The organism is Burkholderia cepacia ATCC 25416 (assembly GCF_001411495.1).
GTDB lineage: Bacteria > Pseudomonadota > Gammaproteobacteria > Burkholderiales > Burkholderiaceae > Burkholderia > Burkholderia cepacia.
The window spans coordinates 670,836-1,122,298 of record NZ_CP012981.1 but is presented as its reverse complement, the minus strand read 5'-3'; the positions used below and the strand labels follow the sequence as shown (position 1 = coordinate 1,122,298).

Annotated in this window: 409 protein-coding genes, 6 tRNA genes, 3 rRNA genes, 4 pseudogenes and 3 riboswitches (2 of these 425 cut by a window edge); of the genes and pseudogenes, 199 read left to right on the top strand and 223 right to left on the bottom strand. The window is 65.8% G+C overall.

The window, feature by feature from the left end; translation table 11 throughout:
• Window positions 1–714: the 3' portion of an ABC transporter permease gene (locus APZ15_RS05060; RefSeq protein WP_027788611.1), read on the top strand. Its footprint begins 453 nt before the window's first position; the window shows 714 of its 1,167 coding nt (coding positions 454–1,167); its start codon lies beyond the left edge, outside the window; the stop codon is at window positions 712–714.
• 13 nt (window positions 715–727) lie between these two features.
• On the opposite strand, the gene APZ15_RS05055 is transcribed toward APZ15_RS05060, so the two are convergent.
• The 3 genes and pseudogenes from APZ15_RS05055 to APZ15_RS05045 form a co-directional block, all read right to left on the bottom strand.
• Window positions 728–2,065 carry a carotenoid oxygenase family protein gene (locus APZ15_RS05055; RefSeq protein ID WP_027788612.1) on the bottom strand — a complete coding sequence of 446 codons (1,338 nt, stop codon included), beginning with the start codon at window positions 2,063–2,065 and terminating at the stop codon, window positions 728–730.
• 17 nt (window positions 2,066–2,082) lie between these two features.
• Window positions 2,083–2,709, bottom strand: coding sequence for a DUF2239 family protein (locus tag APZ15_RS05050; protein WP_027788613.1), 627 nt, complete (start codon window positions 2,707–2,709; stop codon window positions 2,083–2,085).
• A 123-nt stretch (window positions 2,710–2,832) separates the two neighbouring features.
• Window positions 2,833–3,015 (bottom strand): annotated as a pseudogene (locus tag APZ15_RS05045) (glutathione S-transferase family protein); the annotation flags it as partial.
• A 210-nt stretch (window positions 3,016–3,225) separates the two neighbouring features.
• On the opposite strand from APZ15_RS05045, the gene APZ15_RS05040 reads away from it, so the two are divergent.
• From APZ15_RS05040 to APZ15_RS05030, 3 genes are all read left to right on the top strand, one after another.
• Window positions 3,226–4,566 carry an MFS transporter gene (locus tag APZ15_RS05040; RefSeq protein WP_027788615.1) on the top strand — a complete coding sequence of 447 codons (1,341 nt, stop codon included), beginning with the start codon at window positions 3,226–3,228 and terminating at the stop codon, window positions 4,564–4,566.
• Window positions 4,567–4,628: 62 nt separating this feature from the next.
• Window positions 4,629–6,026, top strand: coding sequence for an enolase C-terminal domain-like protein (locus tag APZ15_RS05035; protein WP_027788616.1), 1,398 nt, complete (start codon window positions 4,629–4,631; stop codon window positions 6,024–6,026).
• A gap of 125 nt (window positions 6,027–6,151) precedes the next feature.
• On the top strand, window positions 6,152–6,463 hold the full coding sequence (locus tag APZ15_RS05030) for a hypothetical protein (RefSeq protein ID WP_027788617.1): 312 nt from the start codon (window positions 6,152–6,154) through the stop codon (window positions 6,461–6,463).
• Between the two features lie 123 nt (window positions 6,464–6,586).
• Here APZ15_RS05030 and APZ15_RS05025 read toward each other — a convergent pair.
• From APZ15_RS05025 to APZ15_RS05005, 5 genes are all read right to left on the bottom strand, one after another.
• Window positions 6,587–6,662 (bottom strand) — tRNA-Ala (locus tag APZ15_RS05025).
• A gap of 66 nt (window positions 6,663–6,728) precedes the next feature.
• Window positions 6,729–7,091, bottom strand: coding sequence for a c-type cytochrome (locus APZ15_RS05020; protein ID WP_027788618.1), 363 nt, complete (start codon window positions 7,089–7,091; stop codon window positions 6,729–6,731).
• Entirely contained in the window at window positions 7,088–7,885 is a 798-nt protein-coding gene (locus APZ15_RS05015) for a BON domain-containing protein (protein WP_027788619.1), read from the bottom strand. The genes APZ15_RS05020 and APZ15_RS05015 overlap by 4 nt, the downstream gene beginning before the upstream one ends.
• Window positions 7,886–7,902: 17 nt before the next feature.
• Window positions 7,903–8,487, bottom strand: a complete 585-nt coding sequence (locus tag APZ15_RS05010; RefSeq protein WP_027788620.1) for an SIS domain-containing protein — start codon at window positions 8,485–8,487, stop codon at window positions 7,903–7,905.
• A gap of 126 nt (window positions 8,488–8,613) precedes the next feature.
• Window positions 8,614–9,042 (bottom strand): YraN family protein, encoded by a 429-nt coding sequence (locus APZ15_RS05005; protein ID WP_027788621.1) that lies wholly within the window; start codon window positions 9,040–9,042, stop codon window positions 8,614–8,616.
• A gap of 46 nt (window positions 9,043–9,088) precedes the next feature.
• Here APZ15_RS05005 and rsmI point away from each other — a divergent pair, with 46 nt between their 5' ends.
• The gene (rsmI, locus tag APZ15_RS05000; protein ID WP_027788622.1) at window positions 9,089–9,970 is read left to right on the top strand and encodes a 16S rRNA (cytidine(1402)-2'-O)-methyltransferase; all 882 of its coding nucleotides are present in this window, start codon (window positions 9,089–9,091) and stop codon (window positions 9,968–9,970) included.
• 108 nt (window positions 9,971–10,078) lie between these two features.
• Here rsmI and APZ15_RS04995 read toward each other — a convergent pair whose 3' ends face one another.
• Window positions 10,079–10,690 (bottom strand): septal ring lytic transglycosylase RlpA family protein, encoded by a 612-nt coding sequence (locus APZ15_RS04995; protein WP_027788623.1) that lies wholly within the window; start codon window positions 10,688–10,690, stop codon window positions 10,079–10,081.
• 657 nt (window positions 10,691–11,347) lie between these two features.
• On the opposite strand from APZ15_RS04995, the gene APZ15_RS04990 reads away from it, so the two are divergent.
• From APZ15_RS04990 to APZ15_RS04980, 3 genes are all read left to right on the top strand, one after another.
• Window positions 11,348–11,992, top strand: coding sequence for an MBL fold metallo-hydrolase (locus APZ15_RS04990; protein ID WP_027788624.1), 645 nt, complete (start codon window positions 11,348–11,350; stop codon window positions 11,990–11,992).
• Window positions 11,989–12,648: a 3'-5' exonuclease family protein gene (locus tag APZ15_RS04985; protein ID WP_027788625.1), complete on the top strand. Its 660-nt coding sequence runs from the start codon at window positions 11,989–11,991 to the stop codon at window positions 12,646–12,648. Before APZ15_RS04990 ends, APZ15_RS04985 begins: the two co-directional genes overlap by 4 nt.
• A gap of 79 nt (window positions 12,649–12,727) precedes the next feature.
• Window positions 12,728–13,198, top strand: a complete 471-nt coding sequence (locus APZ15_RS04980; protein WP_006477376.1) for an Lrp/AsnC family transcriptional regulator — start codon at window positions 12,728–12,730, stop codon at window positions 13,196–13,198.
• Between the two features lie 45 nt (window positions 13,199–13,243).
• Here the strand turns inward: APZ15_RS04980 and APZ15_RS04975 are convergent, their stop codons facing one another.
• The 3 genes from APZ15_RS04975 to APZ15_RS04965 all read right to left on the bottom strand — a co-directional run bounded on the left by APZ15_RS04975 (window position 13,244) and on the right by APZ15_RS04965 (window position 15,963).
• Window positions 13,244–14,401, bottom strand: a complete 1,158-nt coding sequence (locus APZ15_RS04975; protein WP_027788626.1) for a cation diffusion facilitator family transporter — start codon at window positions 14,399–14,401, stop codon at window positions 13,244–13,246.
• Window positions 14,402–14,644: 243 nt separating this feature from the next.
• Entirely contained in the window at window positions 14,645–14,938 is a 294-nt protein-coding gene (locus APZ15_RS04970; protein WP_006491875.1) for an H-NS histone family protein, read from the bottom strand.
• Between the two features lie 365 nt (window positions 14,939–15,303).
• A complete protein-coding gene (locus tag APZ15_RS04965) occupies window positions 15,304–15,963 on the bottom strand; it encodes a HugZ family pyridoxamine 5'-phosphate oxidase (protein ID WP_027788627.1) in 660 nt (219 codons plus the stop codon).
• Window positions 15,964–16,200: 237 nt separating this feature from the next.
• Between APZ15_RS04965 and APZ15_RS04960 the strand changes: the two genes are divergently transcribed.
• Window positions 16,201–17,418 carry an MFS transporter gene (locus APZ15_RS04960; RefSeq protein ID WP_027788628.1) on the top strand — a complete coding sequence of 406 codons (1,218 nt, stop codon included), beginning with the start codon at window positions 16,201–16,203 and terminating at the stop codon, window positions 17,416–17,418.
• 104 nt (window positions 17,419–17,522) lie between these two features.
• On the opposite strand, the gene APZ15_RS04955 is transcribed toward APZ15_RS04960, so the two are convergent.
• Window positions 17,523–18,665 (bottom strand): branched-chain amino acid ABC transporter substrate-binding protein, encoded by a 1,143-nt coding sequence (locus tag APZ15_RS04955; protein ID WP_027788629.1) that lies wholly within the window; start codon window positions 18,663–18,665, stop codon window positions 17,523–17,525.
• 415 nt (window positions 18,666–19,080) lie between these two features.
• Window positions 19,081–20,160: an NAD(P)H-dependent flavin oxidoreductase gene (locus APZ15_RS04950; protein WP_027788630.1), complete on the bottom strand. Its 1,080-nt coding sequence runs from the start codon at window positions 20,158–20,160 to the stop codon at window positions 19,081–19,083.
• 283 nt (window positions 20,161–20,443) lie between these two features.
• Between APZ15_RS04950 and APZ15_RS04945 the strand changes: the two genes are divergently transcribed.
• On the top strand, window positions 20,444–21,136 hold the full coding sequence (locus APZ15_RS04945) for a dienelactone hydrolase family protein (protein WP_027788631.1): 693 nt from the start codon (window positions 20,444–20,446) through the stop codon (window positions 21,134–21,136).
• Between the two features lie 81 nt (window positions 21,137–21,217).
• Window positions 21,218–22,696 carry an amidase gene (locus tag APZ15_RS04940; protein ID WP_027788632.1) on the top strand — a complete coding sequence of 493 codons (1,479 nt, stop codon included), beginning with the start codon at window positions 21,218–21,220 and terminating at the stop codon, window positions 22,694–22,696.
• A gap of 98 nt (window positions 22,697–22,794) precedes the next feature.
• Here the strand turns inward: APZ15_RS04940 and metF are convergent, their stop codons facing one another.
• The 9 genes from metF to APZ15_RS04895 form a co-directional block, all read right to left on the bottom strand.
• Window positions 22,795–23,625 (bottom strand): methylenetetrahydrofolate reductase [NAD(P)H], encoded by an 831-nt coding sequence (gene metF / locus APZ15_RS04935; RefSeq protein ID WP_021164275.1) that lies wholly within the window; start codon window positions 23,623–23,625, stop codon window positions 22,795–22,797.
• Between the two features lie 25 nt (window positions 23,626–23,650).
• Entirely contained in the window at window positions 23,651–24,004 is a 354-nt protein-coding gene (locus APZ15_RS04930; protein ID WP_006477367.1) for a phage holin family protein, read from the bottom strand.
• Window positions 24,005–24,166: 162 nt separating this feature from the next.
• Window positions 24,167–25,585, bottom strand: a complete 1,419-nt coding sequence (gene ahcY, locus APZ15_RS04925) for an adenosylhomocysteinase (protein ID WP_027788633.1) — start codon at window positions 25,583–25,585, stop codon at window positions 24,167–24,169.
• A gap of 32 nt (window positions 25,586–25,617) precedes the next feature.
• Window positions 25,618–25,743: riboswitch (S-adenosyl-L-homocysteine riboswitch) on the bottom strand.
• Between the two features lie 99 nt (window positions 25,744–25,842).
• A complete protein-coding gene (locus APZ15_RS04920) occupies window positions 25,843–26,577 on the bottom strand; it encodes an RNA polymerase sigma factor FliA (RefSeq protein ID WP_006484033.1) in 735 nt (244 codons plus the stop codon).
• A gap of 22 nt (window positions 26,578–26,599) precedes the next feature.
• Window positions 26,600–27,418 (bottom strand): nucleotide-binding protein, encoded by an 819-nt coding sequence (locus tag APZ15_RS04915; protein WP_027788634.1) that lies wholly within the window; start codon window positions 27,416–27,418, stop codon window positions 26,600–26,602.
• Window positions 27,411–29,174, bottom strand: coding sequence for a flagellar biosynthesis protein FlhF (flhF, locus tag APZ15_RS04910; protein WP_049116896.1), 1,764 nt, complete (start codon window positions 29,172–29,174; stop codon window positions 27,411–27,413). Before flhF ends, APZ15_RS04915 begins: the two co-directional genes overlap by 8 nt.
• The gene (gene flhA / locus APZ15_RS04905) at window positions 29,171–31,270 is read right to left on the bottom strand and encodes a flagellar biosynthesis protein FlhA (protein WP_057056447.1); all 2,100 of its coding nucleotides are present in this window, start codon (window positions 31,268–31,270) and stop codon (window positions 29,171–29,173) included. Before flhA ends, flhF begins: the two co-directional genes overlap by 4 nt.
• The gene (gene flhB, locus APZ15_RS04900) at window positions 31,267–32,463 is read right to left on the bottom strand and encodes a flagellar biosynthesis protein FlhB (RefSeq protein ID WP_027788637.1); all 1,197 of its coding nucleotides are present in this window, start codon (window positions 32,461–32,463) and stop codon (window positions 31,267–31,269) included. Before flhB ends, flhA begins: the two co-directional genes overlap by 4 nt.
• Window positions 32,464–32,830: 367 nt before the next feature.
• Window positions 32,831–33,211 carry a DUF805 domain-containing protein gene (locus tag APZ15_RS04895; protein WP_027788638.1) on the bottom strand — a complete coding sequence of 127 codons (381 nt, stop codon included), beginning with the start codon at window positions 33,209–33,211 and terminating at the stop codon, window positions 32,831–32,833.
• 374 nt (window positions 33,212–33,585) lie between these two features.
• On the opposite strand from APZ15_RS04895, the gene APZ15_RS04890 reads away from it, so the two are divergent.
• Complete coding sequence (locus APZ15_RS04890; RefSeq protein ID WP_027788639.1) at window positions 33,586–33,990, top strand: hypothetical protein; 405 nt, start codon at window positions 33,586–33,588, stop codon at window positions 33,988–33,990.
• A gap of 95 nt (window positions 33,991–34,085) precedes the next feature.
• On the opposite strand, the gene APZ15_RS04885 is transcribed toward APZ15_RS04890, so the two are convergent.
• From APZ15_RS04885 to flhD, 16 genes are all read right to left on the bottom strand, one after another.
• Entirely contained in the window at window positions 34,086–34,583 is a 498-nt protein-coding gene (locus APZ15_RS04885) for a VOC family protein (RefSeq protein WP_027788640.1), read from the bottom strand.
• A gap of 171 nt (window positions 34,584–34,754) precedes the next feature.
• Window positions 34,755–35,993 (bottom strand): DUF3443 family protein, encoded by a 1,239-nt coding sequence (locus APZ15_RS04880; RefSeq protein ID WP_027788641.1) that lies wholly within the window; start codon window positions 35,991–35,993, stop codon window positions 34,755–34,757.
• Window positions 35,994–36,009: 16 nt separating this feature from the next.
• Window positions 36,010–36,513: a DUF2844 domain-containing protein gene (locus tag APZ15_RS04875; protein ID WP_027788642.1), complete on the bottom strand. Its 504-nt coding sequence runs from the start codon at window positions 36,511–36,513 to the stop codon at window positions 36,010–36,012.
• A gap of 268 nt (window positions 36,514–36,781) precedes the next feature.
• Window positions 36,782–37,513: a protein phosphatase CheZ gene (gene cheZ / locus APZ15_RS04870; protein WP_027788643.1), complete on the bottom strand. Its 732-nt coding sequence runs from the start codon at window positions 37,511–37,513 to the stop codon at window positions 36,782–36,784.
• Window position 37,514: 1 nt separating this feature from the next.
• Complete coding sequence (gene cheY / locus APZ15_RS04865) at window positions 37,515–37,910, bottom strand: chemotaxis response regulator CheY (RefSeq protein WP_006485893.1); 396 nt, start codon at window positions 37,908–37,910, stop codon at window positions 37,515–37,517.
• 67 nt (window positions 37,911–37,977) lie between these two features.
• A complete protein-coding gene (locus APZ15_RS04860; protein ID WP_027788644.1) occupies window positions 37,978–39,069 on the bottom strand; it encodes a protein-glutamate methylesterase/protein-glutamine glutaminase in 1,092 nt (363 codons plus the stop codon).
• Window positions 39,066–39,845 carry a chemoreceptor glutamine deamidase CheD gene (gene cheD / locus APZ15_RS04855; protein WP_049098104.1) on the bottom strand — a complete coding sequence of 260 codons (780 nt, stop codon included), beginning with the start codon at window positions 39,843–39,845 and terminating at the stop codon, window positions 39,066–39,068. Before cheD ends, APZ15_RS04860 begins: the two co-directional genes overlap by 4 nt.
• The gene (locus APZ15_RS04850; RefSeq protein WP_027788645.1) at window positions 39,842–40,834 is read right to left on the bottom strand and encodes a CheR family methyltransferase; all 993 of its coding nucleotides are present in this window, start codon (window positions 40,832–40,834) and stop codon (window positions 39,842–39,844) included. Before APZ15_RS04850 ends, cheD begins: the two co-directional genes overlap by 4 nt.
• Window positions 40,835–40,837: 3 nt before the next feature.
• Complete coding sequence (locus APZ15_RS04845; RefSeq protein ID WP_057056446.1) at window positions 40,838–42,805, bottom strand: methyl-accepting chemotaxis protein; 1,968 nt, start codon at window positions 42,803–42,805, stop codon at window positions 40,838–40,840.
• A gap of 37 nt (window positions 42,806–42,842) precedes the next feature.
• A complete protein-coding gene (cheW, locus tag APZ15_RS04840; protein ID WP_021164320.1) occupies window positions 42,843–43,358 on the bottom strand; it encodes a chemotaxis protein CheW in 516 nt (171 codons plus the stop codon).
• Window positions 43,359–43,409: 51 nt separating this feature from the next.
• Window positions 43,410–45,683: a chemotaxis protein CheA gene (gene cheA / locus APZ15_RS04835; protein ID WP_027788647.1), complete on the bottom strand. Its 2,274-nt coding sequence runs from the start codon at window positions 45,681–45,683 to the stop codon at window positions 43,410–43,412.
• A gap of 33 nt (window positions 45,684–45,716) precedes the next feature.
• Complete coding sequence (locus tag APZ15_RS04830; RefSeq protein ID WP_021164383.1) at window positions 45,717–46,094, bottom strand: response regulator; 378 nt, start codon at window positions 46,092–46,094, stop codon at window positions 45,717–45,719.
• Between the two features lie 24 nt (window positions 46,095–46,118).
• Window positions 46,119–47,138, bottom strand: a complete 1,020-nt coding sequence (motB, locus tag APZ15_RS04825) for a flagellar motor protein MotB (RefSeq protein WP_027788648.1) — start codon at window positions 47,136–47,138, stop codon at window positions 46,119–46,121.
• A gap of 13 nt (window positions 47,139–47,151) precedes the next feature.
• Window positions 47,152–48,012, bottom strand: coding sequence for a flagellar motor stator protein MotA (gene motA, locus APZ15_RS04820; protein WP_011350592.1), 861 nt, complete (start codon window positions 48,010–48,012; stop codon window positions 47,152–47,154).
• 201 nt (window positions 48,013–48,213) lie between these two features.
• A complete protein-coding gene (flhC, locus tag APZ15_RS04815; RefSeq protein WP_011350591.1) occupies window positions 48,214–48,768 on the bottom strand; it encodes a flagellar transcriptional regulator FlhC in 555 nt (184 codons plus the stop codon).
• Between the two features lie 96 nt (window positions 48,769–48,864).
• Entirely contained in the window at window positions 48,865–49,185 is a 321-nt protein-coding gene (gene flhD, locus APZ15_RS04810) for a flagellar transcriptional regulator FlhD (protein WP_027788649.1), read from the bottom strand.
• Between the two features lie 663 nt (window positions 49,186–49,848).
• Here flhD and APZ15_RS04805 point away from each other — a divergent pair.
• Window positions 49,849–50,913, top strand: coding sequence for a glycosyltransferase family 4 protein (locus APZ15_RS04805; RefSeq protein ID WP_027788650.1), 1,065 nt, complete (start codon window positions 49,849–49,851; stop codon window positions 50,911–50,913).
• 113 nt (window positions 50,914–51,026) lie between these two features.
• On the opposite strand, the gene APZ15_RS04800 is transcribed toward APZ15_RS04805, so the two are convergent.
• Window positions 51,027–51,323, bottom strand: coding sequence for an H-NS histone family protein (locus APZ15_RS04800; protein WP_027788651.1), 297 nt, complete (start codon window positions 51,321–51,323; stop codon window positions 51,027–51,029).
• A gap of 304 nt (window positions 51,324–51,627) precedes the next feature.
• On the opposite strand from APZ15_RS04800, the gene aqpZ reads away from it, so the two are divergent.
• Window positions 51,628–52,368 carry an aquaporin Z gene (gene aqpZ / locus APZ15_RS04795; protein ID WP_021162848.1) on the top strand — a complete coding sequence of 247 codons (741 nt, stop codon included), beginning with the start codon at window positions 51,628–51,630 and terminating at the stop codon, window positions 52,366–52,368.
• Window positions 52,369–52,486: 118 nt separating this feature from the next.
• Here the strand turns inward: aqpZ and APZ15_RS04790 are convergent, their stop codons facing one another.
• Both APZ15_RS04790 and APZ15_RS04785 read right to left on the bottom strand, forming a co-directional pair.
• Entirely contained in the window at window positions 52,487–53,311 is an 825-nt protein-coding gene (locus tag APZ15_RS04790) for a Cof-type HAD-IIB family hydrolase (RefSeq protein WP_027788652.1), read from the bottom strand.
• Between the two features lie 143 nt (window positions 53,312–53,454).
• Window positions 53,455–54,336, bottom strand: a complete 882-nt coding sequence (locus tag APZ15_RS04785) for a glucosamine kinase nucleotide-binding domain-containing protein (protein WP_027788653.1) — start codon at window positions 54,334–54,336, stop codon at window positions 53,455–53,457.
• A gap of 142 nt (window positions 54,337–54,478) precedes the next feature.
• Here APZ15_RS04785 and APZ15_RS04780 point away from each other — a divergent pair, with 142 nt between their 5' ends.
• The gene (locus tag APZ15_RS04780; RefSeq protein ID WP_027788654.1) at window positions 54,479–55,081 is read left to right on the top strand and encodes a DNA-3-methyladenine glycosylase I; all 603 of its coding nucleotides are present in this window, start codon (window positions 54,479–54,481) and stop codon (window positions 55,079–55,081) included.
• A gap of 127 nt (window positions 55,082–55,208) precedes the next feature.
• Here APZ15_RS04780 and APZ15_RS04775 read toward each other — a convergent pair whose 3' ends face one another.
• The gene (locus APZ15_RS04775) at window positions 55,209–56,444 is read right to left on the bottom strand and encodes a PepSY-associated TM helix domain-containing protein (RefSeq protein WP_027788655.1); all 1,236 of its coding nucleotides are present in this window, start codon (window positions 56,442–56,444) and stop codon (window positions 55,209–55,211) included.
• Window positions 56,445–56,671: 227 nt separating this feature from the next.
• Between APZ15_RS04775 and APZ15_RS04770 the strand changes: the two genes are divergently transcribed.
• Complete coding sequence (locus tag APZ15_RS04770; RefSeq protein WP_027788656.1) at window positions 56,672–58,795, top strand: TonB-dependent siderophore receptor; 2,124 nt, start codon at window positions 56,672–56,674, stop codon at window positions 58,793–58,795.
• A 151-nt stretch (window positions 58,796–58,946) separates the two neighbouring features.
• Here APZ15_RS04770 and rpsU read toward each other — a convergent pair whose 3' ends face one another.
• Window positions 58,947–59,159 carry a 30S ribosomal protein S21 gene (gene rpsU / locus APZ15_RS04765; RefSeq protein ID WP_006401410.1) on the bottom strand — a complete coding sequence of 71 codons (213 nt, stop codon included), beginning with the start codon at window positions 59,157–59,159 and terminating at the stop codon, window positions 58,947–58,949.
• A 520-nt stretch (window positions 59,160–59,679) separates the two neighbouring features.
• Between rpsU and APZ15_RS04760 the strand changes: the two genes are divergently transcribed.
• The 5 genes from APZ15_RS04760 (at window position 59,680) to vioA (ending at window position 66,555) form a co-directional block, all read left to right on the top strand.
• The gene (locus APZ15_RS04760) at window positions 59,680–60,834 is read left to right on the top strand and encodes a flagellin (protein WP_021161125.1); all 1,155 of its coding nucleotides are present in this window, start codon (window positions 59,680–59,682) and stop codon (window positions 60,832–60,834) included.
• Window positions 60,835–60,966: 132 nt separating this feature from the next.
• Window positions 60,967–62,475, top strand: coding sequence for a flagellar filament capping protein FliD (gene fliD / locus APZ15_RS04755; protein ID WP_027788657.1), 1,509 nt, complete (start codon window positions 60,967–60,969; stop codon window positions 62,473–62,475).
• A 25-nt stretch (window positions 62,476–62,500) separates the two neighbouring features.
• On the top strand, window positions 62,501–62,800 hold the full coding sequence (gene fliT / locus APZ15_RS04750) for a flagellar protein FliT (RefSeq protein WP_027788658.1): 300 nt from the start codon (window positions 62,501–62,503) through the stop codon (window positions 62,798–62,800).
• A 244-nt stretch (window positions 62,801–63,044) separates the two neighbouring features.
• A complete protein-coding gene (locus tag APZ15_RS04745; protein WP_027788659.1) occupies window positions 63,045–65,384 on the top strand; it encodes a tetratricopeptide repeat protein in 2,340 nt (779 codons plus the stop codon).
• A 28-nt stretch (window positions 65,385–65,412) separates the two neighbouring features.
• The gene (gene vioA, locus APZ15_RS04740) at window positions 65,413–66,555 is read left to right on the top strand and encodes a dTDP-4-amino-4,6-dideoxy-D-glucose aminotransferase VioA (RefSeq protein ID WP_027788660.1); all 1,143 of its coding nucleotides are present in this window, start codon (window positions 65,413–65,415) and stop codon (window positions 66,553–66,555) included.
• 10 nt (window positions 66,556–66,565) lie between these two features.
• On the opposite strand, the gene APZ15_RS04735 is transcribed toward vioA, so the two are convergent.
• The 6 genes from APZ15_RS04735 to APZ15_RS40740 form a co-directional block, all read right to left on the bottom strand.
• Entirely contained in the window at window positions 66,566–67,228 is a 663-nt protein-coding gene (locus APZ15_RS04735) for an acetyltransferase (RefSeq protein ID WP_027788661.1), read from the bottom strand.
• A gap of 92 nt (window positions 67,229–67,320) precedes the next feature.
• Complete coding sequence (locus tag APZ15_RS04730) at window positions 67,321–69,261, bottom strand: tetratricopeptide repeat protein (RefSeq protein ID WP_027788662.1); 1,941 nt, start codon at window positions 69,259–69,261, stop codon at window positions 67,321–67,323.
• Between the two features lie 39 nt (window positions 69,262–69,300).
• Entirely contained in the window at window positions 69,301–70,044 is a 744-nt protein-coding gene (locus APZ15_RS04725; protein ID WP_027788663.1) for an LbetaH domain-containing protein, read from the bottom strand.
• 421 nt (window positions 70,045–70,465) lie between these two features.
• A complete protein-coding gene (locus tag APZ15_RS04720; RefSeq protein ID WP_027788664.1) occupies window positions 70,466–72,139 on the bottom strand; it encodes a TIGR04222 domain-containing membrane protein in 1,674 nt (557 codons plus the stop codon).
• A 148-nt stretch (window positions 72,140–72,287) separates the two neighbouring features.
• Window positions 72,288–72,617 (bottom strand): helix-turn-helix domain-containing protein, encoded by a 330-nt coding sequence (locus tag APZ15_RS04715; RefSeq protein WP_027788665.1) that lies wholly within the window; start codon window positions 72,615–72,617, stop codon window positions 72,288–72,290.
• Window positions 72,614–72,862 (bottom strand): hypothetical protein, encoded by a 249-nt coding sequence (locus APZ15_RS40740; RefSeq protein WP_138143303.1) that lies wholly within the window; start codon window positions 72,860–72,862, stop codon window positions 72,614–72,616. The genes APZ15_RS04715 and APZ15_RS40740 overlap by 4 nt, the downstream gene beginning before the upstream one ends.
• A 643-nt stretch (window positions 72,863–73,505) precedes the next feature.
• On the opposite strand from APZ15_RS40740, the gene APZ15_RS42080 reads away from it, so the two are divergent.
• The 4 genes and pseudogenes from APZ15_RS42080 (at window position 73,506) to APZ15_RS04705 (ending at window position 76,797) form a co-directional block, all read left to right on the top strand.
• A complete protein-coding gene (locus APZ15_RS42080) occupies window positions 73,506–73,859 on the top strand; it encodes a hypothetical protein (protein WP_226153319.1) in 354 nt (117 codons plus the stop codon).
• 728 nt (window positions 73,860–74,587) lie between these two features.
• Window positions 74,588–75,289 (top strand): phospholipase A2, encoded by a 702-nt coding sequence (locus APZ15_RS38750; protein WP_080981889.1) that lies wholly within the window; start codon window positions 74,588–74,590, stop codon window positions 75,287–75,289.
• A gap of 9 nt (window positions 75,290–75,298) precedes the next feature.
• Entirely contained in the window at window positions 75,299–76,153 is an 855-nt protein-coding gene (locus tag APZ15_RS38745; protein ID WP_080981888.1) for a hypothetical protein, read from the top strand.
• 167 nt (window positions 76,154–76,320) lie between these two features.
• A pseudogene (locus APZ15_RS04705) lies at window positions 76,321–76,797 on the top strand (site-specific integrase).
• Between the two features lie 65 nt (window positions 76,798–76,862).
• On the opposite strand, the gene APZ15_RS04700 reads toward APZ15_RS04705, so the two are convergent.
• Window positions 76,863–76,938: transfer RNA gene (locus APZ15_RS04700), tRNA-Arg, on the bottom strand.
• A gap of 252 nt (window positions 76,939–77,190) precedes the next feature.
• Here APZ15_RS04700 and APZ15_RS04695 point away from each other — a divergent pair.
• Window positions 77,191–78,084 carry a c-type cytochrome gene (locus tag APZ15_RS04695; protein ID WP_027788667.1) on the top strand — a complete coding sequence of 298 codons (894 nt, stop codon included), beginning with the start codon at window positions 77,191–77,193 and terminating at the stop codon, window positions 78,082–78,084.
• Between the two features lie 124 nt (window positions 78,085–78,208).
• Here APZ15_RS04695 and APZ15_RS04690 read toward each other — a convergent pair whose 3' ends face one another.
• A complete protein-coding gene (locus tag APZ15_RS04690) occupies window positions 78,209–80,296 on the bottom strand; it encodes a UvrD-helicase domain-containing protein (RefSeq protein WP_027788668.1) in 2,088 nt (695 codons plus the stop codon).
• A gap of 277 nt (window positions 80,297–80,573) precedes the next feature.
• Between APZ15_RS04690 and APZ15_RS04685 the strand changes: the two genes are divergently transcribed.
• The 8 genes from APZ15_RS04685 to APZ15_RS04650 all read left to right on the top strand — a co-directional run bounded on the left by APZ15_RS04685 (window position 80,574) and on the right by APZ15_RS04650 (window position 90,885).
• Window positions 80,574–81,281, top strand: coding sequence for an SGNH/GDSL hydrolase family protein (locus tag APZ15_RS04685; RefSeq protein ID WP_027788669.1), 708 nt, complete (start codon window positions 80,574–80,576; stop codon window positions 81,279–81,281).
• Between the two features lie 237 nt (window positions 81,282–81,518).
• Window positions 81,519–82,571, top strand: a complete 1,053-nt coding sequence (locus APZ15_RS04680) for an oxidoreductase (RefSeq protein ID WP_027788670.1) — start codon at window positions 81,519–81,521, stop codon at window positions 82,569–82,571.
• A gap of 170 nt (window positions 82,572–82,741) precedes the next feature.
• Window positions 82,742–83,104 carry a hypothetical protein gene (locus APZ15_RS04675; protein ID WP_027788671.1) on the top strand — a complete coding sequence of 121 codons (363 nt, stop codon included), beginning with the start codon at window positions 82,742–82,744 and terminating at the stop codon, window positions 83,102–83,104.
• A gap of 113 nt (window positions 83,105–83,217) precedes the next feature.
• Window positions 83,218–83,318, top strand: a riboswitch (glycine riboswitch).
• Window positions 83,319–83,352: 34 nt separating this feature from the next.
• Window positions 83,353–83,486: riboswitch (glycine riboswitch) on the top strand.
• Window positions 83,487–83,570: 84 nt separating this feature from the next.
• Window positions 83,571–84,689, top strand: a complete 1,119-nt coding sequence (gcvT, locus tag APZ15_RS04670) for a glycine cleavage system aminomethyltransferase GcvT (protein ID WP_027788672.1) — start codon at window positions 83,571–83,573, stop codon at window positions 84,687–84,689.
• Window positions 84,690–84,806: 117 nt separating this feature from the next.
• The gene (gene gcvH, locus APZ15_RS04665; protein WP_027788673.1) at window positions 84,807–85,187 is read left to right on the top strand and encodes a glycine cleavage system protein GcvH; all 381 of its coding nucleotides are present in this window, start codon (window positions 84,807–84,809) and stop codon (window positions 85,185–85,187) included.
• Between the two features lie 63 nt (window positions 85,188–85,250).
• Entirely contained in the window at window positions 85,251–88,178 is a 2,928-nt protein-coding gene (gene gcvP, locus APZ15_RS04660) for an aminomethyl-transferring glycine dehydrogenase (RefSeq protein ID WP_027788674.1), read from the top strand.
• Window positions 88,179–88,329: 151 nt separating this feature from the next.
• The gene (locus APZ15_RS04655) at window positions 88,330–89,466 is read left to right on the top strand and encodes an alginate lyase family protein (protein ID WP_027788675.1); all 1,137 of its coding nucleotides are present in this window, start codon (window positions 88,330–88,332) and stop codon (window positions 89,464–89,466) included.
• 30 nt (window positions 89,467–89,496) lie between these two features.
• On the top strand, window positions 89,497–90,885 hold the full coding sequence (locus APZ15_RS04650; protein WP_027788676.1) for an L-serine ammonia-lyase: 1,389 nt from the start codon (window positions 89,497–89,499) through the stop codon (window positions 90,883–90,885).
• Between the two features lie 66 nt (window positions 90,886–90,951).
• Here the strand turns inward: APZ15_RS04650 and APZ15_RS04645 are convergent, their stop codons facing one another.
• The 4 genes from APZ15_RS04645 to APZ15_RS04630 all read right to left on the bottom strand — a co-directional run bounded on the left by APZ15_RS04645 (window position 90,952) and on the right by APZ15_RS04630 (window position 92,468).
• Window positions 90,952–91,353, bottom strand: a complete 402-nt coding sequence (locus tag APZ15_RS04645) for a type II toxin-antitoxin system VapC family toxin (protein WP_027788677.1) — start codon at window positions 91,351–91,353, stop codon at window positions 90,952–90,954.
• Window positions 91,353–91,589: an antitoxin gene (locus APZ15_RS04640; RefSeq protein ID WP_027788678.1), complete on the bottom strand. Its 237-nt coding sequence runs from the start codon at window positions 91,587–91,589 to the stop codon at window positions 91,353–91,355. Before APZ15_RS04640 ends, APZ15_RS04645 begins: the two co-directional genes overlap by 1 nt.
• 136 nt (window positions 91,590–91,725) lie before the next feature.
• Entirely contained in the window at window positions 91,726–92,010 is a 285-nt protein-coding gene (locus APZ15_RS04635) for a type II toxin-antitoxin system RelE/ParE family toxin (RefSeq protein ID WP_027788679.1), read from the bottom strand.
• Window positions 92,007–92,468, bottom strand: a complete 462-nt coding sequence (locus tag APZ15_RS04630; RefSeq protein ID WP_027788680.1) for an antitoxin PaaA2 family protein — start codon at window positions 92,466–92,468, stop codon at window positions 92,007–92,009. Before APZ15_RS04630 ends, APZ15_RS04635 begins: the two co-directional genes overlap by 4 nt.
• A 300-nt stretch (window positions 92,469–92,768) precedes the next feature.
• Here APZ15_RS04630 and APZ15_RS04625 point away from each other — a divergent pair, with 300 nt between their 5' ends.
• On the top strand, window positions 92,769–94,472 hold the full coding sequence (locus APZ15_RS04625) for a thiamine pyrophosphate-binding protein (protein ID WP_027788681.1): 1,704 nt from the start codon (window positions 92,769–92,771) through the stop codon (window positions 94,470–94,472).
• The gene (locus APZ15_RS04620; protein WP_049097352.1) at window positions 94,469–95,611 is read left to right on the top strand and encodes a glycosyltransferase family protein; all 1,143 of its coding nucleotides are present in this window, start codon (window positions 94,469–94,471) and stop codon (window positions 95,609–95,611) included. The genes APZ15_RS04625 and APZ15_RS04620 overlap by 4 nt, the downstream gene beginning before the upstream one ends.
• Window positions 95,612–95,809: 198 nt before the next feature.
• Here the strand turns inward: APZ15_RS04620 and APZ15_RS04615 are convergent, their stop codons facing one another.
• From APZ15_RS04615 to exaC, 3 genes are all read right to left on the bottom strand, one after another.
• Window positions 95,810–96,841, bottom strand: a complete 1,032-nt coding sequence (locus APZ15_RS04615) for a helix-turn-helix domain-containing protein (protein WP_027788682.1) — start codon at window positions 96,839–96,841, stop codon at window positions 95,810–95,812.
• A 205-nt stretch (window positions 96,842–97,046) separates the two neighbouring features.
• The gene (locus tag APZ15_RS04610; protein ID WP_027788683.1) at window positions 97,047–97,592 is read right to left on the bottom strand and encodes a hypothetical protein; all 546 of its coding nucleotides are present in this window, start codon (window positions 97,590–97,592) and stop codon (window positions 97,047–97,049) included.
• A gap of 364 nt (window positions 97,593–97,956) precedes the next feature.
• Complete coding sequence (exaC, locus tag APZ15_RS04605) at window positions 97,957–99,483, bottom strand: acetaldehyde dehydrogenase ExaC (RefSeq protein ID WP_027788684.1); 1,527 nt, start codon at window positions 99,481–99,483, stop codon at window positions 97,957–97,959.
• Between the two features lie 320 nt (window positions 99,484–99,803).
• On the opposite strand from exaC, the gene APZ15_RS04600 reads away from it, so the two are divergent.
• Window positions 99,804–100,232 (top strand): pyridoxamine 5'-phosphate oxidase family protein, encoded by a 429-nt coding sequence (locus APZ15_RS04600; RefSeq protein WP_226153318.1) that lies wholly within the window; start codon window positions 99,804–99,806, stop codon window positions 100,230–100,232.
• Window positions 100,233–100,340: 108 nt separating this feature from the next.
• Here APZ15_RS04600 and APZ15_RS04595 read toward each other — a convergent pair whose 3' ends face one another.
• Window positions 100,341–101,954: an MFS transporter gene (locus APZ15_RS04595; protein WP_027788686.1), complete on the bottom strand. Its 1,614-nt coding sequence runs from the start codon at window positions 101,952–101,954 to the stop codon at window positions 100,341–100,343.
• Between the two features lie 155 nt (window positions 101,955–102,109).
• Here APZ15_RS04595 and APZ15_RS04590 point away from each other — a divergent pair, with 155 nt between their 5' ends.
• Window positions 102,110–102,994, top strand: coding sequence for a LysR family transcriptional regulator (locus tag APZ15_RS04590; protein ID WP_027788687.1), 885 nt, complete (start codon window positions 102,110–102,112; stop codon window positions 102,992–102,994).
• A gap of 97 nt (window positions 102,995–103,091) precedes the next feature.
• Here the strand turns inward: APZ15_RS04590 and eutC are convergent, their stop codons facing one another.
• The 4 genes from eutC to APZ15_RS04570 form a co-directional block, all read right to left on the bottom strand.
• Window positions 103,092–103,886, bottom strand: coding sequence for an ethanolamine ammonia-lyase subunit EutC (eutC, locus tag APZ15_RS04585; protein WP_021164100.1), 795 nt, complete (start codon window positions 103,884–103,886; stop codon window positions 103,092–103,094).
• Window positions 103,883–105,280 (bottom strand): ethanolamine ammonia-lyase subunit EutB, encoded by a 1,398-nt coding sequence (locus APZ15_RS04580; RefSeq protein ID WP_027788688.1) that lies wholly within the window; start codon window positions 105,278–105,280, stop codon window positions 103,883–103,885. Before APZ15_RS04580 ends, eutC begins: the two co-directional genes overlap by 4 nt.
• Before the next feature lie 95 nt (window positions 105,281–105,375).
• Window positions 105,376–106,788 carry an ethanolamine permease gene (eat, locus tag APZ15_RS04575; RefSeq protein WP_027788689.1) on the bottom strand — a complete coding sequence of 471 codons (1,413 nt, stop codon included), beginning with the start codon at window positions 106,786–106,788 and terminating at the stop codon, window positions 105,376–105,378.
• Window positions 106,789–107,035: 247 nt separating this feature from the next.
• A complete protein-coding gene (locus APZ15_RS04570; protein ID WP_027788690.1) occupies window positions 107,036–108,499 on the bottom strand; it encodes a mechanosensitive ion channel in 1,464 nt (487 codons plus the stop codon).
• A gap of 278 nt (window positions 108,500–108,777) precedes the next feature.
• Here APZ15_RS04570 and APZ15_RS04565 point away from each other — a divergent pair, with 278 nt between their 5' ends.
• Entirely contained in the window at window positions 108,778–109,656 is an 879-nt protein-coding gene (locus tag APZ15_RS04565; protein WP_027788691.1) for an AraC family transcriptional regulator, read from the top strand.
• A gap of 159 nt (window positions 109,657–109,815) precedes the next feature.
• Here APZ15_RS04565 and APZ15_RS04560 read toward each other — a convergent pair whose 3' ends face one another.
• Both APZ15_RS04560 and APZ15_RS04555 read right to left on the bottom strand, forming a co-directional pair.
• Window positions 109,816–110,199: a zinc ribbon domain-containing protein gene (locus APZ15_RS04560; protein ID WP_027788692.1), complete on the bottom strand. Its 384-nt coding sequence runs from the start codon at window positions 110,197–110,199 to the stop codon at window positions 109,816–109,818.
• Between the two features lie 10 nt (window positions 110,200–110,209).
• On the bottom strand, window positions 110,210–112,759 hold the full coding sequence (locus APZ15_RS04555; protein WP_027788693.1) for a heavy metal translocating P-type ATPase: 2,550 nt from the start codon (window positions 112,757–112,759) through the stop codon (window positions 110,210–110,212).
• A gap of 92 nt (window positions 112,760–112,851) precedes the next feature.
• Here APZ15_RS04555 and cadR point away from each other — a divergent pair, with 92 nt between their 5' ends.
• Window positions 112,852–113,283 carry a Cd(II)/Pb(II)-responsive transcriptional regulator gene (gene cadR, locus APZ15_RS04550; protein ID WP_014895515.1) on the top strand — a complete coding sequence of 144 codons (432 nt, stop codon included), beginning with the start codon at window positions 112,852–112,854 and terminating at the stop codon, window positions 113,281–113,283.
• Between the two features lie 68 nt (window positions 113,284–113,351).
• Window positions 113,352–113,924 carry a PadR family transcriptional regulator gene (locus tag APZ15_RS04545; protein WP_027788694.1) on the top strand — a complete coding sequence of 191 codons (573 nt, stop codon included), beginning with the start codon at window positions 113,352–113,354 and terminating at the stop codon, window positions 113,922–113,924.
• Between the two features lie 45 nt (window positions 113,925–113,969).
• Here APZ15_RS04545 and APZ15_RS04540 read toward each other — a convergent pair whose 3' ends face one another.
• The 4 genes from APZ15_RS04540 to APZ15_RS04525 form a co-directional block, all read right to left on the bottom strand.
• Window positions 113,970–115,400 carry an FAD-binding oxidoreductase gene (locus APZ15_RS04540; protein WP_027788695.1) on the bottom strand — a complete coding sequence of 477 codons (1,431 nt, stop codon included), beginning with the start codon at window positions 115,398–115,400 and terminating at the stop codon, window positions 113,970–113,972.
• 15 nt (window positions 115,401–115,415) lie between these two features.
• Window positions 115,416–116,204, bottom strand: coding sequence for an ABC transporter substrate-binding protein (locus tag APZ15_RS04535; RefSeq protein WP_027788696.1), 789 nt, complete (start codon window positions 116,202–116,204; stop codon window positions 115,416–115,418).
• A gap of 71 nt (window positions 116,205–116,275) precedes the next feature.
• On the bottom strand, window positions 116,276–117,430 hold the full coding sequence (locus APZ15_RS04530) for a pyridoxal phosphate-dependent aminotransferase (protein ID WP_027788697.1): 1,155 nt from the start codon (window positions 117,428–117,430) through the stop codon (window positions 116,276–116,278).
• A 199-nt stretch (window positions 117,431–117,629) separates the two neighbouring features.
• Window positions 117,630–118,304 (bottom strand): TetR/AcrR family transcriptional regulator, encoded by a 675-nt coding sequence (locus APZ15_RS04525; RefSeq protein ID WP_027788698.1) that lies wholly within the window; start codon window positions 118,302–118,304, stop codon window positions 117,630–117,632.
• 121 nt (window positions 118,305–118,425) lie between these two features.
• On the opposite strand from APZ15_RS04525, the gene APZ15_RS04520 reads away from it, so the two are divergent.
• From APZ15_RS04520 to APZ15_RS04500, 6 genes are all read left to right on the top strand, one after another.
• On the top strand, window positions 118,426–120,078 hold the full coding sequence (locus APZ15_RS04520) for an acyl-CoA dehydrogenase family protein (protein ID WP_027788699.1): 1,653 nt from the start codon (window positions 118,426–118,428) through the stop codon (window positions 120,076–120,078).
• A 59-nt stretch (window positions 120,079–120,137) separates the two neighbouring features.
• Window positions 120,138–121,649 carry a class I adenylate-forming enzyme family protein gene (locus tag APZ15_RS04515; protein ID WP_027788700.1) on the top strand — a complete coding sequence of 504 codons (1,512 nt, stop codon included), beginning with the start codon at window positions 120,138–120,140 and terminating at the stop codon, window positions 121,647–121,649.
• A 258-nt stretch (window positions 121,650–121,907) separates the two neighbouring features.
• Window positions 121,908–122,567 (top strand): PAAR domain-containing protein, encoded by a 660-nt coding sequence (locus tag APZ15_RS04510; RefSeq protein WP_027788701.1) that lies wholly within the window; start codon window positions 121,908–121,910, stop codon window positions 122,565–122,567.
• 10 nt (window positions 122,568–122,577) lie between these two features.
• On the top strand, window positions 122,578–123,123 hold the full coding sequence (locus tag APZ15_RS04505) for a PAAR domain-containing protein (protein WP_080982105.1): 546 nt from the start codon (window positions 122,578–122,580) through the stop codon (window positions 123,121–123,123).
• Window positions 123,124–123,127: 4 nt separating this feature from the next.
• The gene (locus tag APZ15_RS38730) at window positions 123,128–123,796 is read left to right on the top strand and encodes a M35 family metalloendopeptidase (protein WP_080982106.1); all 669 of its coding nucleotides are present in this window, start codon (window positions 123,128–123,130) and stop codon (window positions 123,794–123,796) included.
• Window positions 123,789–124,199, top strand: a complete 411-nt coding sequence (locus APZ15_RS04500) for a hypothetical protein (protein WP_027788702.1) — start codon at window positions 123,789–123,791, stop codon at window positions 124,197–124,199. Before APZ15_RS38730 ends, APZ15_RS04500 begins: the two co-directional genes overlap by 8 nt.
• A 206-nt stretch (window positions 124,200–124,405) precedes the next feature.
• Here the strand turns inward: APZ15_RS04500 and APZ15_RS04495 are convergent, their stop codons facing one another.
• The 4 genes from APZ15_RS04495 to hemE form a co-directional block, all read right to left on the bottom strand.
• Window positions 124,406–125,545 carry a branched-chain amino acid ABC transporter substrate-binding protein gene (locus APZ15_RS04495; protein WP_027788703.1) on the bottom strand — a complete coding sequence of 380 codons (1,140 nt, stop codon included), beginning with the start codon at window positions 125,543–125,545 and terminating at the stop codon, window positions 124,406–124,408.
• Between the two features lie 84 nt (window positions 125,546–125,629).
• Window positions 125,630–129,562: a trifunctional transcriptional regulator/proline dehydrogenase/L-glutamate gamma-semialdehyde dehydrogenase gene (putA, locus tag APZ15_RS04490; RefSeq protein ID WP_027788704.1), complete on the bottom strand. Its 3,933-nt coding sequence runs from the start codon at window positions 129,560–129,562 to the stop codon at window positions 125,630–125,632.
• 433 nt (window positions 129,563–129,995) lie between these two features.
• Window positions 129,996–132,257, bottom strand: coding sequence for a primosomal protein N' (locus tag APZ15_RS04485; protein ID WP_027788705.1), 2,262 nt, complete (start codon window positions 132,255–132,257; stop codon window positions 129,996–129,998).
• A gap of 454 nt (window positions 132,258–132,711) precedes the next feature.
• On the bottom strand, window positions 132,712–133,806 hold the full coding sequence (hemE, locus tag APZ15_RS04480; RefSeq protein WP_034195829.1) for a uroporphyrinogen decarboxylase: 1,095 nt from the start codon (window positions 133,804–133,806) through the stop codon (window positions 132,712–132,714).
• 149 nt (window positions 133,807–133,955) lie between these two features.
• On the opposite strand from hemE, the gene APZ15_RS04475 reads away from it, so the two are divergent.
• Window positions 133,956–134,756: a transporter substrate-binding domain-containing protein gene (locus APZ15_RS04475; RefSeq protein WP_027788707.1), complete on the top strand. Its 801-nt coding sequence runs from the start codon at window positions 133,956–133,958 to the stop codon at window positions 134,754–134,756.
• A gap of 743 nt (window positions 134,757–135,499) precedes the next feature.
• Here the strand turns inward: APZ15_RS04475 and APZ15_RS04470 are convergent.
• The 25 genes from APZ15_RS04470 to APZ15_RS04350 form a co-directional block, all read right to left on the bottom strand.
• On the bottom strand, window positions 135,500–137,227 hold the full coding sequence (locus APZ15_RS04470) for an AMP-binding protein (protein WP_027788708.1): 1,728 nt from the start codon (window positions 137,225–137,227) through the stop codon (window positions 135,500–135,502).
• A gap of 254 nt (window positions 137,228–137,481) precedes the next feature.
• Window positions 137,482–137,907 (bottom strand): F0F1 ATP synthase subunit epsilon, encoded by a 426-nt coding sequence (locus tag APZ15_RS04465; protein ID WP_006477288.1) that lies wholly within the window; start codon window positions 137,905–137,907, stop codon window positions 137,482–137,484.
• Window positions 137,908–138,060: 153 nt separating this feature from the next.
• Entirely contained in the window at window positions 138,061–139,455 is a 1,395-nt protein-coding gene (atpD, locus tag APZ15_RS04460) for a F0F1 ATP synthase subunit beta (protein ID WP_027788709.1), read from the bottom strand.
• 66 nt (window positions 139,456–139,521) lie between these two features.
• On the bottom strand, window positions 139,522–140,397 hold the full coding sequence (gene atpG / locus APZ15_RS04455) for a F0F1 ATP synthase subunit gamma (protein ID WP_021160445.1): 876 nt from the start codon (window positions 140,395–140,397) through the stop codon (window positions 139,522–139,524).
• A 69-nt stretch (window positions 140,398–140,466) separates the two neighbouring features.
• On the bottom strand, window positions 140,467–142,008 hold the full coding sequence (gene atpA / locus APZ15_RS04450) for a F0F1 ATP synthase subunit alpha (protein ID WP_027788710.1): 1,542 nt from the start codon (window positions 142,006–142,008) through the stop codon (window positions 140,467–140,469).
• A gap of 44 nt (window positions 142,009–142,052) precedes the next feature.
• Window positions 142,053–142,592 (bottom strand): F0F1 ATP synthase subunit delta, encoded by a 540-nt coding sequence (locus APZ15_RS04445; protein ID WP_027788711.1) that lies wholly within the window; start codon window positions 142,590–142,592, stop codon window positions 142,053–142,055.
• 2 nt (window positions 142,593–142,594) lie between these two features.
• On the bottom strand, window positions 142,595–143,065 hold the full coding sequence (locus tag APZ15_RS04440) for a F0F1 ATP synthase subunit B (protein ID WP_021160443.1): 471 nt from the start codon (window positions 143,063–143,065) through the stop codon (window positions 142,595–142,597).
• A 129-nt stretch (window positions 143,066–143,194) separates the two neighbouring features.
• Window positions 143,195–143,467, bottom strand: a complete 273-nt coding sequence (atpE, locus tag APZ15_RS04435; RefSeq protein ID WP_021160442.1) for a F0F1 ATP synthase subunit C — start codon at window positions 143,465–143,467, stop codon at window positions 143,195–143,197.
• A gap of 75 nt (window positions 143,468–143,542) precedes the next feature.
• On the bottom strand, window positions 143,543–144,394 hold the full coding sequence (atpB, locus tag APZ15_RS04430; RefSeq protein WP_012492242.1) for a F0F1 ATP synthase subunit A: 852 nt from the start codon (window positions 144,392–144,394) through the stop codon (window positions 143,543–143,545).
• 109 nt (window positions 144,395–144,503) lie between these two features.
• Entirely contained in the window at window positions 144,504–145,028 is a 525-nt protein-coding gene (locus APZ15_RS04425; RefSeq protein ID WP_021160441.1) for an ATP synthase subunit I, read from the bottom strand.
• A 568-nt stretch (window positions 145,029–145,596) separates the two neighbouring features.
• Window positions 145,597–146,727 carry an SLC13 family permease gene (locus APZ15_RS04420; RefSeq protein WP_027788712.1) on the bottom strand — a complete coding sequence of 377 codons (1,131 nt, stop codon included), beginning with the start codon at window positions 146,725–146,727 and terminating at the stop codon, window positions 145,597–145,599.
• A gap of 10 nt (window positions 146,728–146,737) precedes the next feature.
• Window positions 146,738–147,631, bottom strand: a complete 894-nt coding sequence (locus APZ15_RS04415) for a ParB/RepB/Spo0J family partition protein (protein WP_027788713.1) — start codon at window positions 147,629–147,631, stop codon at window positions 146,738–146,740.
• A 31-nt stretch (window positions 147,632–147,662) separates the two neighbouring features.
• Window positions 147,663–148,442: a ParA family protein gene (locus APZ15_RS04410; protein WP_027788714.1), complete on the bottom strand. Its 780-nt coding sequence runs from the start codon at window positions 148,440–148,442 to the stop codon at window positions 147,663–147,665.
• A gap of 56 nt (window positions 148,443–148,498) precedes the next feature.
• Window positions 148,499–149,185 carry a 16S rRNA (guanine(527)-N(7))-methyltransferase RsmG gene (gene rsmG, locus APZ15_RS04405; protein ID WP_027788715.1) on the bottom strand — a complete coding sequence of 229 codons (687 nt, stop codon included), beginning with the start codon at window positions 149,183–149,185 and terminating at the stop codon, window positions 148,499–148,501.
• Window positions 149,182–151,152 carry a tRNA uridine-5-carboxymethylaminomethyl(34) synthesis enzyme MnmG gene (mnmG, locus tag APZ15_RS04400; protein WP_027788716.1) on the bottom strand — a complete coding sequence of 657 codons (1,971 nt, stop codon included), beginning with the start codon at window positions 151,150–151,152 and terminating at the stop codon, window positions 149,182–149,184. Before mnmG ends, rsmG begins: the two co-directional genes overlap by 4 nt.
• Before the next feature lie 580 nt (window positions 151,153–151,732).
• Complete coding sequence (locus APZ15_RS04395; RefSeq protein WP_027788717.1) at window positions 151,733–152,488, bottom strand: ABC transporter ATP-binding protein; 756 nt, start codon at window positions 152,486–152,488, stop codon at window positions 151,733–151,735.
• Window positions 152,488–154,272, bottom strand: coding sequence for a branched-chain amino acid ABC transporter ATP-binding protein/permease (locus APZ15_RS04390; protein ID WP_049098509.1), 1,785 nt, complete (start codon window positions 154,270–154,272; stop codon window positions 152,488–152,490). The genes APZ15_RS04395 and APZ15_RS04390 overlap by 1 nt, the downstream gene beginning before the upstream one ends.
• A gap of 4 nt (window positions 154,273–154,276) precedes the next feature.
• On the bottom strand, window positions 154,277–155,332 hold the full coding sequence (locus APZ15_RS04385; RefSeq protein WP_027788718.1) for a branched-chain amino acid ABC transporter permease: 1,056 nt from the start codon (window positions 155,330–155,332) through the stop codon (window positions 154,277–154,279).
• A gap of 200 nt (window positions 155,333–155,532) precedes the next feature.
• The gene (locus tag APZ15_RS04380) at window positions 155,533–156,690 is read right to left on the bottom strand and encodes an ABC transporter substrate-binding protein (RefSeq protein WP_021160432.1); all 1,158 of its coding nucleotides are present in this window, start codon (window positions 156,688–156,690) and stop codon (window positions 155,533–155,535) included.
• Window positions 156,691–157,819: 1,129 nt separating this feature from the next.
• Window positions 157,820–158,794 carry a branched-chain amino acid ABC transporter permease gene (locus APZ15_RS04375; protein WP_027788719.1) on the bottom strand — a complete coding sequence of 325 codons (975 nt, stop codon included), beginning with the start codon at window positions 158,792–158,794 and terminating at the stop codon, window positions 157,820–157,822.
• Window positions 158,794–159,678 (bottom strand): branched-chain amino acid ABC transporter permease, encoded by an 885-nt coding sequence (locus APZ15_RS04370; protein WP_021160429.1) that lies wholly within the window; start codon window positions 159,676–159,678, stop codon window positions 158,794–158,796. Before APZ15_RS04370 ends, APZ15_RS04375 begins: the two co-directional genes overlap by 1 nt.
• Window positions 159,679–159,808: 130 nt before the next feature.
• A complete protein-coding gene (locus tag APZ15_RS04365) occupies window positions 159,809–161,008 on the bottom strand; it encodes an ABC transporter substrate-binding protein (protein ID WP_027788720.1) in 1,200 nt (399 codons plus the stop codon).
• 76 nt (window positions 161,009–161,084) lie between these two features.
• The gene (locus APZ15_RS04360; protein WP_021160427.1) at window positions 161,085–161,840 is read right to left on the bottom strand and encodes an ABC transporter ATP-binding protein; all 756 of its coding nucleotides are present in this window, start codon (window positions 161,838–161,840) and stop codon (window positions 161,085–161,087) included.
• Window positions 161,837–162,616 (bottom strand): ABC transporter ATP-binding protein, encoded by a 780-nt coding sequence (locus APZ15_RS04355; RefSeq protein WP_021160426.1) that lies wholly within the window; start codon window positions 162,614–162,616, stop codon window positions 161,837–161,839. The genes APZ15_RS04360 and APZ15_RS04355 overlap by 4 nt, the downstream gene beginning before the upstream one ends.
• 447 nt (window positions 162,617–163,063) lie before the next feature.
• Window positions 163,064–164,749: a GMC family oxidoreductase gene (locus tag APZ15_RS04350; protein ID WP_027788721.1), complete on the bottom strand. Its 1,686-nt coding sequence runs from the start codon at window positions 164,747–164,749 to the stop codon at window positions 163,064–163,066.
• Window positions 164,750–164,932: 183 nt separating this feature from the next.
• Here APZ15_RS04350 and APZ15_RS04345 point away from each other — a divergent pair, with 183 nt between their 5' ends.
• Both APZ15_RS04345 and APZ15_RS04340 read left to right on the top strand, forming a co-directional pair.
• Window positions 164,933–165,832, top strand: a complete 900-nt coding sequence (locus APZ15_RS04345) for a LysR family transcriptional regulator (protein WP_027788722.1) — start codon at window positions 164,933–164,935, stop codon at window positions 165,830–165,832.
• Window positions 165,833–166,002: 170 nt separating this feature from the next.
• Window positions 166,003–166,536, top strand: a complete 534-nt coding sequence (locus APZ15_RS04340; protein WP_027788723.1) for a class IV adenylate cyclase — start codon at window positions 166,003–166,005, stop codon at window positions 166,534–166,536.
• 74 nt (window positions 166,537–166,610) lie between these two features.
• Here the strand turns inward: APZ15_RS04340 and APZ15_RS04335 are convergent, their stop codons facing one another.
• A complete protein-coding gene (locus tag APZ15_RS04335; protein WP_006408082.1) occupies window positions 166,611–167,096 on the bottom strand; it encodes an Lrp/AsnC family transcriptional regulator in 486 nt (161 codons plus the stop codon).
• Between the two features lie 139 nt (window positions 167,097–167,235).
• Between APZ15_RS04335 and phhA the strand changes: the two genes are divergently transcribed.
• Together phhA and APZ15_RS04325 are read left to right on the top strand one after the other, a co-directional pair.
• Window positions 167,236–168,129 carry a phenylalanine 4-monooxygenase gene (phhA, locus tag APZ15_RS04330; RefSeq protein ID WP_034195935.1) on the top strand — a complete coding sequence of 298 codons (894 nt, stop codon included), beginning with the start codon at window positions 167,236–167,238 and terminating at the stop codon, window positions 168,127–168,129.
• 67 nt (window positions 168,130–168,196) lie between these two features.
• A complete protein-coding gene (locus APZ15_RS04325; RefSeq protein ID WP_255221837.1) occupies window positions 168,197–168,574 on the top strand; it encodes a 4a-hydroxytetrahydrobiopterin dehydratase in 378 nt (125 codons plus the stop codon).
• Between the two features lie 92 nt (window positions 168,575–168,666).
• Here APZ15_RS04325 and APZ15_RS04320 read toward each other — a convergent pair whose 3' ends face one another.
• Window positions 168,667–168,897 carry a DUF3717 domain-containing protein gene (locus tag APZ15_RS04320; RefSeq protein WP_021160419.1) on the bottom strand — a complete coding sequence of 77 codons (231 nt, stop codon included), beginning with the start codon at window positions 168,895–168,897 and terminating at the stop codon, window positions 168,667–168,669.
• Between the two features lie 122 nt (window positions 168,898–169,019).
• Here APZ15_RS04320 and APZ15_RS04315 point away from each other — a divergent pair, with 122 nt between their 5' ends.
• Together APZ15_RS04315 and APZ15_RS04310 are read left to right on the top strand one after the other, a co-directional pair.
• Window positions 169,020–169,712, top strand: a complete 693-nt coding sequence (locus APZ15_RS04315; protein ID WP_006401494.1) for a response regulator — start codon at window positions 169,020–169,022, stop codon at window positions 169,710–169,712.
• Window positions 169,713–169,830: 118 nt separating this feature from the next.
• Entirely contained in the window at window positions 169,831–171,315 is a 1,485-nt protein-coding gene (locus tag APZ15_RS04310) for a sensor histidine kinase (protein ID WP_027788726.1), read from the top strand.
• A gap of 127 nt (window positions 171,316–171,442) precedes the next feature.
• Here the strand turns inward: APZ15_RS04310 and APZ15_RS04305 are convergent, their stop codons facing one another.
• From APZ15_RS04305 to mnmC, 7 genes are all read right to left on the bottom strand, one after another.
• Window positions 171,443–171,976, bottom strand: coding sequence for an SET domain-containing protein (locus APZ15_RS04305; RefSeq protein ID WP_027788727.1), 534 nt, complete (start codon window positions 171,974–171,976; stop codon window positions 171,443–171,445).
• Window positions 171,977–172,154: 178 nt separating this feature from the next.
• Complete coding sequence (locus APZ15_RS04300; protein WP_027788728.1) at window positions 172,155–173,267, bottom strand: NADH:flavin oxidoreductase/NADH oxidase; 1,113 nt, start codon at window positions 173,265–173,267, stop codon at window positions 172,155–172,157.
• 215 nt (window positions 173,268–173,482) lie between these two features.
• Window positions 173,483–174,193 carry a glutamine amidotransferase gene (locus APZ15_RS04295; protein ID WP_027788729.1) on the bottom strand — a complete coding sequence of 237 codons (711 nt, stop codon included), beginning with the start codon at window positions 174,191–174,193 and terminating at the stop codon, window positions 173,483–173,485.
• Between the two features lie 28 nt (window positions 174,194–174,221).
• Complete coding sequence (locus APZ15_RS04290; protein WP_027788730.1) at window positions 174,222–174,860, bottom strand: MarR family winged helix-turn-helix transcriptional regulator; 639 nt, start codon at window positions 174,858–174,860, stop codon at window positions 174,222–174,224.
• Window positions 174,861–175,368: 508 nt separating this feature from the next.
• Window positions 175,369–176,484 (bottom strand): YbdK family carboxylate-amine ligase, encoded by a 1,116-nt coding sequence (locus tag APZ15_RS04285; RefSeq protein ID WP_021160413.1) that lies wholly within the window; start codon window positions 176,482–176,484, stop codon window positions 175,369–175,371.
• Between the two features lie 14 nt (window positions 176,485–176,498).
• Window positions 176,499–177,713 carry a cation:proton antiporter gene (locus APZ15_RS04280; protein ID WP_027788731.1) on the bottom strand — a complete coding sequence of 405 codons (1,215 nt, stop codon included), beginning with the start codon at window positions 177,711–177,713 and terminating at the stop codon, window positions 176,499–176,501.
• A gap of 669 nt (window positions 177,714–178,382) precedes the next feature.
• A complete protein-coding gene (gene mnmC, locus APZ15_RS04275) occupies window positions 178,383–180,353 on the bottom strand; it encodes a bifunctional tRNA (5-methylaminomethyl-2-thiouridine)(34)-methyltransferase MnmC2/FAD-dependent 5-carboxymethylaminomethyl-2-thiouridine(34) oxidoreductase MnmC1 (RefSeq protein ID WP_027788732.1) in 1,971 nt (656 codons plus the stop codon).
• Window positions 180,354–180,741: 388 nt separating this feature from the next.
• Between mnmC and APZ15_RS04270 the strand changes: the two genes are divergently transcribed.
• Window positions 180,742–181,020: an HU family DNA-binding protein gene (locus tag APZ15_RS04270; protein WP_006401505.1), complete on the top strand. Its 279-nt coding sequence runs from the start codon at window positions 180,742–180,744 to the stop codon at window positions 181,018–181,020.
• 118 nt (window positions 181,021–181,138) lie between these two features.
• Here the strand turns inward: APZ15_RS04270 and APZ15_RS04265 are convergent, their stop codons facing one another.
• Both APZ15_RS04265 and APZ15_RS04260 read right to left on the bottom strand, forming a co-directional pair.
• The gene (locus APZ15_RS04265; RefSeq protein WP_027788733.1) at window positions 181,139–182,452 is read right to left on the bottom strand and encodes a GTP-binding protein; all 1,314 of its coding nucleotides are present in this window, start codon (window positions 182,450–182,452) and stop codon (window positions 181,139–181,141) included.
• Window positions 182,453–182,611: 159 nt separating this feature from the next.
• Window positions 182,612–183,061 carry a lytic transglycosylase domain-containing protein gene (locus APZ15_RS04260; RefSeq protein ID WP_027788734.1) on the bottom strand — a complete coding sequence of 150 codons (450 nt, stop codon included), beginning with the start codon at window positions 183,059–183,061 and terminating at the stop codon, window positions 182,612–182,614.
• A gap of 367 nt (window positions 183,062–183,428) precedes the next feature.
• On the opposite strand from APZ15_RS04260, the gene gspD reads away from it, so the two are divergent.
• Genes gspD through gspF form a run of 3 tightly spaced genes read left to right on the top strand, consistent with a single transcriptional unit; the run spans window position 183,429 to window position 188,492 of the window.
• Window positions 183,429–185,774, top strand: a complete 2,346-nt coding sequence (gspD, locus tag APZ15_RS04255; RefSeq protein ID WP_027788735.1) for a type II secretion system secretin GspD — start codon at window positions 183,429–183,431, stop codon at window positions 185,772–185,774.
• Complete coding sequence (gene gspE, locus APZ15_RS04250; RefSeq protein ID WP_027788736.1) at window positions 185,771–187,270, top strand: type II secretion system ATPase GspE; 1,500 nt, start codon at window positions 185,771–185,773, stop codon at window positions 187,268–187,270. Before gspD ends, gspE begins: the two co-directional genes overlap by 4 nt.
• A 4-nt stretch (window positions 187,271–187,274) precedes the next feature.
• On the top strand, window positions 187,275–188,492 hold the full coding sequence (gene gspF / locus APZ15_RS04245) for a type II secretion system inner membrane protein GspF (RefSeq protein WP_021160406.1): 1,218 nt from the start codon (window positions 187,275–187,277) through the stop codon (window positions 188,490–188,492).
• A gap of 30 nt (window positions 188,493–188,522) precedes the next feature.
• On the opposite strand, the gene APZ15_RS04240 is transcribed toward gspF, so the two are convergent.
• Window positions 188,523–188,933 carry a type II secretion system protein N gene (locus APZ15_RS04240; RefSeq protein WP_027788737.1) on the bottom strand — a complete coding sequence of 137 codons (411 nt, stop codon included), beginning with the start codon at window positions 188,931–188,933 and terminating at the stop codon, window positions 188,523–188,525.
• Between the two features lie 175 nt (window positions 188,934–189,108).
• On the opposite strand from APZ15_RS04240, the gene gspG reads away from it, so the two are divergent.
• From gspG to APZ15_RS04200, 8 genes are read left to right on the top strand one after another with little or no spacing between them, the layout of a single operon-like run.
• Window positions 189,109–189,561 (top strand): type II secretion system major pseudopilin GspG, encoded by a 453-nt coding sequence (gene gspG / locus APZ15_RS04235; protein WP_027788738.1) that lies wholly within the window; start codon window positions 189,109–189,111, stop codon window positions 189,559–189,561.
• Window positions 189,562–189,600: 39 nt separating this feature from the next.
• Window positions 189,601–190,170 (top strand): GspH/FimT family pseudopilin, encoded by a 570-nt coding sequence (locus tag APZ15_RS04230; RefSeq protein WP_027788739.1) that lies wholly within the window; start codon window positions 189,601–189,603, stop codon window positions 190,168–190,170.
• 2 nt (window positions 190,171–190,172) lie between these two features.
• Window positions 190,173–190,607, top strand: coding sequence for a type II secretion system minor pseudopilin GspI (gspI, locus tag APZ15_RS04225; protein WP_027788740.1), 435 nt, complete (start codon window positions 190,173–190,175; stop codon window positions 190,605–190,607).
• The gene (locus tag APZ15_RS04220) at window positions 190,585–191,274 is read left to right on the top strand and encodes a PulJ/GspJ family protein (RefSeq protein WP_080982182.1); all 690 of its coding nucleotides are present in this window, start codon (window positions 190,585–190,587) and stop codon (window positions 191,272–191,274) included. Before gspI ends, APZ15_RS04220 begins: the two co-directional genes overlap by 23 nt.
• A gap of 2 nt (window positions 191,275–191,276) precedes the next feature.
• Window positions 191,277–192,410 (top strand): type II secretion system minor pseudopilin GspK, encoded by a 1,134-nt coding sequence (gspK, locus tag APZ15_RS04215; RefSeq protein ID WP_027788741.1) that lies wholly within the window; start codon window positions 191,277–191,279, stop codon window positions 192,408–192,410.
• A 26-nt stretch (window positions 192,411–192,436) separates the two neighbouring features.
• Complete coding sequence (gene gspL / locus APZ15_RS04210) at window positions 192,437–193,795, top strand: type II secretion system protein GspL (RefSeq protein ID WP_027788742.1); 1,359 nt, start codon at window positions 192,437–192,439, stop codon at window positions 193,793–193,795.
• Window positions 193,792–194,298: a type II secretion system protein GspM gene (gspM, locus tag APZ15_RS04205; protein ID WP_021162223.1), complete on the top strand. Its 507-nt coding sequence runs from the start codon at window positions 193,792–193,794 to the stop codon at window positions 194,296–194,298. The genes gspL and gspM overlap by 4 nt, the downstream gene beginning before the upstream one ends.
• A 31-nt stretch (window positions 194,299–194,329) precedes the next feature.
• Window positions 194,330–195,118: a type II secretion system protein N gene (locus APZ15_RS04200; RefSeq protein WP_027788743.1), complete on the top strand. Its 789-nt coding sequence runs from the start codon at window positions 194,330–194,332 to the stop codon at window positions 195,116–195,118.
• Between the two features lie 22 nt (window positions 195,119–195,140).
• Here the strand turns inward: APZ15_RS04200 and APZ15_RS04195 are convergent, their stop codons facing one another.
• Both APZ15_RS04195 and APZ15_RS04190 read right to left on the bottom strand, forming a co-directional pair.
• Window positions 195,141–196,712 (bottom strand): efflux transporter outer membrane subunit, encoded by a 1,572-nt coding sequence (locus tag APZ15_RS04195; RefSeq protein ID WP_027788744.1) that lies wholly within the window; start codon window positions 196,710–196,712, stop codon window positions 195,141–195,143.
• Window positions 196,713–196,985: 273 nt separating this feature from the next.
• Window positions 196,986–197,270 (bottom strand): hypothetical protein, encoded by a 285-nt coding sequence (locus APZ15_RS04190; protein WP_048023998.1) that lies wholly within the window; start codon window positions 197,268–197,270, stop codon window positions 196,986–196,988.
• Window positions 197,271–197,444: 174 nt separating this feature from the next.
• Here APZ15_RS04190 and APZ15_RS04185 point away from each other — a divergent pair, with 174 nt between their 5' ends.
• The 4 genes from APZ15_RS04185 to APZ15_RS04170 all read left to right on the top strand — a co-directional run bounded on the left by APZ15_RS04185 (window position 197,445) and on the right by APZ15_RS04170 (window position 200,407).
• On the top strand, window positions 197,445–197,936 hold the full coding sequence (locus tag APZ15_RS04185; protein WP_027788745.1) for a MarR family winged helix-turn-helix transcriptional regulator: 492 nt from the start codon (window positions 197,445–197,447) through the stop codon (window positions 197,934–197,936).
• A gap of 178 nt (window positions 197,937–198,114) precedes the next feature.
• Window positions 198,115–199,677: a DHA2 family efflux MFS transporter permease subunit gene (locus APZ15_RS04180; protein WP_027788746.1), complete on the top strand. Its 1,563-nt coding sequence runs from the start codon at window positions 198,115–198,117 to the stop codon at window positions 199,675–199,677.
• A 98-nt stretch (window positions 199,678–199,775) separates the two neighbouring features.
• On the top strand, window positions 199,776–200,024 hold the full coding sequence (locus APZ15_RS04175; protein WP_027788747.1) for a type II toxin-antitoxin system Phd/YefM family antitoxin: 249 nt from the start codon (window positions 199,776–199,778) through the stop codon (window positions 200,022–200,024).
• Window positions 200,021–200,407, top strand: a complete 387-nt coding sequence (locus tag APZ15_RS04170) for a type II toxin-antitoxin system VapC family toxin (RefSeq protein WP_027788748.1) — start codon at window positions 200,021–200,023, stop codon at window positions 200,405–200,407. The genes APZ15_RS04175 and APZ15_RS04170 overlap by 4 nt, the downstream gene beginning before the upstream one ends.
• 23 nt (window positions 200,408–200,430) lie before the next feature.
• On the opposite strand, the gene APZ15_RS04165 is transcribed toward APZ15_RS04170, so the two are convergent.
• Window positions 200,431–201,357, bottom strand: coding sequence for a LysR family transcriptional regulator (locus tag APZ15_RS04165; RefSeq protein ID WP_027788749.1), 927 nt, complete (start codon window positions 201,355–201,357; stop codon window positions 200,431–200,433).
• A 140-nt stretch (window positions 201,358–201,497) separates the two neighbouring features.
• On the opposite strand from APZ15_RS04165, the gene APZ15_RS04160 reads away from it, so the two are divergent.
• The 17 genes from APZ15_RS04160 (at window position 201,498) to APZ15_RS04080 (ending at window position 219,358) form a co-directional block, all read left to right on the top strand.
• Window positions 201,498–201,974, top strand: coding sequence for a CidA/LrgA family protein (locus APZ15_RS04160; RefSeq protein WP_027788750.1), 477 nt, complete (start codon window positions 201,498–201,500; stop codon window positions 201,972–201,974).
• A gap of 13 nt (window positions 201,975–201,987) precedes the next feature.
• The gene (locus APZ15_RS04155; RefSeq protein ID WP_027788751.1) at window positions 201,988–202,710 is read left to right on the top strand and encodes an LrgB family protein; all 723 of its coding nucleotides are present in this window, start codon (window positions 201,988–201,990) and stop codon (window positions 202,708–202,710) included.
• A gap of 200 nt (window positions 202,711–202,910) precedes the next feature.
• Window positions 202,911–203,447: a flagellar basal body-associated protein FliL gene (fliL, locus tag APZ15_RS04150; protein ID WP_049097223.1), complete on the top strand. Its 537-nt coding sequence runs from the start codon at window positions 202,911–202,913 to the stop codon at window positions 203,445–203,447.
• A 22-nt stretch (window positions 203,448–203,469) separates the two neighbouring features.
• Window positions 203,470–204,468 carry a flagellar motor switch protein FliM gene (fliM, locus tag APZ15_RS04145; RefSeq protein WP_027788752.1) on the top strand — a complete coding sequence of 333 codons (999 nt, stop codon included), beginning with the start codon at window positions 203,470–203,472 and terminating at the stop codon, window positions 204,466–204,468.
• Window positions 204,461–204,952 (top strand): flagellar motor switch protein FliN, encoded by a 492-nt coding sequence (gene fliN / locus APZ15_RS04140; protein ID WP_021162235.1) that lies wholly within the window; start codon window positions 204,461–204,463, stop codon window positions 204,950–204,952. Before fliM ends, fliN begins: the two co-directional genes overlap by 8 nt.
• Window positions 204,949–205,521, top strand: a complete 573-nt coding sequence (gene fliO, locus APZ15_RS04135; RefSeq protein ID WP_027788753.1) for a flagellar biosynthetic protein FliO — start codon at window positions 204,949–204,951, stop codon at window positions 205,519–205,521. Before fliN ends, fliO begins: the two co-directional genes overlap by 4 nt.
• A gap of 36 nt (window positions 205,522–205,557) precedes the next feature.
• On the top strand, window positions 205,558–206,319 hold the full coding sequence (gene fliP, locus APZ15_RS04130; RefSeq protein ID WP_027788754.1) for a flagellar type III secretion system pore protein FliP: 762 nt from the start codon (window positions 205,558–205,560) through the stop codon (window positions 206,317–206,319).
• A gap of 19 nt (window positions 206,320–206,338) precedes the next feature.
• Window positions 206,339–206,611, top strand: coding sequence for a flagellar biosynthesis protein FliQ (fliQ, locus tag APZ15_RS04125; protein WP_021162238.1), 273 nt, complete (start codon window positions 206,339–206,341; stop codon window positions 206,609–206,611).
• A 25-nt stretch (window positions 206,612–206,636) separates the two neighbouring features.
• Window positions 206,637–207,419 carry a flagellar biosynthetic protein FliR gene (gene fliR, locus APZ15_RS04120; RefSeq protein ID WP_027788755.1) on the top strand — a complete coding sequence of 261 codons (783 nt, stop codon included), beginning with the start codon at window positions 206,637–206,639 and terminating at the stop codon, window positions 207,417–207,419.
• 166 nt (window positions 207,420–207,585) lie between these two features.
• Entirely contained in the window at window positions 207,586–208,590 is a 1,005-nt protein-coding gene (locus tag APZ15_RS04115; RefSeq protein WP_027788756.1) for an ABC transporter substrate-binding protein, read from the top strand.
• A 121-nt stretch (window positions 208,591–208,711) separates the two neighbouring features.
• Complete coding sequence (locus APZ15_RS04110; protein ID WP_027788757.1) at window positions 208,712–209,509, top strand: ABC transporter ATP-binding protein; 798 nt, start codon at window positions 208,712–208,714, stop codon at window positions 209,507–209,509.
• Window positions 209,510–209,547: 38 nt separating this feature from the next.
• Complete coding sequence (locus tag APZ15_RS04105; RefSeq protein WP_088611334.1) at window positions 209,548–210,405, top strand: ABC transporter permease; 858 nt, start codon at window positions 209,548–209,550, stop codon at window positions 210,403–210,405.
• 88 nt (window positions 210,406–210,493) lie between these two features.
• Window positions 210,494–211,861, top strand: coding sequence for a sensor histidine kinase (locus APZ15_RS04100; RefSeq protein WP_027788759.1), 1,368 nt, complete (start codon window positions 210,494–210,496; stop codon window positions 211,859–211,861).
• A 12-nt stretch (window positions 211,862–211,873) separates the two neighbouring features.
• Window positions 211,874–212,551, top strand: a complete 678-nt coding sequence (locus tag APZ15_RS04095; RefSeq protein ID WP_027788760.1) for a response regulator — start codon at window positions 211,874–211,876, stop codon at window positions 212,549–212,551.
• 281 nt (window positions 212,552–212,832) lie between these two features.
• Window positions 212,833–213,963, top strand: a complete 1,131-nt coding sequence (locus APZ15_RS04090) for a porin (protein ID WP_027788761.1) — start codon at window positions 212,833–212,835, stop codon at window positions 213,961–213,963.
• Window positions 213,964–214,313: 350 nt separating this feature from the next.
• Complete coding sequence (locus tag APZ15_RS04085; RefSeq protein ID WP_034195830.1) at window positions 214,314–216,332, top strand: site-specific DNA-methyltransferase; 2,019 nt, start codon at window positions 214,314–214,316, stop codon at window positions 216,330–216,332.
• On the top strand, window positions 216,332–219,358 hold the full coding sequence (locus tag APZ15_RS04080; RefSeq protein ID WP_027788763.1) for a type III restriction-modification system endonuclease: 3,027 nt from the start codon (window positions 216,332–216,334) through the stop codon (window positions 219,356–219,358). The genes APZ15_RS04085 and APZ15_RS04080 overlap by 1 nt, the downstream gene beginning before the upstream one ends.
• Window positions 219,359–219,612: 254 nt before the next feature.
• On the opposite strand, the gene APZ15_RS04075 is transcribed toward APZ15_RS04080, so the two are convergent.
• The 5 genes from APZ15_RS04075 to egtB form a co-directional block, all read right to left on the bottom strand.
• Window positions 219,613–219,987, bottom strand: coding sequence for a hypothetical protein (locus tag APZ15_RS04075; protein WP_027788764.1), 375 nt, complete (start codon window positions 219,985–219,987; stop codon window positions 219,613–219,615).
• A gap of 187 nt (window positions 219,988–220,174) precedes the next feature.
• Entirely contained in the window at window positions 220,175–220,429 is a 255-nt protein-coding gene (locus APZ15_RS04070) for a hypothetical protein (protein WP_027788765.1), read from the bottom strand.
• 37 nt (window positions 220,430–220,466) lie between these two features.
• Window positions 220,467–220,772: a hypothetical protein gene (locus tag APZ15_RS04065; protein ID WP_027788766.1), complete on the bottom strand. Its 306-nt coding sequence runs from the start codon at window positions 220,770–220,772 to the stop codon at window positions 220,467–220,469.
• 292 nt (window positions 220,773–221,064) lie between these two features.
• Complete coding sequence (gene egtD / locus APZ15_RS04060) at window positions 221,065–222,078, bottom strand: L-histidine N(alpha)-methyltransferase (protein ID WP_027788767.1); 1,014 nt, start codon at window positions 222,076–222,078, stop codon at window positions 221,065–221,067.
• Complete coding sequence (egtB, locus tag APZ15_RS04055) at window positions 222,062–223,285, bottom strand: ergothioneine biosynthesis protein EgtB (RefSeq protein ID WP_027788768.1); 1,224 nt, start codon at window positions 223,283–223,285, stop codon at window positions 222,062–222,064. Before egtB ends, egtD begins: the two co-directional genes overlap by 17 nt.
• 557 nt (window positions 223,286–223,842) lie before the next feature.
• Here egtB and APZ15_RS04050 point away from each other — a divergent pair.
• Together APZ15_RS04050 and APZ15_RS04045 are read left to right on the top strand one after the other, a co-directional pair.
• A complete protein-coding gene (locus APZ15_RS04050; RefSeq protein ID WP_027788769.1) occupies window positions 223,843–224,319 on the top strand; it encodes a carboxymuconolactone decarboxylase family protein in 477 nt (158 codons plus the stop codon).
• Window positions 224,319–225,200, top strand: a complete 882-nt coding sequence (locus APZ15_RS04045) for a sigma-70 family RNA polymerase sigma factor (protein ID WP_027788770.1) — start codon at window positions 224,319–224,321, stop codon at window positions 225,198–225,200. Before APZ15_RS04050 ends, APZ15_RS04045 begins: the two co-directional genes overlap by 1 nt.
• Before the next feature lie 119 nt (window positions 225,201–225,319).
• Here the strand turns inward: APZ15_RS04045 and APZ15_RS04040 are convergent, their stop codons facing one another.
• A complete protein-coding gene (locus APZ15_RS04040; RefSeq protein WP_027788771.1) occupies window positions 225,320–225,835 on the bottom strand; it encodes a DUF2628 domain-containing protein in 516 nt (171 codons plus the stop codon).
• 321 nt (window positions 225,836–226,156) lie between these two features.
• Window positions 226,157–226,233: transfer RNA gene (locus tag APZ15_RS04035), tRNA-Val, on the bottom strand.
• A gap of 587 nt (window positions 226,234–226,820) precedes the next feature.
• Here APZ15_RS04035 and APZ15_RS04030 point away from each other — a divergent pair.
• The 6 genes from APZ15_RS04030 (at window position 226,821) to APZ15_RS04005 (ending at window position 229,609) form a co-directional block, all read left to right on the top strand.
• Window positions 226,821–227,066, top strand: coding sequence for a hypothetical protein (locus APZ15_RS04030; protein ID WP_226153380.1), 246 nt, complete (start codon window positions 226,821–226,823; stop codon window positions 227,064–227,066).
• A 33-nt stretch (window positions 227,067–227,099) separates the two neighbouring features.
• Window positions 227,100–227,411, top strand: a complete 312-nt coding sequence (locus tag APZ15_RS04025) for an Imm53 family immunity protein (RefSeq protein ID WP_034195831.1) — start codon at window positions 227,100–227,102, stop codon at window positions 227,409–227,411.
• On the top strand, window positions 227,408–227,626 hold the full coding sequence (locus tag APZ15_RS04020; RefSeq protein WP_034195832.1) for a hypothetical protein: 219 nt from the start codon (window positions 227,408–227,410) through the stop codon (window positions 227,624–227,626). Before APZ15_RS04025 ends, APZ15_RS04020 begins: the two co-directional genes overlap by 4 nt.
• Window positions 227,627–227,733: 107 nt before the next feature.
• Entirely contained in the window at window positions 227,734–228,342 is a 609-nt protein-coding gene (locus APZ15_RS04015; protein ID WP_138143302.1) for a hypothetical protein, read from the top strand.
• Window positions 228,323–229,276: an Imm72 family immunity protein gene (locus APZ15_RS04010; RefSeq protein ID WP_226153379.1), complete on the top strand. Its 954-nt coding sequence runs from the start codon at window positions 228,323–228,325 to the stop codon at window positions 229,274–229,276. Before APZ15_RS04015 ends, APZ15_RS04010 begins: the two co-directional genes overlap by 20 nt.
• 15 nt (window positions 229,277–229,291) lie before the next feature.
• Window positions 229,292–229,609, top strand: a complete 318-nt coding sequence (locus APZ15_RS04005; RefSeq protein ID WP_027788774.1) for a hypothetical protein — start codon at window positions 229,292–229,294, stop codon at window positions 229,607–229,609.
• A 216-nt stretch (window positions 229,610–229,825) separates the two neighbouring features.
• On the opposite strand, the gene APZ15_RS40735 is transcribed toward APZ15_RS04005, so the two are convergent.
• Window positions 229,826–230,023, bottom strand: coding sequence for a hypothetical protein (locus APZ15_RS40735; protein WP_138143301.1), 198 nt, complete (start codon window positions 230,021–230,023; stop codon window positions 229,826–229,828).
• 337 nt (window positions 230,024–230,360) lie between these two features.
• Here APZ15_RS40735 and APZ15_RS04000 point away from each other — a divergent pair, with 337 nt between their 5' ends.
• Window positions 230,361–230,921, top strand: coding sequence for a hypothetical protein (locus APZ15_RS04000; RefSeq protein ID WP_027788775.1), 561 nt, complete (start codon window positions 230,361–230,363; stop codon window positions 230,919–230,921).
• A gap of 249 nt (window positions 230,922–231,170) precedes the next feature.
• On the opposite strand, the gene APZ15_RS03995 is transcribed toward APZ15_RS04000, so the two are convergent.
• Window positions 231,171–231,929, bottom strand: coding sequence for an anti-sigma factor family protein (locus APZ15_RS03995; RefSeq protein WP_027788776.1), 759 nt, complete (start codon window positions 231,927–231,929; stop codon window positions 231,171–231,173).
• On the bottom strand, window positions 231,926–232,447 hold the full coding sequence (locus APZ15_RS03990; protein WP_027788777.1) for a sigma-70 family RNA polymerase sigma factor: 522 nt from the start codon (window positions 232,445–232,447) through the stop codon (window positions 231,926–231,928). Before APZ15_RS03990 ends, APZ15_RS03995 begins: the two co-directional genes overlap by 4 nt.
• A 157-nt stretch (window positions 232,448–232,604) precedes the next feature.
• Here APZ15_RS03990 and APZ15_RS03985 point away from each other — a divergent pair, with 157 nt between their 5' ends.
• From APZ15_RS03985 to APZ15_RS03945, 10 genes and pseudogenes are all read left to right on the top strand, one after another.
• Window positions 232,605–233,711 (top strand): catalase family peroxidase, encoded by a 1,107-nt coding sequence (locus APZ15_RS03985; protein ID WP_027788778.1) that lies wholly within the window; start codon window positions 232,605–232,607, stop codon window positions 233,709–233,711.
• Complete coding sequence (locus APZ15_RS03980) at window positions 233,711–234,241, top strand: cytochrome b (protein WP_027788779.1); 531 nt, start codon at window positions 233,711–233,713, stop codon at window positions 234,239–234,241. Before APZ15_RS03985 ends, APZ15_RS03980 begins: the two co-directional genes overlap by 1 nt.
• A 575-nt stretch (window positions 234,242–234,816) precedes the next feature.
• A 16S ribosomal RNA gene (locus tag APZ15_RS03975) occupies window positions 234,817–236,349 on the top strand.
• Between the two features lie 392 nt (window positions 236,350–236,741).
• A 23S ribosomal RNA gene (locus APZ15_RS03970) occupies window positions 236,742–239,622 on the top strand.
• Between the two features lie 157 nt (window positions 239,623–239,779).
• A 5S ribosomal RNA gene (rrf, locus tag APZ15_RS03965) occupies window positions 239,780–239,892 on the top strand.
• The 16S, 23S and 5S rRNA genes sit together here, the layout of an rRNA operon.
• A 468-nt stretch (window positions 239,893–240,360) precedes the next feature.
• Window positions 240,361–240,561 (top strand): annotated as a pseudogene (locus tag APZ15_RS38705) (recombinase family protein); the annotation flags it as partial.
• Window positions 240,562–240,849: 288 nt separating this feature from the next.
• Window positions 240,850–241,293 (top strand): hypothetical protein, encoded by a 444-nt coding sequence (locus APZ15_RS03960; protein WP_027788781.1) that lies wholly within the window; start codon window positions 240,850–240,852, stop codon window positions 241,291–241,293.
• Window positions 241,294–241,461: 168 nt separating this feature from the next.
• Complete coding sequence (locus APZ15_RS03955) at window positions 241,462–243,027, top strand: recombinase family protein (RefSeq protein WP_027788782.1); 1,566 nt, start codon at window positions 241,462–241,464, stop codon at window positions 243,025–243,027.
• Window positions 243,024–243,926, top strand: a complete 903-nt coding sequence (locus APZ15_RS03950; protein ID WP_027788783.1) for a plasmid partitioning protein RepB C-terminal domain-containing protein — start codon at window positions 243,024–243,026, stop codon at window positions 243,924–243,926. The genes APZ15_RS03955 and APZ15_RS03950 overlap by 4 nt, the downstream gene beginning before the upstream one ends.
• Window positions 243,923–244,873: a plasmid partitioning protein RepB C-terminal domain-containing protein gene (locus APZ15_RS03945; RefSeq protein ID WP_049098583.1), complete on the top strand. Its 951-nt coding sequence runs from the start codon at window positions 243,923–243,925 to the stop codon at window positions 244,871–244,873. The genes APZ15_RS03950 and APZ15_RS03945 overlap by 4 nt, the downstream gene beginning before the upstream one ends.
• Window positions 244,874–244,970: 97 nt before the next feature.
• On the opposite strand, the gene APZ15_RS40725 is transcribed toward APZ15_RS03945, so the two are convergent.
• Window positions 244,971–246,218 (bottom strand): HNH endonuclease signature motif containing protein, encoded by a 1,248-nt coding sequence (locus APZ15_RS40725; protein ID WP_138143299.1) that lies wholly within the window; start codon window positions 246,216–246,218, stop codon window positions 244,971–244,973.
• A gap of 110 nt (window positions 246,219–246,328) precedes the next feature.
• Between APZ15_RS40725 and APZ15_RS03940 the strand changes: the two genes are divergently transcribed.
• Both APZ15_RS03940 and APZ15_RS40720 read left to right on the top strand, forming a co-directional pair.
• The gene (locus APZ15_RS03940; RefSeq protein ID WP_138143298.1) at window positions 246,329–246,922 is read left to right on the top strand and encodes a hypothetical protein; all 594 of its coding nucleotides are present in this window, start codon (window positions 246,329–246,331) and stop codon (window positions 246,920–246,922) included.
• A 372-nt stretch (window positions 246,923–247,294) separates the two neighbouring features.
• On the top strand, window positions 247,295–247,879 hold the full coding sequence (locus APZ15_RS40720) for a hypothetical protein (RefSeq protein ID WP_138143297.1): 585 nt from the start codon (window positions 247,295–247,297) through the stop codon (window positions 247,877–247,879).
• A gap of 735 nt (window positions 247,880–248,614) precedes the next feature.
• Here APZ15_RS40720 and APZ15_RS42585 read toward each other — a convergent pair.
• The 6 genes from APZ15_RS42585 to APZ15_RS03915 all read right to left on the bottom strand — a co-directional run bounded on the left by APZ15_RS42585 (window position 248,615) and on the right by APZ15_RS03915 (window position 254,902).
• Window positions 248,615–248,815, bottom strand: a complete 201-nt coding sequence (locus APZ15_RS42585; protein ID WP_080982193.1) for a BPSL0761 family protein — start codon at window positions 248,813–248,815, stop codon at window positions 248,615–248,617.
• Entirely contained in the window at window positions 248,799–249,134 is a 336-nt protein-coding gene (locus tag APZ15_RS03935) for a hypothetical protein (RefSeq protein ID WP_027788785.1), read from the bottom strand. The genes APZ15_RS42585 and APZ15_RS03935 overlap by 17 nt, the downstream gene beginning before the upstream one ends.
• Before the next feature lie 140 nt (window positions 249,135–249,274).
• The gene (locus APZ15_RS03930; protein WP_027788786.1) at window positions 249,275–251,122 is read right to left on the bottom strand and encodes a TniQ family protein; all 1,848 of its coding nucleotides are present in this window, start codon (window positions 251,120–251,122) and stop codon (window positions 249,275–249,277) included.
• Window positions 251,119–252,105, bottom strand: coding sequence for a TniB family NTP-binding protein (locus APZ15_RS03925; RefSeq protein ID WP_034195835.1), 987 nt, complete (start codon window positions 252,103–252,105; stop codon window positions 251,119–251,121). The genes APZ15_RS03930 and APZ15_RS03925 overlap by 4 nt, the downstream gene beginning before the upstream one ends.
• Window positions 252,102–254,135 (bottom strand): integrase catalytic domain-containing protein, encoded by a 2,034-nt coding sequence (locus APZ15_RS03920; RefSeq protein WP_027788788.1) that lies wholly within the window; start codon window positions 254,133–254,135, stop codon window positions 252,102–252,104. Before APZ15_RS03920 ends, APZ15_RS03925 begins: the two co-directional genes overlap by 4 nt.
• Complete coding sequence (locus APZ15_RS03915; RefSeq protein WP_027788789.1) at window positions 254,132–254,902, bottom strand: hypothetical protein; 771 nt, start codon at window positions 254,900–254,902, stop codon at window positions 254,132–254,134. Before APZ15_RS03915 ends, APZ15_RS03920 begins: the two co-directional genes overlap by 4 nt.
• 233 nt (window positions 254,903–255,135) lie before the next feature.
• Here APZ15_RS03915 and APZ15_RS03910 point away from each other — a divergent pair, with 233 nt between their 5' ends.
• On the top strand, window positions 255,136–255,423 hold the full coding sequence (locus APZ15_RS03910) for a DUF6471 domain-containing protein (RefSeq protein ID WP_049098586.1): 288 nt from the start codon (window positions 255,136–255,138) through the stop codon (window positions 255,421–255,423).
• A 329-nt stretch (window positions 255,424–255,752) separates the two neighbouring features.
• Here the strand turns inward: APZ15_RS03910 and APZ15_RS03905 are convergent, their stop codons facing one another.
• From APZ15_RS03905 to APZ15_RS03885, 5 genes are all read right to left on the bottom strand, one after another.
• Window positions 255,753–258,977, bottom strand: coding sequence for a DEAD/DEAH box helicase (locus tag APZ15_RS03905; RefSeq protein WP_080982192.1), 3,225 nt, complete (start codon window positions 258,975–258,977; stop codon window positions 255,753–255,755).
• Between the two features lie 3 nt (window positions 258,978–258,980).
• Window positions 258,981–261,944: a DUF1156 domain-containing protein gene (locus tag APZ15_RS03900; RefSeq protein WP_027788791.1), complete on the bottom strand. Its 2,964-nt coding sequence runs from the start codon at window positions 261,942–261,944 to the stop codon at window positions 258,981–258,983.
• A gap of 67 nt (window positions 261,945–262,011) precedes the next feature.
• Window positions 262,012–263,745, bottom strand: coding sequence for an ATP-binding protein (locus tag APZ15_RS03895; protein ID WP_027788792.1), 1,734 nt, complete (start codon window positions 263,743–263,745; stop codon window positions 262,012–262,014).
• A gap of 9 nt (window positions 263,746–263,754) precedes the next feature.
• The gene (locus APZ15_RS03890; protein WP_034195836.1) at window positions 263,755–264,240 is read right to left on the bottom strand and encodes a DUF7680 family protein; all 486 of its coding nucleotides are present in this window, start codon (window positions 264,238–264,240) and stop codon (window positions 263,755–263,757) included.
• 17 nt (window positions 264,241–264,257) lie between these two features.
• Window positions 264,258–267,296, bottom strand: coding sequence for an ATP-binding protein (locus APZ15_RS03885; protein ID WP_027788794.1), 3,039 nt, complete (start codon window positions 267,294–267,296; stop codon window positions 264,258–264,260).
• 457 nt (window positions 267,297–267,753) lie between these two features.
• Between APZ15_RS03885 and APZ15_RS03880 the strand changes: the two genes are divergently transcribed.
• The 3 genes from APZ15_RS03880 (at window position 267,754) to tnpC (ending at window position 270,070) form a co-directional block, all read left to right on the top strand.
• Window positions 267,754–268,140: a transposase gene (locus tag APZ15_RS03880; RefSeq protein WP_226129905.1), complete on the top strand. Its 387-nt coding sequence runs from the start codon at window positions 267,754–267,756 to the stop codon at window positions 268,138–268,140.
• Complete coding sequence (gene tnpB / locus APZ15_RS03875; protein ID WP_133372528.1) at window positions 268,128–268,472, top strand: IS66 family insertion sequence element accessory protein TnpB; 345 nt, start codon at window positions 268,128–268,130, stop codon at window positions 268,470–268,472. Before APZ15_RS03880 ends, tnpB begins: the two co-directional genes overlap by 13 nt.
• Before the next feature lie 65 nt (window positions 268,473–268,537).
• Window positions 268,538–270,070, top strand: coding sequence for an IS66 family transposase (gene tnpC, locus APZ15_RS03870; RefSeq protein WP_034195837.1), 1,533 nt, complete (start codon window positions 268,538–268,540; stop codon window positions 270,068–270,070).
• Here tnpC and tcmP read toward each other — a convergent pair whose 3' ends face one another.
• Window positions 270,071–270,751, bottom strand: a complete 681-nt coding sequence (tcmP, locus tag APZ15_RS03865) for a three-Cys-motif partner protein TcmP (protein WP_051363297.1) — start codon at window positions 270,749–270,751, stop codon at window positions 270,071–270,073.
• 118 nt (window positions 270,752–270,869) lie between these two features.
• Here tcmP and APZ15_RS03860 point away from each other — a divergent pair, with 118 nt between their 5' ends.
• Window positions 270,870–272,135, top strand: coding sequence for a three-Cys-motif partner protein TcmP (locus APZ15_RS03860; RefSeq protein ID WP_027788799.1), 1,266 nt, complete (start codon window positions 270,870–270,872; stop codon window positions 272,133–272,135).
• Window positions 272,136–272,145: 10 nt separating this feature from the next.
• Here APZ15_RS03860 and APZ15_RS03855 read toward each other — a convergent pair whose 3' ends face one another.
• The 4 genes from APZ15_RS03855 to dnaA all read right to left on the bottom strand — a co-directional run bounded on the left by APZ15_RS03855 (window position 272,146) and on the right by dnaA (window position 279,058).
• A complete protein-coding gene (locus APZ15_RS03855; protein ID WP_027788800.1) occupies window positions 272,146–272,895 on the bottom strand; it encodes a DUF5131 family protein in 750 nt (249 codons plus the stop codon).
• Window positions 272,896–273,532: 637 nt separating this feature from the next.
• Window positions 273,533–276,007 (bottom strand): DNA topoisomerase (ATP-hydrolyzing) subunit B, encoded by a 2,475-nt coding sequence (gene gyrB, locus APZ15_RS03850; RefSeq protein WP_027788801.1) that lies wholly within the window; start codon window positions 276,005–276,007, stop codon window positions 273,533–273,535.
• Window positions 276,008–276,199: 192 nt separating this feature from the next.
• The gene (dnaN, locus tag APZ15_RS03845) at window positions 276,200–277,306 is read right to left on the bottom strand and encodes a DNA polymerase III subunit beta (RefSeq protein WP_027788802.1); all 1,107 of its coding nucleotides are present in this window, start codon (window positions 277,304–277,306) and stop codon (window positions 276,200–276,202) included.
• A 168-nt stretch (window positions 277,307–277,474) separates the two neighbouring features.
• The gene (gene dnaA / locus APZ15_RS03840; RefSeq protein ID WP_027788803.1) at window positions 277,475–279,058 is read right to left on the bottom strand and encodes a chromosomal replication initiator protein DnaA; all 1,584 of its coding nucleotides are present in this window, start codon (window positions 279,056–279,058) and stop codon (window positions 277,475–277,477) included.
• A 421-nt stretch (window positions 279,059–279,479) separates the two neighbouring features.
• On the opposite strand from dnaA, the gene rpmH reads away from it, so the two are divergent.
• The 4 genes from rpmH (at window position 279,480) to yidC (ending at window position 282,106) form a co-directional block, all read left to right on the top strand.
• Window positions 279,480–279,614, top strand: a complete 135-nt coding sequence (gene rpmH / locus APZ15_RS03835) for a 50S ribosomal protein L34 (RefSeq protein WP_004198824.1) — start codon at window positions 279,480–279,482, stop codon at window positions 279,612–279,614.
• 15 nt (window positions 279,615–279,629) lie between these two features.
• Entirely contained in the window at window positions 279,630–280,091 is a 462-nt protein-coding gene (gene rnpA, locus APZ15_RS03830) for a ribonuclease P protein component (protein ID WP_021157986.1), read from the top strand.
• Between the two features lie 75 nt (window positions 280,092–280,166).
• A complete protein-coding gene (yidD, locus tag APZ15_RS03825; protein WP_006750110.1) occupies window positions 280,167–280,433 on the top strand; it encodes a membrane protein insertion efficiency factor YidD in 267 nt (88 codons plus the stop codon).
• A gap of 8 nt (window positions 280,434–280,441) precedes the next feature.
• Window positions 280,442–282,106 carry a membrane protein insertase YidC gene (gene yidC, locus APZ15_RS03820; protein WP_027788804.1) on the top strand — a complete coding sequence of 555 codons (1,665 nt, stop codon included), beginning with the start codon at window positions 280,442–280,444 and terminating at the stop codon, window positions 282,104–282,106.
• Between the two features lie 102 nt (window positions 282,107–282,208).
• Here yidC and APZ15_RS03815 read toward each other — a convergent pair whose 3' ends face one another.
• Window positions 282,209–282,640, bottom strand: a complete 432-nt coding sequence (locus APZ15_RS03815) for a helix-turn-helix domain-containing protein (protein WP_021157984.1) — start codon at window positions 282,638–282,640, stop codon at window positions 282,209–282,211.
• Window positions 282,641–282,976: 336 nt separating this feature from the next.
• Between APZ15_RS03815 and mnmE the strand changes: the two genes are divergently transcribed.
• From mnmE to APZ15_RS03800, 3 genes are all read left to right on the top strand, one after another.
• Window positions 282,977–284,371, top strand: a complete 1,395-nt coding sequence (mnmE, locus tag APZ15_RS03810) for a tRNA uridine-5-carboxymethylaminomethyl(34) synthesis GTPase MnmE (RefSeq protein ID WP_027788805.1) — start codon at window positions 282,977–282,979, stop codon at window positions 284,369–284,371.
• 171 nt (window positions 284,372–284,542) lie between these two features.
• On the top strand, window positions 284,543–285,256 hold the full coding sequence (locus tag APZ15_RS03805) for a hypothetical protein (RefSeq protein WP_027788806.1): 714 nt from the start codon (window positions 284,543–284,545) through the stop codon (window positions 285,254–285,256).
• Between the two features lie 99 nt (window positions 285,257–285,355).
• Complete coding sequence (locus tag APZ15_RS03800; RefSeq protein WP_027788807.1) at window positions 285,356–286,051, top strand: hypothetical protein; 696 nt, start codon at window positions 285,356–285,358, stop codon at window positions 286,049–286,051.
• A gap of 43 nt (window positions 286,052–286,094) precedes the next feature.
• Here the strand turns inward: APZ15_RS03800 and APZ15_RS42510 are convergent, their stop codons facing one another.
• From APZ15_RS42510 to APZ15_RS41670, 4 genes are all read right to left on the bottom strand, one after another.
• A complete protein-coding gene (locus APZ15_RS42510) occupies window positions 286,095–286,217 on the bottom strand; it encodes a hypothetical protein (RefSeq protein ID WP_021157980.1) in 123 nt (40 codons plus the stop codon).
• A 150-nt stretch (window positions 286,218–286,367) separates the two neighbouring features.
• Window positions 286,368–287,726 (bottom strand): sensor domain-containing diguanylate cyclase, encoded by a 1,359-nt coding sequence (locus tag APZ15_RS03795; protein WP_027788808.1) that lies wholly within the window; start codon window positions 287,724–287,726, stop codon window positions 286,368–286,370.
• 110 nt (window positions 287,727–287,836) lie between these two features.
• Window positions 287,837–288,085 carry a DUF2795 domain-containing protein gene (locus tag APZ15_RS03790; RefSeq protein WP_027788809.1) on the bottom strand — a complete coding sequence of 83 codons (249 nt, stop codon included), beginning with the start codon at window positions 288,083–288,085 and terminating at the stop codon, window positions 287,837–287,839.
• A gap of 165 nt (window positions 288,086–288,250) precedes the next feature.
• Window positions 288,251–288,421 carry a hypothetical protein gene (locus tag APZ15_RS41670; protein WP_006489933.1) on the bottom strand — a complete coding sequence of 57 codons (171 nt, stop codon included), beginning with the start codon at window positions 288,419–288,421 and terminating at the stop codon, window positions 288,251–288,253.
• Window positions 288,422–288,560: 139 nt separating this feature from the next.
• Between APZ15_RS41670 and speG the strand changes: the two genes are divergently transcribed.
• The 3 genes from speG (at window position 288,561) to APZ15_RS03775 (ending at window position 290,697) form a co-directional block, all read left to right on the top strand.
• On the top strand, window positions 288,561–289,118 hold the full coding sequence (gene speG, locus APZ15_RS03785) for a spermidine N1-acetyltransferase (RefSeq protein ID WP_027788810.1): 558 nt from the start codon (window positions 288,561–288,563) through the stop codon (window positions 289,116–289,118).
• Window positions 289,119–289,605: 487 nt separating this feature from the next.
• Entirely contained in the window at window positions 289,606–289,953 is a 348-nt protein-coding gene (gene sap1, locus APZ15_RS03780; protein ID WP_027788811.1) for a surface attachment protein Sap1, read from the top strand.
• 189 nt (window positions 289,954–290,142) lie between these two features.
• Window positions 290,143–290,697, top strand: coding sequence for a YaeQ family protein (locus APZ15_RS03775; protein ID WP_021157976.1), 555 nt, complete (start codon window positions 290,143–290,145; stop codon window positions 290,695–290,697).
• Window positions 290,698–290,718: 21 nt separating this feature from the next.
• Here the strand turns inward: APZ15_RS03775 and APZ15_RS03770 are convergent, their stop codons facing one another.
• Entirely contained in the window at window positions 290,719–291,132 is a 414-nt protein-coding gene (locus APZ15_RS03770) for a VOC family protein (protein WP_011353604.1), read from the bottom strand.
• Between the two features lie 431 nt (window positions 291,133–291,563).
• Here APZ15_RS03770 and ada point away from each other — a divergent pair, with 431 nt between their 5' ends.
• From ada to gshA, 3 genes are all read left to right on the top strand, one after another.
• Window positions 291,564–292,655, top strand: a complete 1,092-nt coding sequence (ada, locus tag APZ15_RS03765; RefSeq protein WP_027788812.1) for a bifunctional DNA-binding transcriptional regulator/O6-methylguanine-DNA methyltransferase Ada — start codon at window positions 291,564–291,566, stop codon at window positions 292,653–292,655.
• Window positions 292,652–293,611, top strand: a complete 960-nt coding sequence (locus APZ15_RS03760; RefSeq protein ID WP_027788813.1) for a DNA-3-methyladenine glycosylase family protein — start codon at window positions 292,652–292,654, stop codon at window positions 293,609–293,611. The genes ada and APZ15_RS03760 overlap by 4 nt, the downstream gene beginning before the upstream one ends.
• Before the next feature lie 477 nt (window positions 293,612–294,088).
• A complete protein-coding gene (gshA, locus tag APZ15_RS03755) occupies window positions 294,089–295,702 on the top strand; it encodes a glutamate--cysteine ligase (protein WP_027788814.1) in 1,614 nt (537 codons plus the stop codon).
• Between the two features lie 102 nt (window positions 295,703–295,804).
• Here gshA and APZ15_RS03750 read toward each other — a convergent pair whose 3' ends face one another.
• Window positions 295,805–296,116 (bottom strand): DUF4148 domain-containing protein, encoded by a 312-nt coding sequence (locus APZ15_RS03750; RefSeq protein WP_027788815.1) that lies wholly within the window; start codon window positions 296,114–296,116, stop codon window positions 295,805–295,807.
• A 419-nt stretch (window positions 296,117–296,535) separates the two neighbouring features.
• Between APZ15_RS03750 and APZ15_RS03745 the strand changes: the two genes are divergently transcribed.
• The gene (locus APZ15_RS03745; RefSeq protein WP_027788816.1) at window positions 296,536–298,176 is read left to right on the top strand and encodes an L-lactate permease; all 1,641 of its coding nucleotides are present in this window, start codon (window positions 296,536–296,538) and stop codon (window positions 298,174–298,176) included.
• 95 nt (window positions 298,177–298,271) lie between these two features.
• Here the strand turns inward: APZ15_RS03745 and APZ15_RS03740 are convergent, their stop codons facing one another.
• A complete protein-coding gene (locus APZ15_RS03740; protein ID WP_027788817.1) occupies window positions 298,272–299,216 on the bottom strand; it encodes a LysR family transcriptional regulator in 945 nt (314 codons plus the stop codon).
• Window positions 299,217–299,445: 229 nt separating this feature from the next.
• Between APZ15_RS03740 and APZ15_RS03735 the strand changes: the two genes are divergently transcribed.
• The gene (locus tag APZ15_RS03735) at window positions 299,446–301,620 is read left to right on the top strand and encodes a phosphocholine-specific phospholipase C (RefSeq protein ID WP_027788818.1); all 2,175 of its coding nucleotides are present in this window, start codon (window positions 299,446–299,448) and stop codon (window positions 301,618–301,620) included.
• Between the two features lie 206 nt (window positions 301,621–301,826).
• Window positions 301,827–302,552 (top strand): phosphonate utilization associated transcriptional regulator, encoded by a 726-nt coding sequence (locus APZ15_RS03730; protein WP_027788819.1) that lies wholly within the window; start codon window positions 301,827–301,829, stop codon window positions 302,550–302,552.
• A 174-nt stretch (window positions 302,553–302,726) separates the two neighbouring features.
• On the opposite strand, the gene APZ15_RS40710 is transcribed toward APZ15_RS03730, so the two are convergent.
• The 3 genes and pseudogenes from APZ15_RS40710 to APZ15_RS42505 all read right to left on the bottom strand — a co-directional run bounded on the left by APZ15_RS40710 (window position 302,727) and on the right by APZ15_RS42505 (window position 303,747).
• Entirely contained in the window at window positions 302,727–302,999 is a 273-nt protein-coding gene (locus tag APZ15_RS40710) for a hypothetical protein (RefSeq protein ID WP_124547066.1), read from the bottom strand.
• 41 nt (window positions 303,000–303,040) lie between these two features.
• A pseudogene (locus tag APZ15_RS03725) lies at window positions 303,041–303,559 on the bottom strand (putative 2-aminoethylphosphonate ABC transporter permease subunit); the annotation flags it as partial.
• A 53-nt stretch (window positions 303,560–303,612) separates the two neighbouring features.
• The gene (locus tag APZ15_RS42505; protein ID WP_255221840.1) at window positions 303,613–303,747 is read right to left on the bottom strand and encodes a hypothetical protein; all 135 of its coding nucleotides are present in this window, start codon (window positions 303,745–303,747) and stop codon (window positions 303,613–303,615) included.
• Between the two features lie 71 nt (window positions 303,748–303,818).
• On the opposite strand from APZ15_RS42505, the gene phnA reads away from it, so the two are divergent.
• From phnA to APZ15_RS03700, 5 genes are all read left to right on the top strand, one after another.
• A complete protein-coding gene (gene phnA, locus APZ15_RS03720; RefSeq protein WP_027788821.1) occupies window positions 303,819–305,057 on the top strand; it encodes a phosphonoacetate hydrolase in 1,239 nt (412 codons plus the stop codon).
• A gap of 29 nt (window positions 305,058–305,086) precedes the next feature.
• On the top strand, window positions 305,087–306,541 hold the full coding sequence (gene phnY / locus APZ15_RS03715) for a phosphonoacetaldehyde dehydrogenase (RefSeq protein ID WP_027788822.1): 1,455 nt from the start codon (window positions 305,087–305,089) through the stop codon (window positions 306,539–306,541).
• 215 nt (window positions 306,542–306,756) lie between these two features.
• A complete protein-coding gene (locus APZ15_RS03710) occupies window positions 306,757–307,539 on the top strand; it encodes an amino acid ABC transporter substrate-binding protein (protein WP_027788823.1) in 783 nt (260 codons plus the stop codon).
• Between the two features lie 14 nt (window positions 307,540–307,553).
• The gene (locus APZ15_RS03705; protein ID WP_027788824.1) at window positions 307,554–308,234 is read left to right on the top strand and encodes an amino acid ABC transporter permease; all 681 of its coding nucleotides are present in this window, start codon (window positions 307,554–307,556) and stop codon (window positions 308,232–308,234) included.
• On the top strand, window positions 308,231–308,989 hold the full coding sequence (locus APZ15_RS03700) for an amino acid ABC transporter ATP-binding protein (protein ID WP_027788825.1): 759 nt from the start codon (window positions 308,231–308,233) through the stop codon (window positions 308,987–308,989). The genes APZ15_RS03705 and APZ15_RS03700 overlap by 4 nt, the downstream gene beginning before the upstream one ends.
• Before the next feature lie 37 nt (window positions 308,990–309,026).
• Here the strand turns inward: APZ15_RS03700 and APZ15_RS03695 are convergent, their stop codons facing one another.
• Window positions 309,027–309,842 carry an alpha/beta fold hydrolase gene (locus APZ15_RS03695; RefSeq protein ID WP_027788826.1) on the bottom strand — a complete coding sequence of 272 codons (816 nt, stop codon included), beginning with the start codon at window positions 309,840–309,842 and terminating at the stop codon, window positions 309,027–309,029.
• An 81-nt stretch (window positions 309,843–309,923) separates the two neighbouring features.
• Between APZ15_RS03695 and APZ15_RS03690 the strand changes: the two genes are divergently transcribed.
• Window positions 309,924–310,538 carry a CGNR zinc finger domain-containing protein gene (locus APZ15_RS03690; protein WP_027788827.1) on the top strand — a complete coding sequence of 205 codons (615 nt, stop codon included), beginning with the start codon at window positions 309,924–309,926 and terminating at the stop codon, window positions 310,536–310,538.
• A 54-nt stretch (window positions 310,539–310,592) separates the two neighbouring features.
• Here APZ15_RS03690 and APZ15_RS03685 read toward each other — a convergent pair whose 3' ends face one another.
• Both APZ15_RS03685 and APZ15_RS40705 read right to left on the bottom strand, forming a co-directional pair.
• On the bottom strand, window positions 310,593–311,645 hold the full coding sequence (locus APZ15_RS03685) for a DUF3592 domain-containing protein (RefSeq protein WP_027788828.1): 1,053 nt from the start codon (window positions 311,643–311,645) through the stop codon (window positions 310,593–310,595).
• Window positions 311,646–311,975: 330 nt separating this feature from the next.
• On the bottom strand, window positions 311,976–312,884 hold the full coding sequence (locus APZ15_RS40705; protein WP_138143296.1) for a hypothetical protein: 909 nt from the start codon (window positions 312,882–312,884) through the stop codon (window positions 311,976–311,978).
• Between the two features lie 504 nt (window positions 312,885–313,388).
• On the opposite strand from APZ15_RS40705, the gene APZ15_RS03680 reads away from it, so the two are divergent.
• Window positions 313,389–313,946 (top strand): helix-turn-helix domain-containing protein, encoded by a 558-nt coding sequence (locus tag APZ15_RS03680; RefSeq protein WP_158605807.1) that lies wholly within the window; start codon window positions 313,389–313,391, stop codon window positions 313,944–313,946.
• Window positions 313,947–314,896: 950 nt separating this feature from the next.
• Here APZ15_RS03680 and APZ15_RS03675 read toward each other — a convergent pair.
• The gene (locus APZ15_RS03675; RefSeq protein ID WP_201800278.1) at window positions 314,897–317,182 is read right to left on the bottom strand and encodes an AAA family ATPase; all 2,286 of its coding nucleotides are present in this window, start codon (window positions 317,180–317,182) and stop codon (window positions 314,897–314,899) included.
• Window positions 317,183–317,428: 246 nt separating this feature from the next.
• The gene (locus APZ15_RS03670; RefSeq protein ID WP_080982166.1) at window positions 317,429–317,959 is read right to left on the bottom strand and encodes a conjugal transfer protein TraD; all 531 of its coding nucleotides are present in this window, start codon (window positions 317,957–317,959) and stop codon (window positions 317,429–317,431) included.
• Between the two features lie 347 nt (window positions 317,960–318,306).
• Between APZ15_RS03670 and APZ15_RS03665 the strand changes: the two genes are divergently transcribed.
• On the top strand, window positions 318,307–319,410 hold the full coding sequence (locus tag APZ15_RS03665) for a MobA/MobL family protein (protein WP_201800277.1): 1,104 nt from the start codon (window positions 318,307–318,309) through the stop codon (window positions 319,408–319,410).
• On the opposite strand, the gene APZ15_RS03660 is transcribed toward APZ15_RS03665, so the two are convergent.
• The 5 genes from APZ15_RS03660 to APZ15_RS40690 form a co-directional block, all read right to left on the bottom strand.
• A complete protein-coding gene (locus APZ15_RS03660) occupies window positions 319,407–320,498 on the bottom strand; it encodes a TrbL/VirB6 family protein (RefSeq protein WP_027788831.1) in 1,092 nt (363 codons plus the stop codon). The genes APZ15_RS03665 and APZ15_RS03660 overlap by 4 nt on opposite strands.
• Window positions 320,499–320,530: 32 nt before the next feature.
• Entirely contained in the window at window positions 320,531–320,767 is a 237-nt protein-coding gene (locus APZ15_RS40700) for a hypothetical protein (protein WP_124469212.1), read from the bottom strand.
• Between the two features lie 76 nt (window positions 320,768–320,843).
• On the bottom strand, window positions 320,844–321,071 hold the full coding sequence (locus tag APZ15_RS40695) for a hypothetical protein (protein ID WP_049098122.1): 228 nt from the start codon (window positions 321,069–321,071) through the stop codon (window positions 320,844–320,846).
• Window positions 321,072–321,145: 74 nt separating this feature from the next.
• The gene (locus tag APZ15_RS03655; RefSeq protein ID WP_034195841.1) at window positions 321,146–322,228 is read right to left on the bottom strand and encodes a tyrosine-type recombinase/integrase; all 1,083 of its coding nucleotides are present in this window, start codon (window positions 322,226–322,228) and stop codon (window positions 321,146–321,148) included.
• A gap of 163 nt (window positions 322,229–322,391) precedes the next feature.
• Window positions 322,392–322,484: transfer RNA gene (locus tag APZ15_RS40690), tRNA-Lys, on the bottom strand.
• Between the two features lie 137 nt (window positions 322,485–322,621).
• Between APZ15_RS40690 and APZ15_RS03650 the strand changes: the two genes are divergently transcribed.
• The 4 genes from APZ15_RS03650 (at window position 322,622) to APZ15_RS03640 (ending at window position 326,547) form a co-directional block, all read left to right on the top strand.
• Entirely contained in the window at window positions 322,622–323,968 is a 1,347-nt protein-coding gene (locus tag APZ15_RS03650) for a tyrosine-type recombinase/integrase (protein WP_027788835.1), read from the top strand.
• A 70-nt stretch (window positions 323,969–324,038) separates the two neighbouring features.
• Window positions 324,039–325,061 carry a hypothetical protein gene (locus APZ15_RS40685; RefSeq protein WP_138143295.1) on the top strand — a complete coding sequence of 341 codons (1,023 nt, stop codon included), beginning with the start codon at window positions 324,039–324,041 and terminating at the stop codon, window positions 325,059–325,061.
• 182 nt (window positions 325,062–325,243) lie between these two features.
• Window positions 325,244–325,462 carry a hypothetical protein gene (locus APZ15_RS38685; RefSeq protein ID WP_081040772.1) on the top strand — a complete coding sequence of 73 codons (219 nt, stop codon included), beginning with the start codon at window positions 325,244–325,246 and terminating at the stop codon, window positions 325,460–325,462.
• Window positions 325,459–326,547 (top strand): helicase RepA family protein, encoded by a 1,089-nt coding sequence (locus tag APZ15_RS03640; RefSeq protein ID WP_081040771.1) that lies wholly within the window; start codon window positions 325,459–325,461, stop codon window positions 326,545–326,547. The genes APZ15_RS38685 and APZ15_RS03640 overlap by 4 nt, the downstream gene beginning before the upstream one ends.
• A 790-nt stretch (window positions 326,548–327,337) precedes the next feature.
• Here the strand turns inward: APZ15_RS03640 and APZ15_RS03635 are convergent.
• The gene (locus APZ15_RS03635) at window positions 327,338–328,135 is read right to left on the bottom strand and encodes a hypothetical protein (RefSeq protein WP_027788837.1); all 798 of its coding nucleotides are present in this window, start codon (window positions 328,133–328,135) and stop codon (window positions 327,338–327,340) included.
• A gap of 913 nt (window positions 328,136–329,048) precedes the next feature.
• On the opposite strand from APZ15_RS03635, the gene APZ15_RS03630 reads away from it, so the two are divergent.
• From APZ15_RS03630 to APZ15_RS03620, 4 genes are all read left to right on the top strand, one after another.
• Entirely contained in the window at window positions 329,049–329,462 is a 414-nt protein-coding gene (locus APZ15_RS03630) for a DUF6573 family protein (RefSeq protein WP_027788838.1), read from the top strand.
• Window positions 329,463–329,521: 59 nt separating this feature from the next.
• Entirely contained in the window at window positions 329,522–329,680 is a 159-nt protein-coding gene (locus APZ15_RS41665) for a hypothetical protein (protein WP_167562604.1), read from the top strand.
• A gap of 113 nt (window positions 329,681–329,793) precedes the next feature.
• Window positions 329,794–332,526: a site-specific DNA-methyltransferase gene (locus APZ15_RS03625; protein WP_027788839.1), complete on the top strand. Its 2,733-nt coding sequence runs from the start codon at window positions 329,794–329,796 to the stop codon at window positions 332,524–332,526.
• An 11-nt stretch (window positions 332,527–332,537) separates the two neighbouring features.
• Complete coding sequence (locus tag APZ15_RS03620; protein ID WP_027788840.1) at window positions 332,538–335,687, top strand: BPTD_3080 family restriction endonuclease; 3,150 nt, start codon at window positions 332,538–332,540, stop codon at window positions 335,685–335,687.
• Between the two features lie 78 nt (window positions 335,688–335,765).
• Here the strand turns inward: APZ15_RS03620 and APZ15_RS40680 are convergent, their stop codons facing one another.
• The 6 genes from APZ15_RS40680 to APZ15_RS03600 all read right to left on the bottom strand — a co-directional run bounded on the left by APZ15_RS40680 (window position 335,766) and on the right by APZ15_RS03600 (window position 339,360).
• Window positions 335,766–336,200 carry a hypothetical protein gene (locus APZ15_RS40680; protein ID WP_138143294.1) on the bottom strand — a complete coding sequence of 145 codons (435 nt, stop codon included), beginning with the start codon at window positions 336,198–336,200 and terminating at the stop codon, window positions 335,766–335,768.
• Complete coding sequence (locus APZ15_RS03615) at window positions 336,197–336,943, bottom strand: hypothetical protein (RefSeq protein ID WP_027788841.1); 747 nt, start codon at window positions 336,941–336,943, stop codon at window positions 336,197–336,199. Before APZ15_RS03615 ends, APZ15_RS40680 begins: the two co-directional genes overlap by 4 nt.
• Window positions 336,940–337,731, bottom strand: coding sequence for a TIGR04255 family protein (locus APZ15_RS38680; RefSeq protein ID WP_081040769.1), 792 nt, complete (start codon window positions 337,729–337,731; stop codon window positions 336,940–336,942). The genes APZ15_RS03615 and APZ15_RS38680 overlap by 4 nt, the downstream gene beginning before the upstream one ends.
• Before the next feature lie 218 nt (window positions 337,732–337,949).
• Complete coding sequence (locus APZ15_RS03610; protein ID WP_027788842.1) at window positions 337,950–338,201, bottom strand: hypothetical protein; 252 nt, start codon at window positions 338,199–338,201, stop codon at window positions 337,950–337,952.
• Window positions 338,202–338,301: 100 nt separating this feature from the next.
• The gene (locus APZ15_RS03605) at window positions 338,302–338,814 is read right to left on the bottom strand and encodes a hypothetical protein (protein ID WP_138143293.1); all 513 of its coding nucleotides are present in this window, start codon (window positions 338,812–338,814) and stop codon (window positions 338,302–338,304) included.
• A gap of 470 nt (window positions 338,815–339,284) precedes the next feature.
• Window positions 339,285–339,360, bottom strand: a tRNA-Lys gene (locus tag APZ15_RS03600).
• Window positions 339,361–339,550: 190 nt separating this feature from the next.
• On the opposite strand from APZ15_RS03600, the gene APZ15_RS03595 reads away from it, so the two are divergent.
• Both APZ15_RS03595 and APZ15_RS03590 read left to right on the top strand, forming a co-directional pair.
• On the top strand, window positions 339,551–339,955 hold the full coding sequence (locus APZ15_RS03595; protein ID WP_027785770.1) for a PaaI family thioesterase: 405 nt from the start codon (window positions 339,551–339,553) through the stop codon (window positions 339,953–339,955).
• Between the two features lie 8 nt (window positions 339,956–339,963).
• Entirely contained in the window at window positions 339,964–340,830 is an 867-nt protein-coding gene (locus APZ15_RS03590; protein WP_021159859.1) for a patatin-like phospholipase family protein, read from the top strand.
• 47 nt (window positions 340,831–340,877) lie between these two features.
• Here the strand turns inward: APZ15_RS03590 and APZ15_RS03585 are convergent, their stop codons facing one another.
• Window positions 340,878–341,891, bottom strand: a complete 1,014-nt coding sequence (locus APZ15_RS03585; RefSeq protein ID WP_027788844.1) for a D-2-hydroxyacid dehydrogenase family protein — start codon at window positions 341,889–341,891, stop codon at window positions 340,878–340,880.
• 426 nt (window positions 341,892–342,317) lie between these two features.
• On the opposite strand from APZ15_RS03585, the gene APZ15_RS03575 reads away from it, so the two are divergent.
• Window positions 342,318–343,367 (top strand): LysR family transcriptional regulator, encoded by a 1,050-nt coding sequence (locus APZ15_RS03575; protein WP_027788845.1) that lies wholly within the window; start codon window positions 342,318–342,320, stop codon window positions 343,365–343,367.
• A 151-nt stretch (window positions 343,368–343,518) separates the two neighbouring features.
• Here the strand turns inward: APZ15_RS03575 and APZ15_RS03570 are convergent, their stop codons facing one another.
• The 3 genes from APZ15_RS03570 to dprA form a co-directional block, all read right to left on the bottom strand.
• Entirely contained in the window at window positions 343,519–346,143 is a 2,625-nt protein-coding gene (locus APZ15_RS03570; protein ID WP_027788846.1) for a DNA topoisomerase III, read from the bottom strand.
• Between the two features lie 193 nt (window positions 346,144–346,336).
• The gene (locus tag APZ15_RS03565) at window positions 346,337–346,717 is read right to left on the bottom strand and encodes a thioredoxin family protein (protein WP_027788847.1); all 381 of its coding nucleotides are present in this window, start codon (window positions 346,715–346,717) and stop codon (window positions 346,337–346,339) included.
• A 36-nt stretch (window positions 346,718–346,753) separates the two neighbouring features.
• Entirely contained in the window at window positions 346,754–348,073 is a 1,320-nt protein-coding gene (dprA, locus tag APZ15_RS03560; protein WP_027788848.1) for a DNA-processing protein DprA, read from the bottom strand.
• A gap of 185 nt (window positions 348,074–348,258) precedes the next feature.
• On the opposite strand from dprA, the gene def reads away from it, so the two are divergent.
• From def to APZ15_RS03490, 14 genes are all read left to right on the top strand, one after another.
• A complete protein-coding gene (gene def, locus APZ15_RS03555; protein WP_011353573.1) occupies window positions 348,259–348,762 on the top strand; it encodes a peptide deformylase in 504 nt (167 codons plus the stop codon).
• Window positions 348,763–348,796: 34 nt separating this feature from the next.
• Window positions 348,797–349,780 carry a methionyl-tRNA formyltransferase gene (fmt, locus tag APZ15_RS03550; RefSeq protein ID WP_027788849.1) on the top strand — a complete coding sequence of 328 codons (984 nt, stop codon included), beginning with the start codon at window positions 348,797–348,799 and terminating at the stop codon, window positions 349,778–349,780.
• A 120-nt stretch (window positions 349,781–349,900) separates the two neighbouring features.
• On the top strand, window positions 349,901–350,536 hold the full coding sequence (locus APZ15_RS03545) for a LysE family translocator (RefSeq protein WP_027788850.1): 636 nt from the start codon (window positions 349,901–349,903) through the stop codon (window positions 350,534–350,536).
• Window positions 350,537–350,636: 100 nt separating this feature from the next.
• Window positions 350,637–351,494: a zinc metalloprotease HtpX gene (gene htpX / locus APZ15_RS03540; protein ID WP_006485774.1), complete on the top strand. Its 858-nt coding sequence runs from the start codon at window positions 350,637–350,639 to the stop codon at window positions 351,492–351,494.
• 219 nt (window positions 351,495–351,713) lie between these two features.
• The gene (rsmB, locus tag APZ15_RS03535; protein ID WP_027788851.1) at window positions 351,714–353,105 is read left to right on the top strand and encodes a 16S rRNA (cytosine(967)-C(5))-methyltransferase RsmB; all 1,392 of its coding nucleotides are present in this window, start codon (window positions 351,714–351,716) and stop codon (window positions 353,103–353,105) included.
• Window positions 353,102–353,692, top strand: coding sequence for a DUF4390 domain-containing protein (locus APZ15_RS03530; RefSeq protein WP_027789300.1), 591 nt, complete (start codon window positions 353,102–353,104; stop codon window positions 353,690–353,692). Before rsmB ends, APZ15_RS03530 begins: the two co-directional genes overlap by 4 nt.
• The gene (gene esaS, locus APZ15_RS03525; protein ID WP_027788852.1) at window positions 353,682–356,096 is read left to right on the top strand and encodes a sensor histidine kinase EsaS; all 2,415 of its coding nucleotides are present in this window, start codon (window positions 353,682–353,684) and stop codon (window positions 356,094–356,096) included. The genes APZ15_RS03530 and esaS overlap by 11 nt, the downstream gene beginning before the upstream one ends.
• Window positions 356,097–356,798: a response regulator transcription factor EsaR gene (gene esaR, locus APZ15_RS03520; RefSeq protein WP_021163978.1), complete on the top strand. Its 702-nt coding sequence runs from the start codon at window positions 356,097–356,099 to the stop codon at window positions 356,796–356,798.
• Window positions 356,799–356,858: 60 nt separating this feature from the next.
• Window positions 356,859–356,934: transfer RNA gene (locus APZ15_RS03515), tRNA-Phe, on the top strand.
• A gap of 358 nt (window positions 356,935–357,292) precedes the next feature.
• The gene (gene queC, locus APZ15_RS03510; protein ID WP_027788853.1) at window positions 357,293–358,027 is read left to right on the top strand and encodes a 7-cyano-7-deazaguanine synthase QueC; all 735 of its coding nucleotides are present in this window, start codon (window positions 357,293–357,295) and stop codon (window positions 358,025–358,027) included.
• Between the two features lie 75 nt (window positions 358,028–358,102).
• On the top strand, window positions 358,103–358,735 hold the full coding sequence (gene queE, locus APZ15_RS03505) for a 7-carboxy-7-deazaguanine synthase (RefSeq protein ID WP_021163976.1): 633 nt from the start codon (window positions 358,103–358,105) through the stop codon (window positions 358,733–358,735).
• Between the two features lie 18 nt (window positions 358,736–358,753).
• Window positions 358,754–359,206 (top strand): 6-carboxytetrahydropterin synthase QueD, encoded by a 453-nt coding sequence (queD, locus tag APZ15_RS03500; protein WP_021163975.1) that lies wholly within the window; start codon window positions 358,754–358,756, stop codon window positions 359,204–359,206.
• Window positions 359,207–359,508: 302 nt separating this feature from the next.
• Window positions 359,509–360,294 carry an HpcH/HpaI aldolase family protein gene (locus tag APZ15_RS03495; protein WP_021163974.1) on the top strand — a complete coding sequence of 262 codons (786 nt, stop codon included), beginning with the start codon at window positions 359,509–359,511 and terminating at the stop codon, window positions 360,292–360,294.
• Complete coding sequence (locus APZ15_RS03490; RefSeq protein ID WP_027788854.1) at window positions 360,291–361,085, top strand: tetratricopeptide repeat protein; 795 nt, start codon at window positions 360,291–360,293, stop codon at window positions 361,083–361,085. The genes APZ15_RS03495 and APZ15_RS03490 overlap by 4 nt, the downstream gene beginning before the upstream one ends.
• Window positions 361,086–361,193: 108 nt before the next feature.
• Here the strand turns inward: APZ15_RS03490 and rodA are convergent, their stop codons facing one another.
• The 5 genes from rodA to APZ15_RS03465 all read right to left on the bottom strand — a co-directional run bounded on the left by rodA (window position 361,194) and on the right by APZ15_RS03465 (window position 367,486).
• On the bottom strand, window positions 361,194–362,342 hold the full coding sequence (rodA, locus tag APZ15_RS03485; protein WP_027788855.1) for a rod shape-determining protein RodA: 1,149 nt from the start codon (window positions 362,340–362,342) through the stop codon (window positions 361,194–361,196).
• Between the two features lie 11 nt (window positions 362,343–362,353).
• Window positions 362,354–364,636 (bottom strand): penicillin-binding protein 2, encoded by a 2,283-nt coding sequence (gene mrdA / locus APZ15_RS03480; protein ID WP_027788856.1) that lies wholly within the window; start codon window positions 364,634–364,636, stop codon window positions 362,354–362,356.
• Between the two features lie 112 nt (window positions 364,637–364,748).
• The gene (mreD, locus tag APZ15_RS03475) at window positions 364,749–365,261 is read right to left on the bottom strand and encodes a rod shape-determining protein MreD (protein ID WP_009687274.1); all 513 of its coding nucleotides are present in this window, start codon (window positions 365,259–365,261) and stop codon (window positions 364,749–364,751) included.
• Window positions 365,258–366,316, bottom strand: coding sequence for a rod shape-determining protein MreC (mreC, locus tag APZ15_RS03470; protein ID WP_027788857.1), 1,059 nt, complete (start codon window positions 366,314–366,316; stop codon window positions 365,258–365,260). The genes mreD and mreC overlap by 4 nt, the downstream gene beginning before the upstream one ends.
• 126 nt (window positions 366,317–366,442) lie before the next feature.
• On the bottom strand, window positions 366,443–367,486 hold the full coding sequence (locus APZ15_RS03465; protein ID WP_004189550.1) for a rod shape-determining protein: 1,044 nt from the start codon (window positions 367,484–367,486) through the stop codon (window positions 366,443–366,445).
• A gap of 367 nt (window positions 367,487–367,853) precedes the next feature.
• Here APZ15_RS03465 and gatC point away from each other — a divergent pair, with 367 nt between their 5' ends.
• The 5 genes from gatC (at window position 367,854) to APZ15_RS03440 (ending at window position 372,961) form a co-directional block, all read left to right on the top strand.
• On the top strand, window positions 367,854–368,153 hold the full coding sequence (gene gatC, locus APZ15_RS03460; protein WP_027788858.1) for an Asp-tRNA(Asn)/Glu-tRNA(Gln) amidotransferase subunit GatC: 300 nt from the start codon (window positions 367,854–367,856) through the stop codon (window positions 368,151–368,153).
• A gap of 65 nt (window positions 368,154–368,218) precedes the next feature.
• A complete protein-coding gene (gene gatA, locus APZ15_RS03455) occupies window positions 368,219–369,709 on the top strand; it encodes an Asp-tRNA(Asn)/Glu-tRNA(Gln) amidotransferase subunit GatA (RefSeq protein ID WP_027788859.1) in 1,491 nt (496 codons plus the stop codon).
• Between the two features lie 4 nt (window positions 369,710–369,713).
• Complete coding sequence (gene gatB / locus APZ15_RS03450) at window positions 369,714–371,189, top strand: Asp-tRNA(Asn)/Glu-tRNA(Gln) amidotransferase subunit GatB (protein ID WP_021158566.1); 1,476 nt, start codon at window positions 369,714–369,716, stop codon at window positions 371,187–371,189.
• Between the two features lie 118 nt (window positions 371,190–371,307).
• Window positions 371,308–372,147 (top strand): polyphosphate kinase 2 family protein, encoded by an 840-nt coding sequence (locus APZ15_RS03445; RefSeq protein ID WP_027788860.1) that lies wholly within the window; start codon window positions 371,308–371,310, stop codon window positions 372,145–372,147.
• A gap of 40 nt (window positions 372,148–372,187) precedes the next feature.
• Entirely contained in the window at window positions 372,188–372,961 is a 774-nt protein-coding gene (locus tag APZ15_RS03440) for an exodeoxyribonuclease III (RefSeq protein ID WP_021158564.1), read from the top strand.
• 128 nt (window positions 372,962–373,089) lie between these two features.
• On the opposite strand, the gene APZ15_RS03435 is transcribed toward APZ15_RS03440, so the two are convergent.
• Window positions 373,090–374,142 (bottom strand): NAD(P)-dependent alcohol dehydrogenase, encoded by a 1,053-nt coding sequence (locus tag APZ15_RS03435; protein WP_027788861.1) that lies wholly within the window; start codon window positions 374,140–374,142, stop codon window positions 373,090–373,092.
• Window positions 374,143–374,370: 228 nt separating this feature from the next.
• Here APZ15_RS03435 and APZ15_RS03430 point away from each other — a divergent pair, with 228 nt between their 5' ends.
• Entirely contained in the window at window positions 374,371–375,315 is a 945-nt protein-coding gene (locus APZ15_RS03430) for an AraC family transcriptional regulator (protein ID WP_027788862.1), read from the top strand.
• A gap of 9 nt (window positions 375,316–375,324) precedes the next feature.
• Here APZ15_RS03430 and APZ15_RS03425 read toward each other — a convergent pair whose 3' ends face one another.
• The 8 genes from APZ15_RS03425 to argB all read right to left on the bottom strand — a co-directional run bounded on the left by APZ15_RS03425 (window position 375,325) and on the right by argB (window position 385,483).
• Window positions 375,325–376,389, bottom strand: a complete 1,065-nt coding sequence (locus APZ15_RS03425; protein ID WP_027788863.1) for a M48 family metallopeptidase — start codon at window positions 376,387–376,389, stop codon at window positions 375,325–375,327.
• Complete coding sequence (locus APZ15_RS03420; RefSeq protein WP_027788864.1) at window positions 376,379–377,800, bottom strand: AmpG family muropeptide MFS transporter; 1,422 nt, start codon at window positions 377,798–377,800, stop codon at window positions 376,379–376,381. The genes APZ15_RS03425 and APZ15_RS03420 overlap by 11 nt, the downstream gene beginning before the upstream one ends.
• A gap of 96 nt (window positions 377,801–377,896) precedes the next feature.
• Window positions 377,897–378,505: a methionine biosynthesis protein MetW gene (gene metW / locus APZ15_RS03415; RefSeq protein WP_021156285.1), complete on the bottom strand. Its 609-nt coding sequence runs from the start codon at window positions 378,503–378,505 to the stop codon at window positions 377,897–377,899.
• The gene (metX, locus tag APZ15_RS03410; protein WP_027788865.1) at window positions 378,502–379,647 is read right to left on the bottom strand and encodes a homoserine O-succinyltransferase MetX; all 1,146 of its coding nucleotides are present in this window, start codon (window positions 379,645–379,647) and stop codon (window positions 378,502–378,504) included. Before metX ends, metW begins: the two co-directional genes overlap by 4 nt.
• A 328-nt stretch (window positions 379,648–379,975) precedes the next feature.
• Window positions 379,976–382,867 (bottom strand): autotransporter family protein, encoded by a 2,892-nt coding sequence (locus APZ15_RS03405; protein ID WP_226816281.1) that lies wholly within the window; start codon window positions 382,865–382,867, stop codon window positions 379,976–379,978.
• A gap of 290 nt (window positions 382,868–383,157) precedes the next feature.
• Complete coding sequence (slmA, locus tag APZ15_RS03400) at window positions 383,158–383,829, bottom strand: nucleoid occlusion factor SlmA (RefSeq protein WP_027788867.1); 672 nt, start codon at window positions 383,827–383,829, stop codon at window positions 383,158–383,160.
• Window positions 383,796–384,587 (bottom strand): pyrimidine 5'-nucleotidase, encoded by a 792-nt coding sequence (locus tag APZ15_RS03395; protein WP_027788868.1) that lies wholly within the window; start codon window positions 384,585–384,587, stop codon window positions 383,796–383,798. The genes slmA and APZ15_RS03395 overlap by 34 nt, the downstream gene beginning before the upstream one ends.
• Window positions 384,584–385,483 (bottom strand): acetylglutamate kinase, encoded by a 900-nt coding sequence (gene argB / locus APZ15_RS03390; protein ID WP_006490510.1) that lies wholly within the window; start codon window positions 385,481–385,483, stop codon window positions 384,584–384,586. The genes APZ15_RS03395 and argB overlap by 4 nt, the downstream gene beginning before the upstream one ends.
• A gap of 294 nt (window positions 385,484–385,777) precedes the next feature.
• On the opposite strand from argB, the gene APZ15_RS03385 reads away from it, so the two are divergent.
• The 3 genes from APZ15_RS03385 (at window position 385,778) to APZ15_RS03375 (ending at window position 388,071) form a co-directional block, all read left to right on the top strand.
• The gene (locus tag APZ15_RS03385; protein WP_027788869.1) at window positions 385,778–386,005 is read left to right on the top strand and encodes a cysteine-rich CWC family protein; all 228 of its coding nucleotides are present in this window, start codon (window positions 385,778–385,780) and stop codon (window positions 386,003–386,005) included.
• Between the two features lie 91 nt (window positions 386,006–386,096).
• On the top strand, window positions 386,097–387,515 hold the full coding sequence (locus tag APZ15_RS03380; RefSeq protein WP_027788870.1) for an ATP-binding protein: 1,419 nt from the start codon (window positions 386,097–386,099) through the stop codon (window positions 387,513–387,515).
• A 13-nt stretch (window positions 387,516–387,528) separates the two neighbouring features.
• Window positions 387,529–388,071, top strand: coding sequence for a response regulator transcription factor (locus tag APZ15_RS03375; RefSeq protein WP_021156278.1), 543 nt, complete (start codon window positions 387,529–387,531; stop codon window positions 388,069–388,071).
• A 22-nt stretch (window positions 388,072–388,093) separates the two neighbouring features.
• Here the strand turns inward: APZ15_RS03375 and APZ15_RS03370 are convergent, their stop codons facing one another.
• From APZ15_RS03370 to dapF, 9 genes are all read right to left on the bottom strand, one after another.
• Window positions 388,094–388,423 carry a hypothetical protein gene (locus APZ15_RS03370; RefSeq protein ID WP_226153339.1) on the bottom strand — a complete coding sequence of 110 codons (330 nt, stop codon included), beginning with the start codon at window positions 388,421–388,423 and terminating at the stop codon, window positions 388,094–388,096.
• Between the two features lie 211 nt (window positions 388,424–388,634).
• Window positions 388,635–389,978, bottom strand: coding sequence for an ATP-dependent protease ATPase subunit HslU (gene hslU / locus APZ15_RS03365; RefSeq protein WP_027788872.1), 1,344 nt, complete (start codon window positions 389,976–389,978; stop codon window positions 388,635–388,637).
• A 10-nt stretch (window positions 389,979–389,988) separates the two neighbouring features.
• On the bottom strand, window positions 389,989–390,525 hold the full coding sequence (gene hslV / locus APZ15_RS03360) for an ATP-dependent protease subunit HslV (RefSeq protein ID WP_021156275.1): 537 nt from the start codon (window positions 390,523–390,525) through the stop codon (window positions 389,989–389,991).
• A 242-nt stretch (window positions 390,526–390,767) separates the two neighbouring features.
• Window positions 390,768–391,184 (bottom strand): RNA polymerase-binding protein DksA, encoded by a 417-nt coding sequence (gene dksA / locus APZ15_RS03355; protein ID WP_006477498.1) that lies wholly within the window; start codon window positions 391,182–391,184, stop codon window positions 390,768–390,770.
• A gap of 496 nt (window positions 391,185–391,680) precedes the next feature.
• Complete coding sequence (locus tag APZ15_RS03350) at window positions 391,681–392,760, bottom strand: CobW family GTP-binding protein (RefSeq protein ID WP_021156274.1); 1,080 nt, start codon at window positions 392,758–392,760, stop codon at window positions 391,681–391,683.
• Window positions 392,761–392,961: 201 nt separating this feature from the next.
• Complete coding sequence (locus APZ15_RS03345) at window positions 392,962–394,176, bottom strand: class I SAM-dependent rRNA methyltransferase (protein WP_027788873.1); 1,215 nt, start codon at window positions 394,174–394,176, stop codon at window positions 392,962–392,964.
• Between the two features lie 76 nt (window positions 394,177–394,252).
• The gene (gene xerC, locus APZ15_RS03340; protein WP_027788874.1) at window positions 394,253–395,173 is read right to left on the bottom strand and encodes a tyrosine recombinase XerC; all 921 of its coding nucleotides are present in this window, start codon (window positions 395,171–395,173) and stop codon (window positions 394,253–394,255) included.
• A 14-nt stretch (window positions 395,174–395,187) separates the two neighbouring features.
• Window positions 395,188–395,916 (bottom strand): DUF484 family protein, encoded by a 729-nt coding sequence (locus tag APZ15_RS03335; RefSeq protein ID WP_027788875.1) that lies wholly within the window; start codon window positions 395,914–395,916, stop codon window positions 395,188–395,190.
• 37 nt (window positions 395,917–395,953) lie between these two features.
• The gene (dapF, locus tag APZ15_RS03330; protein ID WP_027788876.1) at window positions 395,954–396,823 is read right to left on the bottom strand and encodes a diaminopimelate epimerase; all 870 of its coding nucleotides are present in this window, start codon (window positions 396,821–396,823) and stop codon (window positions 395,954–395,956) included.
• 236 nt (window positions 396,824–397,059) lie between these two features.
• Here dapF and APZ15_RS03325 point away from each other — a divergent pair, with 236 nt between their 5' ends.
• Window positions 397,060–397,362 (top strand): HigA family addiction module antitoxin, encoded by a 303-nt coding sequence (locus APZ15_RS03325; RefSeq protein WP_027788877.1) that lies wholly within the window; start codon window positions 397,060–397,062, stop codon window positions 397,360–397,362.
• 30 nt (window positions 397,363–397,392) lie between these two features.
• On the opposite strand, the gene lpxL is transcribed toward APZ15_RS03325, so the two are convergent.
• Window positions 397,393–398,277: a lauroyl acyltransferase LpxL gene (lpxL, locus tag APZ15_RS03320; protein ID WP_027788878.1), complete on the bottom strand. Its 885-nt coding sequence runs from the start codon at window positions 398,275–398,277 to the stop codon at window positions 397,393–397,395.
• A gap of 265 nt (window positions 398,278–398,542) precedes the next feature.
• On the opposite strand from lpxL, the gene metK reads away from it, so the two are divergent.
• Window positions 398,543–399,730 carry a methionine adenosyltransferase gene (gene metK / locus APZ15_RS03315; RefSeq protein ID WP_011353531.1) on the top strand — a complete coding sequence of 396 codons (1,188 nt, stop codon included), beginning with the start codon at window positions 398,543–398,545 and terminating at the stop codon, window positions 399,728–399,730.
• A gap of 140 nt (window positions 399,731–399,870) precedes the next feature.
• On the opposite strand, the gene APZ15_RS03310 is transcribed toward metK, so the two are convergent.
• Window positions 399,871–400,212, bottom strand: a complete 342-nt coding sequence (locus tag APZ15_RS03310; RefSeq protein ID WP_021163507.1) for a hypothetical protein — start codon at window positions 400,210–400,212, stop codon at window positions 399,871–399,873.
• 352 nt (window positions 400,213–400,564) lie between these two features.
• On the opposite strand from APZ15_RS03310, the gene APZ15_RS03305 reads away from it, so the two are divergent.
• Window positions 400,565–401,338 (top strand): phytanoyl-CoA dioxygenase family protein, encoded by a 774-nt coding sequence (locus APZ15_RS03305; RefSeq protein ID WP_027788879.1) that lies wholly within the window; start codon window positions 400,565–400,567, stop codon window positions 401,336–401,338.
• A gap of 149 nt (window positions 401,339–401,487) precedes the next feature.
• On the opposite strand, the gene APZ15_RS03300 is transcribed toward APZ15_RS03305, so the two are convergent.
• On the bottom strand, window positions 401,488–401,694 hold the full coding sequence (locus tag APZ15_RS03300) for a DUF3185 family protein (protein ID WP_021163509.1): 207 nt from the start codon (window positions 401,692–401,694) through the stop codon (window positions 401,488–401,490).
• Between the two features lie 193 nt (window positions 401,695–401,887).
• Here APZ15_RS03300 and mgrA point away from each other — a divergent pair, with 193 nt between their 5' ends.
• Window positions 401,888–402,931 (top strand): L-glyceraldehyde 3-phosphate reductase, encoded by a 1,044-nt coding sequence (mgrA, locus tag APZ15_RS03295; protein WP_027788880.1) that lies wholly within the window; start codon window positions 401,888–401,890, stop codon window positions 402,929–402,931.
• 110 nt (window positions 402,932–403,041) lie between these two features.
• Here mgrA and APZ15_RS03290 read toward each other — a convergent pair whose 3' ends face one another.
• Entirely contained in the window at window positions 403,042–403,227 is a 186-nt protein-coding gene (locus APZ15_RS03290; RefSeq protein WP_011353526.1) for a hypothetical protein, read from the bottom strand.
• 407 nt (window positions 403,228–403,634) lie between these two features.
• Window positions 403,635–404,516 carry a DMT family transporter gene (locus APZ15_RS03285; protein ID WP_027788881.1) on the bottom strand — a complete coding sequence of 294 codons (882 nt, stop codon included), beginning with the start codon at window positions 404,514–404,516 and terminating at the stop codon, window positions 403,635–403,637.
• A gap of 840 nt (window positions 404,517–405,356) precedes the next feature.
• Here APZ15_RS03285 and APZ15_RS03280 point away from each other — a divergent pair.
• Together APZ15_RS03280 and APZ15_RS03275 are read left to right on the top strand one after the other, a co-directional pair.
• Window positions 405,357–405,569 (top strand): hypothetical protein, encoded by a 213-nt coding sequence (locus APZ15_RS03280; protein ID WP_004198969.1) that lies wholly within the window; start codon window positions 405,357–405,359, stop codon window positions 405,567–405,569.
• Between the two features lie 59 nt (window positions 405,570–405,628).
• Window positions 405,629–406,651, top strand: coding sequence for a serine/threonine protein kinase (locus APZ15_RS03275; RefSeq protein WP_027788882.1), 1,023 nt, complete (start codon window positions 405,629–405,631; stop codon window positions 406,649–406,651).
• Window positions 406,652–406,732: 81 nt separating this feature from the next.
• Here APZ15_RS03275 and APZ15_RS03270 read toward each other — a convergent pair whose 3' ends face one another.
• Window positions 406,733–408,175: a coniferyl aldehyde dehydrogenase gene (locus tag APZ15_RS03270; RefSeq protein WP_027788883.1), complete on the bottom strand. Its 1,443-nt coding sequence runs from the start codon at window positions 408,173–408,175 to the stop codon at window positions 406,733–406,735.
• Between the two features lie 39 nt (window positions 408,176–408,214).
• Window positions 408,215–408,679, bottom strand: a complete 465-nt coding sequence (locus APZ15_RS40675) for a hypothetical protein (RefSeq protein WP_155253132.1) — start codon at window positions 408,677–408,679, stop codon at window positions 408,215–408,217.
• A gap of 221 nt (window positions 408,680–408,900) precedes the next feature.
• Between APZ15_RS40675 and APZ15_RS03265 the strand changes: the two genes are divergently transcribed.
• On the top strand, window positions 408,901–410,541 hold the full coding sequence (locus APZ15_RS03265; protein WP_027788884.1) for a GMC family oxidoreductase: 1,641 nt from the start codon (window positions 408,901–408,903) through the stop codon (window positions 410,539–410,541).
• A gap of 27 nt (window positions 410,542–410,568) precedes the next feature.
• Here the strand turns inward: APZ15_RS03265 and APZ15_RS03260 are convergent, their stop codons facing one another.
• The 6 genes from APZ15_RS03260 to fliF are packed head-to-tail and all read right to left on the bottom strand — an operon-like array spanning window position 410,569 to window position 417,396.
• The gene (locus APZ15_RS03260) at window positions 410,569–411,915 is read right to left on the bottom strand and encodes a flagellar hook-length control protein FliK (RefSeq protein WP_049096925.1); all 1,347 of its coding nucleotides are present in this window, start codon (window positions 411,913–411,915) and stop codon (window positions 410,569–410,571) included.
• 30 nt (window positions 411,916–411,945) lie between these two features.
• Window positions 411,946–412,404, bottom strand: coding sequence for a flagellar export protein FliJ (gene fliJ, locus APZ15_RS03255; RefSeq protein ID WP_021163734.1), 459 nt, complete (start codon window positions 412,402–412,404; stop codon window positions 411,946–411,948).
• 5 nt (window positions 412,405–412,409) lie between these two features.
• Window positions 412,410–413,978 carry a flagellar protein export ATPase FliI gene (fliI, locus tag APZ15_RS03250; protein WP_027788886.1) on the bottom strand — a complete coding sequence of 523 codons (1,569 nt, stop codon included), beginning with the start codon at window positions 413,976–413,978 and terminating at the stop codon, window positions 412,410–412,412.
• Window positions 413,972–414,655 (bottom strand): flagellar assembly protein FliH, encoded by a 684-nt coding sequence (gene fliH, locus APZ15_RS03245; protein ID WP_049117285.1) that lies wholly within the window; start codon window positions 414,653–414,655, stop codon window positions 413,972–413,974. The genes fliI and fliH overlap by 7 nt, the downstream gene beginning before the upstream one ends.
• The gene (gene fliG, locus APZ15_RS03240) at window positions 414,648–415,643 is read right to left on the bottom strand and encodes a flagellar motor switch protein FliG (protein ID WP_027788887.1); all 996 of its coding nucleotides are present in this window, start codon (window positions 415,641–415,643) and stop codon (window positions 414,648–414,650) included. The genes fliH and fliG overlap by 8 nt, the downstream gene beginning before the upstream one ends.
• Entirely contained in the window at window positions 415,633–417,396 is a 1,764-nt protein-coding gene (gene fliF, locus APZ15_RS03235) for a flagellar basal-body MS-ring/collar protein FliF (protein WP_027788888.1), read from the bottom strand. The genes fliG and fliF overlap by 11 nt, the downstream gene beginning before the upstream one ends.
• 249 nt (window positions 417,397–417,645) lie before the next feature.
• Here fliF and fliE point away from each other — a divergent pair, with 249 nt between their 5' ends.
• The 6 genes from fliE (at window position 417,646) to APZ15_RS03205 (ending at window position 421,795) form a co-directional block, all read left to right on the top strand.
• Window positions 417,646–417,990 carry a flagellar hook-basal body complex protein FliE gene (fliE, locus tag APZ15_RS03230; RefSeq protein WP_021164033.1) on the top strand — a complete coding sequence of 115 codons (345 nt, stop codon included), beginning with the start codon at window positions 417,646–417,648 and terminating at the stop codon, window positions 417,988–417,990.
• Between the two features lie 225 nt (window positions 417,991–418,215).
• On the top strand, window positions 418,216–418,650 hold the full coding sequence (gene fliS, locus APZ15_RS03225) for a flagellar export chaperone FliS (protein WP_021164034.1): 435 nt from the start codon (window positions 418,216–418,218) through the stop codon (window positions 418,648–418,650).
• On the top strand, window positions 418,647–418,979 hold the full coding sequence (locus APZ15_RS03220; RefSeq protein WP_027788889.1) for a flagellar protein FliT: 333 nt from the start codon (window positions 418,647–418,649) through the stop codon (window positions 418,977–418,979). Before fliS ends, APZ15_RS03220 begins: the two co-directional genes overlap by 4 nt.
• Before the next feature lie 145 nt (window positions 418,980–419,124).
• Complete coding sequence (gene fliK / locus APZ15_RS03215; protein WP_027788890.1) at window positions 419,125–420,477, top strand: flagellar hook-length control protein FliK; 1,353 nt, start codon at window positions 419,125–419,127, stop codon at window positions 420,475–420,477.
• On the top strand, window positions 420,474–420,791 hold the full coding sequence (locus APZ15_RS03210) for an EscU/YscU/HrcU family type III secretion system export apparatus switch protein (protein ID WP_021157023.1): 318 nt from the start codon (window positions 420,474–420,476) through the stop codon (window positions 420,789–420,791). The genes fliK and APZ15_RS03210 overlap by 4 nt, the downstream gene beginning before the upstream one ends.
• A gap of 269 nt (window positions 420,792–421,060) precedes the next feature.
• Window positions 421,061–421,795 carry a PepSY-associated TM helix domain-containing protein gene (locus APZ15_RS03205; RefSeq protein ID WP_027788891.1) on the top strand — a complete coding sequence of 245 codons (735 nt, stop codon included), beginning with the start codon at window positions 421,061–421,063 and terminating at the stop codon, window positions 421,793–421,795.
• Between the two features lie 106 nt (window positions 421,796–421,901).
• On the opposite strand, the gene APZ15_RS03200 is transcribed toward APZ15_RS03205, so the two are convergent.
• From APZ15_RS03200 to APZ15_RS03155, 10 genes are all read right to left on the bottom strand, one after another.
• Entirely contained in the window at window positions 421,902–422,927 is a 1,026-nt protein-coding gene (locus APZ15_RS03200) for an XdhC family protein (RefSeq protein ID WP_027788892.1), read from the bottom strand.
• A 210-nt stretch (window positions 422,928–423,137) separates the two neighbouring features.
• Window positions 423,138–423,641 (bottom strand): hypothetical protein, encoded by a 504-nt coding sequence (locus tag APZ15_RS03195; protein WP_027788893.1) that lies wholly within the window; start codon window positions 423,639–423,641, stop codon window positions 423,138–423,140.
• A 546-nt stretch (window positions 423,642–424,187) separates the two neighbouring features.
• Window positions 424,188–425,594 (bottom strand): amino acid permease, encoded by a 1,407-nt coding sequence (locus tag APZ15_RS03190; protein ID WP_027788894.1) that lies wholly within the window; start codon window positions 425,592–425,594, stop codon window positions 424,188–424,190.
• A gap of 232 nt (window positions 425,595–425,826) precedes the next feature.
• Window positions 425,827–426,483, bottom strand: a complete 657-nt coding sequence (rqpR, locus tag APZ15_RS03185) for a response regulator transcription factor RqpR (protein WP_021157028.1) — start codon at window positions 426,481–426,483, stop codon at window positions 425,827–425,829.
• Between the two features lie 7 nt (window positions 426,484–426,490).
• Complete coding sequence (gene rqpS / locus APZ15_RS03180) at window positions 426,491–427,306, bottom strand: quorum system sensor histidine kinase RqpS (RefSeq protein ID WP_027788895.1); 816 nt, start codon at window positions 427,304–427,306, stop codon at window positions 426,491–426,493.
• A 415-nt stretch (window positions 427,307–427,721) separates the two neighbouring features.
• Window positions 427,722–428,492 (bottom strand): ferredoxin--NADP reductase, encoded by a 771-nt coding sequence (locus APZ15_RS03175; RefSeq protein ID WP_027788896.1) that lies wholly within the window; start codon window positions 428,490–428,492, stop codon window positions 427,722–427,724.
• A gap of 233 nt (window positions 428,493–428,725) precedes the next feature.
• A complete protein-coding gene (locus APZ15_RS03170; protein WP_027788897.1) occupies window positions 428,726–429,373 on the bottom strand; it encodes a LysE family translocator in 648 nt (215 codons plus the stop codon).
• 151 nt (window positions 429,374–429,524) lie between these two features.
• On the bottom strand, window positions 429,525–430,340 hold the full coding sequence (locus APZ15_RS03165; protein WP_021163082.1) for an endonuclease/exonuclease/phosphatase family protein: 816 nt from the start codon (window positions 430,338–430,340) through the stop codon (window positions 429,525–429,527).
• 5 nt (window positions 430,341–430,345) lie between these two features.
• Window positions 430,346–430,834 carry a hypothetical protein gene (locus APZ15_RS03160; RefSeq protein ID WP_027788898.1) on the bottom strand — a complete coding sequence of 163 codons (489 nt, stop codon included), beginning with the start codon at window positions 430,832–430,834 and terminating at the stop codon, window positions 430,346–430,348.
• A gap of 146 nt (window positions 430,835–430,980) precedes the next feature.
• Window positions 430,981–431,700 (bottom strand): nitroreductase, encoded by a 720-nt coding sequence (locus APZ15_RS03155; protein WP_027788899.1) that lies wholly within the window; start codon window positions 431,698–431,700, stop codon window positions 430,981–430,983.
• A 229-nt stretch (window positions 431,701–431,929) separates the two neighbouring features.
• On the opposite strand from APZ15_RS03155, the gene APZ15_RS03150 reads away from it, so the two are divergent.
• The 11 genes from APZ15_RS03150 to APZ15_RS40670 all read left to right on the top strand — a co-directional run bounded on the left by APZ15_RS03150 (window position 431,930) and on the right by APZ15_RS40670 (window position 443,708).
• Window positions 431,930–432,910, top strand: coding sequence for an AAA family ATPase (locus tag APZ15_RS03150; protein ID WP_027788900.1), 981 nt, complete (start codon window positions 431,930–431,932; stop codon window positions 432,908–432,910).
• A 156-nt stretch (window positions 432,911–433,066) separates the two neighbouring features.
• Complete coding sequence (locus APZ15_RS03145; RefSeq protein WP_027788901.1) at window positions 433,067–434,176, top strand: NAD(P)/FAD-dependent oxidoreductase; 1,110 nt, start codon at window positions 433,067–433,069, stop codon at window positions 434,174–434,176.
• A 183-nt stretch (window positions 434,177–434,359) separates the two neighbouring features.
• Window positions 434,360–434,671, top strand: coding sequence for a high-potential iron-sulfur protein (locus APZ15_RS03140; RefSeq protein WP_021163765.1), 312 nt, complete (start codon window positions 434,360–434,362; stop codon window positions 434,669–434,671).
• A gap of 191 nt (window positions 434,672–434,862) precedes the next feature.
• Window positions 434,863–436,170: an MFS transporter gene (locus tag APZ15_RS03135; RefSeq protein WP_021163766.1), complete on the top strand. Its 1,308-nt coding sequence runs from the start codon at window positions 434,863–434,865 to the stop codon at window positions 436,168–436,170.
• 319 nt (window positions 436,171–436,489) lie between these two features.
• Complete coding sequence (locus tag APZ15_RS03130; RefSeq protein ID WP_027788902.1) at window positions 436,490–438,118, top strand: ABC transporter substrate-binding protein; 1,629 nt, start codon at window positions 436,490–436,492, stop codon at window positions 438,116–438,118.
• A 110-nt stretch (window positions 438,119–438,228) separates the two neighbouring features.
• Entirely contained in the window at window positions 438,229–439,239 is a 1,011-nt protein-coding gene (locus APZ15_RS03125; RefSeq protein WP_011353491.1) for an ABC transporter permease subunit, read from the top strand.
• Window positions 439,240–439,243: 4 nt separating this feature from the next.
• Window positions 439,244–440,161, top strand: coding sequence for an ABC transporter permease subunit (locus APZ15_RS03120; protein WP_027788903.1), 918 nt, complete (start codon window positions 439,244–439,246; stop codon window positions 440,159–440,161).
• Window position 440,162: 1 nt separating this feature from the next.
• A complete protein-coding gene (locus tag APZ15_RS03115) occupies window positions 440,163–441,161 on the top strand; it encodes an ABC transporter ATP-binding protein (RefSeq protein ID WP_021163769.1) in 999 nt (332 codons plus the stop codon).
• On the top strand, window positions 441,158–442,174 hold the full coding sequence (locus APZ15_RS03110; RefSeq protein ID WP_021163770.1) for a peptide ABC transporter ATP-binding protein: 1,017 nt from the start codon (window positions 441,158–441,160) through the stop codon (window positions 442,172–442,174). The genes APZ15_RS03115 and APZ15_RS03110 overlap by 4 nt, the downstream gene beginning before the upstream one ends.
• Complete coding sequence (locus APZ15_RS03105) at window positions 442,167–443,312, top strand: TraB/GumN family protein (RefSeq protein WP_049096980.1); 1,146 nt, start codon at window positions 442,167–442,169, stop codon at window positions 443,310–443,312. The genes APZ15_RS03110 and APZ15_RS03105 overlap by 8 nt, the downstream gene beginning before the upstream one ends.
• A 99-nt stretch (window positions 443,313–443,411) precedes the next feature.
• Window positions 443,412–443,708, top strand: coding sequence for a hypothetical protein (locus APZ15_RS40670; RefSeq protein WP_138143292.1), 297 nt, complete (start codon window positions 443,412–443,414; stop codon window positions 443,706–443,708).
• A gap of 143 nt (window positions 443,709–443,851) precedes the next feature.
• Here APZ15_RS40670 and pxpA read toward each other — a convergent pair whose 3' ends face one another.
• From pxpA to pxpB, 3 genes are all read right to left on the bottom strand, one after another.
• Window positions 443,852–444,616, bottom strand: coding sequence for a 5-oxoprolinase subunit PxpA (pxpA, locus tag APZ15_RS03100; protein WP_027788905.1), 765 nt, complete (start codon window positions 444,614–444,616; stop codon window positions 443,852–443,854).
• 70 nt (window positions 444,617–444,686) lie between these two features.
• Complete coding sequence (locus APZ15_RS03095) at window positions 444,687–445,754, bottom strand: 5-oxoprolinase subunit C family protein (RefSeq protein WP_027788906.1); 1,068 nt, start codon at window positions 445,752–445,754, stop codon at window positions 444,687–444,689.
• Window positions 445,751–446,407 (bottom strand): 5-oxoprolinase subunit PxpB, encoded by a 657-nt coding sequence (pxpB, locus tag APZ15_RS03090; protein ID WP_027788907.1) that lies wholly within the window; start codon window positions 446,405–446,407, stop codon window positions 445,751–445,753. Before pxpB ends, APZ15_RS03095 begins: the two co-directional genes overlap by 4 nt.
• Before the next feature lie 148 nt (window positions 446,408–446,555).
• Here pxpB and APZ15_RS03085 point away from each other — a divergent pair, with 148 nt between their 5' ends.
• Complete coding sequence (locus APZ15_RS03085) at window positions 446,556–447,068, top strand: winged helix DNA-binding protein (protein ID WP_027788908.1); 513 nt, start codon at window positions 446,556–446,558, stop codon at window positions 447,066–447,068.
• 96 nt (window positions 447,069–447,164) lie between these two features.
• On the opposite strand, the gene APZ15_RS03080 is transcribed toward APZ15_RS03085, so the two are convergent.
• Window positions 447,165–447,773, bottom strand: coding sequence for a 5-formyltetrahydrofolate cyclo-ligase (locus APZ15_RS03080; RefSeq protein WP_049096978.1), 609 nt, complete (start codon window positions 447,771–447,773; stop codon window positions 447,165–447,167).
• Window positions 447,774–447,781: 8 nt separating this feature from the next.
• On the opposite strand from APZ15_RS03080, the gene APZ15_RS03075 reads away from it, so the two are divergent.
• The 3 genes from APZ15_RS03075 to APZ15_RS03065 all read left to right on the top strand — a co-directional run.
• Window positions 447,782–449,734, top strand: a complete 1,953-nt coding sequence (locus tag APZ15_RS03075) for a lytic transglycosylase domain-containing protein (protein ID WP_027788910.1) — start codon at window positions 447,782–447,784, stop codon at window positions 449,732–449,734.
• A gap of 288 nt (window positions 449,735–450,022) precedes the next feature.
• Entirely contained in the window at window positions 450,023–450,982 is a 960-nt protein-coding gene (locus tag APZ15_RS03070; protein ID WP_027788911.1) for a complex I NDUFA9 subunit family protein, read from the top strand.
• Between the two features lie 63 nt (window positions 450,983–451,045).
• On the top strand, window positions 451,046–451,463 hold the 5' portion of the coding sequence (locus APZ15_RS03065; protein ID WP_027788912.1) for a glutathione S-transferase family protein. It continues 230 nt past the right edge of the window; the window shows 418 of its 648 coding nt (coding positions 1–418); the start codon lies at window positions 451,046–451,048; its stop codon lies off the right edge, out of view.

The following is a 451,463-nucleotide window of genomic DNA, read 5'->3' as shown; positions in this document are numbered from 1 at the left end:
GCGATCGCGAAAGGCTTCAGCGGCACGCAGCTCGGCGACAGCCTGCATTTCGCGCAGCGCGACTGGACCATCGTCGGCATCTTCGACGCGGGCGGCAGCGGCTTCGATTCGGAGATCTGGGGCGACGTCGACCAGCTGATGCAGTCGTTCCGGCGCACCAGCTATTCGTCGATGGTGCTGCGCATCCCGAGCGCCGACGGCTTCGCGCGCTTCAAGGCCGACATCGACGTCGACCCGCGGCTGACCGACGAGGCGAAACGCGAGCAGACCTTCTACGGCGACCAGTCGAAGGCGCTGTCGAAGTTCATCAACATCCTCGGCATCACGCTGTCGACGATCTTCTCGATCGCCGCGATGATCGGCGCGATGATCACGATGTACGCATCGGTCGCGAACCGCGTCGCCGAGATCGGCACGCTGCGCGCGCTCGGCTTCAAGCGCACGAACGTGCTCGCCGCGTTCCTGCTGGAAGCGCTGCTGCTCGGCTTCGTCGGCGGCGTCGCGGGGCTCGCGTGCGCGTCGCTGATGCAGTTCGCGTCGTTCTCGACGACCAACTTCCAGACCTTCGCGGACCTGTCGTTCCGCTTCGTGCTGACGCCCGCGATCGTCGTGAAGACGCTGCTGTTCTCGCTCGTGATGGGGCTCGTCGGCGGGTTCCTGCCGGCGATGCGCGCCGCGCGGCTGAAGATCGTCGACGCGCTGCGCGCGCAGTGACGCGCGCAGCCGCTCACGTTCGACGCTCGCGCGGCACCCACGCGCCGTGGAACCCGGCCGGCACGCGGCGCGGCAGGTGCACGGTCGCGACCGGCCCCGCGTCGATCGCGCGCGCATCGAGGATCACGACGTCGCTGGTATCCGTCGCCGCGCGGTAGACCATCACCAGCAGCCAGCCGTCGTCCTCGTCGACGCCGCCCGGGCGCGGCACGAACACCGGCTCGCTGTTCTGGTCGCCGGCCGGCACCGCATAGCGCGTCGTCGTGCCGCTCGCGTGGTCGAAGCGCATCACGCCGCGCATTTCCGCATTGTTCGGCTGTTCCACCGCATACAGGTAGCGGTAGCGGCGCCCCGTGCGGCTTTCGTTGATGCGCGGCATCTCGATGCCGCCGTCGGCGAGCGGCCCTTCGTCGATCAGCCCGTTCGCCGTATCGATCACGTAGCGCCACAGCTCGCCGACCGGGTTGTCGGCGAAGCGACCCGTGCGCGCGTCGAGCCGCAGGAACCACGGATAACGCACCGCATCGAGCACGATGCACGACGCGTCGCAGTCGTACGCGTTCACGACGTGCTGGATGAAGCACGGCTCGATGCCGAACCAGCGCACCGCGCCGCCGTGGCGCGGGATCACGCCGATGCGCGCGGGCCGGTCGTCGTGCCAGCGCAGCGGCATCCGGTGGCCCTGCTTCAGCAGCGAGAAGTCGTAGCCGACGTTCAGGTCGAGCAGCAGGCTGCGGGTTTCGGTGATCGCGAGGTCGTGCATCATCGACGGCGCGTTCAGGTCGATTTCGATCTCGACGCGCTGCACGCCCTGCGCGTCGGCCACGCCGTAGCGCAGCCACGGCGCACGCCAGTCCGCTCGAAAAGCAATCAGCTCGCCCGTTACCGGATCGACCTTCGGATGCGCGGTCATCCCGCCGCCAAGGCCCGCGTGCCGCGCCGGCGCGCCGAGCGAATCGAGCGCGGCCGTGATCGCGAGCGGCGCGCCGCCCTCGGCCAGCGCGAGCAATTCGCCCGCATGCTGCAGCACGTTCACGTTCGGATTGGTGTCGGGAAGATGCGGCGCCTGCCCGGGTGCATGCACCGCGGCCCAGCGCTGCGTGCGTGCCCAGCGGTTGCGGTAGCCGGTCGCGCGGCCGCCTTCGAACGCGATCGCGTGCAGCATCGCGGCTTCCGGCCACCACGACAGCATGTCGTTCCCTTCGAAGCGGCCGCCCGGCGGATTCGGGCCGTTGCGCAGCAACGTGCCGTCGAGATCGTGCGGGACGGCGCCGGTCACGCGCAGGTCGACGAGATCGGCCTCGTCGGCCACCGGCGCGATCGCGCCACGGTTCAGGTCGAATACGGTCATTGCGTCGGAAGCTCCTTTCAGCAGTCGTCGGTGGACGGCGGCAGATCGCCGCGCGCCAGCGCGAGCGCATGGTCGCGCACGTCGTCCGGCCAGCCGGCGATCAGCCCGGCGAGCCGCGCCAGGTCGTTCGCATACAGCGCGCGCGCGGCCTCCTCGAAACCGGGCAGGTCGCCCGCCATCGCCGACATGAAGTGGTAGGCGCGCGCCTGCGCGTCGCGCAGACGATCGGCCGCCGCATGCGTGCGCCGCGCGTCCTCGACAAGCTTGCGCAATGCGACGGACGCGCCGCCCGGCTGCGCGGCAAGCCATTCCCAGTGACGCGGCAGCAGCGTGACCTCGCGCGACACGACGCCGAGCTTCGGCCGGCCGCGGCCGCGCGGTTCGCCCGCGCCGGCCGGCTCGCCGACGGCCGCGGATGCGTCGTCGCCCGACGGCGGCGCGAAGCGCGCGCGGATCTCGTCCGGCGTGCCGCGCAGGTCGAGGTCGATCGAGCGGCCGGTCGCGTCGTCGAAGATCAGGATCGTGCCGGCGGCCGCGTCGCCGGCCTCCCGGGCCGCGAGCGCGACCGACACGAGCGGGCCCGTCGCGAGCCGCCGGTGGCCGTCGAACACCGTGTACGAAGGAAGAAGCGTGGAGGTTGTCATCGTGGTCGCCTGCAGGCAGGAATCGGAATGGCGCTATTTTTATCCGGGTATAAATTGAATGTCAATATCATCCGGGTAAAAATATAGCCAGCCTCCCGCCGCGCGGGCGACCGCGTGGCGCGGTCAGTTCTTCAGTGCCGGCGTCGCCGCGCCGCGCACGCTCGCGAGCATGTCGTCGAGCGACACATGGCCCTCGAACGCCGACGAAGCCGGCAGCGGCAGGCCTTCCTCGACGGCGTGCGCGAATCGCACGCCGGCATCGTCGGCGAGCCGCGCCCGCAGCGCGGCGATGCGCGGGAACGCGTCGCGGCCGATCGATTCAAAGTCTGAATCGATCAAGTCAGTAATTGGCATGAAAGCGCAAATATCGACATGACAGAATGATCCGGACGCCCCGCTCCGGCCCGCACGGGCCTCGGCGTCCGGCCTCCGGCCGGCAGCACCGTCACCCAGAAACGCGCGCTTTCGACGCGCCAGCCGCACGACGGCACCTTCCGCCCTTCGGAGGAGACAGTCATGAATCCGCTTCACGCGCTGCCGGCGTCCGCGTCGGCAACGGCCCGGCGCACCCGCGTGCGCTGGCTGGTGCTGGCCGTCCTGTTCGCGGTCACGACGATCAACTACGCGGATCGCGCCGCGATCGCGATCGCGGGCCCGAGCCTCGCCCGCGCACTGCACCTGAGCCACGTGCAGATCGGCTTCATCTTCTCCGCATTCGGCTGGTCGTACGTGGTCGCGCAGCTGCCGGGCGGCTGGCTGCTGGACCGCTATGGATCGCGCATCGTCTATGCGTTCAGCATCTTCTTCTGGTCGCTGTTCACGCTGCTGCAGGGCACGATCGGCTTTTTCGGCGGCGCGGCCGCGTTCGCGCTGCTGTTCGGGCTGCGCTTCCTGGTCGGCGCGGCCGAAGCGCCGTCCTTTCCGGCCAACAGCCGGATCGTGTCCGCGTGGTTCCCGGCCGCCGAACGCGGCACCGCGTCGGCGATCTTCAACGCCGCGCAGTACGCGGCGACCGTCGTGTTCGCGCCGCTGATGGGCTGGCTCGTGCACGCGTTCGGCTGGCAGTCGGTGTTCGCGGTGATGGGCGTGCTCGGCTTCGCGTTCGTGCTGGTGTGGAACCGCACGATGTACGACCCGAAGGACCACCCGACCATCAACCGCGCGGAACTCGACTACCTCGCCGAAGGCGGTGCGCTCGTCAACATCGACCAGGCGACGGGCGGCCGCGACGGCGGCCCGTCGATGCGTCACGTGAAGGCGCTGCTGAGGAACAGGATGCTGGTCGGCGTGTACGTCGCGCAGTACTGCATCAACGCGCTCACCTATTTCTTCATCACGTGGTTTCCCGTCTATCTCGTGCAGGCGCGCGGGATGTCGATCCTCAACGCGGGGCTCGTCGCGTCGATCCCGGCCGTGTGCGGGTTCCTCGGCGGGATTCTCGGCGGCATCGTGTCCGATGCGCTGCTCAGGCAGGGCCGCTCGCTGTCGGTCGCGCGCAAGGTGCCGATCGTATTCGGCATGCTGCTGTCGATGTCGATGATCGTCTGCAACTACACCGATTCGCACGTGCTCGTCGTGCTGTTCATGGCGCTGTCGTTCTTCGGCAAGGGACTCGGCGCGCTCGGCTGGGCCGTCAACGCCGACACCGCCCCGCGCCAGATCGCGGGATTGAGCGGCGCGCTGCTCAACACGTGCGGCAACCTCTCCAGCATCACGACGCCGATCGCGATCGGCTACATCGTCGACCGCAGCGGCTCGTTCAACGGCGCGCTCGTCTATGTGGTCGCGCACGCGCTCGTCGCGGTGATCTGCTACGTGTTCGTCGTCGGCGAGATCCGCCGCGTCGAGCTTCGATGAACGGCGCGGGCCGCGCCGGCCCAGCCGGCGGCCCGTGCACCACCGGAACCAGGAGCGAACCGATGTCCGAATCCCGCCATGCCGGCACCCCGCGCGTCACGCGCATGCGGGTGATTCCCGTTGCCGGCCGCGACAGCATGCTGCTCAACCTGTGCGGCGCGCACGCGCCGTACTTCACGCGCAACCTCGTGATCCTCGACGACAGCAGCGGGCACACGGGTGTCGGCGAAGTGCCGGGCGGCGAAGGCATCCGGCACGCGCTCGAGCGCATGACGGATCTCGTGGTCGGCCAGTCGATCGGACGCTATCAGGCCACCCTCAACGCGGTGCGCGCGGCGCTGTCCGGCACGGGCCCGGGCGCGGGCCGCACGATCCGGCACGAGGTGACGTCGGCCGGCGAGGCGGCCGTGCTGCGCCAGCCGCACGAGATCAACCTGCGGCTCGACAACGTGATCACCGCGATCGAGGCGGCGCTGCTCGACCTGCTCGGGCAGTTTCTCGACGTGCCCGTCGCCGCGCTGCTCGGCGAAGGGCAGCAGCGCGATGCGGTGCCGATGCTCGCTTATCTGTTCTATATCGGTGATCGCGGCCGCACCGACCTGCCGTATCGCGACGAGGCGCAGGCGCGCGCCCCGTGGTTCCGGCTGCGCAACGAGGAAGCGCTCACGCCGGCCGCGATCGCGCGTCAGGCGGAAGCCGCCGTCGAGCGTTACGGGTTCGCCGATTTCAAGCTGAAGGGCGGCGTGATGGCCGGCGCCGACGAGATGGAAGCGATCGCCGCGATCAAGGCGCGCTTCCCCGACGCACGCGCGACGCTCGACCCGAACGGCGCGTGGTCGCTCGACGAGGCCGTCGCGCTGTGCCGCGGCCAAGGCCACCTGCTCGCGTATGCGGAGGACCCGTGCGGGCCGGAAGGCGGCTATTCGGGCCGCGAGGTGATGGCCGAATTCCGCCGTGCGACCGGGATTCCGACCGCGACCAACATGATCGCGACCGACTGGCGGCAGATGGATCACGCGGTGCGGCTGCAGGCGGTCGACATCCCGCTCGCCGATCCGCATTTCTGGACGATGCAGGGCTCGGTGCGGCTCGCGCAGCTGTGCCGCGACTGGGGGCTCACGTGGGGCTCGCATTCGAACAACCACTTCGACGTGTCGCTCGCGATGTTCACGCACGCGGCGGCGGCCGCGCCCGGCACGATCACCGCGATCGACACGCACTGGATCTGGCAGGAAGGCGACGCGCGGCTCACGCGCGAGCCGCTCGCGATCGTCGGCGGCAAGGTGGCCGTGCCGGAGCGGCCGGGGCTCGGGATCGAGCTCGACATGGCGCAGGTCGAGGCCGCGCATGCGTTGTACGAAGCGGTCGGCGGGACGGCGCGCGACGACGCGGTCGCGATGCGGTATCTCGTGCCGGGGTGGACTTACGATCCGAAGCGGCCGAGTTTCGGGCGGGGGTGAGCGTGACGGTGGGCGGTGGGCGGTGGTTGCCAAACACCGGAAACGCCCGCATCCTGCCGGCTGCCTGAGCCGGCACGCGTGGCGGACGGTTCGGCGCTCCTCCCACCCAACGTGAAGCGCCCACCATGACGTCTCCCGACCCAACACCGCGGCAGATCATCGTCTTCGTGCTGTATTCGGTGCTGTGCCTGCCCGCGAGCATGACCGTCGCTGGTTATGCCGCGACCCGGATCACGCAGAACGTATCGAATTTCGAAGGCGGTGCAGGCTACGCTGCGCTCTGGTGGGTCCTCATTCTGACCTGCGTGTTCTGCGGACTGTCGATCGCCCTCTTCGCGCTGCTGCGCAAGAGGATCGCGATCCTTGCGGCCATCACGGTGGCGTTTGCCGTGCTGTCGGTGCCGGCGTTCAGGTTCATTCACGAGCTGGCGACCTAGGCGCGGCGAGTTTGCGCATCACGTCGAAAGCGGCGCACCTGACGGTACCGCCCACGCCCACCGTCGCAGCGGAACCCAAAAACAAAAAGGCCCGATCTTGCGATCGGGCCTTTCGAATTCCGTTGGTGGAGCGGAGGAGGATCGAACTCCCGACCTTCGCATTGCGAACGCGACGCTCTCCCAGCTGAGCTACCGCCCCAACAGTCGACCATCATACACACGCATTTCTGCGCTTGGCAATAGGGGTTGAGTCACCCCTGAAGCATTACTTTGACGGCGCGCCAGCCAGTACCCATTCGACCACCGAACGCGCGTCGGCGTCGCTCATGCGCGGATGCGCCGGCATCGGAATCGCGCCCCAGACGCCGGAGCCGCCCTCCTTCACCTTCTTCGACAGCTTTGCCACGGCCTGCGGATCGGCCTTGTAGCGGGCGGCGACTTCCTTGAACGACGGGCCGACGAGCTTGCGATCGACCGCGTGGCAGCCCATGCACGCATTGCCGCGCGCCACCTTCAGGCCGTCGCCGACATCCGCGTGCGCGGCGCCCAGCGTGCCCGCCACGAGCGCCGCGGCTGCAGCGCCCTGCATCATCCACTGTTTCAATCGCTTCATCTGCGTGCTCTTCATTGCGACGGTGCCTTCGGGTTGCCCGGGTGCACGCTCGACGAATTCGAGATCGGCGCGGGCGGCTGCAGCGGCGTGGACTGCACCGACGCGTCGGGCACGGCGCCCACCGTCGCGGTATCCGCCGGCGCGGCGGCCTGCGCACCGGACGCGCCGCTCGCGGGCGACGCCGCCTGCAGCGCCTGCGCGTCCTGCGGCTTCACGTACTGGAACACCTTCACGACTTTCTCGACGCCGGGCACCTGGCTGGCGGCTTCCGCGCCGCGATTGCCCTCGTCGACCGTCACGAGCCCCATCAGGTAAAGGTTGCCGCGTTCGCTGACCACCTTGTAGTAGTTCGCCGAGATGCCCTTCGTCGCGATCAGCTCGGACTTCACGCGCCCCTCGAGGTACGAGTCGTTGGCGCGCGACGACAGCGACGACGCCGGCTCGACCGACAACTCGTTGACGATGCCGTTCACGTTGTTGATGCCGCGCACGATTTCCTCGGCGCGCTGCTTCGATGCATCGTTCGGCACCTCGCCCGTCAGCAGCACGCGGCGGTTGAACACCGTGACGTTCACGTGCGACTGGTCGGGCAGCCCGTTGTTGATCTGCGTGAGCGACTTGACCTGGATCTCCCGGTCCTCCGTCTGCGCGCCGAGCGTACGGCGGTCGGTCGCGACCAGCGCGCCGCCGCCGGCCGCTGCGCCGACGATCCCGAGCACACAACCCTGCAGCGACACGGCGAGACCCGCCGTCAGCGCGGCGAGCAGCGTGGTTCTGACGAGCGTCTGTTTGACGCGGCTTTGATTCATCGACGGCTCTCCTTCGTTCAATCCTCACCCAGCAGCATCGCGTCGATGCCGTCGCACAGGCAGTGGATGGTCAGCAGATGGACTTCGTGGACGCGCGCCGCACGAACGGCGGGCACGTTGATCGGAATATCGGTGTCGGACAGCGCGGCCGCGACTGCATGGCCGTCGCCGCCCGTCAGCGCGACGACGGTCATCTCGCGCTCGTGCGCTTCGTCGATCGCCGCCAGCACGCGCGGCGACGCGCCGCCCGGATCGAGCACCAGCAGGATGTCGCCGGTCTGGCCGAGCACGCGCACCTGCTGGGCGAACAGTTGCTCGGCGGACACCGCACCCGCGAGGCCGCCCTGCGACGCATCGGTGGCCAGCGCGATCGCGGGCAGGCCCGGACGCTCGCGCTCGAAGCCGCCGACGAGCGACACGGCGAGGTAGTGCGCGGCGGCGGCCGACGGGCCGTCACCGCACGCGACGATCTTGTTGCCGTTCGCCAGCGCGGCGAACATCGCATCGACCGCGGCTGCGATCGGCAGCGACAGTGCGTCGGCCGCTTCGGCGTGAAGCGCGGCGCTGTCGCGGAAATGTTGCTGAATACGTTCGACTGACATCGATTCCTGGTGAACTGGGCGCGCGGCACGCATCGCGCGACATCGTGGGTGCGGCGAGTTTACCGTACTCCGGCACGCTCTCCGGGGGTCCGGCAAGAACTCTTTACATCTCGTCACAGCTCGCGGCTACGCATCGTCGGCACGAAATGCGTCGCGCAGCCACTCGAGCCGCCCGGCCTCGAACGCGACGACGTCGAAGCGGCACGCGGCACCGGCGCCGTGGCGCGCCCAGAACTGGAGCGCGGCCGCCACCAGGCGCCGCCGCTTGCGCCAGCCGACGCTCGCGGCCGCGCCGCCATGCCGGACGCTGCGCCGCGCGCGCACCTCGACGAACACGAGCATGCCGTCGGGCTCGCGCATCACGAGATCGAGCTCGCCGCCGCGCATCGTCACGTTCGCCGAGACGAACACGAGGCCGCGGCGTTCGAGAAACTGCCGTGCACGCTGCTCGAACGCCGCGCCGACCGGCCTGGATCGCGCCGCGCCGGAAAAGTTGTCGCCCGCACGCGGCAAACCGTGCCCGTCGCCCGGCCGCGCCGGCGCCGCGTGGCACAATGCCGTCCTTGTTCCGCTTGCGCCGCGATTGCGCGCATTGCCTGCCATGACTGCCCTCCTCGAACTCGCGCAAACGCAGCACTACCCGGAAGCCGCGCTCTACGTGGTCGCCACGCCGATCGGCAACACCGCCGACATCACGCTGCGCGCGCTGCACGTGCTCGGCCTCGCCGACCGCATCGCGGCCGAAGACACCCGCAACACGGGCCAGCTGCTCGCCCGCTACGGGATGTCGAAGCCGCTCCTCGCCGTGCACGAGCACAACGAACGCGAAGCCGCGCAGCGCGTGATCGAACTGCTGCGCGGCGGCGAACGCGTGGCCTACGTGTCGGACGCCGGCACGCCCGGCATCTCGGACCCCGGCGCGCGGCTCGTCGACGCGGTGCGCGCCGCCGGCTTCGCGGTGATCCCGCTGCCGGGCGCGAGCGCGGCGGTGACCGCGCTGAGCGTGGCCGGCGACTGGGCCGGCGCGTTCACGTTCGCGGGCTTCCTGCCGCCGAAGGCCAGGCAGCGCGCGACCGCGCTGCAGGCGCTGGTATCGCACCCGTATGCGCTGGTGTTCTACGAAGCGCCGCACCGGATCGCCGAAACCGTCGCCGCACTCGCCGATGCGTTCGGCCCCGCGCGCCGGCTGCTGATCGCGCGCGAGCTCACCAAGCTACACGAGCAGCTGTTCCAGGGCACCCTGGCCGAAGGACAGACGTGGCTCGCCGGCGATGCGAACCGGCAGCGCGGCGAATTCGTGCTGGTCGTCGAAGGCGCGCCGGCGACGAGCGGCGAAGCCGACGACACCGCGCACGACGCGCTGCTCAGGCTGCTGCTGGAAGAGGTGCCGGTGAAGAGCGCGGCGAAGCTCGCGGCCGCGCTGACGGGCGCGTCGCGCAACACGCTGTATGCGCGTGCGCTCGCGCTGAAGGATGAAAGCTGACGTGCCAGCCGGCCGGCACCGGGAAACCGGTGCCGACATCGCGCCGGGCAGGAAAGACAAAGGGCTGCCCTCGGGCAGCCCTTTTGCATGAGCGGTCGATCCGCCGCGTTACTTCGTCGAGACCGACGCGAGCATTTCGTCGCGTGCCTCACGCGCTTCCTGCGGCGACAGCCCTTCGATCTTCACGCGGCCCGTGCCGGCGTGCACGAGGCCGATCATCTTGGCAGCGGCATACGACAGGTCGAGCACGCGGCCGCGCTTGAACGGCCCGCGATCGTTGACCTTCACGACGACCCACTTGCCGGACGACGCGTTCGTCACCTTGATGTACGACGACAGCGGCAGCGTGCGGTGCGCGGCGGTGAGCGCGTTCATGTTGAAGCGTTCGCCGTTCGCAGTGCGGCGGCCGTGGAAATCCCGCCCGTACCACGATGCGCGGCCCGTCTGGCGGAAGTCGGACACATCCTTGCCGTCGATCGGCTCGGCGTCCGCCAGCGACGACTTCTTCGCGTCCTTGGCGTCGGCAGCCGGCATCGACGCCAGTGCGGAATCGAAATTCAGTTGCTGCTTGTCGTTGTCCGCCTTCGCGGCACCGGCGGTCTTGTCGACCGCGTTCTTCTGGTTCGCGCTTCCGGTGGTCTGGCTGGGTGGCACCGCGCAGCCCGTCAACGCGAAAAATAATGCAATGGTCCCGAAACGAGTCGGAAATCGTACGTTCATCGACGTGTCGCCTTCTGGTTCGGGCCGCTCCTTCGTCACGCCGCTTCACAGCGCGGACACGCGGCCCGGACGGCAAATGCGTGCACGCCCCGCTCGGATGCGAGCAGGCGGCTAGCATGGGCGCGGCTTTCGTCTATGCCGCAACCGTCCTGATTAGCTTTCACGTCTGGCGCAACCTGTCCCCAACAGCCTGACCAGACCCCACATGCCGCCATCGAACATGGCTTTCACGTTCGCGCGCGTCGAAACGACCAACGCACAGGAACGGCGGCACAGGCCTCATCCGGCGGCGCGGCAGCAGGGCCGCAGGCGGGCGCGCAGCACCCGGCCGGACAAGACGTGAGCACCGAATGCTCGGTGCTGGATACACCGCCGGACTCCCCGGCGGCTGATGCTTGACGGTGCTTCCGACACCCCTTTTTAACGGGGCCGAAACACCAGCGAATGGCGTGAAACTCACGCGCAATGGAGCGCATTATACATAAATCAAAACGCTGTCCTGAAAAGCACCGCCGGCGGACCATTGATTCTCACTATGGCTGTAACAATCGACATGCTCCGGGAATGCCCGGAGGCGCGCACCGCGACGCGCGTCGCGCGGCCGGCAAGCGGCACGCGCGACCGGTACAATCGCTCCTTTTAGCCGCCGGTGCCTCCATGAAAGTCACGCTCATTCCGGTCACGCCGTTCCAGCAGAACTGCTCGCTGCTCGTCTGCGAGAAGACGGGCCGCGCCGCCGTCGTCGATCCGGGCGGCGACCTCGACCGGATCCAGCAGGAAGTCGCGCGGCAGAACGTGCAGGTCGAGAAGGTGCTGCTCACGCACGGGCACATCGATCACTGCGCGGGCGCGAAGACGCTCGCGACGCACTACGGCGTGCCGATCGAAGGGCCGCAGGAAGAAGAGCGCTTCTGGATCGAGAAGCTGCCGATGCAGAGCGAGCGCTTCGGCTTTCCGGCCGCCGAAACCTTCGAGCCGGATCACTGGCTGAACGACGGCGACACCGTGCAGTTCGGCGACGAGACGCTCGAGGTCTATCACTGCCCGGGCCATACGCCCGGCCACGTCGTGTTCTTCAGCCGCGCGCATCGCGTCGCGATCGTCGGCGACGTGCTGTTCGCCGGCTCGATCGGCCGCACCGATTTCCCGCGCGGCAATCACGAGGATCTCGTCCGCTCGATCAAGGAGAAGCTGTGGCCGCTCGGCGACGACGTGACGTTCGTGCCGGGCCACGGCCCGGTGTCGACGTTCGGCGACGAGCGCCGCACGAACCCGTTCGTGTCCGACAAGGCATTCGGATGAACCAGACCGCCATCCCGGAAATCTACGTCAGCACCGACGTCGAGGCCGACGGCCCGATCCCCGGCCCGCACTCGATGCTGAGCTTCGCGTCGGCCGCCTATACCGAGGACAAGCAGCTGATCGCGACCTTCTCGGCCAACCTCGAGACGCTGCCGGGCGCGCAGGCGCACCCGGTGCAGGAAGCGTGGTGGAAGACCGAGCCAGAAGCATGGGCCGCGTGCCGCCGCGACCTGCAGGCGCCCGAGGCGGCGCTCGTCGCGTACGTCGACTGGGTCGAGGCGCTGCCCGGCAAGCCGGTATTCGTCGCGATGCCGGCCGGCTTCGATTTCACGTTCATGTTCTGGTACATGATGCGCTTCGCCGGGCGCTGCCCGTTCTCGTGGTCGGCGCTCGACATCAAGACGCTCGCGTTCGCGATGACGGGCCTGCCGTACCGCAAGGCGATCAAGCCGCGTTTTCCGAAGCACTGGTTCGACGACCATCCGCACACGCACGTCGCGCTCGACGACGCGATCGAGCAAGGCGCGCTGTTCTGCAACATGCTCGCCGACCTGCGCCGCCAGCAGGCCGCGCTCGCTGGCCTCGCGGTATCGGACACCGATCGGTCGGAAAACGCGGGGGCGGGACAAAACCCCACGGATCCGCGAGCAAATTAGCGAATCTCGCTCAGCAACGCGACGCCAGATTGCCTTTCCTTTCCCGGCCCTCTAACATTCAGCATGTTGTTGCTGCCGCATGGAGGCGCAGGTGACGCTCGATTCCTTTTCGCAAAAAATCCTTCGCCTGTTGCAGCTCGACGCGCGCCGTTCCGTTCAGGAAATTTCCGACCAGGTCGGCCTGTCGAGCACGCCGTGCTGGCGCCGCATCAAGGACATGGAACAGTCGGGCGTGATCCAGCGCTACACGGCGCTGCTCGATCGCGAGAAGCTCGGCCTGCACGTCTGCGCGCTCGCGCACGTGCACCTGACCCGCCACAACGAAGGCGGCGTCGAGCAGTTCGAGCGCGAGATCGCGACCTGCCCGGAAGTCACCGAGTGCTACAGCACGACCGGCGAGGCCGATTACATCCTCAAGATCGTCGCGCCGGACATCAAGGCCTACGACGTGTTCCTGCACGAACGCATCTTCAAGATCCCCGCCGTGTCGCAAGTGCGTACGAGTGTCGTGCTGCGCGAGATCAAGTTCGACACGCAGCTGCCGCTGTAACGGCTGTCACGCGCACTCACGCGCGCACGGCCCGCCGGCGGCAGGTCACGCCTGCGCGGGCATCGTGCGCGTGAAGCCGATCCGGCGCGCGCCGAACTCGCGCTTCAGCGCGTCGGCGTCGAGCCGGCCGGCCAGCGCCGCATCGGTGTCGTGCGGATCGCACGCAAGCGTCACGTCGATCTCGAGCCCCGTGCTCAGGTAATGCAGGTTGATCGCCGCAGCATGCAGCCCGCGCTGCGCGAGCGCGGCCTCGAGCCGCGCCGCGATCTCGCCGCGCGGCGGCAGCGCGAGCGCCGGACGGCGCGCCGCGTCGTTCTCGGGGTCGACGTGGATCAGCGCGTCGAGCACGCGCGGGTCGCGCAGCACGCGTGCACGTGCGGTTTCCGCGATGTAATGCCCTTCGGAGACGGAGATCATCGGATCGACGAGGATGTGCGCGTCGACGAGCGCCGCATCGCCCATCTTGCGCGTGCGCAGGTCGTGCACGTCGCGCACGCCCGGCGTTGCCGCGAGCAGCGCGCGGATCTCGGCCGTATCGGTGGTGTCGAGCGCGCGGTCGGAGAGGTCCTGCAACGCGTCATAGCCGAACGTCCAGCCCATGCGCGCGACCATGAAGCCGACGATCGCCGCCGCGATCGGATCGAGCAGCCGCACGCCGGCCAGGCTGCCGACGATGCCGATCGCGACGACGAGCGACGAAGCGGCATCCGAACGCGCATGCCACGCGTTCGCGACGAGCATCGCCGAGCGCACGCGCCGCGCTTCGCGCAGCATGTAGCGAAACAGCGCCTCTTTCGACACGAGCACCGTCAGCGCGACGACCAGCGCGGAAAAATGTACCGCCGGAATGTTTTCGAGATTAACTAGACGGTCGCCGGCCCGCCACAGCATGCCGACGCCGACTGCAATCAGGATTGCGCCGAGAAACAGCGACGCGACGGTCTCGTAGCGGCTGTGCCCGTAATTGTGGTCGGCGTCCGGCGATGCGCCGCTATGCCGATTCGCAACCAGCACGACAAAATCCGAGATCAAATCGGAAATCGAATGCACCCCGTCGGCAATCAATGCTTGCGAATGCGCAATCGTGCCGACGACGATCTGAAATGTCGCAAGCACGACATTCAGCACAATACTGACGAACGTGCTCTTGCGTGCAACCGCGTGCTTATCTGCGCTCTGCGCGTCGCCGGAAAACGTGGACATGAAATATGAGATATCGGTGTGCGGTACCCAATTCTATCAAGGGCGCCCCGCGAATCCCGCCAATACCCGTAAATTTCTTATTCAAATCAATCGCTTATGCGAACAGGTCGTATTCCCATTCGCACCCTCGATTATTACATTTCCATGACAACGCCATGCGCGTGGCGGCCGCTGAAAACAAAAAAGCCGCGCTCCTGAACGGACACGCGGCTCTTTTGAAGCGCAGGTGACTTAAACAGACGTTTAAATCGCAAACTGTTCGCGGTTCTTGCCCGCGATCCAGCGCGGCGGCTTGCCGCGGCCCGACCACGTCGCGCCCGTTTCCGGATCGCGGTATTTCGCGGCGACGCCAGCGCGCGGACGGCCAACCTTGCCTGCCTTCGCGCGGCTGAGACCGAGTTCGGCGAGCGAAAAGCCGTAGTCGGCAATTTTCTGCTTCACGTCATTCAGCACTTCAGCGTATTCACGCGACTTCGCTTCTTCGATTTGCTTCTCCAGCTTCTCCCGCTGGGCCAGCAGGTCCTTGTAAGAAGACATAGTTTCCCTTTCTATCTGACTAATGGCGCCGGTCTGCAGCCAGCCCACCATTCATGAAATATATGTGCCTCGGATTTTCGAAGGCAGAGATTAGCACAAAAAAGATTTGATAGAAGCGAGATTCATGAAAATACCGAGATCAATTGAAATTCACTCGTGTCATTTTGACCGGCCGCGGCCTTTTCTCAAATTTTTACGTTCCTACACAGAGATTAGGACATTAGCCATTGGCTATTAGGTCTATCAACATACGCAATTACCCTGCATTCGGAAAAATAGAAGCTTTCATCGGACGACAGTTTTACGAAAATCGGACGACGCCGCACGCTAAACGGACAAACCGCGGACAAGCCGGCACCGCGGCGTCACGTCACATCCCGCGCGCACGCAATCAGCCGCTCGCGCAACACGCCCGCGTCGGCCAATGGCGTATCGAACGGCGTGCGCACACGGCGGCCGTCGTGTCGCCAGTCGGCGCCGTGACGATCGACGCCGAGCAATTCGAGCCCGTCGCGGCGCGCCGCGCCGCCGTCGTACGCGTCCCATAACGCCTGTTCCTCGTCGAAGGCGAGCGGCGGCAGCGCATCGAGATGCGTGCCGTCGACCCAGCCCATGCGCCCGAAACCGCCGATATAGCGCAGCCGCTCGACGTCGAGCGCCCAGAACGTGAAATCGCCGAGCGCCAGATAGCGCGCGGCGTCCGGCTCGTAGCGCAGGTAGCGCGCGGTGACGTGCGGATCGTCGCCGAGCGGCACGAACCGGCCGAGCAGCGTCGCGCGCTCGGCGTTCAGCACGTCGCCGCCGGACGCGTCGACGACGAGGAAGCCCGCGCGCGGATCGGCGGCCAGGTTGCGCGTGTGCTCCGCGAGGCCGCTCACGAGGATCACCGGACGATGGCTTGCATCGGGTGCAAACGGAACGACCGTCGGATACGGGAAGCCCTGCGGATCGCGCGCATGGGTGGCGAGCGTGCCGAGCGCGCAGCGGTGCAAGAGATGCAGGGCGAGAGCGGGATCGATGTTCAAGAGGACTCCTGCGGTCGAAGGGCGGCGCGCCGGGCACGCCATGCGCTTCGATGTTACCTGCGGGCGCGCTACGCCGCGCATCGGCCGAACGGCCAATGCGGCGAAGACCGGGCACCAAGACCGCCCGATCATCGGCCAAGCGGCCATCGCCCGGCAGGATCGTAAGCGGTTCGATAGAATCGGACGGGTCCGACGGGCGCCGCGTGCGTCCACGCATTTCCTTTGACGAGCCTTTCCGTGTCCGAATCCTCCTCCCCCGAATCATCGTCCCCGTTCGCCGCGCCGCCCGACGCGCATCGCGTGCTGCCGCTGCCGGCCCGCCAGCGCGCGCGCACGGCGTCGATGGCGCTGTTCTTCGTCGCCGGCATGATGTACGCGTCCTGGGGCGTGCACGTGCCGACCGTGCGCGACAAGTTCGCGCTGAGCCCCGGCCTGCTGTCGATCGCGCTGTTCGCGGTCGCCGGCGGCTCGATCGCCGCGATGCTGACCATCGCGCGCTGGATCACCCGTGTCGGCTCGCGCACCGCGTGCCTCGCCGGCGGGCTCGTGATGTCCGCGTGCGCGGCGCTGATCCTCGTCGTGCCCGACTACTGGATGCTGCTCGCGGTGCTCGCGCTGTTCGGTTTCTCGATGGCCACGCTCGACGTCGCGATGAACGCCGAGGCCAGCGCCGTCGAGATCGCGCTCGGCAAGCCGATCATGTCGTCGCTGCACGGGATGTTCAGCATCGGCGGGATGGCAGGCGCGGCCGCCGGCGGCGCGCTGCTGTCGGCCGGCATGGCGCCGGTCGCGCATCTCGCGCTCGCGGCAGCCGTGAGCGCCGCGGTGCTCGTGGCCGCCAGCCCGGCCGTGTTGCCGCACGTGCCGCACCACGAACACGCGCATGGCGGCGGCAACCGCTGGCGCTCGCCCGCGTTGTGGATGCTCGGCGGCATCGCGCTGATCGCACTGGTCGCCGAAGGCGCGATGTACGACTGGGCGACGGTCTACATGCGCGACGTCGTCGCGGCGAGCCCCGCGCTCGCGAGCGCCGCGTATGCGGCATTCTCGGGCGGGATGGCCATCGCGCGCTTCGCGGGCGACGCCGTGCGCGCGCGCTTCGGCGCGCCGCAGCTCGTATTCGCGAGCGCGTCGCTCGCATGCGCGGGGATGATCGGCGCGCTGCTGCTGCCAAACCCGGTCGCGGTGCTGACCGGCTTCACGCTGATGGGCCTCGGCCTCGCGAACATGATGCCCGTGCTGTTCGCGGCCGCCGCGCGCGTAAAAGGCATCCACGCGGCCGAAGGGCTCGCGCACGTCGCGGGGCTCGCGTATTTCGGGCTGTTGTTCGGGCCGGTCGTGATCGGTGCGGTCGCGCAGGCCGCGAACCTGACGATCGGCCTGTCGGTCGTCGCGCTGTGCGCGGCGCTTGTCGCGCTGGTCGCGCCGAAGGTGCTCGCACACCTGAAGATCTGACGGTGCGGCGCTCGCCGGGCCGAACGGTCAAAGGGAAACAAAAAGAAAACGCGCATGCGTTGCCGCATGCGCGTTTTCACCCCTTCTGTTGACCGCCTGTTGCGTTACATCTTCACTTCGTCGAGCAGCGACTTCTTGCCGCCCTTGTAGTTGTACAGCGAGATCACGCCGTGCTGCAGGTCGCCCTTCGAGTCGAAGGTCGTCGTGCCGATCACGCCCGAGTAGTTCGTCGCCGGCATCGCCGCGAGAATCTTCGCCGGATCCGTCGAGTTCGCGCGCTTCATCGCGTCGACGATGATGTACACGGCGTCATACGTGAACGGTGCGTAGATCTGGATCGGCTGGCCGAAACGCTTCTCGTACTTCGCCTTGAACGCCGCGCCGCCCGCCATCTTCTCGAGCGAGGCACCGGCTTCCGAGCACACCACGTTGTCGGTCGCGTCGCCGGCCAGGTCGGCCAGCTTTTCCGTGCACACGCCGTCGCCCGCGAAGATCTTCGCGCGCAGGCCGAGCTGCTTCGCCTGTTTCGCGAACGGGCCGCCGGTGGCGTCCATGCCGCCGTACATGATCGCGTCCGGATTCTCGCCCTTGATCTTGGTCAGAATCGCGCGGAAGTCGACCGCCTTGTCGTTCGTCGCGTCATGCGACATCACCTTCAGGCCGAGCGCCTTGGCCTTCTTCTCGAACTCGTTCGCGAGACCCTGGCCGTAGGCGGTCGAATCGTCGACCACCGCCACGCTCTTGATGCCCTTCGAGTGCGCGTAGTTCGCGAGTGCCGGGCCCTGCTGCGCATCGGTGGCCACCACGCGGTACGTGGTCTTGAAGCCCTGCTGCGTGTAGGCCGGGTTCGTGGCCGACGGCGAGATCTGCACGATGCCCGCATCGCTGTAGATCTTCGAGGCCGGGATCGACGTGCCCGAGTTCAGGTGGCCGACCACCGCGACGACCTTGTCGTCGACGAGCTTCTGCGCAACCTGCGTGGCCTGCCGCGGGTCGGCCGCGTCATCCTGCGGGTCGAGTTGCAGCGTGATCTTCTGGCCGCCGACCGTAAGACCCTTCGCGTTGATTTCCTCGACGGCGAGACGCGCGCCGTTTTCGTTGTCCTTGCCCAGGTGTGCAATGCCGCCCGTCAACGGCGCGACGTGGCCGATCTTGACGACTTGATCGGCTGACGCGTTGCTTGCAGCTGCAGCGCACAGCATCGCTGCGGCGGTGATCGGCAACAGCTTTTGCATCTTGATATTCATGTAAGTCTCCAGTTCGGTCCCAAAAAACGCCATCGCCCGGTGCCCCGCTGCCATCCCTGTGTTTGCAATCACTGGACGATTCGCCGGATGCATCGTTCATGCACTTGGCCTCAAGCACGTGAAAACCGCCGCTTTTAGCGGCCGCCCGTCCGTACTTGCGCGCAAGTGTAGGTGATCAAATTAATTTGTGGGACTTTTTTGGGGTAGTGGTAACACTACCGATATGCGCACTTTGGAACGACTACTCGAATATCGCTGCAAGCCCCGCCGGATAAGGGTTTCCGCTAATTCCCGAGGCTTCGCCGAAAGGTCGCTTCAACGCATTCCCGGGGCATTTCGATTCGGTATTTTGTGCCCGGGATCATTGAATGAAACGCGCGTGACAGCGCGCGTTTCGTCGTCCGGCATGAACGATTCAGGCAGCCGCCGCACGCCATTCGGCATCGAGCGCGGCGACGAGCTGCGACGTCGTCAGCGCATCGCCGCGCCGCCGCGCGAGCGGCGCGCCCTGCCCGGCCCACAGCGACAGGTAGTCGCCGTCGTTCGCGCGCGCGGCGGCCTGGCGCAGCGGCTGCGTCAGCGCGTTCTGCACCGGGTACGGCGCGACGTCGGCCACGCGCTCGCCGAGCCGCGCCATCAGCGTATTGCGCAGCCCGCGCGCGTGGCGGCCGGTGATCGCGCGCGTGACCTGCGTCGACGTATCGGTGCTCGCGAGCAGGCGCGCTTTCCAGTCCGCCGCGATCGCGCTTTCCGTGCAGGTGAGGAACGCGGTTCCGAGCTGCGCGCCCTGTGCGCCGAGCGCAAGCGCGGCCGCGATCCCGCGGCCGTCCATGATGCCGCCCGCGGCGAGCACGGGCAGGCCCGTCGCGTCGACCAGTTGCGGCACGAGCGCGAACGTGCCGATCAGCGCGTCGTCGGCGGAACCGATGAACGTGCCGCGATGGCCGCCCGCCTCGGCGCCTTGCGCGGACAACGCGTCGGCGCCGGCCGCCTGCCATGCGAGCCCCTCGGCCACGTGCGTCGCCGTGCCGATCACGTAGGTGCCGGCGGCCTTCAGGCGCGCGACGTCGGCCGCGTCGAGCACGCCGAACGTGAAGCTTGCAACGGGCACGCGCAGCGCCACCAGCGCATCGAGTTGCGCACGGAAATCCGGCGCGTAGCGCGCGGGCGCGGTGCCCGGCGGCAATCCGAGCGCCGCGTTCAGCGGGTCGATCGCGGCCAGCGCGCGCGCGACGGTCGCCGCGTCGGGCGTCGCGTCCGGCAGCACGAACAGGTTGATCGCGAACGGGCGGGCGGTCGCCGCGCGGATGGCTTCGACTTCGGCCGCGATGCGCTCGGGCGCGAACGCGGCGGCGCCGAGACTGCCGAGCGCGCCGGCATTCGATGCGGCGGCGACCATCGCGGCCGTGGCCGCGCCGACCATCGGCGCCTGCACGAGCGGCACGCGCAGGCCGAAGCGTTCGGAAAAGGGCGTGGAAAACAGGCGGGCAGACATGGCGAATCCTTCGATGACGATGCGCGAAAGCGCTTTGTAAAGGCTGGCACATCGACTCTATCGAAGCGGCGCCGCGCCGAAAAATGAATAATCGAGATCGAAACGATCGCTGCGCGAGAAGCAGGCACGTGTCCTGCGCCGATACACGATCGGCGGCACATGAGGCCGCCTCCCTCCCCCCGGGGGGCGCGTCCTGCACCGTCACACGATCGGTGGCACACTAGGCCGCCTCTCTCACCCCCGGGGCGCGCATCGCGCACCCCGTTCGCCAGGAGTTCAGAACGTGACTGCCCAATGGATCGACATCCCGACCGGTAACGACAGCTTCGGCGGCTATCTCGCGCTGCCCAAGCGCGGCACAGGCCCTGCCGTCATCATCATCCAGGAGATCTTCGGCGTGAACTCGCACATCCGCGCGGTCGCCGACCAGTACGCGTCCGACGGCTTCGTCGCCCTCGCGCCGGACGTGTTCTGGCGCACGCAGCCGCGCGTCGAGCTGACCTATGAAGGCGCGGATCGCGACAAGGGCATCGAGCTGATGAAAAAGACCGACGTAGGCCTCGCGGTCGCGGACATCGGAGCGGCCGCCGATGCGTTGCGCGCGCGCCCCGAAGTGGCCGGCAAGATCGCCGCGATCGGCTACTGCTTCGGCGGCCAGCTCGCGTACCGCGCGGCCGCGACCGGCAAGATCGACGCGGCCGTGGCCTACTACGGCGGCGGCATCCAGAACGCACTCGACCTCGCCGGCAAGGTCACGCAGCCGATCCTGTTCCACTACGCCGAAAACGACCACGGCATCCCGCTCACGGCCGTCGACCAGGTGAAGGCCGCGTTCGCCGGCCACGGCCATGCGTCGTTCCACGTCTATCCGGGCGCCGAGCACGGCTTCAACTGCACGGATCGCGCGTCGTACAACCAGCGCGCATCGGCGCTCGCGCACGGCCGCACGCTGACCTTCCTCGCCGAGCACCTCTAAAAACGGGCGGCAGCGGGCCCCTTGCAGCGGGCCCGCGTTATGCTGCCGACATCGCCACGCGTCACAACGGGGGTGACTGCGATGCACTCGGACTATCTCGCGCACGACGCGATCGGCCTCGCCGCACTGGTACGCGAACGCAAGGCGAGCCCGCGCGAACTGCTCGACGCCGCGATCGGCCAGGCCGAAGCGGTCAACAGCGCGATCAACGCGATCGTGCTGCAGGACTACGAAGCCGCACGCCAGCGTGCGGCCGCCACGCCGGACGGCGGCGCCGACGCGCCGTTCGCCGGCGTGCCGTATCTGGTCAAGGATCTCGGCGCGGCGGTGGCCGGGCTGCCGCTGTCGATGGGCAGCCGGCACTACCGGTATTTCGTGCCTGACGACGATTCGCCCGTGATCGCGCGAAGCCGTGCGGCCGGGCTCAACGTGTTCGGCAAGACCAACACGTCGGAAATCGGCCAGATGCCGTACACGGAACCCGAACTGTTCGGCGCGTGCCGCAATCCGTGGAATCTCGACCACACGCCCGGCGGCTCGAGCGGCGGCGCGGCCGCGGCCGTCGCGGCCGGCATCGTGCCGCTCGCGCATGCGTCCGACGGCGGCGGCTCGATCCGCATTCCGGCGTCGTGCTGCGGGCTGTTCGGCCTGAAGCCGACCCGCAACCCGGTCCTCGTCGACCGGCCGTCGAACGGCGAGCTGGTCGTCCAGCATGCGGTCACGCGCAGCGTGCGCGACAGCGCGCTGCTGCTCGACGTGACGACCGGCCAGACCTTGCCGGCCGGCGCGCCCGGCACGTTCCTCGGCGAGCTCGACACGCCGCCCGGCCCGCTGCGGATCGGCCTCGTGCTCGACCCGATGCTCGCGCCGGCGCTCGCCGACGACACCCGCGCGGCGCTCGACGACGCGGCCGCGCTGCTCGAATCGCTCGGCCACCACGTCGAGCCGGCGACGCTGAACGTCAACTACGCACGCACGGCCGAAACCTTCCTCACGCTGTGGGCGACGATCGCCGAGGAGATGGTGCTCGGCGCACGCGCGCTGACCGGCCGCACGCCGAAGCGCGGCGAATTCGAAGCCGCGACGTGGGCGATGGCCGTGGTCGGCCGGCGCCTCGCGCGCACCCGCCTGCCGGACGTGCTCGAATGGCAGCGCCAGCTCACCGTGCAGGTCGCCGGCATCGTGTCGCGCTACGACGCGATCCTGTGCGCGTCGCTCGCGGGGCCACCGGTGAAGATCGGCGAATTGCAGCCGACGCCGTTCGAATCGGCGCAGATGAAGGTGCTCGCCGCGCTGCCGGTGAAGCCGCTGCTGAAGGAAATGCTCGCGAGGTCGTCGGAAAAGGCGTTCACGTGGGCCGGCTGCACCGAGCTGTTCAACCTGACCGGCCAGCCGGCGATGTCGGTGCCGCTCTACTGGAACGCGCGCGGGCTGCCGATCGGCGTGCAGTTCGCCGCGCGCCACACCGACGACGCGCTGCTGCTCAGGCTGGCACGGCAGCTCGAACAGGCGCGGCCGTGGTTCGACCGCCGCCCGCCGCTGATGCAGGCGCAGCGCTGACGCACGCGGCCCCGCTCCGCAACCCTCGAAAAAAAGCCCCGCCGGCAGAACCGGCGGGGCTTTCACACACTTTCACACATGCAGTCGCGTGACCGCGCCTACACGTCGAGCCGTTCACAGATCGTCCGCGTCGCGGCCGCCGTGTTCAGCGTGTAGAAATGCAGCCCGGGCACGCCCGCGTCGACCAGACGCTGGCACAGGCCCGTGACGACGTCCGCGCCGAACGCGCGGATCGACTCGCGATCGTCACCGAAGCTCTCGAGCCGGCGCGCCACCCAACGCGGCACTTCGGCACCACACATCTCGGAGAAGCGCATCAGCTGCGAGAAGTTCGTGATCGGCATGATGCCCGGCACGATCGGCACGTCCACACCCAGCTTGCGCGCATCGTCGACGAAGCGGAAATACGCGTCGGCGTTGAAGAAGTACTGCGTGATCGCGGAATTCGCGCCGGCTTTCACCTTGCGCGCGAAATTCTCGAGATCGGCCTTCGGCGAGCGCGATTGCGGGTGGTACTCCGGGTAGCCGGCGACCTCGATGTGGAACCAGTCGCCATGCTCGGCGCGGATGAAGCTGACGAGCTCGGACGCATAACGCAGCTCGCCGACCGCGCCCATCCCGGACGGCAGGTCGCCGCGCAGCGCGACGATGTGCCGGATGCCGTACGAGCGGTACTGGTCGAGGATCGCGCGCAGGCTGTCGCGCGACGAGCCGATGCACGACAGGTGCGGCGCGGCCTCGAGGCCGTCCTTCTGCATGTCGAGCACGGTATCGAGCGTGCCCTGCTGCGTCGAGCCGCCGGCGCCGAACGTCACGGAGACGAATTTCGGCTTCAGCGGCATCAGTTGCGCGCGCGTGGCGCGCAGCTTCTCGACGCCTTCCGCCGTCTTCGGCGGGAAGAATTCAAACGAGAGTTCGATCGGTTTCATGATTCGGTGGGAACAGGCTCAGGCCTCAGCCGATGTCGCGCTGACCGAAGATCAGTGCGGACAGCAGCCACGACACGATGCTGTACAGGATCGAACCGAAGAACGCGGACCAGAACCCCGACACCTCGAAGCCCTTCAGCAGCGACGACGCGAACCAGAAGCACAACGCGTTCACGACGAGGATGAACACCCCGAGCGTGACGATCGTGACGGGCAGCGTCAGCAGGATCAGCACCGGGCGGATCACCGTGTTGATCAGGCCGAGCACGACCGCGATGATCAGCGCCGTGCCGAAGCTCTTGATGTGGATCGACGGCACGAGGTACGTGATGATCAGCAGCGCGAGCGCGTTGATGACCCAGGTGAGGATGACGCTCATGGAGTGCTCCGGTTCGGTTGTCGATCGGTACGATCAGTGGCCGCCGCCGGCCGCCGCGGGTGCCCGAAGGCGCGCCGCGGCAGCCGGCGATCCCGCGCCGTGCCGCCGTGCCGGGTGCGCGTCGGCGACGCGCGCACGGCACCGCGGCGGCGGCGCATCGGATCAGTAGCGGTAGTGGTTCGGCTTGAACGGGCCGTCCTTCTGCACGCCGATGTACGAAGCCTGCTCGTCGGACAGCACGGACAGGTTCGCGCCGATGCGCGCGAGGTGCAGGCGGGCGACCTTTTCATCGAGGTGCTTCGGCAGCACGTACACCTTGTTCTCGTACTCGTTGCCGCGCACGAACAGCTCGATCTGCGCGAGCGTCTGGTTCGCGAACGAGTTCGACATCACGAACGACGGGTGGCCGGTCGCGCAGCCGAGGTTCACGAGGCGGCCTTCCGCCAGCAGGATCACGCGCTTGCCGTCCGGGAAGATGATGTGGTCGACCTGCGGCTTGATGTTTTCCCACTGGTACTGGCGGGTCGACGCGACGTCGATTTCCGAGTCGAAGTGGCCGATGTTGCAGACGATCGCGTTGTGGCGCATCGCCTTCATGTGATCGTGGTTGATCACGTGGTAGTTGCCGGTGGCCGTCACGAAGATGTCGGCCTTGTCGGCCGCGTATTCCATCGTCACGACGCGGTAGCCTTCCATCGCCGCCTGCAGCGCGCAGATCGGATCGATTTCGGTGACCCACACGGTCGCGCCCAGGCCGCGCAGCGACTGCGCGCAGCCCTTGCCCACGTCGCCGTAGCCCGCGACGACCGCGACCTTGCCCGCGATCATCACGTCGGTCGCGCGCTTGATGCCGTCGACCAGCGATTCACGGCAGCCGTACAGGTTGTCGAACTTCGACTTCGTGACCGAGTCGTTCACGTTGAACGCCGGGAACGGCAGGCGGCCGTCCTTTTCCATCTGGTACAGGCGGTGCACGCCGGTCGTGGTTTCTTCGGTCACGCCCTTGATGTGCGCGAGGCGCGTCGAGTACCAGGTCGGGTCCGCGTCGAGGTGCTTCGCGATCGACTTGTACAGCGCGACTTCTTCCTCGTTGGTCGGCTTCGCGATCACCGAACGATCCTTCTCGGCCTTCGCGCCGAGGATCAGCAGCAGCGTTGCGTCGCCGCCGTCGTCCAGGATCATGTTCGCGAATTCGCCGTTCGGCCATTCGAAGATGCGGTGCGAGAACTCCCAGTATTCGTCGAGCGATTCGCCCTTGAACGCGAACACCGGCGTGCCGGCTTCGACGATCGCGGCAGCCGCGTGGTCCTGCGTCGAGAAGATGTTGCACGACGCCCAGCGGACGTCGGCGCCGAGCGCCTTCAGCGTCTCGATCAGCACGCCGGTCTGGATCGTCATATGCAGCGAACCCGCGATGCGCGCGCCCTTCAGCGGCTGCTGCGCCTTGTATTCGTCGCGGATCTGCACGAGGCCCGGCATTTCGGTCTCGGCGATGTTCAGTTCCTTGCGGCCCCAGCCGGCCAGCGCCATGTCGGCGACGACGAAATCGTTGGAAGCCTTGGAATCGATAATGGCGTTCATCACGCCCTCCTTTCTAAAAAGTTTCTAGATTGGTGACGTGAGCGCCGTTCAGGAAGCGGGGCCGGTGCGACGGTCGCGATACGCGCGCCGCACGGCTGCTTGGTGAAGCTTTCCGAGCCTGGCGGACGCAGAGGTCCGTCGCAACGCTCCTCGGAAAACGGAGGGGATTGTAGCAAATCGGCGCGCGGAATGCGCACACGGATGCAGATGCCGAACGCGCGGCGTCGACGCGCGCGGCCGTCAGGAACGGTAAAGGGTCAGGATTCCGCGCCGACCCACGCCTGTTCGCGCAGCCGCGCGCGCAGGCGCGCGACGGCCTGGCTGTGCAGCTGGCATACGCGCGATTCGCTCACTTCGAGCACCGCGCCGATCTCGCGCAGATTCAGACCCCGTTCGTAGTACAGCGACATCAGCAGCTTCTCGCGCTCCGGCAGCCGCTCGATCGCCTCGACGAGCGCTTCGCGCAGGTGCTCGTCGAGCAGTGCCGACAGCGGGTCCGCGTGGTCGACGCGGTAGCGGTCGAGGAACGGCTCGTCGTCGGCCGCGCGGTCGAAATCCTCGTAGTAGATCAGCTGGCTGCCGTGCAGGTCCTGCAGCATCCCCTGGTACTCGTCGAGCGGCATGTTCAGGTGCTGCGCGATCTCGGTCTCGCTCGCCGAGCGGCCGAGATGCTGCTCGACCTGGTGCACCGCGTGCTCGACCTCGCGCGACGTCTTGCGCAGGCTGCGCGGCAGCCAGTCGTTGCTGCGCAGCTCGTCGAGCATCGCGCCGCGGATGCGCTGCGTCGCGTAGGTCTCGAACTGCGCGCCCTGGTCCTCCTTGTAGCGGCCGGCCGCGTCCATCAGGCCGATCATGCCGGCCTGGATCAGGTCGTCGAGGTCGACGCTCGCCGGCATCTTCGCGACGAGCTGCAGTCCGAGGCGGCGCACGAGCGGCGCATATTGCGCGAGCACGTCGGCCTGGGACATCTTTCCTTGAGCGTTGTACATCATGGCTCTCTCCTTCCGGTGGCACTCACGCGGCGTGTGCCGCGCCCGCCTCATACGACGGCTTGCCGCCCGCGTGCACGGCGCGGCCCGCACCCGAACGCGGGCGCATCGGCCAGTACAGCAGGTCGGCGGCAATCTGCCGGTAGTCGCGCGCGGCGGCCGACGACGGGAACGCGTCGACCGCGGCGCGCGTCAGCTCCCGCGCATGCTCGACGAGCGGATCGGCGCTCACGCAGCCCGCGTCGGCGATCGACACCGTCAGGTAGCGGCTCGCGACGCCCGCGAGGTTGTCGAACGCGACCTTCGCATCCGCGTGGCTGCCGACGTGATTGGTCAGCACGCGGAACTGCGCGAACGCATGCGCGAAATGCAGCCGCTTCATGCACGCGTATGCCTCGGTGATCGCCTGCGCCGCGACCCGCGTCACGACCAGCACGTCGTGCGCTTCGCGGGCGAGCGCCGAGAACGAACCGTCGGCGCCGAGCTGCGCGTCGACGAGGACGATGTCGGCCGGCCCGTCGATGAAATCGCTGAGCTGCGCGTCGGTGTAGCCGGCGCGCGCGAGCCGCGCGGCGGCGCACAGGCCGAAGCCGGCCGCGACCCGCGTGCGTTCGCCGTCACGCAGCCACGCGCCCGCGAGCGTCGCGCTGGCCGAATGCACGTCGGCGCGCTCGTCGACGACGAGCACGTCCTTGCCGAGCGACGCGAGCGCCGCCGCGAGATTCACGACGGTGGACGTGCAGCCGACACCCGCCGGCCCGCCCGTCACCGCGACGATGCGCGACGCGCGCCCGGCCAGCAGGCGCCGCAGCCCTTCGGCCTGGTCGATGATTTGTTTATCCAAATCGCACCTCGTGCAGCTCGGCGGTGGAACGTGCGGTCAGTGCGGAAAGCAGCGTCGGCATGTCCTCGTCTTGCGGCACGAAGGGCGAGCCGTCGCGCGGCACACAGAACGCGCTCTTCAGCAGGAATCGGGTCGATGCGACGTACAGGTTCTCCGGCACCTTCTGGCCGGTCGACACGTAGTGGATCGGCAGCTTGTAGCGGATCACCGTGTCGAGCACGCCGCCGAGGTGGGTCGCCTCGTCGAGCTTCGTGAGGATGCAGCCGGCCAGGTCGGGATGCTCGCCCGCGCTGCGGTACGCCTGCACGACTTCGTTGAGCGTGTCGCCATGGCTCGTCGCGTTGAGCAGCAGCAGGCGCTGCACCGGCGCGTTCGCGCCGTGCAGCATCGCGATCTGGTCGGATACCGCGCGGTCGCGCTGGCTCATGCCGATCGTGTCGATCAGCACGATGTGCTTGTTGCGCAGCTCGGACAGCGCGAGCGCGAGATCGCCCGCATCCTTCACCGCGTGCACGGGCACGCCGAGGATCTTGCCGAAGATGCGCAGCTGTTCGTGGCCGCCGATCCGGTAGCTGTCGGTGGTCAGCAGCGCGACCTTGCTCGCGCCGAAGCGCATCACGCAGCGCGCGGCCAGCTTCGCGGTGGTGGTGGTCTTGCCGACGCCCGTCGGCCCCATCAGCGCGAACACGCCGCCGCGCTCCATCAGCGCGTCCTCGCTGTCGAGCACCGGCAGGTTCGCCGCGAGCACCGACTGCGCCCATTCGGCCGCCTGCTCGAAGCTCTGCGCGCCGTCGCCGGACGGCATGTTGTCGACCAGCATCCGCACGAGCTGCGCGGAGAAACCGGCCGAGAACAGGTGCTTCGTCAGCGCGCCATGCACGGCGCTGCGACGCTGGCGGTCGTGCCACATCAGGCTGTCGAACTGCTCTTCCATCATCCCGCGCAGCTCGCCGAGCTCCTGCATCACCGTGTCGTTGACGATGCGCTCGATGCGCGACTTCACCGCATCGGCCACCGCGGCGGCGGCGTCGGCGGACAGGCGCGTGCGCTCGGCCGCCTTCGCGGCCTGCGCAGCGCCCGGGTCCGGCGCGCGGGTCGCGGCTGCCGGCATCCGGCGTTCGGCGTCGCGCACGATGTCGCGCGCCCAGCCGGGCGGCGTCGCGCTCGCGGCGGCCTGCGGGGCCGGCGGGCTCGGCTGCGGCGCGGCGGGCGCCGCCTGCGTGCGCGCCATCAGCGCATCGCGCTGCTGGGTCAGGCGCTTCGCGTGCTCGACCAGCCACGGTGCGGGTTCGGAAGTCGCGGCCGGCGCACCGGTGACCGACGCACCGGCGGCGGTGGCGCCGGCCAGCGGGTCCGCGTCGAGCGTCGAGGCTTGCGCGGCCGCGTCATCCGAGCCCGAGTCCGCGTCCGCCTCGGCGCTTGCGCCGAACACCGACGAGAACACGTCCGGCAACCCGCCTTCGCCTGCCGCATACGGATTGACGGCCGGGCGGGCGAGCGCCGCGCCCGGGCGCGACACGATGCCCGGCACCGCGGCGGCGGGCACCGATTCCGGCACGCGCGGCGCGGCCATGCGTGCGCGCGCCGCGGCCGGCGGCGCCACGGCGGCCAGGTCCGAATCGGCGAGGGCGACGATTTCCACGCTGCCGTCATCGAGCGTGCGGTTCGACAGCACGACCGCGTCGGCGCCGAGCGCCTCGCGCACGAGACGAAGTGCGTCGCGGCTCGTTGCGCCGGTGAATTTGCGAATGTTCAAGCGGAACCCCCGATGACGTTAACGACTTTGATCGTGCGTGTGTCCGGCACTTCGGCGTACGACAGCACTTTCAATTGCGGCAGGCTGCGGCGCAGGAAACGCGCGAGCATCGCGCGCAGCGCGTGCTGCACGAGCAGCACGGGCGGCAGCCCGAGATTCTGTTGACGCAGCATCGCCTGCTGCGTGCCGGTCAGAAGGTTGTGCGCGAGGCCGGGTTCGAGGCCCGGGTTCGCGCCGGTGGCGAGCGCCTGCGACAGCACGCGTTCGAGATTTGCGTCGAGGCCCATCACCTGCATCTCGCCCGCGCCCGGATACCACTGCTGCGTGATCGCGCGGCCGAGCGCGAGCCGCACCGCGGCCGTGATCTCGAACGCGTCGCCGCGGCCCGCGTGTTCGGACACGGCCTCGAGGATCGTGCGCATGTCGCGGATCGGCACGCCTTCCTCGAGCAGGTTCTGCAGCACCTTCTGCAGCGTCGTCAGCGAGATCGTCTTCGGCACGAGGTCCTCGACGAGCGACGGCGCGTCCTTGCCGGTGCGCTCGACGAGCGCCTGCACTTCCTGGCGGCCGAGCAGCTCGGCCGCGTGCTGGACGACCAGATGGTTCAGGTGCGTCGCGACGACCGTGCTCGCGTCGACCACCGTGTAGCCGTACACCTGCGCCTGTTCGCGCATCGCGACGTCGATCCACACGGGCGGCAGCCCGAACGCGGGATCCTGCGTGACGGCGCCCGGCAGCGCGGCCGTCACCTGGCCGGGGTTGATCGCGAGCCACTGGCCCGGGAACACTTCGCCGACGCCGATCTCGACGCCCTTCAGCGCGATCCGGTACGCGTTCGGCCGCAGCTCGAGGTTGTCGCGGATATGGATCACGGGCGGCAGGAAGCCGATTTCCTGCGCGAATTTCTTGCGGATGCTCTTGATGCGCTTGAGCAGTTCGCCGTCGCTGTTCTTGTCGACGAGCGGGATCAGCCGGTAGCCGACTTCGAGGCCGAGCGGGTCGATCAGCTGCACGTCGTCCCAGGTCGCCTCGTGGCTGTCGGACGGCAGCACGGCGGGCGGCGCGATGTCGGTCAGGTCGCCGGCCGCCTTGCGGGCCGCCGCGCGCTTCGTCTGCGTGCGGGCCAGCCAGATCGCGCCGCCGCCGAGCGCGAGGAACGCGAAGTGCGGCATGCCCGGGATCAGCCCCATCAGCACGATGATCGCGCCGGTGATGTTCAGCACGCGCGGGTTCGTGAACAGCTGGCCGGTGATCTGCGTGCCGATGTCCTCGTCGGTCGCGACGCGCGACACGATCACGCCGGCCGCCGTCGAGATCACGAGCGACGGGATCTGCGCGACGAGGCCGTCGCCGATCGTCAGCAGCGTGTAGTTCGTGCCGGCCGCGGCGAACGTCATGTCGTGCTGGACCATCCCGACGATCAGCCCGCCGATCACGTTGATCGCCATGATGATCAGGCCGGCGATCGCGTCGCCGCGCACGAACTTCGACGCGCCGTCCATCGACCCGTAGAACTCGGCTTCCTGCGAGACCGCCAGGCGGCGCTTGCGCGCCTGCTCTTCGTTGATGAGGCCCGCGTTCAGGTCGGCGTCGATCGCCATCTGCTTGCCGGGCATCGCGTCGAGCGTGAAGCGCGCGGACACTTCGGCGATCCGCCCCGCGCCCTTCGTGATCACCATGAAGTTGATGATCATCAGGATCACGAACACGACGATGCCGACCGCGAAGTTGCCGCCGACGAGGAAGTGGCCGAACGCCTCGATCACCTGGCCGGCCGCGTCCGGCCCGGTGTGGCCCTCGAGCAGCACGACGCGCGTCGACGCGACGTTCAGCGACAGGCGCAGGAGCGTCGAGAACAGCAGCACGCTCGGGAACGCCGCGAAATCGAGCGGCTTCATCGTGTACATGCTGACGAGCAGCACCATCACGGACAGCGCGATGTTGAACGTGAACAGCAGATCCAGCAGCATCGGCGGCAGCGGCAGGATCATCATCCCCAAAATCATGCAGATGAGGATCGGGCCCGCGAGCGCGCGCAGGTTGGTGCCCGCGAACGGATTCTGGCGCTTCGCGAACAGGCCGGTCGGGGTGCTCATGCCGCGCCTCCGTTACCGAGCGTGTCTTCGGCTTCCTCGCGTTCGTCGTCGGCGGAGACCGACGCGCCCTTGTCGAGGTCGGCCGGCACGTCCAGGTCGACCGGCACCGCCGGGAACGCGCCGCCTTCCGAACGGAAGCGCTTGAGCTGGTAGACCCACGCGAGCACTTCGGCGACGGCCGAGTACAGCGAGCCGGGAATCTCGCGTTCGAGTTCGACGTTGTGATACAGCGCACGCGCGAGCGGCGGCGCTTCGAGCAGCGGCACGTTGTGTTCGGCCGCGAGTTCGCGGATGCGCGCGGCGACGAGGTTCACGCCCTTCGCGACGACCTTCGGCGCGCGCATCTCGCCGTCCGTGTATTGCAGCGCGACGGCGAAGTGCGTCGGGTTCGTCACGACCACGTCGGCCTTCGGCACGGCCGCCATCATCCGGCGCCGCGCGATCGCGCGCTGCTGCTGGCGGATCCGCCCCTTCACGTGCGGATCGCCTTCGTTCTCGCGATGCTCGCGCTTCACTTCTTCCTTCGTCATGCGCAACTTCTTGTTGTACTGCCAGATTTGGTAAGGCACGTCGAGCGCGGCGACCACCAGCATCCCGGCGACCGTCGTGCCGCAGCACACGGCGACCAGGTGCAGCGCATCGGGCAGCGCCACGCCGAGCGGCTGCGTCGCGAGACCGAGCAGCTCGTCCTTGCTGCGCCAGATCGCGATGCCGCCGATCCCGCCGACGACCAGCGTCTTCGCGATCGACATCCCGAGCTGGATCGGCCCCTGGATCGAGAAGATCCGGCCGAGGCCCGAGATCGGGTTTAGGCGGTCGAACTTCAGTTCGAACGTCTTCTGCGAGATCAGCCAGCCGCCGAGCGCCATCGGCGCGAGCAGCGCGGCGACACCGGTGAGCGCGAGCAGCGGCAGCAGCGCGGCGAAGCCTTCGAGGCTCGCGCTGCCGGCCGCCGACAGCATCCGGTTCGTGTCGAACGCGGTCGCGCGATCGAACATGAACGCGCCGCGCAGCATCGCCTGCAGATGCCCGCCCGACGGGCCCGCGAGCAGCCAGGCACCGTAGAACCCGGCCGCGAGCAGCGCGAACGAAGCCAGTTCGCGCGAACGCGCGACCTGCCCCTCCTCGCGCGCCTTCTCGCGGCGCCTGGGAGTGGCGGCTTCGGTCTTGTCGAGATCGCTCTCGTCTGCCACGGGGCCTCCAGTCGGGTACGGCGGAATGCCGCTTTCCAGTGACACCGATTATTCATGGAGGCGTCAAACACCGATCGGTCGAGCAAAGCCGGGAAAGGGGGGTATTTCGGGGAATCGGGCGAGCCGGCGCAAACGCGGCCGGACGGGGCCGGAAGGGGGCCGGAAGGGGGACGGAACGGGGTGCGGCGAGGCGGCGAAACGGGGCGGCCGGTGCGATGGCGGGGGTGGGCGCGGGGCTTGGGGCTTCGGGCCGAGCGACGACGGCGCGAAGCTGGGAAATGGTGAAGCGGTTGGTGAAACGGTGAAGCGGGACCGGCGCGAAACCAGGCCCCGACGCGACGGCGTCGCGCGCCGGGGCAGGCGTCGGTCAGGCCGCCGCGATCGGGTCCGCGCCGAAGCGGTTCGGGCCTTCGGTGCCGCGCGAGCACATCCACACGAGCAGCAGGATCCCGCCGACGATCGGGATCAGCACCAGCAGCAGGAACCAGCCCGAGCGGCCCGTATCGTGCAGCCGGCGCACGCTGACCGCGATGCTCGGAATGATCAGCGCGAGCGAAATCAGGCCGAGCACGACGAGCAGCAGCAGCGTGATCAGGCCCGCGTCGTGGCTCCCCGCGCCGACGACCTGCGCGACGATCGACAGCACGCAGGTGAGCAGCGCGAAATACCAGTATTCGGCACGGCGCGCGCGGCCTTCGAATGTCGCGTATTTATTGAGTACGGAACGAACGGCTTCTGAAAAATTCATCTTATTACCCTCCTGTTTTATATTGACGACCCCGGAAACAACGCCGGCATTATATGTTTGAATTTCGGCGGACTCCAATCTATTTTCACATGACGGGTAATGCGCACGCCCGGCTGCAGCGCCCGCCGGCACGGCGCGGGAACGGCTGCCGCAGCGGAATACGGCGCCGCAGGCTTGCATGCCGCGTCATTTTAATAATCTTGAACACCTGACATAAACGACAGCCCCGGATAATCCAGTACCTGACTACAGCAAAATGAAACCGGGGGCGATCGATAATCGCCGCGAGTACCGCATTCGATTAACCGCCGGTATTACGCCGGCGCGCAAAGCGCGCTACGCTTCGTCATTTCCGATTCCGGTCGAACCTCACCATGCTCCGTCATCCGTTCGTTCCGTCGCTGTCGCTCGCCTGCGCGCTGGCAGCCGGCTGCGCGGGCACGCCGGCCCTGCCGCCCGGCGCGCAGGCGCCTGACGCACCGCACCCCGGCACGATCGCCCTGCACCATGCGTGGAACGGGTCGACGCAAACCCTGCGCGCGCAGGATGTCCCCGCGAGCGTCGCTTTCCGCTGCGCCGACGCGCGCGGCGAACCGTCGGAACGCGCCCGCGCGGCCTGGTGCGTGCCGGTCGTCGAGATCGAATCGGTGTCGGTCGATGCCGCCGGGCGCCCGGTCGCGCCGGCCGATGCCGTCCGGATCGAAAGCACCGCGTACGGGCCCGGCCACCGCTTCCTCGACCATACGCAGCTGATGCGTACCGGCCGGCGGCCGGTCTAGCGCCCGTATGCGGCGATCACGGGCTTCCCGGCCCGTGCCGGCCACGGGGCGCCGGCGAGATCCTGTTCACGCCGATAACGGGCCGGCGCACGCGCCTAGCCCGCCGCCGCCCGCTGCAGCGCGGCGAGATCGAGCTTCTTCATCGTCATCACCTGCGCCATCACGCGCTCGGCGCGCGCGGGATCGCCCGCCATCAATTCCGGCAGCTGCACCGGCACGACCTGCCACGACACGCCGAACCGGTCGCGCAGCCAGCCGCACTGTTGCGCGCGCTCGTCGCCGCCTTCGGACAGGCGCGCCCAATAGCGGTCGATTTCGTCCTGGTCCCGGCAGTTGACGACGAACGACACGGCCGGCGTGATCTGGAACACGGGGCCGCCGTTCAGCGCGATGAACGCCTGCCCGTCGAGCTCGAACGCGACGGTCATCACCGCGCCCTCCGCGCTGCCGGATGCGTGCGCGCCGGCCTTGCCGTAGCGCGCGACGTGCACGATGCGCGCGTTGTCGAACACCGACACGTAGAAACCGGCGGCCGCCTCGGCGTCGCGGTCGAACCAAAGGAACGGGGTGATGCGTTGTATGCGCGAGCTCATGACGCTGCCTCCTCGATGTCGTGCCGGCACGGCCGCCGGTATTACATCGTAGGCGCTGTGCCCGCACGCGGCGGCGCTCCGGCCCGGCCGGCCGTGCCGTGCGCGGCCGCCGGATAAAAAAGGGGGCGATCTCTCGCCCCCCCGTTCCCTTCAGCGTGCGGCCCTGCCGCGTCAGAACGCGACGAAAGGCGCCGCGCCGCCGGTCGAGGTCTTGTCCATCCCGAAGTAGATCGTCCTGCCGTAGAAGTGCGGCATGCCGATGTCGAGCCAGCTGGACGAACCGAACGGGCCCGCGATGTCGTTGAACGCGTACGTCGACGGGTTCGAGAACAGCGAATCCGCGTTCGCGATGGACATCGACACGGTCGCGGCCACGCCGTTCTGGCCGCTCAGCGTCGCCGAGTAGCTGGCCGGCGGCGATGACGGGCAGTAGAACTGCGTGTTCTTCGAGCAAACCGTCTGCCCCGAATCGTTGAAGAAATACGCGTTCGAGCCCGTATCGAAGAACGCGGTCACGTTGCGCCCGAGGAACGTCGCGCTGACGTCGCCCGTCGTGGTCGACGTCATCACGGTCTTCCCGGTCAGGTCGGGCAGGCCGAACGTCAGCGTCCCGGTGGAGCTGGCCTGCCCGCTGTTCGAGATGCCCGGCATCGTCACGCTCACCCCGCTGCTGTCGGCGAAATGATGAACCGGGTTGGCCACCTGCTGCGCCACCGGCACGAGCGCGACCGCGCAGTTCGCGTTGTCGCCGTTCGGGCACGCGTAGTAGTTGTTGCTCGACGACGTCGACGTCGCGCAGGTCGTGCCGCAGTCGACCGGCGCCGGCCCGATGCCGAGAATCCCGTTCGCGCCGAGCGCGCTCGCCGAGTTGGCCGACGCACCGCCGTTCGTGCACGAGGCCGGCACGTTCGTCGTGCCGAGGTCGCCGATGATCTGCACGGGCAGCGAGCGCGCCTGCTCGGCGCCGATCGACAGGTCGACCGTGCGCACCGAACCCCACGTATAGCTCGACACGAACTTGCCGCACTCGGCGACCGGCGCGCCGCCGCTCGTCACCTGCGGGAGGCTGCCGAGCACGCCCGACACCGCACTGCCGACGAGCCGCAGCCCGTAGGACGCGGTATCGACGAGCACGTTGCTGACCACCTGGCAGTTCGACGTGCCCGGCGCGCAGACCTTCACGCTGATGGTCGGGATGTTGATCACGTTCGCCACGCCGGCGTTGACGTTGATGACGGCCGTGTTCCCGGAGTTGCCGTCCGAGCCGCCCGAACCGTTGTTGCCGTTGTTGCCCGAGTTGCTGCTGCCGCCGCCGTCGCCGCCGCCGCCGCATGCGGTCACGAGAACGGCCGTTGCCGCCGCGAGGCCCAGCACGCCGAGCCAGCGCTTGAATGTACGAGGAATGCTCAAGATCGCTCTCCCGCTGTCACTGGATGTCGGTGCCGGCCAGGCCGGCAGGCAGCGCCGCCGGCAGCCAGGCCTGGCCCGAGAAGGCGCCCATGTGGCCGCCCGTCCGGATCACGAGGCCGCTCGTGTCGACAGACACAGGTGCGCGCCAGCCGCGCGCCTTGTGCGCCGCTTGGACGCCGGCGGTGTACTGCGGGAAATAGCTGCCGAGCAGCGACGCGAGATCCGGCATCGTCGGCCCTTGCCATGCGAGGCCGAACACGCTGCCGGCGGCCGACGTGTACTCGTGAATGACGGTGCCCGACCCGAGCGTGATTTCGCGGACGGTATAGGCGGCGGTACTCGCCTGCACGCCGTCCGCCGAACGCATCGCGCGCTGCAGCGCGCGCACGCTTGCGGCCTGATCGTCCGCCGGCGGCGACATCGGTGCGCCGCCCAGTTCGGCGTGCGCGTGGACGGCCCACAGCACACCCGTTGCAGCCGTCGCGTGCGCGACGGCGCGGCCCAAGCGTTTCAGCTTCACATTCCCTCCCACGGGACTGGCTTCGTGGCGGCGTGCGCGGCGATCATACCCGCGCCGCCTGCCGACGTATGAGTCGTATGAATGACGCTTCGTTGCTGCTGACGCGTAGTATGCCTGCTGAGTGTGTCGAAGTGTCAATTCGACGCAGGCCGACCGGCGCGTGCGCAGGCGGCTAGCCCGGGTAAACGTGGTGGACGTTGTGGAAACGGCGCGACGCATGCATCGCGCGGCCCCGCGAAACGGAGGCGCGCCGATGCACGCGGCAGGGTCAGAAGCCCAGGCTGGCAAGCAGGTCGTCGACCTGCCCCTGGTCCTGGACCACGTCGGATTTGCCTTCCGGCGCGATCTGCGGGCCGTTCAGCAGCGACTCGGGGCTGCCGGTCGAGCTCATCTGCTCGGCGGCGAGCGCGGCCGCGGTAGCCGCGAACTGCTCGCGCCGCTCCGGCGCGATGTTCTCGACGAGCACCGTGAGGAGCTGCTGCTCGATCAGGTAGACCATGTCCATGATCTTCTTGATCACCTGGCCGGTCAGGTCCTGGAAATCCTGCGCGAGCATGATCTCGAGCAGTTGCGCGCTGGTCGCCGACGTCGATTCGGGCAGCGTGCGCAGGAACGTGCGCGTATCGTCCATCAGCTCGCGCACTTCCGCGTGCTCGATCGGCGCCGCATACCACTGCGCCCAGCGCGCGTCGAGCGCTTCGGCTTCGTTCTGGAGGCGCGCCTGCATCGGCTTGGCCACCTCGATCGCATTCAGCACGCGCTCGGCGGCCTGCTCGGTCATCGTCGCGACGTAGCGCAGCCGGTCGCGCGCATCGGGCACGGCTTCGGCCGCCCGCTCGACATGCTTGTCGAGCCCGAGCTCGCGCATCGAATCGCGCAGCGTGCGCGTGACATGGCCGATGCGCGCGAGGATGCGGTCGCTCGCGTAATCGGCACCTTCGGCCTGGCCGTCGGCGCTGAACCCGGCGCCCGTCAGCGCGGCATGGATCGGCTCGTTCACGTCAGCTCCCGGCCTTCGCCATCTTGTCGATGATCTTGTTCAGCTTCTCGTCGAGCGTCGCGGCCGTAAACGGTTTCACGACGTAGCCGCTCGCGCCGGCCTGCGCCGCCGCGATGATGTTCTCCTTCTTCGACTCGGCCGTGACCATCAGCACCGGCAGGTGCGTGAGCGTCGCGTCCGCGCGGATTTCCTTCAGCATCGCGAGGCCGTCGAGGTTCGGCATGTTCCAGTCCGAGATCACGAAGTCGTAGCCGCCGCCGCGCAGCCGCGCGAGGCCGGCGAGGCCGTCCTCGGCCTCGTCGACGTTCGAGTAGCCCAGCTCCTTGAGCAGGTTGCGGACGATCCGGCGCATCGTCGGGAAATCGTCCACCACCAGGATTTTCATGCTCTTGTCCATCGTCGTTCCTTTCCAGATTCGTTTCCGTCGGGACGCGTATCGTGGCACGCGCCCCGTGACATTCCATTCAAACGCGCTGCACGCGATCGCCCATCGTCGCCAGGCGCGCCATCACGCGGCGGCTCATGTCGGCGAGCGGCGCGATCTCGTCCGCGCCGCCGAGCGCGATCGCCTCGCGCGGCATCCCGAACACGATGCAGCTTGCTTCGTCCTGCGCGAACGTGTGGGCGCCCGCGCGTTTCATTTCCAGCAGGCCGGCCGCGCCGTCGCGGCCCATCCCGGTCAGGATCACCCCGATCGCGTTCTTGCCCGCGTGCGTCGCCGCCGAGCGGAACAGCACGTCGACCGACGGGCGGTGCCGGTTGACCGGCGGCTCGTCCGACAGTTGCGCAATATAGTTCGCCCCGCTCCTCGCAAGCAACAGGTGCGCGTGGCCCGGCGCGATATACGCGTGGCCCGGCAGCACGCGCTCGCCGTGCTCGGCTTCCTTCACCGCGATCCGGCACAGGCCGTTCAGCCGCTGTGCGAACGATTTCGTGAAGCCCGGCGGCATGTGCTGCGCGATCAGCACGGCCGGCGCGTCCGGCGGCAGCGGCGTCAGCACTTCGCGGATCGCCTCGGTGCCGCCCGTCGATGCGCCGATGATGATCAGCTTCTCGGTACTGACGAGCGGGTTGTTGATCATCGGCGCGGCCGCGTGGCTGTCCGCCGCGCGCGCGACGGCCTGCGGCTGCGGCGCCTGGCGCACGCGCGCACGCGACGCCGCGCGGATCTTGTCGGCGAGCTTTTCCGCGTAGTCGAGCATCCCGTCGCGAATCCCGACGCGCGGCTTCGTGACGAAATCCACCGCACCGAGCTCGAGCGCGCGCAGCGTGATTTCCGAGCCGCGCTCGGTCAGCGACGACACCATCACGACCGGCATCGGCCGCAGGCGCATCAGCTTCTCGAGGAAGTCGAGCCCGTCCATGCGCGGCATTTCGACGTCGAGCGTGAGCACGTCGGGGTTGTGCTGCTTGATGAGCTCGCGCGCGACGAGCGGATCGGGCGCGGTCGCGACCACCGTCATGTCGGGCTGGCTGTTGATGATCTCGGTCATCAGGCTGCGGATCAGCGCCGAATCGTCGACGCACAATACTTTGATCTTCTGCACTGCGGTCATGCCTCCTGCTTTCTTGATAGGTTCGCCGCATACGGGCTGCCGGCTTGCGGGTTCGCTGCCCGTGAGCCGCTGGAGCCGCTGGAGCCGCCGGCACCGCCCGGCGCTGCGCCGCGCGCGCCGAACAGCTCGATACGCGGGCGCGCCGGCTGCGGCGCGGCCGGCCGTTTCGCCGCAAACAGCTCGACGTGGGGACGCGGCCGCGCGGCGCGCAGGCGGTCGGCCTCGCGCGCGAGCGCGGCTTCGCGCTCGGTCACGCCCGGCACCTGCAGCCGCAGCTTCTTCACCATCGCGCGGCCCGTGCGCGGCATGAATGCGACCTTGCGCGGATGGACGTCCTGCAAGTCCTCCGCGGTGATGCGGATGCGTTCGAGCGCCAGGTAGCGGCGCACGAAATCGGCGTTGCGATCGCCGATGTTGATCGTCGTCATGCCGGCCAGCACGGCCGCGCCGCCGAACACCTTCGCCTCGAAGCGCTCGCGGCGCCCGCCGGCCTTGATCAGCTCGTTGATCAGCACTTCCATCGCGTACGCGCCGTAGCGCATCGAGTCGGACGCGGCCGCGCCCGCATCGGCGCCGTCGTCGGGCAGCATGAAGTGGTTCATCCCGCCGATGCCCGCGTACGGATCGTGAATGCACGCGGCGACGCACGAGCCGAGCACGGTCATCAGCACCATGTCCTCGGACGTCGTGTAGAACTCGTTCGGCAGCAGCTTCACGCCGGGCAGGCCGAAGTGGCTGTCGAAGTAGCGATTGGTCGCGATCGGCAGTGCGCTCATCCGCGTTCTCCAAAGGCGGGCGCGGCGCCCGCGGCCCGCGCACGCACCTGCGACGCCGTCGCGGCTGCCGCGGGCGCCTGCGCGCCACGCGGCCGCGCGCCCTGTGCGGCGTCGCGAGTCAGTTCGTACACCGTCTGCCCGCGCAGCCGGAACGCCTGCGTGACGTACGTGAAGTTTTCCGAATGGCCGGCGAACAGCAGCCCGCCCGGCTTCACGAGCGGCTCGAAGCGCGACAGCACCTGCCCCTGCGTCGGCTTGTCGAAATAGATCATCACGTTGCGGCAGAAGATCGCGTCGAACGGCTTCGCGATCCCGTAGTCCGCATCGGTCAGGTTCAGCTGCTCGAAGCGGATCATCGCGCGCAGCTCGGGGCGCACCTTCACGCGGCCGGCCTGCGCGCCCGTGCCCTTCAGGAAGAAGCGCTTCAGCCGCTCCGGCGCCAGGTGCTTGACCTGGTCATACGTGTAGATGCCGGCCTCCGCCTTCGCGAGCACCTGCGTGTCGAGGTCGGTCGCGAGGATCGACGCGCCGCGCGCGGCCGATTCGCCGAGCGCCTCGATCAGCGTGATCGCGATCGAGTAAGGCTCCTCGCCGGTCGACGCCGCCGAACACCAGACCGATACGGGCGCCGGCCGCCCCTTCACGAAATCCGACAGGATCGGGAAATGGTGCGACTCGCGGAAGAACGCGGTCAGGTTCGTCGTCAGCGCATTGGTGAACGCTTCCCACTCGAGCGGATCGTCTTCCTGCTCGAGCAGGTCGAGGTAGTCGCGGAACGTGTCGAGGCCGCGTGCCCGCAAGCGGCGCGCGAGACGGCTGTACGCCATGTCTCGCTTGTGCTCGGACAGCGAGATCCCCGCGCGTTGATGGATCAGCGCGCGGATGCGTGCGAAATCCGCGCCCGTGAACGCGAAGTCGCGCCCCGGCTCGCCCGCGCGAGGCGAGGCATCCGGTGCATCGGGTCGAAACGGCGCGCGCGCGTGCGACATGATTTAGAAGGTCTCCCAATCGTCATCGGACGTGCCGGACGTGGCCGGCGCCGGCTTCTCGCCGTTCAGCGCCGGGCGCACGAGCGCGGGCTTCGCGGCCGGCTTGTCGGCCGGCGCGGCGGTTTTCGCGAGACGCGGCCCGTAGCCGCCCGCGGCGGCGCCGCGGGAAGCCGGCGCGTCCTTCCGCGCATGCGCACCGGCATCGGCCGCGCGCTTCGGTTCGTGACCGGCGCCCGACGCGGCCGCGGCACGCGGCGCCGGCGCGGCACGCCGTGCCGGTTGGGCGGCGGCCTGCGGGGCCGGCAGCGCGGCGACCGGCGCCGCGTCGAAACGCGGCTCCGACGTCAGCGCCGGCGTATGCGCCGGTTCATGCGCGACCGGCCGCGCGACACCGCGCGACGGCGCGAGCACGATGCCGCCCGCGACGCGCCAGCCGGCCACAACCGTCTTCATCTGGCGCGTCTGCTCCTCGAGCGACGCGGCCGCGGCGGCCGCCTGCTCGACGAGCGCCGCGTTCTGCTGCGTGACCGAATCCATCTGGCCGACCGCGCGGTTGACCTGCTCGATGCCGGTCGACTGCTCGTCCGACGCGGCGCTGATCTCGCCCATGATGTCGGTCACGCGGCGCACGGCCTGCACGATCTCGTCCATCGTCGAACCGGCGCGCGACACGAGCGCCGACCCGCTTTCGACCTTCTCGGCCGAATCGCCGATCAGCTGCTTGATTTCCTTCGCGGCGCTCGCGCTGCGCTGCGCGAGCGAGCGCACCTCGCCCGCGACCACCGCGAAGCCGCGGCCCTGTTCGCCCGCGCGCGCGGCTTCGACCGCCGCGTTCAGCGCGAGGATGTTGGTCTGGAACGCGATGCCTTCGATCGTGCCGATGATGTCGACGACCTTGCCCGAGCTCGCCGCGATGTCCTGCATCGTCGACACGACCTGGCCGACCACGTCGCCGCCCTGCGTCGCGATGTCGGACGCGTTCACCGCGAGCTGGCTGGCCTGCCGCGCGTTCTCCGCGTTCTGGCGCACGGTGCCCGTCAGCTGCTCCATGCTCGACGCGGTTTCCTGCAGCGACGCGGCCTGCTCCTCGGTACGCTGCGACAGGTCGGTGTTGCCGGTCGAGATCTCGCGCGCGCCGACGTCGATCGACTCGGTGCCGCGATGCACGGCCTGCACCATCGTCGTGACGGCGTCCTGCATCCGCTTGATGCCGCCGAACAGGCGGCCGATCTCGTTGGTGCTGAACACGTTCACCGGCTCGGTGAGGTCGCCGCCGGCGATGCGCTCGAAGTGCGCGATCGCGTCCTCGAGCGGCTGCACGATCAGCCCGCGCAGCGCGAAGCGGATCGCGATCACGACGACGAACGCGATCGCGATGCCCGCCGCGATCAGCCCGATCATCAGCGAGATCTGCGATTGCGTCGCGGCCTGGCGATCTTCCGCGCGCTTCTGCAGCGACGCGACCACGGCCGCTGCCGCCTGGTCGTACGCGACGAACATCGGGCTGATCTTGGTATCGGCGACCGCGTGGTACGCGGCCATGTCGCCCGCGCGCGCGGCCGCGAATTCGGGCTCGACGCCTTCCTTCACGATCGTCGCATAGCGTGCGGCGAGTTCGTCGACGAGCGCCTGCTCGACGCCGAGCTTCGGCGTGGCCTGGAACGCCTGCCAGTTCTGGTTCGACTTCGCGTACAGCTCCTGCGCGCGGTCGAGCACCTTGGCCGCGTCGGCCGTGTTGCCGGTTTCGGTCAGGGTGCGGAAGCGGTCGAGCGCCACGCGCGCGCGCAGCAACTGCGCCGACGTGTCGTCGAGCGCATGGATCGCCGGCAGGTCGACGTGCGCGATCTCGTCGAGCGAGCGGCTCGCTTGATTCAGCGCGTACAGGCCGAGCCCGCCGACGGCTGCGGCCAGCGCCACGAGGATGAGTCCGACCGCCGTGAGCGTCGTGCGGATCGACCAGTTATGCAACATTGCAGATTCTCCCGAAATTCCTGCGCGCGCGGCGCGCTTACCCGCCGAGCGTCTCGATCAGCGCCATTTCACGGCTCGACATCAGCTTCTCGATGTCCATCAGGATCAGCATCCGGCCGTCGACCGTGCCGAGGCCCGTCAGGTACTCGGTCGTCAGCGTCGCGCCGAATTCCGGCGCCGGCATGATCTGGTCGGTCTGCAGCGTCAGCACGTCCGACACGCCGTCGACCACCATCCCGACCACGCGATGCGCGACGTTCAGGATGATCACGACCGTCTGGTGGTCGTACTCGACGCGGCCGAGATGGAACTTGATCCGCATGTCGACGATCGGCACGATGATCCCGCGCAGGTTGATCACGCCCTTGATGAAATCCGGCGCGTTCGCGATGCGCGTGACGCTGTCGTAGCCGCGGATTTCCTGCACCTTCAGGATGTCGATCCCGTATTCCTCGTCGCCGAGCGTGAACACCAGGAATTCCTGGCCCGTCGCGTCGCCTTGTTCCGCGTCGCGGCGGCTCGTTGCCGCGTTCGCCGCGGCCGGATTGATCATTTGGACTTCAGCAGACACGTTTGCCCCCAATCGGTTGAATGGCGAGAGACATCAGAACATCGCGAGCTCGGCGCCGGCACGGGCGCCGTGCGTCGCACGGGTTTCGCGGTTCAGCGCCGCGACGTCGACGATCAGCGCGACGCTGCCGTCGCCGAGGATGGTCGCCGCCGAGATGCCGTGCACCTTGCGGTAGTTGGTTTCGAGGTTCTTCACGACCACCTGCTGCTGGCCGACCAGTTCGTCGATCAGCATCGCGAAGCGGCGCCCCTCGGTTTCCATGATCGTGACGATCCCCTGCGTCGGGTCGGTGCGCGCGTCATCGACCGAGAACACCTCGTGCAGCGCGACGAGCGGCAGGTATTCGCCGCGCACGCGCACCACGCGCTCGCCGTTGCCGACCGTGTAGATGTCGTCGTTCGACGGCTGCAGCGACTCCATCACGAAGTTCAGCGGCAGGATGAAGATCTCGTTGCCGACCTTCACCGACATCCCGTCGAGGATCGCGAGCGTGAGCGGCAGCACGATCCGCGTGGTCGTGCCGCGGCCGGCCTGCGACGTGATCTCGACGTGGCCGCCCATCGACTGGATGTTGCGCTTCACGACGTCCATCCCGACGCCGCGGCCCGACACGTCGGTCACCGTCTCGGCGGTCGAGAAGCCCGGCGCGAAGATCAGTTGCCAGACTTCGTCGTCGCTGATGTTGTCGGACACCTGCATGCCCTGCTTCGCGGCCTTCGCGAGAATGCGTTCGCGGTTCAGGCCCGCGCCGTCGTCGCTCACCTCGATCACGATGTTGCCGCCGTGATGCGCGGCCGACAGCACGAGCTGGCCGACCGCGTCCTTGCCGGCGGCGACGCGCTTGTCGACCGTCTCGATCCCGTGGTCGAGGCTGTTGCGCACGAGGTGGGTGAGCGGATCGATGATCCGTTCGATCAGGCTCTTGTCGAGCTCGGTCGCCTGGCCGAACGTGACGAGCTCGACCTGCTTGCCGAGCTTGCCGGCGAGGTCGCGCACGAGCCGCGGGAAGCGGCTGAACACGTAGTCCATCGGCATCATCCGGATCGACATCACCGCTTCCTGCAGGTCGCGCGCGTTGCGCTCGAGCTGCGCCATCCCGTTGAACAGGCGGTCGTGCAGCGCCGGATCGAACGCGCTCGCGGTTTCCGCGAGCATCGCCTGCGTGATCACGAGTTCGCCGACGAGGTTGATCAGCTGGTCGACCTTCTCGACGCCGACGCGGATCGAGCTGCCTTCGGCGCCCGATGCGGCCGCGGCGGCCGGGCGCGCGCGCTTGTCGTCGTGATGCGCGGCGGCCTGCGGCGCGTGGTCGGCGTGCGCTTGCTGGGCCGGCTGCGGCGCGGGCGCGGCGGCGGCCGGCGCGGCGGGCGCGGGCGGCGGCGCCGATGCCGGTGCGGCCGGTTGCGCGGCGGCCTGCGGCGCGAAGACCTCGGCGCGTACCGGTTGCGCGGCGGCGGCCGGTTCTGCAGCGGGAGCGGGTGCCGCAGCGGGTGCCGCGGCTTCATGAGCGGCGGCCGGCGCGGCCGGCGCCGTGCCGTGCGCGACGCGGATCTGGCTTTCGTCGATCACGAAGCAGCACACGGCGACGATGTCGTCGGACGGCACGTCCGATTCGACCCACAGCGTCAGGTCGGCGCCCGCTTGCTCGCGGCCCACGATCCGGCCGAGGTTGCCGAGTTCCTCGGTCAGCAGCTCCTGGTCCTTCGCGTCGACGCCCACGAGCGTGATCTTCAGGTGCGGGCCGCCTTCGTCCGCGCCGGCATCGGCTGCCGGATGCGCAGCCGCGACGGCCTGCTCGACCACGTGATCGGGCGCACGAGCGTCGCCGGCGGCCGTCTCCACGGCCGGCGCGGCCGGCGCGACAGGTTCGGCGACAGCGGCGACCGGCGCGGCAGCGGCAGCCGGCGCATCCGCCCCGCTCTCGGCCTTCAGCCGCTCGAGCTTCGCGCAGATCGTCGCGGCGGCGGCCGCGTCCGGTTCGGCGCTCGCGCGGTAGTCGACGAGCTGGTCGGACAGCACGTCCTTGGTCTCGAGGAACGCGTCGACCATTTCCTTGGTCAGCGTCAGCTCATGGTTGCGTGCGCGGTCGAGCAGCGATTCGAGGATGTGCGTCGTATCGGTCAGCGCGGAAAAGCCGAACGTCGCGGCGCCGCCCTTGATCGAATGCGCGGCACGGAAGATCGCGGCCAGATCCTCGGGGTCGGGCGAACCGACGTCGAGGTTCAGCAGCAACTGCTCCATCTGCGCGAGCAGCTCGTCCGCTTCGTCGAAAAATGTCTGGTAGAACTGAGTGATGTCGAGAGTCATGCCCGGTCCCGGGTTGAATGCGTCGCGTGAATGTCAGGAGGCGGCCGGTTCGGACAGCGTCGCGACCAGGTCGACCAGCACGGCGGGGTCGATCGGCTTCTCGATCCAGCCGGTCGCGCCCGCGTCGCGCGCGGCGTCCTTGAATGCGTCGCTGCCTTCGGTCGTCAGCACGAGGATCGGCGTTTCCGTATAGGCGGTCAGCTTGCGCAGCGCGGCGATCACTTCGAGCCCGCTCTTGCGCGGCATGTTCTGGTCGGTCAGCACCAGGTCGTACGGCACGGTGGCCGCCAGGTCGAAGCCGGCCTCGCCGTCCGGCGCCACCGTCACGTCGTAGCCGGCCTGCGCCAGCGTCGCCTGGAGCAGCGCACGCATGGTCGCGGAGTCGTCGATGGCGAGAATGGTTCGGATCATGTCTGTCTCGGAATCTTTTAAGCGTCAGGGTTTCGGCACGGCGACGGCGGACGCCGCGAGCGCCGGCCGCGCGGCCGGCGCCGGGCCGGCCAGCTGCTGCGCGAGCTGCTGCGAGCCGGCCGCATCGGCCGACAGCGTCGTGGTCGTCGCATCGTCGCGCATCAGCGCCTCTTCGGATTTGCGGTTCAGCACGATCACGCTGATCCGGCGGTTTTCCGGATCGAGCGGGTCGGCCTTGTTCAGGTTCTGCGTCGACGCGAGGCCGAGCACCCGCAGCACCTTCGCCTCGTCCATGCCGCCGGAGATCAGCTCGCGGCGCGACGCGTTCGCGCGATCGGCCGACAGTTCCCAGTTGCTGTAGCCGCCCTCGCCGCCCGCGTACGGCACGGCGTCGGTATGGCCCTGGACGATGATCCGGTTCGGCACGTCGTTCAGCGTCTTGCCGATCTCGCGCAGGATGTCGCGCATGTACGGCTCGACGTTGTCGCTCGACATCGCGAACATCGGCCGCTTCTGCGAATCGACGATCTCGATGCGCAGCCCCATCAGCGTCGAATCGATGCGGATCTGCTGCTTGAACTGGCGCAGCGTCGGGTTGGCCTCGATCGCGGCCATCAGCTTGATCTGCAGGTCGTGCAGGCGCGCCTGCTCGAGCCGGTCCTGCGCACCCTGCGCCTGCGACCGGGAATTCTCGTCGCCCGCTTTCGCGAGGCGCTCGGCGAGCTGCGTCATGCCGTCGGTGCGGCGCAGCGTGCCGGCGTCGACGCTCGACAGGTCGCGGCCGCCGCCGTTGATGATGCTGGAATCCTGCGAGCTGCGGTCGCCGCTGCCGAACAGCGCGGCCTTCAGCGGCGTGTTGAAGTATTCGGCGATCCCCTTCAGCTGCACCGGCGTGACCGAGCTCAACAGCCACATCAGCAGGAAGAACGCCATCATCGCGGTCATGAAGTCCGCGTACGCGAGCTTCCATGCGCCGCCGTGGTGGCCCTTCTTCGCCGGGGCCACCCGCTTGACGACGATTGCGCGATCCTTGCTCTTGCTCATTGGCGGCTCCGCGTCACTTCGCCTTCACGCGGCGCACGTGCTCTTCGAGCTCGGAAAACGACGGGCGCTCGGTCGAGAACAGCACCTTGCGGCCGAACTCGACCGCGATCGCCGGCGCATAGCCGTTCAGCGTCGCGAGGATCGTCACCTTGATGCACTGGAACATCTTGGTCGACTCGGCGACGCGCTGCTCCGCGAGGCTCGCGAGCGGCCCGATCAGCCCGTACGACAGCAGGATCCCGAGGAACGTGCCGACCAGCGCCTGCGCGATCATCGCGCCGAGCACCGCGGGCGGCTTGTCGGCGGACGCCATCGTGTGCACGACGCCCATCACGGCCGCGACGATGCCGAACGCCGGCATCGCGTCGCCGACGCGCATCAACGCATGCGCGGGGCCTTCGCCTTCCGCGTGGTGCGTCTCGATCTCCTCGTCCATCAGGCTCTCGATCTCGAACGCGTTCATGTTGCCGCCCACCATCAGGCGCAGGTAGTCGGTCAGGAATTCGACGATGTGGTGATCGGCGAGGATCTTCGGGTATTGCGTGAAGATCGGGCTCTTTTCCGGATCGTCGATGTCGGCCTCGAGCGTGAGCGTGCCTTCCTTGCGTGCCTTCGCGAGCAGCACGTAAAGAAGCGCCATCAGCTCCATGTAGACATCCTTCGTGTATTTCGAGCCCTTGAAGAGCGTCGGCAGCACGCGCAGCGTCGCCTTGATGGTCTTGCCGCCGTTGCCGAGGATGAATGCGCCGACGCCGGCACCCACGATCATCAGGATCTCGACGGGCTGGATCAACGCGCCCAGATGCCCGCCTGCCAGCGCATAACCGCCGAAGACGGACAACAGCGTCACGAGTGTTCCCACGATAATCAGCACTGCCTGTCCCTCACGAATGACCGGCGGGGAGACCGCCGTTAAACAGGTTTACGGCAGTCGGCAGGAAAACTTTCGCGGCCGCCCGGCGGCGGCCCGACGGTGTTTACCAGCAATTCACAGACGATTCGCGGACGATTTGCGGGCGATTTGCGCCGCCCGGCGCGGCCGCTCGCGCCCGCTCGGCCTTGCCCGGCCCGGCGCTCAGGCTGCGGCGGCAGCCAGTTCGGCGCGCGCGGCGGCGGCCTTGCGGGTCTTGCCCGCGCGCGACGGCGGCTGGCAAAGGCCGCAGACGAAACCTTGATGTGGATCATGCGCATGCGCGACGAAGTGGCCGCCGCAGCGCGTGCAGGGGGTCATCTGCAGCATCCCCGAATCGAAGAAACGCACGAGCGTCCACGCGCGCGTGAGGCTCAGCGCGGCCTCGTCGCCGGACAGGTTCACGTGCTCCTGGTAGAGCCGGTACGCCTTCACGATCGACTGGATCGGCTCGCAGCGGCCGTGGTCCTGCATGAACCGGTAGATGTTGTAGAACAGCGACGAGTGGATGTTCGGCTGCCACGTCATGAACCAGTCGGTCGAGAACGGCAGCATCCCCTTCGGCGGCGACACGCCCTTCAGTTCCTTGTACAGCTTGATCAGACGATCCCGCGACAGGCTCGTCTCCGCTTCCAGCAACTGCAGCCGGGCGCCCAGTTCGATCAGTTCGATGGCGAGGGTGATTTCCTTCACCTCGATCACGACGCTTTTGCTTGCCATGGTGATAACCGTCCGCTTGACGTGATTCGGATGGGTGGCCAATACGCTGTCCGCCGGCGCGACACGCCGGGACTCAACGCAAGGCGGGGTGATGGATCAGCGGACGCCTTCGACCTGCTGCCCGGCCATCAGGATGGCCGAGTGGGCGTGCGCGACGACATCGCTGCGGCCCTTGTCGGCGAGCGACGACAGCAGCGCGTGATCATCGAAGCGGAAGCGGCACAGCATCTGGTTGGACGCGGCGAGTTTCACGGTCTGTGCGAGCGTGAGGTTCCCGAGCACGTCGGCCAGTTCCTGGGAAATTCCCATGCGGAACATGCCCATCGCCTTGTCTTCCCGCAGCAGGCGTTGCGCGAGGAGGAGGTACGACAGGTTGACCTCTTTGATCTCACTGAGCATTTCGCTGGTAGCGCTCATGATTCCCCCGTTAAAGAGCTTTCTTTGGCCATTCGTGTTATGAAAACGTTTGCTCGATCAGGGCGCTCTGGGCGCGCAGTCGGCTCGTTTATAGTCTTACAGGGCGAATTTTGGCCAAACGGCATTTATGCCGGTATCAGCGAAGTGGCGTATGCCATGCAGGATTTGTCTGTAAACCGTGTAGGAATTTTTCCGACAAGGCGAATTGAAAGCTTCAGTCGGGAAAGCAAGTGCCGGCGCGGGTTCGGCTGTGATGGATCCAATGGCCTCGGTGCAATAACGAAAGGCTTTCCGGGCAAGGCTGCCGGCAATCGAATCGGTAAAAATTATAGTGCTTTTTCACGATGACGCAACAATAGTTGCATCTGTCTCCATTCCTGATTCCGCGCCCTTTTTCTCGGGGTTTTTGCGTATTTCATCGTGTAACAAGCCTTAAGTGTTTGAAAAAACACTCGAACCCCTCAGGGCGATATCGATAATGGACTCCAATGGGCGGCGGCGCGAGCCGTGCCGGCCCGCCCCGCAGCTTGCCGTCCGGCGCCCCGCGCACCCCGCCCGGGGCACGGCCACGTACCGCCAACCGCGTGCGTCGGCGAGTTCCGCAACCTTGCACGGGATCCGCATCGGCACCCTCGTGCCCCCGGATCAAACAGGAGAACACCCATGCGAATTGCCCAGATCGCGCCGCTTTACGAAGCCGTTCCGCCGAAACTCTACGGCGGCACCGAGCGTGTCGTGTCCTACCTCACCGAGGCGCTCGTCGAACTCGGCCACGACGTGACGCTGTTCGCCAGCGGCGACTCCGTCACGTCGGCGCGCCTCGAGGCGGCCTGGCCGCGCGCGCTGCGGCTCGATCCGTCGATCCGCGATTCGATGGCGCCCCATATGCGCCTCCTCGAGCAGGTCGCCCGGGTCGCGCACGAATTCGACGTGCTGCACTTCCACCTCGACTACCTGCCGTTCCCGCTGATGTCGCGCCTCGACACGCCGTACGTGACGACGCTGCACGGCCGCCTCGACCTGCCGGAACTGCAGCCGATGTTCGACGCGTTCCCCGACGCGCCGGTCGTGTCGATCTCGAACAACCAGCGCAAGCCGCTGCCGCAGGCTGCGTGGGCCGGCACCGTGTATCACGGGCTGCCCGACACGCTGCTCACGCCGCAGCCGGGCGTGAAGCCCGAATACCTCGCGTTCCTCGGCCGGATCTGCCCCGAAAAGCGCGTCGACACCGCGATCCGGATCGCCGCGCAAAGCGGCCTGCCGCTGAAGATCGCCGCGAAGGTCGACAAGGCGGACGCCGACTATTTCAAGGAAGTGATCGAGCCGCTGCTCGGCGAGGCGCACGTCGAATTCATCGGCGAGATCAACGAGGCGCAGAAGCCCGCGTTCCTGTCCGGCGCGAAGGCGCTGCTGTTCCCGATCGACTGGCCGGAGCCGTTCGGCCTCGTGATGATCGAGGCGATGGCCTGCGGCACGCCGGTCGTCGCATTCAACCGCGGCTCGGTGCCGGAAGTGATCGAGGACGGCGTCACGGGCTTCATCGTCGAGGACGTACAGGGTGCGGTCGGCGCGCTGCACCGGATCGACAGCCTGTCGCGCACCGCGATCCGCGAACGTTTCGATACGCGCTTCAGTTCGAAGGCAATGGCGCAGCGTTATGTCGAAACTTACGAATCGCTTTGCACGGGAGCGCGCCAACCGGCATTGCGCCGCGTCGCCGGCGCCTGATACGGAAATCCGCGAAGAAATATTTCGTAATCCAATCCGCGCCGCAATCGGCGCGCCAAACAAAAGAGCCGCATCTCGATGCGGCTCTTTTGTTTGGGTTTTCGGTCATTCGGTCATTCGATCAGGAAACGATCGCGGTTTTTACCGACGATCCAATTCGGCGGCTTGCCGCGCCCGCTCCAGGTCGCGCCCGACTTCGGATCGCGGTATTTCGGCGGCAGCGGCGCCTTCTTCGGCGGGCGCCCGCGCTTCGCTCGCTCCGCGAAGCCCAGATCCTGGGCAGTCAGTCCATATTCGGCAATCTTTTGCTGGACTTCGGCAATCACTACCGCCACTTCCTGGCGGCGCACATCATCCGCCTGGGCCTGCAGATCCGCGATCTGCGCCTTGAGTTTCGCGTATTGAGACATTTTTCGACTCCCCTTTTGATGATGCGGCCCCGGCGAATCCGGCCGGGACACCAACATCCGTTACGCCATCCGCACTGCCGCCCTGCCCTTCGAAATTAATGCTGCCATCTTTAACCGATTCGACTATATCGAGAATGCGGACTTATTCTAATAAGGGCATTCGTCAGCCATTAAAATTTAACAATCGTTGACCCTCCCCCACCCGATTCATTTCCTATAATCCAGACCAATTCCGGATGACGGTTTAAATCCGTCGCATCGTCCGGTCGCCTTCAATCCACTTGAACTTGAACGAGGTCCTTACATGAATCTTTCTCAGCGTCTCGCTGCAGAGGCATTCGGCACGTTCTGGCTGGTGCTCGGCGGGTGCGGAAGCGCCGTGCTGGCCGCCGCCTTTCCGGGCCTCGGCATCGGCTTTGCCGGCGTCGCACTTGCCTTCGGCCTGACCGTGCTGACGATGGCATTCGCAATTGGCCATATTTCGGGCTGCCACCTGAATCCCGCGGTGAGCGTCGGCCTGACGGTCGCCGGCCGCTTCCCCGCACGCGATCTCGTGCCGTACATCGTCGCGCAGGTTGTCGGCGCAACGCTCGGCGCATTCGTGCTGTACCTGATCGCGACCGGCAAGCCGGGCTTCGACGTCGTCGGCAGCGGCTTCGCGACGAACGGCTTCGGCGAGCGCTCGCCCGGCCACTACGCACTCGGCGCGGCGTTCATTTGCGAAGTCGTGATGACGGGCTTCTTCCTGTTCGTGATCCTGGGCGCCACCGACAAGCGCGCACCGGCCGGCTTCGCGCCGATCGCGATCGGCCTTTGCCTGACGCTGATTCACCTGATCTCGATTCCGGTCACCAACACGTCGGTGAACCCGGCCCGCTCGACCGGCCCCGCGCTGTTCGTGGGCGGCGAAGCGATCGGCCAGCTCTGGCTGTTCTGGGTGGCGCCGATCATCGGCGCGGCACTCGCCGGGATCATCTACCCGCTGGTCGCGGGGCGTGACAACGCCGTCGACCTGCTGCCGGCATCCGCTCGCACAAGCGAATAAATCACTACGGGGTCAAGCGAGCAGAGCAGCGAGCCTCACGCTGTCCAAGAAGATCGAGGCAGGTAATTTCGACGGGCGCCGCTGGCGCCCGTTTTTCATTTCCGCCCGGGGCGGACGCTCAGGACGCGGCGGCGTTGCCTTCGAGCGAGAACAGCGTGCGCAGGTGACGGGCGACGCCCGCGTCGAAGTTGTTGCCGATCCGCGGGATGTGCGGCAACCGCGCGACCAGGTCGGGGTTCGCATTGTTCATCATGAACGCGTGGCCGGCGGTCTCGAGCAGGTCGATGTCGTTCATGTTGTCGCCGAACGCGATGCAGTGGCCGGTGTCGACACCGAGCCGCGCGAGCACCGAGCGCAGCGCGCGGCCTTTCGACACGTTCGCGGTCATCACTTCCAGGCAGTCGGGCAGCGAGTACGTGACGTACAGCGCATCGCCGAAGCGCACGCGCATCTGCTCGGCGACGATCGCCAGATCGGCCGGATCGCCGATGTACAGCACCTTCGCGATATCCGTGCCGTCGTGCGCGGCCATGTCGATCACGTTGTAGCGGAAGCCCGAATCCTGGTGGAATTCGAGCAGGTGCGGCGCGTCGCGGTCGATCAGCCAGCCCTGGTCGGTGAACAGGTTGACGATCACGCGGCCGTGCGCACCGACGATATCCGGCTGCACGAGGCCGCGGACGATTGCCGGATCGATGTCCTGCGCGTGGATCGTCGTGTCGTCCGGCGCATGCACGCGCGCGCCGTTCGACGTGATCAGGTACGGCCGGATGCCGAGCACGTCGCGAATGCCGGCGACGTCCGCGTAGTGGCGCCCGGTGGCGATCACGAACTGCAGGCCGTCGCGGTCGAGCCGGCGGACGGTGTCGATCGTGTACGGATCGAGCTGGTGGTCGCTGTTCAGCAAGGTACCGTCGAGATCGGTGGCGATGACTTTGTACATGGGACGGAAGAATGGCGCTCAGGGCTCTGCGGAACGGCCATTCTAACGTCGTGCCCGGTTGCCCGCCGGACGGTTCCCGGTCGATCGCCGCCGTCGGCCCGGTTTCGGTACGCGTTCAGCTGTCCTCAAATGCCTTCAGTTGCTCAGTTGCCTTCCGCCTCGTGCAGCGCCTGCAGCGCGAGCCGCAGCGCGCCGTGCGCCGAATCGTCGAGCGGCGCGCGCAGCCGGGCGGCGTGGCGCGCCGGCACGGCCGGAGCCAGTGCGTCCGCCAGGCCGCCGCACAGCGCGACCGGCAGCGCCTGCTGCGGATCGAGCGCGTCGATCATCTTGCCGATCTCGTCGCCCGCCTGCGCGATCAGCGCGCCCGCGACCGGATGCGAACGGTGCGCGAACACGATCGGCGCAAGCCGCGCGTAGATCGTCTGGTTCGCATCGCACGACCACTGGACGAGCGCGTCGCGATCCTGCGCGCCCGTTTCCGCGAGCAACGCGTTCGCGAACGCATCGCGCGGTACGCGGCCGTCGAGCGCCTGCTGCGCATACGCGAGCGCGCGCACGCCGAGCCACGCACCGCTCGCCTCGTCGCCGGACGGAAAGCCGAAGCCGCCCGCGATCCGGCAGGCGCCGGCCGCATCGAGCGCCGCCGCGATGCTGCCGGTGCCGAGCGCGACGATGAGCCCCGGCGCGCCGCCGTGTGCGCCGACGACGGTCGTATACGCGTCGCTCTCGACCGCGAGCGCGCCGAGCGGGGCCTGCGCGCGGAACGCGGCGAGCCACGCGGCATTGTTGACGCCCGCGAGCCCGCAGCCGAGCGCGCACTGCGGCCAGTCGAATGCGAGGCCGGCCCGCGTGAACGCGTCCGCGCAGGCCGCGCCGATCGACGCCCACGCGCGCTCGATGCCGAGCCCGAGCCCCGACGGGCCGCCGCGCCCCTGCGCGAGCTCGCGCCCGTGCCGGTCGGCCAGCACCGCGCGCGTGCCCGTGCCGCCACCGTCGATCCCGATCGCAAAAAGTAATGCCGCCATGCCTTCATCCCGCTGATTCGAACAGGCGCCAAGCTTAACCGGATCGGCGCCGCGCGCCCATCTGCCGTTCGGCCGGCTGTTCCGTGAAAAGGGCTTCCGCTATGCTGGCGCGATCGAATCGACACTGAAAACGAGGCAGACGATGTCGCAGCGGTGCAACTGGGTGAAGACTGAAGCGGATGCTCACTATCACGATACCGAGTGGGGCGTGCCGTCGCACGACGATCGCCACCTGTTCGAAATGCTGATCCTGGAAGGGGCGCAGGCCGGGCTGTCGTGGTCGACGATCCTGAACAAGCGCGCGGGCTATCGCGACGCCTTTGCGGATTTCGACGTCGATGCCGTCGCGCGCTTCACGCCGAAGCGCATCGAAAAGCTGCTCGAGAATCCCGGCATCGTGCGCAATCGCGCCAAGGTCGAATCGGCGGTCACCAATGCGCGTGCCGTGCAGCGCATCCGGGAAGAGCACGGGTCGCTCGCCGCGTTCCTGTGGTCGTTCGTCGGCGGCGCGCCGGTCCAGAACGCGTGGCAGTCGTACCGCGACGCGCCCGCGTCGACCGAGCAGTCCGACGCGCTCAGCAAGGCGCTGAAGGCGTACGGCTGCAAGTTCGTCGGTTCGACGATCTGCTATGCGCTGATGCAGGCCACCGGCATGGTCAACGATCACGAGGTCGGCTGCCCATGCCACGCGCAATGCGCGGCGCTCGGCGGCAAGCAGCCGGCACGCCGGCGCAAGGCGGGCTGACGGCGCGGGCATCCGCCGGCCGCCCGTCGTTCGCCGCGGCCCCTGCGGCGGTTATGCCGGTTGTGCCGGCAATTCCGGCCAGGCCGCCAGCCGCCCCCTCACGAAACGATGCGCAACGCGCAACCGCTCACCTCGCGGCGCGCGACGGCACCGGCGCAACCGCCCGCGCACTGCGTGCGGCCCGCACGCGCGCGCTGCGCTTCTTCACCCAGATGCAGATGCCCGTCACGCTCAGCATCGCGATGACGATCCCGAGCACGCTCACCGCGGCGCGGCCCGCGACGCCGGCGATCCGCCCCGAGTGCAGCGGAAACTGCGCCTGCATGAACAGGTCGCCGGCCGAGCCGCGGCCCGGCACCTGGGCGGCGACGGGCTTGCCGGTCACGGCGTCCCAGTAGAGCCACGCGTTGCCGAGCCCGACGTCGCCGTGATCGTTGCCGGGCGTGAAGAACCCGACTGCGTAGGCATTCATCGCCGGCGCGAACAGCAGCGCGCCGGGCGGCGCGGCGATCCCGGCGTCGCGCCCGGCCGCGCGCGCGATCTCGACGATCCGCTCGCGCCGCAGCATCGTGCTGCCCGGCGGCGCGGGCGGGAAGTGTTCGGGATTCGTGTACGGCGTCTCGGCGAGCGGCGACACCAGCGATACCAGCGGCCGCACGACGGGCACGGCGAGATTCATCGAGATCGACGTGACCGCGACGACCAGCAGCAGCCCCCACACCCACACGCCGCCCGAGCGGTGCAGGTCGAACACCAGCGGATAGCCGCCGCGCCGCACGCGGAACGCGAACGACTTGCGCCAGCTTTTCAGGTTCGGAAACGCGAGCACGAGCGCGATCAGGCTGTCGATCGCCCACACGATGCCGACGACGCCCATCACCCAGAACCCGAAGTTGATCCCGCCGTACACCGGCAGGAACAGCGAGTAGTGCAGCCGGTAGATGAACGGCATCAGGTCGAGCCGCGCGAGCGACGGCGCGCCCCATTCGCGGCGCCCCTGCACCGCGCCGGTCGCGGGATCGACGGCGATCTGGCTGAAGTCGAGCGCGTACGGCCGGCCGGTCGCCGGATCGGTGCGCGGCATCACGCCGGCCTGCAGCGTATGGCCCGGTTCGATCGCGAGCGGCAGATAGGTCACCTGCACGCGCGGGTCGGCGGCCTCGATGCGCGCCGCGAGCGCGAGCGGATCAAGCGGCGCCGCATCGCTGCGTGCGGTGTAGAAGTCCGGGTTCAGTAGCGCGTCGATCTCGTGGTCCCACGCGATCAGTGCGCCGGTCAGCCCCGCGACGAACAGGAACAGCGCGATCGCGAGGCCGAACCAGCGATGCAGGCGGACGAGAAACGGTCGCAGGAACGCATTCATCGCGCCCCCGGCAAAGGGAAAGCAGGCCGGCACGAGCGGCCCCGGATCAACGAAATGCAGGTCATTTGAGGTCACGCGCCGCGCACGAGCGGTGCCGGCCGTCGCTGGCGAGGCCGGATGCCCTTGCGCGCGGCATGGAATTGTTGCGCGTTCGACGGGTTTTGGTACGATGCGCGGCATTTTATCGCAATGCGAATGATTCTTACTTGCATTTTTACTTATCCACGATGACCACCAGCCTCGCCCGCCCTCCCGTCCGCCCACGCCGCATGGCCGCCGCCCTTGCCTGCGTTGCCGCGTCGCTCGCGCACGCGGACGATTCTCCCGGCGGCGCCACGGTGCTGCCTGCCGTCAACGTCACGGCCGCGCACGACTCGCCGCAGCACCTGACCGACACGGTCTCCACCGGCGCGCTCGGCACGCGCCGCCAGCTCGACACGCCGTTCTCGACGACGATCGTCACGTCGGAGGAACTCGAGGCACGCCAGCCGTACAAGCTCGGCGACGTGTTCGCGAACGACGCGTCGGTGTCCGACAACAGCGGCGCGTACAGCGCGTGGGCCAGCTACATGACCGTGCGCGGCATGCAGCTCGACTGGCAGAACGGCTACAAGATCGACGGGCTGCCGTTCGTCACGTACGGGATCACGATGCCGTACGAGCAGCTCGATCGCGTCGAGCTGCTGAAGGGGCTCGGCGGTTTCCTGTACGGCTTCGTGACGCCCGGCGGCGTCGTCAACTACGTGACGAAGCAGCCCGGCGCCGAACCCGTGCGCAGCGTCGACGTCGGCTACCGGAGCACCAATGTGTGGACCGAGCACGTCGATCTCGGCCAGCGCTTCGGGCCGGACGGCAGGTTCGGCGCGCGGCTGAACGCGACGCACGAGGAAGGCAGGACGTACAACGACGGCAACATCCGCCGCGACAGCGTATCGCTCGCGCTGCAGGCGAACCTGACGCGCGACCTGTCGGTGAATGTCGGCGCGCTGTACCAGGATCGCCGCACGACGGGCCAGACGCCGTCGATCTTCACCGGCAGCTATCCAGGCGGCGTGCTGCCCGCGACGATCAGCGGCGGCACGACGAACCTCGGCGGCAGGGACCAGTACCTGAACACGAACCTGCAGCTCTATACGGCCGGGCTGCAGTACCAGTTCGCGCCCGACTGGCAGCTCGACGTGGCGTACAGCTACAGCAAGGCGACGCGCCGCCGCAACGAAAGCACGCTGTACCTGCAGGATGCAGCCGGCAACTACACCGACAGCCGCTACGTCGGGATGGAGGATCACCGCTTCAGCCAGTGGCGCGCGATGGTCGAGGGCAAGGTACGCACGGGAGCGTTCAGCCACCAGATCGTGATCGGCGCGTCGTGGCAGAAGCAGGCGAACGACTATTCGGCGAACAGCGTGTTCGTGCCGCTCGGCGCCGGCAACCTGTATGCGCCGAATCCGTACCGCTACGACAGCCCGCACGGCTTCGTCCAGTACCGCACGAGCGAGATCGTGCAGAAATCGCTGTTCGCGAGCGACACCGTGCAGCTCACGGCGCGCTGGTCGGTGCTCGCCGGCGTGCGCTACATGAACTACGAGCAGCGCTCGTTCCAGGCGAGCGGCGCCGAGGATCCCGGCTATCGCCAGAACGGCGTGGTGACGCCGACGTTCGCGGTGATGTTCAAGCTCGCGCCGACGACCACCGCGTACGCGAGCTACGCCGAATCGCTCGAGCCCGGCAGCCGCGTGAACGACGTCTACGCGAACGCCGGCCAGGTGCTCAAGCCGCTGCGCAGCAAACAGTACGAACTGGGGATCAAGAGCGAGCACGCGCGCTGGAGCGCGACGGCCGCGTTGTTCCGCATCGAGCGCAGCGCCGAATATGCGAACGCGGCGAACGTCTACGTGCAGGACGGCGAATCGGTCATTCAGGGGATCGAGTTCGGTGCGCGCGCGAAATTCGGCGCGCGCTGGAACGCGGGCGTCGACGTGATGCTGCTCGACGCGTGGTACGCGAACGGGATCGGCAACAACGGCAACCGCGTCGCGGGCGCACCGCGTTTCGTGCTCGCCGGCGACGTCGGCTATGCGGTACCCGGCGTGCCGGGGCTGACGCTCGGCGTCGATGCGAAATTCACCGGCGCGACGCCGCTGCGCGCGGCCGGCGGCCTCGACGCCCCGGGCTTTCTCGTCGTCAATGCGGGGGCGCGTTACCTGACGCGGATCGGCCGCCACGACGTGACGCTGCGCGCGTCGATCGACAACGTGCTGAACCGCCGTTACTGGGAATACCAGTACGCGGACTACGTGAAGCCGGGCGACCCGCGCACGGTGAGCCTGAGCGCGAAGATCGACTTCTGAACCCCGCGCCGGCGGCCGCAGGCCGTCGGCTGCCGGCCGGCATGGCCGCACCGCGGCGGCCTCGGGATTTTCCCGAGCCGCAAAAGCAAAACGGCGGAGCGGCTTCTTTCGAAGCTCGCTCCGCCGTTTCGCGGCGAACCGTCAGACGCTCTTAGTGGAGCTTCTTCGGCAGCATCTGGCTGCGCAGGCGCTTGTGCAGGCGCTTGACGGCTGCTGCCTTCTTGCGCTTGCGGACTGCGGTCGGCTTTTCGTAGGACTGGCGCTCGCGCAGTTCAGCGATCAGGCCATTTTTTTCGATAGCACGGCGAAAGCGGCGAATCGCCACTTCGAACGGCTCGTTTTCTTTCAGAAGAATCGTCGTCATGTCGTTCCTAAATTGCTTAAACGGTCAAAAACGTAGCGGCCAAGCGCCACGCACCGGCCATCCGAGCGTCCCCACAAACAGGCGAAACGAGCGGAAATACGGCCTCGGAGGCCGGAAAAGAGAGGCGGAAAGCACCGCGAGTACGCTTCACAAGCCGCGTGCAGCGCCGCGTTTGACTGCCAGCAGACACGCCGAAAACGGCAGAGGCTTGACAGAAATCTCAATTCAGCCCGCCATCATAGCAGGGAATCACAGACAAAACCACCCTTTTGTCGATTGCGTGTGCACAGGCGAACGACTGCGTGCCGAGACCGCTCTCGGGCCCCTTCCATCCGGCATCGCGCCGGATCGGTCCGAAATGACAAAGAAGGATAAAAAATCGGGCCGAATCTCAACGCGCCCCTCAAGTTTTGTTTTGGTGCGCCGAAATCCTGCTCTGAGGCGGCCAGCAATGAACGAGTGCTTCCGCCGACGCCAAAACGGCTTTCCAGGGCTTTCGGCTTACACAGGAGATTTTTCCATGCTCGGAATTAACAGCAACATCAACTCGCTGGTTGCACAGCAGAACCTCAACGGCTCGCAAAACGCCCTGTCCCAGGCCATCACGCGCCTGTCGTCGGGCAAGCGCATCAACAGCGCGGCAGACGACGCAGCAGGCCTCGCGATCTCGACCCGGATGCAGACCCAGATCAACGGTCTGAACCAGGGCGTGTCGAACGCGAACGACGGCGTGTCGATGATTCAAACGGCATCGAGCGCACTGTCGTCGCTGACGAACAGCCTGCAACGTATCCGCCAGCTGGCCGTCCAGGCATCGACGGGCACGATGTCCTCGACCGACCAGGCGGCACTGCAACAGGAAGTTGCGCAGCAGATCCAGGAAGTGAACCGTATCGCGTCGCAAACGACGTACAACGGCACGAACATCCTGAACGGCAACGCAGGCATCGTGTCGTTCCAGGTCGGCGCGAACGTCGGTCAGACGATTTCGCTGGACCTGAGCCAAAGCATGTCGGCTGCCAAGATCGGCGGCGGCCTGGTGCAGAAGGGTCAGACGGTCGGTACGGTGACGGGCCTGAGCCTCGACACCGCCGGCGTGTACACGTCGTCGGGCGCGGCGATTACCGCGATCAACGTGCTGTCGGACGGTCAAGGTGGCTACACGTTCACCGACCAGAACGGCGGCGCCATCGCGCAAACCGTTGCTCAGTCCGTGTTCGGCGCAAGCGCAACGACCAGCAACGGCACGGCAGTCGGCAATCTGTCGATTCAAGCGAGCGCAACCAGCACGAGCATGTCGTCGGCGGCGCTCACCGCAATCACGAACGCAGTTGCGCAGATCAACGCCGTCAACAAGCCGGCAACCGTGTCGGGCCTCGACATCAGCACCGTCAGCGGTGCGAACGTCGCGATGGTGTCGATCGACAACGCGCTGCAAACGGTGAACAACGTTCAGGCACAGCTCGGTGCGGCACAAAACCGCTTCACGGCAATCGCCACGGCGCAGCAGGCAGAATCGACCGACCTGTCGTCGGCACAGTCGCAGATCACCGACGCGAACTTTGCGCAGGAAACCGCGAACATGTCGAAGAACCAGGTGCTGCAACAAGCTGGCATCTCGGTGCTCGCACAGGCAAACTCGCTGCCGCAGCAGGTCCTGAAGCTCCTGCAGTAATCGCGTAGCAACCCACGGCCGGGCCCCGCGTAACGCGCGGCCCGGCCGTCGTCACTTGGCGCGCGGGGCGTTGCCCCGCCGCCAGGTCCTTATCCAGAATTTCACGGACTACCCGCCGCACGGAGCACTACGATGTCGACGATCAATCCCGCCGTCACCGCCGCCAACAGCTCGGCCAACAGCGCGCTGCAACAGGCTGCCCAATCGATCATCAGCGGATCGACCGGCAACTCGTCGATGGACGTCAACTCGCTCGTGACGGCACTCGTCAATGCGAAGACCGCCGGCCAGACCGCCGCGCTCAGCGCGCAGCAGGCCAGCGACAACACCCAGATTTCCGCGTACGGCGCCCTTTCGGCCGCGCTGAGCGCACTCCAGGCCGGCGTCACGACACTGTCGAACGGCTCGCTGCAGAACACCTTCACCGCCACCGCGAGCGGCACCGGCCTGACCGCGACCGCGGGCGCCGGCGCCGTCGCCGGCAGCTATTCGGTCGGCGTCACGCAGATCGCGACGTCGCAGTCGCTGTCGTCGGCCGCGTTCGGTGCGTCGACGGCGCTCGGCACCGGCACGATGACGCTGTCGCTCGGCAGCAAGTCGTTCACGGTCAACGTGGGCAGCAACAACAACACGCTGTCCGGCATCGCCGCCGCGATCAACAACACGACCGGCAACCCGGGCATCGTCGCGTCCGTCGTCAACGGCAGCGATGGCGCGCACCTCGTGCTCAGCTCGACGCCGACCGGCGCGGCGAATGCGATCAGCGTCACGGTCAGCAACGTGACCGGCGACAACGGCCTCTCCAGCCTCGGCGTCACGTCGACGGCCAGCACGACGGGCGGCCAGTCGTCCATTGCGTCCGCCAACAGCAGCGCCGCCTGGAAGCAAAGCACCGCCGCGCAGGACGCCGCCTTCACGATCAACGGCATCGCCGCGACGAGCGCGAGCAACACCGTGACGGGCGCGATCACCGGCGTCACGCTGAACCTGACCTCGGCCGCCGTCAGCGGCACGCAGCCGCAAACGCTGACGGTCGCCACCGACACGAAGACGCAAGCGTCGGCGATCAACAACTTCGTGACGCTCTACAACACGCTCGTCACGACGATGGGCTCGCTGTCGAGCTTCACGGCCGGCGCGTCGTCGCAAGGCCCGCTGCTCGGCGACTCGACGCTGAACACGATCCGCAACGCACTCGCGTCGGTCGTCGCGGGCGGCGTGAGCAGCAACGGCTCGACGGTCAACCTCGCGTCGATCGGCGTCACGCTGCAGGCCGACGGCACGCTGCAGGTCGACAGCACCGCGCTCAACTCCGCACTGCAGAACAACCCGACCGGCGTCGCATCGCTGTTCAACTCGACGAACGGGATCGGCCAGCAGCTGACGAAGGACATCACGAACTACACGCAGACGGGCGGGCTGATCGCCGCACGCACGACCGCGCTCAACAACGACCTGAAAAGCGTCGCCACGCAGCAGACCAACCTGTCGAACTCCGTCGCGCAGCTGACCAGCCAGTACCAGGCGCAATTCACCGCGCTCAACACGCTGATGGCGACGATGAACAGCAACTCGCAGTACCTGACGCAGCTGTTCGGCGGCACGAACAGTGCCGGCGCGCTGTCGAGCAACAAGAGCTGACCGCCGGCCGGACAGGAGAGCCACGATGGAACAGACCGAACTGATCGCCCAGCTCGACGCGCTCACCGACGCGATCGAACATGCGGCCGCGATGGCCGACTGGATCGAGGCGGCGCGCCTCGTCGACCTGCGCGAGCCGCTCGTTGCGTCGCTCGCGGCCGATCAGCCGCCGGCCGGCATCGCCGCGATCCGCCGGATTCAGGCCAGCAACGCGCGCATCTTCGCCGACGCGCAACGCGCGCAGCAGGAGCTGACCAACGAATACCAGGCGGCGATGGGCCGCGTGCAGGCCGTCGGCCAGTACCAGAGCATCGCGAGCCGTTAAATCGCGCCACGCGGCGCCCGACACGCGCGCGCCGCCAACCTGACAACAAGAACTACGCGCTGATGTGAGGGCGTGCTCGTTCGCCTCCGCCCGCCTCGTGCGGGCGTTTTTTTGGGGTGCCGCCCGGCCCCGCGGCGGGCCGTTCAATCGGCCAAACTGACCGGGCTTTTACCGTCATCTCGCGGCATCGGCGCAGCGGCACGCTACCCATAATGGTATCGACCGACTTTCCGCAGATCCCATCATGTTCTCGACCGAACTGCCCGCCTCCGCCGCGCTCACGCCCGAACAGCAGCTTGCGCAGGATATTGCGCTCGTCATGGACAACGCGCTCGAGCGCCATCGCAGCGGCGCGTTCGACGACGCCCGGGCGCTGTACGAGGCCATCCTCGACGCGGTGCCCGCGCATGGGGATGCGCATTACAACCTCGCGGTGCTGCTGGCCGATACGGGCCACGCGGCCGACGCGGTGCCGCATTTCGAAGCCGCCCTCGGCGCGAGCCCGGACAACGGCTACTACTGGGTCAGCTACATTCACGCGCTGCATCGCAGCGGGCAGACGGCCGCCGCGTGGATCGCGGTCGAAATCGCGCAGCAGCGCGGCGTGCACGGCCCCGCGCTGAACGGCCTGATCGCCCAGTTGGCGTCACCCGACATCGTGCTCGCAACTGCAGCGGTCGCGGCCGCCCCAAGCGGCATCGACGCGGCGATCGTCCTGGAAACCGCGGCCGGGCGGAGCGACTCCGGCAAGTCTGCCCGCCGCCCCAATCAGACGCTGCTGCAAAAGCACGCAGCGCTGTTCGACAAGAACAGGCACGCGGAAGCCACCGCGCTTGCACGAAAACTGGTCGCCGACTATCCGGAAGACGGCGCATGCTGGCGCGCGCTGTCCGCCTCGCTTCACCGGGAAGGCCGCTTCCCGGAGATGATCGAGGCCGGCTTGCGCACGGTCGAATTGCTGCCGAACGAAGTCCTCGTGCGCATCCTGCTGGCCGATACGCTGCGGGCGATGAACCGTCTCGCGGAAGCCGACGAGCAGTGCATGCGCCTGTACCAGCTTCAGCCCGATCACCCGGAGGCCATGCGGATCCGAGGTCTCGTGCTGTTCGCGCTGCGCCGCACGGATGAAGCGCTCGCGGCCTGCCGGCGTGCGGTCGAACTCGCGCCCGGCGCGGCCGCGCCGTGCGGCACGCTCGGCTTCGTGCTGCTCGAACTGGGCGCAACGCAGGAAGCGATAGGCTGGCTGAAGCGCGCGATCGAAATCAACCCGACCGACAGCGTCACCCATAGCAGCATGCTGTTCTGTATCGCGCACAGCAGCGAATTCGATCCGCAGGCGCTCGTGGCGGAGCACCGCAAGTTCGGCGAGCGCTACGACAATCAAAAGCGCAAGCGCGCGGCCGTGTTCTCGAACCCGCGCGATCCGGCGCGCAAGCTGCAGGTCGGCTTCGTGTCGGGCGACCTGTACAGCCACGCAGTCGCCTCCTACGCGGTGCCCGTGATCGAGCATCTCGCGGCCGACCCCGGCATTGCGATGCACTTCTATCACAATCACTTCGAGGAAGATCACACGTCCGAGCGCTTCAAGGCCCACGCCACGACCTGGCGCAACGTCACCGGCATGAGCGACTCGGCCTTCCTCGAACGCGTGCGCAACGACGGCATCGACATCGTGATCGACCTGTCGGGCCATACCGGCCGCAACCGGCTCGTTGCGCTGGCGCAGCGCGCCGCGCCGGTTCAGGCGTCGTGGATCGGCTATCCGGCCACGACCGGCCTCACCGCGATGGACTACTACCTGACGGACCGCTTCGTCGCGCCGCACGGCGCATTCGACGACCAGTTCGTCGAGCAGATCGTGCGGCTGCCCGCGATCGCGCCGTTCATGCCGCCGCCGAACTGCCCGCCCGTCAACGTGCTGCCGGCGCTGCACAACGGCTATACGACGTACGCCAGCTTCAACCGCCTGAACAAGCTGAGCCCGCACGTGATCGAGGTCTGGGCGCGCGTGCTGCATGCGGACCCGACCGCACGCATGGCGCTCGGCGCGATCGGCAACGACGGCGACCAGCAGACGCTGACCGAATGGTTCGCAGCCGCCGGCATCGATGCCGGCCGCCTGACGTTCCACCGGCGCTCGAACATTCCCGTCTACATGCAGCAGCATCACGGCGTCGACCTCTGTCTCGACGCGTTCCCGTACACCGGTTCGACGACCACGCTGAACGCGCTGTGGATGGGCGTACCGACCGTGACGATCCCCGGCGCGACGATGGCCGGGCGCGGCAGCGCGGGCTGGCTGCAGCACGTCGGGCTCGACGCGTACATCGCGACCGACGAGGACGACTTCGTCGCGAGGGCGCTGGCGCTCGGCCGCGACACCGCCGCGCTGCAGGCGCTTCGCGCCGGCCTGCGAGCGCGCTGCGGAGAGTCCGCCGCGTTCCGGCCGGCTGTCGTCGCGGCCGGGCTGTCGTCGGCGCTGCGCACGATGTGGACCCGCTGGTGCGCGGGCGAACCCGCGACCGCATTCGACACGCCGCTGTTCGACGACATGACCACCGCACAGGCCGCGGCAGAGGCCTGAACCTCACGTCAGATCGAGAGAGACCATCATGACCGCCAGCCTGCCCGCGTCGTCCGTCGCGCAACTGCCGCACGAACGCATCTACGTCACGCAGCCGCACCTGCCGCCGCTCGACGAATTCCTGCCGTACCTGGAGAAGATCTGGGAGAGCCGCACGCTGACCAACGGCGGCCCGTTCCACCAGCAGTTCGAGCGCGCGCTGTGCGAGTATCTCGGCGTGCCGCACCTGTCGCTGTTCGCGAACGGCACGCTCGCACTCGTCACCGCGCTGCAGGCGCTGCGCATCAACGGCGAAGTGATCACGACGCCGTATTCGTTCGTCGCCACCGCGCATTCGCTGCTGTGGAACGGCATCAAGCCGGTATTCGTCGACGTCACGCCCGGCACGCTCAACCTGGACCCCGCGCGCATCGAGGCGGCGATCACGCCGCAGACCACCGCGATCATGCCTGTGCACTGCTACGGCAATCCGTGCGATGTCGACGCAATCCAGAAGATCGCCGACAACTACAACCTGCGCGTGATCTATGACGCCGCGCATGCGTTCGGTGTGCAGAACACCACCGGCAGCGTGCTCACCCACGGCGATCTGTCGGTGCTGAGCTTCCACGCGACGAAGGTGTTCAACACGTTCGAAGGCGGCGCGATCATCTGCCCCGACGCGAAGACCAAGCAACGGATCGACCACCTGAAGAACTTCGGTTTCGTCGACGAAGTCACGGTCGTCGCGCCCGGCATCAACGGCAAGATGAGCGAAATCAACGCCGCGTTCGGGATGCTGCAGTTGCAGCACATCGACGGCGCACTCGCGCGCCGCCGCGAAATCGACACGCTGTACCGCACGCTGCTCGCCGACGTGCGCGGCATCCGCTGCGTGCCGCTCGGCGGCCAGACCGTCGCGAACCACGCGTATTTCGCGATCCTCGTCGACGAAGACTACCCGCTCGATCGCGACGGGCTGTACCGGAAGCTGCGCGACTACGACGTGTACGCGCGCCGCTACTTCCACCCGCTGATTTCGGAATTCCCGATGTACCGCGGGCTGCCGTCCGCCAACCGCGACAACCTGCCCGTCGCGACCGAGGCCGCGCGCAAGGTGCTGTGCCTGCCGATCTACCCGGCGCTCACCGACGACATGGTCCGCCGTATCGTCGAGCTGATCGCGCGCTGACGCGCGACGCCTACAGGTAACGCTCGCCGGCCGCGCGCGCGCGGATCCGGCGGGCCGGGTTGCCGTACACGACGGTGTACGGCTCGACGTCGTGCAGCACGACCGCGCCCGCGCCCACGACGCCGTGCTCGCCCACCGCGATCCGGTGCCGCAGCATCGCACCGAGGCCGATCGCCGCGCCGCGGCCGATCCGGCAGTTGCCGCCCGTGACGACGCCTGGCGCGAGACTCGAGAAATCCTCCATCGTGCCGTCGTGATCGAGCGACGCGTTCGTATTGACGATGCACCCGCTGCCGATCGTGCAGCACGGGTTGATCACCGCGCCGGCCATCACGACCGTCCCCGCGCCGATCGTCGACGCCTTGCCGATGCATGCGGCCGGATGCACCGCCGACACGCACGGCAGGCCCGGCACGAGCGCCGCAAGTGCGGCCGTCACGTTCTCGCGCGCATGGTTGTCGCCGATGGCGACCAGCAGCCCGGCGATGCCGTGCGCACCGACCAGATCCGGCAGGTCGCGTTCGGCGCCCAGCACCGCGTAGCCGAGGGTCTCCTCGCCGCGGGGCCGGAACGAATCGATCAGCCCGGCGATCCGGTACCGGCCAGCCTGTTCGACGATGTCGATCACGACCTTGGCGTGACCGGACGAGCCGACGATGACGATGTTTTCCACAAGGGCCTCGATTGATCTGAAAGCAGGGGCGGCCTTGCCGCGTTCCCCGCAGTATGCCGCGTCGCCGCACCCGCGCGGCGCGCGCCATCATGTCAGACGACAGGCGCCGTCTCGTCCGCCGTCACGCGACCCGCTGCAAAATGCGCGGCAAACGCCGCCCGCAAGCGCTCGGCCAACCGGATCCAGCTCTCGTCGCGCCCGCGCCGGAACAGCCGCACCGTGCCCGGATACCACGGCGAATCGTCGCGGCCGTGCATCCAGCGCCAGTCCACGTCCTGATTCGGCAGCAGCACCCAGCAAGGCTTGCCGAGCGACGCGGCCAGATGCGCGGTAGACGTGTCGACGCACACCACGAGATCGAGTTGCGCGACGATCGCGGCCGTATCCGCGAAATCGTCGATCTCCGAGCCCAGATGCAGCAACGGCAGGCCGCCCGGCGGCTGACGCGCCTCGTCCTCGCCCTGCCCTTTCTGCAGGCTCACGAAATTCACCCCCGGCACGCTCCACAGCGGCGTCAGCAACGCGAACGACGGCAGCGAGCGGTGCGCGTCGTTGTGATGCTTCGGGTTGCCTTTCCATACGAGCCCGACGCGCGGGCCGGCCGGCAGCCCATCGACGCGTGCGCGCCAGCGCGCGGCGCAGGCCGGATCGGGCGCGAGCCGCACCGGCGGCGGGATCGTGTCGAGTGTCGTGCCCATGTGCATCGGCGCGCTCAGCAGGCTCGTCCAGTAATCGAACTGCGCGGCTTGCGCCGTCGCCGTCTCGTGATCGAGCACCGCGTCGACGCCGTCGACCGTCGCCATCAGCCGATGCAGCGCGGGCTGGCACGCGAACACCACGCGCGCCGCGTGCCGCGCACGATATTCCGCGAAATAGCGGCTGAACTGCAGCATGTCGCCCAGGCCGTCTTCCTGCCAGACGAGCAGCGTCTTGCCGGCGAGCGGCTCGCCCTGCCACTGCGCGCACCGCAGCACCTCGCGGGTCCGGCGGTGCACGAACGCCGCTTGTTCGTAGCGCGATTCGTAGCGCCGCCAGCCTTCTTCGAACCGGCCCAGGCCAAGCAACAGCGTCGCCAGGCCGAAACGCGCATCGCCATAGTCAGCACGCAGTTCGAGCGCGCGGCGGTACGCGCGTTCGGCGTCATCGTGGCGGCCGGCATGCGCGAACGTGGTGCCGAGGTTGTAGTGCACTTCGGCCATGTCCGGAGCGAGCGACAGCGCCTCGGCGAACACGGCCATCGCTTCGTCGTGACGACCCTGCGCGCGCAGGACGCAGCCGAGATTGTTGTGCGGCTGCGGCAGGCCGGGACGGCAACGGATCGCGTCGCGATAGGCCGCTTCGGCTTCCGGCAGGCGATCGAGGTTCTGCAGCGCGACGCCGAGGTTGTAGTGCGCCTCCGGGTGATCCGGGCACAGCACAAGCGCCTGGCGGCTGGCGGCTTCCGCTTCCGGCAACCGCTGCATGTCGACGAGAATCGCGCCGAGATTGGCGTGCGCGAGCACGGAGTCGGCACGCACGGCAATCACGAGCCGGTAGGCGAGTTCCGCTTCGGCCTGGCGGCCGAGCACACGCAACAGGTTGCCGAGATCGGTCAGCACGTCGGCCGACTGCGGCTCGATCAGCAGCGCCTGCCCGAATGCCTGCTCGGCTTCATCGAGCCGGCCGAGCGCTTCGAGCACCTTGCCGAACCGGTGATGGTGCGACGCCCGCAACGGCGTGACGGACGCGAGCTGCCGGCGCAGGAGTGCCTCGGCATCGGCCAGGCGCCCTTGCGACACGAGCAACGCGCCGAGGCCGTCGCTGGCCGGCTCGAACGCCGGCATCGCGTCGAGCGCGCGCCGCCACCATGCTTCCGCGTCGGCCAGCCGGTTCAGGCCGAGCGCGCAGACGGCCGCGATGTGCAGCGCCGCGACTGCCGGCGCCGGCCGGTCGAGCAGGGGCGCGACGAGCGACAGTGCGTCGGCGAACTGTCCGTTCTGGCACAGGGTCGCCGAGTGTTGAACCAGCGCGGATTCGTCGGAAGCAGGGGTCATGTCATGCGGCGCCGCGCGGCGCGCGGCGCGAACGGACGGTCAGACGGACGCCGGCACGGCGGCCGGTTGGCCCGGCTGGCTGACGGCCCGGTCCCTGGCCTCCTGGAGCGCCGCGAGCGTGTCGAGTGCGCGCTCTTCGTCGGCGGTGAGATCGACCAGAAATGCGTCGTTGTTCTGCTTGATCCAGTCGAGCGGCATGTCCCACCACGCGAGCTGCAGCAGTCGTTCGCGCACTTTTTCCGTGAAGCGGAAGCGAATCAGACGGGCCGGCGAGCCGGCATAGATGCCGTACGCCTCGGTGCGGAAATTGGGCGGGATGACGGCCCGCGCGCCGATCACGCATCCGCTCTCGATCTGACTGCCACCGAGAAACAGCGCTTCGTCGCCGATCCAGACGTCGTTGTGGATCACGGTGTCCGCGTATTGCGGCATCGGCGGATTGGTGAGGCCGTTACCGTAGAGGCTGAACAGGCTCGTGGAAATGGTCCGGATCTCGTGCTGGCCATTCAACAGGAATCGCAGACGCATTCCGCCAGCCACGTGCTTGCCGATCACGAGTTTCTGAACGCCCTGATCGTACTTTGCGATCGAGCCCACACCGATCGACGAGCACCGGCCGATATGAAACGTACCGACCTGCGCCTCTTCATCGACCCAGGTGCGGAAAAAATTGTTCGGAATCGCCGAAAAGGCGCCATCCCGGTAGCCGAGCACGATGAAATGCTTCGCCCACGGATGGTCAGGCAGCACGCCAATACAATCGTCGGAGGTCGTAACGTTCATTCGCGGTCGCAAGTGTGCCGGTGCGGCGGCTCGATGCCGGGCCGCTCGAAACGGCGGTGGAAAACGTCGCGGCACATCGGCCACGAACAGGGACGATGCAGTATAGAAAGCCGGCGACGGCAACCGACAACGAATAAGAACGGCGTTCTGGCTTCTGTTCCGGAGATAGGGGCTGGTGGGGTCTCGCGTCCGCGGCCCGGCTGCGCCGCGCGTGGGCGTGGAATTGCCGTCGCCGGCCGATGACGGGTGCGTGCATCATTCGGCGCTCGGGCATTGGCGCCCGGTTTTCCTTCGTGATGCTCACACGTCGGCGGAGGCGCCGCTTCGATCCGGCCAGCCGGTTCCGTCACGAGAGCCGGCCGCCGCTGCGATGTGCTGCCGCCGCCTTCACCAACGGTGTGCGCCGCTCACTCCCCCGCGCTCAATTACTCGACGAACACCCGCCGCAACTACTCGAACTGCACGAGCTGGAACTGCACGAACTCGACGAACTGCAGCTCGACGACGAGCAACTGCTGTCCGATGCATCGAACGCACTGCCGCTGCCAGCTTTCAGGGCGGCGAGCGACGACATCCGCGACGCGGTCTGCACGGTTTGCGAATACACCGACCAAGCGGTGCCGGCCAGCGCACCCGCACCGAACAGCGCGGCAGTCCACAGCAACGGGTCCGGGTCGTCGCGTTCGCGGTCCTGCGTCTGCTGCGTCTGCTGTGCTGCGTGCGCATCGGGTTGCGAGGGTTGCAAGGGTTGCGGGCGCTGCGGATTTCGCGCGGCGCGCGGATCGTGCGCGATCCGGCGCGCAAGCAGCGCGGCCCGCCCGGCAGCCGTCGCCCCACCGCGCCCGAAACCGGTCAGCCGCCGCACGACGATCCGGTACGCGACCGCGAACACCACCATGCAGACCGCGAGCAGCAACACGGGCCGCCCGCGGCTCAGGCCGATCGCGAGTTTCGCGGCCCCCGTGCCCAGTACGATCAGCACGATCGCACGCGCGGCCAGGCGCGACGCGCGCATCTCGCCGGGTGCCCACAGCCAGCCTTGTGCGCGCATTCCGTCGACGACCTCCTGCGCATACCCGGCGAGTCGCTTGCGAAACACGTCGTAGCTCACGGTGCCGGACGGCTGCTCCTTGAGCCACGCGCAGGGGTCGTCATGGCGCCCCGCACGTTCCATGTCGGCGATCTGCACGTAGCCGCCCTGCCCGGGGGCGGTCCACAGGTCGACCGCGCCCGCCTGCGCGAGCGACATCGTCACGACCTGGGCGACCCGTGCCTCGCCGCCGGTGAGATAGGCGACTTCGTCGGTGCTCAGGTCGGCCGACGCCTTGCGCGTACGCCCGCCCCAGCGTCGACAGCGGAACTCGATCGCCTGAAGCACGACGATCAACAACAACGCGACGACGCACGCCGGCACATAGAACGCGAGAAACTGCGGCCCCGCGTAGTTCAGCACGTTGAAGTCCTGCGCCGATGCGCAGGTCGCCGCGACGCTCGCGGCGGCAGCCGGCCAGGCGAGTTTCGGCAGCCGGTCGCGCCAGGTTCGGCGCGCCGGCACGGCGGCCGGCGAATTCGCGTCCCCCGCCCCGTTCGCGGCCGACGGTTCCGGGGGCAGCGATCCGGATGCGGCACGCAGGCCGGCAGGCCGCGGCCAGATCAACTCCGGCGGCTCGCAGCCGAACAACCGGCGATAGCTGTCCAGCGTGTCGCGATAACGCTGCGCGTACACGGCGGCCTCGTCCGGCGCGCCCGTGCCGGGCATGTGATGCAGTCGCGCGCGCAGCACGCCGGCGCAGAAGACGTCCCAGTATTCGAGCGTGTATTGCAGGTGGAAATGCCACGCGGCATCGATCGCGACCGACGGCGTGACCGGGTGTCCGGCCGCCTGCGCGAGAAACGCGAAGCGCTTGTATTCGTCGATCACGGCCAGCGCGTGCGCATGCGACCAGCCTTCGGCTTCGGCAAGACGCCGGCTGTACGGCAGCGGCGCGTTCGGGTCGTCAGGGGAATACGCGTGCAGACGCGCGAGCAGCGCGTGCTGAGCATCGGTCAGCGCGCGGGCATCGACTGCGGTCGAGGTAGACGGAATGGCAGCCATCGGGAGTCGGCGCGATGCGCGGACGGCCGCCGCGATCGACGCTTGGAGTTGTCGTTGCGCGGGATTCTCGCACATCGGCGAGGCGGCGCGACGGCGTGCCGGGCCTGCATGCAGGGCCGCTTGCGGCGCTGCGCCGCGGGTCAGAAAGTCAGAAATCGAGCTGCGCGATCGTGATGTCGAGCGCGGCCGCAACCTTCTTGCGCATCGACTTGCGCAGCTTCTCGCGCTTTTCCTGTTTGGCGTAGTCCGAGCGACTGATGCCGATCCGCCGCGCGACCTCGGCCCGCGTCAGGCCGAGATGCTCGCGCCACGCGCGCGCGGGCGAGCTTCCGTCGAACACGACGCGCGTCACGAGCTCGTGCGGAATCAGGTCGCGTGCGGCGCACCGCTGCGCGACATAGTCCGCGTACGGAATCACGACGAAGGCTGGCGCGCCGTCCGGGCCGTTGATGATCTGGACTGGGTGGGATTTGCTCATGCGGTGATCGCGGCGCCGGCTTCCGGGCGGCTGTTCGTCGTTTCGGTCGACATGTTCAATCGGCGTTTCAGGCGGGTTTCGGGTGCGTCGAACGACATCGGCGCAAGGTTTCGCCCGGTCGGATGCACGCGATCGGAAACCGCCATGCTGATAGCCGGCCGGAATATTACTGCAAGCGGGGAAATGGTGATGCGGATGAGACGGCGAAACTGTGGAGTTAAGCAATTGTTGTCGCTCCAAGACAACCTGTTCTTGACGCTTTTGCGGCCGAATCAGGCGCTCCACAAGACCGCCCTGCCACCAACACAAGCTATTCCTGTCGTCAAAGTCAGCAGACGCTTCAAATCCTTGTGGTCGCGCCCTTTTTATGAGCACTGTAACCATCTCGCCTGACCAACGCCTGTATAGATATCGCGAGAGCGTGCCGCCGTGGCGCTTGCTCTCAGAGACTCCACTCTGCCAGCATGTGGGCTTTGCCTCCAGCAGCCACTTCGGCGTCGGGTTTACCTCGTCCCACTTGAATAGCCGCCTCTGGCCCCCCAAGCCCCTTCAGCGTCTCGCGAGCGATTGCTTCGTGAAGTCAACCTCTCCCATTTCGCCCAGCATCTCGGCGTAAGCAAAGGAGCGCTTCACGAGTGGACATCGGGAAAAACGCGCCCGAGCCTCCCGCGTCTGGCGCTCATTGCGTTCTGTTGTGGCGCCGCTATCTCGGACGTGATTCTCGGGAACAAGGTGATGCTGTTCAAACGCCCGGCTCCGGCTCGGCCGACTCAGCTTTGCGTCCGCAAACGGAAAGGGGCTCGCCGGCCGCGGAATGAACTTCGGCAGGAGTTTGAGCAGATAGTCGAATCAGGGCGAGCGTCTTCCGCGCGCGAGGCCGCAGACCTATTGGACGTCTCGACCAAATTTCTGCGTTCGCTCTCGCCCACGCTGAACCAGCAACTCGTGGATGCCGGGCAGGAGCGTGTGCGCCGCACCGCAAGGGAATTGGAAGATTTAAAGTTCCACGAGTTTCGGAAATCGTTCGACGCTATTGTCGCGAAACGAGAAAAGCCCGTAAGACGTCGAGTACAGCAGGACGTTTTCGAAAGGACCGGTTTGAGCTTTCGGTACAAGCAAGCCGGCATCTTCCTTGAGCGAGTGCGTTGCCTTGCAGGCGTCGATGCACGCAGCGGGGCGGGTGGCCGTAAGAGCGGAGGCCGTCGGAGACGACGACAGGAAAACCGTCCAGATATGGACTGACATCTATGGAAAAACAACCAATTCGTGTCGTAAACGACATTAATTGATTAACTCCACAGAAACCGCCGGACGCCTGAACAGGCATGTTTTGGCGCGCCCGGCTGGGATCGAACCAGCAACCCCTGCCTTCGGAGCTTTACCGGCACTCGAAGACCCATTAAAAATCAAAGCCTTACACGACTCGCAATCAGCAAAACCAAGGCTGACCAAGGTCAATCAGGGCTGTCCAAGCTCATCCACACTGTAATTCCACTGTACCCGTCGCGTCTTAGTGAAACAGTTTGAAGCGCTTTCTTCCCGTCGTGTAACCACGTCGCTCTAGCAACTCCTACAGGTCCGTGCCGCGATTGAAATACGATCGCGCCAGCCCCGGACTCAAAATTGGCCGAGCTTGGTTACCCGGTGTCGGCCCTATCGCATGACATCACATCGTCGTATGCGCTACGCGGTCGCCGGCGTTGGCCGAATCTCGTAATCGTCAAGACCACGAGCTCATCTCCGAGCCAGTCGCCCACTCCAGCCCTACATTCGCAACCGCCCAGGGCTTGACCTCCGTCAAATGCCTCTGTAGCCTCATTACAAATGCAAATGCGAATGACTCGCATTTGCATTTGTAATGAGGGCAGATGTCCAGCCATAGACGCCCGTTGGCGGGGGAACCAAGTATAGAAACAGATTCGATATTTCGTTTGACATCAAATTTTCATATTTTATGACCACGAGATGAAATGAAAAAAATATTCGCATCGATATTTCTGCTACTTAACGCACTGTTTTTCATTAACGTGACGCATGGACAAGAGGTACTCCCAACAATCAACATAAACGCATCCAGACTAAATCTCAACTCGTTCTCATCTGATTTTGTTGGCGACATAGGCCCACCGGCAAAAGGACCAACAGTATTCGGCGCCGCCTTCATGCCAGTCAGCCCTAGACTCCAGTGTGAATTCACTAGATCACTCAGACAAGATCTAAAAAATTGCAATTTTGCCAACCCGCCGAATATTGGCGAATTCCGCCTTGACATGAAGGTTGGAAAAAAAGAACCTTTTACAAAGGCAGTTTTCTTCACACCAAATCCGGTCGCACTACAAAATGGATGCGGACCGGCCAATGGTTGGCTTAAGCACGTGATTCCTAATGCTCCGCTTGGATACGACTTTACTAACGCCTGCAACAATCATGACGTATGCTATGGAAGTAGATGGGGCAAAAATAGCTGTGATAATGCATTTGAGCGAGACATGATGCAAAGCTGCGGTGGCTCCGGAACATGTGAGGCAGCGGCTCGAGGCTATGCCGAAGCAGTTCGAAAATTCGGCGACGGTCCATACCAAGATTCCGTAGATCAATGGTTTTGTGCGCTCTTTGGCTTCATGCGCAACAAAGTTGGTCAATACTACGGCGCAAGCCTTTGTATCCTTTAAGAGGTTTCCATGAAACGCATATGGGGAATATCGATTTTTTTCATAGTTATGGTGCTGGGATATTTTGGCTACCGATCATTGACGGATCGCCCTCCGCTCCCGAATAAATCATCGGAGGCTGTTTCAAATATTAGCTCTCAACCTGCCATTAACGCAGATCACAACACAATAGTGAGGGATGGTGAAATTTCAATCCCCCAGAAATATCAACTCACGCAAGCGACAGTTTCCGGCAATTTTCAAACGGATCAAGATTTGCGCAATTCATTTTCCGGATCAGATCGATTAATTATGGATGATTTTTACGGGAAATTTGATCAAAACGCCATCGCCTTCACCAAACCTGAACAATACGATTGGCTTGTGAGAAACGGCTATCCAATGCCCCAAGACGTGATCGCCGCTCAAAAAATGAACATCGATGAATTGGGAAATCTCGTTGACCAGGGAAATATTAAGGCCAGCTATTTCTACCTAATGAGGGAGGTATACGGCAAAAACGGAGAGAATGTTCTAGATAAAATTAATAAAACTGGCTTTGACAGTCAATGGTCTCAAAGATTAGTGAATGCTGAAAAACTTGTTAGATCAAGCGGCTCGCCATTCGCAGGATACATTGTCGCGGCCCGAGCGGCCAAAGAGGGGAACAATGCCGAAGGCGTCTATGCTGGATATGCCTTGGCTAGTGTTATGGGAGATACGCGCGCGTTAAATGCTCTCGCACATGCAGAGAATGTTAATACTCAATCCTTAGTGTCTGCTTTGTCCGTGCAAATGGACATGATGCGCCTAGCAAACCCCAATGTATTTGCCGGCAAGCCTACCGAATTTCCCGACAGATACTCAGTCGGAATTAGATATTGACTCCATTTCAGGCAAGCCCGATAAAGGCTTGCTTTTTTCTGAGTCGACAGGCAGCCAAGACGGAATAGTGCCAAGACTGCATAATCAAGGCGCATAAAAGTGCACAGAAGAATAGCCCCGCCAATCGCCGCGCGGCCCAAGCCCAGCGGCCCGATCACCTGGCCGAAATGGCGCGGTTTGCGCTCGAGACCGGGCTGCGCCGTTCGAACGTGACCGGGTTGCAGTGGTCGCAGGTCGACATCGTGCGGCGCGTCGCCTGGATTCATCCGGACCAGGCGAAGGCGAAGAAGGCGATCACGGTGCCGCTGTCCGATACGGCGATCGCGGTGCTGTTGCGCCAGCGTGCGAAGAAGAAGGTACCCGAATTCGTCGACAAGTGTGTTCGTGTACCACGGCCGGCTGGTCTATCCGACCGTGACCGAATCCTGGCGTAAGGCGTTGAAGCGTGCGGCATCCGCGACTTCCGCTGGCACGATCTGCGCCACACCTGGGCGAGCTGGCACGTACAGCGCGGCACGCCGTTGCAGGTGTTGAAGGAACTGGGCGGATGGGAAACGCTGGAGATGGTTCAGCGGTACGCGCACATGTCAGCGGACCACCTGACGCAGTGGGTGCAGTCGCACACGCAGGCCGCCGTCGGCTAACTGTAATTTCACTGAAGTTTCGGGGGCCGATGAAGTAGCGAAACGGCTGGAAGGCTTATCAGGCTTGGCGCGCCCGGCTGGGATCGAACCAGCAACCCCTGCCTTCGGAGGGCAGTACTCTATCCATTGAGCTACGGGCGCGTGAGACAGTGAAACGACCCCAATATACAGGCCGCCCACGATTGGCAAGACGGCAAGGATACCCGGTTTCCCATGACGCGTCCACCTTGCCCGACGAATCCCCGCCGCACCGCGCTGCGTGCGGGTAAACACGCGCCATCGCGCCGCTCGCCGTGATGTAAACGTTCCGTCTATAATCGTCCGTGCTTCATTGGACTGCCATTTTGCCGTTGCACCGCGCTCACAATTCCTATTCACGGAGACGAGGCAAGCATGAGCGAAGCACCCCACGAATCTCCCGTCAAAACCCCCGGGCAGCTGATTGCCGTCATCATCGCGTCGTTCGCGATTCCGATCATCCTGATCGTCCTGTTCGCCAATTATGCGAACCATGCGTTCCGCGCCGGCGCCGGCACGGACGCGCTATCCGACGAGCAGGTCGCCGCGCGTATCGCCCCGCTCGCGCAGGTCGACGTGAAGGACGCCAACGCGCCCCGCACGTACAAGACCGGCGAGGCAGTCTACAAGGCCGTCTGCGTGACCTGCCACGGCACGGGCGCCGCCGGCGCGCCGAAATTCGGCAACAAGGACGACTGGGCGCCGCGCATCTCGCAAGGCTTCGACACGCTGCTGAAGACGGCGCTGGCCGGCAAGGGCGCGATGCCGCCGCGCGGCGGCACGAGCCCCGACGACGTCAGCGACTATGAAATCGCCCGCGCGATCGTCTACATGGCGAACAACGACGGCGCGAACTTCCCCGAACCGGCAGCACCGGCCGCCAACGCAGCGCAGCCCGCCAGCGGCGCGGCAGGCGCATCGGGCCCGGCCGACGCCGCGAGCGCGCAGATCGCCGCCGCGCAGGCCGCGATCGCCGCGATCCCGAAGGCCGGCGAACAACCGGCCGCCGCCCCGGCCAGCGCCGATGCCGCAACCGCCGGCAAGGCACTGTACTCGTCGACCTGCGTGGCCTGCCACGGAGCAGGCGTGCTCGGCGCGCCGAAGTTCGGCAGCAAGGAAGACTGGGCGCCGCGCCTGAAGGACTCGATGGACACGGTCTACAACTACGCGCTGCACGGCAAGGGCGCGATGCCGCCGAAGGGCGGGTCGAACGCATCCGACGCCGACGTGAAGGCCGCCGTCGACTACATGGTCAACTCGGCGAAGTAACACCGGCCGGCCAGAAAAAACCCCCGCGGCGCACGCGCACCGCGGGGGTTTGTTTTTTGCCTGACCGGCTGACTGTCGGATCGTCGGTTAGTCGCAACACCGCACGCCCGACGGCGCCGCCGCCTCACTTCTGCAGCAACGCCTTCAGGCTGGCGAGCCGGTCCTTCGGCGACATCGGCGCCTCTTCCGGGGTAGGCGGCGGCGCATCGTCGAGCCCCATCTCCGGAATGAAGCGCGACGGCTCGCACACGACCGTCTCGCGCGCCCGCTTGCGCTTCTTGCACCAGTTCAGGTGCAGGCTGCGCTGCGCACGCGTGATCGCGACGTACATCAGCCGGCGCTCCTCCTCGATCCGCTCGTTGTCGATCGGGCCGTCGTCCTCGCTGCCGCCGCGGTGCGGCATGATGCCTTCCTCGACGCCGACCAGGAACACGTGCGGATACTCGAGCCCCTTCGACGCATGGACGGTCGACAGCCGCACGGCGTCCGGATCCTCGTCCTTGCCCTCGAGCATCGACATCAGCGCGACGGTCTGGATCAGGCCGAGCAGGTTCTTGCCGGTATCGGCGAGCCCGTCGGCGTTGTGGAAGCCTTCGGCCTCGCCGTCGACAGCCTCCGTCTCGGGCTTGGTGCCCTTGCGCTTCAGCCATTCGAGGAATTCGAGCACGTTCTGCCACTTCGACTGCGCCTGGCGCTCGTCGAACGCGTCGTACAGGTACGCCTCGTAGTGGATCGCCTCCATCATGTCGTCGAGCACGACGGTCGCGGGCTCCTTGTCCGCGCGTTCGGTCAGGCGCTGGATGAAGTCGCAGAACATCCGCAGCGGCTCGACCTGGCGCGCCGACAGCCGCGCCTCGATGCCGCCCATGTACACCGCTTCGAACAGCGACACCTTCGCCTGGCCCGCGAACGAGCCGAGCGCCTCGAGCGTCGTGTTGCCGATCCCGCGGCGCGGCGTCGTGACCGCGCGGATGAACGCGGGATCGTCGTCGGCGTTCGCGATCAGCCGCAGGTACGCGCACAGGTCCTTGATCTCGGCCTTGTCGAAGAACGACTGGCCGCCCGACAGCACGTACGGAATGCGTTCGCGCCGCAGCACCTGCTCGAAGATGCGCGCCTGGAAGTTGCCGCGATACAGGATCGCGTAGTCGCGGAACTGCGCGCGCCGCTCGAACTTGTGCGCGGACAGCCGGAACACGACCGATTCGGCTTCATGCTCCTCGTCGTTGCAGGGTGTGACGGTGATCGAATCGCCCATCCCGTGCTCGGACCACAGCTTCTTCTCGAACAGTTTCGGGTTGTTCGCGATCACGTTGTTCGCGGCGGTGAGGATGCGCACCGTCGACCGGTAGTTCTGCTCAAGCTTGACCAGGTGCAGCTTCGGAAAATCCTTGCCGAGCTGCGCGAGGTTCTCGAGCGTCGCACCGCGCCAGCCGTAGATCGCCTGGTCGTCGTCGCCGACCGCCGTAAACGCGGCGCGCGGGCCCGCGAGCAGCTTCAACAGTTCGTACTGGCACGCGTTGGTGTCCTGGTACTCGTCGATCAGCAGGTAGCGCAGCTTGTTCTGCCAGCGGTCGCGCACCTGCTCGTTCTTCGCGAACAGCTCGGCCGGCAGGCGGATCAGGTCGTCGAAGTCGACCGCCTGGTACGCGTGCAGCGTCGCGACGTAGTTGCGGTAGACCAGCGCGGCCTGGTGCTCGTCCTCGTTGGCCGCGATCGCCATCGCCTCGTCGGGCATGATCAGGCCGTTCTTCCACAGCGAGATGATGCTCTGGATCTTGCGGATCAGCCCCTTGTCCGTCGTGCCGAGCTGCTCCTGGATCATCCCGAAGCAGTCGTCCGAATCCATGATCGAGAACTGCGGCTTCAGGCCGACGTGCTCGGCCTCCTGGCGCAGGATCTGCACGCCGAGCGAGTGGAACGTGCAGACGGTGAGCTGGTTGACGGGCACCTTGCGCCCTTCCTTGCCGGGCGTGGTGAGCGTCTTGCCCTCGAGCAGCTTCCCCACGCGTTCGCGCATTTCGGCGGCCGCCTTGTTCGTGAACGTGACGGCCGCGATGTGGCGCGGCTCGAAGCCTTTCGCTTCGATCAGGTGCGCGATCTTCTGCGTGATCACGCGGGTCTTGCCGCTGCCCGCGCCGGCGAGCACGAGACAGGGACCGTCGAGGTAGCGCACCGCTTCGTTCTGGGCGGGATTGAGGCCTGCGGACATGATGGCGGATGGTGTTGCGGTTGACGGCGGAACGCCGGGAGGATGCCGTGCGCGGCGGGCCGGCGAAGCAGGCGGACACGCGGGGCAGGACGCGCATGTTAACACGTCGGCGGCGCGCTTTTCGGGAGCGCCGCCGGACGGGGCCGCGCGGGCGGATTCCGCCGCCGCCCCTTGTCCGTGCGGCCAATCCGGCCCCGTTCGCGCACCGATCGGCCACAATATCTCCACCCGGCGCCGCCCCGCGCCCAACCGCCTGAATCGCCACCGGATCGACATCATGGGATACCCGTTCGCCACCGCCGCCCTTGGCCCGCTGCTGTTCGCGCAGGGGCGCTACGTGCGCCGCGTCACGCCGCGCCTGCCCGAGGCGGCCGGCCCGCGCGACGGCGTGGCGGGCGACGGCCCGCCGCTGCGCGTGCTGGTGGTCGGCGATTCGGCCGCCGCGGGCGTCGGCGTCGCGACGCAGCGCGACGCGCTGTCCGGGCAGCTGGCGAACGCGCTCGCGGCCACGCACCGCGTCCGCTGGAAGCTGCTCGCGCGCACGGGCCTGACCACGCGGGAGCTCGTCGACTGGCTCGCCGCCGAACCGGCCGAGCCGTTCGACGTGGCCGTCACGTCGCTCGGCGTCAACGACGTGACGGGCGGCGTGCCGCCGGCCCGCTGGCAGGCGCAGCAGGCCGAGCTCGTCCGGCTGCTCGCCACGCGCTTCCGGGTCGGCCACGCGATCCTGTCGGCGGTGCCGCCGATGGAGCGCTTTCCGGCGCTGCCGCAGCCGCTCGCGTGGTATCTCGGGTTGCGCGCGAAACGGCTCAACACGGCGCTCGCCGGCTGGGCCGCCACGCAGCCGCACTGCACGTTCCTGCGCGTCGAGCTGCCGCTCGAGCGCCACCTGATGGCCGCCGACGGCTTCCACCCCGGCGCTGCCGCCTGCACGGTGTGGGCCACGCAAGTCGCCGCCGCCGTGCTGCGCCGGATGGCCGCATGACGCGGCACGGCGCCCCGGCACCGGCCTTTCACCGCGCGGGCCGGCACGCAAAACCCCGCACGGTCGGCACACGGGCCCGCGCAAAATGCCGGCTTTCCTTGCGCAAGTGCCGCATCGCACCGCGCGGTGTCGCCCGAACGCCCCGGTACGAGCGGCGGCGCCATGCCAAAATAGCCGGTCGTCTTCGCGCCGTCTCGGCGCACCATCCTTTAGTTTCCTTCGCAGCCAGGGATTGCCATGTCGTCATTGCTCAGGATTGGTTTGATGGGTTTCGGTTTCGCCGGCGCGACGTTCCACGCGCCGGTCATCGCCACGAGCGGCCGCACTGAAGTCGCCGCGATCGCGACGGGGCAGCCCGATCGCGCGCAGGCCGCGTATCCGGGCGCGCGCGTCGTCCCCGATCTCGACACGCTGCTCGGCCTCGACGACATCGAATGCGTGGTGATCGCCACGCCGAACGACACGCACTTCGCGCTCGCGCGCCAGGTGCTCGAAGCCGGCCGCCACGTGGTCGTCGACAAGCCCGTCACGCTCACCGCCGACGAGGCGCTTGCGCTCGCGCGGCTCGCGAACGCACGCAGCCGGCTGTTCGCGCCGTTCCACAACCGCCGCTGGGACGGCGATTTCCTCACCGTGCGCCGCATCGTCGAATCGGGCGAGCTCGGCCGGCTCACGTATTTCGCGTCGCACTTCGACCGCTTCCGCCCGACGCCGCGCACGCGCTGGCGCGAGGAGCCCGCCCGCGGCGGCGGCCTGCTGCTCGACCTCGGCCCGCACCTGATCGACCAGGCGCTCGCGCTGTTCGGCCTGCCCGAAACGGTGGGCGCGACCGTCAAGACCCGTCGCGACAACGGTACGGCGCCCGATTTCGTGCACCTGCAGCTCGGTTATCCGGACAAGGAAGTGGCGCTGCATGCGAGCGCGCTGTCGGCGATCGAACCCGCGCGCTTCACGCTGCACGGCACACGCGGCAGCTACCAGAAGTTCGGGCTCGACACGCAGGAAGACCAGCTCAAGGCCGGCCTCACCGCAGACGACGTCGAATTCGGCGGCGGCAACCCGCCGGGCCTGCTGCGCGTGCTCGACGGCGAGGTCGAGGTCGAACGCCCGGTGCCGACACTCGACGGCCAGTACGCGGAGTTCTACCGCGCGCTCGCCGCGTCGATCCGCGACGGCGCGCCGTTCCCCGTCACCACGCAGGATGCCGTCGACGTGATGACGATCATCGAGCTCGCCGCGCAGAGCGAGCACGACGGCCGCCGGCTGCCGTTCGTGCGCCGCACGATCTGACACCGCGCGCCGGCCGGTCGCGGCCAGCCGGCACGCGCGCGGCCGGCCCGGCGGATTCGATTACAGGAACATTCGGTTACAAATGCCGGGGGAACGAAAGTCAGCGTCCGACCGGTCTGACGCGTTTCTCGAAAAAGTCGATCCGACACCAATCCGTCTGGAGAATGTTGATGCAACGGTTGATTCGCGCAGCAGCGTGCTGCGTCCTGGTTTCCTCGCTTGCGGCCTGTATCGTGCAGCCGCAGCAGCCGGTTCGCCCGGCCCCTCCGCCGCGGCCGAATCCGCAGGTCGTCGCGAACGAGCGGATGCAGCAGATCCAGGGCCGGATCGACAACCTGCACCGCCGCATCGATGCGCGCGTGAACGGCGGCTACTACCCGCCGCCGTACGGCGCGCAGCTTCACCACCGCCTCGACGTGATCCGCCAGGAAGCGAACGACATGTCCGCGCAGCACAGCGGCGGCCTGTCCGGCGACGAGCAGCGCGTGCTGAACCAGGAACTCGACACGGCCGCGCGCGCGATCGGCGAGTAACGCACCGGCGCCCGCCGGCGCGGAAAAAGCGGCGGCACCGGTTGCCGCCGCTTGTCGCGAAGCGACATTCTTTTGCTCAAATTGACAAGGCCCACCTGCTCGCGTACAGTCGCCCGCACGCGTCGGGAGAGCGTGTGACCGTGCTGTTCCAGCCGGTTGCGCCGCCGAAGGGGCACACCCGCAAACTCTCAGGCAAAAGGACCGACCGCGTCGGGGAACCTCGTCCGTGCATCGCGCGGGCCACACACTCCCCGCACTCTGGAGAGCGGCAGTAGCCCGCAGCGCATAGGCTGCGCGGGCAGGCTGCCCACCGAAGGGGCGCGCGTTCGCCAGGCCTGGCCGGCAGCGCAATCTCTCAGGTATCGAGGACAGAGGGGCATGTACCGGATCGCTCGCAGGCCGTCGGCCGCGGTGGTCGGCACATGGCCGTTCTGATCCGCGCGCAAGCGCCTTGCCTGAGGCCTCGATGACTGCACTGAATCACACCCCGCTCAACGCCGCGCACCGCGCGCTCAATGCCCGCATGGTCGACTTCGGCGGCTGGGACATGCCCGTCAACTACGGCTCGCAGATCGAAGAACATGAAGCCGTGCGCACCGACGCCGGCATGTTCGACGTGTCGCACATGTGCGTCGTCGATTTCACCGGCAGCCGCGTGCGCGCGTTCTTCGAGCACGCGATCGCGAACAACGTCGGCAAGCTCAAGACGCCCGGCAAGGCACTCTACTCGTGCCTGCTCAATCCGCAAGGCGGCGTCATCGACGACCTGATCGTCTACTACTTCACCGAAGAATTCTTCCGCGTCGTCGTCAACGCCGGCACGGCCGAGAAAGACATCGCGTGGTTCAACCAGATGAACGAGCAAGGCGGCTACGGCGTCACGATCGCGCCGCGCCGCGATTTCGCGATCATCGCCGTACAGGGCCCGAACGCCCGCGAAAAGGCCTGGGCGACCGTGCCCGCCGCGCGTGCCGCGACGAGCGAGCTGAAGCCGTTCAACGCCGCGCAGGTCGCCGGCACGCCGTTCGGCGATCTCACCGTCGCACGCACCGGCTATACCGGCGAAGACGGCTTCGAAGTGATCGTCCCGGCCGTGCACGTCGAAGCGCTGTGGAACGCGCTGCAGCAGAACGGCGTGCGCCCGTGCGGGCTCGGCGCGCGCGACACGCTGCGCCTCGAGGCCGGCATGAACCTGTACGGCCAGGACATGGACGACACCGTCTCCCCGCTCGACGCGGGCCTCGCGTGGACGGTCGACCTCGGCGCGCCGCGCGACTTCGTCGGCCGCGCCGCCCTTGAAGCAAACGGCACCCGCGCCGCGTTCGTCGGCCTGATCCTGCAGAAGGAAAACGGCAAGGCGGGCGGCGTGCTGCGCGCGCACCAGAAGGTCGTCACGCCGCACGGCGAAGGCGAGATCACGAGCGGCACGTTCTCGCCGTCGATGCAGGAATCGATTGCGTTCGCGCGCGTGCCGGCGGCCGTCCAGATCGGCGACGTGGTCCAGGTGCAAATTCGAGACAAGAATCTTCCCGCGCGCGTGGTAAAACTGCCGTTCGTGCGCAACGGCAAGGTCCTCGCTGCGTAACGGCCGGGAGGCCCGCCTCCCGGGAAGCCGGGAGATGGCGCCTGGCGCAACACCACACCCGGCGCGCCCCGGCGGCGCGCCAGCAAAACGAACAAACCCTTTTATCAGGAGCATCCGATGAGCAACGTCCCGGCCGATCTGAAGTACACCGACGAACACGAGTGGATCCGCACTGAAGCCGACGGCACGCTGACGGTCGGCATCACCGATCACGCGCAGAACACGCTCGGCGACATCGTTTTCCTCGAACTGCCGGCCGTCGGCAAGCAGGTGAAGGCGGGCGACGCGATCGGCGTCGTCGAATCGGTGAAAGCCGCGTCGGACATCTATTCGCCGGTGTCGGGCGAGGTGGTCGCGATCAACGCGGACGCCGTCGACACGCCGGAAGAAGTGAACAGCGACGCGTACGACACGTGGCTGTTCAAGATCAAGCTCGCCGACGGCGCATCGACCGACGGCCTGCTCGACGCCGCCGCCTACAGCAAGCTGATCGACTAATTCCCTTACCCGAACCGCGCGACGCCGGCCGCCGGCCGGCCCGCGCGGGACCAGAGTCACGCCATGAAGCTCGAACACCCGGACCGCCTGATGAACCGCACGCCCCTCTCGCTCGCCGCGCTCGAAACGCACGACGCGTTCGCCGAACGCCACATCGGCCCCGACGCCGCCAGCCAGCAGGCCATGCTCGACACGCTCGGCTTCGCGTCGCGCGCCGCCCTGATCGACGCCGTGATCCCGGCCTCGATCCGCCGCGCCGAAACGCTGCCGCTCGGCCCGTTCGCGCAGCCGAAGAGCGAGGCCGAAGCCCTCGCCGCACTGCGGGTTCTCGCGGACAAGAACCAGGTGTTCCGCTCGTATATCGGTCAGGGTTACCACGACACGCACACGCCGGCCGTGATCCTGCGCAACGTGCTCGAAAACCCGGCGTGGTACACGGCCTACACGCCGTACCAGCCCGAAATTTCCCAGGGCCGCCTCGAGGCGCTCCTGAACTTCCAGCAGATGGTCGCCGACCTGACGGGCCTCGCGATCTCGAACGCGTCGCTGCTCGATGAAGCCACCGCCGCCGCCGAAGCGATGACGCTGCTGCAACGCACCGGCAAGCCGGCATCGAACGTGTTCTACGTCGCCGACGACGTGCTGCCGCAAACCCTCGAAGTGATCCGCACGCGCGCGCTGCCGGTCGGCATCGAGGTCAAGACGGGCCCGGCCGCCGACGCAGCGCAGGCGAATGCGTTCGGCGTGCTGCTGCAATACCCGGGCGTGAACGGCGACGTGCGCGACTACCGCGCGCTCACCGAAGCGATCCACGCGGCCGGCGGCCACGTGGTCGTCGCGGCCGACCTGCTCGCGCTGACCGTGCTGACGCCGCCCGGCGACTGGGGCGCGGACGTCGCGATCGGCAACACGCAGCGCTTCGGCGTGCCGATGGGCTTCGGCGGCCCGCACGCCGCGTATCTCGCGGTGCGTGACGAATTCAAGCGCCAGATGCCGGGCCGCCTCGTCGGCGTGACGGTCGACGCGCAGGGCAAGCCCGCGCTGCGCCTCGCGCTGCAGACGCGCGAACAGCACATCCGCCGCGAGAAGGCGACCTCGAACGTATGTACCGCACAGGCGCTGCTCGCGATCATGGCCAGCATGTACGCGGTCTACCACGGCCCGCACGGCCTGAAGACGATCGCGCTGCGCGTGAACCGCATCGCGGCCCTCTTCGCCGCCGGCGTGAAGCAGCTCGGCTTCGCGACCGTCAACGACACGTTCTTCGACACGCTGACGATCGATACCGGTGCGCGCACCGCGCAGGTCCACGAACTCGCGAAGGCCAAGCGCATCAACCTGCGCCGCGTGAGCGACACGCAAGTCGGCGTGTCGGTCGACGAAACGACGACGCGCGACGACCTCGCCGATCTCCTCGCCGTGTTCGCGCAGGCCGCGGGCGGCACCGCACCGGCCGTCGATGCCCTCGACGCGGGCCTTGCCGGCGTTGCCGCGCTGCCGGCCGGCCTCGAGCGCACGAGCGCGTACCTGACGCACCACGTGTTCAACCGCCACCATTCCGAAACCGAAATGCTGCGCTACCTGCGCAGCCTGTCGGACAAGGATCTCGCGCTCGACCGCTCGATGATCCCGCTCGGCTCGTGCACGATGAAGCTGAACGCGACGTCGGAAATGCTGCCGGTCACGTGGCCCGAATTCGGCGGCATCCATCCGTTCGCGCCGGCCGAGCAGACCGTCGGCTACCGCGAGATGATCGACCAGCTCGAGCAGATGCTCGTCGCGGCCACCGGCTACGCGGCCGTGTCGCTGCAGCCGAACGCCGGCTCGCAGGGCGAGTACGCGGGCCTGCTGATCATCCACGCTTACCACGCATCGCGCGGCGAAGCGCACCGCGACGTGTGCCTGATCCCGGCATCCGCGCACGGCACGAACCCGGCCTCCGCGCACATGGCCGGCATGAAGGTCGTGGTCGTCGCCTGCGACGCGCAGGGCAACGTCGACATCGCCGATCTCAAGGCCAAGGCCGACGAGCACGCGAAGGACCTCGCGGCGATCATGATCACGTATCCGTCGACGCACGGCGTGTTCGAGCAGAACGTCCGGGAGATCTGCGAGATCGTGCATGCGCACGGCGGCCAGGTGTACGTCGACGGCGCGAACATGAACGCGATGGTCGGCCTGACCGCGCCGGGCCAGTTCGGCGGCGACGTGTCGCACCTGAACCTGCACAAGACCTTCTGCATCCCGCACGGCGGCGGCGGCCCGGGCGTCGGCCCGGTCGCGGTCGGCGCGCACCTCGCGAAGTTCCTGCCGAACCAGCGTTCGACCGGCTACTCGCGCGACGAAAACGGCATCGGCGCGGTGTCGGCCGCGCCGTACGGCTCGGCGTCGATCCTGCCGATCTCGTGGATGTACATCGCGATGATGGGCGCGAAGAACCTGACCGCCGCGACGGAAACCGCGATCCTCAACGCGAACTACATCGCGAAGCGCCTCGCGCCGCACTACCCGGTGCTGTATTCGGGCCCGGGCGGGCTGGTGGCGCACGAGTGCATTCTCGACCTGCGCCCGATCAAGGAATCGAGCGGCATCACCGTCGACGACGTCGCGAAGCGCCTGATGGATTACGGCTTCCACGCGCCGACGATGAGCTTCCCGGTGCCGGGCACGCTGATGGTCGAGCCGACCGAATCGGAATCGCAGGAGGAACTCGACCGCTTCATCGCCGCGATGATCGCGATCCGCGAGGAAATCCGTGCGGTCGAGGAAGGCCGCGCCGACCGCGAGGACAACCCGCTGCGTCACGCCCCGCATACGGCGGCCGTCGTCACCGCGAACGAATGGCCGCACGCGTACTCGCGCGAGCAGGCCGCGTACCCGGTCGCGTCGCTCGGCACGAACAAGTACTGGCCGCCGGTCGGCCGCGCGGACAACGTCTACGGCGACCGCAACCTGTTCTGCTCGTGCGTGCCGATGTCGGAATACGCATAACGCACACGAGGCCAGGAGCCGTCCGATGGTGCCCGCACCGCACGCAACCCGGGGTTGCGTGCGGTTTTTTTGTTCGCCGCTCGAACCCGTGCACGTTCGTGCGCCAATCCGGCTAACATCACACGCGATCCAGCCAATGAAGGAGTTCCGCATGGTGCGTCCGATGTTTCCGGGCCATGGTGCACTGCAAGGGCGGCCGCGCGCGCGCCGCTTCGTGCCGATGTTCGTCGCGTCGCTGTCGTTGGCCGCTGCCGGCCTCGGCGCGTGCGGCAGCGCGCGCGCGGCGATGAATTTCTGCGCGGCGCCGGCCCTGCAGGCAAGCGAAACGACGCAGGCCGAGCCGGGCGTCCAGGCGCTGATCCGCAGCGTCGACGCACGCATCGGCGAGCAGCCGAAGGCGATGGCGCGCGTGCACACCGAGGGCACGCTGCCGCACGAAGGCATCTACGACCAGAGCGCCGCCGCGCTGAAGGATCTCGACCTGATGCGCGATGCCGCGCTCGCGTGGCGCGTGACGAACGCGCCGCGCTACCTGCAGCTCGTCGACCGCTTCCTGTCCGCGTGGGTCGGCACCTACCAGCCGAGCTTCAACCCGATCGACGAGACGCGTTTCGACAGCCTGATCGTCGCGTACGACATGACCGCAAGCGCGCTGCCGGTGAAGACCCGCAACGCGACCGCGGCGTTCATCGCGAAGCTCGGCGCCGGTTATGTCGCGCAGATCGACGCGCAGAAGCGCCCGCTCACCGGCACCTGGCGCAACAACTGGCAGAGCCACCGGATCAAGCTGATCGCGCTGTCCGCGTTCACGCTCGGCGACCGCAGGATGATGAACGCCGCGCAGCGGCTGTTCGTCGAGCATCTGGCCGACAACATCGGCCCGGACGGCAAGACGTGGGACTTCGAGGAACGCGATGCGCTGCACTACGCGGTCTACGACCTGCAGCCGCTGGTGACGGCCGCGCTCGCCGCGCGCCGCTTCAACCGCAACTGGCTGCGCGAGCGCGGCACGAACGGCGCGACCCTCGAGGCCGCGCTCGACTGGCTCGTGCCGTACGCGCTCGGCGAGAAAACGCACGAGGAATTCGTGAATTCGCCGGTGCCGTTCGACGCGAAGCGCCGCGAAGCCGGCCTGCCGGGCTACACGGGGCAGTGGGACCCGAAAAACGCCACCGAACTCTTTCATCTGGCCGCGCGGCTCGACGGGCGCTATGCCCGCGTCGCGCAGCAACTTTCCCCAACGCCGCCCGCATGGCTCGCCGCGTGCCTGCCATTGCAGGCGCGCTAGCACTACTCTTAAAGCAAGGCAGGAATCGAAATGGCAGTCAGCGTCTTTGACCTCTTCAAGATCGGTATCGGTCCGTCCAGTTCGCATACGGTCGGGCCGATGCGCGCGGCGCTGATGTTCGTCCAGGGCCTCGAGCGCGACGGGATGCTCGACGCGACCGCCCACGTGAAGGTCGAGCTGTACGGCTCGCTCGGCGCCACCGGCAAGGGCCACGGCACCGACCGCGGCGTGATGCTCGGCCTGCTCGGCGACGCGCCCGACACCGTCGATCCCGACACGATCGACGCGCGGCTGGAAGACGTCCGCCAGTCGAAGAAGCTCGCGCTGCTCGGCACGCACCCGGTGCCGTTCGTGCTGAAGGAGAACATCGCGTTCTACCGCCAGGCGCTGCCCGAGCATCCGAACGGGATGAAGCTGCGCGCGAGCGACGCGAACGGCGCGGTGCTGGTCGAGCGCACGTACCTGTCGGTCGGCGGCGGCTTCGTCGTGACGGCCGGCGCGCCGAACACGAAGGTGCTGAGCGCGGCCGAGCAGATGACGCACCCGTTCCGCACCGGCGCCGAGCTGCTCGCGCTGACCGAGTCGACCGGCAAGTCGATCGCGCAGCTGATGTGGGAAAACGAGCGCGCGTGGCACACCGAGGAAGAGACGCGCGACGGCCTGCTGAAGATCTGGGCGGTGATGCAGTCGTGCGTGTCGCGCGGCTGCGGAATCGGCAACCCGGATGCCGACGGCAACCTGCCCGGCCCGTTCCAGGTCAAGCGCCGCGCGCCGCAGCTGTACCGCACGCTGACGGGCAGCCCGGAGCGTGCGCTGCAGGATCCGCTGTCGATGATCGACTGGATCAACCTGTACGCGATCGCGGTCAACGAGGAAAACGCGGCCGGCGGGCGCGTCGTGACCGCGCCGACCAACGGCGCGGCCGGCATCATCCCCGCCGTGCTGCACTACTACACGCGCTTCACGCCGGGCGCGAACGAGCAGGGCGTGATCGACTTCCTGCTCACCGCCGCCGCGATCGGCATTCTCTACAAGCTGAATGCGTCGATCTCCGGCGCGGAAGTCGGCTGCCAGGGCGAAGTGGGCGTCGCGTGCTCGATGGCCGCGGGCGCGCTCGCGGCCGTGCTCGGCGGCACGCCGCAGCAGGTCGAGAACGCGGCCGAGATCGGGATGGAGCACAACCTCGGCCTCACCTGCGACCCGGTCGGCGGGATGGTGCAGATTCCCTGCATCGAGCGCAACGCGATGGCGTCGGTGAAGGCGGTCAACGCGGCGCGCATGGCGTTGCGCGGCGACGGCTCGCACTACGTGTCGCTCGATTCGGTGATCAAGACGATGCGCGAGACCGGTGCCGACATGAAGACGAAGTACAAGGAAACGTCGCGCGGCGGGCTCGCGGTGAACATCGTCGAGTGCTGATGCCGGTTCGGCGGTCATGCGGGGCGGATCGATGTCCCGCCTGACCGCCGGGCTCGATGCCCGACATCAATCGTTCAGCCAGTTCTCCAGCCGCAATCCCGGATAGCTGACGAAATCCCGCTCGTTGTTGGTCACGAGCGCAACGTCGAGCGACACCGCGTGCGCGGCGATCAGCTTGTCGAGATGATCCCTCTTCCGCTCGCGGGTTGCGTCGCGGACCGGACCGTACGCTTGCGCCGCCGCGACGTCGAACGGAGCAACGGGGATATCGTCGATCAGCGCGGCGAGATGGCGACGCTCCCGCGCAGGATTCGCACATGCGGCGACGCCGTACTCGAGCTCGGCATACGTGATCGCCGACATCACCACATCCCCCGTGTAGCACTGCGCAAATTGTTTCGCGACTTGCTCGGGCTGGTTCTTCATCAGATAGATGCACATGTTGGTGTCGAGCATGTAGCGCGGCATTACAGCTCCTCGCGATCGGCCTGCTCCTGGTCGCCGCGCCCTTCGGCCATGAAATCCGGCCCGAATTTCGCGAACTTCTCGAGTACGCGGGTCAACGGCCGCCGCATCGGTCGAATACGGATTTCGTCACCGATACGCTCGATTTCCAGTTCGATATCGTTACGCTCATAGGCGAGGTCGGCAGGAATTCGCACGGCCTGCGAGTTGCCGTTCCGAAATACCTTCGTCGTGTGCATGTCGATCTCCGCACGGATGTACATGGGATGTACATTATCCGATGCGGTCTGCGATGTAAATCCATGTGTGTACATAACATGCGTTCCCGTGAAATCCTTCATCCGCTGCTCGACGCCGACTTGCGGATATCGGGCATCACGGCCACTGCCGTCGCGCATGCAGCACGCGGAGGATCTCGACGATCCCCTCAGCCGGTCTGATGCGATACACGAGCACGTAGTTCGGCGCGACCACCAGTTCGCGCGTGCCGGCCACTCGCCCTTGCCGATACAGCTCTGCACGGGCCGGCAACGTGGCGGCCCTTTGTTCCAGCAGTTCGTCGAGTTCGATTGCGGCCTGCGGGTCGTCCTCGCCGATGTAGTCCATGATCGCGGCGCGATCCTCGTACGCCTTCGGATTCCAGTGCAGCGCGAGGGTCAAGAAGCATCCCCTCGCCTGCCCGCGAGCCGTTCACGCAGCGCCGCACGGCGCGACGCGAAGTCGGCGCTCACCTCCGCGTCGGGAATCGACGCGCGCGGATCGTCCAGCGCCTGCTGCACCTGCTCGCGAAACCAGCGATCGTGGGCCGCTGCCTCGTGTGCCGCCTTCAGCGCAGCTGCGCGATCGGGCCGGGTCGCGCGGCAGGCCGCATCCGGGTCGAACGTGGACGCGTCCACATCGAACCGGCTGATGCCGATGTCGCGCAGAAAGCCGACCAGCGTTTCAAAGCGGCGAAACACCCGCACGTCGCCGCGTTTCGCCGACAGGAAACGTTCGTGCGCACCGCAACGGGCGGAAAGTGCCCAACCGTTGCCGCACCCCACCACGCGGGCCGCGCTTACGGCGCCGGCTTTGACAAGCTCCGTCAGCATCTTTTGATCGATCGTTTCGGTTGTCATGGCGATCCTCGATCCCTTTATCCATCCGTTCGTTGAAATTTTACTATTGCCTGGCTGCCCATTTTATTGTTAATCGGCGCCCACTTTCAGCGGACAAACAGGCATTGGGTCCAGCTTCACATCCATGGCAATCACTTTTCACCTTCGCGCACGCCGACACAAGCCGGCCGTTCGGCCACCCGAAGCCACGACGCGCGCCGCAAACCGCCCCGCGTTCCGACACTTTTCTCCGGCCGCCGTACCGGCGCCCCGCCGACAGGCGTAAGCTGTACGTCCCGCTACCCAGGGAGACGGCAGCCCATGTCGCATTCCAAGGATCTCGAGCAGCCCGCCACCACCGGCGCGCGACTGCTCGTCGATGCGTTGCTCGCCAATCACGTCGAACGCGTGTTCTGCGTGCCCGGCGAGAGTTTCCTCGCCGTACTCGATGCGCTGGCGGACGACACCGCGCGCATCCAGACGGTCGTCTGCCGCCACGAGGCGGCCGCCGCGAACATGGCCGAGGCGGTCGGCAAGCTGACCGGCCGCCCCGGCATCGCGTTCGTCACGCGCGGGCCCGGCGCGACCCATGCGTCGATCGGCGTGCACACCGCGTTCCAGGATTCGACGCCGATGATCCTGTTCGTCGGCCAGTGTGCGCGCGAGCACCTCGACCGCGAAGCCTTCCAGGAAATCGACTACCGGCGGATGTTCGGCCAGATGGCGAAATGGGTCGCGCAGATCGACGATCCGCGCCGCATTCCCGAGTACCTGAGCCATGCGTTCCACGTCGCGACCGCCGGCCGGCCCGGCCCGGTCGTGCTCGCGCTGCCGGAGGACGTGCTGTCCGAAGCCTGCGCGCCGCAGCCCGTCGTGCCGGCCGCGAAACGCGTCGCGGCCGCGCCGTCGGCCGCGCAGCTCGACGAGCTGCGCGAGCGGCTCGCGCGCGCCGAACGTCCGTTCGCGATCGTCGGCGGCAGCGGCTGGACGCCCGACGCGTGCGCGAACCTGCGCACCTTCGTCGAACGCTGGCAGTTGCCGGTGGCCTGCGCGTTCCGCTACCAGGACACGATCGACAACGCGCACCCGAACTATGCGGGCGACGTCGGGCTCGGGATCAACCCCGCGCTCGCGAAGCGCATCCGCGACGCCGACCTGCTGCTCGTGATCGGGCCGCGCCTCGGCGAAGCGACGACCGGCGGCTACACGCTGCTCGACATCCCGAAGACACGCCAGACGCTCGTTCACGTGCACCAGGGCGCGGACGAGCTCGGCCGCGTGTATGCGGCCGACCTGCCGATCGTGTCCGGGATGCCCGAAATCGCCGCGCCGCTCGCCGCGCTCGAGCCGCCCGAGCACCCCGCGTGGGCCGGCAGCGCCGCCGAAGCGCATCGCGCGTATCGCGAATGGCATGCGCCGCTGCCGATGCCCGGCGACGTCCAGCTCGGCGACGTGATGGTGCAATTGCGCGAGCGCCTGCCGCACGACGCGATCCTCACCAACGGCGCGGGCAACTATGCGATCTGGCTGCATCGCCACTTCGCGTACCGGCACTTCCGCTCGCAGCTCGCGCCGACGAGCGGCGCGATGGGCTACGGGCTGCCGGCCGCGCTCGCCGCGAAGTCGCTGTACCCGTCGCGCGCCGTCGTCGCGCTCGCGGGAGACGGCTGCTTCATGATGGCCGGCAACGAGCTCGCGACCGCGATGCAGTACGGGCTGAACATCGTGGCAATCGTCGTCAACAACGGGCATTTCGGCACGATCCGCATGCATCAGGAGCGCAACTACCCGGGCCGCGTGCACGGCACGGGGCTCACGAATCCCGATTTCGCCGCGTATGCGCGCGCATTCGGCGCACATGGCGAGACCGTCGAGCGCACCGCCGATTTCGCGCCCGCGCTCGAACGCGCGCTGACCTGCGGGCTGCCCGCGCTGATCGAGATCCGCATCCCGCAGGACGCCAGCACGCCGGCCGCGACCCTCGAGCAGATCCGCGAACAGGGCCGCCGCGCGCGCGGCGGATGACAGTGAGCACGCACGCCGCGCCGCCTGCCGGCGCGCTGTCGCACGACGACGCGCTCGCGCTCCCCGGCACGCTGCTCGCACCGGACGGCACGCTCGTCGCGCCCTACGACCTCGAGCACAGCGACGCGCGTGCCGCCGGCCACGTCGCGGCCGCGCCCGCGCGCGGCCTGCTGCACGCCGCGCACCGGCCGTTCCGGCTCGACTATGGCCGCGCACGGCAGGTGCATGTGATCAACGGAATGGGGGTCACGCTCGGCGATTCGGTGATCGGGCTCACCGCCCTCGCCGCGCTGCGCGCAGCGCACCCGGGCCTGGGCTTCACGCTGTACCGGCCTGCCCGCGCGCCGCGCTACGTCGATGCGCTGTATGCGCTCGCGGCCGACATCGTCGCGCCGTCGCGCGCGCTGCCGTACCCCGCCGACGCGCTGCCGGCGGACGCGCCGTGCATCGACGTCGGCAATCACCTGTACTGGCCCGCGTTCGCGCGGTTGCCGATGATCGATTTCTTCCTCGACGCGCTCGGCGTGGAGCCTGCCTCGGTGCCGGCGTCGGCCAGGCGCAACCGCTGGCTCGCGCGGCTGCCGTTGCCCGCGTTGCCCGCGCAATGGCAGCGTCCGTACGTGCTGTTCTGTCCGAACGCGAGCACCGCGTTGCGCAGCGTGCCGCCTGCCCTCCGGGCAACGTTCGTCCAACAGCTGTCCCGGCGCTACGGCTTGCCGGTGGCCGGGTTCGGGCCGGTCGCGCATCCCGCGTATGTCGACGTGAGCGCCGATGCGGCAGGCGATACGGCCCGGTTCATCGCATGGGTCAAGGGCGCCAGCCTGCTGTTCGCGCCCGACACGGCCGCGCTGCACCTCGCCGACGGTTTCGACGTGCCGACGCTCGCGTGCTTCACGACGATCGGGCCGGCGCTGCGCGTGCGCGACTATCCGCATTGCGTGCCGGTCGCGCTCGACGTGCCGGCCGAATTGCGCGGGCTGCATCGCAGCGAGCGGCCGGCCGATCTCGCGGCGGTCGAAGCCGCTTACCGGGCGATCGACTGGGACGCGCTGGCCTGGCCCGCGCCGCGCAAAGCCGCGGCGACCGCCGCACGGGAAAACCGGACGCCAGCATCCGCTGCGTGGCCGAAAGCGCAATAGCGTGCCCGCGCCGCCTGAGCCTGAGCCTGAGCCTGAGCCTGAGCCTGAGCCTGAGCCTGAGCCTGAGCCTGAGCCGGAGCCGGAGCCGGAGCCTGAGCCGGAGCCGGAGCCGGAGCCGGAGCCGGAGCCGGAGTCCGAGTCCGAGTCCGAGTCCGAGCCCGAGCCCGAGCCAGGCTCACCCCGACTGCTGCCCCGCGCTCACCCCGCCACCATCACCGCGCGATCGCGCAGCGTCTCTGACGGCCGCTTGCCGAACAGCCGCCGGTAATCGGTCGCGAACTGGCTGAGATGCCAGAAGCCCCACGCCTCCGCAACGTCCTGCACCGAACCGGCCGCGCGGCCGCACAGGTCGCGCCGCGCACCGTTCAGCCGCAGCGTGCGCAGGTAGGTGGCGGGCGCCATGCCGAGCACGTCCTGGAAGCAGTACTGCAGCGTGCGCCGGCTCACGTGCAACTGCTCGCACAGTTCGGGCACGCCGACCGGGCGCGTGCGGTGCGCAAGCACGTAGTCACGCGCCTGTTCGACGATCCAGCGGCGCATCGACGGCGCGCGGCCGGCATCGTCGTCGGCCGGTTGCGCGCACACGTCGAACAGCGCGGCCAGCACCTCGGCCTGCAGGTCGTCGCGCTGCGCATCGGCCAGCGGGCCGGCCATCGCCACCGCCCCGTCGAGCCGGCGGCCGAGCAGCGCGCACAGGCGCGCGAGCCGCGCATCGCCGACCTGCATCACGCGCTGCGTAAACAGCCGCTCGTCGAGTGCGCGGTGTTCGACCTCCTCCGCATAACGGCGCAGCACGTCGCCGCGCACGACGATCCCGTAGATCGAGAACTGCGCGGGCGTCACCAGTTCGAATTCGACGTTGCCGGGCCGGAACGCGAGCGCGCCGGGCCCGATGCGGCACGCATCGACGCGCGCGGTGCCGTCGCTCACGAGCGGGATGCCGAACCAGTACGCATCGCCGCGCACCTCGCATGCCTGGCGCAGCAGGTGGCTCGTCGATTCCCGAAACAGTTTCATCGTGTCGAGCGGCAGCTCGGTCAGCGTGCCGACGAAACGGCCGGCCGCGAGCTGGTCGTAGGTCTGCCGCCAGCCGATCAGGTTGCGCGCCTGCTCGTCGGCGTCGTGCGCGACGCTGACGACCGCCTGCCCGGCCAGCGCATCGTCGCCCTGCGCGTTGCGTCGCGTGTCTTCGGCCGTCGGTTCTTCGCTATACGCCACGTGTTGGTCCATCGTGTCCTCCCTCACCTGCCCGGAACCGCGTCTGTCACGCAAGTCCCGTGCCGAACCGCGCGGTTCGGCGCACGGCCCGTCATTCCACGTTGCCCGGCCGTTGCGCGCCATCCGGGCGCACCCGAAGGCGGCGTGCCGTGCACGCCGCCGGTGCGATCCGCGCGACGACCGCGCATCTCGACCGCCGCCGGCCACCGAATCCCGGCTACCCGGCCGGCTTCAGCCGGACGACCCGCGTACCGCAATTGCCATACGCCTGCGCGACCGCCAGCTCGACGATCGCGCTTCCGGCCGGCCAGGGTGCCGCGTCGGCTTCGGGCAAATCGGCGCGCAGCGTCGCGCGACCGTTGATCCGGTAGCGGATGCCGCGCACGAAGTCGACGAACAGCAACCCGACGCCGCTGCCGTCGCATGCCGCCGCATCGATCCGGCCCCCGGCGCCGGGGGCGGCGGGCAACGCGAACCGCAGCGTCTTCGTGTCGATCACGCGGACGACCGGCAGCAGATCGCCGTTCGCATCGCGCATGCCCGGCACGATGTCGCAGCTCACGGATGTGCGCGAGCCGCCTGCGGTGGCGATGAACATGAACGGCTGAGATTCGACGAACTGCCGCACGCCGATGCTCACGCGTGTCGTCACCACGTCGCTCATCCGCTCGGCTTCGTCGGCCACGACGAAGCGGTGCTGCGCGTCGAGTTCGCCCGCATGGAACACGGGGTGACGCGGAAAGGATCGGGGCAGTTCTGCCATGCTGGTTTTCGTTACACGCATCGGCGCGCCGTGCCGCAGCGACGACACGACGGCCGGTATCGTTTCCGGCGCCGGCCGCGACGATGCTCGACCGGCGCCGGGGGTCGGATGTCGAAGTCGAAAATGGCGAAGTGCCGGGTGGCCGGGTGGCCGGATGGGCCGACGGCCACCAGCCGATAGCCGATAACCGCCGCATCGCACCCGCATGTGCAACGTTCGACGGACGGGCAAACGTCACCCGACCATCGAACGTCGAACGCAGCCAGTGCGCCACGCGCCCCACCAACGAACCCCGGCGATCGTCCCGGCCGGCGCTACCCTGCCGGCCGATCCCGGCGCTCCGCCACTGCGTCGACGCCCCGGGTCAGAAGAACCCGAGCGCCTCGGCCTGGTAGCTGACCAGCAGGCACTTCGTCTGCTGATAGTTCGACAGCGCCATCTTGTGCGTCTCGCGGCCGATCCCCGACTGCTTGTAGCCGCCGAACGCCGCGTGCGCGGGGTACAGGTGGTAGCAGTTGGTCCACACGCGGCCGGCCTCGACCTCGCGGCCCATCCGGTACGCACGCGTGCCGTTGCGCGTCCACACACCCGCGCCGAGCCCGTAGAACGTGTCGTTCGCGAGTTCGATCGCCTCCTGCTCGTCCTTGAACGTCATCACCGACGCGACCGGCCCGAAGATCTCTTCCTGGAACACGCGCATCTTGTTGTTGCCGAGCAGCATCGTCGGCTTCACGTAGTAGCCCGTGTCGAGGCCGGCGGCCGGCGCCGTGCGTTCGCCGCCCGTCAGGCATTGCGCGCCTTCGCCGCGGCCGATGTCGATGTACGACAGGATCTTGTCGAGCTGCTGCTGCGACGCCTGCGCGCCGATCATCGTCTGCAGGTCGAGCGGGTGGCCGGCCTTGATGCGCTCGACGCGCGCGACCGCCTTCTCGATGAACTTCTCGTAGATCGATTCCTGGATCAGGATCCGCGACGGGCACGTGCACACCTCGCCCTGGTTCAGCGCGAACATCGCGAGCCCTTCGAGCGCCTTGTCGAGGAACGCGTCGTCCTGGTCGAGCACGTCGGCGAAGAAGATGTTCGGGCTCTTGCCGCCCAGTTCGACCGTCGACGGGATCAGGCTGTCGGCCGCCGCGCGCAGGATGTGCTTGCCGACCGGCGTCGAGCCCGTGAACGCGATCTTCGCGATCCGCTTGCTGGTCGCGAGCGCTTCGCCCGCTTCCTTGCCGAAGCCGTTCACGATGTTGATCGTGCCGGCCGGGAACAGGTCGCCGATCAGCTCCAGCAGCACGAGCACCGACGCGGGCGTCTGCTCGGCCGGCTTCATCACGACGCAGCAGCCGGCCGCGAGCGCCGGCGCGAGCTTCCATGCGGCCATCAGCAGCGGGAAGTTCCACGGGATGATCTGGCCGACGACACCGAGCGGCTCGTGGAAGTGGTATGCGACGGTGTTGTCGTCGATCTCGGAGATGCCGCCTTCCTGCGCGCGGATGCAGCCCGCGAAGTAGCGGAAGTGGTCGATCGCGAGCGGCAGGTCGGCCGCCATCGTCTCGCGCAGCGGCTTGCCGTTGTCGATCGTCTCGGCCACGGCCAGCAGCTTCAGGTTCTTTTCCATCCGGTCGGCGGCGGCGAGCAGCAGGTTCGCGCGCTCGGCCACGGACGTCTTGCCCCACTTGCGGCGCGCGGCATGCGCGGCGTCGAGCGCCAGCTCGATGTCGTCGGCGCCCGAGCGCGGAATGCGGCAGAACGGCTGGCCGTTGATCGGCGACACGTTCTCGAAATACTCGCCTTTCACCGGCGGAACCCACTTGCCGCCGATGTAGTTGTCGTATTGCTGACGGTACGGGTATTCGACGTCGAGGCCCAGTTGCTTCAGGTCAAACGGGTTCATACATGTCTCCTGTTCATCGTGCTTGTGTGCGTACAGCGCCGGTTGGATCGCGCTGCATCCGTTTACGCAACATGCGTGCCAAACCGGACGGAAGCACGGCGACCACGGCCGGCCCGCGTGCGCACCGTGCCGTGTTCACCCATGCAGCACGGCGGGTGTACCCATTCTGAACAGCGCGATTGCGCAGCGGCCGGGCCGGTGTGCGAAATTTCCACAGTACGCGGGCGCGCGTGCAGGCGGACGCCGGCCGCGACGCGTGGCATGTCGCTTGCGTGCGCATCGTGCATTCCCATGCAACGGCGAGTGCGCCGACCGACACCATGAACGACCGCGGCCCCCTGACCGACGACGCCATCGCGTTCATCCGCGAGCAGGCGTTCCTGATCGTCGCGACCGCCGACGAAGGCGGCAACAGCGACTGCTCGTACCGCGGCCGCCAGCCGCGCGCCGACGGCTCATTCGAGCCGCTCGTCGACATCCCCGACCGCCGCACGCTCGTGCTGCCCGACTTCGCGGGCAACAACCTGTTCAACACGATCGGCAACCTGCTCGTGAATCCGGCCGTCGCGCTGCTGTTCGTCGATTTCGTGCGCCAGTCGACCTGGCTCGTGCAGGGCCGCGCGACGATCGACGAGGATGCGCAAGGCCGTGCCCACCTGTGGCCGGACGCGCGGCGCTATGTGGTGGTTGACGTGGAACGGGCGCAGGCGCGCGCCGATGCGGCGCTGCCGCCGCTGGTGCTGGCGTGATTCACGTGATGCGCTGGACGAATCGCCGACTTGCGATGCAAACGACGATGAAACAATGCGGCACTCCCGCTGCCGTGGCCGAAGCGCCCGCGCATGGCGATACGCCGCTCAACGCCCGTGCGTTTCCGTGCAGGCCGCATCGATCCGGCTGCGCACCGGCACGTCGGCATGGGCGTGCCCGTCGGTGCCGTCGCCCGCTTCCGCAGCCACCCGCCGCCCGCCGAGAAACACGAACACCACCACCGCACACAACACGGTGACGACCGCCAGCCCGATCAGCAACCGGTCGAATGCATGCGCGTAACTCGCGAGCAGCGCCGCCTGGCCGACACCCGGCAATGCAGCCGCCGCGCCTGCGAGATCGCCGGTCGCGAGCCGCGCGGCCGCACGCAGCGTCGCCTCGGGCGTGCCGGCGGCGCCCGCCGCCTGTCGCAGCCCCGTCTGCGCGAGTGCGGCCAGTACCGCGCCGACGATCGCGAGCGCGATCCCTTCGCCGGCCACGCGCGTCGTGCTGAAGATGCCCGTCGCCATCCCCGCGCGCTCCTTCGGCACGACGCTCACCGACAGCCCGTCCATCAGCCCCCACGGCATGCCGGCCCCGACGCCGATCGCGAGCATCGGCGCGATCGCCGCCGGCCCCGCACCGCCGCGCAGCGCGACGTCCAGCCACACCAGCCCGGCCGCCGCGATCAGCAGCCCGAGCCCCGAGATCACGCCGGCCGTCAGCCAGCGCGTGAGCGTCGCCGCGACCAGCGGCACGACCAGCATCGGCGCGGAAATCGCGAGCATCAGCCAGCCGGCGTCGATCTCGCTGAAGCCGTCGATGCCGATGAAGCGCAGCGGCAGCACGACGAGCAGCACGATGTAGCAGCAGCAGGTCGACACCGGCAGCACCTGCACGCCGACGAAGCGCGCGATCCGGAACAGCGACAGGTCGAGCATCGGCCGCGCGACCCGCGTCTCGATCGCCACGAACGCGCAGGCGCCGAGCGCCGCGCCGGCCAGCAGCGCGATCACGAGCGCGTTCGACCATCCGCGTGCGGGGGCCTCGATCACGCCGAACGTGAACAGCGTCAGCGCGGCGGTGAACGCGGCCGTGCCGGGCCAGTCGAGCCCCGTCGCGTGCGGGTCGCGCGACTCGTGCATGCGCGGCAGCCCGAAGCCGAGCGACAGCCCGCCGGCCACCGCGCTCGTCACGAAGATCGTGCGCCAGCCGCCGTGCCCGATCAGCGCGCCGGCCAGCACGGGCCCGAACGCGAGCCCGATGCCGAAGGTCGTGCCGAGCAGGCTGAATGCGCGCGTACGCGCCGCGCCGTCGAACTCCTGCGCGAGCGCGGCGGTGCCGCCCGCGAGCGCCGCGGCCGCCGCGAGCCCCTGCGCGGCGCGCAGCAGGTCGACCGCGAGCATCGACGGCGCGAACGCGAGCGCGACCGACATCAGCGTGAAACCGCCGACACCGATCGCGAACACGCGCTTGCGACCGAACTGGTCGGCCAGCGCGCCCGCCGCCATCAGGCAGCTACCGAACGCGAGCATGAACGCGTTGGTGATCCAGTTCATCGCGACCGTGCCGCCGTGCAGGTCGCGGCCGATCGCGGGCGTCGCGACCGCGCCGCCCGAAAACGACAACGGCAGCGCGACGGCGGCCATGCAGACGGCGGCCAGCACCCACGCGCGCCGGCGTGCCGACTGCGTCGATGCGGCTGAAAAAGGCTGATCCATCATCGCTCCTCTAAAGGCCGGCGCGGATGCGCCGTCAGAGCGACAGAAGATAAATCCGATTCAATCGAAGAAAAACCACGCGAAGTTCCGCATATACCGGACTAGAATTCCGCAATTCACTTCACCGCGCGTGTCGTCGAGCGCGCTTCGATTCGATGGAAAACCTGTCCGGCATCGTCGCGTTCGTCCGCACCGCCGAAGCGCTGAGCTTCGTCGCGGCCGGCCGCGCGCTCGGCATCTCGGCGTCGGCGGTCGGCAAGACGATCGCGAAACTCGAACAGTCGCTGGGCGTGCGCCTGTTCAACCGCACGACCCGCCGCGTCACGCTCACCGAAGAGGGGCGCCACTTCTACGAACGTTGCCAGCGGATCCTCGAGGATTTCCGCGACGCGGAAGCGACCGTGACGGCGTCGGCGCAGCGCCCGCGCGGCAGGCTGCGCGTGAGCCTGCCGGTGATCGGCTACCGGTTCCTGCTGCCGGTGCTGCCCGAATTCCGGCAGCGCTACCCGGACGTCGAGCTCGATCTCGATTTCAACGACCGGATGGTGGATGTCGTCGAAGGCGGCTTCGACGCGGCGATCCGCAGCGGCCCGCTGTCCGATTCGAGCCTGATGTCACGGCGGCTCGGCCCGTTTGCGTTCGTGCTGTGCGCGACGCCCGCGTATCTCGCGCGGGCCGGCACGCCGCGCACGCCGCGCGATCTCGAAGCGCACGAATGCGTGCGCTACTGCTTCCCGACCACCGGCAAGCTGCAGGACTGGGCGCTCTCGGCCGCCGACGGCACGCCGCCGAAGCTGCGCACCGCGCTGACCTGCAACAACATGGAAGCCCTGCGCGGCACCGTGCTCGCGGGGCTCGGCATCGGCTACATGCCCGACTTCCTCGCACGCGACGCGCTCGAACACGGCGCGCTCGTCACCGTGCTCGACGACTACCGGATCGCGCCGGGGCAGTTCTCGATCGTGTGGCCGTCGAGCCGGCAGTTGTCGCCGAAGCTGCGCGTGTTCGTCGATTTTCTGTGCGAGCGGCTGTTCAGGTAGCCGGGTGGCGGGCGCCTCGACAGCCGCCCTCGTGCCGCTCCTGCCGCCCGAAAAGCACGCAACCCGCGATGCGGGAGCGGCCCGCGTGCGCCCGTTTTCAGTCCGCCCCGATCCGCTCCGCTTCCGCCTGCGGCAACAGCGCGTCGCTGTCGTCCTTTAGCCCGACGCCCGTCAGCTGAAGCCGGCGCGCATGCGTCATCAGGTAATGCAGCTTGTGCGCGGCCGCCGCGTACGGCAGCCCTTCGGGCCGCACGTTCGAGATGCAGTTGCGCAGCGCGTCGTGGCAGCCGACCTTCGGCGCCCACGTCAGGTACACGCCGAGGCTGTCCGGCGAGCTGAGCCCCGGCCGTTCGCCGATCAGCATCGCCACGACCTTCGCGCGCAGCAGCTCGCCGATCTCGTCGCCGAGGGCGACGCGCGCCTGCGTCGCGACCACCACCGGGCCGATCCGCCAGCCGTCCGCGTCGAGCCGCGGCCGCACGGCCTGCAGCAGCGGCAGTGCCTGCTTCGCGGCCGCGAACGCCGAGAGCCCGTCGCCGACCACGAACACGACATCGGGCGCGTCGTCGAGCGCCGCGCCGTAACCGGCGAGCAGCCCGCGGCTGTCGTCCGACAGCTTGCGGCCGAGATCGGGCCGGCGCAGATAGTGGTCACGGTCCGGCGCGGCGCTCTGCACGCCGAGCGTCGGCAGCAGGCCGGCCGCCTCGATCTCGCGCCGCAGCGCGTCCGAGTCGAGCGGCTGGTGCACCGCGTCACGCGCCTGCGCGTGCGACAGGTTGAAGGCCAGCAGCGGCGCGGTCGGCAGGCTGTTGCCCGCGCGGCCGAGCGCGATCCGCGCGTTCGTGAACGACTTCAGCTGGCCCCACGGATTCTTTTCGACGGCGTCGCTCATGCCGAAATCCCCATCCAGTCGTTCGCGCCCGCGAGCAGCGGCACGCGTGAGCTCGCGGCGCGCAATGCACCGTGCGCGTCGGCGATCTCCATCGTCTCCAGCCACTCCTCGAATTCCGGCGCGCGGCGCAGGCCGAGCACCTCGCGCACGTAGAGCTGGTCGTGAAACGACGTGCTCTGGTAGTTCAGCATCACGTCGTCCGCGCCCGGAATCCCCATGATGAAGTTGATGCCGGCCGCGCCCAGCAGCGTCAGCAGCGTGTCCATGTCGTCCTGGTCGGCTTCCGCGTGGTTCGTGTAGCAGATGTCGCAGCCCATCGGCACGCCGAGCAGCTTCCCGCAGAAGTGATCCTCGAGCCCCGCGCGGATGATCTGCTTGCCGTCGTACAGGTATTCGGGCCCGATGAAGCCGACCACCGTGTTCACGAGGAACGGCTCGAACTTGCGCGCCACCGCATACGCGCGCACTTCGCAGGTCTGCTGGTCGACGCCGAAATGCGCGTTCGCCGACAACGCGCTGCCCTGGCCCGTCTCGAAGTACATGAGATTGTTGCCGACGGTGCCGCGCTTGAGCGACAGCGCGGCCTCGCGCGCCTCGCCGAGCAGCGCGAGCGAGATGCCGAAGCTCGCGTTCGCCTTCTCGGTGCCCGCGATCGACTGGAACACCAGGTCGACCGGCGCGCCCTTCTCGACCGCCGCGATCGTGTTGGTCACGTGCGTGAGCACGCACGACTGCGTCGGCACGCCGTAGCGTTCGCGGAACCCGTCGATCATCGCGAGCAGCTTCACGATCGCCGCGAGGCTGTCGGTGGCCGGGTTGATGCCGATCATCGCGTCGCCGCAGCCGTACATCAGCCCGTCGAGCATCGACGCGGCGATCCCCTTCACGTCGTCGGTCGGGTGGTTCGGCTGCAGCCGCACCGACATCCGGCCCGGCAGGCCGACCGTGTTGCGAAAGCGCGTGACGACGCGGCGCTTTCGTGCCGCCGCGATCAGGTCCTGGTTGCGCATCAGCTTCGACACGGCGGCGACCATCTCGGGCGTGAGGCCCGGCGCGATCCGTTCGAGTGCCGCGCCGTCGGCGGCCGGCGACAGCAGCCAGTTGCGGAAGTCGCCGACGGTGAGGTGCGAGATTTCCGCGAACGCCGCCGCATCGTGATCATCGAGGATCAGGCGCGTGACCTCGTCGTGTTCATACGGGATCACCGCCTCGTTCAGGAACGCCTTCAGCGGCACGCCCGCGAGCGCGATCTTCGCGGCCACGCGCTCCTCCTCGCTCGCCGCCGCGACACCGGCGAGCTGGTCGCCGGAACGCAGCGGGCTCGCTTTCGCGAGCAGCGTCTTCAGGTCCGCGAAACGGTACGTGCGCGGGCCGATCGTCTCCGTATAGGACATCGTGCGAGTCTCCTTGCCTTGCCAAAAGCCGACGGCGCGCCCGTTCGACGGGGCGCGCCGGATGCCGTCAGGAACGGCCGTTCACCTTCACCTGCTCACTCCTCCAGCAGCGCGTCGCCCGGCGCGCTCGCCCGCTGCGAACGCGTCGCGAGGAAGTACGCGTAGCCGACCGCGAGGAAGCCGACGAACACCAGCGCGACCAGCCCGTTGAAATACACCATCGTACCGAGGCAGACGAGCGCCGCCAGGATCGCGAAGGCCGGGAAGATCGGGTACAGCGGCGCGCGGAACGGCCGCGCCATGTTCGGCTGCGAGCGGCGCAGCTTGAACAGCGACGCCATGCTCACGATATACATCACGATCGCGCCGAATACCGACATCGTCACGATATTCGCGGTCAGCGTCTGGCCGCCGAACTGGATCAGCTCGTCGCTGTAGATCGCCGCGATGCCGACCACGCCGCCCGCGAGAATCGCGCGGTGCGGGGTCTTGAAGCGCGGATGCACCTTGCCGAGCCACTCCGGCAGGTAGCCTTCGCGGGCCAGCGCGAAGATCTGGCGCGAATAACCGAGGATGATCCCGTGGAACGACGCGACGAGGCCGAACAGGCCGAGCCACACGAGCATGTGCATCCAGCCGCTGTTCTCGCCGACGATGTATTTCATCGCCTGCGGCAGCGGGTCGTTGATGTTCGCGAGCTTGGTCCAGTCGCCCGCGCCGCCGGCGAACACCATCACGCCGATCGCGAGAATGACGAGCGTCAGGATCCCGGCCACGTACGCGATCGGAATCGAGCGCTTCGGGTTCTTCGCCTCTTCGGCGGCCATCGCGACGCCTTCGATCGCGAGGAAGAACCAGATCGCGAACGGGATCGCCGCGAACATCCCGTGGAACGCGCCCAGGCTGAAATGATCGGCACCCGACCAGCCGCCCTTCATGAAGTTGCTCCACGCGAAGCCCGGCGACACGACGCCCATGAACACCAGCAGCTCGAAGATCGCGAACAGCGTGACGACGAGCTCGAAGGTCGCCGCGATCTGCACGCCGACGATGTTCAGCGCCATGAACACGAGATACGCGCCCATCGCCGCATGCTTGGGCTCGAGCCCCGGAAACTGCACGTGCAGGTACGCGCCGATCGCGAGCGCGATCGCGGGCGGCGCGAACACGAATTCGACGAGCGTCGCCGCGCCGGCGAGATAACCGCCGGTCGGGCCGAACGCGCGGCGCGCATACGCGAACGGGCCGCCCGCGTGCGGGATCGACGTCGTCAGCTCGGTGAAACTGAAGATGAAGGTCGTGTACATCGCCGCGACGAACAGCGCGGTGATCACGAAACCCAGCGTGCCGGCGCTCGCCCAGCCGTAACTCCAGCCGAAGTATTCGCCGGAAATCACGAGGCCGACCGCGATGCCCCACAGTTGCCAGGTCCCGAGCGTCTGCTGCAGCGCGGGCTGGCCGGACGACTTGGCGCCGGCGGCGGGCCGGTCATTCGACTCTGCTTTCATCGGACTCTCTCCTCAAATGCGCCGGGCCTGGCGGCCTGCGCGACTGAGAATCGATGCTAGAGAGTCATTAAACGACGTGTTATCGAAATTCGGCAAAGATCGCGGCTGACATTTCGCTGACGGAAACGCCTGTTCCGGGCGTGTACGGCCTCCCGATGCGCGAAAGGCGCCGATGCCGGGCCCGCCCCGCTGCGACCGCCGCCGCCGGCCGCACGAAGCAGCCGGACGGATGATCGACGCGCAAGACTTATTGCCCGCCGCCGCGCTGGTTGAACCAGTGGTCGAGCAGCTTGCCGGCCGCTTCGCGGCCACCGAGGCCGAACGACAGCGCCACCGCCACCGCGATCGCACCGAGCACGAGGCCGAACGCGAGCTGCACGATCTCGTTCGCGATGCCCATCGCGCGCAGCCCCATCGCGAACACGAGGCCGAGGATCGCGAATTGCGCGATGCGCGCGAACAGCACGCTGTGCTCGCGGTCGGCCTGCTCGATCACGCGGCGCGCGAGGCCCGCGAGCCACACGCCGATCACGAGGATCACGCCGCCCGTCAGCACGTGGCCGCCGAATTCGATGAACAGCGTGACGACGTCGCGCACCTGCGAGAAGCCGAGCCGGTTCGCCGCTTCGACCGAGGCGAACAGCATCGCGAAGAACACGATCAGCCGCGCCACCAGCACCGACGGCAGCAGGATCCCCGAGAACACGCGCTCGACGCCGAGCACGGCCGGGAGCCCGTCGGCGCCCGCGGCTTCCAGCAGCTTCTGCGCGAGCGACGCGACGAAGCGCGCGAAGTAGAACGTCACCAGCACGATCACGATCGCCGCGACGATGTCCGGCACCGCGCCGAGGAACTGGTTCAGCATGTTGGTGGCCGGCACCGAGATCGCGTCGATCTTCAGCGCGTCGAGCGCGGAGATCAGCGTCGGCACGAACACGAACACGTAGACGACCGTGCCGATCAGGCTCGACACGCGCACGGGCGTCGGGCTGTCGAGACGCTGCGTGAGGCGGTCGGCGCCGGCGGCGACGAGCAGGTTCGTCACGAGGCCGCGCAGCACGCGCGCGACGATCCAGCCGACGATGCCGATCACCGCGGCCGCGAACAGGTTCGGCACGATCGCGAGCAGCTTGTCGACCATCCCCTGCACGGGCGTCAGCAGCCCCGACAACGCGAACGACGCGAGGATCGCCGGCAGGAACATCAGGATCACGAGCCAGAACAGCACGTCGCCGAGATAACCGCTCATCGGCTGCAAGCCGGCGCCTTCGGACAATTTGTCGTCGATCTTGCTCGCCTTCAGCGCGCGGTTCGCGAGGCTGCGCAGCAGCGACGCGATGAGCCACGCGATCAGCGTCAGCGCCGCGCCGCCGATCAGGTTCGGCAGGTAGTTGACGATGTGGGTGACCAGCAGCGAGAACGGGTTGGAGACCGCATACAGGTTGAGCACGTTGAAGATGCCCACCGCGGTGACCAGCAGCACGAGCCAGAACAGGCCGCCGGCGATGATGCGCTCGACGCATGCGCCCTGGCCGGTGCTTTCGTTGATCCGCTGATCGACCTTCAGCGCGCCGAGCAGACGCATCGCGCCGGCCCGCACCACGACGGCGATCAGCCAGCCGATCACCAGGATGCCGATCGCGCCGGCAATCTTTGGCAGATACCCCCCTAGCGTGGTCTGCAGCGACGTGATGAAGCTGGAAGCATCCATTTCTTCTTCTCCCGAAAACGTGGTGTTGCGATTGGACATCGACGAACTACCTGCGTACTTCGAAAAGCGTGCTGCCCCGACGGAGCAACTTACCCGAGAAAAATGACGCGATCACCCGATTTCACCGTCTTTAACTTTAGTCATAGATCGCAGAGGGGCAAGACCCCATTTCGTCAAAATGAAAAAGGGCCCGACGGGTCGGCGCGCCTGCGTATTTCCGCAAGATTTATCAATTCGCACCGTGCTACCGTGGCGTCGGTTCCTGCCCGGATACGCCGATGACCGTCGAAACGAAACCCGACCAGCCTGCCTGGGCCCGCTACGCGGCAAGCGTGGCGCGCGTCCACGAATACATCCGCGCGCACCTCGACGGCCCGCTCGACCTGAACCGGCTCGCCGAAGTCGCGTGCCTGTCGCCGTATCACTGGCAGCGCGTCTATCGCGCGCTGTACGGCGAATCGATCGTGCTGACGGTGCGGCGGATGCGGATCGTGCGCGCGTCCGAGGATCTCGTGTGCACGGCACGGCCGATCGACGAGATCGCGCGGCGCGCGGGCTACGGTTCGACGCACGCGTTCGCGCGGGCGTTTCGCGACGCATACGGTGTGCCGCCCGCGCAGCACCGGCGCACGGGCAGCCACCGGCCCATCTATCCACTACAGAGAGGAAAGGAAGACATGTTCAAGCATGAAGTCGAAATCCGGCGGCTGCCGGAACTGCGCGGCTACGCGGTGGCGCACACGGGCGCGTACATGAAGGTCGGCGACGCGTTCGGGCGGATCGGCGCCTGGGTCGGGCAGCACGGGCTGATCGGCCCGGGCGCGAAGATGATCGGCATTTTCTACGACGATCCGGACACGACGCCCGAAGCGCAGCTGCGCGCGAAGGCGTGTTTCATGCCGGCCGACGGCGCGCCGGACGTCGAGCCCGTGCCGCCGGTCGAACGCGCGACGGTCGCGGGCGGCGAATACGCGGTGCTGCTGCATACGGGGCCGTATGCGGATCTGAAGACGGCCTACCAGTGGCTCTACGGCGACTGGCTGCGTCATTCGGGCCGCGAAGCCGCCGACGCGCCGCCGTTCGAGCTGTACCTCAACACGCCGATGGATGCGGCGCCGGCCGACCTCCGTACCGAAATTCATCTGCCGCTGCGCTGAGCAAAGGGGGCGTCGTGGAGCCGTGTATCTGGACGGACCGCGACGATATTGCCGGCGCGAGCATGCCCGGGACGATATCGGGCAGGCTGGTGCGCCGGCCGTCGAACGAAGCGCGCCGGCCGGTGCTCATGCGCAGCCGGCACGAACGCGCGGACGTCTTCAAGCCGCCTGCGTCCCGCAGCCGGGACAGAACCGCGCGTCGGCCGCCAGCGCCGCATGGCAGCGGCTGCAGGCCTTGCCGCGTTGCGCCGCGCCGCACTGCGCGCAGAAGCGCGCATCGGCCCCATTGAGCGCGCCGCAGCCGGCGCACGCGAGCTGGCTCAGCGGCACGTTGCCGCCCTGGCCGCCTCGCCCGCCACTGGCGTCGGCCGGCGCCTGCCAGCCCCAGCCGTGGCGATCGCGGCCGCGCGCGTCGTGGCCGCCGTGTGCGTCCTGACGCTGCACGCCGTGATGCCCGCCTCCACCGCCGTGGCCTCCGCCACCGTGGCCGCCATTGCCGTGGCCACCGCCATGGCCGCCCAGGATTCGCTTCAGAAAGCTCATCGCCCGCTCCTCAACGCGTGGCCTGCGCGCCGCCGAACGCCCCGGAGGACGACAGCAGCCGCAAGCCGTTGGCCACGACGATCAGGCTAGCGCCCGCGTCGGCGAAGACCGCCATCCACATCGTGCCGAGCCCCGCGACCGTGAGGCCGAGGAACACGACCTTCACGCCGAGCGCGAAGCCGATGTTCTGCACCAGGACGCGATGCGTCGCACGCGACAGCCGCACGAACGCGGGAATCTTGCGCAGGTCGTCGTCCATCAGCGCGACGTCGGCGGTCTCGATCGCCGTGTCGGTGCCCATCGCCCCCATCGCGAAGCCGATGTCGGCACGGGCGAGCGCCGGTGCGTCGTTGGTCCCGTCGCCGACCATCCCGACCGCGCCCGCGCCGCCGGCCGACAGCTCCTCGACCGCCGCGAGCTTGTCTTCCGGCAACTGGTTGCCGCGCGCGTCGTCGATGCCGGCCTGCTTCGCGATCGCCTGCGCGGTATGCGGGTTGTCGCCCGTCAGCATCGCGGTGCGGATGCCGAGCGCGTGCAGATCGGCGATCGCTTCACGGCTCGTGTCCTTGATCGTGTCGGCCACCGCGAAGATGCCGAGCACGCGCGCTTCGTCGACCAGCACCACGACGCTCTTGCCCTGCCGCTCGAGCGCATCGAGCTTCGCTTCGAGCGCCGTCGAGCAGCGTTCGAGCTCCTCGACGAGCCGGTGGTTGCCGAGCCAGTAGCGCGTGCCGTCGATCGTGCCGCGCACCCCGCGCCCGACGATCGCTTCGAAATCCTGCACATCGGCGAATGCCGTCGTGCCGGCGTCACGGGCCGCGGCGGCGATCGCCTGCGACACCGGGTGATCGGAGCGCGCCGCGAGGCTCGCACCGAGGTACCGCACCCGCACCGCATCGGCATCGGTCGCATGCAGGTCGAAATCGGTCTGCACCGGCTTGCCGTGCGTGATCGTCCCGGTCTTGTCGAGCGCGAGCCAGGCGAGCTTGCGCCCTTCTTCCAGATAGACGCCGCCCTTCACGAGAATCCCGCGTCGCGCCGCGGCCGCGAGCCCCGACACAATCGTCACCGGCGTCGAGATCACCAGCGCGCACGGGCACGCGATCACGAGCAGCACCAGCGCACGATAGATCCAGTCGTGCCACGCACCGCCCACGACGAGCGGCGGCACCACCGCCACCAGCAGCGCGACCGCGAACACGATCGGCGTGTAGACACGCGCGAACTGGTCGACGAAGCGCTGCGTCGGCGCCTTCGCGCCCTGCGCCTCCTCGACCGCGTGGATGATCCGCGCGAGCGTCGAGTTGGCCGCCACCGCCGTCACGCGGTATTCGAACGAACCCGATTCGTTGATCGTGCCCGCGTACACGGCGTCGCCGGTCGTCTTTTCGACGGGCAGGCTCTCGCCGGTGATCGGCGCCTGGTTCACCGTCGAGCGGCCGGCGACGACCTCGCCGTCCAGCCCGATCCGCTCGCCCGGCTTCACGCGCACGACCGCGCCGAGCGCCACCTGCGCGGCCTCGATCGTGCGCCACGAGCCGTCGGCGTCCTGCACGGTCGCAGTGTCAGGCGCGAGCTGCATCAGGCCCTGGATCGCATTGCGCGCGCGGTCGAGCGACTTCGCCTCGATCAGCTCGGCAATCGTGAACAGCACCATCACCATCGCGGCTTCGGGCCACTGGCCGATCGCCATCGCCCCCGTCACCGCGATGCTCATCAGCGCGTTGATGTTCAGGTTGCCGTTGCGGATCGCGATCCAGCCCTTCTTGTACGTGGTGAGCCCGCACGCGAGTACCGCGGCAAGCGCGAGCGCCGCCGCGAGCCACACCGGCAGCCCGGCCCACGTCGCGCCCTCGGATGCGATCGCGGCGACGCCGGCCAGCGCCAGCGGCCACCACGGCTTCGCGGGCGCGTCGACGACGCGCGACGCCGGCGCGCCGGCCGCCGCGGCCTCGGGCGTCATCCCGAGCGTGCGGATCGCGCCTTCGATCGCCGGCTGGGCGCCCGGCACGTGTTCGACGGTCAGCATCCGCTGCATCAGGTTGAATTCGAGCGCCGACACTTCGCTCATCCCGCCGAGCTTCTTGCGGATCAGCGTTTCCTCGGTCGGGCAGTCCATCTGCATGATCCGGAACGCGGAGCGCACGTGACCCGACGCGGTCGCCTGCGCGACCGGCAGCGGCGCGAGCGTCAGCGCGGCAGGCGCGCAGCAGTCGCCGGCCGCGTGGTCGTGGTCGTGGTCGTGGTCGTGGTCGGCATGGTCGTGCTTGCCGTGGTCGTGAGAGCACGCGTCGCCGTGCACATGGCCGCTGCCTTCCGCATGATCGTGGCCATGATCCGAAGGGTCGTGCGCGCCGTGGTCGTGCGTGCACGCCGCGCCGTGCCGATGCGCGTCGCCGTGGTCGCCGTGATCATGGTCGTGGCCGTGCGCGCGCTCGCCGGCCGCCGGCACCGCGTCGGCAACGGTCGCCGTCTGCGTGTCGCGCGAATCGGCGCAGCACGCATCGGCGCCGCCGGCGTGACGGTGTCGTGGGTCGTGGGTACGCTGGGCATCGGTCATGACAACCTCCTCAATGGCTTTCAATGGCTTGACGGAGTAGAGTTAACACCCTGAAGCCACTACAAGGTCAACCCTTGCACGGGAGAAAGACAATGAAGATCGGCGAACTGGCCAAGGCGGCCCGCTGCACACCCGAGACGATCCGTTTCTACGAGAAAGAGGGGCTGATGCCGGACGCGGAACGCACCGACTCGAACTACCGCAACTACACCGACGTGCATGTCGAACGGCTGCGCTTCATCCGCAACTGCCGCGCACTCGACATGGCCCACGACGAAATCCGCGCGCTGCTGCAGCTCACCGACACGCCCGCCGATCCCTGCGATTCGATCAATGCGCTGCTCGACGAACACATCGGCCACGTCGATGCGCGCCTCGCGGAACTCACGCATCTGCGCGACCAGCTCACCGAATTGCGCCGGCAGTGCGTCGGCGAGCATTCGGTCGAGGATTGCGGCATCGTGCACGGTCTCGCGACGATGGAAACCGTCGCACCGGCCGCGAAACGCTCGCACCTCGGCTGAAACCCTTGTGGAATATGATAGTTTCGTCGAGAATAGTTATATTATTACTAGATATGCGATAACTATTCATGTCCACTAGTCGCCCGTCCCCGCTCGCGCTGGCCGTCCTCGCGACGCTCACCGAAACGCCGATGCATCCGTACGGGATGCTGCAGCAACTGAAGGCCCGCGGGTACGACGAAGTCGTCAACGTCCGGCAGCGCACGAGCCTCTACCAGACGATCGACCGGCTGCTGCGCGACGGGCTGATCGCCGTTCACGACACCGAGCGCGACGGCGCGTTTCCCGAGCGCACGCTGTATGCGCTGACCGAGGCCGGGCACACGGCCGGGCAGGCGTGGCTGCATGCGCTGCTCGCGGAGCCCGCGCGCGAATTCCCGGCGTTCGGCGCCGGCCTCGCCTTCCTGCCGCTGCTCGACGCCGAAGATGCCCGCCACCAGCTCGAGCTTCGGATCGCCCGGCTCGACGCCGAGCGCGAGCGCCTCGAGACGCTGCGCAACGCCGCGCAGGCCGACCAGGTGCCGCGCCTGTTCCTGCTGCAGAACGAACACGCGCTCGTGCTGCTCAATGCCGAGCTCGGATGGGCGCGCAGCGTCGTCGAACACCTGAAGATCGGCGCGCTGCGCTGGGTGGACGGCTGACGAATCACGCAGGCGGGCGCCCGGCGGCGACAGGCAACGCCGCCGTCAAAGCACCTTGCCCGGATTCAGGATGCCGCCCGGATCGAGCGCGGCCTTCAGGCGTCGCATCAGCCCGATTTCCGCGTCGCTGCGCGTGTGCGCGAGATAAGGCCGCTTGAGCACGCCGATCCCGTGCTCGGCCGACACCGAGCCGCCCATGTCCCGCACCACCGCGTACACGCAGTGATCGAGCGCGTCGGCGTCCGCATCGCTCATCCCGGCCAGTGACACGCCGATATGCACGTTGCCGTCGCCGACGTGCCCGAAGAACAGGCACACGGCATCCGGCCATTGCATGCGCAGCGCCGCCTCGCAGCGTTCGGCGAACACGCCGAGTTCGCCGGTCGGCAAACTCACGTCGAAGTTGACCAGATGCGGCAGCGCGTCGATCGCGAGGCCTTCGCGCAGCGTCCACAAGTCCCGCGCCTGCCGCTCCGACGTCGCGAGCACCGCATCCTCCACGAGCCCGGCCTCGATTCCCGCCGCGAGGCCGGTTTCCAGCGCCTGGTGCGCATCGCCGCGCGGTGCGCTCGTCGCGCATTCGATCAGCACCGCGAAGCCGTCGTCGCCGACAAACGGCGCCGAGACGCCCGGCGTGCGGCGCGCGACGTAGTCGTAGAACGCCGGCCACATCGCCTCGAAACTGACGACCTCCGGCAGCACGCGCACGCGATTCCACAGCGCGATGACCGCGTCGTAGTCGCGCACGCGGCAGAGCGCCGTGGCCGGCGCGGCGAGCAACGGATGCAGCCGCAGCACGGCGCGCGTGACGACGCCGAGCGTCCCCTCGCTGCCGATGAACAGCTGCTTCAGGTCGTAGCCCGCGTTGTTCTTCAGCATCCGGTTCATCGACGACACGACCGTGCCGTCCGCGAGCACGGCCTCGAGCCCGAGCACCTGCTCGCGCATCATCCCGTAGCGGATCGCGCGCGTGCCGCCCGCGTTGGTCGCGAGCATCCCGCCGATCTGGCACGAGCCGCGTGCGCCGAGATCGACACCGAACGTGAAACCCGCCGCTTCCGCGGCTTCCTGCACCGTCTGCAGCGGCGTCCCGGCGCGCACGGTCATCGTGCCGGCCGCCGCGTCGAGCGCCTCGACGCCCGCGAAGCGTTCCATCGACAGCACGACCTCGCCGCCGAGCGCGACCGCGCCGCGCGCGAGCCCCGTCAGGCCCCCCTGCGGCACGACCGTCTGGCCGAGCCGCGCGCACAGCGCGAGCGTGCGCGACACGTCGTCGACACTGCGCGGGCGCACCAGCGCGCGCGGTCGCGCGCCGGCCGGCTCGTTGTAGGCGGTGAAATAACGCGGATCGATGTCGGCCGCGCGCGTGACGAGCGCATCGCCCAGTTCGGCGACGAGCACGGCTTCGAGCGCGTCGCCCGACAGCGGCGTGCCCGCCGGTTCGCCGCCCGCGGCGGTCGTGTTCCGGTTCTGCATCGCGCGCTGCCCCGCTTACTTCGCCGAAATGTCGATATCGCCGAAATACTTCAGGCCGAGCGACTTCACCGTGCCGTCCGCCTTCAGCTTGTCGATCGCCGCATCGAGTTTCGCCTTCAGCGCGCTGTCGCCCTTGCGCAGCCCGAATGCGATGCCGCTGCCGAGGATCCGGTCGTCGTGCACGGGCTGGCCGACGAACGAAAAGCCCTTGCCGTCCGGACGCGACAGGAAGCCGCGCTGGCCGGACGGTGCGAGCACGAGCGTCGCGTCGAGACGGCCCGCGACCAGATCCGCATACGCCTGGTTCTGGTCCTGGTACGCGACGACCGCGACGCCGGCCGGCTCCCAGTGCGCCTTCGCGAAGGTTTCCTGGATCGACGCCTGCAGCACGCCGACCCGCTTGCCCTTCAGCGATTCCGGCGTCGGCAGCAGGCCGCTGCCGGTGCGCGCGATCAGCTGGGTCGGCACGCGATAGATGATCGTCGTGAAGTCGATCGCCTGGCGCCGCTGCTCGGTCGCATTCATCGCCGAGTTGATCGCGTCGAATTTGCGGCCCTTCAGCGCGGGAATCAGGCCGTCGAACGACGTCTCGACCCATTTGCACGACAGCTTCGCCGTCTGGCAGACGGCGTTGCCGACGTCGATGTCGAAGCCCTGCAGGTCGCCGTTCGGCGCTTTCGATTCGAACGGCGGGTATTGCGCCTCGAGGCCGAAGCGCAGCGTCTGCGCATCGGCGAGCGCCGCGCCGGAACCGATGGCGCACGCGAGTGCGAACGCGAGTTTCAGGGTGGCCGTGTGCTTCATCGTGATCTCCTGTGTCTGGTCGATGCGACGTACCCGTCGCCGGATGCCCGTGGCCGGATGCCGTACGGGGTTTACAGCGAACGCAGCCGCCGCGCGCCTTCGACCAGCGTCGCGTCGTCCTTCGAAAAGCTGAGCCGGATCACGCCGGCGTCGGTGCCGTCGGTGTAGAACGCCGACAGCGGAATCGTCGCGACACGCGCGTCGCGGATCAGGCGCAGCACGAAATCGCTGTCGCTTTCGTCCGAGAAGTGCCGGAAACGCGCGAGCATGAAGAACGAGCCCTCGCTCGGCAGCAGCTCGAAACGCGAATCGGCCAGCTCGCGCGCGAGCAGGTCGCGCTTGGCCTCGTAGAACGCCGACAGGCCGAGATAACTGTCCGGCCGCGCGAGGATCTCCGCGAACGCGATCTGCATCGGCGTATCGGCCGAGAACACCATGAACTGGTGCACCTTGCGGATCTCGTCCATCAGTTCGGCCGGCGCGAGGCAATGGCCGACCCGCCAGCCGGTCACGTGGAACGACTTGCCGAACGACGACACGATCACGCTGCGCTCGGCCAGCTCGCGGTGGCGTGCGACGCTCTGGTGCTGCGCGCCGTCGAACACGACGTGCTCGTAGACTTCGTCGGACAGCACGACGATGCCCGTGTCGCGCGTGAGCTGCGCGAGCCGCTCGAGATCGTCGGCCGAGAACACGGTCGCGGTCGGGTTGTGCGGCGTGTTGACGATGATCATCCGCGTGCGCGGCGTGATCGCGGCCGCCACTTCATCCCAGTTCACGCGGAAATGCTCCGGCGACAGCTTGATCGCCACGGGCGTCGCGCCCTGCAGCCGCACGATCGGCGCATAGCTGTCGAACGACGGCTCGAAGTAGATCACCTCGTCGCCCGGGTGCACGAGCGCGCTGATCGCCGCGTACAGCCCCTCGCTCGCGCTCGCGATCACCGTGATCTCGGTGGCCGGGTCGTATCGCGCGCCGTACAGCGCCTCGGTCTTTTCCGCGAGCCGCTCGCGCAGCGCCATCACGCCGGCCATCGGTGCGTACTGGTTGTGCCCGTCGCGCATCGCGCGCGCGACGCCTTCGACGAGCGCCGGATCGGGCGCGAAATTCGGCGCGCCCTGCGACAGGTTCAGCGCATCGTGCCGGGCGGCCAGCTGGCCGATCACCGTGAAGATCGTCGTCCCGACGTCGGGCAGTTTCGAACGGGGCGCGGTGGCGCTTCGCATGACTCCTCCTTCTAATGTCCTTCGGGCGGCCCCGCGCGACGCGCGCGGCCTGCATCGCCGCATGATTTAGCCCGAGCCAATATCGGTGGACAAACGAAACTTCGTCATGGCGGCCATGTATTTTTCTCATGCCCCATGGAGAGAAGCACGCGGCGGCAAGGCTCGCCTGCCCGGCCGACATGCGAATCCGGCATTTCTCTTAAAGGATGCTACCGGCCGCCGCCAGATAGGCGAGCAGCACGGCCCGCAATTCGCCACGCAGCGCGGCGATGTCGAACGCGGGCCCGAGCGTCAGCAGCGCCTGCGAGAGCCCGCCGTAGCAGAGCGTGTGCGCCATCCGCGCGATCCCGTCGAGCCGCGCGGCCGGCGGCGGATCGGCCGCGTGCGCGAGCGCGTCGCGCCACAGCGCGACGTACGCGTCGTAATGCCGGCGGTAGGCGGCGAGCGGCGACACCTGCCGCTCCAGCGCGAAGAGCGCGCCCCACAGCGCCGCGTCGGCGCCGATCGCGTCGACCTGCAGGTCGACGAGCGCGGCGGCGAGTTCGGCCCGCGGCGCGCCGCGCAGCCCCGCCACCGCGTCGCGCAGCCGGTCGGCCAGCGCCAGCACGTGCCGATGGATGCAGAGCGCCGCGAGGCTCTGCTTGTCGCCGAAATACTCGTAGAAGGTGCCGATGCTGACGCCCGCGACGGCCGCGATCTCGCGGATCGTCGCTTTCGCGTAGCCGCGTTCGAGCAAAAGCTGAACGAACGCCTGCTGCAGCGCGTCGGAACTCGCCTGCGCGCGCGACTGGCGCGGCCGGCGGCGCAACGCGGGCGCGGGTTGCGCCGCCGGCTGGCCGGGCGGCGCCGGAACCTGAACATGTCGCGGCGGCATATTTGCTACTCTGGAAATCAGCAGGGCATGCGTTTTACCGGGGGCCGGAACCGGCGCCGAAGCGTCATCCGTGCGGCATGACGCCGGCCGCCCGCGAAGCATGAGACCGGAGACAACTTCGATGACCGAATCGACTCACGCCGTCACGAACCAGTTCGACGAACTGGTCGACTATAACCTCTTCACGACGGACATCGCGCTGCGCGACGCGCTCGCCCGCGCGGGCGCCGACTGGGCCGTGCCGCAGCTCGACGCATACGGCGCGTGGCTCGGCAGCGCCGACACCGCGCGGCTTGCCGACGAAGCGAACCGTCACACGCCGGAACTGAACACGTTCGACCGGCGCGGCCGGCGCATCGACCGCGTCGACTTTCACCCGGCGTGGCACGCGCTGCTCGGCCGGTACCGCCGGGAAGGCTTCGTGTCGCTCGCGTTCCGCGAGTCGCGCCGCGGCCGCTGGGCCGCGACCGCGGCCGGCTTCTACCTGCATGGCCAGATCGAGGCCGGCACGCTGTGCCCGGCGACGATGACGCAGGCCGCGATCCCCGTGCTGCAGAAGGAGCCCTCGCTGTGGGCGCTGCTGCGCGACAAGCTCTACAGCGACGACTACGATCCGCGCGACGTGCCGGTCGCCGACAAGCGCTCGATCTGGTTCGGCATGGGCATGACCGAGAAACAGGGCGGCTCCGACGTACGCGCGAACACGACGCTCGCGACCGCCGTCGGCGCGGGCGGACGCGGCGGCGAATACCGGCTGCGCGGCCACAAGTGGTTTTTCTCAGCGCCGATGTGCGATGCGCACCTCGTCGTCGCGCAGACCGAAGGCGGCGGCCCGTCGTGTTTCTACGTGCCGCGCTGGCGGCCGGACGGCACGAAGAACGCGGTCGAGATCCAGCGGCTGAAGGACAAGGTCGGCAACCGCAGCAACTCGAGCAGCGAGATCGAGCTGAACGACGCGTGGGGCATCATGCTCGGCGACGAAGGCCGCGGCATTCCGACCATCATCGAAATGGCCACCTACACGCGGCTGAACTGCGTGCTCGGCAGTGCGGCGATGCTGCGCCAGGGCGTCGTGCAGGCGATCGCGTACACGCGCCAGCGCCATGCATTCGGCCGTGCGCTCGCCGAACAGCCGCTGATGCGCACCGTGCTGGCCGATCTCGCGCTCGAAAGCGAAGCCGCGCTCGTGCTGGCGATGCGTCTGGCCGACGCGTTCGAGCGCGACGACTCGCCGCGCGAACGCGCATGGAAGCGCATCGTCACGCCCGCCGCGAAATTCTGGGTGTGCAAGCGCGCGGTCGAGCTGACCGGCGAGGTGATGGAAGTGTTCGGCGGCAACGGCTATGTCGACGACGGCCCGATCGCGCGGCTGTTCCGCGAGGCGCCCGTCAACTCGATCTGGGAAGGCTCGGGCAACGTGATGTGCCTCGACGTGCTGCGCGCGGTGTCGCGCGAGCCCGACGCGGCTGCCGCGCTGTTCACCGAGCTCGCCGACCTCGGCGCGGGCGAACCGCGCATCCGCGCGGCGCTCGACGCGCTGCGCGCGATGCTCGACGCACCGGCCGACACGCTCGAGGCGTCGGGCCGCGTGTTCGCGCAGCGCCTCGCGCTCGTCGCGCAGGCGTGCCTGCTGCGCCGCGACGCACCGGCGGCCGTCGCCGACGCGTTCGTCGCGACACGGCTTGCCGCGCCCGACTGGGGCCGCATCGCGGGCGGCTTCGACCCGCACGCGATCGACGTCGCCGCGCTGCTGCAGCGCGCGTACCCGGCCTGACGCCCGTTCGTCCGGCCCGGTTCCCCCCGTTCGCCTTCGTTCGCCCGCCCGGAGCCCCGATGAACCTCGTCGCCGCCCTCGACCGCGCCGCCCGCGCGACGCCCGACAAGCCGTTCCTCGTCAGCGAATCCGCGACGATCACCTATGCCGCCGCGCGCGAGCGCTCGCACCGCGCGGCGGCCGTGCTGAGCGCGCTCGGCGTCGCGGCCGGCGACCGTGTCGCCGCGATGTGCTTCAACACGCCGGCCTTCGTCGACCTGATGTTCGGCGCGTGGCGGCTCGGCGCGACGTTCGTGCCGATCAACCACAAGCTGCAGGCGCCGGAAGTCGACTACGTGCTCGAACACAGCCGCAGCAAGGTGCTGCTGTTCGACGTGACGCTCGCGCCGGTGGTCGAGCGCATCGTGCATCCCGCGCGACGGCTCGTGACCGAGGGCGAACTCGACGGCGTGCCGTGCTTCGACACGCTGTGCGCAACGATGGACGGCCTCGCGGGCATCGAGCCGGCCGACGGCGACATCGCGCAGATCCTCTATACGTCCGGCACGACCGGCCACCCGAAAGGCTGCGTGCACAGCCACCGCACCGTGACGCTCGCCGCGATGCAGGCGGCCCTCGCAACCGGCATCGGCCGCAACGAGCGCACGCTGATGGCGATGCCGATCTGGCATTCGTCGCCGCTCAACAACTGGTTCGGCGGCACGCTGTATGCGGGCGGCACCGTCGTGCTGCTGCGCGAATACCATCCGCTGCGGTTCCTGCAGGCCGTCGAGCGCGAGCGCGTGACGCTGTATTTCGGCGCGCCGGTGTCGTACCTGCTGCCGCTCGACACGATCGAGGGTTTCGCGGCGTTCGACCTGTCGAGCGTGCGGGCATGGCTGTACGGAGGCGGCCCGATCGGCGCCGCGCAGGCCGAACGGCTCGCGCGCGCGTATCGCAGCGACGCGTTCTTCCAGGTGTACGGCATGACGGAAGCGGGCCCGGCCGGCACGACGCTGTATCCGGACGAGCAGATCGCGAAGGCCGGCTCGATCGGCCGCCACGGCGGCCCGGGCGTCGACCTGCGCGTCGTGCGGATGGACGGCGTCGACGCGCAGCCGGGCGAGACCGGCGAGATCTGGCTGAAGACCGACAGCATGATGCTCGGCTATCTCGACGATGCGGCCGCGACCCGCGCCGCGTTCGCGCCGCACGGCTGGTATCGCACCGGCGACATCGCGCGGATCGATCAGGATGGCTACCTGTTCATCGTCGACCGGCTGAAGGACATGATCGTGACGGGCGGCGAGAACGTCTATTCGAAGGAAGTGGAAGACGTGCTCGGCGCGCACCCGGACATCGCCGAGTCGGCCGTCGTCGGTGTCCCGCATCCCGACTGGGGCGAGACGGTCGTCGCGCACGTCGTGCTGCGCGCGGGCACGGTACCCGACGCGGACGCGCTGCGCGCGTTCTGCGGCGAGCGGCTCGCCGCTTACAAGATTCCGCGTGAGTTCACGTTCGTGCAGGCGCTGCCGCGCACGCCTACGGGCAAGCTGCAGAAGTTCCTGCTGCGTGTGCGTCGCGAGGACTAAGCATCCACGATTGCGCAAGCGCACTTACAACTCACGCACTCATATTCCCCTTGCGAACCGCAAAGCAAGATACGGCATCACTCCTTATCCGCATCACCTGGTCAACACATTCGCGCACGCGCGGTCAATGCAAAAGGCAGAACTGAACAAGTAATAGAAATTAGCAGCCCTGAATCATATTCGTCAGATTGATCTACGTTTCCTATCTGGAATAGCGTCTCTAGGCAGCCATTCCATTTACTGAGACAGGGAAGCCGGATGAAAGACGAACTCAAAGCACCGACCCATCTTTTCGCCACCGTTGGTGCACTCACGGAACGCGGTGGACGCGTCACCACCGCAACCAGCGGCCTGACCCTGGCTGGATTAGAAGTCGCCTGCGTCGGCGACGTAGTGACCTATGACGACGGCAGCGAGGCTGCGATTATCGACGGCGCGGGAAACAACCATAGCGGAGGCAAGCCGTTCGCGTTGGTCGGCAGCCGGTTGAGCAACGGTGACCGCATTACCGAAACACTGCGCACCTCATGGGGCATTCACGTGCGGGATGGGCAAAGCGCTGCGGGCCTGTTCGATCCGACCTATGTGCCGCCGCCCGCGCCGCCCGCCTACAGATTGGCGGTATGTGGCGCGACAACCGCGCGCGGCGGTGCATTGCGCGAGCCGTCCGGCACATGGGAAGTAGCGCCGCACTTGGGCAAGGCTGCCACGGTGGGCGACCTGATCCACTACCCGGACGGTTCAACCGCGCGCGTGACGAGCGGTCTGGGTTTGGCCGACAGGCCCGACTTCCCACCGCTCGCATTCGTTGGCAGCGAACTCGATAACGGCGACACGATCACCGATAGTCCCGAACGACGAGGCGTAGCGTCATCCGTTGTATTTAGCGTCGTCACCCGCTCGTCCATGCCCCGCTGAGGTAGCGTCCATGATCCGCTACTTTCTTGCCAAAGGCGACCGCGCCGGGGAAGCGGTGATTGTCGAAGGCCTCGACACCGTGACCTGTTCCAATCCGCCGCCGAGGGTTCATATCGCCACGCTGGATATGAAGACCTACTGTTCTGCCTGCAAGCGTGAAGGACACATCGCACCGCAAGGTCCGCGCTGGCCAGGTACCGGTCCGAACGGCAAGCAGTGGGCATTGAGCGGGGATATCAATGTCTGCGGCTGCAACCCACCGCCGATCTTCTACGCTGAGCGCGGCATGCGGATGATTTTTACTGCGGAAGAGACTGCGACGCTGAATGGGCGCCAACCTGATGCAGCCGATCGGTCATTTGCTCGGTCGGCTGTCGTACACGACGAGCAATTCACCTTGCTCGATGACTCCTGCCGCCCGCTCGCGAACATTCGCTATCGAATCGTTACGGACGCTGGGCAGATTTTCACGGGCACCACGGACACGGCCGGGCAAACACATCGAATCGCCACCGACGCCTCGGCAACTCTGAAAATCTATACGACGGAACATTGAAGCAATGAAAAATTTTGACGTGAATGATGACGGAGAATGGTTCCTCGTACACTCAGGCGCAGTCACCAATACCAATCCTGGGTCGATGGTGGAAGTAACGATCAATACCGAAAAAATATGTCACAACATGACAAACAAGGAATTCCGGGAAATGGTATTGAGTAAACGCGATCGAGCCGTTTCTCTCGTCGAGAAAAGAATCAAGGATCTGCAGCGCTGGTCCAACACTGATAAGGCACGCGTATTACAGTGGTTCGGCAGGACTGATGAACGCACCCGCATAACGCTATTAACAGGCCTGACTGCAATCGTCCGCGTACTAAAGGCACTCACCGGATACAATTTCACGCGATGGGACAGCGAGCGATTCAAACATATTGGATGCGTTCCAAATTCGAACAAATCGGGAGTCGCGGCATCAGTGTGTTCGCCGGATACCGTAACTCATACGATCGCAATACACCCCGATTTTTGTACAATGCGAGACTTCTCATGGGAAAAAGATTCCGTCGTTTCCACCCTGATTCATGAGGTGAGTCATTTTGACGACACAATGGGAACCCGGGATCACAAATATTTCATGGAGGAGTGTTTGACGTTTGGAGCCGAAAACCCGAATCAAGCAATCAACAATGCCGACAGCATTGCTGGATACGTCATTTACAATGCTTAAATTTATTCTTGCCCTAAGCCTTCTCGTCTCCAATCCGGTATTTGCTTGCATCGCCAGCGAGAACTTCGACATCTACTTTTCGAGAGATAGCTCGCACCTTTCGAACGCAGAGATCGTCCGCATTGCAAAATGGACAGCCGACCAAAAGCTCAATTACGCGAATCACCTGACCAAAGAGACAACCCTGATCAGCGGCCATGCCGAGGAAAGTGAACCGGGAGCACTGGCCCTTGCGCAATCAAGATTGCAAACCGCGTATGCGCTGTTGAAGCAACTCGGCTTTTTACGCGGAACGATCAAGAAGAGCGCCCGCGTCTATTCGCATGGCGACGTGGACAATGGGCGACGCGTGGAAATTTCCTTCCTGCCCGATTGCCCTAACAAGTGCTGCGACGGCAAGTAACGTCATACTGCCGCCGATCGGGGCGATGCGGTATCGACGTACACATGCGGCGATCCTGCTGCACCACTACCTGCAACATCCCTATGCCCCTGTCGGGTGTGTCCCACCAAAGAAAAAGCCACCCGGCCCGACGGCCAGGTGGCTTTTTCGCATGACCGGCGGGGCGGCGACGTGCGCCGCCGCCCGTTCGTCACGTCACGGGCTGCTTACTTGCCGCCGATGCTCTTCAGCGGCTTCCACTCGCCCTTCTCGACCTTGTACATCGTGATGCCGCCGTTCTTCAGGTCGCCCTTCGCGTCATACGCGACGTGCGTCGACGTCACGCCGGCCATGTCGGTCTTCGCGAGCACCGGCAGATACTTCGCCGGATCGGTCGAGTCGGCCTTCTTCATCGCGTTGAACAGCGCCATCGCGCCGTCGTACGCATACGGCGAGTAGGTCTGCACGTCTTCGCCGAAGCGCTTCTTGTACTTGTCGGCGTACGTCTTGCCGCCCGGCATCTCTTCGAGCGGCAGGCCTGCCAGCGAGGCGATCGTGCCGTCGGCCGCGTTGCCCGCGATCTTCAGGAACGTCGGCGTCTTCACCATTTCGCCGCTCATCAGCGGGGCGGTGATGCCGAGCGTCTTCATCTGCTTGACCATCGGTGCAGCCTGCGAATCCGCGCCGCCGTAGTAGACGAGATCCGGCTTCGCCGCCTTCAGCTTGGTCAGGATCGCCTTGAAGTCCACCGCCTTGTCGTTCGTGAATTCACGGTCGACGATCGTCGCGCCGCCGGCCTTCGCGGCCTTCTCGAACTGGTCGGCGAGACCCTGGCCGTAGGCCGTGCGGTCGTCGACGATCGCGATCTTCTTCATGCCGAGATCCTTCGACGCGAACGTGCCGGCCACCGAGCCCTGCTGCGTGTCGGACGTCATCATGCGGAAGGTCGTCTTGTAACCTTGCTGCGTGTATTCCGGTGCGGTCGCCATCGCGATCTGCGGAATGCCCGCGTTCGCGTAGATGCGCGAGGCCGGAATCGTCGTGCCCGAGTTGAAGTGGCCGAGCATGCCCTTGATGCCGTCGTCGACGAGCTTCTGCGCGACCGTCGTGCCGGTGCGCGGGTCAGCCTGGTCGTCCTGCGTGTCGAGTGCGAACTTCACCGGCTTGCCGCCGATCTTCGGGCTCGTCGCGTTGAAATCCTCGATCGCGAGCACGATCCCGTTCTGCATATCCTTGCCGTAGTGCGCCTGCGCGCCCGTCATCGGCCCTGCGTAACCGATCTTCACGTCATCCGCATGGGCCGTCCCCGCCAGCGACATGACCGCGACGAACGTCGCGCCTGCCACCTTTTTCATCGTGTGTTGCATAGCATCTCCTTGGTACCAGGGTAAATGGAGCGGCTTCGGGATCGCCTAGCCGCTTCCTTTGTTTGATCCGAACGGCAAGGATGATCAGCCGATCGTCATCAAATTCGCATTGCCGCCCGCCGCGGCCGTGTTCACGCTCACCGAGCGCTCCGTCAACAGCCGTTCCAGCGCGTAATCTTCCGCATCGCCGTTCTCGAACGCGCCCACCGACACGCCCTGCACCGACACGATCGGGCCCGGCCGCTGCGCGACGTCCTTCACGAGCGTCTGCAGTTCGTCGCTGTCGCCTTCGAACAGCACCGCGTCGAACGGCGTATCGGCCTGCTTGCGCACGGTCGCATGCGCCTTCAGCGACGCCGGCAGCGCGGCGACCAGCGCCTCGCCGGCCGCGCCCGCGAACAGCGCGCGGTTGCCGGTCGCCAGCACTGCCGCGAACTGCGCGCGCGCGCCGCCCGGCGTCGCCGCGACACACAGCACCGTGCCGCGCGGGCCGAGTGTATACGTGTTTCGCTCGCCCGTCGGGCCGGTCAGCACGGCGGTCGCACCGGCCGGCACCTGCGCCAGGTAGCCGTCGCAACGCGCGGCCAGTGCCGGCTCGCGCTGCTCGATCAGCCAGTCGCGCAGCGTCGTGAGCGCTGCCGCCGGGTTGCCGCGCGCATCGCCTTCGACCGCGCCGTCCGCGATCAGCGTCTGCGCGAGCGAACGCGGCAGGCCCGACGGACGCGTCGCGAGCAGGCGCTGCAGGTACAGCGCGCCGCCGGCCTTCGGGCCCGTGCCCGACAGCCCTTCGCCGCCGAACGGCTGCACGCCGACCACCGCGCCGATCACGTTGCGGTTCACGTAGATGTTGCCGACGTGCGCATTCGAGATCACGTGCGCGATCGTCTCGTCGATCCGCGTGTGGATGCCGAGCGTCAGGCCGTAGCCGGTCGCGCGGATCTGCTCCAGCAGCTTGTCGAGCTGGCTGCGGCGGTAGCGCACCACGTGCAGCACGGGGCCGAACACTTCGCGCTTCAGCTCGTCGATGCTGCCGATCTCGATCAGCGTCGGCGGCACGAACGTGCCGTGCGCGCAGGCTTCCGGCGCCGGCAGCTGCGTGACCGCGTGCCCCTTCTCCTTCATCGCCGCGACGTGCGTGTCGATCGTCTGCTTCGCTTCACCGTCGATCACCGGGCCGACGTCCGTCGACAGCCGGTCGGGGTTGCCGAGCGCCAGCTCGTGCATCGCGCCCTTCAGCATCGTCAGCGTGCGGTCCGCGACATCGTCCTGCAGACACAGAACGCGCAGCGCCGAACACCGTTGACCGGCCGAGTCGAACGACGACTGCATCACGTCCGCGACCACCTGTTCCGCGAGCGCCGACGAGTCGACGATCATCGCGTTCTGGCCGCCCGTTTCCGCGATCAGCGGGATCGGCTTGCCGTCCGGGTCGAGGCGCGCCGACAGCGTCTTGTTGATCAGGCGCGCGACTTCGGTCGAACCGGTGAACATCACCGCACGCGTGCGCGGATCGGCGACCAGCGCCGCACCGACGGTCTCGCCGTCGCCCGGCAGCAGCTGCACCGCGCCGGCCGGCACGCCGGCCTCGCGCAGCAGGCGCACGGCCTGGGCGGCGATCAGCGGCGTCTGTTCGGCCGGCTTCGCGAGCACCGTGTTGCCGGCCGCGAGCGCGGCGGCCACCTGGCCCATGAAGATCGCGAGCGGGAAGTTCCACGGGCTGATGCAGACCACGGGACCGAGCGGGCGGTGCGTGTCGTTCGAGAATTCGTCGCGGATCTGCGCGGCGTAGTAGCGCAGGAAGTCGACCGCTTCGCGGATCTCGGCGATCGCGTTCGGCAGCGACTTGCCGGCTTCGCGCACGATCAGGCCCATCAGCGTATGCATCTGCGCTTCGAGCAGGTCGGCCGCGCGCACCAGGCAATCGGCGCGTGCGTCGACCGGCGTCGCCTGCCAGATCGGCGCGGCGGCCACCGCGTGCGCGAGTGCCGCGCTCACGTGTTCGGCCGTCGCTTCGCTGACGGTGCCGACCGTGTCGCGCTGGTCGGCCGGGTTGCGCACGTCGCGGGCCGGCGCGTCGGCGAGCGCGTCGTCGGCGAGCATCGGCGCCGCGCGCCACGGGAAGTGCGCGCTCGCGAGCAGCGCGGACGACAGCGACGCGAGGCGGTGTTCGTTCGACAGGTCGAGGCCCATCGAGTTGGGACGCTCGTCGCCGTACAGGTTGCGCGGCAGCGGGATCTTCGCGTGCGGCGCGCCGAGCGGCACGACCTTCGACGCTTCGTCGACCGGATCGGCGACCAGTTCCTTCACCGACACGGTCTTGTCCGCGATGCGGTTCACGAACGACGTGTTCGCGCCGTTTTCCAGCAGGCGGCGCACCAGGTACGCGAGCAGCGTCTCGTGCGTGCCGACCGGCGCGTACACGCGGCACGGCCGGTTCAGCTTGTCGCGGCCGGTGACTTCCTCGTACAGCGGCTCGCCCATCCCGTGCAGGCACTGGAATTCGTACTGGCCCGGGTAGTAGTTCTGGCCCGCGAGCTGGTAGATCGCGGCGAGCGTGTACGCGTTGTGCGTCGCGAACTGCGGATAGACGGCGTCGGGGGCGGCGAGCAGCTTCTTCGCGCACGCGAGGTACGACACGTCCGTGTAGATCTTGCGCGTATAGACCGGATAGCCTTCGAGGCCGTCGACCTGCGCACGCTTGATCTCGGTATCCCAGTACGCGCCCTTGACCAGACGGATCATCAGGCGGTGACGGCTGCGGCGCGCGAGATCGATCAGGTAGTCGATCACGAACGGGCAGCGCTTCTGGTAGCCCTGCACCACGAAGCCGATGCCGTTCCAGCCCGCGAGATCCGGATCGAAGCACAGCGCCTCGAGCAGGTCGAGCGACAGTTCGAGGCGGTCGGCTTCTTCCGCGTCGATGTTCAGGCCGATGTCGTAGCGGCGGGCGAGCAGCGCGAGCGCGCGCACGCGCGGCAGCAGCTCGCTCATCGTGCGGTCCTGCTGCGAACGCGAGTAGCGTGCGTGCAGCGCCGACAGCTTGATCGAAATGCCCGGGCCTTCGTAAATGCCGCGGCCGCCGGCCGCCTTGCCGATCGCGTGGATCGCCTGTTCGTACGACGCGTAGTAGCGCTGCGCGTCCTCTTCGGTCGTCGCCGCTTCGCCGAGCATGTCGTACGAGTAGCGGAAGCCGCGTGCTTCGTACTTGCGGCTGTTGGCCAGCGCTTCGGAAATCGTCTCGCCGGTGACGAACTGCTCGCCCATCAGGCGCATCGCCATGTCGACGCCCTTGCGGATCAGCGGCTCGCCGCCGCGGCCGATCAGGCGCGTGAGCGCCGACGACAGCCCCGCTTCGCTGTTGGTCGTCACGAGCTTGCCGGTGATCATCAGCCCCCAGGTCGCCGCGTTCACGAACAGCGACGGCGCGTGGCCGACGTGCGAGCGCCAGTCGCCCTTGCTGATCTTGTCGCGGATCAGCGCATCGCGCGTCGCGCGATCGGGAATGCGCAGCAGCGCCTCGGCGAGGCACATCAGCGCGACGCCTTCCTGGCTCGACAGCGAGAATTCGTGGATCAGCCCTTCGACGCCGCCGCCCGAGCTCTTCTCGCGCAGCGCCTCGACGAGCTTCGTCGCGAGCGCCTGCACGTCCGCCTGCAGGTTCGCGGGCAGGCGCGCCTGGCCGAGCAGGAACGGCACGCATTCCGGCTCGGGGCGGCGGTACGCGGCCGTGATCGCCGCGCGCAGCACCGATTGCGGCTGCACGTTCTGCGCGAATTCGAGGAACGGGTGCGGCGAGTTGTCGTCGTCGCCGTCCGCGGCCTGGCCGTCGGCGAGCTCCGTGACGCCGCTGTGGCCCGACAGCTCGGGCGGCAACTGGCCGTGCTCGATCCGCTCGAGATAAGCGAAGATCGCCTGCTTGATCAGCCAGTGGGGAGTGCGCTCGAGACGCGCGGCTGCGTCCTTGAGGCGCGAGCGGAGAAGGTCGTCGACCTTGACGCCGAGAGTCGTGCTTGCCATGGTGGGTTCGTGCGCCGGTGCGAGCCCGGCAATGTGGTGTGAGAGGATGCGCGAAATCCTACGGCACGCAATAAAAAGGTGCAACCAAATTGCGAGCTGGGTTGCACCCTTGGGTTAGTCAATATAATCAGCCACTTATGAGGTTGCAACCTAGGAGTTGCCCGTGGTCGGGGGATCGGTGTTTTCCCTGAGCAGGCCGGTTTGGCATGCGTGCGCAACCTTCCCCGCGCGTGGCGGCGGACGAAAACGGGTTGCACTGGGGTGGCGGCGGAGGGGATGGCCGGGGGTGGCCGTGCCGCAAAAGACGGTTCGGGGCTGCCCGACGGCCCGGGCGTCGACGCAGCGGCGCGTGGCGCGTGGCGCGTGGTGTGCGGTGTGCGGTGTGCGGTGTGCGGTGTGCGGCGCTCGGCACGACGGCCGCATGGCGCGCCGCTCAGATATCCAGCGGATCGACCTCGACGCTCCACCGCAGCACGCCCTTCAGCGCGCGCAACTCCGGCTGCCATGCGCGCAGCGCATGCTGCAGCGCCGCCCGCGACGCGCTTTCGAGCAGCAACTGCGCGCGGTGGACGTTCGCGACCTTGACGATCGTCATCGGCACCGCGTCGTAGACGGTCACGCGATCGGCGCCCGGCAGCCCCGGCAACGCGGCCGCGGCTTGCAGCAGGAACGCGAGCGCCGCGTCGAGCGTGCGCCCCTCGGCGCGCAGCAGCGCCTGGTAGACGAACGGCGGCAGGTGCGCGTCGCGGCGCTCGCCGAGCGTCGAATTCGCGAAGCCGACGTAGTCCTGCCGCCCGAGCGCGTGATACAGCGCGTGACGCGGGTAGCGCGTCTGCACGAGCACCTCGCCCGGCAGCCCCGCGCGCCCCGCGCGGCCGCTCACCTGCATCAGTTGCGCGAACAGCCGTTCGCTCGCGCGGAAGTCATGCGAGAACAGCGCCGTGTCGGCATTGAGCACACCGACGAGCGACACGCGCTGGAAGTCGTGCCCCTTCGCGATCATCTGCGTGCCGACGAGGATATCGACCTCGCCCGCGTGCACGTCGGAAAAGAGCGCCTGCGCACTGCCCTTGCGGCGCGTGCTGTCCGCGTCGATCCGCAGCACGCGCGCGCCCGGCACGGCCTCGGCGAGCGCCTCCTCGATGCGTTGCGTGCCGCGCCCGAGCGGCGCGATGTCGACGTTCCCGCACTCGGGGCACGATCGCGGAATGCGGGCTTCCCAGCCGCAGTGATGGCAGCGCAGCGCATGCTCGGGCTTGTGCAGCACGACGTACGCGCTGCAGCGCGGGCAGCCTGCGACCCAGCCGCATGCGTCGCACGCGAGCTGCGGCGCGTAACCGCGCCGGTTCAGGAACACGAGGCTCTGCTCGCCGCGCTCGAGCCGCGCCTTCAGCGCCGCGACGAGCGGCCCCGACAGCCCGCCCATCGACGCGCGGCCGCGCCGCCGCTCCTCTTCGAGGTCGATCAGCCGCACGGTCGGCAGCGTCGCGTCGGCCACCGCGCGGCGCGACAGCGTGAGTCGCGTGTAGCGGCCCTGCTCCGCCTGCCACCAGCTTTCGAGCGACGGCGTGGCCGAGCCGAGCACGACCGTGATGCCGAGCTGCTTCGCGCGCCACACGGCGAGATCGCGTGCCGAATAGCGCAGCCCTTCCTGCTGCTTGTACGCGGGCTCGTGCTCCTCGTCGACGACGATCAGCGCGAGCGCCGGCATCGACGCGAGCACCGCGAGGCGTGTGCCGAGCACGATCCGCGCACGCCCCGTATGCGCGGCGAGCCAGTTGCGCGCCCGCTCGCCCTCGGCGAGCCCGCTGTGCAGCGTGACGATCGCGTCGTCGGCGAGCGCACCCGCGAAGCGCGCGCGAAACGCGGCCTCGAACTGCGGCGTCAGGTTGATTTCCGGGACGAGCACGAGCGCCTGCGCGTCCGGCCGGGCGTCGAGCAGCGACGCGAGCGCGTGCAGATAGACCTCGGTCTTGCCGCTGCCCGTCACGCCGTGCAGCAGGAACGGCGCAAAGCCCTGCGCGGCGCGGATCGCGTCGAGCGCCTCGGCCTGCTGGTCCGTGAGCGCCGGCGGCACAGTTCGTCCACCGGCTGCCAACAGGTTATCCACAGCTTTGGGCACAGGCGCATCGGCCCAGCCGATCTCCTCGACGTCGACCCAGCCGCGCGCCGCCCAGTCGTCGAGCGTCGCGGCCGCCTTCGGATGCAGCGCGCGCGCATCGGGCAGCGCGAGCGAGCCGGTGTCGACCAGCGCCTGCGCGAGCCGCCGCAGCGCGGCCCCGCGTGCGGGCAACGCATCGGGCAGCGCCGCGCGGCCGGCCTCCGTCGGCCGGTAGCGCACCTCGGGCGCAAGCAGCCGCCCCCAGCGCCCCGCATCGCGCAGCGCCTGCGGCAGCGCCGGCAGCGCGACCTCGCCGCGCCCGCGCTGGTAGTAATCGGCGGCGAACGACACGAGCGCGAGCCAGTCCGGCGACAACGGCGGCAGGTCGGTGCAGATCGCGTCGACCGCGCGCAGCCGGGACGGCGGCACGTCGGTGTGAGTCGTCACTTCGCAGACGAGCCCGACCGCCTGCCGCTTGCCGAACGGCACCTGCACGAGCGTGCCCGGCACGGGCGCCGGTTGCGCGTCGCAGCGATAGTCGAACAGGGTGGCGAGCGGATGGTCGAGCGCGACGCGCAGGTAGGTGCCGCTCATCGCGGCGCTCCGGCTGCGGCATGCACCGCATCGAGACGGGCGGCCGGCATCCGCGCCCGCATCGTGGCGGCGGACTTAAAGTAAAACGTCAGATTCGGCGCTAAGTTTTGGATTCGCATTAGGAATCGCCGTATACCCTGCCCAGCCTGTGGATAACTTTGTTGAGAACTCGCCGCTCACGGGCCGCAACGCACGCGGGGCCGCGCTTTCCGCTGATTTTCGCCGTTTGTGGCGGTCCCCCGCGGAGCCTTATTCCATAAGGCTGCTATTCAAATTACCGAACCATAGCGAGGCAATTTGACCGACACAGGGCTCTACCGCGCTGCAACGAGGAAAATGTGTATAAGTCAAGTCTTGACAAGCACTGAATCGGCAACCGGTGCGGGGTTGCGCCCTGTTTAGCGCCGAAAACGAAACGCTGTCATCCCGCAGTGCAGCATGACAGCGCTTGCGTTCAGCCGGCGGCTCCGCTACGGATCGCGCGGCTGTGGTTATGCACCTCGTCGACGAGTTCAGCGACGTGATCGGGCGACGTGAATTGCGAAATACCGTGCCCGAGGTTGAATACATGGCCCGGATGGTTGCCGTAGCTGTCGAGCACCGCGCGCGCCTGCTCGCGCACCGCGGCGGGCGGCGCAAACAGGATCGTCGGGTCGAGGTTGCCCTGCAGCGCGACTCGCCCCGCGACGCGCTCGCGCGCGGCGCCGAGGTTGACCGTCCAGTCGAGCCCGACCGCGTCGACGCCGGTCGCCGCGATCTCCTCGAGCCACAGCCCGCCGCCCTTCGTGAACGTGATGACCGGCACGCGCTCGCCGTCGTGCTCGCGCTTGAGCTGCGCCACCACGCGACGGATGTAGTCCAGCGAGAAGCGCTGGTACGCGCCGTCCGCCAGCGCGCCGCCCCACGTATCGAAGATCATCACGGCCTGCGCGCCCGCTTCGATCTGCGCGTTCAGGTAGGCCGCCACGGCCTGCGCGTTCACGTCGAGGATCCGGTGCATCAGGTCGGGGCGCGAATACGCCATCGACTTCACCGTGCGGAAATCGTCCGACCCGCCGCCTTCGACCATGTAGCACGCGAGCGTCCACGGGCTGCCCGAAAAGCCGATCAGCGGCACGCGCTGGCGGCCCTGGCCGTCGGTGAGCGCGCGGCGGATCTCGCGCACCGCGCCCGTCACGTAGCCGAGCGTCTCTTCGATGTCCGGCACCGCGAGCCTGGCGACGTCGGCCTCGGTACGCACCGGATGCGCGAACTTCGGCCCTTCGCCGACCTGGAAGTCGAGGCCGAGGCCCATCGCGTCCGGAATCGTCAGGATGTCCGAGAACAGGATCGCGGCGTCGAGCGGAAAGCGCTCGAGCGGCTGCAGCGTCACTTCGGTCGCGTAGTCGGGATTCTTCGCGAGACCGAGGAAGCTGCCGGCGCGCGCGCGCGTCGCGTTGTATTCGGGCAGGTAGCGGCCGGCCTGGCGCATCAGCCAGATCGGCGTGTAGTCGGTCGGCTCGCGCAGAAGCGCACGCAGGAAGGTGTCGTTGAGCAGGGTATGGGCCACGGTAGGAGCGACGGTGCGAAGGCAAAGCGGCATTTTACCGGACAGCCGCCGCAAGGCTGCGCATGCCGGCGCGATGGCGGCCATATGACGCGCGCGATGGCTCCGTTATGATCGGACGCTCATATCGAACGAAACGAAGGAGGAGACCGATGAAACCATTCGCCACGCTCGCCGCCGCCGCGTTGTTTTGCTGCGCCGCCGCGCACGCGCAGACCGCCGCGGGCGCAGCCGCCGCCGCACCGGGCGCCGGCTCGCGGCTCGACGACGTGCTCGCGCGCGGCACGCTGCGCGTCTGCACGACGGGCGACTACAAGCCGTATTCGTACTACCGTGCGGACGGCCGCTTCGAGGGCATCGACATCGACATGGCCGAATCGCTCGCGAAATCGCTCGGCGTGAAGACCGACTACGTGAAGACGAGCTGGCCGAACCTGACCGGCGACTTCGTCGCGAAATGCGACATCGCGGTGGGCGGCGTCTCGACGACGCTCGAGCGCCAGAAGCGCGTGTTCTTCACGCAGCCGTACGTCGTGGACGGCAAGACGCCGATCGTGCGCTGCGCGGACGCCGACAAATACCAGACCGTCGCGCAGATCGACCGGCCGGAAACGCGCGTGATCGTGAACCCGGGCGGCACCAACGAGCGTTTCGCGAAGCAGTATTTCACGCACGCGAACCTCACGGTCTATCCGGACAACGTAACGATCTTCAAGCAAATCCTCGCGGGCAAGGCGGACGTGATGGTGACGGATGCGTCCGAGACGCTGCTGCAGCAAAAGCTGAATCCGGGCCTGTGCTCGGTGCATCCGGACAAGCCGTTCCAGTTCGGCGAGAAGGCGTACATGGTGCCGCGCGGCGACGTTGCGTTCCAGCAGTACGTCGACCAGTGGCTGCATCTCGCGCTGTCGACCGGCGAATACCAGGCGATTTCGGACAAATGGCTGAAGTAAGCGGGTTCGCACGCGGCGGCCCGCAGTGACTTTCGCGGGCACCGACCCCGCGGCCGCCGCCCGCGAAAATCGCTGCACGGCGGCGGCCGAATCGCCGCCGTTACACTTCGACGCAGCTCGCCGGCGCCGGCAAAATCGGCCCGATGCCGGCGAACTGGCCGGACGGTCGACTTCCACGCCGCCCAATCACGTTTCAAAATCTTTCTGACGAATGAATCGTCATGCGCAGCATCTGCCGAACCGCGCATTTTCTCGCGTGTAAATCGGCAATTCGTCGAGCCTGATACGCATGAAAAACGCATCGTGCGCACGCGCTGAAAACGCTGCGGAAAATATGGGTAAAAATGACCTTTTTCGGGCCCTCAAAAACAGCAAAAAATCCCGGAAAGCCTTATCTGGCGGGCGTTACAACCTGAAACACTTTGTTACCGCGAGGGGTCATTAATTCGCCCACAATGGCCTCAACGGTTTCAACACGGATGCGGTCTCGTGTGCCAAGTGTGAGCGGACGCGAAGCGCTGCGAGCCAGTCGGTCACGTACCGAAGCCCTTCCAAGGGGCATCCCTGTTGGAGTCGTTTCCGGCCCCCCGCCGGACTCGGTTTCATCTTTGGTCTCCTCGCGCTAACCCCGTAGCGTGTGGTTTTTAGCGGGCTAATAAGCCCGCTTTTTTTCGTCCATCGAAAACGCAACGGCCCGCAGGCCGCCGCGTTTTTCCAGCGCATTTTCCCTTCTTCATGCCGCGCTAAGCGGTCTTCTGCACGTCGAGCTTCAGCTCCTCGATCATCCGGTCGCGCATCACGAACTTCTGCACCTTGCCCGTCACCGTCATCGGCAGCTCGTCGACGAAGCGGATGTAGCGCGGGATCTTGTAGTGCGCGATCTGCCCGCTGCAGAACGCACGCACGTCGTCCTCGGTCATCTGCTCGTCCGCGCGCAGCACGATCCACGCGCACAGCTCCTCGCCGTACTTCGCATCGGGTACGCCGAATACCTGCGCGCTCTGAATCTTCGGATGCCGAAACAGGAATTCCTCGATCTCGCGCGGATAGACGTTCTCGCCGCCGCGAATCACCATGTCCTTCAACCGGCCGACGATGTTGCAGTAACCGTCCGCATCGAGCGTCGCGAGGTCGCCCGTATGCATCCAGCCGTCCACGAGCACCTCGCGCGTCTTCGTGTCGTCGTCCCAGTAGCCGAGCATCACCGAATAGCCCTTCGTGCACAGCTCGCCCGTCGCGCCGACCGGCACGATATCGCCGCCCGGATCGACGATCTTCACTTCCAGGTGCGGCTGGATGCGGCCGACCGTCGTCGTGCGCTTCTCGAGCGGGTCGTCGGTCGAGCTCTGGAACGACACGGGGCTCGTCTCCGTCATTCCGTACGCGATCGTGATCTCGGACAGGTGCATCTGCGACACGACGCGCTTCATCGTCTCGATCGGGCACGGCGAGCCGGCCATGATCCCGGTGCGCAGCGTCGACAGGTCGAATTGCGCGAACGCCGGATGATCGAGCTCCGCGATGAACATCGTCGGCACGCCGTGCAGCGCGGTGCAACGCTCGTCGGCCACCGCCGCGAGCGTCGCGACCGGGTCGAATGCTTCGCCCGGGAACACCATCGCCGCCCCCTTCGACACGCACGCGAGCACCGCGAGCACCATCCCGAAGCAGTGATACAGCGGCACCGGGATGCACAGCGTGTCCTGTTCGGTGAAGCGCATCGCGGTCGCGATCGAGCGGCCGTTGTTGACGACGTTGCGATGCGTGAGCGTCGCGCCCTTCGGGCTGCCCGTCGTGCCGCTCGTGAACTGGATGTTGATCGGCTCATGGGCCGCGAGCGTCGCGCCGATCGCATCGAGCAGCGCGGGATCGACGGCCTGGCGGCCGCGCGCCATCACGTCCGCGAAGCGGAACATGCCGGCCGGCGCGACGTCGCCCATCGACACGACCGTGCGCAGGCTCGGCACGCGCGCCGCATGCAGGTCGCCCGGCGTCGCGGTCGCGAGTTCCGGCGCGATGGTCTGCAGCATCTCGACGTATGCGGACGTCTTGAAGCGCTCGGCGGCGATCACGGCTTTACAGCCGACCTTGTTCAGCGCGTATTCGAGTTCCGCGAGCCGGTAGGCCGGATTGATGTTGACGAGCACCGCGCCGATCCGCGCGGTCGCGAACTGCGTGAGCAGCCATTCGCTGCGGTTCGGCGACCAGATGCCGACGCGATCGCCCTTCACGATGCCGAGCGAGGCCAGCCCGGCCGCCAGCACGTCGACCTCGTTCGCGAACTCGCGCCAGGTCCAGCGCACCTGCTGCTCGCGGAACACGACGGCCGGCCGATCGGGAAAGCGGCCTGCCGTGTCGAGCAGGAACCGGCCGATCGTCGCTTCGGAGAGCGGCACGTCGGTCGTGCCGCGCACGTACGACAATCCGTTTTCGGGCGCGATCAGCGCCCCCACGCCAAGGTCTGCTGCCATGAATGTCTCCGTCCGTTTTTTGTCTGACCGGCCCGACATGCGGCTCACGCGTGTCTGCTCCGCCGCCGTCGCGACGGATAGCCTCTCCGGGATGATGCCGTGCGCGGCTGACGACACTCTGACATCGAATTACTGCGGACGGGTGAAATAGCACGACCGGACGGTATGATCCGACCCGTAAAAACAGACAAAAACGACGGGCGAAAAAAAAGCAGCCCGAAGGCTGCTTTCTTTCGCGGGATACGCGGCGCGGCTCAGTGCCGGCTGCGGATCTTCGCCAGACGCTGGATCGCTTCGAGCTGCGCCATCGCGGTCGCGAGCTCGGATTGCGCCTTCGCGAGGTCGAGATCCGACTTCGCGTTCTGCAGCGTTTCCTCAGCACGCTTGCGTGCTTCCTCGGCTTTCGCCGCGTCGAGGTCCTTGCCGCGGATCGCGGTGTCGGCGAGCACCGTCACGGCACCCGGCTGCACTTCGAGAATGCCGCCCGCGACGAACACGAATTCGTCGTTGCCGCCCTCGACTTCGATGCGCACCGCACCCGGACGAATCCGCGTGATCAGCGGCGTGTGACCCGGCAGAATGCCCAGCTCACCCGTTTCGCCCGGCAGCGCGACGAATTTCGCCTCGCCCGAGAAGATCTGCTCTTCCGCGCTGACGACGTCTACTTTGATGGTTGCCATATCGACTCCTGTCGATCGGAACGAGCGCTTCAGCGCCTGCTCCGATCCCATGCACGGCGGGTTGAGCGTATTACGTGAGCGCCTGTCCGCGAACGGATACCATCAAGGTATCCCTCACGGACGTAGCGGCGCCCGCTGCGTTACGCCTGACCCTTACGAGATCTTCTTGGCCTTTTCGAAGGCTTCGTCGATCGTGCCGACCATGTAGAACGCCTGTTCCGGCAGGTGGTCGCACTCGCCGTCGACGATCATCTTGAAGCCACGGATCGTTTCCTTCAGCGGCACGTACTTGCCCGGCGAGCCCGTGAACACTTCAGCGACGTGGAACGGCTGCGACAGGAAACGCTGGATCTTACGCGCGCGTGCGACCGACAGCTTGTCTTCCGGCGACAGTTCGTCCATGCCCAGAATCGCGATGATGTCGCGCAGTTCCTTGTAGCGCTGCAGCGTCTGCTGAACACGACGGGTGATCGAGTAGTGCTCTTCACCGATCACGTTCGGGTCGATCTGGCGCGACGTCGAGTCGAGCGGGTCGACCGCCGGGTAGATACCCAGCGAAGCGATGTCACGCGACAGAACGACGGTTGCGTCCAGGTGGCCGAAGGTCGTAGCCGGCGACGGGTCGGTCAAGTCGTCCGCAGGGACGTACACGGCCTGGACCGACGTAATCGAGCCCTTCTTGGTCGACGTGATGCGCTCTTGCAGCTTGCCCATTTCTTCAGCCAGCGTCGGCTGATAGCCCACTGCCGACGGCATACGGCCGAGCAGTGCCGACACTTCGGTACCGGCCAGCGTGAAACGGTAGATGTTGTCGACGAAGAACAGCACGTCGAGGCCTTCGTCACGGAAGTGCTCGGCCATCGTCAGGCCGGTCAGCGCGACGCGCAGACGGTTGCCCGGCGGCTCGTTCATCTGGCCGTACACCAGCGCGACCTTGTCGAGAACGTTCGAGTCCTTCATTTCGTGGTAGAAGTCGTTCCCTTCACGGGTACGCTCGCCCACGCCCGCGAACACGGAGTAACCGCCGTGCTCCTTCGCGATGTTGTTGATGAGCTCCATCATGTTGACGGTCTTGCCCACGCCAGCACCGCCGAACAGGCCAACCTTGCCGCCCTTTGCGAACGGGCAGATCAGGTCGATAACCTTGATACCCGTTTCGAGCAGTTCGGTCGACGGCGACAGTTCGTCGAACGCCGGAGCCTTCTGGTGGATCGAGCGCGTCGTTTCGCTCACGATCGGGCCAGCCTCGTCGATCGGACGGCCGAGCACGTCCATGATCCGGCCGAGGGTCGGCTTGCCGACCGGCACCGAGATCGGATTTGCCGTGTTCTTCACGGTCAGACCGCGGCGCAGGCCGTCGGATGCACCCAGACAAATGGTACGGACCACGCCGTCGCCCAGCTGTTGCTGGACTTCGAGCGTCAGTTCCGAGCCATCGAGAATGAGCGCGTCGTAGATCTTCGGCATGCTGTCGCGCGGGAATTCCACGTCGATAACGGCGCCGATGCACTGTACGATCTTGCCTTCTACCAAAGCAGCAGTACTCATCGCTTTTCCTTTAAATACCTGATTCTTTACTCGCGCAAAGGCGCAGTTGTCGTCCGTGGCGCGCGCTTAAACAGCGGCTGCGCCGCCGACGATCTCCGACAGTTCTTTCGTGATCGCGGCCTGGCGGCTCTTGTTGTACACGAGCTGCAGTTCGCTGATCACCGTCTTCGCGTTGTCGGACGCGGCCTTCATCGCGACCATGCGCGCCGATTGCTCGGACGCCATGTTTTCCGCGACGGCCTGGTACACCAGCGCCTCGACGTAACGCACGAGCAGTTCGTCGACGACTGCCTGCGCGTCCGGCTCGTAGATGTAGTCCCACGACGTGGCCGGCGTACCATCATCGGCTTCGAAGTGTTCCGACGACAGCGGCAGCAACTGCTCGATCACGGCTTCCTGCTTCATCGTGTTGACGAAGCGCGTGTAAGCGATATAAACCGCCGACAGCTTGCCTTCCGAGTACAGATCGAGCTGCGTCTTCACGGCGCCGATCAGCTTGTCCAGATGCGGGGTGTCGCCGAGGTGCACGACCTGCGACATCACCTTCGCGCCGAAGCGATTCAGGAACCCGAGGCCCTTGCTACCGATCGCGGTGGCTTCGACCTTCTGGCCCTTCTCTTCCAGCTCCTTGAACTTCTGAACCGTCGCACGCAGCACGTTGGTGTTCAAACCGCCGCACAGACCCTTGTCCGTCGTGACGAGAATGATGCCGGCCGTGTTCGCGCCTTCGTTCGCCACCATGAACGGGTGACGGTACTCCGGGTTCGCGCGGCTCATGTGCGCGGCGATGGCACGGACCTTGTCCGCATACGGACGAGCGGCGCGCATGCGTTCCTGCGCGCGACGCATCTTCGATGCGGCCACCATCTCCATCGCCTTCGTGATCTTGCGCGTGTTCTGCACGCTCTTGATCTTGCCGCGAATTTCCTTCATTCCAGCCATAGCTTGCTCCTTGACCGAAGCGGCGCGGGCGCGTCAGCACCCGCGCGGCCTCAGTGTGTCACTCGCGGATCAATAGGCACCGGACTTCTTGAAGGATTCGATCGCCGAGCGCAGTGCGCCTTCGTCGTCCTTCGAGAGATCCTTGGTGTCTTCGATGCGCTTGATGAGGTCAGCGTGGCTGGTCTTCAGGCTTTCGCGCAGGCCCTTCTCGAACGGCAGCACTTGCTTCACGTCGAGGTCGTCGAGGTAGCCGTTGTTCGCGGCGTACAGCGACACGGCCAGTTCCCACACCTGCAGCGGCTGGTACTGCGGCTGCTTCAGCAGTTCCGTCACGCGGCGGCCGCGCTCGAGCTGCTTGCGGGTCGCTTCGTCGAGGTCCGATGCGAACTGCGCGAATGCGGCCAGTTCACGGTACTGCGCGAGGTCGGTACGGATACCGCCCGACAGCTTCTTCACGACCTTCGTCTGAGCGGCGCCACCGACTCGCGACACCGACACGCCGGCGTTGATTGCCGGGCGGATGCCTGCGTTGAACAGGTCGGTTTCCAGGAAGATCTGGCCGTCGGTAATCGAGATCACGTTCGTCGGAACGAACGCGGTCACGTCGCCTGCCTGCGTTTCGATGACCGGCAGTGCCGTCAGCGAACCGCTCTTGCCCTTCACTTCGCCGTTCGTGAACTTCTCGACGTACTCTTCCGACACGCGAGCCGCACGCTCCAGCAGACGCGAGTGCAGATAGAACACGTCGCCCGGGTACGCTTCACGGCCCGGCGGGCGGCGCAGCAGCAGCGAGATCTGACGGTATGCCCAAGCCTGCTTGGTCAAGTCGTCATAAATGATCAGCGCGTCCTGGCCGCGGTCGCGGAAGTATTCGCCCATCGTGCAGCCGGCGTACGGTGCCAGGTACTGCATGGCGGCGGAATCCGATGCCGTGGCGGCGACGACGATCGTGTATTCCATCGCGCCCGTTTCTTCGAGCTTGCGAACCACGTTCATGATCGACGAAGCCTTCTGGCCGATCGCGACGTAGATACAGATCAGGTCCTTGCCCTTCTGGTTGATGATCGCGTCGAGCGCCACCGCGGTCTTGCCGCACTGACGGTCGCCGATGATCAGCTCACGCTGGCCACGGCCGATCGGCACCATCGCGTCGATCGACTTGATGCCCGTCTGCACCGGCTGCGACACCGACTTACGCCAGATCACGCCCGGGGCGATCTTTTCGATCGCATCGGTCAGCTTCGCGTTGACCGGGCCCTTGCCGTCGATCGGGTTGCCGAGCGCATCGACCACGCGGCCGACGAGTTCCGGGCCAACCGGGACTTCGAGAATGCGGCCCGTCGTCTTGACGATGTCGCCTTCCGAGATGTGTTCGTATTCGCCGAGAATCACCGCGCCGACCGAGTCGCGCTCGAGGTTCAGCGCGAGGCCGAACGTGTTGCCCGGAAACTCGAGCATTTCGCCCTGCATCACGTCCGACAGGCCGTGGATACGCACGATACCGTCGGTCACGGAGATCACGGTGCCCTGGTTGCGAACGTCTGCGCTCGCTTCAAGGCCCTGGATCCGGCTCTTGATCAGCTCGCTGATCTCAGAGGGATTGAGTTGCATTATTCGCTCCTGATAGTCAATTCTGTTGCGTGCCGGCGTGGCGCTCAGGCGGTCAAGGCAGCCTGCATCGATGCGAGGCGCGCGCGAACCGAGGTGTCGAGCACTTCGTCGCCGACCGTCACGCGCACGCCGCCGATCAGCGACGAATCGACTTCGACCGTCGGTTTCAGCTTGCGCTTGAACTTGCGTTCGAGGCCCGAGACGAGACTGTCGAGATCCGCGCCGTTCAGCGGGAACGCGCTCACGATCTCGGCGTCGGCGGCACCTTCACGTTCGTTCTTGAGCGCCTCGAACTGCTCGGCAATTTCCGGCAGCAGCGCGATGCGATGATTGTCGACCAGCATCTGCACGAAGTTCTTCGCTTCGGCGCCGGCCACGAGCGGCGACTTCGCAGCAGCAAGCAGCAACTCGGCTACTTGCGTGCGCGTCACCTTCGGGCTCGACGCGACCGACAGCACTTCCGGCAGACGCGCAACCTGGGCCAGCTCTTGCACGAGCGTGGACCAGGCGGCGATGTCACCGCCCTCGGCCACGCGGAACAGCGCTTCTGCGTAAGGGCGGGCGATGGTTGCAAGTTCGGCCATGATCAGAGCTCGGCTTTCAGTTGATTCAGCAGTTGGGCGTGGGCCGTTTGATCGACTTCGCGCTTCAGGATCTGCTCGGCGCCCTTCACGGCCAGCGTAGCGACTTCGCCACGCAGCGCTTCGCGCGCCTTCACGATTTGCTGTTCTGCTTCCGCCTTCGCCTGGGCGACGATGCGGGCGGCTTCAGCCTGGGCGTTGGCCTTGATTTCCTCGGCGACCGCCTGGGCACGCTTTTCAGCGTCGGCGATGCGCTGCTGGCCGTCATTGCGGGCCTGCGCGAGTTCCTGGTCCACGCGCTTGTGCGCTGCGTCGAGTTCTGCCTTGCCCTTCTCGGCGGCGGCGAGGCCGTCGGCGATCTTCTTCGAACGTTCGTCGAGGGCGTTGATCAACGGCGGCCACACGAACTTCATCGTGAACCACGCGAGGACCAGGAACACGACCATTTGCGCAAACAGAGTTGCGTTGAGATTCACGGTGTTTCCTTATCTGCTATTCCGGAAAAATGAAACGGTAAGGCGCTCATCGAGTTGCATTCGATCAGCGCCCCAAGTCTCCGTTCCGCCCTGCGCCGGCTCACGCCGGACGCATATTTCCGAGGAACCTTAGCCTGCGACGAGCTTCGACAGGAGCGGGTTCGCGAACGCGAACAGCATTGCAACACCCACGCCGATCAGGAATGCCGCGTCGATCAGACCAGCCAGCAGGAACATCTTCGTTTGCAGCGGGTTGATGAGTTCCGGCTGACGTGCGCAGGCTTCGATGTACTTACCACCCATCAGCGCGATACCGATACAGGCGCCGATTGCACCCAGGCCGATGATGATGCCGATACCGATGGCGGTCAGACCCTGGATGTTGGCGATGTAAGCTTGCATGATCACTCCTTTGTGAAAAGACTTGGAACTGAGATTTAAAAAACTAAAACGGAAACTCTTTTTTGCACGCCGCGCTTAGTGCTTGTCGTGCGCCTGGCCGAGATACACCAGCGTCAGCATCATGAAAATGAATGCCTGCAACAGAACAATCAGGATGTGGAAGATTGCCCAGACGCTGCCCGCGATCACGTGGCCAACGAAGCCGAGGAACGTTGCGTCGCCACCGAAGCTCCACATGCTGCCGAGCAGGGCGATCAACAGGAACAACAGCTCACCCGCGTACATGTTGCCGAACAGCCGCATACCGAGGGAGACGGTCTTGGCGAGATATTCGACGATGTTGAGCGCGAGGTTAGGGATCCACAGCAGCGGGTGGGCGCCGAACGGTGCCGACAGCAGCTCATGCACAAAGCCGCCCGCGCCCTTGATCTTGATGCTGTAGTAGATCATCAGGACGAACACGCCGAGCGCGATGCCGAGCGTGCCGTTCAGGTCGGCCGTCGGGACGATGCGATGGTGGGAAATCACGTCCGACAGACCGAGCAGGCCGATCACGCGGCCCGGCAGGTCGACCGGGAGGAAGTCGAGGGAGTTCATCAGCGCGACCCACACGAACACCGTGAGCGCGAGCGGAGCGATGAAGGTACGATTGCCGTGAACGATGGCCTTCGATTGGTCTTCGACCATCTCGACGAGCATCTCGATCGCGCACTGGAAACGGCCCGGCACGCCCGACGTCGCCTTGCGGGCAGCCAGACGCAGCAGGACGATCGTCACGATGCCGCAAACGATCGACCAGAACAGCGTGTCGAGATTCCAGACGTGGATGTCGAAAATCGACGTCTGATGCGAGGTGGAGAAATTCTGCAAGTGGTGCGCAATGTACTCGGACGGATCCGGACCGCGCGTGCCTTCGCTAGCTGCCATATCGTTAATGCCACCCAAATTGTCGAAAATCGTTTTGCCAGTTCCGCAACACGCTATTGCGGGAACGGGCCGGCGCGGTTCGTTGTCGAAACCGCACGCTGCTTGTTCCTTACCGCCAGGCCAGTGCGATCCAGTACGTCTTCAGCACGACGAGGTACGTGACGAGGAACGGCACCCAGTGCACGCCGGCCCAGCCGAACGCCACTGCAGTGAACATCCCGATCGTCAGAGCGAGCTTCAGGGCTTCGCCCATCACCCAGCTCATCACGGTGGCCGAACCACCTGCCTTCAGTCGTGCCACGAATACCGCACTTGGCACCCAGCCGATCGCTCCGCCCAGAAACGCGGATTGCGCAGCGGCGCCCGGCGACTTCGAAAACAGCCACCACGCCAGCGTTGCAACCAGGGACAGAACCACTTGCGCGAATACCACCTTATAGGGGGTCACGCGCGAGGGCTTGCTCACGTTCGGGCCGAACAGCTTTTCGGCTTCTGCCCGCGTGAGCGGAACGATGTTGTTATCTTGCTGCTCGGCGTCCCAGTCATCGTCGGATTCGCGCCGCTCGCCGGCCGCCGAAGCGGTGCGTTGCGTGCGCTGATCATCGTGCCTGTCGTCCGGCGCCTGACCCGCCATCGCAATCTTCCGCAAAATCCTTGAACCCGGCCCCAAGCTTTCTGAAAGCTTTCAGGGGTGCCTAGCTAACAAATCCGGGCGATTGTAAGCGATAGTTGCAAGTGATTCAAGGCTTTAGACGCGACAAAAACCTGCGTAAAACGACGCCTCATCATGTGAAAAAACACGCGATTCGACGACGTACGATGACAGTTGTAAGGTCGCTTTTTTGCGCCGGTATTTCTTGCTCGAAAAAATCCGGCGACGAGGAAATGACAAGGAAACGAGGCCCGATGCGGATGCCGGCGGGACGGCTCGAACGCCATCCGGAATCCACGCCGTGACGCGGCCCCGGGCTCACGCCAAGCACGAAGCGCCGAGCAGGAAAAACCTGTGACCACCCCGCGGCACCGGATGCCCGAAATCGGGGCCGACGCCGACGCGTCGAATCATCCAATCAGTTGTCATGCCACCACAGGCGATCGACTGTGAATTGCCGGACTTATCAACAGCCCCGCAACCAGCGCGAATACTGTGCACCCGCCCCGCCACCCGAATCGCACGGCTGTGCCGCACGCAGCCGCGTCACTCAACCGTGAACGAGCAGCCACGCGCCGACCGCCGCACTGGCGAGTGCGAACGGAATCGAAACCAGATGGAACGGCAGCCACATGCGCGGCTCCTTCGCGAGACGCACCGCGATCAGGTTCGCAAGCGAGCCGATCGCGAAACCGAAGCCGCCGACCGATACGCCGAACGCGAGCGCACGCCAGTCGTGCGTGAATTCCGACAGCAGGATCGCGGCCGGTACATTGCTGATGACCTGTGACAACAGCGCGCCGGCCGCGTAGACGCGCAGCGGCGAATCGAGTTGCGCATTCGCAATCGTGTCGTGCACGACGGGCAGCGCAGCCGCGGTACGCAGCACGACGAACATCAGTACGAAGATCAGCAGCAGCAGCCAGTCGATCTTCAGGACTGCGTCGCGTTTGACGGCGAGCAGCACGATGGCGACACCGACGAGACCGGGCAGCGGATGATGCGCATCGGCGAGCAGCACGAACGCGGCGAACAGCACCGCCGCGATCAGCGCGTGCATGCGTTGCACGGGCAGCGCTGTGACATCGCCGGACAAGTCGAGCGGCTTTGCGCGAAACGCGCATGCGGTCAGCACGAGCAGCAGCGCCATCAGCGCGATCGCGAGCGGCCCGAGCGTGACCACGAAGCGGCCGAACGACGCACCGCTCAATTGCCACAGGAAAAGATTCTGGGGATTGCCGAGCGGCGTCGCGACGGACCCCGCGTTGACCGCCAGCGCAACGACGATCACGAGCCGCCGGAACGGCAGTGGCGTCAGCGCACGCAGCGAGACCATCAACGGCACGACGACGAACAGCGCGACGTCGTTGGTGAGCCACATCGACAACAACGCGGCGAACCCTACGAGCAACAACGCGAGCCCGCGTTCGGAATGCACGTGATGCACGATGCGGTGTGCGAGCCACATCAGGCAGCCGGACAACTCGAGCGCCTTGGTCAGCATCAGCAGGCCCGCCAGCGTCGCGACCGTCTGCCAGTCGACGCGACCGGCCAACACGGAAAATGGTTGCGGACGCACCCATTGCAGCACGATCAGGCCAAGTACGAGCACCGACAGCACCGGCTCCTGCGCAAGCCATCCCAGCCACCGGCGCGGCGTCGGCGCGCCCGTCTTCTCCATCGGCACCGCGTTACTCTTCGGTCGCGACGTTGCCGCGCAGCCGCACGAGAATGCCCTCGAGCGCGTCGAGGTTGCCGAAGTCGATCGTGACCTGCCCTCGTCCTCGGCGGCCGAGCTTGATCTTCACCGTCGACGCGAGCAGGTCGGACAACTCCTCCTCGAGACGGCGCGTATCGCGCCCGCCGTCGTCCTTCGCGCGCGCCTTCACGGCCGGCGCTTCCTTCGTCGTGTGCGTGACGAGCTTCTCGGTCTCCCGCACCGACATGCGCTTGTTGACGACCTGATGGGCGAGCGTGATCTGCGTGGCCGCATCGACGGCGAGCAGCGCGCGCGCATGCCCCATGTCGAGATCACCGGCCAGCAGCATCGTCTGCACCGGCGAAGCCAGGTTCAGCAGGCGCAGCAGGTTCGACACCGCGCTGCGCGAACGGCCGACCGATTCGGCCGCCTGTTCGTGCGTGAAACCGAACTCGTCGAGCAGGCGCTGGATACCGTGCGCCTCTTCGAGCGGGTTCAGATCCTCGCGCTGGATGTTCTCGATCAGCGCCATCGCCGCGGCGGCCTGGTCGGACACATCCTTCACGAGCACCGGCACTTCATCGAGGCCCGCCAGGCGTGCCGCGCGGAAACGGCGCTCGCCCGCGATGATCTCGTATTTGTCTGACGAAATGGGCCGTACCAGGATCGGCTGCATCACGCCCTGTGCGCGAATGCTCGCCGCGAGCTCCTGCAGGCTGCCTTCGTCCATCCGCGTCCGCGGCTGGTACTTGCCGGCCTGCAGCTTGCCGAGCGCGAGCGTGTTCGGTGCCCCTTCGATCTTCACCGCTTCGGTGATATCGGCACTGCCGCCGAGCAGCGCTTCGAGGCCACGTCCCAAGCCCTTCTTCTTTGGTACCGCGTTCATGTCTTTCTTCCTCGCTTCGCTCATGTCCGGATCACGACACCTCGAACGCGCGAACGCGGTCGATCATCTCGGCACCGAACTGGAGATACGCTTGCGCACCGCGCGAGCTGCGGTCGAACACGACGCCCGGCAGCCCGTAACTCGGCGCTTCCGCCAGGCGCACGTTGCGCGGAATCACCGCGTCGAACACCTTGTCGCCGAAGTGCGCTTTCAGTTGATCGGAGACTTGCTGCTGCAGCGTGATGCGCGGATCGAACATCACACGCAGCAAGCCGATGATCTTCAGGTCGCGGTTCATGTTCGCGTGAACCTGCTTGATCGTGTTGACGAGGTCCGACAACCCCTCCAGTGCAAAGTATTCGCACTGCATGGGGATCACGACGCCGTGCGCCGCGCACAAGCCGTTCAGCGTCAGCAGCGACAGCGTCGGCGGGCAATCGATCAGCACGAAATCGTAGTCGTCGGCCACGTGCTCGAGCGCGGCCTTCAGCCGGCGCTCGCGGTTGTCGATGCTGATCAGTTCGATCTCGGCACCGGACAGCTCGCGGTTCGCGGGTAGCACGTCGTAGGTGACGCCGTCCGGCCGGATGCGCGCGTCGGTCACCGACACGCCGTCGACCAGCACCTCGTACACGGTCGCTTCGCAAGCAGCCTTGTCGATCCCGCTGCCCATCGTCGCGTTACCCTGAGGGTCGAGATCGATCAGCAGGACTCGTTGCTCCTGCGCTGCAAGGCTTGCGGCGAGATTGACCGATGTCGTCGTCTTGCCGACGCCCCCCTTCTGGTTCGCAACGCAGAAGATCTTTGCCATCGTTGGTGTGTTCCCTTTACCTTCAAACAAACGGCGCGCCATCGCGCGCCGGCCCTTCAATTCGCTTCGTCGACGGCCACTTCGATCAGATGCCGTTCGGCATCGAGCAACGGCACCGCCAGCCGTATCGTCTGCTTCACGCGGCTGCCTTCCGGCAACCGCGCAATCTCGTCGTCCGGATGAACGCCCTTCATTGCCCAGATCGATCCGCCCGGCGCAACCAGGTGTCGAGCAAGTTTAACGAAGTCGGACAGATCCGCGAAAGCGCGGGATACGATCATGTCGAATTTTTCCGGCACTTCGACACCCGGCTGCAGCGATTCGACCCGCCCCGTGACCACCGACAGGTTCGCGAGCTTCAGCTCCGCACGCATCTGGGTCTGGAATGCAGACTTCTTCTGCACGATATCGTTCAGCGTGATCTGCCAATCCGGCTCGACGATCGCCAGCACGATACCGGGCAATCCACCACCCGAGCCGACGTCGAGCACGCGGGCTGATGCACGGCCACGCAGATGCGGAACGATGGAAAGCGAATCGAGGATGTGCTGGATCAGCATCTGCTTCGGGTCGCGGATCGCGGTCAGGTTGTAGACCGCGTTCCACTTGCCGAGCAGCGCGACGTAGTCGAGCAGCTGGTTGCGTTGTGTATCCGTCAGCATAAGGTCGAGCGCCGTCGTGCCTTCGACGAGCATCTGTTCCAGTACGTCCCGATTAACCGCCGGCGCGCGACGCGCCGTCATTGTTGCGTCGGGACGGCGCCGTCCCCCTGCTCCGCTGCCGCTTCGGCCGTGCCATTACGGCGGCCCAGGCCGCGACGCTTCAGGTGCACCATCAGCAGCGAAATTGCCGCCGGCGTGACACCCGAGATGCGCGACGCCTGCCCGATCGTTTCCGGTCGGAACTCGTTGAGCTTCTGGCTCACCTCGAACGACAGGCCGCGGACTTCGCGGTAATCGATACCGTCGGGCAGGCGCGTGTTCTCGTTCGCATCGTTGCGTTCGATTTCCGATGCCTGGCGCTCGATGTAGCCCTGATACTTGATGCCGATCTCGACCTGCTCCTTGATCTGCTCGAGCAGCACCGGATCGTCGGCCAGCGGCTCGGCGGGGCCGCACTCGCCGCCCTTCAGTCCGCACACACCGTCGTAGCTGATACCCGGACGGCGCAGCAGTTCGGCGAGGCTGTATTCGTGGTCGATCGCCTTGCCGAGGAGCGCGGTCGCCTCTTCCAGCGGCAACGTCTTCGGCGTGACCCACGTCGACTTCAGGCGTTCGGTTTCACGTGAAACAGCGTCGCGCTTCCGACTGAATGCGTCCCAGCGTGCGTCGTCGACGAGCCCCAGTTCGCGGCCGATCTCGGTCAAGCGCATGTCAGCATTGTCTTCACGCAGGCTGAGGCGATACTCGGCGCGGCTCGTGAACATCCGGTACGGCTCGGCCACACCGCGCGTCACGAGATCGTCGACCAGCACGCCAAGGTAGGCCTGGTCACGGCGCGGGCACCATGCGTCCTTCTCCTGCACGTAGCGGCCAGCGTTGAGACCGGCCAGCAGACCCTGCGCGGCCGCTTCTTCATAGCCCGTCGTCCCGTTGATCTGGCCCGCAAAGAACAGCCCGTTGATCGCCTTCGTTTCGAGCGACGCCTTCAGCGCACGCGGGTCGAAGTAGTCGTACTCGATCGCGTAGCCGGGGCGCAGGATATGCGCGTTCTCGAGGCCGCGCATCGAGTGCACGAGCTCGAGCTGGACGTCGAACGGCAGGCTCGTCGAGATCCCGTTCGGGTAGAACTCGTTGGTCGTCAGCCCCTCCGGTTCCAGGAAGATCTGGTGCGATTCCTTCGAAGCGAACCGGTGAATCTTGTCCTCGATCGACGGGCAATAGCGCGGCCCGACGCCTTCGATCACGCCTGTATACATAGGCGAACGGTCGAGGCCGCCACGAATGATGTCGTGCGTGCGCTCGTTCGTATGCGTGACCCAGCACGGCAGTTGCTGCGGATGCTGCTCCGCACGGCCCAGGAACGAGAAGACGGGGATCGGATCGAGATCGCCCGGCTGCTCATCCAGCTGCGAGAAGTCGATCGAGCGACCATCGATACGCGGCGGCGTACCGGTCTTCAGGCGGCCCTGCGGCAGCTTCAGCTCCTTCAGGCGCGATGACAGCGACACGGCCGCCGGATCGCCCGCACGACCACCCGTATAGTTGTTCAGGCCGACGTGAATCTTGCCGTCGAGGAACGTACCGGCGGTCAGCACGACCGCACGCGCACGGAAGCGGATGCCGATCTGCGTGACGGCGCCCACCACGCGGTCGCCTTCGACCATCAGGTCGTCGACAGCTTGCTGGAACAGCCACAGGTTCGGCTGATTCTCGAGCCGGTGGCGAATCGCGGCCTTGTACAGGATGCGATCGGCCTGCGCACGCGTCGCGCGCACGGCCGGCCCCTTCGACGAATTGAGGATCCGGAACTGAATACCGCTCTCGTCGGTCGCGGCTGCCATTGCGCCGCCCAGCGCATCGACTTCCTTGACCAGATGGCCCTTGCCAATGCCGCCGATCGACGGATTGCAGCTCATCTGCCCAAGCGTTTCGATGTTGTGGGTCAGCAGTAATGTCTTTGCGCCCATGCGGGCGGACGCCAGCGCGGCTTCCGTGCCGGCATGACCGCCACCGACGACGATGACGTCAAATTCTGTGGGAAAAAGCATGGTGGATTCCGTACGCAGGACGGCGCACGAACCTATCTGAGAAATGTATGGGCCGAATTATAGCGGGTTCGCTTTTCACCCGAAGGCCGTCCGAATGGTAGGGTCTGTGCATTTCGGCGATTTTTAAGTGCTCGGCCGCGGAATCCGTGGCGCAGAGCCCGCTCCGGCAACGCTTCCGGCCCGCCGGCGCCACATCGTTGCGCCTGTGCAAAAAAATTCGCTTGCCGGGAAATTTCACGTGGAACACATACCCGTTCGATGCCTGTGCCCCGCACGGCAACCTGGACGGAACACCCTGTGCGACCGCACCCACCCTCTCCCTCACAGAATTTCAGACAGTTCGCCCGACACTTATCCCCTGTGACCCGGCACAACATCCCCAGTGTGCGGAACAGGCGACAGCCACCGGCGAACGATGCTCCGGATCGTCGTCCGCGCTGCACAGAGCTTCCGATTGTTTCCCTTGCACTTATCCCCCGGCCGCTAGCCGTCGCGTGTCGGGGTCGCATCTCACCCAAAAACAAAAACGGCGTGTTTCACGTGAAACACGCCGCCCGTTTCCCGCCCACCACACCACCGATCAGGCCGTTTTCTTCACTAGCCCGAGGTACGTCTCGATCACGCGTGGATTCTGCGCAAGTTCGGCCGCCGGCCCTTCCAGCGCAAATTCGCCTGTCTCCAGCACATAGCCGTAATCGGAGATCTGCAGTGCAGCCCGTGCGTTCTGCTCGATCAGCAGTGTCGCCACGCCCGTCCCGCGCAACGCGCTGATGATATGAAAAATCTCCTTCACGATCAGCGGCGCCAGCCCGAGGCTCGGCTCGTCGAGCATCAGCAGATCGGGCTTGCCCATCAGTGCGCGTCCCACCGCAAGCATCTGCCGCTCGCCGCCGGATAGCGTGCCGGCCGCCTGCTTGCGGCGCTCCTTCAGCCGCGGAAACAGGGCGAACACATGATCGAGCTGGTCGAGGAAGTTCGCTTCACCGGCCTGCTTGCGCCGATACGCGCCCAATACGAGGTTGTCTTCGACCGTCATCGTGCTGAACAGCTCACGCTTTTCCGGTACGAGGCACATCCCGCGTGCGACGCGCTGTTCGACCGGCAATGCACCGACGTCGTGACCGCGGTACACGATCGCACCCGATGCATGCCCGGTCACCGGCAGCGCGCCCATGATCGCGTTCAGCAGCGTCGATTTGCCGGCGCCGTTCGGGCCGATCACGCTGACGATCTGCCCCGCGCCAACCTTGATCGCCGCGCCGTGCAGCGCCTCCACCTTCCCGTACCGGACCGCCAGCCCGCGCACTTCGAGAATCGGCATCGTCGTGTCCGTCATCACTCCACCCCGCCCAGATACGCCTCCAGCACCGCCGGATCCTGCTGCACGTCTTGCGGCAGTCCTTCCGCGATCCGCGTGCCGAACTCCATCACCACCAAACGGTCGGTGAGATTCATCACGAAATCCATGTCGTGTTCCACGAGCAACACGCTCATGCCTTCCGCCTTCAGCCGCCGCAGCAGATCAGCGAGTTGCTGCTTCTCCTGGTAACGCAGCCCGGCGGCCGGCTCGTCGAGCAGCAGCAGCGTCGGATCGCAGCACAGCGCCCGCGCGATTTCGAGAATCCGCTGCTGCCCCAGCGCGAGGCTGCCCGCTTCGTCGTACATGTGCTTTTCAAGCCCGACGCGGCGAATCTGGCGTGCGGCCTCAGCCAGCAACTGCGCTTCCTCATGTGCATTGAGCCGCGCGACGCTGCGCCACACGCCCGTACGGCCACGCAGGTGCGCACCGATCGCGACGTTCTCGAGCACCGTCATCGCCGGCAACAGCTTCACGTGCTGGAACGTCCGGCCGATGCCGCGGCGGACGATCTGGCGCGATGTGAGCCCGTCGATACGCTCGCCACGGAACGTGATCGTGCCGCCCGTCGGCTTCAGCACACCCGTCACGAGGTTGAACGTGGTCGACTTGCCGGCGCCGTTCGGGCCGATCAGCCCGATGATCTGCCCCGCTTTCACGTCGAAGCTGACGTCGTTGACGGCCACGAGCCCGCCGAACTGCTTGCGCGCATTGTCGACGACGAGCAGCGGCTCGCCGGCCGTCGGCTTCGCGCGCTGCGGCAACGGATCCGCGTGCTCGGGCACATGCGCGCGCGGCCCGCGCGGGAACAGCCTCGCGACGAACGGCCACACGCCCTGGCGCGCGTACTGCAGCAGCAGCACCATCAGCACGCCGAACACGATGATCTCGAAGTTGCCTTCCGAGCCGAGCAGCTTCGGCAGCAGCGTCTGCAGATAGTCCTGCAGCACGGTCAGGATCGCCGCGCCGAGCACCGCGCCCCACACATGCGACACGCCGCCGACCACGGCCATGAACAGGAACTCGATCCCGTGGTTCAGCCCGAACGGCGTCGGGTTCACCGCGCGTTGCAGGTGCGCGTACAGGAAACCCGATACGGCCGCGAGCACGGCCGCATAGACGAAGATCACGACGCGCATCCACGCGGTGTTCACGCCCATCGCCTCGGCCATCACGCCGCCGCCGCGCAGCGCGCGGATCGCACGGCCCGGGCGGCTGTTCAGCAGGTTCTGCACCGACACGATCGCAGCCAGCACGACGGCCCAGATCAGGAAATACAGGCTGCGCCCGCTTCCAAGCTCGATGCCGAACAGGTTCAGCGCCGGAATCCCGTTGATGCCGTCGTACTTGCCGAGCAGTTCGAGGTTGCCGAACAGGTAGAACAGCGCGAGGCCCCACGCGATCGTGCCGAGCGGCAGGAAGTGGCCGGACAGCCGCATCGTGACCGCGCCGAGCACGAGCGCGACGACCGCCGTCAGTACGACACCGACGATCAGCGCGAGCCACGGCGACACGCCGTATCGCGTCGTCAGGAACGCGGTCGCATAGGCGCCGATGCCGACGAACGCGGCCTGCCCGAAGCTCGTCATCCCGCCGACGCCCGTCAGCAGCACGAGCCCGATCGCGACGATCGCGTAGAGGCCGATGTAGTTCAGCAGCGTGATCCAGTATTCGGGCACCTGCAGCGCACCAGGCAGCACCGGCAGCGCGAACAGCACCACGAGAAACACCCAGAAGGTCTTGTTGCGTACCATCGTCTTCATCGTGTCACTCCTCTTCCTCTTCCGCGTGCGGCGTCGCGAAGCTCCGCCACAGCAGCACCGGAATGATCAGCGTGAACACGATCACCTCCTTGTACGCGCTCGCCCAGAACGACGAATACGATTCGAGCACGCCGACGAGCAGCGAGCCGGCGGCCGCGAGCGGATAGCTGACGAGCCCGCCGATGATCGCGCCGACGAAACCCTTCAGGCCGATCAGGAAGCCCGAGTCGTAGTAGATCGTCGTCAGCGGGCCGACGAGGATCCCGGACAGCACGCCGAGCCCCGCCGCGAACGTGAACGCGAGCCGCCCTGCCTCGGTCGTGCCGATGCCGACGAGCCGCGCGCCGAGCCGGTTCACCGACGTCGCGCGCAGCGCCTTGCCGGCGATCGTGCGGCCGAAGTACACGTAGAGCGCACCGATCAGCACGAGTGCCGTCACGACGACCAGGATGCTCTGCACCGACACGGTCATGCTGCCGATCGCGAGCGACGCATCCGAAAACCCGTTGGTGCGCGAACCTTCCGCGCCGAACATCACGAGCCCGAGGCCGACCATCGCGAAGTGGACGGCGACCGACACGATCAGCAGCAGCAGCGTCGTGCCTTCGGCGATCGGCTGGTACACGAGCCGGTAGACGAACGGCCCCATCGGCACGACGATCGCGAGTGTCAGCGCGATCTGCGCGAGCATCGGCAGCGGCTGCGCGGCAAAGCTGCGCGTGATCGCGAACACCGCGAGCGGCAGCAGGACGTAGCGGCTGCCGAGTGTCGCGAGTGTGCGGCCGAGCTGATGGCGACGTTCGCGATGCCGGATCAGGCCGCCGACTTCGAGCAGGAAGCACGCGATGCCCATCACGAACAACAGCCAGCAGGTGGCGGGAAATTTCTGCGCCTGCAACGCGGCAAGCGTCAGCGCACCGTAGGCGACGAATTCGCCCTGGGGAATGAAGATCACTCGCGTGACGGAAAACACCAGCACGAGCGCCAGCGACAGCAATGCATATATGGCGCCGGTCGTGATGCCGTCTTGCGCGAGGATCGCTGCAATCGAGAGATCCATACGTTTCGTGTATCGAGAATGCTGCGGAGAAACGAAAGACGGAAACGGCCGGGGCGCGCGGACGGCAAGACCGGTGCGCAGGCACCCGGCGACGGGCCCCGGCGGTTCCAGGCGGCATGGGCGCGACCCGTCGGGCCGCGCACCCTGCCGACGGCACGCACGGCGCCGTTCGCGCCGCGCACGCCGGTTTCACGTGATGCTTACTCGGCCTGCAGCTTCCACTTGCCGTCGACGATCTGCACCATCACGCGCGCACGCGTATCGAAGCCGTTGTGATCGGTCGGCGTCATGTTGATCACGCCGTGCGACACGGGCAGGTCCTTCACGCTTTCGAGCGACGCGCGCAGCGCTTCGCGGAACGCCTCGGTGCCCGGCTGGCCCTTCTTCAGTGCTTCCGGAATCGCACGCTGCAGCAGCAGCCCCGCATCCCACGCATGGCCGCCGAACGTCGCCAGCGAGCCCGCGCCGTAGGCCTTCTCGTACGCGGCCTTGTACCCGAGCGCCGGCTTCTTCACCGGATTCGAATCGGGCAGCTGGTCGGTCACGAGCACCGGGCCGGCCGGCAGGATCTCGCCTTCGCAGTCCTTGCCGCACACACGCAGGAAGTCGTTGTTCGCGACGCCGTGCGTCTGGTACACCTTGCCCTTGTAGCCGCGCTCCTTCAGCGTCTTCGCCGGCAGCGCCGCCGGCGTGCCCGAGCCGGCGATCAACACCGCATCCGGATTCGAGCCCATCAGCTTCAGCACCTGCCCCATCACCGACGCGTCGGTACGGTTGAAGCGTTCGTTCGACACGACCTTCAGGCCGTTCTTCGCGGCCGCCGCGTTGAACGTGTTGTACCAGCTGTCGCCGTACGCATCGGCGAAGCCGATGAAGCCGACCGTCTTCACGCCGTGCTTCGCCATGTAGCCGGCGATCGCGTCGGCCATCAGCTGGTCGTTCTGCGGCACCTTGAACATCCAGGCGCGCTTCGCATCCATCGGCGAGATGATCTGCGCGCTCGCCGCGAGCGAGATCGTCGGCGTCTTGCCCTGCGACACGGGATCGAGCATCGCGAGCGAGTTCGGCGTGACGGACGAACCGATGATCGCGTCGACATGATCCTCGTCGATCAGCTTGCGCACGTTCTGCACCGCGCGGCTCGTGTCGGATGCGTCGTCGAGCACGATGTACTGCACGCTCTTGCCGGCGATTTCCTTCGGCAGCAGCGCGATCGTGTTCTTTTCCGGAATCCCGAGCGACGCGGCCGGCCCGGTGGCCGACAGCGTCACGCCGATCTTCACCTGCGCCGACGCCGTGGCGGCCGCGCACACGAGGCCCGCGGCAAGCAGAACTTCCATCCATCGATTCATCTTCATTTATGTCGTCTCCAAACGCTGCTCGAAAAAGCCACGGGTCGCTCGGGCGGCTCCCGGTCTCCAAACAAGTTAATAATTTAACTATCTCGCCTTGCCCCGCCTACACTCGTTTTCCCGTGAAACGCCGGCGCCGCCATCGATCCCCGGCGATACCGCACATGCACGCGCCGCAGCGCGTGCCGAAACGGTCGTTCGACCGCCACGATGCGCGGCGGCAATGTCGTCAGGATGAAGGAAACAGAGAAAAGCGGCGCTGTGCGAAACGCGATCGATGCGGGCGCAACGATCGCCGGAAGGTCGGCCGGCCGGGCCTGATACGGCTCCATGCGCGGGCAATGCAGGATCGGAAAAACGGCCGTTCATGCGAATGCGAACGACGCATCGGATGCGAACGCAACGACCGGACAGACCATCGTGCCGGCAAATTGCATCGGAACGCACATGCCGGCCGCAGAGCGGCTCGTGAAAGCCGGGGCATACCGATGCATGTCCGCCCCCGAACGAGCGGCGCCAGCCGCCCCTCCCGCCCCGATCCTTCGTCCCGCGCTTCTCATCCAACCGCACTCCCTCTTCTGCATTTTGCTTGTAGGAGAACTGCCGACCGTTTTCCCGACCGCACGGTCGGCGAAAGCTGAGTGTAACGGACGCTTTTTGCGCACGCCAACCGGGTAAGCCCGGACGGCATGCGCACGGCTGCGCGCCGGCGGCGATCGACCGGCAGGAATGGATGAAATCGGGGGGACGAGATGACGCGCGAGTGACGCGAGGCAGAACACGGGCGCGCGGAACGCAGCGCGGTTCGCCTGCACCATCGATGGAAATTCGTGCACCAAATGAAAAAGCGCTGTTGGATTCCGTCCAACAGCGCTTTAGGGTCCGGGCACTTTGTGCCTCGATTGTCTCCTCGTTCTCCACCTGCAAATTCGTTTCGCGGTGCATCAGAACTAGGGTGAATCTTAAAGAGGCTTAAGCACCACGGCAACTTAGCATTTACCCCTATGGTGCATCGCCGCACGAAAATGGGGCAGCAGCCAGCCGCGCGGTGCCGCCCCGAGCGCGCTGCGACGCGCTTCACGAGCATGCCGGATGGTGCTTCGCATCAACCGGCGGCGACGTGCGCGGCATGCGCTCAGGAGGCCCTGAGCGGCTTGATCCGCGCGACCATCTCGCCGACGATGCCGCGCCGGAAGGCGAGCACGCACACGATGAAGATCAGCCCCGTGACGATCGTCGCCGATTCGCCGAGCGAATGGAACCACGCGACGCCCGTCGCCGATGCGAGCCCTTCGCCGATGTCGCCGAGCCGGTCTTCGAGCGCGACGATCAGCGCCGCGCCGAGCAGCGGCCCGAACAGCGTGCCCATCCCGCCGACGAGCGTCATCAGCACGACCAGGCCCGACATCGTCCAGTACGCGTCCGACAGCGTCTCGAAGCCGAGCACGAGCACCTTCAGCGAGCCGGCCAGTCCCGCGATGCCCGCCGACAGGATGAACGCGAGCAGCTTGAAACGGTCGGTGTCGTAGCCGAGCGAGATCGCGCGCGCCTCGTTCTCCTTGATCGCGACGAGCACCTGGCCGAACGGCGAATGCACGACCCGCACGATGAACGCGCACGCGGCGACGACCACCGCCACCACGACGTAGTACAGCGCGACGTCGTTCGACAGGTCGAGCAGCCCGAACAGGTGGCCGCGCGGCACGCCCTGCAACCCGTCTTCGCCGTGCGTGAACGGCGCCTGCAGGTAGATGAAATAGACCATCTGCGCGAACGCGAGCGTGATCATCGCGAAGTAGATGCCCTGCCGGCGGATCGCGAACAGCCCGACGACGAGCCCGAGCAGCGTCGCGGCAACGGTGCCGACGAGCACCCCGAGTTCCGGCGTGAAGCCGAGCGTCTGCATCGAATAACCGGTCGCATAGCCGGCGGTCGCGAGGAACATCGCATGGCCGAACGACAGCAGCCCCGTATAGCCGATCAGCAGGTTGAATGCGGCCGCGAACAGCGCGAACGTGAGCACCTTCATCACGAACACCGGGTACGCGCCGATGAACGGCGCGGCGAGCAGTGCGGCAAGCAGCACGCCGTAGAGCACTTTTCTCTGCATCATTTTTCCTTGCCGAAGAGGCCCGCCGGGCGGAACAGCAGCACGATCGCCATGATCACGAACACGACGGTAGCCGACGCTTCGGGGTAGAACACGCGCGTGAAACCCTCGATCACGCCGAGCATCAGGCCCGTGACGATCGAGCCGAGGATCGACCCCATCCCGCCGATCACGACCACCGCGAACACGGTGATGATCATCGGCTGGCCCATCAGCGGCGACACCTGGATCACCGGCGCGGCCAGCACGCCCGCGAACGCCGCGAGCGCGACGCCGAAGCCGTAGGTGAGCGTGATCATCATCGGCACGTTCACGCCGAATGCCTCGACGAGCTTCGGGTTCTCGGTGCCCGCGCGCAGGTAGGCGCCGAGGCGCGTCTTCTCGATCACGAACCAGGTCACGAGACACACCGCGAGCGACGCGACGACCACCCATGCACGGTAGTTCGGCAGGAACATGAAGCCGAGGTTGGTGGCGCCGGACAGCTGCGACGGCACGTCGTACGGCTGGCCGGACGAGCCGTAGATCGACCGGAACACGCCTTCGACGACCAGCGTGAGCCCGAACGTGAGCAGCAGCCCGTACAGGTGATCGAGCTTGTACAGCCAGCGCAGCATCGAGCGTTCGATCAGGATCCCGAACGCACCGACGACCAGCGGCGCGATCACGAGCATCGCCCAGTACGGCAGCCCGAAGTACGACAGGCCCATCCACGCGAGCATCGCGCCCAGCATGAACAGCGCGCCGTGCGCGAAGTTGATCACGTTGAGCAGCCCGAAGATCACCGCGAGCCCGAGGCTCAGGATCGCGTAGAACGAGCCGTTGACGAGCCCGAGCAGCAACTGGCTCAGCATCGCCGGCAACGGAATGCCAAAGATTTCCATCGACTTAGCCGTCAGTATGAGTTTCGTTGCGCGCGCAACCTTATAGGGATGCGCACGCGGGCGGCGCAGCGGGGCACATCGCTGCGGCCGCCACCGTGCGGCGCGCAACTCGCGCGCCGCCAAGCCCCGCTTACTTCCACAACGCGCAGCGCGATTCCTGCTTGGTCCCGAACGCCTGTTCGCCCGGAATCGTCGCGAGCACCTTGTAGTAATCCCACGGCTCCTTCGATTCAGCAGGCTTCTTCACTTCCATCAGGTACATGTCGTGGATCATGCTGCCGTCCGTGCGGATGTAGCCCTTCGCGTAGAAGTCGTTGATCTTGATCTTCTTCAGCTCGGCCATCACCTTGTCGGAATCGGTCGTTCCGGCAGCCTGGACCGCCTTCAGGTAGGTCGTCACCGACGAGTAGTCGGCCGCCTGCAGGCTCGACGGCATCTTCTTCATCTTGCCGAAGTAGCGTTGCGCCCACTGGCGCGACGCCGCATCGCGGTTCCAGTACCAGCTGTCGGTCAGCACGAGGCCCTGCGTCGTCTCGAGGCCGAGGCTGTGCACGTCGTCGATGAACATCAGCAGCGCGGCGAGCTTCATCGTCTTCGTGATGCCGAACTCCTTCGCGGCCTTGATCGAATTGATCGTGTCGCCGCCCGCGTTCGCGAGGCCGAGGATCTGCGCCTTCGACGCCTGCGCCTGCAGCAGGAACGACGAGAAATCCGACGCGGACAGCGGGTGACGCACCGCGCCGAGCACCTGCCCGCCGTTCGCCTTCACGACATCCGACGTGTTCTTCTCGAGCGCCTTGCCGAACGCGTAGTCGGCAGTCAGGAAGAACCAGCTCTTGCCGCCCTGCTTCACCACCGCCGAACCGGTGCCCTTCGCGAGCGCCATCGTGTCGTATGCGTAGTGGACCGTGTACGGCGTGCACTGCTCGTTCGTCAGCGTGTCGGCGCCCGCGCCGATGTTGATGTAGACCTTCTTCTTCTCGGCCGCGACCTGGTTCATCGACAGCGCGGTGGCGGAGTTCGTGCCGCCGACCAGCAGGTCGAGCCCGCCGCGGTCCATCCATTCGCGCGCCTTCGACGCGGCGATGTCGGCCTTGTTCTGGTGATCGGCATAGACGACCTCGATCGGCTTGCCGAGCACCTTGCCGCCGAAATCGGCGACCGCCATGCGGATCGCCTCGAGGCCGCCCTGCCCGTCGATGTCCGCGTAAAGCCCCGACATGTCGGTGATGAAGCCGATCTTCACGGTATCCGCGGCCTGCGCGGCGCCGGTGGTGAACGCGGCCGCCGCGAGCGCGAGACAGGCGTGTGCGAGGGTCTTCATTTTCATTGACGTCTCCTGTTGTTCTGATGCGTTGTGGTTGTTCGAAGCCGCCACGGCTAGCGGCGAAAGAGACGGGGCGGCGTCACACCCCGAGCAGGTCGTGCAGGGTCGGCATCTTGCTTTCCAGTTCGGCCGCCTGGAAATGTTCGACGATGCTGCCGTGCTCCATCACGTAGAACCGGTCGGCGAGCGGCGCCGCGAAGCGGAAATTCTGTTCGACCATCACGATCGTGTAGCCGCGCGCCTTCAGCGCGACGATCATCCGCGCCAGCGACTGCACGATTACCGGCGCGAGGCCTTCGGAGATCTCGTCGAGCAGCAGCAGGTTCGCGCCGGTGCGCAGGATCCGCGCGACCGCGAGCATCTGCTGCTCGCCGCCGGACAGCCGCGTGCCCTGGCTCTGCCGGCGCGACGCGAGGTTCGGGAACATCGTGTAGATCTCGTCGATCGACATCGCGTGATCGCGCGGCCCGATCGGCGGCGGCAGCATCAGGTTCTCCTCGCACGAGAGGCTCGAGAAGATCCCGCGCTCCTCCGGGCAGTAGCCGACACCGAAATGCGCGATGCGGTGTGTCGCGAGGCCGATCGTCTCGTTGCCCGCGACCTTGATCGACCCGCTGCGGCGACCCGTGAGGCCCATGATCGCGCGCAGCGTCGTCGTGCGGCCCGCGCCGTTGCGGCCGAGCAGCGTGACGACCTCGCCGCGATGCACCGTCAGGTCGACACCGTGCAATATGTGGGATTCCCCGTACCAGGCCTCCAGGCCCGTGATCTCCAGCGCGGGCGTACCGCTTTCGACGCCGCTCAATTCGCGTTCCTCCCGTTCGCTGTGCTTCATGCGTGCGCCCCCGCGAGCGCCGCGTCGGCGCTGCCCATGTAGGCCTCGATGACGAGCGGATTCTTCGACACTTCCGCATACGAGCCTTCGGCCAGCACCTCGCCGCGTTGCAGGACGGTGATCGTGTCGGAGATGCCCGCGATCACGTTCATGTTGTGCTCGACCATCAGGATGGTGCGGCCGCTCGCGACCTTCTTGATCAGCGCGGTCACGCGATCGACGTCCTCGTGGCCCATCCCTTGCGTGGGCTCGTCGAGCAGCATCAGCTCGGGCTCCATCGCGAGCGTGGTCGCGATCTCCAGCGCGCGCTTGCGGCCGTATGCGAGTTCGACGGTCGGCACCTGCGCGAAATCGGTGAGGCCGACCTGCGTGAGCAGATCCATCGCACGATCGTCGAGCCGCTTGAGCGTGCGTTCGCTGCGCCAGAAATGGAATTCGGTGCCGAGCGCGCGCTGCAGGCCGATGCGCACGTTCTGCAGTGCGGTCAGGTGCGGAAAGACGGCCGAGATCTGGAACGAACGGATGATGCCGCGCCGCGCGACCTGCGCGGGCCGCTCGTCGGTGATGTCGATCCCGTTGAAGACGATCTGGCCGGCCGTCGGCGTCAGGAATTTGGTGAGAAGGTTGAAGCAGGTCGTCTTGCCTGCGCCGTTCGGTCCGATCAACGCATGGATCGCACCGCGACGCACACGCAGGTTCACGCCGTTGACGGCCGTGAAACCCCTGAATTCCTTGGTCAGTCCGCGTGTTTCCAGAATCGTGTCGCCGAGAATCATGTTCCCTTCCATACGAAGTCAGGCGAAGCACCGGGAAGATTCGCGCGAAGCGGCCGCGAAACACGTCAGCGGATGAGCAGGCTGCCCCGGGCGCCGTGTTACGCCTCGAGGGTGGTCTCCCGCGCCGACGCGTATGCACACTGCGCCACATTGTCTCGCCGTTGGTGCAGTGCAATCATCGGGATTTGCACTTATAGGGCTGGCCGCCATGTCGCGCGCGGTTGTGCTCGGTTTTTCGCCACGTTTTTTTGACACGTGCATCATCGACCGTTGTCTCTTCGCACGGCGCGGCAGGCACGCAACAGGAAAGCCGTGCGGCTGCACGGCTTGCATGGATCTTGCCGGTGAAGCGACGCAATCGACACGATCGGCACCGGCAGCTTGTTTCGCATATCGAATCAGCGGGCGTCATCATGACGGCCCGCTGTCGTGCGTGTCAGCGTTCCGTCACGCGGCTGTCGCCGCGGGCTCCGTTCGCACCGGCGTCGCTTCGCGCGCCGCGCGGCGATCGGCACGGATCATGTCGCTCGCGCGCTCGGCGATCATCAGCGTCGGCGAATTGGTATTGCCCGATGTAATGAAGGGCATCACCGACGCATCGACGATCCGCAGCCCGGCGATCCCGCGTACCCGCAGCCGGCTGTCGACGACCGCACGCTCGTCGTCGGCCCGCCCCATCCGGCAGGTGCCGACCGGGTGGAAGATCGTCGTGCCGACGGCGCCCGCCGCGTTGATCAGCTCGGCTTCGCTCCGGTACTGCGTGCCGGGCAGGATTTCCTCGGGCCGATAACGCGTGAGCGCCGGCGCGGACGCGATCCGGCGCGTGAGGCGCAACGCGTTCGCGGCGACGTGGCGATCGTGGTCGGTCGACAGATAGTTCGGCGCGATTGCGGGTGCGACACCCGGATCGGCGCTCGCGACATGCACGCTGCCGCGCGACGTCGGCCGCAGATGGCACACGGACGCCGTAAATGCATTGAAGCTGTGCAGCGGCTCGCCGAAACGTTCGAGCGACAGCGGCTGCACGTGGTATTCGAGATCGGGGCGCGTGAGTGCCGGATCGTCGGGGTCGGATTTCGCGAATGCGCCGAGTTGCGACGGCGCCATCGACATCGGCCCGCGCTGCAGCAACGCATATTCCGCGCCGATCATCAGCTTGCCCCACCAGTGCGCGGACAGCGTGTTGAGCGTGCGCACGCCTTCGACGCGAAACGCCATCCGCAATTGCAGGTGATCCTGCAGGTTTTCGCCGACGCCGGGCAGATCCTGCACGACGTCGATGCCGAGCGCCTGCAGCCGCCGGCCGTCGCCGATGCCCGACAGTTCGAGCAGCTGCGGCGAATTCACGGCGCCGGACGTCAGTAGCACCTCCGAGCGCGCCCGCGCAACGTAATCGGTGCCGCCGCCGCGATATTCGACACCGACCGCGCGCCGCCCGTCGAAAATCACGCGCTGCGCGTGCGCGCCGGTGATCACGGTCAGGTTCGGGCGCGCCATCGCGGGCCGCAGGAACGCCTTCGACGTATTCCAGCGCACGCCGCGCTTCTGGTTCACCTCGAAATAACCGACCCCGGAATTGTCGCCGCGGTTGAAGTCGTCGGTTGCCGGGATGCCCGTCTGCTGCGCGGCCTGCGCGAACGATTCGAGGATCTCCCAGCGCAGCCGCTGCTTCTCGACGCGCCAGTAACCGCCCGCGCCGTGTGCGTCGCTCGCGCCCGCATGGTGGTCCTCGCTGCGCTTGAAGATCGGCAGCACGCTGTCCCACGACCAGCCGGCGTCGCCGGTTTCCTGCGCCCAGCTGTCGTAATCCTCGCGCTGGCCGCGCATGTAGATCATCCCGTTGATCGACGAGCAGCCGCCGAGCACGCGGCCGCGTGGATACGACAGCGCCCGGCCGTTGAGCGCCGCTTCGGGTTGGGTCTTGTACAGCCAGTCGGTGCGCGGGTTGCCGATGCAATACAGATAGCCGACCGGGATGTGGATCCAGTGATAGTCGTCCTTGCCGCCTGCTTCGAGCAGCAGCACGCGGATGTCGGGATCCTCGGTCAGGCGGTTCGCGAGCACGCAGCCTGCGGTGCCCGCACCGACGATCACGTAGTCGAATTCGCCTTCGAGCGTGCGTGGAGTACTCACGGCGTGTCCCCTTCTTCGTTGTTGTGCGCCGCGCGGCGCGGTGCCGCGCGCATTCTCAGCATAGTGCGTCGCGGCCCGCGCTGGCGGCCGCGCGACACGACCGATGAAGCGTACTCCCGCCGCCGGCTGCCGATCCAATGAGTTATGCTGAACTGCGTTATAAGCCGCGCTCATATCACGACGATGGATCTCACCCTGCTCCGTGCGTTCGCGACGGTCGCACGCGAAGGCAACCTGACACGCGCCGCGGTGCAGCTGCACCTGACGCAGCCGGCCGTCAGCCTGCAGATCAAGCATCTGCAGGAAACGCTCGGTGTCACGCTGTTTACGCGCACGTCGCGCGGGCTCGCGCTCACGCGCGACGGCCAGACCCTGCTGCCGCATGCGGAACGCGCGCTCGCCGCGGCCGCCGACGTGCAGCGCGCCGCTGCTGCGCTGCGGCACGAGGTGCGCGGCCGGCTGCGGATCGGCACGATCCTCGATCCGGGCTTCCTGCGGCTCGGCGGCTTCCTGCGCGCGCTCGTCGAAACCCATCCGCAGATCGAAACGGCGCTGCGGCACGGGATGTCGGGTTGGGTCATCGAACAGGTGCGCACGCAGGCGCTCGACGTCGGCTACTACATCGGCCGGCCGGGCGAGGACGATCCGCTCGACGGCGCACTGTTCCACACCGTCACGCTCACGCATTTCGAGTACCGCGTGCTCGCGCCGGCCGGCTGGAAGGAGCGCGTACAGCGCATGAACGACTGGCGCTCGCTTGCCGCGCTGCCGTGGATCTGGACGCCGCCGGCATCCGCGCACCACCGGCTGCTGTCGCGGCGCTTCGCCGACGCCGGCGCGCAGCCGCTCAAGGTTGCCGAGGTCGACCAGGAGCAGTCGATGCTCGATCTCGTCAAATCGGGCATCGGATTGACGCTCGCGCGCGATTCGACCGCGCTGGCCGAAGCGCACGCGCATGCGCTGACGATCGTCGAACGCGTGACGGTGCCGACCGAGCTCACCTTCGTGACGCTCGCCGAGCGGCGCGACGAACCGGCGATCGCGGCGGCGCTGCGGCTGATCGAGGCGCAGTGGGCGATATGAGCGGTGCTGATGAAAGTGCGCGTGCCGGGCGTCGGGCGTCGGGCATCCCGCTGCCGGGCACGACACGCGTCATCGCGCCGCACCCCGCCCCCGCCGTCACGCCACCGTCTCCACGTTTTTGCTAGATTGTGCGTTCGCACACCGCGAGACCCCGATTGAAGGAGACCCGCATGGCCCGCAACATCGAGATCAAAGCCCGCGCCCGCGAATTCGACCAGCTGCGCGAACAGGCGGCCAAACTCGCGACCGAAGCGCCGCTCTTCTATCGCCAGCAGGATTTCTTCTATGACGTGCCGCGCGGCCGGCTGAAGCTGCGCCGCTTCGAGGACGGCACGCCGGCCGAACTGATCTTCTACCAGCGCGACGACCGCGACGGCCCGAAGGCGTCGTACTACACGCGCAGCCCGGTGACGAACCCCGACGCGATGCACGCGCTGCTCGCCACCGCGCTGACCACGCGCGGGATCGTGACGAAGGAACGGCACGTGTACCTGGCGGGCCGCACGCGCATCCATCTCGACCGCGTCGACGGCCTCGGCGATTTCATCGAACTGGAAGTCGTGCTCGGCCCCGACGACGACGAAGCAGGCGGCGAAGCCGAAGCGCACGACGTGTTCGCGAAGCTCGGCGTGTCGCCGGACGATCTCGTCGCGGTCGCATACGTCGACCTGCTGAACGCCGACACGCAGCACGAAGCGGCCTGATCCGGCCCTGCCCCGGGGCGGCGCCACCCGCGCCGCCTTCGCCCCTGCCGCGCCGTCGCCGCCCTGCCGCCGTGTCAGGCCGCGCCGGGCGCCAGGTGCGCGAGCGGCAGCGCGCCGTTGCGCTTGAAGGTCGTCAGCACGATGTTCGAGCGCACGCTGTCGACGCCCGGCACGCGCATCAGCTTCTTCATCACGAACTGCGACAGCGCGTTCAGGTCGGGCGCGACGATCCGCAGCAGGTAGTCCGCGTCGCCCACCACCGCATGGCATTCGAGCACTTCGGGCAGCACGTCGATCTGCTGCTGGAACTGCTCGATGATCGAATCGCCGTGGTGCTTGAGCTTGAGGCTCGTGAACGCGGTGACGCCGAGCCCGAGCTTTTCGGGCCGGAGCATCACGCGGTAGCCTTCGATCACGCCGGCCGCCTCGAGCCGCTGCAGCCGCCGGCCGATCTGCGATGGCGACAGCGGCACCTCCTCGCCGAGCTGCTGATGCGTCGCGCGGCCGAAGCGCTGCAGCACGTCCAGCAGCGCGAGATCGAAGTGATCGAGTTCCAGCATGAGCATTCTCCGCATTGATCCTTGATTTGATGCGCGATTATCGCATCATCGCGCGAATCAACGCCAATATTGCGCCCATTCCGCGCGCAGCCCGCTCTACACTTGCATGGTTCACAACCGCCGCGTGCAGAGCCAGATCATGTCCACCGTCGTCACCGCGAAACTGCAGGAGCAGTTCGATGCGGGCCTCGAAACCCGCGCCGATTTCACCATCGACCAGCCGCTCGCGCGATACGGCCAGGTCGACCACGCGGTGTGGAAGCAGCTCTATGCACGCCAGTCGGCGCTGCTGCGCGGGCGCGCGTGCGACGCGTTCGTCGCGGGGCTCGGGAAGATCGACCTGCCGGCCGATCGCGTGCCGTCGTTCGCCGACGTGAACCGCCAGCTGAAGCCGGCAACGGGCTGGGAGATCGTCGCCGTGCCGGGCCTCGTGCCCGACCGCGTGTTCTTCGAGCATCTCGCGAACCGGCGCTTCCCGGTCACCTGGTGGATGCGCCGCCCCGACCAGCTCGACTACCTGCAGGAACCCGACTGCTTCCACGATCTCTTCGGCCACGTGCCGCTGCTGATCGACCCGGTGTTCGCCGACTACATGCAGGCGTACGGCCGCACCGCGCTCGCGGTCGCCGACGACGAAGCGGCGCTGGCGCGGCTCGCGCGACTCTACTGGTATACGGTGGAATTCGGGTTGATCCGCGATCCGCGCGGCACGAACGGCCTGTCGATCTACGGCGCCGGGATCGTGTCGAGCAAGGGCGAAAGCCTGTACAGCCTCGAAAGCGCGGCGCCGAACCGGCTCGGCTTCGACCTCGAGCGCGTGATGCGCACGAAGTACCGGATCGACACGTTCCAGAAGACCTACTTCGTGATCGACGATTTCGCGCAGTTGTTCGCGCTCGCCGACGTCGACGGCCGCGCGCTGGCCGACCGGCTGGCGGCGCTGCCCGAGTTCGCGGCCGGCGCGGTGCTCGACACCGATCGCGTGCTGCATCGCGGCACCGGCGAAGGCTGGCCCGACGACGCCGGCGCGTGACCCGCGAACGCGCGCCGATGGTCGCCGGATGGCTGTCCCCGGATGGCCGTCCCACAACTATGAAACAATGACCGGTGCCGGCTTCGTCGCGCGGCGCAGCCGCGCGCGGGCGCCGTTACCGAACGAGAGGTGCAAGATGATCCACAAGCTCACATCAGAAGAACGCAAGACCCGGCTCGAAGGCCTGCCGCTCTGGTCGGCTGTACCGGGCCGCGACGCGATCCAGCGCAGCCTGCGCTTCGCCGATTTCAACGAAGCCTTCGGCTTCATGACGCGCGTCGCGATCAAGGCGCAGGAAATGAACCACCATCCGGAATGGTTCAACGTGTACAACCGCGTCGACATCACGCTGTCGACCCACGACGCCGACGGCCTGACCGAACGCGACATCGAACTGGCGCTTTTCATCGACCTTGCCGGCGCGCACGCGAAACCGGCCGCCTGACACCCTCCCCTACCGCCGCGCGTCCTTTGATGCGCGGCGCGTCAACTTTTCATTTCGATGAACGTTTTCTAGGATGTAGTCAGCGAAAGCCTTCAGCTTTCCAAGCCATCCTTAAGGCGCACGTAAGTCTCGTACGCATTCCGTGCCTTGGGGTCCAAACCTTCCAGTTGCAGCGCGCCTTGGCGCTGTACAATCAGCAGCGCATACGGCTTGGAAAGCGCGCTGGCCTCTTCGCAGAGTTTGAGTTCGTCGCCGCTCGACGGCGAGCGGGCGCGCCAGAAATTGATCGCGGCTTCTAGGTCGTTGATCGAAATATCGGACATGATTGGATTTAATCGTTCGCTGGCCGCCATGCTTGATGTCAGGTGTCGCGGCACCCCTGTGGAAACGGCGTCGTGCTGTCCGCGTGCCTGAACCGCCAACCCATTGTACTTGAGCGAACTTCATGCGACTCCTTCTGATCGAAGACGACCGCCCCATCGCACGCGGTATCCAGAGCAGCCTCGAGCAGGCTGGCTTCACCGTCGACATGGTGCATGACGGCATCTTTGCCGAACAGGCGCTGGCACAGAATCGCCACGAACTCGTGATCCTCGACCTCGGCCTGCCGGGCATCGACGGGATGACGCTGCTCACGCGCTTCCGCCAGACCAACCGCCACACGCCCGTCATCGTGCTGACCGCACGCGACGAGCTGAACGACCGGATCCAGGGCCTGAACTCCGGCGCCGACGACTACATGCTCAAGCCGTTCGAGCCGGCCGAGCTCGAAGCGCGCATCCGCGCGGTGATGCGCCGCAGCGGCCCGCACAGCGACATGCCGCGCCCGGAAGTGTCGCTCGGCGGCGTCCGCCTGTCGGGCGTCGATCGCCGCATCTTCAACGACGACAAGCCGCTCGAACTGTCGCCGCGTGAATTCGCGGTGCTCGAGATGCTGCTGCTGCGTCACGGCCGCGTCGTCAGCAAGGCCCAGCTGCAGGATCACCTCACGCACTTCGGCGGCGATCTCGGCGACACCGCGATCGAAGTCTACGTGCACCGCGTGCGCAAGAAACTCGAGCAGTGCCGCGTCGAAATCGTCACGGTGCGCGGCTTCGGCTACCTGCTGCAGGAAATCCGCCAGACGGCGAGCGTCTGAACGGCGGTGCGGCGCACCGGCCGGCCTGGCCGCCGGCGCGCCCACCCTGCCCGCATCGCCGCCCGGCGTACGACCGCGCCGCTCCCCGTGAGCGGCGCTTATCCATTTGCCCGTCGAAATGTCACCTGATCCGGCTGTGACCACCAGCCTGCGCCGCTCGCTGCTTCGGCGCCTCGCCGCCCCGCTGTCGATGCTCGCACTGATGAGCGGCCTGATCGCCTACTGGCTCGCGTGGCAATACACGCAGCACGTGATCGACCGCTCGCTCGCCGATCTCGCGACCGCCATTTCCAAACAGATCCAGATCGCCGGCCCCGACGCGCCGTTTACGGTGCCGCCGCTCGCGCAGGCGATGTTCTCCGATCCCGCCGAAGCGCTGATCTACCGGATCAGCGACGGCGAACAGGAACTCGCCGGCGATCCGAAGCTGCCGCTGCGGGGCATCAACGTGCGCCGCATGCATCACGCGTACGTGTTCGAGGCCGAATACGACAATCGCGCGGTACGGGTCGCGCAGGTGCGCGTCGACAACGTCGAAGGCGGCAAGCCGATGGTCGTCGAGGTCGCGCAGCCGGTGCGGCACCGCTACCGGATCGCGGCCGAATTCCTCGTCGCGATCATGATGCCGCTGCTGCTGCTGCTGCTCGCGGGCTGGGGCATCGTGTGGCGCGTCGTCAACCAGCAGCTCGGCCCGCTCACGCATCTGGCCGATTCACTGAACCGGCAGACCCACACGTCGCTGGAACCGGTCGACGAAACCGAGGTGCCGCTGGAAATCCGGCCGCTGACGAGCGCGATGAACGCCCTGCTCGGCCGCCTGAAAACCGCGCTCGACGCGCAGCGCAAGTTCATCGCCGACGCCGCGCACCAGTTGCGCACGCCGCTCACGGCCGTGAAGCTGCATGCGGAGCAAGCGGCCGTGGCACGCGACCCGCACCAGACCTTCGCCGCGGTGCGCGAGCTGCGCGCGGCCGCCGACCGCGCGGTACGACTGTCGAACCAGTTGCTGTCGCTCGCGCGCGCGGAACCGGGCGAACAGGCCGCGCGGTTCGTCGACGTCGACCTCGCGGCGATGGCATTCGAGACGGGCGCCGAATGGGTGCCGCGCGCACTCGCGTCGCACGTCGACCTCGGCTTCCAGCGCACCGACGATCCGGGTGACGACGAGAAGCTGGTCGTGCGCGGCAACCCCGTGCTGTTGCGCGAGGTGATCGCGAACCTGCTCGACAATGCGCTAAAGTACGTGCCGCTCGGGCGGCCGGACGGTGCGCGGATCACGGTGAACGTCGCGCGCGGCGCGCTCGAGGGCGGCCAGCCGGCCGCCGAGATCGTCGTCGAGGACAACGGCCCCGGCGTGCCCGCCAACCAGCAGGCCGATCTGTTCAAGCGATTCTTCCGCGGCGACGCGCAAAACGGCAACGGCGTCGAGACGGGTGCCGGGCTCGGCCTCGCGATCGTGCACGACATCATCGCGATGCACGGCGGCACCGTATCGTACGAGGATGCGTCGGAAGGCGGCTCGCGCTTCGTGGTGAGGGTGCCGCTGGCTGCACGCACGAACAAGCCGGCCAGCGAAACCCCGGCCACCGCGTCGACGCACTGAGCGATTCGCGTCGGGCGGCCCCTGGCCGGGTCGCACGCCGGATGACGAAGGCGGAAAACCCGGCCGCATGATGCAGCAGCCGGGCGCTGAAACGGCAGCGGCAGCGCACGATGCGCCGCCGCCTGCGTCACTTCCTGTTTTTCTTGTCCTTCGAACGGGACTCGGACTTGCCGTCCTTCTTGTCCTTCTTCTTTTTCTTCTTCTTGCCGCCGTCGTCGGACGTCGCGAGCAGCGTGCCGCGGCACGACGATGCGCCGCAATGGCACGCGTATTCGCGCTTGAGCGACTTCGTCAGCTTCGCATCGATCACGAGGCCGTAGTCGTAGAACAGTTCCTCTTCCGGCCCGATGTCGCGCAGCGCGTGGATGTACACGCGGCCTTTGACTTCCTCGGCTTCGCAGTTCGGTGCGCACGAGTGGTTGATCCAGCGCGCGCTGTTGCCGTCGATCTTGCCGTCGATCACCCCGCCCTCGTCCAGTGCGAAGTAGAACGTATGGTTCGGTTCGCTCGGGTCGTGCGGATGGCGACGCAGCGCTTCCTTCCACGAAATTCGTTCGCCCTTGTATTCCACTACGCGCTCGCCGGCCTTGATCGGCGCCACGGCGAAGACGCCCTTGCCGTGTACTCCCGAGCGGCGCACCGCGATCCTGCGTGAACTCATCGAACGAATCCTTGTGAAAACGACTTGAATGGGGCGGCCGCGATCGTGGCCTGGCGTCGCGCAAAACGAAAACGCGGCACCGGTCGGTGCCGCGTCGGGACATGCGGCGAATCACCCGCATCCTACACGTTCACGATTGCTTCGTTCAACATCACGCGCAATATTGCGCGTGCGATGCTCAATGCTGGCCGAAGGCGACGTCGCCGAACAACGCCTTGTGCTCGCGCGGCTGCGAACGCCAGTACTGCGGCGGCGCCGTCACCTGCGCACCGAGCTCGGCCGCCGCGTGCCACGGCCAGCGCGGGTCGTACAGCATCGCACGCGCCATCGCGACGAAATCGGCATCGCCGGCCTCGATGAGCCGGTTCGCATGCGCAGGCTCGTTGATCAGCCCGACGGCAACCGTCGGCATGCCGACCGCGCGCTTCACCGCCTGCGCGAACGGCACCTGGTAACCGGGCGACAGCGGAATTTTCTGCAGCGGCGACACGCCGCCGGACGACACGTCGATCCAGTCGCAGCCGCGGCGCTTCAGTTCGTGCGCGAACGCGATCGTATCGTCGAGCTCCCAGCCGCCTTCGACCCAGTCGGTGGCCGACACGCGCACGCCGACCGGCCGATCCTCCGGAAACGCCGCGCGCACGATCTCGAAGATCTCGAGCGGAAAGCGCATCCGGTTTTCGAGCGAGCCGCCGTATTCGTCGGTGCGCAGGTTCGCGAGCGGCGACAGGAACTGGTGCAGCAGGTAGCCATGTGCCGCATGCACCTCGATCGCGTCGATACCGAGCCGTGCGGCACGCTTCGCCGAGGCCGCGAATGCTTCGCGGATCCGGTTCAGGCCGGCGGCATCGAGGGCGAGGGGCGGCGTCTCGCCGTCCTTGTGCGGCACGGCCGACGGTGCATGCGGCAACCAGCCGCCGTCGGCGACCGACACGAGCTGACCGCCCTGCCACGGCACGTTGCTCGACGCCTTGCGCCCCGCATGCGACAACTGCATCGCGACGCGGATCGGCGAATGCTTGCGGATCGCGGCCAGCACGGGCTTCAGCGCGGCTTCGGTCACGTCGTCCCAGAGGCCGAGGTCCCCATGCGTGATGCGCCCGTCGGGTTCCACCGCGGTCGCCTCGATGCAGAGCAGCCCCGCGCCCGACAGCGCGAGATGGCCGAGGTGAATCATGTGCCAGTCGGTCGCTTCACCGCGCTCGGCCGAATACTGGCACATCGGGGAGATCACGATCCGGTTCGGAAGAGTCACGCCGCGCAGCGTGAACGGGGAAAACAGCGCAGTCATGGAGGCCGCTCGCCAGGAAAGGAAAGAGCGAACGAGCGTAGCACGCAGGCCGCAAGCGTGCTGACGGTGCACGCGGCAGTAAGCGGATGGTCAGGTACGGCCCGCGGCGGGTTGCGGGCGACGCGGCAAACAGCGCGCATACGGCGATGCGCCGGCCTGCAACGGACGCGGGCCGGGCAACCGCTTCGCGGCAAACGGCAGTGCCGCTTGCCGCGTCAGAGTCCGACGCCGTCGAGCCACTCCGCGAACATCCGTCGCGCGGCCGCCTCGAGCGCGGGGCCGTGCTGCGCGGTATCGGCGCGCAACTGGCGCGCGTCGATGCCGGGCGTGGCCGCGATTTCGCCGGCGTTGGCGATCAGCCACGGTTCGAAGCGGTCGGTGCGGATTTCCGGATGGCATTGCAGCGCCAGCACGTGCTGGCCCCACGCGAATGCCTGGTGGCGGCAGGCCGGTGTCGACGCGAGATGAATCGCGCCGCCCGGCAGGTCGAACGTGTCGCCATGCCAGTGCAGCATCGACGTCGCCGCGCCATCGAGATGGCGCAGCGGCGATGCGCGGCCGGCATCGGTGAGCGTCAGCGGCGTCCAGCCGAGTTCGTGCTGAGCGGCCGGGTAGACGCGCGCGCCGAGCGCCCGGGCGATGAACTGCGCGCCGAGGCAGATGCCGAGGATCGGCAGCCCGGCGTCGATGCGCGTGCGCACGAGCGCCGCGAGCGGCGCGATCGTCGGATACTGCGCGTCGTCGTACACGCTGAGCGGCCCGCCGAGCACGACGATGAGCGACGGTTCGAGTACGTCGAGCACCTCGAAGCGCGACGACCCGACGTCGACGTAGCGCACCCGCCGGCCCCGTTCGCCGAGCACCTGCTCGAAACTCCCGAGATCCTCGAAGTGCACGTGGCGGATCGCCACGACTTCAGCGTTCATCATCGGCCTCCCGGTCGATCGACGGACGTCAGCCGGCGAAAATCTTCCAGGTCTTCTTCTGCGTCGCCGCGTCGGCTTCTTCCTGCACCGAGCAGTCGAGACGCAGATCGCTGTCGGACATCGAGATGTCGAGCGCCGCGCAATGATGCACGGTCTTCTTCGACAGCTTGCCCGGCTGGAAGTGGGCGCACGTCAAGCACATGCGCTGCGGCGGCGTCGCACCGGCCACCTGCAGTTCGCGCAGCGTCTTCAGCAGCGCGCGATACAGTGCGCCCTGCTCGTCCGCGCCGAGCTTGCCGACGGCTTTCGTCAGGAATTCAGGCCATTGCAGCGCCTTCTTCGCGGCCGTGCGGCCACGAGCCGACAGGCGCACGGCCAGTGCGCGGCCGTCGTCCAGCGCGCGGCGCTTCTCGACGAGCCCCTTCGTCTCGAGCGTGCTGACCGCATCGCTCGTGGTCGCCGCGGTCAGCTGCGTCTCGCGCGCGATCTCGCCGAGCCGCATCGGGCCCTTGCGCTGCAGCAGCAGCACGAGAATCTCGCCCTGCGTCGGCGTGAGGCCAGCGCCTTCCGCCCAATCCCATGCCTGGCTTCGCATGGCCGTACTCAACCGCAGCAGGCTGTGGGTCACACGTCCCGAAGCCTGATTCCCGTAAACGCCTTCGCTCATAGTCTTTTCGCTTTGCCGCCGCCCGGTTTGCCGAGCGGCCGTAGTGTGGAGATCGAATGTCTATCTCAAAACAGACACGCTCTTGCGAGTGCGTCAGCACGGCCGTCGCGAGGGCACACGCGGCGGTCGCGTTCGCGGCGACCGGTAAGACACGCATCGTTCCGGTGTCCGCAAAGCCGACATTCTAAGCGAGAGCGGAAAATCGCACAGCTAAGTTATCCCCTTCATTCTGTGGAAAATCACTGGATAACCAAAATTTTTCGTTGTGCCTGCAATGCCGAACGCCCGCGCAGCGGGGTGTCGGGACATTTTCCTGTTCGGATCGGCCATCGGGCCGACCGCAATGATCCACCGGGTTATCCCGCGCACAGATCGTTGACTTTGCAGCGGAATATCGGGTTATCCACAGATTTTCAGGACAACCGGCAACGATTTCGGCGTCAATCGAGGCCGCCAGCCGTTCAGTGAATCGCGACTCGGTCGACCCCGTAATCTGCAAAACATTTTTTCATTCGCGCCAACGTAAGCACTGCTGGCGGACCGTCTCGTTGAGCGATTTTTCCTGTTTGAAAACGGTTCTCAACCACGAGGCGTCGTTCACGCGCGCCTGGGCCAGTGCGCCGATCTCGTCGAGCGCCGCGCGCGAACCGAGCGCGGCCGCATGCGGCGCGATCCGGTCGAGCGTGTCGAGGATGTCCTCGGCGATGGTACGGCGCTCACCCGTCTGAGGATTCACGCAGGTGCCCTCGAGCCCGAAGCGGCACGCCTCGAAACGGTTGAACGTGTAGACGAGGTAGTCGTCCTCCGACAGCTTCAGCGGCCGGTCGGTCAGCAGGTAGCGTGCGAGCGTCTGGATGTAGCAGGCGATCGCCGCCGCGCGATCGACCGACAGCGGCGTGTCCATCACGCGCACCTCGATCGTCCCGTAGCCGGGTTTCGGGCGGATGTCCCAGTAGAAGTCCTTCATCGAGTTGACGACACCCGTGTTCACCATCTTCGTGAAGTACTCCTCGAAGCTGTCCCAGGTCAGCACGAACGGCGCGCGGCCCGACAGCGGGAACGCGAACACCGAATTCAGGCGGGCCGAATGGAAGCCGGTGTCGACGTTCTGCACAAACGGCGACGACGCGGACAGCGCGATGAAATGCGGAATGAAGCGCGACATCGAGTGCAGCAGGAACAGCGCACTGTCGGGATCGGGGCAGCCGATGTGCACGTGCTGGCCGAACACGGTGAACTGTTTGGCCAGGTAACCGTACAGTTCGGAGATGTACTGGAAGCGCGGCGCATCGTAGATCTGCCGGTCGCTCCATTGCTGGAACGCATGCGTGCCGCCGCCGGCCAGCCCGACGTTGAGCTGGTCGGCCGCCTTCACGAGCACGTCGCGGATCGCGTGCAGCTCGCTCACCGCCTGCTCGTGCGAATGGCAGATGCCGGTCGACAGCTCGATCATGCTCTCGGTGATTTCCGGCGTGATGTTGCCCGGAAAGGTCTCGCCCTGGATCAGGCGCATCAGGTCGGATGCCGCTTTGGTCAGGTCGTAGTTGTGCGTGTTGACGACCTGGATCTCCAGTTCGACGCCGAACGTGAACGGCTCGGAATTGACGAAGGTTTCGAGTGCCATGGCAGGTTCCGGAATCAGTTGCTGTCGCTGCGCTCACCGACCGCCGACAGGCAGCGGTAGACGATGAACGGGCTGACGAGCTGCAGGATCACGATCGTGCACATCACGATCGCGCGCAGGTGCGGGTCGAAATTCGGATAGAGCTGGTAGGTGTCGTCGACGAGCAGGTACGACAGCGCGGACATCGGCGTGAGCGCGATGCCGAGCGCGATGCCCTGCTTCATCCCGATGCCGCTCGGCTTCGCGAACGCGACGACACCGGCCAGCTTCGCGACGAGCCGCGTGACGATCAGCACGATCGCGAGCAAGCCGCCGAGCGCGATGTCGCCCCACGTGAACGACGTGAGCGTGAGCACGAACAGGACCACCGTCAGCAGCCAGCCGGCCGTGCCGAAATGCTCGGGCCACAGCTGCGGGCGCGCCTCGAGGTTCTTCACGATGATGCCGGCGAGCAGCAGCGTGAGCAGCGTCGACAGCTTCAGTGCCTGGGCCACCGCGATCGCGAGCATCACGAGCCCGAACAGCGCGACAAACGAATGCTCGTCGCGCATCGTCGACGTCATGTGGCGGAACAGGAAATTGCACGAACGCGCGACGAGATACGCGACGATGAACGAACCGGCGAGCAGGTAGAGCGGCTGCAGGATCGTCGCGAAAACGTTGCCGTACGCTTCCTGGTGGAGCCAGCTCGTCACGAGCTTGGTCAGCACGATCGCATAGACGCTGTTGAGCGCGGTGAGCGTGATGAGGCGTTGCGACACCTGCCCTTCCGCGCGCAGTTCGGTCTTCAGCTGGATCACCATCGATGGCGATGTCGCAATCGCGATCGCCGACAGCACGAGCGCGACCATCCCCGATACGCCGAGCGCCAGCATCACGAACAGCACCAGCACGAACGTCAGCGTGGCTTCGGCGAGGCTCGACGCGACGAGCCACGGATTGCGCCGGATCCAGCGCAGGTCGAGACGGCTGCCGAGCTCGAACAGCAACAGGCCGAGCGCGACGTCGATCAGCAGCCGCGAGGTTTCGTCGGTGCTTGCATCGATCACGCCGAATCCGAACGATCCGGCGACGAGACCGATCACCGCATAACCGGTGATGCGCGGCAGCCGCCATGCGCGATAGCACAGCTCGCCGCACAGGCCGGCCGCGAACAGCGCGAGCCCGGCCCAGAACACGGCATCCGGCGTAAGCGGCCAGTTGGGCAGGAATGAGAACGCCGACTTCATCGTGGTGACTTCTCCTTTGGAAGCGACCGCCAGCGACACAGGGTCAAGCGTCAGAAATGGATGCGCGCCGGCTGGGTATCGCCCCGAATGTGATTGTTGTGTCGACGACGGCGGGACATGGGATCCGCCTGCTCCGCCACAGGGCGGAAAGTCGCTCAGGTTGCCGATCTGGATTGTCGGCCTGGTGTGTGAACGGACTGCGCAGTCTCGAAGATTCAGATTCGAAATCGTGCCGACCGTTCCATTGAAGCATGTCCGGCGCCTGGCCGGATGAACGCGAAGGAAACCGATTGTGCCACAGCTTTTTCGGTCTGGAACCCATTGATTCGACTCGCGGCGCTGTGCGCCCCCTAGGTCTTTGGTTTCAAAGGTTTACTTGTATATATACGTAGTAGAAGTTAACAAGGCGCGCACAGTTCTGTGGATAACTTCGGTTTACGTCGACGGATCAAGGTGTTGGAGAGTCCATAACCCGTTGCACAGGCTGTTCGTGCACAGAAGTTTCGATTGAGCAACTTTCGGGCCGTTTCACAGCTGTGCCGAGTTGCCCAGTTTACGTCCACTGTGATTGCACACGAAGTGCGCGCGGATTCCGCGCAGTTATCCACAGCATCGAGTGGATAACCTTGCGCGAAAAAATCGGGAAACTGTGATCGGCTCGGGGGCCGGTCAGCCGGCCTGGCTGACGCGGCGCGCGCGCAATGCGCGGATCAGGAAGCGTGCGGGATCGACGGCATCGGCGAGTTCGCGTTCGAGCGGCCACGGCTCGCCTTCGAGTTGCGATGCGATCAGTTCGGCGCCGAGTGCGGCCCATACGAGGCCGCGCGAACCGAAACCGAATGCGCCGTAGAGTCCGGGCATGCGCGGCAGGTCGCGCGCCTGCGCGCCGCTCAGCGCGCGTGCTTTGGCGACGGCTCCCGCTTCGTCCGCGAGCGGGCCGATGAGCGGCAGTCGATCGCCGACAACCCAGCGGAACGCAACGCGGCCGCGCAGCGTGCCGGGATCCGGCACGTCGCCGATCAGGCCCGGCAGCAGACGGCGCACGCGCTCGAGGTTTTCGGCGTGACCGGCCGCGCGCATCGCGGGATCAACGTCGTCGGGCTCGAACGTCGCGCCGATCAGCAGCGTGCCGTCGTCGAGCGGTACCGCGTAACCGTCGCCGATCGCCGGGCACGGCAGCGGTGCCGTGCTGCCGGGGGGCAGCAACGTGAGCTGGCCACGCACCGGTTGCAGCGCGACGTGCTGCAACCCGGCGAGGCGTGCGGCATCGCCGGCATTCGCGAGCACGACGACGGGCGCTTCGGCCAGTGTGCCGCCCGCATCGTCGAGCGCATGCCATGCATCGCCCCGCCGTTCGAGTCGTGCCACGGCGGTGGACGCGAGCAAGCGCACGCGCTTGCCGGCCGCCTCGCACTGGGCCGCGCAAAGGCCGGCCGGCCAGACGGCGCCGCCGTGCGGAAACAGCAGGCCGCCGTGCGCGACCGGCAGGTTCAGATAGGCGCGCGCGGCATCGGCGTCGAGCAGCGATACGTAGTCGGACGGTGCGCCGAACGCATCGAAAGCATCACGCATCCGCGCGAAGTCGTCGGCCGATTCGGCGAGATGAATCATCCCGCGCGTGCTGCGCGCGAATGCATGGCCCGCGCGTTCGAGTGCGCGCCAGCGCGCGATCGCGTGCAGGAAGCCGCCGCGCGTGAGCCGGCTCGCGACGTTGTCGTCGCGCGTCATCAGCGGATGGAACACGCCGGCCGGATTGCCCGACGCCTCGCTCGCGATTCGCTCGTGCCGTTCGATCAGCGTGACCTCCCAGCCGCGCGCGGCGAGACGTTCGACGACCGCGCAGCCCGCCAGGCCCGCACCGATCACGATCGCGCGGCGTGCCGCAACGGGCAATGCGAGCGGCGGCTCGTGCCGGCGCGCGCGCCAGCGCGGCGCGTATTCGCCGACGAGCATCACGAACTTGCCGGCAAACCCGTCGACCTTGCGATACGTGAAACCCGCGTCGGTGAGCGCCTGTTTCACGACGCCCGAACTCGAATACGTCGCGAAGGTCGCGCCTTCGGCAGCGAGGCGTCCGAGGGCGCGGAACACGTCGGCCGACCACATGTCCGGGTTTTTCGCCGGCGCGAAACCATCCAGATAAAACGCATCGGCACGTGCGACGAGTCTCGGCAGCATCTCGCGCGCGTCGCCGAATGCAAGCGTGAGCACGACCCGCCCGTCGTCGAATTCGAGCCGGTGCAAACCCGGCACGAGCGTCGGCCACGCATCGGCAAGCATCGCGGCTTCGGCCGACATGGTTGTGTTCGCAACGATATGGGAAAGCGCCTTGCGCAAGTCGTCGCGCGAGAACGGGTGCTTCTCGACCGACACGAAATGCAGCCGCTCGCAACGTGCGGGATCCTCGCGCCACGCGGCCCAGGTCGCGAGGAAGTTGGCGCCCGTGCCGAACCCCGTCTCGACGATCGTGAACGTGCGGCGGCCTTGCCAGCGCGCCGGCAGCCGGTTGCCCGCGACGGACACGTAGTTCGCCTGCGCGAGCGCGCCCGCGACGTTGTGATAGATGTCGCCGAACTCGGGCGACACGAGCGTGCCGTCGTCGCGGATGGCGAACGTGGCGGGAACAAGTCGGTCGGTCATGCGAAACAAAAAACGTGGCAGCCAAGCCTGGCAAGGGATTGCGCGGGGCCGTCCGTCCGGCCGTTGGAAAAAGCCAACGGGGCGGCGCACGGGCGGACCGCGCTGCGTATCCTGTCCGGTTGGCGCTGGTCAAAAAATGGGCAGTCCGTGATTCATTCGGCGAAATACCGATGAAAATCTTTGAAACCCTTGTCGTTATTGGGTTTGCGCTGCGCTATCATAGCAACGCCGTACCGCGGGGTGGCCGCCGGCATACCGGAGGGCGCGTCGCGCGGGCCAGGATTCGGCGCTGTGTCGTCGGAGTCTGACTCTCGACGGCACGGTTCGCGCACGTATAATCGGCGCGTTCGCGCTGTTCGTGTCAACCTAACCTGATAAAGGAACCTTAATGAACAAACAGGAACTGATCGACGCCGTCGCCGCCCAAACGGGCGCCAGCAAGGCTCAAACCGGCGAAACGCTGGACACGCTGCTCGAAGTCATCAAGAAGGCCGTGTCGAAGGGTGATGCGGTTCAGCTGATCGGCTTCGGCAGCTTCGGTTCGGGCAAGCGCGCAGCACGTACGGGCCGCAACCCGAAGACGGGCGAAACCATCAAGATCCCGGCAGCCAAGACGGTCAAGTTCACGGCTGGCAAGGCGTTCAAGGACGCCGTCAACAAGCGTTAATCCAGCGCCTGTTCCAAGAAAAACCCGCCTTTCGGCGGGTTTTTTGTTGGGCGCGCGCGGCATTTTCGCCACAGTCCGCGCCACTCTTGCAAGATTTAACGGTTGTTTTTACAACGCGTTACACGTGCACGATCTGCGTGTCGCCGTGATCGTCGTCGTCGTGCGAATCGATATCCCACACCGGGAACGGATCGTCGAACGCGTGCCATCCCGCCGCGCCGAGCGCGAATTCCGCATCGGTCAGCAGGCACGCATCGAGTTTCTCGCGCCACGCATCCGCGTCGAGCGCGATGCCGATCAGCACGAGTTCCTGCCGGCGATCGCCCACTGCGCGATCGTCGAGATCGCCGTGCCATTCGGCGCGGATTTCCGCGAGCAGTTCGTCGTCGTCCGGCCATTCCGCGCGATCCTGCGCCGCCCACCACAGACCCGCCGGGCCATGGCGGCATACGCCGCCCGCCTGCGACAGCGAGCCCGCGATGTCGTTGCGCGTCGCGAGCCAGAAGAAGCCCTTGCTGCGCAGCACGCCCGGCCACTCCTGGTGCAGCAGCGCCCAGAGCCGTGCCGGATGAAACGGCCGGCGCGCACGGTAGACAAAATTGCCGATGCCGAATTCGTCGGCTTCGCCGTGCACGTGCGCATGATGTTCGTCATGGCAGTCCGGGTCGTCGCAATGCGTGTGATCGTGATCGAGCGATGCGAGCCAGCCCGGCGCGTTCGCGGCCTCGTCGAAATCGAAACGGCCCGTGTTCAGCACTTCGTCGAGCGGCACGTTGCCGAACGTCGACACGACCTGGTGCGCGCGCGGGTTGAGGCGCGCGAGGATGTGCTGCAGGCGTGCGAGTTCGTCGGCGCCGACGAGGTCGGCCTTGTTGATCACCAGCACGTCGCAGAATTCGATCTGCTCGATCAGCAGCTCGACGAGCGTGCGGTCGTCCTCTTCCGAGGCGGCGATGCCGCGGGTTGCGAGCGCGTCGTCCGAGCCGTAGTCGCGGAGGAAGTTGTACGCGTCGACCACGGTGACGAGCGTGTCGAGCCGCGCGATCGCGGACAGCGACGTGCCGTCGTCGTCGACGAACGTGAAGGTTTCGGCGATCGGCATCGGCTCCGCGATACCGGTCGATTCGATCATGATCGCGTCGAAGCGGCCTTCGGACGCGAGATTGCGGATCTCGACGAGCAGGTCATCGCGCAGCGTGCAGCAGATGCAGCCGTTCGACATCTCGACGAGGCGTTCCTCGACGTGCGACAGCGCCTGCGCGTCACGCACGAGCGATGCGTCGATGTTGACCGCAGCGAGATCGTTGACGATCACGGCGACTTTCAGGCCCGCGCGGTTCGCGAGGACATGGTTGAGCAGCGTGGTCTTGCCGGCGCCGAGGAAACCGGACAGCACGGTGACGGGCAACGGCTGGTTCATAGCCGGATTCATAGCGATACGCACCAACGGAAAAATTGAACAAGCGGCCGCGGCGCCCTTCCGGGGCGCGATCGTCCCGCGGACGGGCGAAATTGCGGCGTGAGATCCGCATTGTGCATCAAACGCGCGCCGGCCGGCCGGTACGGCGTCAGGCCGCGCCGGGCAGCAGCGTCATTGCACGGGCGGCAACAGCTTCCACTGCGTCAGGATGGCGGCGATCTGCCGCGCGTACTTGTCGCGCAGCGACGGTGTTTCCGAATGATAGGCGCCGACGGCCTGCCACGTGTTGCCGTAGCGGTTCATCTTCTGCTTGAGATGCCACGCGGCGATGTAGACGTTCTTGCACGGCTCCATCAGCGTGTCGCGGCCGATCCCGTAGCGCGACAGCGTCGGCAGGTGGATCGAATTGATCTGCATCAGGCCGTAGTCGACCGAGCCGTTCGTGTTCTTGTTCAGCGCGCCGGGCCGGTTGCGCGACTCCTGCCACGCGATCGCGCGCAGGATCAGCGGATTGACCTGCTGATATTTTGCCGCCTCGTCGAAACAGTCCGCGCGAGCGTTCGCGCTGGCGAAACACGCGCCGGCGGCGATCAACGCAATCGAGGCGAACCGTCTGTTCATGGTGCGGAATCGATAATAAATTGCGCGAAGGTCGGGAAAACCCGTGCCTGTTATTCGTGCGATGAGAAACGCGCCGCCCGTATCATACCGACAGTCCGTCAGCTTGCGACATACAGGAATACGGCAGCCCGGTTATACCGCATTTCCGTGTCGGTTCATCGTGAAACGGGGGCGATGGCCGGGATGCAGAGCATAGCGCCGAACATTACATATTGCATACGGCTCGCAGAATACATGTCGTATGTGAGACAGTCCTCGGGTCAATGTGATATTTCGGACATGAAAAACTGCTAATGTCGCCTCTTTAGGACTTGGATCCCAGCACTACCGCCGGAAGTGGCCTGAGCCGGCATCGACCCATTCATCCATGACAAGAAATCGCTTCGTTATGCGGCGTGTCGCCACGACCCTGATCGTCGCCGGCCTCATCGTTTCGCAGGCCGCCTACGCTCAGGTCACGCTCAACTTCGTGAATGCGGATATCGACCAGGTCGCCAAGGCGATCGGTGCCGCAACCGGCAAGACCATCATCGTCGACCCCCGCGTGAAGGGGCAGCTCAACCTCGTGGCCGAACGGCCGGTGCCGGAAGACCAGGCGCTGAAGACACTGCAGTCCGCGCTGCGGATGCAGGGCTTCGCGCTCGTGCAGGATCACGGCGTGCTGAAGGTCGTGCCCGAGGCCGACGCGAAGCTGCAGGGCGTGCCGACCTACGTCGGCAACGCGCCGCAGGCGCGCGGCGATCAGGTGATCACGCAGGTGTTCGAGCTGCACAACGAATCGGCGAACAACCTGCTGCCCGTGCTGCGGCCGCTGATCTCGCCGAACAACACGGTGACGGCCTACCCGGCGAACAACACGATCGTCGTTACCGACTACGCGGACAACGTGCGACGCATCGCGCAGATCATCGCCGGCGTCGACAGCGCCGCGGGCGCGCAGGTGCAGGTCGTTCCGCTGCGCAACGCGAACGCGATCGACCTCGCCGCGCAGCTGCAGAAAATGCTCGACCCGGGCGCGATCGGCAACAGCGACGCAACGCTGAAGGTGTCGGTCACGGCCGACCCGCGGACCAACTCGCTGCTGCTGCGCGCATCGAGCGCGTCGCGCCTCGCGGCCGCGAAGCGGCTCGTGCAGCAGCTCGACGCGCCGAGCGGGGTGCCCGGCAACATGCATGTCGTGCCGCTGCGCAATGCCGATGCGGTGAAGCTGGCGAAGACGCTGCGCGGCATGCTCGGCAAGGGGAGCGGCAGCGACAGCGGCTCGTCGGCATCGTCCAACGATGCGAACAGCTTCAACCAGAACGGCGGCTCGTCGTCGAGCGGCAACTTCTCGACCGGCACGTCGGGCACCCCGCCGCTGCCGTCGGGCGGCCTCGGCGGTTCGTCGTCCTCGTCGGGGTACGGCGGTTCGTCGGGCAGCGGCGGCGGTCTCGGCAGCGCCGGCCTGCTCGGCGGCGACAAGGACAAAGGCGACGACAACCAGCCGGGCGGCATGATCCAGGCCGACGCGGCGACCAACTCGCTGATCATCACCGCGTCGGATCCGGTGTACCGGAACCTGCGCTCGGTGATCGACCAGCTCGACGCGCGGCGCGCGCAGGTCTATATCGAAGCGCTGATCGTCGAGCTGAACTCGAATACGTCCGGCAACCTCGGTATCCAGTGGCAGGTCGCGAGCGGCCAGTTTCTCGGCGGCACGAACCTGAACCCCACTGGCGGTCTGGGCAACAGCATCATCAACCTGACGGCGGGCGGCGTGGCCAACGCCGCCGGCGGCATCACCGGCGGCGGGCTGGCCAACAATCTCGGGGCGCTGAGCCAGGGGCTCAACATCGGCTGGCTGCACAACATGTTCGGCGTGCAGGGGCTCGGCGCACTGCTGCAGTATTTCTCGGGCGTGAGCGACGCGAACGTGCTGTCGACACCGAACCTGATCACGCTCGACAACGAGGAAGCGAAGATCGTCGTCGGCCAGAACGTGCCGATCGCGACCGGTTCGTATTCGAACCTGACGAGCGGCAACACGAACAACGCGTTCAATACCTACGACCGTCGCGACGTCGGCCTGACGCTGCACGTGAAGCCGCAGATCACCGACGGCGGGATCCTCAAGCTGCAGCTCTACACCGAGGATTCGGCGGTGGTCGCCGGCACGACCAGCGCGCAGACCGGCCCGACCTTCACGAAGCGCTCGATCCAGTCGACGATCCTGGCCGACAACGGCGAGATCATCGTGCTCGGCGGCTTGATGCAGGACAACTACCAGGTGTCGAACAGCAAGGTGCCGCTGCTCGGCGACATTCCGTGGATCGGCCAGCTGTTCCGTTCCGAAACGAAGCTGCGCCAGAAAACCAACCTGATGGTATTCCTGCGCCCGGTGATCATTTCCGATCGCAATACCGCGCAGGAAGTCACGGCCAATCGTTACGACTACATCCAGGGCGTGACGGGCGCGTACAAGTCCGACAACAACGTGATGCGCGACAAGGACGATCCGGTCGTCCCGCCGATGCCGATCGGCCCGAGCCAGGGTGGCACGGCTGCGGGCAACCTGTTCGATCTCGACAAGATGCGTCGCCAGCAGGTACAGCGCCAGGTGGTGCCGGTGCCGGCCCAGCCGTTGCCGGAGGCGACGCCCGCGCAGCCGCAGAGCGTGCCGCAGCAGGCGGTGCCGCAACAGCCGCTGACCGCCACGCCGGGAGCCTCGCAGTGAGCGACGTGCTCGCCTCTTCCGCCCACGACGGCGCGCCGGGCGAACGCCAGCCGCCGTCGCCGCTCGCCGCGCGGCTGCTGCCGTACGGCTTCGCGAAGAGCGGCCAGGTGCTGATCGCGCACCAGCTCGACGATACGCTCGAGGTGTGGATCAGCGAACGCACGAGCGATGCCGCGCTCGCGGAGATCGCGCGCAACTTCGGCTCGATCTCCGTGCATCGCGTGCCGGCCGACGAGCTCGCGCAGGCGATCAACCACGCGTACGCGCGCCAGGACGGCAGCGCCGCGCAGGTGGTCGGCGAGGTCGAAGGCGAAGTCGACCTGTCGCGGCTGATGCAGGACATCCCCGAAGTCGAGGATCTGCTCGAATCGGAAGACGACGCGCCGATCATCCGGATGATCAACGCGCTGCTCACGCAAGCGGCGCGCGAACAGGCATCGGACATCCACATCGAGCCGTTCGAGAACGCTTCCGTCGTGCGCTTTCGCGTCGACGGCACGCTGCGTGACGTCGTGCGGCCGAAGAAAGCGCTGCACGGTGCGCTGATCTCGCGGATCAAGATCATGGCGCAGCTCGACATCGCGGAGAAGCGCCTGCCGCAGGACGGCCGCATCACGCTGCGCGTCGGCGGCCGGCCGGTGGACGTGCGCGTGTCGACGCTGCCGACGGGCCACGGCGAGCGTGCGGTGCTGCGTCTGCTGGAAAAGGATGCGCAGCGGCTGAACCTCGAGGCGCTCGGGATGGGCCGCGACACGCTCGTCCAGTTCGACAAGCTGATCGCCCGCCCGCACGGCATCGTGCTCGTCACGGGCCCGACCGGTTCGGGCAAGACGACCACGCTGTATGCGTCGATGTCGCGGCTCGAAACCGCGACGACCAACATCATGACCGTCGAGGACCCGATCGAATACGACCTCGGCGGCATCGGCCAGACGCAGGTGAACGAGCGGATCGGGATGACCTTTGCCCGTGCGCTGCGCTCGATCCTGCGCCAGGATCCGGACGTGATCATGATCGGCGAGATCCGCGACCTCGAAACCGCGCAGATCGCGGTGCAGGCGTCGCTGACGGGCCACCTCGTGCTCGCGACGCTGCACACGAACGATGCGGCATCGGCCGTCACGCGTCTGACCGACATGGGCGTCGAACCCTACCTGCTCGCGTCGTCGCTGCTCGGCGTGCTCGCGCAGCGGCTCGTGCGCCAGCTCTGCCCCGTCTGCAAGGAAGAACGCCAGGAAGAAGGCCGCACCGTGTGGCATCCGGTCGGCTGCGACAAGTGCGGGCATTCGGGCTATGCGGGCCGGCGCGGGGTGTACGAACTGCTGCTGGTCGACGAGTCGATCCGCTCGCTGATCCACCGCAACGCGGCCGACGCGGAGATTCTCGCCGCCGGTCGTGCGGAAGGGATGCGCACGCTGCGCGACGACGCCGAGCGCTGGCTCGCGTCCGGTGCGACGTCGCTCGAGGAAGTGTTGCGCGTGACGGGAGGCGCATAGCGCGATGCCGGCATTCCGTTTCGAAGCAATCGATTCGGCGGGACGCGCGCAGAAGGGCGTCATCGACGCCGACAGCGCGCGTGCCGCGCGCGGCCAGCTGCGTACGCAGGGGCTGACGCCGCTCGTCGTCGAGCCGGCCGCCAGCGCGACGCGCGGGGCGCGGTCGCAGCGGCTCGCGTTCGGCCGCAAGCTGTCGCAGCGCGAACAGGCGATCCTGACGCGCCAGCTCGCGAGCCTGCTGATCGCGGGGCTGCCGCTCGACGAGGCGCTCGGCGTGCTGACCGAGCAGGCCGAGCGCGACTACATCCGCGAACTGATGGCCGCGATCCGCGCGGAAGTGCTCGGCGGCCATTCGCTCGCGAACGCGCTGGGCCAGCATCCGCGCGACTTCCCCGAAATCTATCGCGCGCTCGTCGCGGCCGGCGAGCACACCGGCAAGCTCGGCATCGTGCTGTCGCGCCTCGCCGACTACATCGAGCAAAGCAACGCGCTGAAGCAGAAGATCCTGCTGGCGTTCACGTATCCGGGGATCGTCACGCTGATCGCATTCGGCATCGTCACGTTCCTGCTGAGCTATGTCGTGCCCCAGGTCGTCAACGTGTTCGCGAGCACGAAGCAGCAGCTGCCCGTGCTGACGATCGTGATGATGGCGCTGTCGGATTTCGTGCGGCACTGGTGGTGGGCGATCCTCATCGCGGTCGTGCTCGTCGTGTGGTTCGTGAAGGCGACGCTGTCGCGTGACGGCCCGCGGCTGCGCTTCGACCGCTGGGTGCTGACCGCGCCGCTGGCAGGCAAGCTCGTGCGCGGCTACAACACGGTGCGGTTCGCGAGCACGCTCGGCATCCTCACCGCGGCGGGCGTGCCGATCCTGCGCGCGTTGCAGGCGGCCGGCGAGACGCTGTCGAACCGCGCGATGCGCGCGAACATCGACGACGCGATCGTGCGCGTGCGCGAAGGCTCCGCGCTGTCGCGCGCGCTGAACAACGTGAAGACGTTTCCGCCGGTGCTCGTGCACCTGATCCGTTCCGGCGAAGCGACGGGCGACGTGACGACGATGCTGGATCGCGCGGCCGAAGGCGAAGCGCGCGAGCTCGAGCGCCGCACGATGTTCCTGACGAGCCTGCTCGAGCCGCTCCTGATCCTGGCGATGGGCGGCATCGTGCTCGTGATCGTGCTGGCCGTGATGCTGCCGATCATCGAGCTGAACAACATGGTGCAGTAACGGCCCGACAGTCGATCGGGCCACTGCCGTTCAGCGCATGTAGATCGCGGGGGACGGCGTGTTCGCCGGCAGCTGGATTTCGGCGCGGGCGCCGTTGCGGTCGACGACGATCGAGCGGGGGCGGACTTCGGCGAGCTTCGCGCCGGGCGTGACCTCCGCACCGAGCGACACGGCGCGCGGCGGTTCGCCGCCGACGCCGACGATCGCGGCGGCACCGCGATCGAGCGAGAGGATGCCGAACAGGTGGATGTCCTGCACGGGATTCTTGTCGAGCTGACCGCCGAAGAGCGCCGCGGCGTCCTCGGTACGGATCGGCAGCCGCGCGGCGGCGGCGGGCAGCGGCGCTTCACGGGCTGACAGCGTGACGACCCAGTAGGTGGCCGTCGCGCACAAACCCGCGAAGAGGGCTAGGGAGAGGATCCGGATCGAGAGCGCGTTCATGCGCGCTATTGTACGGATCTATGTGAAATTTGCGTTGGGTGAAAGCCCTCGGCAATGCGCGCCTTACAATGCGTGCTCCGCGCCCGCGGGTCCGGAAGGTTGCCGTCAGGCAATCGTCCGGTGCACCGGGCGCGTCACGCAACCAACGACATTTTTTGGAAAGAGGTAGTCAGTCATGCAAACGTGGATCACTCGCCGCAACGCGGCCGTGCGTCGTCAGCGCGGTTTCACGCTGATCGAGATCATGGTGGTGGTCGCGATCCTCGGGATCCTGGCGGCGCTGATCGTGCCGAAGATCATGAGCCGCCCGGACGAGGCGCGCCGCATCGCCGCGAAACAGGACATCGGCACGATCATGCAGGCGCTCAAGCTGTACCGTCTCGACAACGGCCGCTACCCGACCCAGGATCAGGGCCTGAACGCACTGATCCAGAAGCCGTCCACCGATCCGATCCCGAACAACTGGAAGGACGGCGGTTATCTCGAGCGCCTGCCGAACGATCCGTGGGGCAACGGGTACAAGTACCTGAACCCGGGCGTGCACGGCGAGATCGACGTGTTCAGCTACGGCGCCGACGGCAAGGAAGGCGGCGACGGCAACGATACCGACATCGGTTCGTGGCAATAAGCGCTCACTGACCGGCCCGACGCTTCGTTCCCGTTCTTCATGCTCGCCATTCGCACGACCTCCCGCTGCGGTCGCGACCGCCGTGTGCGTCGCGGCGCGGCTTCGTCTGTGCCGGCGCATGCCTACGGCGGGCCGACGAAGCACGGTGCGCGGCGGCGTCGCACGCGCGGCTTCACGCTGCTCGAAATGCTGGTCGTGCTCGTGATCGCGGGCCTGCTCGTGTCGCTCGCGTCGCTGTCGCTCACGCGCAATCCGCGTACCGACCTGCGCGAGGAAGCGCAGCGCATCGCGCTGCTGTTCGAGACCGCCGGCGACGAGGCGCAGGTGCGTGCACGGCCGATCGCATGGCAGCCGACCGCACACGGCTTCCGTTTCGACGTGAGCTCGCCCGACGGCTGGCGCACGCTGCGCGACGACCTGCTGCGCCCGCGTGACTGGGATGGCGGCGTCACGGGCGCCGACATCGACTATCCGGGGTCCGACACGCGCGCGAGCCGCGTCGTGTTCGGCACCGAGAGCATCGACACGCCGGTGCGCGTGACGCTGCATTCGGCCGCCGGCAGCGCGACGATCGTCGGCACCGGCAACGGCCGCTACGAGGTGCAATGACGATGCGTCGTCGCCTGCCCTTCCCCGTTGCTTCATCGCACCGCCATGCCCCAACGGGACTGCATGCGCGGCGCGGTTTCACGATGATCGAGGTGCTGGTCGCGCTCGCGATCATCGCGGTCGCGCTCGCCGCGTCGATCCGCGCGGTCGGGACGATGGCGACCAACGCCTCCGATCTTCATCGCCGGCTGCTCGCCGGCTGGAGCGCCGACAACGCGCTCGCGCAGATGCGGCTCACGCATGCGTGGCCGGAGATCGGCGAGCAGAGTTTCGACTGCTCGCAAGGCAACGTGCAGCTCGTCTGCACGCAGCGCGTGAGCACCACGCCCAACCCGGTGTTCCGGCGCGTCCGGATTTCGGTGAGCACGCCCGGGCAGGCCGGCGTGCTCGCGCAGATGGTGACGGTGGTCGCGAATGAAACCAGCCGTCCGCTCTGACGCGCCGATGCGACGCCCGTTCGCCCGCCCCGCCCGCGGCTTCACGCTGATCGAGCTGATGATCGCGATCGCGATCCTCGCGGTGGTCGCGATCCTCGCGTGGCGCGGGCTCGACCAGATCATGCGCGGTCGCGACAAGGTCGCGGCCGCGATGGAAGACGAACGCGTGTTCGCGCAGATGTTCGACCAGATGCGCATCGACGCGCGGCTCGCCGCGACCGACGACGAAGCCGGCCAGCCGGCGATCGGCGTCGCCGGCAACACGCTGCAGATCGTCCGCGAACTCGAGGTGCCGGGCGTCGCGCCGCGGCTGCAGGTGGTCCGCTACCGGATCGCCGGCGGGCGGGTCGTGCGCTACGCGTCGCCGCCGATCGACGACGCGAACCGGCTGCGCGGCATGCTGAAGGACAGCAGCGTCGAAGGCTGGAGCTGGGTCGCGCTGATGGGCGGCGTCGGCGCGATCGACGCGAAGCTGTACGTGCCGCGCGTGGGCTGGACCACCAACCTGCAGACGGCCGACGACGCGCTCGCGCAGAACAACGATGCGCTCAAGGTGCCGCAGCTCGGCAACGCGCCGCCGACGCGCGCGGTGACGGGGCTGCAGGTCAGCATCGGTGCGACGTCGCTGCGCGTGCCGGTCACGCGCATCTTCCTCGTCGGGGAATGACGATGCGCGCGCGCCCTCCCCGTTCATTGCCTGCCGCCCGTGCTGCCGGTCACGCACGGGCACGCGGCCGCCAGCGCGGCGCGGCGATCATCACCGCGCTGCTCGTCGTCGCGCTGTCGGCGATCCTCGTCTCGGGGATGCTGTGGCGCCAGCAGGTGCAGATCCGCCGCATCGAGAACCAGCGCGAGATCGCGCAGGCGCAGTGGGTCGCGCGCGGCGCGCTCGACTGGACGCGGATGATCCTGCGCTCCGAAGGCGATACGGCGCCCGGCATCACGTACCTCGGCGGCATCTGGGGCGTGCCGATCGCGAAGACGAAACTGTCGGACTTCCTCGGGCGGATCGGCGCGCCCAACGACGCCGGCGGCGAAGACACCTATATCTCCGGCTCGATCGAGGACGCCCAGGCGAAGTTCAACCTGCGCAACCTCGTGGCGTCGCCGGCGCCCGGCGTGCTGCAGTTGAACGTCACGCAGGTCCAGGCGTTCCAGCGCCTGCTGACGACGCTCGGCTACGACGGCGCGTTCGCGAAACGCGTCGCGCTGCAAGTGCGCGCGGGCCTGCTGAATTCGGCGACGCGTTTTCAGATGCCCACGCTGCCGGGCGGCGGCACGGCGCCGCCGGTCACCGCGCCGGTGGCGACCGATCAGCAGGGCGGCGGCGGCTTCACCGACGATCCCGGCATGACGGGCGGCGATCGCGGGCCCGCGCCGCTGATGATGACGGGGGTCGACAGCCTGCTCGACGTCGACGGCGTGACGCCCGAGATGGTCGCGCGGCTGCGCCCGTTCGTCACCGTGCTGCCGACCACGACGCCCGTGAACATGAACACCGCGCCGGCCGAGGTGATCGCGGCGCTGATCCCGGGGATGAGCGTGTCGTCCGCGCAGGCGCTCGTGTCGCGCCGCGAGACCGTGTTTTTCCGCAACGTCGCCGATGTGCAGCTCGCGCTGCGCGGCGCCGGTGCGCCGCCGAACGTGACGCTCGACTCGAGTCTCGTCGACGTCAATTCGAGCTATTTCATCGTGCATGGCCGGATCCAGCACGAACGCGCGGAGGTCGATCGCACCTCGCTCGTGTATCGTGATCCGACCACGCATTCGACACGGGTCGTGCGCATTCGCGACCAGCTATAACGACGCCATTCGGGAGAGGAGCTCTTGTGAGCACGTTGATTGTTTCTTTGCCGCCGCGCGAGCCTGCCGTGCCGTTGCAGGAATGGCAGTGGCCCGAGCTGCCGTTCACGCTCGTCGACAAGGCCGGCCACGTGCAGCGCGCCGGCCGCGCCGCGCTGGCGCTGCTGCCGCGCGCGAATGCGACGGTGCTGATCGTCGCCGCGCGCGACGTGCTGCTGCTGGCCGCGACCGTGCCGCCGCTCAAGGGTCCGAAGCTGCGCCAGGCGCTGCCCAACATCGTCGAGGATCAGCTGATCCAGGATCCGCTCGGCTGTCACATCGCGCTCGATCCGGATGCGCTGCCCGACGGGCGCCGCGTGCTGGCCGTCGTCGATCGCGCGTGGTTCCGCACGATCTGCGAAGCGTTCACGGCGGCCGGCCACCGGCACCTGAGCGCGGTGCCCGCGACACGCTGCCTGCCGGCGCCGCACGCACCGGCCGCGCCGGCCGACGGCGAGGTCGACGTTGCGGCGGTTGCCGCGGACGCCGTCGACACGCCGCCGGCCCGCCCGGCGACGGTGGCCGCGGTGCTCGGCCTCGCGGCGCCGGTCGAACCGGTGCTCGTCGAGGCCGGCGCGCTGCCGGCCGCGGCCGGTGCGCCGCGCCTCGAACTCGCGGTCGCGCGCGGTGCGCTCGGCGAAGGCTTCGCGGCGCCCGCGTCGCGCGCGGCCGGCACGCTGGCCGCGCTCGCGGGCGGCGGCGACGTCGAACTGTACGAACTCGGCGAGCCGGGCGCGGAGCCGCGGCTCGCGTCGGTCGGCCGCGCCGACGGCCCGCTGCTGCCGGGTGCCGCGCCGCTGTCGTTCGACGCGTTCGCGCGGCGCGCGCTGACCGAGAAGTTCGACCTGTGCCAGTTCGAATTCGAATCGCAGCCGTGGCGCTTCGACCGCGCGACGGTGAAGCGCCTGCGCGTGCCGCTCGCACTCGCCGCGGCGACGCTCGGCGTGGCGGTGATCGGGATGAATCTGCACTGGTGGAAGCTGTCGCGCGAGCGCGATGCGCTGTCGGCACAGATCACCGAAACGCTGCTGTCCGCATTCCCGAAGACGACGACGGTGCTCGATCCGCCCGCGCAGATGCAGCGCCAGCTCGACCAGTTGCGCGTGGCGGCCGGCGAGCTGTCGCCGAACGATTTCCTCGCGCTGTCGAGCGGGCTGTCGCGATCGATGGGTGCGCTGCCGCTGAACGGCATCGCGTCGCTCGACTATCACGACCGGCGGCTCGACGTCGGCTTCAAGCCGGAGATCAAGGTCGATCCCGATTTCACGCAGCGCCTCGCGCGTAACGGACTGTCCGGCGAAGTCGACAGCAACACGGGCAAATGGACGATCCGGAGCCGCTCATGAAGACGGAACAACTGAACCAGACGCTGGCCCAGTTCTGGGGCGAGCGCTCGCCGCGCGAAAAAATGCTGCTCGGCTGGGGCGGCGCCGTGCTGGCGGTCGCGATCGCGTATTCGGTGCTGTGGTCGCCCGCGCAGGAAGGCCGCGCGCGGATCCAGCGCGAGCTGCCGACGATGCGCCGCGAGCTCGCGCAGATGACCGCGCAGGCGAACGAGGCGAAGTCGCTGGCGGCCGCCGCGCAAGGCGTGGCACCGACCGGCCTCGCGCTGAAGGATGCGCTGACCGCGTCGCTGTCCGATCACGGGATGCAGGGTGCGCAGGTGCAGATCGTCGGCAACGGCGTGCAGATCCAGATGAAGAACGTGTCGTTCCCGGCGTGGACGCAGTGGCTCGACGATGCGCGCCGGCAGTTCAAGGTGCAGGTCGGCGAGGCGCATGCCACTGCACTGAAGGACGACGGCCAGGTCGACCTGACGGCCGTGATGCAACCGTCTACGCAGAAATGACGCAGTGGATGACGCAAGTGGCGGTCGGCCGATGAGGCCGGGGATGAAGCGGCTCGCCACCGCATTGCCGTGGGTACTGGCGGGCGGACTGGCGACAGCGGTGACGCTCGTCGCGCTCGCGCCGGCCGCGTGGATCGCGCCGCAGTTCGCGCGCGCGACCGGCGGGCACGTGAATCTCGTCGATCCGGACGGGTCGCTGTGGCACGGTTCGGGCACGCTGATGCTCGCGCCGGGGGCCGACCAGAGCGCGGCGACGCTGCTGCCGGGCCGGGTCGAGTGGACCACGGGCTTCTGGCCGCTCCTGACCGGGCGCGTGCAGATGCGCATGCGGCAGACCGAGGCGATGCCGGATGCGGTTACGCTCGATGCGACGTGGCGCGGCGCGGTGTTGTCGGCGGGCACGATGGCCGTGCCGGCGTCGCTGCTCGCGGGGCTCGGCACGCCGTTCAACACGCTCGACCTGCAAGGCGACGTGCGGCTCGGCTGGAGCGACTGGCGCCTGATCGGCAACAACGCGTTCGGCCAGCTGACGGTGACGATCGACTCGATGAGTTCGCGCATCTCGCGCGTGAAGCCGCTCGGTTCGTACCGCGCGGTGCTGCAGGCGAAGGGGGCCGGCGCCGATCTCGACCTGTCGACGACGCAGGGCCCGCTGTTTCTCGACGGCCACGGCAACTTCGGCCCCGGCCAGGGATCGTTCCGCGGCACCGCGCATTCGGCGCCCGAGCAGCAGGCGAACCTCGCCGGGCTCCTGAACCTGCTCGGCCACCCGATCGGGAACAACGAGGTTTCGCTGATCTTCGGCGACGCGCAGCGCTGACGCGCGCGTCGCCCTTTCCTTCCTACTTCTGCGCGAGCGGCGCGGCGACCGACGGTGCGGTGGCCGCCGGCGCGGCCGCACCGGACGCCGGCACGGGTGCGGGCGCGGCCATGTCGCCGTTCTCGCGCGCCATCTCCGCGACGTTCCACCCGCCGCCGAGCGCCTTCACGAGCCCGACCGACGACACCATCCGCTGCCCGGCGATCGTCGCGAGCTTCTGCTGCGCGGTGAACGCGGTGGTCTGCGCGGTCAGCACGTTCAGGTAGGCGACCGTGCCGGCCTTGTACTGGTTCGTGACGATCGCGAGCGCGTGCTCGGCGCTGTCGACGGCCTGCCGCTGCACGTCGATTTCCTGCGCGAGGATGCGTTGCGACGCGAGGTTGTCCTCGACGTCCTGGAATGCGGTGAGCACCGCGAGGCGGTATGCGGCGACGTCCTGGTCGTAGGTCGCACGCGCGGCGTCGGTCTGCGCGGCGCGCAGCCCTGCGTCGAACAGCGTGGCCGCGAGCTGCGGGCCGACCGTCCAGAAGCGGGCCGGCAGCGTGAACAGCTGCGACCACACCGAGCTCTGGACGCCGCCGGTGGCCGACAGCGTGAGGGTCGGGAAGAACGCCGAGATCGCGACGCCGATCTGCTCGTTCGCGGCCGCCGCACGGCGCTCGGCCGCCGCGATGTCGGGCCGGCGCTCGAGGATCGCGGACGGCACGTCGACCGGCGTGATCGGCGGCTCGGCCGCGAGCGGATTCGGCGGCAGCGAGAAGGTCGACGCCGGTTCGCCGATCAGCGTCGCGATCGCATGCTCGTACTGCGCGCGTGCGACGCCATTGTCGATCGACGCCGCCTGCGCGCTCTGCAGTTGCGTCTGCGCCTGGATCACGTCCGCGCGCGCGGCGACGCCCTGCGCGTACTGGTTCTGCGTGAGCGTCAGCGACCGCTGGTACGACTTCACGGTGTCGTCGAGCAGCTTCTGCAGCGCATCGGACGTGCGCAGCTGGTAATAGGTTTGCGCGAGCAGCGCCTGCTGCGACAGCCGCGCGTTCGCGAGATCGGCCGCGGCGGCCGCTTCGCCGGCGCGCTGCGCGCTGACGGTACGGCTCACCTTGCCCCACAGGTCGGGTTCCCAGCTCGCGTCGAGGCCGACGCTGTAGCTGTTGTTGATCGAACCGGACGAACCGCTGCCGAAACCCGACGACGAACCCGACGATATCGACGTGCGCGGCGTGCGGGCGCGCGAGCCCGACGCGGTCAGCCCGACGGTCGGGAAATACGCGGCACGCGCCTCGGTGACGAGCGCGCGCGCCTGCCGGTAAGCGGCCGCCGATTGCGCGATGGTCTGGTTCGAGGCGTTGAGCTTGCCGATCAGCGCATCGAGCTGCGGATCGTTGTAGACCGTCCACCACGGGCCGCGATCGGTGCGGTCGGCGGGTTGCGCGACCTTCCAGCCGGCCGGCGCTTCCTTGTATGCGGCGGGGATCGACGTGTCGGGCCGGTGATAGTCGGGCCCGACGGCGCAGCCGGCGAGCAGCACGGCCGTCGCGACGGCGACGGCGGCGCTCAGCGGGCGAAGGGCGCGCGGGAGGGAGGCGTACGGCATGGTGATATTCCTGTCTGGGCGCGACGTCCGGCGAGCGGCGTCGCGCGATGCGGTCGTCGTGCCGCTGGCGGACAAATGGTAACTGACGGCGGGATAGCTGCGCAGCCCAAAGGGTACGGTGCGCGGCGACAGGAATGTGTTACCGGCGCGAGCGGCCGGTTTACCGGCCATTACGGCTCGCTGGCCGGAAGACGGGCGGGCGATGCCGGCCGTGCGGAGCGCGGCCGGGGTTCGGACGAAACAGTCAGGAAGGCAGGCGGAAGGCGCGCGCCGTCAGTGGCAGCGCGCGGGCAGCGGGAGCGGTTCGGCGGCGGGCCGCCATGTCGACGGCTCCGTCGCGGCCGGCTGGCCCGTGCGGCGCGCACCGTCTTTCGCGTTGCGCTGCCGGCGATGATCGAACCATGCCACCCCGAGCGCCGCGAGCGAGCCGCCCGGCACCACCAGCATCGTCACGTACAGCGCGATCTTCCAGCCGCGGTGCGGCCCGGAAAACACATGGTGAGCGGTATCGGTCAGGTTGCGGCGCAGCGCGCCGGCGGCATTTTTCAGGAACAGCATCGCGAACATCCTCGGGTGCCCGGCAGCGCGGGCGAATCGGTCAGAACATAGTCTCCGGCAGTGCAACATGCACGTCGTAACTGGTAGTCTCGAATAATATTGACTAAGCAATCAATTTTCAAGATACTGGGCGCGTCCAAATCCGAAACGCACTATTGCTGCGCGCGCAATCGCATGACCGGCGGCCTCTACGATCCCGAGAACATCACGCTGGAAACGAGCCTCGGCTATTACCTGTCGAAGGCGAAGCAGGCGCTCGTCGAGCGGATGGATCGCGCGCTCGAGCCGCTCGACCTCACCGCGCAGCAAATCGGCGTGATCCTGCTGCTGGCGCGCGGTTATGCGCGTACACCGTTCGAGCTGTCCCGCAAGATGTCGTACGACAGCGGCTCGATGACCCGAATGCTCGACCGGCTGGAACGCAAGGGGCTGATTGCCCGTTCGCGCAGCGAGCAGGACCGCCGGATGATCGAGCTGACGCTGACCGAACGCGGCGCCGAAGCCGCCCGTGCGCTGCCGTCGCTGATCGCGACCGCGCTCAACGCGCAGCTCGACGGTTTCTCGGCCGACGAGCTTGCGACGCTCACCGGCCTGCTGCAACGCTTCATCGCCAACGGTCCCGGCACGGCCGGCTGCCCGAAACCCGACGACGAAGCGGACTGCTGATGTGCGCGGAGGCCTCCATGTCTAGGTTAAGCGTTCGCTTATTTATCTGTCTGGGCAGAAGATGACAGGGCACGCGCTCCCCTTTTCCCTTTATCCGTTCCACCCGGCCGGGCTGCGCTGCGGCGCACACCCGTGCGTTGTGCCGGCGCGTCGCGCGCGCCGCGTCTAGGAGATTTCGATGTCCGCCACCACGGCATCCGCCGCCTCCCCCGCCGCCGAACCCGCGCCGCTGTCCGGCGGCGCACTCGCGCTACTCACCGTCGGGCTGGCGCTCGGCACCTTCATGGAAGTGCTCGACACGTCGATCGCGAACGTCGCGGTGCCGACCATCTCGGGCAGCCTCGGCGTCGCGACGAGCGAAGGCACCTGGGTGATCTCGTCGTACTCGGTCGCGTCCGCGATCGCGGTGCCGCTTACCGGCTGGCTCGCGCGGCGCGTCGGCGAGGTGCGGCTGTTCACGCTGTCGGTGCTCGCGTTCACGATCGCGTCGGCGCTGTGCGGCCTCGCGACCAACTTCGAGACGCTGATCGCGTTCCGGCTGCTGCAGGGCCTCGTGTCGGGGCCGATGGTGCCGCTGTCGCAGACGATCCTGATGCGCAGCTACCCGCCCGCGAAGCGCGGGCTCGCACTCGGGTTATGGGCGATGACGGTGATCGTCGCGCCGATCTTCGGCCCGCTGCTGGGCGGCTGGATCAGCGACAACTACACGTGGCCGTGGATCTTCTACATCAACCTGCCGATCGGCATCTTCTCGGCGACCTGCGCGTATTTCCTGCTGCGCGGCCGCGAGACGAAGACGACGAAGCAGCGGATCGACGCGATCGGCCTCGCGCTGCTCGTGATCGGCGTGTCGTGCCTGCAGATGATGCTCGACCTCGGCAAGGACCGCGACTGGTTCAACTCGACGTTCATCGTCGCACTCGCGCTGATCGCGGTCGTGTCGCTCGCGTTCATGCTCGTGTGGGAGGCGACCGAGAAGGAGCCGGTGGTCGACCTGTCGCTCTTCAAGGACCGCAACTTCGCGCTCGGCGCGCTGATCATCTCGTTCGGCTTCATGGCGTTCTTCGGCTCGGTCGTGATCTTCCCGCTTTGGCTGCAGACGGTGATGGGCTACACGGCGGGCAAGGCCGGCCTCGCGACCGCGCCGGTCGGGCTGCTCGCGCTCGTGCTGTCGCCGCTGATCGGCCGCAACATGCACCGGCTCGACCTGCGGATGGTCGCGAGCTTCGCGTTCATCGTGTTCGCCGGCGTGTCGATCTGGAACTCGACGTTTACGCTCGACGTGCCGTTCAACCATGTGATCCTGCCGCGTCTCGTGCAGGGGATCGGCGTCGCGTGCTTCTTCGTGCCGATGACGACGATCACGCTGTCGAGCATCTCCGACGAGCGGCTCGCGAGCGCGTCGGGGCTGTCGAACTTCCTGCGCACGCTGTCGGGCGCGATCGGCACCGCGGCCAGCTCGACGTTCTGGGAGAACGACGCGATCTACCACCACGCGCGGCTGTCGGAATCGGTGAGCGTGTATGCGCAGAGCACGACCGACTACCAGGGCGCGCTGTCGCAGCTCGGCATCGTCGGCCAGACGGCCAACGCGCAGCTCAACCAGCTCGTCACGCAGCAGGGCTTCATGATGGCGACCAACGACTTCTTCCTGCTGTCGGCCTTCATGTTCGGCGCGCTCGCGGCGCTCGTGTGGATCACGAAGCCGAGGAAGGGGGCGGGGCCGGCGATGGGGCATTGAAATCGGTGGGGCTGTCGGCGGAGGGGCTGGCCTTGCTTGATTTGCTTGATTGAACTAAGCTAACGAAATATTTGAACTTAGTTCAATTGGGGAATGCGATGCACACCTACAACATGCATGACGCGAAGACGAACCTGTCGCGTTTGATCGACGAAGCCGTTCATGCCGGCGAACCGTTCGTGATCGCGAAAGCGGGCAAGCCGCTCGTCAAGGTGGTCCCGATCGATACGCCGGATCCCGTCCGGCCGAGCCGGATCGGCTTCATGAAGGGGCAGATCCGTGTTCCGGACGATTTCGACACGATGGGGAGCGACGAAATCGGCAAGCTGTTCGAGGGTGACGCATGAAGTTGCTGCTCGATACACACCTGCTTCTTTGGGCGGCAGCCGGTGCGGCCGAACTGCCCGCCCGCGCCGGTGCGCTCATCGAGGATCCCGCCTGTACACCGCTTTTCAGCGTCGCGAGCCTCTGGGAGATCGTCATCAAGCGTGGCCTGGATCGCGACGATTTCCAGGTGGACCCAAACGTGCTCCGTCGCAATCTCCTCGATGTCGGCTACGTGGAATTGCCGATCACGAGCGCACACGCACTTGCAGTCGAACAACTGCCGTCGATCCATCGAGATCCGTTTGACCGTCTCCTGGTCGCGCAGGCGATCTCGGAAGGCATTACGCTGCTTACGCACGACCATACTGTCGCCCGCTATCCGGGCCCGATCAGGCACGTCTGAGTGCGCCGGGCATCGCCCGGCCGTCACGCCCTCGCCCGCAACCCGCCGAACGCCAGATCGTCGCCGGGCGCGATGGGCAGCGTCGCCCGCGCGACGTCGAGCCACGCGCGCGCCGCGTGCGACAGATACCCCTTCTTCAGCCAGCCGAGCGCGATCGCCCACGTGATTTCCGGCTCGACGATCGGCCGGCACGTGAACTGGCCCGCGTCGAGCCGCCGGCAATACGGCTCGGGCAGCAGCGCGATGCCGACCCCCGCATGCACGAGCGCGGCCATGAAATCCCAGTGGCCGCTGCGGCTCACGATCGACGGCGTGAAGCCGGCCTGCCGGCACGCGTCCAGCACCGCGTCGTGCAGCGCGAGGCTTTCCGCGTAGAACACGAACGACTCGCGCGCGAGATCCGCGAGCGGCACGGCCGCGTGATCCTCCCAGCGCGACTCGCGCGGTGCGACGAGCCACAACGGCGCACGCACCATCGGCAGCCGTTCGAAGGTGCCGGGATCCACCGGCTCCAGCAGCCCGCCGAGTTCCAGTTCACCCGACGTCAGCGCGGCCTCGATCATCCGCGCGCCCTGCTCGAACAGCTTCAGCTCGATGTTCGGGTAGCGCTGCTTGTACGCGGCGATGATCGGCGTGAACAGCGAGCCGCCGAGCGGCGGGATGCCGATCGTCAGCTCGCCGCGCCCGAGCGTGCCGAGATCGTTCAGCTCCGACTGCAGCTGCGCCTGCGCGGCGAGCACGTCCTGGCCGCGCTGGAACACGATCCGCCCCGCGTCGGTCAGCACCATCTGTCGACCGTCCCGCAGCAGCAGCGGCGAACCGATCTCGTCCTCCAGCGCCTTCACCATCTTGCTGATGGTCGGCTGGGTCACGAACAGCCTGTCGGCGGCCGCCGTGAAGCTCTGCTGGCGAACCACCTCGACGAAGTACCGCAGTGCGCGCAATTCCATCGATCACTCCCCAGATTGGTGCAACAAACTCAATCAGAATTCCGAATTGGAATGATAAGGATAGAGACAAGTCATTTTATTTATGGTTAGGGGAAACCCTATACTCCTCCCATCGACGCAATATCTGTATGGAGCCTGCCATGACCAAGACGACCGCTACCGCCGCCGCCCGCCCCGCCGCTTCGGGCAGCATCGCGCACACGGGCCGGATCGTGCTGCAGGCCGCCGCGCTCGGCGTGCTGTGGATGGCGGTCGACTGGGCCGTGCGCAGGATCGGGCTGCCGATTCCGTCCGGCGTGATCGGCCTCGCGGTGCTCCTCGTGCTGCTGTTCTCGGGCCGCGTCGCGCCCGCGTGGGTCAAGGACGGCGCGAACTGGCTGCTGTCCGACATGCTGCTGTTCTTCGTGCCGGCCGCCGTCGCGGCCGTGCAGTACGGCGGGTTGTTCCGCGAGGACGGCTGGCGCATCGCGCTGGTGATGCTCGCCGGCACCGCTTTCGTGATGGTCGCGGTGGCCGTCGCGGTCGACCTCGCCGCGAAGCTCGAGCGCCGGCTCGCCGCGCAGCGCGTGTTCGCCGAACGCCGCCGCGCGCGCCTCGCCACCGTGTCCGCCCACTGAGCCGGAGCCTGCCATGTTGCCGCTGCTGTCGAGCCTGTCCGTCGACCAGGTGAATACCGCGATTTCCGTCGGCTGCTTCGTGCTGACGGTCGCGCTGTATTTCGCGTCGAAGCGGCTCTACGCGTACAGGAAGACGCTGCTGTTCTCGCCGCTCGTGTTCGTGCCGGGCGTGCTGGTGCTGCTCGTGCTGCTGACCGGCATCCCGTATTCGGTCTACTTCCGCGACACGCGCTGGCTGATGTGGCTGCTCGGCCCGGCGACGATCGCGTTCGCGGTGCCGATCTACGACTATCGCGACCTGATCCGCCGCCACTGGCTGTCGCTGTCGGTCGGCGTCGCGGTCGGGATCGGCGCGGGCGTGTGCGGCTCGCTGCTGCTCGCGAAGCTGCTGCACCTGTCGCCCGAGCTGCAGCGCTCGCTGATGACGCGCTCGGTCTCGACCCCGTTCGCGCTCGCCGTCTCCGACAAGATCCATGCGCCGAAGGACCTCACCGCCCTCTTCGTGATCGCGACCGGCATCTGCGGGATGCTGCTCGGCGAGATCGTGCTCGCGCTGGTGCCGATGCGCACGCGGCTCGCGCGCGGTGCGCTGTTCGGCGCGGCCGCCCACGGCGTGGGCACCGCGAAGGCGCGCGAGATCGGCAGCGAGGAAGGCGTCGTGTCGAGTCTCACGATGATGATCGCGGGCGTCGCGATGGTGCTGATCGCGCCGCTGCTGTCGCTGTTGCCGATCTGACGTTGTCCGGGCGGGCGCCACGGCTCGCCCGCCCCACCGCTCCTCGCCTTTCCCGCCCGACGGAGCGCCGGCCCGCCGCCCCCGGCCGGTTTCCCCCGCCGTTCCTGCCCTGCACCGAGCCGCGCCGGCCGACAATCGGCTGAGATAGCCGCAAATCCCCCCTCTTTTCCGCCCATCAGGCTCGGCCCGGATGCCGAACAATGCATGCTACGAGACATCACGCACGCATCCACATGGCCTCCACGACCGCAAACCCGACCGCCGACAAGCCGGCTTCGTCCGGCAAGTTCAAGCGCATCGCGCTCATCGCCGTCATCGCGCTGGGCGCGGCGGCCGCCGCAGCCGGCGGCATGTACGTGTTCCTGAGCAAGGAAGGCGTCGGCCATGCGAGCGCGCCCGCCGAGCCGGCGCCGCTGGCCGCGCCGGTGTTCTTCCCGCTCGACCCGCTGACCGTGAACCTGCAGTCCGACGACGGCGCGCAGCACTACCTGCGCGTCGGCCTGTCGCTGAAGCTCACCGACCCGAAGGCGCAGGAGCAGCTGACCGCGCGGATGCCCGAGATCCGCAGCCGGATCCTGCTCGCGCTGTCGAACAAGCATCCCGAGGATCTGGCGACGCCGGACGGCAAACGTTCGCTCGCGAAGGAACTGCGGGAACTGATCGAGCAGCCGACGCAGCCGGGCAACCAGCGCGCGAAGGTCGACGACGTGCTGTTCACCGAATTCGTCGTCCAGTAACGCGGCCGCGAAAGGAGCGCGTATGGGCCACCAGGAGTTCATGTCCCAGGAGGAGGTCGATGCCCTCCTCAAGGGCGTCACGGGCGAAACCGATGCAGTCGACGAGCAGCGCGACACGTCGGGCGTCCGCCCCTACAACATCGCGACGCAGGAGCGGATCGTCCGCGGCCGGATGCCCGGCCTCGAGATCATCAACGACCGCTTCGCGCGCCTGTTGCGGATCGGCATCTTCAACTTCATGCGGCGCACGGCGGAAATCTCCGTCAGCCAGGTGAAGGTGCAGAAGTACAGCGAGTTCACCCGCAACCTGCCGATCCCGACGAACCTGAACCTCGTGCACGTGAAGCCGCTGCGCGGCACGTCGCTGTTCGTGTTCGACCCGAACCTCGTGTTCTTCGTCGTCGACAACCTGTTCGGCGGCGACGGGCGCTTCCACACGCGCGTCGAGGGCCGCGATTTCACGGCCACCGAGCAGCGGATCATCGGCAAGCTGCTGAACCTCGTGTTCGAGCACTACACGACCGCGTGGAAGAGCGTGCGGCCGCTGCAGTTCGAATTCGTGCGCTCGGAGATGCACACGCAGTTCGCGAACGTCGCGACGCCGAACGAGATCGTGATCGTCACGCAGTTCTCGATCGAGTTCGGGCCGACGGGCGGCACGCTGCACATCTGCATGCCGTACTCGATGGTCGAGCCGATCCGCGACGTGCTCGCATCGCCGATCCAGGGCGAGGCGCTCGAAGTCGACCGCCGCTGGGTGCGCGTGCTGTCGCAGCAGGTGCAGGCCGCCGAGGTCGAGCTGACCGCGAATCTCGCCGAGATCTCGTCGACCTTCGAGAAGATCCTGAACCTGCGCGCGGGCGACGTGCTGCCGCTGGAGATCGAGGACACGATCACCGCGAAGGTCGACGGCGTGCCGGTGATGGAATGCGGCTACGGAATTTTCAATGGTCAATATGCGTTGCGCGTGCAGAAGATGATCAGCGCGGGCGACTCGATGAAGGAAGGTGGATATGAGTGAGCTGAACCAGACGCCCGAGGACGACGCGCAAGCGATGGCCGACGCGGCCCTCGCGGCCTCGGCCGCCGCCGCGCAGGCGGCGCCGGCCGCAGCGGAGGAAGATCCGGGCATGGACGACTGGGCCGCCGCGCTCGCCGAGCAGAACCAGCAGCCGGTGCAGCCGGGCGCGACGGGCGCCGGCGTGTTCCAGCCGCTGTCGAAGGCCGCGGCCAGCTCGACGCACAACGACATCGAGATGATCCTCGACATCCCGGTCAAGATGACCGTGGAGCTCGGCCGCACGAAGATCGCGATCCGCAACCTGCTGCAGCTCGCGCAGGGTTCGGTCGTCGAGCTGGACGGCATGGCCGGCGAGCCGATGGACGTGCTCGTGAACGGCTGCCTGATCGCGCAGGGCGAGGTGGTGGTCGTCAACGACAAGTTCGGCATCCGCCTGACCGACATCATCACGCCGGCCGAACGCATCCGGAAGCTGAATCGATGAACGTGGCGAAGCCCGGCCGCCGTGCGCGCGTCGCGAGCGCGGTGGCGGCTGTCGCGGCCATCGCGGCGTCGCTCGCGTGCGCACCGGCCGGTGCCGCCGACATGAACGCGGTGAACAACGCCGGGGCGATCGCGTCGAGCGTGACCGTCGGTTCGGCCGCGCCGTCGCTGGGCATCGGCGCGGTGCTGCAGACCCTCGTCGGGCTCGCGGTCGTGATCGGTCTCGTGTTCGCGTGCGCGTGGCTCGCGCGCCGCTTCGGCTTCCAGCACGTGCGCCGCGGCGGCCCGCTGAAGGTCGTGTCGAGCGTCGCGGTGGGCGCCAAGGAAAGCGCGACGATCGTCGAGATCGGCGACACCTGGCTCGTGCTCGGCGTCGCGCCGGGCAACGTGCGACTGCTGCATGCGCTGCCGGCCGGTTCGGCGGCGGCCGGCGCGACGACCGCCTCGACCGGCGCACCTTCCGGCGCCGCGCCGTCCGAAGGCGGCCTGCCCGGCACGTTCGGCTCGCGGTTTCGCGACGCGCTCGCGGGCGAAGCCGCGAAGCGCCTCGGTCGCGGCAAGGACCGCTGACATGGCGCCGCGCCCTCTTTCCGACCCCGCATTTCGATGAAACACGCATTCCTGCATCGCGCGGCGCGCTTCGCGCCCGTGCTGATCCTCTGCCTCGCCCCCGCGCTCGCGTGCGCGCAGGCGAACGGCCTGCCCGCGTTCAACGCGAGCCCGGGCCCGCACGGCGGCACCACCTATTCGCTGAGCGTGCAGACGATGCTGCTGCTCACGATGCTGTCGTTCCTGCCGGCGATGCTGCTGATGATGACGAGCTTCACGCGCATCATCATCGTGCTGTCGCTGCTGCGCCAGGCGCTCGGCACCGCGACGACGCCGCCGAACCAGGTGCTCGTCGGCCTCGCGATGTTCCTCACCTTCTTCGTGATGTCGCCGGTGCTCGACCGGGCCTACAACGACGGCTACAAGCCGTTTTCCGACGGCTCGATGCCGATGGAGCAGGCCGTGCAGCGCGGCGTCGCGCCGTTCAAGACCTTCATGCTGAAGCAGACCCGCGAGACCGATCTCGCGCTGTTCGCGAAGATCTCGAAGGCCGCGCCGATGCAGGGCCCGGAAGACGTGCCGCTGTCGCTGCTGGTGCCCGCGTTCGTCACGAGCGAGCTGAAGACCGGCTTCCAGATCGGCTTCACGGTCTTCATCCCGTTCCTGATCATCGATATGGTCGTCGCGAGCGTGCTGATGTCGATGGGGATGATGATGGTGTCGCCGTCCACCGTGTCGCTGCCGTTCAAGCTGATGCTGTTCGTGCTGGTCGACGGCTGGCAGCTGCTGATCGGCTCGCTCGCGCAGAGCTTCACGTAAGCCGCGGAGGAAACGCACGATGACGCCCGAACAGGTGATGACCCTCGCGCACCAGGCCATGATGGTCGGCCTGCTGCTCTCCGCCCCGCTGCTGCTGGTCGCGCTCGCGGTCGGCCTCGTCGTGAGCCTGTTCCAGGCCGCGACGCAGATCAACGAAGCGACGCTGTCGTTCATCCCGAAGCTGCTCGCGGTCGCCGCGACGCTCGTGATCGCCGGTCCGTGGATGATGACGACGATGCTCGACTACCTGCGGCAGACGCTGCTGCACGTCGCGACGCTTGGCGTCGGCTGAGCCGCGCGCGCACGATCCGGCGGCGATGTTCTCGGTTACCTACGCGCAGCTCAACGGCTGGCTCACGGCGTTCCTGTGGCCGTTCGTGCGGATGCTTGCGCTCGTCGCGACCGCGCCCGTCGTGGGCCACGCATCGGTGCCCGCGCGCGTGAAGATCGGCCTGGCCGCGTTCATGGCGCTGGTCGTCGCGCCGACGCTCGGCGCGATGCCGGACGTCACCGTGTTTTCCGCGCAGGGCATCTGGATCCTCGTCACGCAGTTCCTGATCGGCGCCGCGATGGGCTTCACGATGCAGATCGTGTTCGCGGCCGTCGAGGCGGCCGGCGACTTCATCGGGTTGTCGATGGGGCTCGGCTTCGCCACCTTCTTCGATCCGCACACGAGCGGCGCGACGCCCGTGATGGGCCGCTTCCTGAACGCGGTCGCGATGCTCGCGTTCCTCGCGGTGGACGGCCACCTGCAGGTGTTCGCCGCGCTCACCGCGTCGTTCCAGTCGCTGCCGGTGTCGGCCGACCTGCTGCACGCGCCCGGCTGGCGCACGCTCGCCGCGTTCGGCACGACGGTATTCGAGATGGGGCTGCTGCTCTCGCTGCCGGTGGTCGCGGCGCTCCTGATCACGAACCTCGCGCTCGGCATCCTGAACCGCGCGGCACCGCAGATCGGCGTGTTCCAGATCGGCTTTCCCGTCACGATGCTCGTCGGGCTGTTGCTCGTGCAGCTGATGGTGCCGAACCTCGTGCCGTTCGTGTCGCACCTGTTCGACATGGGGCTCGATGCGATGGGAAGGGTGTTGACCGGCTGGCGCTGAGCGCATCCCGCCCCCGTCGGCCGCCTGTTCCGGCCCCCCGTTGCTGGAAAACCCCTAAAGGTTCCACTGTCCCGCGAAAGGTTGCGGAAGGTTTCACGTCCCTATACTCGTCGCAACGATGCAGCAAGCATCGCGCCTGACGAATACAACGAACGGAGACAACCCGATGCGACCCATCCTGCGCACCCTCGCCGTGGCAGCCAGCCTGAGCTGCGCGCTTGCCGCCCACCCCGCCCTCGCCGACGACGGCGGCAAGATCACGATCATGGTCGGCGGGATCGCGAAGCTCATCTACCTGCCCGCGCGGCTCACGCAGGAACTCGGCTACTTCAAGGACGAAGGGCTCGACGTCGAGCTGCTGTCGCAGCCGGCCGGCGTCGACGCGGAAAACGAGCTGCTCGCGGGCGCCGTGCAGGGCGTCGTCGGCTTCTACGACCACACGATCGACCTGCAGAGCAAGGGCAAGGACGTGAAGGCGATCGCCGTGTTCGGCCAGGTGCCGGGCGAAGTCGAGATGGTGTCGACCAAGGCCGCGCCGACCTTCAAGTCGATGGCCGATTCGAAGGGCAAGACGCTCGGCGTGACGGGCCTCGGCTCGTCGACCAGCTTCCTCACGCAATATCTCGCGCTGCAGCACGGCGTGCCGTCGACGCAGTACACGATGCTGCCGGTCGGCGCCGACGCGAGCTTCATCGCCGCGATCAAGCAGGGCCGCATCGACGCCGGCATGACGACCGAGCCGACGGTATCCGCGCTCGAGAAGATGGGCGACGCGAAGGTGCTGGTCGACCTGCGCACGCTGGAAGGCACGCGCGCGGCGCTCGGCGGCACCTACCCGGCCGCGAGCCTGTACGTGCAGTCGGCCTGGGCCGATTCGCACAAGGCGCAGGCGACCAGGCTGGCGCATGCGTTCGCGAAGACGATGCAGTTCATCCACACGCACAGCGCCGAGGAAATCGCCGCGAAGATGCCGGCCGACTATCAGAAGGACAAGGGGCTGTACGTGAGCGCGCTGAAGGCGTCGCTGCCGATGTACACCGCCGACGGCAGGATGCCGGCCGACGGCCCGGCCACCGTGCTGAAAGTGTTGTCGGCGTTCAACCCGTCGGTGAAGGGCAAGCATATCGACCTGGCGCGCACCTACACGAACGATTTCGTGAACGCGAAGTGATCGATCCCGATAGCGGCGCGGGCGGCGGCGATCCCGCCGCCTTGCGTGCCCCGTTCCGGCCCGGTTGACCGGCCCGGCGTCGCCACGGTGCGGCGCCCTCCTCACCCGCAGGACGAATGCGATGAACCAGGCAGTCTCCCCGAGCACACCGGCGATCGAGTTTCGCAACGTGTCGTGCCGCTTCATTTCGCCGGAAGGCAAGGCCACCGTCGCGCTGCGCGACTTCAGCATGAGCGTCGCGCGCGGCGAGTTCATCGCGATCGTCGGGCCGACCGGGTGCGGCAAGTCGACGACGCTGAACCTGATCACCGGGCTGCTCAAGCCCGCGTCGGGCGAAGTGCGCGTGATGGGCCGCCCGGTCGACGGGATCGACCCGCGCATCGGCTTCGTGTTCCAGGCCGACGCGGTGTTCCCGTGGCGCAACGTGATCGACAACGTCGCGGCGGGCCCGCTGTTTCGCGGCCGCTCGAAGGACGTCGCGTATGCGCAGGCCGAGGAATGGATCCGCAAGGTCGGCCTCGACAAGTTCACGAAGCACTACCCGCACCAGCTCTCCGGCGGGATGAGAAAGCGCGTCGCGCTCGCGCAGACCTTCATCAACCAGCCGGAAATCCTGCTGATGGACGAGCCGTTCTCCGCGCTCGACATGCAGACGCGCACGCTGATGCAGGACGAGCTGCTGCAGCTCTGGTCCGCGAACAAGGGTTCGGTCGTGTTCGTCACGCACGATCTCGAGGAGGCGATCGCGCTCGCCGACCGCGTGTTCGTGCTGACCGCGCGCCCCGCGACGCTCAAGCGTGTGTACGAGATCGACCTGCCGCGCCCGCGCGTCACGTCGGAGATCCGCTACGACACGCGCTTCATCGAAATTTCCAAGGACATCTGGCACGACCTGCGCGAAGAAGTGCAGATCGGCTGACGCATACGCCGCACGGCAAGGACAGCAAGGACAGGAGCATGACCGACATGACGCTTCCCCCCACCGCCATCCCGGCGAAGTCGCTCGACGACGAGTCGCGCGCCGCGCAAACCCGGCTGCGCCGCCGCCGGCAACTGATCATCGGCCTGCGGATCGCGGTGCTCGTCGTCGTGCTCGGCGGCTGGGAACTCGCCGCGCGGCTCAAGTGGATCGACCCGTTCTTCTTCTCGCAGCCGACGCTGATCTTCGCGCAGATCCAGGACTGGTTCGTCAACGGCACGTCGCAAGGGCCGCTGCTCACGCAGGTGTGGGTGACGCTCGAGGAAACCACGATCGGCTTCCTGATCGGCTCGGTGGCCGGCGTGATCTGCGGGATCGTGCTCGGCCGCAACAAGCTGATGGCCGACGTGTTCGGCCTGTACATCCAGATCGCGAACTCGATTCCGCGCGTCGTGCTCGGCTCGATCTTCGTGATCGCGCTCGGCCTCGGGATGGCGTCGAAGATCGCGCTGGCCGTCGTGATGGTGTTCTTCGTCGTGTTCGGCAACGCGTTCCAGGGCGTGCGCGAAGCCGACCGCTACCTGATCGCGAACGCGCAGATCCTCGGCGCGTCGCGCCGGCAGATCACGACGTCGGTCGTGATCCCGTCCGCGCTCTCGTGGATTCTCGCGAGCCTGCACGTGAGCTTCGGTTTCGCGCTGGTCGGCGCGGTCGTCGGCGAATTCCTGGGTTCCAAGCAGGGCATCGGTTTGCTAATCTCCACCGCCCAGGGCGCGTTCAACGCGAGCGGCGTGTTCGCGGCGATGATCGTGCTGGCCGTGGTCGCGCTGGCCGCCGACTACCTGCTGACCTGGCTCGAGAAGCGGCTGCTGAAGTGGCGGCCCGCGGCGTTCTGAACGCCGCCGGCGCACGCCTGACATGACACTTCCGACCGCGCCGGCGCTCCCGGCGCGGTTCGGCATTCCGGAGAAGGAGCGCAACAGGATGGCGCACAGCCTGCGCGGGCGATTGCTGTGGTGGCTGCTGCTGCCGCTCGCGGTGTTCGTGCTGATCGCGGGCGCGATGTCGTACGACACCGCGCGGACCACGGCCGCGCTCGTGCAGGACAGCGCGCTCGTCGCATCCGCGCGCACGATCGGCGAGGACGTCGAATGGCGCAACGGGCTGCCGGTCGCCGACGTGCCGCCGGCCGCGCTGGAGATCTTCGAATCGCCGTCGCAGGATTCGGTGTTCTACAAGGTGATCGACGGCCACGACCGCCTGCTGGCCGGCACGCCGGCACTCGACGTGCCCGCACGGCACGGCATCGAGCCGACGCTGTACGACACGTCGCTCGACGGCGTGCCGCTGCGCGCGGCGGCCTACGATCGCCAGCTTTACGACGAGGGGCAGATCGAGACGGTCACGGTCGTCGTAGCGAAAACGACCCGCTCGCGCAACGCAATGGTCGCCACGATCTGGCGGCCGCAGCTCGTGCGCCTGTCGCTGATGCTGATGCTCGCGGTGGTGCTCGTCTACCTCGGCCTCACCTTCGAGCTGCGCCCGTTGATGAAGCTGAAGGACGATGTCGCCGACCGCGGGCCGATGGAGCTGGAGCCGATCCGCCCCGAGCGGCTGCAGCACGAGCTGCGGCCGATCGTCGACGCGATCAACCAGTGCATCGCGCGGCTCAATACGCATACGGCCACGCAGCGCCGCTTCATCGCGGACGCCGCGCACCAGCTGCGCACGCCGATCGCGGTACTCGACACGCAGATCCAGTACGCGCAGCGGCGCGGCCACGACGATGCGGAACTCGCGTCGGTGCTCGACAGCATGCAGCGCAGCAGCCGCAAGATGGCCGACGTGACCGACAAGCTGCTGCTGCTCGCGCATGCGGAAGCGACGCCGTCGACGCTCTTGACCCATCGCGTCGATCTCGCGGCCGTGGTGTCGAGCGTGCTGGAGGAAACGATCGTGCTCGCGCAGCGGCGCGACATCGACCTCGGCGCCGATCTCGGCGAGCGGCTCGACGTCGCGGGCAGCGACAGCCTGCTGACCGCGCTGGTGATGAACCTCGTCGACAACGCGGTGCGCTACACGCAGCCGGGCGGCTGCGTGACGGTCGCCGCGCGGCGCGACGGCGACGCGATCGTGCTCGACGTGATCGACAACGGCCCCGGCATTCCAGCCGAGGCGCGGCCGCACGTGTTCAAGCGCTTCTACCGCGTGTCGGCCGACACCGAGGGCTCGGGCCTCGGGCTCGCGATCGTCCGCGAGATCGCGCAGGCGCACGGCGGCAGCGTGTCGCTTGCGCCGGGGCCCGGCAATCGCGGTATTGTCGTAACCGTACGGCTGCCCGCCTACGATTGAAGAGATGTCGTCATGAAACTCCTGCTGGTCGAAGACAACGCCGAACTCGCGCACTGGATCGTGAACCTGCTGCGCGGCGAGGATTTCGCGGTCGACAGCGTCGGCGACGGCGAACGCGCGGACACGGTGCTGAAGACCGAACGCTACGACGCGGTGCTGCTCGACATGCGGCTGCCCGGCATCAGCGGCAAGGAAGTGCTCGCGCGGCTGCGGCGGCGCAACGACAACGTGCCGGTTCTGATGCTGACCGCGCACGGCTCGGTCGACGACAAGGTCGACTGCTTCGGCGCGGGCGCCGACGATTACGTCGTGAAGCCATTCGAGTCGCGCGAGCTGGTTGCGCGGATTCGCGCGCTGATCCGCCGGCAGGCCGGCGTCGGCACGACGCAGCTCGTGTGCGGCGATCTCGTCTATGCGTTCGGCACGCGCGAATTCCGCTGCGGCGAAACGGTGCTCGCGCTGCGCCGCCGCGAGCACGCGATCCTCGAGACGCTGATGCTGCAGCAGAACAAGACGGTATCGAAGGCGCGGCTGATGGACAGCGTGTTCGCGCTCGACGACGAGCCGAGCGCCGACGCGATCGACATCTATATTCACAGGCTGCGCAAGCATCTCGCGGGCAGCACGGCCGAGATCATCACGCTGCGCGGGCTGGGTTACATCCTGCGCATGAAGAGCGCGCACGACTGACGGGCACGCACCCGCCGCACCGGACGTCGATTCGTAGCACGAAAGGTTGACCAGGCCAGCCGGATGCCCAGCAGGCCCGCTTGTGCACGCGCGCCCGCGCCGTGATCGTTGCGCGTTCGGTGTTTTCACCGATCCGATTCCCGAGTCCGGGAAAGCGGCGTGAAGGATTGCCCCCTCTACGATGCGAGATGTCGGCCCCCTCGCTGTGGCCGTCAACATCCGGCATACATTTCGTACTGCCAACGAACAGATTTCAATGCGGCAGCTCGGAGGAGACGATCTTGAAACGAAAAACCCTTGCCCTTTCCATCGCGGCGGCAGGCCTGTGCGCCGGCACCCACGCGCAAGCGCAGTCGAGCGTGCAGCTCTACGGCCTGATGGACCTGAGCTTTCCGACCTACCGGACCCACGCCGACGCGAACGGCAAGCATGTGATCGGGATGGGCAACGAAGGCGAGCCGTGGTTCAGCGGCAGCCGCTGGGGCCTGCGAGGCGCCGAAGACATCGGCGGCGGCACGAAGATCATCTTCCGCCTCGAAAGCGAATTCGTGGTCGCGAACGGCCAGATGGAAGACGAAGGCCAGATCTTCGACCGCGACGCATGGGTGGGCGTCGAGGACGAGCGCTTCGGCAAGCTGACGGCCGGCTTCCAGAACACGATCGCGCGCGACTCGGCGGCGATCTACGGCGATGCGTACGGTTCCGCGAGGCTGTCGACCGAGGAAGGCGGCTGGACCAACTCGAACAACTTCAAGCAGATGATCTTCTACGCGGCCGGCCCGACCGGCACGCGCTACAACAACGGCATCGCGTGGAAGAAGCTGTTCGGCAACGGCATCTTCGCGAGCGCCGGCTACCAGTTCAGCAACTCGACGCAGTTCGCGACCGGCTCCGCGTACCAGGTCGCGCTCGGCTACAACGGCGGCCCGTTCAACGTGTCGGGCTTCTACAACCACGTGAACCACGGCGGCTTCAGGAACCAGACGTTCTCGGTCGGCGGCAACTACACGTTCGACATCGTGCGCCTGAATGCCGGCTACTTCCGCTACAACGGCGACCAGGGCTCGCTCGGCCAGCGCCACGACGATTCGTGGACGGTGTCGATGAAGATCGCGCCGAAGGGCGCGCTCGACTACGAGCTCGGCTACCAGCAGATGCGCGTCAAGAACGCCGCGAACAACGCGGACGGCTTCACGCCGAACGCGAACCTCGGCGCGTTCAGCCTGACCAACGGCGTCGCCAACGGCTTCAAGGAGACGATCTACGGGTCGGTGTTCTACCACCTGAGCAAGCGCACCGAGGTGTACCTGGCCGGCGACTACATGAAGCTGCATGGCGGCTACACGGCGGCGTCGACGTTCGGCGCGAAGAACCAGCTCGAACTGACTTCGGGCATCCGTACGCGTTTCTGATCTCGGGGCCGGCCATCCGGTGCGGGGCCCATCGGGCCCCGCCGTACCTTCCGTCCGGGATTCTCCATGCGGGCACGCCGGCGCTTTGCGCCGACCGTGCCCTTTTTTCGTCCTTTCCGGACTGCCGCCGGACGCCCGCGCAGCGGCCGACGGCCGGTCCGGGCGACAACGGGCCCGAATCCGCTTGCGGCCCGTCCGGCGGGCGATCGCGGCCGATGCACGTACGTTCGGCCCACATCGGCGCTTGACCTGCGCCGACCGACTCGCTAGCGTTTCGGGTTTGCCCGGGCGGCCATTGCCGCCGGTGCCGTGAGCGCGCCCGACGTCCTGGCGCGCACGGCCGGGCTCCGATGGAAAAGACGATGCAGAAACTCGATGCGGCCAGCCCGCAGGCGATGTCGACGGATTTCACCGCTGACAACGTCGCGCGCCTGAAGGCGCTGTTCCCCGAACTCGTGACCGAAGGCCCCGACGGCGCGTCGGTCGACGTCGACGTGCTGAAGGCGCTGATCGGCGAACGCACGGTCGGCGACGCCGACGAGCGCTATGGCTTCCACTGGCACGGCAAGCGCAGCGCGCGCCAGGCCGCGCTGACGCCGTCGACGGGTACGCTGCGCCCTTGCCCCGACGACAGCGTCGCGTGGGACGACACGCGCCATCTCGTGATCGAGGGCGACAACCTCGACGTGATGAAGCTGCTGCACAAGAGTTACGCCGGCAAGGTGAAGCTCGTCTACATCGACCCGCCGTACAACACCGGCAGCGATTTCGTCTATCCGGACGACTTCAGCGACAGCATCCGCCACTACCTGGCGATGACCGGGCAGACCCAGGGCGGCGTGAAGCGCAGCACCAACACCGAGGCGAACGGCCGGTTCCACACCGACTGGCTGAACATGATGTATCCGCGCCTGAAGCTCGCGCACGCGCTGCTGTCCGACGAAGGGCTGATCGCGGTGCACATCGACGAGCACGAAGTGCACGCGCTGGTGCTGATGCTGCGCGAGATCTTCGGCGAGGAGAACGAACTGGGCGTCGCCGTGTGGGACAAGCGCAACCCGAAGGGCGACGCACGCGGCGTCGCGTACCAGCACGAATCGCTGGTGCTGTTCGCGCGCAACGCCGAGACGCTGCTCGAACGGGCGCCGCTCAAGCGCCCGAAGCGCAATGCGCAGCGCATGCTCGACGCCGCGCACGACGCCGTGTACCGCAGCGGCAACGCGAAGGACGCGCAGAAGGCGTACCGCGCGTGGATGAAGGCGCAGACCAACCTGTCGGGCGGCGAGGTGATGTACGACCGGCTGTCGGCCGACGGGCGCGTGTACCGTCTCGTGTCGATGGCCTGGCCGAACAAGAAGAAGGCGCCGGAAGAGTATTTCACGCCGCTGATCCACCCGGTCACCGGCAAGCCGTGCGCGATGCCGGCGCGCGGCTGGCGCAACCCGCCCGCGACGATGCAGGCGCTGATCGAGCGCGGCCAGATCGAGTTCGGCGCGGATGAAACCACGCAGCCGCAGCGGATCTACTACCTCGACGAGAACATGTACGAGAACGTGCCGTCGGTGCTGCCGTTCGCCGGCTCCGACGACGCGCTCCTGAAGACGCTCGGCATCCCGTTCGACCTGCCGAAGCCGGTCGATTTCGCGGCGGCCGTGATCGGCTGGTGCACGCGCGGCGACGACATCGTGCTCGACTGCTTCGCGGGCTCCGGCTCGACCGGCCACGCGGTGATGCAGGTGAACGCGACCGACGGCGGCGCGCGCCGCTACGTGCTCGTGCAATTGCCCGAGGCGCTCGACCGCCGCGACAAGACGCAGCTGGCGGCCGCCGATTTCTGCGCGAAGCTGAAAAAGCCGCTGACGCTCGCCGAAATCACCAAGGAACGCCTGCGCCGCGCCGCGCAGCAGGTCGCGCGCGATTACCCGGAAAGCTATGGCGATCTCGGTTTCCGCGTGTACCGGCTCGACACGACCAACGTGATCGAGTGGGACCCGCGCCGCGACGACTTCGACCATGCGCTGTTCGCATCCGTCGAGCACGTGAAGACCGGCCGCACCGAAGACGACCTGCTCGCCGAACTGACGCTGAAGCTCGGCCTCGACCTGTGCACGCCGGTCGAGCATCACCAGGTGGCGGGCAAGACCGTGCACCTGATCGGCCGCGCGATCGTCGCGTGCTTCGATGCGCGCATCACGCGCGACGACGCGGGCCCGCTCGCCGACGGCATCGTCGACCTGCTCGACGCGACCGGCACGACGCACGACGTCACGTGCCTGTTCCGCGACAGCGGCTTCGTCGACGACGTCGCGAAGCTCAATCTCGCCGCGCTGCTCGAACAGCACGGCGTGAAGCGCGTGCGGAGCCTGTGATGCGGCTGCATTTCGAAGCGGATCTCGACTACCAGCGCGAGGCGATCGACGCCGTCTGCGACCTGTTTCGCGGCCAGGAATCGTATCGCGGCGACTTCAGCGTGCTCGCGAACGCCGCGCCCGGCACGACGGCCGCCGCGCAAGGCTCGCTCGGCTTCGCGGTGTCGGAACAGGGCGTCGGCAACCGGCTGTCGCTGACCGACGACGCGCTCGCGCGCAATCTCGCCGACGTGCAGCTGCGCGGCGGGCTGCCGCCGTCCGGCCTGCCCGGCTCGCGCGACTTCACCGTCGAGATGGAGACCGGCACCGGCAAGACCTACGTGTACCTGCGCACGATCTTCGAGCTCAACCGCCGCTACGGCTTCACGAAGTTCGTGATCGTCGTGCCGTCGATCGCGATCAAGGAAGGCGTGCACAAGACGCTTTCCATCACCGAGGATCACTTCCGCGCGCTGTACGCGGGCGTGCCGTACGACTACTTCCTGTACGACTCCGCGAAGCTCGGCCAGGTGCGCCACTTCGCGGCGAGCGCGGCGATCCAGATCATGGTGATGACGGTTGCCGCGATCAACAAGAAGGAAATCAACAACCTCTACAAGGACAGCGAGAAGACCGGCGGCGAGAAGCCGATCGACCTGATCCGCGCGACGCGGCCGATCGTGATCGTCGACGAGCCGCAAAGCGTCGACGGCGGGCTCGAGGGGCGCGGGCGCGAAGCGCTCGCCGCGATGGCGCCGCTCTGCACGCTGCGCTATTCGGCCACGCACGTCGACCGTCACCACATGGTGTACCGGCTCGACGCGGTCGACGCTTACGAACGCAAGCTCGTGAAGCAGATCGAGATCGCGTCGGCGATCGTCGAGGATGCGCACAACAAGCCGTATGTGCGGCTCGTCGGCGTGTCGAACCGGCGCGGCGCGATCAGCGCGCGCGTCGAGCTCGACGTCGCGACGGCGGCCGGCGTGAAGCGCCAGATCGTGACGGCCACCGACGGCGACGATCTCGAACGCCTGACCCGGCGCGCGCTGTATGCGGGGCTGCGGATCGGCGAGGTGCATGCGGTGAAGGGCGCCGAGTACGTCGAGCTGCGCCATCCGGAAGGCGAGGCGTTCCTGTCGCTCGGCGAGGCGTTCGGCGACATCGATACGCTCGCCGTGCAGCGCGAGATGATCCGCCGCACGATCCGCGAGCATCTCGACAAGGAGTTGCGCCTCGCGGAGCGCGGCGTGAAGGTGCTGTCGCTGTTCTTCGTCGATTCGGTCGAGCGTTATCGCCGCTACGACGAGAACGGTGTGCCCGTGAAGGGCGACTACGCGCTGATCTTCGAAGAGGAATATGCGCGCGCGGCGCGCGTGCCGGCCTACCGTGCGCTGTTCGACGGCGTCGACGTCGCACTCGAAGTCGAGCGTGCGCACAACGGCTACTTCTCGATCGACCGCAAGGGCGGCTGGACCGATACGAGCGAAAGCAGCGCGGCGGCCCGCGAGAACGCGGAACGCGCGTACGGCCTGATCATGCGCGAGAAGGAAGCGCTGCTGTCGTTCGACACGCCGCTGAAGTTCATCTTCTCGCACTCGGCGCTGAAGGAAGGCTGGGACAACCCGAACGTGTTCCAGATCTGCACGCTGCGCGACATCCAGACCGAGCGCGAGCGCCGCCAGACGCTCGGCCGCGGGTTGCGCCTCGCCGTCGACCAGGACGGCGAACGCGTGCGCGACCCGGGCGTGAACACGCTCACCGTGATCGCGACCGAGCGCTACGAGTCGTTCGCGGAGAACCTGCAGAAGGAAATCGAGGCCGATACGGGCATCCGTTTCGGGATCGTCGAGGAACACCAGTTCGCGGCGCTGCCCGTCCAGGAGGGCGACGCGCCCGCGCATGCGCTCGGCATCGAGCTGTCGCGCGTGCTGTGGAATCATCTGCACGAGCAGGGTTACGTCGATGCGCAGGGCAAGGTGCTCGACCGGCTGAAGGATGCGCTGCGCCAGAGCGCGCTGGTGCTGCCCGAGGCGTTCGAGATGCTGCGCGCGCCGATCGTCGCGACGCTGCGCAAGCTGTCGGGCCGTTTTGCCGTGCGCAACGCGGACGAGCGCCGTGCGATCGCGCTGCGGCGCGATGCGTCGGGCAAGGCCGTCGTGTTCGGCGAGGATTTCCGCGCGTTGTGGGACCGCATCCGTCATCGCACCGTGTACCGCGTCGAGTTCGACAACGCGAAGCTCGTGCGCGACTGCGCGGCCGCGCTGCACGACGCGCCGGACATCGCGCGCGCCCGGCTGCAGTGGCGCAAGGCCGAGATCGATATCGGCAAGGCCGGCATCGAGGCGATCGAGGTGGCCGGCGCCGGTACGGTGCTGCTCGACGAAGGCGAGCTGCCGCTGCCCGACCTGCTCACCGAGTTGCAGGACCGCACGCAACTCACGCGCCGTTCGCTTGCAACGATCCTGGCCGACAGCGGCCGGCTCGACGATTTTCGCGTGAATCCGCAGCAGTTCATCGCGGTCGCAGCCGATGCGATCAACCGCTGCAAGCGGCTCGCGCTCGTCGCGGGCATCGCGTATCGCAAGCTCGGCGAGCGCCACGTGCATGCGCTCGAATCGTTCGAAAGCGAGGCGCTGACGGGTTACCTGCGCAACCTGCGGCCCGACGCGCGGAAGTCGATCCACGAAGCGGTCGTGTGCGAGACGGACGCGGAGCGCGCGTTCGCCGATGCGCTCGAGGCGCACGACGGCGTGAAGCTGTACGCGAAGCTGCCCGCGTGGTTCCGCGTGCAGACACCGCTCGGCAGCTATCACCCGGACTGGGCCGTGCTCGCGGAGCAGGACGGCGGCGAGCGGCTGTACTTCGTCGTCGATACGCCGAATACGGACGGCCATGTGCCGAGCGAGCACGAGCGTGCGAAGCTCGCGTGCGGCGAAGCGCATTTCCGTGCACTGGTGGACGGTGACGGCGCGGCGCGCTTCGTGCGCGTCAGGCAGGCCGATGCGTTGTTCGAACCTGCGGTGCCGCTGGCAGGCGCCGGGCGGTGATACGAAGGGCGGCGATGAGCCGCCCTTTTTTCTGCCTTGGTGAACGTGCCGGACACCCTCGCCGCGCCCTCTTCACGCGCCGGTTTCTCTTCCGTCATCCGCGTGAGGGCGATCCGCATTCCTGCATGAGTACGACGCGGTTACGGCTGGTTGCAAATCGGGTCGGCACGACGTTTCCGCGCGACGGCGGCGATGCGTTGCCTCGATGAAAAAAGGGCGCCGAAGCGCCCTTCTCCCGCATGCGTGTGCCGCGCTTACAGCGTGCGGCCGAATGCGTTGTGATGCGAACGATGCGTGGACGTCGACGCATGCGCGGCATGGCCATGCGCATGCCCATGCGTGTGACCATGACCCGGCTGCACGCCGGCGCGATCGGCGATCGTATCCGAGCGGTCGGCTGCGCGCGACAGGCCCTTGTCGCGGTCCCCCGCGTGCATGCCGTTCGAGTTGCTCAGCGCCTGGCCGCTCATGTGGCCGCCGGACATGCCGCCCGCGTTGCCGCCCGAGCCGCCTGCGCCATGACCGCCACCGTTGCCACCGCCATTGCCGCCGGCCGCCGCGTAGGCGGACGCCGAGCCGAGCGCGAGCAGCGCGGCCGTCAATACGGACAGATATCGTTGCTGTTTCATCTTGTGCTCCCTGGAGCGCGTTCGTGTGACTGCATTCTATGAACGCGCCAAATTCGCGCCACACGACGTTGTAAATGATCGTAACGATGCGCGCGGCGCACATTCGTCGGATCAATCCGGGTGTTGCATGAACGGGGAACGAAGCAGGCGGTGGCGGCGCGTTGGCGCCGCCCCGGTGGTGAAGTGCTTACTGCGTGGGCTGCACGCCCTGCGCGGCGGCCTTGTGCTGCGCGGCCTGCTCCTGCGCCTGCTTCTTCGCCATGTGGTGGCCGACGATACAGCCGCCGACCGCACCGACGACCGCGTGGTGCCCCGCGTAGTGGCCGGCGACCCCGCCGACCACCGCACCCTTCATGCAGCCCGCCGCATGCGCGCTGCCGATCGTTGCGAGCGCCACGACAGCGGCGGCGGCACACAGCCTGATGTGACGAATGGGCATCATGTTGTCACTCTCCTCTCGTGGTGATCAGCCGGGCCGCTTAGTCCCAGCGGCCGCCGCGCCAGCCGCCGCGGTCGCGCCACTCGTGCTCGCGCCATTCACGGCGGCGCCATTCGTGTTCGCGCCATTCGCGCCGACGCCAGCCATCGTCACGCCAGCCGTCATCGCGGTAGCCGACCGGCGCGTACATGACAGGCGGCGGCGGCGCGACGTAGACCGGTGCCGGCGCCGCGTAGACGCCCGGCACGCCGATGCCGACCGACAGGTCGACGTGGGCCGACGCGACGCCCGAAGCTGCCAGCGCCGCTACACCGAGAACTGCACCGAGAATAAGTTTCTTGCTCATCTCGCGACTCCCTGCACGTGTCGTGCGTCATGTGAATACGGTTCGGAGTCTAGGCACCGGACACAGACACAGGTGAAACGGGTATGCGAGACAGGTAACGGACGTTTACGGATGCCTGCAAAGCCTTGCGGGACAAGGGAGAGGCCGTACTCGAAACACCGTTGCGGCAATGCATCGGGCCGGTAAAAAGGGCGTTTCGGCACGAAACCGGGCGATTCGATCGAGCTCGCCGGCGTGCGCGGGACGCGAACCGCCCGCACCGCGCGGCGCGAGCGGTTCGCAACAGCGGGCGTTACGCGCGGATATCGTCGACGCTGCGCAGCCAGTGCACGCTGAACAGGTTGTCCGCGTCGGTCCACACGGTATCGGGCGCGAATCCCGCGCGGCGCGCGATCGCATGGAAGCCGTCGATCGTGAACTTGTGCGAATTCTCCGTGTGGATGCGCTCGCCGGCGTCGAAGCGGAACGCGTGGCCGCGCACGTGCACCGTCTGCGCGACATCGCTGACGAGATGCATCTCGATGCGCTGCCGCTCGCTGTCGTAGAACGCGCAATGCGAGAACGCGTCGACGTCGAAATCCGCGCCGAGCTCCGCGTTCGCGCGCACCAGCAGGTTCAGGTTGAACTGCGCGGTGACGCCCTGCGCATCGTTGTACGCGTCGTGCAGCGTGCGCGCGTCCTTCACGAGATCGGCGCCGACCAGCAGGCCGCCGCCGCGCAGCAGCCGTGCGGCATCGCGCAGGAATGCGTCGGCTTCGTCCCGCGAGAAATTGCCGATCGTCGAGCCCGGAAAGAAACCGATGCGCCGCGCCGGTGTCGCGGTCAGCGCGGCCAGTTGCTCGGCCTTCGTGTAGTCGGCGGCGATCGGCGCGACGTCGAGCCACGGATAGGCCGACCGCAGCCGCGCGGCCGCGCCATGCAGGTAGTCCGCCGAGATGTCGACCGGCACGTAGCGCGCCGGCGCGTTCGCATAGTTGCCGGCGAACGCGTCGAGCAGCACGCGGATCTTCTCGAGCGAGCCGGCGCCGAATTCGACGAGTTCCGCATGCGGGCCGACGCGCCGCACGATCTCGGCCGCGCGATCGCGCAGGATGCCGAGCTCGGTACGGGTCGGGTAATACTCGGGCAGTTCGCAGATGCGATCGAACAGCGCGGAGCCGGCCGCATCGTAGAAGTATTTCGGCGGAATGCTGCGCGGCGTGCGCGACAGTCCGTCGATCAGGTCGCGCTCGAACGCGCTCGGCCGCGAATCGCGGGCGGGTTGCTGGCCACCGCTCGTGGCCGTCTGGTCAGACGTCTCGCGCAAGTCGCACCCCCGTGAATTGCCAGCGCGCGGCCGGCGGAAAGAAATTGCGGTACGTCGGCCGTTCGTGCCCGGGCGGCGTCGCGATGCTGCTGCCGCGCAGGACCTGCTGGCCGACCATGAACTTGCCGTTGTATTCGGCGGCGACGCCCGCGAGCGGCCGAAAGCCCGGGTACGGCTCGTAGGACGAGCGCGTCCATTGCCACACGTGCCCGAGCATCTGCCGGATGCCTTCGGCGGGGAACGCGGCTTCCCATTCGAATTCGGTCGGCAGGCGGGCGCCGGCCCATTCCGCGTATGCGGCCGCTTCGTAGAAGCTCACGTGGCACACCGGTGCGTCGGGCGCGAGCGGTTCGATGCCGTGCAGGCCGAACGTGCGACGGACGCGCGTGGCGGCCGCATCGTCGTCGTCGGGCAGCCAGTACGCGGGCCCTTGCCACCCTTCCCGCTGCACCGTGGCCCAGCCGTCGGACAGCCAGAACTCGGGGCGGGTGTAGCCGCCGTCGGCGACGAACGCCGCGAACTCCGCGTTCGTCACGAGGCGGTTCGCGATCTCGTACGGCCGCACGAGCGCCGTATGACGCGGCCGTTCGTTGTCGAACGAGAATGCATCGCCGTCGTGGCCGATCTCGACGAGCCCGCCCGGCTGGTGAAGCCAGTGCAGCGCGCCCGCATCGCCCGCGGCCATTGCGTCCGCGTCCGTCCCGTTGCGCGGCCGGAACGCCGGCTTCAGCGGGTTGCACGAGAACGCGTGCAGCATGTCGGTGACGATCAGTTCCTGGTGCTGCTGCTCGTGATGCAGGCCGAGTACGATCTCGGGCGCGATCGTATCGAGCAGCGCCGCATCGGCGCCGGCCAGCGCGCGCAGCATCGCGTCGTCGACGTATTGCCGGTACGCATGCACCTCGTCGAGCGACGGGCGCGTGAGCAGCCCGCGCTGCGGCCGCGGATGGCGCGGGCCGAGCGCTTCGTAATAGGAATTGAAGAGGAACTGGAATGCGTCGTCGAACGGCGCGTAGCCGGGCACGCGGCGCATCAGCACGACGGTTTCGAAGAACCAGGTCGTATGCGCGAGATGCCATTTCGTCGGACTCGCGTCGGGCATCGACTGCACGGCCTGGTCTTCGGCGGACAGCGTCGCGGTCAACGCGACGCTATGGGTGCGCACGTCCTGGTAACGGCGCTGAAGCTGTGATGCAAGGAGGCTCATCGGTTTACCGTCCACGTCGCGATTCGCTGCGTTGCGTTGCCGGAAAAGGGAAAGCCTTGCGCATGATGCGCGCGGCTGACGTGCAACCTGCTGCTGCGTCGACGGGCAGCCGGCGCGCGCGCCGGGCCGCGAATGCGGCGTCACTTCATCTGCCCGTGCAGAACAGTATGGTCCAGAAATGTGAATGCTGCGAATCGGGATGCCGGTGAAACGCGAACGAAAGAGAAATGAAAGTGTTGGCTGCGCGCGTGTCGCACGCGTGACACGCCGGGCAGGCCTGCCGGTTCGGGCGTGAACGCCGTGCACGACGCGCTGGTCCGCGCTGGCGGGCTGCTGACGCCCCATGACATCCGCGCAGCGATCGTGAGTGAATGCCCCGAGATGCCCGGATTTGTCTGACGAACGTGTGCGTGCGCCGCGACCGGCACGACGGTGAACCGCCCCGCCCTTCGTCCGGGTCCGCGGCCAAACGCGCTTCGAAAAAATTTTCGCCGATGTCACACACGCGGGGGGCTCGCTCGTCATGTCACCGGAACCCACACGAAAGGAGAAGGACCATGACTGCGAAACTCAATCCGTTTGCCGCCGCCCCCGCACTGATGAAGAGCTGGATGACCGTATCGGTCGCCGCTGCCGGGAGCCTCGAGCCGACGCTGATCGAGCTCGTCAAGATCCGCGCATCGCAGGTCAACGCGTGCGCGAACTGCATTAACATGCACACGGCCGAGGCGCGCGAGCAAGGCGAGACCGAGCAGCGCATCTATCTGCTTGCCGCGTGGCGCGAAGCGCCCTGCTACACCGACCGCGAACGCGCGGCGCTCGGCTGGACCGAAGCGCTCACGCGGCTGTCGGAGGGCCACGCCGCACACGAAGCAGCCTACGCGGCGCTGAACGACCACTTCAGCCAGGAGGAACAGGTGAAGCTCACGCTGATGATCAACGTGATCAACGGCTGGAACCGGCTCGCCGTCGGCTTCGGGCTGTGGATCGACCCGGCCGACGCGAAGGCCGCCGCCGCGAAGATGGTGGCCTGATGGCGACCCTCGACCCGGCCAGGGGCAGCGCCGAAGCACAGGCCGACGCGGCGGCGAGCTTCGACCCGCTGCGTCGCACGCTGATCCGCGTTGCGTACCGGATGCTCGGTTCCGTCGCGGATGCCGAGGACATGGTGCAGGAAGCGTTCATCCGCTGGATGGACGTCGACCGTACCGAGGTGCGCGTGCCCGAGGCGTTCCTGCGCCGCATGGTGATGCGCATGTGCCTCGACCAGCTGAAGTCCGCACGGCACCAGCGCGAGACCTATATCGGCCCGTGGCTGCCCGAGCCGGTCGTCGAGGAAGACGAACAGGAAGACGTCACGCTGCCGCTGCTGCTCGCGCTCGAACGGCTCTCGCCGCTCGAACGCGCGGCGTTCCTCCTGCACGACGTGTTCGGCCTCGAGTTCGACGAAGTGGCCACGACGATCCAGCGCGACCCGGCCGCGTGCCGGCAGCTCGCCGCGCGGGCCCGCACGCATGTGCGCGAGGCGCGGCCGCGCTTTCATGTCGAGAAACAGCGCGGAATCGAATTGGCGGAAGCGTTTTTTGCCGCGTCACGCAGCGGCGACATGCGCACGCTCGGCGCGATGCTCGCCGAGGACGTGAGCCTGCATTCGGACGGTGGCGGCAAGCGCTCGGCGGCAGGCAAGCCGGTGTTCGGCTTCGAACGCGTGATGAAGGTGCACGAGTATCTGGCCGAGCTGTTTGCGACACATGCATCGAAGCTTGTGCGTGCCGGGTTCGTCAACGGGCTGCCGGGTTTCGTCACGCTGGAATCCGATGGCGAGCTGCAGACCACGGCGCTCGAGATCGAGGACGGAAAGATCGTCGCGATCTATGTCGTGCGCAATCCTGACAAGTTGAAGCATCTGCATTGAGGGCGGCGGGATTGCGCGCCGGGTGCCATGCGCAGGCACGTCCGCGATGCGCGCTGTTCACCGTCCTGCCGCCCTGCTTTACCGGCCGCCGGTTCGTACTCGCGCTCGTACTCGTGCGATCAATACGTGCCGACCACGACGTTGCGGATCACGATCATCAGGAAGCCGAGCAACGGCGTCGCGATCGCGAAACCGGTCGCCGCGAGCCAGTTCGTGCCGCCCTGCGCTTCCAGCAACGCGAGAAACGATTCGCGCGACGTCGCGTTCGGGCGCAGCTTGTCGACCCGGCGCTCGACGTGCGCCTTGTAGAGGCCGTTCCCGTACCAGCCGAGCGACACCGCGATCCCGATCGTGACCGGGTCGAGCGTGCTCGATTCGAAGTATGTCGGGAAGAACAGCAGCTCGACCAGCGTGATCGCGAGCGACGCGCCGAGGACGGCCGCGGCCTGCCAGTACATGCATCGATACGCCATCCAGACCGGGCCCAGGAAACAGGCTGCCCAGTTCCACGACTGCCGGTTCTTGCGTGACGCGGCGATCGTCCATTTCCGTTCGAACCAGGCAGCCTTCTTGCCGACATAAGCGGCGATTTCGTCGTTGCTCGCGAGCGATGCGGCGGTCGTGACGTCGGACATGGTCGGGTGCTCTCAGTCGCGCGGGTCGCGCGTTGTTGTTTTGATGTGGTCGGGTGCGGTGAAAATCGAACGGCGCAGCCGCTTCGGTCGTACACGATTCTACCCGCCGTGCAGCGCAGGTCGTAACGTCACGGGCCAGGATGTCGGTGGAGATGCGATGCCGTGGATCGCGCAACGCATCGGGGCGATATGCGTCGTTTCGCGTTGTTCCGGCCGGAAAAAGAAAAACGCCACGCGAGGTTGCCGCGTGGCGTTTGTATGTTTGGCGAGCCGCGTTGCCTGTAGGCAATTTGCGCTGCCGGACCCCTTCATTTTGTTCGTTGGTAGGCTCGATTGGATTCGAACCAACGACCCCCACCATGTCAAGGTGGTGCTCTAACCAACTGAGCTACGAGCCTAAGAAGCCGCAAATTATAGAGAGGGTTTTTGAGGAGCACAAGCCCTTTCGTGAAAATTTTTTGAATCGGCGCGTGCGGGGGCAAACGATCGATGGCGCCTGGCGATGCCGGGCACGTCGCCTTCACCGTTTCGCATCACAGCAAAACGCGTCGATGCGCGGTGATGTTATCCACATTGCCCTCTGGATAACCGTCCGGCAAGCCTCTGGATTCACAGTGGAACGATTGAGGATATGTCGGCGAGCCTGTGAATCGACGAAAAGTTGTTCTGTGCTGCGCGGAGCTGTTCACGTACGACACCCATGGTTATGCATCCCGCTTCGTGCTGAAAATTCAGTGCGTTACGGAGGTTATCCACTGTGAGGCACAGCGCTTGTTAACTATCACTACGTATATATACGAACCCTGTTAACACCTTTGGATAAGCACAGTCCGTCGACTGTGATCCGCCCGCGATATGCACTGCGTGCGGCGAACAGAAGAACGAATCGGGAAGCTGTGAAGCGCGTGGGTGATAGGCGGACCCTTATGTCTGTAGAATCGCCGGCATCCAGGATGCAAAGGCCCGTCGAACAGGCTCACGACACATGACCGACTCTTCGTTGCCTAGGCTCGACACGCTCGATATCGACACAGTCGTGCATCGAATGCAGCAACATCCGTGCGACATCGTGTTCGAGCAACGCGTGTCGATCCCGGAAGCCGATGTCCTGTGCTGCCGCTACAAAGGTGAGCGATTCAACGTGAAGTTCGATTCGGCTACGGGGTATTTGTCGATCGCGTCGGAAAGCTGTCTCGCCAAGACATCGAAGACATCGTCAGATGGCTCGTAACGGTGTGAACCGGATGACGGGAGGCACAGGCACATGATCGATTCTTTGACTGCGCTGCAGCGCTGGTACGAATCGCGTTGCGATGGCGTCTGGGAACACGCGCACGGCATCGAGGTCGTCACGCTGGACAATCCGGGGTGGAAGGTGAAGCTCGACGGCGCGACGTCTGGCAAGGTGATCGATCTGTCGATCGAGCGCAACGAGTCGGACTGGATATCCGTGCGTGCGACCAGCGCTGAATTCGCCGGCTACGGCGGACCGGGCAATTTGCCGGAGCTCCTCGCGCTCGCGGTCGAGTGGATCGACTGGCGCGCGACGAACGACGAAGGACAAAGCGATCGATGAAGGCACCTGTCGACGAAATGCTGGTGACGGAGATTGCCGGCCGTGTTGCGGTTGTCGTGACCGAGGTGGTCGCCGTCGCCGATGGGCTGGCACGATTGGGCTTCGCTCGGCAATCCGGTCGCGGGAATGTGCGATCGCTCGATGTCTTCCACGGCGCGACGAAACCGAAGAAAGAGCAGGGCGACGCAAGCGGCGCTCGCAACTGGAGTGAGTAATGGGACCGATCGTTTGCCATCGACACGGACGCGCTTCCACGGCGACAACATCGAAGGGTGTGGACGCACGCATCAGGTTGCGCGGGCAGTGTGTGCCCGGTGAACTCGTGAAGGTCTCGCTCGACCGGCCGAGATACAGCCGGGAGATGTGGATGTTGCGCGCCGAGCTCGACGAGCACGAGGTCGATGCGATCTTCGTCGACCAGGTCGCGCACGTGGAGGCATTTCCGAAGATCGCGGCATTGGAGCGCTTGCGCGCCTATGTCTGTCTGGCGTGTCTGGACGAACTGCTCGTGCGTTCCGGCGAGGTGCCCCATCAACCGACGACGAAAGAGCAGGCGTTCGATACGTCCGTCGTCGCGGCGAATGCAAAGTGGCCGAGCGATTTCGCGCGATGCGAACTTCACGGGCTGATCCGGCCGACGCGGTCGTCGCCGGATATCGAAACGGCGATTCTCACGATCGATGTAATCCGTGATTGTCACGTCGTGCGGGTGATCGATGCCCGTGTGAAGCACGAGCCCAAGTATTGGTTCGACGAAGCCTTTTTGCGCAAGGTGCTCGGGCCGGATATCGACATCGTCGATTCGACGTTCCGGATCGACGACCCGGCCATGTTCGTGCGGCTGCGGGACGCCGGTGAGTATGTGTGTCCGGTGTGCCTGCGGGAGGTGTTGAAACGCAGCGGCCTGGGCGATGACGCTGCGCCGGCGTGAACGCAAAGGAGAGGGCATGACGGGCAGGCAACCGGCGCCGTTTGCGATCGAGCAGGACGACATGACGGACGACGCTACCCGGCGCAAGATTTTCTGGCTGCTGCAACGCCTGACGAGCCTGTCGCTCTGGACGCGCAAGCGCGAGGCATTCGAGCGCTTCGCGAACGCGTACGAGCATGCAGTGAACACGTGGCCCGATGGTGATCCGGAGGCCATCCAGCGCACCCACTTTCCGATCATCGCCGACATTCTCGCGGCTTACGATCGAGGGCTGACCGAGCTGGCCGGAGGGAACCGGATTGGCTGGCGGAGCGGTGGGCCGTTCAAGCACGTGTACCGGCAATACCACCTTCTGGACGCGTATTTCTACCCGAATCCCGATTACTGGGATCGCGGTGGGCAGGTTGCCCCATACCCGCCGAAGATCGACGCGCTGGCCCGGCTGCTGCACGCATCGGAATACCAGATGGAGTCTGCGCCGTTCGATTCGGACGATCGAATCGGCAACCTCGCACGTCTGCGCTCGGCAAGACAGCTGTTGTCCCCGGATGCCCATGAGCGCAACTTCCACACGCTTTCGTATCCGGTGTTTCCGGAGGAGCTGCCTGCGGTTCCAGAAGCTGTGGGCCCGATCATCTGGACCGGCCGGAAAGTGCCTTGCGACGGCATCTGGGAGCCTGTCGTCGTCAAGTGGTCGAGGCGGCCGGGCCTCGTGCCGATCGTCATGCCCGGCTTGCGTAATGGAGGTTGCTTCAATTACTTCACTCGGGGCACGCGTGCGCCGCACCTGACGGACGATTTGCCGGGATTGTTCATCCCGACGTGCTGGCGATTGTTATGGGAAGACCGGCGTTACGTGAACGGCGTCATTTCCGACGAATCGCAGTATTTCCTCGAGCCGCGGCAAGCGCCGCAGACGAACCCGAACCCGTGATATCCGGAGAACGCCATGAGCAAGCTGAATTTCGGCGAGGTCGATCGATGTTCCGTCCGGCTCAATACCGCGATGCTGCTCGGCCTGAAAGCCGCCTATGACGACTTCGCGAAGACCGGGCAGGATTTGCACAACTTCGAGATCTGGATCACGGACGAAAGTGCCGCGAGGGTCGATCCGAAACCGGGCGACCGCGTCATCGGCGTGACGTTTCTGGCGAAGATGCCTCCCGGCATGCGCGGGCTCGGCAATGCGAGTCCGCTTGGAACGTCGATGGGATACGTCATCTCCCCGGAAACCGGCGAGATTCTCAAGGTTCATCTGACCAAGTGACCTGGGCGGCGGTGAAGGTGGTCAGCCTTCGTATGTGGGTAACCGCGGCGCAAATGACGTGAAATGCTGTGCGAGCAACAGGTGAGCATGCGCTCGGATCGCAAGCGGGGGGCGGATCCCGGCGAATTCTGACCGTGACGAGCCGATCCGGATACGTGAGCCCGCGACTGAGTGCAGAAATGCCGGCTCCACGATGCGAGCGCGGGGGAAAATGCATCACGTTCGTGCGCTTGCCGACGTGCCGCATGTGGACAACCTGTACGCCCAACCAGTCGAATCGCTGTGCTTCGGACAGGTGAGCGCCATGCACTCGACCATGCGAATCAGCCCGAATGCCTTGTTGGGCAGGGATTTTCCGGAATGGAGCAGGTGATGGGAAGAATGTTCGCGCGATTCGCCGTGATCGAGTGCCATGTGGATATCGAGCAGCCAAGACACTCGAAATCCTGTGCATTCAACGGGTGAGGGTACGCGAATGTGGTGAGGATGTTTGCGTCACCTCCCGGGTTGTGGATATCACGCTTCCACGCAACTCGAAACGCTGTGCAGACCCAAGGTGAGCGAACCGAACGATATCAGCATGTAGCTTCACCACGATCAAGTTGACCGGCCTCCACGATTCCCGGTGCGGTTCAGACACCGACTCGACTGGCGTCGCGAGAGAAGGCGGCATATACCAGGACAAAGTCGCACGGCGAGGATGATCGTTCGCTATGCTGCCGGTGACAACGCACCTATCCATCGGATACACATGAGCGCAACTGCGCGGATCATTCTCAAAGCCATGCTGAGCCTCCCCATTGCCTTTGGGCTCGCCTATCCCCTTGTCTATCCTTCAGAAGACGGTGGCGTTCTCGGCGAAATGGAGAGGCTTGGGACAATCGGCGGCATCGTCGTCATCATGGTTTTCCTGGCTCTGGTCTATGCCTACGCGAGCGACCTGAGGACTACCCTGAAATCGGTCAACCAAGGATCGCGTGCGGCCGAACCCAACAGCGTCTGGCTCATGTTCCTCTTGCCGTACAACTTCATCGAGGATTTCTTCATTATTTCCAACGTTGCGAAGTCCCTGGAAGCGGAGTCCCGTATCAATCCGGCGCTGTCGGGTCTGCGCTCGTTCGGCCGGATCAGTGGCATCGGGTGGTGTCTTGCGCAGGTTGTTTCGTTGATACCCGATACCCTTGGCTCCATCGCCGGTGGCGTAGCAGTTTTCCTCTGGGTTTGGCACTGGGTGTTCGTGCGTCGAGCGAACAAGATGCTTGCCGGCAGCCAGGTCTCGGTGGCGACTCTACCTGGACGGACAGGATCGTAGCCATCCTTGGAAGCCGGATCGCTTACCCGTGATCGATGTGGACATCCTGTTCCGCAGCGACTCGAAACCCTGTGATTCCCAAAGGTGAGGGCACCGGAGCGGCTTCGATGTGCATAACAGCCAAGGAAAGTCAGTCGAAACACTGTGCAAGCGAGTGGTGAGCGTGCGCCCGTTCAAGCCCGCCGGGCCGCGCCACAAAAGGCACTGGCGGCCACCCCCAACCGCCGACCGGGCGCGCATCCTGCTACTTCAAGTCTGCCGATCGAGCGCCTGCACGACCGCTTTCTCCGCGAGGCTCCCGGCCGGCCCGACCACCGCATAGTTGAGCCCGTTCACCGACCCGTACCGTGCGAGCAACGCGCCATCCACACGTTGCCCGGCCGGCAGCAGGCGATGTTTCGATTCTGCCGGCCGGAGATAGAAGCTGAGCGTCCGCCCGGCCTCGTCTTCATAGAGCACCATCGCAGCTGTGGCCCCGCTGTCCGTCGTGAACAACCGCCCACCGACCGGCCTGAACCCCGCCGCGCTCAAATCCGGCAGCCGCGCCGATGCCCCGACGCGCCGGGTGAGCCACCCCTGCAAATCGCCCGCACCGGTCGGCCGGTAATCCACCTTGGCCGTCTGATCGACCACCATCATCCGGTAAGCCTCGACTGCATCGCTCATCGGAGCGATGGGCGGCGCCGCGTTCCATCCACGCGCCTGCCATCCGCCGAATGTCCCCAGCCCGACGCAGAACACGAACGAAGCCGCGATCGCGAACCGCATCCGTGTGCGCTCCGCCTGCCTGCCGCGAATGGCGGCAGGATCCAGCGCAAGGTTATCCGCCGGCATCCGCACGCTTTCCAGCGCGGCCCGCAACCGCTGCGCATCCTGCTGCCATTGCTTCACCTGTTCCGCGCGCGCCGGATGCAGCGCGAGATAGCGTTCGACCGCAGCGCGCGCATCGTCGTCGAGCTGGCCGTCGACGTAGGACTGGAGGTCGTGTTCGTTCGGAGGCGTGTTCATTTCTTCATCAGTCGCAAAGAAGGAGCAGGAAGCTCGCCGTCGCTGAGCTGGCGCAGCGCCTGGCGCGCGCGGGAGAGCCGCGACATCACGGTGCCGATCGGCACCTCGAGCAGGTCGGCGACCTCCTGATAGGTGAAGCCCTCGACCGCGACGAGCAGCAGCAGGCTGCGCTGTTCGTCGGAGAGCCGGCCGAACGCTTCGAGCGTCGCGCGCGCCGCGAATTCGCGTTCGGCGGACGGCCAGTGCGCTTCGTCGTCGTCGCGGATGCGCCCGAGCAGCCACGCGTAGCGCTTCGCGCTGCGTTTGCCGTCGAGAAACTGCCGGTACAGGATCGTGAAGAGCCAGCTGCGCAGCGACGCGTCGTCGCGACGGCTCGTCCAGCGCGACAGTGCGCGCTCGAGCGTCGACTGGACGAGATCGTCGGCGGCGTGGACGTCGCGCGCGAGCCAGAGCGCGAAGCGTCGCAGCCTGGGGATGAGTTCGCGCAGTACGTCGTCGTCGAGGGCGGTAGAGGGCATGGCCGGGCCGGTTGCCGAATGGGTCGGGATGCAGCGTAGGACGCCGGTGGGCGCCGCGTATTCCACCAGCATAGGAAAAAAAATTTTCGTGGAATAAAGCGGCGCGGGTGGCGTCCTACGCGGGTTCGACAATGACCTGATGGTCGGGAGCACATTCATGGAGCGATCTTCTTCCTCTTCCTCTTCCTCTTCTTCGCCGCAGCGCGAGCCCGGGCGCGGGTGGTGGCGCTGGGCCGCGATCGGCGGTGCGGTGGCCGGCGTGGCCGTGGCGTTCGGGTATGTCGGCGGATGGCTCGCGCCGGCGCGTCTGACCCCGCACCGGATCGTCGACGCATTGCAGACGGCCGGCGGCGGCATTCACCCGGGCTTCCGGCGCAATCACGCGAAGGGCGTGTGCGTGACCGGTTACTTCGAAGGCAACGGCGCCGCGAGCGCGTATTCGGTTGCGCCGTTCTTCAAGGCGGTGCGCACGCCGGTGGTCGGGCGCTTCGCGTTGCCGGGCGGGAACCCGTACGCGCCCGACAGCAGCGTGCCGATCCGCAGCCTCGCGCTGAAGCTCACCGCGCCCGATGGCGAGCAATGGCGAACCGGGATGAACGCGATGCCCGTGTTTCCGGTGGCGACGCCGCAGGCGTTCTACGCGCAATTGATGGCGACCCGGCCCGATCCGAAGACGGGCAAGCCCGACCCGGCGAAGGTAAAGGCGTTTTTCGGCGTGCACCCGGAGGCGGGCGCGTTCCTGCAATGGGTGAAGGGTGCGAAGCCGAGCGCGAGCTACGTCACCGAAAGCTATTACGGATTGAACGCGTTTTACTTCGTCGACGCGGCCGGCAAGCGCCAGGCGGTGCGGTGGCGCGTCGTGCCGGAGCAGACGGCCGGCGCCGGCGACGTCGCGACGGCGGCGGACCCGAACGTGTTGCAGCAGGACGTGACGCAGCGCATCGCGGCGGGTGCGCAGAAATGGAAGCTGCTGGTCACGTTGGCGGAGCCCGGCGATCCGGTGGACGACGCCACGAAGGTCTGGCCCGCGCAGCGCACGACGATCGACGCGGGCACGCTCGTGCTCGACCGCGTGGAGGCGCAGGACAGCGGGCCGTGCCGGGATGTGAATTACGACCCGACGGTGCTGCCGCAGGGGATTCAGGTGTCGGGGGATCCGTTGCTGGCCGCGCGCTCGGCTGCTTATGCGGATTCGTATCTGCGCAGGACGAGTGAAGAGGCCGGTGTGGCGGGCGTGGCCAGGTTGAGTTCGGAGGGACGGTGATGAAGACTTCTGCGACGTTTGGTTTGCCCGCGAGGGTGCTGCACTGGGTGATGGCCGCGATGATCATCGCGATGCTGTTCATCGGGGTGGGGATGGTGGCGTCCGTTTCCGGGCGGCATGAGGTTCTGGTGGCGATTCACAAGCCGCTGGGTGTGGCCGTGCTGGTGCTGGTGTGCGTGCGGATCGTGGTGCGGGTGTTGTCGAAGCCGCCGGCGTTGCCCGAGGATCTGCCGTGGTGGCAGAAGGTGGCCGCGCGCGGATCGCATCTCGTGCTGTATGCGCTGATGGTCGCGATGCCGCTGATCGGGTGGGCGATGCTGTCGGCGGGCGGGTATCCGGTGACGTTGGGCGGCGGCGTGCAGCTGCCGGCGCTGGTGTCGGCTGATCCGGTGACGTTCGCCTGGCTGAGGGTCGCGCATCGTGTGCTGGCCTATCTGTTCTTCTTGACGTTCCTCGCGCACTTTGCGGCGGCGCTGTATCACGGACTGATTCGGCGGGACGGTGTGGTGAGGGCGATGGTGGGGCGGTAACCGACGGGAAGGTCGAGTTCGCAGCGGCGGGGCTGTACACGGGCGACCGGGGCAGCTCTTGCCGTGCCGCTTATATATGACCACTGGGCAGGCTTGGCTGCTCCCGGCATAGCATGTCAAAAATATTTCACGAAAGGGCTTGCGTGGATGGGGGCAGGTGCTTAGAATCACGCCTCTTTCGCGCTAACGGAAACGCAGCGCGGGGGAAGAAGGGAAGCGGTGCTGTTGAAGTTGGTTTTAGCAACTCCAGTACATACGAAATTAAACCGCAGTCGTCGCAACGAAGTAGTTAAAAAAGTTGTTGACGAGTTTTAAAAAACGGTTAATAATCTCGCTTCTCTGCTGCTGAAAACGCAGCGCTGCCGGGAAACACGAAGTTCCTCGCAGATTGCTCTTTAAAAATTAACAGCCGATAAGTGTGGGCGCTTGATGGAAGCGAGCTGATCCTCGGATCAGATAGCAAAAGTATCAAGAGTCTCACACTAAAGTAAGTCAGGTTTATGAAGTGATTCATATTCCTGTCAGCTTTGAGTGAGCGACCGGTTCTTAACCGAACCGAAAACAGTAACAGGTTTAAACTGAAGAGTTTGATCCTGGCTCAGATTGAACGCTGGCGGCATGCCTTACACATGCAAGTCGAACGGCAGCACGGGTGCTTGCACCTGGTGGCGAGTGGCGAACGGGTGAGTAATACATCGGAACATGTCCTGTAGTGGGGGATAGCCCGGCGAAAGCCGGATTAATACCGCATACGATCTACGGATGAAAGCGGGGGACCTTCGGGCCTCGCGCTATAGGGTTGGCCGATGGCTGATTAGCTAGTTGGTGGGGTAAAGGCCTACCAAGGCGACGATCAGTAGCTGGTCTGAGAGGACGACCAGCCACACTGGGACTGAGACACGGCCCAGACTCCTACGGGAGGCAGCAGTGGGGAATTTTGGACAATGGGCGAAAGCCTGATCCAGCAATGCCGCGTGTGTGAAGAAGGCCTTCGGGTTGTAAAGCACTTTTGTCCGGAAAGAAATCCTTGGCTCTAATACAGTCGGGGGATGACGGTACCGGAAGAATAAGCACCGGCTAACTACGTGCCAGCAGCCGCGGTAATACGTAGGGTGCAAGCGTTAATCGGAATTACTGGGCGTAAAGCGTGCGCAGGCGGTTTGCTAAGACCGATGTGAAATCCCCGGGCTCAACCTGGGAACTGCATTGGTGACTGGCAGGCTAGAGTATGGCAGAGGGGGGTAGAATTCCACGTGTAGCAGTGAAATGCGTAGAGATGTGGAGGAATACCGATGGCGAAGGCAGCCCCCTGGGCCAATACTGACGCTCATGCACGAAAGCGTGGGGAGCAAACAGGATTAGATACCCTGGTAGTCCACGCCCTAAACGATGTCAACTAGTTGTTGGGGATTCATTTCCTTAGTAACGTAGCTAACGCGTGAAGTTGACCGCCTGGGGAGTACGGTCGCAAGATTAAAACTCAAAGGAATTGACGGGGACCCGCACAAGCGGTGGATGATGTGGATTAATTCGATGCAACGCGAAAAACCTTACCTACCCTTGACATGGTCGGAATCCTGCTGAGAGGTGGGAGTGCTCGAAAGAGAACCGGCGCACAGGTGCTGCATGGCTGTCGTCAGCTCGTGTCGTGAGATGTTGGGTTAAGTCCCGCAACGAGCGCAACCCTTGTCCTTAGTTGCTACGCAAGAGCACTCTAAGGAGACTGCCGGTGACAAACCGGAGGAAGGTGGGGATGACGTCAAGTCCTCATGGCCCTTATGGGTAGGGCTTCACACGTCATACAATGGTCGGAACAGAGGGTTGCCAACCCGCGAGGGGGAGCTAATCCCAGAAAACCGATCGTAGTCCGGATTGCACTCTGCAACTCGAGTGCATGAAGCTGGAATCGCTAGTAATCGCGGATCAGCATGCCGCGGTGAATACGTTCCCGGGTCTTGTACACACCGCCCGTCACACCATGGGAGTGGGTTTTACCAGAAGTGGCTAGTCTAACCGCAAGGAGGACGGTCACCACGGTAGGATTCATGACTGGGGTGAAGTCGTAACAAGGTAGCCGTATCGGAAGGTGCGGCTGGATCACCTCCTTTCCAGAGCTATCTCGCACAAGTTGAGCGCTCACGCTTATCGGCTGTTGATTAAGACAGACTAGCTGTCTGCGGTATAAACCGGTTATAATGCCGGCCGCTTTCAATAATCTTCAATGACAAACATTCGAATGAAGTTTGGTTCGAGTTTTTCTCATTGGCGATTGAGCCAGTCAGAGCGGTACGAAAGTATCGGCTGTCGTTCTTTAACAATCTGGAAGAAGTAAGTAATTTGGATAGCGGAAGCGTCTTGAGATGGACGTGAAAACTATCCGGGTTGTGATTGTATCGATGTATCTCAAGATGATTCGAACTCTAAGTTTGACTCAATTGGAATACGGCACAACGCGAGAACTCAACCTGTAGCGACTGTCGATGAGACAGACTCGTTATAGGGTCAAGCGAACAAGTGCATGTGGTGGATGCCTTGGCGATCACAGGCGATGAAGGACGCGGTAGCCTGCGAAAAGCTACGGGGAGCTGGCAAACAAGCTTTGATCCGTAGATGTCCGAATGGGGAAACCCACTCCTTTTGGAGTATCCATGGCTGAATACATAGGCCATGCGAAGCGAACGCGGTGAACTGAAACATCTAAGTAACCGCAGGAAAAGAAATCAACCGAGATTCCCAAAGTAGTGGCGAGCGAAATGGGATGAGCCTTGCACTCTTTATTTGTATTGTTAGCCGAACGCTCTGGAAAGTGCGGCCATAGCAGGTGATAGCCCTGTAGGCGAAAACAGTATGAAAGAACTAGGTGTGCGACAAGTAGGGCGGGACACGTGAAATCCTGTCTGAAGATGGGGGGACCATCCTCCAAGGCTAAATACTCGTGATCGACCGATAGTGAACCAGTACCGTGAGGGAAAGGCGAAAAGAACCCCGGGAGGGGAGTGAAATAGATCCTGAAACCGCATGCATACAAACAGTCGGAGCCTCGTAAGGGGTGACGGCGTACCTTTTGTATAATGGGTCAGCGACTTACGTTCAGTAGCAAGCTTAACCGTATAGGGCAGGCGTAGCGAAAGCGAGTCCGAATAGGGCGTTCAGTTGCTGGGCGTAGACCCGAAACCAGGTGATCTATCCATGGCCAGGATGAAGGTGCGGTAACACGTACTGGAGGTCCGAACCCACTAACGTTGAAAAGTTAGGGGATGAGCTGTGGATAGGGGTGAAAGGCTAAACAAACCTGGAAATAGCTGGTTCTCTCCGAAAACTATTTAGGTAGTGCCTCGTGTCTCACCTTCGGGGGTAGAGCACTGTCATGGTTGGGGGGTCTATTGCAGATTACCCCGCCATAGCAAACTCCGAATACCGAAGAGTGCAATCACGGGAGACAGACATCGGGTGCTAACGTCCGGTGTCAAGAGGGAAACAACCCAGACCGCCAGCTAAGGTCCCCAAATATAGCTAAGTGGGAAACGAAGTGGGAAGGCTAAAACAGTCAGGAGGTTGGCTTAGAAGCAGCCACCCTTTAAAGAAAGCGTAATAGCTCACTGATCGAGTCGTCCTGCGCGGAAGATGTAACGGGGCTAAGCTATATACCGAAGCTGCGGATGCGTGCTTGCACGCATGGTAGGAGAGCGTTCCGTAAGCCTGCGAAGGTGCCTTGTAAAGGGTGCTGGAGGTATCGGAAGTGCGAATGCTGACATGAGTAGCGATAAAGGGGGTGAAAGGCCCCCTCGCCGTAAGCCCAAGGTTTCCTACGCAACGTTCATCGGCGTAGGGTGAGTCGGCCCCTAAGGCGAGGCAGAAATGCGTAGCTGATGGGAAGCAGGTCAATATTCCTGCACCATTGTTAGATGCGATGGGGGGACGGATCGCGGAAGGTTGTCCGGGTGTTGGAAGTCCCGGTCGCTGCATTGGAGAAGGCACTTAGGCAAATCCGGGTGCGTAATTCAAGGGTGTGGCGCGAGCTTCTTCGGAAGCGAAGCAATTGGAAGTGGTTCCAAGAAAAGCCTCTAAGCTTCAGTCTAACGATGACCGTACCGCAAACCGACACAGGTGGGCGAGATGAGTATTCTAAGGCGCTTGAGAGAACTCGGGAGAAGGAACTCGGCAAATTGGTACCGTAACTTCGGGATAAGGTACGCCCTTGTAGCTTGACTGGCCTGCGCCAGGAGGGTGAAGGGGTTGCAATAAACTGGTGGCTGCGACTGTTTAATAAAAACACAGCACTCTGCAAACACGAAAGTGGACGTATAGGGTGTGACGCCTGCCCGGTGCCGGAAGATTAAATGATGGGGTGCAAGCTCTTGATTGAAGTCCCGGTAAACGGCGGCCGTAACTATAACGGTCCTAAGGTAGCGAAATTCCTTGTCGGGTAAGTTCCGACCTGCACGAATGGCGTAACGATGGCCACACTGTCTCCTCCCGAGACTCAGCGAAGTTGAAGTGTTTGTGATGATGCAATCTACCCGCGGCTAGACGGAAAGACCCCATGAACCTTTACTGTAGCTTTGCATTGGACTTTGAACCGATCTGTGTAGGATAGGTGGGAGGCTATGAAACCGGAACGCTAGTTTCGGTGGAGCCGTCCTTGAAATACCACCCTGGTTTGTTTGAGGTTCTAACCTTGGCCCGTGATCCGGGTCGGGGACAGTGCATGGTAGGCAGTTTGACTGGGGCGGTCTCCTCCCAAAGCGTAACGGAGGAGTACGAAGGTACGCTAGGTACGGTCGGAAATCGTGCTGATAGTGCAATGGCATAAGCGTGCTTAACTGCGAGACCGACAAGTCGAGCAGGTGCGAAAGCAGGTCATAGTGATCCGGTGGTTCTGTATGGAAGGGCCATCGCTCAACGGATAAAAGGTACTCTGGGGATAACAGGCTGATACCGCCCAAGAGTTCATATCGACGGCGGTGTTTGGCACCTCGATGTCGGCTCATCTCATCCTGGGGCTGTAGCCGGTCCCAAGGGTATGGCTGTTCGCCATTTAAAGAGGTACGTGAGCTGGGTTTAAAACGTCGTGAGACAGTTTGGTCCCTATCTGCCGTGGGCGTTGGATATTTGAAGGGGGCTGCTCCTAGTACGAGAGGACCGGAGTGGACGAACCTCTGGTGTACCGGTTGTCACGCCAGTGGCATCGCCGGGTAGCTATGTTCGGAAGAGATAACCGCTGAAAGCATCTAAGCGGGAAACTCGCCTTAAGATGAGATATCCCTGGGGACTAGATCCCCTTGAAGGGTCGTTCGAGACCAGGACGTTGATAGGTCAGGTGTGTAAGCGCAGTAATGCGTTCAGCTAACTGATACTAATTGCCCGTAAGGCTTGATCCTATAACAAGTCTGCCTTGTAGATCGGCGCCGTGCGACAGCACTGGCCGCACGATCCAGAGCGACAGGTTGGATTCTCGTGTGTGATACACACAACTCAAAATTACTGCTTCTTCCCAGATTGGTTCTGTTGGCCACGCCAGCAGGACAACCCTCTTTGCCTGATGACCATAGCGAGTCGGTCCCACCCCTTCCCATCCCGAACAGGACCGTGAAACGACTCTACGCCGATGATAGTGCGGATTCCCGTGTGAAAGTAGGTAATCGTCAGGCTCCCTCAAGCCAAGAACCCCCGCCCGAAAGGCGGGGGTTTTTGCATTTTAGCGGCGGAAATGCGTGCGGAGCACTCGGCATGGATGCTTGTCGTGCTGTATGCACTGATGCTTGCAATGCCGTCGAATGCGAGAGAGCGGAGCGCAACTTTTCGTCTGTTGTGACGGTTGTTGAAGTTACTTGCAGCGCCGCTGCGGACCATTTGCATCACGGCGCGTGCCGAAGTGCTTCACGCCGAGCCATCACCAGACAACAGAGCGGCGCAAAGGGGCCAGCGCTGCGTGTTCCAGCTCCTCTTCCTCTTCTTGGGCAGCTGCCCCATAGGGCTGCTCCCGCCAGTTCAGCGCGTTGTAGTCGGGCGTGATGATGACCCTTCGGGAATCAAAATTCAACCGAAGATAGACGCTTGACCATCTCCGCACCGGCGCCGAGCTTGTTGGTGATCGAACTCGAGGCCTTCGCTCGGCTAACCGCTGGAAGGTACGGTTCGACACGAGCCTGCTGCCGGATATCACCGTGGCAGTCAGGCTGGACCAGAGCAACGCGACTGCGCTCGACTACTACCTGCTGCCGCACATCGACTTTTGGCAGCCTCGTATCAGCCTGGCGGACTGGAATCCGATCGAGTTCGAGAGCTATCGCTTTGACACGCTGGACTACTTATACGGCACCAGCATCGCTCTCTCGGCTTTGTACAAGCTACCGCAAAAAACTGCGCGTCCGGCAAGGCAATTTAAGCGATTTGTGCTGGCGGACGAAGCCTCTCCTTGCACGTCGGCAGTCAAGAAATGTCCAAGTTTCGGAGACCGGCCTACAAACACGCCAAGCAAATCGCGCTGGCCGATTAACGAAGCAGCTACTGAATAAGCCCCTCTCTATCTCGTCCCGCGCCAGTGCCGTCGGCGGCTGGTCGAGGTGCCGGCGTCCGCTCGTCGCAACCTCGCCTGGAGGGCACTCATGAAATCCCGCCGCCTCTGTCTCGCCTGTGGCAACGCGTTCGTGCCGCTGCCGCATGTTCCCCGTCAGCGCTATTGCTCATCGGAATCTTGCCAGCGAGCTCGTCGACGCGACTGGCAGAGCCACCGGCTCTGTATCGATAGCGATTACCGCGACAACCAGGCCCGGGCGCAGGCGAGATGGCTCGCGGGCCACTCGGGGTACTGGCGCGAATATCGAGCCTCGCATCCGGCGTATCGCGAGCGTAATAGCAGCATGCAGCAGACGCGCAACGAACGGCGGAATTTCAGGGCGATTGCAAAGATGGACGTGTCAGGGCGTCCGCAGTCCCTAGGCTCGGGCTTCTACGTCCTGTGCCATGCGGATGACGCCAACGTTGCAAAGATGGACGCGTGGACCGTCCATATAACCGTGCTGTCTGCGCCGACGGCGCCGCCGGTCTGATTGCAAAGAGATGACGTGTCACGCGTAGGCGTCCGGCCTGCTACCTTTGCCTTGTCACCGTTCGCTTTAGAGCGCCCCGCCCCGATTTCAGGACGCGGCGTTCGCATTCGGGCTTCTCCCTGCGCATGGTGCCTGCTGCGTGTCTGTGTCTGAGTTGTGGAGCGGAGAATGTCATTCAACAGCGCAGGTGCACCAAGCGTAGCCAGCTCCCTGGCAGGACGGGCAGCTGAGTACGTCCGCATGTCCACGGAACACCAGCAGTATTCGACTGAGAATCAGCGCGACCGGATTCGAGACTACGCAACCCGTCGCGGATTCGACATCGTGCGCACATATGCCGATGAAGGGAAAAGCGGTCTTCGAATCGACGGTCGCCAAGCACTTCAGAATCTCATTTCCGATGTGACGAATGGAAAGGCTGATTTCTGCATCATCCTCGTCTATGACGTGAGTCGTTGGGGCAGATTCCAGGATGCCGACGAGAGCGCGTACTACGAATACATTTGCCGCCGTGCAGGAATTCAGGTTGCGTACTGCGCCGAGCAGTTCGAGAACGACGGGTCGCCAGTCTCGACCATTGTGAAGGGGGTGAAGCGCGCAATGGCCGGCGAGTACAGCCGAGAACTGTCTGCGAAGGTGTTTGCCGGCCAATGTCGTTTGATTGAAATGGGTTTCCGACAAGGAGGCCCAGCAGGCTATGGGTTGCGCCGAGTATTGGTCGATGAGCACGGTCTCATGAAAGCGGAGCTGCATCGAGGCGAACATAAAAGCCTACAGACGGACAGGGTTGTCCTGATGCCGGGGCCGGAAAGCGAGGTGCGAATCGTCAATTTAATCTATAACTGGTTTATCGACGAATCGCTCGACGAATACGATATTGCAGCTCGCCTTAACGGCATGAATGTGCGCACTGACCTTGGCCGTGAGTGGACGCGGGCGACGGTACGGGAGGTATTGACCAACGAAAAATACATTGGCAATAACGTATACAATCGGGTGTCATTCAAGCTGAAAAAGATGCGGGTGATGAACACCCCCGATATGTGGATTCGAAAAGAGGGAGCATTTCAGGCAATTGTCCCGAGTGAGACGTTCTACACCGCTCAGGGCATTATGAGAGCGAGAGCGCGGCACTACTCGAACGAAGAGTTAATTGAGCGATTGCGTAATCTGTACCGCGCTCGCGGATTTCTGTCTGGCGTGGTGATTGACGAAACAGATGGCATGCCCTCTACGTCCGTCTATGTTTATCGATTTGGCAGTTTAATCCGAGCCTATCAGACTGTCGGCTTCACTCCTGGTCGAGACTATCGTTACATTGAGACCAATCGCTTCTTGCGACAATTACATCCAGAAATTGTCGCGCAGACGGAGAAGAAAATAGCCGATTTGGGCGGCACGATGATACGCGACGCCGCAACCGACCTACTGACAGTAAACGACGAGTTCACGGCCTGTATTGTGCTCGCACGGTGCCAGGCGCATGGCAATGGCCGAAATCATTGGAAGGTGCGCTTCGATACGAGTCTTCTGCCGGACATCACTGTTGCGGTTCGGCTCGACCATGCGAACGCATCGACGCTCGACTACTACCTTTTGCCGCGTCTCGATTTTGGGCAACCGCGTATTCATCTCGCCGACCAAAATTCAATCGAGTTCGAGAGCTATCGCTTTGACACGCTGGATTACTTGTATGGAATGGCCGAGCGTGCTCGTCTCAGGAGAGTAGCGTGAACCCGCGACAGCAGCCTGGAGAAATTCGGATGATTCCGGTCTCTCAGATTGAAGTCATTAATCCGAGAGAGCGCAACGGTCGAGTCTTCAACGAAATCGTCGACAATATCAAGACCATCGGCCTGAAGAAACCTATCCTGGTCACTCCGCGAGTGACGGCTGCGGGTATAGAAAAATACCTGCTTGTATGTGGCGAGGGGCGATTGAAGGCATTTCGCACGCTTGGGGAAGCGACTATTCCCGCACTCGTGGTGCATGTGAGCGATGAGGATGCGTACGTAATGAGTCTGACGGAAAACATCGCGCGCAGACAATGTCGGCCCATCGAGCGGCTTGCCGGCATTCGGCTACTGCAGGAGCAGGGTTATGCGCCGAAAGTCATTGCCGAAAAAACGGGTCTTACATCGACCTACGTTCACGGCATTCTCACGCTACTGCGCCAAGGAGAAGAGCGACTTGTCGTTGCAGTGGAGAAAGGCCTCGTTCCCCTCAATGCGGCTCTCATGATTGTTGGTGCCGGCGACGATGACGCTGAAATACAGGCAGCGCTCCAAGAGGCCTATGAGTCGGGAAAATTGCGGGGCAAGCAACTGATGAGTGCTCGCCGCGTCATCGAGCGCAGAAAGGCACTCGGGAAGAGCACCGCGCACAATATGTCGAGCAAGTCCGCCGCCGTCACGACGTCGAGCCTCGTGCGGACGTATGAACGCGAGGTCGAGCGTCAGAAGTCGATGGTGAGAAAAGCGGAGTTCGCGCAGCAGCGGTTGCTATTTGTGGTCGGCGCATTGCGGCAACTGTTTGCCGACGAGAACTTCGTTAACCTGTTGCGCGCGGAGGGACTGGCAAGTCTGCCGAAGTATCTTGCCGAACGCGTCTGGCCAAGCCGGAGTGCCACATGACAGGCGTAATTCTTGGGTTCATCCCCGAGCCATTGTCGCTGCCGGTCACCGGCATCTTGCCTTCGCGCAGAGTACCGACACCCGTGGTTGAATCGCGAAAATTCAAGCAGATAAAGGCCTCCATTGAAGAGGTGGGTCTTATCGAACCGCTCTCGGTAACGCCGGTGAACCAGTCATCCGGGCAGCACGTCCTGCTGGACGGGCATCTACGTCTGCTTGCTATCCAGGAGTTGGGCCACGAGCAGGTTGCTTGTCTTGTCGCGACCGACGACGAGAGCTACACCTATAACAATCGTGTTAATCGCCTCTCCACCGTGCAGGAGCACCACATGATTCGGCGTGTGATTGACCGAGGCGTATCACCCGAACGATTGGCGAAAGCTCTTTCCGTCAATGTGTCGCAGATAGTGAAGAAGATGTCATTGCTCGACGGCATTTGTCCGGAAGCGGCTGAGCTCCTGGGAGACCGGCAATTCTCACCAGAGCTTGTCCGTGCGCTTCGCAAAATGAAACCGACGCGGCAGGTCGAATGTGTTGAACTGATGGTGGCTGCGAACAACGTGTCAGTCGCCTACGCAGAGGCATTGTTGGTGGCAACGCCTGCAGCGCGTCTTGTGGGTGAAAAGAAGCCACGTAAACTCAACGGCGTTAGCCCGGAGCAGATGGCCAGAATGGAGCGGGAGATGAGCAATCTGCAGACACAGTACAAGCTCGTGGAACAGACATACGGCCAGGACGTGTTGAATTTGGTGCTCGCAAAGGGATATCTGGCCAAGCTCCTCGAAAATGAGTCTGCCCGGCAATACGTTGCCCGGCACCATCCGGACTTGATGGTGGAATTCGAGTCCATCATTGCAACCATTTCTCTCGACCAGCAGCAACTCAGCACAGCCCTCCAGCCCAACCCTGTTATCGGTGTCAGTCACATCGCGGGCGAAGCACTGTGAGATGCACGCCATTGCTTTGGCATGTTCGCTCCACAATGGCGATGCTAATGCTTTGGTGCCGGGACATGCCGCCAAGTTTGTGACGATAGCTTTCGCGTCATGACTTCAGATGAAACCTGCGGTCGGTGGTAGTCACGGGAAAGTATCCTCCCAGCAGCCGGTCTCGCGGGTCGAATGTCGGACTCGTACCAATCGGGGAGATGAGAACGCGTGTTCTGAATGGTTCTCTTGTTATTGACCTGACCATTCCGAACAAGACCTGCCTTGTAGATGTGCCGCGCTCGTAGTGGACAAATCGACTCGTGCTGCTCAGGCAAAACCATGGGTCATATGGAAACTCTACTAATACATCTCGCGTCAGTGCCCTCGCAATCATCGCTGAATCACCATTTCCCTCGAACTGGTCGACTGGGCTATAGTAGAAGTCTGCCTTTACGGATATAAAATCTCCGTTCATAACCAATTCTGTCAGAAGCTCCGGTTCGTCCAGATAAGGTGTAATGTCGAGAACGGCTCTATTTCTTGCCAACAGTTCAATTACCTGAGTGATGTAGGCGGCGAGATAAATTTGCTTGCTGCCGCTTACAAAGTATCCTCCATTTTGACGAGGTGCTTGCCAGCTCTCGTCGATGAAATGTCCTTGCGCGTTCAAAATTCCAAATTCGGTCAATTTCTCGCGTGCCAAGCTAGTTGGAAAATCGGGAAGCTCAAGCGTACTCTGAAGAACGCGGCGAAAGTTCACCCAATCCCAGCGGACCTCGTAAATTCGCCTTTCCGCGGACTCGAGAATCCATCGCTCAATGGATACACAAGCCTCCTCCCATTTCCTTTTGTAATTTATTATGCGCTCGGACGTCAAATTTTGCTCAAGTTCGAAATTGGCATGAGCTTTTGAGTGGTGTGCTATACACAGTACGGCAAGATTTGAGGCATCGTGATTTTTCGAAATGCTATATTTTTCGATATGATGAACCACAACTCCAAGCCCCCGTTTTCTGCAAACGCAGCATAGCTCAAGATTGCTCGCGAGCACCTGCCGCAGCGTTTTCTCCGGTACAGGTAGGCGTCGCTTCTTCAATGACGAGACTACCGATTCGGGCATGCCAAACTGCTTCAGCTTCAGTGGGGCCAGATTACGTAATTCTTCCACCGAGTAGCGAGCAGATAGGTTTGCAGCGACTCGTGTGTCACATCCGATGCCAACGAGATAGTGAAATGTCGCGGCGGAGGTTTGCAAGGCAGAAGTGATTTTCATATGGCTTGATATGTTTATATATGCGACATTAAGTATCGAATTGGCGCAAGCGAGGTTGTGGCGAATCTCGAAATATTGTCTGATTTTCACATAAATTTCTAAATAAGGCGCGGTAAGACGGTCGCTTTATCGAGACCTATGCATCAAAAATCTACGGGAAATCCATGCGAGAATTCCAGTTCATTACGGGAGCAAGCACCATGGAAACCGCGCAGATGAACGAACTGACACTGGACAAGGCCACTGCGGGCCGGCTGCGACGGATGCTCGCCCGGGGCGCGGTGAATGGCGGAACCGCGCGTAGGATGGGGCCAACTGGCACAGTCGCTGCGGCGCAAGCATTTCTCGCCGGCCTGAATCTGGAAACGTTCGTCGTCGATTCCGAGCATGCGTTCCGCTGCCAGCTCGACAAGCACACACTTAAATTGCAGGCCGCTCTGCCTAAAGTCGACGGGCACGGCCAGTATTGGGGCGCCGCGCGCAAGTTCCTCAACATCTTTCTACGCCATTGCGCCTACAATCGGTACATCTGCGCTGAGTATGGACTCGACCGTCTTCTGCAGTGGTTAGAGCTGCCCCTTGACAGAGATGCAGCCAAAGGGCTGAAGGCGGCTGAAAAGGAGAGGGCGCCAAACATTAGGTCGAAACTGCCCTACTGGGCAGGCGTGATTCATCTCACGCCTGCCCAGAGCGACTTGTTCCAATCATTCGCGAAGCAGACTGCTACCACCAAGAACCTGTACCGAGTGCATCTGGACATACTCTATTGGAACGCTGAGCCCGAAAACAAGTGATGCTGCGGAGCTTGTCCGGTGCCTAAGTGCCTCGGTGCCTAGCGTGTGCGGGACTGAGTGTTCAATACTTGTGTGAGTACAGAACTGTTCAGGTCAGTGCGATAGTTTGCTTGTATTCGGGCGGGTAGAAGAGCAAATCGTTCATCCGTTAGGGAACGCCGGGGAACCTAGCGCATATCTGCGCGGACCGACACTTCAATGAAGGGCTGCATGAAAAAATCTCGAAAGATGCGCTCCGGCGCCGGCCGACGCCGTCGAGGAGACGCATCATCCCAACCGGCGGCCGCCCCAAATACGGTTCCGTCGACTGGCATGGACCGTGCGACCTCCGTAATAAGATTTCTCTACAAGCGAGCGAAAGCAATTGTCAGCATGAGTGTATTGACCGCCGCAGCGATGGCAGCGGTACACTTTCTGCAAGGTCAAGTAATAGTTTCCTTCTCGAAATCACTTCCGTCCGGCTACGAGTTTACGGCCGAGAACGACAGCTCAATTTCTCAAAGAATAGAGACCTTGCGCATTATGCCGAAGCTCGGCTCGCAAGCGCTCTTCGTCACGACCTCCGAAACGTACCTTCACGAAACAAGCCATGGTGCTGAGCTGCCGTACGGCAACACGTCGATGGTTCCCGCGGCGGACTTTCACGATATGGACGGGCAGATTCTACGCCCCAAGCAACGCATTACATTTCGTGTCCCGCCGCTTGTCGATTGGAATAAGCTCAAACCAGAAGCTAGCCTCGTCGACGTCAGATATCAAACCCAGCCGACAAACGTTTTGCTCGGATGGACTGCAAAGGTGGCGGAAGGATTAACGCTCATGAGGCTTCGTTTCGCGAACACATATATCGTTATCGACGACTATTGGACGCCCACAAATTCGAGTGGCATCAAGGCCGCATTAGCACATGCGTGTTCGGAAAATGTGTCGCTGCGCAAAAGTCCAGTATGCGAGTGAGTAGCGCGTAGAAGAAATCGCGATTGGCCGCGAATCGCGGCTTAGATTTAGGGAACAAAACTCGGATGGGACGCAGTGAAGGAGGTGGTGGCTGGCGAAGCGTTCTACCGACGTAGGCACCCCAATGTCTCGTTCGAAAAAGTCTGCGTCACAAATCAGTTCTTCAATGCGCAGGCGAAGGAAAACGCGCATTTGAACTCTGTCGAGTTGGTTGACCAGAAGCATCTCGGTGAGTCCCGACGTCAGCTCATAAGGAAATGTGTTTCGATAAGAAAATTTTATGCGTCATCGCTCTCTGTTCAGCTGTCGGAATCCATATACCGTTCTGCAGCGCATTCGTGCATGCCCGCCGAGTCATCGAGCCGCCGGGCAGGAGGGCCGCCCAACCCATCTGGTTGGCTTCGGTGACACGACGCAATGCCGCTTGCGTGAACGGGGGCTGAATCCACCGGCAGCGCGCAGGGGATAGCCGAGACTGCGGGGATTAGCGTCTGAGACATCGGCAACGGGATGGCGAAGCTAGCGTCCCGGAGGGCGCATACAGGCTGGCGGGCGAGGCGGCTCCATACCGGTGACATACGGGTGGCGATGCTGAGTGGAAGGCTTTCCCGGGCATATGCCGCAGGGAGGGCTGGGCTCAGCCTCACCACCCAGCGACTCAAACCCAGGGATATGCTTAGGGCTGAGCCTTTGGATGCGCGCCGGATATTCCGGAACTGCTGCTGAGCCAGCTCGCTAGTGTTCCGGTGCAGCCCAGACTCCTGGAAGCGCTGTAGCGGAAACGTCGAGGTCGATGTCGAGCGGGTAGTGCCGAAGCAACCGTACAGCGAATGCTTCGATTTCACTACGGTTAGCGACGTGGTCGGAAGAGGCGAGCAACTTCAGGAACTCGCGCGTCTCAATGACGGTTTTCGTACGTTCATATGGGGTCGTCATCATCAGCTCCATCAAGAAGGCGTTCAGTGACGTCGGTGTATGACGTCACCTCGTTCAGTTCGCACCATCTTTTCCAGATGTACTCGCCGTCGAGTGACCAGCCTTTCTTGCCGACCAGTTCGTAAATGCGTCCCGATTGAGTCACCCCCTGCAAGGTGACCCGGTCGAACGTCACAATCTGAGAGCTGACTCGTCCCGACGAGTCCAGCATGTCTACGCCAACAAAATGTCGGCTTGCGTTCTGCGTTTCGAATATGCGCCATCGAGATAACAGAATCGTGGGCAATTCGGACGTTGGCCGTGGTTTCCAGATGGGCATCGCAGTCTCCTGGTGGTGGGAAATCACATCCTTCTGCTCAGTTACTTGGTCCGGGCGGCACTACGTGAGAGTCGACCGACGTCCCGAACGGCGCGTACGTCGCCGATTGATGCGCACTGTCGGTTCGACGTATCGCTTTCTCATAGCGCCAACGATGCAGGAACAAACAGGTCGTGCCCGGCTCTTGCGCCGATAACGGCCAACCGGCCGAGGTCGGCGATACGAATCAGCGCGCCCCGCATTGCGCCATCAGGAAGCCGTTTCGCGCCGACCAGTTCGACGCGGGGCAGCAGGCGCGACAACGCTGACGACGTCGTGCCCATGGCACGCGCCAGGTCTGCCAGCGGGACATAGGCCTGCCTGAACGCCAGCAACTGGTGCGGTAGCACGACGTGGCAAGGTTGGCCGCGTCGTTGAATCGAAACGGACGCCAGTAACCCTTCGTCTACCCAGTGCTGAATGGACTCCCATTTCCAACCGGTCGCTTTCGCGAGCTGCTGAATCGACATGCCGGCCTCGAGCAGCGGCGTGCCGAAATACTGCGACACGTCCCCCCTCAGGAAGGACATTTCGCCCAGTGTCCGACCATGCGCGACGGCTTTCACGTCGCCGTTTGCGATGGCCTGCATCAGCGATTCAATTGCTCGTCGGTCACCCATACGCCGACTGGTCAGCTCCGCCCATGTGAGCGTCGAATCTTCAGCCAGTGCATCTGGTTCAGCCCACCGCTCCGCACGCTCATATAAATCCGCGATGGACTGACGCTCGACCGGACCGCCCTTCATCAGGTCTTCGCGCCAGCGGACGTCCGAACGGATTACGCCGGCAGCTTTCATGCGTTCGAGGACGATGGGTGGAACGGCCGCCAGTTCACAGGCGTCGACATCGGAAATCCAACCGGCGCGTTGTCGCTGGATACGCTCAACTTCAGCGCATGGAATTTCGAACAGCTGGCCACGCGTGCCAGTGCGCCGTGCACGGTGCTCGCACTCGCCATCGAGAATGGATTCATGCAAACGTGAAACGCTGACGCCAATGGCCTTCGCGGCATCTGGTGCGCGCATGTATCCAGTCGCATCCTCGGCCATTGCTTTGGCCGAATCCAGGCCCAGGACGCAATCGGACTTCTGGGCAGCGACATCGATGATGATTTGCAGCAGGGGCTCGAGCGTCGTGCCCTGGCACACCTTGCGCAGACTGATGTACCAGTCGCCGAGCAAGGTGTTCAGTGTGCGGGCATCCTTGCGACCGGCGGCAATGCGCTGCTCGACGTGATTCCGAAAACCGGTTGGCCAGTCGGTCAACAAGGGTTCGAGCGGCGAGAGGAATTCGACCGCGTCGGTGACGAATTTCGGCAATGCCGCGCCGCGCGGCAACCCGGGGCGCGTCGGGTCCGTATATTGGCAGAGAGTACGAATGACCTTCACCAACACATTGATGTCCACGCCGTGCAGGGGCGGCTTCACGCTGCCAGCCTGCTGCCCGTTGCTCGCAATCAGCGTCGACAGCCACTGCTGCGCCCGGGTCGCCGGCACACGCGGCAGGCTGCTCAGGTCATGGCCGCACGAGCACAATCCAATGTAGAGCCGCTCCGGCGAAAGGTGCTTCCCGCACGCGTTGCACTGGTCGACCAGCAGGATTCTATGGTGCGGACATGCGGTGACATAAGCGTGTTCCCAGTGATGTCGCAGGTAAGGCGATTCAGCCAGACACCCCGGACACACGGCGTCAGACTGAGCACGGTGCAGACGTCCCCAATCCCGGGTGAGGTTTTCCTGCTGCTTGGTGAATTCGGTCCATGCCGGCTCCAGGCCGAGGTTACGCGCTACGTCATCCGTGCGAGTGAGCAAGGCGCGGCGATTGCGCTCGATACCCGCCGTACTTGCCAGGTCGCGCCAGTTGAAAAGGGCATTGTCGGCGGAGAGACGCCGGTAATACCCCATCCCGGATTCGTCGTCCCGGGGGGCATAGGTGAGAACTAGGCTCATTGCTTATCTCCTGACTTTTTTCGAACCGGTACGGACGTCGCGTTGCTCATCAGAACGTGAACGTATGCCTGTTTCAGGGCCGCCGGGTCCACGCCCGGGCCATCGATTCCCGAATCCTGGAAAGCCGGTCTGTGCGGTGACCCAGCGTGGCTAACGTATTCAGTTGCCCTCTGGCAGTCTGCGTATGTAATGGCGCGCGGTGCTTCGTTCGCCTTCAGACTGGCCAGCTCGCGCATGAAGTCAGCGAGTACCCCAATCAGACCCCCGGTGAGCAGATAGCTCTGCTGCGTCAGCACGCGTGGGGGCACGTCAATCGGATAGCCCGCCGCCGAGAACAGGCGCGCATAATTCACAACGCACGAGATGTAGGCTGCCATCTGGTCAGCGATGCTTGCGTCGTACGGAAGGAAATTGCGAGCAGGGCAAGCACGACGACGCAGCTGTTCATTTGCTGAAAAAAGTCGTTCGAGTCGCGGAATGCCGAAGAGAATCAGCGTCATGTCGAGCGTGTCCGCCAGGGTCTTGAGCCAGTCGCTGGCTGCGCGCGGAGGCACCCGTGACCCTTCATCTACGAGGTGCGATATCTCGTCAAAAATCACGACACGTGTGCCAGCCAGACGAAGCTGCGTCACCATCAAGTCGAACATCGCGCCCGCCGTCATGCTGCCTGGAACCTGGATGCCCAAAGCACGCAGCACACTTTTAGGAAGCAGTTTGGCCGTTGCGGATTGGGGCACCTCAACAACTAGGACGGGCACATGGCGCCGTCCATCGATGCGGTTTTCAGGGTAGTCGCGAGACAGGTTGGCGATGAGCGAGGATTTGCCCACACCGCTCGGACCAGGAACCCGAACGACTTTGGGCGCAAAGCCAGTAAGGGCGTCATCGATGCGCCGTTTGAGCGCAGTGAGGTGCTCCACAAACATGGGATGCGGAAGTTCGCAGGCCTCAATGTCTCTGCGCAGTTGTTGAGCTGGCGTCACAGCAGTTTCTCTCCGGTGTTTCTGTTTACGATGTGCATTAAAGGCGCGTTGTCGTACGAGACGGCGTCGGGCTGAAGGTCTTCCGCCGGCAACGACTGATTGGTCGAAGGTGCAGGCCCGAACGGCGCTGTCGCTGAAAGCGGCCGGTCGATGGCCCTCTGGACAGCCGAGTCGTCTTTGGCGCGGCGCACGGTTTCCTTGTTTTCCTCGCGCTTACCGCGGGTTCTGCGCTTATCGGCTTTCCGGTTTCCGGTGACCGCCTCGTCCATGTCACGCTCGAATTGGACCTTTTCGTCCGGGACCGTCCAGTTAGCCATGCCCGAATCGAATCGCGCTTTGGCTTCAGCAAAGGTCCACGCCGGCGTGTCCTCACGAACGTGTTCGTGCGTCAGCGTGACGAGCGGAAGGTCATCTCCCTCGTACACGTATGCCTGGCGGAAGTCGTCGGGGTTGTAGACTACGTGCAGCTGCGAGTGGTCGCCGTACTTGGCCAGCAGATACGACATGGCTTTGCCGCGGTACCTGAATCCATGCTCAAGCGTGATGCCAGTCTTGGCGCTCAACACGCACATCTTGTTTTCAAAGAGTGCAGCCATCCATTCATGACGCGCCGGCGGCATGGTGATGGGTTGTCCCATTTCTTCGGTCTGGTAGGTCAGGCGCTCAAGCGGCGTCTTTCCCTTGACCGAATCGACCAGCAGTTCATCCCAACGCAGCCGGTCGAGCGGGGTGTTGACCCAGACCTCATATAGCCACCTGACAATCCATTTCTCGAACGCGTCGAGGGTCATCAAGTCGTCGCCTAGCGCCTCCGGGTCGCGCACGCCATCCTTTCCTTCAAAGCGCGTGCAGCCCGAGAGAAGCTGCAATGCCTCCTTGAGCGCTCTGTTCAGGCGCTCGATGAATGGTTTGCCTTGAGCTTCCTTTGCTTTGCAGTGCTTGACATCCATTCCAAGCCGCTCAAGGCGGACGATTCGTCCGCCCTTGGTCTCCGGACCATTATCAAAAATGACCAGTACGGGCGTGCCATAAATGTTCAGCGCATGAGCGATACCAAGCTCCTTGAAGCGGGCTGCCTTGGCAGGCGTCAGATACATCTCAAGGCACACCAGCGAATCCATCTCGCGCGGCGAACCGATGACGAGGTGCCATCCCACTGGATATCCGGTGCAGACATCAATTGCGAGCACCAGATAGATGGTCCGGGCGATGCCATGGGGCGTACGAACGACGAATGGCAGGTGGAGAGCATCCTGCTCAATCCGTGCGAACGGGAACGCTGCCCGTATACGTTGCTTCGCGAACGACTTGCCGGCGACCCGGCTTAGCGGGTCCATCCGGTCGTATTCGGCATCGACGGTCAGGTCATGAATCCTGGCGCACACGAACTTCCGGCTGATAGCGTGCCTGGCAACATGCAGGCCACGACGACGAGCTTCACGGTTGATGTATCTAGTCAGGTCGAGGACAGTCCACCCGGATTCCGTGACCAGAAATCGGTCCTGGATGACCTCTTCGACAAATTCGACGAGGTCTTTTGAATATCTGGCCGTCGCATTGCCCTTATTTTTGTCACCCTTGAGAACTGGTAGGCCTAGCAGTTGATTCATGTGAGCCCGGTACAGGGTTGCTCGCGACGGAAACGGGCAGACAAGCGGTTTATCCCCGTTTTCCATCTGATAGGCTTCACGGGCCAGAGGTATCGCTGCGTTAAACGACAAACCTCGCTGCTTCCGGATGGCATCAATACGCCTCAGTGTGTCGTTCAGCAGGCGGACCTTACTGTGCAATTCCGGATTGTCGTATTGGGCGGCAATGCTGACGCGCGGCATTCCCTTTCGATGCAGGACCAGACCGCCTTCCGAAATCTGGGCGCGGATGTCGTCGTATTTGACATAGCGGGCCTCGCATTTCTCGGCATCGAAGAGCTGGATGGAGCCGGCATGCAGGCGAGCGTCTATCACCTCGAAGCAGCTGTCCGCTTTCCCGGGCAGCGCCAACTTGTCTCCAGCGCGCAGGTCGGACATCATGGCCGCAGCTCCTCAATCAAACAGAGGTGGCCCAGGTCGCCATATGCGGCCGACAGTTCCAGCGTGGCGCAGATGTGGTGATGCGCCAGGTCTGCCTGCAGCACACCAGTGGCTAGCAGTTGAGGAATCAGGCCCGTCGGAATATCGAGGTCGGCACACAGCGCGCGCTGCAGCACCGGGCCGGCTTCGCAATAGCGTTCGACCCGGTCGATGATGTCCGGTGTCAGGTATTCGTGGGCCCGAGCTATTGCCGGCTTCAACAGTTGGGCGTTGACGACGACCGGGTGCCGTTCATCCGCGGGCACGACCACCGTGGAGAGCGGATAGCAGTACGCCTCCATGATTTCCTGGGCCCGCGCGACCTTGGCCCAATACCGGTCGTCGCCCTCGAAGCCCTGAAGTTTTACTTCATACGCGCGCTGTAGGCCATCGGCCTGAACGGTGGCGAAGTCTGGCGTGTACTCGGCCTCCCCGGTGCGACCACCACGCATCCTGCGCGCTTCGGACAGTTCCTCGCGCGTGAACAGCAGCCGTTCACCGACCAGGTCGACGGTAAACGGTTGCTGCTTGAACGAACGTACGCGTGGGTCGACGCACAGCATGTGCGCTACCAGGCGCTCCGCGTCGGATTCGACGGTAATGTGGCCGTCGGCCTTTTCGGCATAAGTGCCGATTCGGGCCTTACCGTACGTCCGGGCGGTGAGCCGGACACCGGCATTCGCGGCGCCCCGGCGACTACGGACGCCAAAGGATGGTGCGCTTCTCATTTCGCACCTCCGACTGGCACGTGCAATCGGCTGCTCGTCCGGGATGCCGCTGCGGTCCGTCGGGCCGGTGAGCTGGGGTGTAAAGAATTTGTCAGCATTCTGTCCTCGCAATATTGGCTTGCTAAGGACGTGTAGCTCTGCCGGTTTGGTATCAGTCGTATACGACCGAAAATTGCCGTGAGAGAATTCCAGCCCCGGAAACACCCAGGCGCGAGCCACGTCGAGAGGGAACGATGGAAGAACTGCCGCACAACCGTGTCCGGCTGCCCGGCCAGCCCTACGAGCAGTGGGAAGAAGAAGCGAAGGGGCTGATAGAAGAGGGGATGGTGCGGCTCAAAATCGGCTACAAGCAGCTTTCGCGGATGCTCGAGGAGCTGGGAATCGAGGAATCGCCCGACCAGATAAACCGCAAGGTGAACCGCAAGCGGTTCTCGGGGGCATTCCTGCTCGCCTGCTTGTGCGCCATGGGTGTGGAGACCATTTCGCTCAAAAAGGAACTGAGCAATGCGAAGGCGAAGTAGGCGGTAGGTCGCCCACTTCGACGGATTCGTCCATAGCCAGACCTGTTTCATTGCCGGGCTCCCGCGTCGTACCCTCTCATAAATAGGGGGCCGGACCGCGCGGGCGGTCGACAGATGAATATAGGCACGTTCGCGGCACTACGCGCCGGCGTTGCACCGGCGTGGGTTTACCACGGTAGGCAATGGTCAGGAGATTTTCAAGCTGGCCAGAATTCCACTGGCTGGGCGCAAGCGACTGGCGCTACCGCCGAACCAGCATACGGACGCCTGACGCTAAACTTTAAATTCCAAGGATTGGGCGCGAGCGACGCTGTCACCAGACCGAATGCTCAGTTTGCCCTTAGATAGTCTTGGAGACTCGGCCCTATGTCCTCTGGAACTTCAAGATTTGCTGGCATGTCCGGAAATGCTGGGCTGCCCGGTGTCCAAAACTCGACCGATTCAGGATGCTCGTCAAAAAAATCCGGGTCGGTCGTGACACTAATGAGGGGAGCGCCGGGCTCACTCCAGAAGACCTCCTTGCTGCTCACGCGCTGTGCTTCGCTACCATCCGGAAGCATGGGGGCACGGTCAAGCAACAACCCTAGCTCATCCAGGCCATAAGGCGCGGGCGCACGCTCCGACATCTCCAGTGCTGCCTCCAGCACCTCATCTAGACTGAACGCGTCGGCAGGCGGCTGTGAAACGGCCTGGTGCAACTGGCTGACCAAGTTCGCTCGTGCCTGTTCTCGGTGGTCGGGGCTGGCCAACGCAACTTCGGCAATCCTCGCAGGCATTGTCGCGAGAATGGGCTGCAAGGGTCCCACAATTGAAGTGAAGAGATTGATGCGCGTGCGCAGCGCACGGTAGACGTCCGTTTCCACGGTGTCTTCGTACATCAGGTTGACCACCGCGATGCGTGGAAAGGCTTGCCCCAGACGGTCGACACGCCCGATGCGCTGCTCGATGCGCATCGGATTCCAAGGACAATCGAAATTGATGAGTGCACCGCAAAATTGGAAGTTCAGACCTTCCGCAGCGGCATCTGTGCACACTAGCACCTGTGCGTCCTGTGCCTTGAAGCGCCGCTTTGTTTCCTCACGTGTTAACGTCTTCCATTGACCATCGGGCTGAAGCCACTCACCCCCACGGCCTGAATAACACAGCACGGAGAAGCCCTCAGTTTTCAGGAAGTCGCGCAAGTAGTCGAGCGTGTCAGTGTATTGCGTAAAGACAATCGCCTGCGGATACGCTGGCAGTAATGAATGGTCCATTGCGTGGTAGCTACCGCTTTGCAGAGCACGTAGCACCTCGGCCAGGCGTTTTGCCTTGGTATCCACTGGCAGGCGCCTCACCTGGGCGAGCAGGTCCGCGATGTCCGTCTGCTCTTCGAGCTGCAAGGCCGCTTCCTTTTGCAGGTCGACCACTTCATCGTCAACAGCATCCCCCGTCTCGTCGACGTCGTCTTCTGCGTCCTCGCTCGAACGCAGTTCGTCGAAAGGCAGGCGTGCTTGCCCTTTCACGAAGGCGAGGCGCTCTTCCAACGTTCGACGTAGCGCGTAGAAGCTTGACGCAAGGCGTTTGCGGTAGATGGTCATCACGAAACCTACAGCCGTGCGCTTATTAGCCTGGGCGTTGTTGTAGGTTGTCGATATATAGGACTCGAGTGCGCTGTACACCTGCGCCTCTTCATTGGTCACGTCGAGAAACTCGTCGACAACTTCACGCGAGGCAATTGGTGTCCCGAGCATGCCCCGGCGGTGGTACTCGCGCAGCAGGTCACGCGTGTGACGCGACACCAACCCCGCCACGGGCGTGTACGCCCGCATGATGCCCACTGCGCTACGTCGCTCCTCGGCGGACAGCTGACGCCGTGGTGTGGCGGCCGATTCGCGTAGCGAGCGCAGGATGCGCTTGGCCTTGAGGGCGCTGTTGCCCGGAGCACGGCGCTGGGCTGCTTCGAGTCGGACTTCGCCGAACGCAGTCTCAGCGGCACGAAACAGGCCGGCGAGAAACTCGAAATCGTCATGCGAAGGGTTCTCATTACCGACCTTGCGAAAAAACTCCAGGAAGGCGGTGCGGCTCCACTCCTGTGGCATCGCCAGTAGCGCGAGCAAATCCCACACCTCTACCGGATGCACCTGCATCGGCGTCGCCGTTAGCAACAATAGCGCCTGCGTGCGGGCCTGTAGGCGTTGCATGAGCTGCAACAACAGGTTGGGGGGGCCTTCCTGTGTTCCACCGGGGCTCTTGCGTCGTGCGTGGTGCGCTTCGTCGAGCACGACGAGGTCCCATGGCTCGGCGACGTCCAGAAGTTCGCGTTGACGGTCACGACGGCGCATCAGATGACTGGATGCGATGACGAACGGCTCGTGATGCCACTCGTCGCGCGACACATCCTTCTCGGCATGCCCGCGCATCATCGGCGATGGATACCAGGTCAGCCGCTTGCCGTCGTAGATGGGCCAGTTGAGGTTGAACTTCTCGCGCAATTCAATCTGCCACTGCGTCATGACGGCCTTCGGCGCGAGCACGAGAATGCGCTTCGCTCTCCCCGAGAGCCAAGCGAAGCGCAGCAGCAAACCTGCTTCGATGGTCTTGCCCAGCCCTACCTCGTCCGCAATCAGAAGGCGCGGTGGCCAGTGGTCCAGCATGCGCTGGAAGGCGCGCACCTGATGCGGCCATGGCGTAATCGCGCTGGTCGCCTCGGCGATTCGCTCACCACCGGGCAGTCGGGGCGTCGCCCAGATAGTTTGCCAGATGTCACGGCGGCGTTCTTCGACGGACGGCAGTTTGACAGTAGGAGTCTGGCGCGGTGGCTCGCCTTCTGTTGAAGAAGCATCCGTGCCTTGCTGACGCGCGCGCTTCAGACGCTCGGGCTCCTCCTCTCCTGACGGCAAGAAACGCAGCACGTTTTCACGAACGGCAGACGGTACATCCATCACCACCGCACGTTTGGCCTTGTCTGCCCACAAGCGCGCGAAGCTACGCTCCTCCTCCTCAACATGCTTCACGTCGCCGTCCCAGTCACAGAAGACGTGGAAGCTCTCCCAATTGTGCAGCCACCCGTAGGCCGTCTCGTTGACACTACCCGCGAAAGCCAGGCGGCTCCCGGTCTTGTCTTCGATGATGCCGGCCTTCTCGTGAAAGATGGCTTGGCTGCTCACCGGGTTACGATGCGCATCGCAGGGCACGGCTACTTTGATTTCGAGGTGGCCGCGTGCCACCATCCAGGCCAGCAAAGCCAGTGCTTCCTGCTCACGAACGGACTCGCCACGCACTGGCATGGCCAACAGCTTGGCTTCCACCGTATCGCGCAAGGTTTGACCGCGTTCGATGGCGTTGACTTCCGCTTCGTCCAGCGTGCAACCCACCACCATGCGCATGCGCCCGTTGTTAAGCACCAGGCCCTCGATGCCGCGCGCCGCAATCGCCAGCGCCGTGGCTGTGAAGTAGCCAGTCGTGCGGTCGTAGCGCTGCGCGCACGATAAGGCATGCACGTAGAACTGCTCGATGAGCGAGCCGTCGTCATGGTCGTACTTGCTCTGCCAAGCAAGGTCTGTCAGCAAGGGCATGGCTTATTCCTGTGCGGTGCTTTCTTCCTGCCACATCTTCAATTGCTCAGGCTCGGCCACTTTTTCAGCCAGTGCCAGGCGACGCAGGTTTTCGAGCGCGTCGAAGTCTGCCCCTGCCCCTGTCGCAGCGTCGGGCAGGTCAAACCCGCTCCATGCCTTACCCACGGGCAGCACTTCGAGCACAGCCTCCAGCGCTGTCAGGAAGGCAGGTTCGTTTGCTAGCCCATGCTTGGTCAGCAGCTCGTTGGCCGACTCCAGAGACGTGCCGCGCACCGTCTTCGCCAATTGATGCAGGGCGTCCATCATCGAGTCGCGCCCGTCTGGCAAGCCCAGTGAGCCTTTGGCTGCGCGGGTGATTGAGTCCCACAGCACGATGTCGGAAGCCTTCTTCTCGGCGAGCTTGCCGATGACATCGCGCTCCATGTCGACGCCGCACACCTTTGCCAGCTTGTTAGCTTCGTCATACGGGAAGACTGGTGCTTCAAAGGCATCCCAGGCGAGCACGAACCAACTCGTTAGATTGTCGAGTTCGACATTGCGTTTGGCGTGCGCCAATTGCGATAGGCGCCAGTTTTTCACTTCAGCGCGGGCTGCCACCAGTGCGTCTTCGGGCGACACCGCGAAGGGGTCGTACTCCTCCTCGAAAATTTCTGCCTGCCGGCGCTTGCGGCGCGTCTGCTCGACATCCTGGCGCGGCGTGCCACGCACCAGCGGCCAGGCTTGCGAGAACACTTCCAGCGCAGGGCCGAAGCAGGAGAGATAGAGGTCTACTCCGCGAATACCGCCCTTCTGGAAAGCGCCGATGCGCTCGCGCACGGCAGCGCGCACCTTTGGTTCCACGTCTTCCCAATAGCGTGTTTCCGCGCCCTGATGATTTAGCGGCCGGCAGACGAGGAAGACGGTCGAGTTGGCGGCCGACTTGTCCTTGATGTGCATGCTGGCCTCGGCCTCCGTGTTCAGCGGCCAGGAAGCCGTGATGGCGAAGCCAGCTTCCATCAGACCCTTGGTCAGCGCATCCCAGGCGCCCGTGGCCTTGTGCGTGAACATGAGGGTAATGATGCCGTCTGGCTTTAGCACGCGACGCATTTCGGCGAAGATGGCTGACATACGATGCTGGTAGTCGCGTCCTGCCAGCACCTTGGCGCCCTTTTCACCCTTGAATTTGGCTGGGTTGGCGACTGCTTCGTTTTCCTTGTCTGTCAGTGGGCGGCGAAAAAACTCCGGATAGGCATAGCCCGCTGTGCGTTTGAGCCAAACGTAGAAGAAATCGGATAGTTCCGCATACATGACATTGTCGTAGTACGGCGGGTCCATCACCACTGCGTCAATGCTAGCGTCGGCAATATGGTCGAGACTGTCGCCCGACTTGCAGGTCAACGTAACCGGCGACGGAACGAATGGCTTGTCTGCCGTCGGAGCACTAAATAAACTGGTTTGGCGTTCTGCAGTACCCGTTGCATCAGGGCGCGCCAACTCAACCAGCTCGCCGATGCATTTGGTGGTCTGTTCGATGGCCCACTCATAGCCCAGGCCGACGATAAGCGGTGGCATTTCGGCGTGCGACCAGCAAAATGCAAAATCGTGACGATTAAACGTATTCGCTATCACCTCTCGGGTCGGCATCCATACGGACATTCGTGAGTTGTAGTTGAGCATCTTGTCGAGTGTCAGCGACAAATATGCAAATGCCGCACTCAGGATGTCATTCCAGCGTCCGCCAGCCTTTTCCTCTTCAATAAGCTCACGAAAAACTTCTACGGCGGTTCCGTGTCCCAGCAACTGACGTGGCGAGAACATGTCTTGCCAGCACTTCATTCCGTACCGAAGCGGCTCTTCAGTTTTATGGCCTAGCGTCACCGCTTCCGTAGGTACCATGTCCAGTGCCTCCCAATCAGGGAGCTTATCGCTGAGACGTGCTTGAACCAACTCAGACAGGTCGTCCTCAGGACGAGGGGCACGATAACCCCGTACCCATTTCTCCTTCGGCTTGCCAGATTTAGTGTGGCCCGTAATGACCTTCTTCTTGAACACGACCGCATAGAGCTGCTCACCCATGCGGCCGGCCTGGGCCTCCATCTTGATGTGGTCGCCAGAAATCAATCGTGCACAGTCCTTGAACGGACAGGTTGCGTCTCCACCAGAAACGGTTCCTGCGGATTGCTCTTTCGCCTTGTTGACGATGGAAAAGCTGACGTGGCGCGATTTGTCGCCCACGCCGGCTCCTTGACTCGGATTCAAGCGAACACCGGTACCATCCGGCGCAAGTCGCCAGTTGGGCGACAACGGGACGAGGCCATCACAGTGCGGGCAACGAACAGTGCGGGCCCACAAATAGCCAAGAACCTGAGCTTGGTCGGGCTCTGGAGCGAACAGACCAGTGAACCTGGGTTCAGCCATTTCGAGAAATCGCGTAGCAATCCTCTTAAACTCAACCTGAACACTAGTTCCATACTTCAATGGAAATTCATAAGTTCCGCGCTGAACGAGTACAGCAACCGGATTCAAATCATTGGCTTGCGTGGCAAGGCCGAGACGAAGCGATTCAAATGGGATGCTTCCACCTCCTGCAGTCGGGTCCAGGACCGCAGGAGTACCCGGAGCAACCCGAGCTATTTCAGATTGCAACCACTCTTTTTCTTCTGGGCTTGGTAGGTACTTGAACGCGCGCTCGTACCCATAGGGATTTAGCCCCAAGTCTTCGCCCGTTTTTTTTGCACGGTCAATGCGGCGGCGAGTTGCGACGGGGTCGCCATGTATTCCTAACGTGTGCAAAAACCTACTATGGTCCGCATCCTCCGGTAACAAAGAGGCCAGAATGGCCGCCCGCGAGGCAACAAGTGGGCGACGCGCCCACCACACGTGCAGGTAGTAGGTGGGTGGTAGCGCCGTCATCGAGCGGCGTTCGCGCACGCTCTCTTCGCCGAGCGCCGCAATCGGCAACCAAGACTCAATCAGACGGCGGCTCATCGCAAACCTCCGTCCGAGTTCACCACGCGCGTGGCGATAAAGAATTTGTCTGGTTGGGTCATATGTTTTAGTCTTCCTGGGTCTGTTCGGGCACGTAGGTGTAACGGGCGCCGCGGCCATGGCCACTTAGTAGTACACCTTCTGTTTCGAGTTCGTGAATGAGACGGTTGACCTGCAAGCGGCTGTAGGCTGTGACTGTGCGGATGTCGGCGTTGGTAAGACCTGGCTCGCCACGCTTGGTACGCTGCTTGAGCATGTTGAGCACGCGCGTCTTGGCAACATCCCAGTCGATGCGCTGGTCACGCTCTGCGTGACCCAGCCCTTCCAGCCGCCGATGTAGGCCAGGCTTCATCCGCCACCAGGTACCACGCCCCACGCCACCTCGCTCGAGGTAGTCGAAGACTTGCACCATCTCGTCGAGAATGTCGCGCATCTCCACATCGCGCCGCTGGCAAAGCTCGGCAGCGGTTGGTGTGTCTACTTCGGGGTGGCTCAGCAAGTAGCGCAGCACTAGCAGATGGTCCACGTCGAGCACGCGGCCTGCCTTACCCTCTTCAGCAATGAACTGGCGGAAGGGCTGGGCAGTTTCCTGGCGCTTGAAAACTACACGGACCGCACTTTCTTCGTCGATGATGTGCGGCGGCTCCTTGCCCTCAATGAGCATGGATTCGAACATGCGACCAATACCCAGATTGCTCCGGTTCACCAAACGGAGCTTGGCCAGGGCCTGCACCAGCAATGGATTCCGGGCTAATGGCGGATGGTGGAGGATGTTGGTCGGTGTAATGCCTCCGACCAATCCACCAGGGTTGGTGATTTCCAGGCGCCTTGGATATTGTTTTACGAGCACTGGACTCGCGAGTCTCAAATCGAGGTGCGACAAGGCATTCAGCAAAGCCTCACGCAATGCAATCGTTGGATAGGCACGGTACTCCAGGTGATAGAGTCCGTGCTCGACTGTCGTGATGGGATTGTCCGCATTGATGATGGTCTCCAGCGCAGACAAGGCCAAAGGCAGTGCAAGCGCATTCTGCTCGCGGCCATCCGCGCGGTTGTCATAGACGGTGGCGCTGCGCATGCGTTCATGCGTCCAGCTGAAATTCGGCAGATGCCGTGCAATGGCGTCGGTCTGCCCGGCAATGAGCAAACCGGCGCGCGTCAGGCGCCCTTCGCGCAACAGGTCGAGTGAGGCAAGCAGGTCGAGGTCAGTCCGCCGCAGCAGGTCCGCAGGAGCTTGCTCTTCACGTGCCAGGTCGCGCAAGCGTTCCATGGCGGCCGCCGAGATAAGCGCTTCGGGCGCTTCCGGGAGCGTGCTTGCTGTGTAGTCGGCGCTGCCACGCTCGACCATCAGTTTGTCGCGCAGGTCGCCAGTGAGCGGCACACAGTCGCGGCCCTTGCGTACGGAACCACTGCCAGAGGTGTTGGTGTAAGGTGGCAGACCCCCATATACCTGCATGATGAATAACCGGCCGGTGCCTTCTGGCACAGGCAGTTCGAACACCTCAGGCGTGAGCTTGGGCGCTGTACGCTCGTAAATGTCGTGCTTGAGTTGATGGCTATCGGCCTCCGACGGCACGCCGATGATGGCCTTGACCCGACCGACCACTCTGTCCCGCACGCCGAATACAACTGTGCCGCCGCCGCCATTGGCCATGCAAACAGCGATATCGACGGCGAGCCGGATGGCCTGTTTGGGCTCGGCCGGCCATTCCTTGAAATCGAGGTCCTGGGCCTCGAGGGCATCGGCTTCCTCGACCTCCAATCGCTCAAGGAGTGCGCGGACTTCAGTGACTTCTCGCATGTGCGTGCTTTAACGGCTCGGCTCAATCAATAGGAAACGCAGCGCCATCAGCACACGTCGGGGATGTTTGCGATGCATCGCCATGCCAAGCCAGTAAGCGGCTTCTTCCTTGGTCATCGCTTCTATGCCTGCAGCTACGGCAGCGATGTGCTCGCGATTGCGCATCGGTGCCAGCACACGGAGGAGCAGGCCGAGATTGATGGCCATATCCTCGTCGATGGGAACACGCAAAGCGTCAATCGCAGGTAGGTTCAGGAGGTCGATACGTACCTGCTTCATACGACGCAGCAGGCGGTGCTCGATAAGCGAGAGGTTGCGGCCACGCAGCCCGGCGATGTAAGTGGGCTGTTTGATGTGCGGCGTGGCGCTGGCCGGCAACTGCCAGATTTCGATTTCCATGTCGGCGCCGGCGAGGCGACGCGCACGCAGCTCGTAGTGCGGAAGCGCCGAATGTTGTTTGCTGCTCACGCTACGCAATGTGGTGACTTTTCCCATAGGACCTCCTTGATTCTCTACGCGTCTATGCCGGTCGCAATGACTTGTGCCGAAGTCGACACGAGTCGTGTCAGTCGCTGGATAAGTCCGTCCGCAGATGCGCTTTGCACCTGTAGCGGAGGCTCGAAACACAGGATAAAGGTCACGGAGGCGTCGCTATCGCTAGCGGCGCGAAACTGCGGTTCGAGATAGTCCTTGAGCACGATGGCGTCATCAATGTCACCCCGGAACTCAAACTCCGCGGTTGAGCCGGCCGCAGTCTCGAATGATGCCTCCAGCTCAACGCGCTTCTGGGCATTCGGCACAGACTTGACTAGGGGCATGAGCTTCAAGGAATCGCCTTTGTCGAAAGGCTTGATGGTCATCGTTGCTAACGCCTGAATCTTGTTGTGCTGCGCTTTCTCAAAGACCTGAGTCAGCGCGGCCTTGAGAACGTCTTCGGCTTCGACAGAGTTGGGCGAGCGCACTGTCGACGGCGGCGTACCGGCCCCGGTGCTGCGATGGCCGCCAGGCGACGTGCTGGCTCCTATGCTGCTGCCGGAGCTGTTTTCACTGCCACCGCCCCCTCCTGCCGGGGGTGTCGGCGCTGGACGTGGCCAGATGTTGTTGTCGCGGGCGTAAGCCGTGGTATAGAGAAAGGACTGCTCATCGACCTTAATTTCGGCGTGCGGGTCACCCTTGCCGCGCAGCAATTCACCGGACTGATAGACGAAGACATCCTGGTCGATGCCGAGGCGGATGCCTTTAATAAATACGTCATCGCCGACTAGCATCGGCAACGAGGGGTCCTGGCGGAACTCGGTACGCAAGGCGGCCGTTGTGATTTGGCCTTTCTTGAGTGGGGTGCGGTCGCGCACGTATACGGGCGAGTCCGGTTGGTCGGTTGGCAAGCGCAATTTGCTCACGTTCTGGAGTTGTGTCACGACTTGTCGTTGACCATCGCCAGGGCGGTCTGATGCGGTCTGAATATCGACCACTGTGTGCGCGAGGTCGCACGAAGCTCCATCAATCCGGTTGCGCGACGGATAGAAGATGTGGCGAAAGCACTGCTGGACAGCCACTGCGAGCTCCTGCTTGGAACGCTCGTGCAATTCCCGCAGCTTATCGACCTGGTAGTCCGCCAGGTCCTTGAGCTTGTCTGTCTGGCGAAGCGTTTCGAGCGCGATGTTCCGCAGCATCTTCGCTTTCATGTTAGGCGTACCAGCGGCATCCGCGACTAGGAAGATGAGGTTGTTGCGGTTGTGGCGCCAGTCGTTGCCGCCGCCCTTATGCAGATAGATTCGCTCGACCAGCGGTTCGATGCGCACGGCGTCGCTGTATACCTGCACGGCGTCGTAACCGAGCATGACGAGGTACGGGCGGCCGCTGCCATCGTCATCGGCTACATCGTGCGGGCCGGAGGCAAACGGGACGAGATTCAGGTTCGAGCCCGCGAACAGGTCACGGATGTAGCTGTTGAGGCGCGTACGCACTTCGTCGCGGTCGGTATTGGTTTCTTCCCGCCGGATGATTTGCGTGAGATTCGCTTCCGCGAGGAAACGCAACGGAGCACCCGGACGGTCATCCAGGTAGGCCGAATCCGTCACGAAACGCTTGCGAGCGTCGTCAATGAACGCGATGTCTGTGCCAGGGCCAAGAATCGCGTAGCGCAGTTCTTCCGCATTCAGACCACGAAGGGTCTCATTGAACGCCAAGGTATGCATGAAAGCGCAGCGCGCAACGTAAGAACCGTAAGTGGGAAGCCCTCTGAACGGCCCAGCGTCGAGTTGTTCTGCCAAGGCAGGCGTGGTGTCGACAGCTGCAATTTCGCCCTTGATGGCCGGCACATAAATGTCCTGCTTCAAGCGCGTGATGAGTTCGAGGCGGATGGGCTCAAAGCCCAGGTCGATGTGCTGCGTCTGAATCGCGTAGGCGTCAGCGGGCTGTAGCTCCCACAACCGTGCGACAGTGCGCGCCAGTAGACGCAGCATGCCACGCACGCGCTGGAAATTACCCAGAGTGCCAGTCTTCTGGGTGAGAACTTTGACGAGCTCTGGATGTAGCGGATAGCCGGCCCGGAACTCATCCATACGTCTATCTTGTGCCGGCGCGGGTGGAAGTTGCTCGCGATTGCCGTCCCAGAGGGCTTTGTACTGTGTGATGACCTGTTCGGCCTTGTCACGGTCGATATGCGCGAACAAACGTCGGCAGATAACTTTGACGGTTTCGTCGTCCTCGGTAGGGTCGATAACGGTTGCCTTGCGGGCGGCAACGCTTTCTGCCTCTGCAAAGAACGCTGCGATTTCCTGCGTTTCGCGGGCGTAAGCGTCGGTCGCTTTGCCATCTCTGCCGACCGCTAGAGTGAAGATGAGTGCCGCTTGGGGGCTGCTTTCGACGGCCTTCATCAAAGCCGTGAGGAAGGCGGCAAGTTGTTCGGCCGCACGTTGCACATTGCGCCCTGACACCTTGCGCAAGTAAGGCGCAATTTCATCGACCAAGATGAGCGCGGGCTCACCGCCGATGAGTTCGCGTAAGGTATCCGCGCCGGGGGCAATACCTTCACGGTCACTTGCCTCGACTAGGCGATAGCCTTCGGCGCCACCCAAGGCGTAGGCCAACTCGCCCCAGGGCGTATGGGCGCGAATATCATCTCCGAGCCGACGTCCATTCGCCGGGTCAGCGTTCTCACCATCGAACGCAGCAATGCGTACGGGGGATGAAGGTCGCAAGGCAGCCTCGAGAAATTCGTCAGCGTTGGGGACGCTTTGCAGGCCCTGCATGGCATGCGCGAGCGCAATGAGGGTATGGGTCTTACCGCCACCGAATTGCGTGTCCAACCGAAAGATTGCGCCAACCTGTTCCGCGCGACCGAGCACGCGGAGCGCCACCAGCTTGAGGACATTCTTCAACCCCTTGGTCGGATAGGTATTGGCGAAGAAGAGCGCAGGGAGCTTGTATTCGTCAGGCGCATCCCCCTTGAGCACTTGCGCCAGGTCGGCAGCAAAATCGCTTTCTCGCAGGGCCCCTTTGAGAACGTCGGCACGGGGTTCACAAATGGCGAACAGATTGTCGGTCATGAGGGTCTGCTTTGTATTGGATTGTGTAAATGTATCAGAAAAATGTATCGCGATACATTTGAAAAGGAAGCAAAAGGTTTCCGTGCGGCGCGCGTGCACGTGCAGCCGGGCGCCGTCCTTTGGCGGCTCGGCTGCGACAAGCCAGGAGCCTCATTGACTTAGAACCCCGGCAGCGACCGTTGGCGCGAGCTGGGTATCGCCGCATCATCCCAAAGCTTTGTCGCGAGAGGATGGCGGGAGAGGTGGATGAGTCGGTAGAGTGGTCCCTTATTCATATTGACGAACAACGGCTTGCTCTGTGCGACCTGCATCTTCGTCAGGTCAGTCACAAGAGTTTCCCAGTATTGCAAGTAAGCACCCACTTGTTCCGTAAGCACCCGGGGAAGTCATCTTGATCGCGTTAGGCGCGAAGGCGAGGATCGTGTCCATCTAAATTTTTAATGGACAGATGTACACGATGGATGAGACCGAGGTGATGCAGGAGGTTGTGCAACCGACGCGACGTCGGCGGCACAGCAAGGAGTTCAAGGCACAGGTGATCCGTGCGGCGATGCAGCCAAACGTGTCGATCGCGGCGGTAGCGCTGCACTACCGCCTGAATGCCAACATGCTGCGAAGCTGGGTGGCCGCCCAGGAAGAACGGGATGCGGCCGAAGCTGCCCGCAAGTCGATGAGCGCGCCATCGGCAGAGTTTGTGCCGTTACAGCTTGAGACGTGCGGGGCTGCATCTGGGGCGACGGAGATCCAGATCGAGGTACGTCGGGGTGCGGCGACGGTGACCGTGCGTTGGCCGTTATCGTCGGCCAGTGATTGTGCGCTCTGGTTGCAGGGATGGCTGCGGTGATCCGCATCGACGCGATATGGCTGGCGACCGAACCGCTGGATATGCGTGCCGGCGCCGATACGATTCTGGCGCGTGTGGTGAAGGTGTTCGGCGCAGCGCGCCCTCACCATGCTTACCTGTTCGCCAACAAGCATTCGACGCGCATGAAGGTACTCGTCTATGACGGCTTCGGAATCTGGCTGGCTGCGCGTCGTCTGAACAAGGGCCGGTTCGTCTGGACGAACGGCCACGAAGCAATCGCCGTCGCGTTGAATCCCGAACAGTTGCGGGCGCTCGTGACGGGGCTGCCGTGGCAGACCCTGACGCACGATCACGTCATCTGCGTGGTGTAACGCGTCGTCGGTGCCGTAAACAGTTTCGCTTCCGTGGCGGTGCCGGCTCTGGCAGACTGGGCCGTATGAACCTGCCCGCCGACCTCGATGCCCTTAGCCCGGAGCAACTGCGCACACTGGCCGCTCAGTTGATGACCCAGGTCGGCGAGACGCAGCGTGAACTGCACTACCGTCAAACGCGTATCGATCAACTGACGCACGAACTCTCCGTGCTCAAGCGCCTGCAGTTCGGCAAACGCAGCGAGCAGCTTGATACCGAACAGATGAGCCTGCTCGACGAGGCGATCGATGCAGACCTGGCGGCACTGGAAGCCGAGCTCGAACAGCTTCAACCGGCCACGCGTGCCGCTGGGCCTGGGCAACAGCCGAAGCGTGTGCCCTTGCCATCGAAACTGCCGCGTACGGACATCCATCACGAGCCGGAAGACACCACGTGCCAGTGCGGTTGCCAGCGGGAGCGCGTGGGCGAAGACATCAGCGAGAAGCTGGACTATGCGCCAGGCGTGTTCACAGTCGAGCGGCATATCCGCGGCAAGTGGGCCTGTCGGCACTGCGGGACCCTGATCCAGGCACCGGTCCCGCCTCACGTCATCGACAAGGGTATCCCGACCACCGGGCTGTTGGCGCAGGTGCTGGTTGCCAAATATGGCGACCACCTGCCGCTGTATCGGCAGGAACGCATCTTTGCTCGCGCGGGCCTGGCGATCCCGCAATCGACGCTCGGCGCGTGGGTCGGCATCTGCGGCGTACGGCTGCAACCGCTGGTCGATGCGCTTCGCGAAGCGCTCCTGCAGCGCGACGTGCTGCACGCCGACGAGACGCCGGTGCAGATGCTGTCGCCCGGCAAGGGCAAGACGCATCGGGCTTACCTGTGGGCGTACAGCACGACGCCATTCGCCGATCTGAAGGCCGTGGTCTACGACTTCGCCGGCAGCCGTGCCGGCGAACATGCCCGAAAGTTCATGGGTGTGTGGCGTGGCAAGCTCATGTGCGATGACTATGGCGGCTACAAGGCTGGATTCGAACTGGGCATCACGGAAATCGGATGTGTCGCTCACGCGCGCCGGAAATTCTACGAGCTGCACGTCAACCACCAGAGCCAGATCGCCGAGCAGGCGCTGAAATACTTCGGCGCACTCTACGACGTCGAGCGTGACGTCGCCGAACTGAAGCCTGATCGAAGACAGGCCATCCGCCAGCAGCGATCCAGGCCCGTTGCCGATGCGTTGCACGCCTGGATGGTGACCCAGCGCAAGCTCGTTGCCGAAGGATCGGCGATCGCGAAGGCGCTCGACTACAGCCTGAAGCGTTGGGAAGCGCTCACGCGCTATCTCGATGACGGGCACGTGCCCATCGACAATAACTGGCTGGAGAACCAGATTCGACCATGGGCGACTGGCCGCTCGAACTGGCTGTTCGCCGGCTCACTGCGCGCGGGGCAACGTGCAGCCGCGATCATGAGCCTGATCCGGTCGGCGCAGCTTAACGGCCATGATCCGTACGCCTACCTGAAAGACGTGCTCACCCGACTGCCCACGCATCGTGCCGACGACATCGCGTCGCTGCTTCCGCATCGCTGGTCGCTCGCCGCGGCTTGATCAGCGGTACCTCACGAGCCTCGGTGCCTTTACCGGGGGCTTACCTTGTTCCCGCTTGGGGACCATATCAAGCCGAAGGTTGTTGCGCCAACCGGGCGCTGCTGCATCCAACCTGGAGCTGGTCAGATTAAAGTCAGCACCGATGTTTCGCTGAACATCCATCACGCTGAAGTGAATCAAAATGTCGATGTTCCGCCGCGTTGACAACTTGCGGATAATCTCGAAATCCAGATGTTCGATGTTGAATGGGTCGAGGAAGGCGAAGTGCAGTCCGGCCGGAAGCGCGTCGAGCACCCAGTCGACGGTTTCAGAGGCTTTTCCGACACATGCTTGGATGTTGGCGCCTGCGGAGCGAAGTCGGGTTGCGCATGCGTCTACGCTGTCCGCGTTTGCATCAGCGATGTAAATCTCGTTGAACGGAGCACGGCCCTTTTTCGACATGTGCCATGCCGACAACACTCCACCGTCCGAGATTGTTTTTGAATCTCGGTTCATGACGCGTCCCGGACCAGAGAAAAGGTCAATGAACGACGCGTAGGGCCACTTCCCACGAGCCATTCGGGCGGCGTCGACATAGCGTGACAGCGCCACGTGCTTGTCTTCAGACCATGCGCCTACCTTCATGACCGGCAAACCATCGGCCGGGTCGATAGCAACCCCGTCATCGTGCTTGCTATTCATGTTTTGTGTCCCGTTTTTTGGTCTTAATGGGGAGTTTAACTAGTATGCCGCTATTTCGAAATGTTCACTAAAATCTGATAATCTGTTGAGAGACCAAGAGCCCCTCATTACACAACGAATGGCAAAGACAGACGATAAGTATCTGTGGCAAGTCGGGCAGCGGCCGCCGATTCTCGACCAGCATAGTGCCGTAAAGCATTCGATTGTCGAAGAATACGTTCAGCAATACATCGAGACACTGATGTCTTTGCCGACCATGCCCAAGCTAACTTTGACGTTAGTCGACGGTTTCGCCGGTGGCGGGGAGTATCTCAGCGAGGTGGCCGAATCTGTCGATGGCACGCCACCGTTGATGATGCGCGCAACCCACCTGGCTCGCGCTAACTTAAATGTTGGCCGTCGTATGCCACGTGAGGTAGATGCGGAGTTTTTCTTTGTAGAGAAGCGGCCAGAATCAGCGGAGTATCTTCGCCGCCATTTGGAAAAGCGGCGAGCCGAAGGGGCTATCGCGGACCTAGATTACCAGCGGACGACCGTCCGAAATGCTGGCTTTCTTGACGAGCTTCCGAAAATCGTTGAGCGTATCAAAGCGCGGCGCAGTGGTGGGCGTGCGATATTTTTGCTTGACCAGTACAGCTACAACGCCATACCGATGAGTAGGCTTCGATGGTTGATGACGGAGCTACCAAACGCTGAGGTCATCATGACCTTCAACGTCGATTCTCTTCTCACATACATCAGCAACAGAGAGCCGAATCGAAGGGCGGTCCGAGGAGTTGACCTTGAAGAATACATCCCGTGGGAGCAACTGGGGCAAATTAAGGCGCAGTTTGGCCGTGCAGCGCTACAACGGTACGTCGCCCATGGCATCAAAGCCGAGACGGGGGCGCCGTATATGACATTGTTCTTTGTGCGGCCTGCTTCAGCCAACCCATGGAGCTACTGGTTGGTACACTTATCGCGGGTCTACAAGGCGCATGACGTCATGAAGTCGCTGCATTGGGAGCATTCAAGCGAGTTCGGGCACGAGCTTGAGCCCGGACTCTTCATGCTTGGCTATAACCCGAAGCGCGATGAGCAATACAACGGACAGGCGTCCCTTCTGTTTGATAGAAGTGGGGAGGAACGCTGTATCGAAACGCTGACCGATGACCTTGGTCGCAAATTATCAGGGGAGCAGCAGCCGCTCACGGTCGCGCAACTGTTCTCGAAAAACATCTCGAACACCATTGCGGACGAGACCCGTTTGCAGAAGGTGCTTCGAAGCCTGCACTCCTCTGGCACCATCGTAGTGTCGAGCAAAGAAGACCGAGCGCGGCGACCATCTAAGCGGTATAACGCAACCGATATCGTCGAATACTCGCCGCAGCGGCACTTCTTCTAAGCCTGCGTCGTCAAGTAAGCAAAACTCGCTCAGGCATATCGTCCCAAGTGCGCCCTTGAAGAAGGCGGCCATTCGCGGTCTTGGAGCGGCGCACACCGTCGCTCCCCCATGTGCCCCATTGCTTGAAGAAGAACTTCACGCCTTGCTCGTCACACTGGACCTTGACGTTCTGCACCCAGTCTTCGAGCATCGGGCGCGCCTTCGGGCCGGATTCCCCGCCGACGATGACCCAATCGATGTTCTCGAGATTCAGTGTGCCTAGGTCTTCAAGCAGCGGCTCGACGGACAAGAAGCGAACACCGCCTTCCACACGACGCAGCTCGTCGATTCTCGGTAGACCATACCGGCGGTCCTCGACGGTTACCCCGAGCCATGCATTCACCGGCACTTCTCGACGGCTGCAATAGGTCGCCAGGCGCTCGGCGCGCTTTGTGAGTATCTGGAAAGTGTGCTGAGGGCATGCTCGAATCGAATCGAACACCTTCGTGATGTAGGCATCCGGAACGGAGCGATGGAAAAGGTCCGACATCGAATTGACGAAGTAGACCGTCGGGCTTTTCCGCTTCAACGGTTCGTCCAAGCGGTTAGGCAGAACAGTCAGTTTGAAGCCGTTCTCATAGCCCGGGGTGCCCATGGCATGCAGACGCTTCGCCATGCCTTCGGCGTAACAGTTCTTGCAGCCCTTGGAGATTTTCGTACAACCCACGGTCGGGTTCCACGTGCGCTCCGTCCACTCAATCTTGCTTTGCCCACCGCTCATTGTTCGACCTCTCAATTAGGTTGCGATTTTATCGGGCTTCCTGCGGTCGCTACGAAATAGCCATACTTTCGTCATGTCGTCGCAATTATCTCGATGCCTATATGCGACAAGCGAGTGAAAAGAATCAGGCTTCCCCGTCAGGTGCCTGGGTAGTATAGGAGTGTGACTGTATATTTATACAGTAAATGAGTAAATATGATGACGAGAGAAAAGGGAATAGGTGTGCGCTATGTGCCGGATTAACGGGGGTAGCCGCCAGCGAGCGTGTGGCGAAGGGACCTTGGGATGTCACCGTCCTCGTCGCCAATAGTCGCCCCACGTATCACCGGGTACACCGATACCCGTCTGACCAGCATGGGAAGCCGGCGGACACCATGCTGTCGCGCGCGCAATAGCCTTCGGAAACACAGGCGAGAACCGCGGACGTTCGGAGGCGCAAGGAGTCGGTCGAGAACGCCACCTTATAACTATCGCATAGACTGAAAAACAACGGCCACCTCGCTGAGGTGGCCGTTGTTCTTGCGGACGTGACGCCTGCTAGTTGCTGGCCGTCTGAGCTATCGGAGCGCATCCATTAATAAACGTCTCAATGGATGCTTCCCAAAATCTCACCTTTTGGTTCCCGCTACATTACCGCTCAAACATCAATATTCCCCGCCCGCAACGCATTCGACTCGATAAACGCCCGCCGCGGCTCGACATCATCCCCCATGAGGGTAGTAAAGATCCCATCCGCCGCAATTGCGTCTTCGATCTGCACACGCAGCAGACGCCGCACCGCCGGATCCATCGTCGTTTCCCACAGCTGCTCGGGGTTCATCTCCCCCAGCCCCTTATACCGCTGCTTCGAAACGTTCCGCTCGGCATCCGCCAACAGCCACTTCATCGCGCTCTTGAAGTCAGCCACGGCCATGCTGCGCTCCCCGCGCTTGATAACCGCACCTTCCCCAATTAGCCCCTTGAACGTATTCGCCGTCGTCACGAGCTGCTGATAATCCGCCGTGTGCTGGAATTCCTGGTCGATGACCGAAACTCGCACGTTGCCGTGATGCGTGCGTTCGACATGCAGCGCCCGCTGTTCGCGAACCGCGTCATACGAAGGCACAACCCGCACTTCGTTCTTCAGCGCTTCGTCATGCAACGCAGCGTGCAGCGCCTTCGCCGAAGCCTCAGTCGAAGCCTCAGTTGAGAGATCGATCACCACCCCATCCATGACGGCTTCCAGCGCAGCCGGGTCATACAACCGGCTCAACCGCTCGATCACGCTCTGCGACAGCAGATACGACCGTGCCAACTCCCCAAGCGCATCGCCCGAAATCGCCGCCGCGTTCTCACCCGGCACCAGCTCCGACCCTTGCAGCGCCAACCGCAGCATATGCGCGTTGAGCTCCACGTCATCCTTCAGATACCGCTCGTCCTTGCCCGCCTTGATCTTGTAAAGCGGCGGCTGCGCGATATACACATAGCCGCGCTCGATCATGTCCGGCATCTGGCGATACAGGAACGTGAGCAGCAGCGTCCGGATGTGCGCACCGTCGACGTCCGCGTCGGTCATGATGATGATGCGGTGATAGCGCAGCTTGTCGAGGTTGTAGTCTTCCTTGCCGATCCCGCACCCAAGCGCGGTCACGAGCGTGACGATCTGTTCCGACGACAGCAGCTTGTCGTAGCGTGCCTTCTCGACGTTCAGCACCTTGCCGCGCAGCGGCAGGATCGCCTGGAACTTCCGGTCACGCCCTTGCTTCGCCGACCCACCTGCCGAGTCACCCTCGACGATGTAGATTTCGCACTTCGCCGGGTCTTTCTCCTGACAGTCCGCGAGCTTGCCGGGCAGGCCAACGCCATCGAGCACGCCCTTACGGCGCGTCATCTCGCGAGCCTTCCGCGCAGCATCCCGCGCCCGCGCGGCCTCAACAATCTTCCCGCAAATGATCTTCGCGTCGATCGGCGTTTCCAGCAGGAATTCTTCCAACGCCTTCGCCACAACTTCCTCAACCGGCGCACGAACCTCGGACGAAACCAGCTTGTCCTTCGTCTGCGAGCTGAACTTCGGCTCCGGCACCTTCACGGAGAGCACGCACGACAGCCCTTCGCGCATGTCGTCGCCGGTCGTCTCGACCTTCGCCTTCTTCGCGATTTCGTTGTCGGTGATGTACTTGTTGATGACGCGCGTCATCGCGGCCCGCAGGCCGGTCAGGTGCGTGCCGCCGTCGCGCTGCGGAATGTTGTTCGTGAAGCACAGCACGTTTTCGTTGTAGCTGTCGTTCCACTGCATCGCGACTTCGACGCCCACGCCGTCCTTCTCGCCGTTGGCGAAGAACACCGTCGGGTGCAGGTTGGTCTTCGTCTTGTTGATGTACTCGACGAAGCCCTTCACACCGCCGGCGAACGCGAAATCGTCTTCCTTGCCCGAGCGCAGGTCGGTCAGACGAATCCGCACGCCGTTGTTCAGGAACGAGAGCTCGCGCATCCGCTTCGCGAGGATGTCGTAGTGATACTCGACCGTGCCGAAAATGGTCGGATCGGCCATGAAGTGCACTTCGGTGCCGCGGTTCTCGGTGTCACCGGTCACGAGCATCGGCGACACTTCCACGCCGTCCACCACCTCGAGCACGCGATCCTGCGCGACGCCGCGGTGGAATTCCATGAAGCGCTTCTTGCCGTCGCGGCGCACGGTGAGGCGCAGCCAGCTCGACAGCGCGTTCACGCACGACACGCCCACGCCGTGCAGGCCGCCGGACACCTTGTAGCTGTTCTGGTCAAACTTGCCGCCGGCGTGCAGCTCGGTCATCACGATTTCCGCCGCACTGCGCTTCGGCTCGTGCTTGTCGTTCATCTTCACGTCGGTCGGGATCCCGCGGCCGTTGTCGGTCACGGAAATCGAGTTGTCGGCGTGAATCGTCACGTGGATGTCGTTGCAGTACCCGGCCAACGCTTCGTCGATCGAGTTGTCGAGCACCTCGAACACGAGGTGGTGCAGACCGGTGCCGTCAGACGTGTCGCCGATGTACATCCCGGGGCGCTTGCGCACCGCTTCCAGACCTTCGAGGATCTGGATCGACGAGGCGCCGTAGCTGCTGTTATCGGGTTGCGAATTGTGCTGTTCACTCATGGATATCTTCCGGTTCTGCGAGGCCACTCAGGTGGCGGCGCGGTGCGTTTCAGCGAAGGAAATCGCCGGGCCGCTCCAGTTTCCTGGCCCGCCCAAGTGCCGAAAAGGCACTAAAAGGGCGGGTTGTCGGTTCGCCATAAAAACGCCAAAGGGGCTTGCCGCCCCCTGGTGTGTGTCTTGATGTCGTGCGCGTCAGATGCGCATCGGCATCACGACATACTTGAACTCGTCGTTCTCGGGCACGGTAATCAGCGCGCTCGAGCTGGCGTCGCCGAGGCTCACCTGCACGGTGTCGACCTTCAGGTTCGCGAGCACGTCGAGCAGATACGTGACGTTGAAGCCGATGTCGACGGTATCGCCCTGGTAGGCGATTTCGAGTTCTTCCTGCGCCTCTTCCTGATCGGCGTTGGTCGACATGATCTTCAGCTGGCCCGGCGCGATGATGCAGCGCACGCCCTTGAACTTGTCCGAGGTCAGGATCGCCGCGCGCTGCAGCGAACGCTGCAGTTCTTCACGGCCGATCTCGAACGTGTTCTTGTGCGCCTTCGGGATCACGCGCTGGAAGTCGGGGAACTTGCCCTCGACGAGTTTCGACACGAGCTCGACCTGGCCGAACGTGAACTTGGCCTGGGTTTGCGCGATGTCGATGGTGACGGTGTCGTCGATGTCTTCGAGCAGGCGCTGCAGCTCGAGAATCGTCTTGCGCGGCACGATGACTTCCTGGCGGCCGAACGTGCCGCCTTCGAGCTTCATCGACGAGAACGCGAGGCGGTGGCCGTCGGTGGCCACGGCCATCAGCTGGTCGCCGTCGACGACGAGCAGCATGCCGTTCAGGTAGTAGCGGATGTCCTGCTGCGCCATCGCGAAGTGCACCATGCCGAGCAACTGGCGGAACGACTTCTGCGGGACGGTCAGCGTGGCGCCGAAATCCTTCGCCTGCGCGACGGTCGGGAACTCGTCGGCCGCCAGCGTCTGCAGTGCGAAGCGGCTCTTGCCCGATTGAACGGTGATGCGCTTGTCGGCGAGCGACAGCGTGACCTGGCCGTCAGGCATCGCGCGCAGGATGTCGAGCAGCTTGCGGGCCGCGACGGTGGTCGCGATCTGGTCGCCGCCGACGCCGAAATCGGCGCGCGTGGTGATCTGCAGCTCCAGGTCGGTCGACAGGAATGAAACGTCCGGGCCGTTCTTGGTGATCAGCAGGTTGGCGAGGATCGGCAACGTATGGCGGCGTTCGACGATGCCGCTGACCGTTTGCAGCGGCCTGAGGAGGGTGTCTCGTTCGGTCTTGACCAGTTGCATAGAGTTCCTTCGTTGAGTAACGGCCTGCAGCGCAGCAGCCTCGCAGCGCCCCGCCGGCCGGGCTCTTGGCCCGCCACCACCGGGGCGGTCAAACCAGTATTGTGCCTCAAAACCGAACCGCCCCCCTTAAATTGGGGCGGAGGCCGAATTATCAAGCGCGCCGCGCGCTCAGCCCTTCAGCGTTTGTTCCAGCACGTGCAGCTCGTGGTTGAGCTGCGCGTCCTTGCTGCGCTCGTCGGCGATCTTGCGCACCGCGTGCAGCACGGTGGTGTGATCGCGCCCGCCGAACAGCTCGCCGATTTCCGGCAGGCTCTTCTGCGTGAGTTCCTTCGCGAGATACATCGCAATCTGTCGCGGCCGCGCGATGTTCGCGGGGCGCTTCTTCGAGTACATATCCGCGACCTTGATGTTGTAGAAGTCGGCGACGGTCTTCTGGATGTTCTCGACCGAAATCTGCCGGTTCTGCACGGTCAGCAGGTCCTTCAGCGCTTCCTTGGTCAGCTCGATTGAAATTTCGCGGCCGTGGAACTTCGAATACGCGAGGATCTTGCGCAGCGCGCCTTCGAGTTCGCGCACGTTCGAGCGCAGGTGCTTCGCGACGAAGAACGCAACGTCTTCCGACAGGTTCACGCCTTCCGACTGCGCCTTGCGCATCAGGATCGCGACGCGCATTTCCAGCTCGGGCGGCTCGATCGCGACGGTGAGGCCCGAGTCGAAACGCGAGATCAGGCGATCGTCGATGCCCGAGATTTCCTTCGGATACGTGTCGCTGGTGATGATCACCTGCGCCTTGTTCGCGACCAGCGCCTCGAACGCGTAGAAGAATTCCTCTTGCGTGCGCGACTTGCCGGAGAAGAATTGAATATCGTCGATCAGCAGCAGGTCGAGCGAGTGGTAGTAGCGCTTGAAGTCGTCGAACGCCTTGCGCTGGTACGCCTTCACCACGTCGGACACGTACTGTTCCGCATGGATGTAGCGGATCCGCGCGCCGGCCTTGTCGAGCAGCAGCTGGTTGCCGATCGCGTGGATCAGGTGGGTCTTGCCGAGGCCGACGCCGCCGTACAGGAACAGCGGGTTGTACGAGATGCCCGGGTTGTCCGCGACCTGGATCGCGGCGGCGCGCGCGAGCTGGTTCGCCTTACCGGTCACGAAGTTGTCGAACGTGAGCACAGGGTTCAGCTTCGAACGCTCGTACATCGAATCGGCTTCGCCGCCGTTCGCGGGTGCGGCACCCGGCCCCGGGCGCCACGTGCGGCGGCCGGCGGCCGCTTCGTGCGCGGGCAGGCTCGGCAGGTCGATGTCGGCGTCGTCGGCGTTCAGGTGGTGCGCGGCGGCCGCCGACGGCGTCATCGGCACGTCGGCCGGCGCGGTGGGCGCAGCGCCGGCGTTCGCGGCCAGGTTGGCGGCGATCGCGGCCACCGTGGCGGCCGGGCCGCTCGGTGCGAGCGGCGCGCGCGGGGCGGCTGCGCCCGATGCGGCGCTGGCCGCGGCACTGCGCATGCCTGCCTTGGGATCGAGGACGAACTGGACTTCGATCGGCGTGTTCCAGAATTCGCGGGCCAGATCGGAGATCCGTCCCGAAAACTGGCTCTTGACCCAGTCCAGCTTGAAGCGGTTCGGCGCGGCGATGGACAGCGTGTTCGCCGACGCATCGAAGGCCACCGGGGCCAAGGGTTTGATCCACGTCACGTACTGCTGGGGCGTCAGCTCGCGCTCCAGCAGTGCGGAACAGTGTTGCCAGAAATCGTTCATCAAGTAACTGTCGTTTTTTGCGTGCACAGCGCGGCTCGCCGGCGCCCTTGTCGCGGTTGCGCAACAAGGCCCGAAGCGGTCGTGCGAGCGTGCCTCGGACGCCTGCGTCACAGTGCTGGAGGGGCAGGCGCGGGCCGAGGCGGCGTGCGGGATTCTTGGAGATAAGGCGAGATTCTAACGCCAAACGCGGCCACAGCGGGACTTATCCACAGGCTGTGTTTGTGGGGCGCGGGGCCGGATCGGGGCGGCCCGGCACAGGCGAGCGACTCGTAAAGTATTGACCGTCAACGGAAAAACGGTTTAAATAGCGGGTTCCGCGAAAACCAATCCTGTATTCCCGGCGATTGCGTTCGCCCGAATGCCTACGGTTAAGGGCACGCGGTCCCCTGAATTTCGACATTCTCGAACAAGTGAGAACATCATGAAACGTACTTACCAACCGTCCGTGACGCGCCGCAAGCGCACCCATGGCTTCCGTGTCCGCATGAAGACGGCAGGTGGCCGCAAGGTCATCAACGCTCGCCGCGCGAAGGGCCGCAAGCGCCTCGCCATCTAAGGCAGGTTGCGCGCTGTGTCCGCCGTCCGCAGTCCTGCGGAAGGTGCCGTCGAGCCGGGTGCGAATCCGTCGCAGACGAAAGCCGCCTTCCCGAAAGCTGCGCGACTTCTGAAAACGGATGAATTTTCATCCGTTTTTCGTTTGCGCCCCTGGCGGCGCTCCGCGCACTTCGTGATTTACGGCAAGCCGACCGGTCAGCCCGCGCGTCTGGGGCTCGTCGTCGGCAAGAAGTATGCGCCGCGTGCGGTAACACGTAACCTCGTGAAGCGGCTGGCGCGCGATGCGTTTCGCTTGCGCCGGGCCGAGTTCGCCGGTTACGACCTGCTGCTGCGGCAGCACACGCGCTTCGACAAGAAAGCGCTGCCGAGCGCGGCTTCCGCCCCGCTCGCGGCGATGTGCGCGGCCGAGATCCGCGAGCTGCTCGACAGGGCAGTCCGGGAAATCGCCCGCCGTGCGTCGAAGCCCGCGTCCGAGTGACGCATCCGTGCCCAGTGCGGCGTTCGCGCCTGCCCGGCCGGTTTTGACGCGGCGTCGTACGGCGCCGCCCAAGGTATGGAAACGGTATTGATCGCCTTGCTGCGCTTCTACAAGGTTGCCGTGAGCCCGATGCTCGGCAACCGTTGCCGTTTTTATCCTTCCTGTTCGGATTACGCGCGCGAGGCAATCCAGTATCATGGCGCCGCGCGCGGCACGTATCTCGCCGTCAGGCGCGTGTGCCGATGCCATCCGTTTTCCGCGGGCGGCATCGACCTCGTCCCGCCGCCCAACTCCGACACTCGCGCTCGCGGCGAAGCCGACGCGCGGTCCCATCGACTCTGAGACAACGCATGGATATCAAACGCACCGTCCTATGGGTGATCTTCTTCATGTCAGCTGTCATGCTGTACGACAACTGGCAGCGGTCCCATGGACGCCCGTCGATGTTCTTCCCGAGCGCCACGCAGACGGCCCCCGCGGCCGCTGCCGGCGGTGCATCGGGCACGGGCGCGACGACGACCGCAGGTGAAGTGCCTGCCGCCGCAGCCGGCGCCGCCCCGTCGACGACGGCACCGGCCGCCCAGGCGCAGCTCGTGAAGTTCTCGACCGACGTGTACGACGGCGAAATCGACACGCGCGGCGGCACGCTCGCGAAGCTGACGCTGAAGAAGCAGGGCGACGGCAAGCAGCCCGACCTGTACATCACGCTGTTCGACCACACGGCCGGCCATACGTATCTCGCACGCTCGGGCCTGCTCGGCGGCGATTTCCCGAACCACAACGACGTCTACACGCAGCTGAACCCCGGCTCGACGTCGCTGACGGGTGACCAGAACGCGCTGAAGCTGTCGTTCGAATCGCCGGTGAAGGGCGGCGTGAAGGTCGTGAAGACCTACACGTTCACGCGCGGCAGCTACGTGATCGGCGTCGACACCAAGATCGACAACGTCGGCACGGCGCCTGTCACGCCGACGGTCTACATGGAACTGGTGCGCGACAACACGGCCGTCGAAACGCCGATGTTCTCGCATACGTTCCTCGGGCCGGCGGTCTACACGGACGCGAAGCACTTCCAGAAGATCAACTTCAGCGACCTCGACAAGAACAAGGCCGACTACGTGACCTCCGCCGACAACGGCTGGGTCGCGATGGTGCAGCACTACTTCGCGTCGGCCTGGATTCCGCAGCAGGGCGTGAAGCGCGACATCTATGCTGAAAAGATCGATCCGACGCTGTACCGCGTCGGCGTGAAGCAGCCGGTCGCCGCGATCGCGCCGGGCCAGTCGGCCGACGTGCAGGCACGCCTGTTCGCCGGTCCGGAAGAGGAGCGCATGCTCGAAGGCATCGCGCCGGGCCTGGAACTCGTGAAGGACTACGGCTGGGTGACGATCATCGCGAAGCCGCTGTTCTGGCTGCTCGAGAAGATCCACGGCTACATCGGCAACTGGGGCTGGTCGATCGTGCTGCTCACGATCCTGATCAAGGCGGTGTTCTTCCCGCTGTCGGCTGCGAGCTACAAGTCGATGGCGCGCATGAAGGAAATCACGCCGCGCATGCAGGCGCTGCGCGAACGCTTCAAGAGCGATCCGCAGAAGATGAACGCCGCGCTGATGGAGCTGTACAAGACCGAGAAGGTCAATCCGTTCGGCGGCTGCCTGCCGGTCGTGATCCAGATCCCGGTGTTCATCTCGCTGTACTGGGTGCTGCTCGCCTCGGTCGAAATGCGCGGCGCGCCGTGGGTTCTGTGGATTCACGACCTGTCGCAGCGCGATCCGTTCTTCATCCTGCCGGTGCTGATGGCCGTGTCGATGTACGTGCAGACGAGCCTGAACCCGACCCCGCCGGACCCGGTTCAGGCGAAGATGATGAAGTTCATGCCGATCGCGTTCTCGGTGATGTTCTTCTTCTTCCCGGCCGGCCTCGTGCTGTACTACGTCGTGAACAACGTGCTGTCGATCGCACAGCAGTACTACATCACGCGCAAGCTCGGCGGGGCCAAGAAGAAACCGGCCTGACGCCCGTTGCACACGCGGGCGGCGAGCCGCCCGCGATGCACGCAAAAAAAGCCGCATGGTTCGCGCCATGCGGCTTTTTGCTTTTGCGGTTCCGGTGCGGGTTCAGCCTTTCTTCGATTCGCCCGAGTCGCCGTAGAACTGCTCGACCAGTTCCTGCACGAGGTAGCGATGATGCGGCGACAACGCTTCGATCTTCGACGCGAGTTCGATCGTCTCGGGCGTCGGCGGATAGCGCTCGTCGCGCGGCAGCGGTTGCGGCGTCGGATGTTCGATCACGCTCGGCGACGGGCCGTAATGCAACCAGTGGAGTTCGACGCGCAGCCATTCGGCGAGCGTGGCGAGTTTGTCCGACGTCGGAATCGTGCGACCCGTCAGCCACTTATGCGCGGTTTGCGGCGAAACGGGTTGCGCTCCGCGGTGGCGCAGATTGAATCGGTTCGCCAGTTCGGTCGCACCGGTGATCTTCTCCGGGCTGCGCCGCAGGGCGAATTTCAGGCGTTCCGAGAACGCGGCTTTTTCTTCGGATGTCGGCATGGGGGAGATTGTGCAATTCCACCGCCACGTTTCAGACAACCAATCGGGCTAAACGTATCTCGTTCAGACGAATCCCGATCTCGATCGGAGTGGGGGGCAAAATTGAGGGCCACAGTGTTGGGCCGCTCCAGCAGGCATACTCGTCCGAAACGGTGACTGTGACATTGCGCCGGACTGATACTTGGCTTATCCCCGGCGGGATAAATTCGGGCGCGTCCGAATCCAGCGCGGCGACCGATGGCGTGTGAGCCGGCACGCTACAATGCCGGCGTTCCGATGCTCGAACTGTTGCGCGGGCGCACCATATTCACTGATCACCCGATTCATCCGATTCCCATGCTCGCTACCGATTCCGATCCGATCGTCGCCATTGCCACTGCTGCCGGCCGGGGTGGCATCGGGGTCGTACGTGTCTCGTTCGGGCGCGGCGGCGAGGCGGCCGCGTTGCCGCTGATCGACGCGTTGTGCGGGCAGAAGCTCGCGCCGCGCCATGCGAGCTACGTGCCGTTCCTCGACGAGCACGGCGCGCCGCTCGACCGCGGGATCGCGCTGTATTTCCCGGCGCCGCATTCGTACACCGGCGAGCACGTGCTCGAGCTGCAGGGGCACGGCGGGCCGATCGTGATGCAGCTGCTGCTGCAGCGCTGCCTGGATGCGGGGCGCGGTTTCGGGCTGCGGCTCGCGGAGCCGGGCGAATTCACGCGACGCGCGTTTCTGAACGACAAGCTCGATCTCGCGCAGGCCGAGGCCGTCGCCGACCTGATCGAGGCGAGCACCGAAGCGGCGGCGCGTTCGGCCGGGCGCTCGCTCGACGGTGCGTTCTCGAGGCAGATCCATGCGCTCGTCGACGACGTGATCACGCTGCGGATGCTGGTCGAGGCGACGCTCGATTTTCCGGAAGAGGAGATCGATTTCCTGGAGGCGGCCGACGCGCGCGGCAAGCTCGCGAAGATTCGCGCGCAGCTCGCGCACGTGCTGGGTGATGCGCGGCAAGGTGCGCTGTTGCGCGAAGGATTGTCGGTCGTGCTCGCGGGGCAGCCGAACGTCGGCAAGTCGTCACTGCTGAACGCGCTGGCCGGCGCGGAGCTGGCGATCGTTACGCCGATCGCGGGCACGACGCGCGACAAGGTTGCGCAGACGATCCAGGTCGAAGGGATTCCGCTGCACATCATCGATACGGCCGGGTTGCGCGAGACGGAGGACGAGGTCGAGCGGATCGGCATTGCGCGTACGTGGAGCGAGATCGAGCGGGCGGACGTCGTGCTGCATCTGCTGGATTCGCGCACCGGGATGACGGCGGATGACGAGACGATTGCCGCGCGGTTTCCGGGCGGCGTGCCGGTGGTGCGTGTGCTGAACAAGACGGACCTGACCGGCGTGGCGGCGTGCGTCGAGCATCCGGCGGCGGAGGGCGACCTGACCGAGGTGCATCTGTCGGCGAAGCGCGGCGACGGGATCGACATGCTGCGCGCGGAGCTGCTGCGGATCGCCGGGTGGCAGGCCGGGGCGGAAGGTGTGTATCTCGCGCGGGAGCGGCATCTGATCGCGCTGCGGGCCGCGCAGGAGCATCTCGCGCAGGCGGCGGATCATGCGGAGCAACGCGCTCAGTCGCTCGATCTGTTTGCCGAGGAACTGCGGCTCGCGCAGGAGCAACTCAATTCGATTACCGGGGAGTTCACTTCGGATGATCTGCTGGGGGTGATTTTCAGCAGGTTTTGTATCGGGAAGTGATGCCCGCGGATTCGACGTTCGAAAGCGCTTTTCGGTTCGTCATTCGCTGTTGATCGGCCACCCCGATCACGATCGATCCCCCGTGCACGTCACGCGGCCTGCCGTAAAATCGGCCGGCCGGGACATTTCGACACAACGACCCCCGGTCCAAAAAACAAAGAGAGGGCACGCATGGGATTCGGATTCGGAAAACGCGGCGAATCGACCGGCAACTCGACGACCGACATGGCGAAAAGCCAACGGTCGCGAGCGAACGACAACTTCACCGCGGAGCTCGAGCTGCGTCGGGCATTTGCGGTATTTGAATGCTGTGCATCGCACGGCACATACGTCGACCTCAACGACGTGGATACCGGCTGGCGCCATCTGCGGGAAGAAGGCCGGGTGTCGTCCGATCTGGAAGCCGCATGGAAAGAGCTGGACGGCATCCTGCTGACCTACGCCAATGCCGGGGTGCTCGCCGAACCGGACAAGGCGCGCGCCCGAAACCTGACGGATGACATCGAGGCACAACTCGATGCCGTACAGGGCAAGGTGGACGGCATGGTCGATGCCGTTGTCGCAATCAACGTTGCGCGGCTCAAATACCCTTCGAAGAGCTGGATCGTCGATGGCATATTCGCGGCCATGTTCGGCGTGATAGGCGGTGCGATCCTGGGTACCCTGGCCGGCGAGCTTGCCGACCATACGCCGGCCGTCGGGAACGTCGTCTTCGGTCTCGTGATAATCGGTTCGGTACTCGTGGCGCGTTATCGCCATCGGCGGAAAATCGTCGCGGCCGACGAGAAAATTGCGCAGGCGCAAGCCGAACTCGACCGCATGGTCATTCGAAACCTGTCGCCTTCCGCGTATCCGCCGCCGATGACGGCTACGGGCACGACCTGAGTTCGCGTTTCGGATACGGCGACGCCAGTCGCAAACCTCTGCCGAAGTTGAATCCCGTCGCGCTGCCGATGTTTGCCGCGCGTCACACCGAGTGCTCCGATGCCTGGCCATTCGATCAAACGTCACGCCATTCTTCGCGCCGTCTTTGCCGACGATGCGCCATATCCCGACCTGACGCCGCGTCATGTCGCGCTGATGAGGCGGCTTCAGGTCATGTGGCTTCCGATCGAATCCGGTGCGCCGGGCATTGTTCCCGAGCCGCCACTGAGGGGAACCGGCACGACGATCGATCTCGCCAAGGCGATCCTCGAAACGGGCGACGACGTGCTGGCCATTCGCACACTGGCAGAACTCGGCCACGTCGTGCCCGAATTCGTCACGGTCGCGGGCACGTTGTCACCGGGGCAATACGTGATCCCGGCCGAACTGCGCGAGGCGTTCGATTTTCCGGAAAGCGGCGTTGACGCATCGGGGCGTTTCGAATTTCGCGCCGAGCATCTCGCGATACTGCAAGGGACCGTCTGGAGAACGCTCGACGATTACTCGATCGATGCGGTGCTGAAGCGCGATGACTTCTGGCCGCTGTCCTACATCGACGGCAAGCGGCCCTATGGGGAGTGCACGTACTTCCAGATCGACATGGCCGAACTGCTGGGGGAGCCTTATCAGTTCGATGCCGAACGCAATCTGATCGAAGACGCGGAGAAGGATGCGCGCCTCGAGCGTCTTCACTACGAAACGCTCGCTGCGCTACAGTTATTTCTGATGCATGCCGAGTTGACCGCGCCGGCTTGATGGCGCGAAGGCCCGGATCGAAGCAGCCGGACCGTCATCCACGTCAATCCCAATGCCGGTGATGGTAATACCCGCCACCACCGTAATACCCGCCGCCGTCAGGCACCACGATACAGCCGCTCAACAACACGGCGACGCCGGCAATCAGCAAAAGGGTCTTCTTCATCGGGTTCACCTGCTCGGGTTCAATATGAAACCCAGCATAGCGAGCGCCCGCAACACCGGCTGTAAGCGATCGTTTCCCTGCCCCGCAATCCGTAACGGCGGATTATTCCGGTCACAATGACCGTAACAAATCCCCAAACAGCAGACGTTTTCAGGCAGTGACGACCCTGTTTCGCCCCGTATCCTTCGCGCGATAAAGCGCGGCATCGGCGGCTTCGATCAACGCATCGGGTGTGGAGAGATCGTCGGCCGCCACGGTCGCGCAGCCGACGCTCACGCTCACGCGCCCGGCGGGTGATGTCGGCATCGCGAGATCGAGCCGCAGTACCGCCTCGCGGGCTTCCTCGGCGACGACCCGCGCGCCGCGCGCACCCGTGTTCGGCAGCACGATCGCGAACTCCTCGCCGCCGTAACGCGCGACCATGTCCGCGGGCCGCCTCACCGCGCCGGCCAACGCATTCGCGACGGCAATCAGGCATGCGTCGCCCTTCACGTGACCGAACGCGTCGTTGTATGCCTTGAAGTGGTCGACGTCGACCATCAGCAGCGACAGCGGTTCGCCTTGCCGTCGCGACTGCAGGAACAGCGTGTGGAAGTGATCGTTGAAGTGCATGCGGTTGAATGCGCCCGTCAGGCCGTCGCGCGCGGACGAACGGATCAGCGTCGCGTGCGCCTCGAACAGCCGCTGATACAGCATCGTCACTTCCCATGCGAGCACGCACACGAGCACGCCCGGCGTGAACATGCTGAACACGCGCGCGAGATACCAGCCGACCGTGAAGCGATTGGTGCTCATCAGGTTCAGCGTGGTGTCGGTGAGGCACGCGAGGACCGCGATCGCGAGCCACAGGTCGAGGGTCGTGCGCAGCCGGCCGGTGGCCAGCACGGCAACGAGCGCCAGCGCATTGAGCAGCCACACGACCAGCGCGACGGCGTTGACGGGCAGCACGGCCGCGTCGCCCGGCGGATGAAACGCGGGCGGCAGCGACACGTTCAGCGCGAACAGGCACAGCAATCCCGCGACGACAGCCGGCCCGCCGATCAGTGCGAGCGTCCACCACCGTGTCTGCCGTGCGCCGACCGGTGCGCGCGCCAGCCGCGCGCGCGCGAGCAGCGCGACCATCACGAAACTCGGGAAGCCGGCATGCCAGAAGATCCACATCCACGCGGCGCTTTGCGGCTGCGCACCGAACAGCCCGTGCGGCGCGAATACGCCGGGAAAAGTGAGCAGCTGCAGCGCGACGGCGAGCGCGGTGAACGCGTAGGCGCCGCCGAGCGCGCCGAGCATCGGCTGGCGGGTCACGGTGAACTGCGCGCCGAGAAAGAACGCCGCGATGCTCGCGGTGGTGAACACGGTGAGCGCGCACATCGGCATGAACGGCTCGACGGCCGGCAGCGCGACGTTCGCGTGCGGCGCGGCGATCCCGAGCGCGAGCACGATGACGAGCGCCGTCAGTGTGCCGAACCAGAGCTGACGGCGTGTCGTGTGCTGGATCAGGATGCCTTCCATGGAGTTCCCCGGGGCACGTACGCGGAAACGCCCGGTCTTGCGCCGGGCGACAGGCAGCCGGCCGCTGCGCGACCGGTGCGGCCTGATCCTATCGCGTTATGGTTGCGCGCTCAAACCCCGAGGCCGGGACCGAAGTTGCCGGCAACCCAGTGCGTGACGGCGTCGACGTCCGCGTAGTCCTGTTCGGGCAGGCCGTCGAGCATCGACAGCACTTCGTTGCTGGCGCCCGCGTCGCGCGCGGCATCGACGATCGCATCCTTGTTGGCCGGATAGCGGACGGCCGCCAGCACGTCGGCGATCTGCAGGTCGATCGTTTCGTTGGGAATGTCGTGCGGAGGCTGGGCGGGCTGGTCGTTCACGGCGGCGTCTCGCTGAGTGAGCGGGTTGAGCGGGAATCGGATCGAGGCGGAATTCGGGCGTGTAACCGGGTGCGTACCGGGGCGCGTCATGCGTTCACACGCCAGGGCGGCCAGGGCGGCCAGGGCGGCCAGGCCGGCGCGCCCCGCGGATGAACGCCAGTCGACTCAATGCCCGCGTCGCACGCGGCGCCACGGATGCTTCCAGTCGATGTGCGGCGCGTTTTCGTCGCGCGGATGCTGGCGCCGATGTTCCTGCCACAGTTCGTCGGAAAACAGCGCCGCCACGATCACGAGCGGCAGCACGAGGAAAATTCCGAGTATCACTTGCTCGATCACGATAGCCTCCTTGCGGTGGCAGGAACCCTTGCTCCCATTCTAGGCTCTGAACTTCGCCCGCGTTCAACTTCTTACAGTGCGGAACAGGCCCGGAAGCGGCCTTGCCCGCACGTGCGCCGGCATCAAAAAGGACATGAACATGCAACTCCAGAACGATACCAACACGCTTGCGCTGCGGCCGCTGGAGCGCCAGGACCTGCGCTTCGTCCATGAACTGAACAACGACGCAAAGATCATGCGCTACTGGTTCGAGGAGCCGTACGAAACCTTCTCGGAACTGTCACAACTGTACGACCGCCACGTGCACGACCAGCGCGAGCGCCGTTTCGTCGCGGTCGACGCGCAAGGCGAACTGGTCGGCCTCGTCGAACTGATCGAGCTCGACTACATCCATCGCCGCGGCGAGTTCCAGATCATCATCGCGCCGCAATGCCAGGGGCGCGGTTATGCGGGCCTGGCGACGCGCCTCGCGATCGAGTACGCGTTCAAGGTGCTGAACATGCGCAAGCTGTACCTGATCGTCGATACGTCGAATGCGGCAGCGATTCATGTGTATGAAAAATGCGGATTCCAGCACGAGGCCGAGTTGAAGGAAGAATTTTTCGGAAACGGCGCGTATCACAACGCTTATCGCATGTGCATCTTTCAACGCGATTATTTCGAACACCAGCAATCCAGTCCGAACAGGGCAGGGTAAACGCGCTGGCGAAAGGCGCTTGCAGTGGGTTTTCGCGGGCACCGAATACATTCGGGGAACTACGGATAAATACGGATTCGCTTATACCTGGCATTTTTCTTGTATCAGGTATTTTCGATTCCGCGCTGCGGTAAAGTCGATTCGTTTCGAATGACTTTATGTGCGGCGCATCAAAATGATCCGGATGGCGAAATGGATTATCCAAACCGTTCAATCGCCGCAATGTAACTTGGATGAAAGCCCTGCCGGATAACGCTTTCCGCCCGGCGTGACGGGCCTGTCCGCCACGCAACGGGTGTTGCCCGCCGCGCGTGCCGCGCGAAAAACAGGCTGCGCACGGGGTGCGACAATCCGCCGCTATTGCGGTCGCACAATAAATGTGCTTGCTATCGCTTGCCGGTCTTCTAAAGTGAAAAACGCGGGTTCACGATCACCTTTAAACACATAGCTAACCCAAGCCTGGTGCCCGCAAGCCTGGAGACAGAACATGATGAAGCGTACCGGTATCCTTTTTGCCCTCGTCGGCGCATTTTGCGCGGTGTCGATTGCCCAGGCGGGCGGCGATTCGGCCGTCAAGCCGACGCAGGAAATCCAGTTGACGAAGAATGCATGGGGCTGCCTGTCGAAAGACAATCTGGATTCCGTACTGAGTCACGAACGTGACGGCAAGTCGCAGGCGAAGCAGCAATACTTCGACGACTACCGTTGCCTGTCGGTACCGGAAGGCCAGCGTTTCCGCGTCGTGTCGGTCGACCAGGGCGACGTGCAGTTCGTCAGCGCCGACAACAGCGACCAGCAGGGTCTCTGGACCGATTCGCGCTTCGTCAAGCAGTAACCGTCCATTCACCGCGCAGTCGCATGACGCGCGAGCGCGCCGGCCCGATGAGCCGGCGGCGCGAACCGAACACGGCCCGGCACATGCCGGGCCGTTGCGCTGTGGGTGACGCATGACACGCGCCGGACGGCGCGCATTCGGTATCATCACGGCCCGACCGAACCGAATGCCCGCCCGGGCCGCATCCGCATGGCGCTGAAATCCACGATCTACAAAGCCGAACTGCAAATCGCCGACATGGATCGGCATTACTACGCCGATCACGCGCTGACGGTGGCGCGCCATCCGTCGGAAACCGACGACCGGATGATGGTGCGCATCGTCGCGTTCGCGCTGTTCGCGCACGAGCGGCTCGAATTCTGCAAGGGGCTGTCGGACGTCGACGAGCCCGATCTGTGGCAGAAGGACCTGACGGGCGCGATCGACGTCTGGATCGAAGCCGGCCAGCCCGACGAGCGGCGCATCTCGAAGGCGGCCGGCCGCGCCGGGCAGGTCACCGTGATCGCGTACGGCGGCAAGACGTCGGATATCTGGTGGCAGGGCGTGCGCAGCAAGGTCGAGCGGCTGCGCAACGTGCAGGTGCTGTCGCTGGCCGACGGCGTCGCGGCCGCGCTCGGGCGGCTCGCGGAGCGCTCGATGCGCCTGCAGTGCACGGTGCAGGACGGCACCGCGTGGATCTCGAGCGCCGACCACGATCCGGTCGCGGTCGAATGGACGGTGCTGAAGGCGCGCGCGGATGCATGACGGCCCGCGCGCCGGCCGCGTTCAGCCGATCGCGGCCGGCGGCCCCTTGAATTCGAGCATGTTGCCTTCCGGGTCGAACAGGTAGATCGACGGCCCGTAGCCGCCGGCGCCGTAGCGTTCCGCAGGCGCGCCCGGCCGTGCGCCATGCGCGGCGAAATGGGCGGTCAATGCGTCGGGATCGAACGGCTCGACGCGCAGGCACAGGTGATCGAGATTGCGCCCCGTGCCGGGCGGGCCGCTGTCAGGGCGGTCAATCGGGCCGCCGACCGACAGCAGGTCGATCAGTGCATCACCGGCGCGCAGCTGCACGAGGCCCAGGTCGGGCTGTTCCTTTTCCACATGGCAGCCGACGGCGTCGCAGTAAAAGCGCGTCATCGCGGCCATGTCGGTCACGCGCAGCACGATGTGATCGATCGCGCGGATGGTGGGTTTCATGGACAGGCGCTCCTTCGCAGTCGACAAGCATCGAGTGTAGACGCATCGCGCCTGCGCCGCCCGCCGGAACGCGGCACAATCGACGGACGAAAAAAAGCCCGTTCACGCGGAGCGGAACGGGCTTAATCCATATCAGGAGGAGACATGGAGGAGACAATTCCAACTATACACACGGCGATGGTGCGACGCAATATTCCGATTGCAAAAAAACGTCAGGACGGCGATTTGTCGCATCCGCAGTGCAGCAAAAGGGTGACGGGACGGTGACGAAAACCGCGCTGCAGCAGCCGGCGCGCGCGTTTCGCCGGACTTATTTTCGGGTGATGCGCCCCTGATTATCCGGGGCGAATCACAGAGCAAGATTCAGGGCGCGACGGCACGTGCCGATGTCTAGAGTAGGCACCATCTACACTAGAGAGTGCGAGGTTCAGATGAAAACCGCCTATCCGACCGATGATGCCCGCTGGGGCGCCGTGACCGAGCGTGATCCGCATGCGGACGGCGCGTTCTTCTACGCCGTGAGCACGACCGGCGTGTTCTGCCGTCCGACCTGTGCGTCGCGGCTGCCGCGTCGCGAAAATGTGTCCTTCTTCGCCGATCCGGCCGCCGCGCGCGCGGCCGGCTTCCGGCCCTGCAAGCGCTGCCAGCCGGAAGGGCTGCCGCGCGAGCTCGAGATCGTCAACCGCGCGTGCGCGGTGCTCGACGCGCATGCCGAGCGGCTCACGCTGCAGCAGCTGAGCGATGCCGTGCACGTGAGCCCGTTTCATCTTCAGCGGCTCTTCAAGCGCGTGGTCGGCGTGTCGCCGCGGCAGTACCAGGCCGCGCAGCGCGGCGCCGCGCTGCGGCAGGCGCTGCAAAGCGGGCAGCCGGTCACGCAGGCGGCCGTCGACGCGGGTTTCAACTCGCCGTCGCGACTCTATGCGTCGGTGCCGCGCGAGCTCGGGATGGCGCCGTCGGCGTTCCGCCGCCAGGGCGCCGGCCTGCGGATCGACTTTGCGACCGCCTCGACGTCGCTCGGCACGGTGCTCGTCGCGGCGACCGGGCAGGGCATTTGCCGGATCGCGTTCGGCGACGAACCGGCCGCGCTCGTCGGCGAGCTGAAGGACGCGTTCGCGCGCGCCGAGCTGGTCGAAGCGTCGGCACGGCTCGCGCCGTTCGTCGCGCAGATCCGCGCGTACCTGGACGGCACGCGGCACGCGTTCGACCTGCCGCTCGACATCGCGCCGACCGCCTTCCAGCAGCGCGTGTGGGAAGCGCTGACGCATATTCCGTACGGCGAAACACGCAGCTACTCGGAGATCGCCGAGGCGCTGGGTGCGCCGCGTGCGGTGCGCGCCGTCGCGTCCGCGTGCGCGTCGAACCCGGTCGCGCTCGCGATCCCGTGCCACCGCGTCGTACAAAAGGGCGGCGCGCTGTCCGGGTATCGTTGGGGCGTGCGCCGCAAGGCGACGCTGCTTGCCGCCGAGGCGCGTCACGTGCACGACGATGAAACCGAATCCGTTGCGGAGGGCAGCGCAGTTTGAGCATCGCAAGAACGACGATTACGTCCATCGTGAACGGCGGCCGTGTGCCGCCGTCCGCGCAAATGGAACTGCGCTTCAATGCGCCTTACGACTGGGCGCGCGTCCTGCGCTTCTTCAGCGGGCGTGCGATTCCGGGCGTCGAGCAGGTGGCGGACGGCGTGTATCGCCGCATCGTCGACCTGCACGGCGACGCCGGCCGGCTCACGGTTGCGAAACATCCGCGCAAGCATTGCCTGGTCGCGACGGTCGAAGGCGCGGTCGCGCGTCATGTCGACGACGCGTTCGCCGCGCGCGTCGCGACGATGTTCGACCTCGGCGCCGATCCGGCCGCCATCGGCAGCGGGCTGGCGCGCGATCCGTGGTTCGCGCCGCTCGTCGAGGCCGCGCCGGGGCTGCGCGTGCCGGGTGCATGGTCGGGGTTCGAGCTGGCCGTGCGCGCGATCGTCGGCCAGCAGGTGAGCGTGAAGGCCGCGACGACGATCGTCGGCCGGCTCGTCGAGCGGGCCGGCGAGCGCGTGGTTCATGAAGACGACGGTGCGCCCGCATGGCGTTTTCCGACGCCGGAGGCGCTGGCCGCCTGCGATCTCGACAAGATCGGGATGCCCGGTAAGCGGGTGGCGGCACTGACGGGCACGGCGCGCGCGGTGGCGGCCGGCGACGTGCCGGTCGATCGCGAGCACGCCGATCTCGCGACGCTGCGCGGTGCGTGGCTCGATCTGCCCGGCATCGGCCCGTGGACCGTCGAATACATCGCGATGCGCGCGTGGCGCGATCCGGATGCCTGGCCGGCCTCCGATCTCGTGCTGATGCAGTCGATCGCCGCGCGCGATCCGGCGCTCGACCGGCTCGCGACCCAGAAGCGCCGCACCGAAGGCTGGCGACCGTGGCGCGCGTACGCGGCGCTGCATTTGTGGAACGAAGTGGCCGACCGGGCGGGCGGCGCGCGCGGCGGGTGAGGTCAACTGCCGATCACCGAGTTTCGCGGCCGGGTGCGACCCGGCGTAGCCGCGATGCAACCCGTCGCGCGGGCCGTGCCGGTGTTCGCAGGCGACCGGCCGGACTTCGGCCGTCACAGCCATTTCTCGAATCCGTCGTCCGCCCGATGCAGGGCGCACGACGCACACTTTCGCCTCTCTCCGCGGCCGATTCGGCGGCACGGTTGCACCTGCCGTCACCCGTTCGCGCGTCACGTTCCGTCGGACGAATGCGCTCAACCGGCGTGCCCGTCGTCGCCGCCTGGAACCGTCGGGAGATGCGGCGATCGCCGCGGCCGGCCCGTCCGGCGGCCCGCTCCGGCCCGCGCACCATGCCCGGCGCCACCTCAAGCGCGGGTTTCGGCGAGATGTTAAAGTGCCCGCTACCAACGAAGCGACCAACAATCCAGCCGGCCGCGCGCGGCGTTCTGCGCGCGGCCGTCACGCACTTGCGTCTCCATGTCGAACACCATGACTCACCGCCAGTCCGAACTGCTGCTGAATCGCCTCGAAGCACTGAGCTCGGGCCCGACGCGGCAGCATCTGCCCGACGGCCTGCGCGGCATCGAAAAGGAAAGCCTGCGCGTGACGCGCGACGGGATGATCGCGTTCACGCCGCATCCGCGCGCGCTCGGTTCGGCGCTCACGCATCCGGCACTGACGACCGACTATTCCGAAGCGCTGATCGAGCTGATCACGCCCGCGGAGCGCGACGCCGCGATCACGCTCGAACGCCTCGACGATCTGCATCGCTACGTCTATGCGTCGCTCGGCGACGAGATGCTGTGGAACGACTCGATGCCGGGCCTGCTGCCGGCCGACGACCAGATCCCGATCGCCGACTACGGCACGTCGAACATCGGCCGCCTGAAGACGGTGTACCGGCGCGGCCTCGCGTATCGCTACGGCCGCACGATGCAGTGCATCGCCGGCATCCACTACAACTACTCGCTGCACGAGGAAGTGTGGCGGCGCCTGCATGCGGAAGAAGGGTCGACGGCCACGCTCGTCGATTACCAGTCGGAGCGCTATCTCGCGCAGATCCGCAACTTCCGTCGCCGCAGTTGGCTGCTGATGTACCTGTTCGGCGCATCGCCCGCGCTCGACACGAAGTTCCTGCGCGGCAAGCCGCACAGGCTCGACACGTTCGACGCCGATACGCTGTACCTGCCGTATGCGACGAGCCTGCGGATGAGCGATCTCGGCTACTCGAACACGACCGCCCAGGCCGCGCTGCACGTCGACTACAACACGCTGCCCGGTTATCTCGACGCGCTGTCGAAGGCCGTGAGCGAGCCGTATCCGGCGTACGAGGCCATCGGCACGCATCGCGACGGCGAGTGGATCCAGATCAACACGAACGTGCTGCAGATCGAAAACGAGTTCTATTCGACGATCCGGCCGAAGCGCGTCACGTATTCGGGCGAGCGGCCGCTGCATGCGCTTGCATCGCGCGGCGTGCAGTACATCGAGGTGCGCTGTCTCGACATCGATCCGTTCGAGCCGACCGGCATCGAACTGGAAACCGCGCGCTTCATCGACGCCTTCCTGCTCGCGTGCGCGCTCGACGAGAGCCCGGTGCTCGATTGCCCCGCGTACCAGGAGGCGAACGCGAACTTCGGCAGCGTGACGATGGAAGGGCGCAAGCCCGGGCTCACGCTGCAGCGCGACGGCGCGCCGGTCACGCTGCAGGCGTGGGCGGACGAGCTGATGGCCGATATCGAGACCGTCGGCCGCCGTCTCGACGAAATCCGCGGCGGCGACGAACATGCGCGCGCGATCGCCGCGCAGCGCGAGAAGCTCGCCGATCCGGAGCGCACGCCGTCCGCACGCGTGCTGCGCACGATGCGCGAGCACGGGCAATCGTTCCTCGGGTTCGCGCTGGCACAGAGCGAAGCGCATGCCGCGCATTTCCGCGCGCACCCGCCGTCGGCGGAGACGCTGCGCACCGAGCAGGCGCTCGCCGCGAAGTCGCTCGCCGAGCAGGCCGAGCTTGAAGCGAAGGAGGCCGGATCGTTCGACGCATTCGTCGCGGCCTATCGCGCATATACGCTGAACCGCTTCAGCGTGTGATGCCTGGCGCACGCGCACCGCGTCGGTCGGCGCGGTGCGCGATGCGTCCTCCGTCGCCGGTCGGTGTGCGCCGTGGCGCCCCCGATCCGGGTCGATCCACCGTCAGTGGTGTGCGTACGTGCCGCGATCGATCGCGTGCGGCAGCGCCGGCTTGCCCGATTCCACGTTTGCCCTGCCGTCGCTGCCGTAGCCGGCGTCCCCGCCGCGTGCCTGCGCGGCACGGTGCATGATCGCCTGCATCTTTTCCGGAAAGTCGGGACTGCTTGCCAGGCTCGTCCGGTAGCCGGCGGCCTGCAGCTCCACGAGTTCCTGGCGGACCTCGGCGCGCGTCAGCGTCGACGCGGCCTGCGCGTGCGCGGCGAAGGCCGCGCCGATCAGCACGCATGCGCATACGGCTTGTTTCATCGTCTTCATCGTGTTCACTCCGTGAGGTTCCGGTGCCGTGCCGTGGCCGGCGCGGGCGGAATCGATGCAGCCAGTCTAGGCTTCGGACGCCAGACGAAACATCCCGCCCGCCGTCAGGCACCTTTGCCGCATGTGCAACATTGCGCGGGTGAGCCGCGCGTGACGGGCATCCTGTCGAACGCGACAGCGGCCCGCCCGCTGCCTGTCAGCCTGCGGCGGCAGGCCCGTATCGGGTCGGCACGCATCGGGCTTGTCCTCCTTGTACAAGCGCCCCGCGCCTCCTAACCTCTTTTAAGCGACCGATCGGTTGGCCGTGCGACGTCGTTGCGTGCACAAGCGCCTGAGCGCCGTCGCGATTGCGGAAGGACCGCTTTGCACCGAATCCGGGGGCGCCGCCGCGCCAGCCCCGGGTCGACTTTGGAGACGCGATGAATCCCACCGACGCCCTGCCGCCCGGCATTGTCTTCGCGCAGCCGTTGACGCCGGTCGCCAACTCGCTGCTGCTGTCCTTCCTCGTCGCCGCGATTCCGATCGCCGTCGCGCTGATCGCGCTCGGCGTGCTGCGCCGCCCCGCGTGGCAGGCGTCGCTCGCCGGGCTGGTCGCCGGCCTCGCGGTCGCGATCGGCGCATGGGGGATGCCGGCCGGGCTCGCGTTCAACGCGGTCGGCGCGGGCATGGCGCTCGCGGTCGTGCCGGTGATGTGGATCGTCTTCAACGCGCTGCTGTTGTACAACATCGCGGTGAAGTCGGGCCGCTTCGACCAGTTCCGGCAGTGGATGCTCGACAACCTGCCCGACGATCGGCGCCTCGTGCTGCTCGTCGTCGCGTTCTCGTTCGGCTGCCTGCTCGAAGGGATCTCCGGCTTCGGCACGCCGGTCGCGATCACGAGCGCACTCCTGATCGCGCTCGGCTTCCCCGCGCTCGAAGCGCTCACCTATACGCTGCTGTTCAACACGGCGCCGGTTGCGTTCGGCGCGCTCGGCGTGCCGATCACCGTGCTCGGCGCGGTGACGTCGCTGCCGCCCGCGACACTCGCGCAGATGGTCGGCCGCCAGTTGCCGTTCTTCGCGCTGCTGTTGCCGTTCTACGTGGTCGGCGCGTACGGCGGGCTGCGCTCGATCTCGAAGCTGTGGCCCGCGCTGCTCGTGTCGGGCGGCAGTTTTGCGATCGCGCAGTTCGTCACGTCGAACTTCCTCGGCTACCAGCTCACCGACGTGCTGTCGTCGCTCACGTCGCTGATCGTCACGATCGGTTTCCTCCAGGTGTGGAAGCCGCAACCCGATCCGCAATACGCGCTCGCGCGCAGCGTGCCCGCAACGGCCGGTGCCGCCCGCGCGGGTTTCGGCGGCTGGCTGCCGTGGCTCGTCGTGTCGGTGGTCGTGATCGTGTGGGTGCACGCGAACGTCGCGGCGATCGGCGACGTGAAGATCAAGTGGCCGGGCCTGCACAACGCGGTGTTCGTGTCGCTGTACCACAAGCCGTATGCGGCGATCTGGGACTTCCAGCCGCTCGGCACGGGCACCGCGATCCTGCTCTCGGCGATCATCACGGCCGCGCTGACGCGCACCGGCGCCGGCGCGTTCCTCGAATGCGTGGTCAAGACCTGGCGACAGACGTGGATCGCGATCGTCACGGTGATGATGATCGTCGGGCTCGCGTACCTGCTGAACTACTCGGGAATCAGCTATACGCTCGGCACCGGCGTCGCGTCGACGGGGGCGCTGTTCCCGCTGGTGTCCGCGTCGCTCGGCTGGATCGCCGTGTTCCTGTCCGGCAGCGACACGTCGGGCAACGCACTGTTCGGCAACCTGCAGGTCGTGGCCGCGCGGCAGCTCGGCCTCGATCCGGTGCTGATGGCCGCGACCAACTCGTCGGGCGGCGTGATGGGCAAGATGATCTCGCCGCAGAACATCGCGACGGGCGTGTCGACGACGGACCTGAAAGGGCAGGAAGGTGTCGTGTTTGCGCGCACCTTCTGGCACAGCGTGATCCTCACGCTGCTGCTCGGCGTGCTGGTGTTCCTGCAGCAGCACGTGCTGACGTGGATGATTCCGGCACTGCCGAAATGACGTGAGCGCAACGACAGAAGGAAGGCACGAGGAAAAACGAGGGAAGGCGCGGGAAAAGCGCCGGCAAAGTGCGGAACCGGCGAACGCGCGGCAGTTCAGCGCGCGTTCGCCCGCCGCGCCGTTCGTCCTGCTTCATCCGCCCCGGCTGCCGAGGCCGCCGCGGTCGCCGCAGCCGTGTTGCCGTCGGCCGGCAGGATGCACGCGAGAAACGCGTCGATCGCGGGGCTCTGGCGGCGCGCCTTCAGGTAGTACACGTATTCGTCGATCGTCGTGTCGACGCCGCGCAGCGCGATCACGCGCAGGTCGGGATGGCGCTCGGCCTCGCCGAGCGGAAACAGGCTGCCGCCCACGCCGTGCAGGATCGCCTCGCGGATCGCTTCGCGGCTGCCGATCTCGGCCATCGATACGGCCGCGACACCGGCCGCCGCGAGGATCGTCTCCGTGCAGCGGCGCGTCACCGAGCCTTCCTCGCGAATCAGCAGCCGCACGTCGGCGAGCTGCGCCGGATCGATCGCGTCGAAACGCGCGAGCGGATGCGTGCGATGCACGACGAGCACGAGCGGGTCGGTCGAGATCACCTTGCGTTCGAGGCCTTCGGCGTCGTTGCGCTGCGACGATACCGCGAGATCGATGCGGAATTCCTGCAGCGCCTGCAGGATTTCCTCGGAGTTGCCGATCCGGCACGTGAGCGCGATCGACGGATGCGCGTTCGAGAAGCGGCCGACCGCGTCCATGATGTAGTACGGCCCCGTCGCACCGATCCGCAGATGACCTTCGAACAGGCCGCCGACGTTGCGCAGCATGATGTCGGCCTGCGCCTCGAGCGCGATCATCTTCTCGACGAGCGGCAGCAGCTCGATACCCGTCTCGGTGACCTCGAGCTTGCGGCCGCTGCGGTAGAACAGCTCGACGCCGTACAGCTGCTCGACCTGCCGGATCTGCGCGGCAATCGTCGGCTGGCTCACGCCCAGGTGGCGCGCGGCGCGCGTGATGCTGCCCTGCCGGACGGTCGCGTGGAACGCCTTCAGCTGATCGAACACGACTCGGCTTCTCCCCTCTTCATCGCGCGTCAGCGTAGCGCATGCGTGTGTCGGCCGCATGAAAGGCGCGTCGTGCGCCGCTTCGAAAAAAAGCTGGGGGTGAGCGCAAGAAACCTGCTGGAACCGGTCACGGCCGGGACATGCCGGTGCGGGGTAATAGCGCGTAACACACCGACCGCCGGCCCCGCTCGACCGGCGCCCCACTCCTACCGACAACAGGGTTCCCTTCATGTCTTCGAACAATCGACGCGATTTCCTGCGCCTCGCCGCGCAGTCGGCCGGTGCGATGGCCGCCTACGCGGGCTTCCCGCCCGCGATCCGCAATGCGCTGGCGATGCCGGCCGCCTACCGCACGGGCACGATCCGCGACGTCGAGCACGTCGTGATCTTCATGCAGGAAAACCGTTCGTTCGACCATTACTTCGGCGGGCTGCGCGGCGTGCGCGGCTTCAACGACCCGCGCCCGCATCTGCTGCCGAGCGGCGCACCGGTGTGGCAGCAGCCGCCGGCATCGGTGTTCACGAAGAACTACCATTCGCGCGGCCTCGATCCGTCGGCGCCGTACGTGCTGCCGTTCTACCTCGATCCGAAGCAGACGACCGAATTCCAGCCGGGCACCAACCACGGCTGGAGCAGCGGCCACCTGTCCTGGAACAACGGCCAGTGGGACCAGTGGGTGAACCAGAAGCAGGACGTGCTGACGATGGGCTACCTGAAGCGCCAGGACCTCACGTACCACTACGCACTGGCCGACGCGTTCACGATCTGCGATTCGTACTTCTGCTCCGCGCACGCCGACACCGCGCCGAACCGCATCTACCTGTGGACCGGCACGGTCGACCCGCGCAACATCTACGGCACCCCGCCGAACGGCCCGGGCATCGGCGAGCGCGACGACGTGAACGGCTACACGTGGACGACCTACGCCGAGCGCCTCGAGCACGCGAAGATCAGCTGGAAGGTGTACCAGGGCGGCACGGGCATCCCGGGCGACCCGACCGACAACTACACCGACAACTCGCTGATGTTCTTCAAGAAGTTCCAGGTGAAGGAAGGCGCGAGCGGCCCGCTGGTCGACAAGGGCGCGTCGGACCACACGCTCGCCGAGCTGAAGGCCGACGTGCAGGCGAACCGGCTGCCGCAGGTGTCGTGGATCGTCGCGCCGTACAAGTACAGCGAGCACCCGCAGGCGTCGCCGACCGACGGCGCGTTCTACATCAACATGGTGCTCGAGGCGCTGACGTCGAACCCGGAGGTGTGGGCGAAGACGGTGTTCATCCTCAACTACGACGAGAACGACGGGCTGTTCGATCACGTCGTGCCGCCGGTGCCGCCGGTCACGAGCGGCGTGGGCGGCCAGGGCATCGTGTCGTCGAACCTGCTGTCGAATCTCGGCGACGAGCTGCTCGACCTGAACAGGTACCCGGGCGAAATGAGCCCGCTCGTGCCGGGCGCGGACCCGGGCGGCATCCAGCCGATCGGCCTCGGGCCGCGCGTGCCGCTGATCATCATCTCGCCGTGGACGAAGGGCGGCTGGGTCTGCTCGGAGACGTTCGACCATACGTCGGTGCTGCGTTTCCTCGAAGCACGCTTCGGCGTGAAGGAGCCGAACATCAGCGCGTGGCGCCGCTCGATCTGCGGCGACCTCACGTCGGCATTCGACTTCTCCGCGCGCCCCGACACGCGCACGGTGAGCTTCACGGTGCCGCAGCACATCGCGACGGCTGGCCAGGCGTACCAGGTGCCCGCGCAGCAGGCGATGCCGGCGCAGGAACCCGGCACGCGGCCGGCGCGGGCGCTGCCGTACGAGCTGTTCGTGCACAGCCGCGTGAGCGGCCATGACGACAGCGTGTCGCTCGACTTCGCGAACACTGGCGACGCGGGTGCGGCGTTCTACGTGTACGACCGCCGCAATCCGGCAACGCCGCCGCGTCGTTATGCGGTGTCCGCGCACGATCGCTTCGTCGACACGTGGAACACGTCGGCTGCACGCGGCGATTACCATCTCGCGGCATACGGCCCGAACGGCTATCTGTGCGAGTTCCAGGGCAACACGCGGCTCGCGGCCGACGGGCGGCACGCGAACCCCGAAGCGCGGATCGGCTACGACGTGCGCAACCGTCACGTGTACCTGCAACTGCGCAACAGCGGGCGCGCAACCTGCCGCGTGACGGTCGACAACGCGTACAGCCATGCGCATGCGCGCACCTACACGCTGGAACCGGGCGAACGCGTCGAGGATCACTTCGCGCTGTCGTCGAGCCACGGCTGGTACGATCTGACGATTACCGCGACGACGCTGCGCGGCGGCGACGACAAGGTCGTGCGCCGCTTCGCGGGCCACGTCGAGACGGGCCGGCCGAGCCACAGCGATCCGGGGCCGGTGAAGCACGCGACGGCCTGACGGCCGTCACGCGTCGCGCGATGCGGGTGAGGTCGGCCCGCCGCGCGAGCACCGCCTGCCGGCTGCATCCCGATTGCATCCCGGTACGTGGGATTGGCTTTTGGAAACTGAAAACTGTTGACAATGTGTCGGGCCGAGGATATACAAGGATCATTCGCCGATATGGCGCCCTCGTTCCCTACCGCAGCCTTGCTGCCTGCCCGACCATGACAGCCCCGAACGCGCTCAGCGCCATCGAACTCCTGCAAAGCCAGTCGCTCGCGATGATCGTCCAGGACATGCTCGAGCGCGCGATCGTCTCCGGCGAATACGCACCCGGCGAGAAGCTCAACGAAGTCGAGATCGCGACCCGGCTGAACGTGTCGCGCGGCCCCGTGCGCGAAGCGTTCCGGGCGCTCGAACAGGCCGGCCTGCTGCGTAACGAGAAGAACCGCGGCGTGACGGTGCGCGTCGTGCCGCTGCGCGAGGCCGAGGAGATCTACGAAGTGCGCGCGATGCTCGACGAGTCGGTCGCGCGCGCGCTCGCGAAGCGCATCTCGCCCGACACGCTGAAGGTGCTGAAGGGCATCATCCAGTCGATGAAGGACGCCGCGAAGTCCCACGACGTCACGCGCTATACGGAGCTGAACGTGCAGTTCCACGACGCGATGGTCGTCGGCGTCGGCAATACGCACCTCACCGATACCTACCGCCGGCTGGTGCGCCAGCTCGGGCTGCTGCGCCAGGCCGCGATCGAGGCCGAGGAAGACGCGATCGCGGTGTCCGCCGCCGAGCACGACAAGATCGTGCAGGCGCTCGCACGGGGCGACGAGGAGCAGGCGGTCGCGCTGGTGCGCGAGCACGTTTCGCATGGCCTTGCGCGGATGCGCCGTACGCACGAGCAGGGGCTGCCCGCGACGGGCAAGGCGGCGCGGGAGAAGGCCGGCGCGTGAGTGGGGGCGGTGCGCGTCATCGCACATTGATGACGAAAGAGCGTTGACCGGGCGCTCACCGCCTTCCGTTCTTGCATGGCGAGTTTCGGCTGGCTTGCTTGTCGCATCGGACAGGCGTAGCTCCGGTCGAAATCGAGGGCGCGCGGGCTGAATGCAAGGATCGCCGGCAGGCGATCATTTGCCGCGTCGTTTATCAAAGGCATCGTCCAGAACCCAGCCCGTGCCGGATTCGCAGTGCACTTGTGTGTATGCGTAAATTTTGGCAACACGATCCGTCAATGGAACACAGGATTCACCTTTCCTGACCGTAAAGATCGGCTGGGTTCTATCGTCGTTTGGCTCGGCAAACGCAGGCATGTTCTGAAGCGCTGTCCACTTCTCGTCTTTATATTTCGAGCACGCACCGATCGTCATGGTGAGTGCGGCGAATAACAGAAGGCGCATCATTTTTTGGGATATCGTCGGATTCCAATCAGGCGTTTCGAGTGGCGCAGGCGGCGCGTGCCCATCGCGTCGCCGGCCTCGTAGAGCCGGCCGTCGGCCAGCGACAGCGCGGTGACGAGGATCATCGGCACGTGCGGGAATGACGCGGACACCCTGCTCAGCACGATGCCCGGCAGCCCGTAGATCGAATGGCCGTGCAGCAGCGGCTTCAGCAGCCCCGCGTTGCCGAACCGGTAGATGAACAACGTCGAGGACAACAGCGTCGGCGCGAGCAGCGGCAAGAGCGCGATCGGGCGCGCGGCGTTCTTCAGCGGCATGTACGAGCGCGTCAACGCATACGCGAACGTGAACATGAACGCCATCGGCACGACGATCATCGTGACGAGCGCGCCGACCGTCAGCGAATGCAGCATCGAGCGCAGCACGCCGCCGTCCTCGAGGTAATCGACGAAATTGTGCGCGCCGACGAATCGGCCGTCGGCATCGACGAAGCATTTCTGCACGACGAGCGCGAGCGGCAGGAGCAGGAACAGCGACATCAGCGTGGCCAGCGCGAGACGGGCCGCGCCCGCCGGCCATGCATCCAAACGCCTGTTTACCGGCACTTCGTTCATCTTCAGACCCCTTGACAGTGGCGCCGCGGCACACGGCGGATGAGTGGAGACCAGCCCTCTTGCTGCTGCGTTGTTTTGCTTTCTGTCGTCTGCATGTTGTTGACAATCAACAGATCATCAATTTTAATGTCGAGCATGGAAGGCACCTCCCTTCGGCGCGGCGCGGGCGCCGACGGCTCTACCCTTCGAACCGAAAGGAATGAACGTCATGACTGAAACGCCTGTGTCCGTGGAAGTGAACGGCCGTCGCTACAACTGGATGAGCCGGCCGGTGGTGGTCGTCTGTGTCGACGGCTGCGCATACGAATACCTGGAGGAAGCCGCCGAGGCTGGCGTCGCGCCGTTCCTGCGCACGCTGCTGAAACCGGGCACGGCGCTCAAGGGCGAGTGCGTGGTGCCGAGCTTCACGAACCCGAACAACCTGTCGATCGTGACGGGCGTGCCGCCGGCGGTGCACGGGATAAGCGGCAACTATTTCTACGATCGCGACACCGGCGCCGAGGTGCTGATGAACGATCCGAAGTACCTGGTCGCCCCCACCGTGCTCGCGGCCTTCGCCGAGCAGGGGGCGCGCGTCGCGGTCGTCACCGCGAAGGACAAGCTGCGCCGCCTCCTCGGCAAGGGGCTGAAGGGCATCTGCTTCTCGTCGGAAAAGGCCGACGAGGCGACCGTCGAGGAAAACGGCATCGACAACGTGCTCGAGCTGGTCGGCAAGCCCGTGCCGAGCGTGTACAGCGCGGACCTGTCGGAATTCGTGTTCGCGGCCGGCGTGCGCCTGCTCGAGACGCGCCCGATCGACCTGATGTACCTGTCGACCACCGACTACGTGCAGCACAAGTGCGCGCCCGGCACGGAAGGCGCAAACGCGTTCTACGCGATGATGGACACGTACCTGCAGCGCCTCGACGAACTCGGCGCGATCGTCGCGATCACGGCCGACCACGGGATGAACGCGAAGCACGACGATGAAACCGGCGAGCCGAACGTGATCTACCTGCAGGAGCTGTTCGACGAGTGGCTCGGTCACGACGCGGCGCGCGTGATCCTGCCGATCACCGATCCGTACGTCGTGCACCACGGCGCGCTCGGCTCGTTCGCGACCGTCTACGTGCCGGCGTCGGCCGATGCCGAGGCGCTGCGTGCGCGGCTCGCCGCGGTCGACGGCATCGAGGTCGTGCTGACGGGCGCCGAGGGCTGCGCGCGCTTCGAGCTGCCACCCGCGCGCATGGGCGACCTGATCGTGATCTCGAAGCAGGACGTCGTGCTCGGCACGCGCCGCATCAAGCACGACCTGTCGGGCCTCGACGTGCCGCTGCGTTCGCACGGCGGGATCTCCGAGCAGATCGTGCCGCTGATCTTCAGCAAGCCGGTCGCCGGCGACGTCACGGGCCGTGCGCGGCTGCGCAACTTCGACATCATCGACATCGCGCTCAACCATCTGCAGTGATGCGTACGCATCCGCAAGGGGACACACTCATGAACGCCATTGCAGCATCGACGGACGTCCGCGAGATTCGTCGCGAAGCACTGCGAATCGACGGCGAACGGATTCATCGGGACGCGGTGATCGAAGTGCGCAACCCGTACGACGGTGCGCTGGTCGGCACCGTGCCGAAGGCGACGCTCGACGACGTGCGGCGCGCGTTCGCGGTCGCGCGTGCATACCGGCCGGCGCTCACGCGCCACGATCGCGCGGCGATCCTGCGCCGCGCGGCCGACATCGTGCGTGCGCGCACGGCGGAGATCGCGGCGCTGATCACCGCCGAGGCCGGGCTGTGCATCAAGGATTCGACGTACGAGGCGGGCCGCGTGGCCGACGTGCTGACGTTCGGCGCCGGTGAAGTGCTGAAGGACGACGGGCAGATCTTCTCGTGCGACCTGACCCCGCACGGCAAGAAGCGTCGCGTGTACACGCAGCGCGATCCGCTGCTCGGCGTGATTTCGGCGATCACGCCGTTCAACCACCCGATGAACCAGGTCGCGCACAAGATCGTGCCGTCGATCGCGACCAACAACCGGATCGTCGTGAAGCCGTCCGAGAAGGTGCCGCTGTCGTGCTACCTGTTCGCGGACATCCTGTACGAAGCCGGCCTGCCGCCGCAGATGCTGCAGGTGATCACCGGCGACCCGAAGGAAATCGCCGACGAGCTGATCACGAACCCGGCGATCGACCTCATCACGTTCACGGGCGGCGTATCGATCGGCAAATCGATCGCGGCGCGGATGGGCTACCGGCGCGCGGTGCTCGAACTCGGCGGCAACGATCCGATCATCGTGATGGAAGACGCCGATCTCGACGAAGCGAGCACGCTCGCGGTGTCGGGTTCGTACAGGAACTCGGGGCAGCGCTGCACCGCGATCAAGCGGATGCTCGTGCACGAGTCGGTGGCCGATCGCTTCACCGAACTGGTCGTCGAAAAAACGTGCGCGTGGTCGTACGGCAATCCGGCCGATCCGTCGGTGGACATGGGCACGGTGATCGACGAAGCGGCCGCGAAGTTCTGCGAGCAACAGGTGAACGACGCGATCGCGCGCGGAGCGCGGCTGCTGGTCGGCAACGTGCGCGACGGCGCGCTGTATTCGCCGACGGTGATCGATCGCGTGACGCCCGACATGCCGCTCGTGAAATACGAGACGTTCGGGCCCGTGTCGCCGATCATGCGCTTCCGCGACATCGACGAAGCGATCCGGATGTCGAACAGCACCGACTATGCGCTGTCGTCGTCGGTGTGCACGAACCGCTTCGATCACATCACGCGCTTCATCACCGAACTGGAAGTCGGCAGCGTGAACGTGCGCGAAGTGCCGGGCTACCGGCTCGAGCTGACGCCGTTCGGCGGCGTGAAGGATTCGGGGCTGGGGTACAAGGAAGGCGTGCAGGAAGCGATGAAGAGCTTCACGAATACGAAGACGTATTCGCTGCCGTGGTAAGCGGTGTGTAAGCCGCGCGCACCGGTTTCGCGGCCGGTGCGCGCGTCGATCGGTGCGTTGAGCGGCGCGTTGATCGACGCGTTATTCGATCGGCTCATATCGATAGCCGATTTGCATTTTTGCCGTGCATCGACGCGTCGGTAGAATTCGCGGACTTCTCGAACGGCACGCGCGTGCCTCGGGATCAATCCCTCCAATCATTCGGGGTCCGCACCATGAAAATCCTTCGCTTCATCCTGGTCGTCGCCATGCTGCAGGCCGTTTCGGTCACGAGCGCACTGGCTGCCGACGACCTGTCTCAGATCAAGTCGTCCGGCGTGTTCCGGGTCGGTACCGAAGGGACGTACGCGCCGTTCACGTACCACGACGAGACCGGCAAGCTGACGGGCTTCGACGTCGACATCGCGACCGCGATCGCGCAGCGTCTCGGCGTGAAGCCGCAGTTCGTCGAAGGCAAGTGGGACGGGTTGATCGCGGGCCTCGACGTGAACCGCTACGACGCGGTCGTCAACGAAGTGTCGATCACCGACGCACGCAAGGCGAAATACGATTTCTCCACGCCGTACATCACGTCGCGCGCGGTGCTGATCGTGCGCGCGGACAACACGACGATCCGCTCGTTCGACGACCTGAAGGGCAAGAAGTCCGCGAACACGCTCACCAGCAATTTCGGCAAGCTCGCGGCCGCGCATGGCGCGGACGTCGTGCCGGTGCAGGGCTTCAACGAATCGATCGACCTGCTGAGCTCGGGGCGCGTCGACGCGACGATCAACGATTCGCTGTCGTACCTCGATTTCCGCAAGCACAAGCCGGACGCGAAACTGAAGATCGCGGCGACCGACGCGGGCGGCGCCAGCGATGCATCGGGCGTGCTGCTGCGCAAGGGCAGCCCCGCGCTGGTGGCCGCGATCGACAAGGCGCTCGCGGACATCAAGGCCGACGGCACCTACGCGAAGATCTCGCAGAAGTATTTCGGCCGCGACGTGTCGCAGCCGTGACGCGAGGCTGAACGATGCCGGCCTGGCTTCACCTGATGGCGGAATCGCTGAAGCCCCTGCTCGTCGCGGGGCTCGTGTTCACGGTTCCGCTCACGCTCGCGTCGTTCGCGATCGGTCTGCTGCTCGCGTTCGGCGCGGCGCTCGTGCGGCTGTTCGGGCCGCGCTGGGCGCAGGCCGCCGTGCGGTTCTACATCTGGCTGTTTCGCGGCTCGCCGCTGCTCGTGCAGCTGTTCGTGATCTTCTACGGCCTGCCGAGCGTCGGCATCGTGCTCGATCCGCTGACGGCCGCCGTGATCGGCTTCTCGCTGAACGTCGGCGCGTACAACGCGGAGGTGATCCGCGGCGTGATCGAATCGATTCCGAAGGGGCAGTGGGAGGCCGCGTACTCGATGGCGATGACGCGCCCGCAGGCGCTGCGCCGCGCGATCCTGCCGCAGGCCGCGCGCGTCGCGCTGCCGGCTTTGTCGAATTCGTTCATTTCGCTGGTGAAGGACACGTCGCTCGCGGCCGTGCTGACCGTGCCGGAGATCTTCCAGGCCGCGCAGCGGATCGCGGCCGTGACCTACGAACCGATGATCCTCTATACGGAAGCCGCGCTGATCTATCTGCTGCTCAGTTCGGTGCTGTCCACGCTGCAGCGTCGCCTCGAAACCCGCTTCGGCCGTCACGCGCTGTTCCAGGCGGAGTTGCGATGATCCGGCTCGAACGCATCGACAAGTCGTTCGGCACGCAGCGCGTGTTGCACGGGATCGACCTCGCCTTGCAGCCCGGCAGCGTGACGGCGCTGATCGGGCCGTCCGGCAGCGGCAAGAGCACGTTGCTGCGTTGCGTGAACCTGCTCGAAGTACCCGAGGCAGGTTCGCTGACGGTCGGCGACGCCCGCATCGACTTCTCGCCGGCGCACCGGCCGGCGCGCGACGCCGTATTCGCGGTGCGCCGCCAGACCGGCATGGTGTTCCAGAACTTTCAGCTGTTTCCGCACCTGAGCGTCGTGCAGAACGTGATGGAAGGGCTCGTCACCGTGCAGCGCTGGCCGCGCGAACGGGCCCGCGAACGCGCGCTCGCGCTGCTCGAGAAGGTCGGTATCGCGAACAAGGCCGACGCGTGGCCCGGCACGCTGTCGGGCGGCCAGCAGCAACGCGTCGCGATCGCACGTGCGCTTGCGCCGTCGCCGCAGGTGCTGCTGTGCGACGAGCCGACGTCGGCACTCGATCCGGAGCTGTCCGTCGAAGTCGTCGAGGTGCTGCGCCAGCTCGCGCGCGAAGGCACGACGATGCTGATGGCGACGCACGACCTGCGCCTGGCCGCGTCGATCGCGCACGACGCGGTGTTTCTCGCGGAAGGGCGCGTGGTCGAGGCCGGTGCATCGCGCGACCTGTTCGGCGGCCCGCGCGATCCGCGCACCGCGAAGTTCATCTCGACGCTCGCGCAGGGCGTGCCGGTGTTCTGACGCGGCACGCGACAAGCGACACGCGGTACAGGCGGCGTCAACCTTTCCCTGGCCGGTCGAGCACCGCCGCGACGATCGCTTCCGGCGCATCTTCCTGCACCAGGTGGCCCGCGCGCGGCACCCTGATCAGCTGGCCGCCGGCGATGCGATCGGCCAGCGCCTGCCCCTGTTCGAGCGGAATCCACGCGTCGTCCTCGCCCCACACGATGCGCACCGGAAAGTCCGGTGGCGCATAACGGGCCTCGGCTTCCTCGATGTAGTGCTGGCGCATCTGCGCGATCTGGCGATAGAACGCGGCCTGGCCGGCTGGCGTGAGCCACGGCGCGCGGTAGATCGACAGCGCCTCGTCGCTCAGCGGCCGGGCGACGGCGTTGCCGAGATAGGCCGACACGAGTGCGTGATGCGCATACGCGGGCAATCCGGTGAAGGCGGCTTCGTGCTGCGCGACGTGGCGCACGAACGGCGAACCCTGCGGCGCAATCGCGACCGGGTTCACGAGCGTGAGATCCGCATAGGCGACGCCGTCGAGGAAGTGCGCGCGCAGCACGGTGGCGCCGCCGTAGTCGTGCGCGAGTACGTGCGGTCGCGAAATGTTCCACGCGTCGAGCATCGCGCCGAACAGCGCGTTCTGGCGGCCGAGCGACACGTCCGCATCCGGCATGTCGGATTGACCGTAGCCGAGCAGGTCGTAGAAGAACACGCGATGACGGCGCGCGAGCCACGGTGCGATCCGCCGCCACACCTGCGACGAAAACGGCGTGCCGTGCACGAGCACGAGCGGCGGGCCTTCGCCGAACGTTCCCCAGGCAATCCGGTGGCCTTCGAAAATGAAGCGGTTGGCGAGTTCGAGCATCGGCATCTCCGTGCTAACCTGTTTTGGTTGTTAACAGGTTACTCCGGATCGTCCGGGCGTGAAACCGATAGGTGAAAATAAATGGTTACTCGACACGAACCCGTGCGACATGCGCATGAATGGGGGGCAGCCGATTTTGTCGGCGGCCATCCGGCGCTCGACTTCCTCAACACGGTGGCCGACACGGGCAAGACGCGCGACGCGGACAAGTTCGTCGACTGGCCGGCCGTGCATGCGTGGGCGGAGCGATCGGGGTTGCTGGCGCCGGCCGATCTGGCGCGGCTTCTGCGTCATGCGCGGCAGGACGACGCCGACGCACTGGTCGCGCTGCATCGCTTTCGCGAGGAGGCTTACACCGCGATCGCACACCTGACGGCCGGCAGTGGCGGCACTGCCGGCGCGCGCGCGGCGGGCCGGCTCGCCGTTGCGATCCGCGAGGCGATCGGGCGCAGCGCGTTCGATGCGGCCGACGGCCGGTTCGCGTGGCGGCCCGACGCACGCGTCGCGTCGCGCTGGGTCGACGCGGCCGCACTCGGGTTCGAGCATCTGCTGCGCAGCGACGATTTTGCGCGCGTGCGCCAGTGCGGCCGTTGCACGTGGTTCTTCGTCGATCGCGGGCGCGGCGTCGGGCGGCGCTGGTGCGACATGCGCACCTGCGGGAACCGCGCGAAAGTGGAGGCGTTCAGGGAGCGGTGACGCGCGCGCCGAGCCGGTCGTCGTGCCGCGCGGTCCGCGGCCGGCACGCGAACGTCAAGGCGCGGCTTCGTGCGGCGGGTGTTCCGGCCATAGCGTCGCGGCGATGAACAGCCCGGCCGCGAGGAACGGCGCGCCGATCGCGAACAGGATGGCCGTGAGGCCCCAGTGATCCCAGAAGCGGTCGACCACCGCGCGCTCGGGTGTGACGGGGTCGTACAGCACGTTGACCGCTTCGCCTTCGTGCAGTCCCGGATGCGACGACGCCGAACCCTGCGCGAACTTGATCTGGCGTCCGCTGTCGGTCGTGAACGCGACGATCGCCGAATACAGCGACGTGCGCGCGCGGGGCGAGTGCGCGTTTTTCGCGATCTCGACGACATGGCCGGTGGAACGCGCATAGTGGTGGATGACCTGCCACTGGCGCAGGCCGGCTGCACCGGCGCCGGCGATGAAGCCCGTGCCGATCGCGATCGGAATCAGCACGATCGCGATATCCCAGCGGCTGCGCACGTGCTTGCGGGCGCGGCGGGCCGGCGGCGGGGCGGACGACCGGCGGCGGCGCTCGCCGGCGATCAGCAGGCCGCCGATCGCGAACGACGCGATGGCGAGCAGCGCCGGCACGATCGCCGGAAACCAGCGTTGCGCGAAATCGTCGATCAGCGCGGGGCGTTCGGGGTGGCCGGGGTCGAGCCATACCTCGACGTTCTCGCCGATGTCGTAGGCGGGGACGGTCGATGCGGTATTGCCGGCGACTTCGCGGCGCTGGCCGTCGTTCGCGAGGTACGCGACGATCGGCCGGTACGCGCGCATCGCGTCGCTGTCCTGCACGATGCGCACGACCGTGCCCGGTGCGCGGACCAGCTGGCCGGTCGCCTGCCCGGCCGTCACGGCGAGCATGGCGGCCAGTACGAGCAGCACGACGCCGAGCGCCATTGCGACGAGTGCGTCCCTACCCGGCATGACCGGATCCGGTTCGTCGTGCTTCGCACTGCGGATTCCGGCTTGATCGGGGGGATGGCGTGACCCGCCGAACCGGCCGATATCGGCGCAACCAGGCCCTCTGAATGGTCGCGTCCCGTTCACATGCTTCCATGTCTGACGTCCCATGCTCTCTCAGTGCCGACGGGCGAACGACAGTGCCCCTGCGCCGGTCGTGTGATATTTGTCGGACGATTCTAGCGGAAACGATGCGGAAGATGGGTGCGCTCGCGTACCGCGAGGGGCGCGCAACGCGAAGCGAGGCGGCGTAAATGAACAACGGCAGGAAAGCGGCGTAAACGGAAAAGGCCGGTCAGCTTGCGCTGACCGGCCTTTGAAATTTCCTGGTGGGGCGTGAGTGACTCGAACACTCGACCTACGGATTAAGAGCTAAACCAAGCTACTTGTAGGTTACAGCTAATCTCTTGAGTTTACAAGGAATTTGTTGACTCCCGGTCCCTACAGATGATTCGCCGTTACACCACTGCTCCGGCAGATTTCCGGCAGAGGGCGGTCCGGCAACTCTATTCCGTCCAGGAAAATATCGGTAAAAACTTCCGCGATGCTGTCCCAGCCGGAAGGGCCAACAAGGCTGCCGTCAGGGACGGTCGCTTCAATGGATTTGACGCGGCCTGGTTCACCAAGAATCAACGACCTCTTTGAAGTCCATCTGTCTATCAAACCAGGCTGCTCGCTCATCTTCCCGACAAGCAACGACAGCAGAGCTTCCGTAGGCAGGTCCTTAGATATGTTGGCTTGCTCGCACCAGTACGAGAGCCAGTGGCGGGGAATCTGCCTGAATTGACGGCACCACCTTTGTCGATAGTCGTCCGGAGCTCTGTCCCAGAGACAGCCCCATTGCCACCCGAACGCCTTGATCAGTTCGGGCTGTTCCTCCCAGGGGCCGTTGAGGTCGTATTTTCCAAATTGCGACAGGTCGGAGTACGTGGGCCATCCATTGTCGTAACCAAGCTCGATCTCGTCGGGATCTGCATATCGCTTAAGACCCGGAGCGGGGGCAAGGTATAGAAGCGGGATCGCTGGATCGCGCTCGACCGCTTCCCTGACTACTACAAGGTGAGCTGGGCGACGCAGCAGCTTGGCGACGCAGTTTTCCAAGGATTGGAGTTTGCCGGCAGGAGGTGCCCTGCGCGCAGACAAATACCGGTAACTACTTGTGTTGTTGCCCGACTTTGCCTTAGGAACTCCTTCTGCTTCATCTTGGGCAGGAAAGCTTAGGCGGAGTGCTCTGTCGAGACCTTCGTCATTGAGTCCAGTGAAGTCGCGCGCTTCACATACAAGCATCGACGCAAAGCGTGTAAGCGCAGGACGCAGCCAGCGAGCCCGGTTTGTACCTTGAGTTGTCATCCTGAGCGGTTCGAAAAAACTGGCCTTATACGAAGTTCCAAGCCAATTCTAGACTGCCGCGATGTTCACTGCTAGTCACTGGTGATTGCAAATGAAGAAGGCAGACACTGATTTCCGACAGACATTCGCGCGGATGGCTCCGCAAGCGATCGTTACGCGCGATGAGCTTGCTGCGCTGTTGGCGACTACCGTTGGTGCGATCGCGCAAATGACCTACAGGGGCGAGCTGCCGCAGACTGCCTTTCCAGATAAACGGAGGGCATGTTGGTTTGCAGCCGATATTCGCGATTGGTTGAATGACGTCGCTGCACGGAGAACAGGCCGTGGCGCACCGGTGCCTGTTGAGGCGAGCTCGGATATGACTCGGCCGCGCATCGGTCGCCCGCGACATGCGACGGGGGAGTGATGGCTGCGCAACTACCGGTACAAGGTGAGCTCTTCAGGGCTGAGACTGGCTGGTTTCACGTCTTCAGGTCGTTTGTCGACAGTGGAGCGTTGGCCGATATGGATGGAGCGACCCTGAAGGTGTACTTGGTCATCAAGACCCATACAAACATCGAAACCGGGATCGCTGGCCCGATCGGGCACAAGACGATCGCATCGAAGTCCGGCTTGCACCAGTCGTCCGTTAAGCGCGCGATCAAAGAACTCGAATCGCTTGGATATTTGTCGAAGTCGCCGCGTGGGCGCTCACACGAGTATCGCTTCAAGGAGAAATGGCGGGTCCAGGACAAGGATGGGCGACAGACGGCGATAGCGTCGTGGGAATACGTTCCTTCCTTGGTGAAGCCGACGGCGGACGAGCTACGGGCGGCACTGCTGGCCGGGCGCCTGCCTCCGGACGTTCATATCGAACGTCTGCAAGTCAACATCAACCATGTTGCTCCTGGTGCCGTCGTGATCAACGTTCAGGAAGGGGAGCAGGCCGAGGTGGCAGGGAAAATTGCTCATCCGGCGTTGCGTAACGCACTCAATGCGCTCCTGGTCAACCGCGTCAATGTCCCGAGGGAGGCGTCGGCGCAAAGTTATACACAGATCGTGGATGGTCGGGATCAGGAGTGAGCTACATCGCGAGCGAAAGGGTTCACACGCGAGCTGTATTCGTGGGGAAGTGGCTCGCCCATGAGCTACTAAATAGAGAGAGCCTTTATCTTAAAGAGGGTGGAACGCAAGCAATGCTGTTAGGAGGATGAACCCCGACCCCGAAAGCTGTCAGACTACCCCGAAATTTGTCAGATACGCCGCCGGACATGGAGGCTTTCCATCTCACCAAAGCGAAATGGTCCGGGGCATGCATCGCGTAAACGCCTCGACGTTGTTCAAAACCAATCGCGCGCCAGGTCTCCCAGCCCGCGTGCTGTCCTGCGGCGGGATACGGGGTCGGCCGGCCAGCCGGCCGAGGTCTACCGACCCGGCCCCTACCGCCGCCCCCTGAGCCGTCCACGGACGGCTCAGGGCTCCGGGACAGCAGCACGCGGAACCGCATCATTGGTCTGCGATCGCCCAAGAAGTTTTCCAGAAGAAGGCTTTAGCTTTGCCTCTTGTGCATGCGGCTCAAATAGAGGCCCGCCACAGGGCTGGTGGTGCTCTGGCTAGTCCGGGGGGGTGTTTGTCGGGCGTTCCGACGTCGTAGAAGGGGCGGGCGGCTCGTCCATGGCCATTGCCGTGGAAAACCGGCCGAGTGGTCGCGTCGCCCGCAAGAGACCGGTCGTTCACGGATCGCGGCACGTTGTGGCGCCGCGAGGCCGTGGAAACGCAAACGGGACGCTACGCCAGAAATGGGTGAGGCTCCCGAAGGAGCCTCAGAATGTCGCGGGTACGCTTGCTTGGCGGACCAAGTGAAACCGGCACGGCCGGAACCTGCAAAGCAGGCGGTAGGTAGACGTCCCTTGCGGAACCCCGATAAATCGACCTACCGCAAGTCTAACCGTACGCAACCATTTTATCGATATGCTGGACGAGGAAAGTGCTACCCAGTTTTCGCGTGCGCGAAAATTCAGGCCGCCAATCCTTTAGTCTAGCGAGGCCATTAGCGCATCCATGTGCTTCTTGTCTGTCTCTGAAATGGCTTCAACTAGGTCTCTAATGGCATGCTCGACATCGAATATCAATTCGTTGTTTCCGACGAGTCTGTCAATAGTGTTGGCATGGCTAAAGTAGTGGAAAACTTTGAGGATGCGCTTCGCCTTCTCGGTGCCAAAAAGTGCCTCAGCTCGCTGATCAACTGTCTCATTCATCACGCCAGGTAGCCTTGAGTAGGTGTAAAGCTCGACGAATCGACGTACTGCATTTGGTAGCAGCATAAGCACCTCATGATTGGTTTTGTCCGGTGCTTCATGAAATCGGTAGATTGTTTCAAAAAGGAAATGGTATTCTGATTGGTAGCGAGAAAGCGAAGGTGGCATGTTGCAAAATGTTGATGATTTGTTATCCACTCGTTTGACTAGATAAAGTCGGGCGCCTTGCTTTGCTCCTTCTGGTTTGATCTCTCGAAGCAAGTTAAAAAACTCAAAATTATGAGTCGAGACGAACAATTGCTTGCAAGTAGTCGTCCAAGGAGAATTCTTGTCTTCCTGTTTGAAGAACATAGTGCGAATCGCGGCAGTAACCTGGAAGATATGATTCGCATCCAAGCTCGAGATCGGATCGTCTATATAGACGATAGTTTCTTTGAACTCGTCAGGTTGGAGTTCTTGTAGCTTGGTCAGGAAGTAAGAAAACGCAATGGCGGTGCGTTCGCCGTCGCTGAGATTTCGGGCGACCTTGCCACTTTTCCGAACTAACCGAAATCGCTCTTGCTCCGATGTCGAATCCTTGACGACTTCGATTTGAACGGCTTCACTACCCAGCATCGAGGCGAGGCGCTCATTAATCTTCTCTCGACCGAGCTGAGCTCGACTAATCAGAGCCTGTAGTTTCTCAACCTCAGATTGCAGCCCTTGCGCATATATTTTCAACCGTTCCGCTCGGGTAGTGAGTTTCTTTTTCTTGTCGTCATACCCTGCCTGGATCTGGGAGTCGGCAAACTGCTGGACGAAGTGATTTCTAACGCGTTTGATCGCATCGATTTTGGCTGAATCGAAATTCGTCGCAAGCTTGTTATTGCTGTCGATAACGGCGTTAATTCCGGAGACCGCATCAATGATGGCCTTTGCCAGTCCGGCTGCCAATGGGGCCGGCTCTATTGATTTGCGAGAATCGCCGACTTTACGTTCAACATCCTTCGCTAAGGTATTCACTGCTGCATTGAACGCCTCAATGGCGGCAGGCAAAGCGCTAGCCGTAGCTTTGTAGAGTTCCCGGAATTGCGAGTTGAGCTCGGCTTCCTTTGGCAACGTGAGTTTGATCTCCGCTGCCCGCACACGCCTGAGCAAATCCTCGACTTTCCGTTTGTGTTCGGCGAGGTCTTTTGAGAAGTGAGCGCGAAATGCTTCTAGGCGCTCATCGGTAACGGAGTTTCCACAGAATTCGCAGGTGCCAGCTTCTTGATGGATGTGAAGACCTGTTTCGACCCATCGCTCAATGATTGGATTGTCATCCAAATGCTTGAGCGTATTTGAGAAGCTCGGTGTAGCTGCCAGAACCTTGACCGCTTCGGTCCAAAGGGCATCAATTGAAGGGGTGACTTCGATCCTATCGACCGTAGTGGGTTTGTTGCTGTTCGAGGTTAAGGCAAGACCAAGATAATCAGTAAGTTCATTTTCGGAAAGTAACTTCGAGTCATTTCCAAGATTGAGAACATCACTATTCAGGTGTGTGGCGGTGTAAGGGTCAATCTTAAGCAGTTGCCGAATATTTTTTGCTGCTTCGGTTTTTGCGTTGGAAATGCTATCTTTAATTTCTTCGCTGCGCTCGTTGAGTTTCTTTGTGGTGGTTTCGGATTTTTTTATTCTGATGGAAAGTTTGTCGATCCTCTTTTGCGCATCCTCCGATTCTTCACCCAATAAAAGAATCGGATTGAAGCTGCTTCCTTCGAAATGCAGATTTCCCCGAATAAAATCTGAGTTAAAGACTCGAACAGTTAAATTGCACTGGTCGAAATTATTTTCAGTGATCGGTTGGTCGGTCGTTTCGAGACTGAATTCGCAGCCAGCGAGGTCGGGGTTTGACTTTTTGGATTCGAGTTGAGCAAAGAGTCTTGAGAGAGTGGTTTTTCCTGAATAGTTCCACCCATAAATTAGATTTTTAATCCCAAAATCCTGCGTGCCGGCAGGTTTGGTGTAGTTATGGTAAACGCCAAGCCCCTTGATTTTTGCAATCCCCGTGATCATCGCTTTCCCCAGGTCGTGTTGGACCAAGAATTTTCGACTTCGATTCTTGACTATTGATCGGTATCACCATGTTGGATGATCTCACTCCGTGAGACGAAAGTGAATTCTCATCTCGCAATTGATTGACCAGTTCGAGCGCGACCGGGCGGGCAGTGCGCGAGTTCGATAGGACCGGCAGGCCGTTTCGCGTAATCGGCGTATCGATGTTCAGTGGCAATTCCGTACGAGGGAGTCCCAGCAGTACGCAATCGATGAGATTTGTTTGGTCGTTCTTCACGTTGTCCTGGCTCTAGTCATGTGGTCAGCTTGCTCGACGAGTATGCGCCCGAACTGTTCAAACGCGGCGTCAACATAAAGCATCGTCGCTGCCTTTTCGGTCACGGCACGTTCATCGAGCCGCGCGTCGCCAGCACGCTTCCACTCGCTGACGGTTTTCTCGTCGCGTTTCCTCTCAGCCATGTCGAGTAGTGCCCCCAGAAGTTCGCCACGATCACGTAGCGGCTTACCAGTGGCGCTATCGACCAGCCCTGCGAGTATCAGCAGGCCGGCTGCCTTATACAGTTCGTGATTCCGTGCTTTGCGCTCTGCCTGCTTCACGGCTGTCACAACACGTGCTGCTTCAGCTCGTGCCTTCTGCGCGCGCTCTTCCGCTTTTTCCGCCTTGATCAGCGTCGCCAACTTTCGATTATCGTCTGCAGAGCGAAATCGCTTCTCAGTCAACAGTAACAGCATGCGTTGTCGATCGGTTGGCTTTTTCAAGCCGCGAATGTAGGCGACGCGATTCTCTACCCAATCAGTGATCATGGTCACTCCTCTATATACCGTAATCCTAATTATATGGTGCAACATAGCGCGGAGGCGTATCCTTCTGCAGAGCAGAAGGCGCGCTTAGTTGTTTCTCGGCAAGCCGAGAAACGCGCGGCCCTCCGGGCGGATTTTCGCGTACGCGAAAATGGTAACTGCTATCGAGGTTCTATTAATGTTCCACTGATGTTCCCATCGTGTTCCTCCGGTGTTCCTCCGGTGTTCCTCCGGTGTTCCTCCGGTGTTCCGTTGATGTTCCTGTCTTGTTCCATCGATGTGCCGTTTGGCTTTCTTTTGGGCGCGGTGCTTTCGGAAAAGGTGTCTTCGTGGCAATAGGTCGTCTGAGTGTGAAAGTTGGAAAGGCGGGCAAGGCTGCGCCTCATGCCGCCTATATTTCACGGGTGGGCCGGTATGCGAACCGGCTCGACCGTGGCGAGGTGCTCGAAGCGACCGAGGCAGGCAATATGCCCGCTTGGGCCACGCACGACCCGCAGCAGTTCTGGCTCGCCGCAGACGCAAACGAACGGAGCAACGGCACAACGTACCGCGAAATGGAGATCGCGCTGCCGCGCGAGTTAACACCAGAGCAGCGCGCCGACCTGGTGCGTGAGTTCGTGCGGCAAGAGATTGGCAATCACCACGCATATCAGTGGGCGATTCACTCTCCGACCGCTGCGGATGGCAAAGAGCAGCCTCATGTGCATCTGATGTTCAGTGAGCGCCAGCGTGACGGGATCGAGCGCGATCCGGATCAATACTTCAAACGCTACAACGCCAAGGCCCCGGAGAAGGGTGGGGCGCGCAAAGGCTATGGTCCGCATGCAGGGCAGACTTTGACGCGTGGTGAGCGGGCCGCCGACCTGAAGGCACTACGTGGCCGCTGGCAGGAAACGGCAAATGCTCACCTGCATCGCGCCGGACACGATGCGCGGATCGACATGCGCAGCTATGCCGAGCGCGGGCTAGCGATGGAGCCGGAAGCTAAGCAGCTACCCAGTCAGTGGCGCGGCGACGGTCGTGCGAAGGTTCTTGAGCTACGAGCGGCGCGCGCGGATTTGCGGCAAGCGCGACGAGAGCTGAGTGCACTGGTGCCGAATGTGCGTGCCGAAGTAATCGATCTGGAAACCGAGCGAGCGCAGCGAAGAAGCAAAGCAGCGGCGCCGTCAGCGACGGCGCAAATGCTACGAGAGCAGTTTGAAGAGCATGTCGGTGGGCAATCTGCGGCGGTGCAGGATGCGGCGCGCCAGATATTCGAGCAACGTGTCGCAGCCCTCCAACGAGATGCATTTGAGCGCAGGATAGCGAACAATCCGCCGGCGGATCAGGAAAAGCTGCGTGCGGCCTTTAATGAGCGACTGGCCCGGCAAGTGGGCCAGTCGAAGGGCGACGAGCAGTCCGAGCGAACGACGCAGGGTCCGCGTCGATCCGGTCAAAATGGCAAGGAGCGTTAGGCGTTACTACCGGGTTTGCGACGATACGCCGAGGACTGGCCGCTCCCTGTCGAAGCGGCGCTCGTCGTTCGATCGGTGCTTTGCTGATGTGCCAAAGTGCTCGCGCGCCGGTAGGCCGGCACTCCTCCGGAACTGTCAGACGAAGAATTGCTTCCGACGACTGCACCGCCGCGGCCCCCGCCCGATGACGACTGCTTGCTGGGTTGTACTTGTGGAATGCCAGCGCTCCAGTTTCCCATCGCCTGACGAGCCATGCCGAGGCCGTGATCAAGCGCCATGCCGCCTACCAAGCCCGACGTGATATGTGGCAGTTGCCAGATCACCACTGCGAGTACGGCGCAGACGGCCAGCAGGTCAAAAGCATCACCCAACTGGCTTGTGTTGCCGCTCGTCATGCTGGTCGACATGTGGTCGGTGAAGTACTGAGCGATTTGCATGAACAGGCCACAGGCGCCTACGAGCATGGCTTGTAGGAAGGCATAGTTGAGTACCTTCGAAACCCACTTGTCGAAGTAAGGTGCAACCGTGGGGAACGCCAGGCACGCAATGAACGCCGGTCCGACAGCGAGCAGAAACACCAAAGCCATTTTTGCGACGAGCATAACAACCAGCGTGAACACCGCGACGAGCCCGCCGGAAATCAATACGACGCTTCCGGCGAACACATCGCTCCAGCCACCCCAAGGTAAGGACTGGCTGCCACGATCCCAAAGGGCCATGCCAAGATTCGCTCCCGTCTGGTTAAAGGTGTCCAGGGCGCTATAGAGCGATGTAGAACTGGGCCAGAAAATCTGAGCCATGCCGTTGATGAAGTCTTGGACGCCGCCAACAATCATCGATTGATAGTTGCCGACGCCGAGTGCGATACCGAGTACTAGGCTGATTTTGATGGCCGTCAGTAAAAAGTTCATCACGGGCGATTCGGTGAGTCCGGTCATCACTCGGTAGCCGTACCACATGACCCAAACCGTTAAAACAAGAAGCACAATCGGCGTTATGCCTCCGACCAGGCGCGAAGAAACGCTCGTGACCCATGTGGCTGTAGCGTTGTCTATCGAGGTTCCGACGTAGGTGTAGATATCTGCCATGCTGCATTCCTCAATTCGTTAGTTCGGGTCGGTTAGTCGGCTGAAGGCAGCAGGCGGCGGCCGTCGTCGAGTTTCCGATCGATCGTTGCCGCCAGCAGCTTGACCGTGTTCAGCAGAACGCCGTGCTGGTCCAGGCCGGTCTCGAGACTGAGCAGCATCTTCATGCCGTCGTGCGTCAGCTGCAGGTCGTCAATCCAGTCACGGAGCGCGAGTACGCTGTCCTTTCCTATGGATGCTGGTTCAGCTTCGTTAAAATTGATCTCAGCCATGATTCACCTCTCATATAGGTGGGTTGTGGTCAGGCCTGGCGCGGTGTTGGTAGCACCACGTCGGGCCGCTCTGCTGCTACTTCTGCTCGACGTACTTGCCTGTCTTCGGGTCGTAGACGAGCGGTTTCAGGTGTTCCGCGATGTGCGCACGCCGCGTCGACCGCTCTTTGTCTTTCTGGATCGCATCGGCTTTTGCTGCCATGTCTGCCGCCACTGCATCAGAGAGCCTGCGTTCATCGCTCTTGCCGCAGCCAGTCAAAGCGATCGCGATAAGAAGGGGGCCAAAAGTCAGTAGTCTTTCCATTTCCTAACGCCTATAAATTAGAACTACTTAGAAATGAGAATCGAATGTCGCCGTGGTTCGAGGGCTGCTACAGGTCAGCCGAGTCTTTCGAGGAGGCTTTCCGGCCGCAGATGCGTATAGCGCTTGAGCATCTGCATGCTCTTGTGTCCCGTGATGCTCGCAACTTCCATGGGATGCAGGCCCTTCTCAAACAATCTGGACGCTGCCTCGTGACGTAAGTCATGCCATCGAAGCTCTTTGACGTTGGGAAGGGACTTGCTCACTTTCTGAAGGCTTCGCTTCCAGACGCAGAGCACGGCATTGGCCGTGGTTTGAAAGACCGGCCCTTTGAGCCTGCTCGGATCGACATTCACTGGACCGAAATTGGCGCGAGGATCTTCAAGTCGCATCGGTGCTTCGGCGAGCGCGGCGAGATGGCGCAGTACCGTCACTGCCCGACTTGAAAGGGGCAGAACACTCGGAACGCCCTTGTTGTCGCTTCCGCGAGCCTCTGCAGGGAATGTGATGAGGCGGGATTTGAGGTCGATCCATGGCCACTGAAGGCTGAACAACGTGCCCTGCCTCAAGCTGGTTTCGATTGCCAGCTCGAAGGCCGGGGCGGCCCATACGTTGTTTGATGCGGCAAGTTGCGCGTGTAAGGCTTCGAATTCCCCCGGGTTCAAGCGCCGGTCGCGGGCGCGGCTGCCTGACGGCTTCCGGATGTTCTTGAGCGGATTTGGGAGGCTTTCCAGCCCCCATTCCTTCCGGGCAATCTCAAAGAGGTGGCTGACGAGCTGGAGTTCGAGGCGAATGGTATTTTCTGCGCGCCCGGCTGCCCGGCGTTCGTCTCGGTACTTTGCGAAATCTGCGCCACGCAAGTTGGCGAGAGTTCGATACGACAGAGGGTTGTCGATCCAGCGCTCGATGCGCCGATTTTCCTGATAGGGGTGGCGCTTTTCTGGGACGATCTCGCGACGGTACCGCTCCAGTGCCTCACGGAGCGTAGTGCGCTCGGCTTCGGTGCGATCGACGTAGGCGCCGCTATCCATCTCGGACTCCACGCGTCGAGCCCATTGCTGGGCTTGCTGCTTGGTGTCGAATGATCGATAGACCGGTTTGTATCCGCGCCGACGGACTTCGGCTCGCCAATACTCGCCGCGCTGGCTGATGTATGCCATTCCAGACTCCATGCGAAAGGTTGAGATCGCTTGGTCTGGATTTTTCCGTTCCGGCAGATTTCCGGCAAAGGCCAGTTTTTGACGCCTACCCACGCGGGCTATAGACGAAAAAAAAGCACCGACGCTTTCGCGCAAGTGCTTGATTTTCTACTACAAAATTCGGTGGTGGGGCGTGAGTGACTCGAACACTCGACCTACGGATTAAGAGTCCGTGCAAGTTGGTATTTATCAGTGTTGACCTAAGGGCATGTAACCCGGGAAATGGCGCGCCACTGGGAGGTTTGGCTTAGGTTGCACGGATTATTCTGTTGACCCACGGTGATTGGTTTGCCTAGAATGCGGTTACATAAGGGTTACATGATAGTGTGCAATCCGGTTCTAACAACAGAAAATATGGCAAAGGTCAACTTCACGGCGGGGCGGGTTAATGGGCATAGCTGCCCGGCGGGCAAATCTCAATCGTTCATTTGGGATAGCGGCGCTTCCGGCCTAGGGCTGCGTGCAACGGCGGCAGGTGCACTGTCTTACATTTTCCAAGGCAAGCTGGCGGGCGATACGGTGCGCGTCACAATCGGTGCGCCGAGGGATTGGAAGATTGACGATGCCCGTGACGAAGCGCGCCGCTTGCAACGGCTTATTGATGCTGGCAAAGACCCGCGGGAAGAAGCCGCCGAGCAGCGCGTCGCCCGGGAGTCGAAAAAAGCAGAGGCACGCCGACGAGATGTGACCGTGAGCGAGGCGTGGCACGTTTATTTGCTCGACCGTAAGCCGCACTGGGGCGAGCGCCACTATCTCGACCATGCGAAGCTGTCAGATGCTGGCGGGGCTCCGGTGAAACGCGGAAAGGGCGTGACGATGCCGGGGCCGCTATCGCACCTGATGGAGTTGAAGCTGTCCGAGCTGACGGGAGAGCGCGTCGCCCAGTGGCTGCAATCGCAGACCGCCGAGCGTCCGACGATGGCCGCGCTATCGTATCGCCTACTACGCGCGTTCATCCGGTGGACCGCCGATACAGCGGATTACCGTGGTGTGGTTCACGATGAGGCGTACAAGGCCCGCCGGGTGAGAGATGCCGTACCCAGAGTGGCCGCGAAAGAGGGTGACTGCCTCCAGCGCGAGCAGTTGCCCGCGTGGTTCGCCGCCATTCGCCGGCTTGGCAACCCTATTATCAGCGCATATCTGCAAGCCCTACTGCTGACTGGCGCGCGTCGAGAGGAAATGGCCGCGCTTAAATGGGATGACGTGGATTTTCAATGGCGCAGTCTGTCATTGTCTGACAAGGTGGAAGAATCGGGCCGCGTCATCCCCCTGACACCGTATCTTGCCTCTCTGCTACTTGAACTGAAGCGACTCAACGAGACGCCGCCGAACGTGCGCAAGCTTGACCGCATGAAGTCCAAGGGAAAAGAGTGGAAGCCTTCGGAGTGGGTATTCCCGAGCCCGACCGCCGCCGATGGCAAGCTGGCTGAGCCTTCGAGTGCGCATCAGGACGCAGTGGCTGCGGCCGGATTGCCTCATGTGAGCCTTCACGGCTTGCGCCGTTCGTTCGGCACGTTGTGCGAGTGGGTGGAGGTGCCGAGCGGTATTAGCGCGCAAATCATGGGCCACAAGCCGAGCGCGCTGGTGGAGAAGCATTACCGTCGCCGCCCGATAGACTTGCTACGCGAGTGGCATGACCAGATTGAGGCGTGGATGCTCGAACAAGCGGGTATCGACTTCAAGCTGGAACAATCGCCATAAACCGCGCTCGTCGTGAAGTCGCGCCATTAGAATAGTCGCCGGGATAAATCCAGGCTCAAGCGAGGGTACAGTGATTGTAGAGGTAAGCCGCTCAAGCGATGGCGGTCGATTTGTCAGCTTATGGGAACTATTCCCGCAGATTGGGCGAGCTGAAAAAGAAACCGATAATGAAGCTGCCCGCTACCTAGTGTCGCGCTTGGAAAGCGACCCGGCAGGCATCAATTACATTCGTCGCCGCGACGAATCGGGAATCATTCTTCCGCTGGATATGAGAGCGCGTCTGCATCTATTGCAGCAGCTAAGCAATTTTGCGAACCATGGCACGCTGTTCGATGCCAATGACGCGCCGAATGATGAAGTGCAGCCGACGTTCGAGCACTTCGGTTTCTATGCATCCGACATCTATCCGTTCCTCGCTCGCAATGACGTCGCCGTTTTGCGCCCAGGCGACGATGGTTCCGAGGAGCGCGTCTTTTCCGATGGGCGGCGTATCCCCAACTGGATACTGGCCTATGACCGCCAAGTATGGCTAGCACGTAGCAGAGCCGTAAAAATTCTCATTGCAGGTACCACGGACGCCGACCTTTGGCCCCCGCAATATGATGAAGTGTTCTCTAAGTGGAATGAAGCGCTGGCCGATGCGATTGACCGCGACGAAATTGTGATGAAAAACGTCGCGCGCGAGCAGATGCTCTCGCACGCCGACATCAGAGCTTGGTGCGCGCAACACGGCTACGTCTGGCCGCTGGAAGCAGCAGATGCCCAAGTGGCTGGCAACCCAGTTAATACGGTGTTCTCTGGCAAGCCAACACAGCCAGCAAATTCGGCACAAGGAAACCCGGCCGAGCACGATGGCGGGATAACACGGCGAGAGCGGCAGATTCGAGCCATCGAGGAAATGGCCGACAAGCTGGGCTATCCACGTCAGCAAATCCCGAATAACGGCGGTAAAAAGGCGCTTCTCAGCCAATGCAAGGCTGAACACCCAGACCTGTTCGGTGGCGGAGACTCTCCGTTTAACGATGCCTGGAAGGCAGCCAGCAAAAGTAATCGACTTGTCATCGCGAACCGAAGCAAGTTCACAGGTAGGTAGTGGCGCGCAAATACCCCACCACCCCAGTCTTGCGACCCCAGTACGACCCCACTCGATAGTTCGTCAACGCCGAAGAACACAGCCGCACACAGCGGAATACTCGGATGAACGTTGAAACGAATTCGGCGCGTTATCAACAGGCATTCGAGTCCCGCTGCGCGCGGCAAGATTCCATTGTTGACATGAACACGACCAACCGTATTTCGTTTAGTTTCAACCGTGATGCCATCCAAGCTGTGGTTCCGACTGACATCGCCGCCGCCGCGCTGAACCGCCGCCCGCAAACTTTAAGAAAATGGGCATGTCTCGAAAATGGCCCTATCCGCCCTGTCCGTATCAACGGGCGCCTGGCTTGGCGTGTCGCTGACATTCAGGCTCTCTTGGGCGGGGTGGCAGCATGAGCACGAAAACCAGCGTGAAAGACCAAGCTATTTACGCAGCCAGACCGGCGCTTTCGCCAGTGACGACAACCACAGGGCGCTCACTTAACGTCGTATCTGCGGCTGACTTGCCCACCACTTATGCCGCGCCAGATGAACTGGTGCAGGGCTTACTCACGACCGGCGGAAGCAGCATGCTGTATGGCGACTCACACAGCGGCAAGACGTTCTTTACCATTGACCTTGCTGCCGCCATCGCAAGGGGGTGCGACTGGATGGGGCGACGGGTCGAACAGGGACTGGTGCTTTATCTGGCTGCCGAGTCTCCGGAATCGGTGCGCTGTCGTCTTCAGGCATATCAGAAGCATCACGGCGTTCGCGTGCCTAACTTCTTCATCGCACAGAAAGCGATAAACCTGTTTGCAGACAATGTGGACATGGAGACCATTATCGAAGAAGTCCGTGCGCAGGAGGCTGAGCACGGACAGCCGGTACGCCTGATTGTTGGTGATACGCTCGCACGCCTGAGCGCAGGCGCAAACGAGAATATGGGCCAAGATATGGGGCGAGTCATCGCACGCATCGACCGAATCCGCAGCGCGTGCAGTAAAGCGCATTTCATGCTCATTCACCACGTCGGCAGAAATGCTGCTGCTGGTGCGCGCGGATGGACTGGCATGCGTGCGGCTGTCGATACAGAAATCGAGGTGACTGAGCAGGCTGCGGGGCGATGCGCCAAAGTGACGAAGAATCGCGACCTCGGCTCAAAAGGGGAGCTTATCGGCTTCACGCTGGAGGTGGTCGAGGCCGGGACGACGAAGTGGGGAGCAGTAGCGACAAGCTGCGTTGTTGTTCCTGGTGAGGCACATGAGCGCCACAGTGGCTCGAAACGCGGCAGCAGCTTCAAACCCGGCACAATCAAGAGCAGGGCCATGGCGTTCCTGCGTGAGAAGAAGGTCGGGGTGCAGAAAGCCGATGTCGTTGCGCATGTCGTCATGGGTGGCGGCGTAGAATCATCCGTATATCGAGACATTAAGGACCTGGTGGCAGCGGGGTACCTTCGAGACGTTGATGATGTCCTTTCAGTCACCGAGACTACGACGTAAGCCAGGTACACGAAGGTACGTGCAGGCAGCAAAGCCGAGCACGTACCCGGCGTACATCGAGGTACGTACATACACATCTATATATAGATGTGTATGTACGTACCTAAACGTGGTGTGCGCAACGAGAGACACGTGAACCGTTGAAAAACCTGGCTGACCAGGAAACGATGGACGGTATCACGCCGTCAGCATCGCCTCCTGGCTGCCCGCCTTTTCATCTAGGTGTAACGCATAAGCCATCGTTTACGACAGCGATTTCATTCGCCCGCTTCGCGCGGGCGGTGGCAGCCAGGGAGAGCGGTGAGCGACGGCAAGCTATCGCGTTCCGGCATCCTGCGAATCGCAATCACGGGCGCAGCTCGTGGAGGCTTACCCATTTCTCTTACCGCGCCAGCAAATCGGCAGGCAGGTCACGCGCCCCATCGCGGGCGGGTGGCCTGCACGCGGATTGCGGACGCGCGATAACAGCACAAACAAGAAGCCGGGTAAGCCTATGCTCACATCGAGCGACGACGCGCTCATGAACGCGCCGACCAGAGTGACCGGTTCTGCGCAGCAACCGTGCGCGCAAAAACAACGCCCCCACCAGATGCCTCCGGCGGGGACGCTGCCCAATCCAGTTTTTCCATGCAGAGACCGGGATGCATTCTGCACGGCGGATTCCTTCGAATTAGATGGTTTCCGCGATGGAGTTCACGAGTACAAGCGGTGGGTCAATACCGCAGGCCGGGGACGAGTCTCCCCTCGTCGATTGCCTGGTCTGATGGCCGGGACATGAACGCCCAGGCCATCAGGCAAAAACGATGTCCTCGAATTTGTATAGCTCCGTGGAGAACGCGACGAGCGCATCGAGCGCACTCTTTTTCCAGCCCTTCGCAATCAGGTCGCGCGTGAGCTTCGCACGGAACGCACGCGTGCAGATGAAGATGACTTTTCCCCATTTCAGACCCTTGCCCAGCAGCTTCGAGCCCGAGGTATCCGCCGCGTCGGCGGCTACAGCATCGAGCCATTTCAGCAACTTGGCATATTCCTTCGCGTTCTTCCGGCTTCTCTCGACTTCCACGAGCCATACCTTGCCATCATCGCCGCGCAGCAGAACGTCAGGTTTCTTGCCAGCGATGCCCTCGACGCCGCCAAGCCACTTATCCTGCGCAATCTCACGCTCGGTCGAGACGCGATAGCCGTCGAGGAGGCCGCGAATGGCAATCTCGTTGGCAATCGTGCGGTGCCGGAAATGTGCCGAGCTAAACGCCCGCACCAAATCCTTTCCCGTCGTTGCCGCAATCCCTGCGTGTTGCAATCGGCGCGCGCCTGCTTCTGACAGCGCGTAAATCACGCTGCCGTCCGGTCCCTGCCCGCGCAGTACCTGGCGGGCATCGGACAGCCGCCGCACCGTGCGTTGCGCCATCCGCACATCAGACGCGGTGGCGACGGGCCCTTCTAGCCTAGGCTCGCCGGTCGCGCCGCTGGACCAGGCCGCGCGCAAAGCGGCGCAATCTCTGGTCCTCAGGAAACCAAAGCGAGATAGTGAGTGCAAAAGTCGTTGCTCCTGCTCTCTGGCGATGATGCGTCCGTCGCGCGATTTCACGAAGTATCTCCAAAAAACGTGTCGATATTTCGTATAGCGCGAAAGTCGCAGCATCCCGTGTTCGCCCTCCCGGACGGCGGAGGACGAACACGGAAGGCGTAGCCGCTTACGCGGCGAGCCACCATGCCCTCTGCGCAAAACTGGACGTTTTGCCGGGCATTTTCGCTACTGGACGTAGCTCATGTCTCCAAAAGCGGCGCCCCACGCTTCGCGCGGGTAAGGTACTCAACCCGCATCGCTGAACGCGCCGCTGGCTCCCGGCCTGGGGCCTGCGGTCTTTGCTTCGCGCCGACTTGACTACCTTACCCGCGCGTAGCTCGGGGCGCGGGACGTTTGCCGTCCCCCGGTTCTTCCGCCGGGTGCTGGGGCACCCTCTGGAGGCTAGGGCCTCCAGCGATGACCGGCTCCCCCCGCAGTCCGCCGACCAGCCTGGGGGCTGGTGCAGCGACCTGGGCAGCGGGCTGGACGCCCTTGCCCCACGCCGTTCCCTTCGGGCCGTCGCGGCTCCCCTACGCCAGCGCGCTCTCGCGCTCCGACTGCGCGCCGCTGGCTTGCGAGTCACGCACGACATGCGTCGTGCATAGGTCGCGGCCCATGTCCGCGACATCGGCTTCGTCGTGATGGTGGCGCTGCCGCCGTAATTCCCAAACGTTCCGCCCATAAACGGTGACCTTACGCGAGCCAACCAGATGGGCAAGGCCAGGCGCTTAGCGCGCGTACTCACCCGGTCCCTGGTGGGCTGCGGCTTGCGTGCGCGACCTTGCCCATCTGGCCGCCCCGCGTTCTCGTTCACCAGGGCGAAACACTCAGGAAAAACGGCGGCACAAGCAATACGCCACCCCGCACGCCGAAGACCGGGAATCGGTAAAGCGGGCTCACATCTTGGAATCCGGTCAGCTTTGGAGAAAGCACTATGGAAAAACGAGACGGTCTGCAAGACCTCTTCGGTGAAGTCATTTCGGTGTACACGCGCGAACAGGCAATCGCGGACGGCGTGCTGATTGATGTCACGGCAGAGGCAAACGACGCGGGCTTCAAGGTTCCCGTGGCACTCACAGCGGCGGTTTGGGCGGACGTGGTGGCGTGGTCAGCCGAGGACAGCGCCCGACAAATCCAACAGGACGAACGCGGGCGCTTGAACGACCTGCTCTGGGCCGCCGCCACCTTGGCACGTCATCACACGGGCAACCGTATGCCTTTCCAGCATCATCGCGTGCCGCGCGGTGGGAATGGTGTGCGTCGCACACCGATAGCCCTCGTGATGACCATTGGACCGGGAGATAACGCCGAGCCGGTCGTGACTGTCATGTTCCCAAGCGACGACTGATTTTTCCGCCCCGTTGATTTCGGCGGGGCATTTAACCACTGCTCAATAGGAGAGCGACCATGTCACATACCCCGATTAACCCCGCGACCGGCCTGCCGATGACCGGTGACTGTTACGGCGGCGTCGATGTCGGCGGCAGCCCCTACGGCACCGACATCTATACGCATCACAATCCGTGGATTTCCACCGATTTTGGCTGCATGGGAAACAGCTTTTAACCGTTCTTAGCGCTCACCGCTGCGCAGTGCCTCGGCGAATGAATGACCGCGTCAAGCCGAGGCGCTATTATCCCGAACTAGTCAGACGACCAGCGATAGGATAAGGAGCCCCGGTGAGCGACACGTCAGCCCAATACGAGCATAAACAAGAAGCAGTGCAACGCCCTGACGTAGGTGTTCAGGACCAGTTCAGCATAAAAAAGCCAAACCGCGTCTACCGCTACGATTCAAGCCTTGACCCGGCCCTGTCGTGGGACGAGAACCGCGAGCGTGAACTAGGCGAATGGCTGATTGGTCTGGTTGCCCGGTGCGCGGACGAAGGCGAAGATGCGGTCTTCCAATCTCCGCAAGTCTGGAAAGGGGGTGGCATCCGAGTGCAGTCCCTCAAGGCGGCGGCAGGCCTGCTACAGACCATCTCGCAACCTTTCCTGAACTGGTCCGGCAAAGCGGAACGGCATCAACTCAGCGTACCGACGACCCCGCTGTTCGTGCATGAGCGGCATTCGACTAAAGCTATCCTAGACGGCATCAAGAGCCGTAAAGCCAAAGGCACCAACCTTGACCTGTTTGGCGACGCGCAACTCGATGTGACCGACCGGCTGGATGCATACGAGCACAAGGGGCCATGGCAGAATCGCATGATTCTGGGCGATAGCCTTCAGGTCATGAACTCCATGCTGGAGTTTGAGGGCCTTGGGGGACAGGTGCAAATGGTCTTCATCGACCCGCCTTATGGCGTGAAATTCGGCTCTAACTTCCAGCCATTTGTTCGAAAGCGGGATGTGAAACACGGCCCTGACAGCGAGATGACTCGCGAGCCGGAGATGGTCAAGGCCTATCGAGACACCTGGGAGCTCGGCCTACATTCGTATTTGACCTATCTCCGCGACCGACTGCTGATGACTCGGGAACTTCTGCATGAAAGCGGGAGTGTATTCGTGCAGATTTCCGAAGAGAACGTTCATCACGTCCGCTCGATTATGGATGAGGTTTTTGGTGCTCAAAACTTCATCAGTTTGATTACCTTCAGAAAGAAGCTGATGCCGTTGGGCGCGAAGACCCTTGAGTCTATGGCCGACTTTCTGGTCTGGTATGCAAAAGATGCGACCCGGGTTAAGTACCGTCAGCTATTCAGAAAGACAACGCCAGACCCGAAGGGACGATGGACAGGCGTCTGTACACCTGACGGCACACTGCGACGCCTCAACTCCGAGGAGCGCGCGGATTTTGCAAACATCCCGAACGACTGCCGAATCTTCGGAACGGTATCGCAGTGGGCACCATCATTCTCTGCCGCAAACGTCTATCCACTGGAATTCGAAGGGAAGACGTATGAGCCCACGCGAGGGCAGTGTTGGGTCACCTCCAAGGAAAAGATGGAAAAACTCGGCCAAGCAGGACGACTTTTCGTCGAAGGTGACTATCCGAGGTACGTTGTATTTCATGACGATTTTCCATTCGCGAAAGTCACCAGCCCATGGGACGACACAGCGCCTGCACAAAGCAAGACGTACGTCGTTCAAACGAATCAAGATGTCATTGCTCGTTGCATGCATATGACCACTGACCCGGGCGACCTCGTGCTCGACCCGACATGCGGCTCTGGTACGACCGCGTATGTCGCTGAGCAGTGGGGACGCCGCTGGATTACCTGCGATACCTCGCGGGTGCCGTTGGCCTTGGCCCGGCAACGCCTGCTGACCGCCACTTTCCCGTATTACGACCTGAAGGAACCAAAACTTGGCCCTGCTGGTGGGTTCGTCTACGCTCGTAAGAAGAACCGCAAAGGCGAGGAAGTCGGTGGTCTGGTGCCGCGTATTTCGCTGAAGTCCATCGCGAACGACGAGCCACCCACCACCGAAGTGATGGTCGACCGCCCCGAAAAACTGGAAGGCGTCACGCGAGTGTCCGGCCCGTTCGTGGTCGAGGCAACGATTGCCCCTGCACAGACAGTGACTGCTCTCGGCAATACGCCCGCCGGCTTCGGCGATGACTCGGAATCCACTGCTATTGAATCGTCTGCAGCGCAAAGCGACGTAGCCACCCATATCGAGCGTATGACCCAAGTGCTGCGGCAATCCAAGACCCTGCGCTTGCCGGGTAACAGGGAACTGGTACTGGAGCAGATTCGTCGCGCTAGTGATGGTGACATCCTCCACGCTGAAGCATCCGATGCCGAAGGCAAACGCATCGCTATTGTCTTCGGCCCAGAGTCCGGCGCTATCTCGGCCGACATGGTATTTGAGGCTGCACGCGAAGCCCACTTTCTCCGTTTTGACCAGTTGTACTTCTTCGCCTTCGCCATTCAGGCCAAGGCGCGCGAACTCATCGAGGAGCGCAATAAGGATGGAAGTCCGAAGTTGCGTATCCACTGCACCTATGTGTCAGTGACGCCGGACGTGGCGATGAGCGACTTGCTCAAGACCACGCGCGCCTCGGAAATTTTCTCGGTAACCGGCCTGCCAGACGTAAAGCTAACCAAACTTTCGCAGGTGAACAGCGCAGGCGATGCGCTGTATCAGGTGGACGTGAAGGGTTTAGACATCTTCAACCCAGCAAGCATGGACCAGGAGTCGGTCGAAGGCGAAAACCTGCCCTGCTGGATGCTCGACACCGACTACGACCCATCGGGTTCTTTCTATGCGACCCAGGTGTTCTTTCCCAAAACCAGCGCTTGGGACAATCTGCAAAAATCGCTGAAAACGACTTTTGACGCCTCAGTGTGGTCGCACTTGTCAGGAACGACGAGTGAGCCCTTTGTCCTTGGTCAGCGTCGCCGCATCGCGGTGAAGGTGATTGACGAGCGCGGCAACGAGCTGATGCGCGTTGTTGAGAACATTGCGTGAGGGAGCAGGCGATGTCGCAAATCAATGCCGTCGAAGCGCCCATCATCAACTCGCCCTTCGAAGAGCCGAAGTTTCATTGGCACATCGAGGAAGGCAAGCAACCACAAAAGCGTGAGGGACGACGCCCAGCCAGCTACTTCTTCCGCGTCCCAGAACATGCCGGTCGGGGAAAGAAAACCAAGAAACAAACTGTGCTATTCGAGCAAGACGCGAAGGGCAACGAGTATTTGCTCGACACGGCTAACCTCATCCGTCAGCGACTGAAGGAGTGGCGCGCTCGCGAGTACAGCGGAGCAACGAAAGTCACCAAAGAGTTGATAGGCTTGTGGCGCTCGACCGACCGTAAGCAACGGCTTTTCTTCGCCCAGCTTGAGGCGGTCGAAACGGTACTCCTTCTTATAGAAGGGCCCGAAGACCTCAAGCAGGGCATCCGCGTTCCTACCGACGAGCCTGGCGATGACGCCAAAGCCGCCGGATACAAAGCCTTCATCCGCTATGCAGTGAAAATGTGCACGGGGTCGGGTAAGAGCACGGTCATGGGTATGCTGGCCGCGTGGTCGATTCTGAACAAGGTGGCGGACTCAGCCAATCCGAACTACTCGGACACCGTGCTCATCGTCTGCCCTAACGTCACGGTCCGCGACCGGTTACACGAGCTTGACCCCAATCTGGACCAAATCAGCCTCTATCGCACTCGTGAGCTGGTGCCTTTGCATCGCATGCCCGACCTGCGTCGCGGCGAGGTGTTCGTCACCAACTGGCACAACCTTGAGCGCCGCGAGCTTTCCGACGTGAACGGCACATCGGCCAAGGTAGTGAAGCGCGGCACGCCTATCGAGAAGCGTCGCACGGTCAAGCTGGGTGGCAAAGAGCAACTGACTGAGGCCGACATTCGTCAGCAGGCATTGACGGGTGCTTTTGAAATCGTCGGCGAGGTCAAAGACCGTCACGGTGTTCTGACGGCATTCGAGGTCAAGGAAACCAGATACTACGAGAGCGATACGGCATTCCTGCGCCGGGTGCTGGGCAATCGCAAGGGGCGCAGCTCCGCCATCATGGTGATGAATGACGAGGCCCACCACGCTTACCGGCGCGGCAAGGCGGAGCCCGATGACGAATACGCACTCGACGAGGAAACCGCTGACGCCGATGCGCGCGAGGCCACCGTCTGGATTGAAGGCCTGGACCGCATCAACAAGGCATTGAATGGGTCGAAGAACGGCGTGCGCCTGTGCGTTGACCTGTCTGCCACCCCATTCTTCATCCAGGGGTCCGGCAATGAAGTGGGCAAGCCCTTCCCTTGGGTGGTGTCCGATTTCAGTTTGCTGGAAGGTATTGAAGCTGGGCTTGTGAAAATCCCGCAGTTGCCGACTCAAGACATCACCGGTGGTGAAACTCCAGCCTACTTCAATGTGTGGCGCTGGGTTCAAGAGCGTATCGAGCAGGATGGCGGCGGCAAGGCGAAGCTCAGCCCGGATATGGTGATGCGCTATGCAACGACCCCTATCACCCAGCTTGCCGATGAGTGGCGCAAGACACTGGATACGTGGAAAGCCCAATTCAAAGACGGTTTCCGCAAGACAGACGTCCCACCCGTCTTTATTGTCGTGTGTCGCGATACCGCGCTTGCCAAGGAGTTGTATGAATGGCTGTCCAATGGCAAGCCGGACTACGGTCAGTCGCCGATGGAGTTCCGCAACAAGCCCGGCCAGGAAAACACCATCCGCGTAGATAGCAAGATTGCGGAGGACATCGCTTCTGGCGCGAGCGGCAGCGATGAAGCTCGGCGCTTGCGTTTTGTGCTGGATACCATCGGCAAGACTGCTTGGCCTGGTGGCCATATCCCTGAAGAATACGAGGCACTGGTCGAGAAACACAACCGTAAGGCACTGGACGACGAAGACAGCGGCCTGGTGACCATCGACGCCAGCATTCCCCCTGGGCGCGACGTGCGCTGCATCATCAGTGTGGCGATGCTGTCGGAGGGCTGGGACTGCAACACCGTAACCCACGTCGTTGGCCTGCGACCATTTGGCTCGCAGTTGCTATGCGAGCAGGTGGTTGGCCGCGCGCTGCGCCGCACGTCCTACGCCATCGATAAGAACGGCTTTTTCCAGGAGGAGACTGCCAAGGTATTCGGAGTCCCGTTCGAACTGATTCCGTTTAAGGTGGAGGGTGGTGGAGCTCCTCCCCCGACGCCACCTTCTAACCAGATATACGCCGACCCAGCCAAAGCTGATTTTGAAATCACGTTCCCCGTGGTCGAAGGCTACACGGACCCCGGCATCACTCGCATTTCGCTCGATTGGGGTAAGGTTCCCACGCTCACACTCGACCCGCTTGAGGTGCCGGACACAACGCTCATGATGGGGCTGGCAGGGGCTGATGGTCGCCTTGCTGCGTATGGTCCAGGTGCCGCGGAACTGGTGACGTTGGAAGCGTGGCGCGCACGCATTCGCGTGCAGCAAGTCGCCTTTACCCTTGCAAGCACACTTGTCCAACAGTGGCAGAAAGAAAAAGGCGACAGTATTCCGACGCATCGTCTATTTCCGCAGCTTCTGGCTTACGCGCAGCAGTTTCTAGCCACCAAACTCGTTTGCAAGGGAAACCGCGCTCCGCAGGACGTGGCGCTGAATCCGTATTTCGGCAAGGCAGTCAGCTACATCATCGACAACTTACAGGCCGTCGATGAGAGCGGCCAGGCTCAGGAGCGGCCCATCATTGCGGCAGGCGCAGCAGGCATGCGTTCGACGCGCTTCGTCGATTTTGCCACGGGCCGCGACCTCTGGCCGGTTACCCGTAGCCACCTGAACGCGATGGTGGCGGATACCAAGAAATGGGAGCAGAGCGCGGCCTATTGCCTCGATACGCACCAGAAGGTTCGAGCTTGGGTCAAGAATGACCATCTCGGCTTCGTCGTGCTGTATCGGAAAGACGGCAACAAGCGGAGCTACTTGCCCGATTTCATCGTCGAGCTAGTGTCCGGTGAAAAGCTGGTGGTCGAAATCAAGGGGCAGGTGATTGACGACGCTCTCGTAAAAGAAGCGGCAGCCAAGCGGTGGTGCGAGGCTGTCAACCGCGACAGCCGATATGGTCGCTGGAACTATCACCTGATGAAGCATCCGGCCGACCTAATGCAGCTGCTCGACAACTTGGACTAAGCAATCACGTGGTCAGTCGGGTCAAAAGGCCACGGAAACTTGCGTTCTGTGGCCTTTTGATTTTGCTCGACTATGCGGCTATTTGGCGGGGCACGTGGAGGTAACTGCTGCTGCCAATTTTTCTACAACGGTTTCTTCGTTGCTGTAGCCATGGATTCCGCTATGGGACGGGTCGGAAATGGTCTCCGTCTCAATGGGTTCATGGGCCACACGAATTATTATTTCGTCACCAGTCGCGTCTGCTACAGTCGCCTTGCATTGACCGACGTTGAGCGTCGCCAGTCTCCAGCTGCCAGTGATGGTCATCTTTTTCGCGAGGACTGGTTTTAAAAGAGCCAGCGCGTTCTCGCGATTGTCTGGGTCAACTAGTTCTAACCAGTTCACCGATAGGTAAGATTCGCCATCACGTAGCATGAAGGACGCGCCCGTGGGGTTCCCTTCTTCGTCGAGCGATGAGCCTTTGCACAATCGCGCAATATGATGCTCATCGGGCAACTCGTCGCCAACGCTCATTCGTCAATCCACGAGGCAATTCCAAGTGCGTCGATAGACCTGGAAACGGAATCGGCCGTTGTGCTGCCCGAATGTTCGTCAAATCGCGCCTCATGCATAGCGTTGCGCACCGAAGCCGCGTATCGGCAACGGGCGCCCGGCAAGAAATGCAATACAAGTTTCTGCCCAGTCCCTTCCTTCCAGATGGCGTAAAGGTTGCCCGCTGGTGTGGCAGCGATGGAAGGTCGTCGAACTGTGGGCCTATCTCGCAGGAAGGCAATAAAGCTGGCTAGCGAATCGGCTGAAAGCGCTCGGCCGTCATAGTCTTCTTGGTAAAGGTCCAACAAACGGAGGAGTCTTTCGCAGATGGCTTCGCGGTGAAGTATCTCCTGCGACGCGCGGAGCTTTTCTACCGCTTCTTTGAATAGTTCGTCATCCGAGCGAAGCAGGTCCAGTGCGGTGAAGGCATAGTCAGCCCGACTAGGGAAGTCGTAGAGGGCCACGTGCAGGTGGGAAGTAGCCTGCCACTTCCCCAAATTGCTGTATGACGCGCGAGGGGTCACAACCGTGTTGGCCGTAGCGGACACGGTATTCTGACTGGTGCCGTAAATCACTCGAACAGGCAATCCTTTTGCCGGTGCCGCCTGATGTTCAACAAGTCCCAAATCCAAAATCTCGTCGTCGTCGCTTTCCAAGTAGGACGTTGACCCCGGTGCTAAGACGTAGGGCGACTCGAACCCGTGTTTTTCAAGGAGCGCTGTCATACCCGTCCCCACTTAGTCTTTTGAACGTCAATTTGAGTCAAATCTGCAAATGCATTCACGATGTATGCATGGGCTATGTCAAACCATTCACGGATTGCGACGGGAGTCGAACTAGCGGCCTTGCCACCGGCGGCCAGTTCCAACACGAGTACCTTCTGCGAGTCGAACGTCCGAAGCCCCTCGGATACCTTCGCAGTCATATGGCCTCGGTCATCGGGTAAAGGGAAAACCGCAGACCAACCTAGTGCACGCGGCTTCGTTAAAAAGCGTTCTCTGTCCTCGTCCCAGTGGAAGTCGGTGAGTATCGTAGCTGCAAGTTGCGACACATCGCTGTCAGGCGGTATCGCGATGTGGTTGGTATAGGCAAGACTGAATGCCCTTACGTCCACAGTACCCAAGACTGCCTCGTCCGCCCAAGATTGCAGCTGGGCGTAAGTTTCAAAGAAACAAGCAGCTATCTCAGCAAAGCGCGGATATGCCGGCTCCTGTTCCTTGGTTCGCCAGTTGTAGTACAGCCGGTCAGGTTGGAACTGGACCAAGCGACTCTCAGAAGCATTTATGAACCACGTACGCGGATGCGGAAGTCCGGTGGAAGAATCCAACGGAACTTCGACCCCTGAGTCAGCAATCGGGGCGACCTGTTCAACATTCGGAAATTCTTTCCTAAAGCGCTCCCATAGGAGGCCAATGTGCGCAGACTTGAAGCGCGTCAGAGGCGCAAATTGCACACCGAATGTAACCTCACTAAGCGGCGGCGTCTTATAAGTTGGAAGTGTTTGAGCTGACATGGTCGCTACATCGAGGAAGCGTTAAGGACGCTCGTGGGCTTGAGGGTATCACACTCGTCTGACCAGCGGCGAGGTGGAATTGACACGGCGTTGTCTCGGGTTGAGTCGCCGCCTCTGTGCCAGATACCATCCATGGGTTCCACGAAGTCCGTAGGCGATGGAATCGCCCGTTCGGAAAGCCGCTGCTCGCGCGGCGCTTTCTGGCGACCAAGCTGCGCTCAATGCAGCGGCGGGGTAATCCCCTTAACGTGCGTCAGTAAGAACCGAGCAGCAGTCTCGCGGGCACGGAGCTCGTCAATGCCATAATGCTGCTGGATGACGCTGCCGACCGCCAAGTCAAGGCAGTACGGAGCGGGACTGCACTGGGTCGGCTTGTGGTTGAGCATCCGACGCAGCTTCACGGTCACCGTGGCGTCTCTGACCTCCGACGCAACCGAGAATTCTTCCAAGGTTTCGAATTCCAGCATCATGTGCTGCTCCTACGTAAAGTGAAGGGATGGCGAGGCAGCCTGATTGCATGGTCAATGGTTCACGGAAAGCCACCGCGCAAGCGGTGGCCTTAGCTCGCGCTTAACCTAGCATCGAGACGGGTACGTCAGCTCGCCAGCCTTTCGCGGCTTCGCGCGATTCGGCCTGCAACTCCTTGACGACATCTTTGTAGAGCCCGCCACGGAGGTTGGCGACTAGGTAGCCGATGCGGCGGGCACCCTTAGCGGTCACGACGAATGGCACATCTCCCAAGCCCCAGACCCTGTCGTTCCGCTCGTTAATAGCCCGTTCAGCTCGTTTAGAAGCGGGCCGCAGGTATCCGCGTGCCACCAGCCCGAGGATGCCGACTTCCGTGAAGATGCCGCACTCCCGAGTGCTGAACGAGCGGTACTTAAAGCGAAGACGATTGTCAAAATGTCGGCTGTTGTACGTTTTTTCCAGGCACATCAAGCCGAGCACGATAGTTTCCAGGGGCGGGAGCGCTTCGACTTCTTTTCGACCGGAATACGGTGTGACCTCGTCAGTGAGAAAGAGGCTTATCATCGTTTGCATGAAAGACGCGCTCGGGTCGTTCAGCTTTTCTTGCGTCAACATAATCATTCTCCAGTGGTCGTTTGCTGAAATTGCCTTTGTGCGTCTGAGCATTTCGCCCAGCGTGGCGTCGCTCAGAACACCGACAGAATCAGGTGGGGTGCCAGTGGGGGCGCAAGAGTGGGGTGGTGGGGTATTTGCACCCGACTACTAAGAAAAGACGCGTAGTGGCGCGTGACTACCGAGACCAGGCTGACCGGGCTTTCGCGGAAAAGCTTCGCAAGTGGGCTGTCGTCGCGGCGGGAGCTTGTGGCCGCCGAAATTGAGCGATTTCCCGGGCAATCTGGTCAGCTCGGGAGCGCCGTGAAAGCGTGGCGCTCGTCGGCAGCCAAGCCATCCATGATGCCCAAAGCGCGATGGAGGGTCCGACATGTGTTGACGCCTGTCGACCAAATCGGGTTACACGGCGGTTACATGAGGCCAGAAAAAGAAAAAGGGTTACAAGCTAATCGCTTGTAACCCTTTGAATTCTTTGGTGGGGCGTGAGTGACTCGAACACTCGACCTACGGATTAAGAGTCCGCTGCTCTACCAACTGAGCTAACGCCCCCAACAGAAAAAAGATTATGCACGAGCATTTCAGGCTTGGCAAGTCCTTTCTGCAAATTTCCTGAGAATATTTCGTCACGACAACGGTGGCTGCCGGCCCGATAACGAGCGATCGCAGTTTTCGTGCTCCCGGTATGATGACGCCACACGTGTTGCGCGGCGGTCGCGCAGCGCTTTCTGGGCTTTCGAAGATGGACGAAAACGCAGTCCGCGAATTGCTGGATCGCCTGCTGGCCCCCTGGGTCCGCTCGCTCGGTCTGGTCCCCGTGTCGATCGGCGACGACAGCGTCACGCTGCGCCTGCCGTTTTCCGGCGAATTCCGCCATTCGGGCGGTGTGATCTGCGGCCAGGTGTTCACGGCGGCCGCCGATACCGCGATGGTGGTCGCGATCTCGGCCGCGCTCGGCGAGTTCCGGCCGATGACGACCGTGTCGTTGAACACGAACTTCATGCGTCCCGTGCGCAAGGGCGACGTGCTCGTCACCGCGCGCGTGCTGCGGATGGGCCGCAATCTCGTATTCGGCGAAGTCGAGCTGTTCGACGAAGACGGCAAGATGGCCGTTCACGCGACGTCGACCTACGCGCTCGTCAGCTGAGCGGCGCGATGTTCGACCAGATCGTCTTTGCGGGCGGCGGCAATCGCTGCTGGTGGCAGGCCGGCTTCTGGGACGTCGCACAGCCGGCGCTCGGCCTGCGCCCGCGCGTGATCACCGGTATCTCGGCCGGCGCGGCAACCGCCTGCATGCTGTATACACGCGACGCCGCCTGGGTGATGCGCTATTACGAAGAGGCGCTGCGCCACAACCGGAAGAACGCGTACTGGGGCAACCTGTTCGGGCGCGAGCCCGTGTTTCCGCATTACCGGATTTATCGTCAGGCGCTGCTCGACATCTACGGCGAACCGTTCGCGAAGCTTGCCGCGGCGCCGGAGATCCGCATCGGCGTGTCGCATGTGCCGCGCTGGCTCGGTGCGCGCAGCGCAGTCGCCGCCGGTCTCGTCGCGTACAACATCGAGAAGTATGTGCGCAAGACGCTGCACCCGACGCTCGGGCGCACGCTCGGTTTTCGGCCCGAATTCGTGCGTGCGCAGGCCTGCACGCAAGTCGAGGAACTCGCCGACCTGATCCTGCAGTCGTCCTGCACGCCGCCGTTCACGCCGGTGCTGCGCCGCGGCGGCCGGCCGGTGCTCGACGGCGGGATGGTCGACAACGTGCCGGTCGACGCGCTCGACCCGACGCCGGGCGACGTGCTGGTGCTCGTCACGCGGCTGTATCCGCGCCCGCAGATGTTCACGGTCGCGCATGGCGAGCAGCGTCGGCTGTACGTCCAGCCTTCGAGCAAGGTGCCGATTTCGAGTTGGGATTACACGAGCCCGTCGCAGATGCGGCATGCGTACGATCTCGGTCGGCGCGACGGCGAGCATTTCCTCACGCGCGTCGATGCGATGACGGGCGGCCGCGTGGCCGCCTGACGATCGGGAACGGAGGTGCGGGGCCGCGGCATGCGCGGCCCGCGCGGTCAGCGCTTGCGGATCGGCGTCAGCGCTTCCGGATTGGCAACGCTCGACATGTCGCCGTCGTCGAACGCGAGGATGTTGCGGAACGCCGCGCTGAAGTAGAGCTCGTAGCTTTCGCGCTCGACGTAGCCGATGTGCGGCGTGCAGATCACGTTTTCCATTCGCAGCAGGCTGTAGCCCTGCAGGATCGGCTCGCTCTCGAACACGTCGATCGCGACCATCCCCGGACGGTTGTGCGACAGCGCGTTGACCAGTGCGTTTTCCTCGAGCAGTTCGGCGCGGCTCGTGTTGACGAGCAGCGACGTCGGCTTCATCCGCATCAGGTCTTCCTGCTTCACGATCCCGCGCGTGTCGTCATGCATGCGCAGGTGCAGCGACAGCACGTCGCTCTGCTCGAACAGCGCTTCGCGGCTTTCGGCGGCCGTATAGCCGTCGGCGCGCGCGGCCTCGAGCGAATGCTCGCGGCCCCAGATCAGCACGTTCATCCCGAACGCCTTGCCGTAGCCGGCGACGAGCCGGCCGATCTTGCCGTAGCCCCAGATGCCGAGCGTCTGGCCGCGCAGCACCTGGCCGAGGCCGAAGTTCGGCGGCATGGCCGACGTCTTCAGGCCCGACTGCTGCCAGGCGCCCTGCTTCAGGTTCGCGACGTACTGAGGAATGCGGCGCTGGGCGGCCATCACGAGCGCCCAGGTCAGCTCGGCGGGGGCGACCGGCGAGCCCGTGCCTTCGAGCACCGCGATGCCGCGGTCGGTACAGGCTTCGAGATCGATGTGGCTCGACACGCGGCCGGTCTGGCTGATCATGCGCAGGTTCGGCAGCTTCGCGAGCAGTTGCGACGAAATCGGGGTCCGTTCGCGAATCAGCACGAGCGCCTCGACTTCCGCCAGACGGCTGGCGAGCTGTCCCAATCCGCGCACCGTATTGTTGAAGACCTTCACGTCGTGGCCGGCAAGCATCTCGAAGCAGTTCAGCTTGCGGACGGCGTCCTGGTAGTCGTCGAGGATGGCAATTTTCATGATGAGCGGGTGTCGCGCGTTGAAAGCGGCGGTGGCGGCGGCGCACCTCGCGCACCCGTCCCGCCCGGCCGGGGCCGACATGATGCTATGTCAGCCGCCTTCGTGGTGTCTTTTTAACAGGTTGTTACGCTCCGCCGCAATTGGCGGCAGCCTGCCCCGACGCCGCTCGCGCGACGGGCAGATGGGTGCGCTGTTGTGTCGCATCAAATACGTCCTTCCTGATTCGGCCGCTTACACGACGAGGTTCACCCAATTGTTGTCCCAATCGGAATAATTGGATCAACTATCCGCAGAGGGCGAGGATTTTTGACTATTTTTATCGTCAACCGGGGCCTTGTTGAGCAACTCTGCATCATTTCCGCTGTCGTAGGAGAATTACGCATTTGCTTCATCTTTTTGAAGTTGTAACAGCGGCAGGAGTCGTTTATGGATCATTTGCAGTCGATGCGCGTGTTCGTCAAGGTTGCAGATCTCGGCAGTTTCGCGCGGGCCGCGAGTGCAATGGATATCTCCAACGCGGTCGCGACGCGTCACGTCGCCGATCTGGAAGGCAGGCTCGGCACGCGTTTGCTGAACCGCACCACGCGCAGCCTTTCCCTGACGGAGTCAGGCCAGGTCTATCTGGAGCGTGCCCGCCAGATCCTCGATGAGCTGGAAGACGTCGAGCAGATGGTCGTCGCGCGCAATCACGAGCCGGTCGGCACGCTGCGCATCGTCGCGCCGGTCGTGTTCGGCCTGCATAACCTCGCGCCCGTGTTGCAGTCGTACACGGAGAATTTCCCGAAAGTGGTGCCGGATCTCACGCTGGTCGACCGGCAGGTCGATCTGGTCGAGGAAGGTTTCGATGTCGGCATCGTCGTCACGCGCCAGATGCGCAGCGCGAGCATCGTCACGCGGCGCCTGACCACCGGCTGCATGACCGTGTGCGCGACGCCGAGCTATCTGGAGAAGCACGGCGTGCCGACCCATCCGGAGCATCTCGCCGAGCATCCGAGCCTGAGCCTGCCGACCGAATACTGGGGCGACGAGCGTGTGTTCACGGGGCAGGACGGCGAAGTGCGTGTGCGCCCGACCAACGTGATTGTCGCGAACAACACCGCGATGCTGCGCCAGTTCGCGCTGCTCGGGATGGGTGTCGCGATCCTGCCGAGTTACCTGATCGGCAGTGACATCGCGCGCGGTGCGCTCGTGCGGTTGCTGCCGGATTTCCGGCTGCCGCAGGTCGAGATCAACATCGCTTACCCGAGCCGGCGCCATCTGCCCGCGAAGGTGCGCACGTTCATCGACCACCTCGTCGAGCATTTCAGCCACGCGACCGACGCGACGATGGGTGAGCAGTGGGCCGCGCAGAGCTCCGCGCTCGCGCCGATCGGTGTCGAGACGCGTGCCGAGCAACCGGAATCGGCCGACCCGAACCTGTCGCCGCGCCTGCCGCGTTCGCCGCGCACGCGCGTCGCGGCGCCGTCGCCGCTGTAACGGCGCGACGGCCCGGGCGACCGGGCGACCGGGCGTCGGTCACCGCCGGCACAAAGAAAAAACGCGGATCGAGCAGTCGATCCGCGTTTTTTTATAGCTGCCTGCCGAAGCAGGACAGGCCGGGAGAAAGCCCGTCCCGGCGTCCAGGCTGTTACGAGCCCGTCTTGCGGGCCGTCGTCTTGCGAGCTGCCGTCTTGGTGGCTGCAGTCTTCGCGGCGGTCTTGCGCGCCGGTGCCGGTTTCTCTTCTGCACCTTCCGTCACGGTTTCGGCATCCTTCGTCGCCGATTTCGCAGTCTTCTTCGCGGCGGCAGCCTTCGGTTCCTTCTTCTCGAACTCGAAGCCGATCTTGCCGTCCGGCTGCTTCACGAGGAACGCCTTGAAGTTGCGGCCGGTGCGCGACGACTTGAAGTTCGGCAGCAGATCTGTGCGGCCGTCGGCCAACAGCTTGCCCATCTGCTCGCGCGTGATTTCCTGCTGCAGGATCACCTTGCCCGAGCGGAAGTCGCACGTCTTCGGGTTGGCCACCGAGTGCTCGCACACGTAGCTCATCCCGTGCTCGAACACGCGGCCCTTGCACTTCGGGCACGCGCCGACCGGCTCCTGTGTCGAGAAGTCGGGCGCCTCGCCCTCCTCGCCGCCCGTATCCTGGCCGAAATCGAACTCGAGCTTGTAGTTCTTCGTCTCGTCGTCGAACGAGAGCTTCAGGATCGCCGAGAACGGGCGGCCCATCTTGCTGCGGAATCCGGAAAGCGGACCGATCGTCTTTTCCCGCAGCAGCTCCTCGACTTCCGCGATCTCGAACTGCCGGCTGCCCGGGATCTTCGAGATCGAGAACTCGCACTTCGTGCACGCGAAGCGGCGGTAGTTTTCCTTCACCTGGCCGCCGCAGTTCGGACACGGCGTCTCGAGCGTCGCGTAATCGCCGGGGATCGTGTCGGAATCGTATTCCTTCGCGCGCTTGACGATCTGCTGCGTCATGCGGGCGATTTCCTGCATGAAGGCGTCGCGCCCGAGGTTGCCGCGCTCCATCTGCGACAGCTTGTATTCCCATTCGCCGGTGAGCTCCGGCGCGGTCAGTTCCTTCACGCCGAGCCCGCGCAGCAGCGTCATCAGCTGGAACGCCTTCGCGGTCGGGATCAGTTCGCGGCCTTCACGCACGAGGTACTTTTCGCCGAGCAGGCCTTCGATGATCGCCGCACGCGTGGCCGGCGTGCCGAGGCCCTTCGCGGCCATGGCTTCGCGCAGTTCGTCGTCCTCGACGAGCTTGCCCGCGCCTTCCATTGCGGACAGCAGCGTCGCTTCCGAATAGCGTGCGGGCGGCTTCGTGACGAGCGCGACGGCGGCGATTTCGTCCGTCTTCACCTTCTCGTCCTTCTGCACCGGCACGAGGTTCGCATCCGCGCCTTCGGCGTCGCGGCCGTACACCTGCAGCCAGCCCGGCTCGACGAGCACCTTGCCTTCGGTCTTGAAGTGATGGCCGGCGACTTCGGTGATCCGCGTCGTGACACGGAATTCGGCGGCCGGGAAGAACACGGCGAGGAAGCGCTTCACGACCATGTCGTACAGCTTCTGCTCCGGCTCGGACAGCGACTTCGGTGCCTGCAGCGTCGGGATGATTGCGAAGTGGTCGCTGATCTTCGAGTTGTCGAAGATGCGCTTGTTCGGCTTCACCCAGCCCTTGTCGAGCACCTGCTTCGCATGCGGCAGGTAGTTGTGGCTCTCCTTGAGCATCTCGAGCGTGGACTGGACCGTCGACAGATAGTCTTCCGGCAGCGCGCGCGCGTCGGTACGCGGGTAGGTCAGCACCTTGTGCTTTTCATACAGCGCCTGCGCGAGACCGAGCGTGTTCTTCGCGGAGAAGCCGAAGCGGCTGTTCGCTTCGCGCTGCAGGCTCGTCAGGTCGAACAGCAGCGGCGACAGTTGGGTCGACGGCTTCGATTCCTCCGAGACCGTGCCGACCTGGTCGCGGCACGCGGCGACGATCGTTTCGGCGGCCGGCAGGCTCCACAGGCGGGAGTCGCGCTTTTCCGGATCGAATTCGTCGCGCTTGAATTTCGGGTCGAACCACTTGCCTTCGTAGAAGCCGCCCGCGCACGCGAATTCCGCCCTCACCTCCCAGTAGTCGCGCGGGATGAAGCGGCGGATTTTCTCTTCGCGTTCGACGACGATCGACAGCGTTGGCGTCTGAACGCGGCCAACTGTCGTCAGGAAGAAGCCGCCGCCCTTGCTGTTGAACGCGGTCATCGCGCGGGTGCCGTTGATCCCGACGAGCCAGTCGGCTTCCGAGCGGCAGCGTGCGGCGTCGGCGAGCGGTTGCATGTCGGTGTCGCTGCGCAGGTTCGCGAAGCCGTCGCGGATCGCCTGCGGGGTCATCGACTGCAGCCACAGGCGCTGGACCGGCTGCTTCGCCTTCGCGTGCTGCGCGATCAGACGGAAAATCAGTTCGCCCTCGCGCCCCGCGTCACATGCGTTGATCAGGCGGTCGACGTCCTTGCGCTTCATCAGCTTCGTGAGCACCTTGAGGCGCGACTCGCTTTTTGCGATCGGGTTCAGGTCGAAATGCGGGGGGATGACGGGCAGATGCGCGAAGCTCCATTTCCCGCGCTTGACCTCGTACTCTTCCGGGGCGGCGATTTCCAGCAAGTGGCCGACAGCGGACGAAAGGACGAAATCGTCGCTCTCGTAATACTCGTCATGCTTGGTAAAGCCGCCCAAAGCGCGTGCGATGTCGTTCGCGACAGAAGGCTTTTCCGCAATGATCAGTGCTTTGGACATGACAGGTGTGTGTTGGTAGACCGGGTTCGCCGGTTGTGGGTCCCTTTAACGACCGCTTTATAGCACACGCCGACGCGACGGCGGCTCGGCGTGCAAAAAGCGGCTCATCATAGAGGGGGCCTGCAACGGCGGCAAGCGCCCGGCGCGGCGGCGCGCGCGAACGGGCGCAAAACCACCGGGCCGGCTCGTGAATTCAGGCTTCGACGGTCAGGACGTTGCGCAATTTCGGTGCGTGCGGCGCACCGGGTACCGCACTCAGGTCGGACAGCATCCGCTCGACGATTGCCGCATGCGGCAGCACCGTGCCGAAGAAACGTGCGGTGTGGGTATCTTCGATCAGGATCGTCGGGAAGTTCTCGACGTCGAGATCGTCGAGCTGGTCGGCATGCGTTTCGATGTCGATCCAGGCGAAGCAGGTGTCCGGATGCGCGTCGGCGAGCTGGTCGAAGGCCGCCCGGTAGTCGCGGCACGTGCCGCACCACTCGGCGCACAGGCAGGCGACGAGCAACGTGCCGGGATCGGCGAGGCGCTCGGCGATCCGATCCGCATCGGTGTCGAGGTTCAGCGCGGGCATGGATTTCCTTGGATATCGTTGGCGGCGTGGCCGCCCCTATGCGGGGGAATGTAGCACGCCGTGCGCGGCCGGGGTGGGCGCTGCGTCAAGGCGCGCGAAGCGTCCGCCGGGGACGCTCGCGACGCGACCGGCCAGCTCGAGCGCGAGCAGCGCGCCGTGCAGCACGTCGTCGGCCAGGCCGCTGTGTTCGGCGAGCCATTCGTAGGTGACGGGGCCGTATCCCAGTGCGGCGAGTACGGCCTGTTCGGACGGGCTGTGGGGTCGCGCTGGCGATGCTTCGATTCGCGCCGGCGGGCCGGTTGCAACGAGCGGATCGGCCTGCGCGACGCTAGCGGCCTCGGTTCCGCGGAGGTTGGCGGCGCTGGCGAGCTGATTTCCGGTGCACGATGCATCGCCCGCCGCGCGAACCGCCGGTTCGCCCAGCCCGTACTCCTCGAGCACGTCGAGCGGCGCCGCCGTCAGCTTCGCGCCGTCGCGGATCAGTGCGTGGCAGCCCTGCGCGAGCGGCGCGTGGATCGAGCCCGGCATCGCGAACACATCGCGCCCCAGTTCGTTCGCGAGCCGCGCGGTGATCAGCGAGCCGGAGCGCGGGGCGGCCTCGACGACGAGCGCGCCGATCGCGAGCGCGGCGATCAGCCTGTTGCGTTGCGGGAAGTGTGCGGCGCGGGCCGGTGTGCCGAGCGGCCATTCCGACACGATCGCGCCGTGAGCGGCGATTTCGTGGGCGAGCGCACGGTGTCGCGCCGGATAGACGAGATCGGCGCCGGTCGCGATCACCGCGACCGTGCCTGACCGGCCGTCGAGCCCGCCCCGATGCGCGGCGCCGTCGATTCCGAGCGCGAGGCCCGACACGATCGGAAGCCCGGCGTCGGACAGCTCGCGGGCGAAGCGCGTCGCGTCGGCGAGACCCTGCGGCGTCGCGTGGCGGCTGCCGACCACGGCGAGACCGCGCGCGTGCAGCAGGTCGAGACGGCCCTTTACATATAGCAGCGGCGGCGGATCGTGCAGGTCGCGCAGCCGCGGCGGGTAGGCCGGATCGTTGAGCGTGACGAGCGCGTTGCCCGGCGCATCGAGCCAGGCGAGCACGGCGTCGGTGCGCGCGTCGAGGTCGCCGCGCTCGCTCGCGCGCACGGCCTGGGCCGCGGCGGGGCTGGTTGCGGCGGCGATCGCCTGGCCGGACGCGCGCAGCAGCGCATCCGGCGAGCCGAACGCGTCGAGCAGTGCCTGCAGCACGGCGGGTGCGAGGCCGGGCGCATGCGCGAGCTGCAGCCACGCACGCAGCGCGGAGGTGGTCAGCACTTGCGGCGACATGAGACGCTCCTCGAATGCGGCGGCCAGCGGACCGCGTGGCGCCATGATAAAATTTTCATCATCCGAAATACTCGACAGGGCCGCGCGCGCAGGCGCCCGGCCAATTGCAGGAGGCGTGATCCGCGGCATTGATTCGCCGCGCGTCCGCCTCATCTTCATTGCATCCCGGCGGCACCGCCAGCTGGCCGGATGGCCGATGCGGCATGCCGCCCCACCGAATACCGAACGCCATGGCTTTACTCAATATTCTTCATTACCCCGACAAGCGGCTGCACAAGGTCGCAAAGCCCGTCGACAAGGTCGACGACCGGATCCGCAAGCTCGTCGCCGACATGGCCGAAACCATGTACGCAGCGCCCGGCATCGGCCTGGCGGCCACGCAGGTCGACGTGCACGAGCGCGTGATCGTGATCGACGTCTCGGAGGAAAAGAACGAGCTGCGCGCGTTCATCAACCCCGAGATCGTGTGGTCGAGCGACGAGAAGCAAATCTACGAAGAGGGTTGCCTGTCGGTGCCCGGCATCTACGACGAAGTCGAGCGTCCCGATCATGTGCGCGTACGTGCGCTCAACGAGCAGGGCGAGACCTTCGAGCTCGACTGCGAGGGCCTGCTGGCCGTGTGCGTCCAGCACGAGATGGATCACCTGATGGGGCGCGTGTTCGTCGAATACCTGTCGCCGCTCAAGCAGACGCGCATCAAGACGAAGATGAAGAAACTCGAACGCGCGATGTGACGCGCGTTCGCCCTGCCCGACCCTGAAAGCTGTCATGACCCATACGTTGCGCGTGATTTTTGCCGGCACGCCGGAATTTGCCGCGGCTGCCCTGGCCGCGATCCACGAGGCCGGTTTTCCGGTGCCGCTCGTGCTGACCCAGCCCGATCGTCCTGCCGGGCGCGGGATGAAGCTGCAGGCAAGCGCGGTGAAGCGCTACGCCGTCGAGCACGGGATGCCCGTCGCGCAGCCGCCGTCGCTGCGCCGCGCGGGCAAGTACCCGGCGGAGGCGGCCGACGCGATCGAGCTGCTGCGCTCGACTCCGCATGACGTGATGGTGGTCGCCGCATACGGCCTGCTGCTGCCGCAGGAGGTGCTCGACATTCCGCGTGGCGGCTGCATCAACATTCATGCATCGCTGCTGCCGCGCTGGCGCGGCGCCGCGCCGATCCACCGCGCGATCGAGGCCGGCGACGCCGAGACGGGCGTCACGCTGATGCAGATGGACATCGGCCTCGACACCGGCGCGATGATCGAGGAGGCGCGCATCGCGATCGCGCCGGACGAGACGACCGCGACCCTGCACGACCGGCTCGCTGCCGAAGGTGCGCGACTGATCGTCGACGCGCTCGTGCAGCTCGAGCGCGACGGTGTGCTGCCGGCCACGCCGCAACCGGCCGACGGTGTGACTTACGCGGAAAAGATCGGCAAGCATGAAGCGGCGCTCGACTGGCGCAAGCCGGCCGACGTGCTCGCGCGCCAGGTGCGTGCGTTCGATCCGTTCCCGGGCGGCGTCGCGACGCTCGATGGCGCGGCGATCAAGCTGTGGGCGGCCGAGCCCGTGGCGGCGCGCGGTGACGCGCTGCCCGGCACGATCGTCGAAGCCGCGCCGGAAGGCGTGGTCGTCGCGTGCGGCAGCGGTGCGCTGCGCGTCACGCAGTTGCAGAAGCCGGGCGGCAAGCGGCTGCCCGCCCGCGAGTTCCTGGCCGGTTCGCCGCTCGCCGCGGGCCAGCGTTTTGCGCTGACCGACGTTGCCTGAGGCGGCCTGACCGCTATTCGACACGGCCTGCCGGGCGTGCGCAATCGGCCGGACGGCCGAGTCGCGCGGTGCGGCAGGCGCGCGTAGAATTTCCCTGCGCTCTCCGGTTTCGAGGTTTTCATGTTCGGCATCACCCATTTCGGCTTCTTCGTGCTGGCAGTCTTCCTGCTGAACGTCACGCCCGGCCCCGATACGGCTTATATCGTCGGCCGCAGCGTCGCGCAGGGCCGTGGCGCGGGGCTGATGTCGGCGTTGGGCATTTCGGCCGGCTGCTGCGTGCACGCGCTCGCCTGCGCATTCGGCCTGACCGCGCTGCTCGCGGCATCGGCTGCCGCGTTCACGGTGATCAAGCTGGTTGGCGCCGCCTACCTGATCTACCTCGGCGTGCGGATGATCATCGCGAAGCAGGCGGGCGAGCCGTCGGGCAAGGCGGCCGCGCAAGCCGCGAAGCCACTGCGCCAGCTGTTCATGCAGGGTTTCTGGACCAACGTGCTGAACCCGAAGGTGGTGCTGTTCTTCGTGTCGTTCTTCCCGCAATTCGTGTCGGCCGACAGCCCGCACAAGACATTGGCGTTCCTGACCCTCGGCGGCGTGTTCGTCGCGATGAGCACGGTGTGGACCAGCCTCGTCGCCTGGGTTGCGGGCAGTGTCACGGCGCGCTTTTCCGGCAAGCCGGGTGTCAGGAAGTGGCTCGACCGCACGGTCGGCAGCGCTTTCGTCGGCCTCGGCCTTCGTCTTGCGGCATCGCAACGCTGAGATTGAATTTTTCCGGCAAGACCTTATCTAACAAATCGCTTACAATTTTCCGCCGTGCCTTGTGATGTGCGGCGGGTCCCCTGACGGATAAGGAGTGGGTATGTTCAATTGGGTCAAAACGGCGATGCTGATGGCCGCGATCACGGCCCTGTTCATCGTGATCGGCGGGATGATCGGCGGCTCACGCGGCATGACGATCGCGCTGCTGTTCGCGCTCGGCATGAATTTCTTCTCGTACTGGTTCTCCGACAAGATGGTGCTGCGCATGTACAACGCGCAGGAAGTCGACGAGAACACGGCGCCGCAGTTCTACCGGATGGTGCGCGAGCTGGCCACGCGCGCGAACCTGCCGATGCCGCGCGTCTACCTGATCAACGAGGATGCGCCGAACGCGTTCGCGACGGGCCGCAACCCCGAGCACGCGGCGGTCGCCGCGACGACGGGCATCCTGCGCGTGCTGTCGGAGCGCGAGATGCGCGGCGTGATGGCGCACGAGCTTGCACACGTGAAGCATCGCGACATCCTGATCTCGACGATCACCGCGACGATGGCGGGCGCGATCTCGGCGCTCGCGAACTTCGCGATGTTCTTCGGCGGGCGCGACGAGAACGGCCGGCCGGCCAACCCGATCGCGGGCATCGCGGTCGCGCTGCTCGCGCCGATCGCCGGCGCGCTGATCCAGATGGCGATCTCGCGGGCACGCGAGTTCGAGGCCGACCGCGGCGGCGCGCAGATTTCCGGCGATCCGCAGTCGCTCGCGACCGCGCTCGACAAGATCCATCGCTATGCGGCAGGCATTCCGTTCCAGGCGGCGGAAGCGCATCCGGCCACGGCGCAGATGATGATCATGAATCCGCTGCATGGTGGCGGATTGCAGAACCTGTTCTCGACGCACCCGGCCACCGAGGAGCGCATCGCGCGCTTGATGGAGATGGCGCGTACCGGCCGCTTCGATTGAGCCCCGGCACCCCGTGCGGCAGTTGCCGCTCGGGGGCCGCCACGCCACCCCGCACGCTTCGCGCTGCGGGGTTTTCATTTGTGCGTGCCGTAAAGGGGCCAAAGGGGCTGCAACGTCGCACGCTACAATGCCCGGTTTGGGACCGCGGGGCCATGCGAGTGCCGCGATCCCGCCGTTTGCCGTATTTGCTTGCCGCGCTTGTTTGCCGAATTTGCTCCGATGACACGAACCCGTTCTACCGCTCCGTCTTCTTCCGGCCGCCCGGCGCGCCTGTCCGCGCTGCATCTCGCGCCCGATTCGCTCGGCTTCGCGCTCGACGCGGCCGCGCAGGCGGTCGATGCGGTACGACGCGGCACCGCGCTGCCGGCGGCACTCTCGGCGGTTTTCGCGCAGATGGCGTCCGGTACGCAGGCCCTTGCGCGCGGGGCGACGCAGGACGTCGCCTACCGGACGATGCGCCGTCTCGGCAGTGCGGACTGGCTGATCGGCCGGCTCATCAGCAAGGCGCCGCCCGCGCACGTGCACGCAGTCCTTGCCGGCGCGCTCGCGCTGCTGCTCGATCCGGCAGACGAGGCCGCGTATCCGCCGTTCACGGTGGTCGACCAGGCCGTGACCGTGATCGGCGCCCGCCGCGAATGCGCGTTCGCGAAGGGGATGGTCAACGCGGTGCTGCGCCGTTTCCTGCGCGAGCGCGACGCGCTCGTCGCGGCGCTGCAGGACGATGTCGTCGCGCGCTGGAATTACCGCGCGTGGTGGGTCGATTCGGTGAAGCGCGCATGGCCCGACGCATGGCAGGCGATCCTCGCGGCCGGCGAGCGCCAGGGGCCGCTGACGCTGCGCGTGAATGCGCGCCGCGCGAGCGTCGACGCGTATCTCGATACGCTGCGGGCGAGCGGAATCGAAGCGACCGCGATCGGCAAGCATGCAGTGCGGCTCGCGTCGGCGCTGCCGGTCGATCGCATTCCGGGGTTTGCCGACGGCGTCGTGTCGGTGCAGGATGCCGGTGCGCAACTCGCAGCCGAATGGCTTGGCGCGCGTGACGGCATGCGCGTGCTCGACGCATGCGCGGCGCCCGGCGGCAAGACCGGTCATATTCTCGAACTCGCCGATGCGGAAGTCGTTGCGCTGGAAAGCGACGCCGCGCGCGCGGCGCGGATCGGCGAGAACCTCGTGCGGCTGTCGCTCGCGGCGGACGTGCGCGTCGGCGACGCGGGTGCGCCCGACGCGTGGTACGACGGGCGCCCGTTCGATCGTATCCTGGCCGACGTGCCGTGCTCGGCGTCCGGTATCGTGCGTCGTCACCCGGACATCCGCTGGCTGCGTCGCGAGGCCGACATCCCGGCGCTCGTCACGGAACAGCGTCGCATCCTGTCGGCGTTGTGGCCGCTCGTGAAGCCGGGCGGCGAACTGCTTTACGTGACCTGTTCGGTCTTCCCCGAAGAAGGCGAATTGCAGGCCCGCTGGTTTGAAGCGGCCTGTGAAGATGCGGTACGATTGGACGCCCCCGGCCAACTGCTGCCGGGCGGAGTGCAGGGAGGGGCGGCCGCCGGCGCACTCGACCAGAACACCGATCACGACGGATTTTTCTACGCGCGGTTTCAGAAACGGTGACGATCAAACACCTTTTTCCACTTCGGCTCGCGGCCGTCCTGATGGTCGCGTTGACGCTGTGCCTGGCTGTCGTCCGGCCGGCGCATGCCGAGTCGATCGCCGTGCAGCGCGCGTCGCTCCAGGCCGACGGAAGCGGCTGGAGCCTCGATGCCCGCTTCGATTTCGAGCTGAACCCGAGCCTCGAGGATGCCGTCAACAAAGGCATTCCGGTGTATTTCACGACGGATTTCGAGTTGAGCCGTGCGCGCTGGTACTGGCTCGACGAACAGCCGGTATCGGTGTCGCAGACGATCCGCCTGTCGTTCCAGCCGCTCACGCGCGAGTATCGCGTGTCGACGGGCGGCCTGCAGCTCGGTTTCCCGTCGCTGAAGGATGCGCTTGCGGTCATCAGGCACATCACGTCGTGGCACGTGATCGACCGCAGCCAGGTGCGCTCGGGCGAAACCTACACGGCATCGGTGCGGATGCAGCTCGATACGGCGCTGATGCCGAAGCCGTTCCAGGTCGATGCGGTGAACAACCGCGACTGGACGCTCGGGTCGGACTGGAAGCGCTTCACTTTCACGGTGACCGAACGTGCTAAATAAAGTGCGCCGCGCGGCCAGCGGGAAGAGCCTCCTCGTTCGCGTGATCGTCTCGACCGTCGCGCTCACCGCACTGCTGCTGCTCGTGCTGCTCGCGGCCGCGAGCGCGAACACCGAATTCTTCGATCGCTACTACTCGTGGCTGTACGCGACGAACATCGTCGTCGCGCTCGTGTTCCTGCTCGTGGTGCTCGGGCTGATCGGGATGATCGTCGTGCGCCTGAGGAGGGGCAAGTTCGGCACGCGGCTGCTCGCGAAGCTCGCGGTGTTCTTCGCGCTCGTCGGCGTGGTGCCGGGCGGGATCATCTACATCGTGTCGTACCAGTTCGTGTCGCGCAGCATCGAGTCGTGGTTCGACGTGAACGTCGAGACGGCGCTGACGGCCGGCCTGAATCTCGGCCGCGGGATGCTCGATGCGTCGCTGTCCGATCTGCAGACGAAGGCGCGGCTGATGTCCGACCAGCTCGCGAGCGCCGACGCGAACACGAACGGCACGACACTCACGCTGCTGCGGCTGCGCGACCAGTTCGGCGTGCAGGACGCGACGATCGTCGAGCCGAGCCGCGGCGGCTCGGGCGCGGCGCCCGACCTGCACATCGTCGCGCAGGCGTCGGGCAATTTCGCGGCGCTGATTCCGGACGACCTGCCGACGCCGCTGATGCTGAGCCAGGCGCGCGAACACGGCGCGTACGCGGCGATCGAGGGCGAAGTCGACGGCGACCCGCGCGCGCACGGTGCGAAGGGTGCGCTGCGGCTGCGCGTCGTGCGGCCGATTCCCGATGCGACGACATCGCTGCTGCAGCCGGCGGAGCGCTTCCTGCAACTCACCCAGCCGGTGCCGCCCACCCTTGCCCACAACGCGGATGCCGTGCAGCGCGCGTATCGCGAGTACCAGGAAAAGGCGCTCGGCCGCACGGGGCTGCGCAAGATGTACATCGGCACGCTGACGCTCGCGCTGTTCCTCGCGACGTTCATCGCGATGATGCTCGCGCTCGCGCTCGGCCAGCAGCTCGCGCGGCCGCTGTTCCTGCTCGCACAGGGCACGAAGGAGATCACGGAAGGCGACTACACGCCGAAGCGCGAGATCAAGACGCGCGACGAGCTCGGCTTCCTCACGCAGTCGTTCAACGCGATGACGCGCCAGTTGTCCGAGGCGCGGCTCGCGGTCGAGAAGAACCGTGTCGCGCTCGAGCATTCGAAGACGTATCTCGAGAGTATCCTCGCGAACCTGACGGCCGGCGTGTTCGTGCTCGACCGCCAGTTCCGGCTGACGACGGCCAATCGCGGCGCCGAGCGGATCTTCCGGCAGCCGTTCAACGCGCTGATCGGCACGACGCTCGACCGGATCGGCGTGGCCGCCGGGTTCGGCGCGATGGTGCGCAAGGCGTTCGCCGATCGCGAGGCGGCATCCGACGGCGCCAGCGGCGATCGCGGCCACTGGCAGCAGCAGTTCGCGATCGAGGTGCCGGGCGAAGCCGATCCGCTGACGCTGCTCGTGCGCGGCACGCGCCTCGTATCGACGATCGAGGGGCAGGCCGACGATCCGCAGACGTCCGGTTACGTCGTCGTGTTCGACGACATTTCCGACGTGATTTCCGCGCAGCGTTCGGTCGCGTGGGGCGAGGTGGCGCGCCGGCTCGCGCACGAGATCAAGAATCCGCTGACGCCGATCCAGCTGTCGGCGGAGCGGTTGCAGATGAAGCTGTCCGACAAGCTCGCGCCGCCCGACGCCGATGTGCTCAAGCGCGGCGCGACGATGATCGTCAACCAGGTGGCCGCGATGAAGCGGATGGTCGACGATTTCCGCGAATACGCGCGCACGCCGCCGGCGGTGCTCGCGAACCTGCAGTTGAACGAACTGGCGAGCGAGGTGCTCGGGCTGTACGGGGTGGGCGAAGGCAAGAGCGCGATCGTCGCCGAGCTCGCGCCGTCGCTGCCGGTGATTCGCGGCGACGCGACGCAATTGCGCCAGGTGATTCACAACCTGCTGCAGAATGCGCAGGATTCGGTCGCGGAGTCAGCGCATCCGCGTGTGTTGATCGAAACCAAGACAGTAGAATATGGCGATCCCGACGCCGAGGGCAAAACACGCGTCGCGGTACGTCTTACCGTGTCCGACAACGGGCCCGGTTTTCCGGCGCGCATCCTGACCCGCGCGTTCGAGCCTTATGTGACGACGAAGGCGAAGGGCACGGGGCTGGGGTTGGCCACGGTCAAGAAAATCGTCGATGAGCACGGTGCGCGGATCGATCTGCGCAATCGCATGCACGGCGAGACCGTCGAGGGTGCGCAGGTGTCGATTCTGTTCCTGCAGATGGCGAGCGATGCGCCAGGCGCCGAATCGGGCGTGCAGGACGGGACGGCTCCCGCCAAGACAAAAGCAAGTGAGCAGACAAAGGCAGCGTAAATGGCAACCATCCTGGTGGTAGATGATGAAATGGGCATCCGGGAATTGCTCTCGGAGATCCTCAGCGATGAAGGACATGTCGTCGAGGCAGCGGAGAACGCGCAGGCCGCGCGGGAATACCGGTTGAATCAGGCGCCCGATCTCGTGCTGCTCGATATCTGGATGCCCGATACCGACGGCGTGACGTTGCTCAAGGAGTGGGCGGCGCAGGGGCTGCTGACGATGCCCGTGATCATGATGTCCGGGCACGCGACGATCGATACGGCCGTCGAGGCGACGAAGATCGGCGCGCTCGATTTCCTCGAGAAGCCCATCGCGCTGCAGAAGCTGCTGAAGTCCGTCGAGCACGGTCTCGCACGCGGTGCGGCGCCGGTGTCCGCGAACGCGGCGGCGAAGGCCGGTGCGGGGCAGGCGGCGGGCCCGGCGGCGGTCGCATCCGCGGCCGCGCTGCCGACGCTCGGCGACGACATGGCTTCGGCGCTCGGCCTCGCGGGCCAGACGGCCGCGATCCCGTTCGACATTCCGTTGCGTGAAGCGCGCGATGCGTTCGAGCGTGCGTACTTCGAATATCACCTCGCGCGCGAAAACGGCAGCATGACGCGCGTCGCGGAGAAGACGGGCCTCGAGCGCACGCACCTGTATCGCAAGCTCAAGCAGCTCGGTGTCGAGCTCGGCAAGAAACCGTCCGAAGGCGCCGTATAAAATATTTTGCGAAAACACTTGCTCAGGTACGAATAGCTCGATATACTTTCATTCTTCGTTGGCCCGGTAGCTCAGTTGGTAGAGCAGCGGATTGAAAATCCGCGTGTCGATGGTTCGATTCCGTCCCAGGCCACCAGAATTAAAACCCCAAGAATCGGAAGGTTCTTGGGGTTTTTCGTTTGTGGTGGGGTTGGCGTGATGAGGTCCGCGGGCCCGCGAGCCCGGCAGTATTCGAGATGGCATGATAAAATCCGTGTCCGCTCAATAACTTAGCGCATCGCTTCATGCGCACGGCAGGCTGCCAGCGTGGTGCCGCCGTGGCGCGCGGCAACGATGCCGCGCGATGGGCGGTATAAGCGCTCCGCCGCGTTCGCGGCCGATTGCGCTGCCTATACTGGTCGAGCCGGCCCAGGCCGGCACGCGTCGGGCCGCCCGGCGGCAGCCGGCCCCGGGACGCAGCGCGACGCGAGCCTACACATTCACGGAGTATCACGGTGATTCGGACAGACGCTAAAGACGGCGCGCTCGTGTTGTTTTCCGGCGGGCAGGACTCGGCCACGTGCGTGGCCTGGGCTCTGGAACGCTACCAGACGGTCGAGACGCTCGGCTTCGATTACGGCCAGCGCCACCGCGTCGAGCTCGAGTGTCGCGAAGGCGTGCGCGAAGCACTGAAGCGCGATTTTTCCGCATGGTCGGACCGGCTCGGCGACGATCACATGATCGACCTGTCGGTGCTCGGCGCGATCAGCGATACCGCGATGACGCGCACGATCGAGATCGAGACGGCGGCGAACGGCTTGCCGAACACGTTCGTGCCGGGCCGCAACCTGATGTTCATGACGATCGCCGCGGCGATCGCCTATCGCCGCGGGCTGCGTGTGCTGGTCGGCGGAATGTGCGAGACCGATTTCTCGGGCTACCCCGACTGCCGCGACGACACGATGAAGGCGCTGCAGGTCGCGCTGAACCTCGGGATGGACACGCGCATCGTGCTCGAGACGCCGCTGATGTGGCTCGACAAGGCGCAGACGTGGCAGCTCGCCGAGCAGCTCGGCGGCGAAGCGCTCGTCGAACTGATCCGCGTCGAGACGCACACGTGCTATGTGGGCGAGCGAGCGGAATTGCACGAATGGGGCTTCGGCTGCGGCGAATGCCCCGCCTGCAAGCTGCGCAAGCGCGGCTACGAGGCTTACCTGAAGGGCGAGCGGGTGACCGAAGCGCCGCTGTGACGCGGGTGCGCCGGCAGCGCTGGACGAATAACGGATTCTGATCGACAACGAGCGGCGCGAGCCGGACGAAGCACGATGACTTACGCGGTCAAGGAAATTTTCTACACGTTGCAGGGCGAGGGCGCGAACGCGGGCCGGCCGGCCGTGTTCTGCCGGTTCGCCGGCTGCAACCTGTGGTCGGGCCGCGAAGAGGATCGTGCGGAGGCCGTGTGCCGCTTCTGCGATACCGACTTCGTCGGCACCGACGGCGAGAACGGCGGCAAGTTCAAGGACGCCGAAGCGCTCGTCGCGACGATCGCCGGCTTGTGGCCGGAGGGCGAGGCGCACCGCTTCGTCGTCTGCACGGGCGGCGAGCCGATGCTGCAACTCGACCAGCCGCTCGTCGACGCATTGCACGCGGCCGGCTTCGAGATCGCGATCGAGACCAACGGTTCGCTGCCGGTGCTCGAATCGATCGACTGGATCTGCGTGAGCCCGAAGGCCGACGCGCCGCTCGTCGTCACGAAGGGCAACGAACTGAAGGTCGTGATCCCGCAGGACAACCAGCGGCTGGCCGACTACGCGAAGCTCGACTTCGAATACTTCCTCGTCCAGCCGATGGACGGCCCGTCGCGCGACCTGAATACGAAGCTCGCAATCGACTGGTGCAAGCGTCATCCGCAGTGGCGGCTGTCGATGCAGACCCACAAATATCTGAACATTCCCTGAGCCACGGCTTTTGACATCGTGCTGATTACCCGAAAACTCGAATTCGACGCGGGCCACCGCATTCCCGATCACCGCAGCCAGTGCCGGAACCTCCATGGTCATCGCTACGTGCTCGAAGTCACGCTGCGCGGCGATCTCGTCGATACCGAGGGGGCGCCCGACCGCGGCATGGTGATGGATTTCGCCGACGTGAAGGCGCTCGCGATGGAGCACCTGGTCGGCAAGTGGGACCACGCGTTCCTGGTTTACGCCCGCGACGAGGTCGTGCGCTCGTTCCTCGAGCAGATGGCCGACCACAAGACGGTCGTGATCGACCGGATCCCGACCGTCGAGAACCTCGCGGCGATCGCGTTCGACATCCTCGCGAACGTGTACGACGCGCACTACGGCGTGAACCTGCGGCTCGAGCGCGTGCGCCTGTACGAAACGCCGAACTGCTGGGCCGACGTCGAACGCCAGCCCGGCCGCTGATCCCGCCTTCCCGGCAGCCCCGCCAGCCGGCGCGGGCTGCCTGACGCCGCACCCCGCGGCTTCGTCCCGCCCCCGTCCGTTCCCACATTCCGCTTAACGCCGCGCTATGATCGTTGCGTGGCGCCGGAAAACGCGGCCGTGCGCGATCGCGCGGCCGGCGCTGTCAGATCGGCCATCCACGGCCGACCAACGATCCAGGGCCCGGTCCTGGCGCCGCCGTGCTTCGCTGCCCGGCGTGTCGCGCTCCGCTTTGCCCGTTGCTTGTCCCGTTCGATTGCCGTTCCGTCCAGGAGGCCGTATCGATGAGCACGCTCACCAATTCCCTCAAACAACGCCTGCACGACGGCGACGACCCGTTGTACGGCCTGTGGCTGTCGCTCGGCAGCGACTCGGCCGCGGAAGCGCTCGCGCATGCCGGCTACGACTGGCTCTGCATCGACATGGAGCACGCGCCGAACGACAGCCGCGATGTTGCATCGCAGTTGCGCGCGATCGCGGCCGCCCATCTGCCGAGCGAACCCGTCGTGCGCGTGCCGGCGCGCGAGCCGTGGCTCGTGAAGCGCGCGCTCGATGCCGGCGCGCGCACGCTGATGTTTCCATGCATCGAGACGGTCGACGACGCCGCGCACGCGGTGCGGCTGACGCGCTATCCGTCGCCCGAATCGCCGGACGGGCTGCGCGGTGTCGCGGGCATGGTGCGCGCGGCAGCGTTCGGGATGCGCCGAGATTACGTGCAGACGGCGAACGCGCAGGTCGCGGTGATCGTGCAGATCGAATCGGCGCGCGGCGTCGACGAAGTCGAGCGGATTGCGGCGCTGCCCGGCGTCGACTGCCTGTTCGTCGGTCCGGCCGATCTCGCGGCGAGCCTCGGACATCTCGGCGATATCCGCCACCCGGACGTCGAAACCGCGATGGCGCGCGTGCTCGCGGCCGGCCGGCAGGCCGGCGTCGCGGTCGGCATCTTCGCGGGCGATACGGCGGCCGCGCGCCAGTATCGCGAGGCCGGCTACCGGATGATCACGCTGTCGGCCGACGTCAGCTGGCTGTTGCGCGCCACGCGGCAGGCGCTGCAGGAGGTACGGTCATGAACGATGGCGACGGCGCGTGCCGTGGGCGCGTGCAGGGTGGGGCCGGGGCGCGCAGGCGGATCGGCGCGATGCTCGGCCTGTGGTGCGTGTGTGGCGTCTATGGCGTGTGTATTGCAGCGGGCGCACCGGGCGCGCCGCAAGCGAAGCCCGATCCATCGCGCGAGACGCAGTCGGCGGTCGCCGACTACAACGCCGGCGACTATCGCGCGGCGCTGGTGCAGTTCCACGACGCGGCCGAGCGCGGCGACCGTCTCGCGCAATTCAACTACGCGATGATGCTGCTGACCGGCGAAGGCGTGACGGCGAACGTCGACGAAGGGCTGCGCTGGCTGAAGCGCGCGGCCGACGCGAACATGTCGCATGCGCAGTACGTGTACGGGCGGATGCTCGACGACGGCGAGTTCGTCGCGCGCAATCCGGCCGAAGCGCATCGCTGGTTCCTGCGGGCGGCGAAGCAGGGGCATGTGCAGGCCGCGTTGTCGCTCGCGAACCAGTTCCTCGACGGGCGCGGCACGCCGCGCGACAACCGGCAGGCATTCGCGTGGTACAAGCAGGCCGCCGATGCAGGCGAGCCGACCGCGCAGTACGTGACCGCGTCGTTCTACGAGCGCGGGGGCGACGGTGTCGCGCAGAACCTGAACATCGCGCGGGCGTATTACGCGGCGGCGGCCGCGCAGGGCGACGAGACGGCCGGGCTGAAATTCAAGGAGCTGAGTGCGCGGCTGAAGGTGCAGGGGCCGGCGTCGGGTGCCGGCGCGGAGCCGGGCGGGACGCACGCGCCGGCGCAGTGAACGGAGGTCGCGCCACACCGCGCCGCGCGGCCGCGTTCGGCAAGGACGGTCGAAAAAAACGGCGCCGCGGCGCCGTTTTTCATTCTGCGATGCGTGCGTGCCGCGCGGTCAGCTCTTCATCAACCGCCGCTGCCGCCCGACGCTCATGATCATCCCGATCGCGATGCCGAGCGTCGTGAGCGCCGTGCCGCCATAACTCATGAACGGCAGCGGCACGCCGACGACCGGCAGCACGCCGCTCACCATCCCGATGTTGACGAACGCATAGACGAAGAACGCGAGCGTGAGCGAACCCGCGAGCAGGCGGCCGAACAGCGTCGCGCCCTGCGCGGCGATATAGAGCCCGCGTGCGATCAGCGCCATGTAAAGCGTCAGCAGCACGAGCCCGCCGACGAGCCCCCATTCCTCGGAGAACACCGCGAAGATGAAGTCGGTGTGCTTCTCCGGAATGAACTCGAGGTGCGCCTGCGTGCCTTTCAGGTAGCCCTTGCCGAGCACGCCGCCCGAGCCGATCGCGATTACGGCCTGGATCGTGTGGAAGCCCTTGCCGAGTGGGTCGGAAGTCGGGTCGAGCAGCGTGCACACGCGGTGCTTCTGGTAGTCGTGCATCAGCGGCCACTGCACTTCGGGCTGGCAGATGCGATCTTCGAACACGGCGATCGAGCCGACCGCGATCACGCCCGCGACGAGCACCGGCACGATCAGCTTGAACGACAGGCCGGCGAGGTAGATCACGAAGAAGCCGGCCGCGAACACGAGCAGGCCCGTGCCGAGGTCGGGCTGCTTGGCGATCAGCCCGACCGGCACCATCAGGATCCCGAACGCGGCGATGAAGTCGTACCAGCGCAGCCCGCCTTCGCGGCGCTGGTAGTACCACGCGAGCATCAGGGGGGTCGCGATCTTGAGGATCTCCGACGGCTGGATCACGACGCCGACGTTCAGCCAGCGCTTCGCGCCTTTCTTGGTCATCCCGAACAGCGCGACCGCGACCAATAGCGTGACCCCGAACGTGTAGAGCGGGACCGCGAAGCGCATCAGCGTCGTGGGCGGGATGTTGGCGATCACCCACATCAGCACGAACGTCAGCAGGATGTTGCGCAACTGGTCCTCGACGCGGCCCGGCATGTCGATCGCCGCGCTGTACAGCGTGACGATGCCGACGCACAGCAGCAGGAACACGATGAGGGCGAGCGGGCGGTCGAAGCCCGCGAACATCTGCTTGATCTTGTCGAGCCAGGCGCGCTTGTCGAATTGCATGCCTTTCTCCGTTAATGAGCGGTGCCGGCGTCCGCCGCCTTCGCGGAGGCCGTCGCACGGTGGTTGTCGTCGCGCGGCGTGGCGACGAGCGGCTGCGCGTCACTGGCGGGCCGGCGCGGCCGGTGCGGGCGCCGGATCGGCGGCAGGCTCGCGGCCCTCGGCGCATCGGCACCGACGCTCGCCGGCGCGGCGGCGCTTGCACCGGCGGCCGACGCTTCGGAGGCCGCGGCGGCCGATGCCGCTTCCGCCGCACTGGCCGCGCTCGGCACGACCGGCTGCGGCAGCGCCGTGAAGCCGGCCGCGACGGCGGCGGGCCGGTTCGCGTCGCCGATCACCGGCGCGTTGACGGGTTCGGTCGCCGACGCCGCGGCAGCCACGGCCGCGGCCTCGTTCTGCGGGTTCTGGCGGTCGACGAGATAGAAGTCGAGCACGCGGCGCGCGATCGGGCCCGCGGCCTGCGCCCCCCAGCCGCCGTTCTCGACGACCAGCGCGACGGCGATTTGCGGATGGTCGACCGGTGCGTACGCGATGAACAGCGCGTGGTCGCGCAGGTGCTCGGCGAGCAGGTGGCCCTTGTAGTTGGAGCCTTGCAGCGAGAACACCTGCGCGGTGCCGGTCTTGCCGGCGGCGAGGTACGGCGCGCCGCGGAACACCTTGTACGCGGTGCCGGACGGGTTCTCGATCACGTTCTCCATCCCGCGCTTCACGACGTCGATGTCGGCCTGCTTGAGCGGGATCACTTCGCTTTCCTTCGGCACGGTCAGGCGGCGCCCGCGCGTGATCGGGTCCTCGATTTCCTTCACCAGGTGAGGCTTCATCACGACGCCGTTGTTCGCGAGCGTCGCGGTCGCGTGCGCGAGCTGCAGGATCGTGAACGAGTTGTAGCCCTGGCCGATCCCGAGGCTGATCGTTTCGCCGTCGAACCACTTCTGCTGCGCGGCCTTCTTGAACGCCTTCTTCTTCCAGTCGGTCGACGGCAGGATCCCGCGCGCCTCGCCCTGGATGTCGATCCCGGTGATCTGGCCGAAGCCGAACGGCTTCATGAAGTTCGCGATCGCGTTCACGCCGAGGTCGCGCGCGAGCATGTAGAAGTAGGTGTCGTTCGACACCATGATCGCCTTGTTCATGTCGACCCAGCCCTGGCCCGAGCGCACGTCGTTGCGGAACGTGTGGCCGCCGAACGTGAAGTAGCCGGGATCCTGGAAGCCCCAGCCCGGCGTGCGCTTGCCGAGCGTCAGGCCGGCGAGCGCCATGAACGGCTTGTACGTCGAGCCGGGCGGGTAGGTGCCGTGCAGCGGGCGGTTCAGCAGCGGCTTGTCGGTCGAGTTGTTCAGCTCGTCCCAGGTCTGCTGGTCGATGCCGTCGACGAACGAGTTCGGGTCGAAACTCGGCGACGACACGAACGCGAGCACGTCGCCCGTCTTCGGCTCGATCGCGACCAGTGCGCCGCGCTTGCCGGCGAACGCCTGCTCGGCGACCTGCTGCAGCCCGATGTCGAGCGACAGCACGAGGTTGTTGCCGGGCGTCGCCTGCGTGCGCGACAGCGTGCGCACCGGCCGGCCGCCGGCCGTCACCTCGACTTCCTCGAAGCCCGTCAGCCCGTGCAGCTCGGTTTCGTAGCTCTGCTCGACGCCGATCTTGCCGATGTAGTCGGTGCCCTTGTAGTTGTTCGCGTCGCGGCGCGGATCGTAGTTTTCCTGGTCGCTGTCGTTGTCGTCGCTCATCGCGTCGATGCGATCCTGGTCGCGCTTCGAGATCCGGCCGATGTAGCCGATCACGTGCGCGGCCGTCGTGCCGAGCGGATATTGGCGGAACAGCCGCGCGCGCACGTCGACGCCGGGGAAGCGAAAGCGCTGCGCGGTGAAGCGCGCGACTTCCTCGTCGGTGAGCCGGGTGCGGATCGGCAGGCTCTCGAAGTTCTTCGAGTCTTCCTGCAGCTTCTTGAAGCGGCGGCGGTCGCGCGCGTCGATCGGGATGATCTCGGACAGCTTGTCGATCGTGTTCTCGAGCGTGTCGTCGAGCTTCGACGGCGTGATCTCGAGCGTGTACGCCGAATAGTTCTTCGCGAGGATCACGCCGTTGCGGTCGGTGATGATCCCGCGGTTCGGCACGATCGGCGCGACCGAGATGCGGTTTTCCTCGGCCTGCAGCGCGTATTTGCCGTGCTGCATCAACTGCAGGTAGAAAAAGCGGCTCGCGAGCAGCCCGAAGCAGACGAACACGAACACGCCCGCCGCCGCGACGCGCAGGCGGAACTTCGAGAGCTGCTGTTGGGTGTCGTTGAATTCGGTCATGCGGTTACGATCGATCTGGCCCGCGCACGATGCGGCTGCGGGCGAGGGGCCGCCCCGGAGCGCGGCGCGCGGCGGGCGTGGAGGCGGCGGGTAGTCAAGGCAGGCCCAGGGTTCAGATGGGGCGCGTATCGTCCGGATCGACCGGGCGGCGTTGCGGCATCAGCAGCAGGTGGCTCGCGATCGGCCACAGCGCGGCCTCGACGAAGCCGTCGACCAGGTAGCGCCAGCCCGGGAACGCGGCGCCCATCACGAGGCGGATCACGAACGGAACGAGCTGCGCGACGACCAGCAGCGGCGTGACGTACAGCACCTGCACGCCGATCGGCATCCACAGCACGCGACGGTGGATCGTGATCGCGCCGTACGACAGCAGCGTATAGGCGAGCGCATGCTCGCCGAGCAGCCCCGCGTCATGCACGTCCATCAGGATGCCGAGCGCGAACGCGACGCCCATCCCGACCTTGCGCGGCTGATGGATGTTCCAGAACAGCAGCACGAGCGCGACGAAGTCGGGCACGCCGGGCAGGCGGCCCCACGGCATCAGGTTCAGCAGGAACGCGGCGGCGAGGCTGAAGACGATGAAGTACGGATTGACCGGCTGCAGGATGTATTGCGGGCGATTCATCGCTGGGCTCCTGGTTGCCCGGCCGCGGGCTTCGCGGGCGCGGCGGCGGGCTTGGCCGCAGGCGCAGGCGCGGCAGGCGCCGGCTTGGCGCCGGGCTGGGCCGCGGCGGCCGGCTTCGCGCCGGCGTCGGCCTTCTCGCCTTTCGCGGCGGCTTTCGCGCCTTTCTTGCCCTTCGCGTTCTTGTCGGCGGCCGGATCGGGCTCGGCCGGGCGCGGCGGGATGTCGTTCTGGTAATGCAGCACGAGCATCTGGCGCGCGCCGCGCACGGCGGCGATCGGCGCGCAGGTCACGCGCGCGAATGCGGTATCGGCGAGCTTGTCGACGCGTACGACCTTCGCGACCGGCAGGCCGGGCGGATAGACGCCGTCGAGGCCGCTCGTGACGAGCTCGTCGCCGACGACGAGATCCGCGCTCGTCGGCACGAAGCGCAGGTCGAGCGAATCGCCCTTCGGCGTGCCGTAGATCACGCTGCGCAGGCCGGTGCGCAGCACCTGCACGGGAATCGCGAGATCGCGGTCGGTGACCAGCGTGACTTCGGACTGCAGCGGGAACACGCGCGTGACCTGGCCGACCACGCCGTTCTCGCTGACGACGGGCGCGCCGTTCTGGATGCCCTGCTGCGAACCCTGGCCGATCACGATCTTCTGCGTGAACGGATCGCTCGTGTCGTACTGGATCTCGGCCGGCGTCGATTGCGTCGCGATGTGCTGGCGCAGCTCGAGCACGGCGCGCAGGTGCGCGTTCTCCTGCGCGAGCACGGCGGCCTGGTTGGCCTGCGTGGACAGCTGCAGGTTGCGCTTGCGGAGATCGTCGTTGTCGTGGCGCAGCGACGCGCCGGTGACGGCGATGTCGGCCGCGCCCATGAACAGGTCGCGCGGCACGAGCGCGGCGCGCTGCAGCGGATAGAGCACGGTGCCGAGCACGCCGCGGACGATTTCGAGCGTGTTGAAGCGCGCGTCCGACACCAGCAGTGCGATCGCGACGGCGACGAAAAAGATGAGCCGCGCGAGCGCGGGCGGGCCTTGCTTGAAGAGGGGCGGCGGACTGTATTCCATGGTCGGCGCCGGGCGCGAATGATCGGTTAAATGAAGCTCAGACGCGCAAACGGCGCGGCGGTTCGTTCTGAATGAGCGAGCCGGCCACGCCGCGGGTGCGTCATGTCAGGAAGACTGCCTAGACGATCACTCGTACGAGAAGATGCTGCCCAGCTTGTCCATGCGCTCGAGCGCCATGCCCGAACCGCGCACGACGCAGGTGAGCGGATCTTCCGCGACGAGCACCGGCAGGCCGGTTTCTTCCGCGAGCAGGCGATCGAGGTCGCGCAGCAGCGCGCCGCCACCCGTCAGCATCATCCCGCGTTCGGCGATGTCGGCGCCGAGTTCCGGCGGCGTCTGTTCGAGCGCGATCTTCACCGACGACACGATCTGGTTCAGCGGATCGGTCAGCGCTTCGAGGATTTCGTTGCTGGAGATCGTGAAGCTGCGCGGAATGCCTTCCGACAGGTTGCGGCCCTTCACTTCCATTTCCTTGACTTCGGAGCCCGGGAACGCGGAGCCGATTTCCTTCTTGATCGCCTCGGCGGTCTGCTCGCCGATCAGCATCCCGTAGTTGCGGCGGATGTAGTTGACGATCGCTTCGTCGAACTTGTCGCCGCCGACGCGCACCGAGCCTTTATAGACGATGCCGCCGAGCGAGATCACGCCGACTTCCGTCGTGCCGCCGCCGATGTCGACGACCATCGAGCCGGTGGCTTCCGACACCGGCAGGCCTGCGCCGATCGCGGCCGCCATCGGCTCCTCGATCAGGTAGACCTGCGATGCGCCGGCGCCGTGCGCGGCTTCCTTGATCGCGCGGCGCTCGACCTGGGTCGAGCCGCACGGCACGCAGATGATGATGCGCGGCGACGGCGAGAACATGCGCGACTCGTGGGCCGTCTTGATGAACTGCTTGATCATCTGCTCGGTGACGGTGAAGTCGGCGATCACGCCGTCCTTCATCGGGCGGATCGCCTCGATGTTGCCCGGTACCTTGCCGAGCATCTGCTTGGCTTCCTTGCCGACTGCCTGGATCGTCTTCTTGCCGTTGGGGCCGCCTTCCTGGCGGATCGACACGACGGACGGCTCATCGAGCACGATGCCCTTGCCGCGCATGTAGATCAGGGTGTTTGCGGTGCCGAGGTCGATCGCGAGATCGTTGGAGAAGTAGCTGCGCAAAAAACCGAACATTCAGAATCCTGTTTCGCTCTGGGCCGGCCCTGCATAGCGAGCGCTGAGGGCGGCAGCGGAAAAAATAACAGCCTCGGGAAGCGTGGCGGAAGCGGCCGCCGCGGCGCACGAAGCTGCGAGTGATGTCTACCGGGGATCGCACGAAGCACGCACGGCTTGCCGAAGCGGGGCGAAACGGTGCGGGAAAAGGCTGCCGGGTTTGGGTCGAACGCGTAATGATACCTTATAATTTCACGGTATTTGAATCGAAACGGGCGGTATTTTTGCCGCTTCGGCCCCGATTTTTGAGGGTGGGATCGCACCCTCCAACCCCCCGCCGCAGTGCTGCTTTCGATGCATTGCGCAGTCTTGTTTTTCCGGTGATCGCATGGCCCTGACCCTGACCGATGTGAAACGCATCGCGCACCTGGCGCGACTCGAAATGGCCGACGCCGACGCCGAGCACATGCTCGGCCAGCTCAATGATCTCTTCGGCCTCGTCGAGCAGATGCAGGCGGTCGACACCGCCGGCATCGCGCCGCTCGCCCACCCGATCGAACAGATCCAGGAAGTCGCGCAGCGCCTGCGCGACGACGCCGTGACGGAAGTCGTCAATCGCGACGACAACCAGCGTCCGGCGCCGGCCGTCCAGGACGGCCTCTATCTCGTGCCGAAGGTGATCGAGTAAGCATTCGACGACAAGCGCGCCGGCCAGCGCCGCGCGCCACCCAGAATTCCCAGGAAAACCACTCAATGCACGCAAAAAGCCTGACCGAACTGCGCGCCGCGCTCGCCGCCAAGGAATGCTCGGCCGTCGAGCTCGCGCAGCTCTACCTGAAACGGATCGACGCCGCGCGCGACCTGAACGCGTTCGTCCACGTCGATGCCGACCTGACCCTCGCGCAGGCGAAAGCTGCCGACGCGGAGCTCGCGCGCGGCGCGGGCGGCGCGCTCACCGGCCTGCCGATCGCGCACAAGGACGTGTTCGTCACGCGCGGCTGGCACTCGACCGCCGGCTCGAAGATGCTCGCGAACTACGCGAGCCCGTTCGACGCGACCGTCGTCGCCCGCCTGCAGGCGGCCGGCATGGTCACGCTCGGCAAGACCAACATGGACGAGTTCGCGATGGGCTCGTCGAACGAGAACTCGGCGTTCGGCGCGGTGAAGAACCCGTGGGACACGAACGCGGTGCCGGGCGGCAGCTCGGGCGGCAGTTCGGCCGCCGTCGCCGCGCGCCTCGCGCCGGCGGCAACCGGCACCGACACCGGCGGCTCGATCCGCCAGCCCGCGTCGTTCGCGGGCGTGACGGGCATCAAGCCGACCTACGGCCGCGTGTCGCGCTACGGGATGATCGCGTTCGCGTCGTCGCTCGACCAGGGCGGCCCGATGGCGCAGAGCGCGTCCGACTGCGCGCTGCTGCTGAACGCGATGGCCGGCTTCGACGAGCGCGACTCGACGAGCCTCGATCGCGACGATGAAGATTTCACGCGCCACCTCGGCCAGCCGTGGGCGGCCGGCAACGATGCGGGCAAGCCGCTCGCGGGCCTGCGCATCGGCTTGCCGAACGAGTATTTCGGCGACGGCCTGGCCGACGACGTACGCGCGACGATCGACGCGGCACTGAAGCAGTATGAAGCGCTCGGCGCGACGCTCGTGCCCGTGTCGCTGCCGAAGACGGAGCTGTCGATCCCCGTGTATTACGTGATCGCGCCGGCCGAGGCATCGTCGAACCTGTCGCGTTTCGACGGCGTGCGTTTCGGCCACCGCGCCGCGCAATACGGCGACCTGCTCGACATGTACAAGAAGTCGCGCGCGGAAGGCTTCGGCCCCGAGGTGAAGCGCCGGATCCTGGTCGGCACGTACGTGCTGTCGCACGGCTACTACGACGCGTACTACCTGCAGGCGCAGAAGATCCGCCGCATCATCGCGAACGATTTCCAGGAAGCGTTCAAGACCTGCGACGTGATCATGGGCCCGGCTTCGCCGACGGTCGCATGGGATCTCGGTTCGAAGGGCGACGATCCGGTGCAGATGTATCTCGCGGATATCTACACGCTGTCGGTGAGCCTCGCGGGCCTGCCCGGCATGAGCGTGCCGTGCGGCTTCGGCGCGGGCGCGAACGCGAAGCGCCCGGTCGGCCTGCAGATCATCGGCAACTATTTCAACGAAGCCCGGATGCTGCAGGTCGCCGACGCGTTCCAGCGCGCGACCGACTGGCACAAGCAAGTTCCGGCAGGGGTGTAAGCACATGGCTACTCAATGGGAAGTCGTTATCGGTCTCGAGACGCACGCGCAACTGTCGACCGTCTCGAAGATTTTCTCGGGCGCGTCGACGCAGTTCGGCGCCGAGCCGAACACGCAGGCGTGCCCGGTCGACCTGGCGCTGCCGGGCGTGCTGCCGGTGCTGAACCGCGGTGCGGTCGAGCGCGCAATCCGCTTCGGCCTCGCGATCGGCTCGACCATCGCGCCGCGCAGCATCTTCGCGCGCAAGAATTATTTCTACCCCGATCTGCCGAAGGGCTATCAGATCAGCCAGTACGAGATTCCGGTCGTGCAGGGCGGCCAGATCACGATCCAGGTGCCCGCCAACGAAAAGGCCGGCAAGGAAGCGTACGAGAAGACGGTCAACCTGACCCGCGCGCACCTCGAGGAAGACGCGGGCAAGTCGCTGCATGAAGACTTCGCCGGGATGACCGGGATTGACCTGAACCGTGCAGGCACGCCGCTGCTCGAGATCGTCACCGAGCCGGAAATGCGCAGCGCGGCCGAGGCCGTGGCCTATGCGAAGGCACTGCACGGGCTCGTCGTGTGGCTCGGCATCTGCGACGGCAACATGCAGGAAGGCTCGTTCCGCTGCGACGCGAACGTGTCGGTGCGACCGGTCGGCCAGGAGAAGTTCGGCACGCGCGCGGAAATCAAGAACCTGAACTCGTTCCGGTTCCTCGAGGAAGCGATCAACTACGAAGTGCGTCGCCAGATCGAGCTGATCGAGGACGGCGGCGAAGTCGTGCAGGAAACGCGCCTCTACGATCCGGACAAGCGCGAGACGCGCTCGATGCGCAGCAAGGAAGACGCGCACGACTACCGCTACTTCCCCGACCCCGACCTGATGCCGCTCGTGATCGGCCAGGACTGGATCGAGCGCGTGCAGTCCGGGATGCCCGAGCTGCCGGCCGCGATGCAGCAGCGCTTCGCCGAGCAGTACGGCGTGTCCGCGTACGACGCGGGCGTGCTGACGTCGAGCAAGGCGATGGCCGCGTATTTCGAGTCGGTGGTCGCGAAGGCCGGCGCCGCGAACGCGAAGATCGCCGCGAACTGGTTGATGGGCGACGTATCGTCGCAGCTGAACCGCGACGGCATCGAGATCGACGCGATCCCCGTGTCGGCCGCGCAGCTCGCGCTGCTGCTGCAGCGCATCGCCGACGGCACGATCTCGAACAAGATCGCGAAGGAGATCTTCGCGACGATCTGGGACGAGAAGCCGGACGACGAAGGCGCGGCCGACCGCATCATCGACGCGAAGGGCCTGAAGCAGATCTCCGACACCGGCGCGCTGGAAGCGATCATCGACGAAGTGCTCGCGGCGAACGCGAAGTCGGTCGAGGAGTTCCGCGCGGGCAAGGAAAAGGCGTTCAACGCGCTGATCGGCCAGGCGATGAAGGCGACCAAGGGCAAGGCCAATCCGCAGCAGGTCAACGAACTGCTGAAGAAGAAGCTCGGCTGAGCATGAGCGCGCGCCTGAACCGCGCTTGACGACGGGCCGCCCCGAACCAGTTCGGGGCGGCCCGTTGCGTTTGGCGGATGCGTTATCGTATGCGTCACACCGTCCAACGGAGGAACGAATGGCGAAACAACCGTCGCTCGACGATTTCCGCGTGCCTTATTTCACGCGCGAGAAGGAAGCCGCCGCATTCAAGCTCGATGCGTTCGACCCGGCCGCAAAGCCGTTTTCGTCCGGCTCGAAGGATGACGACCGCGAACGGCTGTCGGTCGTGTCGACCGAACTCGACGTGCAGCAGGAGCGCCTGCACACGCAGCAGAAGAAGCGCGTGCTGCTCGTGCTGCAGGGGATGGACACCAGCGGCAAGGACGGCACCGTGCGCGCGGTGTTCCGCGAGGTCGATCCGCTCGGCCTGCGCGTCGTGTCGTTCAAGGCGCCGACGCCGATCGAGGCCGCGCACGACTTCCTGTGGCGCGTGCATGCGCAGGTGGCGGCCGCGGGCGAGCTCGCGATCTTCAACCGCAGCCACTATGAAGACGTGCTCGTGCCGCGCGTGCTCGACCTGATCGACGCGAAGGAATGCGAGCGCCGCTACCGGCAGATCCGCGATTTCGAGACGATGCTGGTCGAGAACGGCACGACGATCATCAAGTGTTTCCTGCACATCTCGAAGGACGAGCAGCGCGAGCGGCTGCAGGCGCGCATCGACGATCCGACCAAGCACTGGAAGTTCGACATCTCCGATCTCGACGCGCGCAAGCACTGGGACGCGTACCAGTCCGCGTACCGCGACGCGCTCGCCGCGACGTCCGCCGAGCATGCGCCGTGGTACGTGATCCCGGCCAACTCGAAGACGCACCGCAACGTGATGATCGCCGAGCTGCTGCTGCGCACGATGACCGACATGAAGCTGGAATTCCCGCCGCCGAAGCCGGAGCTCGAAGGCGTGAAGATCCGTTAAGCTGCCACCCTGTAAAACATCGAACTGAACGGAATCCGACATGATGCGAGTGATTACCGCCAACCTGAACGGCATCCGCTCCGCCGCGAAGAAGGGCTTCTTCGAGTGGCTCGGCGAACAGAACGCCGATTGCGTGTGCGTGCAGGAAATCAAGGTCTCGGCCGACGACCTGCCGGCCGAATTCGTCGAGCCGCACGGCTTCAAGAGCTATTTTCACCACGCCGAGAAGAAGGGCTACAGCGGCGCGGGCGTGTACAGCCGCCGCGAGCCCGACGACGTGATCATCGGCTTCGGCAGCAGCGAATTCGATGCCGAGGGTCGTTATGTCGAGGCGCGCTACGGCAAGCTGTCGGTCGTGTCGGTGTACGTGCCGTCCGGCTCGAGCGGCGAAGAGCGCCAGCAGGCGAAGTACCGCTTCATGGACGAGTTCATGCCGCACCTTGCCCAGCTCAAGAAGAAGCGCGAGGTGATCCTGTGCGGCGACGTGAACATCGTCCACAAGGAAATCGACATCAAGAACTGGAAGAGCAACCAGAAGAACTCGGGCTGCCTGCCGGAAGAGCGCGAGTGGCTCACGAAGCTGTTCGACGATGTCGGCTACGTCGACGTGTTCCGCACGCTCGACCCGCGCGCCGAGCAGTACACGTGGTGGAGCAACCGCGGCCAGGCGTATGCGAAGAACGTCGGGTGGCGGATCGATTACCAGATCGCAACGCCGGGCGTCGCCGGCACCGCGAAAAGCACGTCGATCTTCAAGGACATCAAGTTCAGCGACCACGCGCCGCTGACGGTGGACTACGACTACAAGAAGTGATTGCCGGCGCCGCGCCGCGCGCGTAGCGCCCGAACCCGCCGGTCGCCGGATGCAGAACGGGCCGCATGTCGAACATGCGGCCCGTTTCATTTGGGGCGGCGATCGTGCGGGCCGCCCGGCGGTGGCGCTTACTGCTTGATCGATGCCATGTCGATCACGAACCGGTACTTCACGTCGCTCTTCAGCATCCGCTCGTAAGCGGCGTTGATCTGCTGCATCGGAATCGTCTCGATATCCGACGTGATCCCGTGCTCCGCGCAGAAGTCGAGCATTTCCTGCGTTTCCGCGATCCCGCCGATCAGCGAGCCCGCGAGGCGGCGGCGCTTGAAGATCAGGTTGAACACCTGCGGCGACGGATGGTCGTGCTCCGGCGCGCCGACGAGCGTCATCGTGCCGTCGCGCTTCAGCAGGTGCAGGAACGGGTTCAGGTCGTGCTGCGCGGCGACCGTGTTCAGGATGAAGTCGAAGCTGTTCAGGTGCGCGTTCATCTGCGCTTCGTCCTTCGAGATCACGACTTCGTGCGCGCCGACGCGCTTGCCGTCCTCGATCTTCGACGGCGACGTCGTGAACAGGACGACGTGCGCGCCCATCGCGCGTGCCAGCTTCACGCCCATGTGGCCGAGGCCGCCGAGCCCGACGATGCCGACCTTCTTGCCGGGGCCGACGTTCCACTGCCGCAGCGGCGAGTAGGTCGTGATCCCCGCGCACAGGAGCGGCGCGGCGCCGGCCGGGTCGAGCGTCTCGGGCACGCGCAGCACGAACGCCTCGTCGACGACGAGCTGCGTCGAGTAGCCGCCGTAGGTGACGTCGCCCGTCACGCGGTCCTGGCCGTTGTAGGTGCCGACGAAGCCGTTCTCGCAATACTGCTCGAGCCCGTCGGCGCAGCTCGGGCAGGTGCGGCACGAATCGACGAGACAGCCGACGCCGACCAGCTCGCCGACCTTGAAGCGCGATACCTGCGGGCCGGTCGCGGTCACGCGGCCGACGATTTCATGGCCCGGCACGACCGGGTAGATCGTGTTGCGCCATTCGTTGCGCGCCTGGTGCAGGTCCGAGTGGCAGACGCCGCAGTAGAGGACGTCGATCTGGACGTCGAGGTCGCGCAGCGCGCGACGCTGGAATTCGAACGGGGCGAGCGGCGACTGCGAATCGGTTGCCGCGTAAGCGTAGGTGGTGCTCATGCAGGGGGCTCCTTGGCCGGGAAAACATCCGGCGAAACGAACTGCCGTCGCACCCTATGGCGATGCGGCGAGGCAGGACGTCATCGTAAGGAGCACGGCGCCGCGATGAAATACACGAAGGTCTGGAAGATTTGCCTATTCCTCTCGAACTGCGTGCAAACGGCCGCCAAAACGCATTCAAGATGCTACATTGCGAGCCAGATTCTCTTGCCGGACAGGATGACGCAGATGAGCTTCGAGCCCCTTTTCGCCGACACGGGCGACCGCATGCAGCGCCGCATGGTCGAGCTGCACACGCGCCTCGCGCCGAACGAGGGCGACACGCTCGCGGCGCTCGACGGCGTGCGTTTGATCCGCGTGAGCCGTCCGGGGCCGCGCATGCCCGTGCTGTACGAGCCGAGCATCATCGTCGTGTGCCAGGGGCGCAAGCTCGGTTATCTCGGCGACCGCTCGTTCGTGTACGACGCGCAGCAATACCTGGTGCTGTCGGTGCCGCTGCCGTTCGAATGCGAGACCTTCGCGAGCGCGGAGGAGCCGTTTCTCGCGATCTCGATCCGCGTCGATCTCGCGGTGATCGCCGAACTCGCGATCCTGCTCGACGAGACGCTCGGCGCGGCCGCGAGCGAACCGCTCGGCGTCTATTCGACGCCGCTCGACGCGCCGCTGGCCGATGCGGTCGTGCGGCTGCTCGAAGTGCTGGCTTCGCCGCACGACACGCGCGTGCTGGGCCCCGCGATCATGCGCGAGATCGCGTATCGCGTGCTGACAGGCGCGCAGGGCGACGCGATCCGCGCGGCGCTCGTGCAGCAGCATCACTTCGGCCGCATCGCGAAGGCGTTGCGGCGCATCCATGCGGAGCTGAGGGCCGACCTCGATGTCGAGACCCTGGCGCGCGAGGCCGGGATGAGCCTCGCGGTGTTCCACGCGCACTTCAAGCACGTGACGGCGACGTCGCCGATGCAGTATGTGAAGGCCGCGCGCCTGCACCAGGCGCGGCTGATGATGGTGCAGGACGGCGTCGGCGCCGGTACGGCGGCCGCGCGCGTCGGTTATGCGAGCGCGTCGCAGTTCAGCCGCGAGTTCAAGCGGCTGTTCGGCCGCAGTCCCGGTGACGAAGTGCGCTGGATGCGTGAAATCGGGATTCGCCCGGCCGTGGCCGATACGGACGCGTAGCGCCCGGCGTCAGCCGGTGGCGCCGCGCCGCACGACCTTGCGCCGCTGCGCGCTGATGCCCGCGTAGTCGGGCAGTGAGTCGACACGCTTGCCGATCGCCTTCGCGTAGAGCGGCATCAGGTCCGGCAGCCGGTTCAGCAGATCCTGGCGCCGCGCGGTGCTGTACGGGTGCGTGTAGATGAAGCCCGTGGCCTTGTTCGCGCGCGTCGCGGCCGCGAGCTTGTCCCACAGCGTGATCGCCGCGCGCGGATCGAAGCCCGCGCGGGCGGCGATGTCGCCGCCGATCACGTCGGCTTCGGTCTCGTCGGTCGGGTCGTAGTGGAGCGACTGCAGGCGTTCGCCGAGGTTCAGCGCCTGCGGCAGCGGATCGCCGACGCCGAACAGCGGCGGCAGCGCGGCGGCGCGCAGCGAAGTTTGCGATGCCGCGCTGAAGTTGCTGCGCGCATGTTCGCGCAGCGCGTGCGCGATGCCGTGCGCGGCCAGCACGCCGAGCTCGTCGTCGTTCAGCCGGATGCGCTCGAGCAGGCCGCCGTACACGAGCACCTTGCCGCCCGGCAGGCAGGTCAGGCGGATGTCGCGCGAGCGGATCACGTTCACGTCCCACGCCCAGTTCTTCACGCGATCGTTCCACTTCACCGAATACGGCGCGAGCTTCGTGACGATCGCGCGCAGGCGCTTCACGCGCGGCTGGTTTGCCGGCAGCAGGCGGTTGCTGTCGGCGGCCGCCTGTACGATCTGCGTGTATTCGCTCGCGGTGAGCTGCTCGAGCAGCGGCGACGGGATCAGCGTGCGGAATGCGATCGCATTGCCGTAGCGGACCTGCTGCGGTGTCGGTGTATATGCCTTCGTCGACGCGGCGGCGCCGGTCGGCTGCGCGGGTTCGGCGGTGGCCGGCGGGACGGGCGCGGCCGAAGTTGCCGGCGCGGGCGGCGTTGCCGGCGCAGCGGCCGGCGCGGAGCCTGCCGCGGCCGCGCCGGTGTCGGCCGCATGTGCGAAGCCCCCGGCGAGCGCCGCAGCACCGACGCTCCACGAAGCCGCAACGCGCGCGAGGCGGTGCAGGCGGTTACTGCGCACGGCTGGCCTCGCCGTTGCGTGCGGCGCCGTTCCACGGCGCGATCCTGAACAGCAGCAGCATGCCGGGAATCGCGAGCGCGGTGCACACGATGAAGTAGTCGAACCAGCCGATCTTCGCGACGATGAAGCCGCTCGCGGCCGACGCGAGCGTGCGCGGTACCGACGCGAGGCTCGTGAACAGCGCGAACTGCGTGGCCGTGTAGCGCGGGTCGGTCGTGCTCGCGATGTACGCGACGAACGCGGCCATCGTCAGGCCGGTCGTGAAGGTTTCGAAGCCGTAGACGATCGCGAGCGCGACGGTCATCGGGCTCAGATGCGGCGTGACCTCGAAGCCGAAGATCGACAGGAACGACGCGAGCGCATGGCTGGCCGCGACCGTGAAGTCGTAGAGCGCCGCGAGCACCGGCGAGCCGGGGCCGACCTGCGCGAGCCACGCGAAGCCGAGCGTCGACACCATCTGCAGCGCGCCGAAGACCCACAGCCCGCGGCCGATGCCGATCTTCACGAGCCAGACGCCGCCGATGATGCCGCCGGCGACGCTCGCGACGAGCGCGGTGGTTTTCGCGACGATGCCGATCTCGGTGCGCGTGAAGCCGATGTCGAGGAAGAACGACGTCGACAGCGTGGTGGCCATCGTGTCGCCGATCTTGAACAGGAAGATGAACGCGATGACGAGCAGCGCGCCGGTCCAGCCGTCGCGCTGGATGAATTCGCGGAACGGCAGCACGATCGCGTCGCGCAGGTTGCGCGGCGGTGCGCCGACCACTTCTGGCTCGCGCACGACGAGCGTCATCAGGATGCCCGGCAGCATGAACGCGCCGGTGATCGCGAACACGACGTCCCACGGCATGTGGTCGGACAGGATCAGCGCCAGCGAGCCGGGGATCAGCGCGGCGAGCTTGTACGCGTTCACGTGCACCGCGTTGCCGAGGCCCTGCTCGGTGTCGCGCAGCAGCTCGCGGCGATACGCGTCGATCACGATGTCCGAGCTCGCGCCGAAGAACGCGACGAGCGTCGTGAGCGCGGCAACCGTCCAGATCGAATCGCGCGGCGACACGAAGCCGAGCGCGGCGATCGCGCCCGCGACCAGCACCTGCGTGAGCAGCATCCAGCCGCGCCGGCGGCCCGGCCGCCAGCCGGGCAGGCGCGGGAGGTAGCGGTCCATCAGCGGCGCCCACAGGAACTTCCACGTATACGGGAACTGGATCAGCGCGAACAGGCCGATTTCCTTCAGGTTCACGCCCTCGGAGCGCAGCCATGCCTGCACGAGGTAGACGAGCGTGAACAGGGGCAGGCCCGACGTGAAGCCCAGGAACACGCAGATCAGCATGTGCGTGTTCAGATAGGCTCGCCAGCCGGGGTGATCCTCGTGAGCGGTGAGTGCGGGCGCCTCGTGTGGCGTTTTCGACATGGACTGGAACTGGGTAGCGTTGACTGATTGCGGCGGCAGCGCGCGGCGGGGGGAGCGGCGCGGGCCGGGCCCGGCGTTCGTCAACGGCCCCCCGGCTCAGCTGCGCTTGACGCGGTAGACAGCAAGACTACCACGCCAGTTCGCTCCCCATCGAATCGGCTGGCCTTCGTGCAGCACGACGCGGTCGAGGATCGTGACGCCGACTTCCGGCGCGAGCGCCTCGAAATCCTTGATCGTCAGCACCCGCACGTTCGGCGTGTTGTGCCACTGGTACGGCAGCGATTTCGACACGGGCATCCGGCCGTGCAGCACCGACAGCCGGTGCGACCAGTAGCCGAAGTTCGGGAACGACACGATGCACTCGCGGCCGACGCGCGCCGTCTCGCGCAGGATCGCGGCCGTCTGGTGGATCGTCTGCAGGGTTTGCGACAGGATCGCGATGTCGAAGCTGTGATCCTCGAACAGGCGCAGGCCGTCCTCGAGGTTCTGCTGGATCACGTTGATGCCGTTCTTCGCGCTCGCGAGCACGCCCGCGTCGTTCAGTTCGATCCCGTAGCCGGTGACGTCCAGCTCCTCCATCAGCAGCGCGAGCAGCGAGCCGTCGCCGCAGCCGAGGTCGAGCACGGTCGAGCGCGGCTCGACCCAGCGGGCGATCGTGCGGAAGTCCGCGCGCGCGGACAGGGAATTCAGTGCTTGCTGGTTCATGCCCCCACCTCGATGGCGATTCGTTCGTAATACGCGCGGAGCAGGTTGTGATAACGCGCGTCGTCGAGCAGGAACGCGTCGTGGCCGTGCGGCGCGTCGATTTCCGCGTAGCTGACCGTGCGCTTGTTGTCGAGCAGCGCTTTCACGATCTCGCGCGAACGCGCGGGCGCGAAGCGCCAGTCGGTCGAGAAGCTCGCGATCAGGTATTTCGCCTGCGTGCGCGCGAGCGCGGCCGTCAGGTTGCCGTCGAACGCCTTCGCCGGATCGAAATAGTCGAGCGCGCGCGTGATCAGCAGGTAGGTGTTCGCGTCGAAGTAGTCGGCGAACTTGTCGCCCTGGTAGCGCAGGTACGACTCGACCTCGAACTCGACGTCGAAGCTGAAGTTGTACGCGTCGAGCGCGCCGTCGGCACGGCGCAGCGCACGGCCGAATTTCTCGGCCATGTCGTCGTCGGAGAGATAGGTGATGTGGCCGATCATCCGCGCGACGCGCAGGCCGCGCTTCGGCTTCACGCCGTGCGCGTAGTAGTCGCCGCCGTGGAAGTCGGGATCGGACAGGATCGCCGAGCGCGCGACTTCGTTGAACGCGATGTTCTGCGCGGACAGCTTCGGCGTCGACGCGATGTCGATGCAGTGCGCGACGCGCTCCGGATACATCAGGCTCCACGCGAGCGCCTGCATCCCGCCGAGGCTGCCGCCCATCACGGCGGCGAAGCGCTCGATGCCGAACGCGTCGGCGACGCGCGCCTGCGCGTGCACCCAGTCCTCGACGGTGACGACCGGAAAGCGCGCGCCGTACGGCTTGCCGGACGACGGATCGATGCTCATCGGGCCGGTCGAGCCGAAACACGAGCCGAGGTTGTTCACGCCGATCACGAAGAAGCGGTTGGTGTCGAGCGGCTTGCCGGGGCCGACCATGTTGTCCCACCAGCCGGTGCTGCGCGGGTCGTCCGCGTAGACGCCGGCGACGTGATGCGACGCGTTGAGCGCGTGGCAGACGAGCACCGCGTTCGAGCGCGCGGCGTTGAGTTCACCGTACGTCTCGACGACGAGCTGATAGTTGCCGAGCGCGCTGCCGCTTTGCAAGCGCAGCGGTTCGGCGAAGTGCATGGTCTGTGGAGCGACGATGCCGATCGATTCCATTCGTTCCGCCTTATGACTGGGCAGCTAAATGGTGTCGGCGATGCGCGGAGTCGGAGATGCGCGGCTGACGACCTCTTTAGCCGCATTTGTAGTGAACCGCCGGGACAAAGACAAATCAAGGCCCCGGCCGGTTCGCGCGCCCGCAATCGAGTCAGCAAATCGGCGCGCTGCCGACCTGCCGCCAAGGAGGCGGCAGGTCGGCAAAGTATAGCGGAAATTGCGGAGGGCGGATTCGGGGGCGCTCGGGGAGGCGTCGGATCGGCCCCGCGGACGTGCAGGAGACCGGCCGGCCCTTCCGCATGGAGCAGGAGGCGCCGGCCGTGCGACGTCACCAGCGGTACTTCGCCGCCAACTCGCCCTTGACGACCGCATAGTCGGACAGGTTCGCCTCCAGCCCTAAGCCGGCCGATATCACGAAGCGCTTCGACAATTGCCCCGTCGCGCCGACCCGGAACGCCGCGCGATCCCGCGGCACGCTGAACGAGAACGCGTTGCGGTCGAGCGTCAGCGACCGCGATCCGGGGCCGTGCCACCAGTTCGCCTCGATGAACGGCCGCAGCTCGCGCCCGGACGGCATCGCGGTTACGCCGTGCACGCGCACGCCGAGACGGGTCAGCACGTCGGTCGAGCCTTGCCCGTCGAGGCGGCCGCCCGGTGCATCGTGCGCCGCCGCGCGATAGTCCGACACGACGAGTTGCGCCTCGGGTTCAACGAAGAACCGCGTATCGCCGCGCTCGTAGAAGCGGATCGAATAGCCGGTTTCGACCGATCCCGTCACGGTGCGCGAGCGGTACGAGTCGCCGGCGAGGCTGCCGCCGACGCTGTTCGCGTACGCACCGTACATGAACCACGCATCGACGTAGGGCCCGGACAGGATGTCGCGATTGCCGTACCAGGTGCCGTACAGCCCGACGTTGTAACCCGCGACGCTGCCGCGCGCGGTGGCATTCGCCATGCGCTGTTGGACCGCATTCCATAGCGGGCGGGTCGACCAGCTCGTCTGGCTGCCGTACATACCCATTGCGCCGACCCGGAAGCGGCCGCCGCGGCCGTCGTCGAAACGGAACAGGTCGGCGCCCGCGTGGATCAGGCGGCCGTTGCCCGACACGCTGCGGTTGCCGCCCGACATCGACGTGGACTGGCCTTCGGCGCGCAGCCAGACGGCGCCGTCGAGCGAAGGCGTCGCGCCGGGAGCCTCGCGCAGCGAACGGTCCTCGCGCTGATGCAGCGTATGGATCGCCATTGTCGCGGCCGCATCGGCGTTGGCCAGGTACGCATCGGGTTCGGGCGCGGCAGCGCGCGGCGGGGCCGGCGGGACGGTTTCCGGACTGACGGGCGGGTCGGGATCGGTGGGGTCGGGCGCGGGTGCCGGCGGCGCGGGTTTGGCGGCCGAGACGAGGTACCAGTTCTCCTCGTGGCCGCCGGTGCCGCCGCGCTTGAGCATGTAGTCGTAACCGCCCGCCGACAGCGTGCCGAAGCCGTTCCGGTAGCCGTCCGATGCGGCGTCGAGCGCGAATGCCGACGCGTCGGTCGTCCCGCCGTGACGTGTCTCGACGATCGGGATGCCGAGTGTCGTCTGCGCGCCGTTGCCGCCCGTGCGCTTCACGACGATTTCCGTGTTGCCCGACGCATGACCGCCGTCGATCACGAGCCGGTCGGTGGGCGACGCGTCGTCCTGCAGCATCGTATGGATGACGAGCCGGCCATTGCGGGCCGCGTAGTCGCCGTTGACGACGAGTGTGCGCGGCGCGGGCGGTGTGCCGGTGTCCGGCGCGGCGAATGCGATCGTCGAGTCGTTCAATGCGATGGAGCCGGTCGACGAATCGGCGGTGACGGTCCAGCGGCTGCCCGTGTCGAGCGACAGCGTGCGCACCGCGTCCGTTGCGCCGGTCCAGACGGACGCGCCGGACAGCGCGACATCGGTCACGGCGGATGTCGGGCTGCCGTCGTCGGTCGGCTGGTTCACGATGTCGCCCGTCGCTTGCGCGCCGGTGTCGAGCGTCAGGCGCACGGGCGCGCCTGATTGGGCACGGACCGACAGCAGCGTGCCGGTGCCGCTGGCGGCGCGGGTGCCGTTGTGCAGCGTGATGTCGGCGTCGGACGCGTCGATGGCCGCATGCCGTTCGCTGAAGAGCGAACCGCCGTCCGCCGTCAGCCTGCCGCCGTGGACGCTCGCGGCAGGCGCGGCGTCGCCGGTCGCGCGGGCGTCGGTGCGCAGCAGGTCGATGCTGCCGCCGGCGCTTGCATAGAGCGCTGCGGCCTCGTTGCCGCGCGTCTCGACGGTTGCGTCGGCGAGCGACACAACCGCCCCCGCGCCGGCGGACATCGCACCGCGGGCGCGCTCGCCGGTCGTGACGATGCCGCTGCGTGTCAGCGTGACCCGGCCGCCGAGCCGGGCCAGTACGCCGATCGAACGGGCGCCGGTGGTGGCCACCTGCGTATCGATCGCGTCGATGGTCGGTGTGGCGGTATATTCCTTCGACGCATACAGCCCGTGTGCGCTGCGGCCGTGCGTGACGACTTGTGTGCGCGCGAGTTCGACGCGCCCTTCGCGGGTGTCCACGCCGAGAGCGTAATCACCGCTGGTTTCGAGGTGGCTGTCGGCGAACGAGACAGCCGATGCACCGGGCAGGTACAGCGCCGACGCGTAGTCGCCGTCCGTCCGGATATCCGAGCGATTCAACGTCGCACGGACGCCCTCGTAGCTGATGGCCATGCCATAGGCAAACAGGCCGCTGGTGCGAATCAGCGTGTCGGCGATGTCGATGACGCCGCCTGGAACGTAGTTCACCGAAATGCCATACGCTTCCTTGCCGCGCGTGACGATGACGCTGTCGGCGATGCGGAGCCGGCCGCCGGCGCTGTCGACGGACGCGCCGTGCGCATAGTCGCCGTCGGTATCGATCGAGATGCGTTCTGCGGTCGCGCTGCCGCCGTACCGGAGGTCGATGCCGGCACTGGAGTCGCCACGGGTGCGGATTTCCGTATCGCTCAGCCTGACGCTCGAGCCGGTGCCTAGCGCAGTCGCGCCCGCCGCGAGATTGGCGGTGGTGAACACGCGCGTCTTGCCGGTCGTCACCAGCGTGCCGCCATTGACGGCGGAAAGCACGGCCTCGCCCAATCGCGTCGTCGAATATTCGCCCGGCGCGATTTCAAGCACGACACCGTCCGCGTGTTGCGGCTCGCCGTTGGTCACTTGCGCGGCCGACGGCCATGGCACTGCCGCCCCCGCAAGCAATGCCGAATGGGCGAAGCGTCGGGCTACCCTCATCCGGGAATGTCGAAATCTGCGATTCACCATCTCACCTGAATTTGTCTGTAACGCGACAAATTTAACTCGTGAGGCAGCGGCATGATATTGGACAAGTTCGAATTGGCGTGGCGTATTTGCCGCCTGCAGAGGGAGGCGGCAAGGTGCGAATCGACACCGCCCCTTGACGGGACGACCGCACCATCCGTCGTCGAATGCGCGCAACCGGCAGGCGTTGCCGGATGCGAGTCGACGGTGTGCTACTGCAGAATCAGCCGCAGATGCGCGTCGGCTTGCTCGCCGGGCGGCTTCTGGAACCCGCCTTTCGCGAAGCGGTGCCACCTGCCGATCACGTAGCTGACGAGCAGGCTCGCCCGCGCGGCCGGATCATAGTCGGCCGGCAGTGCGAACGGCGCCGCGCCGTCCGGCGGCGCATTCGCCTCGGTGCGCGCGACCCGCAGGCACTGCTTGACCGTCGCCTCGATGCGATCGAGCAACTGGTTCACGCGCTCGGTGAGCCGTTCGTCCTCGCCGACCAGCGCCTCACCCGTCAGCACGCGCGTCATCCCCGGGTTCTTTGCGGCGAAATTGAGCATCGTCAGTGCGATCGTGCGGGCCTGCAGCACGCCGTTCGGCTCCTTCGCGACGATCTGGTTGACGAGGCCGAACAGCGACTGCTCGATGAACTCGATCAGCCCTTCGTACATCTTCGCCTTGCTCGGGAAATGGCGGTACAGCGCCGCTTCCGACACGTCGAGCCGGGCCGCGAGCGCGGCCGTCGTGATCTTCTCGCGCTTCGGCGCCTCGAGCATCGTCGCGAGCGTCTGCAGGATGTGCACGCGGCGCTCGCCCGGCTTCGGGCGCGTACGGGTGCGGGCGGGTGATGCCTGATCGTCCGTTACGGCTTGGTCCTGCGGGTGAGTCGGCTGCATTTCTGTCGCCCCGATCGAGTGCCCAGTCGAAGCGATTTTAACGAACGAATCCGCTGGTCGACATAGTGCGGGCGGCCGGTACCCGGCAGGTGGCCGGGAAGATGGCCGGTAATCCAGACTGTGCCGATGCCGAGACGCTTGTAGCGCTTCAGGTGGCCGCGCGTGTCCTCGACGAGGATCGCGTCGGACAGGCGCGCATGCACGGCGCGCAGCGTTCGGCGCAGCATCATGTGGTCAGGCTTCGCGCGCCACGTGCGGCGGTCGCGCATGTGCTCGATCGCGATCACGCGTTCGAACAGCCGCTCGATGCGCAACTCGCGCAGCACCGCGCGCGCATAGTTCTCCGGCGCGTTGGTCAGCACGAACTTGCGGCCCGGCAGCGCGGCGATGATGTGCGCGAGGCCGCGCTCGGCGCGCACCATAGCGGGGAGATCGGAAAACGTGTGAACCGCGCGCAGGAAGTCGTGCGGATCGATCGGGTGATGGCGCGTGAGACCGAGGAGCGCGGCGCCGTAGCGCTGCGTGTAGCCGGTGCGCAAGCGGTCGGCTTCGGCGCGCTCGACGTTGAGCGCATCGATGATGTATTGCGTCATCGCACGGTTGATCTCGGGAAAGATCGCGTGCGATGCGTGGTGCAGCGTGTTGTCGAGATCGAACAGCCAGACGGGCGCGCCGGCACGCGGCCGGCTGCGCGAGATGCGCCGGCGCCGCAGCGACGCCGGCAGGTCGGGGCTGGAGGGTTTGCGGCGCGCGCTCAATGCGAGCGGATCATCGTGCCGAACGGCTGCTCGGTCAGGATTTCCAGCAGCACCGAATGCTCGATCCGGCCGTCGACGATGTGCACCGACTTCACGCCGCTCTTCGCCGCGTCGAGCGCCGACGAGATCTTCGGCAGCATGCCGCCCGAGATCGTGCCGTCCTCGAACAGCGCGTCGATCTCGCGCGCGGACAGATCGGTCAGCAGGTTGCCGTCCTTGTCCATCACGCCGGGGATGTTGGTCATCATCAGCAGCTTCTCGGCGTTCAGCACCGTGGCGAGCTTGCCCGCGACCAGATCGGCATTGATGTTGTACGAGAGGCCGTCCTCGCCGAAGCCGATCGGCGAGATCACCGGGATGAACGCGTCGTCCTGCAGCGCCTTCACGACCGCCGGGTTGATCGCCTCGACTTCGCCGACCTGGCCGATGTCGATGTACTGGCCCGGGTTGTCGCGGTCCGGCATCAGCAGCTTGCGTGCGTGGATCAGGCCGCCGTCCTTGCCCGTCAGGCCCACCGCGTGGCCGCCGAAGTGGTTGATCAGCATCACGATGTCCTGCTGCACTTCGCCGCCCAGCACCCATTCGACGACTTCCATCGTCTCTTCGTCGGTGACGCGCATGCCCTGGATGAAGGTGCCGGCCTTGCCGATCTTCTTCAGCGCGTGATCGATCTGCGGACCGCCGCCGTGGACGATCACCGGGTTGATGCCGACCAGTTTCAGCAGGATCACGTCGCGCGCGAAGCCTTGCTTGAGCCGCTCTTCCGTCATCGCGTTGCCGCCGTATTTGATGACCACGGTTTTCCCGTGGTAACGGCGGATATACGGCAGCGCCTCGGCGAGGATTTCTGCTTTCAGCGTGGGGGCGATCTGCGAGAGGTCGATGGGCTCGGACATGGCGGCGGCTCTGGCTGGGAACGGTTGAAACACGGCGAATTGTACAGGAGTGGCGCAGCGCAGCATCGGGTTTTTGGGCTGGCCGGACGGCGGTCGGCGCGGGTCGGACACCCTGCGCGGCGGCCCGCCGGCTATGGCGCTGCGCGATGCGGGCGGCGGTGCGCGGGCAGCGGCGGCGGGTTGGTCCGCGTGCGTTCGCGACGAACTTCGGCCGGGCGGCCGGCATGCAAGATCCGTCCGCCGCGCTATGCTTGTCGCGTAGGGCGACTTCATGCCCGTTTCCGCGATTCCGTCATGACCGATTCCGCCGCCGCCGCCGATCGTTCCGCCCCGCGCCGCGTGCGCTGCCCGCACTGCGGGCGCGGCTTCGACTGCGGCGCGCGCACGCAACCGTTCGAATGCTGGTGCGCGTCGATGCCGGTGCTGCCCGGCGGCACACAGCCTGCGGCCGGCGCGCGCTGCCGGTGCCCCGAGTGCCTGGCCGACGAGATCGCGCAGCGCATGGCCGGCGCGGCCGGCTGACGGCGCTGGCCGGGCATGTGGTGCGCACCGTTCGCCCGCTCCGATCCGGCCCCGCTAGAGGCGCGGCCCGCTAAACGGGTAAACTGCCCGGATGCAACGAATCACCACCACCGGGCGCGTCAACCTCAGTCACCTGTTCTGGCTCCGCAATCTCGCGATCATCGGCCAGCTCGTGACGATCGGCGTCGTGCAGACCTATTTCGGCGTGCATCTGCCGTTGCCGGCGATGCTGATGGTCATCGCGCTCGAAATCGTTTTCAACGCGCTGACCTGGGTGCGCGTGCTGCGCGCGCGGCCCGAGACCAATTTCGAGCTGCTCGGCCAGCTGTGGGTCGACCTCGGCGCGCTGTCCGCGCTGCTGTTCCTGTCGGGCGGCACGACCAACCCGTTCGTGTCGCTGTACCTGCCTTCGCTCGCGATCGCGGCGGCCGTGCTGCCGTGGCACCTGATGATCTGGCTCGCGGCGTTCGCGGTCGCGTGCTACGCGGCGCTCGGCTTCGACTCGGTGCCGCTCAACATGGATAACCCGGCCAACCTGTTCGACTACTACCGTACCGGGATGTGGGCGAACTTCATGGTCAGCGTCGGGCTGATCGCGTGGTTCGTCGCGCGCATGTCGAACGCGCTGCGCCAGCGCGACGCGGCGCTCGGCGAAGCGCAGGCGCACCTGCTGCGCGACGAGCGGGCGGTCGCGCTCGGCGTGCAGGCCGCCACCGTCGCGCACGAGATGGGCACGCCGCTGTCGACGATCGCGATGCTTGCCGAGGAACTGCGCGACGCGGCGCGCGCCGATCCGGGGCTGGCCCGCTACGAAGCCGACCTGAAGGTGCTCGAGGAGCAGATGACGCTCTGCACGTCGGCGCTCGCGCGCCTGCGCAGCCGCGCGAGCGCACCCGCGAGCCGCCAGCCGGTGGACGACTGGCTCGACACGTTCGTCGAGCACTGGCGCCTGCGGCATCCGCACGTGCAGTTCGAACTGCTCGGTGCGCGCCCGGCGGGCGTCGCGCTCGACGACACGGTCGCGGCCGGCCAGATCCTGACGATCCTGCTCGACAACGCCGCGCGCGCGAGCCCGCAGCGCGTGACGCTGGCCGCGAAGGTCGCGCACGCCGGCGCGGCCGACGAGATCGAATTCGAGGTGTGCGACGACGGGCCCGGCATTCCGGCCGCGCTGCGCGAGTCGCTCGGCGCGATGCCGGTCGACAGCACGCAGGGCGGGCACGGGGTCGGCCTGTATCTCGCGTTCAGCGCGGCCGCGCGGCTCGGCGGCGAGATCGAACTGTCCGATGTCGTGCCGCGCGCGGCGGGCGGCAACGGGCGGGCCGGCGGGGCGGCGAATGGTCACGCCGCGACCGGCTCGGGACAGCGTGCGGGCCAGCGCGCGTCCGAACGGACAACCGGCACGCCGGACAGCCGCGCGGCCGGCACATCCGCCGCACGCGGCACGCGGGCCGTGCTGCGCCTGCCGGCGGTGCGCGTCGCGGCGCCGGCCGCCTCAACCAACACGTAGACGGAGAAACCACATGAGCGAGAACAATTTCCTGGTGATCGACGACAACGAGGTGTTCGCGGGCACGCTCGCGCGCGGCCTCGAGCGCCGCGGTTACGCGGTCCAGCAGGCGCACGACAAGGAGGCGGCGCTGCGGCTTGCCGCGGGCGGCAAGTTCCAGTTCATCACCGTCGACCTGCATCTCGGCGAGGATTCGGGCCTGAGCCTGATCGCGCCGCTGTGCGACCTGCAGCCCGATGCGCGAATCCTGGTGCTGACCGGCTACGCGAGCATCGCGACCGCCGTGCAGGCGGTGAAGGAAGGCGCCGACAACTATCTCGCGAAACCCGCGAACGTCGAGTCGATCCTGGCCGCGCTGCAGACCAACGCGACCGAAGTGCAGGCCGACGAAGCGCTCGAGAATCCGGTCGTGCTGTCGGTCGACCGGCTCGAATGGGAGCACATCCAGCGCGTGCTGGCCGAGAACAACAACAACATCTCGGCGACGGCGCGCGCGCTGAACATGCACCGCCGCACGCTGCAGCGCAAGCTCGCGAAGAAGCCGGTGCGGCAGTAAGCGGGTACTTGCGCCCGGCGCGTCAGCCGGGTGCGCCCGGGACTCGCGACAGGCAGGCGACGATCTCGCGTTTCAGCAGGAGCGTGAGCAGCGCCGAGTCGAAGACGTTGGCGAGCAGCGGCGCGCATCCGCCGACGACGATGGCGCTGGCCAGCGGCCACGGCGTTGCCGATACGCCACGCGCGACGAACTGGATGCCGATGCTGATCGCCACGCTGGCGAATGCGATGCCCGCCAGCGTGCCCAGCCACGCGAGTACAAACGCGACGTTGTAGCGCCGCAGCGAATCCCGCCTGATCCGGCGCAGGAGCGACAGGATGTCGGCGCGCGTGAGCGCGAGCAAGGCCGGCACGATTCGGCCGGCGACGGACGGGTAGATGGTCATTCGAAGGCGGTGACGAATGCGTCGGTACTTGGCCGGAGGAGTCCGGATTATAGGGACGCACCAGCACACTTGCCATCAGCCGCATTCCACGGGCAGGCACGGGCGCCGCATCGCCTGACCATGAAAAAACGGGCGACCCCGCAAGGGGCCGCCCGTTTTTCGTCGGACGCCGCGCGCGTTACAGCACGTAGCGCGACAGGTCTTCGTCCTGCGACACTTCGCCCAGCGCGCGGTCGACATACTTCGCGTCGATCGTCACGCGCTCGCCGGCATGGTTGCCGGCCGAGAACGACACTTCCTCGAGCAGTTTCTCGATCACCGTGTACAGCCGGCGCGCACCGATGTTCTCGGTCTTCTCGTTGACCGCATACGCGATCTCCGCGAGACGGCGGATGCCGTCCCGGGCAAATTCGAGCTGCACGTCCTCGGTCGCGAGCAGCGCCTGGTACTGCTTGACGAGGCTCGCGTCGGTCGCATCGAGGATCGCCTCGAAGTCTTCCACCGACAGCGAGTCGAGCTCGACGCGGATCGGGAAGCGGCCCTGCAGTTCGGGAATCAGGTCGCTCGGTTTCGCGAGGTGGAACGCGCCGCTCGCGATGAACAGGATGTGATCGGTCTTCACCATCCCGTACTTCGTGTTGACCGTCGTGCCCTCGACGAGCGGCAGCAGGTCGCGCTGCACGCCCTGGCGCGACACTTCGCCGCCGCTGCCTTCGTTGTTGCGCGACGTGATCTTGTCGATCTCGTCGAGGAACACGATGCCGTTCTGCTCGACGTTCTGCACGGCCTTCGTCTTCACTTCCTCGTCGTTCAGCATCTTCGCCGCTTCCTCGTCGGTCAGCAGCTTCAGCGCTTCCTTGATCTTCACCTTGCGACGCTGCTTCTTGCCGCTGCCGAGGTTCGAGAACATCGAGCGGATCTGCTCGGTCATCTCTTCCATCCCCGGCGGCGCCATGATGTCCATGCCGGCCGACGGCTGCTCGAGGTCGAGCTCGACTTCCTTGTCGTCGAGCTGGCCTTCGCGCAGGCGCTTGCGGAAGGTCTGGCGCGTCGCGTTGTTGTCGTCGTTCGCGTGGTCGGCATTGCCGCCGAAGCCCACCGCGCGCGGCTGCGGCAGCAGGATGTCGAGGATGCGGTCTTCCGCCTGGTCGGTGGCCTTGCTGCGCACCTTGCGCATCTCGGATTCGCGCGTCTGCTTGACCGAGATCTCGATCAGGTCGCGCACGATGCTGTCGACGTCGCGGCCGACGTAGCCGACCTCGGTGAACTTGGTCGCTTCGATCTTGATGAACGGCGCGTCGGCGAGCTTCGCGAGGCGGCGTGCGATTTCGGTCTTGCCGACGCCCGTCGGCCCGATCATCAGGATGTTCTTCGGCGTGATTTCCTGGCGCAGCGGGTCGGCGACCTGCTGGCGCCGCCAGCGGTTGCGCAGCGCGACCGCGACGGCCTTCTTCGCCTTGGCCTGGCCGATGATGTGCTTGTCGAGTTCCGAGACGATCTCGGCAGGGGTCATGGTGCTCATGGTGCGGTCCTTACTCGATCGTTTCGATGATGCGGTTGTGGTTCGTGTAGATGCACATGTCGCCGGCAATCTTCAGCGACTTCTCGACGATCTCGCGCGGGGACAGCTCGGTGTTCTCCGCGAGCGCGCGGGCCGCGGCCTGCGCATACGCACCGCCCGAACCGATCGCGCAGATGCCCTCTTCCGGGTCGAGCACGTCGCCGTTGCCGGTGATCACGAGCGTGGTGGTGGCATCGGCCGTGATCAGCATCGCCTCGAGGCGGCGCAGCATCCGGTCGGTGCGCCAGTCCTTCGCGAGCTCGACGGCCGCGCGGGTCAGGTTGCCCTGGTGCTTCTCGAGCTTCGCCTCGAAGCGGTCGAGCAGCGAGAACGCATCGGCGGTGCCGCCCGCGAATCCGACCAGCACCTGGTTGTTGTAGATCCGCCGCACTTTCCGCGCGCCACCCTTCATGACGATGTTGCCGAGGGTTACCTGGCCGTCGCCGCCGAGCGCGACCTTGTCGCCGCGCCGGACCGAAACGATGGTCGTGCCGTGAAATTGCTCCATCTGCGTTCCTTGAGAAAAACGGGGAAGAGTCGGGCGGCGCGAGGCGCCGCCGCGTAACTCGCAGTGCGCCGGGAAGCGGCCCGGCGCGCGTCCGTTTCATTTTAGGGCGGGCGCGGGGATATCAAGAGGCGGGAGGCAAATCGGAAAACCGGCCAACCGCGAGCCGGTGCCGGAAAAACAAAAAGCGCGCGGCAGGCCGCGCGCTTTCGGGAAGCAGCGTGTCTGAGCGGAACGCCGCTCGATCAGTCGCCGAACAGCTTCTGGCGCAACTCGCGGCGCTCCTGCGCCTCGAGCGACAGCGTGGCGGTCGGACGGGCGAGCAGCCGCGGAATGCCGATCGGCTCGCCGGTTTCCTCGCACCAGCCGTAATCGCCGGAATCGATGCGGGCGAGCGACTGCTGAACCTTCTTGAGGAGCTTGCGTTCGCGATCGCGCGTGCGCAGCTCGAGCGCGTGCTCTTCCTCGATCGTCGCGCGATCGGCGGGATCGGGGACGATCACCGTCTCGCGCAGGTTCTCGGTCGTCTGGCCTGCATTCTTGAGGATGTCCGCCTGCAACTGTTCGAGCCGATTTTTGAAGAAGGCGAGCTGATCCTCATTCATGTAATCCTTGTCGCTCATCTTCAGGATTTCGGCTTCGGTCAAGAGTTTCTTCGTCATCTGCTTGCTTCTTCAATGTGCGGCAAATCGAGAGATATTGCCTGCACTTTGGGATTACCCGCAACCGCGCTTGCAATCATTTGCGATTTGCCGCCGCGGGGCCGAAAGCCTCTGGAAAACCGGTTCTCAAATACCAGGATAGGCCTGGCGCGGAGTTGCGCGCGCTGCGAACCGGTGTGCTGCGCGGCACATCGCATCGGCCGCGGCCGGGAGGCGGATTGGCGATCCGGCGCGGTTGCGATGCCCGGAAAACTGGTTCAGCAAGAACCGGGCCTGTTTGTTGCCGTACTCCAGCGGGCACGTATTGTAACTGAATCGCAAGCGGGCGCCGTATCGGGTCGATCCCCGTCGGCTGCGCCAATATCTAGAAAATATAACGCGCAAATCGCGAAAAAGCGATGACGGCGAAACCCTGCCCGAAACGGGCGCCCCGCGGCCGCCGCAGCCGCCCGCGGGGCGGCCGCGCGGCGGCGTGTGCGGCGGTTGCCCGCGCGCGTCAGGCGAGACAGGCGTCGAGGCCGTCGGTGATCAGGTCCTGCGGCAGATCGACGCCGATGAACACCATCTTGTTCGTCTTCTTCTCGATCGGCAGCCACTTCGCGGCGAGGTCGCTGCCCATCATCTGATGCACGCCCTGGAACACGACCTTGCGGTCGACGCCCTTCATGTACAGCACGCCCTTGTAGCGCAGCATCCGCTCGCCGTAGATCTGCAGGATGCCGCCGAGGAAGTCTTCCAGCTTGTTCGGGTCGAACGGGCGGTCGTTGCGATACACGAACGACTTGATCTTGTCGTCGTGGTGCGCGTGGTGGTGATGGTGGTGGCCGTGGTCGTGATCGTGCGCGCATTGACCGTGATCGTGGTCGCAATTGGCGTGATCGTGATCATGGTCGTGATCGTGGTGATGATGCGCGTGATCGTCCTCGGCGAGGAAGTCGGGGTCGATCTCGAGCTTCGCGTTCAGGTTGAAGCCGCGCAGGTCGAAGATTTCCTTGATGTCGGCTTCGCCGAAGTTCACGACCTTGATCGCGGCCTTCGGGTTCATGTGCATCAGGCGGTGCTTCAGGCCGGCCACGGTCTGGTCGTCGACCAGGTCCGACTTCGTGATGAACAGCCGGTCGGCGAAGCCGACCTGGCGCTGCACGACTTCGTGCTCGTCGAGCTGCGCGTTCGCGTGCTTCGCGTCGACCAGCGTGATGACCGCGTCGAGCAGGAAGTCGTCGGCGATTTCGCTGTCGATGAAGAAGGTCTGCGCGACGGGGCCCGGGTTCGCAAGGCCGGTGGTTTCGATCACGATGCGGTCGAAGTCGAGCTTGCCTTCGCGCTTCTTCGCGGCCAGGTCGCCGAGCGCGCGTGCGAGGTCGCCGCGGATCGTGCAGCAGATGCAGCCGTTGCTCATCTGGATGATCTGCTCGTTCGAATCCTGCACGAGGATTTCGTTGTCGATGTTCTCTTCGCCGAACTCGTTCTCGATCACGGCGATCTTCATGCCGTGCTGTTCGTTCAGGATGCGCTTGAGCAGCGTCGTCTTGCCGCTGCCGAGGAAGCCGGTGAGGATGGTGACGGGAGTGGCCATGTCAATCGCCTGTGGTTCGTGAATCGGGGTCAAAACCAGGATGTGCGTTGCGCCCGCTCGCGCTGGCAGCCGGGGCGCACAACCATCCATTGAAACATACCTGTCAAGCCCCCGCCCGTCGTCCGAACGACAGGCGGGAATGCGAATCCGCCGGGCGCGAGGCCGCGGCCGGCGGAAGGTTACGCGCGTAGATCGGGGCGATCAGACGATTTGCAACAGCAGGCCCTTCAGATATTCGCCTTCCGGGAATGCCGCGAGCAGCGGGTGATCGACGCCCGCGCCGAGCCGCTTCAGGATGCGCGCGTCGACCTTCGCGTCGGCAGCCGCGCCCGCGACGATCTTCTGGAACAGGTCCATGTCGATCGCACCCGAACACGAGTACGTGAACAGCAGGCCGCCCGGACGCAGCAGCTTGAAGCCGCTCAGGTTGATGTCCTTGTACGCGCGCGCCGCGCGATCGACGCTGTCGCGGGTCGGCGCGAACTTCGGCGGATCGAGCACGATCAGGTCGAAACGCTCGCCTTCGTCGACGAGGCGGCGCAGCGTCTTGAACGCGTCGGCGTCGAGCCAGGTCGCGCGTTCGGCGTCGAAACCGTTGGCGACGACGTTCTGCTGCGCGAGCGCGAGCGCATCGCCCGACGAGTCGATCGACACGACACGCTTCGCGCCGCCCTTGAGCGCCGCGAGCGAGAAGCCGCCGGTGTAGCAGAAGCAGTTCAGCACGTCGCGATCAGCCGCGTACTGCGCAACCAGCGCGCGGTTGTCGCGCTGGTCGACGTAGAAGCCCGTCTTGTGGCCGTTCGGCACGTCGACGTGATAGCGCACGCCGTTTTCGTTCGAGATCAGCGTCGCGGGCGGCGCATCGCCGGCCAGCACGCCGGTCGTCTGCTCGAGCCCTTCCTTGTCGCGGATCGACACGTCCGAGCGCTCGTACACGTTCGGGCAGCCGGTCGCGCCGACGAGCGCCTTCACGATCGCGTCCTTCCATGCTTCGACGCCTGCGGCCATGAACTGGCAGACGAGCTGGCCGCGCGGCGCCGCGCCGGCTTCGGCAGTGTCCGCGACGTAATAGTCGACGATCAGCCCCGGCAGCCCGTCGGCTTCGCCGAACACGAGCCGCACCGCGCCCGTGCCCGACACCATCGTCGTGCGGTGCGCAACGGCGCGCTGCACGCGGCGCTTGAAGAACGCGTGGTCGATCGGCTCGTTCTCGTCGAAGCTCCACACGCGCACGCGGATCTGCGACTGCGGGCTGTACGCGCCGCGCGCGAGGAAGCGGCCGTCGTGCGCGCGCACGATCACGGTCGCGCCGGGCGCGGGCTTGCCGTCGACGCGGTCGATCGCATTGGCGTAGATCCACGGATGGCGGCGCAGCAGCGATTTGTCCTTGGATGGCTTGAGGGTGACGGTTTGCATGATGAGATCGAAATGGGCCGTGCGCGAAGCCGACCGTGGCCGGTCGCCGCGCGCGGCGGGTAACACGGGACGCGCGTCAGTCGCGCTTCTTCGCGCGCGGATGCGCGCTGTCGTAAATCTTCGCGAGATGCTGGAAGTCGAGCGACGTATAGACCTGCGTCGCGGACACGCTCGCGTGGCCGAGCAGTTCCTGCACCGCGCGCAGGTCGCCGCTCGACTGCAGCACGTGCGTCGCGAACGAGTGGCGCAGCACGTGCGGATGGACATTGGCGGGGATGCCCGCGGCGAGCGCCGCGCGCTTCACGCGCTCGCGCACGACGCCCGGCGACATCCGGTTGCCGCGCACGGACACGAACAGCGGATGCGGATCGTGCTTCACGAATTCGCCGCGCACCGCGAGCCATGCGTTCAGCGCATCGATTGCCTTGCGGCCGACCGGCACCTTGCGCTCCTTGTTGCCCTTGCCGCGCACGGTGACTTCGGCTTCGGCGAGATCGAGCCAGCCGGCCGAGCGGTAGCCGTCGGCCTGCGTGTACATGACGTCGAGCCCGATCAGCTCCGCGAGGCGCAGCCCCGACGAGTAGAACAGCTCGAGGATCGCGTGATCGCGGATGCTTTCGGTCGTGCCGGCGAGCGGTGCGTCCATCAGGGCCGATGCGTCGTCGACCGACAGCGCCTTCGGCAAGGTCTTCGGGCGTTTCGGCGCGCGCACCGCGGCGACCGGGTTCGCGGGCATGTCGATGCGCTGCGCGAGCCAGCGGTAGAACGCGCGCCACGCGGACAGCCGGTGCGCGATCGACCGTGCGGACAGCCCGCCCGCATGCGCGCGCGCGACCGCGCCGCGCATGTCGGCGGCCGTCAGCACTTCGAGCGGCCGGCCGGCCGCAAGCTTCTTCAGTTCGTCGAGTTCGTGCGTGTAGGCGCGCAGCGTGTGCTCCGACAGCTGCCTGACGTGCTTCAGGTTCGACAGGTAGGCGGCGACCGGATCGTCTGTCATCGCGTGCGGCAGGCTCAGTGCGGCAGCAGGCGCGTGAGCGCGGCGCTCGCGAGCGTTGCGATCTGCGCGAGGAAGTCGGTGGCCATCCCGTCGTGGAAGCGGCGCGGGTCGGGCGAACCCAGTACGAGCAGGCCGAACGCGGGCGCATCGGTGCCGGCAAGCGGCGCGCGCAGCGCGAGCAGCGCGACCGATGCGGCCGAGCCGTCGCCGGCCGGCGGCGCGGCGTCCGCGCCTTCCGCCGCATTCGCGGCCGGGGCGGCGACCGCGGGCGCGAGCCACTGCGCGGCCTCGAAGCCCGTGTTCGCACCGCAGTACGGCGTCGACAGGCCGTTCGTGAACAGGCGCACTTCCTCGCCGACCTGGCGCGCGAAGTCGGCCTGCGAATAGGTGTCGGCGACGTCCCACACGCGCAGTGCCGTCTGCGGCACGTCGAATACGTCGGCGATGCCGTCGGCGATCGTGCGCGGCAGCGCGTACGGATCGCGTTCCGCGATCACGCGGGCGGTCCAGCGGCTGAACTTCGCGGACAGGCTGTCGTTCTCGTGGCCGTAGCGCACGAGTTCGGCGAGCCGGCGCTCGAGATGCTTGTTCTTGTCGCGCAACATCTCCATCTGCCGCTCCTGCAGCGAGATCGCGGCCTTGCCGTGCGGGTTCGCAAGGCGGATCGTCGCGAGCAGTTCGGCGTGCTGCGCGAAGAATTCGGGATTGGCGAGCAGGTAGTCGGCGACTTCGCGATCGTTCATGTGGCTGGAGCGTTCAGTTATCAAGGACGTTGCAGGGTCAGGCAGGCAGGTCGATCTCGCCTTCGAACACGGTCGTGGCGGGCCCGGCCATCATCAGCGCGGCAGCTTCGTCGCGTGCGCCGTCCCAGCTGATCGTCAGCGTGCCGCCGTGCGTGTGCACGGTCACGGGCGAATCGAGCAGGCCGCGCCGGATGCCGGCCGCGACCGCCGCGCACGCGCCGGTGCCGCACGCGAGCGTCTCGCCCGCCGCGCGTTCGTACACGCGCAGCCGCACTTCGCTGCGCGACACGATCTGCATGAAGCCGGCGTTCACGCGCTCCGGGAAGCGCGCGTGGTGCTCGATCAGCGGGCCTTCCTCGAGCACCGGATACGCTTCGGCGTCGTCGACGATCTGCACCGCGTGCGGGTTGCCCATCGACACCGTCGAGATCCAGCGCGTCGCGCCGCCGACGTCGAGCGGCCACAACGTGTCGCGGCCCTCGGTGCGGCCGTCGAGGCCTGCCGCATCGAACGGCACCTGCGCCGGCGCGAACACGGGCGCACCCATGTCGACGACGACTTCGCCGTTGTCCTGCATCGTCAACGTGATCAGACCCTTCATGACCTGCACGCGCACGCTGCGCTTGTCGGTCAGGCCGCGGTCGCTGACGAACTTCACGAAGCAGCGCGCGCCGTTGCCGCAGTGTTCGACCTCGCCGCCGTCGCAATTGAAGATCCGGTACTTGAAATCGACGCCGTCGACGGTCGGTTTTTCGACGAGCAGCAACTGATCGGCGCCGATGCCGAAGTGGCGGTTGGCGAGCGCGCGCACCTGCGCTTCGGTGAGCGGCGGCAATGCGCGCGAATAGCCGTCGAGCACGACGAAGTCGTTGCCCGCGCCGTGCATCTTGGTGAACGAGAGTTTCACTGGGTCCGGATTTCCATGGCGAACAAGGCGGTCAGCGCGGCTCGCGCGACGCCGCGCCATGCCGGGCGGCCTCGTTCGTCGTGCTGATCTCAACCGCAAATGATACATGCAGCCGACAGGGGCGTCCTGCGCGGGCGTTCCGGGCGTTTTCGTACTCGTTCAATTGATGAGGCCACCCGGAGATTCGTATTGTTTCGCCATACGCCCTGTCAACCTCCAGCGAGCTCATTCAAGCCATGAACCGCATCATCAATCCGCCCCATTCGGGCGAAACGCTGCGCGACGACGTGCTGCCGGCGCTTGGCCTGACCGTCACCGAGGCCGCGTCGCAGCTGGGCGTGACGCGTGCCGCACTGTCGCGAATCCTGCACGGCCATGCCGGCATCTCGCCGGAAATGGCGCTGCGCCTCGAAGCGTGGCTCGGCGAGGAAAACGGGGGGCGGGCCGATCCGTGGCTCGCGCAGCAGTCGGCCCACGATCTGTGGCGGGCGCGCGCGAAGGGCGCGCCGAAGGTGGCGAGGGCGCAGGCGCGTACATGACGGCCCGCCTGCGAACGTCTTCCGGCAGGGTTAGTACAGGCTCGGCTCGCCGGCCGGGCGCGTCTTGAAGCGCTTGTGGACCCAATAGTATTGCTCGGGCATCAGCGGGATCTGTTCCTCGAGGAATTCGTTCATCCGCCGCGCGTCGAGATCGTCGTCGCCCGTCGGGTACTGATCCCACGGCTTGAATACCTTCAGGCGATAACCCTTGTAGTTCGGCAGCACTTCGCCGATGAACGGCACGACCTGCGCGCGGCCCGTCTTCGCGAGCCGGCCGACCGCCGTCAGCGTGCACGCGGGCACGCCGAAAAACGGGACGAACGTCGAATTGCGCAGCCCGTAATCCATGTCGGCGCCGAGCATCACCGGCTTGCGGTCGCGCAGCCAGCGCAGCACGACGCGCGCGCTGTCCGCGCGGCCGACCATCTCGGCGTCGAAACGCCCGCGCGCCTTCTTCGCCTCTTCCTCGAGCACGGCGTTCGAGAACGGCTGGTAGAGCGACCCGCAGCGGCGGTGGAGCGAACGGTTCAGCCAGATCGAGCCGGCTTCGATGCCGACGAAGTGCAGGCCGAGGAACAGCGTCGGCGGCAGGTCCGGATCGTCGAGGTCGACCGCGCTGTCGACCTGGATCAGCTTCGCGAGCTTTTTCTCCGAGCCGAACCACTGCACGCTGCGCTCGACGTAGCTGCGGATCGCATGGCGGAAATGCTGGCCTGCCACTTCCTCGCGGCGTGCATCGCTCCAATCCGGGAAGCAGAGTTTCAGATTGGTGTGTACGATGCGTTTTCGCCGGCTGGGGATCTTGTAGAGCAGCCAGCCGAGACCATCGCCGAACCGTGCGGTCAGGCCGTACGGCAACAGGGCGAGCAGTTTCAGCAAGCCAATGGCGAGGTGCGTGCCTAGACGACCTAGCATGCGAAACCTCCGTGGAACCGGCTGGCCGGCGCGTTGCGAACAGGTAGGTGAGACAGCGGAAGATGCAGCACGGGCGGCGCTCTGTGACAATTCAGGAAAGCCGCTATAATACGGGCTTCGCCGAGTTAACTGACAACTTGCGGGGCGAAGCCGGTTGGCGTCATACGCGCTGCCCGGTCCTGGTAATCCGCTAAAGCGTCGCCGCTTCAGGCCCAACGAAGCTGGCTACGTGAAACCAACCGTAACCACACAGGAGCCTGAAAAAGTGGCAAACGATTATCTCTTCACGTCCGAATCCGTCTCCGAAGGCCATCCGGACAAGGTCGCGGACCAAATCTCGGACGCGATCCTCGACGCCATCCTCGAGCAAGACAAGTATTCCCGCGTCGCGGCGGAAACGCTGTGCAACACGGGTCTCGTCGTCCTGGCCGGTGAAATCACCACGACGGCCAACATCGACTACATCCAGATCGCGCGCGACACGATCAAGCGCATCGGCTACGACAACACCGACTACGGCATCGACTACAAGGGTTGCGCGGTGCTCGTCGCGTACGACAAGCAGTCGCCGGACATCGCCCAGGGCGTCGATCGTGCACACGACGACAACCTCGATCAGGGTGCGGGCGACCAGGGCCTGATGTTCGGTTACGCGTGCGATGAAACGCCGGAACTGATGCCGCTGCCGATCTACCTGTCGCACCGTCTCGTCGAGCGCCAGGCCAGCCTGCGCCGCGACGGCCGCCTGCAATGGCTGCGCCCGGACGCGAAGTCGCAGGTCACCGTCCGCTACGTCGACGGCAAGCCGCATTCGATCGACACCGTCGTGCTGTCGACGCAGCACGCACCGGACATCGAGCTGCCCGCGCTGCGCGAAGCCGTGATCGAGGAAATCATCAAGCCGACGCTGCCGGCCGACCTGATCAAGGGCGACATCAAGTTCCTGGTGAACCCGACCGGCCGGTTCGTGATCGGCGGCCCGCAGGGCGATTGCGGCCTGACCGGCCGCAAGATCATCGTCGACACGTACGGCGGTGCCGCACCGCACGGCGGCGGCGCGTTCTCGGGCAAGGATCCGTCGAAGGTCGACCGTTCGGCTGCGTACGCAGGCCGCTACGTCGCGAAGAACATCGTCGCCGCCGGCCTCGCGTCGCGCGCGCTGATCCAGGTGTCGTACGCGATCGGCGTCGCCGAGCCGACCTCGGTGATGGTCAACACGTTCGGCACGGGCCGCGTGTCGGATGCGGTGATCACGAAGCTCGTGCGCGAGCATTTCGACCTGCGTCCGAAGGGCATCATCAAGATGCTCGACCTGCTGCGCCCGATCTACGAGAAGACGGCTGCTTACGGCCACTTCGGCCGCGAAGAGCCGGAATTCTCGTGGGAAGCGACCGACAAGGCGCTCGCACTGGCCGAAGCGGCCGGCGTCGAGCCGACGGCACGCGTCGCGTAAGCGTCGTTCGCCTGAAATGAAAAAACCCCGGCTAGCCGGGGTTTTTTTATGGGCTCCGATCGTCGGGGCAATCGGACAAACAGGCAACCGGACAAACGGCGCGACGGCGATCGTCGCGCGCGGTGCCCGCCGGCGTGCGCTCAGCGCGCGCCGAACCCGAACCAGCCGTTGCTGGCCGCGAGGCGGCGCGGACGGTTGACGCGGCGTTGCGGCCCGAGCGTGCGGCGCAGCGCGAGCGCGCGCAGCGACGACGGTTTCTGCAGCAGCGAGCGCAGGCCGGCACGGCGCGAGAAGGCCTGTGCACTCATCATCGAGAAAAATGCGTGGAACCACGCACGGATACCATCCAGCCGGCTGTGGGCGGGCGTGCGCTCGGCCAGCGCCTGCGTGCGTGCGCGGTGATGGCGCAGCGAGCGGGCAGGAGCGGTCGGCACGACGCGCTTCGCAGCGCGGCTGAGACGGGAAGTCAGACGGAATGGCATGTGAACGATGCTTCGCTTGTATGGATGGCGCCCTGGAGAGCGCACTGGTATGAACGGCCTCGGATGACGCAACGGATCTTACTGAAACTCGCTGCGCGCCGCGCCCGCCAGAATTGACAGGCCGCGACAGGCTACAGGGGATTCATGACGGGCAAAAGTCGCGATAAACCCTTGTGCCGCAAGGCGTGTGCCGCATACCGCCTGTCGGTGAGGCAGGTGCCGCGACGAACAGTTCCCTTGAGCCGGATCAAATCCGCGATTGGCATGCCCCTGCGCATGACAATGGTGCTGTTCGCGGCATCCGGCGCCGATTTACAATCGTCACATTCACACAATAAACGTCTGGCATCCCATGTCGTCTCCATTGCAGTCGGAATCGATCCGCGCGCAAGTCGCGGAATTGCGCGAGCGCGGCTTTGTCGTCGCGCGTGGCCTCGTCGGCGAAGCGCAGTGCGCGGCGCTCAGGCAGATCGCGGAGCGCCAGTTGCGGGAGGCGGCCGAGCCGATCGAGTTCGAGGCGGATCTGCGCTACCCGGGCGCGCCCGAGTCCAAGCATGCGCCGGGCGGGCATACGGTGCGGCGGCTGCTCGATGCGTATTCACGCGATCCGGCGTTCGCCGAGCGCGCGATCGCACCCGAAATCGGTGCGTGGATGCGCGAGTATTTCGGCGAAGAACCCGTGCTGTCGCGCGCGCATCACAACTGCATGATGACGAAGCATCCCGCGTACGGCAGCCTGACCGGCTGGCATCGCGATTTCCGCTACTGGTCGTTCGAGCGCCCGGACATGGTGTCGGTGTGGCTTGCGCTCGGGCCGGAAACGAACGAGAACGGCGCACTGTGGCTCGTGCCGGGGTCGCATACGGCCGAATTCGGGCCTGAAGCGTTCGACGATGCGAAGTTCTTCCGCAGCGACCTGCCGGCGAACCGGAAGATGATCGATGCGGCCACGTGCCCGTCGCTGCAGACGGGCGACGTGGTGTTCTTCCACAGCAATACGCTGCATTCGGCCGGACAGAACCGTTCCGACCAGGTGAAGTTCTCGCTCGTGTACACCTATCACGGCGCGAGCAACCGGCCGCTGCCCGGCACGCGCTCGGCGTCGAAGCCGGAAGTGCAGTTCTAGGTTCGGACCGGACGGGCGGTGACACCACCGCGGTCACGCGATGCGGTGCATCGCCGGCGGATGAAGCAACGGGCGGCCTGGCCGCCCGTTTCGCTTGGCGCGGCGCGGTCGCACGACGCGGGTCGCGTGTGCATCGCGCGGCTGCGCGATCAGCGCTTGTTGCCCGGCATCGCGAGGCCGATCAGGCCGATGAACGATGCGACGGCGCCGCCCGCGATCAGCAGGATCGTCTTCGTCGCGGGCGAACCGGTGAAGAAGCGCGACACGTTGTCGTTGATCGAATGGAACGACTGGCCGCCGAAATACAGCAGCACGACGCCGCCGACGAGCAGTGCAACCGAGATGACCCGGGACATACCAACCTCGCTGAAACGGTGATTCGAGACGCCGCAGTGTAGGCGACGGCCGCGGCCGCGTCCATCGCCGTGCCGCCGTGCGCGATCCGGCCGCTTTCGCTACCATAGTCGTCGTATGACTCCTTCGCCGCCGTCGCGCCATCGGCGCGGCCGGCGCGCGTCCCTTCCTCCGATGTCCTGACGGAACAGACTCATGGCCTACGAAGCAGCTTCCGAACGTTATGCCGACATGCAATACCGCACCTGTGGCAAATCCGGGCTCAAACTGCCCGCGCTGTCGCTCGGCCTGTGGCACAACTTCGGCGACTCGACGCCGATCTCGACGCAGCGCGAAATCCTGCGTACCGCGTTCGACCTCGGCATCAACCACTTCGATCTCGCGAACAACTACGGGCCGCCGTACGGCAGTGCCGAAACCAACTTCGGCCGGCTGCTGAAGGAGGATTTCCGGCCGTATCGCGACGAGTTGCTGATCTCGACGAAGGCCGGCTGGGACATGTGGCCGGGGCCGTACGGCAGCGGCGGCGGGTCGCGCAAGTACGTGCTCGCGAGCCTCGACCAGAGCCTGCAGCGGATGGGGCTCGACTACGTCGACATCTTCTATTCGCACCGCTTCGACGCGCACACGCCGCTCGAGGAAACGGCGGGCGCGCTCGCGTCGGCCGTGCAGCAGGGCAAGGCGCTTTATATCGGCATTTCGTCGTATTCGGCGGCGAAGACGCGCGAGATGGCCGAGCTGCTCGCGCAGTACAAGGTGCCGCTGTTGATCCATCAGCCGTCGTACAACCTGCTGAACCGCTGGGTCGAAACCGAGCTGCTCGGCACGCTCGACGAGATCGGCACGGGCAGCATCGCGTTCACGCCGCTCGCGCAGGGGTTGCTCACGTCGAAGTACCTGAACGGCGTGCCGGCCGACGCGCGCGTGAACAAGCCGGGCGGCGGCTCGCTGAAGCAGGATCATCTGAGCGCGGACAACCTCGAGCATGTGCGCAAGCTCAACGTGATCGCCGAGCGGCGCGGGCAGAGCCTTGCGCAGATGGCGCTCGCATGGGTGCTGCGCAACGGCCGCGTGACGTCCGCGCTGATCGGCGCGAGCCGTGCGGAGCAGGTGCGTGAAAACGTCGGTGCGCTGAAGCACCTCGAATTCTCGGCGGAGGAACTCGCGGAGATCGACCGTTACGCGACGGAAGGCGGCATCAATCTGTGGGAAAAGCCGTCCACCGATCAGGCGATCTGACCGGCGGTCGATACGGCATGCGAAATATCGCGTGTCGTATCAATGGCTCGCGTGCGGCCTGTCGCATCGCTGCGGTGCAGCGATGCACGGCACGCACGGGTGGTGCGCCGCTAGATCAGCGCAGGCAGGCCTTCGACGAGCAATACCGCGACGCCGACGCCGAGGATGACGCCCAGCACGCGTAGCAGGTTGTGGCGGAACTCGGTTGCGCACGGCACCGCGCCGAGAAATAGCGCTCCGGCCAGCGCCATCGGAATCAACAGGATGAAGTCGCCGATCGTGAAGTAGGTTGTCATGCGTGTCTCCAGTGTCGGCCGGAGTTAGCGCTTTAGCGCTTACTCCGGCCCCATCCCTGTGGGATCTCGGCCGGAGTCGGTACTTCAGCGCTTACTCCGGCCCCATCCCTGTGGGATCTCGGCCGGAGTCGGCACTTCAGCGTTTGCTCCGGCTCCATGCCGGGTGTTTCTAGTGTTGGTCGCGACCCGATTGCGAGCGGGCCGGTCAATTCGAGTATAGGCAACCGGCAGCGCTTTTCGCTATCCGAACCATTAAAAATCAGCGGAATGCCCGGCGTATCACGCATTTTTCCCGCAAGTCAGACGAACGCCTTGCGCACATCTTTCTCGTGCCTTTCGATTTCTGCCGATTCGTCGCATGTGTCCGGTGTGTGCCGCCGCACCCGCAGGCGCGGCGGCACACCCGCTCATGCGCGGTCGGGCCGCACGCGGGCGGCCGGCGCGCGGAATACGAGCGCAAGCCCCGCGATGATCGCGCCCATGCCGGCGAGCGCGAGCGGCTCGGGCCGGTTGCCGAGCCACACGGCATCCATCAGCGTGGTGACGACGGGCACGAGATAGAACAGGCTCGTCACGTTGACGAGATCGCCGCGCTGCATCAACCGGTAGAACAGCAGTTGCGCGATCACCGAGATCACGATGCCGAGCCACAGCAGCGGGATCACGAACGCCCAGCTCATGTCGAACGACACCGGCCGGAACGGCACGATCGCCACGCACAGCGCGAGGCCGATCGCATTCTGCAACGGCAGCACGTCGGCAGGCGCCGCCCGTACGCGCTTTTGCAGCAGCGAGCCGGCGGTCAGCGCGACGAGCGCGGTGAGCGCGCACGCGATGCCCGCGAGCGACAGGCCGCCGTCGCCCACGCCGCGGCACACGACGAGCGCGAGGCCGGCGAGCGACAGCGCGAGTCCCGCGATGCGCATGGGCTGCCAGCGTCGCTCGACGAGCGCGAGCGTGAGGATCGGCTGCACGCCGAGGATCGTGGCGAGCACACCCGGCGCGATCCCGCGTTCGAGCGCGAGCAGGTAGAAGATCGAATAGCCGCCCATCATCAGCAAGCCGGTCAACGCGGCCATGCGCCGTTCGCCGCGCGGCGGCAGCCAGCGTTTGCGCACGAAGGCGAGCCCGAGCAGCACGAGCGATGCAAGGGCGAAACGTGCGGTGAGAAAGACGAACGCGGATGCGTGACGCAGACCGAGTTCGGCGAAGATCGCGCCGCTGCTCCACAGCAGCACGAAGAGCGACGTCGCGCCATGCGCGGCGAGCGCGCGTTTGAACGAAACCATGTGAATCCACCTGTCGAACGGATCGGAACGTTCCATTCGCGCGCGCAGCAGCGAGCCGTGCGTCACGACGCACGAATGCAAGCCTGCGGGCGAATGGAAGACGAAACGGAAGCCGGCTGGTCAGCCGGCGCGTGCCGCCGGAGGGGGCGGCGCGGCGCCGACGAGCGGCGGTGCGACAGGAGGAGGAAGAACCGACGGATGCGCACACGCCTGCGGCCGCGAGTCGAACTGCGGCCGGGATTTTGCAAGGGCGGACGTGAGCGGATGCATCGGATCGGAATGCGCTGGAACGCGAATGAAGCATCAAAGGTACCGCAAGGCCGACATCGGACGCAACCACTGTCGGTGGCATTGCATGACGCAGCGCGGCGTGCGGTGAAGCACGCGGTGATGCGGGCGGCGAAGTGGGCGGCGAAGCGGGCGGTGTGCGCGCAACCGTCGTCGTGCCGGTTGCGTTCGAGGTACGGGGAAGGCGATGACGGTGCGGCGTCGTTCGGCCACGGCGGTCGCGCGAAATTTCCCGGTGATGCGGCACCGGGCCCGCGATGCGCGTGCGGCATGCGTCGCGGGCGCGTCGCGGTGCCGACGCGGATTCGGCGGGCAGTCACATTCGACAGGGTATGATGGGGGTAACCGGGCGGGCAAGCGCCTGTCCGGCGCAGTGGTTGATTGGAGACATTCGACGAATTCGCGGCACTTCGCCTGCTTCTTCTTCTTTTCGCGCTTCGATAAACCGTGAACAATGGGATTACGCGCAACGCTCCGACGAGAGCGCGCGGATCGTGCATTTGCCGGCTCGCCATCGAGCCGGGTTTCAAGAGTCAAGAGTGGGGAACCATCATGCATGTCGGGTCGATTGTCTGCACTACCCATATCGCTGTGCCGAAGGGCGCACGCGGCATCGTCCAGCGCATCCTGGGCGACATGGCCATGGTGACCTGGTACGCGGGCGTACCGGGCGAGTCGAAGGAACTCAACACCGAGCCGTTCTTTCTCGAGGACCTGATCGACACCGGCGAATCCGTGCTGCCGGCCGGCGCGGCGCTTCACTGAGCGCATAACGCCGCACCGGGCGCTCGTCTTTCGGCCCGGCTGGCGGCACAATGCGGGGCATGAAAGACGTCACTTCCGCTCCCGCTTCTCCCGCCGGCCCGCCGTTCGCCGGACTCACGCCCGAGTGCGTGCTCGACGCGCTCGACAGCGTGCTGATGCCGGCCGGCCTGCGCACCGACGGGCGCCTGCTCGCGCTCAACAGCTACGAAAACCGCGTATATCAGGTGGGCATCGAAGACGGCCCGCCGGTCGTCGCGAAGTTCTACCGTCCGGCCCGCTGGTCGGACGAAGCGATCCTCGAAGAGCATGCGTTCGTCGCCGAGCTCGCCGCGCGCGAGATTCCGGCGGTGCCCGCGCGCACATTCGACGGCCGCACGCTGCACGCGTTCGACGGTTTCCGCTTCTCGATCTTCGAGCGGCGCGGCGGACGCGCGCCTGACCTCGACCGCAGCGACACGCTCGAATGGCTCGGCCGCTTCATCGGCCGGATCCATGCGGTCGGCGCGACGCAGCCGTATGCCGCGCGTCCCGTGCTCGATATCAGTACGTTCGGCTACGAGCCGCGCGACTACCTGCTCGCGCACGATTTCATTCCGGACGATGTGCGGCCCGCGTATGAGACCGCCGTGACGCTCGCGCTCGAAGGCGTCGAGGCCGCGTTCGAGCGGGCGGGCGAGATCCGCCTGCTGCGCACGCACGGCGACTGTCATCCGAGCAACGTGCTGTGGACCGATGCCGGCCCGCACTTCGTCGACTTCGACGACAGCCGGATGGCGCCCGCGATCCAGGATCTGTGGCTGTTGTTGCCGGGCGATCGCGAAGGCGCGTCGCGTGCGCTCGCGGACCTGCTGGCCGGCTACGAGGATTTCTGCGAATTCGAGCCGCGCGAGTTGCGTCTCGTCGAAGCGCTGCGCACGCTGCGGCTGATCCACTACGCGGCATGGCTCGCGCGACGCTGGGACGATCCCGCCTTCCCCGCCGCGTTCCCGTGGTTCAACACGCACCGCTACTGGGAAGCACGCGTGCTCGAGTTGCGCGAGCAGATCGGCGCGATGCAGGAAGGGCCGCTCTGGCCCGTATGACGGCGCGCGCGGCACCGGCGCCGCGCGGCCTGCCGGTGCGGGCCGCGGCGCGATGCGCGCGGCCCGTTCGATCCCTTCCGTTCAGAACTTCAGCATCAGCTTGATCAGCGCGGCGAAGCGCTTGCCGTACGGCGGCGCGAGCAGGTTGCGCGTGTTCAGGCGCGCCTGCGTGAGTACCGGCTTCATCTTCGAGAACGTCACGAAGCCGTCGTAGCCGTGATATGCGCCCATGCCGCTCGCACCGACACCGCCGAACGGCAGGCTGCCGCACGCGATGTGCATCAGCGTTTCGTTGATCGACACGCCGCCCGAGACCGTTTCGCGCATCACGCGGTCGATCGTGCCGCCGTCCTCGTCGAACAGGTAGAGCGCAAGCGGACGCGGGCGCGCATTCACGTATGCGATCGCTTCGTCGAGCCGCTCGTACGGCACGAGCGGCAGCAGCGGCCCGAAGATCTCCTCCTGCATCAGCTGCGACGCGGCCGGCACCTGCGTGACCGCGCACGGCACGAAGCGGCGCGATGCAGGATCGGATTGCGCGTCGGACAGCGGATGCAGCTGCGCGCCGGCCGCCTGCGCGTCGCTGGCGAGCTGCTGCAGCCGGGCGTAGTGGCGCGGCGACACGATCGTCGTGTAGTCGCCGTTGGTCGACAGGTCGGGGTACATCTTCGCGAACCGTGCCCGCGCGCGCTCGATGAACGCGGCCTCCATCCCGCGCGGCAGCAGCACGTAGTCGGGCGCGATGCAGGTCTGGCCCGCGTTCAGCGTCTTGCCCGCGACGATCGCGTCGACGGCCGCATCGAAGCGCGCGTTCGGCCCGACGATGGCCGGCGACTTGCCGCCGAGTTCGAGCGTGACGGGCGTGAGGTTGTCGGCGGCCGCGCGCATCACGTGGCGGCCGACGTGCGTCGAGCCGGTGAACAGCAGGTGATCGAACGGCAGCCCGCTGAACGCGGCGCCCACTTCCGCATCGCCGTTCACGACCGCGACGTGGTCGCGCGTGAAGGTCTTCGCAATGAGCTGCTCGAACAGCGCCGACGTGCGCGGCGTCAGTTCGGACATCTTGATGATCGCGCGGTTGCCGGCTGCGAGCGCGCAGATCAGCGGGCCGGCCGCGAGCAGCACCGGGTAGTTCCACGGTACGACGATGCCGACCACGCCGAGGGGCTGCGGAATCACCTTCGCGCGCGCCGGGCGCAGCCACTTGTTCATCGGCTTGCGGATCGGTTTCATCCAGCGCTTGCCGTGCTTGAGCGCGTCGTCGATCTCTTCCTTCGCCATCCAGATTTCCGACAGCAGCACTTCCTGCTTCGCGCGATGACCGAAATCGGCGCTGATCGCTTCGGCGAGTGCGTCCGCGTGGTCGATCAGCATCGTGCGCAGCGCGCGCAAGTGCTGCACGCGCGTTTCCCAAGCCGGGTACGGTGCGCGCAGGTAGGCCGCGCGCTGGTCGCGCAGCAGCGACGTCAGTGCATCGACCGACGGCAGTGCTTGCGGGGCCAGTTCGAGCAGGTCGTTCTTCATGTCGTCTCCTCCAGTTGGGCCTGGCTGGTCGGCCGGCCGTCACGCCGCATGCGCACGCTCGGCGAGCGCGGCGACGCGGATCGGGGTGGTGCGTGTCGCGCGGCGCGGGGCCGGATGCGACGTGTGCTCGAAAACCGGTTCAAGCGTGCAGCAGGCGTCGCATCCGCGCGACGGTGTGTGCATCCAGAAACCGTGTTGCGGCGCGTGGGCAGGCAGTGCGATGCAACCGTTGCCGGGCGCGCGACGCCACGGCGCGACTGCCCGCCTGCGCACCGAAGCGGGGTGGCGCGACGGGGCCGTCAAACCATGCCGCGGCGCATCGTGCCGCCGTGGCGACAAACCGTCCAAACGGTCGGCGACGACGCGTGCCGTTCGATTTCGATCGACTGCGCGCATGACGCGGGGCACCTCCGCGCGGGCAGCCGTTTGAAATGAAATGCGGGCTGCGCGCATCGCATCCGGACAACCCGGTCGGCACGCGGCCTGCAGAACCTGGCGCTGCATCGTCGTCTCTCCCGTTTCGCGACGGATCGGCTTCTCGTGGCCGGCGCGTCGCGCAAAGCGAATCGATACATCTTAAATTTAGTTCACGCGAGCGTTTAGAGGAATCGCTCTTGAATCCGCGCGCCGCGCGCATGGTGGCGATTCCTACAATGCCCGAACACTACAAGGACGCGGTCGCGCGGCGGTGCCGGGCGCCTTCCATGAGACGACGGAGACGTGACATGCAATACGACTACATCATCGTCGGCGGCGGGTCGGGCGGGTCGAGCCTGGCAGGCCGTCTCGCCGATGCCTGCCCCGATGCGACGATCGCGCTGATCGAGGCCGGTTCGCATACGGAACGCAACCTGCTGGTCAACATGCCGGTCGGCATCGCGGCGCTGGTACCGTTCAAGCTCGGCACGAACTACGGCTACGAGACGGTGCCGCAGCCGGGCCTCGGCGGGCGGCGCGGCTACCAGCCGCGCGGGCGCGGGATGGGCGGCTCGAGCGCGATCAACGCGATGATCTACACGCGCGGCCACCCGGGCGACTACGACGAATGGGCGCAGCTCGGCGCGACGGGCTGGGGCTGGCAGGACGTGCTGCCGTATTTCCGGCGCGCGGAAGGCAACGAACGCGGCGCCGATGCGTGGCACGGCGCGGACGGCCCGCTGTCGGTGTCGGATCTGCGCTTTCGCAATCCGTTCTCCGAACGATTCATCCAGGCCGCGCATGCGGCCGGCTATCCGCTGAACGACGACTTCAACGGCGCGACGCAGGAAGGCGTCGGCTTCTATCAGGTCACGCACCGCGACGGCTCGCGCTGCAGCGTCGCGCGTGCGTACATCTACGGCCGCAACCGGCCGAACCTGCACGTGATCACCGATGCGACGGTGCTGCGCGTCACGTTCGACGGCAAGCGCGCGGCCGGCGTCGCGGTCGCGCGCAACGGGCGCGTCGAGACGCTCGACGCGCGCGCGGAAGTGATCCTGTCGGCCGGCGCGTTCAATTCGCCGCAACTGCTGATGTGCTCGGGAATCGGCCCGGCCGAGCAACTGCGCCGGCACGGGATCGCCGTCGTGCAGGATGCGCCGGACGTCGGCACGAACCTGATCGACCATATCGACTTCATCATCAACACGCGCGTGAATTCGTCGGAACTGGTCGGCGTGTGCCTGCGCGGGATCGCGAAGATGACGCCCGCGCTCGCGCGCTATTTCTCGAGCCGCACCGGGATGATGACGAGCAACGTCGCGGAGGCCGGCGGCTTCATCAAGAGCGATCCGTCGCTCGAGCGTCCCGACCTGCAGCTGCATTTCTGCACGGCGCTCGTGGACGACCACAACCGCAAGATGCACTGGGGCTTCGGCTATTCGCTGCACGTGTGCGCGCTGCGGCCGTTCAGCCGCGGCACGGTGACGCTCGCGACCGGCGATGCGCGTGACGCACCGCTGATCGATCCACGCTTCTTCAGCGATTCGCGCGATCTCGACCTGCTCGTGCGGGGCACGCAGGCGATGCGCAGGATCCTGTCGCAGGCGCCGCTCGCGTCGCAGGGCGGGCGCGAGCTGTACACGCGGGCGGACCAGAGCGAAGCGGAGCTGCGCAAGACGATCGTCGAGCATGCCGACACGATCTACCACCCGGTCGGCACCTGCCGGATGGGGTCGGACGCGCACGCGGTCGTCGATCCGCAACTGCGCGTGCGCGGCGTCGAAGGATTGCGCGTGGTGGATGCGTCGGTGATGCCGACGCTGGTCGGCGGGAACACGAATGCGCCGTCGGTGATGATCGGCGAACGCGCGGCGGACTTCATCGTCGCGGCGCGCAAGGGCGGCGTGTCGCGCGGCGAGGCGGCTGCCGCGGTGCACGGCCGCTGAACGGCGCGCGCACGCGGGCAGTCATGCTCAGGCAAACGTATCGACGAGGCCGGCGCGGCTCACGCTCGCGGCGACCGGTGCGGATTGCGCAGCGTCGACCGGTGCATCGACGGCTGACGATCCGCCGCTCCCGCGCCGCGACGACTGCCCGCCGGCGAAGGACGATTGCGGGTTCTGCTGCTGCGAAGCGAAGCCGCCGTCGCTGACGGTCGCGCTGCCCAGGCCGAGCCCGCCCGATTCCATCGCTTCGCGCAGCTTCGGCAGCGCGGCTTCGACCGCGTCGCGCACCTGCGCGTGCTGCGACACGAACAGCGCGTGCGCGTGATTGTCCGCGACGCGCAGCACGACCTGCAGCGGCCCGAGATCGGGCGGGTTGAGGGTCAGCTCGGCGCTCTGCTGGTGCGCATTCGACAGGAACACGACCTTCTGGCTCAGCGCGTCCGTCCAGTCCGGGGTGCCGACGTGCGGGGCGAGCACGTGCGCGTTCGCCGCGGCGATCGCTCCCGCGGCCGGCGACAACTGCAGGTTCGCCTGTGTCGCGGCGGCCGCAGTTGCGCCGGCCGCGAGCGTCGCGCTGGCGGCCGGATCCGTCGCGTCGCCGGCTGCCGCGAGCGCGTGCTGCTCGCCCGACTGCGCATTCGCGTTGGCCTGCAGCGCCTGCGCGGTGGCCTGCGTCGGCGTTTGCTGGGGCGCGAGCGCCCCCTTCGCGTCGGCGAGGGTGCGGTCGAAGGTCGGGACCTTCGGTGTCAGCGGTGCGGTGGCGCCGGTCGATGCGGTCGATGCCGGTGCCGACGCGGTCGCGCCGGCCGCGGGTATCGCGATCGCGCCCGAGCCGCCCGTCAGCCTGTCGAGCGCGGTCTGCAGCGCATCGCGGCCCGACGCGGGCGCGGCCGGCTGGGCGGCCGCGGCGGCGTCCGTGGCCGCGTGATCCGCCAGCGTGGCCGTGGCATCGGGCTGGCCGGACACGGCCGCCTTTTGCGCAGCGGCGGCGGCAGCAGCCGGATCGACCGGCGCCGCGTTGTCCATGCGCGCCTGCAGTTGCGCCTGCACGGCCGCGGCGGCCGCGAGCGCAGCGGCGTCGGGGTTGGCGGCGGCGTTCGTGGTCGTATCGTCGGTCGCGTCGTCGTCATCGGTCGCGGACGGCTTCGTGCCGGCGGCCGGCTTCGACGAAGCCTGTCTCGTCGAAGCATCCGGCGCGCCGGCATTCGACGAATCGCGACGCGTGACGACGCTTTGCTTCAGCGTCTGCGCGAACGGCACGGCGGTCGCGGCATCGTTGCCGGCAGCGGCGCCGGACGAACCCGAGCCGCGGGCGGCCTGGAGTGCGGTGCCGGCGGTGTCGAGCAGCGCGCCGAGCAGGGGCAGGGGAGGCATGACGTTCTCTCGTTCGAATGCGGTGGTCGGTTACGACGAACGGGCCGCGTCGGCCCGCATGCGCAGGATCTTCGCGGCGTGTTCGTCGGCATCGCGCTGCTCGCGCCGGGCTTCGCGCTTCGCTTCCTGCGCGACGCCGCGCGCCTGCAGGATTTCATAGGAGCCGACGGTGCGTTTCTTCTGTTGCCAGTTCGGGCGTGCTTCGTCGATGCGGACTTCGGCCGCGGCCAGCACGCTGCGCTGCTGCGCGATCGCGGCGTCGAGCGTGTCGATGAACGCCTGGAAATTGCGCCAGTTGCCGGCCGGCATCCCGTGCTGGGCGGATTGCGAGAAGCGCGCGTGGTATTCGTCGCGGTAGCGCAGCAGCGCGTCGAGCTGCTCGGCGGCCGCGGTGCGGTCGCGCTGCGCGGTGCCGAGCTGCTTCGCGGCCGAGTCGAGGTCGTCCTGCGCGCGGTCGAGCAGCAACTGAAGGGGAAAGCCGTGAGCCATCGGGATCAGCCTCCGTAAGCGTCGAACAGTGCATCGAGCCCGGCGAGGCTCGACGCGAACGGCGCGCATTCGCGAAAGCCCTGCTGCAGGAACGCCTCGATGCGCGGATAGAGCGCGATCGCGCGGTCGAGCTGCGCGTCGCGGCCGGGCGCGTACGCGCCGACCGCGATCAGGTCGCGATTGCGCTGGTAGCGCGACAGCATCTGCTTGAACTGCCGGACGTGGTCGAGATGCGTTTCGTCGATCAGCGCGGTCATCGCGCGGCTGATCGACGCCTCGATGTCGATCGCCGGATAGTGGCCGGCTTCGGCAAGCGCACGCGACAGCACGACGTGGCCGTCGAGGATCGCGCGCGCCGAATCGGCGATCGGGTCCTGCTGGTCGTCGCCTTCGGTCAGCACCGTGTAGAACGCGGTGATCGAGCCGCCGCCCTCCGGCCCGTTGCCGGTGCGCTCGACGAGCGCCGGCAGCTTCGCGAATACCGACGGCGGGTAACCCTTGGTCGCGGGTGGCTCGCCGATCGCGAGCGCGATCTCGCGCTGCGCCATCGCGTAGCGCGTCAGCGAATCCATCAGCAGCAGCACGTGCTTGCCCTGGTCGCGGAAATACTCGGCGAGCGACGTCGCATAGGCCGCGCCCTGCATCCGCAGCAGCGGCGATACGTCGGCCGGCGCCGCGACGACGACCGAGCGTGCGAGCCCGTCCTCGCCGAGGATCTGTTCGATGAACTCCTTCACTTCGCGGCCGCGTTCGCCGATCAGCCCGATCACGATCACTTCCGCGCTCGTGTAGCGCGCCATCGTGCCGAGCAGCACCGACTTGCCGACGCCGGAGCCGGCGAACAGGCCCATCCGCTGGCCGCGGCCGACGGTGAGCAGCGCGTTGATCGCACGCACGCCGACGTCGAGCACGTGGTGGATCGGTTCGCGCTCGAGCGGGTTGATCGACGGCGCCGACAGCGGCGCGTCGACCTTCGACGCGAGCGGGCCGAGGCCGTCGAGCGGGCGGCCCGACGCGTCGACGACGCGCCCGAGCATCTCCCAGCCGACCGGCAGACGCTTCGCGCCCGCGAGCGGATCGGCCACCGGCGCGGTTTCGCGAGGCCAGACGCGCGCACCGGGCAGCACGCCGGCGACGTCGGTGGTCGGCATCAGGAACAGGCGGTCGCCGGCGAAGCCGACGACTTCCGCTTCCGCGTGCGGCAGCGTGCTGCCGGGCGGGAGTTCGATCGTGCATTCGGCGCCGACCGACAGGCGCAGCCCGATCGCCTCGAGCACGAGGCCGGCCGCGCGCGTCAGGCGTCCGCACGGGCGCAGCGGCAGCGCGCGGTGGCTGCGCGCGGCGAGGCCGTTCAGGTGCGTGCGCCAGTGCGCGAGATGCGGGTTGTGCGGCGCGCGCGGCGCGTGCCCGGCGGGCGGCGTGGCGCCGGAGGCGTCGGCCGCTGCGGCGGCGCCGTGCGGGTGTGCGTCATGCGTGTCGTGTGCGGCGTCGGGGCCGAACGACGCGAGCGCGAGCTCGCGTTCGAGCGGCGTCAGGCCGTCGTGCGCGAGCGCTTCGGGCGGCCGCGTCACCACGTGCTCACCTTGCCGATCGCGGCGGCGACGCGCTGCCAGCGCGTGGGCAGCGTCGCGTCGACCTCGCCGGTCGCGGCGTGCGCGCGGCAGCCGCCGCGCTCGATCGACGCGTCGGTGCGCACGTTCCAGCCGAGCGTATCGAGATCGTCCTGCAGATAGGCTTCGACGACGGGCAGGTCGGCCGGATTCACCGCGAGATGTGGCGCGCCGGACAGCGCGGGTTCGGCCGCGAGCACGTCGCGCACGGCCGCGACGAGCGCGGCGGGGTCGTGCTTCACGTGCTGGCGCACGACCTGTTGCGCGATGTCGAGCGCGAGCTGCGCGATGTCGGCGGCCAGATCGTGCTCGACGCTCGACACGGCCTCGCGGAACGACGCGGCGAGCGCCGCGAGCTGCGCGGCCTGTTCGCGCGCGTCGGCCTGGCCGGCTTCGAACCCCTGTGCGCGGCCCTGCTCGAAACCGGCCTGGTAGCCGAGCGCCTGGCCTTCGACATGGCCGGCCGCATGGCCTTCGGCGTGCGCGGCGTCGCGCACGCGCTGCAGGTCCTCGGCGAGCGCGGCGGCGGCCGCTGCCGCGTCGTCGGGCGGCGGCGGGGGCGGCGGCGGGTCGAACGACGCCATCTCCCACCGCTGGTAGGCGGTGAGGGTGCCCGCGCGATCGCTCGCCGAATCAGACATACGCGTCTTCCGCCTTGCCGCCGATCGCGATCGCGCCGCTCTCGGCCAGGTTGCGCACGATCTGCAGGATGCGGCGCTGCTGCGTCTCGACTTCGGACACGCGTACCGGGCCGCGCGCGTCGAGATCCTCGGCGAGCAGTTCGGCCGCGCGCTGCGACATGTTCGCGAGGAACTTCTGGCGCAGCGCGGGCGGCGCGCCCTTCAGCGCGATGATCAGCGTTTCCGACTCGACTTCCTTGAGCACCATCTGGATCGCGCGGTCCTCGAGGTCGAGCAGGTTCTCGAACACGAACATCTGGTCGACGATCTTCTGCGCGAGATCCGCGTCGTACTGGCGCACGCTTTCGAGCACGCCTTCCTCATGCACGCTCGTCATGAAGTTCAGGATCTCGGCCGCGGTGCGGATGCCGCCCATCGGGCTGCGCTTCAGGTTGTCGCTGCCGGACAGCAGGCCCGTCAGCACGTCGTCGAGTTCGCGCAGCGCGGCCGGCTGGATGCCGTCGAGCGTCGCGATCCGCAGCATCACGTCGTTACGCAGGCGTTCGGTGAAGCACGACGCGATCTCGGATGCCTGGTCGCGGTCGAGGTGCACGAGGATCGTCGCGATGATCTGCGGATGCTCGTTCTTGATCAGTTCGGCCACCGCGCCCGAGTCCATCCACTTCAGGCCCTCGATGCCGCTCGTGTCGCTGCCTTGCAGGATGCGGTCGATCAGCACGCCGGCCTTGTCCTCGCCGAGCGCCTTGGTCAGCACCGAGCGGATGTAGTCGCTCGAATCGAGCGACAGCGCGGTGTGCTGCTCCGCTTCCTTCGCGAATTCCTGCAGCACGTCCTCGACCTGCTCGCGCGTGACGTTCTTCAGCGCGGCCATCGCGGCGCCGATCTTCTGGACCTCGCGCGGCGCGAGGAACTTGAATACCTGCGCGGCCTCTTCCTCGCCGATCGACATCAGCAGCAGCGCGCTCTTGGTCAAGCCTTCAGCGTTCATCGGACACCCAGTTCTTCACGACGGTGGCGACGATCTTCGGATCCTGGCGGGCGATCGAGCGCGCGTAGTCGAGGTTGCGTTCGTAACGGTTCTTTTCGCTTTCGAAACCGAGCAGCAGCGCGTCGGGTTCTTCGGCCTTCTCCGGCGCCGGCAGGCCGTCGAGCGCGACCGGATCTTCCGGCGCGGCGAGCGCCGGCGCGACCGGCTCGGGCGGCGGGAACGCGCGGCGCATCGCCGGGCGCACGAACATGAAGTAGAGCGCCGCCGCAGCCGCCGCGATGCCGAGCCACTTCGCGGCTTCCTTCGCCATCGCGATCATGTCGGGCTGGCGCCACCACGGCAGGTCGGCGTACGGGTCGCTCGCGGTCGAGAACGCGCTGTTCACGACGTTCACCGAGTCGCCGCGCTTCGCGTCGTAGCCCATCGCGTCCTTCACGAGCTGCTCGACCTGCGCGAGCTTCGCCGGCGGCAGCGGCTGCATCGTCACGTGGCCCTTCGCGTCGGCGACCGGCTGATAGTTGACGACGACCGCGACCGACAGCCGCTTCACGCTGCCCATCGGCTGCTCGAGGTGACGGATCGTCTTGTCGAGCTCGTAGTTGGTCGTCTGGTCCTTGCGGTCGCTCACGGGCGTCGTCTGCGGCGCGTTCTGGCCGTTGCCGGCGACGATCGGCGCGGACGCCGGCTGCGGCGGCGTGTTCGACAACGCGCCCGGCACGCCCGACGCGCCGCCCTGCGCGAGCTCGGTCGCGCTGCTGGTCTGCTGGCTGCGGATCGCGGATTGCTGCGGATTGCCGTTCGGGCCGTAGCTTTCCGACGTCTGCTCGACCTTCGAGAAATCGAGGTCCGCGCTGACCTGCGAGCGCGCGTTGCCCGTGCCGAAGATCGGCGCGAGGATCGCGTCGATGCGCTTCTGCGTGTTGTGCTCGACCTGCTGCACGTACTTGAGCTGGCTCGCGTCGAGGCCGGATGCCGAGGCGGTCTGGGTCAGCAGGTTGCCGTCCTGGTCGACGATCGTCACGTTCTTCGCGGGCATGTCGGGCACGCCGGACGACACCATCCGCGTGATCGCCTGCACCTGGCCCTCGTCGAGCACGCGGCCCGGATAGAGGTCGACGAACACCGATGCGCTCGGCGCTTCCTTGTCGCGCACGAACACCGACGGCTTCGGGATCGCGAGATGCACGCGCGCGCCGCGCACGGCGTTGATCGATTCGATGGTGCGCTGCAGCTCGCCTTCGAGCGCGCGCTGGTAGTTGATCTGCTCGGCGAACTGGCTGATGCCGAACTTCTGGTTGTCCATCAGCTCGAAGCCGACCGAGCCGCCCTTCGGCAGCCCCATCGCGGCGAGCTTCAGGCGCGTTTCATGTACCTGGTTCGACGGCACGAGGATCGCGCCGCCGGCATCGGCGAACTTGTAGGGAACGTTTGCCTGCTGGAGCGCGGCGATGATCGCGCCGCCGTCGCGATCCGACAGGTTGCTGTACAGCACGCGATAGTCGGGCGCGCGGCTCCACAGCACGAGCGCGGTGATCACGGCGACCGCGAACGCGACGGCGATCAGGAACGGCAGCTTCGGGTTGCCCTTCATCCGCGAGATGCCGGGAATGCGTTCCGCGAAGCCGCCAAGCCCGAAGTCCGCGCCTGCGCCACCCGCGCCCGGCAACGCGGCGGCCGCGGCGGCGCCGGGCGCCGGGCTGGCGATGCCCGCGCGGGCGTCTGGGTTGATCAGCGAGTTGGCCTGCGAATCCATGCGTCGAGTTTCTCCGGAGCGGGACGACTGAGCTCGCTCGGGCGAGCGGGCGGACAATGACACGATGCGATTATCGTGACCCGGGCCCTGTTCCGATCGACTGAAAAGAGCGGGGTTTCCCCCGTACTTTCTCGGCTTTGACGCGCGGCGCGCTGCTATCCTTTTTCGCGATCCGGCATGGTGCGCGTGGTGCGGCGCCGGCGGAAACGCCCGGTGCGCCGGGTCTCTTCTCTCGGTTTTGGGGACAGCATGACTGCGAACGTCAGCGGAATCGGTTCGGTGTTGCAACAGATGCAGTCGATGGCCGCGCAGGCGTCCGGCGGCGTCGCGAGCCCGACGGCAGCGCTGGCCGGTTCGGGCGCGGCGACGGCCGGCACGTTCGCGAGCGCGATGAAGGCGTCGCTCGACAAGATCAGCGGCGACCAGCAGCACGCGCTCGGCGAGGCGCAGGCGTTCGAGGTCGGTGCGCCGAACGTCTCGCTGAACGACGTGATGGTCGACATGCAGAAAGCCAACATCGGCTTCCAGTTCGGGCTCCAGGTCCGCAACAAGCTGGTGAGCGCTTACAACGACATCATGCAGATGTCGGTGTGATGCGCGCGGCACCCGGGGACGGGTACCCGGAGACGGGCACCCGTGAGCGGCCATCCGGCGAAAGTCGTTCAGGGAAGGCCTCCGGGCCGGCGCCTTCGGCGCCCCGGCGGCAGGCGGCGCTTGCCTAAAGCTTTTCAAATCCCTTCCGATAACTCCGGTGAAGGCCGCGTCGTGCGATGCACGGCGGCGGTTCCCGTATAGCCAAGGCATAACAAGGAGAAGCGCATGTTTTCCCCAGGACACGCTGGAGCCAGTGCATACGCGCGTGTCGGCGTCGAGACGGGGGTGATGGGCGCCTCCCCGCACCGTTTGATCGCGATGCTGTACCAGGGCGCGCGGCAGGCGGTTGCGCTGGCGCGCATGCATTTGCAGCAGGGCAATGTGTCCGCGCGCGGCGATGCGATCGGCAAGGCGATCCGGATCGTCGAGAGCGGGTTGAAGGCGTCGCTGAACCGCGACGCGGGCGGCGAGATCGCGGAGCGGCTGGACGCGCTGTATGCGTATATCGGCCGGCGTCTGCTGGAAGCGAACGCGCAGGCGAGCGACGCGATGCTGGTCGAGGTCGACGGGCTGCTCGCGACGCTCGAGGAAGCATGGACGGGGATCGCCCCGGAAGTCGCGCGGATGGCCGCGCAACAGGCAGTGGAAGCATCGAGATGAATCGCAAGGCCGAATACTTCGCACGTTACGAGGCGCTCGCCGCCGTGTCGGGCCGGATGCTGGGCGCCGCCCGCAGCGCCGACTGGAGCGCGTTGCCGGGGTTGCAGGCCGAATTCATGGCACTCGTCGACGGGCTGAAGGAAGCCGATCCGGGCGTCGTGCTCGACGAATCGGATCTCGGCCGCAAGCTCGAACTGATCCGCCGCATCCTGGCCGACGACGCCGCGATCCGCGACCTCGCGAGCCCGGACGTCGCGCGGCTGTCCGCGCTGTTCGAGGCGCGGCGCTCGACCAAGGTATTGACCGATCTCTACCGCGCGCGCGGGTAGGGCCCGTTTCCCGGGAAACGGGGAGGCGGAGGGGCGGGCACGGGGCGCACGAGCCCGTTGCGGGAGGCGCGCAGTTCCCGCGAGCGGCACCGGCGTGCCGTTCCCGGATTCGCAACGATGTGGCTGAGGTGAGCAGGCTCCGATCATGACCGGTATCGACTCCGTTGCGGCCGCGCTGCTGGCGAGCCGCCTCGACAGCCTGCTGACCGGCACCGTATCGGCGCCCGCCGGCGGCGGCGCGACCTCGCAGGTCGGCACGCCGGGCACCGGCACGGCGTCCACGCCCTCTGCCGGCAGTCCGCCTGCCGCGCCGCCGGCCTCTACCCAGACCGCACTGTCCGATGTCGGGCGCGTGCTCGACGCGATCTCGCGGGCCGGTGGCGACTCGACGCCGGCCATTGCCGGGCGCGTGCCGCTGCTGGCCGATCCCACCGTGCTGCTGACCGATACGGCCTTGCCGGCCCGCGCGCCGGCCGCTTCCGATCCGGCTGCGTCTTCCACACCGGCCTCCGCCGCGGCATCTTCCGCTGCTGCGGCGGCACACGAAGCGGCCGCAGCCCTGCCGGTCGCGGCGCTGCGCGCAGCGCTCGCGCAGGCCGTGAGCGAAAGCGGCCTTTTCTACGAATCCCATCTGGCGCAGTGGCTGGCCGGCCAGCGCCCGCTCGCGGCGTTGATGCGCGAGCCGCAGGCGCGCCTTGCGGCCGCGCTCGCGCCGGTCGACCCGGATGCCGCGCAGCACGACTCGACCGACGTGCTAGACGAACTGCTCGCGCAGCGGCCGCCGCTGCCCGCGACCGCGCGGGCGACGGCGCAGCCGGGTACACCGGCCCAGGGTGGCGCACCGACACGCGATCCTGCGCAAGGCTTGCCGGCGGGCGCGCGGCACGGCGCGTCGCTGCCGCCCGATACGTTCGATCTGCTCGGCGAACGCCCTGATGTGCGCGGGACGCCCGCGCAACCGGCCACCGCGTCGTCCGACTCCCAGGCGCAGACGCTGGCGACCGTGCATCCGGCCACCGTGCCGCTCGTCAGGCAGCAGCTCGACGCGCTCGCGACCGACCAGTTCCGCTGGACGGGCGAGGCGTGGCCCGGCGCGCGGCTCGACTGGACGATCGAGCCGGACGATCCGGGCAGCCGCTCGCCGCGCGGCGACGACGGCCCGGGCGACGGCATCGCATGGCGCACGCGCCTGACGCTGACGTTGCCGTCGCTCGGCACGGTCGACGCGGAGCTGGTGCTGAACGGCACGCAACTGGTCGCGCGATTGCGCGCGAACCAGACGGGCGCCGACCGCCTCGCGCGGCACGAGGCCGCGCTGCGGCAGCGGCTCGAGGTGTCGGGGCTAAGGGTGGGAGGATTGTCGATCCGCGCGGTCGACGACGGCCCGGACGGCTTCGATCTGTTTGCAGCCCAGGCGGCCGCCGCCGCGTATGCGCGCGGTTCGGCCGGCGGCCCGGCGACGCATGCGCCGGATACCGATGACGAGGCGCTGCCATGAGCATGACGTCCCGCAAGCGCGCGGCCGCGCTCGTCTACGATCCGAAGGGCGGCGATGCGGCGCCGCGCGTGGTCGCGAAGGGCTACGGCGTGCTCGCCGAGATGATCGTCGCGCGTGCGCACGATGCGGGCTTGTACGTGCATACGGCGCCGGAGATGGTGTCGCTGCTGATGCAGGTCGACCTCGACGACCGGATTCCGCCGCAGCTCTACCAGGCGGTCGCGGATCTGCTCGCGTGGCTGTACGCGCTCGACCGCACCGAGCCCGCGCCGGACGACACCACACCGCGCTTTCCGCTGCCGCCTCTGCGCTGAATCGCCCGGCATCGCGCGGCTTCTTACGAAATGCTGTCCTGGTCTTGCAAGGTCATTCGGGCGGCATTTTCCGGTTATCGGCCGGCATCGTGGTGCAACGCGCGCGCTTTTTCCGCCTTCTTGCTCTTGCCGGGCGTGCCGCGACGCACCCGGGTGGATTGAGCCGCCGGTTTGTTTGTGTAATGATATCCATTCTCATTTTCATGCTGCCCGGGCGGCGCGCACGTTTTGCGCGCCGCCCGTTGTTTTGAACGAATGGAACCTCTCGCGTGAACGCGCCCGAAACGATCAATCCGCCCAAGACGGGTACTGCCCGCGCGGGCGTCACCGTGCTGCACCCGGCGGCCCGCCCGCTGAGCGACGACGAACTGGCCGCGCGCCGCCAGCGTTCGCGCCGCGCGACCTTCATCAAGTGGCTGCGCAAGGTGCACGGCTGGGTCGGGTTGTGGGGCGCGGTGCTCGGGCTGCTGTTCGGCGTGACGGGCGTGCTGCTCAACCACCGCGCGCCGCCGCTGAAGATTTCGACGGGCGAGCCGCAGGTCGAGGAGATGCAGATCGCGCTGCCGGATCCGGTGCCGAAGACGCCCGCCGCGATGACGAAGTGGCTGCAGCACGAGCTGAATTTCGACGGCAAGCCGGGGCGCATGCGCAAGGAGGCCGCGCAGCCCGTTGCGTGGGGCGACAAGCGTGTGATGCAGCCGGAGCACTGGCAGTTCGGCCTGTTCGGCCCGCACCAGAACCTGCAGGCCGAATACTGGGTCGGCAACGGCTACGTCTCGGTGAAGCGCACGGGCAACACGTTCCTGACGACGCTGAACAACCTGCATCGCGGCGTCGGGATGAATCTCGGCTGGGTGCTGCTGATGGACACGATCGCGGGCTCGCTGATCCTGCTGTCGCTGACCGGCGTGCTGCTGTGGACCGAGCTGAACAAGCGCCGCACGGTCGGCGTCGTGCTGGTGGTCGGTTCGATCGCCGCGGCGCTTGCCGCCGGCCTGACCTGACCGGCGGGCGCGCCGGCCGGGCGCCGGCGCGTGTGCTGTCGTCAGTTTCGTCGGCTTCGTCGGCTTAGCCCGTCGCGGCCGCATATCCCGCGCGACCGCCCGCCGATCAGAGGCCGCACGCCGCGCCGCTGTTCGCCGCGATCTCCCGCGCGGCCTTCGCGCCCTCGACCTGCAGGATCGTCGGCAGCGACACGTGGTTCTTCGCGGCGGTGATCTCGGCGAGGATCGAGATCGCGATTTCCGGCGGCGTCCGGCTGCCGATGTAGATGCCGGCCGGCCCGTGCAGCCGGGCCAGTTCCGCTTCGCTCAGGTCGAATTCGCGCAGCCGCTCGCGCCGTGCCGCATTGTTGCGCCGCGAGCCGAGCGCGCCCACGTAGAACGCGGGCGTCTTCAGCGCCTCCATCAGCGCGAGATCGTCGAGCTTCGGATCGTGCGTCAGTGCAATCACGGCCGAACGCGCATCGAGGTTCATCTCGAGCACCGTATCGTCGGGCATCGTGTGCACGACGCGCGTGCCCGGCACGTCCCACGCATCGGTATATTCCTCGCGCGGATCGCATACCGTCACCTGGTAGTCGAGCCCGACCGCGATCTGGCACAGATAGCGCGACAACTGGCCGGCGCCGATCACGAGCATCCGGTAGCGCGGCCCGTGGATCGTCACGAGCCGCTCGCCGTCGAACGCGAGCCCGTCGGCGGCCTGCGCGGGTGACAGCGATGCGCGGCCCGTCGCGAGCGTCATCGTGCGCGTGACGAGGCGCCCGGCCTCGACTTCCGCGCACAGCGCGGTTATCCCGCTGTCGCGCGTGAGCGGCTCGAGCACGAGCTGGATCGTGCCGCCGCAAGGCAGCCCGAAGCGATGTGCTTCCTCGGCCGTCACGCCGTACTTGAGCGCTTCCGGGCGCGCGTCGGCCGCGATGCCGCTCGCATGCACGCGGGCGATCAGGTCGTCCTCGATACACCCGCCGGACACCGAGCCGACCACGAGCCCGTCCTCGCGGACCGCGAGCATCGCGCCTTCGGGGCGGGGCGACGAGCCCCAGGTCTTCACGACCGTCACGAGCAGCACGCGGCGCCCTTCTTCGAGCCAGCGCGCGCTGGATTTCAATACATCGAGATCGACGCTTTCCATCATCTTCTTCCTGTTGCCGGGCGCACCCGTCGATGCGGGCCGCCGTTCGATGGCGCGATTATGAACCGGCCGCGACAAGCGTGCAGGGACGGGGGAAGGCGCAAAACGTGGAGGGGGAGGCGCGCAGCGGCGGGGAAGGCGAGCGGGACGGCCCGTGCCGGGCCGTCGGCAGGTTGCCGGGCGGACGCATCCGCCCGGCGGGGCGATGCGTCAGAGCGAGCCCAGGTACTGCGTCAGGTTGCGGATGTTGTTGTCATACGCGCTCGGCGAGCCGAGCTCGACGCCGCCGCTGCGCACGTAATACTCGAACGGCACGGAGCGGGTGCCGAAGAACGGCAGGAAATTGTCCGGCTGCAGCGTCGTGCCGTTCAGGCCGATCGCCCAGTTCCGCGACTTGTACAGCTCGAGCTCGCGGATCGTCGCCTGGACCTGGTTCGTCTCCGACGCGCGAATCGCGGCGATGTGCTGCGTCAGCGTCTCGATGTTCGCCTGGTATGCGCTCGGCTCGCCGACCGAGACGCCACGCGCGCGGACGTAGTAGCTGAACGGCAGGTTGCGTTCGGTGAAGAACGTGAGGAAACCATCCGGCGCGAGCGTATCCCCGTTCAGCCCGATCGCCCAGTTCTTGCTTTGATAATCCCTGAGCCCCGCAATCGTCTGGTTGGTCGCGCTGATTTCGACCTTCGCCGTGACGTTGACCAATGTATTGCTCATGACAGACCTCTCTGGTTCTTGTTGAACTTCGGACAGGTGCAGCGACATGCCTCCCCTCGGAGGCAATTCAATACCAGCGACCGGATTATCCGGTTTTAAATGTTGTTAATTAAAAAGATGCTGAAAATTCGTTCGTGAACACGCAATGAATTTCTGTTTGATGGAAATGCGATTCGATGAAGCCGATTGCATCGCGTTGCGCTCATGCTGCGGCGAATTCCCCGTCTGACGCAGGCTGGTCGGGTGTGTGCGGCCGGCCGACCTGAATACTAGTTTGGCGGATGAAAGAGTTCAATGTCGTTCGCGAGATTATTTTCTTCTATTCATATTCAATTCAATTGAATTACATTTTTCATCGATTAATTTGTCGATCGGAATCGAATATGCCGGTATTCGAAAAACAGCCGATGAAAACGGGAACTGCCGCGCGAATCGTTGCGGGAAACGCAACGCGGCGGCGAGACGGGCGAGGGAGCGGAGAGGAGGGGGCGGGGCCGGATGGCGGCCCCGCGGGTGCGCACCGTGCCGCGTGCGGCACGGCGGCGCTCAGTGCGCGTCGTGGCGACCGTGCGCGAGCTTCGAGTGGTGACGCGAGTACAGGAAGTAGATCACGAGGCCGATCACGAGCCAGATGCCGAACGCGGCCCACGTGACGGGCTGCAGGTTCAGCATCAGGAACAGGCACGATGCGACTGCGAGGATCGGCACGACCGGCACGCCGGGGCAGCGGAACGCGCGCGGCAGGTCGGGGTGCGTGCGGCGCAGCACGAGCACCGCGATCGACACCATCGAGAACGCCGCAAGCGTGCCGATGTTGATCAGCTCGGCGAGCACGTTGAGCGGCACGAGCGCGGCGATCAGCCCGAAGAACAGGCCGACGAGCCAGGTCGTCAGGAACGGCGTCGCGTAGCGCGGGTGCACGCGCGACAGCGTCGCCGGCAGCAGCCCGTCGCGCGACATCGCGAAGATCACGCGCGTCTGGCCGTAGCTCATCACGAGGATCACGGTCAGCATGCCGAGCACGGCGCCGAGATCGATGAAGCCCGCCACCCACGTCTCGCCGGCGACCTGCAGTGCGTACGAGATCGGGTGCGAGATGTTCGCGTACCGGGCCGACGGCACGATGCCGGTCGCGACCGCGGCGACCGTCACGTACAGCACCGCGCACACCGCGAGCGACGCGATGATGCCGATCGGCAAATCGCGTTTCGGATTCTTCACTTCCTCGGCCGCCGACGACACCGCGTCGAAGCCGATGAACGCGAAGAACATCACGGCCGCGGCGCCGAACACGCCGTTCCAGCCGTGCGGCATGAACGGCTTCCAGTTCGCGGGCGTCACATGGAACACGCCGACCGCGATCACGAGCAGCACGACCGACACCTTGATGAACACCATGATGTTGTTGATGCGGGTCGACTCGCGGATGCCGATCGACAGCAGAGTGGTGATCACGATCATCACGAGGAACGCGGGCAGGTTGAACCACGTGACGACACCCGGCACCGCGCCGGGCGCGGCCGTCAGCACGGTGGGCAGCGTCAGCCCGAAGCCCTGCAGCAGCGACTGCAGGTAGCCCGACCAGCCGACCGACACGGCCGACGACGCGAGGCCGTATTCGAGCATCAGGTCCCAGCCGATGATCCACGCGACGAGTTCGCCGAGCGTCGCGTACGAGTACGTGTAGATCGAGCCGGCGACGGGGATCGTCGACGCGAATTCCGCGTACGACAGCGCCGCGAGGCCGCATGCGATCGCGGCGATCACGAACGACAGCATCAGCGCGGGGCCGGCCTGCACGGCGCCGGTACCGGTCAGCACGAAGATGCCGGTGCCGATGATCGCGCCGATGCCGAGGAAGGTGAGGTCGATCGCGCCGAGCGCTTTCTTGAGCCCGGCGGCCTGGGCGCCGGCGATCATGCGATCGACGTTTTTCTTGCGGAAGAGAGACATTGCGGATGAATCGCCGGCGCGCGCGGGCGCGATAGCGCTGACTGAGTGAAAACCCGCAATTTTAGCCGATTTGGCGCGCAAGACTCGCTGCGGCGCAGCGGTGTGCCGCGAAATAGTCCGATAAAACAAGCGCTTGCGCGCCAAATGGCGGGGCGGCGGGCAGCACTCGGCGGCGGCGCGGCATGCGCCGCGTCGCCGGGTCGGGTCAGGTGAGTCGGGCCGGGCGGGGAAATCAGGCGCCGGCCGTGGGCGCCATGTCGACGAGCTGGTTGCTCATCACGTAGAACGTGAGTTCCGCGTTGTTCGACAGCCGCATCTTCTCGAGCAGCCGCGACCGGTACACGCTCACCGTCTTCACGGACAGCGACAGCGTGTTCGCGATGTCGGTGAGCCGCTTGCCCGACGCGAGCATGCAGAGCGTCTGGTATTCGCGGTCGGACAGCTTCTCGTGCGGCAGCGGCTCGTTCTCGAACGACACGTATTCGGCGAGCGCCTCGGCCATCGCGGGGCTCACGTACTTGCGGCCGGCCGCGACCTGCTGGATCGCGCCGATCATCTGCGCGGCGTTGACCGTCTTCGACAGGTAGCCGGCGGCACCGGCCTTCAGCGCGCGTACCGCGTACTGATCCTCGCGGTACATCGAGAACATCAGCACCGGCGTGCGCGGCAGCTTGCGCTTGAGGCGCTTGAGCACTTCGATGCCGTTCGTGTCCGGCAGCGAGATGTCGAGCAGGATCGCGTCGAATTCCTGTTTGTCGACGGCGGCCATGGCGTCGCCGCCGTTCTCGGCCTCGGTGACGTCGCGCGCGACGCCACGGTCGATCAGCAACTGGCGGATCCCTTGCCGGACGATCGCGTGATCGTCCACGAGCAGGATGTTCAGGCTCATGACGACCTCACGAAAGCGACGCGCGGCGGGCCGTGACGGGCACCGCGAGCAGCGAATCCCAGGCGAAGCGCGCGGTGACGCGCGTGCCGTGGCCGGCTTCCGGCGTGGCCGTCTCGAAGCTGCCGCCGAACGCCTCGCAGCGGGCGCGCATGCCGGCGAGACCGTAGCCGCTGCGGCGGCCGTGGGCGAAACCGGTACCATCGTCGGAGACAATCAGTGACAGATGCGTGCCGTCGGTGACGATCCGCACGTCGACCGACGTCGCGCGGGCGTGCTTCGCGACGTTCGACAACGCTTCCTGCGCGACGCGGAACACCGCGAGTGCGCCGGCACCGGCGACCTGCGTCAGGCGCGCATCGGCCGCGCATACGAAGCTGGTGCGCAGGCCCGTGCGTGCCGCATGGGTGTCGACCCACGACGACAACGCGCCGACCACGCCCGCGTCGAGCGCCGGCGTGTCGCGCTCGTCGATCAGCCGGCGATTCGCGTCGGTTGCGGCGTCGAGCGCCTGCTGCGCCAGCTCCAGCGCGCGCAGGCAACCGTCCGGCGCGTCGGCCGGCAGCCACGTTTGAACGTTTGCGAGCGCGAAACGCGCGGCGGTGAGTTCGGCGCCGAGCCCGTCATGCAACTCGCCGGCCAGGTGGCGGCGAGCGGCTTCGTCGGCGGCGAGCAATTGGGCAGACAGCGCTGCGATCCGCGCGGCGGAGGCGCCGCGTTTCGGCGCGGCGTCGGTAATGGGCGGAGTCGCGGCGCAGCCCGGCACGAGCTGTTGCGACGGGAACGGGGCGTGGGCGCCCAAAGGCGCGTTAAGCGACGTATCCATGACTCTCCCTGCTGTCAGAAAGCGGTTCAGACACCGGCTGGCTGCGTGGATCGGCTGCCGTTTCGAAGACGGTCGCCGCCAGAGAATCGCCCCCTGCCGAGGTAACAAAAGTTACGTCTTGTAACACTTGCATCCGACCCTTCCACTCTCATCCGAACGGCAACCACGCGCGGCGAATAATATCTCAAAATTTCCGAAAAGGTCATGTCGGGCGGACATTTAAGGGTAAATGTGAATAATCGGAATGAACGTGTTGTAGGAAAAACACTGACACCCGAGCACCGGACGATGACGTATCCAAATGTAACTATTTGAGATGGGATGATCCCAATTTGTTACGAATTCGCCAAGTAGGGACGAAAAAAAACCGGAGCTTTCGCTCCGGTTCTTGATGACGCGCAAATCTGGGGATCGATCAGTCCACGAATGCGCGTTCGATCACGTAGTGGCCCGGCGCGCTGTTCTTGCCTTCGACGAGGCCGGCCTGCTTCAGCAGGTCGGTCGTGTCCTTCAGCATCGCGGTGCTGCCGCACAGCATCACGCGGTCGTTTTCCGGGGAGAACGGCGGGACGTCGAGATCCGTGAACAGCTTGCCCGTCGCGATCAGGTCGGTGATCCGGCCTTCGTTGTCGAACGCTTCGCGCGTGACCGTCGGGTAGTAGACGAGCTTTTCCTTGATGATGTCGCCGAGGTACTCGTGGCCCGGCAGGTCGTGCTTGATGTAGTCCATGTACGCGAGCTCGCCCTTCAGGCGGCACGTGTGCGTCAGGATCACCTTGTCGAAGCGTTCGTAGATGTCCGGGTCGCGGATGATCGACATGAACGGCGCGAGGCCCGTGCCCGTCGACAGCATCCACAGCGTCTTGCCCGGCAGCAGGTTGTCGGCAACCAGCGTGCCCGTCGGCTTCTTGCCGATCAGCACCGTGTCGCCCACCTTCAGGTGCTGCAGGCGCGACGTCAGCGGGCCGTTCTGCACCTTGATGCTGAAGAATTCGAGATGCTCTTCGTAGTTCGGGCTGACGATCGAGTAGGCGCGCGCGAGCGGCTTGCCGTCGACTTCGAGGCCGACCATCGTGAATTCGCCGTTGTTGAAGCGCAGGCTCGCCTCACGGGTGCAGGTGAAGCTGAACAGCGTGTCGGTCCAGTGATGGACGGATTGGACGGTGGCGGTGTCGTATTTGCTCATGGCTTTGAAAACGGACGCGCGTAGCGAACGCGAGTAACGGGCCCAAAAACGGGCAAAAAACCGAGTGCGACGGCCCGATCGAGGATCGGCCGGCCGGCGCGTCGGACACGCGCCTTCTCGATGACAGACGATTGAGGAACTCGTTATTTTACCCTGTTGGCGCGGATCGCGGGCTTGACCCCCGCGGCTGCGCGGATTTGGCGCAACGAATTATTTCAATCTGCTTTCAGTTTTCAGCGCTCGGCCGCGAGTTTCGCGCCGAGGCCGACGAGCGCCACGCCGCACAGCGCGTCGAGCGGGCGCCGCACGCGCCGGTAGCCGCGCTGCGCGCGCGGGCTTGCGAACAGGTACGCGACGCACGAATACCAGCCGGCCGACAGCGCGCCGATCGTCACCAGCACCGCGCCGTTGAACCACAGCGGCACGTGCGCGGGCAGCATCGCGGCGAACACGCTGGTCCAGAACGCGCACGATTTCGGGTTCGTCAGGCACGTGAACAGGCCGCTGCGATACGCGCGCAGGTAGTCGCGCGCGTGCGGCGCGGCCAGCGGCGCGCGTTCGTCGGGCGCGTCGGCCGATGCCGCGTCGCGGCGCACGCCCGAGCGCAGCAGCTTGAAGCCGAAATACACGAGGTACACGGCACCGCCGATCCGGATCGCCTCGTACAGCCATTCGACCTGGTGCAGCACGGCCGCGAGGCCGAGCATCGCGAGCGAGGCCCAGGCGACCGACGCGGTGCCGACGCCGAGCGCCGACGCGGCGCCGAGGCTGCGCCGCCCCGCGAGCGACAGTTGCGAAATCATGAAGAAATTCGGGCCGGGGGTGATCGCGGCGACGAGATAGACGGCGGCGATTTGCAGCAGGATCGGCAGGTAGTTCATGGCGGCGCGGCCCGGCGGCGGGTGCGGGAGGAACGGGCAAGCCGTTAATGTAGCGCGCGCCGCGCGGCCGCGCTTTGGCCGGGGGCGACCGGAGGCGTGATCGACTCGCGGTCGCGGTCGCTGTTGCGAGCGTTTTGCAGCCGTTTAGCCGTTATTGCGGATCGAGGCGCAGGCGCGCGATGTACGGCAGGTGGTCCGACAGCCACGCGGCCTCGCCGGACGGCGCGCGCCATTCGAGCGGCGTCAGCCCGCGCACGAACATCTTGTCGAGCGCGAGCGCCGGCGAGAACGCGGGGAACGTGCGGCCCGATTCGCCGAGCAGCGTCGCGACCTCGGACAACCCGATCTCGCCGAACAGCGCGACCGAATCGTTGCGCCAGTCGTTGAAGTCGCCGGCCAGCATCAGCGGGCCGTCGCCCGCGTTGCGCACGATCCAGTGCGCGATCCAGTGCATCTGGCGCAGCCGCGCGGCGCGCGTGAGCGCGAGGTGCGCGCACAGCAGCGTGACCGGTCGCGCGCCCGCGAGCGTCGCCCGTGCGACCAGCAGCCCGCGCCGCTCGAAGCGGTGCGCGGAGATGTCCCAGCGGCCGCCGAGGTCGAGCGGATGCGGCGACAGGATCGCGTTGCCGTGCCGCCACGACGGCTTGAACACGTTCGGCCCGAGCGCGATCTGCCAGTCGAGCGCCTGCGCGATCTCGGTGGCCTGGCAGTGCCACACGTCGTCGACCGCGTCGTCCATCGGCGCACCGAAGCCGGGGGCGAGCATCGGGCGCGGCATGCGGCGCGCCATCGCTTCCTGCAGGAAATACACGTCGGCGTGCGTCGACTGCATCCAGTTGCGCATCGCGTTCCACGCGGTGAAGCCGAGCGGCGAGCGGCCCTTGTGCAGGTTCCAGCTCACCGCGGTGATTTCGTCGGGCGCGGCGTGCGGTTCGGCGAACGGCAGGGAGAGAGCGTCGGCGGACATGACGCTCAATCCTTCGCGACGTGCGCGCGCACGCGGTACACGAGGTGCGGACGCTGTTCGACGAGCGTCCAGTCGGTCCACGCGTCGGCGCCGACCGTCAGGCCGGGGTGGCTCGCGACGATTTGCCGCGGCGACGCGGGTACGCACGGATCGCTGCGCGTCGCGTTTTCGTCGTCGAGCGTTTCCTGCACGTCGAGCGCGAGCGACACGGTGTTCGCGCCGGCATCGACGGTGAGCGGCGCGACCGTCACCGAGCGCGAGCGCTCGGTCGGCACGACGCGCGCGGCATTGCCGCAGCCGACCGGCACGGCGGACGGATAGCGATGGGTGTCGGTGCGGGTCTGACCCACGGTGGTGCGCTGCTGGAACGTGTCGATGGTCTGACCGTCGCGTACCACCTGGATCTCCCACGCGACGGAGGCCGGCGCGGGGCTCTGCGCATGGGCGGCGAGCACGATGCTCGCGAGCAGGACGGCCAGGCCGTGTTTCAGCATGAAACGTCTCCGGGAACGCGCGATAGCGGGGAACGGACGCACATCTTACGCCCGATCGATTTTGGTCGTGATGTGACAGGACGCGTCGCGACAGGTTCGCCGCACGATGCGGTCCTGTTCGAAAGGTAGGGCCGCGTCATGCGTTTTCAACCGAAAAAACGCGCGAACTCCGCGACGCTCGCGCGCTCGGTGACGAGGCGGTTCTCGATCGCGTCGGGGTCCGCATGGCCGAGCGACATGCCGCAGACCAACTGTTCGTTGGCGGGAATGCCGAGGTGTTCGGTGATGATCCGGTGAAACGGCACGAACGCGGCCTGCGGGCAGGTATCGAGCCCGCGTGCGCGTGCGGCCGTCATCACGCCTTGCAGGAACATCCCGCAGTCGAGCCATGCACCGTGGGTCATCACGCGGTCGAGTGTGAAGAACAGCGCGACCGGCGCATCGAAGAAGCGGAAGTTGCGCGCGTGCTGCGCATGCATGCGCGCCTTCTCGTCGCGGCCGATGTTCAACAGGCCGTACAGGTCCCAGCCGACCTTGCGGCGCCGGTCGATATACGGCGACACCCACTCGCGCGGGTAGTAGTCGTACTCGGCGACGTATTTCTCGTCGCGCGCGGGATCGTCGTGGGCCGCGGTGAGCGCGGCGGCGAGCGCGTCGCGCGTGGCGCCCGTCGCGACGTACACGCGCCACGGCTGGATGTTGGTGCCCGACGGCGCGCGGCTCGCGGCTTCGAGGATCGCCTCGAGCGTGTCGCGCGGCACGGGCGTCGGCAGGAACGCGCGGATCGCACGGCGCGACGTGAGCGCCGCGTCGACGGCGCCGGTCGCATCGGCATCGACGCGCGGGAAAGCAGTGGGGACGGACATCGGCATACCTTCGGGGCGAGATCCGACGCGCCGCGCGGGCGCCGTCGGCCGGGCCGGTGCGGCGGGTGGGTGAACCGACGATCATACGCCGCGGTGCGCCGGCGTGCAGCGCGCGCGGGTGTTAGCAGCACACGCGCGTGGCTGCTTGCTTGCGCGGGGATGCGGGATCGCTACACTGAAATCGTAAGGGTCTGATGATCGTGTGACAGCAAGCGGCAGCGAGGTTGGTATGACGACGGCGATGGTGAAACAGGAACTGGCGGTGGCGTCCTTCAGCACGGTGTACGACCTCGAGCAGGTCGAGACGGCGCTGAGCGACCTGAACGAGAGCGCGAGCGACGCACTGCGCGCCACCTACGAGAAGATGCTCAAGACGGGCAATCTGCGCTTTTGCGTGAAGCCGAACCGGATGCCGTCGTTCGACGCGCTCGGCGAGGCATTGCCCAATTTCGCCGAGCCGCTCGACGACGTGCGCAAGCAGATCGCGCTGTGCCTCGAAACGGACGACCGGCTCGAACTGATGCCGATCCTGCTGCTCGGGCCCCCGGGCATCGGCAAGACGCATTTCGCGAAGGCGCTCGCGCAGCTGCTCGGCACCGCGTACCACTACGTGCCGATGAGTTCGCTGACGGCCGGCTGGATCCTGTCGGGGGCGTCGTCGCAATGGAAGAACGCGAAGCCCGGCAAGGTGTTCGATGCGCTCGTGAACGGCAGCTACGCGAACCCGGTGATCGCGGTCGACGAGATCGACAAGGCCGGCAGCGATGCGCAATACGATCCGCTCGGCGCGCTGTACGCGTTGCTCGAGCACGACACCGCGCGCGCGTTCATCGACGAATTCGCGGAAGTGCCGATCGATGCGGGCAACGTGATCTGGATCGCGACCGCGAACGATGCGCAAGCGATCCCGGAGCCGCTGCTCAACCGGATGAACGTGTACGAGATCGAGCCGCCCGATGCGGCCGGCGCGCGCCGGATCGCGCAGACGATCTACGACGAGATCCGCACGTCGCATGCGTGGGGGCGGCGCTTCCCGGATACCCTGGGCGACGACGCGCTCGACGTGCTGGCCGCGACACCGCCGCGCACGATGCGCCGCGCGCTGCTGCACGCATTCGGCGCCGCCCGGCTCGACGGGCGCGACGCGATCGGGCCGCGCGACATCCGGGCCGACGAGGGCGCCGCGAAGCGCCGGCCGATCGGCTTCTGAACCGGCGGCGCGTGCCCGGCGGCGGCACGCGCGCCGTGCCGTGCCGTGCGGCGTGCACCGTGTCGTCGCGACGCGGCGCGCGACCTTCGGCAAGCGGGAGAACCGGGACGTACAATTCTCTTCTCTCCCCTCGACGCGCTAACGGCGCGAAACGTCATGGAGCAGATGGATTGTGTCGTGATCGGCGCGGGCGTCGTCGGTCTTGCGATTGCGCGCGAACTGGCCGCGCGCGGGCGTGAAACGCTCGTGCTCGAGGCCGCCGATGCGATCGGCACGGGTACGAGCTCGCGCAACAGCGAAGTGATCCATGCGGGGCTCTACTATCCGCGCGGGTCGCTGAAGGCGACGTCGTGCGTGCACGGGCGCGACCTGCTGTACGAATTCTGCGAGACGCATCACGTGCCGCACCGGCGCGCCGGCAAGCTGCTCGTCGCCACGAGCGCCGCGCAGGTGAAGCAGTTGAAGGCGATCGCCGCGCGCGCGGCCGAAAACGGCGTGCTCGACCTGATGCCGCTCACGCGTGCCGAGGCGCAGACGCTCGAGCCCGCGCTCGAATGCGTCGAGGCGCTGTTCTCGCCGTCCACCGGCATCGTCGACAGCCACCAGCTGATGCTCGCGCTGCTCGGCGACGCCGAGCGCGACGGCGCCGTGTGCGCGCTGAAATCCCCGGTCGAATCGATCGACGTGCTGCGCGGCGGGCGCTTCGTCGTGCGCACGGGCGGCGACGCGCCCGCCGAGATCGAGGCCGCGTGCGTGATCAACAGCGCGGGCCTCGGCGCGCAGGCGCTGGCGCGCCGCACGCGCGGCCTCGACCCGCGCTGGGTGCCGCCGCTCTATCTCGCGCGCGGCAATTACTTCAGCCTGTCGGGCCGCGCGCCGTTCTCGCACCTGATCTACCCGATGCCCGATCGCGCGGGGCTCGGCGTGCACCTGACGCTCGATCTCGGCGGGCAGGCGCGCTTCGGCCCGGATGTCGAGTGGTGCGATTCGCTGCGCTACGAAGTCGATCCGGCGCGTGCGACCGCGTTTTACGCGTCGATCCGCGCGTTCTGGCCGGGCTTGCCCGACGATGCGCTGCAGCCGGCGTACGCGGGCATCCGGCCGAAGCTCGCGGGGCCGGGCGAGCCGCCGGCCGATTTCATCGTGCAGGGCGCCGCGCAGCATGGCGTGCGCGGGCTCGTGAACCTGTTCGGCATCGAGTCGCCGGGGCTCACCGCGTCGCTCGCGCTCGCGCAGCGCGTGGGCGACATGGCGGCTTACCGCTGATGTGGCGGGCGTGTAGCGGGCATGTCGCGTGTGCGTGTCGGCCAGGTTGCGGGCACATGGCAGCCTTGTGAAATTCCTTATCTCTGGAATTTCGGCGCGCACATTTATTCGCTTGAGCGTTATTCTGTCGAACGGCTGTCGCCAGAACAGCTTTCAAACCGATAACGTTGGAGCGAGTCCCCCATGAAAACATCCCGTCGGAGTTTCCTGATTACGAGCATTGGTGCCGTGTCCGCGCTGGCGCTGTCGCGCGAAGCGCTGGCCGATGCGCCGATGCTGTCGGAAACCGATCCGACCGCCGTGGCGCTCGGCTACAAGGCCGATGCCACGAAGGTCGACAAGACGAAGTACCCGAAATACGCAGCGGGCCAGGATTGCGCGGCCTGCATGCTGTACCAGGGCAAGAAGGGCTCGGCCTCGGGCCCGTGCGGCGCCTTCCCCGGCAAGCAGGTGTCGGCGAAGGGCTGGTGCAGCGCCTTCTCGAAGATGGGTTGAGGCCCGTGCGGCATCGTGCGATGCCGCATTGTGGCGAAAACCGCAAAACGCCCGCCGTCGAACGATGGCGGGCGTTTTTTATTGCTTGAAAACGGTTCCGTCGCTTTCTACACTCGCTGCAAACCAGCGCGCCGCGGGCACCCCGCGCGCCGCGCCGCCCGACACGGCGTACTGACGAGGACGAGGCACGCATGGCGACGATTGCGAATTCAACGAAAACGATCCGGCCCGAGCGTGCGCTGAACCGCCGCGCGGTGTTCGCCGCCGTGATCGGCAACGCGCTCGAGTGGTACGACTTCACGGTGTTCGGCTTCATGACGGTCGTGATCGCCGAGCTGTTCTTCCCGACCTCCAGCGAATATTCGTCGCTGCTGCTGACAACGGCGACGTTCGGCGTCGCGTTCTTCATGCGCCCGATCGGCGGCATCGTGTTCGGGCTGTACGCGGATCGCGCCGGCCGCAAGGCCGCGCTGTCCCTCGTGATCCTGTTGATGACGGGCGGCATCTTCCTGCTCGCGGTCGCGCCGCCCTATGCGGCGATCGGCATCGGCGGGCCGATCCTGATCGTGCTGGGCCGCCTGCTGCAGGGCTTCTCCGCGGGCGGCGAATTCGGCAGCGCGACGGCGCTGCTGATCGAGGCCGCGCCGTTCTCGAAACGCGGCTTCTACGGCAGCTGGCAGATGGCGAGCCAGGCGGCCGCGCTGCTGATCGGCGCGCTCGTCGGCGCGGCCGTCACGCGCGGGCTGTCGCACGATGCACTGCGCAGCTGGGGCTGGCGCGTGCCGTTCATCCTCGGGCTCGTGATCGGCCCGATCGGCTTCTACATCCGCCGCCATCTCGCCGATTCCGAAGCGTTCCTGCATGCGCAGCAGAACGCGCGCCGCGCGACGCTCGGCGAAGTGTTCACGCGCCACCCGCGCGAGGTGCTGTGCGGGCTCGGCTCGGTGATCGCGCTGACGGTGACGATCTACGTGCTGATCAGCTATCTGCCGACCTTCGCGGTGAAGCAGCTGAAGCTGCCCTACGCGGAATCGTTCTACGCGGTGATCGCCGGCAACCTGCTGCTGATGGTGCTGTCGCCGGTCGCGGGCGCGTGGTCGGACCGCATCGGCCGCAAGGGGCTGTCGCTGTGGTCGCTGGTGCTGACGCTCGCGCTGATGTATCCGCTGTTCGCGTGGCTCGACGCGGCGCCGAGCATCGCGCGGCTGATCGCGGTGCAGGTCGTGCTGTCGATCACGCTCGCGGGCTACTACGGGCCGTTCGGCGCGATGATCGCCGAACTGTTCCCGGCCAACGTGCGCTCGACCGGGCTGTCGATCGCGTACAACGTCGCGGTGATGCTGTTCGGCGGTTTCGGGCAGTTCATCGTCACGTGGCTGATCAAGGTCACGGGCACGCCGCTCGCGCCGACTTACTACGTGATGGCGGGGATCGCGCTGTCGATCGTCGCGGTCGCGTTCGTGCCCGCGCGCAGCGCCGATCTCGACGCACCCGCATGACGACATGACGATTTGAAGACGGTCATCGGATCGTTTCGCAAAACGCAACGATGTGCTGCGGAACACGCGGAAACGGCGTATCGAGCCTTCGTGTTCGCGCCCGAATTGTTTAGTTGCCGAACGAAACTTGCGCGAGATGAACGAAATTGTCGCTCGCGCGCGTTTTCGCATTTTTTACCCACACTAAACATCGGCACAAACCCGCGCGGTCATGTAGAAGAGTTTTTTCTCCAGCTTGTTGCCACATCGTTAGCTCAAGTAATATCCGCGTACGCCGGCCCCTGGCGGGCCGGTTCCGACCTGGAGACCTGGAGGAAACATGGAATACAACCGTCTGTTGCACACCCTGCGTGTTACCGCCATTGCAGGCGTGGCAGCGGCATCGCTCGGCGTCGCGGGTTCTGCATTCGCACAGATTCCGAACAAAACGCTCGTCTACTGCTCAGAAGGCAGCCCGGCGGGTTTCGATTCCGCGCAATTTACGACCGGCGTCGATTTCACCGCCGCCACGTTCACCGTCTACAACCGCCTCGTCGAATTCGAGCGCGGCGGCACGAAGGTCGAGCCGGGCCTCGCCGAGAAATGGGACGTATCGCCCGACGGCAAGGTGTACACGTTCCACCTGCGCCACGGCGTGAAGTTCCACACGACCGACTTCTTCAAGCCGACGCGCGAATTCAACGCGGACGACGTGCTGTTCACGTTCCAGCGCATGCTCGACCCGAACCAGGCGTTCCGCAAGGCGTACCCGGTGTCGTTCCCGTACTTCACCGACATGGGCCTCGACAAGCTGATCACGAAGGTCGAGAAGGTCGATCCGTACACCGTGAAGTTCACGCTGGCCGAGCCGAATGCGCCGTTCATCCAGAACATGGCGATGGAATTCGCGTCGATCCTGTCGGCCGAATACGGCGACCAGCTGATGAAGGCCGGCAAGGCCGCCGACATCAACCAGAAGCCGGTCGGCACGGGCCCGTTCATCTTCCGCAGCTACACGAAGGATGCGACGATCCGGTTCGACGGCAATCCTGATTACTGGAAGAAGGGCGAAGTGAAGATCTCGAAGCTGATCTTCTCGATCACGCCCGACCCGGGCGTGCGCGTGCAGAAGATCAAGCGCAACGAATGCCAGGTGATGAGCTATCCGCGTCCGGCCGACATCGCGACGCTGAAGGCCGATGCGGGTGTCGACATGCCGTCGCAGGCAGGCTTCAACCTCGGTTACCTCGCGTACAACGTCGAGCACAAGCCGGTCGACAAGCTCGAGGTGCGTCAGGCGCTCGACATGGCGATCAACAAGAAGGCGATCCTCGAATCCGTCTACCAGGGTGCCGGCCAAGCGGCTTCCGCGCCGATGCCGCCGACCCAATGGTCGTACGACAAGAACCTGAAGATGGCCGCGTACGACACCGCGAAGGCGAAGGCGCTGCTGGCGAAGGCCGGCTATGCGAACGGCTTCGAGATCACGCTGTGGGCGATGCCCGTGCAGCGCGCGTACAACCCGAACGCCCGCCTGATGGCGGAGATGATCCAGGCCGACTGGGCGAAGATCGGCGTGAAGGCGAAGATCGTCACGTACGAGTGGGGCGAGTACATCAAGCGCGCGCACTCGGGCGAGCAGGACACGATGCTGATCGGCTGGACGGGCGACAACGGCGACCCGGACAACTGGCTCGGCACGCTGCTCGGCTGCGAAGCGATCAAGGGCAACAACTTCTCGCACTGGTGCTACAAGCCGTTCGACGAGCTGGTCCAGAAGGGCCGCACGACGACGGGCCAGGACGCGCGGACGAAGCTCTACACGCAGGCCCAGCAGATCTTCGCGCAACAGCTCCCGTTCTCGCCGATCGCGAACTCGACGGTCTACCAGCCGGTGCGCAAGAACGTGGTCGACATGCGTATCGAGCCGCTCGGCTACGCCCGTTTCGACGGTGTTGGCGTGAAGTAATACGCCTGTCGTAAGCTGTCGCGAAGACCGGCTAATTCATCCGGCGGCGGGAGGCCAAAAGCTTCCCGTCGCCGGTCGCACATTTCCCACAAGAAAATACGAGACGCATCATGTTCACATTCGTGTTGCGCCGCGTGGGGATGGTGATCCCGACCTTCATCGGCATCACCATCCTGGCGTTTGCGCTGATTCACCTGATACCGGGCGACCCCATCGAAGTGATGATGGGCGAGCGCGGCGTCGATCCCGCGATGCATGCGGAGGCGATGAAACGCCTCGGGCTCGACCAGCCGCTGCCCATGCAGTACCTCCACTACATCGGCCGGGCGCTGCATGGCGACCTCGGCACGTCGATCATCACCAACACGAGCGTCGCGGGCGAGTTCTTCGCGCGCTTCCCGGCGACCGTCGAACTGTCGCTGTGCGCGCTCGTGTTCGCGCTCGCGGTCGGCCTGCCGGCCGGCGTGATCGCCGCGCTGCGGCGCGGCTCGGTCGTCGATCACGGCGTGATGGGCACCGCGCTCACCGGCTACTCGATGCCGATCTTCTGGTGGGGGCTGATCCTCATCATGGTGTTTTCGTCATACCTCGGCTGGACGCCCGTGTCGGGGCGCATCGCCGTCGAATACGACTTCCCCCATCCGACGGGCTTCATGCTGATCGACGCGCTGCTCGCGCCGGACGAAGGCTCGTTCAAGTCGGCGGTCAGCCACCTGATCCTGCCCGCGATCGTGCTCGGCACGATCCCGCTCGCGGTGATCGCACGGATGACGCGCTCGTCGATGCTCGAAGTGCTGCGCGAGGACTACATCCGCACCGCACGCGCGAAGGGGCTGTCGCCCGCGCGCGTGGTCGTCGTGCATGCGCTGCGCAATGCGCTGATCCCGGTCGTCACCGTGATCGGCCTGCAGATCGGCACGCTGCTCGCGGGCGCCGTGCTGACCGAGACGCTCTTTTCGTGGCCCGGTGTCGGCAAGTGGCTGATCGATGCGATCGGCCGTCGCGACTATCCGGTCGTCCAGGGCGGCATCCTGCTGATCGCGACGCTCGTGATCGTCGTGAACCTGGTCGTCGACCTGCTGTACGGCGTGCTGAATCCGCGCATCCGCCACACGAGGTAATTCCATGAGCAATCTGCAAAACACCTTGCCGAGCGAATCCGCGCCGGCCGGCGGCCGTGCGCTCGCGCTGCGCGAGTTCTGGGCCAACTTCTCGCGCAACCGCGGCGCCGTCGGCGCCGGGATCGTCGTGATCGTGCTGATCCTGGTCGCGCTGCTCGCACCGGTGCTCGCGCCGCACAGCCCGGTCGAGCAATACCGCGACTACGTGAAGATTCCGCCCGCATGGCTCGCGGGCGGCAACTGGCAATTCATCCTCGGCACCGACGAAGCGGGCCGCGACATCCTGTCGCGCCTGATGTTCGGCGCACGGATGTCGTTCTGGATCGGCTTCGTGTCGGTCGTGCTCGCGCTGATCCCCGGCATCGTGCTCGGGCTCGTCGCCGCGTTCTTCCAGAAGTGGGCCGACACGCCCGTGATGCGCATCATGGACGTGCTGCTCGCGCTGCCGTCGCTGCTGCTCGCGGTCGCGGTCGTCGCGATCATCGGCCCGGGCCTCACCAACACGATGTTCGCGATCGCGATCGTCGCGCTGCCGGCCTATGTGCGTCTCACGCGTGCGTCGGCGCTCGGCGAACTGCAGAAGGAGTACGTGACGGCGTCGCGCGTGGCCGGTGCCGGCACGCTGCGCCTGATGTTCTCGCAGGTGCTGCCCAACTGCACGGCGCCGCTGATCGTGCAGGCGACGCTCGGCTTCTCGTCGGCGATCCTCGACGCGGCCGCGCTCGGCTTCCTCGGCCTCGGCGTGCAGCCGCCGACCGCCGAGTGGGGCGCGATGCTCGCGTCCGCGCGCGACTACATCGACAACGCATGGTGGATCGTGACGATGCCCGGCCTGTCGATCCTGATTTCGGTGCTCGCGATCAACCTGCTCGGCGACGGGCTGCGCGACGCGCTCGATCCCAAACTGAAGCGGATGGCATGACATGAGCGAGAACCTACTGACCATCCGCAATCTCGCGGTGAACTTCAACGGCCTGCCCGCCGTCGACCGGATCAACCTGTCGATCGCGCCGGGCGAGGTGGTGGGCGTCGTCGGCGAATCGGGCTCGGGCAAGAGCGTGACGATGATGGCGCTGATGGGCCTGATCGACGCACCCGGCAAGGTGACGGCCGACGAGGTCACGTTCAACGGCGTGGACCTGCTGAAGGCATCGCCGAAAGCGCGCCGCAAGATCGTCGGCAAGGACATCGCGATGGTGTTCCAGGATGCGCTGACGAGCCTGAACCCGAGCTACACCGTCGGTTACCAGATCAAGGAAGTGCTGAAGCTGCACGAAGGGCTGCGCGGCGACGCGCTGCACCGGCGCGCGCTCGAACTGCTCGACCAGGTCGGCATTCCCGATGCGAAGAACCGCATCGCGTCGTTCCCGCACCAGATGTCGGGCGGGATGAACCAGCGCGTGATGATCGCGATGGCCGTCGCGTGCAACCCGAAGCTGCTGATCGCCGACGAGCCGACCACCGCGCTCGACGTGACGATCCAGGCGCAGATCATGGACCTGCTCGTGAAGCTGCAGAAGGAGCGCGGGATGGCGCTCGTGCTGATCTCGCACGACCTGGCCGTGGTGTCGGAAGTCGCGCAGCGTGTCGCGGTGATGTACGCGGGCGAGGTCATCGAGACCAATCGCGTGCCCGACATCTTCCGCGCGCCGCATCATCCGTACACCGAAGCGCTGCTCGCCGCGATTCCCGAGCACAATAAGGGGGCGCGTCGCCTTGCCGCATTGCCGGGCATGGTGCCGGGCCGCGATGATCGCCCGTCCGGGTGCCTGTTCGCGCCGCGCTGCAAGTACGTCGTCGATGATTGCCGCAAGGCGCGGCCGGCGCTCGATACGCTGGTGCCGGCCAACGATGCGATGCGTGCGCGCTGCATCAAGCCGCTCAATGTTTCCAACCTCGACCTGACGGGAGGTGCACGATGAATGCAGTCAATCAGACGCGTGCCACGCCGCACGACGAGGAAGCCGTGCTGGTGGCCGACGGCCTCGCGAAACACTATTCGGTGAAACGCGGGATGTTCGGGCAGGGTACGGTGAAGGCGCTGAACGGCGTGTCGTTCTCGCTGAAGCGCGGCAAGACGCTCGCCGTCGTCGGCGAATCGGGCTGCGGAAAATCCACGCTCGCGCGCCAGCTCACGATGATCGAGACGCCCACCGCGGGCCACCTGACGATCGACGGCAAGGACGTCGCCGGCGCGAACCGCGAGACGGTCGCCGACCTGCGCCGCCGCGTGCAGATGGTGTTCCAGAACCCGTTCGCGTCGCTGAACCCGCGCAAGACCGTCGAGCAGACGCTCTCCGAGCCGCTCGAGATCAACGCGAACCTGACGGCCGCCGAGCGCGCGCAGCGCATCGCGCAGATCATGCGCACGGTCGGCCTGCGGCCCGAACACGCGAAGCGCTATCCGCACATGTTCTCGGGCGGCCAGCGCCAGCGTGTCGCGATCGCGCGCGCGATGATCCTCGATCCGCGCATCGTCGTCGCCGACGAGCCGGTGTCCGCGCTCGACGTGTCGATCCAGGCGCAGATCCTGAACCTGTTCATGGATCTGCAGGAGCAGTTCAAGACGAGCTACGTGTTCATCTCGCACAACCTGTCGGTGGTCGAGCACGTCGCGGACGACGTGATGGTGATGTACTTCGGCAGCGTCGCCGAGCTCGGCGACAAGGCGACGATCTACGCGCGGCCGCGCCATCCGTACACGCGCGCGCTGATGTCGGCGACGCCGGCGATCTTCGAGGAAGACCGCCGCGTGCAGATCAAGCTGCAGGGCGAACTGCCGTCGCCGCTCAATCCGCCGTCGGGCTGCGCGTTCCACCAGCGCTGCCCGTATGCGGTCGAGCGCTGCCGTGCGGAGGAGCCGCAGCTGCGCGAGGTCGACGGCCGGCGCGTGGCCTGCCATCGGGCCGAGGAGGTAGGGGAGGCGAATGCCTGAAGCGTTGGCGGCGCGCGCGTCCGGCGTGCGCCGTGCGGGGGCAGGCGGCGCGCGCGTGATGCGCGCGTACCGCTACGCGCGGCGCTGGGGCGTGCGTACCGTCACGGGCGCCGCGCTGGCCGGCGCGTGCGTGGCGGCCAGCCTCGTGGTTCCCGTCGAATCCGCGCGCGCCGAAGGGCGCGCGCCGGCCACCTCACCGATCCATCCGTCGCAAGTCCCGCCGCCCGGCATGAGCCTGCCGGGCTTTCACGCACCCGCCGTGTCGAACGGCACGGTCGCGAGCGGCGCGGTGCGCGTGCAGCCCGCGCGCATGCCGTTCTACGTCGCGACCAAGGGGCGTGTCACGCTCTACGTGCTCGGCACGCTGCACACGGGCGATCCGTCCGATTACCCGAGCGCGCAGCCGTTCCGGCCGCGCATCCTCGCGGCGCTTGCCGCGTCGCCGACGCTCGCGCTCGAGCTGTCGCCCGACGACCTGCTCGAATCCCAGGACGACGTGTCGAAGTACGGCGTATGCCGCTACCCGTGCCTGCAGCGCCTGCTGCCGGATCCGCTGTGGCAGCGGCTCGCGGCGCGCCTGCGCGGCAACCCGGCCGCGCTCGCCGAGATCCGCAAGATGCGGCCGTGGCTCGCGGCGCTCGTCGTCGAGACCTACGATTCGCTGTCGGCCGGCCTGCAGACCGAGTACGGCACCGAGGCGCAGTTGCAGAACGTGTTCCTGAAGAAGAAGGGCGGCCGCGTGATCGGGCTCGAGACGCTCGCCGAACAGATGCGCGCGTTCACCGGGCTGACGCTCGCCGAGCAGCGCGAGATGCTCGCGCAGGACATGGTGCAGACGCCCGCACAGAACGCCGACGACATCAAGGCGCTGCACCGACTGTGGCGAATTGGCGACGCCGATGCGATCTCGGCGTGGGCCGTCGCGAAGAGCGAACGGCTCGCGCGTTCGAAGGTGTTGTCGGCGTCGATCGACAACAAGATCGTGTACGAGCGCAACCGCCGCTTCGTTGCACGGATGACGGCAATCGCCGCACCGAACCGGCCGCTGTTCGTCGCGATCGGCGCGCTGCATCTGGGCGGCCCGCGCGGCGTGCTCGAATTGTTGCGCCAGCAAGGATACCGGGTCGACGCGAACTGATCGCGCCCGACGGCCCGCACCGATCTTCCCCTGTTTGATTGGCCTCGCGCACCCGCGGCGAAACGCGTGCGCGTGGGCGGCAATCGATAAGGAAAACCCTTGAATCGTCGGAAAATAGCGTTTAAAACGATTGACATCCCGTTCCGCCAATATCTATTCTTCACCCCACAAGTTGAAAAAATGAAAAGAATAGATAAGTTCTACGGGGTAGCAGAAATAAGCGCGGGGTTAGCGTTGCCGGCACGTGAAGCACGTGCCGGCCGCGGAGTGTCTGCATGCACGGCGGGGCCAATCATCGTCGTACAAAACATGCATGCAGGCCGACTTGCAGATAAAGCAACGTTCCGTCGTCTGACCGGGGAATGCAGTGATCGGGCCGCGGCGGACGTTTTTTAATCCGGAAGATTTTTCCGGTCACCGTCGAAAGACGGTTTCGGGGGGCGAATCGACAGACGGCGAAGCCGCAGCGATTGCGCCAACGGAAAAGCGCCACGAGGGCGCTTTTTTCTTTTGTGCGACGGATCAGGCAGCCGGCCGGGTCACGTGCGTTCGTCGGCCTGCAGCATGCCGGGCGCGACGACGTCGACGCCCACCGCCTCGAGCGCGGCGCGAATCCGTTTCGCGAATACCAGCGCATGCGGCCCGTCGCCGTGCAGGCAGACGGTCTGCGCATTGAGCATCACCCACTCGCCGCCGATCGCACGCACCTGACGGCTGCGCACCATGTCGAGCGTGCGCGCGATCATCGTGTCTTCGTCGTCGATCAGCGCGCCGGGCTGGTTGCGCGGCACGAGCGAGCCGTCCGCGCGGTAGCCGCGATCGGCGAACACTTCCTCCACCGCGGCGAGCCCCGCGTGCCGCGCGGCGGCGACGAACACGCTGTTCGCGAGCCCGAAGACCGCGAGCGACGGATCGAAATCGCGGATCGCGGACACCACCGCATCGGCGATCATCGGGTCGCGTGCGGCCTGGTTGTACAGCGCGCCGTGCGGTTTCACGTGCGCGATGCGCCCGCCCTCGGCCTGCGCGATCGCCGACAGCGCGCCGAGCTGGTACAGCACGCCCGCGTAGATGTCGCCGGCCGGCAGCTGCATTTCCTTGCGGCCGAAATTCTCCGGATCGTGAAAGCTCGGATGCGCGCCGATCGCCACGCCTTTCTGCACGGCCCAGCGCACGCAGTCGCGCATCGCGTTCGCGCCGCCCGCATGCCACCCGCATGCGATGTTCGCGGACGTGACGAGGTCGAGCAGCGCCTCGTCCGAACCGCAGCCTTCGCCGAGATCGGCATTCAGATCGATTTCCATGGTGTTCCTCGTCCACTGATTGCGTGGCCCGTCCTTGCTGCTACTGCCTTCGGTACTGCTACCGCCATTGTCATGCCGCGCGCGACTGGGCGCGGCGGCGCGCTTCCTCGCGCATGTCGATCGCCACGTCGATCTGCCGCAGATAGGCACGTTCTGCGGCCAGGGCGGCGCGCGCGGCGTCGGGTGTCGTGCGCACGAAGCGGACCGGCAGGTTGAGCCGCGCCTGCGCGAGTTTCCACAGGTCCGCACGGATCACCGTGCCGATCTTCGGGTAGCCGCCGGTGGTCTGCGCGTCGTGCATCAGCACGATCGGCTGGCCGTTCGGCGGCACCTGGATCGTGCCGGGCAGCACCGCATGCGACAGCAGCTCGGCCGGCCGCTCGCGCACGAGTTCGACGCCCGCAAGCCGATAGCCCATGCGGTTGCTGTTCGCCGTGACGAGCCATTCCTCGTCCCAGAACGCCTGCTGTGCATCGGCGGCGAACGACGCGTAGTCGGGGCCCGGCAGCACGCGCACGGGCATCGCCCACGGCGCGTGCGCGGGGCGGTGGCGGCGCGGCGGCTCGTCGACGCGCGCGAACGCGCACCACGCCGGCGCCTTTACCCCGAATTCGGGCGCATCGGCCGCGAGGCAGCCCATCCCGGCCGGAAGCACGCCGACCGGGAGGCGATCGCCGTCGCGCAGCGCGCGGCCGCCGAGGCCGCCGAAGCGCGACGCGAGATCGGTGCTGCGCGAGCCGAGCATCGGCAGCACGTCGATGCCGCCGGCGATGCACAGGTAGCCGCGCATCCCGCGTTTCGCGGCCGGCAGCACGAGCGTCTGCCCGGCCTCGACCGGCAGGCTCCACCACGAATATACGCGCCGGCCGTCGAGCGTGGCGCCGAACTCGGTGCCGGTGATCGCGATGCGGGTCGCGCGCGTGAAGCGGAAGGCGGCCGGGCCGATCGTGATTTCGACGGCCGCCGCGTCGGGACGGTTGCCGACCAGCCGGTTGCCGACCTCGAGCGCGAGGCTGTCGAGCGCGCCGCCCTGCGCGACGCCGAGATGGCGCGTGCCGCGGCGGCCGAGATCCTGCACGGTGGACAGCGGGCCGGCCCGCACCACCTCGATGGTGCCCGGTGCGTTGCTCTGGGTCATCGCGCGTCGACTCCCGCAATGGTGAAGCGCACGCGGTCGCCGGGCAGCAGCAGCGTCGGCTGCGGCCGCGCCGGATCGAACAGCACGTGCGACGTGCGGCCGATCAGTTGCCAGCCGCCGGGAGACGTGGCCGGGTAGATGCCTGTCTGTGCGCCGCCGATGCCGACCGAGCCGGCCGGCACTTCGAGGCGCGGCGCCGCGCGGCGCGGCGTGTGCAGCGCGGCATCGAGCCCGCCGAGATACGCGAAGCCCGGCTGGAAGCCGACGAAGAACACGACGTAGGCGCCGGCTGCGTGGCGCGCGACGACCTCGTCGGCCGACAGGCCGGTATGGGCGGCGACGGCCGCCAGGTCGGGGCCGGCGGCGCCGCCGTACTCGACCGGGATTTCGACCTCGCGACCGTCCGCATGCTCGACGTCGGCCGTCTCCCACGCGTCGCGCAGCGCCGGCGTGAGCGCCCCGGCCGTCGTGGCGAGCGCGTCGAACACGATCGTCAGGTTGTTCATGCCGGGCACGACGTCGACCACGTCGGGCCACGCGCGCGCGACCTCGGCAACGGCCCAGACGCGGCGCTGGCAATCGAGCGTGGCGGGCGGCGGCACCTCGCAGACGAGGGCGGCATCGCCGAGCGGATAAATGCGGGGTTGCGTCATCGGACTGGCACGGTTCGGACGGCAATGTTAGCGCACATTGTCAATAAAATATCGACAACTTCCCAATAAGCGTTTTCGCCTAGCCCGGATGTCCGGGCTTCTGGCGTACACTCGGCACACCCTGTCATCCGGCTTGCTCCGTCTTTACATGAAGCGTCCTGCGACCAAGATCGTGTCATCCGAACACCTCGTTTCCGATTCGAGCGCGGAGCTGTCGGAGCTCGAATACGGGCTCATCATGGCAGGCAACGCGTTCAACCGGTGGATGGTGCGCTGCATGTCGGCGGCCGGCGCGAAGGACATGACGGCGGTCGAGGTGTCGCTGCTGCATCACGTCAGCCACCGTGAACGCAAGAAGAAGCTCGCCGACATCTGCTTCGTGCTCAATATCGAGGATACGCACGTCGCGACCTATGCGCTGAAAAAACTGATCGCCCGCGGCTATGTGAAGAGCGAGAAGAACGGCAAGGAAGTGTTCTTCTTCGCGACCGACGCGGGCCGCGACCTGTGCCTGAAGTACCGCGAGGTGCGCGAGCACTGCCTGATCGAGACGCTGAAGGACAGCGGGCTCACCAACGAGCAGATCGGCGACGCGGCGCAGTTGCTGCGCAACGCTTCGGGGCTGTACGACACGGCCGCGCGCGCGGCGGCGTCGCTGTAAGCGGTTGGACCGGGGTCGGGCCGGGGTTGCGCCGGCGGTGGCGCGCGGCAATGCGCTGACGGGCGTGCGACGACGGACGCCGCGCCGCCCGCCGCATTATCCGGCGGCCGGGTAGAGCGCGCCGTCGGTCACGATCCAGCGCAGCGCGAGATCGTGCGCTTCGGCCGGCAGTGCGTCGACGCGGCACGCTTCATAGGCGATGCCGACCGTCACGGGCGGCTGGCTGCCCGGCCACGCGGCGAGCGTGCGGTCGTAATAGCCGCCGCCGTAGCCGAGCCGGTAGCGCTGCGGATCGAATCCCACACAGGGAATCAGCAACAGGTCGGGCACGACGACGATTCCCGACGCCGGTTCCGGAATCCGGTGATGGCCTTCGCGCATCGGCGTATGCGTGTCCCATGCATGGAACTCGAGCGGCGTGTGCCGCTCGCCGATCACGGGCAGCGCGGCGCGCCGGCCGGCACCGGCCGCGCACCAGGCGAGCACCGCATCGCGCGCGTCGAATTCGCCCGGCAGCGGCCAGTAGAACCCGACCGTGCGCGGCGCGAGCCGCTCGAGCAGCGTGCGCAGCCGCGCGTCGAGCGCGGCGTTCGCGGCGGGTTGCGACGCGGCGTCGCGACGCGCGCCGGACAGCGTTTTGCGTAGCGCAACCTTCGGGTTCGGCACAGGGTTGCGTGCTATGCTTTCGCTCACTTCGTGCTCCATTCAAAACGATGTCGAACAGCCTTTTCCGAGTATATCGCGCGGTCGCGCTGACGCTTTCGGCCACCGCGCTCGTCGCGGGCACGGCCGCGTGCGCCGCACCGAACGACGATACGGTCTCCGGGGACGACCAGACCTTCGTGCAGCTTCGTGAAGCCGCGCGCCGCAACGACGCCGCGAAAGCCGCGCAGCTCGCGTCGATGATTCCGAACTATCCGGTACCGTCCTACGTCGAGTATTTCCAGATCAAGCCGCAGCTGTTCGATTCGACGGGCCGCGCGCGCGTGGATGCGCCGGACGCGCCCGTGCAGTCGTTCCTGCAGCGCTACGACGGCCAGGCGATCGCCGACCGCCTGCGCAACGACTACCTGCTCGTGCTCGGCGCGCGCCACGACTGGCGCAACTTCGACGATCAATACAAGCGCTTCGTGCTCGACGACGACACGCAGGTCAAGTGTTATGCGCTCGAATCGCGCGCGGCGCGCGGCGAGAACGTCGCCGATGCGGCACGCGCGCTGCTCGTCGAGCCGAAGAATTACGGCGACGCATGCGTCGACCTGATCACCGCGCTCACGGTCAACCAGCAGTTCACGAGCGACGACGTATGGCAGCAGGCGCGCCTCGCGTACGAGCAGAACTACACGACGCTCGGCGGCAAGATCGTCGACGCGCTCGGCGCGCGTCCGGTCGGCTTCGACCAGGCGACGAGCGCGCCGCCGCTGTACCTCGCGCGCGGCGTCGGCCCCGACGCGACGTCGCACCAGCTTGCGCTGATCGCGCTCGGCCGCATGGCGCGCAACGATCCGGACGCGGCCGCCGGCATGCTCACGACGGTCGCGCCTTCGCTGACCAAACAGGAGCAGGCGATCGCGTGGGGCGCGATCGGCTACCAGGGCGCGATCAAGCGCTCGCCGCTCGCGTCGGTCTGGTATGCGAAATCCGCGAATGCGCCGCTGTCGAACCCGGGCTACGAATGGCGCACGCGCGCCGCGCTGCTCGCCGGCAACTGGCCGATGGTGCGCTGGTCGATCGAGCAGATGCCGCCGTCGCTGCGCGACGATCCGGCCTGGATCTACTGGCATGCGCGCGCGCTCAAGCAGAGCGGCGACACGCTGCAGGCGAACCAGGAATTCGAGCAGGTCGCCGGGCAGTACAACTTCTACGGGCAGCTCGCCGGTGAAGAGCTCGGCCAGCGCACGACGATCCCGCCGCGCACGAAGGTGAGCGACGCCGAGATCGACGCGATGGGCAAGATTCCGGGCTTCGCGCTCGCGCAGCGTTTCTACGCGCTGAACCTGCGCCTCGAGGGCAACCGCGAATGGAACTGGCCGCTGCGCGGGATGACCGATCGCCAGCTGCTCGCGGCCGCCGAGTACGGCAAGCGCGTCGACCTGCTCGACCGCACGGTCAACACGGCCGACCGCACGAAAGCCGAGCACGATTTCACGCTGCGCTACCCGTCGCCGTACCGCAACATCGTCGAGCGCTACGCGCAGTCGACGGGCCTCGACACCGAATGGGCGTACGGCCTGATCCGCCAGGAGTCGCGCTTCATCACGAGCGCGCGTTCGTCGGTGGGCGCGGGCGGCCTGATGCAGCTGATGCCGGCCACCGCGCAGATGGTCGCGAAGAAGCTCGGCCTCGGCACGATCTCGCGCACGCAGATGCACGACATCGATACCAACATCCAGCTCGGCACCTGGTATCTGGCGGACATCTACAACAACTTCGACAGCTCGCCGGTGCTCGCCACGGCCGGCTACAACGCGGGCCCGGGCCGGCCGCGCCAGTGGCGCCAGGTGTTGACGCAGCCGGTCGAAGGCGCGATCTTCGCAGAAACGATTCCGTTCAACGAGACGCGCGACTACGTGAAGAACGTGCTGTCGAACACCGTTTATTACGCGGCGCTCTTCGAGGGCAAACCACAGTCGTTGAAGAAGCGTCTGGGCATGATCTCGCCCTGATCCGCACTCTTCACACTGCCGCGCGAGACGCGGCAGTGTTCAAGGGGCTGTTCACGCTAATAACGGGCTTGCGAACGTGCCTTGCCGGCCGCAATGCGGCCGGCAAGGCACGTTCGCCTGTTTGGAAAAAAATCATGCGTGGGGCTGACCCCCGGAAGGGCCGATCGCCGCGTCATGCTCCTCGCGAATACGTCGAGTATTCGTTTCGTCGCAATCCTTGCGCTCGGCCCTTCTGGGGGCCAGCGCAAGCCCGTTATTAGCGTGAACAGCCCCTTAGAGGTCCCGACCATGGATCGCCAGACCGTCGCGCTGCTGGGCGGCACCGGCTTCATCGGCAGCCGGCTCGTCAATGCGCTGATCGACGCCGGCAAGCAGGTACGGATCGGCACGCGCCGGCGCGACCACGCGCGCCACCTGCAGATGCTGCCGGTCGAAATCGTCGAGCTCGAAGCGCTCGACACGCGCACGCTCGCGCGCTTCGTCGCCGGTGCGCACGCGGCGATCAACCTCGTCGGCGTGCTGCACGGCGGCCGCGGTACCCCGTACGGGCCCGGCTTCGAGCGCGCGCACGTCACGCTGCCGGCCGCGCTCGCGACCGCCTGCACCGAGGTGGGCGTGCAGCGCGTGCTGCACATGAGCGCGCTCGGCGCCGATTCGCATGGCGCGAGCATGTACCAGCGCTCGAAGGGCGACGGCGAGGCCGCGCTGCATGCGATCGCGGCGACCGATTCGCTCGCGCTGACGATCTTCCGCCCGTCGGTCGTGTTCGGCCCCGGCGATGCGTTCCTCAACACGTTCGCGAACCTGCAGCGCACGATGCCCGTGCTGCCGCTCGCGATGCCCGACGCGCGCTTCCAGCCCGTGTTCGTCGGCGATGTCGTGCGTGCGTTCGTCAACACGCTGGATCTCGCGGCCGCGCACGGCAAGACCTACGAACTCGGCGGCCCGACCGTCTACACGCTCGAGCAGCTGGTGCGCTATTGCGGCACGCTGGTCGGCCGGCAGGCACGCATCGTGCGGCTGCCCGACGCGCTCGCGCGGCTGCAGGCGAGCGTGTTCGAATGCCTGCCCGGCGAGCCCGTGCTCACGCGCGACAATCTCGCGACGATGTCGGTGCCGAACGTGCTGTCGGGGCCGCTCGCGCCGGAGCTCGGGATCTCGCCCGCGAGTCTCGAAAGCATCGCGCCCGCGTATCTCGGCCAGGCCGCGCAGCGGTCCCGGTTCGACTGGTTCCGCTCGCGCCGCTAGGCCGGCCCGGGTGCCTTCGTTCGGCTTCGTCCTTTTCACCTTCTCGTTTTCCGGAACACCGTCATGAAACTCGTCATTGGAGACAAGAACTACTCGTCGTGGTCGATGCGTCCGTGGCTGCTGCTCGCGCATTTCGGCATCCCGTTCGACGAGATCGCGATCGAGCTGCGCCACGACGACACGGCCGCACGCATCCTCGAGTATTCGCCGTCCGGCAAGGTGCCGTGCCTGATCGACGACCACGGCGTCGCGATCTGGGATTCGCTCGCGATCGCCGAGACGCTCGCCGAACGCTATCCGCAGTTTCCGATGTGGCCGGCCGATCCGCTCGAGCGCGCGCATGCGCGCTGCGTCGCGGCCGAGATGCATGCGGGCTTCGCGGCGCTGCGCACGCAGATGGGCATGAACGTGCGTGCATCGATGCCGGGGCGCGGCGCGACGCCCGATGCGCTCGCCGACGTCGCGCGCATCGACGCGTTGT

What these genes read in the sequence shown, in the direction of transcription:
- APZ15_RS05055 (WP_027788612.1), bottom strand. Translation starts at nt 2,065, where the DNA reads ATGACCGTATTCGACCTGAACCGTGGCGCGATCGCGCCGGTGGCCGAC.
- APZ15_RS05050 (WP_027788613.1), bottom strand. Translation starts at nt 2,709, where the DNA reads ATGACAACCTCCACGCTTCTTCCTTCGTACACGGTGTTCGACGGCCAC.
- APZ15_RS05040 (WP_027788615.1), top strand. Translation starts at nt 3,226, where the DNA reads ATGAATCCGCTTCACGCGCTGCCGGCGTCCGCGTCGGCAACGGCCCGG.
- APZ15_RS05035 (WP_027788616.1), top strand. Translation starts at nt 4,629, where the DNA reads ATGTCCGAATCCCGCCATGCCGGCACCCCGCGCGTCACGCGCATGCGG.
- APZ15_RS05030 (WP_027788617.1), top strand. Translation starts at nt 6,152, where the DNA reads ATGACGTCTCCCGACCCAACACCGCGGCAGATCATCGTCTTCGTGCTG.
- APZ15_RS05020 (WP_027788618.1), bottom strand. Translation starts at nt 7,091, where the DNA reads ATGAAGAGCACGCAGATGAAGCGATTGAAACAGTGGATGATGCAGGGC.
- APZ15_RS05015 (WP_027788619.1), bottom strand. Translation starts at nt 7,885, where the DNA reads ATGAATCAAAGCCGCGTCAAACAGACGCTCGTCAGAACCACGCTGCTC.
- APZ15_RS05010 (WP_027788620.1), bottom strand. Translation starts at nt 8,487, where the DNA reads ATGTCAGTCGAACGTATTCAGCAACATTTCCGCGACAGCGCCGCGCTT.
- rsmI (WP_027788622.1), top strand. Translation starts at nt 9,089, where the DNA reads ATGACTGCCCTCCTCGAACTCGCGCAAACGCAGCACTACCCGGAAGCC.
- APZ15_RS04995 (WP_027788623.1), bottom strand. Translation starts at nt 10,690, where the DNA reads ATGAACGTACGATTTCCGACTCGTTTCGGGACCATTGCATTATTTTTC.
- APZ15_RS04990 (WP_027788624.1), top strand. Translation starts at nt 11,348, where the DNA reads ATGAAAGTCACGCTCATTCCGGTCACGCCGTTCCAGCAGAACTGCTCG.
- APZ15_RS04985 (WP_027788625.1), top strand. Translation starts at nt 11,989, where the DNA reads ATGAACCAGACCGCCATCCCGGAAATCTACGTCAGCACCGACGTCGAG.
- APZ15_RS04980 (WP_006477376.1), top strand. Translation starts at nt 12,728, where the DNA reads ATGGAGGCGCAGGTGACGCTCGATTCCTTTTCGCAAAAAATCCTTCGC.
- APZ15_RS04975 (WP_027788626.1), bottom strand. Translation starts at nt 14,401, where the DNA reads ATGTCCACGTTTTCCGGCGACGCGCAGAGCGCAGATAAGCACGCGGTT.
- APZ15_RS04970 (WP_006491875.1), bottom strand. Translation starts at nt 14,938, where the DNA reads ATGTCTTCTTACAAGGACCTGCTGGCCCAGCGGGAGAAGCTGGAGAAG.
- APZ15_RS04955 (WP_027788629.1), bottom strand. Translation starts at nt 18,665, where the DNA reads ATGAATATCAAGATGCAAAAGCTGTTGCCGATCACCGCCGCAGCGATG.
- APZ15_RS04950 (WP_027788630.1), bottom strand. Translation starts at nt 20,160, where the DNA reads ATGTCTGCCCGCCTGTTTTCCACGCCCTTTTCCGAACGCTTCGGCCTG.
- APZ15_RS04940 (WP_027788632.1), top strand. Translation starts at nt 21,218, where the DNA reads ATGCACTCGGACTATCTCGCGCACGACGCGATCGGCCTCGCCGCACTG.
- metF (WP_021164275.1), bottom strand. Translation starts at nt 23,625, where the DNA reads ATGAAACCGATCGAACTCTCGTTTGAATTCTTCCCGCCGAAGACGGCG.
- APZ15_RS04930 (WP_006477367.1), bottom strand. Translation starts at nt 24,004, where the DNA reads ATGAGCGTCATCCTCACCTGGGTCATCAACGCGCTCGCGCTGCTGATC.
- ahcY (WP_027788633.1), bottom strand. Translation starts at nt 25,585, where the DNA reads ATGAACGCCATTATCGATTCCAAGGCTTCCAACGATTTCGTCGTCGCC.
- APZ15_RS04920 (WP_006484033.1), bottom strand. Translation starts at nt 26,577, where the DNA reads ATGATGTACAACGCTCAAGGAAAGATGTCCCAGGCCGACGTGCTCGCG.
- flhA (WP_057056447.1), bottom strand. Translation starts at nt 31,270, where the DNA reads ATGAGCACCCCGACCGGCCTGTTCGCGAAGCGCCAGAATCCGTTCGCG.
- APZ15_RS04895 (WP_027788638.1), bottom strand. Translation starts at nt 33,211, where the DNA reads ATGAATTTTTCAGAAGCCGTTCGTTCCGTACTCAATAAATACGCGACA.
- APZ15_RS04890 (WP_027788639.1), top strand. Translation starts at nt 33,586, where the DNA reads ATGCTCCGTCATCCGTTCGTTCCGTCGCTGTCGCTCGCCTGCGCGCTG.
- APZ15_RS04885 (WP_027788640.1), bottom strand. Translation starts at nt 34,583, where the DNA reads ATGAGCTCGCGCATACAACGCATCACCCCGTTCCTTTGGTTCGACCGC.
- cheY (WP_006485893.1), bottom strand. Translation starts at nt 37,910, where the DNA reads ATGGACAAGAGCATGAAAATCCTGGTGGTGGACGATTTCCCGACGATG.
- APZ15_RS04860 (WP_027788644.1), bottom strand. Translation starts at nt 39,069, where the DNA reads ATGACCGCAGTGCAGAAGATCAAAGTATTGTGCGTCGACGATTCGGCG.
- cheD (WP_049098104.1), bottom strand. Translation starts at nt 39,845, where the DNA reads ATGAGCGCACTGCCGATCGCGACCAATCGCTACTTCGACAGCCACTTC.
- APZ15_RS04850 (WP_027788645.1), bottom strand. Translation starts at nt 40,834, where the DNA reads ATGTCGCACGCGCGCGCGCCGTTTCGACCCGATGCACCGGATGCCTCG.
- APZ15_RS04845 (WP_057056446.1), bottom strand. Translation starts at nt 42,805, where the DNA reads ATGTTGCATAACTGGTCGATCCGCACGACGCTCACGGCGGTCGGACTC.
- cheW (WP_021164320.1), bottom strand. Translation starts at nt 43,358, where the DNA reads ATGATCAATCCGGCCGCGGCGAACGCGGCAACGAGCCGCCGCGACGCG.
- cheA (WP_027788647.1), bottom strand. Translation starts at nt 45,683, where the DNA reads ATGACTCTCGACATCACTCAGTTCTACCAGACATTTTTCGACGAAGCG.
- APZ15_RS04830 (WP_021164383.1), bottom strand. Translation starts at nt 46,094, where the DNA reads ATGATCCGAACCATTCTCGCCATCGACGACTCCGCGACCATGCGTGCG.
- motB (WP_027788648.1), bottom strand. Translation starts at nt 47,138, where the DNA reads ATGAGCAAGAGCAAGGATCGCGCAATCGTCGTCAAGCGGGTGGCCCCG.
- flhC (WP_011350591.1), bottom strand. Translation starts at nt 48,768, where the DNA reads ATGGCAAGCAAAAGCGTCGTGATCGAGGTGAAGGAAATCACCCTCGCC.
- flhD (WP_027788649.1), bottom strand. Translation starts at nt 49,185, where the DNA reads ATGAGCGCTACCAGCGAAATGCTCAGTGAGATCAAAGAGGTCAACCTG.
- APZ15_RS04805 (WP_027788650.1), top strand. Translation starts at nt 49,849, where the DNA reads ATGCGAATTGCCCAGATCGCGCCGCTTTACGAAGCCGTTCCGCCGAAA.
- APZ15_RS04800 (WP_027788651.1), bottom strand. Translation starts at nt 51,323, where the DNA reads ATGTCTCAATACGCGAAACTCAAGGCGCAGATCGCGGATCTGCAGGCC.
- aqpZ (WP_021162848.1), top strand. Translation starts at nt 51,628, where the DNA reads ATGAATCTTTCTCAGCGTCTCGCTGCAGAGGCATTCGGCACGTTCTGG.
- APZ15_RS04790 (WP_027788652.1), bottom strand. Translation starts at nt 53,311, where the DNA reads ATGTACAAAGTCATCGCCACCGATCTCGACGGTACCTTGCTGAACAGC.
- APZ15_RS04785 (WP_027788653.1), bottom strand. Translation starts at nt 54,336, where the DNA reads ATGGCGGCATTACTTTTTGCGATCGGGATCGACGGTGGCGGCACGGGC.
- APZ15_RS04780 (WP_027788654.1), top strand. Translation starts at nt 54,479, where the DNA reads ATGTCGCAGCGGTGCAACTGGGTGAAGACTGAAGCGGATGCTCACTAT.
- APZ15_RS04775 (WP_027788655.1), bottom strand. Translation starts at nt 56,444, where the DNA reads ATGAATGCGTTCCTGCGACCGTTTCTCGTCCGCCTGCATCGCTGGTTC.
- APZ15_RS04770 (WP_027788656.1), top strand. Translation starts at nt 56,672, where the DNA reads ATGACCACCAGCCTCGCCCGCCCTCCCGTCCGCCCACGCCGCATGGCC.
- rpsU (WP_006401410.1), bottom strand. Translation starts at nt 59,159, where the DNA reads ATGACGACGATTCTTCTGAAAGAAAACGAGCCGTTCGAAGTGGCGATT.
- APZ15_RS04760 (WP_021161125.1), top strand. Translation starts at nt 59,680, where the DNA reads ATGCTCGGAATTAACAGCAACATCAACTCGCTGGTTGCACAGCAGAAC.
- fliD (WP_027788657.1), top strand. Translation starts at nt 60,967, where the DNA reads ATGTCGACGATCAATCCCGCCGTCACCGCCGCCAACAGCTCGGCCAAC.
- fliT (WP_027788658.1), top strand. Translation starts at nt 62,501, where the DNA reads ATGGAACAGACCGAACTGATCGCCCAGCTCGACGCGCTCACCGACGCG.
- APZ15_RS04745 (WP_027788659.1), top strand. Translation starts at nt 63,045, where the DNA reads ATGTTCTCGACCGAACTGCCCGCCTCCGCCGCGCTCACGCCCGAACAG.
- vioA (WP_027788660.1), top strand. Translation starts at nt 65,413, where the DNA reads ATGACCGCCAGCCTGCCCGCGTCGTCCGTCGCGCAACTGCCGCACGAA.
- APZ15_RS04730 (WP_027788662.1), bottom strand. Translation starts at nt 69,261, where the DNA reads ATGACCCCTGCTTCCGACGAATCCGCGCTGGTTCAACACTCGGCGACC.
- APZ15_RS04725 (WP_027788663.1), bottom strand. Translation starts at nt 70,044, where the DNA reads ATGAACGTTACGACCTCCGACGATTGTATTGGCGTGCTGCCTGACCAT.
- APZ15_RS04720 (WP_027788664.1), bottom strand. Translation starts at nt 72,139, where the DNA reads ATGGCTGCCATTCCGTCTACCTCGACCGCAGTCGATGCCCGCGCGCTG.
- APZ15_RS04715 (WP_027788665.1), bottom strand. Translation starts at nt 72,617, where the DNA reads ATGAGCAAATCCCACCCAGTCCAGATCATCAACGGCCCGGACGGCGCG.
- APZ15_RS38750 (WP_080981889.1), top strand. Translation starts at nt 74,588, where the DNA reads ATGAAAAAAATATTCGCATCGATATTTCTGCTACTTAACGCACTGTTT.
- APZ15_RS38745 (WP_080981888.1), top strand. Translation starts at nt 75,299, where the DNA reads ATGAAACGCATATGGGGAATATCGATTTTTTTCATAGTTATGGTGCTG.
- APZ15_RS04695 (WP_027788667.1), top strand. Translation starts at nt 77,191, where the DNA reads ATGAGCGAAGCACCCCACGAATCTCCCGTCAAAACCCCCGGGCAGCTG.
- APZ15_RS04690 (WP_027788668.1), bottom strand. Translation starts at nt 80,296, where the DNA reads ATGTCCGCAGGCCTCAATCCCGCCCAGAACGAAGCGGTGCGCTACCTC.
- APZ15_RS04685 (WP_027788669.1), top strand. Translation starts at nt 80,574, where the DNA reads ATGGGATACCCGTTCGCCACCGCCGCCCTTGGCCCGCTGCTGTTCGCG.
- APZ15_RS04680 (WP_027788670.1), top strand. Translation starts at nt 81,519, where the DNA reads ATGTCGTCATTGCTCAGGATTGGTTTGATGGGTTTCGGTTTCGCCGGC.
- APZ15_RS04675 (WP_027788671.1), top strand. Translation starts at nt 82,742, where the DNA reads ATGCAACGGTTGATTCGCGCAGCAGCGTGCTGCGTCCTGGTTTCCTCG.
- gcvT (WP_027788672.1), top strand. Translation starts at nt 83,571, where the DNA reads ATGACTGCACTGAATCACACCCCGCTCAACGCCGCGCACCGCGCGCTC.
- gcvH (WP_027788673.1), top strand. Translation starts at nt 84,807, where the DNA reads ATGAGCAACGTCCCGGCCGATCTGAAGTACACCGACGAACACGAGTGG.
- gcvP (WP_027788674.1), top strand. Translation starts at nt 85,251, where the DNA reads ATGAAGCTCGAACACCCGGACCGCCTGATGAACCGCACGCCCCTCTCG.
- APZ15_RS04655 (WP_027788675.1), top strand. Translation starts at nt 88,330, where the DNA reads ATGGTGCGTCCGATGTTTCCGGGCCATGGTGCACTGCAAGGGCGGCCG.
- APZ15_RS04650 (WP_027788676.1), top strand. Translation starts at nt 89,497, where the DNA reads ATGGCAGTCAGCGTCTTTGACCTCTTCAAGATCGGTATCGGTCCGTCC.
- APZ15_RS04645 (WP_027788677.1), bottom strand. Translation starts at nt 91,353, where the DNA reads ATGCCGCGCTACATGCTCGACACCAACATGTGCATCTATCTGATGAAG.
- APZ15_RS04640 (WP_027788678.1), bottom strand. Translation starts at nt 91,589, where the DNA reads ATGCACACGACGAAGGTATTTCGGAACGGCAACTCGCAGGCCGTGCGA.
- APZ15_RS04630 (WP_027788680.1), bottom strand. Translation starts at nt 92,468, where the DNA reads ATGACAACCGAAACGATCGATCAAAAGATGCTGACGGAGCTTGTCAAA.
- APZ15_RS04625 (WP_027788681.1), top strand. Translation starts at nt 92,769, where the DNA reads ATGTCGCATTCCAAGGATCTCGAGCAGCCCGCCACCACCGGCGCGCGA.
- APZ15_RS04620 (WP_049097352.1), top strand. Translation starts at nt 94,469, where the DNA reads ATGACAGTGAGCACGCACGCCGCGCCGCCTGCCGGCGCGCTGTCGCAC.
- APZ15_RS04615 (WP_027788682.1), bottom strand. Translation starts at nt 96,841, where the DNA reads ATGGACCAACACGTGGCGTATAGCGAAGAACCGACGGCCGAAGACACG.
- APZ15_RS04610 (WP_027788683.1), bottom strand. Translation starts at nt 97,592, where the DNA reads ATGGCAGAACTGCCCCGATCCTTTCCGCGTCACCCCGTGTTCCATGCG.
- exaC (WP_027788684.1), bottom strand. Translation starts at nt 99,483, where the DNA reads ATGAACCCGTTTGACCTGAAGCAACTGGGCCTCGACGTCGAATACCCG.
- APZ15_RS04600 (WP_226153318.1), top strand. Translation starts at nt 99,804, where the DNA reads ATGAACGACCGCGGCCCCCTGACCGACGACGCCATCGCGTTCATCCGC.
- APZ15_RS04595 (WP_027788686.1), bottom strand. Translation starts at nt 101,954, where the DNA reads ATGGATCAGCCTTTTTCAGCCGCATCGACGCAGTCGGCACGCCGGCGC.
- APZ15_RS04590 (WP_027788687.1), top strand. Translation starts at nt 102,110, where the DNA reads ATGGAAAACCTGTCCGGCATCGTCGCGTTCGTCCGCACCGCCGAAGCG.
- eutC (WP_021164100.1), bottom strand. Translation starts at nt 103,886, where the DNA reads ATGAGCGACGCCGTCGAAAAGAATCCGTGGGGCCAGCTGAAGTCGTTC.
- APZ15_RS04580 (WP_027788688.1), bottom strand. Translation starts at nt 105,280, where the DNA reads ATGTCCTATACGGAGACGATCGGCCCGCGCACGTACCGTTTCGCGGAC.
- eat (WP_027788689.1), bottom strand. Translation starts at nt 106,788, where the DNA reads ATGAAAGCAGAGTCGAATGACCGGCCCGCCGCCGGCGCCAAGTCGTCC.
- APZ15_RS04570 (WP_027788690.1), bottom strand. Translation starts at nt 108,499, where the DNA reads ATGGATGCTTCCAGCTTCATCACGTCGCTGCAGACCACGCTAGGGGGG.
- APZ15_RS04565 (WP_027788691.1), top strand. Translation starts at nt 108,778, where the DNA reads ATGACCGTCGAAACGAAACCCGACCAGCCTGCCTGGGCCCGCTACGCG.
- APZ15_RS04560 (WP_027788692.1), bottom strand. Translation starts at nt 110,199, where the DNA reads ATGAGCTTTCTGAAGCGAATCCTGGGCGGCCATGGCGGTGGCCACGGC.
- APZ15_RS04555 (WP_027788693.1), bottom strand. Translation starts at nt 112,759, where the DNA reads ATGACCGATGCCCAGCGTACCCACGACCCACGACACCGTCACGCCGGC.
- cadR (WP_014895515.1), top strand. Translation starts at nt 112,852, where the DNA reads ATGAAGATCGGCGAACTGGCCAAGGCGGCCCGCTGCACACCCGAGACG.
- APZ15_RS04545 (WP_027788694.1), top strand. Translation starts at nt 113,352, where the DNA reads ATGTCCACTAGTCGCCCGTCCCCGCTCGCGCTGGCCGTCCTCGCGACG.
- APZ15_RS04540 (WP_027788695.1), bottom strand. Translation starts at nt 115,400, where the DNA reads ATGCAGAACCGGAACACGACCGCCGCGGGCGGCGAACCGGCGGGCACG.
- APZ15_RS04535 (WP_027788696.1), bottom strand. Translation starts at nt 116,204, where the DNA reads ATGAAGCACACGGCCACCCTGAAACTCGCGTTCGCACTCGCGTGCGCC.
- APZ15_RS04530 (WP_027788697.1), bottom strand. Translation starts at nt 117,430, where the DNA reads ATGCGAAGCGCCACCGCGCCCCGTTCGAAACTGCCCGACGTCGGGACG.
- APZ15_RS04525 (WP_027788698.1), bottom strand. Translation starts at nt 118,304, where the DNA reads ATGCCGCCGCGACATGTTCAGGTTCCGGCGCCGCCCGGCCAGCCGGCG.
- APZ15_RS04520 (WP_027788699.1), top strand. Translation starts at nt 118,426, where the DNA reads ATGACCGAATCGACTCACGCCGTCACGAACCAGTTCGACGAACTGGTC.
- APZ15_RS04515 (WP_027788700.1), top strand. Translation starts at nt 120,138, where the DNA reads ATGAACCTCGTCGCCGCCCTCGACCGCGCCGCCCGCGCGACGCCCGAC.
- APZ15_RS04510 (WP_027788701.1), top strand. Translation starts at nt 121,908, where the DNA reads ATGAAAGACGAACTCAAAGCACCGACCCATCTTTTCGCCACCGTTGGT.
- APZ15_RS04505 (WP_080982105.1), top strand. Translation starts at nt 122,578, where the DNA reads ATGATCCGCTACTTTCTTGCCAAAGGCGACCGCGCCGGGGAAGCGGTG.
- APZ15_RS38730 (WP_080982106.1), top strand. Translation starts at nt 123,128, where the DNA reads ATGAAAAATTTTGACGTGAATGATGACGGAGAATGGTTCCTCGTACAC.
- APZ15_RS04500 (WP_027788702.1), top strand. Translation starts at nt 123,789, where the DNA reads ATGCTTAAATTTATTCTTGCCCTAAGCCTTCTCGTCTCCAATCCGGTA.
- APZ15_RS04495 (WP_027788703.1), bottom strand. Translation starts at nt 125,545, where the DNA reads ATGCAACACACGATGAAAAAGGTGGCAGGCGCGACGTTCGTCGCGGTC.
- putA (WP_027788704.1), bottom strand. Translation starts at nt 129,562, where the DNA reads ATGGCAAGCACGACTCTCGGCGTCAAGGTCGACGACCTTCTCCGCTCG.
- APZ15_RS04485 (WP_027788705.1), bottom strand. Translation starts at nt 132,257, where the DNA reads ATGAGCGGCACCTACCTGCGCGTCGCGCTCGACCATCCGCTCGCCACC.
- APZ15_RS04475 (WP_027788707.1), top strand. Translation starts at nt 133,956, where the DNA reads ATGAAACCATTCGCCACGCTCGCCGCCGCCGCGTTGTTTTGCTGCGCC.
- APZ15_RS04470 (WP_027788708.1), bottom strand. Translation starts at nt 137,227, where the DNA reads ATGGCAGCAGACCTTGGCGTGGGGGCGCTGATCGCGCCCGAAAACGGA.
- APZ15_RS04465 (WP_006477288.1), bottom strand. Translation starts at nt 137,907, where the DNA reads ATGGCAACCATCAAAGTAGACGTCGTCAGCGCGGAAGAGCAGATCTTC.
- atpD (WP_027788709.1), bottom strand. Translation starts at nt 139,455, where the DNA reads ATGAGTACTGCTGCTTTGGTAGAAGGCAAGATCGTACAGTGCATCGGC.
- atpG (WP_021160445.1), bottom strand. Translation starts at nt 140,397, where the DNA reads ATGGCTGGAATGAAGGAAATTCGCGGCAAGATCAAGAGCGTGCAGAAC.
- atpA (WP_027788710.1), bottom strand. Translation starts at nt 142,008, where the DNA reads ATGCAACTCAATCCCTCTGAGATCAGCGAGCTGATCAAGAGCCGGATC.
- APZ15_RS04445 (WP_027788711.1), bottom strand. Translation starts at nt 142,592, where the DNA reads ATGGCCGAACTTGCAACCATCGCCCGCCCTTACGCAGAAGCGCTGTTC.
- atpE (WP_021160442.1), bottom strand. Translation starts at nt 143,467, where the DNA reads ATGCAAGCTTACATCGCCAACATCCAGGGTCTGACCGCCATCGGTATC.
- atpB (WP_012492242.1), bottom strand. Translation starts at nt 144,394, where the DNA reads ATGGCAGCTAGCGAAGGCACGCGCGGTCCGGATCCGTCCGAGTACATT.
- APZ15_RS04425 (WP_021160441.1), bottom strand. Translation starts at nt 145,028, where the DNA reads ATGGCGGGTCAGGCGCCGGACGACAGGCACGATGATCAGCGCACGCAA.
- APZ15_RS04420 (WP_027788712.1), bottom strand. Translation starts at nt 146,727, where the DNA reads ATGGAGAAGACGGGCGCGCCGACGCCGCGCCGGTGGCTGGGATGGCTT.
- APZ15_RS04415 (WP_027788713.1), bottom strand. Translation starts at nt 147,631, where the DNA reads ATGAACGCGGTACCAAAGAAGAAGGGCTTGGGACGTGGCCTCGAAGCG.
- APZ15_RS04410 (WP_027788714.1), bottom strand. Translation starts at nt 148,442, where the DNA reads ATGGCAAAGATCTTCTGCGTTGCGAACCAGAAGGGGGGCGTCGGCAAG.
- rsmG (WP_027788715.1), bottom strand. Translation starts at nt 149,185, where the DNA reads ATGACGGCGCGTCGCGCGCCGGCGGTTAATCGGGACGTACTGGAACAG.
- mnmG (WP_027788716.1), bottom strand. Translation starts at nt 151,152, where the DNA reads ATGCTTTTTCCCACAGAATTTGACGTCATCGTCGTCGGTGGCGGTCAT.
- APZ15_RS04395 (WP_027788717.1), bottom strand. Translation starts at nt 152,488, where the DNA reads ATGACGGACACGACGATGCCGATTCTCGAAGTGCGCGGGCTGGCGGTC.
- APZ15_RS04390 (WP_049098509.1), bottom strand. Translation starts at nt 154,272, where the DNA reads ATGAAGACGATGGTACGCAACAAGACCTTCTGGGTGTTTCTCGTGGTG.
- APZ15_RS04385 (WP_027788718.1), bottom strand. Translation starts at nt 155,332, where the DNA reads ATGGATCTCTCGATTGCAGCGATCCTCGCGCAAGACGGCATCACGACC.
- APZ15_RS04380 (WP_021160432.1), bottom strand. Translation starts at nt 156,690, where the DNA reads ATGAAGATGAATCGATGGATGGAAGTTCTGCTTGCCGCGGGCCTCGTG.
- APZ15_RS04375 (WP_027788719.1), bottom strand. Translation starts at nt 158,794, where the DNA reads ATGCAGAGAAAAGTGCTCTACGGCGTGCTGCTTGCCGCACTGCTCGCC.
- APZ15_RS04370 (WP_021160429.1), bottom strand. Translation starts at nt 159,678, where the DNA reads ATGGAAATCTTTGGCATTCCGTTGCCGGCGATGCTGAGCCAGTTGCTG.
- APZ15_RS04365 (WP_027788720.1), bottom strand. Translation starts at nt 161,008, where the DNA reads ATGAAAATGAAGACCCTCGCACACGCCTGTCTCGCGCTCGCGGCGGCC.
- APZ15_RS04360 (WP_021160427.1), bottom strand. Translation starts at nt 161,840, where the DNA reads ATGAAGCACAGCGAACGGGAGGAACGCGAATTGAGCGGCGTCGAAAGC.
- APZ15_RS04355 (WP_021160426.1), bottom strand. Translation starts at nt 162,616, where the DNA reads ATGATTCTCGGCGACACGATTCTGGAAACACGCGGACTGACCAAGGAA.
- APZ15_RS04345 (WP_027788722.1), top strand. Translation starts at nt 164,933, where the DNA reads ATGGATCTCACCCTGCTCCGTGCGTTCGCGACGGTCGCACGCGAAGGC.
- APZ15_RS04340 (WP_027788723.1), top strand. Translation starts at nt 166,003, where the DNA reads ATGGCCCGCAACATCGAGATCAAAGCCCGCGCCCGCGAATTCGACCAG.
- APZ15_RS04335 (WP_006408082.1), bottom strand. Translation starts at nt 167,096, where the DNA reads ATGCTGGAACTCGATCACTTCGATCTCGCGCTGCTGGACGTGCTGCAG.
- phhA (WP_034195935.1), top strand. Translation starts at nt 167,236, where the DNA reads ATGTCCACCGTCGTCACCGCGAAACTGCAGGAGCAGTTCGATGCGGGC.
- APZ15_RS04325 (WP_255221837.1), top strand. Translation starts at nt 168,197, where the DNA reads ATGACCGGTGCCGGCTTCGTCGCGCGGCGCAGCCGCGCGCGGGCGCCG.
- APZ15_RS04320 (WP_021160419.1), bottom strand. Translation starts at nt 168,897, where the DNA reads ATGTCCGATATTTCGATCAACGACCTAGAAGCCGCGATCAATTTCTGG.
- APZ15_RS04315 (WP_006401494.1), top strand. Translation starts at nt 169,020, where the DNA reads ATGCGACTCCTTCTGATCGAAGACGACCGCCCCATCGCACGCGGTATC.
- APZ15_RS04310 (WP_027788726.1), top strand. Translation starts at nt 169,831, where the DNA reads ATGTCACCTGATCCGGCTGTGACCACCAGCCTGCGCCGCTCGCTGCTT.
- APZ15_RS04305 (WP_027788727.1), bottom strand. Translation starts at nt 171,976, where the DNA reads ATGAGTTCACGCAGGATCGCGGTGCGCCGCTCGGGAGTACACGGCAAG.
- APZ15_RS04300 (WP_027788728.1), bottom strand. Translation starts at nt 173,267, where the DNA reads ATGACTGCGCTGTTTTCCCCGTTCACGCTGCGCGGCGTGACTCTTCCG.
- APZ15_RS04295 (WP_027788729.1), bottom strand. Translation starts at nt 174,193, where the DNA reads ATGAACGCTGAAGTCGTGGCGATCCGCCACGTGCACTTCGAGGATCTC.
- APZ15_RS04290 (WP_027788730.1), bottom strand. Translation starts at nt 174,860, where the DNA reads ATGAGCGAAGGCGTTTACGGGAATCAGGCTTCGGGACGTGTGACCCAC.
- APZ15_RS04285 (WP_021160413.1), bottom strand. Translation starts at nt 176,484, where the DNA reads ATGGCACTCGAAACCTTCGTCAATTCCGAGCCGTTCACGTTCGGCGTC.
- APZ15_RS04280 (WP_027788731.1), bottom strand. Translation starts at nt 177,713, where the DNA reads ATGAAGTCGGCGTTCTCATTCCTGCCCAACTGGCCGCTTACGCCGGAT.
- mnmC (WP_027788732.1), bottom strand. Translation starts at nt 180,353, where the DNA reads ATGACCGACCGACTTGTTCCCGCCACGTTCGCCATCCGCGACGACGGC.
- APZ15_RS04270 (WP_006401505.1), top strand. Translation starts at nt 180,742, where the DNA reads ATGAACAAACAGGAACTGATCGACGCCGTCGCCGCCCAAACGGGCGCC.
- APZ15_RS04265 (WP_027788733.1), bottom strand. Translation starts at nt 182,452, where the DNA reads ATGAATCCGGCTATGAACCAGCCGTTGCCCGTCACCGTGCTGTCCGGT.
- APZ15_RS04260 (WP_027788734.1), bottom strand. Translation starts at nt 183,061, where the DNA reads ATGAACAGACGGTTCGCCTCGATTGCGTTGATCGCCGCCGGCGCGTGT.
- gspD (WP_027788735.1), top strand. Translation starts at nt 183,429, where the DNA reads ATGACAAGAAATCGCTTCGTTATGCGGCGTGTCGCCACGACCCTGATC.
- gspF (WP_021160406.1), top strand. Translation starts at nt 187,275, where the DNA reads ATGCCGGCATTCCGTTTCGAAGCAATCGATTCGGCGGGACGCGCGCAG.
- APZ15_RS04240 (WP_027788737.1), bottom strand. Translation starts at nt 188,933, where the DNA reads ATGAACGCGCTCTCGATCCGGATCCTCTCCCTAGCCCTCTTCGCGGGT.
- gspG (WP_027788738.1), top strand. Translation starts at nt 189,109, where the DNA reads ATGCAAACGTGGATCACTCGCCGCAACGCGGCCGTGCGTCGTCAGCGC.
- APZ15_RS04230 (WP_027788739.1), top strand. Translation starts at nt 189,601, where the DNA reads ATGCTCGCCATTCGCACGACCTCCCGCTGCGGTCGCGACCGCCGTGTG.
- gspI (WP_027788740.1), top strand. Translation starts at nt 190,173, where the DNA reads ATGCGTCGTCGCCTGCCCTTCCCCGTTGCTTCATCGCACCGCCATGCC.
- APZ15_RS04220 (WP_080982182.1), top strand. Translation starts at nt 190,585, where the DNA reads ATGAAACCAGCCGTCCGCTCTGACGCGCCGATGCGACGCCCGTTCGCC.
- gspK (WP_027788741.1), top strand. Translation starts at nt 191,277, where the DNA reads ATGCGCGCGCGCCCTCCCCGTTCATTGCCTGCCGCCCGTGCTGCCGGT.
- gspM (WP_021162223.1), top strand. Translation starts at nt 193,792, where the DNA reads ATGAAGACGGAACAACTGAACCAGACGCTGGCCCAGTTCTGGGGCGAG.
- APZ15_RS04200 (WP_027788743.1), top strand. Translation starts at nt 194,330, where the DNA reads ATGAGGCCGGGGATGAAGCGGCTCGCCACCGCATTGCCGTGGGTACTG.
- APZ15_RS04195 (WP_027788744.1), bottom strand. Translation starts at nt 196,712, where the DNA reads ATGCCGTACGCCTCCCTCCCGCGCGCCCTTCGCCCGCTGAGCGCCGCC.
- APZ15_RS04190 (WP_048023998.1), bottom strand. Translation starts at nt 197,270, where the DNA reads ATGCTGTTCCTGAAAAATGCCGCCGGCGCGCTGCGCCGCAACCTGACC.
- APZ15_RS04185 (WP_027788745.1), top strand. Translation starts at nt 197,445, where the DNA reads ATGACCGGCGGCCTCTACGATCCCGAGAACATCACGCTGGAAACGAGC.
- APZ15_RS04180 (WP_027788746.1), top strand. Translation starts at nt 198,115, where the DNA reads ATGTCCGCCACCACGGCATCCGCCGCCTCCCCCGCCGCCGAACCCGCG.
- APZ15_RS04175 (WP_027788747.1), top strand. Translation starts at nt 199,776, where the DNA reads ATGCACACCTACAACATGCATGACGCGAAGACGAACCTGTCGCGTTTG.
- APZ15_RS04170 (WP_027788748.1), top strand. Translation starts at nt 200,021, where the DNA reads ATGAAGTTGCTGCTCGATACACACCTGCTTCTTTGGGCGGCAGCCGGT.
- APZ15_RS04165 (WP_027788749.1), bottom strand. Translation starts at nt 201,357, where the DNA reads ATGGAATTGCGCGCACTGCGGTACTTCGTCGAGGTGGTTCGCCAGCAG.
- APZ15_RS04160 (WP_027788750.1), top strand. Translation starts at nt 201,498, where the DNA reads ATGACCAAGACGACCGCTACCGCCGCCGCCCGCCCCGCCGCTTCGGGC.
- APZ15_RS04155 (WP_027788751.1), top strand. Translation starts at nt 201,988, where the DNA reads ATGTTGCCGCTGCTGTCGAGCCTGTCCGTCGACCAGGTGAATACCGCG.
- fliL (WP_049097223.1), top strand. Translation starts at nt 202,911, where the DNA reads ATGCATGCTACGAGACATCACGCACGCATCCACATGGCCTCCACGACC.
- fliM (WP_027788752.1), top strand. Translation starts at nt 203,470, where the DNA reads ATGGGCCACCAGGAGTTCATGTCCCAGGAGGAGGTCGATGCCCTCCTC.
- fliN (WP_021162235.1), top strand. Translation starts at nt 204,461, where the DNA reads ATGAGTGAGCTGAACCAGACGCCCGAGGACGACGCGCAAGCGATGGCC.
- fliO (WP_027788753.1), top strand. Translation starts at nt 204,949, where the DNA reads ATGAACGTGGCGAAGCCCGGCCGCCGTGCGCGCGTCGCGAGCGCGGTG.
- fliP (WP_027788754.1), top strand. Translation starts at nt 205,558, where the DNA reads ATGAAACACGCATTCCTGCATCGCGCGGCGCGCTTCGCGCCCGTGCTG.
- fliQ (WP_021162238.1), top strand. Translation starts at nt 206,339, where the DNA reads ATGACGCCCGAACAGGTGATGACCCTCGCGCACCAGGCCATGATGGTC.
- fliR (WP_027788755.1), top strand. Translation starts at nt 206,637, where the DNA reads ATGTTCTCGGTTACCTACGCGCAGCTCAACGGCTGGCTCACGGCGTTC.
- APZ15_RS04115 (WP_027788756.1), top strand. Translation starts at nt 207,586, where the DNA reads ATGCGACCCATCCTGCGCACCCTCGCCGTGGCAGCCAGCCTGAGCTGC.
- APZ15_RS04110 (WP_027788757.1), top strand. Translation starts at nt 208,712, where the DNA reads ATGAACCAGGCAGTCTCCCCGAGCACACCGGCGATCGAGTTTCGCAAC.
- APZ15_RS04105 (WP_088611334.1), top strand. Translation starts at nt 209,548, where the DNA reads ATGACCGACATGACGCTTCCCCCCACCGCCATCCCGGCGAAGTCGCTC.
- APZ15_RS04100 (WP_027788759.1), top strand. Translation starts at nt 210,494, where the DNA reads ATGGCGCACAGCCTGCGCGGGCGATTGCTGTGGTGGCTGCTGCTGCCG.
- APZ15_RS04095 (WP_027788760.1), top strand. Translation starts at nt 211,874, where the DNA reads ATGAAACTCCTGCTGGTCGAAGACAACGCCGAACTCGCGCACTGGATC.
- APZ15_RS04085 (WP_034195830.1), top strand. Translation starts at nt 214,314, where the DNA reads ATGGAAAAGACGATGCAGAAACTCGATGCGGCCAGCCCGCAGGCGATG.
- APZ15_RS04080 (WP_027788763.1), top strand. Translation starts at nt 216,332, where the DNA reads ATGCGGCTGCATTTCGAAGCGGATCTCGACTACCAGCGCGAGGCGATC.
- APZ15_RS04075 (WP_027788764.1), bottom strand. Translation starts at nt 219,987, where the DNA reads ATGAAACAGCAACGATATCTGTCCGTATTGACGGCCGCGCTGCTCGCG.
- APZ15_RS04070 (WP_027788765.1), bottom strand. Translation starts at nt 220,429, where the DNA reads ATGATGCCCATTCGTCACATCAGGCTGTGTGCCGCCGCCGCTGTCGTG.
- APZ15_RS04065 (WP_027788766.1), bottom strand. Translation starts at nt 220,772, where the DNA reads ATGAGCAAGAAACTTATTCTCGGTGCAGTTCTCGGTGTAGCGGCGCTG.
- egtB (WP_027788768.1), bottom strand. Translation starts at nt 223,285, where the DNA reads ATGAGCCTCCTTGCATCACAGCTTCAGCGCCGTTACCAGGACGTGCGC.
- APZ15_RS04050 (WP_027788769.1), top strand. Translation starts at nt 223,843, where the DNA reads ATGACTGCGAAACTCAATCCGTTTGCCGCCGCCCCCGCACTGATGAAG.
- APZ15_RS04045 (WP_027788770.1), top strand. Translation starts at nt 224,319, where the DNA reads ATGGCGACCCTCGACCCGGCCAGGGGCAGCGCCGAAGCACAGGCCGAC.
- APZ15_RS04040 (WP_027788771.1), bottom strand. Translation starts at nt 225,835, where the DNA reads ATGTCCGACGTCACGACCGCCGCATCGCTCGCGAGCAACGACGAAATC.
- APZ15_RS04030 (WP_226153380.1), top strand. Translation starts at nt 226,821, where the DNA reads ATGACCGACTCTTCGTTGCCTAGGCTCGACACGCTCGATATCGACACA.
- APZ15_RS04025 (WP_034195831.1), top strand. Translation starts at nt 227,100, where the DNA reads ATGATCGATTCTTTGACTGCGCTGCAGCGCTGGTACGAATCGCGTTGC.
- APZ15_RS04020 (WP_034195832.1), top strand. Translation starts at nt 227,408, where the DNA reads ATGAAGGCACCTGTCGACGAAATGCTGGTGACGGAGATTGCCGGCCGT.
- APZ15_RS04010 (WP_226153379.1), top strand. Translation starts at nt 228,323, where the DNA reads ATGACGCTGCGCCGGCGTGAACGCAAAGGAGAGGGCATGACGGGCAGG.
- APZ15_RS04005 (WP_027788774.1), top strand. Translation starts at nt 229,292, where the DNA reads ATGAGCAAGCTGAATTTCGGCGAGGTCGATCGATGTTCCGTCCGGCTC.
- APZ15_RS40735 (WP_138143301.1), bottom strand. Translation starts at nt 230,023, where the DNA reads ATGGCACTCGATCACGGCGAATCGCGCGAACATTCTTCCCATCACCTG.
- APZ15_RS04000 (WP_027788775.1), top strand. Translation starts at nt 230,361, where the DNA reads ATGAGCGCAACTGCGCGGATCATTCTCAAAGCCATGCTGAGCCTCCCC.
- APZ15_RS03995 (WP_027788776.1), bottom strand. Translation starts at nt 231,929, where the DNA reads ATGAACACGCCTCCGAACGAACACGACCTCCAGTCCTACGTCGACGGC.
- APZ15_RS03990 (WP_027788777.1), bottom strand. Translation starts at nt 232,447, where the DNA reads ATGCCCTCTACCGCCCTCGACGACGACGTACTGCGCGAACTCATCCCC.
- APZ15_RS03985 (WP_027788778.1), top strand. Translation starts at nt 232,605, where the DNA reads ATGGAGCGATCTTCTTCCTCTTCCTCTTCCTCTTCTTCGCCGCAGCGC.
- APZ15_RS03980 (WP_027788779.1), top strand. Translation starts at nt 233,711, where the DNA reads ATGAAGACTTCTGCGACGTTTGGTTTGCCCGCGAGGGTGCTGCACTGG.
- APZ15_RS03960 (WP_027788781.1), top strand. Translation starts at nt 240,850, where the DNA reads ATGAAATCCCGCCGCCTCTGTCTCGCCTGTGGCAACGCGTTCGTGCCG.
- APZ15_RS03955 (WP_027788782.1), top strand. Translation starts at nt 241,462, where the DNA reads ATGTCATTCAACAGCGCAGGTGCACCAAGCGTAGCCAGCTCCCTGGCA.
- APZ15_RS03945 (WP_049098583.1), top strand. Translation starts at nt 243,923, where the DNA reads ATGACAGGCGTAATTCTTGGGTTCATCCCCGAGCCATTGTCGCTGCCG.
- APZ15_RS03940 (WP_138143298.1), top strand. Translation starts at nt 246,329, where the DNA reads ATGGAAACCGCGCAGATGAACGAACTGACACTGGACAAGGCCACTGCG.
- APZ15_RS40720 (WP_138143297.1), top strand. Translation starts at nt 247,295, where the DNA reads ATGAGTGTATTGACCGCCGCAGCGATGGCAGCGGTACACTTTCTGCAA.
- APZ15_RS42585 (WP_080982193.1), bottom strand. Translation starts at nt 248,815, where the DNA reads ATGACGACCCCATATGAACGTACGAAAACCGTCATTGAGACGCGCGAG.
- APZ15_RS03935 (WP_027788785.1), bottom strand. Translation starts at nt 249,134, where the DNA reads ATGCCCATCTGGAAACCACGGCCAACGTCCGAATTGCCCACGATTCTG.
- APZ15_RS03930 (WP_027788786.1), bottom strand. Translation starts at nt 251,122, where the DNA reads ATGAGCCTAGTTCTCACCTATGCCCCCCGGGACGACGAATCCGGGATG.
- APZ15_RS03920 (WP_027788788.1), bottom strand. Translation starts at nt 254,135, where the DNA reads ATGATGTCCGACCTGCGCGCTGGAGACAAGTTGGCGCTGCCCGGGAAA.
- APZ15_RS03915 (WP_027788789.1), bottom strand. Translation starts at nt 254,902, where the DNA reads ATGAGAAGCGCACCATCCTTTGGCGTCCGTAGTCGCCGGGGCGCCGCG.
- APZ15_RS03910 (WP_049098586.1), top strand. Translation starts at nt 255,136, where the DNA reads ATGGAAGAACTGCCGCACAACCGTGTCCGGCTGCCCGGCCAGCCCTAC.
- APZ15_RS03905 (WP_080982192.1), bottom strand. Translation starts at nt 258,977, where the DNA reads ATGCCCTTGCTGACAGACCTTGCTTGGCAGAGCAAGTACGACCATGAC.
- APZ15_RS03900 (WP_027788791.1), bottom strand. Translation starts at nt 261,944, where the DNA reads ATGAGCCGCCGTCTGATTGAGTCTTGGTTGCCGATTGCGGCGCTCGGC.
- APZ15_RS03895 (WP_027788792.1), bottom strand. Translation starts at nt 263,745, where the DNA reads ATGCGAGAAGTCACTGAAGTCCGCGCACTCCTTGAGCGATTGGAGGTC.
- APZ15_RS03890 (WP_034195836.1), bottom strand. Translation starts at nt 264,240, where the DNA reads ATGGGAAAAGTCACCACATTGCGTAGCGTGAGCAGCAAACAACATTCG.
- APZ15_RS03885 (WP_027788794.1), bottom strand. Translation starts at nt 267,296, where the DNA reads ATGACCGACAATCTGTTCGCCATTTGTGAACCCCGTGCCGACGTTCTC.
- APZ15_RS03880 (WP_226129905.1), top strand. Translation starts at nt 267,754, where the DNA reads ATGGATGAGACCGAGGTGATGCAGGAGGTTGTGCAACCGACGCGACGT.
- tnpB (WP_133372528.1), top strand. Translation starts at nt 268,128, where the DNA reads ATGGCTGCGGTGATCCGCATCGACGCGATATGGCTGGCGACCGAACCG.
- tnpC (WP_034195837.1), top strand. Translation starts at nt 268,538, where the DNA reads ATGAACCTGCCCGCCGACCTCGATGCCCTTAGCCCGGAGCAACTGCGC.
- tcmP (WP_051363297.1), bottom strand. Translation starts at nt 270,751, where the DNA reads ATGAATAGCAAGCACGATGACGGGGTTGCTATCGACCCGGCCGATGGT.
- APZ15_RS03860 (WP_027788799.1), top strand. Translation starts at nt 270,870, where the DNA reads ATGGCAAAGACAGACGATAAGTATCTGTGGCAAGTCGGGCAGCGGCCG.
- APZ15_RS03855 (WP_027788800.1), bottom strand. Translation starts at nt 272,895, where the DNA reads ATGAGCGGTGGGCAAAGCAAGATTGAGTGGACGGAGCGCACGTGGAAC.
- gyrB (WP_027788801.1), bottom strand. Translation starts at nt 276,007, where the DNA reads ATGAGTGAACAGCACAATTCGCAACCCGATAACAGCAGCTACGGCGCC.
- dnaN (WP_027788802.1), bottom strand. Translation starts at nt 277,306, where the DNA reads ATGCAACTGGTCAAGACCGAACGAGACACCCTCCTCAGGCCGCTGCAA.
- dnaA (WP_027788803.1), bottom strand. Translation starts at nt 279,058, where the DNA reads ATGAACGATTTCTGGCAACACTGTTCCGCACTGCTGGAGCGCGAGCTG.
- rpmH (WP_004198824.1), top strand. Translation starts at nt 279,480, where the DNA reads ATGAAACGTACTTACCAACCGTCCGTGACGCGCCGCAAGCGCACCCAT.
- yidD (WP_006750110.1), top strand. Translation starts at nt 280,167, where the DNA reads ATGGAAACGGTATTGATCGCCTTGCTGCGCTTCTACAAGGTTGCCGTG.
- yidC (WP_027788804.1), top strand. Translation starts at nt 280,442, where the DNA reads ATGGATATCAAACGCACCGTCCTATGGGTGATCTTCTTCATGTCAGCT.
- APZ15_RS03815 (WP_021157984.1), bottom strand. Translation starts at nt 282,640, where the DNA reads ATGCCGACATCCGAAGAAAAAGCCGCGTTCTCGGAACGCCTGAAATTC.
- mnmE (WP_027788805.1), top strand. Translation starts at nt 282,977, where the DNA reads ATGCTCGCTACCGATTCCGATCCGATCGTCGCCATTGCCACTGCTGCC.
- APZ15_RS03805 (WP_027788806.1), top strand. Translation starts at nt 284,543, where the DNA reads ATGGGATTCGGATTCGGAAAACGCGGCGAATCGACCGGCAACTCGACG.
- APZ15_RS03800 (WP_027788807.1), top strand. Translation starts at nt 285,356, where the DNA reads ATGCCTGGCCATTCGATCAAACGTCACGCCATTCTTCGCGCCGTCTTT.
- APZ15_RS42510 (WP_021157980.1), bottom strand. Translation starts at nt 286,217, where the DNA reads ATGAAGAAGACCCTTTTGCTGATTGCCGGCGTCGCCGTGTTGTTGAGC.
- APZ15_RS03795 (WP_027788808.1), bottom strand. Translation starts at nt 287,726, where the DNA reads ATGGAAGGCATCCTGATCCAGCACACGACACGCCGTCAGCTCTGGTTC.
- speG (WP_027788810.1), top strand. Translation starts at nt 288,561, where the DNA reads ATGCAACTCCAGAACGATACCAACACGCTTGCGCTGCGGCCGCTGGAG.
- sap1 (WP_027788811.1), top strand. Translation starts at nt 289,606, where the DNA reads ATGATGAAGCGTACCGGTATCCTTTTTGCCCTCGTCGGCGCATTTTGC.
- APZ15_RS03775 (WP_021157976.1), top strand. Translation starts at nt 290,143, where the DNA reads ATGGCGCTGAAATCCACGATCTACAAAGCCGAACTGCAAATCGCCGAC.
- APZ15_RS03770 (WP_011353604.1), bottom strand. Translation starts at nt 291,132, where the DNA reads ATGAAACCCACCATCCGCGCGATCGATCACATCGTGCTGCGCGTGACC.
- ada (WP_027788812.1), top strand. Translation starts at nt 291,564, where the DNA reads ATGAAAACCGCCTATCCGACCGATGATGCCCGCTGGGGCGCCGTGACC.
- gshA (WP_027788814.1), top strand. Translation starts at nt 294,089, where the DNA reads ATGTCGAACACCATGACTCACCGCCAGTCCGAACTGCTGCTGAATCGC.
- APZ15_RS03750 (WP_027788815.1), bottom strand. Translation starts at nt 296,116, where the DNA reads ATGAAGACGATGAAACAAGCCGTATGCGCATGCGTGCTGATCGGCGCG.
- APZ15_RS03745 (WP_027788816.1), top strand. Translation starts at nt 296,536, where the DNA reads ATGAATCCCACCGACGCCCTGCCGCCCGGCATTGTCTTCGCGCAGCCG.
- APZ15_RS03735 (WP_027788818.1), top strand. Translation starts at nt 299,446, where the DNA reads ATGTCTTCGAACAATCGACGCGATTTCCTGCGCCTCGCCGCGCAGTCG.
- APZ15_RS03730 (WP_027788819.1), top strand. Translation starts at nt 301,827, where the DNA reads ATGACAGCCCCGAACGCGCTCAGCGCCATCGAACTCCTGCAAAGCCAG.
- APZ15_RS40710 (WP_124547066.1), bottom strand. Translation starts at nt 302,999, where the DNA reads ATGATGCGCCTTCTGTTATTCGCCGCACTCACCATGACGATCGGTGCG.
- APZ15_RS42505 (WP_255221840.1), bottom strand. Translation starts at nt 303,747, where the DNA reads ATGCTCGACATTAAAATTGATGATCTGTTGATTGTCAACAACATGCAG.
- phnA (WP_027788821.1), top strand. Translation starts at nt 303,819, where the DNA reads ATGACTGAAACGCCTGTGTCCGTGGAAGTGAACGGCCGTCGCTACAAC.
- phnY (WP_027788822.1), top strand. Translation starts at nt 305,087, where the DNA reads ATGAACGCCATTGCAGCATCGACGGACGTCCGCGAGATTCGTCGCGAA.
- APZ15_RS03710 (WP_027788823.1), top strand. Translation starts at nt 306,757, where the DNA reads ATGAAAATCCTTCGCTTCATCCTGGTCGTCGCCATGCTGCAGGCCGTT.
- APZ15_RS03705 (WP_027788824.1), top strand. Translation starts at nt 307,554, where the DNA reads ATGCCGGCCTGGCTTCACCTGATGGCGGAATCGCTGAAGCCCCTGCTC.
- APZ15_RS03700 (WP_027788825.1), top strand. Translation starts at nt 308,231, where the DNA reads ATGATCCGGCTCGAACGCATCGACAAGTCGTTCGGCACGCAGCGCGTG.
- APZ15_RS03695 (WP_027788826.1), bottom strand. Translation starts at nt 309,842, where the DNA reads ATGCTCGAACTCGCCAACCGCTTCATTTTCGAAGGCCACCGGATTGCC.
- APZ15_RS03690 (WP_027788827.1), top strand. Translation starts at nt 309,924, where the DNA reads ATGGTTACTCGACACGAACCCGTGCGACATGCGCATGAATGGGGGGCA.
- APZ15_RS03685 (WP_027788828.1), bottom strand. Translation starts at nt 311,645, where the DNA reads ATGGGACGTCAGACATGGAAGCATGTGAACGGGACGCGACCATTCAGA.
- APZ15_RS40705 (WP_138143296.1), bottom strand. Translation starts at nt 312,884, where the DNA reads ATGACAACTCAAGGTACAAACCGGGCTCGCTGGCTGCGTCCTGCGCTT.
- APZ15_RS03680 (WP_158605807.1), top strand. Translation starts at nt 313,389, where the DNA reads ATGGATGGAGCGACCCTGAAGGTGTACTTGGTCATCAAGACCCATACA.
- APZ15_RS03670 (WP_080982166.1), bottom strand. Translation starts at nt 317,959, where the DNA reads ATGATCACTGATTGGGTAGAGAATCGCGTCGCCTACATTCGCGGCTTG.
- APZ15_RS03660 (WP_027788831.1), bottom strand. Translation starts at nt 320,498, where the DNA reads ATGGCAGATATCTACACCTACGTCGGAACCTCGATAGACAACGCTACA.
- APZ15_RS40700 (WP_124469212.1), bottom strand. Translation starts at nt 320,767, where the DNA reads ATGGCTGAGATCAATTTTAACGAAGCTGAACCAGCATCCATAGGAAAG.
- APZ15_RS40695 (WP_049098122.1), bottom strand. Translation starts at nt 321,071, where the DNA reads ATGGAAAGACTACTGACTTTTGGCCCCCTTCTTATCGCGATCGCTTTG.
- APZ15_RS03655 (WP_034195841.1), bottom strand. Translation starts at nt 322,228, where the DNA reads ATGGCATACATCAGCCAGCGCGGCGAGTATTGGCGAGCCGAAGTCCGT.
- APZ15_RS03650 (WP_027788835.1), top strand. Translation starts at nt 322,622, where the DNA reads ATGGCAAAGGTCAACTTCACGGCGGGGCGGGTTAATGGGCATAGCTGC.
- APZ15_RS38685 (WP_081040772.1), top strand. Translation starts at nt 325,244, where the DNA reads ATGAACACGACCAACCGTATTTCGTTTAGTTTCAACCGTGATGCCATC.
- APZ15_RS03640 (WP_081040771.1), top strand. Translation starts at nt 325,459, where the DNA reads ATGAGCACGAAAACCAGCGTGAAAGACCAAGCTATTTACGCAGCCAGA.
- APZ15_RS03630 (WP_027788838.1), top strand. Translation starts at nt 329,049, where the DNA reads ATGGAAAAACGAGACGGTCTGCAAGACCTCTTCGGTGAAGTCATTTCG.
- APZ15_RS41665 (WP_167562604.1), top strand. Translation starts at nt 329,522, where the DNA reads ATGTCACATACCCCGATTAACCCCGCGACCGGCCTGCCGATGACCGGT.
- APZ15_RS03620 (WP_027788840.1), top strand. Translation starts at nt 332,538, where the DNA reads ATGTCGCAAATCAATGCCGTCGAAGCGCCCATCATCAACTCGCCCTTC.
- APZ15_RS40680 (WP_138143294.1), bottom strand. Translation starts at nt 336,200, where the DNA reads ATGAGCGTTGGCGACGAGTTGCCCGATGAGCATCATATTGCGCGATTG.
- APZ15_RS03615 (WP_027788841.1), bottom strand. Translation starts at nt 336,943, where the DNA reads ATGACAGCGCTCCTTGAAAAACACGGGTTCGAGTCGCCCTACGTCTTA.
- APZ15_RS38680 (WP_081040769.1), bottom strand. Translation starts at nt 337,731, where the DNA reads ATGTCAGCTCAAACACTTCCAACTTATAAGACGCCGCCGCTTAGTGAG.
- APZ15_RS03610 (WP_027788842.1), bottom strand. Translation starts at nt 338,201, where the DNA reads ATGATGCTGGAATTCGAAACCTTGGAAGAATTCTCGGTTGCGTCGGAG.
- APZ15_RS03605 (WP_138143293.1), bottom strand. Translation starts at nt 338,814, where the DNA reads ATGTTGACGCAAGAAAAGCTGAACGACCCGAGCGCGTCTTTCATGCAA.
- APZ15_RS03595 (WP_027785770.1), top strand. Translation starts at nt 339,551, where the DNA reads ATGGACGAAAACGCAGTCCGCGAATTGCTGGATCGCCTGCTGGCCCCC.
- APZ15_RS03590 (WP_021159859.1), top strand. Translation starts at nt 339,964, where the DNA reads ATGTTCGACCAGATCGTCTTTGCGGGCGGCGGCAATCGCTGCTGGTGG.
- APZ15_RS03585 (WP_027788844.1), bottom strand. Translation starts at nt 341,891, where the DNA reads ATGAAAATTGCCATCCTCGACGACTACCAGGACGCCGTCCGCAAGCTG.
- APZ15_RS03575 (WP_027788845.1), top strand. Translation starts at nt 342,318, where the DNA reads ATGGATCATTTGCAGTCGATGCGCGTGTTCGTCAAGGTTGCAGATCTC.
- APZ15_RS03570 (WP_027788846.1), bottom strand. Translation starts at nt 346,143, where the DNA reads ATGTCCAAAGCACTGATCATTGCGGAAAAGCCTTCTGTCGCGAACGAC.
- APZ15_RS03565 (WP_027788847.1), bottom strand. Translation starts at nt 346,717, where the DNA reads ATGCCCGCGCTGAACCTCGACACCGATGCGGATCGGATCGCCGAGCGC.
- dprA (WP_027788848.1), bottom strand. Translation starts at nt 348,073, where the DNA reads ATGGCGCCACGCGGTCCGCTGGCCGCCGCATTCGAGGAGCGTCTCATG.
- def (WP_011353573.1), top strand. Translation starts at nt 348,259, where the DNA reads ATGGCTTTACTCAATATTCTTCATTACCCCGACAAGCGGCTGCACAAG.
- fmt (WP_027788849.1), top strand. Translation starts at nt 348,797, where the DNA reads ATGACCCATACGTTGCGCGTGATTTTTGCCGGCACGCCGGAATTTGCC.
- APZ15_RS03545 (WP_027788850.1), top strand. Translation starts at nt 349,901, where the DNA reads ATGTTCGGCATCACCCATTTCGGCTTCTTCGTGCTGGCAGTCTTCCTG.
- htpX (WP_006485774.1), top strand. Translation starts at nt 350,637, where the DNA reads ATGTTCAATTGGGTCAAAACGGCGATGCTGATGGCCGCGATCACGGCC.
- rsmB (WP_027788851.1), top strand. Translation starts at nt 351,714, where the DNA reads ATGACACGAACCCGTTCTACCGCTCCGTCTTCTTCCGGCCGCCCGGCG.
- esaR (WP_021163978.1), top strand. Translation starts at nt 356,097, where the DNA reads ATGGCAACCATCCTGGTGGTAGATGATGAAATGGGCATCCGGGAATTG.
- queE (WP_021163976.1), top strand. Translation starts at nt 358,103, where the DNA reads ATGACTTACGCGGTCAAGGAAATTTTCTACACGTTGCAGGGCGAGGGC.
- APZ15_RS03495 (WP_021163974.1), top strand. Translation starts at nt 359,509, where the DNA reads ATGAGCACGCTCACCAATTCCCTCAAACAACGCCTGCACGACGGCGAC.
- APZ15_RS03490 (WP_027788854.1), top strand. Translation starts at nt 360,291, where the DNA reads ATGAACGATGGCGACGGCGCGTGCCGTGGGCGCGTGCAGGGTGGGGCC.
- rodA (WP_027788855.1), bottom strand. Translation starts at nt 362,342, where the DNA reads ATGCAATTCGACAAGCGCGCCTGGCTCGACAAGATCAAGCAGATGTTC.
- mrdA (WP_027788856.1), bottom strand. Translation starts at nt 364,636, where the DNA reads ATGACCGAATTCAACGACACCCAACAGCAGCTCTCGAAGTTCCGCCTG.
- mreD (WP_009687274.1), bottom strand. Translation starts at nt 365,261, where the DNA reads ATGAATCGCCCGCAATACATCCTGCAGCCGGTCAATCCGTACTTCATC.
- mreC (WP_027788857.1), bottom strand. Translation starts at nt 366,316, where the DNA reads ATGGAATACAGTCCGCCGCCCCTCTTCAAGCAAGGCCCGCCCGCGCTC.
- APZ15_RS03465 (WP_004189550.1), bottom strand. Translation starts at nt 367,486, where the DNA reads ATGTTCGGTTTTTTGCGCAGCTACTTCTCCAACGATCTCGCGATCGAC.
- gatC (WP_027788858.1), top strand. Translation starts at nt 367,854, where the DNA reads ATGGCCCTGACCCTGACCGATGTGAAACGCATCGCGCACCTGGCGCGA.
- gatA (WP_027788859.1), top strand. Translation starts at nt 368,219, where the DNA reads ATGCACGCAAAAAGCCTGACCGAACTGCGCGCCGCGCTCGCCGCCAAG.
- gatB (WP_021158566.1), top strand. Translation starts at nt 369,714, where the DNA reads ATGGCTACTCAATGGGAAGTCGTTATCGGTCTCGAGACGCACGCGCAA.
- APZ15_RS03445 (WP_027788860.1), top strand. Translation starts at nt 371,308, where the DNA reads ATGGCGAAACAACCGTCGCTCGACGATTTCCGCGTGCCTTATTTCACG.
- APZ15_RS03440 (WP_021158564.1), top strand. Translation starts at nt 372,188, where the DNA reads ATGATGCGAGTGATTACCGCCAACCTGAACGGCATCCGCTCCGCCGCG.
- APZ15_RS03435 (WP_027788861.1), bottom strand. Translation starts at nt 374,142, where the DNA reads ATGAGCACCACCTACGCTTACGCGGCAACCGATTCGCAGTCGCCGCTC.
- APZ15_RS03430 (WP_027788862.1), top strand. Translation starts at nt 374,371, where the DNA reads ATGAGCTTCGAGCCCCTTTTCGCCGACACGGGCGACCGCATGCAGCGC.
- APZ15_RS03420 (WP_027788864.1), bottom strand. Translation starts at nt 377,800, where the DNA reads ATGTCGAAAACGCCACACGAGGCGCCCGCACTCACCGCTCACGAGGAT.
- metW (WP_021156285.1), bottom strand. Translation starts at nt 378,505, where the DNA reads ATGAACCAGCAAGCACTGAATTCCCTGTCCGCGCGCGCGGACTTCCGC.
- metX (WP_027788865.1), bottom strand. Translation starts at nt 379,647, where the DNA reads ATGGAATCGATCGGCATCGTCGCTCCACAGACCATGCACTTCGCCGAA.
- slmA (WP_027788867.1), bottom strand. Translation starts at nt 383,829, where the DNA reads ATGCAGCCGACTCACCCGCAGGACCAAGCCGTAACGGACGATCAGGCA.
- argB (WP_006490510.1), bottom strand. Translation starts at nt 385,483, where the DNA reads ATGTCCGAGCCCATCGACCTCTCGCAGATCGCCCCCACGCTGAAAGCA.
- APZ15_RS03385 (WP_027788869.1), top strand. Translation starts at nt 385,778, where the DNA reads ATGACCGATTCCGCCGCCGCCGCCGATCGTTCCGCCCCGCGCCGCGTG.
- APZ15_RS03380 (WP_027788870.1), top strand. Translation starts at nt 386,097, where the DNA reads ATGCAACGAATCACCACCACCGGGCGCGTCAACCTCAGTCACCTGTTC.
- APZ15_RS03375 (WP_021156278.1), top strand. Translation starts at nt 387,529, where the DNA reads ATGAGCGAGAACAATTTCCTGGTGATCGACGACAACGAGGTGTTCGCG.
- hslU (WP_027788872.1), bottom strand. Translation starts at nt 389,978, where the DNA reads ATGAGCACCATGACCCCTGCCGAGATCGTCTCGGAACTCGACAAGCAC.
- hslV (WP_021156275.1), bottom strand. Translation starts at nt 390,525, where the DNA reads ATGGAGCAATTTCACGGCACGACCATCGTTTCGGTCCGGCGCGGCGAC.
- dksA (WP_006477498.1), bottom strand. Translation starts at nt 391,184, where the DNA reads ATGACGAAGAAACTCTTGACCGAAGCCGAAATCCTGAAGATGAGCGAC.
- APZ15_RS03350 (WP_021156274.1), bottom strand. Translation starts at nt 392,760, where the DNA reads ATGGCCACTCCCGTCACCATCCTCACCGGCTTCCTCGGCAGCGGCAAG.
- APZ15_RS03345 (WP_027788873.1), bottom strand. Translation starts at nt 394,176, where the DNA reads ATGCAAACCGTCACCCTCAAGCCATCCAAGGACAAATCGCTGCTGCGC.
- xerC (WP_027788874.1), bottom strand. Translation starts at nt 395,173, where the DNA reads ATGACAGACGATCCGGTCGCCGCCTACCTGTCGAACCTGAAGCACGTC.
- APZ15_RS03335 (WP_027788875.1), bottom strand. Translation starts at nt 395,916, where the DNA reads ATGAACGATCGCGAAGTCGCCGACTACCTGCTCGCCAATCCCGAATTC.
- APZ15_RS03325 (WP_027788877.1), top strand. Translation starts at nt 397,060, where the DNA reads ATGAACCGCATCATCAATCCGCCCCATTCGGGCGAAACGCTGCGCGAC.
- lpxL (WP_027788878.1), bottom strand. Translation starts at nt 398,277, where the DNA reads ATGCTAGGTCGTCTAGGCACGCACCTCGCCATTGGCTTGCTGAAACTG.
- APZ15_RS03310 (WP_021163507.1), bottom strand. Translation starts at nt 400,212, where the DNA reads ATGCCATTCCGTCTGACTTCCCGTCTCAGCCGCGCTGCGAAGCGCGTC.
- APZ15_RS03305 (WP_027788879.1), top strand. Translation starts at nt 400,565, where the DNA reads ATGTCGTCTCCATTGCAGTCGGAATCGATCCGCGCGCAAGTCGCGGAA.
- APZ15_RS03300 (WP_021163509.1), bottom strand. Translation starts at nt 401,694, where the DNA reads ATGTCCCGGGTCATCTCGGTTGCACTGCTCGTCGGCGGCGTCGTGCTG.
- mgrA (WP_027788880.1), top strand. Translation starts at nt 401,888, where the DNA reads ATGGCCTACGAAGCAGCTTCCGAACGTTATGCCGACATGCAATACCGC.
- APZ15_RS03290 (WP_011353526.1), bottom strand. Translation starts at nt 403,227, where the DNA reads ATGACAACCTACTTCACGATCGGCGACTTCATCCTGTTGATTCCGATG.
- APZ15_RS03285 (WP_027788881.1), bottom strand. Translation starts at nt 404,516, where the DNA reads ATGGTTTCGTTCAAACGCGCGCTCGCCGCGCATGGCGCGACGTCGCTC.
- APZ15_RS03280 (WP_004198969.1), top strand. Translation starts at nt 405,357, where the DNA reads ATGCATGTCGGGTCGATTGTCTGCACTACCCATATCGCTGTGCCGAAG.
- APZ15_RS03275 (WP_027788882.1), top strand. Translation starts at nt 405,629, where the DNA reads ATGAAAGACGTCACTTCCGCTCCCGCTTCTCCCGCCGGCCCGCCGTTC.
- APZ15_RS03270 (WP_027788883.1), bottom strand. Translation starts at nt 408,175, where the DNA reads ATGAAGAACGACCTGCTCGAACTGGCCCCGCAAGCACTGCCGTCGGTC.
- APZ15_RS40675 (WP_155253132.1), bottom strand. Translation starts at nt 408,679, where the DNA reads ATGCAGCGCCAGGTTCTGCAGGCCGCGTGCCGACCGGGTTGTCCGGAT.
- APZ15_RS03265 (WP_027788884.1), top strand. Translation starts at nt 408,901, where the DNA reads ATGCAATACGACTACATCATCGTCGGCGGCGGGTCGGGCGGGTCGAGC.
- APZ15_RS03260 (WP_049096925.1), bottom strand. Translation starts at nt 411,915, where the DNA reads ATGCCTCCCCTGCCCCTGCTCGGCGCGCTGCTCGACACCGCCGGCACC.
- fliJ (WP_021163734.1), bottom strand. Translation starts at nt 412,404, where the DNA reads ATGGCTCACGGCTTTCCCCTTCAGTTGCTGCTCGACCGCGCGCAGGAC.
- fliH (WP_049117285.1), bottom strand. Translation starts at nt 414,655, where the DNA reads ATGTCTGATTCGGCGAGCGATCGCGCGGGCACCCTCACCGCCTACCAG.
- fliG (WP_027788887.1), bottom strand. Translation starts at nt 415,643, where the DNA reads ATGAACGCTGAAGGCTTGACCAAGAGCGCGCTGCTGCTGATGTCGATC.
- fliF (WP_027788888.1), bottom strand. Translation starts at nt 417,396, where the DNA reads ATGGATTCGCAGGCCAACTCGCTGATCAACCCAGACGCCCGCGCGGGC.
- fliE (WP_021164033.1), top strand. Translation starts at nt 417,646, where the DNA reads ATGACTGCGAACGTCAGCGGAATCGGTTCGGTGTTGCAACAGATGCAG.
- fliS (WP_021164034.1), top strand. Translation starts at nt 418,216, where the DNA reads ATGTTTTCCCCAGGACACGCTGGAGCCAGTGCATACGCGCGTGTCGGC.
- APZ15_RS03220 (WP_027788889.1), top strand. Translation starts at nt 418,647, where the DNA reads ATGAATCGCAAGGCCGAATACTTCGCACGTTACGAGGCGCTCGCCGCC.
- fliK (WP_027788890.1), top strand. Translation starts at nt 419,125, where the DNA reads ATGACCGGTATCGACTCCGTTGCGGCCGCGCTGCTGGCGAGCCGCCTC.
- APZ15_RS03210 (WP_021157023.1), top strand. Translation starts at nt 420,474, where the DNA reads ATGAGCATGACGTCCCGCAAGCGCGCGGCCGCGCTCGTCTACGATCCG.
- APZ15_RS03200 (WP_027788892.1), bottom strand. Translation starts at nt 422,927, where the DNA reads ATGGAAAGCGTCGATCTCGATGTATTGAAATCCAGCGCGCGCTGGCTC.
- APZ15_RS03195 (WP_027788893.1), bottom strand. Translation starts at nt 423,641, where the DNA reads ATGAGCAATACATTGGTCAACGTCACGGCGAAGGTCGAAATCAGCGCG.
- APZ15_RS03190 (WP_027788894.1), bottom strand. Translation starts at nt 425,594, where the DNA reads ATGTCTCTCTTCCGCAAGAAAAACGTCGATCGCATGATCGCCGGCGCC.
- rqpR (WP_021157028.1), bottom strand. Translation starts at nt 426,483, where the DNA reads ATGAGCCTGAACATCCTGCTCGTGGACGATCACGCGATCGTCCGGCAA.
- rqpS (WP_027788895.1), bottom strand. Translation starts at nt 427,306, where the DNA reads ATGGATACGTCGCTTAACGCGCCTTTGGGCGCCCACGCCCCGTTCCCG.
- APZ15_RS03175 (WP_027788896.1), bottom strand. Translation starts at nt 428,492, where the DNA reads ATGAGCAAATACGACACCGCCACCGTCCAATCCGTCCATCACTGGACC.
- APZ15_RS03170 (WP_027788897.1), bottom strand. Translation starts at nt 429,373, where the DNA reads ATGAACTACCTGCCGATCCTGCTGCAAATCGCCGCCGTCTATCTCGTC.
- APZ15_RS03165 (WP_021163082.1), bottom strand. Translation starts at nt 430,340, where the DNA reads ATGTCCGCCGACGCTCTCTCCCTGCCGTTCGCCGAACCGCACGCCGCG.
- APZ15_RS03160 (WP_027788898.1), bottom strand. Translation starts at nt 430,834, where the DNA reads ATGCTGAAACACGGCCTGGCCGTCCTGCTCGCGAGCATCGTGCTCGCC.
- APZ15_RS03155 (WP_027788899.1), bottom strand. Translation starts at nt 431,700, where the DNA reads ATGTCCGTCCCCACTGCTTTCCCGCGCGTCGATGCCGATGCGACCGGC.
- APZ15_RS03150 (WP_027788900.1), top strand. Translation starts at nt 431,930, where the DNA reads ATGACGACGGCGATGGTGAAACAGGAACTGGCGGTGGCGTCCTTCAGC.
- APZ15_RS03145 (WP_027788901.1), top strand. Translation starts at nt 433,067, where the DNA reads ATGGAGCAGATGGATTGTGTCGTGATCGGCGCGGGCGTCGTCGGTCTT.
- APZ15_RS03140 (WP_021163765.1), top strand. Translation starts at nt 434,360, where the DNA reads ATGAAAACATCCCGTCGGAGTTTCCTGATTACGAGCATTGGTGCCGTG.
- APZ15_RS03135 (WP_021163766.1), top strand. Translation starts at nt 434,863, where the DNA reads ATGGCGACGATTGCGAATTCAACGAAAACGATCCGGCCCGAGCGTGCG.
- APZ15_RS03130 (WP_027788902.1), top strand. Translation starts at nt 436,490, where the DNA reads ATGGAATACAACCGTCTGTTGCACACCCTGCGTGTTACCGCCATTGCA.
- APZ15_RS03125 (WP_011353491.1), top strand. Translation starts at nt 438,229, where the DNA reads ATGTTCACATTCGTGTTGCGCCGCGTGGGGATGGTGATCCCGACCTTC.
- APZ15_RS03120 (WP_027788903.1), top strand. Translation starts at nt 439,244, where the DNA reads ATGAGCAATCTGCAAAACACCTTGCCGAGCGAATCCGCGCCGGCCGGC.
- APZ15_RS03115 (WP_021163769.1), top strand. Translation starts at nt 440,163, where the DNA reads ATGAGCGAGAACCTACTGACCATCCGCAATCTCGCGGTGAACTTCAAC.
- APZ15_RS03110 (WP_021163770.1), top strand. Translation starts at nt 441,158, where the DNA reads ATGAATGCAGTCAATCAGACGCGTGCCACGCCGCACGACGAGGAAGCC.
- APZ15_RS03105 (WP_049096980.1), top strand. Translation starts at nt 442,167, where the DNA reads ATGCCTGAAGCGTTGGCGGCGCGCGCGTCCGGCGTGCGCCGTGCGGGG.
- pxpA (WP_027788905.1), bottom strand. Translation starts at nt 444,616, where the DNA reads ATGGAAATCGATCTGAATGCCGATCTCGGCGAAGGCTGCGGTTCGGAC.
- APZ15_RS03095 (WP_027788906.1), bottom strand. Translation starts at nt 445,754, where the DNA reads ATGACCCAGAGCAACGCACCGGGCACCATCGAGGTGGTGCGGGCCGGC.
- pxpB (WP_027788907.1), bottom strand. Translation starts at nt 446,407, where the DNA reads ATGACGCAACCCCGCATTTATCCGCTCGGCGATGCCGCCCTCGTCTGC.
- APZ15_RS03085 (WP_027788908.1), top strand. Translation starts at nt 446,556, where the DNA reads ATGAAGCGTCCTGCGACCAAGATCGTGTCATCCGAACACCTCGTTTCC.
- APZ15_RS03080 (WP_049096978.1), bottom strand. Translation starts at nt 447,773, where the DNA reads ATGGAGCACGAAGTGAGCGAAAGCATAGCACGCAACCCTGTGCCGAAC.
- APZ15_RS03075 (WP_027788910.1), top strand. Translation starts at nt 447,782, where the DNA reads ATGTCGAACAGCCTTTTCCGAGTATATCGCGCGGTCGCGCTGACGCTT.
- APZ15_RS03070 (WP_027788911.1), top strand. Translation starts at nt 450,023, where the DNA reads ATGGATCGCCAGACCGTCGCGCTGCTGGGCGGCACCGGCTTCATCGGC.